General features: G+C 59.4%; 377 protein-coding genes, 4 tRNA genes, 13 pseudogenes and 1 riboswitch (1 of these 395 cut by a window edge). Of the genes and pseudogenes, 196 read left to right on the top strand and 198 right to left on the bottom strand.

Translation table 11 applies throughout. From position 1 onward, the window contains the following. The 3 genes in view from AB4O41_RS15250 to AB4O41_RS15240 are tightly spaced (each overlapping or abutting the next) and all read left to right on the top strand, a layout consistent with a single transcriptional unit that may run on beyond the window. Positions 1 to 829: the 3' portion of an ABC-three component system protein gene (locus AB4O41_RS15250; protein WP_024645031.1), read on the top strand. The gene continues 119 nt to the left of window position 1, outside the view; the window shows 829 of its 948 coding nt (coding positions 120-948); its start codon lies off the left edge, out of view; the stop codon is at positions 827 to 829. Next, a complete protein-coding gene (locus AB4O41_RS15245) occupies positions 822 to 1,052 on the top strand; it encodes an ABC-three component system middle component 8 (RefSeq protein WP_200866307.1) in 231 nt (76 codons plus the stop codon). The genes AB4O41_RS15250 and AB4O41_RS15245 overlap by 8 nt, the downstream gene beginning before the upstream one ends. Further along, a complete protein-coding gene (locus tag AB4O41_RS15240) occupies positions 1,049 to 2,836 on the top strand; it encodes a DUF2326 domain-containing protein (protein ID WP_460143754.1) in 1,788 nt (595 codons plus the stop codon). The genes AB4O41_RS15245 and AB4O41_RS15240 overlap by 4 nt, the downstream gene beginning before the upstream one ends. Before the next feature lie 329 nt (positions 2,837 to 3,165). Here the strand turns inward: AB4O41_RS15240 and AB4O41_RS15235 are convergent, their stop codons facing one another. The 9 genes from AB4O41_RS15235 to AB4O41_RS15195 all read right to left on the bottom strand — a co-directional run bounded on the left by AB4O41_RS15235 (position 3,166) and on the right by AB4O41_RS15195 (position 12,068). After that, entirely contained in the window at positions 3,166 to 4,143 is a 978-nt protein-coding gene (locus AB4O41_RS15235; RefSeq protein ID WP_169877120.1) for an integrase domain-containing protein, read from the bottom strand. A 905-nt stretch (positions 4,144 to 5,048) separates the two neighbouring features. Then, positions 5,049 to 6,377 (bottom strand): tyrosine-type recombinase/integrase, encoded by a 1,329-nt coding sequence (locus tag AB4O41_RS15230; RefSeq protein ID WP_460143753.1) that lies wholly within the window; start codon positions 6,375 to 6,377, stop codon positions 5,049 to 5,051. A 165-nt stretch (positions 6,378 to 6,542) separates the two neighbouring features. After that, positions 6,543 to 6,618: transfer RNA gene (locus tag AB4O41_RS15225), tRNA-Thr, on the bottom strand. 78 nt (positions 6,619 to 6,696) lie between these two features. Continuing rightward, a complete protein-coding gene (locus AB4O41_RS15220) occupies positions 6,697 to 7,521 on the bottom strand; it encodes an FkbM family methyltransferase (RefSeq protein WP_460143752.1) in 825 nt (274 codons plus the stop codon). A gap of 343 nt (positions 7,522 to 7,864) precedes the next feature. Continuing rightward, the gene (locus AB4O41_RS15215) at positions 7,865 to 9,094 is read right to left on the bottom strand and encodes a methyltransferase (protein WP_460143751.1); all 1,230 of its coding nucleotides are present in this window, start codon (positions 9,092 to 9,094) and stop codon (positions 7,865 to 7,867) included. Then, positions 9,075 to 9,764, bottom strand: coding sequence for an ABC transporter permease (locus AB4O41_RS15210; RefSeq protein WP_460143750.1), 690 nt, complete (start codon positions 9,762 to 9,764; stop codon positions 9,075 to 9,077). Before AB4O41_RS15210 ends, AB4O41_RS15215 begins: the two co-directional genes overlap by 20 nt. Continuing rightward, entirely contained in the window at positions 9,761 to 10,456 is a 696-nt protein-coding gene (locus AB4O41_RS15205) for an ABC transporter permease (protein ID WP_008068748.1), read from the bottom strand. The genes AB4O41_RS15210 and AB4O41_RS15205 overlap by 4 nt, the downstream gene beginning before the upstream one ends. A 78-nt stretch (positions 10,457 to 10,534) precedes the next feature. Continuing rightward, on the bottom strand, positions 10,535 to 11,281 hold the full coding sequence (locus tag AB4O41_RS15200; protein WP_460143749.1) for an ABC transporter substrate-binding protein: 747 nt from the start codon (positions 11,279 to 11,281) through the stop codon (positions 10,535 to 10,537). Between the two features lie 13 nt (positions 11,282 to 11,294). Further along, positions 11,295 to 12,068 carry an ABC transporter ATP-binding protein gene (locus tag AB4O41_RS15195; protein WP_007949059.1) on the bottom strand — a complete coding sequence of 258 codons (774 nt, stop codon included), beginning with the start codon at positions 12,066 to 12,068 and terminating at the stop codon, positions 11,295 to 11,297. Positions 12,069 to 12,629: 561 nt separating this feature from the next. Here AB4O41_RS15195 and gabP point away from each other — a divergent pair. After that, on the top strand, positions 12,630 to 14,024 hold the full coding sequence (gene gabP, locus AB4O41_RS15190; RefSeq protein ID WP_460143748.1) for a GABA permease: 1,395 nt from the start codon (positions 12,630 to 12,632) through the stop codon (positions 14,022 to 14,024). A 76-nt stretch (positions 14,025 to 14,100) separates the two neighbouring features. Here gabP and vapC read toward each other — a convergent pair whose 3' ends face one another. The 6 genes from vapC to AB4O41_RS15160 form a co-directional block, all read right to left on the bottom strand. After that, complete coding sequence (vapC, locus tag AB4O41_RS15185) at positions 14,101 to 14,508, bottom strand: type II toxin-antitoxin system tRNA(fMet)-specific endonuclease VapC (RefSeq protein WP_030129300.1); 408 nt, start codon at positions 14,506 to 14,508, stop codon at positions 14,101 to 14,103. Beyond that, a complete protein-coding gene (gene vapB, locus AB4O41_RS15180) occupies positions 14,508 to 14,738 on the bottom strand; it encodes a type II toxin-antitoxin system VapB family antitoxin (protein WP_237883583.1) in 231 nt (76 codons plus the stop codon). The genes vapC and vapB overlap by 1 nt, the downstream gene beginning before the upstream one ends. A gap of 178 nt (positions 14,739 to 14,916) precedes the next feature. Further along, positions 14,917 to 15,369: a hypothetical protein gene (locus tag AB4O41_RS15175; RefSeq protein WP_460143747.1), complete on the bottom strand. Its 453-nt coding sequence runs from the start codon at positions 15,367 to 15,369 to the stop codon at positions 14,917 to 14,919. Between the two features lie 6 nt (positions 15,370 to 15,375). Continuing rightward, on the bottom strand, positions 15,376 to 15,792 hold the full coding sequence (locus AB4O41_RS15170) for a hypothetical protein (protein ID WP_367373797.1): 417 nt from the start codon (positions 15,790 to 15,792) through the stop codon (positions 15,376 to 15,378). Positions 15,793 to 15,829: 37 nt separating this feature from the next. After that, positions 15,830 to 16,804 (bottom strand): alpha/beta hydrolase family protein, encoded by a 975-nt coding sequence (locus AB4O41_RS15165; RefSeq protein WP_460143746.1) that lies wholly within the window; start codon positions 16,802 to 16,804, stop codon positions 15,830 to 15,832. Positions 16,805 to 16,873: 69 nt separating this feature from the next. Further along, the gene (locus AB4O41_RS15160) at positions 16,874 to 17,932 is read right to left on the bottom strand and encodes a PDDEXK nuclease domain-containing protein (protein ID WP_460143745.1); all 1,059 of its coding nucleotides are present in this window, start codon (positions 17,930 to 17,932) and stop codon (positions 16,874 to 16,876) included. A gap of 262 nt (positions 17,933 to 18,194) precedes the next feature. Between AB4O41_RS15160 and AB4O41_RS15155 the strand changes: the two genes are divergently transcribed. Then, the gene (locus AB4O41_RS15155) at positions 18,195 to 18,644 is read left to right on the top strand and encodes a carboxypeptidase regulatory-like domain-containing protein (RefSeq protein WP_460143744.1); all 450 of its coding nucleotides are present in this window, start codon (positions 18,195 to 18,197) and stop codon (positions 18,642 to 18,644) included. A gap of 83 nt (positions 18,645 to 18,727) precedes the next feature. Here AB4O41_RS15155 and AB4O41_RS15150 read toward each other — a convergent pair. The 5 genes from AB4O41_RS15150 to AB4O41_RS15130 form a co-directional block, all read right to left on the bottom strand. Then, a tRNA-Phe gene (locus AB4O41_RS15150) sits at positions 18,728 to 18,803 on the bottom strand. Between the two features lie 103 nt (positions 18,804 to 18,906). Further along, positions 18,907 to 19,179 (bottom strand): oxidative damage protection protein, encoded by a 273-nt coding sequence (locus AB4O41_RS15145; RefSeq protein ID WP_007897448.1) that lies wholly within the window; start codon positions 19,177 to 19,179, stop codon positions 18,907 to 18,909. Beyond that, positions 19,176 to 20,243, bottom strand: coding sequence for an A/G-specific adenine glycosylase (gene mutY, locus AB4O41_RS15140; protein WP_460143743.1), 1,068 nt, complete (start codon positions 20,241 to 20,243; stop codon positions 19,176 to 19,178). The genes AB4O41_RS15145 and mutY overlap by 4 nt, the downstream gene beginning before the upstream one ends. After that, a complete protein-coding gene (locus AB4O41_RS15135; RefSeq protein ID WP_460143742.1) occupies positions 20,240 to 22,474 on the bottom strand; it encodes an AsmA family protein in 2,235 nt (744 codons plus the stop codon). The genes mutY and AB4O41_RS15135 overlap by 4 nt, the downstream gene beginning before the upstream one ends. A 77-nt stretch (positions 22,475 to 22,551) precedes the next feature. Further along, positions 22,552 to 22,956, bottom strand: a complete 405-nt coding sequence (locus tag AB4O41_RS15130) for an acetyl-CoA sensor PanZ family protein (protein ID WP_460143741.1) — start codon at positions 22,954 to 22,956, stop codon at positions 22,552 to 22,554. Positions 22,957 to 23,211: 255 nt separating this feature from the next. Here AB4O41_RS15130 and AB4O41_RS15125 point away from each other — a divergent pair, with 255 nt between their 5' ends. The 7 genes from AB4O41_RS15125 (at position 23,212) to AB4O41_RS15095 (ending at position 29,023) form a co-directional block, all read left to right on the top strand. Then, the gene (locus AB4O41_RS15125; protein ID WP_460143740.1) at positions 23,212 to 24,876 is read left to right on the top strand and encodes an OFA family MFS transporter; all 1,665 of its coding nucleotides are present in this window, start codon (positions 23,212 to 23,214) and stop codon (positions 24,874 to 24,876) included. Between the two features lie 268 nt (positions 24,877 to 25,144). Continuing rightward, entirely contained in the window at positions 25,145 to 25,738 is a 594-nt protein-coding gene (gene hisB / locus AB4O41_RS15120; protein WP_007939452.1) for an imidazoleglycerol-phosphate dehydratase HisB, read from the top strand. After that, the gene (gene hisH, locus AB4O41_RS15115) at positions 25,738 to 26,376 is read left to right on the top strand and encodes an imidazole glycerol phosphate synthase subunit HisH (RefSeq protein ID WP_008068774.1); all 639 of its coding nucleotides are present in this window, start codon (positions 25,738 to 25,740) and stop codon (positions 26,374 to 26,376) included. The genes hisB and hisH overlap by 1 nt, the downstream gene beginning before the upstream one ends. Beyond that, positions 26,377 to 26,634 carry a DUF2164 domain-containing protein gene (locus tag AB4O41_RS15110; protein WP_046045558.1) on the top strand — a complete coding sequence of 86 codons (258 nt, stop codon included), beginning with the start codon at positions 26,377 to 26,379 and terminating at the stop codon, positions 26,632 to 26,634. A gap of 42 nt (positions 26,635 to 26,676) precedes the next feature. Further along, complete coding sequence (gene hisA, locus AB4O41_RS15105) at positions 26,677 to 27,414, top strand: 1-(5-phosphoribosyl)-5-[(5-phosphoribosylamino)methylideneamino]imidazole-4-carboxamide isomerase (RefSeq protein WP_007897434.1); 738 nt, start codon at positions 26,677 to 26,679, stop codon at positions 27,412 to 27,414. Between the two features lie 9 nt (positions 27,415 to 27,423). Continuing rightward, a complete protein-coding gene (hisF, locus tag AB4O41_RS15100; RefSeq protein WP_007897430.1) occupies positions 27,424 to 28,194 on the top strand; it encodes an imidazole glycerol phosphate synthase subunit HisF in 771 nt (256 codons plus the stop codon). A gap of 73 nt (positions 28,195 to 28,267) precedes the next feature. Next, complete coding sequence (locus tag AB4O41_RS15095) at positions 28,268 to 29,023, top strand: substrate-binding periplasmic protein (RefSeq protein ID WP_460143739.1); 756 nt, start codon at positions 28,268 to 28,270, stop codon at positions 29,021 to 29,023. 146 nt (positions 29,024 to 29,169) lie between these two features. Here the strand turns inward: AB4O41_RS15095 and AB4O41_RS15090 are convergent, their stop codons facing one another. The 4 genes and pseudogenes from AB4O41_RS15090 to gpmI form a co-directional block, all read right to left on the bottom strand. Continuing rightward, complete coding sequence (locus tag AB4O41_RS15090; RefSeq protein WP_460143738.1) at positions 29,170 to 29,952, bottom strand: divergent polysaccharide deacetylase family protein; 783 nt, start codon at positions 29,950 to 29,952, stop codon at positions 29,170 to 29,172. 1 nt (position 29,953) lies between these two features. Then, positions 29,954 to 31,273: a S41 family peptidase gene (locus AB4O41_RS15085; RefSeq protein ID WP_460148347.1), complete on the bottom strand. Its 1,320-nt coding sequence runs from the start codon at positions 31,271 to 31,273 to the stop codon at positions 29,954 to 29,956. 31 nt (positions 31,274 to 31,304) lie between these two features. Further along, a pseudogene (locus AB4O41_RS15080) lies at positions 31,305 to 32,596 on the bottom strand (murein hydrolase activator EnvC family protein). 270 nt (positions 32,597 to 32,866) lie between these two features. Beyond that, entirely contained in the window at positions 32,867 to 34,396 is a 1,530-nt protein-coding gene (gene gpmI / locus AB4O41_RS15075) for a 2,3-bisphosphoglycerate-independent phosphoglycerate mutase (protein ID WP_460143737.1), read from the bottom strand. Between the two features lie 154 nt (positions 34,397 to 34,550). Between gpmI and AB4O41_RS15070 the strand changes: the two genes are divergently transcribed. The 3 genes from AB4O41_RS15070 to secB are packed head-to-tail and all read left to right on the top strand — an operon-like array spanning position 34,551 to position 35,761. Continuing rightward, positions 34,551 to 34,964, top strand: coding sequence for a rhodanese-like domain-containing protein (locus AB4O41_RS15070; protein ID WP_460143736.1), 414 nt, complete (start codon positions 34,551 to 34,553; stop codon positions 34,962 to 34,964). Position 34,965: 1 nt separating this feature from the next. After that, positions 34,966 to 35,220, top strand: coding sequence for a glutaredoxin 3 (grxC, locus tag AB4O41_RS15065; RefSeq protein ID WP_007939440.1), 255 nt, complete (start codon positions 34,966 to 34,968; stop codon positions 35,218 to 35,220). 55 nt (positions 35,221 to 35,275) lie between these two features. Beyond that, positions 35,276 to 35,761: a protein-export chaperone SecB gene (gene secB / locus AB4O41_RS15060; protein ID WP_007897410.1), complete on the top strand. Its 486-nt coding sequence runs from the start codon at positions 35,276 to 35,278 to the stop codon at positions 35,759 to 35,761. Positions 35,762 to 35,893: 132 nt separating this feature from the next. On the opposite strand, the gene AB4O41_RS15055 is transcribed toward secB, so the two are convergent. Beyond that, positions 35,894 to 36,349: a tRNA (cytidine(34)-2'-O)-methyltransferase gene (locus AB4O41_RS15055; protein WP_008068783.1), complete on the bottom strand. Its 456-nt coding sequence runs from the start codon at positions 36,347 to 36,349 to the stop codon at positions 35,894 to 35,896. Here AB4O41_RS15055 and AB4O41_RS15050 point away from each other — a divergent pair. Beyond that, positions 36,348 to 36,788: a hypothetical protein gene (locus AB4O41_RS15050; RefSeq protein ID WP_460143735.1), complete on the top strand. Its 441-nt coding sequence runs from the start codon at positions 36,348 to 36,350 to the stop codon at positions 36,786 to 36,788. The two genes, AB4O41_RS15055 and AB4O41_RS15050, sit on opposite strands and share 2 nt — an antisense overlap. Positions 36,789 to 37,339: 551 nt before the next feature. Here AB4O41_RS15050 and ntrC read toward each other — a convergent pair. The 6 genes from ntrC to glnA all read right to left on the bottom strand — a co-directional run bounded on the left by ntrC (position 37,340) and on the right by glnA (position 43,553). Beyond that, positions 37,340 to 38,776 carry a nitrogen regulation protein NR(I) gene (ntrC, locus tag AB4O41_RS15045; protein WP_008024910.1) on the bottom strand — a complete coding sequence of 479 codons (1,437 nt, stop codon included), beginning with the start codon at positions 38,774 to 38,776 and terminating at the stop codon, positions 37,340 to 37,342. Continuing rightward, the gene (gene glnL, locus AB4O41_RS15040; protein WP_038978561.1) at positions 38,773 to 39,858 is read right to left on the bottom strand and encodes a nitrogen regulation protein NR(II); all 1,086 of its coding nucleotides are present in this window, start codon (positions 39,856 to 39,858) and stop codon (positions 38,773 to 38,775) included. Before glnL ends, ntrC begins: the two co-directional genes overlap by 4 nt. 380 nt (positions 39,859 to 40,238) lie before the next feature. Then, on the bottom strand, positions 40,239 to 40,850 hold the full coding sequence (locus AB4O41_RS15035) for a DUF4124 domain-containing protein (protein WP_460143734.1): 612 nt from the start codon (positions 40,848 to 40,850) through the stop codon (positions 40,239 to 40,241). Continuing rightward, on the bottom strand, positions 40,847 to 41,362 hold the full coding sequence (locus AB4O41_RS15030) for a DUF4124 domain-containing protein (protein ID WP_460143733.1): 516 nt from the start codon (positions 41,360 to 41,362) through the stop codon (positions 40,847 to 40,849). The genes AB4O41_RS15035 and AB4O41_RS15030 overlap by 4 nt, the downstream gene beginning before the upstream one ends. A gap of 101 nt (positions 41,363 to 41,463) precedes the next feature. Next, positions 41,464 to 42,012, bottom strand: coding sequence for a chorismate mutase (locus AB4O41_RS15025; RefSeq protein ID WP_460143732.1), 549 nt, complete (start codon positions 42,010 to 42,012; stop codon positions 41,464 to 41,466). A 134-nt stretch (positions 42,013 to 42,146) separates the two neighbouring features. After that, positions 42,147 to 43,553, bottom strand: coding sequence for a glutamate--ammonia ligase (gene glnA, locus AB4O41_RS15020; RefSeq protein WP_007907861.1), 1,407 nt, complete (start codon positions 43,551 to 43,553; stop codon positions 42,147 to 42,149). Positions 43,554 to 43,882: 329 nt separating this feature from the next. Between glnA and thiI the strand changes: the two genes are divergently transcribed. Together thiI and typA are read left to right on the top strand one after the other, a co-directional pair. Continuing rightward, complete coding sequence (thiI, locus tag AB4O41_RS15015; protein WP_460143731.1) at positions 43,883 to 45,337, top strand: tRNA uracil 4-sulfurtransferase ThiI; 1,455 nt, start codon at positions 43,883 to 43,885, stop codon at positions 45,335 to 45,337. Positions 45,338 to 45,476: 139 nt separating this feature from the next. Beyond that, on the top strand, positions 45,477 to 47,297 hold the full coding sequence (gene typA, locus AB4O41_RS15010) for a translational GTPase TypA (protein WP_007907857.1): 1,821 nt from the start codon (positions 45,477 to 45,479) through the stop codon (positions 47,295 to 47,297). 216 nt (positions 47,298 to 47,513) lie between these two features. On the opposite strand, the gene AB4O41_RS15005 is transcribed toward typA, so the two are convergent. Beyond that, positions 47,514 to 47,951: a YkgJ family cysteine cluster protein gene (locus tag AB4O41_RS15005; RefSeq protein ID WP_030129267.1), complete on the bottom strand. Its 438-nt coding sequence runs from the start codon at positions 47,949 to 47,951 to the stop codon at positions 47,514 to 47,516. Between the two features lie 256 nt (positions 47,952 to 48,207). Here AB4O41_RS15005 and AB4O41_RS15000 point away from each other — a divergent pair, with 256 nt between their 5' ends. The 5 genes from AB4O41_RS15000 (at position 48,208) to AB4O41_RS14980 (ending at position 57,718) form a co-directional block, all read left to right on the top strand. Next, a complete protein-coding gene (locus tag AB4O41_RS15000) occupies positions 48,208 to 50,658 on the top strand; it encodes a glycogen/starch/alpha-glucan phosphorylase (protein WP_460143730.1) in 2,451 nt (816 codons plus the stop codon). 234 nt (positions 50,659 to 50,892) lie between these two features. Next, positions 50,893 to 54,480 carry a DUF2339 domain-containing protein gene (locus tag AB4O41_RS14995; RefSeq protein WP_460143729.1) on the top strand — a complete coding sequence of 1,196 codons (3,588 nt, stop codon included), beginning with the start codon at positions 50,893 to 50,895 and terminating at the stop codon, positions 54,478 to 54,480. Then, positions 54,477 to 55,844, top strand: a complete 1,368-nt coding sequence (locus AB4O41_RS14990) for a DUF3999 domain-containing protein (protein ID WP_460143728.1) — start codon at positions 54,477 to 54,479, stop codon at positions 55,842 to 55,844. The genes AB4O41_RS14995 and AB4O41_RS14990 overlap by 4 nt, the downstream gene beginning before the upstream one ends. Positions 55,845 to 56,101: 257 nt before the next feature. Continuing rightward, positions 56,102 to 57,112, top strand: coding sequence for a class 1 fructose-bisphosphatase (locus AB4O41_RS14985; protein WP_123361133.1), 1,011 nt, complete (start codon positions 56,102 to 56,104; stop codon positions 57,110 to 57,112). Between the two features lie 3 nt (positions 57,113 to 57,115). Then, positions 57,116 to 57,718 (top strand): DUF924 family protein, encoded by a 603-nt coding sequence (locus AB4O41_RS14980; RefSeq protein WP_460143727.1) that lies wholly within the window; start codon positions 57,116 to 57,118, stop codon positions 57,716 to 57,718. 125 nt (positions 57,719 to 57,843) lie between these two features. On the opposite strand, the gene AB4O41_RS14975 is transcribed toward AB4O41_RS14980, so the two are convergent. Continuing rightward, positions 57,844 to 58,608, bottom strand: coding sequence for a methyl-accepting chemotaxis protein (locus AB4O41_RS14975; protein WP_437128280.1), 765 nt, complete (start codon positions 58,606 to 58,608; stop codon positions 57,844 to 57,846). A gap of 141 nt (positions 58,609 to 58,749) precedes the next feature. Beyond that, a pseudogene (locus AB4O41_RS14970) lies at positions 58,750 to 59,601 on the bottom strand (cache domain-containing protein); the annotation flags it as partial. 415 nt (positions 59,602 to 60,016) lie between these two features. Between AB4O41_RS14970 and AB4O41_RS14965 the strand changes: the two are divergent. Next, the gene (locus AB4O41_RS14965) at positions 60,017 to 60,271 is read left to right on the top strand and encodes a hypothetical protein (RefSeq protein ID WP_008068804.1); all 255 of its coding nucleotides are present in this window, start codon (positions 60,017 to 60,019) and stop codon (positions 60,269 to 60,271) included. Between the two features lie 33 nt (positions 60,272 to 60,304). Continuing rightward, entirely contained in the window at positions 60,305 to 60,874 is a 570-nt protein-coding gene (locus AB4O41_RS14960) for a lipocalin family protein (protein WP_460143726.1), read from the top strand. A gap of 133 nt (positions 60,875 to 61,007) precedes the next feature. On the opposite strand, the gene AB4O41_RS14955 is transcribed toward AB4O41_RS14960, so the two are convergent. Further along, positions 61,008 to 62,372 (bottom strand): formimidoylglutamate deiminase, encoded by a 1,365-nt coding sequence (locus AB4O41_RS14955; RefSeq protein WP_460143725.1) that lies wholly within the window; start codon positions 62,370 to 62,372, stop codon positions 61,008 to 61,010. 188 nt (positions 62,373 to 62,560) lie between these two features. Between AB4O41_RS14955 and hutC the strand changes: the two genes are divergently transcribed. From hutC to mdoH, 17 genes are all read left to right on the top strand, one after another. Further along, on the top strand, positions 62,561 to 63,229 hold the full coding sequence (gene hutC, locus AB4O41_RS14950) for a histidine utilization repressor (RefSeq protein ID WP_231669701.1): 669 nt from the start codon (positions 62,561 to 62,563) through the stop codon (positions 63,227 to 63,229). Between the two features lie 23 nt (positions 63,230 to 63,252). Further along, positions 63,253 to 63,822, top strand: coding sequence for a HutD/Ves family protein (locus AB4O41_RS14945; protein ID WP_460143724.1), 570 nt, complete (start codon positions 63,253 to 63,255; stop codon positions 63,820 to 63,822). A gap of 478 nt (positions 63,823 to 64,300) precedes the next feature. Then, entirely contained in the window at positions 64,301 to 65,989 is a 1,689-nt protein-coding gene (gene hutU, locus AB4O41_RS14940; protein WP_460143723.1) for a urocanate hydratase, read from the top strand. A 232-nt stretch (positions 65,990 to 66,221) separates the two neighbouring features. Further along, positions 66,222 to 67,190, top strand: a complete 969-nt coding sequence (locus AB4O41_RS14935; RefSeq protein ID WP_460143722.1) for an ABC transporter substrate-binding protein — start codon at positions 66,222 to 66,224, stop codon at positions 67,188 to 67,190. 71 nt (positions 67,191 to 67,261) lie between these two features. After that, the gene (locus tag AB4O41_RS14930; RefSeq protein ID WP_030129253.1) at positions 67,262 to 68,113 is read left to right on the top strand and encodes an ABC transporter permease; all 852 of its coding nucleotides are present in this window, start codon (positions 67,262 to 67,264) and stop codon (positions 68,111 to 68,113) included. Continuing rightward, positions 68,110 to 68,961 carry a quaternary amine ABC transporter ATP-binding protein gene (locus AB4O41_RS14925; RefSeq protein WP_258619181.1) on the top strand — a complete coding sequence of 284 codons (852 nt, stop codon included), beginning with the start codon at positions 68,110 to 68,112 and terminating at the stop codon, positions 68,959 to 68,961. The genes AB4O41_RS14930 and AB4O41_RS14925 overlap by 4 nt, the downstream gene beginning before the upstream one ends. Positions 68,962 to 69,119: 158 nt before the next feature. Continuing rightward, complete coding sequence (gene hutH, locus AB4O41_RS14920; protein ID WP_460143721.1) at positions 69,120 to 70,643, top strand: histidine ammonia-lyase; 1,524 nt, start codon at positions 69,120 to 69,122, stop codon at positions 70,641 to 70,643. Between the two features lie 114 nt (positions 70,644 to 70,757). Then, positions 70,758 to 72,290: a histidine ammonia-lyase gene (hutH, locus tag AB4O41_RS14915; RefSeq protein WP_460143720.1), complete on the top strand. Its 1,533-nt coding sequence runs from the start codon at positions 70,758 to 70,760 to the stop codon at positions 72,288 to 72,290. Positions 72,291 to 72,439: 149 nt separating this feature from the next. Next, positions 72,440 to 73,849, top strand: a complete 1,410-nt coding sequence (locus AB4O41_RS14910; protein WP_460143719.1) for an amino acid permease — start codon at positions 72,440 to 72,442, stop codon at positions 73,847 to 73,849. A 17-nt stretch (positions 73,850 to 73,866) separates the two neighbouring features. Next, a complete protein-coding gene (gene hutI, locus AB4O41_RS14905) occupies positions 73,867 to 75,090 on the top strand; it encodes an imidazolonepropionase (RefSeq protein ID WP_460143718.1) in 1,224 nt (407 codons plus the stop codon). Continuing rightward, positions 75,083 to 75,883 carry an N-formylglutamate deformylase gene (hutG, locus tag AB4O41_RS14900; protein WP_460143717.1) on the top strand — a complete coding sequence of 267 codons (801 nt, stop codon included), beginning with the start codon at positions 75,083 to 75,085 and terminating at the stop codon, positions 75,881 to 75,883. Before hutI ends, hutG begins: the two co-directional genes overlap by 8 nt. Positions 75,884 to 76,123: 240 nt before the next feature. After that, on the top strand, positions 76,124 to 77,071 hold the full coding sequence (locus tag AB4O41_RS14895; protein ID WP_460143716.1) for a choline ABC transporter substrate-binding protein: 948 nt from the start codon (positions 76,124 to 76,126) through the stop codon (positions 77,069 to 77,071). 185 nt (positions 77,072 to 77,256) lie between these two features. Further along, positions 77,257 to 78,177, top strand: coding sequence for an alpha/beta hydrolase (locus AB4O41_RS14890; RefSeq protein ID WP_460143715.1), 921 nt, complete (start codon positions 77,257 to 77,259; stop codon positions 78,175 to 78,177). 116 nt (positions 78,178 to 78,293) lie between these two features. After that, positions 78,294 to 79,265, top strand: coding sequence for a prolyl aminopeptidase (pip, locus tag AB4O41_RS14885; protein WP_048396065.1), 972 nt, complete (start codon positions 78,294 to 78,296; stop codon positions 79,263 to 79,265). Next, entirely contained in the window at positions 79,262 to 79,699 is a 438-nt protein-coding gene (gene dtd, locus AB4O41_RS14880; protein WP_123361149.1) for a D-aminoacyl-tRNA deacylase, read from the top strand. Before pip ends, dtd begins: the two co-directional genes overlap by 4 nt. A 321-nt stretch (positions 79,700 to 80,020) precedes the next feature. Continuing rightward, on the top strand, positions 80,021 to 81,826 hold the full coding sequence (locus AB4O41_RS14875; RefSeq protein WP_460143714.1) for a glucan biosynthesis protein G: 1,806 nt from the start codon (positions 80,021 to 80,023) through the stop codon (positions 81,824 to 81,826). Next, positions 81,819 to 84,389 (top strand): glucans biosynthesis glucosyltransferase MdoH, encoded by a 2,571-nt coding sequence (gene mdoH / locus AB4O41_RS14870; protein WP_460143713.1) that lies wholly within the window; start codon positions 81,819 to 81,821, stop codon positions 84,387 to 84,389. Before AB4O41_RS14875 ends, mdoH begins: the two co-directional genes overlap by 8 nt. Before the next feature lie 143 nt (positions 84,390 to 84,532). On the opposite strand, the gene AB4O41_RS14865 is transcribed toward mdoH, so the two are convergent. The 11 genes and pseudogenes from AB4O41_RS14865 to ubiE all read right to left on the bottom strand — a co-directional run bounded on the left by AB4O41_RS14865 (position 84,533) and on the right by ubiE (position 92,598). Then, positions 84,533 to 85,237: a methyl-accepting chemotaxis protein gene (locus AB4O41_RS14865; RefSeq protein WP_460148346.1), complete on the bottom strand. Its 705-nt coding sequence runs from the start codon at positions 85,235 to 85,237 to the stop codon at positions 84,533 to 84,535. A 201-nt stretch (positions 85,238 to 85,438) separates the two neighbouring features. Further along, positions 85,439 to 86,449: pseudogene (locus AB4O41_RS14860) on the bottom strand (methyl-accepting chemotaxis protein); the annotation flags it as partial. A gap of 97 nt (positions 86,450 to 86,546) precedes the next feature. Then, positions 86,547 to 87,254 carry a 16S rRNA (uracil(1498)-N(3))-methyltransferase gene (locus tag AB4O41_RS14855; protein ID WP_460143712.1) on the bottom strand — a complete coding sequence of 236 codons (708 nt, stop codon included), beginning with the start codon at positions 87,252 to 87,254 and terminating at the stop codon, positions 86,547 to 86,549. Beyond that, positions 87,251 to 88,045 carry a twin-arginine translocase subunit TatC gene (gene tatC / locus AB4O41_RS14850; RefSeq protein ID WP_460143711.1) on the bottom strand — a complete coding sequence of 265 codons (795 nt, stop codon included), beginning with the start codon at positions 88,043 to 88,045 and terminating at the stop codon, positions 87,251 to 87,253. Before tatC ends, AB4O41_RS14855 begins: the two co-directional genes overlap by 4 nt. Next, positions 88,042 to 88,473, bottom strand: a complete 432-nt coding sequence (gene tatB, locus AB4O41_RS14845) for a Sec-independent protein translocase protein TatB (protein ID WP_460143710.1) — start codon at positions 88,471 to 88,473, stop codon at positions 88,042 to 88,044. The genes tatC and tatB overlap by 4 nt, the downstream gene beginning before the upstream one ends. A gap of 10 nt (positions 88,474 to 88,483) precedes the next feature. Continuing rightward, on the bottom strand, positions 88,484 to 88,762 hold the full coding sequence (locus AB4O41_RS14840) for a twin-arginine translocase TatA/TatE family subunit (protein ID WP_123358799.1): 279 nt from the start codon (positions 88,760 to 88,762) through the stop codon (positions 88,484 to 88,486). Between the two features lie 24 nt (positions 88,763 to 88,786). Continuing rightward, positions 88,787 to 89,119: a phosphoribosyl-ATP diphosphatase gene (locus AB4O41_RS14835; RefSeq protein WP_258619206.1), complete on the bottom strand. Its 333-nt coding sequence runs from the start codon at positions 89,117 to 89,119 to the stop codon at positions 88,787 to 88,789. Beyond that, complete coding sequence (gene hisI, locus AB4O41_RS14830) at positions 89,112 to 89,513, bottom strand: phosphoribosyl-AMP cyclohydrolase (protein ID WP_460143709.1); 402 nt, start codon at positions 89,511 to 89,513, stop codon at positions 89,112 to 89,114. Before hisI ends, AB4O41_RS14835 begins: the two co-directional genes overlap by 8 nt. Before the next feature lie 90 nt (positions 89,514 to 89,603). Continuing rightward, a complete protein-coding gene (gene ubiB / locus AB4O41_RS14825; protein WP_460143708.1) occupies positions 89,604 to 91,208 on the bottom strand; it encodes a ubiquinone biosynthesis regulatory protein kinase UbiB in 1,605 nt (534 codons plus the stop codon). Then, complete coding sequence (locus AB4O41_RS14820) at positions 91,205 to 91,828, bottom strand: ubiquinone biosynthesis accessory factor UbiJ (protein WP_460143707.1); 624 nt, start codon at positions 91,826 to 91,828, stop codon at positions 91,205 to 91,207. Before AB4O41_RS14820 ends, ubiB begins: the two co-directional genes overlap by 4 nt. Then, complete coding sequence (ubiE, locus tag AB4O41_RS14815) at positions 91,828 to 92,598, bottom strand: bifunctional demethylmenaquinone methyltransferase/2-methoxy-6-polyprenyl-1,4-benzoquinol methylase UbiE (RefSeq protein ID WP_460143706.1); 771 nt, start codon at positions 92,596 to 92,598, stop codon at positions 91,828 to 91,830. Before ubiE ends, AB4O41_RS14820 begins: the two co-directional genes overlap by 1 nt. Before the next feature lie 153 nt (positions 92,599 to 92,751). On the opposite strand from ubiE, the gene AB4O41_RS14810 reads away from it, so the two are divergent. The 3 genes from AB4O41_RS14810 (at position 92,752) to AB4O41_RS14800 (ending at position 94,497) form a co-directional block, all read left to right on the top strand. After that, positions 92,752 to 93,027 (top strand): polyhydroxyalkanoic acid system family protein, encoded by a 276-nt coding sequence (locus tag AB4O41_RS14810; RefSeq protein ID WP_460143705.1) that lies wholly within the window; start codon positions 92,752 to 92,754, stop codon positions 93,025 to 93,027. 239 nt (positions 93,028 to 93,266) lie between these two features. Continuing rightward, positions 93,267 to 93,689 (top strand): phasin family protein, encoded by a 423-nt coding sequence (locus tag AB4O41_RS14805; protein WP_460143704.1) that lies wholly within the window; start codon positions 93,267 to 93,269, stop codon positions 93,687 to 93,689. Positions 93,690 to 93,699: 10 nt separating this feature from the next. Then, positions 93,700 to 94,497, top strand: coding sequence for a phasin family protein (locus AB4O41_RS14800; RefSeq protein WP_460143703.1), 798 nt, complete (start codon positions 93,700 to 93,702; stop codon positions 94,495 to 94,497). Between the two features lie 271 nt (positions 94,498 to 94,768). On the opposite strand, the gene AB4O41_RS14795 is transcribed toward AB4O41_RS14800, so the two are convergent. The 10 genes and pseudogenes from AB4O41_RS14795 to AB4O41_RS14750 all read right to left on the bottom strand — a co-directional run bounded on the left by AB4O41_RS14795 (position 94,769) and on the right by AB4O41_RS14750 (position 107,808). Next, positions 94,769 to 95,389: a TetR/AcrR family transcriptional regulator gene (locus tag AB4O41_RS14795; protein WP_460143702.1), complete on the bottom strand. Its 621-nt coding sequence runs from the start codon at positions 95,387 to 95,389 to the stop codon at positions 94,769 to 94,771. A gap of 59 nt (positions 95,390 to 95,448) precedes the next feature. Continuing rightward, positions 95,449 to 97,131, bottom strand: a complete 1,683-nt coding sequence (gene phaC / locus AB4O41_RS14790) for a class II poly(R)-hydroxyalkanoic acid synthase (protein ID WP_460143701.1) — start codon at positions 97,129 to 97,131, stop codon at positions 95,449 to 95,451. Between the two features lie 129 nt (positions 97,132 to 97,260). Further along, complete coding sequence (gene phaZ, locus AB4O41_RS14785; RefSeq protein ID WP_030129227.1) at positions 97,261 to 98,115, bottom strand: poly(3-hydroxyalkanoate) depolymerase; 855 nt, start codon at positions 98,113 to 98,115, stop codon at positions 97,261 to 97,263. A 134-nt stretch (positions 98,116 to 98,249) separates the two neighbouring features. Beyond that, on the bottom strand, positions 98,250 to 99,929 hold the full coding sequence (gene phaC, locus AB4O41_RS14780) for a class II poly(R)-hydroxyalkanoic acid synthase (RefSeq protein ID WP_460143700.1): 1,680 nt from the start codon (positions 99,927 to 99,929) through the stop codon (positions 98,250 to 98,252). Between the two features lie 242 nt (positions 99,930 to 100,171). After that, entirely contained in the window at positions 100,172 to 100,549 is a 378-nt protein-coding gene (locus tag AB4O41_RS14775; protein ID WP_123721589.1) for a gamma-butyrobetaine hydroxylase family protein, read from the bottom strand. A 142-nt stretch (positions 100,550 to 100,691) separates the two neighbouring features. Continuing rightward, entirely contained in the window at positions 100,692 to 102,032 is a 1,341-nt protein-coding gene (hslU, locus tag AB4O41_RS14770; RefSeq protein ID WP_095052782.1) for an ATP-dependent protease ATPase subunit HslU, read from the bottom strand. Positions 102,033 to 102,086: 54 nt separating this feature from the next. Beyond that, positions 102,087 to 102,617, bottom strand: a complete 531-nt coding sequence (gene hslV / locus AB4O41_RS14765; protein WP_007899242.1) for an ATP-dependent protease subunit HslV — start codon at positions 102,615 to 102,617, stop codon at positions 102,087 to 102,089. A 286-nt stretch (positions 102,618 to 102,903) separates the two neighbouring features. Beyond that, positions 102,904 to 103,599: pseudogene (locus AB4O41_RS14760) on the bottom strand (SPOR domain-containing protein); the annotation flags it as partial. A 12-nt stretch (positions 103,600 to 103,611) separates the two neighbouring features. Next, positions 103,612 to 105,348: an arginine--tRNA ligase gene (argS, locus tag AB4O41_RS14755; RefSeq protein WP_460143699.1), complete on the bottom strand. Its 1,737-nt coding sequence runs from the start codon at positions 105,346 to 105,348 to the stop codon at positions 103,612 to 103,614. A gap of 240 nt (positions 105,349 to 105,588) precedes the next feature. Beyond that, positions 105,589 to 107,808 carry a primosomal protein N' gene (locus AB4O41_RS14750; protein WP_460143698.1) on the bottom strand — a complete coding sequence of 740 codons (2,220 nt, stop codon included), beginning with the start codon at positions 107,806 to 107,808 and terminating at the stop codon, positions 105,589 to 105,591. 170 nt (positions 107,809 to 107,978) lie between these two features. Here AB4O41_RS14750 and rpmE point away from each other — a divergent pair, with 170 nt between their 5' ends. From rpmE to AB4O41_RS14735, 3 genes are all read left to right on the top strand, one after another. Next, positions 107,979 to 108,209, top strand: coding sequence for a 50S ribosomal protein L31 (gene rpmE / locus AB4O41_RS14745; protein ID WP_007899231.1), 231 nt, complete (start codon positions 107,979 to 107,981; stop codon positions 108,207 to 108,209). 14 nt (positions 108,210 to 108,223) lie between these two features. Continuing rightward, the gene (locus AB4O41_RS14740; RefSeq protein ID WP_460143697.1) at positions 108,224 to 109,024 is read left to right on the top strand and encodes a thermonuclease family protein; all 801 of its coding nucleotides are present in this window, start codon (positions 108,224 to 108,226) and stop codon (positions 109,022 to 109,024) included. Positions 109,025 to 109,207: 183 nt separating this feature from the next. Next, entirely contained in the window at positions 109,208 to 110,476 is a 1,269-nt protein-coding gene (locus AB4O41_RS14735) for a malic enzyme-like NAD(P)-binding protein (RefSeq protein ID WP_052965064.1), read from the top strand. Between the two features lie 245 nt (positions 110,477 to 110,721). Here AB4O41_RS14735 and AB4O41_RS14730 read toward each other — a convergent pair whose 3' ends face one another. Then, on the bottom strand, positions 110,722 to 113,160 hold the full coding sequence (locus tag AB4O41_RS14730) for a penicillin-binding protein 1A (protein ID WP_460148345.1): 2,439 nt from the start codon (positions 113,158 to 113,160) through the stop codon (positions 110,722 to 110,724). Positions 113,161 to 113,378: 218 nt separating this feature from the next. Between AB4O41_RS14730 and AB4O41_RS14725 the strand changes: the two genes are divergently transcribed. From AB4O41_RS14725 to hemE, 11 genes are all read left to right on the top strand, one after another. Beyond that, positions 113,379 to 114,443: a pilus assembly protein PilM gene (locus AB4O41_RS14725; RefSeq protein ID WP_460143696.1), complete on the top strand. Its 1,065-nt coding sequence runs from the start codon at positions 113,379 to 113,381 to the stop codon at positions 114,441 to 114,443. After that, positions 114,443 to 115,009 carry a PilN domain-containing protein gene (locus AB4O41_RS14720; protein ID WP_123358784.1) on the top strand — a complete coding sequence of 189 codons (567 nt, stop codon included), beginning with the start codon at positions 114,443 to 114,445 and terminating at the stop codon, positions 115,007 to 115,009. The genes AB4O41_RS14725 and AB4O41_RS14720 overlap by 1 nt, the downstream gene beginning before the upstream one ends. Then, positions 115,006 to 115,629, top strand: a complete 624-nt coding sequence (gene pilO, locus AB4O41_RS14715) for a type 4a pilus biogenesis protein PilO (RefSeq protein WP_460143695.1) — start codon at positions 115,006 to 115,008, stop codon at positions 115,627 to 115,629. The genes AB4O41_RS14720 and pilO overlap by 4 nt, the downstream gene beginning before the upstream one ends. Beyond that, the gene (locus AB4O41_RS14710; RefSeq protein WP_460143694.1) at positions 115,626 to 116,153 is read left to right on the top strand and encodes a pilus assembly protein PilP; all 528 of its coding nucleotides are present in this window, start codon (positions 115,626 to 115,628) and stop codon (positions 116,151 to 116,153) included. Before pilO ends, AB4O41_RS14710 begins: the two co-directional genes overlap by 4 nt. Before the next feature lie 13 nt (positions 116,154 to 116,166). Then, the gene (gene pilQ / locus AB4O41_RS14705) at positions 116,167 to 118,242 is read left to right on the top strand and encodes a type IV pilus secretin PilQ (RefSeq protein ID WP_460143693.1); all 2,076 of its coding nucleotides are present in this window, start codon (positions 116,167 to 116,169) and stop codon (positions 118,240 to 118,242) included. A 4-nt stretch (positions 118,243 to 118,246) separates the two neighbouring features. Further along, on the top strand, positions 118,247 to 118,765 hold the full coding sequence (aroK, locus tag AB4O41_RS14700; protein ID WP_052965071.1) for a shikimate kinase AroK: 519 nt from the start codon (positions 118,247 to 118,249) through the stop codon (positions 118,763 to 118,765). 150 nt (positions 118,766 to 118,915) lie between these two features. After that, the gene (gene aroB, locus AB4O41_RS14695) at positions 118,916 to 120,016 is read left to right on the top strand and encodes a 3-dehydroquinate synthase (RefSeq protein ID WP_460143692.1); all 1,101 of its coding nucleotides are present in this window, start codon (positions 118,916 to 118,918) and stop codon (positions 120,014 to 120,016) included. 10 nt (positions 120,017 to 120,026) lie between these two features. Beyond that, the gene (locus AB4O41_RS14690) at positions 120,027 to 121,613 is read left to right on the top strand and encodes an AAA family ATPase (RefSeq protein ID WP_460143691.1); all 1,587 of its coding nucleotides are present in this window, start codon (positions 120,027 to 120,029) and stop codon (positions 121,611 to 121,613) included. A 350-nt stretch (positions 121,614 to 121,963) separates the two neighbouring features. Further along, on the top strand, positions 121,964 to 126,409 hold the full coding sequence (gene gltB, locus AB4O41_RS14685) for a glutamate synthase large subunit (RefSeq protein WP_460143690.1): 4,446 nt from the start codon (positions 121,964 to 121,966) through the stop codon (positions 126,407 to 126,409). A gap of 33 nt (positions 126,410 to 126,442) precedes the next feature. Next, complete coding sequence (locus AB4O41_RS14680; protein WP_460143689.1) at positions 126,443 to 127,861, top strand: FAD-dependent oxidoreductase; 1,419 nt, start codon at positions 126,443 to 126,445, stop codon at positions 127,859 to 127,861. A 235-nt stretch (positions 127,862 to 128,096) separates the two neighbouring features. Beyond that, positions 128,097 to 129,164, top strand: a complete 1,068-nt coding sequence (gene hemE / locus AB4O41_RS14675) for a uroporphyrinogen decarboxylase (RefSeq protein WP_460143688.1) — start codon at positions 128,097 to 128,099, stop codon at positions 129,162 to 129,164. A gap of 172 nt (positions 129,165 to 129,336) precedes the next feature. On the opposite strand, the gene AB4O41_RS14670 is transcribed toward hemE, so the two are convergent. Then, the gene (locus AB4O41_RS14670) at positions 129,337 to 130,578 is read right to left on the bottom strand and encodes an MFS transporter (protein ID WP_460148344.1); all 1,242 of its coding nucleotides are present in this window, start codon (positions 130,576 to 130,578) and stop codon (positions 129,337 to 129,339) included. A gap of 150 nt (positions 130,579 to 130,728) precedes the next feature. Here AB4O41_RS14670 and AB4O41_RS14665 point away from each other — a divergent pair, with 150 nt between their 5' ends. Next, complete coding sequence (locus AB4O41_RS14665; RefSeq protein ID WP_460143687.1) at positions 130,729 to 131,628, top strand: LysR family transcriptional regulator; 900 nt, start codon at positions 130,729 to 130,731, stop codon at positions 131,626 to 131,628. A gap of 165 nt (positions 131,629 to 131,793) precedes the next feature. Here AB4O41_RS14665 and AB4O41_RS14660 read toward each other — a convergent pair whose 3' ends face one another. From AB4O41_RS14660 to AB4O41_RS14560, 21 genes are all read right to left on the bottom strand, one after another. Further along, positions 131,794 to 132,597 (bottom strand): hypothetical protein, encoded by an 804-nt coding sequence (locus tag AB4O41_RS14660; RefSeq protein WP_460143686.1) that lies wholly within the window; start codon positions 132,595 to 132,597, stop codon positions 131,794 to 131,796. Positions 132,598 to 132,623: 26 nt separating this feature from the next. Then, a complete protein-coding gene (locus AB4O41_RS14655; RefSeq protein WP_460143685.1) occupies positions 132,624 to 133,850 on the bottom strand; it encodes a beta-ketoacyl-ACP synthase in 1,227 nt (408 codons plus the stop codon). Continuing rightward, positions 133,850 to 134,578, bottom strand: coding sequence for a 3-oxoacyl-ACP reductase FabG (fabG, locus tag AB4O41_RS14650; protein ID WP_460143684.1), 729 nt, complete (start codon positions 134,576 to 134,578; stop codon positions 133,850 to 133,852). The genes AB4O41_RS14655 and fabG overlap by 1 nt, the downstream gene beginning before the upstream one ends. Further along, positions 134,578 to 135,036 (bottom strand): hotdog family protein, encoded by a 459-nt coding sequence (locus AB4O41_RS14645; protein WP_201061436.1) that lies wholly within the window; start codon positions 135,034 to 135,036, stop codon positions 134,578 to 134,580. Before AB4O41_RS14645 ends, fabG begins: the two co-directional genes overlap by 1 nt. Then, positions 135,033 to 136,229 (bottom strand): beta-ketoacyl-[acyl-carrier-protein] synthase family protein, encoded by a 1,197-nt coding sequence (locus AB4O41_RS14640; protein ID WP_460143683.1) that lies wholly within the window; start codon positions 136,227 to 136,229, stop codon positions 135,033 to 135,035. The genes AB4O41_RS14645 and AB4O41_RS14640 overlap by 4 nt, the downstream gene beginning before the upstream one ends. Then, positions 136,226 to 136,723 carry a hypothetical protein gene (locus AB4O41_RS14635; protein ID WP_460143682.1) on the bottom strand — a complete coding sequence of 166 codons (498 nt, stop codon included), beginning with the start codon at positions 136,721 to 136,723 and terminating at the stop codon, positions 136,226 to 136,228. The genes AB4O41_RS14640 and AB4O41_RS14635 overlap by 4 nt, the downstream gene beginning before the upstream one ends. Beyond that, entirely contained in the window at positions 136,723 to 137,448 is a 726-nt protein-coding gene (locus AB4O41_RS14630) for a class I SAM-dependent methyltransferase (protein ID WP_460143681.1), read from the bottom strand. Before AB4O41_RS14630 ends, AB4O41_RS14635 begins: the two co-directional genes overlap by 1 nt. Continuing rightward, positions 137,445 to 138,692: an NAD(P)/FAD-dependent oxidoreductase gene (locus AB4O41_RS14625; RefSeq protein WP_460143680.1), complete on the bottom strand. Its 1,248-nt coding sequence runs from the start codon at positions 138,690 to 138,692 to the stop codon at positions 137,445 to 137,447. Before AB4O41_RS14625 ends, AB4O41_RS14630 begins: the two co-directional genes overlap by 4 nt. After that, positions 138,679 to 139,839 carry a sodium:proton antiporter gene (locus AB4O41_RS14620; RefSeq protein ID WP_460143679.1) on the bottom strand — a complete coding sequence of 387 codons (1,161 nt, stop codon included), beginning with the start codon at positions 139,837 to 139,839 and terminating at the stop codon, positions 138,679 to 138,681. Before AB4O41_RS14620 ends, AB4O41_RS14625 begins: the two co-directional genes overlap by 14 nt. Further along, complete coding sequence (locus AB4O41_RS14615; protein ID WP_460143678.1) at positions 139,836 to 142,175, bottom strand: MMPL family transporter; 2,340 nt, start codon at positions 142,173 to 142,175, stop codon at positions 139,836 to 139,838. Before AB4O41_RS14615 ends, AB4O41_RS14620 begins: the two co-directional genes overlap by 4 nt. Then, positions 142,159 to 142,761 carry an outer membrane lipoprotein carrier protein LolA gene (locus AB4O41_RS14610; protein WP_460143677.1) on the bottom strand — a complete coding sequence of 201 codons (603 nt, stop codon included), beginning with the start codon at positions 142,759 to 142,761 and terminating at the stop codon, positions 142,159 to 142,161. The genes AB4O41_RS14615 and AB4O41_RS14610 overlap by 17 nt, the downstream gene beginning before the upstream one ends. After that, complete coding sequence (locus AB4O41_RS14605) at positions 142,758 to 143,183, bottom strand: acyl-CoA thioesterase (RefSeq protein WP_460143676.1); 426 nt, start codon at positions 143,181 to 143,183, stop codon at positions 142,758 to 142,760. The genes AB4O41_RS14610 and AB4O41_RS14605 overlap by 4 nt, the downstream gene beginning before the upstream one ends. Beyond that, positions 143,176 to 144,720, bottom strand: a complete 1,545-nt coding sequence (locus AB4O41_RS14600; RefSeq protein ID WP_460143675.1) for an HAL/PAL/TAL family ammonia-lyase — start codon at positions 144,718 to 144,720, stop codon at positions 143,176 to 143,178. Before AB4O41_RS14600 ends, AB4O41_RS14605 begins: the two co-directional genes overlap by 8 nt. After that, on the bottom strand, positions 144,701 to 145,648 hold the full coding sequence (locus AB4O41_RS14595) for an LpxL/LpxP family acyltransferase (RefSeq protein ID WP_460143674.1): 948 nt from the start codon (positions 145,646 to 145,648) through the stop codon (positions 144,701 to 144,703). Before AB4O41_RS14595 ends, AB4O41_RS14600 begins: the two co-directional genes overlap by 20 nt. After that, positions 145,645 to 146,379, bottom strand: coding sequence for a glycosyltransferase family 2 protein (locus tag AB4O41_RS14590; RefSeq protein WP_460143673.1), 735 nt, complete (start codon positions 146,377 to 146,379; stop codon positions 145,645 to 145,647). Before AB4O41_RS14590 ends, AB4O41_RS14595 begins: the two co-directional genes overlap by 4 nt. Before the next feature lie 131 nt (positions 146,380 to 146,510). Continuing rightward, entirely contained in the window at positions 146,511 to 148,193 is a 1,683-nt protein-coding gene (locus AB4O41_RS14585; protein ID WP_460143672.1) for an AMP-binding protein, read from the bottom strand. Further along, entirely contained in the window at positions 148,190 to 148,735 is a 546-nt protein-coding gene (locus tag AB4O41_RS14580) for a COG4648 family protein (RefSeq protein WP_460143671.1), read from the bottom strand. The genes AB4O41_RS14585 and AB4O41_RS14580 overlap by 4 nt, the downstream gene beginning before the upstream one ends. Continuing rightward, positions 148,732 to 148,986, bottom strand: coding sequence for an acyl carrier protein (locus AB4O41_RS14575; protein WP_007903178.1), 255 nt, complete (start codon positions 148,984 to 148,986; stop codon positions 148,732 to 148,734). The genes AB4O41_RS14580 and AB4O41_RS14575 overlap by 4 nt, the downstream gene beginning before the upstream one ends. A 9-nt stretch (positions 148,987 to 148,995) precedes the next feature. Then, complete coding sequence (locus tag AB4O41_RS14570; RefSeq protein WP_123721556.1) at positions 148,996 to 149,256, bottom strand: phosphopantetheine-binding protein; 261 nt, start codon at positions 149,254 to 149,256, stop codon at positions 148,996 to 148,998. After that, positions 149,237 to 150,043, bottom strand: a complete 807-nt coding sequence (locus AB4O41_RS14565) for a lysophospholipid acyltransferase family protein (protein WP_460143670.1) — start codon at positions 150,041 to 150,043, stop codon at positions 149,237 to 149,239. The genes AB4O41_RS14570 and AB4O41_RS14565 overlap by 20 nt, the downstream gene beginning before the upstream one ends. Further along, complete coding sequence (locus tag AB4O41_RS14560; protein WP_460143669.1) at positions 150,019 to 150,744, bottom strand: beta-ketoacyl synthase chain length factor; 726 nt, start codon at positions 150,742 to 150,744, stop codon at positions 150,019 to 150,021. Before AB4O41_RS14560 ends, AB4O41_RS14565 begins: the two co-directional genes overlap by 25 nt. A 357-nt stretch (positions 150,745 to 151,101) precedes the next feature. Here AB4O41_RS14560 and AB4O41_RS14555 point away from each other — a divergent pair, with 357 nt between their 5' ends. Beyond that, on the top strand, positions 151,102 to 151,872 hold the full coding sequence (locus AB4O41_RS14555) for a ParA family protein (protein WP_008009127.1): 771 nt from the start codon (positions 151,102 to 151,104) through the stop codon (positions 151,870 to 151,872). Between the two features lie 145 nt (positions 151,873 to 152,017). Here the strand turns inward: AB4O41_RS14555 and trxC are convergent, their stop codons facing one another. The 6 genes and pseudogenes from trxC to AB4O41_RS14525 all read right to left on the bottom strand — a co-directional run. Beyond that, positions 152,018 to 152,452 (bottom strand): thioredoxin TrxC, encoded by a 435-nt coding sequence (trxC, locus tag AB4O41_RS14550; RefSeq protein ID WP_460143668.1) that lies wholly within the window; start codon positions 152,450 to 152,452, stop codon positions 152,018 to 152,020. Positions 152,453 to 152,568: 116 nt separating this feature from the next. Further along, positions 152,569 to 154,032, bottom strand: coding sequence for a protein adenylyltransferase SelO (gene selO, locus AB4O41_RS14545; RefSeq protein ID WP_460143667.1), 1,464 nt, complete (start codon positions 154,030 to 154,032; stop codon positions 152,569 to 152,571). A gap of 48 nt (positions 154,033 to 154,080) precedes the next feature. Then, positions 154,081 to 157,431, bottom strand: coding sequence for a mechanosensitive channel MscK (gene mscK, locus AB4O41_RS14540; RefSeq protein ID WP_460143666.1), 3,351 nt, complete (start codon positions 157,429 to 157,431; stop codon positions 154,081 to 154,083). Between the two features lie 34 nt (positions 157,432 to 157,465). Continuing rightward, complete coding sequence (locus AB4O41_RS14535) at positions 157,466 to 159,208, bottom strand: potassium/proton antiporter (protein WP_460143665.1); 1,743 nt, start codon at positions 159,206 to 159,208, stop codon at positions 157,466 to 157,468. Between the two features lie 231 nt (positions 159,209 to 159,439). Further along, positions 159,440 to 160,039, bottom strand: a pseudogene (locus AB4O41_RS14530) (methyl-accepting chemotaxis protein); the annotation flags it as partial. Positions 160,040 to 160,342: 303 nt separating this feature from the next. Beyond that, positions 160,343 to 161,002, bottom strand: a pseudogene (locus AB4O41_RS14525) (MCP four helix bundle domain-containing protein); the annotation flags it as partial. Between the two features lie 338 nt (positions 161,003 to 161,340). Here AB4O41_RS14525 and AB4O41_RS14520 point away from each other — a divergent pair. From AB4O41_RS14520 to AB4O41_RS14505, 4 genes and pseudogenes are all read left to right on the top strand, one after another. Next, entirely contained in the window at positions 161,341 to 161,571 is a 231-nt protein-coding gene (locus tag AB4O41_RS14520) for a hypothetical protein (protein ID WP_460143664.1), read from the top strand. Continuing rightward, a complete protein-coding gene (locus AB4O41_RS14515) occupies positions 161,568 to 161,870 on the top strand; it encodes a cell division protein ZapA (protein ID WP_460143663.1) in 303 nt (100 codons plus the stop codon). Before AB4O41_RS14520 ends, AB4O41_RS14515 begins: the two co-directional genes overlap by 4 nt. Positions 161,871 to 161,925: 55 nt before the next feature. After that, a pseudogene (locus AB4O41_RS14510) lies at positions 161,926 to 163,005 on the top strand (cache domain-containing protein); the annotation flags it as partial. A 69-nt stretch (positions 163,006 to 163,074) separates the two neighbouring features. Further along, positions 163,075 to 163,920 carry a methyl-accepting chemotaxis protein gene (locus tag AB4O41_RS14505; protein ID WP_460148343.1) on the top strand — a complete coding sequence of 282 codons (846 nt, stop codon included), beginning with the start codon at positions 163,075 to 163,077 and terminating at the stop codon, positions 163,918 to 163,920. A gap of 123 nt (positions 163,921 to 164,043) precedes the next feature. Here AB4O41_RS14505 and AB4O41_RS14500 read toward each other — a convergent pair whose 3' ends face one another. Beyond that, positions 164,044 to 165,846 carry an acyl-CoA dehydrogenase gene (locus AB4O41_RS14500; protein ID WP_460143662.1) on the bottom strand — a complete coding sequence of 601 codons (1,803 nt, stop codon included), beginning with the start codon at positions 165,844 to 165,846 and terminating at the stop codon, positions 164,044 to 164,046. 253 nt (positions 165,847 to 166,099) lie between these two features. Then, positions 166,100 to 170,053, bottom strand: a complete 3,954-nt coding sequence (putA, locus tag AB4O41_RS14495; RefSeq protein WP_460143661.1) for a trifunctional transcriptional regulator/proline dehydrogenase/L-glutamate gamma-semialdehyde dehydrogenase — start codon at positions 170,051 to 170,053, stop codon at positions 166,100 to 166,102. A 460-nt stretch (positions 170,054 to 170,513) separates the two neighbouring features. Between putA and putP the strand changes: the two genes are divergently transcribed. The 8 genes from putP to AB4O41_RS14455 all read left to right on the top strand — a co-directional run bounded on the left by putP (position 170,514) and on the right by AB4O41_RS14455 (position 183,752). Continuing rightward, positions 170,514 to 171,998, top strand: coding sequence for a sodium/proline symporter PutP (gene putP, locus AB4O41_RS14490; protein WP_460143660.1), 1,485 nt, complete (start codon positions 170,514 to 170,516; stop codon positions 171,996 to 171,998). A gap of 370 nt (positions 171,999 to 172,368) precedes the next feature. Beyond that, positions 172,369 to 174,387, top strand: coding sequence for a type VI secretion system Vgr family protein (locus tag AB4O41_RS14485; protein ID WP_460143659.1), 2,019 nt, complete (start codon positions 172,369 to 172,371; stop codon positions 174,385 to 174,387). Next, positions 174,377 to 175,114 (top strand): DUF4123 domain-containing protein, encoded by a 738-nt coding sequence (locus AB4O41_RS14480; protein ID WP_460143658.1) that lies wholly within the window; start codon positions 174,377 to 174,379, stop codon positions 175,112 to 175,114. Before AB4O41_RS14485 ends, AB4O41_RS14480 begins: the two co-directional genes overlap by 11 nt. Continuing rightward, positions 175,114 to 179,904, top strand: coding sequence for an RHS repeat-associated core domain-containing protein (locus tag AB4O41_RS14475; RefSeq protein WP_460143657.1), 4,791 nt, complete (start codon positions 175,114 to 175,116; stop codon positions 179,902 to 179,904). The genes AB4O41_RS14480 and AB4O41_RS14475 overlap by 1 nt, the downstream gene beginning before the upstream one ends. 24 nt (positions 179,905 to 179,928) lie before the next feature. Continuing rightward, complete coding sequence (locus tag AB4O41_RS14470; RefSeq protein WP_460143656.1) at positions 179,929 to 180,330, top strand: hypothetical protein; 402 nt, start codon at positions 179,929 to 179,931, stop codon at positions 180,328 to 180,330. A gap of 641 nt (positions 180,331 to 180,971) precedes the next feature. After that, complete coding sequence (locus AB4O41_RS14465) at positions 180,972 to 181,391, top strand: hypothetical protein (protein WP_460143655.1); 420 nt, start codon at positions 180,972 to 180,974, stop codon at positions 181,389 to 181,391. 888 nt (positions 181,392 to 182,279) lie between these two features. Continuing rightward, the gene (locus tag AB4O41_RS14460; protein WP_460143654.1) at positions 182,280 to 182,603 is read left to right on the top strand and encodes a hypothetical protein; all 324 of its coding nucleotides are present in this window, start codon (positions 182,280 to 182,282) and stop codon (positions 182,601 to 182,603) included. Between the two features lie 309 nt (positions 182,604 to 182,912). Continuing rightward, a complete protein-coding gene (locus tag AB4O41_RS14455) occupies positions 182,913 to 183,752 on the top strand; it encodes a 23S rRNA (adenine(2030)-N(6))-methyltransferase RlmJ (protein ID WP_010464314.1) in 840 nt (279 codons plus the stop codon). A 124-nt stretch (positions 183,753 to 183,876) separates the two neighbouring features. Here AB4O41_RS14455 and msrA read toward each other — a convergent pair whose 3' ends face one another. The 5 genes from msrA to aceE all read right to left on the bottom strand — a co-directional run bounded on the left by msrA (position 183,877) and on the right by aceE (position 193,976). Next, positions 183,877 to 184,524, bottom strand: coding sequence for a peptide-methionine (S)-S-oxide reductase MsrA (gene msrA / locus AB4O41_RS14450; RefSeq protein WP_460143653.1), 648 nt, complete (start codon positions 184,522 to 184,524; stop codon positions 183,877 to 183,879). A 235-nt stretch (positions 184,525 to 184,759) separates the two neighbouring features. After that, a complete protein-coding gene (locus AB4O41_RS14445; RefSeq protein ID WP_460143652.1) occupies positions 184,760 to 187,453 on the bottom strand; it encodes a putative bifunctional diguanylate cyclase/phosphodiesterase in 2,694 nt (897 codons plus the stop codon). 238 nt (positions 187,454 to 187,691) lie between these two features. Beyond that, entirely contained in the window at positions 187,692 to 189,086 is a 1,395-nt protein-coding gene (locus AB4O41_RS14440; RefSeq protein ID WP_460143651.1) for an alkaline phosphatase D family protein, read from the bottom strand. 283 nt (positions 189,087 to 189,369) lie between these two features. Then, on the bottom strand, positions 189,370 to 191,319 hold the full coding sequence (gene aceF, locus AB4O41_RS14435; RefSeq protein ID WP_460148229.1) for a dihydrolipoyllysine-residue acetyltransferase: 1,950 nt from the start codon (positions 191,317 to 191,319) through the stop codon (positions 189,370 to 189,372). An 11-nt stretch (positions 191,320 to 191,330) separates the two neighbouring features. Beyond that, positions 191,331 to 193,976 carry a pyruvate dehydrogenase (acetyl-transferring), homodimeric type gene (aceE, locus tag AB4O41_RS14430; protein ID WP_460148228.1) on the bottom strand — a complete coding sequence of 882 codons (2,646 nt, stop codon included), beginning with the start codon at positions 193,974 to 193,976 and terminating at the stop codon, positions 191,331 to 191,333. A 384-nt stretch (positions 193,977 to 194,360) separates the two neighbouring features. Here aceE and glnE point away from each other — a divergent pair, with 384 nt between their 5' ends. From glnE to AB4O41_RS14350, 16 genes are all read left to right on the top strand, one after another. Continuing rightward, positions 194,361 to 197,300, top strand: a complete 2,940-nt coding sequence (gene glnE / locus AB4O41_RS14425) for a bifunctional [glutamate--ammonia ligase]-adenylyl-L-tyrosine phosphorylase/[glutamate--ammonia-ligase] adenylyltransferase (protein WP_460148227.1) — start codon at positions 194,361 to 194,363, stop codon at positions 197,298 to 197,300. A gap of 316 nt (positions 197,301 to 197,616) precedes the next feature. Further along, positions 197,617 to 198,651, top strand: coding sequence for a lipopolysaccharide heptosyltransferase II (gene waaF / locus AB4O41_RS14420; RefSeq protein WP_008074620.1), 1,035 nt, complete (start codon positions 197,617 to 197,619; stop codon positions 198,649 to 198,651). Position 198,652: 1 nt separating this feature from the next. Continuing rightward, positions 198,653 to 199,714, top strand: a complete 1,062-nt coding sequence (gene waaC / locus AB4O41_RS14415) for a lipopolysaccharide heptosyltransferase I (protein ID WP_460148225.1) — start codon at positions 198,653 to 198,655, stop codon at positions 199,712 to 199,714. Next, on the top strand, positions 199,714 to 200,835 hold the full coding sequence (locus AB4O41_RS14410) for a glycosyltransferase family 4 protein (RefSeq protein WP_460148224.1): 1,122 nt from the start codon (positions 199,714 to 199,716) through the stop codon (positions 200,833 to 200,835). Before waaC ends, AB4O41_RS14410 begins: the two co-directional genes overlap by 1 nt. Next, positions 200,835 to 201,641, top strand: a complete 807-nt coding sequence (gene rfaP / locus AB4O41_RS14405) for a lipopolysaccharide core heptose(I) kinase RfaP (RefSeq protein ID WP_460148223.1) — start codon at positions 200,835 to 200,837, stop codon at positions 201,639 to 201,641. The genes AB4O41_RS14410 and rfaP overlap by 1 nt, the downstream gene beginning before the upstream one ends. Then, entirely contained in the window at positions 201,641 to 202,375 is a 735-nt protein-coding gene (locus tag AB4O41_RS14400) for a lipopolysaccharide kinase InaA family protein (protein WP_460148222.1), read from the top strand. Before rfaP ends, AB4O41_RS14400 begins: the two co-directional genes overlap by 1 nt. Beyond that, positions 202,372 to 203,124: a lipopolysaccharide kinase InaA family protein gene (locus AB4O41_RS14395; RefSeq protein ID WP_460148221.1), complete on the top strand. Its 753-nt coding sequence runs from the start codon at positions 202,372 to 202,374 to the stop codon at positions 203,122 to 203,124. Before AB4O41_RS14400 ends, AB4O41_RS14395 begins: the two co-directional genes overlap by 4 nt. Beyond that, complete coding sequence (locus tag AB4O41_RS14390) at positions 203,124 to 204,575, top strand: lipopolysaccharide kinase InaA family protein (RefSeq protein ID WP_460148220.1); 1,452 nt, start codon at positions 203,124 to 203,126, stop codon at positions 204,573 to 204,575. Before AB4O41_RS14395 ends, AB4O41_RS14390 begins: the two co-directional genes overlap by 1 nt. A gap of 236 nt (positions 204,576 to 204,811) precedes the next feature. Next, complete coding sequence (locus AB4O41_RS14385) at positions 204,812 to 205,147, top strand: YceK/YidQ family lipoprotein (protein WP_460148342.1); 336 nt, start codon at positions 204,812 to 204,814, stop codon at positions 205,145 to 205,147. A gap of 173 nt (positions 205,148 to 205,320) precedes the next feature. After that, entirely contained in the window at positions 205,321 to 207,078 is a 1,758-nt protein-coding gene (locus tag AB4O41_RS14380) for a carbamoyltransferase family protein (RefSeq protein ID WP_460148219.1), read from the top strand. Beyond that, positions 207,062 to 208,192 carry a glycosyltransferase gene (locus AB4O41_RS14375; protein ID WP_460148218.1) on the top strand — a complete coding sequence of 377 codons (1,131 nt, stop codon included), beginning with the start codon at positions 207,062 to 207,064 and terminating at the stop codon, positions 208,190 to 208,192. Before AB4O41_RS14380 ends, AB4O41_RS14375 begins: the two co-directional genes overlap by 17 nt. Next, positions 208,192 to 209,088, top strand: a complete 897-nt coding sequence (locus AB4O41_RS14370) for an antimicrobial resistance protein Mig-14 (RefSeq protein ID WP_460148217.1) — start codon at positions 208,192 to 208,194, stop codon at positions 209,086 to 209,088. The genes AB4O41_RS14375 and AB4O41_RS14370 overlap by 1 nt, the downstream gene beginning before the upstream one ends. Positions 209,089 to 209,096: 8 nt before the next feature. After that, positions 209,097 to 210,530 (top strand): PIG-L deacetylase family protein, encoded by a 1,434-nt coding sequence (locus AB4O41_RS14365; protein WP_460148216.1) that lies wholly within the window; start codon positions 209,097 to 209,099, stop codon positions 210,528 to 210,530. A 52-nt stretch (positions 210,531 to 210,582) separates the two neighbouring features. Then, a complete protein-coding gene (locus AB4O41_RS14360; RefSeq protein WP_460148215.1) occupies positions 210,583 to 211,467 on the top strand; it encodes a DUF6625 family protein in 885 nt (294 codons plus the stop codon). Further along, positions 211,464 to 212,618, top strand: coding sequence for a glycosyltransferase family 4 protein (locus AB4O41_RS14355; RefSeq protein ID WP_460148214.1), 1,155 nt, complete (start codon positions 211,464 to 211,466; stop codon positions 212,616 to 212,618). The genes AB4O41_RS14360 and AB4O41_RS14355 overlap by 4 nt, the downstream gene beginning before the upstream one ends. Next, positions 212,615 to 213,499: a glycosyltransferase gene (locus AB4O41_RS14350; protein ID WP_460148213.1), complete on the top strand. Its 885-nt coding sequence runs from the start codon at positions 212,615 to 212,617 to the stop codon at positions 213,497 to 213,499. The genes AB4O41_RS14355 and AB4O41_RS14350 overlap by 4 nt, the downstream gene beginning before the upstream one ends. 148 nt (positions 213,500 to 213,647) lie before the next feature. On the opposite strand, the gene AB4O41_RS14345 is transcribed toward AB4O41_RS14350, so the two are convergent. Beyond that, a complete protein-coding gene (locus tag AB4O41_RS14345) occupies positions 213,648 to 215,513 on the bottom strand; it encodes an O-antigen ligase family protein (protein WP_460148211.1) in 1,866 nt (621 codons plus the stop codon). A gap of 156 nt (positions 215,514 to 215,669) precedes the next feature. Here AB4O41_RS14345 and msbA point away from each other — a divergent pair, with 156 nt between their 5' ends. The 5 genes from msbA (at position 215,670) to AB4O41_RS14320 (ending at position 221,892) form a co-directional block, all read left to right on the top strand. Then, a complete protein-coding gene (gene msbA / locus AB4O41_RS14340) occupies positions 215,670 to 217,472 on the top strand; it encodes a lipid A export permease/ATP-binding protein MsbA (protein WP_460148209.1) in 1,803 nt (600 codons plus the stop codon). A 323-nt stretch (positions 217,473 to 217,795) separates the two neighbouring features. After that, positions 217,796 to 219,217, top strand: coding sequence for a bifunctional D-glycero-beta-D-manno-heptose-7-phosphate kinase/D-glycero-beta-D-manno-heptose 1-phosphate adenylyltransferase HldE (gene hldE, locus AB4O41_RS14335; protein ID WP_460148207.1), 1,422 nt, complete (start codon positions 217,796 to 217,798; stop codon positions 219,215 to 219,217). Between the two features lie 122 nt (positions 219,218 to 219,339). Continuing rightward, the gene (locus AB4O41_RS14330; protein ID WP_460148206.1) at positions 219,340 to 220,314 is read left to right on the top strand and encodes a glycosyltransferase family protein; all 975 of its coding nucleotides are present in this window, start codon (positions 219,340 to 219,342) and stop codon (positions 220,312 to 220,314) included. 3 nt (positions 220,315 to 220,317) lie between these two features. Then, positions 220,318 to 221,022: a hypothetical protein gene (locus AB4O41_RS14325; protein WP_460148205.1), complete on the top strand. Its 705-nt coding sequence runs from the start codon at positions 220,318 to 220,320 to the stop codon at positions 221,020 to 221,022. Positions 221,023 to 221,085: 63 nt separating this feature from the next. Then, positions 221,086 to 221,892, top strand: coding sequence for a hypothetical protein (locus tag AB4O41_RS14320; protein ID WP_460148204.1), 807 nt, complete (start codon positions 221,086 to 221,088; stop codon positions 221,890 to 221,892). 76 nt (positions 221,893 to 221,968) lie between these two features. Here the strand turns inward: AB4O41_RS14320 and AB4O41_RS14315 are convergent, their stop codons facing one another. The 4 genes from AB4O41_RS14315 to AB4O41_RS14300 form a co-directional block, all read right to left on the bottom strand. Next, positions 221,969 to 222,934: a metal ABC transporter ATPase gene (locus AB4O41_RS14315; protein WP_460148203.1), complete on the bottom strand. Its 966-nt coding sequence runs from the start codon at positions 222,932 to 222,934 to the stop codon at positions 221,969 to 221,971. A gap of 32 nt (positions 222,935 to 222,966) precedes the next feature. Further along, positions 222,967 to 223,779, bottom strand: coding sequence for an aldo/keto reductase (locus AB4O41_RS14310; protein ID WP_460148202.1), 813 nt, complete (start codon positions 223,777 to 223,779; stop codon positions 222,967 to 222,969). Beyond that, positions 223,776 to 224,951: an NAD(P)/FAD-dependent oxidoreductase gene (locus AB4O41_RS14305; protein WP_460148200.1), complete on the bottom strand. Its 1,176-nt coding sequence runs from the start codon at positions 224,949 to 224,951 to the stop codon at positions 223,776 to 223,778. Before AB4O41_RS14305 ends, AB4O41_RS14310 begins: the two co-directional genes overlap by 4 nt. 199 nt (positions 224,952 to 225,150) lie before the next feature. After that, positions 225,151 to 225,483: a DMT family transporter gene (locus AB4O41_RS14300; protein WP_008004867.1), complete on the bottom strand. Its 333-nt coding sequence runs from the start codon at positions 225,481 to 225,483 to the stop codon at positions 225,151 to 225,153. Between the two features lie 103 nt (positions 225,484 to 225,586). Between AB4O41_RS14300 and AB4O41_RS14295 the strand changes: the two genes are divergently transcribed. From AB4O41_RS14295 to AB4O41_RS14285, 3 genes are all read left to right on the top strand, one after another. Next, the gene (locus tag AB4O41_RS14295) at positions 225,587 to 226,477 is read left to right on the top strand and encodes a LysR family transcriptional regulator (protein ID WP_460148198.1); all 891 of its coding nucleotides are present in this window, start codon (positions 225,587 to 225,589) and stop codon (positions 226,475 to 226,477) included. 22 nt (positions 226,478 to 226,499) lie between these two features. After that, entirely contained in the window at positions 226,500 to 227,777 is a 1,278-nt protein-coding gene (gene waaA, locus AB4O41_RS14290) for a lipid IV(A) 3-deoxy-D-manno-octulosonic acid transferase (protein WP_460148196.1), read from the top strand. A 281-nt stretch (positions 227,778 to 228,058) separates the two neighbouring features. Then, positions 228,059 to 229,030, top strand: a complete 972-nt coding sequence (locus AB4O41_RS14285; protein ID WP_460144197.1) for an IS110 family RNA-guided transposase — start codon at positions 228,059 to 228,061, stop codon at positions 229,028 to 229,030. A 73-nt stretch (positions 229,031 to 229,103) separates the two neighbouring features. On the opposite strand, the gene AB4O41_RS14280 is transcribed toward AB4O41_RS14285, so the two are convergent. Further along, the gene (locus AB4O41_RS14280; protein ID WP_460148194.1) at positions 229,104 to 230,543 is read right to left on the bottom strand and encodes a TolC family outer membrane protein; all 1,440 of its coding nucleotides are present in this window, start codon (positions 230,541 to 230,543) and stop codon (positions 229,104 to 229,106) included. A gap of 190 nt (positions 230,544 to 230,733) precedes the next feature. Next, positions 230,734 to 230,839, top strand: a riboswitch (TPP riboswitch). 166 nt (positions 230,840 to 231,005) lie between these two features. On the opposite strand from AB4O41_RS14280, the gene thiC reads away from it, so the two are divergent. Both thiC and cytX read left to right on the top strand, forming a co-directional pair. Then, positions 231,006 to 232,895, top strand: a complete 1,890-nt coding sequence (gene thiC, locus AB4O41_RS14275; RefSeq protein ID WP_030130464.1) for a phosphomethylpyrimidine synthase ThiC — start codon at positions 231,006 to 231,008, stop codon at positions 232,893 to 232,895. Positions 232,896 to 233,044: 149 nt separating this feature from the next. Continuing rightward, positions 233,045 to 234,337: a putative hydroxymethylpyrimidine transporter CytX gene (gene cytX / locus AB4O41_RS14270; RefSeq protein WP_460148193.1), complete on the top strand. Its 1,293-nt coding sequence runs from the start codon at positions 233,045 to 233,047 to the stop codon at positions 234,335 to 234,337. Here the strand turns inward: cytX and AB4O41_RS14265 are convergent. Further along, positions 234,306 to 235,052, bottom strand: coding sequence for an RsiV family protein (locus tag AB4O41_RS14265; protein ID WP_460148192.1), 747 nt, complete (start codon positions 235,050 to 235,052; stop codon positions 234,306 to 234,308). The two genes, cytX and AB4O41_RS14265, sit on opposite strands and share 32 nt — an antisense overlap. A gap of 240 nt (positions 235,053 to 235,292) precedes the next feature. Between AB4O41_RS14265 and AB4O41_RS14260 the strand changes: the two genes are divergently transcribed. The 9 genes from AB4O41_RS14260 (at position 235,293) to AB4O41_RS14220 (ending at position 244,801) form a co-directional block, all read left to right on the top strand. After that, on the top strand, positions 235,293 to 235,910 hold the full coding sequence (locus AB4O41_RS14260; protein ID WP_460148190.1) for an NUDIX domain-containing protein: 618 nt from the start codon (positions 235,293 to 235,295) through the stop codon (positions 235,908 to 235,910). After that, complete coding sequence (locus tag AB4O41_RS14255; protein WP_007902592.1) at positions 235,901 to 236,353, top strand: DUF1249 domain-containing protein; 453 nt, start codon at positions 235,901 to 235,903, stop codon at positions 236,351 to 236,353. The genes AB4O41_RS14260 and AB4O41_RS14255 overlap by 10 nt, the downstream gene beginning before the upstream one ends. A gap of 111 nt (positions 236,354 to 236,464) precedes the next feature. Beyond that, positions 236,465 to 237,280 (top strand): 3',5'-cyclic-AMP phosphodiesterase, encoded by an 816-nt coding sequence (gene cpdA, locus AB4O41_RS14250; RefSeq protein ID WP_460148189.1) that lies wholly within the window; start codon positions 236,465 to 236,467, stop codon positions 237,278 to 237,280. A gap of 249 nt (positions 237,281 to 237,529) precedes the next feature. Then, entirely contained in the window at positions 237,530 to 238,138 is a 609-nt protein-coding gene (locus AB4O41_RS14245; protein WP_460148187.1) for a YqiA/YcfP family alpha/beta fold hydrolase, read from the top strand. Positions 238,139 to 238,221: 83 nt separating this feature from the next. Then, positions 238,222 to 240,126, top strand: coding sequence for a DNA topoisomerase IV subunit B (gene parE, locus AB4O41_RS14240; protein WP_007902595.1), 1,905 nt, complete (start codon positions 238,222 to 238,224; stop codon positions 240,124 to 240,126). Then, the gene (locus AB4O41_RS14235; protein ID WP_460148186.1) at positions 240,126 to 241,115 is read left to right on the top strand and encodes an esterase-like activity of phytase family protein; all 990 of its coding nucleotides are present in this window, start codon (positions 240,126 to 240,128) and stop codon (positions 241,113 to 241,115) included. The genes parE and AB4O41_RS14235 overlap by 1 nt, the downstream gene beginning before the upstream one ends. Then, entirely contained in the window at positions 241,112 to 241,633 is a 522-nt protein-coding gene (locus AB4O41_RS14230) for a retropepsin-like aspartic protease family protein (protein WP_367373932.1), read from the top strand. Before AB4O41_RS14235 ends, AB4O41_RS14230 begins: the two co-directional genes overlap by 4 nt. Before the next feature lie 10 nt (positions 241,634 to 241,643). After that, a complete protein-coding gene (gene parC / locus AB4O41_RS14225) occupies positions 241,644 to 243,911 on the top strand; it encodes a DNA topoisomerase IV subunit A (protein WP_367373933.1) in 2,268 nt (755 codons plus the stop codon). Between the two features lie 176 nt (positions 243,912 to 244,087). Then, positions 244,088 to 244,801 (top strand): PqiC family protein, encoded by a 714-nt coding sequence (locus AB4O41_RS14220; protein ID WP_460148185.1) that lies wholly within the window; start codon positions 244,088 to 244,090, stop codon positions 244,799 to 244,801. A gap of 267 nt (positions 244,802 to 245,068) precedes the next feature. Here AB4O41_RS14220 and AB4O41_RS14215 read toward each other — a convergent pair whose 3' ends face one another. Further along, a complete protein-coding gene (locus AB4O41_RS14215; RefSeq protein ID WP_460148184.1) occupies positions 245,069 to 246,598 on the bottom strand; it encodes an AhpA/YtjB family protein in 1,530 nt (509 codons plus the stop codon). Positions 246,599 to 246,732: 134 nt separating this feature from the next. Here AB4O41_RS14215 and serB point away from each other — a divergent pair, with 134 nt between their 5' ends. Beyond that, the gene (gene serB / locus AB4O41_RS14210) at positions 246,733 to 247,947 is read left to right on the top strand and encodes a phosphoserine phosphatase SerB (protein WP_030130475.1); all 1,215 of its coding nucleotides are present in this window, start codon (positions 246,733 to 246,735) and stop codon (positions 247,945 to 247,947) included. Positions 247,948 to 248,076: 129 nt separating this feature from the next. On the opposite strand, the gene AB4O41_RS14205 is transcribed toward serB, so the two are convergent. From AB4O41_RS14205 to AB4O41_RS14190, 4 genes are all read right to left on the bottom strand, one after another. Then, positions 248,077 to 249,867 (bottom strand): molecular chaperone, encoded by a 1,791-nt coding sequence (locus tag AB4O41_RS14205; RefSeq protein WP_460148183.1) that lies wholly within the window; start codon positions 249,865 to 249,867, stop codon positions 248,077 to 248,079. Positions 249,868 to 250,111: 244 nt separating this feature from the next. Beyond that, positions 250,112 to 250,972 (bottom strand): archaetidylserine decarboxylase, encoded by an 861-nt coding sequence (gene asd / locus AB4O41_RS14200; protein WP_367373937.1) that lies wholly within the window; start codon positions 250,970 to 250,972, stop codon positions 250,112 to 250,114. 19 nt (positions 250,973 to 250,991) lie between these two features. Beyond that, positions 250,992 to 251,807, bottom strand: a complete 816-nt coding sequence (locus AB4O41_RS14195) for a rhodanese-like domain-containing protein (RefSeq protein WP_460148182.1) — start codon at positions 251,805 to 251,807, stop codon at positions 250,992 to 250,994. Between the two features lie 202 nt (positions 251,808 to 252,009). After that, positions 252,010 to 253,542 carry an HDOD domain-containing protein gene (locus AB4O41_RS14190; protein ID WP_460148181.1) on the bottom strand — a complete coding sequence of 511 codons (1,533 nt, stop codon included), beginning with the start codon at positions 253,540 to 253,542 and terminating at the stop codon, positions 252,010 to 252,012. Between the two features lie 165 nt (positions 253,543 to 253,707). On the opposite strand from AB4O41_RS14190, the gene motA reads away from it, so the two are divergent. From motA to AB4O41_RS14170, 4 genes and pseudogenes are all read left to right on the top strand, one after another. Further along, positions 253,708 to 254,559 carry a flagellar motor stator protein MotA gene (motA, locus tag AB4O41_RS14185; RefSeq protein WP_460148179.1) on the top strand — a complete coding sequence of 284 codons (852 nt, stop codon included), beginning with the start codon at positions 253,708 to 253,710 and terminating at the stop codon, positions 254,557 to 254,559. Positions 254,560 to 254,562: 3 nt separating this feature from the next. Beyond that, positions 254,563 to 255,590 (top strand): annotated as a pseudogene (gene motB, locus AB4O41_RS14180) (flagellar motor protein MotB). Between the two features lie 330 nt (positions 255,591 to 255,920). After that, positions 255,921 to 257,075 carry a hypothetical protein gene (locus AB4O41_RS14175; protein WP_460148178.1) on the top strand — a complete coding sequence of 385 codons (1,155 nt, stop codon included), beginning with the start codon at positions 255,921 to 255,923 and terminating at the stop codon, positions 257,073 to 257,075. Beyond that, positions 257,069 to 257,830, top strand: a complete 762-nt coding sequence (locus AB4O41_RS14170) for a hypothetical protein (RefSeq protein WP_460148177.1) — start codon at positions 257,069 to 257,071, stop codon at positions 257,828 to 257,830. The genes AB4O41_RS14175 and AB4O41_RS14170 overlap by 7 nt, the downstream gene beginning before the upstream one ends. 236 nt (positions 257,831 to 258,066) lie before the next feature. Here the strand turns inward: AB4O41_RS14170 and AB4O41_RS14165 are convergent, their stop codons facing one another. The 4 genes from AB4O41_RS14165 to rsgA all read right to left on the bottom strand — a co-directional run bounded on the left by AB4O41_RS14165 (position 258,067) and on the right by rsgA (position 261,166). Beyond that, the gene (locus AB4O41_RS14165; protein WP_460148176.1) at positions 258,067 to 258,552 is read right to left on the bottom strand and encodes a toll/interleukin-1 receptor domain-containing protein; all 486 of its coding nucleotides are present in this window, start codon (positions 258,550 to 258,552) and stop codon (positions 258,067 to 258,069) included. Further along, positions 258,552 to 259,511 (bottom strand): caspase family protein, encoded by a 960-nt coding sequence (locus tag AB4O41_RS14160; RefSeq protein ID WP_460148175.1) that lies wholly within the window; start codon positions 259,509 to 259,511, stop codon positions 258,552 to 258,554. Before AB4O41_RS14160 ends, AB4O41_RS14165 begins: the two co-directional genes overlap by 1 nt. Before the next feature lie 3 nt (positions 259,512 to 259,514). After that, positions 259,515 to 259,922 (bottom strand): TIR domain-containing protein, encoded by a 408-nt coding sequence (locus AB4O41_RS14155; RefSeq protein WP_460148174.1) that lies wholly within the window; start codon positions 259,920 to 259,922, stop codon positions 259,515 to 259,517. Positions 259,923 to 260,134: 212 nt separating this feature from the next. Beyond that, positions 260,135 to 261,166 carry a small ribosomal subunit biogenesis GTPase RsgA gene (gene rsgA / locus AB4O41_RS14150; protein ID WP_007902636.1) on the bottom strand — a complete coding sequence of 344 codons (1,032 nt, stop codon included), beginning with the start codon at positions 261,164 to 261,166 and terminating at the stop codon, positions 260,135 to 260,137. 107 nt (positions 261,167 to 261,273) lie between these two features. Here rsgA and orn point away from each other — a divergent pair, with 107 nt between their 5' ends. Both orn and AB4O41_RS14140 read left to right on the top strand, forming a co-directional pair. Further along, positions 261,274 to 261,816, top strand: a complete 543-nt coding sequence (orn, locus tag AB4O41_RS14145; protein WP_008068863.1) for an oligoribonuclease — start codon at positions 261,274 to 261,276, stop codon at positions 261,814 to 261,816. A 250-nt stretch (positions 261,817 to 262,066) separates the two neighbouring features. Then, complete coding sequence (locus tag AB4O41_RS14140; RefSeq protein ID WP_030128339.1) at positions 262,067 to 262,678, top strand: trimeric intracellular cation channel family protein; 612 nt, start codon at positions 262,067 to 262,069, stop codon at positions 262,676 to 262,678. A 32-nt stretch (positions 262,679 to 262,710) separates the two neighbouring features. Here the strand turns inward: AB4O41_RS14140 and queG are convergent, their stop codons facing one another. Beyond that, the gene (gene queG, locus AB4O41_RS14135; RefSeq protein WP_460148173.1) at positions 262,711 to 263,775 is read right to left on the bottom strand and encodes a tRNA epoxyqueuosine(34) reductase QueG; all 1,065 of its coding nucleotides are present in this window, start codon (positions 263,773 to 263,775) and stop codon (positions 262,711 to 262,713) included. Positions 263,776 to 263,838: 63 nt separating this feature from the next. Between queG and AB4O41_RS14130 the strand changes: the two genes are divergently transcribed. The 12 genes from AB4O41_RS14130 (at position 263,839) to AB4O41_RS14075 (ending at position 278,839) form a co-directional block, all read left to right on the top strand. Continuing rightward, the gene (locus AB4O41_RS14130) at positions 263,839 to 265,338 is read left to right on the top strand and encodes an NAD(P)H-hydrate dehydratase (protein WP_460148172.1); all 1,500 of its coding nucleotides are present in this window, start codon (positions 263,839 to 263,841) and stop codon (positions 265,336 to 265,338) included. After that, a complete protein-coding gene (gene tsaE / locus AB4O41_RS14125; protein WP_460148171.1) occupies positions 265,326 to 265,796 on the top strand; it encodes a tRNA (adenosine(37)-N6)-threonylcarbamoyltransferase complex ATPase subunit type 1 TsaE in 471 nt (156 codons plus the stop codon). The genes AB4O41_RS14130 and tsaE overlap by 13 nt, the downstream gene beginning before the upstream one ends. Then, positions 265,797 to 267,224, top strand: a complete 1,428-nt coding sequence (locus AB4O41_RS14120) for an N-acetylmuramoyl-L-alanine amidase (RefSeq protein WP_460148169.1) — start codon at positions 265,797 to 265,799, stop codon at positions 267,222 to 267,224. Positions 267,225 to 267,232: 8 nt separating this feature from the next. Then, positions 267,233 to 269,131, top strand: a complete 1,899-nt coding sequence (gene mutL, locus AB4O41_RS14115) for a DNA mismatch repair endonuclease MutL (protein ID WP_460148341.1) — start codon at positions 267,233 to 267,235, stop codon at positions 269,129 to 269,131. Continuing rightward, complete coding sequence (gene miaA / locus AB4O41_RS14110) at positions 269,131 to 270,102, top strand: tRNA (adenosine(37)-N6)-dimethylallyltransferase MiaA (protein ID WP_460148168.1); 972 nt, start codon at positions 269,131 to 269,133, stop codon at positions 270,100 to 270,102. Before mutL ends, miaA begins: the two co-directional genes overlap by 1 nt. Positions 270,103 to 270,195: 93 nt before the next feature. Continuing rightward, entirely contained in the window at positions 270,196 to 270,456 is a 261-nt protein-coding gene (gene hfq / locus AB4O41_RS14105; protein ID WP_007902656.1) for an RNA chaperone Hfq, read from the top strand. Positions 270,457 to 270,468: 12 nt separating this feature from the next. Continuing rightward, the gene (gene hflX / locus AB4O41_RS14100; RefSeq protein ID WP_008009827.1) at positions 270,469 to 271,770 is read left to right on the top strand and encodes a ribosome rescue GTPase HflX; all 1,302 of its coding nucleotides are present in this window, start codon (positions 270,469 to 270,471) and stop codon (positions 271,768 to 271,770) included. A 96-nt stretch (positions 271,771 to 271,866) separates the two neighbouring features. Further along, entirely contained in the window at positions 271,867 to 273,039 is a 1,173-nt protein-coding gene (hflK, locus tag AB4O41_RS14095) for an FtsH protease activity modulator HflK (RefSeq protein WP_460148167.1), read from the top strand. Continuing rightward, positions 273,039 to 273,908 carry a protease modulator HflC gene (gene hflC / locus AB4O41_RS14090; protein WP_123358683.1) on the top strand — a complete coding sequence of 290 codons (870 nt, stop codon included), beginning with the start codon at positions 273,039 to 273,041 and terminating at the stop codon, positions 273,906 to 273,908. The genes hflK and hflC overlap by 1 nt, the downstream gene beginning before the upstream one ends. 315 nt (positions 273,909 to 274,223) lie before the next feature. Next, a complete protein-coding gene (locus AB4O41_RS14085) occupies positions 274,224 to 275,411 on the top strand; it encodes an ATP phosphoribosyltransferase regulatory subunit (RefSeq protein ID WP_367373955.1) in 1,188 nt (395 codons plus the stop codon). Positions 275,412 to 275,465: 54 nt separating this feature from the next. Then, on the top strand, positions 275,466 to 276,755 hold the full coding sequence (locus AB4O41_RS14080; protein WP_007902666.1) for an adenylosuccinate synthase: 1,290 nt from the start codon (positions 275,466 to 275,468) through the stop codon (positions 276,753 to 276,755). Between the two features lie 149 nt (positions 276,756 to 276,904). Beyond that, on the top strand, positions 276,905 to 278,839 hold the full coding sequence (locus AB4O41_RS14075) for a methyl-accepting chemotaxis protein (RefSeq protein ID WP_460148166.1): 1,935 nt from the start codon (positions 276,905 to 276,907) through the stop codon (positions 278,837 to 278,839). 122 nt (positions 278,840 to 278,961) lie between these two features. Here AB4O41_RS14075 and AB4O41_RS14070 read toward each other — a convergent pair whose 3' ends face one another. The 4 genes from AB4O41_RS14070 to AB4O41_RS14055 all read right to left on the bottom strand — a co-directional run bounded on the left by AB4O41_RS14070 (position 278,962) and on the right by AB4O41_RS14055 (position 282,096). Beyond that, positions 278,962 to 280,527 (bottom strand): ABC transporter permease, encoded by a 1,566-nt coding sequence (locus AB4O41_RS14070; protein WP_460148165.1) that lies wholly within the window; start codon positions 280,525 to 280,527, stop codon positions 278,962 to 278,964. Next, on the bottom strand, positions 280,527 to 281,537 hold the full coding sequence (locus tag AB4O41_RS14065) for an iron ABC transporter substrate-binding protein (RefSeq protein ID WP_460148164.1): 1,011 nt from the start codon (positions 281,535 to 281,537) through the stop codon (positions 280,527 to 280,529). The genes AB4O41_RS14070 and AB4O41_RS14065 overlap by 1 nt, the downstream gene beginning before the upstream one ends. A 220-nt stretch (positions 281,538 to 281,757) precedes the next feature. Beyond that, positions 281,758 to 281,844: transfer RNA gene (locus AB4O41_RS14060), tRNA-Leu, on the bottom strand. Positions 281,845 to 282,009: 165 nt separating this feature from the next. After that, a tRNA-Leu gene (locus AB4O41_RS14055) sits at positions 282,010 to 282,096 on the bottom strand. A gap of 226 nt (positions 282,097 to 282,322) precedes the next feature. Between AB4O41_RS14055 and rnr the strand changes: the two genes are divergently transcribed. The 14 genes from rnr (at position 282,323) to AB4O41_RS13985 (ending at position 301,143) form a co-directional block, all read left to right on the top strand. Next, on the top strand, positions 282,323 to 284,962 hold the full coding sequence (gene rnr / locus AB4O41_RS14050; protein ID WP_460148163.1) for a ribonuclease R: 2,640 nt from the start codon (positions 282,323 to 282,325) through the stop codon (positions 284,960 to 284,962). Then, positions 284,959 to 285,726, top strand: coding sequence for a 23S rRNA (guanosine(2251)-2'-O)-methyltransferase RlmB (gene rlmB, locus AB4O41_RS14045; RefSeq protein WP_123358679.1), 768 nt, complete (start codon positions 284,959 to 284,961; stop codon positions 285,724 to 285,726). Before rnr ends, rlmB begins: the two co-directional genes overlap by 4 nt. A gap of 305 nt (positions 285,727 to 286,031) precedes the next feature. Further along, positions 286,032 to 286,454, top strand: coding sequence for a 30S ribosomal protein S6 (gene rpsF / locus AB4O41_RS14040; RefSeq protein ID WP_007902678.1), 423 nt, complete (start codon positions 286,032 to 286,034; stop codon positions 286,452 to 286,454). Positions 286,455 to 286,482: 28 nt separating this feature from the next. After that, on the top strand, positions 286,483 to 286,713 hold the full coding sequence (rpsR, locus tag AB4O41_RS14035) for a 30S ribosomal protein S18 (RefSeq protein ID WP_002551829.1): 231 nt from the start codon (positions 286,483 to 286,485) through the stop codon (positions 286,711 to 286,713). 36 nt (positions 286,714 to 286,749) lie between these two features. Further along, positions 286,750 to 287,643, top strand: a complete 894-nt coding sequence (locus tag AB4O41_RS14030) for a YybS family protein (RefSeq protein WP_052965942.1) — start codon at positions 286,750 to 286,752, stop codon at positions 287,641 to 287,643. Positions 287,644 to 287,662: 19 nt separating this feature from the next. Further along, entirely contained in the window at positions 287,663 to 288,109 is a 447-nt protein-coding gene (rplI, locus tag AB4O41_RS14025) for a 50S ribosomal protein L9 (protein WP_003197251.1), read from the top strand. Positions 288,110 to 288,228: 119 nt separating this feature from the next. Next, positions 288,229 to 289,623 carry a replicative DNA helicase gene (gene dnaB / locus AB4O41_RS14020; protein WP_007902695.1) on the top strand — a complete coding sequence of 465 codons (1,395 nt, stop codon included), beginning with the start codon at positions 288,229 to 288,231 and terminating at the stop codon, positions 289,621 to 289,623. Between the two features lie 259 nt (positions 289,624 to 289,882). Next, positions 289,883 to 292,186, top strand: a complete 2,304-nt coding sequence (locus AB4O41_RS14015) for a YgiQ family radical SAM protein (protein ID WP_460148161.1) — start codon at positions 289,883 to 289,885, stop codon at positions 292,184 to 292,186. 209 nt (positions 292,187 to 292,395) lie between these two features. After that, positions 292,396 to 293,316, top strand: a complete 921-nt coding sequence (locus AB4O41_RS14010) for an NAD synthetase (RefSeq protein WP_460148159.1) — start codon at positions 292,396 to 292,398, stop codon at positions 293,314 to 293,316. Continuing rightward, positions 293,316 to 293,774: a hypothetical protein gene (locus AB4O41_RS14005; protein ID WP_460148158.1), complete on the top strand. Its 459-nt coding sequence runs from the start codon at positions 293,316 to 293,318 to the stop codon at positions 293,772 to 293,774. The genes AB4O41_RS14010 and AB4O41_RS14005 overlap by 1 nt, the downstream gene beginning before the upstream one ends. A gap of 175 nt (positions 293,775 to 293,949) precedes the next feature. Continuing rightward, positions 293,950 to 297,225 carry a transglutaminase family protein gene (locus AB4O41_RS14000; RefSeq protein ID WP_460148157.1) on the top strand — a complete coding sequence of 1,092 codons (3,276 nt, stop codon included), beginning with the start codon at positions 293,950 to 293,952 and terminating at the stop codon, positions 297,223 to 297,225. 88 nt (positions 297,226 to 297,313) lie between these two features. Continuing rightward, positions 297,314 to 299,800 carry a circularly permuted type 2 ATP-grasp protein gene (locus AB4O41_RS13995; protein WP_460148155.1) on the top strand — a complete coding sequence of 829 codons (2,487 nt, stop codon included), beginning with the start codon at positions 297,314 to 297,316 and terminating at the stop codon, positions 299,798 to 299,800. Then, on the top strand, positions 299,800 to 300,690 hold the full coding sequence (locus AB4O41_RS13990) for a transglutaminase family protein (RefSeq protein ID WP_460148154.1): 891 nt from the start codon (positions 299,800 to 299,802) through the stop codon (positions 300,688 to 300,690). Before AB4O41_RS13995 ends, AB4O41_RS13990 begins: the two co-directional genes overlap by 1 nt. A 75-nt stretch (positions 300,691 to 300,765) precedes the next feature. Then, positions 300,766 to 301,143, top strand: a complete 378-nt coding sequence (locus tag AB4O41_RS13985; RefSeq protein WP_460148152.1) for an NUDIX hydrolase — start codon at positions 300,766 to 300,768, stop codon at positions 301,141 to 301,143. 73 nt (positions 301,144 to 301,216) lie between these two features. On the opposite strand, the gene AB4O41_RS13980 is transcribed toward AB4O41_RS13985, so the two are convergent. Continuing rightward, complete coding sequence (locus tag AB4O41_RS13980; RefSeq protein WP_007902706.1) at positions 301,217 to 301,405, bottom strand: hypothetical protein; 189 nt, start codon at positions 301,403 to 301,405, stop codon at positions 301,217 to 301,219. A gap of 68 nt (positions 301,406 to 301,473) precedes the next feature. After that, entirely contained in the window at positions 301,474 to 302,061 is a 588-nt protein-coding gene (locus AB4O41_RS13975) for an LOG family protein (RefSeq protein ID WP_367373966.1), read from the bottom strand. Positions 302,062 to 302,405: 344 nt separating this feature from the next. Here AB4O41_RS13975 and azu point away from each other — a divergent pair, with 344 nt between their 5' ends. Further along, on the top strand, positions 302,406 to 302,852 hold the full coding sequence (azu, locus tag AB4O41_RS13970) for an azurin (RefSeq protein ID WP_258697808.1): 447 nt from the start codon (positions 302,406 to 302,408) through the stop codon (positions 302,850 to 302,852). 191 nt (positions 302,853 to 303,043) lie between these two features. Here azu and nadE read toward each other — a convergent pair whose 3' ends face one another. From nadE to AB4O41_RS13955, 3 genes are all read right to left on the bottom strand, one after another. Continuing rightward, complete coding sequence (gene nadE / locus AB4O41_RS13965; RefSeq protein WP_460148150.1) at positions 303,044 to 303,871, bottom strand: ammonia-dependent NAD(+) synthetase; 828 nt, start codon at positions 303,869 to 303,871, stop codon at positions 303,044 to 303,046. A 4-nt stretch (positions 303,872 to 303,875) separates the two neighbouring features. Continuing rightward, positions 303,876 to 305,102 carry a nicotinate phosphoribosyltransferase gene (gene pncB, locus AB4O41_RS13960; protein ID WP_048396150.1) on the bottom strand — a complete coding sequence of 409 codons (1,227 nt, stop codon included), beginning with the start codon at positions 305,100 to 305,102 and terminating at the stop codon, positions 303,876 to 303,878. 227 nt (positions 305,103 to 305,329) lie between these two features. After that, complete coding sequence (locus AB4O41_RS13955) at positions 305,330 to 306,241, bottom strand: LysR family transcriptional regulator (protein WP_460148149.1); 912 nt, start codon at positions 306,239 to 306,241, stop codon at positions 305,330 to 305,332. 184 nt (positions 306,242 to 306,425) lie between these two features. Here AB4O41_RS13955 and amaB point away from each other — a divergent pair, with 184 nt between their 5' ends. The 8 genes from amaB (at position 306,426) to AB4O41_RS13915 (ending at position 316,494) form a co-directional block, all read left to right on the top strand. Beyond that, positions 306,426 to 307,916, top strand: coding sequence for an L-piperidine-6-carboxylate dehydrogenase (gene amaB / locus AB4O41_RS13950; protein WP_123358666.1), 1,491 nt, complete (start codon positions 306,426 to 306,428; stop codon positions 307,914 to 307,916). Positions 307,917 to 308,074: 158 nt separating this feature from the next. Beyond that, entirely contained in the window at positions 308,075 to 309,358 is a 1,284-nt protein-coding gene (gene amaA / locus AB4O41_RS13945) for an L-pipecolate oxidase (protein WP_460148148.1), read from the top strand. Positions 309,359 to 309,721: 363 nt separating this feature from the next. Next, on the top strand, positions 309,722 to 310,855 hold the full coding sequence (locus AB4O41_RS13940; protein ID WP_460148146.1) for an ABC transporter substrate-binding protein: 1,134 nt from the start codon (positions 309,722 to 309,724) through the stop codon (positions 310,853 to 310,855). Between the two features lie 253 nt (positions 310,856 to 311,108). Continuing rightward, a complete protein-coding gene (locus AB4O41_RS13935) occupies positions 311,109 to 312,023 on the top strand; it encodes an ABC transporter permease subunit (protein WP_460148145.1) in 915 nt (304 codons plus the stop codon). Positions 312,024 to 312,026: 3 nt separating this feature from the next. Beyond that, positions 312,027 to 313,310 (top strand): high-affinity branched-chain amino acid ABC transporter permease LivM, encoded by a 1,284-nt coding sequence (gene livM / locus AB4O41_RS13930; protein WP_460148144.1) that lies wholly within the window; start codon positions 312,027 to 312,029, stop codon positions 313,308 to 313,310. After that, complete coding sequence (locus AB4O41_RS13925) at positions 313,307 to 314,182, top strand: ABC transporter ATP-binding protein (protein WP_460148143.1); 876 nt, start codon at positions 313,307 to 313,309, stop codon at positions 314,180 to 314,182. Before livM ends, AB4O41_RS13925 begins: the two co-directional genes overlap by 4 nt. Continuing rightward, positions 314,179 to 314,895: an ABC transporter ATP-binding protein gene (locus AB4O41_RS13920; protein ID WP_030128307.1), complete on the top strand. Its 717-nt coding sequence runs from the start codon at positions 314,179 to 314,181 to the stop codon at positions 314,893 to 314,895. The genes AB4O41_RS13925 and AB4O41_RS13920 overlap by 4 nt, the downstream gene beginning before the upstream one ends. An 831-nt stretch (positions 314,896 to 315,726) precedes the next feature. Continuing rightward, positions 315,727 to 316,494: an SDR family oxidoreductase gene (locus AB4O41_RS13915; RefSeq protein ID WP_038978733.1), complete on the top strand. Its 768-nt coding sequence runs from the start codon at positions 315,727 to 315,729 to the stop codon at positions 316,492 to 316,494. Positions 316,495 to 316,613: 119 nt separating this feature from the next. Here AB4O41_RS13915 and AB4O41_RS13910 read toward each other — a convergent pair whose 3' ends face one another. From AB4O41_RS13910 to AB4O41_RS13880, 7 genes are all read right to left on the bottom strand, one after another. After that, positions 316,614 to 317,747 (bottom strand): AGE family epimerase/isomerase, encoded by a 1,134-nt coding sequence (locus AB4O41_RS13910; RefSeq protein ID WP_460148141.1) that lies wholly within the window; start codon positions 317,745 to 317,747, stop codon positions 316,614 to 316,616. A gap of 202 nt (positions 317,748 to 317,949) precedes the next feature. After that, positions 317,950 to 318,522: a HupE/UreJ family protein gene (locus AB4O41_RS13905; protein ID WP_460148139.1), complete on the bottom strand. Its 573-nt coding sequence runs from the start codon at positions 318,520 to 318,522 to the stop codon at positions 317,950 to 317,952. A 28-nt stretch (positions 318,523 to 318,550) separates the two neighbouring features. Further along, entirely contained in the window at positions 318,551 to 319,165 is a 615-nt protein-coding gene (ureG, locus tag AB4O41_RS13900; RefSeq protein ID WP_460148138.1) for an urease accessory protein UreG, read from the bottom strand. 23 nt (positions 319,166 to 319,188) lie between these two features. Next, a complete protein-coding gene (locus AB4O41_RS13895) occupies positions 319,189 to 319,863 on the bottom strand; it encodes an urease accessory protein UreF (RefSeq protein WP_460148136.1) in 675 nt (224 codons plus the stop codon). Beyond that, on the bottom strand, positions 319,860 to 320,360 hold the full coding sequence (ureE, locus tag AB4O41_RS13890; RefSeq protein ID WP_460148135.1) for an urease accessory protein UreE: 501 nt from the start codon (positions 320,358 to 320,360) through the stop codon (positions 319,860 to 319,862). Before ureE ends, AB4O41_RS13895 begins: the two co-directional genes overlap by 4 nt. A 246-nt stretch (positions 320,361 to 320,606) precedes the next feature. Then, on the bottom strand, positions 320,607 to 321,239 hold the full coding sequence (locus AB4O41_RS13885; protein ID WP_367373979.1) for a TetR family transcriptional regulator: 633 nt from the start codon (positions 321,237 to 321,239) through the stop codon (positions 320,607 to 320,609). A gap of 157 nt (positions 321,240 to 321,396) precedes the next feature. Beyond that, positions 321,397 to 321,783: a hypothetical protein gene (locus AB4O41_RS13880; RefSeq protein WP_460148134.1), complete on the bottom strand. Its 387-nt coding sequence runs from the start codon at positions 321,781 to 321,783 to the stop codon at positions 321,397 to 321,399. Positions 321,784 to 322,171: 388 nt separating this feature from the next. On the opposite strand from AB4O41_RS13880, the gene AB4O41_RS13875 reads away from it, so the two are divergent. Next, positions 322,172 to 324,247, top strand: a complete 2,076-nt coding sequence (locus AB4O41_RS13875) for an AsmA family protein (RefSeq protein WP_460148133.1) — start codon at positions 322,172 to 322,174, stop codon at positions 324,245 to 324,247. Between the two features lie 202 nt (positions 324,248 to 324,449). Here the strand turns inward: AB4O41_RS13875 and AB4O41_RS13870 are convergent, their stop codons facing one another. Beyond that, on the bottom strand, positions 324,450 to 325,391 hold the full coding sequence (locus AB4O41_RS13870; RefSeq protein ID WP_460148132.1) for a LysR substrate-binding domain-containing protein: 942 nt from the start codon (positions 325,389 to 325,391) through the stop codon (positions 324,450 to 324,452). A gap of 121 nt (positions 325,392 to 325,512) precedes the next feature. Between AB4O41_RS13870 and AB4O41_RS13865 the strand changes: the two genes are divergently transcribed. The 3 genes from AB4O41_RS13865 to AB4O41_RS13855 all read left to right on the top strand — a co-directional run bounded on the left by AB4O41_RS13865 (position 325,513) and on the right by AB4O41_RS13855 (position 327,454). Further along, positions 325,513 to 326,151, top strand: coding sequence for an FMN-dependent NADH-azoreductase (locus AB4O41_RS13865; protein WP_460148131.1), 639 nt, complete (start codon positions 325,513 to 325,515; stop codon positions 326,149 to 326,151). Continuing rightward, entirely contained in the window at positions 326,152 to 326,457 is a 306-nt protein-coding gene (locus AB4O41_RS13860; protein ID WP_460148129.1) for a DMT family transporter, read from the top strand. A 106-nt stretch (positions 326,458 to 326,563) separates the two neighbouring features. After that, positions 326,564 to 327,454, top strand: coding sequence for an esterase/lipase family protein (locus tag AB4O41_RS13855; RefSeq protein ID WP_048396159.1), 891 nt, complete (start codon positions 326,564 to 326,566; stop codon positions 327,452 to 327,454). Positions 327,455 to 327,628: 174 nt separating this feature from the next. Here AB4O41_RS13855 and AB4O41_RS13850 read toward each other — a convergent pair whose 3' ends face one another. Continuing rightward, positions 327,629 to 328,516 (bottom strand): DMT family transporter, encoded by an 888-nt coding sequence (locus tag AB4O41_RS13850; RefSeq protein ID WP_460148127.1) that lies wholly within the window; start codon positions 328,514 to 328,516, stop codon positions 327,629 to 327,631. Between the two features lie 97 nt (positions 328,517 to 328,613). Between AB4O41_RS13850 and AB4O41_RS13845 the strand changes: the two genes are divergently transcribed. From AB4O41_RS13845 to AB4O41_RS13835, 3 genes are all read left to right on the top strand, one after another. Further along, positions 328,614 to 329,402, top strand: a complete 789-nt coding sequence (locus AB4O41_RS13845) for an AraC family transcriptional regulator (protein ID WP_460148126.1) — start codon at positions 328,614 to 328,616, stop codon at positions 329,400 to 329,402. A gap of 72 nt (positions 329,403 to 329,474) precedes the next feature. Then, positions 329,475 to 329,780: a PsiF family protein gene (locus tag AB4O41_RS13840; protein WP_460148124.1), complete on the top strand. Its 306-nt coding sequence runs from the start codon at positions 329,475 to 329,477 to the stop codon at positions 329,778 to 329,780. A 247-nt stretch (positions 329,781 to 330,027) separates the two neighbouring features. Continuing rightward, positions 330,028 to 331,041, top strand: coding sequence for an AI-2E family transporter (locus AB4O41_RS13835; RefSeq protein WP_367373988.1), 1,014 nt, complete (start codon positions 330,028 to 330,030; stop codon positions 331,039 to 331,041). A gap of 138 nt (positions 331,042 to 331,179) precedes the next feature. Here the strand turns inward: AB4O41_RS13835 and AB4O41_RS13830 are convergent, their stop codons facing one another. Further along, complete coding sequence (locus tag AB4O41_RS13830) at positions 331,180 to 332,454, bottom strand: Hsp70 family protein (RefSeq protein ID WP_217855644.1); 1,275 nt, start codon at positions 332,452 to 332,454, stop codon at positions 331,180 to 331,182. Between the two features lie 297 nt (positions 332,455 to 332,751). Between AB4O41_RS13830 and AB4O41_RS13825 the strand changes: the two genes are divergently transcribed. The 3 genes from AB4O41_RS13825 to AB4O41_RS13815 all read left to right on the top strand — a co-directional run bounded on the left by AB4O41_RS13825 (position 332,752) and on the right by AB4O41_RS13815 (position 339,473). Then, complete coding sequence (locus AB4O41_RS13825) at positions 332,752 to 333,699, top strand: DnaJ C-terminal domain-containing protein (RefSeq protein WP_460148123.1); 948 nt, start codon at positions 332,752 to 332,754, stop codon at positions 333,697 to 333,699. Positions 333,700 to 333,723: 24 nt separating this feature from the next. Then, positions 333,724 to 334,029 carry a chaperone modulator CbpM gene (locus AB4O41_RS13820; protein ID WP_460148122.1) on the top strand — a complete coding sequence of 102 codons (306 nt, stop codon included), beginning with the start codon at positions 333,724 to 333,726 and terminating at the stop codon, positions 334,027 to 334,029. Between the two features lie 356 nt (positions 334,030 to 334,385). Next, positions 334,386 to 339,473, top strand: a complete 5,088-nt coding sequence (locus AB4O41_RS13815; RefSeq protein WP_460148121.1) for an NEL-type E3 ubiquitin ligase domain-containing protein — start codon at positions 334,386 to 334,388, stop codon at positions 339,471 to 339,473. A gap of 45 nt (positions 339,474 to 339,518) precedes the next feature. Here the strand turns inward: AB4O41_RS13815 and ureC are convergent, their stop codons facing one another. The 23 genes and pseudogenes from ureC to cbiE all read right to left on the bottom strand — a co-directional run bounded on the left by ureC (position 339,519) and on the right by cbiE (position 362,743). Next, positions 339,519 to 341,219, bottom strand: coding sequence for an urease subunit alpha (ureC, locus tag AB4O41_RS13810; protein WP_460148120.1), 1,701 nt, complete (start codon positions 341,217 to 341,219; stop codon positions 339,519 to 339,521). A 126-nt stretch (positions 341,220 to 341,345) separates the two neighbouring features. Next, positions 341,346 to 341,654 carry an urease subunit beta gene (locus tag AB4O41_RS13805; protein ID WP_008011171.1) on the bottom strand — a complete coding sequence of 103 codons (309 nt, stop codon included), beginning with the start codon at positions 341,652 to 341,654 and terminating at the stop codon, positions 341,346 to 341,348. Further along, a complete protein-coding gene (locus tag AB4O41_RS13800) occupies positions 341,654 to 342,187 on the bottom strand; it encodes a GNAT family N-acetyltransferase (protein WP_123358641.1) in 534 nt (177 codons plus the stop codon). The genes AB4O41_RS13805 and AB4O41_RS13800 overlap by 1 nt, the downstream gene beginning before the upstream one ends. A 5-nt stretch (positions 342,188 to 342,192) precedes the next feature. Next, entirely contained in the window at positions 342,193 to 342,726 is a 534-nt protein-coding gene (locus AB4O41_RS13795; protein ID WP_460148119.1) for an N-acetyltransferase family protein, read from the bottom strand. Positions 342,727 to 342,735: 9 nt separating this feature from the next. Next, positions 342,736 to 343,038, bottom strand: a complete 303-nt coding sequence (gene ureA / locus AB4O41_RS13790; RefSeq protein ID WP_007937143.1) for an urease subunit gamma — start codon at positions 343,036 to 343,038, stop codon at positions 342,736 to 342,738. Positions 343,039 to 343,181: 143 nt separating this feature from the next. After that, the gene (locus tag AB4O41_RS13785) at positions 343,182 to 344,021 is read right to left on the bottom strand and encodes an urease accessory protein UreD (RefSeq protein WP_460148118.1); all 840 of its coding nucleotides are present in this window, start codon (positions 344,019 to 344,021) and stop codon (positions 343,182 to 343,184) included. A 30-nt stretch (positions 344,022 to 344,051) separates the two neighbouring features. Further along, positions 344,052 to 344,750, bottom strand: coding sequence for an urea ABC transporter ATP-binding subunit UrtE (gene urtE / locus AB4O41_RS13780; RefSeq protein WP_019582243.1), 699 nt, complete (start codon positions 344,748 to 344,750; stop codon positions 344,052 to 344,054). 140 nt (positions 344,751 to 344,890) lie between these two features. Continuing rightward, entirely contained in the window at positions 344,891 to 345,760 is an 870-nt protein-coding gene (urtD, locus tag AB4O41_RS13775) for an urea ABC transporter ATP-binding protein UrtD (protein ID WP_460148117.1), read from the bottom strand. Next, positions 345,757 to 346,835 (bottom strand): annotated as a pseudogene (urtC, locus tag AB4O41_RS13770) (urea ABC transporter permease subunit UrtC). Before urtC ends, urtD begins: the two are co-directional and overlap by 4 nt. Then, positions 346,835 to 348,337: an urea ABC transporter permease subunit UrtB gene (urtB, locus tag AB4O41_RS13765; protein WP_460148116.1), complete on the bottom strand. Its 1,503-nt coding sequence runs from the start codon at positions 348,335 to 348,337 to the stop codon at positions 346,835 to 346,837. The pseudogene urtC and the gene urtB overlap by 1 nt, the downstream one beginning before the upstream one ends. A gap of 140 nt (positions 348,338 to 348,477) precedes the next feature. After that, positions 348,478 to 349,743 (bottom strand): urea ABC transporter substrate-binding protein, encoded by a 1,266-nt coding sequence (gene urtA / locus AB4O41_RS13760; RefSeq protein WP_030128277.1) that lies wholly within the window; start codon positions 349,741 to 349,743, stop codon positions 348,478 to 348,480. Between the two features lie 393 nt (positions 349,744 to 350,136). Next, on the bottom strand, positions 350,137 to 350,508 hold the full coding sequence (locus AB4O41_RS13755) for a DUF6124 family protein (RefSeq protein WP_460148114.1): 372 nt from the start codon (positions 350,506 to 350,508) through the stop codon (positions 350,137 to 350,139). Between the two features lie 539 nt (positions 350,509 to 351,047). Continuing rightward, entirely contained in the window at positions 351,048 to 352,058 is a 1,011-nt protein-coding gene (locus AB4O41_RS13750; protein WP_460148112.1) for a FecCD family ABC transporter permease, read from the bottom strand. Continuing rightward, positions 352,055 to 353,002: an ABC transporter substrate-binding protein gene (locus AB4O41_RS13745; protein WP_460148111.1), complete on the bottom strand. Its 948-nt coding sequence runs from the start codon at positions 353,000 to 353,002 to the stop codon at positions 352,055 to 352,057. The genes AB4O41_RS13750 and AB4O41_RS13745 overlap by 4 nt, the downstream gene beginning before the upstream one ends. Next, on the bottom strand, positions 352,999 to 353,787 hold the full coding sequence (locus AB4O41_RS13740) for an ABC transporter ATP-binding protein (RefSeq protein ID WP_460148109.1): 789 nt from the start codon (positions 353,785 to 353,787) through the stop codon (positions 352,999 to 353,001). Before AB4O41_RS13740 ends, AB4O41_RS13745 begins: the two co-directional genes overlap by 4 nt. 235 nt (positions 353,788 to 354,022) lie before the next feature. Next, a complete protein-coding gene (locus AB4O41_RS13735) occupies positions 354,023 to 355,402 on the bottom strand; it encodes a PepSY-associated TM helix domain-containing protein (RefSeq protein WP_460148108.1) in 1,380 nt (459 codons plus the stop codon). A 124-nt stretch (positions 355,403 to 355,526) separates the two neighbouring features. Beyond that, positions 355,527 to 357,644, bottom strand: coding sequence for a TonB-dependent copper receptor (locus AB4O41_RS13730; protein ID WP_460148107.1), 2,118 nt, complete (start codon positions 357,642 to 357,644; stop codon positions 355,527 to 355,529). A 225-nt stretch (positions 357,645 to 357,869) separates the two neighbouring features. Next, on the bottom strand, positions 357,870 to 358,307 hold the full coding sequence (locus tag AB4O41_RS13725; protein WP_460148106.1) for a DUF2946 domain-containing protein: 438 nt from the start codon (positions 358,305 to 358,307) through the stop codon (positions 357,870 to 357,872). A gap of 21 nt (positions 358,308 to 358,328) precedes the next feature. After that, positions 358,329 to 358,808 (bottom strand): copper chaperone PCu(A)C, encoded by a 480-nt coding sequence (locus AB4O41_RS13720; RefSeq protein WP_460148105.1) that lies wholly within the window; start codon positions 358,806 to 358,808, stop codon positions 358,329 to 358,331. Positions 358,809 to 358,856: 48 nt separating this feature from the next. Then, a complete protein-coding gene (locus tag AB4O41_RS13715; protein ID WP_460148103.1) occupies positions 358,857 to 359,255 on the bottom strand; it encodes a DUF2946 domain-containing protein in 399 nt (132 codons plus the stop codon). A 270-nt stretch (positions 359,256 to 359,525) separates the two neighbouring features. Further along, positions 359,526 to 360,260 (bottom strand): cobalt-precorrin-6A reductase, encoded by a 735-nt coding sequence (locus tag AB4O41_RS13710; RefSeq protein WP_460148102.1) that lies wholly within the window; start codon positions 360,258 to 360,260, stop codon positions 359,526 to 359,528. A gap of 181 nt (positions 360,261 to 360,441) precedes the next feature. Next, complete coding sequence (locus AB4O41_RS13705; RefSeq protein ID WP_460148101.1) at positions 360,442 to 361,539, bottom strand: cobalt-precorrin-5B (C(1))-methyltransferase; 1,098 nt, start codon at positions 361,537 to 361,539, stop codon at positions 360,442 to 360,444. Then, positions 361,532 to 362,743, bottom strand: coding sequence for a precorrin-6y C5,15-methyltransferase (decarboxylating) subunit CbiE (gene cbiE, locus AB4O41_RS13700; RefSeq protein WP_460148099.1), 1,212 nt, complete (start codon positions 362,741 to 362,743; stop codon positions 361,532 to 361,534). The genes AB4O41_RS13705 and cbiE overlap by 8 nt, the downstream gene beginning before the upstream one ends. A gap of 143 nt (positions 362,744 to 362,886) precedes the next feature. Here cbiE and cobG point away from each other — a divergent pair, with 143 nt between their 5' ends. From cobG to AB4O41_RS13675, 5 genes are all read left to right on the top strand, one after another. Continuing rightward, entirely contained in the window at positions 362,887 to 364,194 is a 1,308-nt protein-coding gene (cobG, locus tag AB4O41_RS13695) for a precorrin-3B synthase (RefSeq protein ID WP_460148098.1), read from the top strand. Further along, positions 364,187 to 364,813 (top strand): precorrin-8X methylmutase, encoded by a 627-nt coding sequence (locus tag AB4O41_RS13690; protein ID WP_007937188.1) that lies wholly within the window; start codon positions 364,187 to 364,189, stop codon positions 364,811 to 364,813. Before cobG ends, AB4O41_RS13690 begins: the two co-directional genes overlap by 8 nt. Then, positions 364,813 to 365,544 (top strand): precorrin-2 C(20)-methyltransferase, encoded by a 732-nt coding sequence (locus AB4O41_RS13685; RefSeq protein ID WP_030128260.1) that lies wholly within the window; start codon positions 364,813 to 364,815, stop codon positions 365,542 to 365,544. The genes AB4O41_RS13690 and AB4O41_RS13685 overlap by 1 nt, the downstream gene beginning before the upstream one ends. After that, positions 365,544 to 367,247 (top strand): precorrin-3B C(17)-methyltransferase, encoded by a 1,704-nt coding sequence (gene cobJ / locus AB4O41_RS13680; RefSeq protein ID WP_460148096.1) that lies wholly within the window; start codon positions 365,544 to 365,546, stop codon positions 367,245 to 367,247. The genes AB4O41_RS13685 and cobJ overlap by 1 nt, the downstream gene beginning before the upstream one ends. Before the next feature lie 576 nt (positions 367,248 to 367,823). Then, positions 367,824 to 374,999, top strand: a complete 7,176-nt coding sequence (locus AB4O41_RS13675) for a TcdA/TcdB pore-forming domain-containing protein (protein WP_460148094.1) — start codon at positions 367,824 to 367,826, stop codon at positions 374,997 to 374,999. A 156-nt stretch (positions 375,000 to 375,155) separates the two neighbouring features. Here AB4O41_RS13675 and AB4O41_RS13670 read toward each other — a convergent pair whose 3' ends face one another. Then, positions 375,156 to 375,908: a hypothetical protein gene (locus AB4O41_RS13670; protein ID WP_460148093.1), complete on the bottom strand. Its 753-nt coding sequence runs from the start codon at positions 375,906 to 375,908 to the stop codon at positions 375,156 to 375,158. A 369-nt stretch (positions 375,909 to 376,277) separates the two neighbouring features. Between AB4O41_RS13670 and AB4O41_RS13665 the strand changes: the two genes are divergently transcribed. Beyond that, complete coding sequence (locus AB4O41_RS13665; protein WP_460148091.1) at positions 376,278 to 377,078, top strand: hypothetical protein; 801 nt, start codon at positions 376,278 to 376,280, stop codon at positions 377,076 to 377,078. 53 nt (positions 377,079 to 377,131) lie between these two features. Here the strand turns inward: AB4O41_RS13665 and AB4O41_RS13660 are convergent, their stop codons facing one another. The 15 genes and pseudogenes from AB4O41_RS13660 to gcbA form a co-directional block, all read right to left on the bottom strand. Then, positions 377,132 to 377,728 (bottom strand): MarC family protein, encoded by a 597-nt coding sequence (locus AB4O41_RS13660; protein ID WP_019582263.1) that lies wholly within the window; start codon positions 377,726 to 377,728, stop codon positions 377,132 to 377,134. Between the two features lie 65 nt (positions 377,729 to 377,793). Next, the gene (locus AB4O41_RS13655; RefSeq protein WP_460148090.1) at positions 377,794 to 380,571 is read right to left on the bottom strand and encodes a hybrid sensor histidine kinase/response regulator; all 2,778 of its coding nucleotides are present in this window, start codon (positions 380,569 to 380,571) and stop codon (positions 377,794 to 377,796) included. Positions 380,572 to 380,670: 99 nt separating this feature from the next. Then, entirely contained in the window at positions 380,671 to 381,966 is a 1,296-nt protein-coding gene (gene purD, locus AB4O41_RS13650) for a phosphoribosylamine--glycine ligase (RefSeq protein WP_460148089.1), read from the bottom strand. Positions 381,967 to 382,118: 152 nt separating this feature from the next. After that, the gene (gene purH / locus AB4O41_RS13645) at positions 382,119 to 383,726 is read right to left on the bottom strand and encodes a bifunctional phosphoribosylaminoimidazolecarboxamide formyltransferase/IMP cyclohydrolase (protein ID WP_315866549.1); all 1,608 of its coding nucleotides are present in this window, start codon (positions 383,724 to 383,726) and stop codon (positions 382,119 to 382,121) included. 81 nt (positions 383,727 to 383,807) lie between these two features. Beyond that, the gene (fis, locus tag AB4O41_RS13640; RefSeq protein WP_007907419.1) at positions 383,808 to 384,128 is read right to left on the bottom strand and encodes a DNA-binding transcriptional regulator Fis; all 321 of its coding nucleotides are present in this window, start codon (positions 384,126 to 384,128) and stop codon (positions 383,808 to 383,810) included. Next, the gene (gene dusB / locus AB4O41_RS13635) at positions 384,125 to 385,135 is read right to left on the bottom strand and encodes a tRNA dihydrouridine synthase DusB (RefSeq protein ID WP_007907421.1); all 1,011 of its coding nucleotides are present in this window, start codon (positions 385,133 to 385,135) and stop codon (positions 384,125 to 384,127) included. The genes fis and dusB overlap by 4 nt, the downstream gene beginning before the upstream one ends. Before the next feature lie 185 nt (positions 385,136 to 385,320). Next, positions 385,321 to 386,541 (bottom strand): DUF3426 domain-containing protein, encoded by a 1,221-nt coding sequence (locus AB4O41_RS13630; RefSeq protein ID WP_460148088.1) that lies wholly within the window; start codon positions 386,539 to 386,541, stop codon positions 385,321 to 385,323. A gap of 30 nt (positions 386,542 to 386,571) precedes the next feature. Beyond that, on the bottom strand, positions 386,572 to 387,450 hold the full coding sequence (gene prmA / locus AB4O41_RS13625; protein WP_460148087.1) for a 50S ribosomal protein L11 methyltransferase: 879 nt from the start codon (positions 387,448 to 387,450) through the stop codon (positions 386,572 to 386,574). 267 nt (positions 387,451 to 387,717) lie between these two features. Next, positions 387,718 to 389,076 (bottom strand): acetyl-CoA carboxylase biotin carboxylase subunit, encoded by a 1,359-nt coding sequence (accC, locus tag AB4O41_RS13620; protein WP_258619748.1) that lies wholly within the window; start codon positions 389,074 to 389,076, stop codon positions 387,718 to 387,720. A 17-nt stretch (positions 389,077 to 389,093) separates the two neighbouring features. After that, positions 389,094 to 389,555: an acetyl-CoA carboxylase biotin carboxyl carrier protein gene (gene accB / locus AB4O41_RS13615; RefSeq protein WP_038978781.1), complete on the bottom strand. Its 462-nt coding sequence runs from the start codon at positions 389,553 to 389,555 to the stop codon at positions 389,094 to 389,096. 48 nt (positions 389,556 to 389,603) lie between these two features. Next, positions 389,604 to 390,056 carry a type II 3-dehydroquinate dehydratase gene (gene aroQ / locus AB4O41_RS13610; protein WP_258619761.1) on the bottom strand — a complete coding sequence of 151 codons (453 nt, stop codon included), beginning with the start codon at positions 390,054 to 390,056 and terminating at the stop codon, positions 389,604 to 389,606. A gap of 133 nt (positions 390,057 to 390,189) precedes the next feature. Further along, positions 390,190 to 391,929 (bottom strand): protein-disulfide reductase DsbD, encoded by a 1,740-nt coding sequence (locus AB4O41_RS13605; protein WP_460148085.1) that lies wholly within the window; start codon positions 391,927 to 391,929, stop codon positions 390,190 to 390,192. Positions 391,930 to 392,186: 257 nt separating this feature from the next. Beyond that, the gene (locus AB4O41_RS13600; RefSeq protein ID WP_460148084.1) at positions 392,187 to 392,645 is read right to left on the bottom strand and encodes a hypothetical protein; all 459 of its coding nucleotides are present in this window, start codon (positions 392,643 to 392,645) and stop codon (positions 392,187 to 392,189) included. A gap of 193 nt (positions 392,646 to 392,838) precedes the next feature. Then, positions 392,839 to 393,345: pseudogene (locus tag AB4O41_RS13595) on the bottom strand (methyl-accepting chemotaxis protein); the annotation flags it as partial. Between the two features lie 1,490 nt (positions 393,346 to 394,835). Then, entirely contained in the window at positions 394,836 to 396,506 is a 1,671-nt protein-coding gene (gene gcbA, locus AB4O41_RS13590) for a diguanylate cyclase GcbA (protein ID WP_460148083.1), read from the bottom strand. Between the two features lie 289 nt (positions 396,507 to 396,795). Between gcbA and AB4O41_RS13585 the strand changes: the two genes are divergently transcribed. The 6 genes from AB4O41_RS13585 to AB4O41_RS13560 all read left to right on the top strand — a co-directional run bounded on the left by AB4O41_RS13585 (position 396,796) and on the right by AB4O41_RS13560 (position 403,573). Then, positions 396,796 to 397,863, top strand: a complete 1,068-nt coding sequence (locus AB4O41_RS13585) for a DUF2333 family protein (protein WP_448091766.1) — start codon at positions 396,796 to 396,798, stop codon at positions 397,861 to 397,863. 3 nt (positions 397,864 to 397,866) lie between these two features. After that, positions 397,867 to 398,436 carry an NUDIX hydrolase gene (locus tag AB4O41_RS13580; protein ID WP_367374029.1) on the top strand — a complete coding sequence of 190 codons (570 nt, stop codon included), beginning with the start codon at positions 397,867 to 397,869 and terminating at the stop codon, positions 398,434 to 398,436. Positions 398,437 to 398,719: 283 nt separating this feature from the next. Further along, entirely contained in the window at positions 398,720 to 399,091 is a 372-nt protein-coding gene (locus tag AB4O41_RS13575) for a translation initiation factor Sui1 (RefSeq protein WP_460148082.1), read from the top strand. 218 nt (positions 399,092 to 399,309) lie between these two features. After that, positions 399,310 to 401,223 carry an arginine decarboxylase gene (speA, locus tag AB4O41_RS13570; RefSeq protein WP_460148081.1) on the top strand — a complete coding sequence of 638 codons (1,914 nt, stop codon included), beginning with the start codon at positions 399,310 to 399,312 and terminating at the stop codon, positions 401,221 to 401,223. 233 nt (positions 401,224 to 401,456) lie between these two features. After that, a complete protein-coding gene (locus tag AB4O41_RS13565) occupies positions 401,457 to 402,779 on the top strand; it encodes a contractile injection system protein, VgrG/Pvc8 family (RefSeq protein WP_460148080.1) in 1,323 nt (440 codons plus the stop codon). Continuing rightward, on the top strand, positions 402,776 to 403,573 hold the full coding sequence (locus tag AB4O41_RS13560; RefSeq protein ID WP_460148078.1) for a DUF4123 domain-containing protein: 798 nt from the start codon (positions 402,776 to 402,778) through the stop codon (positions 403,571 to 403,573). Before AB4O41_RS13565 ends, AB4O41_RS13560 begins: the two co-directional genes overlap by 4 nt. 24 nt (positions 403,574 to 403,597) lie before the next feature. Here the strand turns inward: AB4O41_RS13560 and AB4O41_RS13555 are convergent, their stop codons facing one another. Continuing rightward, a complete protein-coding gene (locus tag AB4O41_RS13555) occupies positions 403,598 to 404,938 on the bottom strand; it encodes an MATE family efflux transporter (RefSeq protein WP_460148077.1) in 1,341 nt (446 codons plus the stop codon). A gap of 177 nt (positions 404,939 to 405,115) precedes the next feature. Next, positions 405,116 to 405,409, bottom strand: a complete 294-nt coding sequence (locus tag AB4O41_RS13550) for a hypothetical protein (RefSeq protein ID WP_008011267.1) — start codon at positions 405,407 to 405,409, stop codon at positions 405,116 to 405,118. Between the two features lie 271 nt (positions 405,410 to 405,680). On the opposite strand from AB4O41_RS13550, the gene AB4O41_RS13545 reads away from it, so the two are divergent. The 5 genes from AB4O41_RS13545 (at position 405,681) to AB4O41_RS13525 (ending at position 410,286) form a co-directional block, all read left to right on the top strand. Then, on the top strand, positions 405,681 to 405,983 hold the full coding sequence (locus AB4O41_RS13545) for a nucleotide pyrophosphohydrolase (RefSeq protein ID WP_258619833.1): 303 nt from the start codon (positions 405,681 to 405,683) through the stop codon (positions 405,981 to 405,983). Beyond that, positions 405,983 to 406,732: a methyltransferase domain-containing protein gene (locus tag AB4O41_RS13540; RefSeq protein ID WP_460148075.1), complete on the top strand. Its 750-nt coding sequence runs from the start codon at positions 405,983 to 405,985 to the stop codon at positions 406,730 to 406,732. Before AB4O41_RS13545 ends, AB4O41_RS13540 begins: the two co-directional genes overlap by 1 nt. Positions 406,733 to 406,744: 12 nt before the next feature. Beyond that, complete coding sequence (locus AB4O41_RS13535; RefSeq protein WP_460148074.1) at positions 406,745 to 407,371, top strand: DUF4136 domain-containing protein; 627 nt, start codon at positions 406,745 to 406,747, stop codon at positions 407,369 to 407,371. Positions 407,372 to 407,424: 53 nt separating this feature from the next. Then, a complete protein-coding gene (locus AB4O41_RS13530) occupies positions 407,425 to 407,982 on the top strand; it encodes a DUF4136 domain-containing protein (protein WP_123718965.1) in 558 nt (185 codons plus the stop codon). Positions 407,983 to 408,303: 321 nt separating this feature from the next. Further along, positions 408,304 to 410,286 (top strand): pilus assembly protein TadG-related protein, encoded by a 1,983-nt coding sequence (locus tag AB4O41_RS13525; RefSeq protein WP_460148073.1) that lies wholly within the window; start codon positions 408,304 to 408,306, stop codon positions 410,284 to 410,286. Here the strand turns inward: AB4O41_RS13525 and AB4O41_RS13520 are convergent. Together AB4O41_RS13520 and AB4O41_RS13515 are read right to left on the bottom strand one after the other, a co-directional pair. Beyond that, positions 410,256 to 413,024, bottom strand: coding sequence for a PAS domain-containing sensor histidine kinase (locus tag AB4O41_RS13520; protein WP_460148072.1), 2,769 nt, complete (start codon positions 413,022 to 413,024; stop codon positions 410,256 to 410,258). The two genes, AB4O41_RS13525 and AB4O41_RS13520, sit on opposite strands and share 31 nt — an antisense overlap. Next, positions 413,021 to 413,461 (bottom strand): TadE/TadG family type IV pilus assembly protein, encoded by a 441-nt coding sequence (locus AB4O41_RS13515; RefSeq protein ID WP_007907464.1) that lies wholly within the window; start codon positions 413,459 to 413,461, stop codon positions 413,021 to 413,023. The genes AB4O41_RS13520 and AB4O41_RS13515 overlap by 4 nt, the downstream gene beginning before the upstream one ends. A gap of 75 nt (positions 413,462 to 413,536) precedes the next feature. Between AB4O41_RS13515 and AB4O41_RS13510 the strand changes: the two genes are divergently transcribed. From AB4O41_RS13510 to AB4O41_RS13500, 3 genes are all read left to right on the top strand, one after another. Beyond that, on the top strand, positions 413,537 to 414,007 hold the full coding sequence (locus AB4O41_RS13510; protein WP_460148071.1) for a prepilin peptidase: 471 nt from the start codon (positions 413,537 to 413,539) through the stop codon (positions 414,005 to 414,007). A gap of 113 nt (positions 414,008 to 414,120) precedes the next feature. Further along, positions 414,121 to 414,909, top strand: coding sequence for a response regulator (locus AB4O41_RS13505; RefSeq protein ID WP_460148070.1), 789 nt, complete (start codon positions 414,121 to 414,123; stop codon positions 414,907 to 414,909). An 886-nt stretch (positions 414,910 to 415,795) separates the two neighbouring features. Then, on the top strand, positions 415,796 to 416,170 hold the full coding sequence (locus AB4O41_RS13500; RefSeq protein WP_460148068.1) for a DUF6124 family protein: 375 nt from the start codon (positions 415,796 to 415,798) through the stop codon (positions 416,168 to 416,170). Positions 416,171 to 416,381: 211 nt separating this feature from the next. Here the strand turns inward: AB4O41_RS13500 and AB4O41_RS13495 are convergent, their stop codons facing one another. The 5 genes from AB4O41_RS13495 to cpaB all read right to left on the bottom strand — a co-directional run bounded on the left by AB4O41_RS13495 (position 416,382) and on the right by cpaB (position 421,666). Continuing rightward, positions 416,382 to 417,272: a type II secretion system F family protein gene (locus AB4O41_RS13495; protein WP_460148067.1), complete on the bottom strand. Its 891-nt coding sequence runs from the start codon at positions 417,270 to 417,272 to the stop codon at positions 416,382 to 416,384. Continuing rightward, positions 417,269 to 418,153: a type II secretion system F family protein gene (locus AB4O41_RS13490; RefSeq protein WP_460148065.1), complete on the bottom strand. Its 885-nt coding sequence runs from the start codon at positions 418,151 to 418,153 to the stop codon at positions 417,269 to 417,271. Before AB4O41_RS13490 ends, AB4O41_RS13495 begins: the two co-directional genes overlap by 4 nt. Positions 418,154 to 418,164: 11 nt before the next feature. Further along, positions 418,165 to 419,445: a CpaF family protein gene (locus AB4O41_RS13485; RefSeq protein WP_460148063.1), complete on the bottom strand. Its 1,281-nt coding sequence runs from the start codon at positions 419,443 to 419,445 to the stop codon at positions 418,165 to 418,167. Next, positions 419,442 to 420,647 carry an AAA family ATPase gene (locus tag AB4O41_RS13480; protein ID WP_460148062.1) on the bottom strand — a complete coding sequence of 402 codons (1,206 nt, stop codon included), beginning with the start codon at positions 420,645 to 420,647 and terminating at the stop codon, positions 419,442 to 419,444. Before AB4O41_RS13480 ends, AB4O41_RS13485 begins: the two co-directional genes overlap by 4 nt. Before the next feature lie 89 nt (positions 420,648 to 420,736). Further along, complete coding sequence (cpaB, locus tag AB4O41_RS13475) at positions 420,737 to 421,666, bottom strand: Flp pilus assembly protein CpaB (RefSeq protein WP_460148060.1); 930 nt, start codon at positions 421,664 to 421,666, stop codon at positions 420,737 to 420,739. A gap of 311 nt (positions 421,667 to 421,977) precedes the next feature. Between cpaB and AB4O41_RS13470 the strand changes: the two genes are divergently transcribed. Continuing rightward, entirely contained in the window at positions 421,978 to 422,187 is a 210-nt protein-coding gene (locus AB4O41_RS13470; RefSeq protein ID WP_460148058.1) for a Flp family type IVb pilin, read from the top strand. A gap of 70 nt (positions 422,188 to 422,257) precedes the next feature. Further along, positions 422,258 to 422,659 carry a response regulator gene (locus AB4O41_RS13465; protein ID WP_048396195.1) on the top strand — a complete coding sequence of 134 codons (402 nt, stop codon included), beginning with the start codon at positions 422,258 to 422,260 and terminating at the stop codon, positions 422,657 to 422,659. 542 nt (positions 422,660 to 423,201) lie between these two features. Here the strand turns inward: AB4O41_RS13465 and AB4O41_RS13460 are convergent. Together AB4O41_RS13460 and AB4O41_RS13455 are read right to left on the bottom strand one after the other, a co-directional pair. Beyond that, complete coding sequence (locus AB4O41_RS13460) at positions 423,202 to 424,056, bottom strand: MaoC family dehydratase (protein WP_460148057.1); 855 nt, start codon at positions 424,054 to 424,056, stop codon at positions 423,202 to 423,204. Positions 424,057 to 424,058: 2 nt separating this feature from the next. Then, positions 424,059 to 425,411 carry a 3-oxoacyl-ACP reductase gene (locus tag AB4O41_RS13455; protein ID WP_460148056.1) on the bottom strand — a complete coding sequence of 451 codons (1,353 nt, stop codon included), beginning with the start codon at positions 425,409 to 425,411 and terminating at the stop codon, positions 424,059 to 424,061. 119 nt (positions 425,412 to 425,530) lie between these two features. Here AB4O41_RS13455 and AB4O41_RS13450 point away from each other — a divergent pair, with 119 nt between their 5' ends. Then, positions 425,531 to 426,808, top strand: coding sequence for an acetyl-CoA C-acetyltransferase (locus AB4O41_RS13450; protein ID WP_460148054.1), 1,278 nt, complete (start codon positions 425,531 to 425,533; stop codon positions 426,806 to 426,808). A 7-nt stretch (positions 426,809 to 426,815) separates the two neighbouring features. On the opposite strand, the gene AB4O41_RS13445 is transcribed toward AB4O41_RS13450, so the two are convergent. Next, positions 426,816 to 427,844, bottom strand: a complete 1,029-nt coding sequence (locus AB4O41_RS13445; protein ID WP_460148053.1) for a bile acid:sodium symporter family protein — start codon at positions 427,842 to 427,844, stop codon at positions 426,816 to 426,818. An 84-nt stretch (positions 427,845 to 427,928) separates the two neighbouring features. Here AB4O41_RS13445 and AB4O41_RS13440 point away from each other — a divergent pair, with 84 nt between their 5' ends. After that, on the top strand, positions 427,929 to 428,720 hold the full coding sequence (locus tag AB4O41_RS13440; RefSeq protein WP_460148051.1) for an AraC family transcriptional regulator: 792 nt from the start codon (positions 427,929 to 427,931) through the stop codon (positions 428,718 to 428,720). Positions 428,721 to 428,890: 170 nt separating this feature from the next. Here AB4O41_RS13440 and AB4O41_RS13435 read toward each other — a convergent pair whose 3' ends face one another. Continuing rightward, positions 428,891 to 429,595, bottom strand: coding sequence for a methyl-accepting chemotaxis protein (locus AB4O41_RS13435; RefSeq protein WP_431312688.1), 705 nt, complete (start codon positions 429,593 to 429,595; stop codon positions 428,891 to 428,893). Positions 429,596 to 429,796: 201 nt separating this feature from the next. Further along, positions 429,797 to 430,681, bottom strand: a pseudogene (locus AB4O41_RS13430) (cache domain-containing protein); the annotation flags it as partial. 559 nt (positions 430,682 to 431,240) lie between these two features. Here AB4O41_RS13430 and AB4O41_RS13425 point away from each other — a divergent pair. From AB4O41_RS13425 to AB4O41_RS13415, 3 genes and pseudogenes are all read left to right on the top strand, one after another. Beyond that, positions 431,241 to 432,134: a PA4780 family RIO1-like protein kinase gene (locus AB4O41_RS13425; protein WP_123358581.1), complete on the top strand. Its 894-nt coding sequence runs from the start codon at positions 431,241 to 431,243 to the stop codon at positions 432,132 to 432,134. Positions 432,135 to 432,178: 44 nt separating this feature from the next. Further along, positions 432,179 to 432,301 (top strand): annotated as a pseudogene (locus AB4O41_RS13420) (metal ABC transporter ATP-binding protein); the annotation flags it as partial. A gap of 139 nt (positions 432,302 to 432,440) precedes the next feature. Then, positions 432,441 to 433,655 carry an MFS transporter gene (locus AB4O41_RS13415; protein WP_460148049.1) on the top strand — a complete coding sequence of 405 codons (1,215 nt, stop codon included), beginning with the start codon at positions 432,441 to 432,443 and terminating at the stop codon, positions 433,653 to 433,655. Here the strand turns inward: AB4O41_RS13415 and cueR are convergent. The 3 genes from cueR to AB4O41_RS13400 form a co-directional block, all read right to left on the bottom strand. Then, on the bottom strand, positions 433,609 to 434,022 hold the full coding sequence (gene cueR, locus AB4O41_RS13410) for a Cu(I)-responsive transcriptional regulator (RefSeq protein ID WP_007907120.1): 414 nt from the start codon (positions 434,020 to 434,022) through the stop codon (positions 433,609 to 433,611). The genes AB4O41_RS13415 and cueR overlap by 47 nt on opposite strands. Then, positions 434,019 to 436,412: a heavy metal translocating P-type ATPase gene (locus AB4O41_RS13405; RefSeq protein WP_460148047.1), complete on the bottom strand. Its 2,394-nt coding sequence runs from the start codon at positions 436,410 to 436,412 to the stop codon at positions 434,019 to 434,021. The genes cueR and AB4O41_RS13405 overlap by 4 nt, the downstream gene beginning before the upstream one ends. A 161-nt stretch (positions 436,413 to 436,573) precedes the next feature. Further along, complete coding sequence (locus AB4O41_RS13400) at positions 436,574 to 436,957, bottom strand: hypothetical protein (protein WP_048396201.1); 384 nt, start codon at positions 436,955 to 436,957, stop codon at positions 436,574 to 436,576. 159 nt (positions 436,958 to 437,116) lie between these two features. Here AB4O41_RS13400 and AB4O41_RS13395 point away from each other — a divergent pair, with 159 nt between their 5' ends. Beyond that, on the top strand, positions 437,117 to 437,314 hold the full coding sequence (locus tag AB4O41_RS13395) for a heavy-metal-associated domain-containing protein (protein WP_008069687.1): 198 nt from the start codon (positions 437,117 to 437,119) through the stop codon (positions 437,312 to 437,314). A 107-nt stretch (positions 437,315 to 437,421) separates the two neighbouring features. Further along, entirely contained in the window at positions 437,422 to 438,618 is a 1,197-nt protein-coding gene (locus tag AB4O41_RS13390; protein WP_460148045.1) for a multidrug effflux MFS transporter, read from the top strand. Between the two features lie 8 nt (positions 438,619 to 438,626). Here the strand turns inward: AB4O41_RS13390 and AB4O41_RS13385 are convergent, their stop codons facing one another. Both AB4O41_RS13385 and AB4O41_RS13380 read right to left on the bottom strand, forming a co-directional pair. Beyond that, positions 438,627 to 438,797, bottom strand: coding sequence for a hypothetical protein (locus tag AB4O41_RS13385; RefSeq protein ID WP_460148043.1), 171 nt, complete (start codon positions 438,795 to 438,797; stop codon positions 438,627 to 438,629). Positions 438,798 to 438,992: 195 nt separating this feature from the next. Beyond that, entirely contained in the window at positions 438,993 to 440,006 is a 1,014-nt protein-coding gene (locus tag AB4O41_RS13380) for a zinc-binding alcohol dehydrogenase family protein (protein WP_460148042.1), read from the bottom strand. 118 nt (positions 440,007 to 440,124) lie between these two features. Here AB4O41_RS13380 and AB4O41_RS13375 point away from each other — a divergent pair, with 118 nt between their 5' ends. The 3 genes from AB4O41_RS13375 to AB4O41_RS13365 all read left to right on the top strand — a co-directional run bounded on the left by AB4O41_RS13375 (position 440,125) and on the right by AB4O41_RS13365 (position 443,620). Next, the gene (locus AB4O41_RS13375; RefSeq protein WP_460148040.1) at positions 440,125 to 441,054 is read left to right on the top strand and encodes a LysR family transcriptional regulator; all 930 of its coding nucleotides are present in this window, start codon (positions 440,125 to 440,127) and stop codon (positions 441,052 to 441,054) included. Positions 441,055 to 441,369: 315 nt separating this feature from the next. After that, positions 441,370 to 442,104: an ArsR/SmtB family transcription factor gene (locus AB4O41_RS13370; RefSeq protein ID WP_460148039.1), complete on the top strand. Its 735-nt coding sequence runs from the start codon at positions 441,370 to 441,372 to the stop codon at positions 442,102 to 442,104. 133 nt (positions 442,105 to 442,237) lie between these two features. Then, the gene (locus AB4O41_RS13365) at positions 442,238 to 443,620 is read left to right on the top strand and encodes an MFS transporter (RefSeq protein WP_460148037.1); all 1,383 of its coding nucleotides are present in this window, start codon (positions 442,238 to 442,240) and stop codon (positions 443,618 to 443,620) included. 115 nt (positions 443,621 to 443,735) lie between these two features. Here the strand turns inward: AB4O41_RS13365 and AB4O41_RS13360 are convergent, their stop codons facing one another. The 3 genes from AB4O41_RS13360 to AB4O41_RS13350 form a co-directional block, all read right to left on the bottom strand. After that, positions 443,736 to 444,689 (bottom strand): adenosine deaminase, encoded by a 954-nt coding sequence (locus AB4O41_RS13360; protein WP_007907140.1) that lies wholly within the window; start codon positions 444,687 to 444,689, stop codon positions 443,736 to 443,738. Between the two features lie 81 nt (positions 444,690 to 444,770). Further along, a complete protein-coding gene (locus AB4O41_RS13355; RefSeq protein WP_460148035.1) occupies positions 444,771 to 445,736 on the bottom strand; it encodes a 2-oxoglutarate and iron-dependent oxygenase domain-containing protein in 966 nt (321 codons plus the stop codon). 74 nt (positions 445,737 to 445,810) lie between these two features. Beyond that, the gene (locus AB4O41_RS13350) at positions 445,811 to 446,893 is read right to left on the bottom strand and encodes a BMP family ABC transporter substrate-binding protein (protein WP_460148033.1); all 1,083 of its coding nucleotides are present in this window, start codon (positions 446,891 to 446,893) and stop codon (positions 445,811 to 445,813) included. A 299-nt stretch (positions 446,894 to 447,192) separates the two neighbouring features. On the opposite strand from AB4O41_RS13350, the gene AB4O41_RS13345 reads away from it, so the two are divergent. Beyond that, the gene (locus AB4O41_RS13345) at positions 447,193 to 448,281 is read left to right on the top strand and encodes a calcium:cation antiporter (protein WP_460148031.1); all 1,089 of its coding nucleotides are present in this window, start codon (positions 447,193 to 447,195) and stop codon (positions 448,279 to 448,281) included. Positions 448,282 to 448,401: 120 nt separating this feature from the next. On the opposite strand, the gene AB4O41_RS13340 is transcribed toward AB4O41_RS13345, so the two are convergent. The 3 genes from AB4O41_RS13340 to AB4O41_RS13330 form a co-directional block, all read right to left on the bottom strand. Beyond that, on the bottom strand, positions 448,402 to 449,760 hold the full coding sequence (locus AB4O41_RS13340) for an 8-oxoguanine deaminase (RefSeq protein ID WP_460148030.1): 1,359 nt from the start codon (positions 449,758 to 449,760) through the stop codon (positions 448,402 to 448,404). Between the two features lie 268 nt (positions 449,761 to 450,028). After that, entirely contained in the window at positions 450,029 to 450,715 is a 687-nt protein-coding gene (locus AB4O41_RS13335) for an SDR family oxidoreductase (RefSeq protein WP_460148029.1), read from the bottom strand. Between the two features lie 25 nt (positions 450,716 to 450,740). Further along, on the bottom strand, positions 450,741 to 451,106 hold the full coding sequence (locus AB4O41_RS13330) for a MerR family transcriptional regulator (protein WP_460148028.1): 366 nt from the start codon (positions 451,104 to 451,106) through the stop codon (positions 450,741 to 450,743). Between the two features lie 82 nt (positions 451,107 to 451,188). On the opposite strand from AB4O41_RS13330, the gene AB4O41_RS13325 reads away from it, so the two are divergent. After that, positions 451,189 to 451,611 carry a hypothetical protein gene (locus tag AB4O41_RS13325; protein WP_460148027.1) on the top strand — a complete coding sequence of 141 codons (423 nt, stop codon included), beginning with the start codon at positions 451,189 to 451,191 and terminating at the stop codon, positions 451,609 to 451,611. A 67-nt stretch (positions 451,612 to 451,678) separates the two neighbouring features. On the opposite strand, the gene AB4O41_RS13320 is transcribed toward AB4O41_RS13325, so the two are convergent. The 6 genes and pseudogenes from AB4O41_RS13320 to AB4O41_RS13295 form a co-directional block, all read right to left on the bottom strand. After that, the gene (locus tag AB4O41_RS13320; protein WP_038978830.1) at positions 451,679 to 452,605 is read right to left on the bottom strand and encodes an ABC transporter permease; all 927 of its coding nucleotides are present in this window, start codon (positions 452,603 to 452,605) and stop codon (positions 451,679 to 451,681) included. After that, a pseudogene (locus AB4O41_RS13315) lies at positions 452,605 to 453,709 on the bottom strand (ABC transporter permease). The gene AB4O41_RS13320 and the pseudogene AB4O41_RS13315 overlap by 1 nt, the downstream one beginning before the upstream one ends. 11 nt (positions 453,710 to 453,720) lie before the next feature. Further along, a complete protein-coding gene (locus AB4O41_RS13310; RefSeq protein ID WP_460148026.1) occupies positions 453,721 to 455,286 on the bottom strand; it encodes an ABC transporter ATP-binding protein in 1,566 nt (521 codons plus the stop codon). Positions 455,287 to 455,872: 586 nt separating this feature from the next. Further along, positions 455,873 to 456,454 (bottom strand): IMPACT family protein, encoded by a 582-nt coding sequence (locus AB4O41_RS13305; RefSeq protein WP_460148024.1) that lies wholly within the window; start codon positions 456,452 to 456,454, stop codon positions 455,873 to 455,875. 7 nt (positions 456,455 to 456,461) lie between these two features. Continuing rightward, entirely contained in the window at positions 456,462 to 457,112 is a 651-nt protein-coding gene (locus tag AB4O41_RS13300; protein WP_460148023.1) for a TetR/AcrR family transcriptional regulator, read from the bottom strand. Between the two features lie 197 nt (positions 457,113 to 457,309). Continuing rightward, the gene (locus AB4O41_RS13295) at positions 457,310 to 458,230 is read right to left on the bottom strand and encodes a LysR family transcriptional regulator (RefSeq protein WP_008006295.1); all 921 of its coding nucleotides are present in this window, start codon (positions 458,228 to 458,230) and stop codon (positions 457,310 to 457,312) included. 139 nt (positions 458,231 to 458,369) lie between these two features. Between AB4O41_RS13295 and aptA the strand changes: the two genes are divergently transcribed. After that, the gene (aptA, locus tag AB4O41_RS13290; protein WP_030128382.1) at positions 458,370 to 459,719 is read left to right on the top strand and encodes an omega-aminotransferase AptA; all 1,350 of its coding nucleotides are present in this window, start codon (positions 458,370 to 458,372) and stop codon (positions 459,717 to 459,719) included. 79 nt (positions 459,720 to 459,798) lie between these two features. Beyond that, positions 459,799 to 461,292, top strand: coding sequence for a CoA-acylating methylmalonate-semialdehyde dehydrogenase (locus tag AB4O41_RS13285; protein WP_460148022.1), 1,494 nt, complete (start codon positions 459,799 to 459,801; stop codon positions 461,290 to 461,292). The last annotated feature ends 81 nt before the right edge of the window (positions 461,293 to 461,373 follow it).

The raw sequence follows: 461,373 nt of genomic DNA, 5'->3' as shown, positions 1-461,373 counted from the left end.
CGATTCCCGTTTTCACGGAGAAGCAGAATTGTTTCCAAGCAGATCAAAGCCGTGGAGCGGTTTAACTGTGATTCAAGCAAAACATACGCTGGCATACAATAAGAAATTTTCAGACCCTGACTTCTTTGGGGTCGCCTCGTCGGCTGTCAATGGTGAGATTTTAAAGATTAAGGGACTGATCGATAACGATGGTTTAAGTAATTATTTGCTTTTTTCAAATAGAAAGCTTCCAGGCAATGCGAATGAGGCCATCAAGAACTTTATCTCTTTTGAGACTGGCCTCGACAAACAGAATATTGGATTGGTTGGTATCGAGAGTTTTGAAAATTATTTGAAATTCTACCCCGACATTCCAGCTGCTGTCGGTTTAAACCCATTCGAGATGCCTTTGAACATAGAGCCAGATGACCTAGCTAGTATTATAGTAGGGCTTAGTAATGGCTTAGGAGGTATAACTAAACGCGACATATCTACCCGAATATTTAGAACTGATTTTGAAAGAAAGAATGAGATAAATAGTCTTTCTGATCAATATTCTAAGCTCATAAAAAGAAAAATTGAAGACATGTATCTCATCCAGGACTTCCTCGCGATGCCTGAAAACGATGATTTGCAGAGGCTATACTTAGGCGTATCAGAAGAACTGGCTGCGAAAATTATCGCTCTTCGAATCCCTGGTCAGAGTTTTGATGTTGTGCTAGAGAAGTTGATCGAACTGCTGTTGGAACGGGATGTTGAACTAAAAGGGAACAAACAGTTAACCAGATCTATGATGTATTATATGTATTATCATTGCGACATTGGAGATGATGATGTTGCTAATGCCTAATAAGAACTCTCATCCCGATCTCACTGTTCTGGCAGTGTCTGGTTTTTTATTGGGCTCCATTAAGAAGTCTAAATTTGAGAGCTATTCTGATTTGCTAGAAAAGCTTAATTCTTACGATGCTAGGGCAAATATTTTATTTAAACCGAGCTTGCAGTTGCTTTTTCTTTTGGGGTTGGTTGATTATCACCGTAAGAATGATCTTATCGAGTATGTCGGACCATGAAAATTTCTAGGATATATTCAAATTTCGAAAGCGAATTTTCTACTGTTGATTTCCATGATGGTTTTAATGTCATACTTGGTAGGGTTTTTAATAAGACCTTGAAATCGACAGATGCCCATAATTTAGGTAAAAGCAAACTGGCAGAACTTATTGATTTTTGTTTGTTGAAAGGGCGGCACAAGACTTTCTTCTTGTTTGAATTTTTTCCTGTGTTTGAAAAATATGAATTTTACATTGAGCTTAAGCTGAACTCCGGTGAGTTTTTAACTGTAAAACGCGGAGTATCAAAAAACACTCGAATTTTTTTAAGGAAACACTCAAAAGCTAAACAATGCTTTCGAGGTTTAGAAGATGCGCTCTGGGATTATAGTGATCTTGCAATCGACAAAGCACGCCTTGTTCTTGACTCCTACCTTAATCTCTTGGTTATTGATCCATGGAGTTATCGTGATGCTATCGCTTACTGTCTAAGAGGTCAGGATGATTACACGGATGTTTTTCAATTGGATAAGCATAGAGGGCAACATGTCTATTGGAAACCATATGTTGGACACCTTCTGGGATTTGACTCGTATTCGTTGAAGAGAAATTACTTGCTAAAGAGCGAGGTTGAAGCTCTGCGGGAGGAAATCGCTAAGCTAAAATCCGCTATAGGCTTGACTGCAGGCGATCAAGAAGAAACGATATTGAACCTGCTTGACGTGAAAAAGAATCAAGTTTCTGATTTGGAATGGCAGTTGGAGAATTTTAATTTTGATAGCACTGATGTGCTTTATATTGAAGAACTCGCGGATGGTATAAATTCACAGATAAGTGATCTTAATAATTTGAGATACTATCTTTCTGCACGGTTAAAGAAACTCAATAAGTCCTTGGCGTCGAGCGATGTTAAAATCGAGTTGGACAGTTTGTCTCAGCTTTTCGAGGAGTCGGGTGTTATATTTGATGGTCAGCTTAAGCGAACATTTGGGGAGCTGGTAGAGTTTAATCGTAAAATAACTATTGAGCGTCAAGGGTTTATTTTTCAGCAAATAGGGGAACTGGAAAGCGAACTTGTTGAAATAGCTAGCTCTATTTCTGAGCTTAGTGAAGAACGCTCAAAGAAATTGGGGTATCTACGCTCGCAAGATGTTTTTTTAAAGTATCAAGAAGTGTCAGATCTTCTTTCTGAACAGAAGTCCTACATTTATGAGCTGAATCGAAGGTTGGAAGTGAACTCTTCTGTGAAAAGTATGGAGGCTGATTGTAGAAAGCTGATTCGAGAAAAAGATGAGGTTGTAGAGAAGATTAGGATGAATCGCGATTCGGTCATCCGGTCGAATGATGGAATCTATAAAGGGATCAAAGAGCATTTTGCGAACTTTGTAACGGAAGTATTAAATAAGGACGGAGTATTAATAACTGAGCAAAATGCTGAAGGGAATTTGGAATATTCGGCTGGTCTTTTAAATGGTCTAGGACGAATAACTGGAGAGAGTGATGGGCATAGCTACAGAAAAATGCTGTGTATAGGCTTTGATATCGCTGTCGCAATGGCGTATTCAAAAATGGAATTTGTGCGGTTCTTATATCATGATGGTGGGTTGGAGACACTTGACGATAGAAAGAAAATTGAGTTTATTGAGTACGTCCGAACAGCATCTAGTCTCTCTGGGATTCAGTATATTTTGACTACAATCGACTCCGACGTGCCAGATGGAGTTGTATTCTCGGAGTATGAACTAGCCCGCGTGCTACATGACGAAGGTAGTTCTGGCAGATTGTTTAATATACCTACTTGGTAGTTTGAGTTAGAGTTTTTTTGTATTATGGCCATTAAGGTCATTGATGCGATAATTTTTTCTGTCAGGGGGGTTAGTGTTTAAGACCCATTTTTTTCCTAGTCGACGAACTATCAGCCTCGAGGTTAGAAGGTAATAGTAATGGGAGCCGGCTGTTTGTTGATTTAGAAACCAGGTGAGATGCTTGTGCTGCCACGTCCATGGATTATCTCGGTACCAGCGATCAGAGATCGCGGCTTGAATGGTCTTTGCTTGGCGTAGATGGCGCTGGCGTGTGGCATGCGACCCTGTCAGGACCCCCACCAGGAACAGCTCCATATCGAATGGCCTGATCATTGTCGACCACCAATGTAGGCCGATACCACGTCGATTCGACCATGCCCCAGTTCATAACTGATTTGTGAGCGTGCCTCTCGATCGAGTTGCAGATCTAGGTGGCTGCATCTGCCGCCGTTGATAGGCGCTAGGTGACAGGTGATCTGCTCATAGCGTTCGCATGCGTAAGCCGCGCGCAGTTCGTGGAAGCCTTTGAGGTTGTTCGTATGTAGGAAGTCTCGGACGGGTCGCACGACTCTCCGTTGGAAGTCGAAGTAGCTTTCGTTCGGTGCCAGCAGGTTGCAACTATCGTTGGGAGAGACCTGCTCGGCATAGCTGAGTGCTTCGTGGATTTGAACATTTACCTGAATCCAGCGAGGCGCAGATGCCCCCGAGCGTCCACCCTTGGTTCCATCCTGGATATTGATCTTGCCGTAATGTTTGGCTTCGCGCTTGAGGCGTGGTAGGTCGGCCAGAATCGCCTCGCGCAATCGCATGCCAGTGGCGCGTGCCAACTGCATAACGGCTGCGGCACGGGGATTCTGTTCGCAGAGCGCGTCGACGATCCGTTTCACCTGTTCGCGGTCTTGGCCTTGCGGCACTGAGCGACGAACACTGGCCCGCTGCATTCCCAACGCCTTGCTTGGGCTCGGTACTTTCACGGACTGATCACCGCGAAGCGCGGCCATGGTTCGGTTCACGCTGGACAATCGGTTTTGCGCGGTCGCGATGCCGATAGCTCCTTGTGCAACCTGCTGGCGTAAGTGTCCTGCGTAATCCAGTAAGGTCTGCCGATCAATCTGCTGCGCATCGTTAAATCCTGGTCCATCCTCCGACCGACACCACCGAACAAACGCCTGCCAGCGATCACTGTGCGCTTTGACCGTCCCGTAATGCCCACCGCCAAACAGATCTTTCAGCGCTTGCGGCCCCGCATAACTCAGTTGCCGTCCATAGCCAAAATTGCGCCCATCCCGTCTACCGACCAATGCCATGATCGAACTCCTCTCGAAGCCAAAACTTTTAAAACCTTCCCCACGTCATCCCGCCAAGAATGCTGAGTGTTATCAGGGATCAAGGCCCCTGCGACCTGTGAGGGTTGTCCACTAACGCGGGACTGGCGGCTCTTTACGACCGAGAGCTTGGGCATCTCATGATCTGGCCTCCTGAGCACTTCCGAAGAAGTGGGCGGGTGGAGGCTGCACTGGCTGACGAGATCAGCGCCGCGAGATCCTGAGTCGGGTGAAGGCAGTGATGAGATGACCGGGGCATGCCTGACTGTCAGTCAGGTGCAACCCGTTCCTTGGGCTGCGGCACCATCGTCTGCATCGCTGTTGCTGGTGACCTCGGTGTTTGTCACGCCGATTGTCACAAGGGGGAATGCCGCAAAGCCTTGTACGAGTTGGGCTGCAGCAGTGGTAGGAGCGCCCGTCTCTTTCCGGGAGAAAGAGACGGGCGCAGGTTGGCGCAATGAAATGGCCACGCGGAGAGGTTGCTGCAGGGCAGTTGGGTAGGGGGATGTATTTGCCGCAATGGCAATGATCTGGAGTGGGCATCCATCACTCGGTGAGTGACCGTGCGAGCCGCCGGACGCTAATCGCACTTTGGGAGAACCACCACGGTGTGGCGTAGCCTCAAAGGTTCTGGCTACCTGGGTTGCTGTCAGCGACAGCGCTTTGCCCGATCTTTTCTACGCCTGTGGATAATTCGGGTCAAGGCTCGAATTTTCGGGAGTTCTGCGGCTGTGGATGAAATTATCCACCGGTGGAAATCAGTGGTTTTCCACAGACAGTTACTTGGGCTTTAGATTTTTTAAGTGAGGTCCATCCAAGCAGGGCGGCTTTGCAGCCCCGCTTGGATGGACCCGCGTGGAAGGGCGGACAACGGTGATCTCACAGGCTTACCCACGTTTGGATGCGCCACGGCTATTTTGTAGGGCCGTGATGTTGTCGCCGACTGGGTGAGCGAATTCGTGGGGTGTCACATGCCCATGGCGGTTGGCGTCGATGTAGTTGCTCCACCACGCCATGATTAGCCTGCGCTGTTCGAGGAATTCGGCCTTGTGGATATAAGCGGCGCGAACGCGGTTGCGTTCCTTGTGGCTCATTTGTCTTTCGATGGCTGCGTCGGTCCATAACCCGGACTCAAGCAGGGCGCTACAGGCCATGGTCCTGAAGCCGTGGCCGCACACGTCCTTGCTGGTGTCATAGCCGACGTTGCGGAGCATGGTGTTCACCGTGTTCTCGGACATGGGCTTCCAGTACTTGTGGTCGCCCGGTAGCACCAACTCTGAAAAGCGACTGAGGCTGCGCAGGCGCTCCAGTATTTCGATGACCTGCGGCGATAGCGGAACCATTTGAATGTCGCCGTTCATCTTGGTCCCGCGCGTGGAGTTGCGTACCCCTTCAATCGGTGCGCGCGTATCGGGGATTTCCCACATGGCGCGTTGAAGGTCGAACTCACTCCATCGAGCGAAGCGCAGTTCGCTGGAGCGGACGAATACATGCAGAGTCAGCAGTACGGCAAGGCGCGTCAGCTCGCGGCCGTTGTAGTTGTCGATTCGGTGTAGCAGTTCGGGTAGGCGGTTGAGGGAGAGGGCCGGGCGATGGACTGTGCGCGGCGCGTGAATCGAGCCTGCCAGATCCAGTGCAGGATTCATGGTGATCTGCCGAGCCCTTTTGGCCCCGCGCATGATGGTGGATAAGTAGTTCTGTACCCGTAACGCCACATCCATGGTGCCGCGTTCCTTGATGCGCTGGGTGATCTCTAGCAGATCGTGGGTATCGAGTTCGGCGATGGGCCGTTGGCCGATCAACGGGAAGACGTGGGTACGCAGTCGGCTCATTACGGTTTTTGCGTGGCCTTCGGTCCAGCGGCGGGACATATCAGCGTGCCACTCCAGAGCAACGGTTTCGAAAAGCAGTGCCGCCCGTTGGGCTACGATCTTGGCCTTTTTCTTTTCTTCCATTGGATCGAGGTTGTCTAGCAGCAACGCCTTGGCTTCGTCTCGCTTACGTCGTGCGACGGAAAGGGTAACGATGGGGTAATTGCCGATGATGAGCGTACCTTCCTTGCCGTTGGGCTTGGTGTACTTAAAACGCCAGGTCTTCACGCCATTGGGTTTGACGAAAAGGTACATGCCGCCACCGTCGAACAGTTTGTAGGCGCGCTCGCGAGTTTTGGCCGTGCGGCATTGCAGGTCGCTGAGAGGGATCGCTAGACGTGGCATAGGGGTACGCGCTCCTGACCGGAAAATCGCAGTACCCCTAACATACCCTCGGGGAAGGGGGGATTTTGTTGGATCCCGACAGAGGGTCCTGGAACGAAAAAACCCGCCAAAGGGCGGGTTTTCGGGGCTTCCAGAGCATTCGGTGGAATGCAATGGAGCCTAATGTGGTGCCGGCACCAGGAGTCGAACCCGGGACCTACTGATTACAAGTCAGTTGCTCTACCAACTGAGCTATACCGGCGTGTTAGGGCGACGATTATAGCGATTGGATTGGTTCTGTAAACCCCTGAATTCAGACTATTTTTGCGCAGGTGTCTGGTCAGGCGCGAATCAGTACTTTCTTGAGTTTCTGAAGGGTTCGCCAGGCTCGGCTGTTTTGCATGGCTCGCAGTTGCGCTTCGGCCTGTTCGGCGCGTTGCAGGGCGGCGGCGAGGTGGTTTTCAGGGGCAGTGACGGGGTAGCTGAATTTGTGGCCGCGGCAGAACTGGAAGTCGTCCAGGTTGCACGGTGGGATGTCGAAGGCGGGTTTGAGGGCCAGGTGTTCTTCGGCGAGATAGTAGGTGTTGATGCCGTCGAACAGGATGGACTGGTAGCCGGCGGCGGTGACGAGGGTTTCCCAGGTCTGGTCGCGTTCCCATGGGGTTTCGATGAGGATGATCCACGGCCGCCATTGGGTGAAGTCCATGCCGCGCAGGACGGTTTCTTCATGGCCTTCGACGTCGATTTTCAAAAAGTGGATGGGGCGGTTCCGGGCGTATTGTTCGCAGATGGAGTCCAGGGTGCGGGATTTGACGGTTTGGCTGCGCACGTCCAGGCCGGCATTTTTGTGTTGCTGGGCCAAGGCCGGGTCGAGGGTCGACAGGCCGGTGCCGGCGATGCCGTAGAAGGTCAGGTCATCGGCGCTTTCGCCGGCCACGCATTGCAGGTTGATGTCGTTAGTGCGTTGGTGGCATAGGGCGTCGTAGTAATTTGGCATGGGTTCGACGTTGATGCCGGTCCAGCCGCGGTCGTAGAAGGCTTTGGTGACGGAGTCCTGGGTGGGGTCGTTGGCACCGATGTCGATATAGAAGCCGTTTTCGACGTATTTGAGGGCGCGCCACAGGCGGATGTCTTCGAAATTCTGTGCGTAAGAAATGAACGTCACGGTCGCATCCTGTCGGTCAGATTGTTCTGTTCATGGCCGCACTGTCGGCGCCCCTGCATGCTGGTATAGCAAGGGGTATTGCAAGGCGCAATTTTCCGCTATGGATGTCCGGTATTCGGCGGTTATGTCGTTTTGATGAAATGCTTATGCACAATGGACTAGGGGCGACTACCTGTTCATTACGATTTTGTAGACTCGTTCTCATTTGTCTGCAAATGCCTGTTTTGCGGGTTTTTTATTTGTGTGAACAAAAAATGATCAGCAGTGTTTCAGGCGTAAAACAGCGTGAATATTGGATCCACGATAATTCCATCAACAGAGTTATCCACAGGCTGTGGCTGTTTTAAGGGCGTTCTGCAAGGAATAGGAAATTGCGCGGCGTGAGTGGAGTTTTACAGAATGTGCCGAGACGAGCGGTGTAACCCTGCTCAATGAGGAAAAGTGCCCGATCAAGTACCAGCCACAGCTCCAGCGGCCGTCGGAAAAGGCCTCGCAGCAGCTCCAGATTGCGGACTTCAGCCAATCGCTGCCAACCGGCGGTTTCGAGTGTAGTCCAATCTGGGGCGCCAACTGTGGATAAGTCTTTGAGCGCGGCCAGATCGCGGCAGTAATCGGCGAGAGGTTTGTCCAGCCAGGCGCTGGGCAGAGAAGGGGTTGGCAGGTATTCATCGACGCCGCGCAGTTGCCGTTGCAGCAGGTCGAACGCCAGGCGCCGGGCCATGGAGGTGTCACGCTGGCGTCGGACGCGCGCGCCGGCGGTGACGGTTTCGCTCATAGGCAGCGCAAGATCATCGAGGGAGAGGTGTAGGTCGGAATGCTCAGCCGCGCAGGAAAGCGGCTGATAGGTGTTCAGACTGATCCGGTTGTAGCAGCAGGGTGCGATGGCCAGTTGTTTGCAACCGGCGGCGCTGGCGAGCTGGATCAGTCGCACATGCAGATCACCGCACGCGTGCAGCGCGACGGGCGTGTGATCGGCGTTCAATAAAGAGGCTGCGCCAGGCGCGAGTACATCCTGCTCGACATGCAGCGCATGCAATTGATGACGCTGGCTGAGTGTCTGGCCGCTGGCAACCAATGCAGGGTCGTATTCCAGGCAAGTCAGTTGTTGCCCGGTTTGCAACAGGCGTCGCCCCAAATGGCCTTTACCCGAACACCAATCCAGCCAATGCTTCGGTGCCGAAGCGAACTCCAACCGACTGGCGAAGGCTTCGATCTGCTGCCACTTGCGCCCCGGCACCTCCACATTTAAGCGATGGCCTGCCGCTTCAAGTGCATGAGCCGGTAATTCACCCACCGCGCTCAGTTCGGCAGACATCGCCGCCAATGAAGCAAACGGCTCAGGCGCATCGAGCAGGCAAGGTTGGTTATGACTGCTTTCCGCATCCTCCAGCGACCGTCCGCGTAGCCAGAACGCCAACTCCGGGTAGGACACTTCCCAAGGCAATTGCAGATGAGTAAACGGTCGAGGCTTCCACAGCGCCTGATGTTCGATCAGAAAAGCATCCAGCGCGGTGAAGCGGGCGAGCAAGGCCTCGCCCGTCAGCACGCAGGAATCAACGCCCTTGGCAGGCATCGACGCGCAGCCAGCGCTCCAGCAGCCTGAAGCCGCGAACCAGCACATAAGCCATCAGCAGATAGAACATGCCTGCGGCGAAGAAGATCTCCACCGGCAGGTAGGTGCGGGCAATGATGGTGCGGGCCATGCCGGTCAGTTCCAGCAAGGTCACGGTACTGGCCAGGGCGCTGGCCTTGAGCATCAAGATCACTTCGTTGCTGTAGGCCGGCAGGCCGATGCGCGCCGCACGCGGCAGCATGATGTAGAACAGTGCCTTGGCCCGGGACATGCCCAGCGCCCGCGCCGCTTCGATCTCGCCCGGTGGAATCGCCTGGATCGCGCCGCGCAGGATCTCGGCGATGTAGGCTGCGGTATGCAGGGTCATGGTCGCCGTGGCGCACCAGAACGGACTGCGCAGGTACGGCCACATCGAGCTGTTACGCACTGCGTCGAACTGCGCCAGACCGTAATAGACCAGGAACAGCTGAACCAGCAACGGTGTGCCACGGAAAAAGAAGATGTAGCCGTAGGGGAATGCCCGCACGTACCAGAGTCGCGACGAGCGAGCGATGCCCAGCGGAATCGCCAGCAGCAACCCGGCGATCACGGCGATAGCCACCAGTTCGAGAGTCAGTGTCGCGCCCTGAGCCAGTTTCGGCAGCCACTTGATGATGACTTCCCAGTTCATTGGGTGCTCCTCGCGAAGCCGCGAGCGGCGCGTCGTTCCATAAAGTGCATGCCGGTCATGGCCAGAATGGTCAGGCCCAGATACATGAAGGCGGCCACCATATAGAAGGTGAACGGTTGCTTGGATATGGTCACGCCGATTTGTGTGTGACGCATGATTTCTTCCAGGCCGATGACGGAGACCAGCGCGGTGTCTTTCATCAGGATCATGAACAGGTTGCCCAGGCCCGGCAGGGCGATGCGCCACATCTGCGGCATGATCAGCCGGGTAAAGATGCGAAATTTCGACAGGCCCAGGGCCACGCCAGCTTCACGGTGACCTTTGGGGATCGCCAGAATCGCACCGCGAAACACTTCCGTGGCGTAGGCGCCGAAGCACAGCCCCAACGCAATCACGCCGGCGGCGAAGGCATTAAGTTCGAGGTCGGGGTTGCCGAAGAACTCGCCCAAGGCACGCATCAAGTTGACCGTGCCAAAGTAGATCAATAGCACCCAGAGCAATTCCGGGATGCCGCGAACCAGCGTTGAATAAGTACCGCCAAGCCATTGCAGCGGCTTGTACGGGGAAGTCTTGGCCAAGGCGCCGAGCAGACCGAGCACCAGCCCCAGGCACAAGGCCGAGAGTGCCAGTTTCACAGTCATCAGCGCACCAGCGGCGAGCGCCGGGCCGAATCCGTAGAGGTCGATAATCATGGAATTCTTTTCAAATCGCGGCAGGCAATGCCAAGGACCGGCACCGTCAGCGAGCGGCGCCGGTCAGGCAGGTCAGAATCAATAGATGCTGAACGGGAAGTACTTGTCGTTGATCTTTTTGTAAGTGCCGTCAGCGACGATTTCTTTCAGTGCGGCGTTCAGCTTCTCGCGAATCGGGTCGTTCTTGCGAACAGCGATGCCGATCTTGTCGCTTTCTTCCACCGGGTCGCCCTTGAATTCGTAGGCCCGGCCAGCGTCGCTTTTCAGCCACTCATAGTTGACGTACTTGTCGGCCAGGATGCCGTCCAGACGACCCGAAGTCAGGTCCAGATAGGCGTTTTCCTGGGTGTCGTAGAGTTTGACTTCGACGCCTTCCATGTTGTCTTCCAGCCAGGTGCCGGCCAGAGTCGCGCGTTGGGCGCCGATCACCTTGCCCTGCAACGACTCCTTGTCGGTTTTGAAGTCGACGTCTTTCTTGGCGATAAATTGCAGCTTGTTAGAGTAATACGGGGCGGTGAAGTCCACCGCTTGCTTGCGCTCGTCGGTGATCGACATCGAGGAGATCAGGAAGTCGAACTTCTTGGCGTTCAGGGCCGGGATGATGCCATCCCAGTCGGATGTAACCACGGTGCACTCGACTTTCATCTTGGCGCACAGGGCATCGCCGATGTCTTTGTCGAAGCCGACGACATTGCCACTGGCATCTTTGTTGTTGAACGGCGGGTAGGCCGCTTCGATGCCCATCTTCAAGGTCTCGGCGGCGGCACCGGCGCTGAAGGCCAGGGTGACAGCAGCGGCCAGGAAGATTTTTTTGTAGTTCTGCATGCGGGTAGCTCCGTTAGCGGTTGCTGGACATGAATTGTTTGCAGCGTGCCGAAAGCGGGTTTTCGAACACCTGCTGCGGCGATCCTTGTTCTTCTACCAGGCCTTGGTGGAGGAACACCACTTCGCTGGAAACCTGACGGGCGAAGCCCATTTCATGAGTCACGAGCAGCATGGTGCGGCCTTCTTCGGCCAATGCGCGGATGACATTAAGTACTTCCTGGACCATTTCCGGGTCAAGGGCGGAGGTGGGTTCGTCGAACAGGATTACCTTGGGTTGCATTGCCAGGGTGCGGGCGATGGCCGCGCGTTGCTGCTGGCCGCCGGAAAGTTGCGCCGGGTAGGCGTGGCGCTTGTCAGCGATGCCGACCTTGGCCAGCAAGGCTTCGGCGACTTCGATGGCCTCGGCTTTGCTTTGGCCGAGCACGCGGCGCGGGGCTTCGATGATGTTGTCGAGCACGCTCATGTGCGGCCAGAGATTAAAGTTTTGAAATACAAAACCGATCTCGCTGCGCAGGCGATTGATCTGCTTGCCATCGGCAGCGACCAGTTCGCCGTTCTTGGCGGCTTTGAGTTTGAGTTCTTCACCGGCTACCAGGATCTGGCCCTGATGCGGGTTTTCCAACAGGTTGATGCAGCGCAGGAACGTGGACTTGCCGGAACCGGAGGAGCCCAGGATCGAGATCACATCGCCGTCGCGGGCGGTCAGCGAGATGCCTTTGAGCACCTCAAGCTGTCCGTAGCGTTTGTGCAAGTTGCGGATTTCAAGCGCGGGCGCGGCCTCAGCCATGTGCGTTCCTCATAGTGTTTTCGCTCCTGCTGTTGGTGGCCTTCCTGGCGAGGCGGCCAAGCTAGCATAGCGTTCGAATGGCAGCCAACAGCGCTACGGACGGTAAACGGGTGGCATGTGGCAGGTTGTCGCATCGGCACAGCAGACTGTCGCCCCATCAACAACCGAACAGCCGTTTGAACACTGCTTTTGAATGAAAAGCGTGGGGCTGTCGAAAAAAAGGCGCGATGTTGCCAGCTTTGGCGGGGTGTTGGAAGCGCTAACCGGACAAACGTTCCTGATCTGCACTTTTATTGTGCGAGCACGAATTTTTTGGTGTGTTTCCGGTGCACCGATTCGTTCTTTGAAGTGGGTGGCAGGGTAACGCTCTGGCGAAATGCCATTAATCTCAATGACTTGCGATGACTGCTCGATTCGTCCGCAGGCCCCGTATCGCGGGCCCGTGAAACATTTTGGCGTAATTATTGCGTGCAGAATAAGAAACGCCCTGTTGGATTCTTTTTACGAGAAGGAATGTCAGGCGGGGCCGACGTCATCGCTTTACTTGCAAAGGTAGTCTTAATGAGTAGTAGCCAAAGCTCCTCCAACGGCCTCGAGCAGGGGCTAAAACCGCGTCATGTGACCATGCTGTCGATCGCCGGGGTTATCGGCGCCGGGCTGTTTGTCGGCTCCGGCCATGCCATCGCCGTTGCAGGCCCGGCCGTGCTGTTGGCCTATGCGGCCGCCGGTGCTCTGGTGGTTCTGGTAATGCGAATGCTCGGCGAGATGGCCGTTGCATCGCCAGATACAGGTTCCTTCTCGACGTACGCCGATCGCGCGATCGGTCACTGGGCCGGTTTCACCATCGGCTGGCTCTACTGGTGGTTCTGGGTTTTGGTCATCCCGCTGGAGGCTAACGCTGCCGCAACCATCCTGCATGCCTGGTTCCCGAATGTGGCGATCTGGGCCTTCACGCTGGTTATCACGTTGCTGCTAACGGTGACCAACCTGTTCAGTGTGAAGAACTACGGAGAGTTCGAGTTCTGGTTCGCCCTGGTCAAAGTCGTAGCGATCATCGGTTTTATCGGCCTTGGCATTCTGGCGATCTTCGGCTTTTTGCCTACCAGCCAAGTCAGCGGCGTGTCGCACCTGTTTGATACTCAAGGCTTCCTGCCAAATGGCATGGGCGCGGTGCTGGGTGCCATCCTGACCACCATGTTCTCCTTCATGGGCACCGAGATCGTGACCATCGCGGCCGCGGAATCGAAGAACCCTGGCCAGCAGATTTCCAAGGCCACCAATTCGGTGATCTGGCGGATTGGCTTGTTCTACCTCGTATCCATCTTCATCGTTGTGGCCTTGGTGCCATGGAACGACCCGATTCTCGCCAGCGTCGGTTCCTACCAGACTGTGCTGGAGCGCATGGGTATCCCGAATGCCAAGCTGATCGTCGATATCGTGGTTCTGGTTGCGGTAACCAGTTGCCTGAACTCGGCGCTCTACACTGCTTCGCGCATGATGTTCTCGTTGGGCAAACGCGGCGATGCGCCGGCCGTTTCCCAGCGCACCAACAGCAGCGGCACACCTTACTGGGCCGTGATGCTGTCGACCGCAGCTGCGTTCCTTGCAGTGTTCGCCAACTACGTAGCCCCGGCCGCTGTATTCGAGTTCCTGCTGGCCAGCTCTGGCGCCATCGCATTGCTGGTGTACCTGGTGATCGCGATTTCGCAACTGCGTATGCGCAAACAGCGTATGGCGCGCGGTGAAAAAATCGCCTTCAGCATGTGGCTGTTCCCGGGCCTGACCTACGCGGTGATCATATTCATCGTTGCGGCCCTGACCATCATGCTGTTCCAGGAAGCCCATCGCGTGGAGATCCTCGCGACTGGTTTGCTGAGCCTGTTGGTGGTGGCTGCCGGGTTGTTTGTGGCCCGTCGTCGCAAGCTGCAGAAAGTGGGCGCGGTGGTGCTGAACTGATTCGTACCGCGTAACGCAAAACGGCCGCTGTCAGTGATGACAAGCGGCCGTTTTTGTTTTGTCTGTTGTGCTCGATTCAAGCGGGGTGCACCCAGTCTTCAACTCGTAAACCGGATACACGCTCAAATTCCCGTAGATTATTCGTCACGATGGTGAACCCTCGTGAGCGTGCGTGGCCGGCAATCATGTGGTCATAAGGGCCTATTGGTGTCCCTGCTTTAGCCAATTCCGAGCGAATCATTCCGGTGTGTGCTGCTGCTTCATAGTCAAAAGGCAAGATCTCAAGACGGGCAACAAAGCCCTCGATGACAGCGAGGTTTTTTTCCGGTGCGGCAGATTTTTCTGCACCGTAAATCAACTCCATCAAGGTGACAGCGCTGATGCACAGCTGGCCGTGATGACGATTGAATGCTTCGCGTACAACCTGTGGCTTGTTCTTGATGGTGAAGATGCAGATGTTGGTATCGAGCATGAATTTGATCATTAAAACGACTCACGCTCCTGATCGGTTGGTTGCTCACGGTCAGCCATAAAGTCTGCGCTCACGCCTTCGCCGTCGAACCAGCTATCCCAGGCTTCTCCTGCCGGGGTGATGAGGCGAGCCCTGCCGATAGCGATAACATCGACACGTTTCACATCACTGGGCATTGCGACGGCTTTGGGCAGGCGGACGGCCTGGCTTCGATTGCTCATAAAAAGGGTGGTTTGTTCCATGGCAGGCCTCCTGCGCTTTGCTGACGCTTGAAGTCAGGAGGATAGAATTCTGTTGGGATATGTCAATGGGATATACGAGGTGACTGATGAAAGGTTGTGATAGTCACGACAGTTTCACGGTTACAAAACCGGCCGCTGTCAGTGATGACAAGCGGCCGTTTTTACTTCCGGGGTAGCCTTACTCGGCCTTTTCCACTGGCAGGTCCAGCGACTGACGATAGCTGTCCAGCGCATCGCCAAAGTCGGTGATGAATTGCGGGTCGGTCAGCCAGGCCTGGGCGGCGTCGCGGTCCATGCCATCGGCCCACATGCGGTAGTCGATCAGCATGTCGGCGGCTAGATGTGTGGCGGCCATGGCTTCGTTGTCGGCGTTTTCCATGTCCAGCAGTTCTGGATGGTCGCTGATGATTTCGGCGAGGTTCGACAGCAGGGTCAGCAGCATGTCGTTGCGGCTGGTGGCCTCGGCGTCACGCATTTTGCTGAACATTGCCAGGGTGTATTCCGGGATCGGCTCGCCGAGTTCACCCAGGTCATCGTCCAGCTCTGCGGGTTTTCTGCCGTGGATATTGATTTGCTTGGCTTTGATCTTGGCGCGTTTGGCGCGTTTCTGTTGCTTGTTCAGGGATGCCATGGGAACTCAGTTTGGTTTCTGTTGGTTTTGGGCTGCGATGACTTCGGAAGCTGCCACGTAGTCAGCCTGGAAGGCCGGGGATTCGATCCACGCCAAGGCGCTGGCTTCGTCAGCTTCGGTGGACCATTGGCGATACTCGATCAGCGCAGCGATGATGAAGTCTGTCGCGGTTTCTTCGCCTTCTTGTTCCAACACCAGCGCGAGCAGTGGGTGTTCAAGAAAGGCCGCGCACATCGCCTGTTGACTGATCTTTGCCGCATCGATCATTTCTTTGAACAGTTCGGTCAGGTCCACCGATTCGAAGTCGATGCGATCGTCGTTCGGGTCCAGCTCGACCGGCGTGGCAGCCCGCTGGGTGCGGTTCTGCTTGGCCTTGGCTTTGGCGCGAGAGGCGCGTTTGTTCTGCTTGTTGGCGGAGGCCATGGGCGTCGTTCCGTAATTCGTTGAGAGGGCGCATCCATCAGCTGCGTGGCACTCGCCGCCCGGGTGTATCGGGGGCCAGCTCGCCGGTCTGCAGCCAGGACAATGCAATGGGCCATAGTGTGGCTTGGTATGCGCTGCGAAAAAAGGCGAAATGTCCGACTTCTTCGTCGCCGATGTCTTCAGGGGTGATTCGCAGGTGAGTGTTTGTGCTGTTGGTGAAGTAGCCGAGCAGGCGTTCAATGGCCGGAATCGTGCCATAGGGATCATCACTGAGGCTGATGGCCAGCGTTTGGGCGGTGACGTTCCCGAACGGCAGCTGGCCGCTTTCGGCGTAGATGACGCGAGCGCTGGGGCGTTTCTCATATTGGGCGGCGGGCATGCTCCAGTCGCGAACTACGCCAGTTGGGGTGTCTTCGAGCCAGCCGAGGCGTTTGCCGGGAAAGTAGCCATAAAGCATGGTCATCAATGGCATCACCACATGCCACTTGCCAAACATTCGCCAGCGATGAGCAGGTGCGTAGTCGCGCCAGTAAGCGAACTGCGCACCCACCGTCACCAGGCGTCGGATCACATGCCCGGAGGCTCCCAGCCCAGCCGCGCAACCGCCGAAGCTGTGGCCGACGACATTGATGGGTTGTTCGGCAAACTCGCGTTGCGCCCTTTGCAGCATCGCCTCGAAATCCAGTGCGCCCCAGTCGGACCATGAGGCCTCAAGCCCTTTCAGCGACGCGGGGCGCGACTCGCCGATGCCGCGGTAGTCATAGGTGATCACATCGAAGCCGTTGGCGAACAGATAATCGGCGAAGCGCGAGTAGTGTCGGCAACGGACTGAAGTAGCGGCGTTGATGATCACCACTGGACGGGTTGGGTCTTGATTCGCATGCCGCCAATTGAAGCCGCCAAGGATGAAACCGTCGGCGGCGGGCTCCTTGAAAGATTCACCCGGTGTGCCGGTGGGTAGCGGCAATTCACGTTGCGTCGGGGCCAGTGAGGGTATGTCCTGCAAATTCATCGGCGTTGAACCTTTGCGGTTAGCCAACCACCATAGTCTTCACGCCGTTTATGAACAATCCACCCGTGCTTATCGGAGCCTCTGCTTGAGTAACCGCTCCTCAAGCACCGCCCATTCCCGATCCAGTTCTGTGCGAAGCTCCTCCTCGCTCGGCAGCACCAGTCTGTAGGTGCTGGCGAACAGTTGTTCGTTGCCTTGCAGCACTGAATAGCGCACCACCGATTCATCTTTTTGCGCGCAGAGAATGAGGCCGACAGTGGGGCCATCCTCCGGTCCGCGCTTGAGGTCATCGTACATGCGCACGTACATGTCCATCTGGCCGACATCCTGGTGGGTCAGAACGCCGCGCTTGAGGTCGAAAATGACGAAGCACTTGAGCAGGTAGTTGTAGAACACCAGATCGATGTAGAAGTCTTTGCTCTCGGTACTGATGCGTTGCTGGCGAGCGATGAAGGCGAAGCCTTTGCCCAGTTCGAGCAGGAAGCCCTGGAGTTGATTGATCAATGCTTGTTCAAGTTCGCTTTCCTGGATCAAGCCTGCATTGGGCAGACCGAGAAATTCCAGTAGCACTGGGTCCCGGATGAAATCCCGAGGGCTGGCGTTCATTTGCTGGATATTGGTGGCAGCTTCCTGTTTGACGGCGGTCCGGTCGCGGCTCGCCAGCAAGCGTTCGTAATAGAGGGTATTGATCTGGCGCTCGAGGGCGCGACTTGACCAGTTCTGCAGAGCAGATTCGTTCATGTACCAGTGGCGAGCGTTGTCGTTGTCGACTCGTAGCAGTCTGCGGTAGTGGGTCCAGCTCAATTCGGAACGCACTGCGTTCCAAATTGGAAAGGTCTGATAAAAGTCCCGCATATAGCGCAGATTGCGTTCGTCAAAACCTTTCCCAAACTCCGACGTCAGGACTTTCGCCAGCGTCGATAACAACTGCTTGCCATACACCGCCCGCCGAGCGCCTTCCTGCTCGAACTCCACAATATGCCGTCCGATTTGCCAACAGGTTTGCACCTGAACGGTATCGACCGCTCGCAGCACCTTCTGGCGCGCTTCACGGATCAACTCGCCAAGATTGCCGAGCAGTGAAGTGATCTGTGAATCTTGAGTGTTACCGGGTTTGAGGGAGCTCATGACATTTTCCGCGGCTGAAGGAAACAGGCACAAGAGGATGGCAAGAGAGTGATGGTTCGCGATGCCGGGCGTTGCTGGTAAATCGGAAGGAAAGGCGAATTCGTTTTGCAGGACTACGCCGATGACAGACGCTCCTTGAGGAGTACATCACGTAGTCCGATTCGCAGTCAGCCCAAGTGCGAATCGATCTAAAACTTGAACATTCGGTAACAAATCTAAAAAGAGTAACGATTGGGTTCTGCGTAACCCGGGAGTCGCCACCATGAAGAACGTCCATTCATTCATGCTGCCCATCGCCGCCGTCGGCGTAATGATGTTTCCAGTCCTGCTTAACGCCGCCAGTCTTGAACCGATCGACAGCACAGGCGTGCAAGTTCAGCAGCAACAGCAAAACGGGATTACTTACCTGTCCGGGGGGATCGGAGAGGATGAGGCTCGAGCCATTGAACAAACGCAGGGTTACAACCTGCACATGACCTTTTCCACCGGGCCGAAGGACGAATATGTTCCCGATGTGGATGTGGTCATTCAGAAAGCCGCAGGGCAACCCGTGCTGACACTGAGTGAGGCTGGGCCGCTGGTTTATGTTCAGTTGCCTGCCGGCAAGTACACCGTTGTCGCGACGCATAAGGGTGAGGTGCGGCGGGATACAGCGGATGTAGGCAGTGGTGCCGCTCGCAATCTGGTTTTCCACTGGGGCGGTGAAAACTAGTCAGGAGAGACGCTTGCACGATGCCTGATCAAATCGCGGGCATAAAAAAACCCTGAATCTTGCGATTCAGGGTTTTCGGTATTTGGTGCCCAGAGACGGAATCGAACCGCCGACACGGGGATTTTCAATCCCCTGCTCTACCGACTGAGCTATCTGGGCAACGGGGCGCATTAAACTGGTTTTTCAGGGGGTCGTCAAGAAAGTTTTCAAAAAAATTTTAATTATTACCGTCGCTTACGATCCGACCCCCGAAAAAACGGGATTATTCAGCGGGCGGAACGTAGCCTTCGGCCTTGGCGTATTCCTCGCCGGAAAAGAACTTGTCCATCTCGCCTTGAAGATATTTGCGGTCTTCGGCGTTCATCATGTTCAGGCGTTTTTCGTTGATCAGCAGGGTCTGGTGTTTCTGCCAGTCGGCCCAGGCCTTGGCCGAGACGTGGTCAAAAATGTCCTGACCTTTTGCACCCGGAAATGGAGCGCGCTCCAGGGCGGGCAATTCTTCTTTGTACTTGCGGCACATGATGGTGCGGGTCATGACGACTCTCCTGCGTTCAATACGGCGGCCGCGCGTTCGAGCAAGGTTTTGACCGGGGCGGCAAGGCCCAGGCGCGGCGGGGTGGCGAGGTTATACCAGAGCCAGTCGGCCTCGGCCACGTGATGGCCGGCCTCCTGGACCTGAACCAGCCAGGGTTCGATGGATAACTGAAAGTGGCTGAAAGTGTGCAGCAGGCTTGGCAGTGCCTGTTGATTGCCCAATTCCAGCGAATGTTGCGAAGCCAGATGTTGCAGGTCGTCGAGGTCGTCGAGTTCCGGCAGGCTCCAGAGACCGCCCCACAGGCCCGTGGAAGGACGACGGTAAAGCAGAATCGCACCTTCGCCATTGGCGAGCATCGGCATCAGCGTGCGCTTCTGTGGCACGGTTTTGCGCGGCTTGGGGATCGGGTAGCGGGTTTCCAGGCCAAGCATGTGCGCCTCGCAACCTTTTTCGAGCGGGCAGAGCAGACAGCTCGGTTTGCTGCGGGTGCAGAGCGTGGCGCCCAGATCCATCATCGCCTGGGTGTAGGCGTTGACACGGGTCTGCGGCGTAAAGCGCTCAGCGTTGGCCCACAGCTGTTTGGCAACCTTGGGCTCGCCCGGATAACCCTCTTGCGCCGTAAAGCGCGCCAGCACCCGTTTGACGTTGCCATCGAGAATCGGCGCCCGCAGGCCCATGCTCAGGCTGGCAATCGCGCCGGCCGTGGACAGGCCAATACCTGGCAGGTCGGTGAGCTTTTCCACATCACGGGGAAACTCGCCGCCGTATTCGGCAACGACAATCTTCGCGGTCTTCTGCAAGTTGCGCGCCCGGGTGTAATACCCGAGGCCGGTCCACAGGTGCAGCACTTCGTCTTCGGGCGCGGAAGCCAGGGCTTCGACCGTTGGCAGCGAAGCCATGAAGCGGTCGAAGTAATTCAGCACGGTGCTGACCTGGGTCTGCTGCAACATGATTTCCGAGACCCACACCCGGTAAGGGGTGATGCCCTGTTGCCAAGGCAAATCGTGGCGGCCGTGGCGGTCGTACCAATCCAGTACCGCCGTTGAAAACTGCTCGGCTCTCATCGCTTGAACAGCCCCTTGAGCGCGTTTTTCAGTTCCGGGCTGACTTTATCGCCAAGCTTCTCGTCGATTTTTTCGCTGATCCGCTCGCCAGCCAGTTTGCTCGCGACTTGTCCCATGCGTTCGTTGTCGACGCGGCAAGCCTTGGCACCCAGTTCCAGCGGGCCACGGCAGCGCAGTGGCCACTCGATGCCGATGAAGCGCTCGCTGACCTGGCAGGCCGGGTCCGGCATGTCGCTCTTGTCACCTTCGACGATCACGCCGACGCGGTAATCCATGCCCAGCACCCGCAGGTCGATGTCGCCGTTACCGTTGACGGTCATGCCCGGGATGCGCACTTTCAGGTCGGGGTTGTTGGCCACGCCGTTGTGGAAGGTCAGGTTGCCCTTGAGCTCTTCGAACGGTGTGTCCTTGCCCCGTGGCTCGCCCGTGAGGGTTTTGCGATTCAGGGTGGCAATGCCTTTGCACAGTTGCTGCTCAAGGTTGGCATTGAGCAGCACGCCATTGTTGATGACGAAACTGGCATTGCCGTTGAGGTTGTCGATCAGCACGCTCTGGCTATTGCCGCTGCTGGTCAGCGCGCTATCGAGCGTAACCAGGCCTTGGACCGGTGGATTTTTCCCTTGGCTTTCGAGGATTTTTTCTACAGGCACTTTGCTGATGCGCGTCTGCATGTTCAGCGCCGGCACTTGCTGGCGCACGTCCAAGGTACCTTTGGCTTCGAAGTTGCCGTCGTACAGGTCGCCGCGCAGGTTCTCCAGCGTCAGCAGGCCGCCTTGGCCGGTGGCCTTGAGGGCAGCATTCTGAATCGGCAGTTTATCGAGGGTCAGCTGGCCGAAGGTCAGGTCGGCGTCCGCGTCGAGTTTGCTCAGGCGTTCCACCGGCAACAGACGTTCGGTGCTCCACGGGCCTTTGGTCGGAGAGGGTGGCAGCGGGGAACTGCCCGCGCCAGCCATGGCTTCGGTCTCGGTGCTGGCCACTTCGGCCTCACGCACCTGCTTCGCGCTGTTGGCTTCGGCGGATTTTGGCGGCAAGTAACGGTCGACGTTGAAGGTGTCAGCCTTGAGGGTTGCGCGCAGCGATTGCTTGGCGAAGTCCTCGACAGCGATGCGGCCGCTGAAAGTGCTGTCGTCGAGTTTCAGGTTGAGGTTGTCGAGGGACAAACTGGTCGGCGTACCAGTAACCTGGCTGGCCAGCTCGACTTTGCTCAGGCTGCCTTCGGCCATTGCCGGGAGTTTCTGGCCGATGCTGTCGACGAATTTCGCCAGATCGAACTGGGCAATCGACAGGCCACCGCTGATTTGCGGGGTCTTGTCGAGGTCGTTGGCCTTCAGTTCGCCCAAGGCGCGCAACTGATTGGCGGAGATCTTGATGCCGGTCCATTCGGCGACGTTGGCTGCCTTGTCCAGCAGCAGCTGACCTTGAGCGGCGAAGGTCATGGTCTTGCCTTGCAGCGGATCGCCAGCGACTTCGCCGGAGAGTTTCATGTCTTCGAATTTGTAGCGCTGCAGCGCACGCTCGAAACGCAACTCGCCGGCCAGCTCGGTCCGCACCCGCAGAACCGGTTGGTTGGTAGCGAGGAACGCGGTGAGTTTGACCGGGATGTTGGTCGAGTCGTGCACGGGGCCAGTGCTCAGCTGGATGCTTTCGGCGCTGAACTGCTTGCCGGTTTTCTCGTCGCTGTACTCAACGCGGGCGTTGTTGACGGTCAGGCTGTCGATGTCCAGGCGGATCGGCTGGGCCGGTTTTTCTGCCTGGGCAGTAGCCGTTGGTGCGGGCTCGCCGGTGGTGGCGGACGGCGTGGCCGAGGTCGTCGGGGTGGCAGGTGCCGGGACCTTGCCGATGTCTTCCCAGTTACCGTGGCCGTCCTTGTCGCGGTTCAGGCGCAGGTTCAGGCCTTCGACGCGCACATCGCTCATCTGCACTTCGCGGCGCAGCAGCGGAATCACGCGGACCGACAGGCCGAGCATCTGCAAGTCTGCGAACGGCTCGGTAGGCTTGGCCAGGGTCGCAACACTGGCTTCGTGCAATTCCAGGCCCAGCCAGGGAAACAGGCTCCAGCCGATATCGCCATTGAGCGTCAGCTCGATGTGGGCCTTGTCGCGGGCAATCTGGCGAATCTCGTCTTTATAGTCGTTGGGATCGAAGAGGTGGGTCAGGGCAAAGCCCAGCGCCACAATGATCAGCAACAGCCCGAGAAGTACCAGACCCAGGATTTTGCCGAACGCTTTCATGGGCGAGTCCTTGTATTAGTCGAATTCGAAATTTAGCCGGGGAGTATAGCGCTCCGAAGTGGCTGACCGGTCAGCGATCACTTCGGGAGCTCGTCCAGCGGCACTTTCAGCTTAGCCGCTAGCGCTTGAGCTTCGAGGTGCCCGGCAGGCGCCAATAGCCGCAATGTCGCGCCTGATTGCGACGCCATTTTTTGCGCTTCGTTCACCAGGCGCTCGGCAACCCCACGGCGACGGGTGATTTTTCGTACGCATAAATGGGACAAATGCCAGACGTCGTGGTGTCGTTCCAAACGTGCCGCACCCAACAGGCGATCGTTGAAGCGCCCGGCGATCAGCGAACCGTCCTGCAGGCAGCTTTCGATCAGTTGCATCTCCCCAGTGAATGGCGCAAACAGCCAGTCCGGGGCGTCACGGTAGATCTTCTGCAGGTCTTGCTGATCCTGATAAGTGGCTTGGTTCAGCAGCTCGACAATGATCGGCATGGTGTCTCCCTTGAAAGTAATCGCGTGAAAACAAATTGTTGCGGTTGTACGAGAACGGACGACTTACAAAAAGGTGATATCACTTTGGTTTTTCTGTCCCGTGCAAATGGTAACCTCTGCCCGTTCGTCCGTCCTTATCGCGACGTGATGTCGCACCAAAATGGAGCTTCACCTAAAAAACAGTCATGCCTGCGTGCATAAAGGCTGGGGGTGAAGAGCGGCTGGCGAACCATACTAATAATTGGGGGATTTACCATGACTACCAGCATCACGGCGGACGGCATCACAGCCGACCAGCCCGCGTTCCTGTCCAAGGAACGCATCATCGCCAAGCCCGGTTTTAACCGTTGGCTGGTACCACCGGCCGCTCTGGCCATCCACCTGTGCATCGGCATGGCCTACGGCTTTTCGGTGTTCTGGTTGCCGTTGTCCAAAGCCCTGGGCGTCACCAAAGCAGTGACTTGCGCGCCGGACATGAGCTTCATCGCTCAGGTTTTTTCGTCTCAATGCGACTGGCCGATCTCGATGCTCGGCTGGATCTACACCCTGTTCTTCATCTTCCTTGGTTGCTCGGCAGCCATCTGGGGCGGCTGGCTGGAACATGCAGGCCCGCGCAAGGCCGGTGTGGTGTCGGCACTGTGCTGGTGTGGCGGTCTGCTGATTTCGGCGCTGGGGGTCTATACCCACCAGATCTGGCTGATGTGGATCGGCTCCGGGGTCATTGGCGGTATTGGTCTGGGTCTGGGTTATATCTCGCCGGTCTCGACCCTGATCAAGTGGTTCCCGGACAAGCGCGGCATGGCCACAGGCATGGCGATCATGGGCTTCGGCGGTGGCGCGATGGTGGGTGCTCCATTGGCCGCAGCGCTGATGGGTCACTTCGCTTCGCCAACCAGCGTGGGCGTATGGCAGAGCTTCCTGGTAATGGCCGCGATCTACTTCGTGTTCATGATCGGTGGCGCGCTGTCCTACCGCGTTCCGCCAACTGGCTGGAAGCCTGAAGGCTGGACTGCTCCGGCGAAAAAAGCCTCGAACTCGATGATCACCCACCGTCACGTCCATGTGAATGTGGCGTGGAAAACCCCGCAATTCCGTCTGGTGTGGCTGGTGCTGTGCCTGAACGTTTCGGCGGGTATCGGCATCCTTGGCATGGCATCGCCGCTGTTGCAGGAAGTCTTCGCCGGTAAATTGCTGGGCACCGACCAGACATTTGGTCAGCTGGATGCCGGGCAACTGGCCTCGATCGCAGCGATTGCGGCCGGTTTCACCGGTTTGCTCAGCCTGTTCAACATTGGTGGCCGGTTTTTCTGGGCTTCGTTCTCGGACTATCTGGGTCGCAAAAACACCTATTTCGTGTTCTTCGCCCTCGGTTTCGCGCTGTACGCGCTGATCCCGAACCTCGGTCACTTGGGCAACGTTGCGCTGTTCGTGGCGGCGTTCTGCATCATCCTGTCGATGTACGGCGGTGGTTTCGCGACGGTTCCTGCGTATCTCGCGGACCTGTTCGGTACGCAAATGGTCGGCGCGATCCACGGTCGTCTGCTGACGGCGTGGGCGGCGGCGGGTGTGTTGGGGCCGGTGTTGGTGAACTACCTGCGTGAATATCAGCTGAGCATCGGCGTTGAACGCGCCGCGGCTTACGACATCACCCTGTACATCCTCGCGGGCCTGCTGGTGCTGGGTTTCCTGTGCAACCTGATGGTTCGCCCGGTGGCCGACAAGTACTTCATGACCGACGCTGAACTGGCGGCCGAACAGGCGCTGGGCCACGACAAGGGGGCTGACGCCAGCACCGTGCTGGAGTGGAAAGCGGATGCGGGCACCAAGCCGTTGGCGGTGGCTGCGTGGCTGGTGGTGGGCATTCCATTGGCATGGGGTGTTTGGGTGACGCTGCAGAAAACTGCGGTGTTGTTCCACTAAGTAAACGCATCATCCCTGTGGGAGCGAGCCTGCTCGCGATAGCGGTCTGACAGTCGACAGAGATGTTGAATGTGGAGGCCTCATCGCGAGCAGGCTCGCTCCCACATTTGTTTCGTGTTTTTGCAATGAAACCGCTTGTACTGACATGTCTATCCCCGACAGCAGGGGGTTCACTCCGTCAGTGATATCACCTCTCGTGTTTCTGTTTAGCGCCCGCGACCCTATAATGGCTGCCTTTTTCGCCCCAATGATTTTTGCGGAGCTGGTGATGGCCGAACGTATGGCGTCTGTCGAGCGCGACACTCTGGAAACCCAGATCAAAGCCTCGATCAACCTGGATGGCACCGGAAAGGCCCGATTTGATATCGGTGTACCTTTTCTTGAGCACATGCTGGACCAGATCGCCCGTCACGGGCTGATCGACCTGGATATTGTCAGCAAGGGCGACCTGCATATCGACGACCACCACACGGTGGAAGACGTCGGTATCACCCTGGGTCAAGCCTTCACCAAAGCCATCGGCGACAAGAAAGGCATTCGTCGCTACGGCCACGCCTACGTGCCGCTCGATGAAGCGCTGTCGCGCGTGGTGATCGACTTCTCCGGCCGCCCTGGCCTGCAGATGCATGTTCCTTATACCCGCGCTACCGTCGGCGGCTTCGACGTTGACCTGTTCCAGGAATTTTTCCAGGGCTTCGTCAACCACGCCAACGTCACCCTGCACATCGACAATCTGCGCGGGCACAACACCCACCACCAGATCGAGACCGTGTTCAAGGCTTTCGGCCGCGCCCTGCGCATGGCCGTGGAGCTGGATGACCGCATGGCCGGGCAAATGCCGTCGACCAAAGGCGTTCTGTAATGCAGACGGTCGCGGTTATCGATTACGGCATGGGCAACCTGCACTCGGTGGCCAAGGCCCTCGAGCACGTCGGTGCCGGCAAGGTCTTGATCACCAGCGATGCCGATGTGATTCGCGAAGCCGACCGGGTGGTATTTCCCGGCGTCGGTGCGATTCGCGATTGCATGGCGGAGATCCGTCGCCTGGGCTTCGACTCGCTGGTGCGTGAAGTCAGCCAGGACCGTCCGTTCCTTGGCATCTGCGTGGGCATGCAAGCCTTGCTCGACAGCAGCGAAGAGAACAACGGCGTGGACTGCATCGGCCTGTTCCCGGGCCAGGTGAAGTTCTTCGGCAAGGATTTGCACGAAGACGGCGAGCACTTGAAAGTGCCGCACATGGGCTGGAACGAAGTGAAGCAGACGGTAGAACACCCGTTGTGGCACAACATTCCGGACCTGGCGCGTTTCTACTTCGTGCACAGCTACTACATCGCTGCCGGCAATGCGCGGCAGGTGGTGGGTAGCGGTCACTACGGTGTCGATTTCGCCGCAGCGCTGGCCGACGGCTCGCGTTTCGCCGTGCAGTTCCACCCGGAGAAGAGCCATACCCATGGCCTGCAATTGCTGCAGAACTTCGCTGCGTGGGATGGTCGCTGGTAAATGGCTGCCAAAAAGAAGCCGCCGATCCTGACCCTCACTCCCGAGCAGGAGAACGAGGCCAATCACAAGATCAAACGCTTCATGGAGGATCGCTTCGAGCTGGACCTGGGTTCGTTCGAAGCGGCTGAAATACTTGAGCTGTTTACCCGCGAAATTGCTCCGCACTATTACAACAGGGCGATTTTCGATGTGCAGACGCACCTCAAAGAGAGGTTCGAAAGCATCGAAAGCGACCTGTGGGCGCTCGAGAAAAACTGATTTCCGAGCGAAGCTGAATACTCGAATTTGAAGGTTTGCCAGATGCTGATTATTCCCGCTATCGATCTTAAAGACGGTGCCTGTGTTCGTCTGCGCCAGGGCCGCATGGAAGATTCCACGGTGTTCTCCGATGACCCGGTGAGCATGGCTGCCAAGTGGGTGGAAGGCGGTTGCCGTCGTCTGCATCTGGTCGACTTGAACGGTGCCTTCGAAGGCCAGCCGGTCAACGGCGAAGTAGTCACCGCCATCGCCAAGCGCTATCCGAACCTGCCGATTCAGATCGGCGGCGGTATCCGCTCGCTGGAAACCATTGAACACTACGTCAAAGCGGGCGTGAGCTACGTGATCATCGGCACCAAAGCCGTGAAAGATCCGGCCTTCGTTGCTGAAGCTTGCCGCGCGTTCCCGGGCAAAGTGATCGTCGGTCTGGATGCCAAAGACGGTTTTGTCGCCACCGATGGCTGGGCTGAAATCAGCACCATTCAGGTGATCGATCTGGCCAAACAATTTGAAGCCGACGGCGTGTCCGCGATCGTTTATACCGACATCGCCAAAGACGGCATGATGCAGGGCTGCAACGTTTCGTACACCGCCGCCCTGGCCGCTGCGACGAAGATTCCGGTGATCGCTTCCGGCGGTATCCACAATCTGGGTGACATCAAGTCGCTGCTCGACGCCAAGGCGCCAGGCATCATCGGCGCCATCACCGGCCGGGCGATTTACGAAGGCACCCTCGATGTCGCTGAAGCGCAAGCTTTCTGCGATTCGTACAAAGGCTGAGGACTCACCATGGCGCTGGCCAAACGCATCATCCCTTGCCTGGACGTGGATAACGGCCGGGTGGTCAAGGGCGTCAAGTTCGAGAACATTCGCGATGCCGGCGATCCGGTGGAAATCGCCCGTCGCTACGACGAGCAAGGTGCCGACGAGATTACCTTTCTCGACATCACCGCCAGCGTCGACGGTCGCGACACCACGCTGCATACCGTCGAGCGCATGGCCAGCCAGGTGTTCATTCCGCTGACCGTGGGCGGCGGCGTACGTACCGTGCAGGACATTCGCAACTTGCTCAATGCCGGCGCGGACAAGGTCTCGATCAACACTGCTGCGGTGTTCAACCCGGAATTCGTCGGCGAAGCGGCTCAGCATTTCGGCTCGCAATGCATCGTCGTCGCCATCGACGCGAAGAAAGTTTCCGGTCCGGGCGAAACTCCGCGCTGGGAAATCTTCACCCACGGTGGTCGCAAGCCAACCGGTCTCGACGCCGTTGAGTGGGCGAAGAAGATGGAAGGCCTCGGTGCCGGCGAAATCCTGCTGACCAGCATGGACCAGGACGGTATGAAAAACGGCTTCGACCTGGGCGTCACCCGCGCCATCAGCGATGCGCTGGGGATTCCGGTGATCGCGTCCGGCGGTGTCGGCAACTTGCAGCACTTGGCCGACGGCATCCTTGAAGGCCACGCCAGCGCGGTGCTGGCGGCGAGTATTTTCCACTTCGGCGAATACACCGTGCAGGAAGCCAAGGCTTACATGGCTCATCGCGGCATCGTGATGCGCTAAACAGTACAGGCCAGTGGACAGCATGGCGGGCTCAAGGCACTCTTGGGCACGCCATGGATTCCGGTAGCCCGACATGCTTAAACGTCTTCTTCTTGTCCTCGCCAGCGCTTCTCTGTTGCTCATCAGCGGAGCTCACGCCGAAGAAAATCCCGGCACCGGTCTAGTGTTGCTGACGGAAAACTTCCCGCCGTACAACATGGCGAAGAACGGCAAAAATTTCGCTCAGGACGAGAACATCAACGGCATTGCCGTGGACATTGTCCGTGAGATGTTCAAACGCGCCGACATCACTTACAGCCTGACGCTACGTTTCCCTTGGGAGCGAATCTACAAACTCGCCCTGGAAAAACCCGGTTATGGCGTGTTCGTGATGGCGCGGTTGCCGGACCGCGAGAAACTCTTCAAGTGGGTCGGCCCTATCGGCCCGGACGACTGGATCATGCTGGCCAAGGCCGATAGCAAGATCACCCTCGAGTCGCTGGAGGAGGCGCGCAAATACAAGATTGGCGCCTACAAGGGCGATGCGATCGCCGAGACGCTGGCCAAGCAAGGATTGAAACCGATCGTTGTGCTGCGCGATCAAGACAACGCCAAAAAACTGGTCAACGGCCAGATCGACCTGTGGGCCACCGGTGACCCGGCAGGCCGCTATCTGGCGCGCCAGGAAGGCGTGAACGGGCTCAAGACCGTGCTGCGCTTCAACAGCGCCGAGTTGTACCTGGCGCTGAATAAAGACGTGCCGGACGAAACCGTCGCCAAGCTGCAAGCCGCGCTGGATCAGCTGCGCAAGGAAGGCGTGGTAGACGAGATCATGTCGCGGTATCTCTAAGCCCCAGCACCGAACCTTGTGCCCTGCACAAAACTTTGTGGGAGCGGGCTTGCTCGCGAAGAGGGAGTGTCAGTCGATATCCATGGTGCCTGACACACCGAATTCGCGAGCAAGCCCGCTCCCACATTTGTTCTGAGGTGTAGCAATTATCGATACAGCCCATCCTTGCCATGCGCTGCCGTTGCGCGATTGCCGCGCACACTGATCATCTGTTTGATGTCGATCCAGTCAATGCCCTGAGCCTTGAGCTTGGGCAATTCACGTTCAAGCACCGCCAATGTCTGCGGATACGGATGCCCGATCATCACCGCAGAACCCTGCTTTCGCGCCAGGCTGATAGCCGTCTGTAGCTGAGTTAAAATCGCGGCTTCAGTGGGCTCGTCATCGAGGAATACATCCCGCGAAACGCTCGCCAAACCAATCTTCTGCGCCTCGGCGGCCGCCACGGTTTGCGCGCTGGTGCGGCTGTCGACGAAAAACTTGTGCCGCCGCTGCAAGTCCGCCATCAGCCAGGCCATGGCCGGTTGCTGAACGGTCATGCGGCTGCCCATGTGGTTGTTGATGCCAGCGGTATACGGCACAACCTGGAATGCCGCGTTCAGGCGCTTTTCGAGTTCTTCGATGGGCAGCTCGGGATGCCAGGCAAACGGTCCGGTGGCAGGGTCCATGGGCATGTGCAGGATGACGATCTTGCCGGCGCGATGGGCTTCGTGGGCGAATTCGGTGGCGTGGGGTGTATCGGGCATGATTGCCGTGGTGACCGGGCCGGGCAGGGCCAGCACGCGGCGATCCCGGGGCAGGTTCTGCCCCAGGTCATCGATGATCAGGCTCAGATAAGCCTTGTGAGGTGTGGCCGCTGTTGTGGCAGGCGCCGCGTGAGCGCCACCCGCCAGACAGCACAGCAGGCCGAGGAGCAACCGCAGGCGCATCTCAGCGGCCGGACGTGATGCTCAGTCCTTTGAGCAGGCTCAGGGCCTGGGCCAACTGGTAATCGTCATCCTGTGGCATGGCCTTGGCTTTGCCGCTGGAACCGGTTGGTTTGTCGACGCCGCCGTTGCCATTGCCGAGGTGACCTTGCAGATCGGCTTCCTTGAAGTATTCGCCGTCCTGCTCATTGGTGATCTTGGCCCTGCGCACTTCGATGTCCGGGACGATACCCTGCGCCTGAATCGAGCGGCCGTTCGGCGTGTAGTACAGCGCCGTGGTGATTTTCAATGCTCGGTCGTTGTTCAGCGGCAACACGGTCTGGACCGAGCCTTTGCCGAAGCTGGTGGTGCCCATGACCACTGCGCGTTTCTGATCCTGCAGGGCGCCGGCGACAATTTCCGAGGCGGAGGCGCTGCCACCGTTGATCAGCACGACCATTGGCACGGCTTCGCTTTCGTCCTTGCCGGTGGCGGAGAAGCGCAGTTCGGAGTTGGCGATGCGACCCTTGGTGTAGACGATCAGGCCCTTGGTGATGAAGTGGTCGACCACTTCTACCGCCGATTGCAGCACGCCGCCCGGGTTGTTACGCAAGTCGAGGACGATACCGCTGAGCTTCTTGCCGTTGTCCTTGCGCAACTTGGCCAGGGCCTTGGAGACCTCTTCGCCGGTCTTGACCTGGAACTGGGTGATGCGGATGTAACCGTAGCCGGACTCCAGCAGCTGGCTCTTCACGCTCTTCACTTGAATGATGGCGCGGACCAGGGTCACGTCGAACGGCGCGCCGCCATCGCGCACCAGGGTCAGGGTGATCTTCTGGCCGATCTTGCCGCGCATCTTGTCCACGGCTTCGGTCATGCTCTGGCCGCGAGTCGGCTGGCCGTTGATCTTGACGATGAAGTCGCCGGCCTGAATGCCAGCCTTGGAGGCTGGGGTGTCATCGATGGGCGAAACCACTTTGATGAAACCGTCTTCGGCGCCGACTTCGATGCCCAGGCCGCCGAATTCGCCGCTGGTGCTTTCCTGCAATTCAGCGAAGTCTTCCGGGCCCAGATAGGCGGAGTGCGGGTCGAGGTTGCTGAGCATGCCTTTGATGGCGTTTTCCAGCAGGGTCTTGTCGTCCACCGGTTCTACGTAGGCTGCCTTGATCCGGTCCATGACTTCGGCAAAGGTGCGCAACTCGTCCAGCGGCAATGGCGCCTTGGTGGTCGCAGCGGTGCCGGCAGGTGCGACCACCGGGGCCGGTTGAGCAGCAAACGCCAACGGCGCGCCGATCACCAGGGCAATCGTCAGGGCCAGCGAGGTAAGGCGGGACAAATACAGCATGTCGAACGAACTCCTGAAGTAGATGGCGTGCTTATCCTTGCGCACGACACCATTGCGCTGGATCACTCGGGTGACCCTGCTGACGAATAGCGAAATACAGCGCTGGTGTGTCCTGCCCGCCACTGCTACCGACAGTGGAGATGGACTCACCGGCTTTTACCACGTCACCCGCAGACTTGAGCAGCGTCTGGTTGTGACCATAAAGACTCAAAAAACCGTTGCCGTGGTCGAGAATCACCAGCAACCCGGCGCCACGCAGCCAGTCGGCAAACACCACGCGGCCGCCATGAACGGCATGCACCTGGCTGCCGGCGGAAGCGCTGATCATCACGCCATCCCACTTGGTGCGGGCATCGTCGCCACGGCTTTCACCGAAGCGCGCCAGCAGTCGACCATCAACCGGCCATGGAAGTCTGCCGCGAGTGGAAGCAAAGGGACCGCCAAAGGTTTCGCCTGAACTTGAAACCAGTGCGCCGGGTGTCGATTTAACGGGTTTGCGTGGGGCATCGGTGGCATCTGCTTCAGCCTGAGCCTCACGTAAACGCTTTTTTTCGGCTTCCTGCTGGGCGATCAGCGCTTTTTGCCGCGCCTCTTCTGCCTCTCGAGCCTGACGGGCCAGGGTTTCTTCAATGGTTTTAAGAACTTTAGACAGGTCTGCCTGATCCTGCTCGCGCGCCGCCAGTTTCTGGTCGCGGGCCTTCACGTCGTCGTTGAGCTTGGCCAGGACTTGCTGACGCTCTTGGCGGACCTTGTCGAGTTCGTCGCGCTGGCTGTCGAGGCTGCTTTTCTGCACCAGCAATTGCGCCTGCTGCAGGCCGATGTCTTTTTCGACATTGGCCAGTTGGCGCAGGGTTTCGTTGAAATTCTTCAACTGCTCCAGGCGGGCCTGGCTCAGGTAGTCGTAATAGGTGAGGGTGCGGGCGAATTTTTCCGGGTTCTGTTGATTGAGCAGCAGCTTGAGGTATTCCTGACGGCCGTTCTGATAGGCCGCACGGGCCTGGATGGCGATCAGTCGTTGCTGTTCAATGCGCGCGCTCTGGAGTTTTTTTTCTCAGCATCGAGTCGCTGTAGCTCGGATTCGCTTTTCTTCAGCTCTTTTTGCAGGGCATCGACCTGCTTCTCGAGCTTGCCCATCTCGGTTTCGGTGCCTTTAAGGTCCTTCTGCACCCCGGATTTTTCTTCCTGGAGTTTACCCAGCAGTTTCTTCAGCTCGGCAATGTCCTGACGCGTGGCGTCCAACTGTTGTTGGGTTTGCGTGCGCTCGTCGGCAAAGACCGGTTGAAGCAGGCAAGTCAGGGCAAGGGCTATCAGGACGCGAAGCATAGAGGCGGGCGGCACCAGGGAAAGGGACGGCCTAGTATGCCCGCCAAGCGCAGCAAAAAAAATGCCCAATTAGGGCTGTGTGAAACTGGAGTGGGGTTCAGGGCGTTACGTTCTCCAAAAACACCACAAAACCAATGTGGGAGCGGGCTTGCTCGCGAAGGGGACATCACATTCAACATCAATGTTGACTGTCAGACCGCTTTCGCGAGCAAGCCCGCTCCCACAGTTGATCGGTGCTGTTTCAGGGGATTTGAGCAATTTCCCCTTTGATTACACCAGAATTGAAGTACCCGTCATCTCCGCCGGTTTCTCAAGCCCCAGCAACATCAGCATGGTCGGCGCGACATCCGCCAGCACGCCGCCGTCGCGGACCTTGAAGTCACGCTTGCCGACATAGATGAACGGCACCGGCTCGGTGGTATGCGCAGTGTGAGCCTGGCCAGTGGATGCGTCGGACATTTGCTCGACGTTGCCGTGGTCAGCGGTAATCAGGGCTTCGCCGCCGACTTTTTCCAGGGCATCGACGATACGGCCGACGCACAGGTCAAGGCACTCGACCGCTTTGACCGCCGCGTCGAACACACCGCTATGGCCGACCATGTCGCCGTTGGCGTAGTTGACCACGATCACGTCGTAACGCTGGTTTTCAATGGCCTCGACGATGCGGTCGGTGACTTCCGGGGCACTCATCTCGGGCTGCAAGTCATAGGTGGCGACTTTCGGCGACGGGATCAGGATGCGTTCTTCGCCCGGGAACGGTTCTTCGCGACCGCCAGAGAAGAAGAAAGTCACGTGGGCGTATTTCTCGGTTTCGGCGATGCGCAACTGCGTCTTGCCGTTTTTTGCCAGATAATCGCCCAGCACATTGTCCAGGCTGCTCGCGGCGAAGGCCGATGGCGCGGGGATGCTGGCGGCGTATTGGGTCAGCATGACGAAACCGGCCAGTTTTGGCTGGCGAGCACGTTCGAATTCCTTGAAATCGTCTTCGACGAATACGCGGGTCAGTTCGCGGGCACGGTCGGCGCGGAAGTTCATGAAGACCACGGCGTCGCCGTCTTCGACTTTCACCGGTTCGCCGATGGAGGTGGCTTTGACGAATTCGTCGCTTTCGCCACGTTCGTAAGCGGCTTGCAGGCCTTCCTGCGCGGAGGCGGCATTGAATTCGCTGTAGCCGTCGACAATCAGGTTGTAAGCCTGGGACACGCGGTCCCAACGGTTGTCGCGGTCCATGGCGTAGTAACGGCCAATGATGCTGGCGATCCGGCCTTTGCCGAGGGCTTCGAAGGTCGCGTCCAGCAACTCGATCGATGACTGGGCGCTTTTCGGTGGCGTATCGCGGCCATCAAGGAAGGCGTGCAGGTAAATTTTCTCGGCGCCGCGCTTGTAGGCCAGTTCAGCCATGGCGACCAGGTGATCCTGGTGGCTGTGAACACCGCCATCGGACAGCAGCCCCATGAAGTGCACGGCTTTGCCGGCAGCAACGGCTTTATCCACCGCGGCGCAGATGGTCGGGTTCTCGAAGAACTCGCCGTCGCGGATCGCTTTGGTCACGCGCGTGAAGTCCTGATACACCACCCGGCCGGCGCCAAGGTTCATGTGACCGACTTCGGAGTTACCCATCTGGCCGTCCGGCAAGCCGACGTCCATGCCGCTGCCCGAGATCAGGCCGTTCGGCACGGTGGCCCACAAGCGGTCCAGTACGGGCTTCTTCGCGGCAAAGATGGCGTTGGATTCCTGGCTGTCACTGTGACCGAAGCCGTCGAGAATCATCAGGACCAAAGGTTTAGGCGTCGTAGTCATAGATTCCACTCGTGGCTGAGTTATAAAGAGGGCGATGGAAAAGGGAGTGGCAGTTTAAAGCGAAGTTCCGGCGCCGTCACCGCCGGACGGGGTTTGGCCCACCATAGTGGCTGTGTATACTGGCCGACATTTTAACGCCCTGGAACCTCCTTCGATGGTTGATCACCTGATTCAATTCGCCACCAACCACTACATTCTCGTGGGTATCTTCGTTGTACTGGCGGCCCTGCTGTTGGCCTATCAGATGCAAGGCGGCGGCCGCAGCCTGAGCACCGGTGAACTGACCGGGCTGGTCAACAAAGACGCAGGCGTGGTTATCGACATCCGTCCGATCAAGGATTTCACCGCCGGTCACATTGTTGGCGCGTTGAACATTCCTCAGGACAAACTGACCGCTCGCGTCGGCGAACTGGAAAAGCACAAGGCCAAGACCATTATCCTGGTCGACGCCATGGGCCAGACTGCCGGCACTCATGCCCGCGAACTGATGAAAGCCGGCTTCACTGCCGCCAAGCTGTCTGGCGGTATTTCCAGCTGGAAAGCCGACAATCTGCCGCTGGTGAAGTGATATGAACAACGTCGTCGTCTATTCCAGCGATTACTGCCCTTATTGCTCGCGAGCCAAGTACCTGCTCGAGAACAAAGGCGTAGCCTTCGAAGAGATCAAGGTCGATGGCAAGCCGCAGGTGCGTGCCGCGATGGCTCAGAAGGCCGGACGTACGTCCGTGCCGCAGATCTGGATCGGCAGCACCCACGTTGGCGGCTGTGATGATTTGTTTGCCCTGGAGCGCGCCGGCAAGCTCGACGCCATGCTCAAGGCCTGACTGCCTTACTTGAAATAGCCAACCCTACAAGACCCGAGATCAGAAAGGATCTGAGATGACTGACCAACAGAACACTGCAGCTAGCGAAGAAGAAACCGCACCGCAATTCTCCTTGCAGCGCATCTACGTACGTGACTTGTCCTTCGAAGCCCCGAAAAGCCCGGCGATCTTTCGCCAGCAGTGGGAGCCAAGCGTTGGTCTGGATCTGAACACCCGTCAAAAGGCTCTGGAAGGCGACTTCCATGAAGTCGTACTGACCCTGTCGGTCACCGTGAAAAACGGTGAAGAAGTGGCGTTCATTGCTGAAGTGCAACAGGCCGGGATCTTCCTGATCAAGAATCTGGACGATGCTTCGATGAGCCATACGCTCGGCGCGTTCTGCCCGAACATCCTGTTCCCGTACGCTCGCGAAACCCTGGACAGCCTGGTGACCCGCGGTTCGTTCCCGGCCCTGATGCTGGCCCCGGTGAACTTCGATGCACTGTATGCACAAGAGCTGCAACGCATGCAGGCGGCTGGCGAGACTCCAACCGTTCAGTAAGCGGTCCTGAGCATCGCAGCAAGTCCAATGTGGGAGCGGGCTTGCTCGCGAAAGCGGTGTAACAGTCAACGAAGATGTTGAATGTTATGGCCCCTTCGCGAGCAAGCCCGCTCCCACATTTGTTATGTGCTGTTACTTGAATCCGAGCTGGCGCCAGCCTTCATACACGGCGACGGCCACGGTGTTGGACAGGTTCAGGCTGCGGCAGCCTTCGCGCATCGGCAAACGCAGGCGTTGTTCGCTGGGCAGGGCATCGAGCACCTCGGCCGGCAAGCCACGGCTTTCCGGGCCGAACAGGAAGGCATCGCCCTCGGCGAAGCTGGCGTCGTGAAATGGCCGCGAGCCCTTGGTGGTAAAGGCGAACAGCCGAGGATGGCCGAGGCTTTCCAGACAGCTGGCAAGATCTGCGTGGCGTTGCAGGGTGGCATACTCGTGGTAATCGAGGCCGGCCCGGCGCAGACGTTTGTCGTCCATCTCGAAGCCCAGCGGTTCGATCAAATGCAGGTGGCAGCCACTGTTGGCGCACAGCCTGATAACGTTGCCGGTATTCGGCGGAATTTCTGGTTGGAAAAGGATGACGTGAAACATGCACGGCTCCGAAGGTAAAGATGACGGGCATTCTACGCCGCCAAAGGACCCTCGTTCGAAACTATTCCCGCGGGTGATGGCTTCGTTGGCGATTGTCGGGGTGATGGTGGGCCTGATGATCGGTCGCCTGACCACGCCCGACCCCAGCGTTTTGCAGCAGGTCGAGGTGACGAGCGATGGGCTGGTGGTGTGGTTCAACAACGAACCCAAAACCCACGGCGAGATAGTCGACGGCAGCGTGGCGCTGTTGTTCGAGGCTGAAGGCCGTGCACAGAAAGGTCAGCTAAAGCTCAGCGGCAAGGACGTGAACTGGCGAACGCGATTGAGTGATGGGGGATTGTTGCTGACGGTGGTGGCGGCCCGGCCGCTGCAGGGCGAGTGGACCGGTAGCGAGGTCGATGACCGCTGGCGGCTGGAGATCCATCTCCGAGAGCAATAAAAGAGGGAATCCCCGGCCTGCCTGTACCAAGGTCCCCAAAACGGGAGGGCTAGCGCATTGCGGCGCGAGCCCGGTGTAAAGAGGGAATCCCCGGCCTGCCTGTACCAAGGACCCCAAAACGGGATGGGCTCGTCGCAATTGCGGTATGAGTCCGGTGTAAAGAGGGGAATCCCCGGCCTGCCTGTACCAAGGTCCCCGAAACTGGGTAGTGAATCGAATCACTGATTGAACTATTGCAGGGGGCGTGCCAGTTTTTAACAAGTGGAAACAGAAAGCCGCTGAGCAGCGCTGAAAGCCCCGTAATTCGGGGGGGTTGTGTTTCTGCGATACGGGTTTTCTTGCAGGTAAAGGCGGGATTTTGGATCGGTTGTCGTGCGCGATTGCGGTTCATGATGCATTCAGGCGGTGCACTATGGCCCCAAAGATCGCGAGCAGGCTCGCTCCCACAGGGTTCAATGGTGTTCACATAATAGTGAAAACCCTGAAAATCCACTGTGGGAGCGAGCCTGCTCGCGATTGGATCTGACAGTCAGCAGAAAACTAAAGGGTGTTTAACCCTCATCCCCTTCATCATCATCCCCACCATCAACCTTCATCCCCAATTCCTTGATCTTGCGCGTCAGGGTATTGCGGCCCCAACCCAGCAAAACAGCAGCATCGCGGCGGCGGCCGGCGGTGTGTTTGAGGGCGGTTTCGATCATGATCCGCTCGAAAGCCGGCACGGCGCTGTCGAGCAGGCTCGACTGGCCGCGAGCCAGCGCCTGATCAGCCCACTGACGCAGCGCTTGCTCCCAGTTGGTCACCGGCGCCGAATCCTGCGGCAGGCTCAGCAGCTCTGGCGGCAAGTCGCTGATGTGCACTTCGCGACCCGAAGCCATCACCGTGATCCAGCGGCAGGTGTTCTCCAGTTGACGCACGTTGCCGCCCCACGGCAGGTTCTTCAGGTATTCCTCGGTTTCGCTTTTCAGCAGCTTCGGTTCCACCGCCAGTTCTTGCGCGGCGCGGCTGAGGAAGTGCTTGGCCAGGGTCGGGATGTCTTCGCGACGGTCCGACAGCCGTGGAATGTGGATGCGGATCACGTTGAGGCGGTGGAACAAGTCCTCACGGAATTTGCCGGCATGCACCAGGGTTTCCAGATTCTGGTGAGTCGCGGCGATGATTCGCACATCGACCTTCACCGGTACATGGCCGCCGACGCGGTAGAACTCACCGTCCGCCAATACCCGCAGCAAGCGAGTCTGGGTATCCGCCGGCATGTCGCCGATTTCATCGAGGAACAGCGTGCCGCCGTCAGCCTGCTCAAAACGCCCGCGACGCAGGTTGGCCGCGCCGGTGAATGCGCCTTTTTCATGGCCGAACAGCTCGGATTCCATCAGGTCCTTGGGGATCGCCGCCATGTTCAGCGCAATGAACGGCGAGGCCGCCCGTGGGCTGTGACGGTGCAGGGCGTGGGCCACCAGTTCTTTACCGGTACCGGATTCGCCATTGATCAGCACGGTGATGTTGGAGTGGCTCAAGCGCCCGATAGCGCGAAACACTTCCTGCATCGCCGGCGCTTCGCCGATGATTTCTGGCGTACGGGTCAGGGCGACCGGGACTTCCAGGCCTTGCTGTTCCTGAGCGTGCTGGTTGGCGCGTTTGACCAGCGACACCGCTTCGTCGACATCGAACGGCTTGGGCAGGTATTCGAACGCGCCGCCCTGATAGGACGCGACAGCGCTGTCCAGGTCGGAGTGCGCGGTCATGATGATCACCGGCAGTCGTGGGTGTTGTTCGCGAATCCGTGCCAGAAGGTCCAGGCCGCTGGCACCCGGCATGCGGATGTCGGAGATGATCACGTCCGGCTGCTGGCGCGCCAGGCGGCTCATCACGCCATCGGCGCTGTCGAAGCTTTGCGTGGTCATGCCTTCCTGCTGCAAGGCTTTTTCCAGAACCCAACGGATAGAACGGTCGTCATCGACGATCCACACGGTTTCACTACGGCTCATGTCGATGTGGCTCCTTGTTCCAGTGGCAGAAAGATCGAGAACGTGGTGTGGCCTGGATGGCTGTCACATTCGATCAGGCCCTGGTGCTGGCTAATGATGTTCTGGGTAATGGCCAGGCCGAGCCCGGTACCGTCCGGGCGACCGCTGACCATGGGAAAGAAGATGGTTTCCTGTAGCTCGGCGGGGATCCCCGGACCGTTGTCGATGATTTCGATCTTGGTCACCAGGCGATGGCGCACGTGGCCGATGGTGAACTGGCGCATGGCACGGGTGCGCAAGCTGATGCGGCCAAGGCGCAGTTCGTTCTGGCTGCTGATGGCCTGCATTGCGTTGCGCACGATGTTCAGGACGGCCTGAATCATCTGCTCGCGATCAATCAACACATCCGGAATGCTTGGGTCGTAATCGCGCACCAAAGTGATGCAGCCTTGACTTTCGGCCTCCACCAACTGACCCACGCGCTCCAGCACTTCATGGACATTGCACATGGCTAGCGACGGCAACTTGTTGGAACCGAGCATGCGATCCACCAGATTGCGCAGGCGATCGGCTTCTTCAATGATGACGTTGGTGTAATCGCGCAGGCTTTCTTCCGGCAATTCACGGGCGAGCAACTGAGCTGCGCCGCGAATCCCGCCGAGAGGGTTTTTGATTTCGTGGGCGAGGCCGCGTACCAGCATCTTGCTGGTCTCCTGCTTCGACAGCTGCGCCTCTTCCTTGGTGATCCGCAACAAGCGATCACGCGGGTGAACCTCCAGCAACAGCAGCGTAGCGCCATTGCTCAGGATGGGCGTCACGGCGTAGTCGACGGTCAGGGTTTGGCCGGTGAGGGCGGTGAGCATGGCTTCGCGCTTGGTGAACGGATGCGCCTGCTCGACCGCCTGGCGCAGGGAATTCAGCGCCTCGGTGGATTCGGTGAACAATTCGCTGATGAATTGCCCATGGCTACGCTGGCCGCTGATGGCCAGCAGCATCTCCGCCGCCGGGTTCATGTACTCAAGGCGCAGTTCGGCGTCGAGCAGAATGGTGGCGGTGGTCAGGTTGTCGAGTAGCAAGCGGTGTAGTGCGTCGCTAATGGTCATCAGGACCTCTTTTGGAGCAGGGCATGCGCGTGGATAACGCGCCGATGCAAGGAAAATGCAAAAACCAAACCAAGGCTCCGAAAAGAAGCGTTTAGAGCCTGAAACAGGCGTTTGACGCTCATTTTCGTGGCGTTCTGCCAGCTTTCGCGGGTACTTTCGAACCAAAATGGGTTGAGATGTGAGTACGGTGCAGTCTGTTGCACCAATATAGTGCGCAAAGCTGAACGAAGTAAAAGAAGCGTCAGTCAGCAAAGATGCGAAAACCTGTGGGAGCGGGCTTGCTCGCGAAAGTGGTATGTCAGGCGACATCAATGCTGACTGTGCCGCCGTCTTCGCGAGCAAGCCCGCTCCCACATGGGGTTGCGCTTAACTGACGGGCATCAGCGCCAGAAGAAGCTTTTTTCTTCTTCGGGTTTGTTTTTGAGAGGGCATTCCGGCCGTTGGCCGTAGTCTGTAAGGACGCAGGGTTTGGCCTGGCGTTTCTGTGCGAGGGAAATACGCAGCATATGGAACGGTTGATTGGCCGTGCGTTCGACGGTACGGCCCTGTTCGTCGAGAATTTCCACCGACAGGTGATGGCTGCCACGGTCGATGTTGCTCAGGGCGAACACCGGGCTCGGGCCTGGCTCGGCGGTGGGTTGGCCATCCAGCAGTAAACGATAGCGATGACCCTGTTGCAGGCCGGGTTCGCTGGTAACGCTGACGATCAATTCACCGGCAGTGCTACGGATTGTGGCATCCGGCTCCGGCACCAACACACGAAGCATGTCGTAATGAAGCAGTGGCTTGGCCTGGTTTTTCGCGGCCGTCATGGGTGCGGCACCGCTCGGGTTGGCCGACATTCGATTGCTGGTCGCCAGTGGCACACGTTTGGCGTTACGGGTGCCCGGCTGATCGGTGAAAACCCGATTGCCCTGGGCATCGAGGTAGGTGAAAACCTCGGCCATTGCCGGCAGGCTGATCAGGCAGGCGACCAACAGCCAGAACCTCAAGGCTTATGCACCCGTTGGACGGTGAAAGTCACGGTGGGGCTCTGTTGCACGACGTTTTGCCCATCGATCACCTGAACCGCGAGGCGGTGTTCGCCTCGATCGATGTTCACCAGTTGCAGAATCGGGACGTTGCTCGGTTGGCCGTAGGGTTGATCGTCCAGTAACAGCCTCAATCGATGAGGGTCTTGCAGGCGTGGCTGGATCAATACGCTGACGGTGAACGTGCCGTTGTTGGCGCGCAGGGCTTCTTCGGTGGGCAGACCGGTCAGCTCCAGCACCTGATAGGCGCTGTTGGGCTGTTCACTACTGCTGGATTGCGCAGGCGCAACAGGCTCGCTCGGCGGTTGAGTCTCGACGCTGTTGAGCGGTGGCAACTCCACGGGCTGAGCTTTAACGCCATAGGGCGGTTGATTGCTGTAGGCGGTGTTGCCGCTGGCGTCGGTGTACTTGTAGATCTGCGCGGCGGCGGGCAGGGCGATCAGCACAAGCAGGCATAACAACAATGAGCGCATTGCGGGCTTCCATTGGCCGTTGGGCAAGTGTCCGGCCCTGTTCCGTTCATGGCGACTAAGCGCTGAGCATAGAGCACTTCAGCGCACGCCGGCAGACCAACTCAGCGGCTGGCGCTGCACAGCTCGGCGGTGGCGCGTACCTGGGCAAGCTCGCGCAATGGCGCGTGGTCGCCGGTTTTATTGGCCTTGGCCAGCCACGACGGGCACTGCGGGTCGTTGCGATAAGGGCTGAAATCGGCCAGTTGTTGCAGCAAGCGTTTTTGTAACTGATCAAGTTGTGGGCGGATCTGCCCGACGAGATCGGGGCGAGAATCGTTGGGCGCCTTGCCTTGCGCATGCCAGTCAGACAGGTGCGCGTATTGCACCAGTTTGTTGGCCTCGATCTGCGCCGAAAAGAACTGTTCGACGGCTTCGTTGCTCAATTTATAGGCAGGTGCCAGGGCGACGGCACCGGCAATGACTTCGCGCTCGCGCTGACGGTCCTCGACCGGTTTACCGCTGTCCCATTTGCTCAGCGCGACCTGATCGGCAATCGCCAGGCGTTCTTCGATGGAGCCAAGCAGCGGGGCGAGGGCGGCGGGTGCCGGGCTGGCAAAAGCGCTGTTGGCTAGCAGGGCGGTGAGCAGGGCAAGGCATGGGCGTAGGCGCATGGGGCATCTCGGTTTTATCGGATGAAGGCCATGATGCACGCAACCGGGCATCCGATGACAGACGGTCGCCCATAAAAAAGGCCTCCCGAAGGAGGCCTCTCTTTTGTCACGCCGCGTAGCGCGGCGCTACCGGATCAGCAGCTGTAGTACAGCTCATATTCCAGTGGGTGTACGAAGGTACGAACCTTGATTTCTTCTTCGCTTTTCAGAGCGATGTAAGCGTCGATGAAATCGTCGCTGAAAACGCCGCCTTTGGTCAGGAACGCACGACCTTTGTCCAGCTCTTCCAGGGCTTCTTTCAGGCTGCCGCAAACTTGTGGGATCTCTTTCGCCTCTTCAGGCGGCAGGTCGTACAGGTTTTTGTCAGCTGCGTCGCCTGGGTGGATCTTGTTCTGGATGCCGTCCAGGCCAGCCATCAACAGTGCAGCGAAGCCCAGGTACGGGTTGGCTGCTGGATCCGGGAAGCGAGCTTCGATACGGCGAGCGCGAGGGCTGGACACGTAAGGAATACGGATCGAAGCCGAACGGTTGCGAGCCGAGTAGGCCAGCATCACTGGCGCTTCGAAACCTGGGACCAGACGCTTGTAGGAGTTGGTCGACGGGTTGGTGAAGCCGTTCAGGGCCTTACCGTGCTTGATGATGCCGCCGATGAAGTACAGAGCAGTGTCGGACAGGCCGGCATAGCCTTCGCCAGCGAAGGTGTTCTTGCCATCTTTGGCGATGGACAGGTGAACGTGCATACCCGAACCGTTGTCGCCGTACAGAGGCTTAGGCATGAAGGTCGCGGTGCGGCCGTATGCGTCAGCAACGTTGTGTACGCAGTACTTCAGGGTTTGAACTTCGTCAGCCTTGGCAACCAGGGTGTTGAACTTCACGCCGATTTCGTTCTGGCCGGCAGTCGCCACTTCGTGGTGGTGAACTTCGATGACCAGGCCCATTTCTTCCATGGCGTTGCACATGGAGGTACGGATTTCGTGGTCGTGGTCGAACGGCGGAACAGGGAAGTAGCCGCCTTTGACGCCTGGACGGTGGCCTTTGTTGCCGCCTTCCACGTCCTGGTCGGACATCCACGAACCTTGTTCGGAGAAGATTTTGAACATCGAACCTGAGATGTCGGACTTGAACTTCACTTCGTCGAAGATGAAGAATTCAGGCTCTGGACCCACGAATACGGTGTCGCCGATACCGGTCGACTTCAGGTATTCCTCGGCACGCTTGGCGATCGCACGTGGGTCACGGTCGTAGCCTTGCATGGTCGAAGGCTCGATCACGTCGCAAACCAGGATCAGGGTCGGCTCTTCGGTGAACGGGTCGAGAACGGCAGTGCTGTCGTCCGGCATCAGGATCATGTCGGAAGCTTCGATGCCTTTCCAGCCAGCGATGGAGGAACCGTCGAACATTTTGCCTTCTTCGAAGAAAGCTTCATCCAGCCCATCGCGAGCCGGCATGGTCACGTGGTGCTGAGTGCCTTTGGTGTCCGTGAAGCGCAGATCAATCCACTTGACGTCATGATCTTTGATGAGTTGAACCGACTTCGACATAGTGTCCTCCGGGTGGCTTCGGGCTTAGTAGTGGATGCCCTTAGAATGTGGGTGATGCCGGCGCGAATACTCTGCCATGGCAACCTGCCTCACAAGGGAGCAAATTGCATGCCAGTGCCCCACCATGGGTTTTTTGCCCCAATATCACGCTTATAAAGGTGCAATGCCTCGAAAAGCGCAAAACCTCGCCCTGTAATGTAGCGTCGAAATCCATAAATGACCCGTTTTGGTGCGCGCAAAACCTTCTGCACATTAACTGGTTAAACCTTGAGCAATTTCCGCTATAATCCGCGCCCCCTTTTTCGGCTGGCCCAGCGCGCGCTGTTTTCATGAAACTAATCGTAAAAGTCTTCCCCGAGATCACCATCAAGAGCCGCCCGGTACGGATGCGTTTCATCCGCCAGTTGGCCAAAAACATCCGTACCGTGCTCCGCGATCTGGACCCGGCTGTGGTGGTGAACGGTGTGTGGGACAATCTCGAGCTGGAAACCCGCGTCAGCGAGCCGAAAGCCCTGAAGGAAATGACTGAGCGCCTGAGCTGCATGCCGGGCATCGCGCATTTCCTGCAGGTCGATGAGTACCCGTTGGGTGACTTCGACGACATCGTCGCCAAGTGCAAGCAGCATTTCGGTGATGCCCTGGCCGGGAAGATTTTTTCGGTGCGCTGCAAGCGTGCCGGCAAGCACGAATTCAGCTCCATGGACGTCGAGAAATACGTCGGCAGCCAACTGCGTCGTCAGTGCGGCGCCGCCGGAATCTCGCTGAAAGAGCCGGAAATTGAAGTTCGCATCGAAATTCGCGACAAACGGTTGTTCGTGATCCACAACCAGCACAACAGCATCGGCGGTTATCCGCTGGGTGCCCTGGAACAGACGCTTGTACTGATGTCCGGTGGCTTCGATTCCACCGTCGCCGCCTACCAGATCATGCGCCGCGGGCTGATGAGCCATTTCTGCTTCTTCAATCTGGGCGGACGTGCCCACGAACTGGGCGTCATGGAAGTCGCGCACTTCATCTGGAAGAAGTACGGCAGCTCCCAGCGCGTGTTATTTGTCAGTGTGCCGTTCGAGGAAGTACTGGGAGAAATTCTCGGGAAAGTCGATAACAGTCATATGGGCGTAGTTTTGAAGCGTATGATGTTGCGCGCTGCTTCCCGTATTGCCGATCGGCTGGAGATCGAAGCGCTGGTCACCGGCGAAGCGATTTCCCAGGTATCGAGCCAGACGTTGCCGAACCTGTCCGTGATCGACTGCGTGACCGACAAGCTGGTCTTGCGCCCGCTGATCGCCAGTCACAAGCAGGACATCATCGACCTGGCCAACGAAATCGGTACTGCCGATTTCGCCAAGCACATGCCGGAATACTGCGGGGTCATCTCGGTGAACCCAAAGACCCACGCCAAGCGTCCGCGCGTGGAGCATGAAGAGAAAGAATTCGACATGGCGGTGCTTGAGCGTGCGCTCGAGAACGCCAAACTGGTGCCGATCGATCGCGTAATCGACGAATTGGGCCAGGATTTGCAGATCGAAGAAGTCAGCGAAGCACTGGCGGGCCAGATCATCATCGACATCCGTCACCCGGATGCCGCTGAAGACGAGCCGCTGGAACTCGCTGGCATTGAGGTGCAGACGATGCCGTTTTATGCATTGAACGCTCGTTTCAAGGAACTGGACCCTACTCGCCAGTACCTGTTGTATTGCGACAAAGGCGTGATGAGTCGCCTGCATGCCCACCATTTGCTCAGTGAGGGGCATGCCAATGTGCGCGTTTATCGACCGAGCTAAGTGCCCGGGGCTGTTTGCCTGTGGCCTGCGTCACCGGCCCCCCGACGCCGCCGTCAAGCTGTAACGGCTTTGCCGGACTCTACTGTAAATCGCTGCCAAGACTTGTCAGCACACCGAATCCTCTGATCGAGATACACAAGTGATCGAAAATCTACGCAACATCGCCATCATTGCTCACGTTGACCATGGTAAAACCACCCTGGTAGACAAACTCTTGCGTCAATCCGGCACCCTGGAGCGCAACGAGCTCAACGACGAGCGCGTGATGGACTCCAACGACCAGGAGAAAGAGCGCGGTATTACCATTCTGGCGAAAAACACCGCCATCAACTGGAACGGCTACCACATCAACATCGTGGACACCCCGGGCCACGCCGACTTCGGCGGCGAAGTTGAACGCGTAATGTCGATGGTTGACTCCGTTCTGCTGCTGGTTGACGCTCAAGACGGCCCTATGCCGCAAACCCGTTTCGTGACCAAGAAGGCTTTCGAAGCCGGCCTGCGTCCAATCGTGGTCATCAACAAGGTTGACCGTCCAGGCGCGCGTCCGGACTGGGTTCTGGACCAGATCTTCGACCTGTTCGACAACCTCGGTGCTACCGAAGAACAGCTGGACTTCAAAGTCGTCTACGCCTCGGCCCTGAACGGCATTGCCGGTCTGGAACACACCGACATGGCTGAAGACATGACCCCGCTGTACCAGTCGATCGTCGACAATGTACCTGCGCCGAAAGTCGACCGTGACGGTCCGTTCCAGATGCAAATCTCCGCTCTGGACTACAACAGCTTCCTGGGTGTTATCGGCGTTGGCCGTATCGCTCGTGGTCGCATCAAGCCGAACACTCCGGTTGTCGCTATCGACGCCGACGGCAAGAAGCGTAACGGTCGTATCCTGAAGCTGATGGGTCACCACGGTCTGCACCGTATCGACGTTGAAGAAGCAGCTGCCGGCGACATCGTCTGCATCAGCGGCTTCGACCAGCTGTTCATCTCCGACACTCTGTGCGACCCACTGAACGTCGAAGCGATGAAGCCGCTGACCGTTGACGAGCCAACCGTTTCCATGACCTTCCAGGTAAACGACTCGCCTTTCTGCGGTAAAGAAGGCAAGTTCGTCACCAGCCGTAACATCAAGGAACGTCTGGACAAAGAACTGCTCTACAACGTTGCTCTGCGCGTTGAAGAAGGCGACACCGCCGACAAGTTCAAAGTCTCCGGCCGTGGTGAGCTGCACCTCTCGGTACTGATCGAAACCATGCGTCGCGAAGGCTTCGAAATGGGTGTTGGTCGTCCGGAAGTGATCATCCGCATGGTTGACGGCGTCAAGCACGAACCGTACGAAAACGTGACCATCGACCTGCCAGAAGAATCGCAAGGTTCGATCATGGAACAGATCGGTATCCGTAAAGGCGACCTGACCAACATGGTTCCGGATGGCAAGGGCCGTGTGCGCCTTGAGTACAACATCCCGGCTCGTGGCTTGATCGGTTTCCGTAACGAGTTCCTGACCCTGACCTCCGGTGCAGGCATCCTGACCTCGATCTTCGACCGTTACGACGTGATGAAGTCCGGCGACATGTCCGGCCGTCAGAACGGCGTGCTGGTTTCGGTTGCTACCGGTAAGGCTCTGACTTACTCGCTGGAAACCCTGCAAGCTCGCGGCAAACTGTTCCTGGGTCACGGTGAAGACGTGTACGAAGGTCAAATCGTCGGCATCAACAGCCGCGACAACGACCTGGGCGTCAACCCAACCAAAGGCAAGAAGCTCGACAACATGCGTGCTTCGGGTAAAGACGAAACCATCGCTCTGGTTCCGCCTATCCGCTTCACCCTGGAGCAGGCTCTGGAATTCGTTCAAGAAGACGAATTGTGCGAAGTCACTCCTAAGTCCATCCGTCTTCGCAAGAAGATCCTGGGCGAAAGCGAGCGTACCCGCGCTGCCAAGAAAGCTGGTAACTGAGTTTCGACTTAGTTAACGCTTAAAAAAACGCCCCCGACCGCAAGGTCGGGGGCGTTTTTGTTTGTCTGGGGTTTTTGCGGTGTCAGTTCGGGCCCCATCGCGGGCAAGCCCGCTCCCACAGTGATTTGTGGTGTTTACATTATCTGTGTTCGGCGCCGAACCCTGTGGGAGCGGGCTTGCCCGCGATGAGGCCCGGTCAGACAGCGGGATTCTGGATCAGAACTTGTCCAGCGTCCGCGGATTGCTCTCGCGCACCACTTCTTTGGGCTTGTACGCGCAATACCCCGGCCGCGGTCCGATCTTCGGGTGGTTGCGGCAGGTGTCCGGGCGCTTATCATAAATAGTGCACAGACGGCTCTTACGATCCAGATACAGGCAATCGTTGTTGCTCATGCGCTGAAGGGTGAAGATCTCGGACTTCTGGTTATAGCGTTCGACGATCCCTTCCTTCTGCAAACGCTTGGCGATGTTCTTCGGCGGATCGCCACGCTCGAACTCATCGACGATGCCGATACGGATCAGATCCTTGATCTTGACCTCGACTGGCAAGGTGCAGCAGCTGGACACGCAGGAACCGCACATCGGGGCAGAGTACTTGGCCCAGGTATCGAGGCGATCGATCTCCGCGGCGGCGATCAGGTTGGGCTTCATCATCGGTTGTTACCAGCGTGTGCATCAGGGCGCGCGATCATACCGGGACTGGTGGATTTTTGAACAACCTTTCGCCAGATTTTTTCGCTTGGCGCAAAATAATCCCTGTGTCCGGCACGGCCCCTGCATTGTTTCTGGCACGCGACAACGTAATGTCGATCTATCTCGCACTAACAGGGAAAACTGCCGAACCAGAGTCTCAATGGTCTGTCAGACCGACTAGGCTCAGACAACTTCACGCTCGCTCGAGGTCTTATCGATGACTCAAGAACCACTTGTTCGCGAAGCAGAGGTGGCCGCATTCCGCGACGCCGTATTGACCAAGCTTACCTATGCGGTGGGCAAAGACCCGGATCACGCCTTCGACCACGACTGGTTCGAAGCCATCGCCCTGGCGGCGCGCGATCACATGGTCGAGCACTGGATGGACCACACCCGGCAGATCTACCGCAAAGGCCAGAAACGGGTCTATTACCTCTCCCTTGAATTCCTTATCGGCCGCTTGCTCTACGACAGCTTGAGCAACCTCGGTCTGCTCGATGTGGCTCGCGAGGCCATGACCGAACTTGGCGTCGACATCGAGCGCATCCGTCTGCTGGAACCCGATGCGGCTCTGGGCAACGGAGGCCTCGGGCGCCTGGCGGCGTGCTTCATGGAAAGCATGTCGACCCTCGGCATCGCTGGCCATGGTTACGGCATTCGTTACGAACACGGTTTGTTCCGCCAGGCCATCGTCGACGGTTGGCAGCAGGAGCAGACCGAACACTGGCTGGATTTCGGCAACCCGTGGGAGTTTGAACGGCCGGAAGTCGCCTACCCGATCGGCTTCGGCGGCAGTGTCGAAACCGTGACCGATGAGAACGGCAAATCCAGGCAAGTCTGGTCCCCGGCGGAAACCGTGCGGGCCATTGCCTATGACACCCCGGTGGTCGGTTGGCGCGGCGCGAGTGTCAACACGCTGCGACTGTGGCGTGCCCGGGCCATGGAAGATTTGCACCTGGAGCGCTTTAACGCTGGCGACCACTTGGGCGCGGTAGCCGAAGTGGCCCGGGCCGAAAGTATCTCCCGCGTGCTCTACCCGGCGGACAGCACCGATGCCGGCCAGGAACTGCGTCTGCGCCAGGAGTACTTCTTCGTCGCCGCATCCCTGCAGGACTTGCTGCGCCGCCATCGCAACATGCACACCTCGGTGCTGACCCTGGGCGATCACGCGGCCATTCAGCTCAACGACACTCACCCCTCGATCGCCGTGGCCGAGTTGATGCGTCAGTTGGTCGACGTTTATGACGTGGCGTGGGATGCGGCGTGGCAGGTCACCGTCGACACACTGTCGTATACCAACCACACGTTGTTGCCGGAAGCGCTGGAAACCTGGCCGGTCGGTTTGATGGAGCGGATGCTGCCACGGCACATGCAGATCATTTATTTGATCAACGCCCAGCACATCGACTCATTGCGGGCCAAGGGCGTTCACGATTTCGACGTGTTGCGTGCGGTGTCGTTGATCGAGGAAGACAACGGTCGACGCGTGCGCATGGGTAATCTGGCATTCCTTGGTTCTCACAGCGTTAACGGCGTGTCCGGCCTGCACACGCAACTGATGCGCAGCACAGTGTTTTCCGAGTTGCATAAACTCTATCCGGAGCGGATCAACAACAAGACCAACGGCATTACCTTCCGCCGCTGGCTCTATCAGGCCAACCCCGAGCTGACCTCGATGATGGTCGACGCCCTCGGCCCGGATCTGCTGGATAACCCCGAAGAACGCCTCATTGGGCTGGAACCGTTTGCCGAGAAGACTGACTTTCGCAAACAGTTCGCCGAACAGCGGTTACACAGCAAGAAAGCCCTGGCGTACCTGATTCATGACCGGTTGGGGATCGCGATCAACCCGGCGGCGATGTTCGACGTGCAGGTCAAGCGGATCCACGAATACAAACGTCAGTTGCTCAACCTGCTGCACACCGTCGCGCTGTATCAGGCGATTCGTGCCGAGCCGGAAATCGATTGGGTGCCGCGGGTGAAAATCTTCGCCGGCAAAGCGGCGGCCAGTTATCACCAGGCCAAGCTGATCATCAAACTGACTAACGACATCGCCCGGGTGGTCAACAACGACCCGACCGTGCGCGGTCTGCTCAAAGTGGTGTTCTTGCCCAACTACAACGTCAGTCTGGCCGAAAGCATCATTCCGGCGGCGGATTTGTCGGAGCAAATTTCTACCGCCGGCTTCGAAGCCTCAGGCACCAGCAACATGAAGTTCGGCCTCAACGGCGCGCTGACCATCGGTACCCTGGATGGGGCCAACGTGGAAATGAGCGAACTCATCGGCGCCGAGCACATGTTCATCTTCGGCCTCAGCGCCGAGCAAGTGGAGGCGCGCAAGCTCAACCATGAATTCAACGCGGCGCCGGACATCGCTGCCTCCCATCGACTCAATGACGTGCTGCAAGCGATTCGCGGCGGAGTGTTCTCACCGGACGATCCGTCCCGTTACACCACACTGATCGATTCACTGGTGGATTACGACCGCTTCCTGGTCTGCGCCGATTTCGATTCCTACTGGAACGCTCAGATGCGCGTCGAGGCTCACTGGCACGACTCGAAAGAATGGTGGCGCTCGGCGGTATTGAGCAGCGCGCGAATGGGTTGGTTCTCGTCCGACCGGACCATTCGCGAGTACGCCACGGATATCTGGAAGGCGTTGGAGTAACTTTTAGCAATAATTGCGAGTCAGGTCCGACGGTTGTTGGGCCGGACCGATATACTAAGCACCAGTTTTGCCGGATGTTTCTGTGACCGCTGTGCGGTCAATCGCGGGCAAGCCACGCTCCCACAGGTCATATGACGTTCTTACGGCTCATGTAAATCCTGTGGGAGCGTGGCTTGCCCGCGATGACGTCCGTGCAGGCGCCACAAGGCAATGGGCCGCTTAGGGATATCGACCATGCAATGGATGTTCATGCTGATTGGGCTGGTGCTGGGCTGGATACTCGACGAGTCGTTCAGCGATGCGCTGTTGGGCGCTTTGCTCGGGTTGGGTATTGGCCAGGCCATTCGCATCGGCCGCTTGACGACTCAAACGGCCGAGCAGCGACGCTTGCTCGATCAGGCGCAGGTTGCGCTGAATGCGGTCGAGCAGCGACTGGCGTTGCTGGAAGTGTCGGGCGTCAAAACACCTGAAACCAGTGAACCTGCGGCTAGCGAGCCCGTTCTATCAGCTGAAATTATTCTTGAGCAAGCCCCTGCCGCCGCCCCGGAGCTGATCTGGGAGCTGCCGCCCGAACTCGAACCCATCACGGCGGCCGCGACCGAAGCCAGTCGTCCGCTGCCCGCTGACGCCTGGAAACCCGAACCGGTTGCCCGCGAACCACAACAACCGGCGGCGCCTCGTGGCCCGAACTTCATCGAACGTGCCATTAGCGGCGCGCGCAACTGGTTGTTCGGTGGCAATACCGTGCTACGGGTCGGCGTGGTGCTGTTGTTCCTCGGCCTGGCCTTCCTGTTGCGCTACGCCACCGAAGGCATGGTGGTGCCGGTCGAGTTGCGTTACGCCGGTGTCGCGGCGGCGGCCTTGGGCTTACTCGCGCTGGGCTGGTTGCTGCGACTGCGCAACAGCAATTACGCGCTGATGCTGCAAGGCACCGGGATTGCGGTGTTGTACCTGACGGTATTTGCCGCGATGCGCCTGCATCCATTGCTCGACCCCACGGCTGCACTGGGACTGCTGGTGGTGGTAACAGTGTTCTCGGCGATTCTCGCCATTACCCAGAACGCATTAGGTTTGGCCGCCGCTGCCGCGCTAGGCGGTTTCGCCGCGCCGATCCTGACCTCCACCGGCGCCGGCAATCATGTCGCGTTGTTCAGCTACTTTGCCTTGCTCAACGCCGGCATCCTCGCCATCGCGTGGTTCAAGGCATGGCGGTTGCTCAACCTGATCGGTTTTGTCGGCACCTTCGGCATCGGGTTGGCGTGGGGGCTGCGTTCCTATACACCGGAATTGCTGTGGAGTACCGAGCCGTTCCTGATTCTGTTTTTCCTGATGTACCTGGCCATCGGTTTGTTGTTTGCTCGGCGCAAGCTGCTGGAAATGAGCGACGCGCCCGAGGACGACAGCCGCGAAGCACTGCTGCACTGGTCCGCGCGCAAGGGCGATTACGTTGACGGCACGATGCTGTTCGCGCCACCGCTGGTGGGTTTCGGTTTGCAGTTCGCGCTGGTGGAGCATCTGGAATTTGCCGCGGCTTTCAGCGCCTTGGCACTGGGCATGATTTACATGGGGCTGGCCCGATTGCTGATGGGCGGTCGAGCGCTGTTGTTGGCGGAAACCTGTCTGGCGCTCGGGGTGATCTTCGCCAGCCTGGCGATTCCCTTGGGGCTCGACGCGCGTTGGACCGCAGCCGCCTGGGCGGTGGAAGGCGCGGGGATTTTCTGGCTCGGCCTGCGCCAGGAGCGACCGTTGGCGCGAGCCTTTGCCTTGCTGCTGCAACTGGGCTCGGCACTGGCCTTCCTCAGCGAGCTGCGGATCGGCGAGAACAGCCTGCTCGATGGCGCTCCTCTGGGGGCGTTGATGCTTGGCGTGGCGCTGCTGTTCAGCTTCTACCAACTACGCAAAGCGTTGCCTGAACAGGCGTCGCAGTGGGAGCGCCAAGCACTGCCGGTGCTGGCCTGTCTGGGGCTGACGTTCCTTTATCTGCTGGCGCCGCTGTTCTTCTTCACCCACGGCACGGCGATCAGTTGGGCGCTGGCCGGGTTGGCGACGCTGTTCGTCGGCCTGCGCCTGCAATCGCGAACCTTCCTGTTCACCGCGTTCGCCGTGCAACTGCTCGGTGGTGCGTTGTTCCTGTTGCGGCTGCAAGGGGCGGGCGGCGAGTCTGCCGCGGTGTTCAGCGCGGGCTGGAGCGGTTTGCTCAGCGCGTCCCTGATCGGGCTGGCGTTGATCGCCGGGATGTTGCTGGCGGCTCGCGACGAAATGGTGCGCAGTGACGTGCGTTTGCTGCGCGGCTTGTCAGTGGTGTTGCTGGCCGGTCTGGTGCTGATCAACCTCGCCGTGCTGTTCGTGTTGCCATGGCAAACCGCGAGTGCGGTGTGGGCCGCCAGTGGTTTGTTCATCATCTGGCTGAGCCTGTACCTGAAGCAGCGCGTGAGTTTTGTCTTTGGTCTGCTGTTGCAGGTGATCGGCGGCGCTGCGTTCCTGTTCGCCGGGCCGGACCTGCTCGGTCCGCTGCTCAGCGAAGGGTTGCGGCCGCTGGCCCACAGCGGTTTCTGGACGCCGCTGGTGCTGGGGCTGGCTGCATTCGTCGGGGCCTGGCGTTTGCAGCTCGGCAACCATGCTTCGGCCTTCGATGGGTTGAGTTTGCAGCGCTTGTCCGAAGTGTTGCTGGTGTGGGGCGCGGGTTGGTGGGCGCTGGCGTGGGTCAGCGAAGTGCTGCGCTTTGCGCCGTTGAATCTGCAAGCCACTTTGTTGCTGGCCGTCGCCGCCGTGAGTGTCGCGCTGTGGACGGTATTGGCACTGCGCCTGAAGTGGTCGTCGCTGGGCTTGCTCTGTACCTTGCTGATTCCCGCAGCGGGTCTGGTGTTGGTCGCCGCCTGGCATTCGCGATATCACCCGGCCGCCAACTTCGGCTGGCTGGTTTGGACTGCGGTGTTCGTCGTGCATTTCATCTCGCTGCGGCGTTTGGCGCCGACGCTGCCCACAACAGCCCTGAGCACCGCCCATGTGTTCGGCTGCTGGTTGTTGATCGGGGTGCTGGCCCTGGAGCTGCGTTACGGTCTGCTGCTGTTGTCGGAGCAGTACAACGCCTGGCGATGGTTGGGCTGGGCGATTCTGCCGAGCCTTTATCTGGTGCTGATGGCCGCGCCACGTGCGTGGCCGTGGCCGGTATCGGAGTATCCCCGCGAGTACCGGGTCTATGCCGCTGCGCCGTTGGCCTTGTTGATGCTCGGCTGGTTCTGGCTGGCGAACATCGCCAGTGACGGCACCGCCGAGCCACTGCCGTATGTGCCGCTGATCAACCCGCTGGAGCTGGGCCTGTTGTTTGCTTTGTTCGGCGTTTACGTCTGGTCTCGCAGCGCCGTGACGCAGCTGGCAATTCGCGAGGATTACGCCGATAACGCCACGCAAGTGATTGCCGGGGTTTCGCTGTTCGTCTTCTTCACCGCGCTGGTGATGCGTGCGGCTCACCATTGGGGGGGCGTGCCGTTCGCGCTGGATCTGCTGCTTGGGTCGATGTTGGTGCAGGCCGGCTTGTCCATCGTCTGGACCCTGATGGCCCTGAGCCTGATGATCGGTGGGCATCTGCGTCATCGCCGCGAAGTCTGGCTGATCGGCGCGGCGTTGATCGCGCTGGTGGTCGCCAAGCTGTTCTTCGTTGAATTGAGTAACCGCGGCGGGCTGGCGCGGATCGTGTCGTTTATCGGCGTTGGCGTGTTGCTGTTGGTGGTGGGCTATTTCGCCCCGTTGCCACCCAAGCGCGCTGAAGCTGTGCCGGATGTTGAAAAACCGGCCCCTGAAACCGAAGGAGTGTCGTCTTGAGTCAGAAGCTGAATTTGGGCTTGTGGGGGGCTGTGGTGCTGGGTGTGACGCTGTCGGCCGGCGCGCAGGAAAAACCGACGGACTTCGCTGCGCAGGTGCCGTTGTCGGTGAGTGGCGAGGGCCCGTGGTATCGCCTGGAATTGCCCTTGGGCGTGCAACTGAAGGCGCGGCAAACCGATCTCAGCGATCTACGCGTGTTCAACGCTGCCGGTGAGCCTCAGGCTTATGCTCTGGCCCGAGAACCCGCGCAGACCCGCGAAAACCGCACGCTGAACGACGTGAAGTGGTTCCCGTTGTACAACTCGGCGGATGCCACCGAACGCGCGCCGAGTGTGCGCGTGCAATCGAACACCAACGGCACGTTGATCGAAGTGCAGCCGTCCAGCCAGTTGGAGGCGGGGGAAGAAGAGTTGCGCGGTTGGTTACTTGACGCCAGCCGCATCAAGGCGCCGTTGCAGCAATTGATCCTCGACTGGACCAGCGATCGCGACGGTTTCCAGCGTTTCAGCATCGAAGCCAGCGACGATTTGCAGCATTGGCAGTCGTGGGGCGAAGGGCAGGTGGCGCGTCTGACGTTTGCCGACGAACGGGTCGAGCAACATGAAGTCGGCCTGCCGGGGCAATCGGCGCGCTACCTGCGCTTGCTCTGGAGTTCACCGCAATCGGCGCCAGTGCTGACGTCGGCGCAACTGGAAAGCGCCAACCCTCGCACCTTGCCGCTGCCGTTGGTCTGGTCGCAACCGTTGGCTGGCACCAGTGTGAAAGCCGGTGAGTACATCTGGCAATTGCCGATGGGATTGAACGTCCAGCGCTTGCAGGTCGAGCTGAATCAACCCAACAGCTTGGCACCGGTGACGTTGTCGGGGCGCCGGGAAACCAGCCTGCCGTGGCAAACGCTGACCAGCGGTTTGCTCTACCGCTTGACCCAGAATGGCCAGGATGTGGTGCAGAACGAATTGCAGCTGCCGGGCCAGACCGTGCAGCAATTGAAGCTGACGGTGGATGAGCGTGGCGGTGGCCTGGGCGCCGAAGCGCCGACCGTCCGATTTGCCGTGCGCTCCACGCAACTGGTGTTCCTGGCGCGCGGGGCCGGGCCTTATACGCTGGCGCTGGGGAGTGCGACGGTGAAGGCGGCGAGCTTGCCATTATCGACGCTGATACCGGATTACAGCGCTGCGAAGCTGGCGGCGTTGGGTAAGGCGACGGTGGAGGGTGGGGTCATGGTGACTCCGGCGGCGACCGTGCCTACGGTGGCGGACACAAACTGGAAGAAATTCGGGTTGTGGGCGGTGCTGTTGCTCAGCGTGCTGGTTCTGGGGGCCATGGCGTTCAGCTTGCTGCGCAAACCACCCGTCAAATCCTAGGCTGGCGCTTCGCGCCAGATCGCGGGCAAGCCTCGCTCCCACAGGATTGGTGGATTACCTGTAGGAGCGAGGCTGCCCGCGAAGGCGTCCTTCCGGCCACCAAAAATATTGAAACTGCCGCCAATCGCGGCCGCATTTCGAACTACGCTCAACCCCGCGCATGAACTCTATTGGGCGTATCACGTCTGATAGGAGGAAATGCGCCCCGACTCGCGTTAAACTGCGCGGGTTTTTAGCCCCCCATTCCGGAGTCTTCCATGTCCCGCGTTACCTTGAGTCGCTATTTGATTGAGCAGACCCGCAGCAACAACACTCCTGCCGATCTGCGCTTCCTGATCGAAGTGGTGGCGCGTGCCTGCAAGGAGATCAACCACGCCGTGTCCAAAGGCGCCTTGGGTGGCGTTCTGGGCAGCATGGGCACTGAAAACGTCCAAGGCGAAGTGCAGAAGAAACTCGACGTGCTGTCCAACGAGATCCTGCTTGAAGCCAACGAGTGGGGCGGTCACTTGGCCGGCATGGCGTCCGAAGAAATGGACAACGCCTACCAGATCCCGGGCAAATACCCGAAAGGCGCGTACCTGCTGGTATTCGACCCGCTGGACGGCTCGTCGAACATCGACATCAACGCCCCGGTCGGCACCATCTTCTCGGTACTGCGTTGCCCGAACGAATACCTGAGCCAGAACGAGCCCTTGAATGAAAAGGCTTTCCTGCAGCCAGGTACCCAGCAAGTGGCCGCCGGTTATGCGATCTATGGTCCACAGACCATGCTGATCCTGACCCTGGGCGACGGCGTGAAAGGTTTCACCCTGGACCGTGAAATGGGCAGCTTCGTCCTGACCCATGAAGACATCACCATTCCTGAAACCACGCAGGAATTCGCCATCAACGCGTCCAACCAGCGTCACTGGGAAGCTCCGGTACAGCGCTACGTGGGCGAGTTACTGGCAGGCGAAGAAGGCCCGCTGAAAAAGAACTACAACATGCGTTGGGTTGCCGCAATGGTCGCCGACGTGCACCGCATCCTGACCCGCGGCGGTCTGTTCATGTACCCACGCGACAGCCGCGAGCCGTCGAAGCCGGGCAAGCTGCGCCTGATGTACGAAGCCAACCCGATGTCGTTCCTGGTTGAACAAGCGGGTGGCGCATCCACTGACGGCCACCAGCGCATCCTCGACATCCAGCCGGAAGGCCTGCACCAGCGTGTTGCGGTGTTCCTCGGTTCGAAAGAAGAAGTTGCCCGCGTCACGGCTTACCACAAGGAATAAACCATGACCGCGCCCTGGCAGCCGTTGCTCGAATGGTGGTTCGGATCTTTCGAATCACCCAACGAAATATCGGCTGACAAGGGCAAGTTATGGTTTGGCAAGCGCGACAGCCAGGACCTCGAAGCGCGGATGCGTTTCGGGGGCCAGGTCGAGCAGGCACTGGCCGGCGGATTGACCGAATGGGTGCAATGCCCTGAAGGTTGGCTGGCCTTGGTGCTGCTACTCGATCAACTGCCACGAATGATCTTTCGCGACACCCCTAAATCCTTTTCAGGCGACCTCAGGGCTCAGGCACTGGTAGCGCAAGGCATTGCCGCGGATTTCGATCGGCAACTGCGACCGATCCAGCGGGTGTTTATCTATCTGGTGTTCGAGCACTGCGAGAATCTGGCGGTGCAAAACGAAGCGGTTTCGCGGTTTCTTGATCTGGTTGAACAGCAACCCGAGGCAGATCGGGCGGTGTTTGCCGACAACCTGGATTATGCCGAGCGGCATCAGAAGATCATTGCGCGGTTTGGACGGTTTCCCCATCGCAATGCGGTGTTGGGGCGCGAATCTACGGCTGAGGAAATTGAGTTTCTTTCAGGACCTGGATCCCGGTTCTAACTGATCGTTCCCACGCGCAGCAAAGGAATGCAGCCCGGGACGCTCCGCGTCCCTTCCAGAGCCGAACGCGGAGCGTCCGTTGAGGCGTTCCCACGCAGAGCGTGGGAACGATCAGCGCTCGGTAGTTAGATCCTGAAACTTCCAACCAACTGCTTCAACCGCGCGGCCTGCTGCTCAAGATCAGCACACGCACGCAAGGTCGACTGCAAGTTCTCCACACCTTCCTGATTCAGTGTGTTGATCTCGGTGATGTCGACATTGATCGACTCCACCACAGCGGTTTGTTCCTCGGTCGCGGCGGCCACCGACTGGTTCATCCCGTCGATCTCACCGATGCGCTGCGTCACGCTGCCCAGGCGTTCGCCCGCCTGGTTGGCGATGCCGACGCTGCTTTCGCTCTGGCGCTGGCTGTCGGTCATGGTGCTGACCGCTTCCCGGGCGCCTACTTGCAATTCTTCGATCATCTTCTGCACTTGCTGCGCCGAATCCTGAGTGCGGTGAGCGAGGTTGCGCACCTCATCCGCGACCACGGCAAAACCACGGCCGGCTTCACCGGCACGGGCTGCTTCGATGGCAGCGTTGAGCGCCAGCAGGTTGGTTTGCTGCGAGATGCTGGTGATCACTTCCAGAATCTGGCCGATGTTTACCGTGTTGCTGTTCAGGGTTTCAATGTTGCCGCAGGAGTCGCTGATTTTTGCCGACAGCTGCTGCATGGCTGCGATGGTTTTATCCACCACTTGCTGACCGTCTTCGGCCAAGGCACGGGCGTCGCTCGAATGTTGCGAGGCGAGGGCGGCGTTCTGGGCAATTTCCTGGGCGGCGGCACCCAGTTCGTTGATTGCTGCAGCCACGCTGCTGGTGCGTGAGGCTTGCTGATCGGAGTTGAACATCGATGAGTTCGATGCAGCTACTACGCGCAAGGCGACTTCGTTGACCTGGCCGGTGGCCGAGGACACTTCGCGGATCGAGGTATGAACACGCTCTACAAAACGGTTGAACGAGGTGCCCAACGCACCGAATTCGTCCTGGCCGTGAATGGTCAGGCGCTTGGTCAGGTCACCTTCGCCCTCGGCGATGTCATGCATGGCGCGACCCATGGTCAGCAGCGGTTGCATCAGCACGCGGATCAACATGCTCAGCAGCGCGATGATAATCACCACGGCGATGACCATGGCGATGATAGCCGAGGTGCGGAATTCGCTGAGCATCGAGAATGCGGTGTCTTTATCCAGCACCAGCGCTACATACCAATCTGCCGACGGTACACCGTTGATGTGAGTGAAGGAGATGAACCGGGTTTTGCCGTCCAGTTCGACTTCTTTCAGGCCCGGGCTGATTTTCGGCGCGCCGTTGGGATAGGCATCAGCCAGGTTCTTGAGCACCAGTTTGCTGTCCGGGTGGATCAGAATCTTGCCGTCGGCGCTGACGATAAAGGCATGGCCATGACCGCCGAAATTCAGCAAGTTGATGATCGCGCTGACGCTGGACAGGTCGATATCCGCGCCGGCGACGCCAATCATTTGATTCTGGTACTTCACTGGCGTGGCAACGGTGATCACCAGTTTGCCCGATGAAGCCGCGATGTAGGGTTCGGTAACAATGGTCTGTTGCGCATTGTTGGCCGCCTTGTACCAGCCACGAACGCGGGGGTCATAGTCGGCGGCGCGGTTGCCGGCCGGGACCGAAAACATCACGCCATCGGTGCCGCCGAAGTAGCTCAGCTGGAAGTTGCTGGTGTAGGCCGGCAGATCGATGGCGCGCTTGAGGTTGGCCTGGGCGCTGCCGTCCACGGCGATCTGCTGGGACAGCGATTGCAGCAACTGGATGCGGCTTTCCAGCCAGGTCTGGATGTTGCTGGTAGTCAGGCTGCCGAGTTCCTGCATCGAAGACTCGGTACTGCTGCGCAGGGTCTGCCGCTGGCGGTAATCGTTGAACAGAATGAAACAGGCGAATGCAACGGCCACCACAAGAGCGGCTGCCAACAGGATTTTGTGGCTGAACTTCATGTTTCTGGTCATTAAATGAGCTACCGCGAAGGGCTGATCAACAAGGGGTGTCAATTTGCCGCAGTGGAAGGCTTTGCACTGCTTCTATGTCGACTGGCCCGCGCCAAAGATTAGGCGGCTTCTGCGAAAACCGACGAAATACTCAGTGACGGGAAAAAGTGGCTGATTTATCGACAAAAGGTTGACGGGTGGCCAAACAAATAGCCGGATGCTCAGGGAACCAGAGAGAGGTTTTCTCTTCTAAGCTTCAGCTTGGCAGCCATGCCATTCCCTTCGCCCCAGGAGTTACACCATGTCGCTGCGATCTATCGCCTTGCTCTCGTTCTGCGTGTTGTTGGCAGCATGCGGCAAGATCAATCAAGAAAATTACTCGAAGCTGTCGACCGGCATGCCCAAGGCCGAGGTTGAAACCTTGCTGGGCAAACCTGCCGATTGCTCGGGCGCACTCGGTATGTCCAGTTGCACCTGGGGCGATAAAAACAGCTTTATCAGCGTGCAGTACGCCGGTGACAAAGTGCTGATGTTTTCTGGCCAAGGCCTGAAGTAAACCGGGGCTATTCGCCCGCGGGAGAAAAAAATAATGAAGCGGTTACTGATCGTTCTTTTTGCCGGCCTGGTATTGGCCGGCTGCGCCACCTCTGGCGTAGATCCGTTGGCACCCAAGACCGTCAACACGGTCAACCTCAAGCGCTACCAGGGAACCTGGTACGAACTGGCGCGTCTGCCGGTGTATTTTCAGCGCAACTGCGCGCAATCCGAAGCCCATTACAGCCTCAAGCCTGAAGGTGACATGGCGGTGCTGAACCGCTGCCTGACGTCGGACTGGCAATGGGAAGAGGCCAAAGGCACGGCTTATCCACAGGTGCCCGGCAAGGCCGACAAGCTGTGGGTCGAGTTCGATACCTGGTTCTCGCGACTGATACCCGGTGTGGCGAAGGGAGAGTACTGGGTGTTGTACGTCAGCGATGATTACAAGACCGCGATTGTCGGCGACCCGAGCCGCCGTCATCTCTGGCTAATGTCACGCACCCCGACGGTCAATGGTGTAGTGCGCGAAGAACTGCTGAGCAAGGCGCGTCAACAGGGTTATGACACGACGCGGCTGATCTGGCGCACGTCGGATACCAAAATGGCAAAGACCTCGAACTGATTGCCAACGAAGATTAAATGTGGGAGCGGCGGTGCGACGATTCGACTTGCTCGCGAAAGCGGTCTGTCAGTCAACAATTATGTTGAAGATGACGGCCCCTTCGCGAGCAAGCCCGCTCCCACATTTTTTTGTGTCAGCCTAAGAGATCGCGCAAGACTTGGGTGAAGGCGCGGTTACTCTCTTCTTCCCCGGCATGGCGCCCGTCACGCACGACCCACTGGCCGTTGACCAGCACATCCCGCACCTGACGATCGCCACCGGCAAACAGCCAACGATTGAGAATCCCGTCGCCACTGGCCGTCGCCAGATACGGATCGTTGCCATCGAGCACCAACCAATCCGCACGCTTGCCGACTTCCAGAGCGCCAATTGGCTGCCCCAGCGCCTGGGCGCCGCCATCCAGCGCAGCGTCGTACAGTGTGCGGCCGACCATCGGCTGATCCGCGCCATACAAACGATTACGCCGCTGATCGCGCAGACGCTGGCCGTATTCCAGCCAGCGCAATTCTTCCACCACGCTCAACGACACATGACTATCGGAACCGATACCCATGCGCCCACCTTGCGCCAGGAAGTCTACCGCCGGAAAAATCCCATCGCCGAGGTTGGCTTCGGTGGTCAGGCACAGGCCGGCGATGGCGCGGCTCTTGGCCATGAGCGTGACTTCTTCCGGGTTGGCGTGGGTCGCGTGGACCAGGCACCAGCGCTGATCGACTTCGGTGTTTTCGTACAGCCATTGCAGCGGACGTCGGCCGCTCCAACTCATGCAGTCATCGACTTCCTTCTGTTGTTCGGCGATGTGAATGTGTACCGGGCACTGCTTGTCGCTGGCCGCCAGCACTTCACTGATCTGCTGCGGGGTGACCGCGCGCAACGAGTGGAAACACAAACCCAGGGCCTGGGCCGGTTGCTGCGCCAGGATAGGCTGCAAGCGCGACTGAAGTTTCAGGTAGTTTTCGGTGCTGTTGATAAAGCGGCGCTGACCTTCGTTCGGGGTCTGGCCACCGAAACCGGAATGGCTGTAGAGCACCGGCAGCAGGGTCAGACCGATACCGGCGGAGCTGGCGGCCTGACTGATGCGCAGTGCCAGTTCGGCCGGGTCTGCGTATGGTTGGCCGCTCGTGTCGTGGTGTACGTAATGAAATTCCGCGACCGAGGTGTAACCGGCCTTGAGCATTTCGATGTACAGCTGACGGGCGATGACGCCGAGTTGGTCCGGGCTGATTTTTCCGACGAGCCGGTACATCAAATCGCGCCAGGTCCAGAAACTGTCATTCGGATTACCCGCCACTTCCGCCAACCCGGCCATGGCTCGCTGGAAGGCGTGGGAGTGCAAATTAGGCATTCCCGGAAGTAGCGGGCCGCTCAGCCGTTCGGCGTCATCTGCGTGAGAATCGGCCTGGATATGGGTCAGTACGCCATCGGCGCTGACCTCAAGACGTACATTGTTGGCCCATCCACTAGGCAGCAGCGCGCGTTCGGCAAAGAAGGCGGACATGGTTCAGCACCCCATCGTGTGTTATTTGTATATACATATACAGACGTTTGCCTGCTCGGTAAACTCCGGCAAGCTAGCAACTTCTACCTGATCAACAAGGATTAATCGTGCCGACTCCGCCTGCAGTCTCCCCGTTGGCCGCACACTTGGGCGACAGTCCGGCGCCCCTGTACGCCCGCGTGAAACAGATGATCACCCAGCAGATCGACAGTGGAAACTGGCCGCCGCACTACCGCGTTCCATCGGAAAGCGAGTTGGTCAACCAGCTGGGTTTCAGCCGCATGACCATCAACCGCGCGCTGCGCGAGATGACCGCCGACGGCTTGCTGGTGCGCATGCAGGGTGTCGGTACGTTCGTCGCCGAGCCGAAAAGTCAGTCTGCCTTGTTTGAAGTGCACAACATCGCCGACGAGATCGCCTCCCGTGGCCATCGCCATACCTGCAAGGTGATCACCCTCGAAGAAGAGGCCGCCGGTTCCGAGCGGGCCGTGGCCCTGGACATGCGCGAAGGCCAGAAAGTTTTCCACTCGCTGATCGTGCATTTCGAAAACGATATTCCGGTGCAAATCGAAGACCGTTTCGTCAACGCGCTAGTGGCGCCGGACTACCTCAAGCAAGACTTCACCCTGCAAACGCCTTACGCCTATCTGAATCAGGTCGCGCCGTTGACTGAAGGTGAGCACGTGGTCGAAGCGATTCTCGCCGAGCCGTCCGAATGCAAGTTGCTGCAGATTGAGAAGGGCGAACCCTGCCTGCTGATTCGTCGCCGCACCTGGTCCGGCCGTCAGCCCGTGACCGCCGCGCGTTTGATCCACCCCGGTTCCCGTCATCGTCTGGAAGGACGGTTCCACAAATAAAGAGCCATAAATAAAGAGCCCTAATGAGCCAGTTGAAAGTGTTACGCGCGGCCGATTACCCGCGCATGCCGTGGAAAAACGGCGGTGGCAGTACCGAAGAAATCACCCGTGATGGAGGTGCAGGCCTTGAGGGTTTCGGCTGGCGCTTGTCGATTGCCGACATCGGTGAGTCGGGCGGGTTTTCCACCTTTGCCGGCTATGAGCGGGTGATCACCGTGCTGCAAGGCGAGGGCATGACTTTGCGCGTCGACGGTCAGGACACGCGCCCGTTGTTACCGCTGGATCCGTTTGCTTTCAGTGGCGAGAGTCATGTGTCCTGCACATTGCTCGGAGGCCTGATTCGTGATTTCAACCTGATTTATGCACCGGACCGTTACCGCGCGCGGTTGCAGTGGCTGGAGGGCGAGCAGCGGTTTTTCAGTTCAGCCGGCACCGTGCTGGTGTTCAGCGTGGTTGAACAGCTTGAAGTGAAGGTTGGTAACAGCATCTCTCAGTTAGGGCGCCATGATTGTCTGCAACTGGACGGTAACGCCGGGCTGCTGGATATATCCATCAAGGGTCAGTGCTGTGTGATCGAGCTGATCGCACGCTGATCCAACACCGATTCGCTTCTATCGCGGGCAAGCCCGCTCCCACAGGTTTCGGGCTGGATTGTATATTTATGATCCAGCCGCGATCATTGTGGGAGCGGGCTTGCCCGCGATGCTTTTCAGGGCTCAAAACACGTTTCCCATTGCGCACCACTTTGTTACCGAACGCCCCAGCGTGGCGCAAAACCACGCTCAAGTAACAATTATCCTTCCCCGCGAAAATTCCCCAGAAAAATTTCATCTTCCTCAAAACCCTTGATCTACAGGCTTTCCAGCCCCTTAAAAACTTTTCTTGAACACTCATCCAGTAAGTTGGCCGCTTGATTGCATATGCTTGTATGTACAAGTAAAGACGTATGCGTATGAGTCGATTCGAGGCTCCTCGCAGCGTCCACTGATTCGCTTGTGGCGCTTTGACGCGCACAGGCTGGCTCGCCCACTGCCAGGGCTGGTTTGAATTGATCGCTGAGGAGTCTTTTTCGTGACTGACAATACCCAGAAACCTACTAAATACCGCAATGTCGAAATCCGCGCTGCCCGCGGTAACACGCTGACCGCCAAGAGCTGGCTGACTGAAGCGCCGCTGCGCATGCTGATGAACAACCTCGACCCGGAAGTCGCCGAGAACCCTAAAGAACTGGTGGTTTACGGTGGTATCGGTCGTGCGGCACGTAACTGGGAGTGCTACGACAAGATCGTCGAAAGCCTGACCAACCTGAACGACGACGAGACCCTGCTGGTGCAATCCGGCAAGCCGGTCGGCGTGTTCAAAACCCACAGCAATGCCCCGCGCGTACTGATCGCCAACTCCAACCTGGTGCCACACTGGGCGAGCTGGGAACACTTTAACGAACTGGACGCCAAAGGCCTGGCCATGTACGGCCAGATGACCGCCGGCAGCTGGATCTACATCGGCAGCCAGGGCATCGTTCAAGGCACCTACGAAACCTTCGTCGAAGCCGGTCGCCAACACTACAACGATGACCTTAAAGGTCGTTGGGTCCTGACCGCAGGCCTCGGCGGCATGGGCGGCGCTCAACCATTGGCCGCAACCCTGGCCGGTGCTTGCTCGCTGAACATCGAATGCCAGCAGGTCAGCATCGATTTCCGCCTGAACAGCCGCTATGTCGATGAGCAAGCCACTGACCTCGACGACGCTCTGGCCCGCATCGCCAAGTACACCAAAGAAGGCAAAGCGATTTCCATCGCCCTGCTGGGTAACGCGGCTGAAATCCTTCCAGAACTGGTCAAGCGCGGCGTGCGCCCAGACATGGTCACCGACCAGACCAGCGCCCACGACCCGCTCAACGGCTACCTGCCGGCCGGCTGGACCTGGGAAGAGTACCGCGCTCGTGCCAAGACCGAGCCTGCTGCCGTGGTCAAAGCCGCCAAGCAGTCCATGGCCGTGCACGTTAAAGCGATGCTCGACTTCCAGAAAATGGGTATTCCGACCTTCGACTACGGCAACAACATCCGTCAGATGGCTCAGGAAGAAGGCGTCGAGAACGCATTCGACTTCCCAGGTTTCGTACCGGCTTATATCCGTCCGCTGTTCTGCCGCGGCATCGGCCCATTCCGTTGGGCTGCGCTGTCGGGCGATCCGCAGGACATCTACAAGACCGACGCCAAAGTAAAAGAACTGATTCCGGACGACGCCCACCTGCACAACTGGCTGGACATGGCTCGCGAGCGCATCAGCTTCCAGGGGCTGCCGGCACGTATCTGCTGGGTTGGCCTGGGCCTGCGCGCCAAGCTCGGTCTGGCTTTCAACGAAATGGTTCGCAGCGGTGAGTTGTCGGCGCCGATCGTGATCGGTCGCGACCACCTGGACTCCGGTTCGGTTGCCAGCCCGAACCGCGAAACCGAATCGATGCAGGACGGTTCCGACGCCGTGTCCGACTGGCCACTGCTCAACGCTCTGCTCAACACCGCGAGCGGAGCGACCTGGGTTTCCCTGCACCACGGCGGCGGCGTCGGCATGGGCTTCTCCCAGCACTCGGGCATGGTGATTGTCTGCGACGGTACTGACGAAGCGGCCGAGCGTATCGCTCGCGTACTGCACAACGACCCGGCCACCGGTGTCATGCGTCACGCCGATGCGGGTTACCAGATCGCGATTGACTGCGCCAAGGAACAAGGGCTGAACCTGCCGATGATTACCGGCAAGTAACACCTGATCTGTGGGAGCTGCTTTTATGTGAGAGCGAGCCCGCTCGCTCTCACTGGCCAGACAGTGGCATAGCGCAACACCAGACCGTTTGATCCTGCCGGTCGAGCAGGACGCGATCACCGAACAAAAGCTGAATGTCGGTCGCGCTGCGGCGCAGGCCTGACTGGACGTGGACAGGGCTGGATGCCTCTTGACTGCCGTAAGCCAACTCATGATTAGGAGCGTCACAACAATGAAATCGAACAAGACCCTGCTGACCACATTGCTTTCCATGGGCCTGCTGGCCAGCGCCGGCGCCACTCAGGCGGCTGGTTGGTGCGAATCGGGCAAACCGGTGAAGTTCGCCGGCCTGAACTGGGAAAGCGCCATGCTGCTGACCGACGTGCTGCAAGTCGTGTTGGAGAAAGGTTACGACTGCAAGACCGACAGCCTGCCAGGCAACTCCATCACCATGGAAAACGCCCTGAGCAGCAACGATATTCAAATCTTCGCCGAAGAGTGGGTCGGTCGTAGCGAAGTCTGGAACAAGGCCGAGAAGACCGGCAAAGTTGTCGGTGTCGGCGCGCCTGTCGTGGGTGCTGTCGAAGGTTGGTACGTGCCGCGTTACGTGATCGAAGGCGACGCCAAGCGCAAGCTGGAGCCTAAAGCTCCGGACCTGAAAGCGATTGCCGATCTGGGTAAATACGCTGCAGTGTTCAAGGATCAGGAAGAGCCATCCAAGGGCCGTTTCTATAACTGCCCGGCCGGCTGGACCTGTGAGCTGGACAACAGCGAAATGCTCAAAAGCTACGGTCTGGAAAGCACCTACACCAACTTCCGTCCGGGCACCGGCCCGGCGCTGGATGCGGCGGTATTGTCGAGCTACAAGCGCGGCGAGCCGATCCTGTTCTACTACTGGTCGCCAACTCCGCTGATGGGCCAGGTCGACCTGGTCAAACTCGAAGAGAAACCAGGTGTGGACAAGCAAGTGACCATCAAGGTCGGCCTGTCCAAGACCTTCCACGAGCAAGCTCCGGAACTGGTGGCTGTGCTGGAGAAGGTCAACCTGCCAATCGACTTGCTTAACCAGAACCTCGGGCGCATGGCCAAAGAGCGGATCGAATCGCCAAAACTGGCCAAGATCTTCTTGAAGGAACATCCTGAAGTCTGGCACGCGTGGGTGAGCGAAGACGCAGCCAAAAAGATCGACGCGGCCTTGTAGGTTGAGTCTCTCCGACTGTCGGCAACGGCAGTCGGATGCTTGATCGCAACCCCTTGATTGAGAGTCTTTTTATGTTTCCCGAAAGCTTTACCTTTTCCATCGCCGACTGGGTCAACAGTTGGGTCGATTCGCTGGTCACCAACTACGGCGATGTGTTCCGCAGCATCTCCGACACCCTGTTGTGGGCCATCGTCAATCTCGAAGGACTGCTGCGTGCGGCGCCCTGGTGGCTGATGCTGGCAATCGTGGCGGGCGTTGCCTGGCACGCGACCCGCAAAGTCGTGACCACGTCGGTCATCGTCGGTCTGCTGTTCCTGGTGGGTGCGGTCGGCCTCTGGGACAAGCTGATGCAGACCCTGGCGCTGATGATGGTGGCAACCGTCATCTCGGTGCTGATCGGCATTCCGTTGGGTATTCTCTCGGCGCGCAGCAATCGCCTGCGTTCGGTGCTGATGCCGTTGCTGGACATCATGCAGACCATGCCGAGCTTCGTGTACCTGATCCCGGTGCTGATGCTGTTCGGCCTGGGCAAGGTCCCGGCGATTTTCGCCACGGTGATCTACGCCGCGCCGCCGCTGATCCGCCTGACCGATCTGGGTATTCGTCAGGTCGACGGTGAAGTGATGGAAGCGATCAACGCCTTCGGCGCCAATCGCTGGCAACAACTGTTTGGCGTGCAACTGCCGCTGGCCCTGCCGAGCATCATGGCCGGGATCAACCAGACCACCATGATGGCCCTGTCGATGGTGGTCATCGCCTCGATGATCGGTGCCCGTGGCTTGGGTGAAGATGTGTTGGTGGGGATTCAGACCCTCAACGTCGGACGTGGTCTTGAGGCCGGTCTGGCGATCGTGATTCTGGCAGTGGTCATCGACCGCATTACTCAGGCGTATGGTCGGCCACGGCATGAGGTGAGCAAATGAGCAACGAAGCCATTAGCAAAAGCAATGAAGCCATTAGCAAGATCGAAGTCAAAAACGTCTTCAAGATTTTCGGCAGCCGTTCCAAGGATGCGCTGGGCATGATTGGCCAGGGCAAGACCAAAGACCAGGTATTGGCCGAAACCGGCTGCGTGGTCGGCGTGAACGACCTGTCGCTGAGCATCGGCACTGGCGAAATCTTCGTGATCATGGGCCTGTCGGGTTCCGGCAAGTCGACCCTGGTGCGCCACTTCAATCGCCTGATCGACCCCACCAGCGGCGCGATCCTGGTGGACGGCGTGGACATCCTGCAATACGACATGGAAGCCCTGCGCGAATTTCGCCGGCACAAGATCAGCATGGTGTTCCAGAGCTTCGGCCTGCTGCCGCACAAAACCGTGCTGGATAACGTCGCCTATGGCCTGAAAGTGCGTGGCGAGAGCAAGCAAATGTGCGCCGAGCGCGCGCTGCACTGGATCAACACCGTGGGCCTCAAGGGCTACGAAAACAAATACCCGCACCAGCTTTCCGGCGGTATGCGCCAGCGTGTGGGCCTGGCCCGCGCCTTGGCGGCTGACACCGACATCATCTTGATGGACGAAGCTTTCAGCGCCCTCGACCCGCTGATCCGCGCCGAAATGCAGGACCAGTTGCTGGAACTGCAAAAGACCCTGCACAAGACCATCGTCTTCATCACCCACGACCTCGACGAGGCTGTGCGTATTGGCAACCGCATTGCGATTCTCAAGGATGGCCGCCTGATTCAGGTCGGCACGCCACGAGAGATCCTGCATTCGCCGGCGGATGAGTATGTGGACCGGTTTGTTCAGCGGCGTGCTGCGGTGGTTTAAAGGCCGATCGTTCCCACGCTCTGCGTGGGAATGCATCCCGTGACGCTCCGCGTCATACATGCGCAGGGCTTGAGCCTTGCGCTGACAACGGGACGCATAGCGTCCCAGGCGGCATTCCCACGCAGAGCGTGGGAACGATCAAGTTCAAGAGGTTAATGATGTCCCAGGCTGAAAAAATCGTTATCGCCGACGCCCCGTTGCGCTGGCAGGATGTGGTTGCCGTAGCCCGTCACGGCGCACAGCTCGAGCTGTCGTCCCAGATCTGGGCGCGGATCGAAAATGCCCAGGCGATCGTCCAGCGCATCGTCGCCAGCGGCGAGCGTGCCTACGGCGTCAACACCGGCCTGGGCGCCTTGTGCAACGTCTCGCTCAAAGGCGAACAACTCAGCCAACTGTCGCGCAACACCTTGCTCAGTCACGCCTGTGGCGTCGGCGCGCCATTGGCCGACGAACAGACCCGCGCAATCATCTGCGCCGCTATTCACAACTATAGCCATGGCAAATCCGGCATTCATCGCCGGGTGGTCGAAGCGCTGTTGGCCTTGCTCAATCGCGGCATCACCCCGCAAGTGCCGTCCCAGGGTTCGGTGGGCTACCTGACCCACATGGCCCACATCGGAATCACTCTGCTGGGTGTCGGCAATGTCAGCTATCGCGGGCAGATCGTTTCCGCGCAGCAGGCGTTGAGCGAGGAAGGTCTGCAACCGGTTCAGCTCGGCGCCAAAGATGGCTTGTGCCTGGTTAACGGCACGCCGTGCATGACCGGTCTCAGCTGTCTGGCCATTGCCGATGCGACGCGTCTGGTGCAGTGGGCCGATGTGATCGGCGCCATGAGCTTCGAAGCTCAGCGTGGCCAGATTGCCGCATTTGATGCCGAGATCATCGCGCTCAAACCCCATCCGGGCATGCAGCAAGTCGGCATCAACCTGCGGGCGTTGCTAGATGGCAGTGAAGTGATTGCCAGCAGCAAAGGCATTCGGACTCAAGATGCGTTAAGCATCCGTTCGATCCCGCAAGTCCACGGCGCCGCTCGCGATCAACTTGAGCACGCGAAAAAGCAGATCGAAACCGAACTCAATTCTGTCACCGACAACCCGATGCTACTGGGCACGCCGGATAACTTCCGAGTGGTGTCCCAGGCCAACCCGCACGGTCAGTCAGTGGCATTGGCGGCGGATTTGCTGGCGATTGCCATGGCCGAAATCGGCTCCATCGCCGAGCGTCGCCTGGACCGTTTGATCAACCCGCACGTCAGCGGTCTGCCGGCGTTTCTGGTGGCCAATCCCGGGGTGAATTCCGGGATGATGATCGTCCAGTACGTTGCCGCTTCCCTGTGTGCGGAAAACCGCCAGTTGGCGCAACCGGCAGTGCTCGATAACTACGTCACCTCGGGCTTGCAGGAAGACCATCTGAGCATGGGCACCAACGCCGCGCTGAAGCTGCATCGCGCGCTGGAAAACTGCACGCAGATCCTTGCCATTGAATATTTGCTGGCATCCCAGGCGTTTGAATTCCTCAAAGAGCAACGCTTTGGCGCTGGCACCGATACCGCGTGGCGTCTGCTGCGTGAGCGAGTCCCGGCCTACGACCAGGACCGTTGGTTGTCACCGGACATCGCCGCCGCTGCCAGTGTGTTGAAAGACCCGATTTTGTTGCACAAGGCTTTACCCAACCTCAATTGATTCCAACAACACCAGCGTGCCAAGGCGCGTCTCCCCAAAAGCGAGACGCGACGGACAACGGACATCTCCGGAGCGTCTGGTGAGTTAATAAGAAGCTCTCAAAAGGAGAATGATGTGACTGCGCTTAATTTGATTCCCGGCCAACTGAGCCTTGCCCAACTGCGTGATGTTTATCAGCACCCGGTCAAAATCACCCTCGACAACAGCGCTTCGGCGCAAATCGAAGCCAGCGTCGCCTGCGTGGAACAGATCCTCGCCGAGAACCGCACTGCGTATGGCATCAACACCGGTTTCGGCCTGCTGGCCTCGACCCGCATCGCCAGCGAAGACCTGGAAAACCTGCAGCGCTCGCTCGTTCTGTCCCACGCCGCCGGTGTTGGCGAGCCGATCAGCGACGCCTTGGTGCGGCTGGTCATGGTGCTCAAGGTCAACAGCCTGAGCCGTGGCTTCTCCGGGATTCGTCGTGTGGTGATCGACGCGCTGATTGCGCTGATCAACGCCGAGGTTTATCCGCACATTCCGTTGAAAGGCTCGGTCGGTGCTTCCGGCGACCTGGCGCCGTTGGCCCACATGTCTCTCGTGCTGCTGGGCGAAGGCAAGGCGCGTTACAAAGGCGAGTGGATGCAAGCCACTGAAGCACTGAAAGTCGCCGGCCTGACCCCGCTGACCCTGGCCGCGAAAGAAGGCCTGGCGCTGCTCAACGGTACTCAGGTTTCTACTGCTTATGCATTGCGCGGTTTGTTCGAAGGCGAAGACCTGTTTGCTGGCGCCCTGGCCATTGGTGGTATGACTGTTGAAGCCGTGCTGGGCTCGCGCTCGCCATTCGACGCACGCATTCATGCGGCTCGCGGCCAGAAAGGCCAGATCGACGCCGCTGCCGCTTACCGCGATCTGCTGGGCGAGCGCAGTGAAGTATCCGACTCGCACCAGAACTGCGAAAAGGTCCAGGACCCGTACTCCCTACGCTGCCAGCCGCAAGTCATGGGCGCCTGCCTGACCCAGTTCCGTCAGGCCGCCGAAGTGCTCGCCATCGAAGCCAACGCTGTATCGGACAACCCGCTGGTGTTCGCCGCTGAAGGCGACGTGATCTCCGGCGGTAACTTCCACGCCGAGCCGGTGGCCATGGCCGCCGACAACATGGCATTGGCTATTGCCGAAATCGGTTCGCTGAGCGAGCGTCGTATCTCGCTGATGATGGACAAGCACATGTCGCAACTGCCGCCGTTCCTGGTGGCCAATGGCGGCGTGAACTCCGGCTTCATGATCGCCCAGGTGACTGCTGCGGCACTGGCCAGCGAAAACAAGGCGCTGTCTCATCCGCACTCGGTGGACAGTCTGCCGACTTCCGCCAACCAGGAAGACCATGTGTCCATGGCTCCGGCAGCGGGCAAGCGTCTGTGGGAAATGGCGGAAAACACGCGTGGGGTTCTGGCGGTGGAATGGCTGGCGGCGGCTCAGGGTCTCGATCTGCGTGAAGGTCTGAAAACCTCGGCCAAACTGGAAAAGGTTCGGGCGATTTTGCGGGCTGAAGTACCTTTTTATGAGAAGGACCGTTTCTTTGCGCCAGACATCAATGCGGCGAGTGAGTTGTTGGCGACGCGTTGCCTGAATGAGCTGGTTACGGCGAAGTTGCTGCCTAGCCTGTAATGGCTCCTTCTCTGATGATCGTTCCCACGCTCTGCGTGGGAATGCCTCTAGGGACGCTCTGCGTCCAGTGACGCGGAGCGTCACGGGCTGCATTCCTTTGCTGCGCGTGGGAGCGATCAGTCGCCAATAAAAATAATTAAGGACGAGAAATGCAACAGCCAACAAAAGGTTTGAAACGCGGGCTCTCTGCCCGACATATTCGCTTCATGGCGCTGGGGTCGGCTATCGGCACCGGGCTGTTCTACGGTTCTGCCTCGGCCATTCAAATGGCCGGGCCTGCGGTATTGCTCGCTTACCTGATCGGTGGCGCGGCGGTGTTCATGGTCATGCGCGCCCTCGGCGAGATGGCGGTGCACAACCCGGTGGCCGGCTCTTTCGGCCATTACGCCAGCACCTATCTGGGGCCGATGGCAGGCTTCATCCTTGGTTGGACCTATGCGTTCGAAATGGTCATCGTCGGTATGGCCGACGTCACTGCGTTCGGTATTTACATGGGCTTCTGGTTTCCGGAAGTCGCTCGCTGGATTTGGGTACTCGGCATCGTTTCGGTGGTCGGCGGCTTGAACCTGTGCAACGTCAAAGTCTTCGGTGAAATGGAGTTCTGGTTGTCGCTGCTCAAGGTCGCGGCCATCGTTGCGATGATCCTGGGTGGCTTCGGCATCATGCTGTTCGGTATCAGCACCGCGCCGGGCGCCCAGGCGACCGACATCAGCAACCTCTGGAGCCATGGCGGCTTCATGCCCAACGGCGTGGGTGGCCTGATCGCTTCGTTTGCCGTGGTGATGTTTGCGTTTGGCGGCATTGAAATCATCGGCGTAACGGCTGGTGAAGCCAAAGACCCGCAGCACGTGCTGCCCCGGGCGATCAATGCCGTACCGTTGCGTATCCTGCTGTTCTACGTGCTGACGATGTTTGTGCTGATGTCGATCTTTCCTTGGCAGCAGATTGGCAGCCAAGGCAGTCCATTCGTGCAGATTTTCGACAACCTGGGCATTAGCTCGGCCGCGACCATCCTCAACATCGTGGTGATCTCGGCGGCGGTGTCGGCCATCAACAGTGACATTTTCGGCGCTGGCCGGATGATGTATGGGTTGGCTCAGCAAGGGCACGCACCCAAAGGCTTCGCCCGCCTGTCGGGCAATGGTGTGCCATGGATGACCGTGGTGGTGATGAGTGTCGCGCTGCTGCTGGGCGTGCTGCTGAACTACCTGATTCCGGAAAATGTGTTTCTGTTGATCGCCTCCATCGCTACCTTCGCCACGGTGTGGGTCTGGCTGATGATTCTGTTCACCCAGGTGGCGATGCGTCGTTCCATGAGCGCCGAGCAGGTCGCACAACTCAAATTCCCGGTGCCGTTCTGGCCCTATGCGCCGATGGCGGCGATTGCTTTCATGCTGTTCATTTTCGGCGTGCTGGGCTATTTCCCGGATACACAGGCGGCTCTGATCGTCGGCGTGGTCTGGATTGTATTGCTGGTGCTGGCCTACCTGACGTGGGTGAAACCGGCGGCAGGGAAGGCAGTACCGGTGGAGCGGGAACCTTCTTTTTCTCATCGATAACCTAACGGAGGCCACGGATGAAAACTCTCTGGCAACACTGCCACGTCGCAACGATGGCGCAAGGCGTCTACTCGATCATCGAGGATGCGGCCATCGTGACGTCAGGTGCGCACATTGAGTGGATTGGTCCGCGCGGCGAACTGCCGTCAGGCGAGTACCCGGCAGTCAATGATCTTAAAGGGGCCTGGGTGACTCCGGGCCTGATCGACTGCCATACCCACACGGTGTTCGGCGGTAATCGCAGCGGTGAATTCGAGCAACGTCTGCAAGGCGTCAGTTATGCGGAAATTGCCGCGGCCGGCGGTGGCATTGCCAGCACCGTGCGCGCCACTCGCTTAGCCTCCGAAGACGAGCTGTTCGCCAGCGCCGCCAAGCGCCTGAAGAGCCTGATGCGCGACGGCGTTACCACGGTCGAGATGAAGTCCGGCTACGGCCTGGACCTGGCCAGCGAACGCAAAATCCTGCGGGTGATCCGCCGTCTCGGCGCTGAATTGCCAGTCAGCGTGCGCAGCACCTGCCTGGCCGCCCACGCTCTGCCGCCGGAATATGTTGATCGCGCCGACGACTACATCGATCACATCTGCAGCGAAATGCTCCCGGCCCTGGCGGCCGAAGGGCTGGTGGATGCGGTGGACGCTTTCTGCGAGTACCTGGCATTTTCGCCGGAACAGGTCGAACGGGTTTTCGTCGCTGCGCAGAACCTCGGCTTGCCGGTGAAGCTGCATGCCGAGCAATTGTCGTCGCTGCACGGGTCGAGCCTGGCGGCGCGTTACCACGCATTGTCCGCCGATCACCTGGAATTCATGACCGAAGACGACGCCATCGCCATGGCCAAGTCCGGCACCGTCGCGGTATTGCTGCCCGGCGCGTTCTACTTCCTGCGAGAAACCCAATTGCCGCCGATGGAAGCCCTGCGCAAACACGGCGTAAAAATCGCCATCGCCAGCGACCTTAACCCGGGCACTTCGCCGGCGCTGTCGTTGCGATTGATGCTGAACATGGCCTGCACCTGTTTCCGCATGACCCCGGAAGAGGCTCTGGCTGGCGCAACGATTCATGCCGCCACCGCGCTGGGCATGGCCGAAACTCATGGTTCGCTGGAAGCCGGCAAAGTCGCAGACTTCGTCGCCTGGCAGATTGATCGACCGGCCGACCTGTCGTACTGGCTGGGCGGCGACCTGGAAAAACGCGTCGTGCGTCACGGCGTCGAGACAAGCATTCAGGAGAGCAGTTGTGGATAAGGTTCTGAACTTCAAACAAGGCCGCGTGCCGCTGCTGATCAGCATGCCCCACGCCGGCCTGCGCCTGACCCCAGTGGTCGAAGCGGGATTGATTCCCGACGCGAAAAGCCTGCCGGACACCGACTGGCACATCCCAAGGCTTTACGAGTTCGCCGCCGAGCTGGGCGCCAGCACCCTGGCGGCCGAGTACTCGCGGTTTGTCATCGACCTGAACCGACCGTCCGACGACAAGCCTTTGTATGTCGGCGCCACGACCGGTCTGTACCCGGCGACGCTGTTCGACGGTATTCCGTTGTTCCGCGAAGGGCTGCAGCCATCGGCTGCAGAGCGGGCGACTTACCTGGAGCATATCTGGACGCCGTATCACCGCACCTTGCAGGAAGAACTGGCGCGGCTGAAAGCCGAATTCGGCTACGCGCTGCTATTCGATGCGCACTCGATCCGTTCGATCATCCCGCACCTGTTCGACGGCAAGTTGCCGGACTTCAACCTCGGCACCTTCAACGGCGCCAGTTGCGATCCCCAATTGGCCAGCCAACTGGAAGCCATCTGCGCACGGCATGGCGATTACAGTCATGTGCTGAACGGTCGCTTCAAGGGCGGGCACATCACCCGGCATTACGGCAACCCGGCCGAGAACATCCATGCCGTGCAACTGGAGTTGGGTCAGTGCACTTACATGGAAGAGTTCGAGCCATTCCGTTATCGCCCGGACCTTGCGGCGCCGACGCAGGTGGTGCTCAGGGAATTGCTGCAAGGGCTGCTGGCGTGGGGCGAAAAGCACTACAGCTGACTGATCGTTCCCACGCTCCGCGTGGGAATGCCTCTAGGGACGCTCCGCGTCCAGTGACGCGGAGCGTCACGGGCTGCATTCCCACGCAGAGCATGGGAACGATCGGTTGAGACAGTCGCCACCGTGCAAAACACGGTCGCTACAGTTCGCTTTTACCCTCTCGACGCTGCGTAATGTTCTGGGCACGGTGCATGAAGACACCGGGCCCACAATAATCCGCTGCCGCACGAGATCATCCCGATGAAAAGACTGTTCACCCGCTGTCTCTCAATCCTCTGCGGCACTGCTCTTCTGAGCACCAGCGTTTTCGCCAACGATCCCGCGTCCTGCAAGACCGTGCGCATGGGCGTGGTCAACTGGACTGACGTGATCGCCACCAGTGGCATGGCTGACGTATTGCTCAACGGCCTTGGCTACGAAAGCAAACAAACCAGCGCCGTGCAGCAAATCATCTTCGCCGGCATCCGCGACAAACGCCTCGATATCTTCCTCGGTTACTGGAAACCGGCGATGGACAAAAACATCGCACCGTTTGTGGCCGCCAGTCAGGTGAAGGTCATGGACCAACCGAGCCTCTCGGATGCCCAGGCAACCCTTGCCGTGCCTGACTATGTTGCGGCGGCGGGCCTTAAAACCTTCGCCGACATTGCCAGGTTCAAGGATCAGCTCGGCGGCAAGATCTACGGCATCGAGCCGGGCAGCGGGGCCAACACCACGATCAAAACCATGATCGAGACCAATCACTTTGGCTTGAAGGATTTCAAACTGATCGAGTCCGGTGAGGCCGGGATGCTCGCCGCCGTGCAGCGGGCGGTCAATCGCAAGGAGTTCGTGGTGTTCGTCGGCTGGACCCCGCATCCGATGAACATCAACATGAACGTCGCCTACCTGACCGGCAGCGAAGACGTCTACGGGCCGAACGAAGGCGCGGCGACGGTTTCCACCGTGACCGCGCCGGACTATGCCGAACGCTGCCCGAACGTGAACCGCTTGCTGGAAAACCTGACCTTTACCGCCGCTCAGGAAAGTCAGTTGATGGTGCCGATCATGGAGCGCAAGACGCCGCAGGACGTTGCCAGACAATGGCTGCGTGATCATCCCGAAGATCTTCAACGCTGGCTGGCGGGTGTCAGCAGTTTTGATGGCAAGGAGGGGGGGGCAACCGTTCAGGCCAGTTTGAAAAACTGACAAGTCGAGCGGGATCACTGTGGCGAGGGGGGCGCAAATCCTGTGGGAGCGTGGCTTGCCCGCGAAGAACGATGACGCGTAATACCTGAAAAACCGCGGTGCATTTTTCGCGGGCAAGCCACGCTCCCACAGGATTTGCGTCGTTCAAATTTTTTGACTTCCTCTATTTGGCTGGCTGCAGGCTCATGGCTCCTTATCCACTCTCCGAACACATGGCGGCTTTCGTCGAGAAAACCCTCAGCTTCAACAGCACCGACGGCAGCCTTACCGGTTTGCGTCAGGCCTACAGCGAAATGTGCCGGGCGTTTACTCCGCCATGTCCTGCGGAGCTTGAGGTAGTCGACTTCCAATTGGCAGGCGTGGCCGTACGCACCTGGCAACCGCTGGTCACGCCGCCGACCAACGGTTGGCCGTGCATTGTGTACCTGCACGGCGGCGGTTGGGTGGTGGGGGATCTGGATTCCCACGCCTTCATCTGCGCCGAACTGGCGTCGGTGCTCGGGGTTCTGGTGATCGCCGTCGATTATCGATTGGCGCCGGAGCGTCCGTTTCCGGCGGCGTTCGATGACTGCCTGAGTGTATGGCGCGCGTTACGGACGGGGCCGTTTCAGCTCGACCCGGCGCGGACGCTGGTGGCGGGCGATAGCGCTGGCGGCAACCTTGCCGCTGCGTTGTGTCTGGCCTTGCGCGATGCCGGCGAACAGGCGCCTTGCGCACAGATTCTGATCTATCCGGGTTTGAGCGGCGATCACCGGTTGCCATCACGCATTGAATGCGCCGACGCGCCATTGCTCGGCAGCAGCGATCTGGATTGTTATCACGCGTTGTATTTAGGCGGTACCCGACAACCGGGAGCCTATGCGATGCCCTTGCTCGCCGACGATTTCAGCGGTCTGCCACCGGCGTTGATTGCCGTGGCGCAGTTCGACCCGCTGCGCGATGACGGCGTGCTTTACGCCGAGCGACTCAACGCCGCAGGCGTGAGCGCAACGCTTTATTACGGGGAAGGGCTGGTGCATGGCTGTTTGCGGGCACGGAGGCAGGTCGCCGAGGTCGACCGACTCTATGAAACCCTGCTCGGCTATTTGGCTGAGAAGACGGGCTGACAAATGCTGACGCTGCAAGGGGCATGCTCATTGAAGTAATTCGGGTTTATGATGCCGGACGGCAGAATAATAGAAGTCCCCCCAGGGATGACCTCGACCCCTTACGGAGCGCGCAAATGCAGACTTTGTACCCGCAGATCAAACCCCACGCCCGGCACGATCTGGCTGTCGATAAAACCCACACGCTGTATGTCGACGAAAGCGGTTCACCGGAAGGTTTGCCGGTAGTGTTCATCCACGGCGGCCCTGGCGCCGGATGTGATGCCCAGAGCCGCCGGTATTTCGATCCGAACCTGTATCGCATCGTCACCTTCGACCAGCGTGGTTGCGGTCGCTCCACCCCTCACGCCAGCCTGGAAAACAACACCACCTGGGATCTGGTCGCCGACCTCGAGCGGATTCGCAAGCACCTGGGCATCGACAAATGGGTGCTGTTCGGCGGTTCCTGGGGCTCGACCCTGGCCTTGGCCTACGCGCAAACCCACCCGGAGCGCGTGCATGGTTTGATTCTGCGCGGGATTTTTCTCTGCCGTCCCCAGGAAATCGAATGGTTCTACCAGTGCGGCGCCAGTCGCCTGTTTCCCGATTACTGGCAGGACTACATCGCGCCGATCCCGCAGGACGAACGCCACGACTTGCTCTCGGCGTTCCACAAACGCCTGGTCGGCAACGATCAGATCGCCCAGATGCACGCGGCCAAGGCCTGGTCCATGTGGGAAGGCCGCACCGCGACCCTGCGGCCCAATCCGCTGGTGGTCGACCGTTTCTCCGAGCCTCAACGAGCGTTGTCCATCGCCCGTATCGAGTGCCACTACTTCACCAACAATGCTTTCCTCGAGCCGAACCAACTGATTCGTGACATGGCCAAGATCGCGCACCTGCCCGGCGTTATCGTCCATGGTCGTTACGACGTGATCTGTCCGTTGGATAATGCTTGGGAATTGCATCAGGCCTGGCCGAACAGTGAATTGCAGGTGATTCGCGACGCCGGTCATGCAGCGTCCGAATCGGGTATCACCGATGCCTTGGTACGCGCCGCTGATTTGATGGCCCGCCGAATGCTCAACCTGTCGCCTGACGAAGCATGAAGGGCCTGTTGCAACGCGTGCGTGGCGCGCGAGTCGAAGTTGCGGGAGAGGTGGTTGGAGCGATAGATCAGGGGTTGCTGGTGCTGGTGGCGGTCGAGCCCGACGATACTCCGGCCAGCGCCGACAAACTTCTGCATAAACTGCTTAACTATCGAGTATTCAGTGACGCCGAGGGCAAGATGAATCTGTCCTTGGCGGACGTAGGCGGTGGGTTGCTGTTGGTCTCGCAGTTCACCCTGGCCGCCGACACCAAAAACGGGTTGCGCCCCAGTTTTTCGACGGCGGCGCCTCCTGCTTTGGGCGAGGAGCTGTTCGACTATCTATTGGGTAAAGCGAAACAGGTGCATGGCACTGTGGCATCAGGTAGATTCGGCGCGGATATGCAGGTGCATCTGGTCAATGATGGCCCGGTAACCTTCCTGTTACAGACGTGAAAGCGCTTGAAACATCTTTTTAAGTGCATTTCGACTGAAAACAGAGGCTTTTCCCGATAAATACTTGGTTCCCCCTGATGCGTTGTAACGCGGCCTACTAGATAATCGCGCGCTACGGGGATCGGCGTTCGTTGGTCCGTTTTGACTTAGGTAGAGACTTGTCCGAGGCCTGTTGGGGAATCATTTTGCCCCATAGGAGTCGGAACAATGCTCGCCAACTTGGCAAGAGTCGTTCGCAGGGTCGGTTTTTTTCCACCGCACACCGTGCTGGCACTTTAACTGGCCGTTGGTTTTTTGATCTGTTTTCGGCGAGGGTTGCTCGTGATTGTTAGTCCCTGTAATGCACCAAAATTGTCTGCCAAACGGTTTCGAAGCGCTCTGGTAGCAGGCTCTGCACTGCTCTGCCTGTTCAGCGCCGGCCAACTTTGGGCATTCAATCTGGATGACGTATCGGTCAAGGCAAAAGAGCTGGCCGGGCAAAAATACGAAGCCCCGCGCAGTAACCTGCCGAATGAATTTCGCGAGATGAAATTCGCTGATTATCAAAAAATTCGGTTCCTGACTGAAAAGGCCGAATGGGCGAACCAGAAAACCCCATTCAAGCTGTCGTTCTATCACCAGGGTATGCACTTCGATACGCCGGTGAAAATCAACGAAATCACGGCCAACACCGTCGAAGAGATCAAATACGACCCAAGTCGTTTCGATTTCGGCGACGTGAAGTTCGATCCTAAAGCCACCGAACAGCTGGGTTATGCCGGTTTCCGTGTGCTGTACCCGATCAACAAGGCCGACAAGCAAGACGAAATCATGACCATGCTCGGCGCGAGTTATTTCCGCGTCATTGGCAAGGGGCAGACCTACGGGCTCTCCGCTCGCGGCATGGCTATTGATACCGCGTTGCCGTCCGGCGAAGAGTTCCCGCGCTTCACCGAGTTCTGGATTCAACAGCCCCAACCGGGCGACAAGCATTTGGTGATCTTCGCCCTGCTGGATTCGCCGCGTGCCACCGGTGCCTATCGCCTGACCCTGCGCCCGGGCAGCGACACGGTTGTCGACGTCAAGGCCAAGATGTTCCTGCGTGACAAGGTCACCAAGCTTGGCGTTGCGCCGTTGACCAGCATGTACCTGTTCGGCGCCAACCAACCGTCGAAAGTGCTGAACTACCGTCGCGAACTGCACGATTCCAGCGGCCTGTCGATCCATGCCGGCAACGGCGAGTGGATCTGGCGCCCACTGAACAATCCGAAACACCTGGCCGTGAGCAACTTCTCGATCGAGAACCCGCGCGGTTTCGGTTTGCTGCAACGTGGCCGTGACTTCAGTCACTACGAAGACCTTGATGACCGCTACGACAAGCGCCCAAGTGCCTGGATCGAACCGAAAGGCGATTGGGGCAAAGGCTCCGTCGATCTGGTGGAGATTCCTACTGCTGACGAAACCAACGACAATATCGTTGCCTTCTGGAGCCCGGACAAACTGCCTGAGCCTGGCCAGTCGCTGGACGTTGCCTACCGTTTGCACTGGACCCTCGATGAAGCCTCCCTGCATTCGCCGGACAGCGCCTGGGTTCAACAGACCCTGCGTTCCACGGGTGATGTGAAGCAGTCGAACCTGATTCGTCAGCCGGACGGCAGCGTGGCCTATCTGGTGGATTTCGAAGGCCCATCCTTGCAGGTCCTGCCGGAAGATGCCGAAGTGCGCAGCCAGGTGAGCGTTGGCGACAACGCAGAGCTGGTCGAGAACAGCGTCCGTTACAACCCTGAAACCAAGGGCTGGCGCCTGACTTTGCGGATGAAGATCAAGGATCCGGGCAAAGCCACCGAAATGCGGGCTGCACTGGTGAAGAACGTCACGCCTGCCGACGCGATCAAGACCGCGGCGCCAGCGTCCAGTTCTTCCGTTGCCAAGGCCGACAAGATTGCCGCCCGGCAGCAAGAGAAGAAGGACAAGGAAGCCAAGCAGGCTGAAGCACAAGCCCAGCAGGTCAAGGACACCAAGGACAAGGACAACAAAGACGCCAAGCAGCCTGTTGCTGCCGAAGCGGCCCCAGCCACAACGGAATCGGCACCGACTGAACAAGTCCTGACCGAGACCTGGAGCTATCAGTTGCCCGCCGATGAGTAATTTACAAGTACAGCCACAAACGCTTGCCGAGTATCTGGCGCATTTGCCGATGAGCGACGAGCAGCGCGCGGAACTCGCGGGCTGCAAGTCGTTCAGTGAACTGCACGAACGTCTGTCGTCCTCGACGTTCGACGCGCCGACCGAGGCTGCTCAAGCCTCGGTTGGCCGGCGCCTGACCCTGAACACCGCCGAAGAACTGGCGGACGCGGAGATGCTGGTGCTCGACGCCAGCGGTCGGGTTTGCCTCAAGGCAACCCCGCCGATCCGTCGGACCAAAGTCGTGCCCGAGCCGTGGCGCACCAACATTCTGGTGCGTGGCTGGCGTCGGCTGACCGGTCGCACCAATCCGCCGGCCCCGCCGAAAGACGAGAACGTGCTGCCAGCGGCTCGCTGGCGCACCGTCGGTTCGATCCGACGCTACATTCTGCTGGTGCTGATGCTCGGTCAGACGATTGTCGCCGGCTGGTACATGAAAGGCATCATGCCGTACCAGGGGTGGTCGTTCGTCGATCTTGAAGAAGTCCTGCATCAACCGCTGACCCAAACCGCCACGCAAGTGCTGCCATATGCCTTGCAAACCAGCATTCTGATCATGTTCGGGATTCTGTTTTGCTGGGTCTCGGCGGGCTTCTGGACCGCGCTGATGGGCTTCCTCGAGTTGATCACCGGCCGTGACAAGTACCGCATTTCCGGCGCCAGCGCCGGCAACGAGCCGATCGCCAAGGACGCACGCACCGCACTGGTGATGCCGATCTGCAACGAAGACGTGCCGCGGGTGTTCGCCGGTTTGCGGGCGACTTTCGAATCGGTTGCGGCCTCGGGTAACCTGGATCGCTTCGACTTTTTCGTGCTCAGCGACAGTAACGACGCCGACATTTGCGTTGCCGAGCAGCAGGCCTGGCTGGACGTCTGCCGTGAAGGCAAAGGCTTCGGCAAGATCTTCTATCGCCGTCGCCGCCGCCGCGTAAAACGTAAAAGCGGCAACCTCGACGACTTCTGCCGTCGTTGGGGCGGTGACTACAAGTACATGGTCGTGCTCGACGCCGACAGCGTGATGAGCGGCGAATGCCTGAGCAGTCTGGTGCGCCTGATGGAAGCCACGCCGGACGCCGGGATCATCCAGACCGCGCCGCGTGCGTCGGGCATGGACACCCTTTATGCGCGTATGCAGCAGTTCGCCACGCGTGTGTACGGTCCGCTGTTCACTGCCGGTCTGCACTTCTGGCAGTTGGGCGAATCCCACTACTGGGGTCACAACGCGATTATCCGCATGAAGCCGTTCATCGAGCACTGCGCCCTGGCGCCGTTGCCCGGTAAAGGCGCGTTTGCCGGTGCGATTCTGTCCCACGACTTCGTCGAAGCTGCGCTGATGCGCCGTGCCGGCTGGGGCGTATGGATTGCCTACGACTTGCCGGGCAGCTACGAAGAACTGCCACCGAACCTGCTGGACGAACTCAAGCGTGATCGTCGCTGGTGCCACGGCAACCTGATGAACTTCCGGCTGTTCCTGGTCAAGGGCATGCACCCGGTGCACCGTGCGGTGTTCCTGACCGGCGTGATGTCGTACCTGTCTGCGCCGTTGTGGTTCTTGTTCCTGGTGTTGTCGACGGCCTTGCTGGCGGTCAACACGTTGATGGAGCCGCAATACTTCCTGGAACCGCGTCAGCTCTATCCACTGTGGCCACAATGGCAGCCGGACAAGGCGATTGCGTTGTTCTCGACGACCATCGTGCTGCTGTTCCTGCCGAAGTTGCTGAGCATCATCCTGATCTGGGCCAAGGGCGCAAAAGAGTTCGGTGGCAAGTTCAAGGTGACGCTGTCGATGCTGCTGGAAATGTTGTTCTCCATGCTGCTGGCGCCGGTGCGGATGATCTTCCACACCCGTTTCGTACTCGCCGCGTTCCTCGGCTGGGCCGCGACCTGGAACTCGCCACAACGTGACGACGACTCCACGCCATGGAGCGAAGCGGTCAAGCGCCACGGTCCGCAAACCGTGCTGGGCTTCCTCTGGGCTCTGCTGGTGATCTGGCTGAACCCGAGCTTCCTCTGGTGGCTGGTGCCGATTGTCGGTTCGCTGATGCTCTCGATCCCGGTATCGGTGATCTCCAGCCGTGTCGGCCTGGGCCTCAAGTCCCGTGACGAAAGCCTGTTCCTGATCCCTGAGGAATACAATCCGCCACAGGCCTTGCTGGCAACCGACCAGTACACCCACGAAAACCGTTGGCATGCGCTGAATGACGGCTTCGTCCGGGCTGTGGTCGATCCGCAACAGAACGCCTTGGCGTGCGCGCTGGCGACATCCCGTCACCGTCAGGCCGAGCCAATCGAATGGCTGCGCGTCGAGCGGGTTCGCCACGCGATGAAGGTCGGGCCTGCCGGGCTGACCAACAACGAACGCGTGGCACTGCTGAGTGATCCGGTGGCACTGGGTCGCTTGCATGAGCAGGTCTGGAACGAAGGCCACGCCGAGTGGCTGCAAGCCTGGCGCGCATCGGTGGATGCCGATCCCCATGCGCCGCTGTTGCCGCTCAAGCCTGTGAGCGTGCAACCTCAGTTGGCCTAATGAAAAACCCCGCGAAAGCGGGGTTTTTTTGGGCTGATGATCTGACTGAGCACAACTTTGTGTTCGGCGCGGATCCTGTGGGAGCGGGCTTGCCCGCGATTGCATCACCCCGGTTTCAAGCGAACCGGGATGCCCGCATCACCTCAAACCTTGAACCGCCCCACCAGCCTCTGCAAATGCGCCCCCAACCGCGCCAGCTCAACGCTGGACGCCGCGGTCTCTTCACTGGCGGCCGAGGTCTGCTCGGACACATCACGCACGTTCAGCACGCTGCGGTTGATCTCTTCAGCCACCGCACTCTGTTGCTCGGCAGCGGCGGCGATCTGCTGGTTCATCGACTGGATTGCCGATACGGTGCGGGTGATGCTTTCCAGCGAGCTACCGGCGCGTCGGGTCAGTTCGACGCTGCTGTCGGTCAGGCTGCGGCTGTTGTCCATGATGGTGGCGACTTGCTGAGTGCCGGTTTGCAGGCCGACGATCAACTCTTCGATTTCTTCGGTGGACTTCTGGGTGCGCTGGGCCAGGCTGCGAACTTCGTCAGCGACCACCGCAAAACCGCGTCCGGCTTCACCGGCGCGGGCGGCTTCGATGGCGGCGTTGAGCGCCAGCAGGTTGGTTTGCTGGGCCACGGACTTGATCACGTCGAGCACGCTGCCGATCTTGTCGCTTTCGCGCTTCAGATCGCCCATGGCGGTGGTGGAGTTACCGACTTCGGTAGCCAGGCGCTCAATCTGAGCGATGGCTTCGCCAACCACCCGATCACCCTCGCGGGCCTGCTGATCGGCGGCGACGGCGGCTTCGGATGCTTCCTCGGCGTTGCGCGCGACTTCCTGCACAGTGGCGGTCATTTCGTGCATGGCGGTGGCCACCTGATCGGTCTCGACCTTCTGGCTGTTGACCCCCGCGCTGGTCTGTTCGGTGACGGCGGACAGCTCTTCAGCGGCGCTGGCGATTTGGGTCACGCCATCGCTGATGCCACCGATCAGTTCCCGCAGGCCCAGGGTCATGCTCTGCATGGCGCGCTGTAGCTGGCCCAGTTCGTCCTCACGTTCGGAAATGAGATTGTGGGTCAGGTCGCCCGCGGCGACACGCTCGGCCACTTTGAGAGTCTGGCTCAGAGGAATGACGATCTGGCGGGTGATGGCCCAGGCCGCGAACAAACCAAAGGCCGACGCCAGGACAGTAGCCAGCAGCAGCATGTTCTTGGCATGGGCTGTGTCGGTGTCACGTACGACTGTTTGCGAAGCGGTGAGTTTTTTGCTGGTGTCGAACAGCATGTCGCCTTGCGCGACCATGCGTTTGAGGGCCGCAGCGCTGGCGACCTGGGAATCGCGGAACTGGCTGACGGCCGCGCGGTAAGCTTTGAGCGAGTCGGTCGCCTGTTGCAGGTTGGCGATGTATTGTTCCGGCAGTTGAGACGGCAGGCTTTCGAGGTTTTTCAGGGCGTTGCCGATGGCGTCCAGCGCCGGCTGCTCGGCCTCGGGCTTGCCGCTGTAGGTGTAGCCGCGAACCTGGAAACGCGCTTGCTGGATCAGCTTGCTCAGGTCGATCACGCTGTTGAACTGGGCGACGCTGTCGCCTTGCAACAGGGACTTTTCGACTTCGGCGACCCGGGCCACGGCGTTATCGGCGGTGGCGCCCAGTTTGCTGCGAGCATCTTCGCGGGTGGCGGTGGCTTGAGTCATGTCCGCGAAAGCGCGTTTGTACTCACTGACCGCGGCCAATTGCTGGTCGATCATGGCCACGTCGGCAGGCTGTTCGATCAGCGTACGGGCGGTTTTCAGGCCGGTATCGAGTTGGCCTATCAGCTCGTTGACGGCGCCCGGGCCTTGTTCGCCACGGCGCATGTCGTAATCCAGACGGGCCAGGCGCAGGTCTTTGGTCAGCTCATTGAGGCTGGAAATAAACCCAAGCGTATCGCCACGGCTGATCACACCGCTCAGACCGGTCCAGCCGGTGAAGGTGATCAACAACGTCAGAAGCAGCACCAGACCGAAGCCGATACCCAGTTTGCGATTGACGCTTACGTTTCCCAGTTTCTCGGCTAGCCAACGGTACATGCTGCAACTCCCCTAGGACCTAATCGGTTTTATGGGAACTGTATCGGCCGGCTGGCGGGGATCTGTAGAGGAGTAAACACCTGTGGGGTGTTTGACGTTAAAACAGCCGCGAAAGCAGCGCAGTGACGGCGGTTTCAACCCGCAGAATGCGCTCGCCGAGTTGCACCGGTTGCAAGCCGGCCTTGCCCAGCAAATCGATTTCGTAGGGAATCCAGCCGCCTTCGGGGCCGATGGCCAGGGTCACGGGTTCGTCCAGGCCGCGAGGGCAGGGCGGGTAGTTACCGGGATGGCCGACCAGGCCTAAGGTGCCTTCGGTAATGGCCGGCAGACGGTCTTCGACAAAGGGCTTGAACCGCTTCTCGATGACGATCTCCGGCAGCACGCTGTCACGGGACTGTTCAAGGCCCAGGATCAATTGCTCGCGAATTGCCTCGGGTTCCAGGAACGGGGTTTGCCAGAAGCTCTTCTCGACGCGATAGCTGTTCACCAGCACGATGCGCGGCACACCCATGGCGGCCACGGTCTGAAACACCCGACGGAGCATTTTCGGTCGCGGCAGCGCCAACACCAAAGTCAGTGGCAGCTTGGCCGGTGGCGGTTGGTCGAGGGTGACGCGCAACTCGGCTTCATCGGCGTCCAGGCGCAGCAACTCGGCCGAGCCCATCAATCCACCGATACGCCCGACCCGCAAGCTATCGCCAACCACCGAGCGGTGGACTTCCTGCATATGAGTCAACCGGCGATCGCGCAGGATCGCCCGGTCGGCCGCAATGAAGTCGGCCTCTTCGAGGAGCAGCAGGTTCACGCTTGAGTCGCTGGCGGCTGGTCGTTGTGATCGTCAGCCGGCTGATCGTCCGGATGTTCGCCGCGCTTGCTGATCAGGCTACCGAACAGGATGCCGATCTCGAACAGCAACCACATCGGAACGGCCAACAGCGTCTGCGAGAAGATGTCCGGCGGCGTCAGGATCATGCCGACCACGAAGCAGCCGATGACTACATACGGGCGGATCTTCTTCAGGTAGGCGACATTGACCACGCCGATCCACACCAGCAGCACCACGGCCACCGGAATCTCGAACGCCACGCCGAAGGCAAAGAACAGCGTCATGACGAAATCGAGGTAGCTGGTGATGTCGGTCATCATTTCCACGCCGGCCGGGGTGGCGGCGGCGAAGAACTTGAAGATCAGCGGGAACACCAGGAAATAGGCGAAGGCCATGCCGGTGTAGAACAACAGAATGCTGGAGACCAGCAAGGGCACCGCGATGCGCTTCTCATGCTTGTACAGGCCTGGCGCGATAAAGCCCCAGATCTGATGCAGGATCACCGGGATCGACAGGAACAGCGAGACCATCATGGTCAGCTTCAGCGGCGTCAGGAACGGCGACGACACGTCGGTGGCGATCATCGTCGCGCCGGCCGGCAGGTACTGGCGCAGCGGCGTGGAGACGAAGGTGTAGATCTGCTGGGTGAAGGCGAACAGCCCGGCAAAAATGATGAACACCGCCGCTACGCAACGTAGCAGGCGCGTGCGCAACTCGGTGAGGTGCGAAACCAGCGGCATGTGCTGGTCGTTTTCGGGGAGATCGCTCATGGGGCTCGCGGCGGCAAAGTGGTGTCGTGAGGCGCCGGTGTTGTCGGCGCGGCGGCAGGAGCAACAGGTTCTACTGGAGTGGCAGGTGCAGGTTCAGCGGCTGCAACCATCGGCATAACCTCAGCCGCCGGCGCATGAATCGTCTGCGTCGCTACAGGTTCCGCCGGCGTCGGCTCTTGCTGAGTCGGCGTGAAGATCTTCCGCGCCTCCTGCTCCAGGGACAGAATGTGCTCGTTGTGCAGTTGCCGGCGAATCTCGTCGGCACCGATTTCACGTTCAACTTCCTGTTTGATCGCGTTGAAGCTGCGCTTCAGCCGCCCGACCCACAGGCCGGCGGTGCGCGCAGCGCCCGGCAGACGCTCGGGGCCCAGCACCAGCAGGGCGACGAGGCCGACGAGCAGCAGTTCAGAGAAGCTGATACCAAACATTAGTCAGTGCTCACGAGTCTTTGCGGATCGGCTCTTCGACTTTTTGCGCCTGCACGTCGATGGTGTGCGGCGGGTTCACGGACTGTGTGGTCTGTGGCTGAACAGGTGGAACCGGTTGAGCCGGGGTCGCTGTCGGGTCGGCCGGTTTCTCGTCGTCGTTCATGGCTTTACGAAAGCCCTTGATCGACTCGCCGACATCAGTACCGAGGTTTTTCAGTTTCTTGGTGCCGAACACCAGCACTACGACAACCAGGATGACGATCCAGTGTTTCCAGTCAAAAATGCCCATGTTGCGTTCCTCTGTAATAGATGTTCAGGCGGACGGGCGAGAGGCTTTCTCGGTATGTCCAGACAGACCGAAGCGGCGGTCCAGTTCATCGAGCACAGCCTGTGGATGCTGCCCCAGCTGGGCGAGCATGACCATGCTGTGGAACCACAAATCGGCGGTCTCGTAGATCACATCGCTGCAGTCACCGCTGATGGCGGCATCCTTGGCGGCAATGATGGTTTCGACCGACTCTTCGCCGACTTTTTCCAGAATCTTGTTCAAACCCTTGTGGTACAGGCTGGCGACATACGAGCTGTCGGCGGCGGCGCCTTTGCGCTCTTCCAGCACCTGGGCCAGACGGGTCAAAGTGTCACTCATGTTTGTGTCCTGCGGAATAGATAGCGTGCGGGTCTTTAAGCACCGGGTCGACGGTTTTCCAGTCGCCGTTCTCGAAGACGCGGTAGAAGCAGCTCTGACGGCCGGTATGGCAGGCGATGTCGCCGATCTGCTCAACCATCAGGATGATCACGTCAGCGTCGCAGTCCAGGCGCATCTCATGCAAGGTTTGCACGTGGCCGGACTCTTCGCCCTTGCGCCACAGCTTGCCACGGGAACGTGACCAGTAAATGGCACGGTTCTCGGCAGCGGTCAGTTCCAGTGCTTCGCGGTTCATCCAGGCCATCATCAGGACGCGTCCGGTCTTGTGATCCTGGGCAATCGCCGGCACGAGGCCATCGTCGTCCCACTTGATCTCGTCCAGCCAGTTTTTCATCTTCGACTCCAACAGCGGGCTCTACTTCAATAGCTGAGGCCAATGTTCAATTCAGCGTTCAAACAGTGTGCCAGCCGAACACACAACTGGCTATCGGCGAACGACCAGATACAAACCGACCGCCACCATGATTCCGGCGGGCCAATGCCCCAAATCGTTCAACGGGCCACCGGCGGCGAGTATCGTGCCACCCGCCAAGTGAGCGGTGCCGAGCAACCGCAGGAACCAATCGTCCTTGCGCTTGTGCCAAGGGGGAGGCGGGTCGTTGGCGTGGGGCTGGGACATGCGCTCGAGCAGGTCGCGGGCCATGTTGGCCAGATGCGGGAGTTGTTCGAACTGGCTCTGCACGTTGCCTAATAAGGCTTTGGGGCTGACGCGCTCGCGCATCCAGCGTTCGAGGAACGGCTGGGCGGTGTTCCACAGGTCAAGGTCCGGGTACAGCTGACGGCCCAGGCCTTCGATATTCAACAGGGTTTTTTGCAGCAAGACCAACTGCGGTTGCACTTCCATGTTGAAGCGGCGAGCGGTCTGGAACAGGCGCATCAGCACCTGACCGAAGGAGATATCTTTTAACGGTTTTTCGAAGATTGGCTCGCACACCGTGCGGATCGCCGCTTCGAATTCGTTGAGTTTGGTTTCTGCCGGCACCCAGCCCGAATCGATGTGCAACTGCGCAACACGACGGTAATCACGCTTGAAGAACGCGAACAGGTTGCGCGCCAGATAATCCTGGTCTTCCGGGGTCAGGCTGCCGACGATGCCGCAGTCGATGGCAATGTACTGCGGGCTCCACGGTTGCACAGTGCTGACGAAGATGTTGCCGGGGTGCATGTCGGCGTGGAAGAAGCTGTCGCGGAATACCTGAGTGAAGAAAATCTCCACGCCCCGTTCGGCGAGCATTTTCATATCGGTGCGCTGGTCGGCCAAGGTCGCGAGGTCGGTGACCTGAATCCCGTAGATGCGCTCCATCACCAGCACTTTCGGCCGGCACCAGTCCCAATAAACTTGGGGCACATAGAGCAAAGGCGAACCTTCGAAATTGCGCTTCAACTGGCTGGCGTTAGCCGCCTCGCGCAGCAGGTCGAGTTCGTCGTAGATGGTTTTTTCGTAGTCGCTGACCACGTCCACCGGGTGCAGCAGGCGAGCGTCGGCCGAGAGCTTTTCCGCCGCACGGGCAAGAATGAACAACCATGCCAAGTCCTGGGCAATGATCGGTTTCAGGCCCGGGCGGATTACCTTGACCACCACTTCTTCGCCGGTTTTCAGCTGCGCGGCATGCACTTGCGCCACAGAAGCCGAGGCCAGCGGTTCGACGTCGAAACGGCTGAAGACTTCACTGATTTTTTTGCCGAGCTGCTCTTCGATCAGCCGGATCGACACTTGCGAGTCGAACGGCGGCACGCGGTCCTGCAGCTTCATCAGTTCATCGGCGATGTCTTCTGGCAGCAGGTCGCGGCGTGTCGAAAGGATCTGGCCAAATTTGATGAAAATCGGCCCCAGGTCCTGCAACGCCAGGCGCAGTCGCGCGCCACGGCTCAGATCCAGCGTCTTGCGCGGGAACCAGCGCCACGGCAGGGCGTAGCGCAGCGCCAGCAGAAACCAAGGCAGCGGCAGGGCGAACAGCAAGTCATCGAGGCGGTAGCGAATCACAACGCGCTGGATGCGCAACAAACGGCGGACGGCAAGCAGCTTCATGCGTTATCGCTTGGGTCGAGGGATCGGGAAAGGCGCTCAAAACGCGCCTCGAGACGTTCCAGATCGAGCTTGATCTGGTCCAGTTCATTGAAGCGGCTTTCGGCTTCGCGCTGACCAACGAGGGCGCGCGATTCTTCGGCCAGGTACTCGCCCAGGTTCTGGTTCAGGCTGGTGAACCCTTGCTGATACCAGCGTGCGCGACTGCGCAGGTGACCGCCGACCAGTTGCGTGGCCACAGGTCCCAGCCAGCGTGAGAGTTCGTACTCCCAGTCCAGTTCGAGGTCCTGAAGGATTGCCGCCAGTTCCAGCAGCACGCCGCTGTCGCCGTCGAGTTCGACTTCAGGGCTATGCAGGACCGAAGTCTTATCCTTGCTCGTCGCCAGTTTCAGCAGGCTTGAGGCCGGTGCGCGCAAGGTGCAGTCGGCACCGGTTTCCCACTGGGAGGCGAGCATCAGGCCTTCATCGCTGGGCAGGATGAACAGTTGCAGCGCCGGGCTGCGGCAGTCGACGGCAATCACCTTGCCACTCATATGCGCCAGCCGCGGCAGCGCCGTGCTGTCGAGACGCAGCACCCGGTTCAGGCCAAGCTCAACGCTGGCAAGCAGGCCGGCCAGCAACATCAGGGCTTGATGCCGCGGTGCAGGGCGACGATGCCTGCGGTCATGTTGTGATAGGTCACGCGGTCGAAACCGGCCTCGACCATCATCGACTTCAGGGTTTCCTGATTCGGGTGCATGCGGATCGATTCGGCCAGGTAGCGATAGCTTTCCGAATCATTGGTGATCAGCTTGCCCATCAACGGCATGAAGGCGAACGAATAGGCGTCGTAGGCTTTGGACATCAGCGCGTTGGTTGGCTTGGAGAACTCCAGCACCAGCAAACGGCCGCCCGGTTTCAATACGCGCAGCATCGAACGCAGGGCGTCTTCTTTATGCGTCACGTTGCGCAGGCCGAAGGCGATGGTCACGCAATCGAAATGGTTGTCCGGGAACGGCAGCTTTTCAGCATCGGCCTGGACGAATTCGACGTTGCCGGACACACCCAGATCCAGCAGGCGGTCACGACCGACCTTGAGCATGGATTCGTTGATGTCGGCCAGAACGACCTGACCGGAAGGGCCAACCAAGTGCGAGAATTTTCGGGTCAGATCGCCAGTGCCGCCGGCGATGTCCAGCACGCGGTTACCGGTACGCACGCCCGACAGCTCGATCGCGAAACGCTTCCACAGACGGTGCATGCCGCCCGACAGAAGGTCGTTCATCAGGTCGTACTTGGCGGCTACCGAGTGGAAAACCTCAGCGACTTTTTCCGCTTTCTGGCTTTCCGGTACGTTTTTGAAGCCGAAGTGAGTGGTGGGTTCGGCATCGCTGCCTTTGCGCTGATCAGTCATATCGCTGTCACCAAAAGAGAATGCGCGACATTCTAATCCCGGTGGCCTGCTTTGTCTTGGCAAGGCTGAAGGTAAGATAGGCAATCACCGGGACGTTTTGACGCAGCGACGGTCAAGATTTTCAGGAAGTATTCATAAAGCAGGAGTCATTCGATGGCCCATATTAGTGTTGAGCGTGCCCACGGCCTGGGTAAGGAAGCGGCCCGCAAGAAGGCCGACAAGTTGGCGCAGAAACTGTCCGAACAATATGGCCTGGAGCCGCAGTGGTCCGGCGACACCCTGAATCTCAGACGCTCGGGTGTAAAAGGGGCGGTGTATGTGGGAGAGGACTCGATCAAGGTCGATGTCGAACTGGGCCTGTTGATGTCCGCCATGAGCGGCACTATCAAATCGGAAATCGAAAGGGCGCTCGATAAAGCACTGACCTGATCTGTGAAATGAGAAACCCTGTGGGAGCGGGCTTGCCCGCGAAGACGATATTCCTGCCGCAAGAGATATTGCGGATGTACAGGCCTCTTCGCGGGCAAGCCCGCTCCCACAGGTTCGGTGGCATAGCCACTTGTTTATGTCACTTGTTAGGGTGCCGTTTCTAATTATTCTCACTACTTTGTGCCTGAGCCCGACTCTTTGCGGGCAGTTCCTCGACCCTTCTGCGCGTGAGGTGCACCATGGCCAAAGTTATTTTGAAGAAAAAAGTCGACGTTGAGACTAACGCCCTGGGCGATGTCAAATCGTATGCCCGCAAGATCTGGCTCGCTGGTCTGGGTGCTTACACCAAGGTCGGCCAAGAGGGTAGCGAGTACGTTCAAGAGTTTATCAAGGCTGGTCAAGCTGTTGAAAAGAAAGGCAAAAAAGTAGTCACTGAAAAACTTGAAGCGGCTAATGCCGAGATCGATGAAGCCAAGAGTGAAGTGAGCACTTTCAAAGGCAAAGTCGAACTTCAACTCGACAAAGTCGAAAGGGCTTTCGATACACGTATCGCAAGTGCCTTGAATCGTATCGGCATTCCGTCTAAACATGACGTTGAGACACTCTCTGCTAAGCTCGATGAGCTGACGGCATTGCTCGAACGTGTCGCGCGTAAATCTTAAGGAGAACGGGATGGCTGGTAAAAAGAATACTGAAAAAGAAGGCAGCTCGTGGATCGGGAAGGTCGAAGACTACTCCCGCAAGATCTGGCTGGCTGGTTTAGGCGTGTACTCGAAGATTGACACTGACGGCAGCAAGCTCTTCGATACATTGGTTAAGGACGGCGAGAAAGCCGAGAAGCTCACCAAGAGCGCTGTCGGCAAGAAAGTCGATGCCGCCAAGGACTCCGCTTCGTCGGCCAAGTCGCGCATCAGCGGCGTGAAAGATCGCGCACTGGGCAAATGGGATGAGCTGGAAGGGGCTTTCGACAAACGTCTGAACAGCGCCATTTCGCGCCTCGGTGTACCGAGCCGCAATGAGGTCAAGGCACTGCACAGCAAGGTCGATACCCTGACCAAGCAAATCGAAAAACTCACCGGTGCCAAGGTTGCTCCTGTTGCGGCGAAAACCGCGGCAGCCAAACCAGCGGCCAAAAGCGTAGCCAAACCATTGGCCAAGGCTGCCGCTAAACCGGCAACCAAAACTGCCGCGGCGAAACCTGCAGCCAAAGCGGCCGCAAAACCAGCCGCTAAATCGGCGGCCAAACCTGCAGCTAAAACCGCAGCAGCCAAACCCGCCGCTGCGAAGAAGCCAGTGGTGAAAAAACCAGCGGCTAAACCGGCAGCTCCGAAAGCGGCCGCACCGAAACCAGCAGTTGCTGCCGCCAAACCGGCAACCCCGGTAAGCACGGCGAACTCCGCCGCTGCGCCGACCCCTGCTGTAACCCAGACTGCCGCGCCGGCTCCGTCGACGCCAACCAGTCAGTCCTGATGATCATTCCCACGCTCCGCGTGGGAATGCCTCACCGGACGCTCCGCGTCCATTGCGGCAGTGACGCAGAGCGTCACCGGCTGCATTCCCACGCGGAGCATGGGAACGATCACGCCCGGCCTGCAAAGGTCGGGCGTTTTTGTTTGTGCATGCATTCTAAAGAGCACGATAGATCCAATGTGGGAGCGGGCTTGCTCGCGAAAGCGGTTCATCATTCAACATTGATGTCGACTGATACACCGCTTTCGCGAGCAAGCCCGCTCCCACAGGGTTAGTCGTGCTCTTCAAGGTACTGCAACGCCAACCGTTCGGTCGCAATCTTGATCGGCGGCAGCAAATGCGGCGCCACCAGCATCATGATCTGATACACCACCAGTCTCACTTCACCTTCACGGTCGAGAATCCGCTGATAGTCCAGCGAGAACAGCAACGTCATGGTGATTTGTTCCACCAGCTGCCCCAGCGCCTGGGTGTCACTGACCAACTGACCTTGAGCTTTCAACTGTGCCAGCAATGACGCCAGTGTTCGCTTCAACGCATTGAGCAGGTTGCGTATCCCCTTGGCCAGTTTCGGCAGCCGGCCGGCAAGGTTCGACAGGTCCTGGAACAGAAACCGGTAATGGGCCAGGCGTTCGATGATCAGGTGCAGGAACAGCCAATAGTCTTCGGGCGCCAATTCCACATCGGACGGTGGATCGAGCAAGGGCGTCAATTCGGCCTGGAAGCGCTCGAACAGCCCGAGGATCAGCGGTTCCTTGCCGTGGAAGTGGTAGTAAAGGTTGCCCGGGCTGATACCCATTTCGTTGGCCACTTCCATGGTGGACACATTCGGTTCGCCCTTCTGATTGAACAACTGCAGGGCACATTCGAGAATCCGGTCGCGGGTTTTCATCCAGTCTTCTTAATGGTCGAGTCATGCCACGGCCATTGGCGGCCGTGGTTCGTTGAACGTCAGCGCACGCGCACGTAAGTACCGGGTGCCGCCTCCATCGGTGGATAGTTCTGGTTGCCGAGGGCCATCTGGGTTTCGCGTTGTGCGCCGGAGCGTTCCTGAATCCAGCCCAGCCATTGCGTCCACCAACTACCGTCGACGCGCTTGGCGTCGTAATACCAGGCCCGCGGGTCGCTGCTCAGTTTCGGGTTCTCGACGTAGTTGGCTTTCGGATTGTTCGGCGGGTTGAGAATGCTCTGCACATGACCGCTATTGGACAGCACGAAGCGCCGTTCGCCACCCAGCAGCAAGGTCGAGCGATACACCGCATCCCACGGGGTGATGTGATCATTCATGCCCGCCACGCTGAAACTGTCGACGGTGACTTTCTGCAGGTCGATCGGCGTGCCGCACACTTCCAGCCCACCCGGATGACTCAGCGGGTTGTGCTTGAAGAAATCCAGCAGGTCGCCATGAAATGCCGCCGGCAGGCGCGTGTTGTCATTGTTCCAGTAGAGGATGTCGAACGCCGGCGGCTCCTTGCCCAGCAAGTAGTTATTGACGAAGTAATTCCAGATCAGATCGTTGGGCCGCATCCAGGCAAACACCCTGGCCATGTCACTCCCTTCCAGAACGCCCTTCTGATACGAGCGGCGCTTGGCCGCTTCCAGCGTTTGTTCGTCGGCGAAGAGGGTGGCCGGGCTGTCTATCTGACTGTCGAGCATGCTGACCAGGTAGGTCGCGCTGGACACTCGTCGTAGCTGCCGCTTGGCCTGCAAGTGCCCTTGTAGCGCAGCGATGGTCAGCCCGCCGGCACAGGCCCCCATCAGGTTGACCTCGCGAGCGCCGGTGATTGCCCGGCACACATTCATCGCTTCTTCGACGGCTTCGACGTAAGACGACAACCCCCATTCGCGATGACGCACATCGGGATTGCGCCAGCTGATAATGAAGGTCTGCAAACCGTTTTTTAGGGCGTACTGGACGAAGCTGTTGCCGGGGCTCAAGTCGAAAATGTAGTACTTGTTGATCTGTGGCGGCACGATCAACAAGGGCTTTGAATACTGTTTTTCGCTCATCGGCTTGTACTGGATCAGCTCCAGAAGCTCATTGCGAAACACCACGGAGCCGGTAGTGGTGGCAACCGTTTTGCCCACCTCGAACGATTGCTTGGTGACCTGCCTGGGCAGGCCGTCGTTGTGCAGGAGGTCGTCCAGCAGATGGCCGATACCCCGCACCAGACTGTTGCCGCCGGAGTTGAAAAATTCCTTGATCGCCAGCGGATTGAGCAAGGTGTTGGACGGCGCCACGGCGTCGTTGATCAAGGCAAAGGCGAAGTGGGCGCGGGCACGATCGTCCGGGCTCATGTTGCTCTCGTCGATCCAGCTTTTGACTTCTTTCTGCCAGCTCAGATAAGCCTGCAGACTGCGGCGATAAAAAGGATTGAGGCTCCACGTCGGGTCGGCAAAGCGACTGTCTTGCGGGTTGGTCGGGTGCAGCGTTTCACCCAACAGTACGCGGCCCAACTGACCGCCCAGCTTCAAGGCGTGCCGGGCCGTATACACCGGATTGCGCAGGCCGTGGGTGGCCAGGCTGCGCAAGGTCGAAAGCAGGTCCCGGCCGCGTAGACCGGTAACCGCACTCTGTGCATTGATGAATGCAGCGGGAGTGGGCAAAGAGCCCTTCGCTGGTTTGTCGCGCATGAGTTAACACTCCTTCGTCGTCAGGCCAAAAACAAACACACCCGAACAAAACACCATAGACGCTGTTGCGGGTTGTTGCGCGGCACGGCGTCCTGCCAACTCCTTTTCATAAACAAAAGCCTGGGTCGGTTAACCGCCCGATGGCGCCGGGTGTGGATGCATTACTGCGCGCTGACGTTCCTCCTCAAGAAACTTCATGATGATCGGTGCCACCGCTTCGGCCCGGGTAATCAAAAACAGATGACCGTCGTCGATGATGTGCAGTTGGGCGTTGGGAATTCGCCAGGCCAACATGCGCATGTTGATCAGCGGGATCAGTGGGTCATCGTCGCCGGCCAGCACCAGGGTCGGCTGGTTGATCTTGTGCAGCCAGTGAATGCTGGTCCAGCCGAGGCCGGCGAACAGCTGCCAGTAATACCCGAGTTTGCCTGCCGAACGAACCCTGGCGGCGTGACTGGCTGCCAGGGTCGGATCGCGACGGAACGAGCCGCCATAGATCATCGGTGCGATGCGGATCACATGGGATGGCTGGATGTAGCGCCTGGGGCTTGCCATCATCCACAGCACTTTCGGCTTGCCCGGCACCATCACAGCGCCGGCCGCCGTGGCCGCCAGCACCAGTTTCTTGCAGCGCTCGGGATAGTCATGGGCGAACTGCTGCGCCAAGGCGCCACCCCACGAAACGCCAATCACGTTGACTTGCCCGTAATCGAGATAGTCGAGCATTCGTGCAGTGAGTTTCGCCAGGCCCGAAAAGCGATACGGGCGGTTGGGAGTCGATGAGCCGCCGACGCCGGGTACGTCGAAGGCGATGACTTCCAGGTCTGGATCCAGAGCCTGGACGAACGGGAATATCAGCTCCAGGTTGGCGCCAATGCCGTTGAAAATCAGCAAGGGCGTCAAGTGAGGCTTGCCGGGGCGTACCGCAGTGCGGAGGGTCTGGCCATCCAGGTTGACGGTACGAAAGACGAACGGTTGCGGCATGCACAGAGCCCTGTAGGTTTTAAACGCTGACCGAGCCGTCCCGGGCCGTCGCAGAATGTTCGAGGCTGGCCTCGAGAGTAATGGGTAGAAATCGCGGCACCTCCCAGTGCCGCGGACTACGAGTCATTTGAAGCTCAACGCTCATGCACGTAAGTACCCGGCGAAGCTTCACCCGCTGGGTAGGCCTTGTTGCCAAGGTTGGCGGGGGATTTCTTCAGTTTGCCCGAACGCTCGGCCTGCCACGCCTGCCAATGCAACCACCAGGAATCGGTGTGCTTGGTGGAGTTTTCCATCCACTCTTCGGCTTTGACCGGCATTTCGGTGCTGGTCATGTAGCGCGCTTTCGGATTGCCCGGAGGGTTCAGAATGCTCTGGATATGCCCGCTGCTGGACAGCACGAACTCGACCTTGCCACCGAACAGCTGCGCGGATTTGTAGCAGGACTTCCACGGAGTGATGTGATCGTTGGTACCGGCCAGGGAGAAGATGTCGGCGGTCACCTGCTTGAGGTCGATCGGCGTGCCGCACACTTCCAGGGCATCGGAGCGGATCAATGGGTTGTTTTTGAACATCTCGATCAGGTCGCCGTGGAACGCTGCCGGCAACCGGGTGGTGTCATTGTTCCAGAACAGAATGTCGAAAACCGGCGGCTCGTTGCCCAACAGATAGTTGTTGACCCAGTAGTTCCAGATCAAGTCGTTGGGGCGCATCCAGGCGAAAACTTTCGCCATGTCGCGACCTTCCAGAACACCAGCCTGATAGGAATGGCGCTTGGCGGCTTCGAGGGTCTGCTCGTCGACGAACAGGGCCACATCGCTGTCCAGGGTGGTGTCCAGCACGCTGACCAACAGGGTTAGGGCGTTGACCTTCTTCTCGCCGATCGCTGCGTAGTGACCCAGCAGGGCGGTGCAGGTGATGCCGCCGGAGCAGGCACCGAGCATGTTCACGTCTTTGCTGCCGGTGATCGCGGTGACGACATCGACCGCTTCCTTGAGCGCTTCGATGTAGGTCGACAGACCCCACTCGCGCTGCTCCTTGGTCGGGTTGCGCCAGCTGACGATGAAGGTCTGCACATTGTTGCGCAGGCAGAAACGCGCCAGGCTCTTGTCCGGGCTCAGGTCGAATACGTAGAACTTGTTGATCTGTGGCGGTACCACCAGCAGTGGGCGTTCATGCACCTGCTCGGTGATCGGTCGGTACTGGATCAGCTCCAGCACGTCGTTGCGAAACACCACTGCGCCTTCGGTCACGCCCAGGCTCTTGCCGACTTCGAATGCACCCATGTTGACCTGGCTCGGCATGCCGCCGTTATGCACCAGATCCTTGGCCAGATGGGAGAGACCGTCGAGCAGGCTCTTGCCACCGGTTTCGAAGAAGCGTTTGACCGCCGCCGGGTTGGCCGCCGTGTTGGTCGGGGCCATGGCTTCGGTCATGAGGTTAATCACGAAATGCCCGCGAGCGACGTCCTTGGGCGAGAGGTTGCTGTCATCGATCCACGCGTGAAGCTCTTTGCGCCACGCCAGGTAAGTTTGCAAATAACGTTTGTAGAGCGGGTTCTGACTCCAGGCCGGGTCGAGGAAACGGCGGTCGTCGCTTTGCGGTTGAAGCTCGGATTTTCCGAACAGCACGTTCTTGAGTTCGATGCCGAAATGGGCGACGTGCCTGGCACTGTGGATGGGTTGTCTGATGGCCTGGGTCAGCACCATTCGAGCAGAACCCAGTAGATCCTTTCTACGCAGCCCAACAACAGGATTCAGTCCCAAGGTATTTTCTGAAGCCTGGAATTTCAGGTCATCGTTTTGCTTGTTACTCATCTACGACGCTCCATTGTCCTGAGGCGAGTACCTGAGCCCAGCTGTGTAGTCACACAACAAACGTCAGGTACTACTGCTCGGGTGACCGTTAATTGCACATAGCTACAAATGCACGGAACTTGCCAGCTCCATTGGTTACCCGAGTTTAATTTTTTTCGCAAGCGGGCCAATCGTTGACCCGGCAGCCAAGCATTCAAACAGATGGAATTAGAAAATGCCCTCTAAATAGCCAGAGGCCTGACCTAGAGCATCAGCTTGACGACGGATTCATTCGGATCACGGGTCTTTCCAGCCGCTTTGAGTTCCGCAAGATAATCGTTCCAGAGATCTTCTTGGCGCACTGCCAGCTGGTACAGATATTCCCAAGTGAACAGGCCGCTGTCGTGGCCGTCGTCGAAGGTCAATTTCAGTGCGTACTGACCGGCCGGTTCGACCTTGCTCAGGCCTACGGCGATCTTGCCAAACTGCAGGATAGGTTTGCCGTGGCCCTGGACCTCGGCGGAAGGAGAGTGCACGCGGAGAAACTCGGCGGGCAGGTGATATTCCTCGCCGGACGCGTATTTGAGCGTCAGGGTTTTTGAGGCTTTGTGGAGTTTGATGTCGGTGGGGAGTTGGGTCATGGCTGATGTCCGTTTTGTGCGGAACCTTGTGGGAGCGAGCCTGCTCGCGATTGCGGCGTGACAATCAACACAGTGGCTGAATGTACCGTCGTCATCGCGAGCAGGCTCGCTCCCACAGGTCCGCTACCACAGTAAGTGTTACTTACAGGATATAACGGGACAGGTCTTCGTTCTGCGCCAATTCGCCCAAGTGGCTGTTGACGTAATCGGCATCGATCAGGATCGGCTTGTCTTCGTGGGTGCTGGCCAGATCACCGGCGCTGAACGACACCTCTTCGAGCAGGCGTTCGAGCAGGGTGTGCAGGCGACGGGCGCCGATGTTCTCAGTCTTCTCGTTGACCTGCCAGGCGATCTCGGCCAGGCGCTTGATGCCGTCCGGTTGAAACTCGATGTTCAGCCCTTCGGTTTTCAGCAATGCACAATATTGCTCGGTGAGCGATGCATGCGGCTCGCTGAGGATGCGCTCGAAATCTTCCGGGCTCAGGGCCTTGAGCTCGACACGAATCGGCAGGCGACCTTGCAGCTCCGGCACCAGATCGCTCGGCTTGCTCAGGTGGAACGCACCGGAAGCGATGAACAAGATGTGGTCAGTCTTGACCATGCCCAGTTTGGTGTTGACGGTGCAGCCTTCGATCAGCGGCAGCAAGTCGCGCTGTACGCCTTCGCGGGATACGTCGATGCCACCGGAATTGCCACGCTTGGCGACTTTGTCGATTTCGTCGATGAACACGATACCGTGCTGCTCGACGGCTTCCAGGGCCTTGGCCTTCAGTTCTTCTTCGTTGACCAGGCGACCGGCTTCTTCGTCGCGAACCAGTTTCAGCGCTTCCTTGACCTTGAGCTTGCGGTTTTTGCGCTTGCCCTTGCCCATGTTGGCGAACAGGCTCTGCAGCTGGTTGGTCATTTCTTCCATGCCCGGAGGTGCGGAGATATCGACGCCGGACACTTCGGCCACTTCGATTTCGATCTCCTTGTCATCCAGCTGACCTTCACGCAGGCGTTTGCGGAACAGCTGACGGGTGTTGGAATCCTGGGACGGTGCGGCGTCCTCGTTGCTGAAGCCCATGCGTGCCGGTGGCAGCAAAGCGTCGAGGATGCGCTCTTCGGCGGCGTCTTCGGCGCGGTGGCGAACCTTGGTCATTTCCTGTTCGCGCAGCAGCTTGATCGCGGCGTCGGCCAGATCACGAATGATCGATTCGACGTCGCGGCCGACGTAGCCCACTTCGGTGAACTTGGTCGCTTCGACTTTGATGAACGGCGCGTTGGCGAGCTTGGCCAGGCGACGGGCGATCTCGGTTTTGCCGACACCGGTCGGGCCGATCATCAGGATGTTCTTGGGGGTGACTTCGACGCGCAGCTCTTCGGGCAGCTGCATCCGGCGCCAGCGGTTGCGCAAGGCGATGGCGACGGCGCGTTTGGCATCGTCCTGGCCGATGATATGGCGATTGAGTTCGTGGACGATTTCACGGGGGGTCATGGGCATAATAATTGGCGGTCCTCAAGCAAAAGTGAGCCGTGGCGCTAGGCCGAAACAGGCTTACTCAGCGAGGTCCTGCTCCTCGATGGTGAAGGTGTGGTTGGTGAATACGCAGATGTCGCCGGCGATGCCGAGCGCTGTTTCGACGATTTCCCGCGCCGACAAATCGGTTTTCTTCAGCAGGGCACTCGCGGCAGCCTGGGCGTAGCCGCCGCCGGAACCCATGGCGATCAGGCCTTCTTCGGGCTCAACCACGTCACCGTTGCCGGTGATGATCAGGGAGGCATCTTTGTTGGCGACCGCGAGCATCGCTTCGAGGCGGCTCAGGGAGCGGTCGGTGCGCCATTCTTTGGCGAGTTCGACGGCGGCGCGAACCAAGTGGCCCTGATGTTTCTCAAGCTGGCCTTCGAAACGCTCGAAGAGGGTGAAGGCGTCAGCGGTGGCCCCGGCAAAACCGGCGATAACCTGGCCGTGGTAGAGGCGGCGAACTTTCTTCGCGTTGCCTTTCATCACGGTATTACCGAGCGAAACCTGGCCGTCGCCGCCCATGACGACTTTGCCGTGGCGGCGAACTGAAACGATGGTGGTCAAGGGAGAGTCTCCACGCAGCGGGGCGAAAATGCCTTATGCCAACTCATATGGGGGTGGTGGAGAGGATTTCAACTGTAGGACTTGGCGGGGGACGAGCGGTGTTTCATTTACGAAGGAGGGTGAAAGTGAACCCTGTGGCGAGGGAGCTTGCTCCCGCTCGGCTGCGAAGCAGTCGTAAATCCGACCATCGCGGTTTGTCTGGCATACCGCGTAGGTCGGATTGGGGGCGCTGCGCACCCCAGCGGGAGCAAGCTCCCTCGCCACAAAAGCAGGTTGTGTCCGGGAATCAGCGACTCTGGCGTTGTTGTAACAACAGGTTGCTAAAACCGCTGCCAGCCAGTTGCTTCTGGGCGGTGGTCAGCTGTTCGCGATTGCTGAACGGGCCGACCAGCACCCGATACCAGGTCTCATCCTTCACCGTGCCGGATTCGACCGCCACGGCCTGACCCAGCAGGATGATCTGCGCACGCACCTTGTCGGCATCGGCTTCCTTGCGGAACGAACCAGCCTGCAGGAAGAACTTGGTCACCGGCGCCGCTTTCGCCACGGGTGGCGCTGGCGGCGGGGTGATGCCAGCCAATGCCGCTTGAGCCCGGGCGGTGTCGATCTTCGCCGCTTCCGCTGGCGTCACCGGCGTGGTCGGAATGGCCCGCACTTGTGGCGTCGGCAGGGTTTTCTCCGGCACCGCATCCGGCGGCACGATTACTTCCGATTCCGGCAGCAAGGTGTAGAAGTCGTACTTCGGCTTCACCGGTTGCGTCGGGCTCGGCGGAGTCTTGTTGGCCTCGGCGATCTTGGTGGCTTTCTGTTGCTCGATCTTCTCGCGCTTTACGCTGTCGCTGCCCTTGCCCGGCTCCAGCTTCATCAGAAACACAATGAACGCGCCGACCGTCAGGCCGATGGCCATCCACAGCCAGCCCGGGATCGGTTGCTTTGCAGGAGCTTGGTAACGGCTGGCGCCACGCTTGGGTGCAGGTTTTTCTTGGCAGCCAACTTACATACGCTCCAGAGTTTCCAGACCCAAGAGTTCCAGGCCTTGCTTGAGAGTGCGGCCGGTCAGCGCAGCGAGGCGCAGACGGCTCTGCATTTGCGCCGGGGTGTCGGCGCCGAGGATTGGGCAGTTCTCGTAGAAACTGGAGAACAGGCCGGCAACATCGTACAGGTAGGTGCAGAGGATGTGCGGCGTGCCTTTGTCGGACACGTTATTGAGGATTTCGCCGAACTGCGCCAGTTTTGCCGCCAGCTCATGTTCGTGGGCGGCTTCGAGGACGATCTGACCTTCGACTTCGCTGAAGTCCTTGCCGAGCTTGCGGAACACACCGGCCACGCGAGTGTAGGCGTACAGCAGGTATGGCGCGGTGTTGCCTTCGAAGTTCAGCATCAGGTCGAAGTTGAAGCTGTAGTCGCTGGTGCGGTGCTTGGACAGGTCAGCGTATTTCACAGCGCCGATGCCCACGACCTTGGCGATGTTGCGCAACTCGTCTTCGGCTAATTCCGGGTTCTTCTCTTTCACCAGGGTGTAGGCGCGTTCCTGGGCTTCGGTCAGCAGGTCGATCAGCTTCACGGTGCCGCCATCACGGGTCTTGAACGGACGGCCATCGGCGCCGTTCATGGTGCCGAAGCCCATGTGTTCCATTTCCATCGGGTGCGTCACGAAGCCGGCCAGGCGCGCGACCTGGAACACTTGCTGGAAGTGCAGGGCCTGGCGCTGGTCGACGAAGTACAACGCGCGATCAGCCTTCAGCACGCCGCTGCGGTAGCGCACGGCCGCCAGGTCGGTGGTGGCGTAGAGATAGCCGCCGTCGGCCTTGACGATGATCACCGGCAGCGGGTCGCCGTCGGCGTTTTTGAACTCGTCGAGGAACACGCATTGAGCGCCGTTGCTCTCGACCAGCAGGCCAGCGGCCTTGAGGTCGTTGACCACATTGATCAGGTCGTCGTTGTAGGCGCTTTCGCCCATCACGTCGGCCATGGTCAGTTTGACGTTCAGCAGTTCGTAGATTTTCTGGCAGTGCGACAGCGAGATGTCTTTGAACTTGGTCCACAGCGCCAGGCAGTCCGGGTCGCCGGCTTGCAGCTTGACCACCAGGCCGCGGGCGCGATCAGCGAACTCTGCGGATTCGTCGAAGCGCTGCTTGGCGGCGCGGTAGAAGTTTTCCAGGTCCGACAGCTCATCGCTGGTGATCGGGTTTTCCTGCAGATAAGCCATCAGCATGCCGAACTGAGTGCCCCAGTCGCCAACGTGGTTCTGGCGGATCACTTCGTCGCCGAGGAATTCCAGAACCCGGGCCACGCCGTCGCCGATGATAGTCGAACGCAAATGGCCGACGTGCATTTCCTTGGCCAGGTTCGGGGCCGACAGGTCTACCACGGTGCGCTGCGCCGGGCCGGCCTTGCGCACGCCGATGTGGTCGTCGGCCAGTGCCGCGTCCAGGCGGGTTGCCAGGGCTTGAGTGTTCTGGAAGAAGTTCAGGAAGCCAGGGCCGGCGATTTCGGCTTTGGAGACGTTCTCGTCAGCCGGCAGCGCGGCGATGATTTTTTCGGCCAGGTCGCGGGGTTTCATGCCCGCAGGCTTGGCCAGCATCATGGCGATGTTGCTGGCGAAGTCGCCGTTTTTCTTGTCACGGGAGTTTTCCACCTGGATCGCCGGCGACAGGCCTTCAGGCAACACACCTTCGTTGACGAGTTGGGTGATGGCTTGTTGGATCAGCTGGCGAATGGTGTCTTTCATGGTGTTCTCTGTCGGCCGCAAGCGCGGCGGCGCTTCGATGCGCTGGTGGAAAAACTGGGCATTATCCGTGGCGAAGACGGGCTTGCCAACTATAGCGGGCAGGTTATGGATATGTGGTGACAATTGGGGCCCCAATCGCGAGCAGGCTCGCTCCCACAGGGAATGTGCGTCGATCACAAAACCAATGAACACCACAGATCTATTGTGGGAGCGAGCCTGCTCGCGATGGCGATCTCTAAATCAATACAAATCGACGGGATCCACATCCAGCGACCAGCGCACCGCCCGCCCACTCGGCATCTGCTCCAAAACCAGCAACCAACTGCTCAACAATCGATGCAGCGGCGCCCGGGCCGTGGCTTGCAGCAACAACTGTGCACGATAACGCCCGGCCCGGCGCTCCATCGGTGCTGGCACCGGCCCCAGCAACTCAATCCCGCTCAGATTCTGCTCGGCCAGCAGACGCTCGGCCTCGCTGCATGCCTCATCAAGGAAACCTTCGGCCTGTCCCGGTTTATGCGCTTCGGCCCGCAGCAGTGCGAGATGTGCAAACGGTGGCAGACCGGCGGAGCGGCGTTCGCTCAACGCCTGTTCGGCAAAGGCGAAATAGCCCTGCTCGGTCAGTTGTACCAGCAGCGGGTGGTCTGCCAGGTGCGTCTGGATAATCACTTTGCCAGGCTCTTCGGCCCGCCCCGCGCGCCCGGCGACCTGGACGATCAACTGCGCCATACGTTCGCTGGCACGGAAGTCGCCGGAGAACAGTCCGCCGTCGGCATCCAGAATCGACACCAGGGTCACCCGTGGAAAGTGATGCCCTTTGGCAAGCATCTGTGTGCCGACCAGAATGCACGGCTGGCCTTTCTGGATGGTGGCAAACAGTTGATTCATCGCATCCTTGCGCGAGGTGCTGTCGCGATCGACCCGCAATACCGGAACACCGGGAAACAGGATGCCCAGCCGCTCTTCGGCACGCTCGGTACCAGCACCCACAGGGCGCAAATCGACTTTGCCGCATTTCGGGCAATGGCGGGGCACCCGCTCGACCTCGCCGCAATGGTGACAACGCAGTTCGCCTGAGCGCTGGTGCACGGTCATCCGCGCATCGCAACGCTTGCACTCGGACATCCAGCCGCAGTCGTGGCATAGCAGCGTCGGGGCGAATCCTCGACGATTGAGGAACACCAACACCTGCTGGCCGGCGGCCAGGGTCTGACCGATGGCTTGCTGCATCGGTCCGGAAATGCCGCTGTCCAGCGGGCGACTTTTCACGTCCAGGCGCAGGAAACGCGGTTGCTTGGCGCCACCGGCCCGCTCATTCAGGCGTAGGAGGCCGTAACGACCGGTGTAGGCGTTTTGCAGGCTTTCCAGCGAAGGAGTGGCGGATCCGAGGACGATCGGGATGTTTTCCTGCCGGGCGCGGACCAGTGCCAGGTCGCGGGCGTGGTAGCGCAGACCTTCCTGCTGTTTATAAGAGCCGTCGTGCTCTTCATCAATGATGATCAGGCCAGGGTTTTTCATCGGAGTGAACAGTGCCGAACGGGTACCGATAATAATGTCGGCCTCGCCATCCCGTGCCGCCAGCCAGGCTTCCAGGCGTTCGCGGTCATTGACGGCGGAGTGGATCAGCGCGATGCGGGCATTGAAGCGCTGCTCGAAGCGCGCCAGGGTTTGCGGGCCGAGGTTGATCTCCGGGATCAGCACCAGGGCTTGCTTGCCGGCCTCGAGGGTTTCGCGGATCAGCTGCAAATAGACTTCAGTCTTGCCACTGCCAGTGACGCCAGCCAGCAGGAACGCGTGATAACTGTCGAACCCGGCGCGAATCGCCTCGTAAGCGGCGCGCTGCTCTGGGTTAAGCGGCAGTTCCGGTTGCGCCAGCCAGTGTTCGTGGCGCACACCGGGCGCGTGCCTGCGGATGTCTACCTGCACCAGATCCTTGGCCAGCAACAGATCGAGGCTGTCCTTGCTCAACATCAGTTTGCTCAGAAGCTGATGAGCGACGCCGTGGGGATGCTGAGCCAGGGTCGCCAGCGCTTCACGTTGTCGCGGGGCGCGGGCGATGCGCGGGTCGTCAAGGCTCGCCCCGGGCGCGGCGGACCAGAAGCGCTCCTGACGAGCTTCGGCCAGTTCACCCTGTCGCAACAGTACCGGCAGTGCCCAGCTCAACGTGTCGCCGAGGCTGTGCTGGTAATACTGGGAAGTCCATAGGCACAGCTTGAACAGCGCGGGCGGCAGCGGCGGCGTGGCATCGAGCAGCGCCAGGGCCGGTTTGAGCTTTTCTACCGGTACTTCGCTGGTGTCGGTGACCTCCACCAGAATCCCGATCATCTCTCTCCGGCCGAACGGCACCCGCAAGCGCATGCCAGGGTGCAACTGGGCACGCAAGATACCGGCCGGGGCACGATAATCGAACAGGCGGCGCAGAGGCGAAGGCAGGGCGAGGCGCAGAATGGCGTTGGGCACGCGATTGTTTTCTCGATGAGAGGACGATGAAGAAGGCCGGGAGCCTAGCAGACGACTGGTTTAAGCGACAGCTTGCGTGAATGGCATTGTCTGGTAGAATCCGCGGCCTAATTACGTGCGGTATTCAACAATGGTGTTGAGTGGCGGCACGCTAGCCTGAGGAATACATCATGAAAGCCGATATCCATCCAACATACGAAATCACCGCAGTTACCTGCAGCTGTGGCAACAAGTTCGAAACTCGTTCGAACCTGGCCAAGCCTCTGGCGATCGACGTATGCAACGAATGCCACCCGTTCTACACCGGTAAGCAGAAGACTCTGGATACTGGCGGTCGTGTACAGCGCTTCGCAGATCGTTTCGGCGCTTTCGGCAAGAAAGCTCCAGCTGCTGCAGAGTAAGGTTGAAGGGCCCGATGGGCTTTTCCTTGCTGATGAAAAAGGCGTCCCTCGCGGGCGCCTTTTTTGTGCCCGCGATTTGGCTTTCCGCTGCCCAGGCCTTCTGCCCGGCACCGAGCGAGCTGACGTCGGTCGCGGTGCAGCGGGTGGTGGATGGCGACACCTTGCGCCTGCGCGATGGCCGCAGCGTGCGCATGATCGGTTTGAATACGCCGGAGCTGGGCAAACAGGGGCGTTCCGACGAGCCGTTCGCCGTGGTCGCGCGCAAACGCCTTGAAGCTCTGGTGGCCGCCAGCGACGGGCAGGTTGGTTTGCTGCCGGGTAAAGAAAGCAAAGACCATTACGGCCGGACTCTGGCCCATGTCTATGGCATCGATGGTGCCAACCTCGAAGCGCAGATGCTCGCCGAGGGCCTCGGTTTTCAGGTGGCGGTGGCACCGAATGTCGATTTGGTCGCCTGCCAGCAAGCGGCCGAACGCAGTGCTCGTCGGGCCGGTCTTGGGTTGTGGCGACAATCACCTGTACAGAAAGCGGAGCAGATCAGCGCGTCCGGCTTCGCCATGCTCAGTGGTCGTGTGAGCAAGGTTCAGCGCAATCGCGGCGGGGTTTGGATCGAGTTGCAGGATTCGGTTGTATTGCGGGTTGCACCCAATATGCTGGATCAATTCGATGTCGCTTCGCTTGAAAAGCTCAAAGGCAAGCAAATCGAGGCTCGTGGCTGGGTGGTGGACCGTTCGCGCCGCGGTGGGTTGAAACCGGGGCAGGCACGCTGGCTGCTGCCGCTGACCGATCCGGCGATGTTGCAGGCGGCGCCGTAAGAAAAACTTGTAGACATTTTTTCTATTGATTGTGAACAGTCTATCCCTTGTGTTCCGTGGCTCTTGGCCCAAAGTCGTAGGGCCGGGCGCTTGACAGGGGTGACTGGTCAGTCTTGTGAGGACTTTGCGAGGCGAGTATCCTCGGCGGTCCGTCTGTCCAACAGTAAAAAGCGGAATGCCCCTATGTCTGATTTGAAAACTGCCGCTCTCGAATATCACGCCCATCCCCGTCCAGGGAAGCTGAGTGTCGAGCTCACCAAGGCCACCGCTACCGCCCGCGATCTGTCGCTGGCCTACAGCCCCGGCGTAGCCGAACCAGTACGCGAAATCGCCCGCGATCCTGAACTGGCCTACAAATACACCGGCAAGGGCAACCTGGTTGCAGTCATTTCCGATGGCACCGCGATTCTCGGCCTGGGTAACCTCGGCCCATTGGCTTCCAAGCCGGTTATGGAAGGTAAGGGCGTGCTGTTCAAGCGCTTCGCAGGCATCGACGTGTTCGACATCGAAGTCGACTCCGAAAGCCCGCAAGCCTTCATCGACACCGTCAAGCGTATCTCCATTACCTTCGGTGGCATCAACCTGGAAGACATCAAGGCACCTGAGTGCTTTGAGATCGAACGCGCTCTGATCGAGCAGTGCGACATTCCAGTATTCCACGATGACCAGCACGGCACCGCAATCGTTACTGCGGCCGGCATGATCAACGCCCTGGAAATCGCTGGCAAAACCCTGGCTGACGCCAAGATCGTCTGCCTGGGCGCCGGTGCAGCCGCCATCTCCTGCATGAAATTGCTGGTGAGCATGGGCGCAAACATCGAAAACATTTACATGGTTGACCGTACCGGTGTGATCCATTCCGGCCGTGACGACCTGAACCAGTACAAGGCTGTGTTCGCTCACGCGACCGAGAAGCGCACCCTGGCTGACGCGCTGGAAGGCGCTGACGTGTTCGTTGGTCTGTCCGGCCCGAACCTGCTGAGCGCTGAAGGCCTGAAATCCATGGCGGCCAACCCGATCGTGTTCGCGTGCTCGAACCCGGATCCGGAAATCGCCCCGGAACTGGCTCACGCCACCCGTAACGACGTGATCATGGCCACCGGCCGTTCGGACTACCCGAACCAGGTCAACAACGTACTGGGCTTCCCGTTCATCTTCCGTGGTGCCCTGGATGTTCGCGCCAAGCGCATCAACGAAGAAATGAAAGTGGCTGCGGCCAACGCCCTGCGTGAACTGGCCAAGCTGCCAGTGCCTCAGGAAGTGTGCGACGCCTACGGCGGCATCAAGCTGGAATTCGGTCGTGAGTACATCATTCCGAAACCAATGGATGCCCGTCTGATCACCCTGATCTCCGATGCCGTGGCCAAGGCTGCGATCGAGACCGGTGTGGCGACCCTGCCGTATCCGAAGAACTACCCGCTGAAAAGCGTGGATGACGTGTTCAACGGCTAAGCCGTTGTAGCGCTTCAACCAAAAGCCCTGGCTCGCTCTGAGTCGGGGCTTTTTTGTACCTGAGTTTTTTTATTGATCGTTCCCACGCTCTGCGTGGGAATGCCTCAAGGGACGCTCCGCGTTCCAGCTCTAGAAAGGGACGCGGAGCGTCCGGGCTGCATTCCCACGCAGAGCGTGGGAACGATCGGCAGGCCAAAAAAACCCCGCACATCTTTCGAAGGCGGGGCTTTTTGTTGGCGCTGTGATCAGAACAAATCGATCGGCGCCGCCTCATCCGCTGGCAACGGGCTGCCCGGCACATTGCCGTTACCCAGTTCGTTCACCGATGGTGGCGTGTCTTCTGCCTTGAACAGCTCGAAGTAGGCACCTGGCGTGCCTGGAGTAGCCGCACGACCGCTGACCGGGTCGACGCGCAGGCTGAGAATGCCTTCAGGCTCTGGCTGGGTATGGGATGGCCGGCCTTTGAGGGCAGCGCCCATGTAGTTCATCCAGATCGGCAGGGCGACGGTGCCGCCGAACTCGCGTTTGCCCAGGCTTTCCGGTTGGTCGAAGCCAGTCCAGACGGTGGTCACGTAATCGGCGTTGTAGCCGGAGAACCAGGCGTCCTTGGATTCGTTGGTGGTGCCGGTCTTGCCCGCGATGTCGCTGCGACCCAAGGCCAGCGCGCGGCGGCCGGTACCGAGTTTGATCACGTCCTCAAGCATGCTGTTGAGAATGTAGGTGGTGCGCCCATCGACGATACGTTCGGCCACGGCTGGCGCTTGTGGCGCTGGCTGGGTGCTCGGTGCTTCGCCTGGAATGGCGTTGACTGTGAAGGTGTTGGAGGCCGGCACGGCGATGCCATCACTGGCGACGGCGCCTTTTGGAACGCTCGGCGGGTTGGCAACGAACAGCGTGTCGCCGTTGCGGCTTTCAATCTTGTCGATGATGTACGGGGTTATCTTGTAGCCGCCGTTGGCAAAGGTGCTCCAGCCGGTGGCGATTTCCATTGGCGTCAGGGTCGCGGTCCCCAGGGCCAGCGACAGGTTGCGCGGCAGGTCCTGCTTGTTGAAGCCGAATTTGCTGATGTAATCAATGGTGCGGTCGACGCCCAGCGCTTGCAGCAGGCGGATCGATACCAGGTTGCGCGATTTGTAGAGCGCTTCACGCATGCGGATCGGGCCGAGGAAGGTGTTGGTGTCGTTCTTCGGACGCCAGACCTTGTCCAGGTACTCGTCGACGAACACGATCGGCGCATCGTTCACCAGGCTGGCGGCGGTATAGCCATTGTCCAGGGCGGCGCTGTAGACGAATGGCTTGAAGCTTGAACCCGGCTGACGCTTGGCCTGCATGGCGCGGTTGTAGTTGCTCTGCTCGAAGGCGAACCCGCCGACCAGCGAACGAATGGCGCCATTCTGCGGGTCGAGGGAAACCAGTGCGCCCTGGGCCTGCGGAATCTGGCTGAATTTGAGCGAATTGTCTGGCTGACGCTGCACGCGAATCAGATCACCGACCTGCGCGACATCCGACGGCTGCTTCGGATTGGCGCCCATGCTGTTGGTGTTCAGGAAGGGGCGAGCCCACTTCATGGTGTCCCAGGCGACGTGCTCTTCGCCGGTGCGGGTCAGCACCTGCACGCCGTTCTTGTCGACCTGGGTCACGATCGCCGGTTCCAGGCTGCTGATGGTCCGCTGCTTGGTCAGCTCCAGGGTCCAGGCCTCTCGGGTTTTACCCGGCAGACGTGACTCGGGGCCGCGATAACCGTGCCGTTGATCGTAGGTCATCAAGCCTTCGTGAACCGCGGTGTTGGCCATCTCCTGCAAATCGCTCGGCACCGTGGTGGTGACACGAAAACCTTCGGTGTACGCATCGCTGCCATAGCGGCCGACCATTTCGGCACGGGCCATTTCGGCGATGTACGGAGCGTTCACTTCCGGGGTCGGCACATGGTAGCTGGCGTTCAGCGGCTCATTGATCGCGGTGGTGTAGTCGGCTTCGGTGATCTTGCCGAGCTTGTACATGCGCCCAAGGATCCAGTCGCGACGCTCCTTGCTGCGGGCCGGGTTGGCCAGCGGGTTGAAGCGTGACGGGGCTTTTGGCAGGCCGGCGATCATCGCCATCTGCGCCAGGCTGACGTCACGAATCGACTTGCCGTAATAGACCTGCGCCGCCGCCTCGATGCCATAGGCGCGGTTGCCCAGATAGATCTTGTTGACGTATAGCTCGAGGATCTCGTCCTTGGTCAGCTGTCGTTCGATCTGCAGCGCCAGGAGGATTTCGGTGGTTTTACGCGAGAAGCTGCGTTCGCTGGTGAGGAAGAAGTTCTTCGCCACCTGCATGGTGATGGTGCTGCCGCCGGACTGAATGTGTCCGCTTTTTACCAGCTGGGTAGCGGCACGCATCAGGCTGCTGGGATCGACGCCGTAGTGGTTGGCGAAATTGTCGTCTTCAGCACTTAGTAACGCATTAATGAAGTTGGGGGGAATGTCGGCGAAACGGATCGGCGTACGGCGCATTTCGCCAAATTCTGCGATCAACTTGTTGTCGCTGCTGTACACCCGCAAAGGAATCTGCAACTGAATACTTCTCAGCGCCTCCACGGATGGCAATCCGGGGCTAAGGTAAAGAAAAGCGCCGCTCAGACCCAGGAGCAGTCCGCAGAAAACGGCGACGATGGACCAACCGAAAAATTTCAGCAGACGAATCAAGGCTTTTGGATATCCAGGGCAAAGAATGAATTAGGCATCAGGGTTCAGGCTATAAAGAGAATGACCCGCGCTTGCAGTGAAAGCGGAAAAAACGCTCGGCATTATAAGCATTTTTCCGTCGGGGGCGTCATTTGCGCTTCTGTCAAGACGGGGGGTATTGAACGCAATGGATATTACAGAGTCCGTAACTCACGGATAGTCATAGGGAATTGGTAGTGCTAGGACTCTTCAATAAAAAAGCCAATACGCTTTTGGGGATCGACATCAGCTCCACGTCGGTGAAGCTACTGGAGCTAAGTCGCCAGGGCGACCGCTATAGGGTCGAGGCCTATGCGGTCGAACCGCTGCCCGCCAGTGCCGTGGTCGAGAAAAATATCGCCGAGCTCGAAGGTGTGGGGCAGGCTCTTGCGCGTGTGCTGATCAAGGCCAAAACCAGCCACAGGAACGTTGCCGTGGCGGTGGCCGGTTCGGCGGTGATCACCAAGACCATCGAGATGGACGCCGGCCTTTCCGACGACGAGATGGAAAACCAGCTGAAGATCGAGGCCGATCAGTACATTCCTTATCCACTGGATGAAGTGGCGATCGATTTCGAAGTGCAGGGCGTGTCGCCGCGCAACCCCGAACGGGTCAATGTGCTGCTGGCGGCCTGTCGCAAGGAAAACGTCGAGGTCCGCGAAGCGGCCCTGGCTCTGGCCGGGCTGACCGCGCGAGTGGTCGATGTCGAAGCCTATGCCCTGGAGCGATCGTTCGGCCTGCTGGCAACCCAGTTGGCCGCCTCTCAGGAGCGCCTGACCGTGGCGGTGGTCGATATCGGTGCCACCATGACCACCCTGAGCGTGCTGCACAATGGGCGGATCATCTACACCCGTGAACAATTGTTCGGCGGCCGTCAATTGACGGAAGAGATCCAGCGTCGTTATGGCCTGACGGTCGAGCAGGCGGGGCTGGCGAAGAAGCAGGGCGGTTTGCCGGACGATTACGTCAGCGAGGTCTTGCAGCCATTTCGTGACGCGTTGGTGCAGCAGGTGTCGCGTTCTTTGCAGTTTTTCTATGCCTCCGGCCAATACAACTCGGTCGATCACATCCTCTTGGCCGGCGGCACTGCCTCGGTCCCCGGGTTGGAGCGATTGATCGAGCAGCGACTGGGTACGCCGACCCAGGTCGCCAATCCATTCTCCAACATGACCCTGAGCAGCAAGGTCAACGCCGGGGCCCTGGCGAGCGATGCCCCGGCACTGATGATTGCCTGCGGGCTGGCCCTCAGGAGTTTTGACTGATGGCGCGGATCAATCTTCTACCCTGGCGTGAAGAGTTGCGCGAAGGGCGTCGCAAACGCTTTTTACTGGCGTTGGTCGGTGTGCTGGTGGGGTCAGTGGGGGCATTGCTGATCGCGGACCAGGTCATTAACGGCGCCATTGATCGGCAAGTTGCGCGTAACGATTACATCAGCAAGCAGATTGCGGTGGTCGACGAGCGGATCAAGCAGATCAGCGACTTGAAGGCCCGTCGACAGCAACTCGTCGAGCGCATGCGCATTATTCAGGACCTGCAAGGCAACCGGCCGATCAGCGGGAGGATTTTCGATCAATTGGCGCGTACTTTGCCGGAAGGAGTTTATTTCACCGAAGTGAAAATGGTCGGCAAGACGTTGTCTATCACCGGCGCGGCGGAGTCCAACAATCGTGTTTCGGATCTGATGCGCAATCTTGATGCCTCCGACTGGTTCGATGCGCCCAACCTTACGGAAGTCAAAGCGACCACCGCCGGTCAGCTGGATCAGGCCAATGTTTTTCAGTTGACCGTCCGTCAGACTCAGCCCGCAGTTGTGGGGGGCGCTAAATGAAACTGTCCGAATGGTTCGAAGGGTTACGCCAGATCGACATCAACGATCTGGACACCAACAACATGGGTTCCTGGCCACCGGCGATCAAGGTTCTGGCGAGTGTCCTGCTGATGGTTCTGGTGCTGGCCCTGGGCTACAGCTTCTTGATCAGCGATCTGCAAAACCACCTGGAGCTCAGGCGTGAGGAAGAGTTGACGCTCAGGGAGCAATTCGCGACCAAAGCCCATATGGCGGCAAACCTGGAGCTGTATACCCAGCAGATGAAGGAAATGGAGACCTCCTTCGGCATGCTGCTGCGGCAATTGCCCAGCGACACCGAAGTGCCCGGCCTGCTGGAAGACATCACCCGAACCGGCCTGGGCAGTGGCCTGGAGTTCGAAGAGATCAAGCTGCTTCCGGAGGTCACCCAGCAGTTCTACATCGAGCTCCCTATCCAGATCACCGTCACCGGTGCATATCATGACCTGGCCACTTTCGTCAGCGGCGTGGCCGGGCTGCCGCGGATCGTCACTCTGCATGACTTCGACCTGGCGCCGGCCAATCCTGATGGCGGTCCGAAGTTGCGCATGAGCATCCTGGCCAAGACCTATCGCTACAACGACAAGGGGTTGCAAAAATGAACCCGATTCGTTGCTTCTCGATGGTTATGTGCCTTGTCGTCCTGGCCGGTTGTGGCGACGACAATGGTTTCAGCGACCTGGATGCCTACCTGAACGAAGTGCGTCTGCGTGCGCCCGGCAAGATTGAACCAACGCCGACATTCCAGTCTTATCCGACATTCACCTACAGCGCTGCCAACCTGCGTAGCCCGTTCTCCCGGCAGGTCAGAGTCGACCTGGCTGGCCAGAAGCATGGCTCGCGCAACGTCAAACCCGACCCCAACCGGGTCAAGCAGTACCTCGAAGGTTTCAACATCGAGCAATTTGAAATGGTCGGCACGATCTCCAATGCAGCTGGCTCCTTTGCGCTGCTGCGCGGGGCGGGTGGCGTGCATCGGCTGAAAGTCGGCGATTACCTGGGGCGTAACGATGGGCGGATCGTCGCCATCAGCGGTTCGCAAGTCGACGTGGTCGAAATCGTTCCCGATGGCGAAGGTGCCTGGCTGGAACGGCCGCGGACCATCCCTTTGAAAGAGCACTCATAGTGGAACTCGAATAATGAACAGGATTTTCTCAACCTTCGGTATTTCGCTATGGATAGCGTTTCTGTCGCCGATGGTAGTGGCGGCCAACCTCAAAGCGCTGGATGTCGCTGCGTTGCCCGGTGACCGTGTCGAGTTGAAGTTGTCATTCGATGGGCCGCCGCCGCAGCCCAACGGTTACACGACAGAGCAGCCTGCGCGGATTGCGCTGGACCTGCCGGGGGTCACCAGTCAGCTGGCGAACAAGAATCGGGACCTGGGCGGCGGCAATGCCCGCAGCGCCACGGTGGTTGAGGCCAAGGACCGCACACGGCTGATCATCAGCCTGACTCAATTAACCCCGTACAACACCCGCGTCGAAGGCAACAATCTGTTCGTGGTCGTCGGGCAAGGGGCCGGTAGCAAGGCGCCCAAGTCGATCACCAACGCACCGCGCGCAGCCACTGCGACACCAGCGCCCGCCAGGGTCAATGCACCCGTGGGCAAAGCCATCCGGGGCGTGGATTTCCAGCGCGGCACCCAGGGTGAGGGCAATGTGGTCATTGATCTGTCGGATCCGTCGATCGCCCCGGACATCCAGGAACGCGATGGCAAAATCATCGTCGGTTTCACCAAGACCCAACTGCCTGAACGGTTGCGTGTACGCCTCGACGTCAAGGATTTCGCTACGCCGGTGCAGTTCGTCAATGCCAGCGCCACGGGCGACCGGGCCATTATCAGTATCGAGCCCAGTGGCGCCTTCGATTATTCGACCTACCAGACCGACAACAAACTGACCGTCAGCATTCGGCCGATGACTGCCGACGACTTGCACAAGCGCAACACCGAGCGCTTTGCCTACACCGGTGAAAAACTCTCGCTGAATTTTCAAGACATCGATGTGCGCTCGGTGCTGCAACTGATCGCCGATTTCACCAACCTCAATCTGGTGGCCAGCGACACGGTGCAGGGCGGCATCACATTGCGCCTGCAGAATGTGCCGTGGGATCAAGCGCTGGACCTGGTGCTGAAAACCAAAGGTCTGGATAAACGCAAGATCGGTAACGTGCTGCTGGTGGCGCCGGCGGATGAAATTGCTGCCCGAGAGCGTCAGGAGCTGGAATCGCAGAAGCAGATCTCCGAACTGGCGCCTCTGCGTCGCGAGCTGTTACAGGTCAACTACGCCAAGGCCGCCGATATCGCCAAGCTGTTCCAGTCAGTGACCAGCGCCGAAGCGAAAGTCGACGAGCGAGGTTCAATTACTGTCGATGAGCGAACCAACAACATCATTGCCTACCAGACCCAGGATCGCCTCGACGAATTGCGTCGCATCGTTGCGCAACTGGATATTCCGGTGCGTCAGGTGATGATCGAGGCACGCATCGTTGAAGCCAACGTCGATTACGACAAAAGCCTGGGCGTACGCTGGGGTGGTTCGGCGCAGAAGGGTAATTGGAACACATCCGGGGTCAACGGCTCTTCGACCACCATTGGTACTCCGGGAAGCACCAGCACTAACTCGCCGTTCGTCGACCTGGGGGCCTCTGGCAACACCTCGGGGATCGGCATCGCCTTCATTACCGACAATGTGCTGCTGGACCTTGAGCTGTCGGCCATGGAGAAAACCGGCAACGGGGAAATCGTCTCGCAGCCCAAAGTGGTCACGTCCGACAAGGAAACCGCGAAAATCCTCAAGGGCACCGAGATTCCCTATCAGGAAGCCAGTTCCAGCGGCGCCACCTCGGTGTCGTTCAAGGAAGCTTCGCTGTCCCTGGAAGTGACCCCGCAGATCACGCCGGACAACCGCATCATCATGGAGGTCAAGGTCACCAAGGACGAACCGGACTACCTGAACAAAGTGCAGGATGTACCGCCGATCAAGAAAAACGAGGTCAACGCCAAGGTGTTGGTTAACGACGGCGAGACCATCGTCATTGGTGGGGTTTTCTCAAATACTCAGAGCAAGGTTGTAGATAAGGTGCCATTTCTCGGTGATGTGCCGTATCTTGGCCGCCTTTTCCGGCGTGATGTGGTTTCGGAGAAAAAATCCGAGCTGCTGGTATTTCTCACTCCGCGTATCATGAACAATCAGGCGATTGCTGTGAGTCATTGATTCTGTGCGAAATTTGATTCTTGTTGGACCGATGGGGGCTGGAAAAAGCACCATCGGCCGTTTGCTGGCCAAAGAGCTGCGCCTGCCATTCAAAGATTCCGATAAGGAAATTGAATTGCGCACGGGCGCCAATATCCCGTGGATTTTCGATAAGGAAGGCGAGCCGGGCTTTCGTGACCGCGAGCAGGCGATGATTGCCGAGCTGTGTGCATTCGACGGCGTGGTGTTGGCGACCGGTGGTGGCGCCGTGATGCGCGAAGCCAATCGTCGAGCGCTGCACGCCGGTGGTCGGGTGGTCTATCTGCATGCGTCTGTCGAGCAGCAAGTTGGCCGAACAGCTCGCGACCGTAACCGGCCACTGTTGCGCACCGCCGATCCGGCCAAGACCCTGCGGGACTTGCTGGCGATCCGTGATCCGCTGTATCGGGAGATCGCCGACCTGGTGGTTGAAACCGATGAGCGGCCGCCGCGAATGGTGGTACTTGATATTCTCGAGCGCTTGCAGCAGCTACCGCCCCGTTAATGCGCGGCGTGAAATGCGCTATCCTCGGCGTCCTGTCGCAACCGCTCAAGGTTGTGGCGGCTGGCTACCGAACGGCGTCGCACCAGCAGACGCTATGGAATTCGTAAACTGAAGGCAGGATGCCTGATTCAATCTTCACTGTGGGGACACATGCAGACACTCAAGGTCGATCTAGGCGAGCGCAGCTACCCGATTCATATTGGCGAAGGTTTGTTGGATCAGCCTGAGCTGCTGGCGCCGCATATCCGCGGGCGGCAGGTGGCGATCATCTCCAACGAGACCGTCGCGCCGCTCTACCTCGAGCGTCTGACCCGCAGTCTTGCGCAGTTCTCGGTAATTTCCGTGGTGCTGCCCGATGGCGAAGCCTTCAAAACCTGGGAAACCCTGCAACTGATTTTCGACGGTCTGCTGACCGCACGGCACGATCGCCGCACCACGGTAATCGCCCTCGGTGGCGGTGTAATTGGTGACATGGCCGGTTTTGCGGCTGCCTGCTACCAGCGAGGCGTCGATTTCATCCAGATACCGACCACGTTGTTGTCACAAGTCGACTCCTCGGTGGGCGGCAAGACCGGGATCAATCACCCGCTGGGCAAGAACATGGTCGGCGCCTTCTATCAGCCCAATGTGGTGCTGATCGATACCGCCACCCTCAACACCTTGCCGCCCCGCGAACTGTCCGCCGGGCTGGCAGAAGTCATCAAATACGGGCTGATCTGCGACGAGCCATTCCTGACCTGGCTCGAAGAAAACGTCGATCGCCTGCGAGCGCTGGACCAGACAGCCCTGACTTACGCCATCGAACGCTCCTGCGCGGCCAAGGCTGCGGTGGTGGGTGCCGACGAGAAAGAAACCGGTGTGCGTGCCACGTTGAACCTGGGCCACACCTTCGGCCATGCGATCGAAACTCACATGGGCTATGGTGTCTGGTTGCATGGCGAAGCAGTCGCTGCCGGCACCGTAATGGCATTGGAAATGTCTGCGCGCCTGGGCTGGATCAGCGAACAGGAACGTGATCGCGGTATTCGTCTGTTCCAGCGTGCCGGCCTACCGGTCATTCCGCCGGAAGAGATGAGCGAAGCCGATTTTCTCGAACACATGGCAATTGACAAGAAAGTGATCGACGGTCGTTTGCGCCTGGTGCTGCTGCGCCACATGGGCGAAGCAGTGGTGACCGACGATTATCCGAAAGAGGTTTTACAGGCCACGCTGGGGGCGGATTACCGCGTCCTGGCTCAGCTTAAAGGTTAATAAGATCCCGATGACTAGTTTGCATGCCGACGAGGCTTTCCTCGGCCATTACCAGTTAAGTCATGACCCTTTCGCTCCACGGGTGCCTGGCTTCAAATTTTTCCCGGCCCAGCGTAAACCGGTGCTGGGGCAGCTGCATCATTTGGCCCGTTATAGCCAGTTGTTGCTGGTGGTCACTGGCCCTCAAGGCAGCGGAAAAACCCTGTTGCGTCAGGCCCTGGTCGCCAGCACCAACAAACAGTCGGTGCAGAGCGTGGTGGTTTCCGCCCGTGGCGCCGGCGATGCAGCCGGTATGCTGCGTCAGGTGGCTCAGGCGCTGGACGTCGAGCAGGCCGAAATCGGCGCGATCCTGGCCCAAGTGGTACAGCTTGCCCTCACGGGGCAGGAAGTCTATTTGCTGGTGGACGATGCCGAGCAACTCGACGAATCCGCGCTGGAAGCCTTGTTGGCTTTGGCCGCGGGTGCGCCGGAAGGTCGTCCGCACGTGTTCCTGTTCGGGGAGTCCTCGCTGATTGCCCAACTTGAAGCGCTGAACCTGGAGGAAGAGCGCTTCCACGTCATCGAATTGCAGCCTTATACCGAAGAAGAAACCCGCGAATACCTGGACCAGCGTCTTGAAGGCGCTGGCCGGGGTATCGAACTTTTCACCGCAGATCAGATCTCTGATATTCACGAAAGCTCCGACGGTTGGCCTGGCACCATCAACCAGGTCGCCCGCGATGCGATGATCGAAGCAATGATTGCCAGCCGCTCAGCGGTGAAGCGTCCAAGTATGGGGTTCAACATGCCGAAGAAACACGTATTGGCGATTTCCGCCGTGGTCGTGGTCGCGGTAGCCGCCGCCTGGTTGATGCCGGGTCGCAGCAAAGCGCCGACCACCGGCGCGCCTGCCAACGAACAGGCGCAACTGCCGCTGGGCCAAGGCGCGCCACAACCTGACAGTGGTGGCGCTCCATCCGTCGAATTCGCCGGTAACTCGCAGCCGATGCCATTGCCGTTGGTCGGCAACTCGCAGCCGGTGATGCGTGGTCCATTGGCCGAAGCCGCCGGTGGTATCACCGAAGGCGACGACGGCGTGCCGGTCGAAGGCTCCAGCGCTACACCGCCAACCGTGACCACGACTGCGCCGCCTGCCGGCATCCAGCCGGGCCCGGCGCCAACGCCTGCCGCCAAACCGGTTCCAGCGCCGACTCAGGTCGCTACAGCCAAGCCCGCACCTGCACCTGTTGCCAAACCGGCTCCAGCGCCCGCCAAGCCGGTCGCCGCCGCCAAACCTGCCGAGAAGCCTGTTGCCGTGGCTAAAGCCGCCGGTGGCAGCTGGTACGCAGGCCAGGCGCCGGGTAACTACGTGGTGCAAATCCTTGGCACCAGCTCCGAATCGGCCGCGCAGAGCTTCGTCAAGGAGCAGGGCGGCGAGTACCGTTATTTCAAGAAAGTACTCAACGGCAAGCCGCTTTATGTCATCACCTACGGTAGCTTCGCCAACCGCGATGCAGCCGTTACCGCCATCAAGGCCTTGCCAGCAAAGGTTCAGGCTGGTAAACCTTGGCCTCGCACTGTCGCCAGCGTCCAACAGGAACTGGCAACAACTCGCTGAAGATTCGGCGGCCTTACCCAGGCCGCCTCTCCAAGCACCTCAAAATTTCTGCAAGCGCATGCCGCCCCTCCAGGCCGCGTGCCTTGTGGTGTCTGCGTCACAGTGGTCTTTGAGTCGTTGCGGTCAAAATTAAAAAAGTTTTGACTAGCACAGCATATCGCTTTAAACCTTTCACAAATGCGACATAGATTTGCGACATTTCGTCGTCAAATTTGTGAGCCTCGGTGTCGGTGTGTACAATGACCTCCCTTTTGCCCCCGCAAAGCTGGCGTGCGTTCGGCGTGGATGGTAACCGGTTGAATTGAAAAGAAATTTGCCTCGACAAGAGGCAGCCTGGTGAGAAAGTGTCTATGAAAGCAGGTCTGTACCAACCAGATGAATTCAAGGATAACTGCGGTTTCGGCCTGATAGCCCATATGCAGGGCGAGCCCAGTCATACCCTTTTGCAAACGGCCATTGAGGCCCTGACCTGCATGACCCACCGCGGTGGGATCAACGCCGACGGCAAGACCGGTGACGGTTGCGGTCTGCTGATTCAAAAGCCGGATGTATTCCTGCGTGCGATTGCCCAGGAAACCTTCGGCGTCGAACTGCCCAAGCAATATGCCGTGGGCATGGTCTTCTTCAACCAGGACCCGGTCAAAGCTGAAGCCGCTCGCGAGAACATGAACCGCGAGATCCTGGCCGAAGGCCTGACCCTGGTCGGCTGGCGCAAAGTGCCGATCGACACCAGCGTCCTCGGCCGCCTGGCCCTCGAGCGCCTGCCGCAGATCGAACAAGTGTTCATCGGTGGTGAAGGCCTGAGCGATCAGGACATGGCGATCAAACTGTTCAGCGCCCGTCGTCGTTCGTCCGTGACCAACGCCGCCGACGTCGATCACTACATCTGCAGCTTTTCCCACAAGACCATCATTTACAAAGGCCTGATGATGCCGGCGGACCTGACCGCCTTCTATCCAGACCTGAGCGACCAGCGCCTGCAAACCGCAATCTGCGTGTTCCACCAGCGCTTCTCCACCAACACCCTGCCGAAATGGCCGCTGGCTCAGCCATTCCGCTTCCTCGCCCACAACGGCGAGATCAACACCATCACCGGCAACCGCAACTGGGCTCAGGCCCGTCGCACCAAGTTCACCAACGATCTGATGGATCTGGAAGAACTCGGCCCGCTGGTGAACCGCGTGGGTTCCGACTCCTCCAGCATGGACAACATGCTCGAGCTGATGGTCACCGGTGGCATCGACCTGTTCCGTGGCGTGCGGATGATCATTCCGCCTGCGTGGCAGAACGTCGAAACCATGGACCCGGATCTGCGTGCTTTCTACGAATACAACTCGATGCACATGGAACCGTGGGACGGCCCGGCCGGCGTAGTAATGACCGACGGTCGTTACGCGGTGTGCCTGCTCGACCGTAACGGTCTGCGTCCGGCGCGTTGGGTTACCACCAAGAACGGCTTCATTACCCTGGCCTCGGAAATCGGTGTCTGGAACTACCAGCCTGAAGACGTGATCGCCAAGGGCCGCGTTGGTCCGGGCCAGATCTTTGCCGTGGACACCGAAACCGGTCAGATCCTCGACACCGACGCCATCGACAACCGCTTGAAGTCCCGTCATCCGTACAAGCAATGGCTGCGCAAGAATGCCCTGCGCATCCAGGCGACCATGGAGGACAACGACCACGGTTCGGCGTTCTACGACGTCGACCAGCTCAAGCAGTACATGAAGATGTATCAGGTCACGTTCGAAGAGCGCGATCAGGTGCTGCGTCCGCTCGGCGAGCAAGGCTACGAAGCCGTCGGCTCGATGGGCGACGATACGCCGATGGCTGTGCTGTCCCAGCGTGTGCGCACGCCGTACGACTATTTCCGCCAGCAGTTCGCGCAGGTGACCAACCCGCCGATCGACCCGCTGCGCGAAGCCATCGTCATGTCGCTGGAAGTCTGCCTCGGCGCCGAACGCAACATCTTCCAGGAGTCGCCGGAACACGCCTCGCGCGTGATCCTCAGCTCGCCGGTCGTTTCCCCGGCCAAGTGGCGTTCGCTGATGAACCTCGATCGCCCAGGCTTCGAGCGTCAGATCATCGACCTCAACTACGACGAGAGCGTCGGCCTCGAAGCGGCGGTGCGCAATGTTGCCGATCAGGCTGAAGAAGCCGTGCGTTCCGGTCGCACCCAGATTGTGCTGAGTGACCGTCATATCGCCCCGGGCAAGTTGCCGATCCACGCTTCGCTCGCCACCGGCGCGGTACACCATCGCCTGACCGAAAAAGGCCTGCGTTGCGACTCCAACATCCTGGTAGAAACCGCTACTGCTCGCGACCCGCATCACTTTGCGGTGCTGATCGGTTTCGGCGCCTCGGCGGTCTATCCGTTCCTGGCTTACGAAGTGCTGGGCGACCTGATCCGCACCGGTGAAGTACTGGGCGACCTCTACGAGGTGTTCAAGAACTACCGCAAAGGCATCACCAAAGGGCTGCTCAAGATCCTCTCGAAGATGGGTATCTCGACCATCACGTCGTATCGTGGTGCACAGTTGTTCGAAGCCATCGGCCTGTCCGAAGAAGTCTGCGAACTGAGCTTCCGTGGCGTGCCAAGCCGCATCAAGGGGGCGCGTTTCGTCGATATCGAAGCTGAGCAGAAAGCCCTGGCGGCCGAAGCCTGGAGCCCGCGCAAGCCAATCCAGCAAGGCGGCCTGTTGAAGTTCGTCCACGGTGGCGAATATCACGCCTACAACCCGGACGTGGTCAGCACCCTGCAAGCGGCTGTGCAGCAGGGCGACTACAGCAAGTTCAAGGAATACACGGCGCTGGTGGACAACCGTCCGGTGTCGATGATCCGCGACTTGTTCAAAGTCAAAACCCTGGACACGCCGCTGGACATCAGCGAAATCGAACCGCTGGAATCGGTGCTCAAGCGCTTCGACTCCGCGGGCATCTCCCTCGGCGCCTTGTCGCCGGAAGCTCACGAAGCCCTGGCCGAAGCCATGAACCGCCTCGGTGCGCGTTCCAACTCCGGCGAAGGCGGCGAAGACCCGGCGCGCTACGGCACCATCAAGAGCTCGAAAATCAAGCAGGTCGCCACTGGCCGTTTTGGTGTGACCCCGGAATACCTGGTCAACGCTGAAGTGCTGCAGATCAAAGTCGCTCAGGGCGCCAAGCCGGGCGAAGGTGGTCAGTTGCCGGGCGGCAAGGTCAACGGTCTGATCGCCAAGCTGCGTTACGCAGTGCCGGGCGTGACCCTGATTTCGCCTCCGCCGCACCACGACATTTATTCGATCGAAGACTTGTCGCAGCTGATTTTCGACCTGAAACAAGTCAACCCGAAGGCTCTGGTCTCGGTGAAGCTGGTTGCAGAAGCCGGCGTCGGCACCATCGCTGCCGGTGTGGCCAAGGCCTACGCGGACTTGATCACCATTTCCGGCTACGACGGCGGTACCGGTGCATCGCCGCTGACCTCGATCAAATACGCGGGCGCTCCGTGGGAACTCGGCCTGGCCGAAACCCACCAGACCCTGCGTGGTAACGACCTGCGCGGCAAAGTCCGGGTACAGACAGACGGCGGCCTGAAAACCGGCCTCGACGTGATCAAGGCTGCAATCCTCGGCGCTGAAAGCTTCGGCTTCGGCACCGCGCCAATGATCGCGCTGGGCTGCAAATACCTGCGCATCTGCCACCTGAACAACTGCGCCACCGGCGTCGCGACCCAGAACGAGAAGCTGCGCAAGGATCACTACATCGGTACCGTCGACATGGTGGTGAATTTCTTCACCTATGTCGCCGAAGAAACCCGTGAGTGGCTGGCCAAGCTGGGCGTGCGCTCCCTCGAAGAGCTGATCGGTCGCACCGATCTGCTGGAAATCCTCGAAGGCCAGACCGCCAAGCAAAACCACCTGGACCTGACCCCGTTGCTGGGCAGCGATCACATCCCGGCAGACAAGCCTCAGTTCTGCCAGGTCGACCGCAATCCGCCGTTCGACAAAGGCCTGCTGGCCGAGAAAATGGTCGACCTGGCCACTTCGGCCATCAACGACATGAGCGGCGCCGATTTCGCCCTGGATATCTGCAACTGCGACCGTTCCATCGGCGCGCGGATTTCCGGTGAAATTGCTCGCAAGCATGGCAACCAGGGCATGGCCAACGCGCCGATCACCTTCCGCTTCAAAGGCACTGCCGGTCAGAGCTTTGGTGTGTGGAACGCCGGCGGCCTGAACATGTACCTGGAAGGCGATGCCAACGACTACGTCGGCAAAGGCATGACCGGCGGCAAACTGGTCATCGTTCCGCCGAAGGGCAGCCTCTACAAGACTCAGGACAGCGCCATTATCGGCAACACCTGCCTGTATGGCGCCACCGGGGGCAAGCTGTTCGCTGCCGGTACCGCGGGCGAGCGTTTCGCTGTGCGTAACTCCGGTGCTCACACCGTGGTGGAAGGCACGGGCGATCACTGCTGCGAATACATGACCGGTGGTTTTGTCTGCGTGTTGGGCAAGACCGGTTACAACTTCGGCTCAGGCATGACCGGCGGTTTCGCCTACGTGCTCGACCAGGACAACACCTTCGTTGACCGGGTCAATCACGAACTGGTGGAAATCCAGCGGATCAGCGGTGAGGCGATGGAAGCCTATCGCAGCCACCTGCAACGCGTGCTGAACGAATACGTCGAGGAGACCGACAGCGAGTGGGGTCGTAACCTCGCTGAAAACCTCGATGACTATTTGCGTCGTTTCTGGCTGGTCAAGCCCAAGGCTGCCAACCTGAAATCGTTGCTTTCCAGCACCCGTGCCAACCCGCAGTGATATGCGCCTGAAGAGTTTGATGAGGTTTTAACAATGGCTGAACGTCTGAATAACGACTTCCAGTTCATCGATGTCGGGCGCAAAGATCCGAAGAAGAAACTGTTGCGTCAACGCAAGAAAGAGTTCGTGGAGATCTACGAACCCTTCAAACCCCAGCAGTCGGCCGACCAGGCCTACCGTTGCCTGGGTTGCGGTAACCCGTATTGCGAATGGAAGTGCCCGGTGCACAACTTCATTCCGAACTGGCTCAAGCTGGTGGCCGAGGGCAACATCCTCCAGGCCGCCGAGCTGTCGCACCAGACCAACACCCTGCCGGAAGTCTGCGGCCGGGTTTGTCCCCAGGATCGTCTGTGCGAAGGTGCTTGCACCCTTAACGACGGTTTTGGTGCGGTGACCATCGGTTCGGTCGAGAAGTACATCACCGACACCGCGTTCGCCATGGGCTGGCGCCCGGACATGTCCAAGGTCAAACCGACCGGCAAGCGTGTCGCGGTAATCGGCGCGGGCCCTGCCGGCCTGGGCTGTGCCGACGTGCTGGTACGTGGCGGCGTGACCCCGGTGGTGTTCGACAAGAACCCGGAAATCGGCGGTCTGCTGACCTTCGGCATACCCGAGTTCAAGCTGGAAAAGACCGTGCTGAGCAATCGCCGCGAAGTCTTCACCGGCATGGGGATCGAGTTCCGCCTGAACACCGAAATCGGCAAGGACGTGACCATCGAGCAACTGCTCGAAGAATACGATGCCGTGTTCATGGGCATGGGCACCTACACCTACATGAAGGGCGGCTTTGCCGGTGAAGACCTGCCGGGCGTGTATGACGCGCTCGACTTCCTGATCGCCAACGTCAACCGCAACCTGGGCTTTGAAAAGTCGCCGGAAGATTTCGTCGACATGAAAGGCAAGAAGGTCGTGGTGCTGGGCGGTGGCGACACGGCGATGGACTGCAACCGTACTTCGATCCGTCAGGGCGCCAAGTCGGTGACCTGTGCGTATCGTCGTGACGAAGCGAACATGCCCGGCTCGCGCAAAGAGGTGAAGAACGCCAAGGAAGAAGGCGTGAAATTCCTCTACAACCGCCAGCCGATCGCTATCGTCGGTGAAGACCGTGTTGAAGGCGTGAAGGTGGTCGAGACCCGTCTCGGCGAGCCAGACGCCCGTGGCCGCCGCAGCCCCGAACCGATCCCGGGCTCCGAAGAGATTATCCCGGCCGACGCCGTGGTCATCGCGTTCGGTTTCCGTCCAAGCCCGGCGTCGTGGTTCGAGCAGTTCAGCATCCAGACCGACAGCCAGGGCCGCGTCGTGGCTCCGGAACAAGGTCAGTACAAGCACCAGACCAGCAACCCGAAAATCTTCGCCGGTGGCGACATGGTGCGCGGTTCCGACCTGGTGGTAACGGCGATCTTCGAAGGCCGCAATGCTGCTGAAGGGATCCTGGATTACCTGGGCGTCTAAACCCCCGCACTGATCGTTCCCACGCTCTGCGTGGGAATGCCCCCATGGACGCTCTGCGTCCGCTCTTAAAGTCGTGACGCAGAGCGTCACAGGATGCATTCCCACGCAGAGCGTGGGAACGATCTGGCGAGTGAAACCGCGACAAATTGACCCGATAGACAAAAGGATCAGCTCTTGCCGTGCCTTTTGCGTCGCGCTCTGAGAAAATGCCCGCACTTTTTTTCCGGATGCCGACATGACTGCCCTGAAGAACGACCGTTTCCTTCGCGCCCTGCTCAAGCAACCCGTAGACGTCACCCCCGTGTGGATGATGCGTCAGGCCGGTCGCTACCTGCCTGAATACCGCGCCAGCCGTGCCAAGGCCGGCGACTTCATGAGCCTGTGCATGAACCCGGCGTTCGCTTGCGAAGTCACGATGCAGCCGCTCGACCGCTATCCACAACTGGACGCGGCGATCCTTTTCTCCGACATCCTGACCATTCCCGATGCCATGGGCCAAGGCCTGTACTTCGAAACCGGTGAAGGTCCGCGCTTCAAGAAAGTCATCAGCACCCTGGCCGACATCGAAGCCCTGCCGATTCCTGATCCGCACAAAGACCTCGGCTACGTCATGGACGCGGTCAGCACCATCCGCCGCGAACTGAACGGCCGCGTACCGCTGATCGGCTTCGCCGGCAGCCCATGGACCCTGGCCACCTACATGGTCGAAGGCGGCTCGTCGAAAGACTACCGCAAGACCAAAACCATGCTCTACGACAACCCGCAAGCCTTGCACCTGTTGCTGGACAAGCTCGCGCAGACCGTCACCAGCTACCTCAACGGCCAGATCATGGCCGGCGCGCAAGCTGTGCAGATCTTCGACAGCTGGGGCGGCAGCCTCTCGGCGGCGGCGTACCAGGAATTTTCCCTGGCCTACATGAAGAAAATCGTCAGCGGCCTGATCCGCGAACACGAAGGCCGCAAGGTTCCGGTCATCCTGTTCACCAAGAACGGCGGCCTGTGGCTGGAAAGCATCGCTGACGCTGGCGCTGATGCTCTAGGCCTGGACTGGACTTGCGACATTGGCGAAGCCCGTCAGCGTGTCGGCAGCAAAGTCGCCCTGCAAGGCAACATGGACCCGACCGTGCTTTACGCCAAGCCAGAAGCCATTCGCACCGAAGTCGGTCGCATTCTCGCCAGCTACGGCAAAGGCAGCGGCCACGTGTTCAACCTCGGCCATGGCATCACGCCGGAAGTCGACCCGGAGCACGCTGGTGCGTTCCTGCGCGCGGTGCATGAACTGTCGGCGCAGTATCACGAGTGATCGTGACCCAATAAAAAACGCCCGGCTTATGCCGGGCGTTTTTGTATGAGACATCAGGTAGTACTCGGTCAATGTGGGAGCGGGCTTGCTCGCGAAAGCGGTCTGTCAGTCAACATCTCTGTTGAATGTGACGGCCTCTTCGCGAGCAAGCCCGCTCCCACAAGGTTTTGCATCAGGCCTTCACATCGCCCAACGGCGGCAACTTCGCCAGCTTCAACGCCACCATCAGCGCAATCACCAACAACCCGCCAATAAACAACCCGATCCCGTTCCAGCCGCCCAAGTGCCAGGCCACACCGCCTGCCGTACCCGCGATACTCGACCCGGCGTAATAGCTGAACAGGTACAGCGACGACGCTTGTCCTCTGGCCTTGATCGCACGGCGGCCAATCCAGCTACTGGCCACCGAATGCGCCCCGAAGAAGCCAAAGGTAAAGATCAGCATGCCGAGAATCACTAGCGGTAACGGTGTGAACATGGTCAGGGCGATGCCCGCGAGCATGACCACGATGGTCGCCCAGAGCACTTTGCGCCGGCCGAGCTGGTCGGCCAGGGCGCCGATTTTCGCCGAGCTGTAGATGCCCGACAGGTACACCACCGAGAGCAGCCCGACGAAGGCCTGGTCCATATGGTACGGCTCGGCCAGCAAGCGATAACCGATGTAGTTGAACAGCGTGACGAACGCGCCCATCAGCACGAACGCTTCGACAAACAACAGCGGCAGACCGGCATCGCGAAAGTGCATGGTGAAGCCGTCCAGCAAGCTGCGCGGATGCAGCGAGCGGGCGCGGAAGTTGCGCGATTCCGGGAGGATTTTCCAGAACACCGCTGCGGCAATCAGCGCCAGGCCACCGATGACCAGCATCGCCGTGTGCCAGCTGACGAAGTCGATCAATACCCCGACAATCAACCGTCCACACATGCCGCCGATAGCGTTGCCGCCGATGTATAACCCCATGGCCAGGCCAAGGTGCTGCGGATGGATTTCTTCGCTCAAGTAAGTCATCGCGACCGCCGCCAGACCGCTCAACGACAGCCCCACCAGCGCCCGCATCACCAGCACGCCTTGCCAACTCGGGATCATCGCGCTGGCCATGGTGCAGAGTGCGGCGGCGAATAGCGCGGCGACCATCACCGGTTTACGCCCGATGCGATCAGAGATGGGGCCGGTGATCAGCAAACCGATGGCGAGCATGCCGGTGGCCACCGACAGGATCAGGCTGCTCTGGGCCGCGTTGATGGAAAACTCGCGGGACAGCAGCGGCATCATTGGCTGAACGCAATACAGCAGGGCAAAGGTCGCGAAACCGCCCGAGAACAGCGCCAGCACCGTGCGCATAAACATCGGCGTGCCTTTCTCGATATAGATCTCGCTTAGCTCGGCGACGACATCGTCCCGCGCGGCGGGCGGAATTTCATGGGCGAGTGGGGCGACAGCAGTTTTCACTTGGACCTCGGAGGGTGCAGCCGGTCAGGCAATGAAAAAATCATATAGCTGGCTAATATTTCTATCCAATATATTGTTCGACCTGTTTGATAGGTTCTACGACCTAATGGAGTTTTCATGGAATTGCGCCACCTGCGCTACTTCATCGCCGTCGCCGAAGAACTGCACTTCGGCCGCGCTGCACAAGTGCTGGGCATCTCGCAACCGCCGCTGAGCCAGCAAATTCAGGCGCTGGAGCAGGAGGTCGGTGCACGGCTTTTCGAGCGTACCAATCGTCGGGTCGAACTCAGTGAGGCCGGTCGGCTGTTCCTGGAAGAGGCGCGGTTGGTGCTGACTCAGGTCGACAAAGCGGCGGACGTTGCACGGCGGGCACAACTTGGTGAATTGGGTGAGCTGAAGATCGGATTCACCTCGTCGGCGCCGTTCAACTCGACCATTCCCCAGGCAATTTTCTCGTTTCGCCAGCGCTTTCCGGCGGTGCATTTGCATCTGCGGGAAATGAGCAGCACCCAAGTGGCCGATGCGCTGGTGGATGAGTCGATCGAAGTCGGCATCATGCGACCGCTGGGGTTGCCAGACTCACTCAGCGTGGTGGAACTGATGCGCGAGCCATTGGTGGCGGTGCTCAGTTCCAAGCATCCGTTGGTGAGCGGCAGCGAAGAGGGCTTGTTCCTGTCAGCCCTGGCCCTCGAACCGTTCGTATTTTTCCCGCGCAGCTATGGCAGTGGTCTGTACGCACAGCTGCTCAGCCTGGCGCGGGATGCCGGTTTCAGCCCGCACTTCGCCCAGGAGGCTGGCGAGGCGATGACGATTATCGGTTTGGTGGCGGCGGGGCTTGGGGTGTCGGTGTTGCCGGCGTCTTATCAGCGGATGCGTATTGATGGCGTGGTCTATCGGCCTTTGCTCGATCCGGAAGCGGTGTCGGCGGTGTGGCTGGTACAGCGCAAGGATCAGAAGTCGCCGATGGCGAAGGCATTTGTGGAGTTGTTGACGCGTAAGGTTGAGTCCATCGCATAAGGGGATTGTGATGATGCTATCAAATCAAAAAACCCCCGTTTGGGTGGGGTGTGTCCGCGAGCGAAAGGGTCTTGTAAGACTCTGAGGATCCTGGGCAACCAGCTATCGCAGAGCCGAATGTGAAAGGGCGCCGAAAGGCGCCCTTTGTTGTTTCGGACGACTGCCTCAGTCCACGTGCGCCAAATCACCACGCAACGCCACGCTGGACACCACCAGCCCGGCGCGGCACTGGAATTTTTCGGTGTCTTTGTAGAGGTCGCGCTTGTCGACACTGGCGATGTTGATCACCGCGTTTGCATCAGCTTTTTTCGCAGCGTCCTGCAAGGTCGCCAGGGCCGATTGCAGAGCCCAGAAGCAGGCGTCCTGATCCGATTTATTGGAGCCGTTGGTCTTGCGGCTGCTGCTCACGGTGTCGAGTTTTCGCACCTGCTTGGGCAAGGCTTCACCGGCCAGGTAGAACTTGACGCTACCGTCCAGCAGGCCGGCGTCGGTGGCACGTTTTACCCCTTCGCGAAAACTCAGATAGGTCGGCTCTTCAGCGCCTTGCTTGATGATGCCCAGTTCGTTGACCTGCTCGATGGTTGGATCGAAGGACAGTTCTTTGAGGACGTTGTCACGCAGTTTGTTGACCCAGCGGTTGTAGTTGCCGTGGATCTTGCCGTTCTTGTAGTCCAGGCCGTAGCTGCTGCGGTAGTCGATTTCGAACGAGGTCGGGGTGAACGGGATATCGACTTCGGCGTGGTGCCGGCCACGCACGGTGATGGCGGCCTTGATCATGCCCGGACGTACCGATTGCACGACCCATTCGCGGTCATTCAGAGCGGTAACGATGGCGCGGCTCATCTGCGATTGGGTGAAACCCAGGTCGGCGGAGAAGTCTTCCTTGGCGTTATACACCGGTTTGCTGGTGCAGCCGCCCAGCACAAAGGCCAGGGCCAGCAAGGCGACGATGCGGTGAAACTGAGTCATTCCCTTCACTCCATAGGTGGTTCAGGTCAGTGCCAGCGGCGGAAAATCAACGAGGTGTTGACCCCACCAAAAGCGAAATTGTTGTTCATCACGTACTCATTGCTCATCTGCCGGAATTCACCGCGCAGGTAATCGAGCTTGCCGCACTGCGGATCGATCTCATCGAGGTTAAAAGTATGTACGTACCGGTCGCGGTTCATCATTTCGATGCTGAACCAGGACTCCAGCGCGCCGCAGGCTCCCAGGGTGTGCCCGAGGAAACTCTTCTGTGAACTGATCGGCATGTGTTCGCCGAACAACGCGCTGGTTGCCAGTGTTTCGGCAATGTCGCCCTGTTCTGTAGCGGTGCCATGACCATTTACATAACCGATGGCGGTCGGTTCGAGCCCGGCGTCTTCCAGCGCCAGCTCCATGGCCCGGCGCATGGTGAGCTGCTCCGGGCGGGTGGCGTGCTGACCGTCGGCGTTGCTGCCGAAACCGACGATCTCGGCGTGGATATGTGCGCCGCGTGCCAAGGCGTGTTCGAGCTCTTCGAGCACCAGCATGCCGCCGCCTTCACCAATTACCAGGCCATCGCGGCCGGAGTCGTAAGGGCGAGGGCTGGTTTGCGGGGCATCGTTTTTCAGGCTGGTGGCATAGAGCGCATCGAACACCATGGCTTCGGTCGGGCACAGCTCTTCGGCACCGCCGGCGAGCATCAGCGGCAGGCGGCCGAACTTGATTGATTCGTAGGCGTAGCCGATGCCCTGGCTGCCGCTGGTGCAGGCGCTGGAGGTGGGGATCAGTCGGCCGGTGAGGCCGAAGAAGATGCTGATATTCGCCGCCGTGGTGTGCGGCATCATCCGCACGTAAGAGTTGGCGTTCAAGCCTTCGGCCACTGAGTTGAGCAGCATTTTGCCGAACGCCTTGATCTCGTCGGTGCTGCCGGTGGACGAGCCGCAGGAAACGCCCATGCGCCCGTCCTTGATCGACTCGTCACCCAGCAGACCGGCGTCTGCCAAGGCCTGTTCAGCCGCGCCAACGGCCAGGCGCGAGACGCGGCCCATGCTGCGCAGCTGCTTGCGGGTCCAGTGGCTCGGCACCTGGAAGTCGTCGATCGGCCCGGCCAGGCGGGTGTTGAGTTCGGTAAAACGATCCCACTCGTCCATGCGACGGATGCCGCTGCGGTTGGCCGCGAAGTTGCCGGCGATGGTGTCCCAGTCGCTGCCCAGTGAGGTGATGCCGGCCATGCCGGTGACGACGACGCGCTTCATCAGCACAGGCCTCCGTTGACGGCCAGAACCTGCCGGGTGATATACGACGCTTCCGCCGACATCAGGAAATTCACTGCACCGGCTACCTCTTCCGGGGTGCCCATGCGCTGTGCGGGGATCATTTTCATCAGTTCTTCCACCGGCACGTTTTCGTCGAGCATCGCCGTGTCGATCAGGCCGGGTGCGACACAGTTAACCGTGATTTTGCGCTTGCCCAGTTCGATCGCCAGCGCCTTGGCTGCGCCGATCAAACCGGCCTTGGAGGCGCTGTAATTGACCTGGCCGCGATTGCCGATCAACCCGGAAACAGAGGTGATGCAGACAATTCGTCCGGCGGCGCGACGACGGATCATCGGCATCATCACCGGGTGCAGCACGTTGTAGAAACCGTCGAGATTGGTGCGCATCACCAAATCCCAATCCTCTTCGCTCAGGGCCGGAAAAGCACCGTCGCGGGTCAGGCCGGCGTTGAGCACCACGCCGTAATAGGCGCCGTGGGTTTCGACATCGGCTTCAAGAATAGCTTTGCAACGGCCACGGTCGGATACGTCGAATTGCAGGATGCGAGCATTGCGGCCCAGACCCTCGACTTCGGCCTTGACGGCTTCGGCGTCCGCAAGGCCGCTGCGGCAGTGCAGCACGATGTCATGCCCGGCCCGGGCCAGACGCAACGCAATGGCGCGGCCGATACCACGGCTGGAGCCGGTGACCAGTACGGATTCAGTCATCACTCGACTCCTTGGGGTTCATGAAGATATTGCGCGGCTTGAGGCGGGCGGAACACGTTCAGCCGGGCAGTGGCGTGGATGCCGGGGGCGGTGAGGTGGCATTCGAACACACCCATGCCGTTGTCGTCTTCCAGCGAGCGTATTCCATGGATGGTCAACTCTGTGCCCGCGGGGAAGTGTTCTACGTTGCATTCGAATTTACGGGTGCCGAGCAGGAAACCCAACTCCACCGCATTGCCTTTCTGGCGTGCGTGGCAGCCGGCGTACGCGGCGACGCTCTGGGCCATCAACTCGATGCCGACCCAGGCCGGCAGGCTGCCGTCGGGGCGATTGAACAGTCCGTCGGGTTTGACGGTGAGTCGGGTGTGAATCTGCTCGTCATCGAACGACAGGATTTGCTCGATGAGGATCATGTCGCCAGCATGCGGCAGCAGTTCGGCGAGCGGCCAGGTAATCATGGAGCGTCTCCGATAATCAGGCTGACGTTATTACCACCGAAGGCAAAGGAATTGCTCATCAGATAGCGAGGTGCAATGGACGTCAGGTGGTCGGTCGGGGTCACCCAATGCAGGGCCGGCAATTTTGGATCGGGCTGGCCGTCCCAGATGTGGGGCGGCAGGGCACGCTCGTGATTGTCCGCGCTCAGGCTCAACCAGCAGAACGCTGCTTCCAAAGCACCGGCAGCGCCGAGGGTATGTCCAGTCATCGGTTTAGTCGAGGAGCAGGGTACGCCTTCCGCGAACAACGCTGTTACGGCCAGGCTTTCCATCGCGTCGTTGTGTTGGGTGGCGGTGCCGTGCAGGTTCAGATAACTGATCTGCTGCGGTTGCAGGCCCGCGCGGCTCAAGGCTTTGCGCATCGCTTGCAGGGCGCCACGGCCGGTCGGTTCCGGCGCGGAAATATGGTGTGCATCGGAGCTGGCGCCACTGCCGAGCAGGGCAATCGGTTGGCTGTTGCCGGCGCTTTTGCTCATCAGAAACAACACCGCCGCTTCGCCGATATTGATGCCGTTGCGGTTGGCTGAAAACGGGTTGCAGCGCTGTTCGGACACCGCTTCCAGAGCCGAGAAGCCGTTGAGGGTCAGCTTGCACAAACTGTCGACACCGCCGCACAACACGGCGTCGCACATGCCCAGGTCGAGCAGTCGTTGGGCACTCATCAGCGCGCGGGCGCTGGAGGTACAGGCGGTGGAAATGACATAGGCCGGGCCGCTCAATTGCAGCCAGTCGGCGAGAAACGTCGCCGGCGCGCCGAGTTCCTGTTGCTGATAGTCATAATCGGCGGGGAACTGATGCTCTCGGATGTAATGGGCCAGACCGCTGCTGGCCTCGTGAATGCCCGAGGTACTGGTACCGAGAATGACGCCGATACGGTCGCGGCCGTAGGTCTGGATCGCCTGCTCGATGTCTTCGCGAATTTGCAGCGCAGCCTCCAGCAACAATTGATTGTTGCGACTGCTTTGATGCGCCAGCTCAGCCGGAATCGGCGCCAGCGCACCGCGCACCGCCGCGACCGGCAGCGAGCGCTCCACGACCCAGCCGGCCTCGCTGCGCATGCCCGAACAATCGCCGGCAAACAGGTTGCGGGCGACTTCCTGCTTGTCGCGGCCCAGGGCGCAGATCACCCCGAGGGCGTTCAGATAGGCCGTCATGGCGTGTGCTCGCCTAACGGAGTGACGCGATATTGCGGGCCTTGGGACACGTTCAATTCAAAGCTCAGTGGTTGTGAATAGCTTGGTTGTGAATAGCGGATGTTCCAGCGCGGTGACAAGGACCGTTGCCCGCCCTCCTGCCGGGCGGCGGGATAGTTGCTGTGCAACTCGCCCGCAGGGGTCAACGCAAACAATAAGGCAGCGAACAGCTCCCGGGCTTCCGGATTGGGCGGCAGCAGACCGTCGGCCTGCCATTGGCCATCAATCAGTTTCTGCCGTGCCACGGGAATCCCCAAAGGGTCCATCATCGACCAGCGAATGCCTGGGCCTTCACGCTGGATCACCAGTAGCCAGTCCTGACGTTGCTCGGCCATCTGCCGTTCGATGTGCAGTTGCAGCGGCAACGCCAGGTTCGGGGTTCGCTCGGGCAGCGGTGCCTGGCTGGCGCAAGCGCTCAGCAACAGGACGCAACCCAGAAGCAGGAAACGGATCATCAGGCACACCCTTCAAGAGGCTTGCGCGCGACTACATTGACCAGTGTTTCTTCCCGCTGGCCAAAGGGTTTCGGCTGGCGCAAGCCGAAGCGTTCGAGCAGGCCGAAATCCTTGGCGCGACTCCACCACAAGTAAGGGTAAGACACGTTCTGCGGGCCGAATTCGAAACCCTGCCGACGAATCATGTCCAGATAGCCGGCGGCGCTTTTTTGCACGTGCATCGGGTGGCGGAACAGCCAGCGAATCACCCACGTATCAATGTAAGCCTCGGTGGACTCGGCGAACAGCAAATAGCCGCCCGGCTTGAGCACTCGATAGAACTCGGCCAGGGCCTGATCCTGCTCGACAAGGTGATGGAAGGTCTGATGACAGAACAACAGATCGACGCTGGCGTCCGGTATTTTGATGCTCGCGCAGTCACTGCCGATCAGCTCCACATCCATGCCCTGGCGGGCCGCTTCTTCGCCGCTCAGGTTCAGGCTGTGCGGGTCGGCATCCAGCCCGATCAGGCGCCGAGGCGCGAAGGTCTGGCGCAGGTACTGGAACGACTTGCCCTGGCCGCAACCGGCATCCAGTAATACCGGGTTGTCGGGCAATGGCGCGTTGAACAAGTCCCGCAAATCAGTAATTGCCACGCGCAATACATGGTGCTGCCAGGTGTGACTGCGCAGGAACCAGAAACCGAAACGGGTTTCTTCGACGTAGTTGTCGCTCAAATAACTCATGTCGGATCCTGTGCGCAAAGGTCCGAGATCATCCGCAGGCGACGTTTGGGTTCGCTGACGAACGGGTTGCGTTCATCCCAGGCATAACCCGCGAGGATCGAGCTGATCATACGGCGGATATCCGCTGTGCCGCCCTGATAGAAAATCACATCCTGGAAGGTCCCCGCGTACCAGCCTTCGACGTAGCAACGGAAGGTGTCGACGCCGCGCTTGAGCGGTTCGGCGAACTCGGTCTGCCAGTTGACGCTTTCACCTTGCAGTTGGCGGTGCAGTACCCCGGCGGCCATGCTCGCCGAACGCATGGCGATGGTCACACCGGAAGAGAACACCGGGTCGAGAAATTCCGCCGCGTTGCCCAGCAAGGCGAAACCTTGGCCGTGCAGGGTTTTGACGTTCGCCGAGTAGCCACCGATGGACCGCGCGGGTGTATCCCACACGGCGTTATTCAGTACACCGGCCAGGCTTGGGGTTTCGGCGATGAAACCGCGCAGGCAGTCGTCCAGATTCTCGGTACGGCCTTCGAAGTGTTCGGCAGCCGCCACCACGCCCACCGAGCAACGGCCGTTGCTGAACGGGATAGTCCAGAACCAGATATCGCGCTGGGTCGGATGGGTGGTAATGAGGATTTTCTCCCGGTCGAAAGCCGGGTTGTCGATACAGTCTTCGACGTGGGTGAACACGGCCTGGCGCACCGGGAAGTTCGACGGCGCTTCAAGGTCCAGCAAGCGCGGCAGCACGCGACCGTAGCCGCTGGCATCGAGCACGAAGTCGGCCTCGACGCGGTATTGGCTGCCATCTTCGCGAAGCACGTCGAGTTGCGGTTTCTGCAGGCTGAAATCAGCGCTGACAATGGCCTCTCCGTAACGGACATCGACACCTTGCAGCTCAGCCTGATCGGCCAGCAGCTTGTCGAAGTCGGCGCGCTGGACCTGGAATGTCGTCGGCTTGCCGTTGGTGAACGTGTCGCCGAAATCGAAGGCACTGTACTGATCGCCCCAAGCGAACGCTGCACCGTTTTTGCGCTGGAAACCCGCAGCATTTACCGCCTCGAGCATGCCGGCTTCTTCGACGAAATCCAGGCAGTGGGACAGCAGGCTTTCACCGATGGAAAACCGTGGGAAATGCTGGCGCTCGATCATCAGCACATCATGACCTTTACGCTTGAGCAGCGCGGCGGCGATGGCGCCCGAGGGGCCTGCGCCGATCACCAGTACCTGACGACGTTCCATTTCAACTGTTGGCACGGGTGCTCCTTGCCGGGGCGGCGATGTTCAAAGGGATTCGGTGCATGCCGGCCAGTGCCGGCAGCAGGGTTGCGATCAGGCCCATCAACATCAGCGCGAAATACAGCGCCTGGCTGATGAGCTGCTGTTGCAGCAGCAGGTTGAGAAAGACGATCTCGCTCAAGCCGCGAATATTCAGTAGAAGGCTTTCCCGCCAGCGGCTGGCACCTTCAAACGAGGCGCCAGCCCAGCCCAGACCCAGCCAGTTGCCCAGCAGTTTGCTGGCGATCGGCAACAGCAGGAGCGCGGCCAGTTGCACCCCGTCGAGACTGTCGATGGCGCTGTGCACGTTGATCTGCACGATGCCGAACGTGAGGATCAGCGGGATGGCGATCCAGGTCTGCAAACGGCTCATCCACGCCGCCGACAATGGCAGCACCAATGGCACCTTGAGCGCGGCCATGCACAGCAGATAGCCGATGCCGAAGATCAGCGCATTGAGCTTGAAGTGTTCGGCGACCACCAGCAGCGCGAAGAAGCAGCCGCTGTGCAGCAACGGTTGGCGCAACCCGAGCAGTCGCAGCAACAACGGCAGGCAGGCGCCGGCCAGCGGCAGCAAGAGGCTGCTCAGGTGCAGGCTGCCCTGGGCAAATGCGAACAGAGTCCAGCAGGTCAGGTCGATCAGGATCGCGGTCTGCACCAGACGCCGGGTGGCGGCGGGCGGGTAGTTGATGTGTCGCAGGTACAGATACAACACCGGAATCGCGGTGATGGCGAACAGCAGACCGACCGCCAGCGAGCTGATCCACGGCTGCGGCGGCAACAGCCAGACCGCAGTCGCCAGCCCGCAGGCAAACGGAATACAGAAACTCGGCAGGGCGATTTTCAGGCTTTGGCGTTCCAGTCGCAGGTCGATCACGTCGCTGAGGATGTGCCCCAACAGTAAGGCAAAGCTCAGGCTGTAGAGGTTCTTCAGCCAGTCCGGCGAGATCAGGTCGGCACCGCTCAGGTGCCAGCCCGGTTCGATCCAGAAGTACATCAGCAGCGGCAGGCCGAAGGTAGCCAGCAGCAACTGGCTGACGATCGGAATCAGACCGAAATGACGGCCGACACGGGTAGCCATGGCGAACAACACCAGGGCCATCAACCAGAACGCAGCGACCATCATGCTGCCTGCTCCGTAATCGGTGCGATGTGGACTTGTCGTCCGGCCCACGGCGCCAGAATGAAACTGAACGCCAGGCCGAGGCTCACCGACAGGCCGAAGTTGCTCACCGCCGGCGTGCTGGACACTGCCAGCAGGCCAAACGACAGCCAAGTGGTCACCGCCGCCAGCAAGGTACCCAGCAGACTCGCCGCGGCGCCGCCGATCTGTTCGCGCATGAGGATCGCGTAGTCGACGCTAATGGCCGTCACCAGCAACAGGCCGAACAGACTGAACAATGTCAGCGGCTGACCGAGCCAACCCAGGCTTGCCAGACTGCACAGAGCCGCCAGCAACGGCAGAGAGACGATTCGTAATGCGCCACCGAAACCGAATGGCAGGATCAGCACCAGCACGATCAGTACACAGGAGGCGAGTTTCAATTCAGCGGCGCTGATTTGAGTGGCGGCGAAAACCTGGTTCAGTTCGCCGAGGCGGTCCACCAATTCCACGCCCGGCAAGTCCTGCACCTGGACCCGCAACAGCGCGGGATTATTCAGGCCTTGCAGGCTGACCATCGCGGCCACGCCGTCATCGGTCGGCCCCAGCCACAGCGTGCGGTAGGGTTCGGCCAATGGACCGGCCAGCGCTGCGTCGATATCTTCGATGGGCAGCGCCTGCAACGTTGCCAACTCGGCCTGCAACGCGGCGGCCGGCACGCCGAGGTCGAGCAACGGTTGCCAGAACTGCGGCAGCTTGTTCAGTGCTTCACGCACTTTGCGCTGTTCGCTTGGCTGGCTGACCAATTGATTGAGCGCTAGATAGCCCTGAAGTTTTTCCAGATTGACCAACTGATCCAGACGCTCGCTCAGTGCCGTTTGGCGTTCGAGTAATTCCTGTTGATTGGCCGCGCGCACCAGGAAGAACTGGCTGGTGGGTTGATAGCCGGTGATGCGTGCGATGGTCTGGGCTTCGTCAGTCAGTTGCTGCGGCGTGCCGACCCATTGGCGAATGTCGTTTTTGCTCTGCAACTGCAACAGACCGCCGACACAGAAGGCGATCAACAGCGCCAGCAGTACCGGTGTGCGTACGTATTTGAGCAACGTTTCACGCAGCTCCAGCAACTTCTCGGCGATGCGCATCGGCCATTGCGCCGGTCGCAGATCCACGCCCTTGAGCAGCGCCGGCAATAGGCACACTGCCGACAGGTAGGCGCCAAGCAGGCCGGCGGCGGAGAACACGGCAATTTGGGTCAGAGCCGGGAACGGCGTCCAGGCCAGGGCCAGGTAGCCGATGCAACTGGTGATCAGGCTCAGCGTCAGCCCCGGCAGGGTCATGCGCAACGCCGGCCAACTGTGCCAGGGTTTCAGGCTCCAGCTTTTGGACAGGTAATGCAGCGGGTAATCCACCGCCACGCCGATCAGGCTTGAGCCCAGCACCAGCGTCATCACATGCATGTGACCGAACAGCGCCACACAGGCCACCGCGCCGAACAGCATGCCCACCAGCACCGGGACGAATGCCAGCAATACCCGCCAACGCCGGAAGGCCAGCAACAGCAGCAGCAGAATCCCGACCGTGGCGCCGCCGCCGACCCAGGTCATCTCGCGCGCGGCTTGCCGTTGACCGCTGGCGGCATAGAGCAGGCCACTGGCGGCGAGTAGTTGCACATCCGTCTGGGCGGCTTCTTCGCGACTGTGCTGGAGCAGGTCGGCCACTTGCAGCGGCAGGTTCATGTCGAATGCGTTGCCGGCGGTTCGCGCCCGCAACATCACCCAACTCTTGCCATCGGCATCGGCAACCAACGCACCACTGCCGATGTCCAGCTGCACCGAACCGTGCTGTGGCTGGCTGTTCTGGATGCGCCCGGTCAGGCCCAGCCAGTCATCCTGGCTCGGCACCAGGCTGAACCCGGTGAACGGGTCGAACAGGGCTTGCACCCGTTGCTGAATAAAGGCGTCGGGGTGCTCGATGAGTTGCTGTCGGTCGGCCGCCGACAACATCGCCAGTCGGCCTTGCAGCAATTGTGTGCGCAGCGCTGGCAAGTCGGCTTGCAGGTTCCACTGGACCTTTTCGAAGACGCCGCTGGCTTGCCATTGCTCGCCGAGTTTTTGCGCCATGGCGATGGCTTGCTGGCGGTCTTTATGGCCGACCAGCACCAGCATCTCCCGGTTCAGCGGTTCTTGCATGCGTTGTTCGGCGCGCAGTTCCAGCGCGTCCGGCGCCGTGCCTGGTACCAGTTCCATCAGGTTGGCCGACAGCGGCGCGTCGTCACGCCATTGCCAGCCCGCGAGTGCGAGCACCGCCAGCAGCAGGATCAGAAACAGCCGCGGCAGCATCCGTTCACTCAGCAAAGTCATGTTGCTCCGCATCGCTCAAAGGTTGTGCGCTAGTGCTTTCCTGCATGCGCAACAGGGTTCGGTCACCCTGGGTTTCGAGCAGCTCGATGCTATGCACCAGTTCGCCACCGTCAATGTTGATCTGATTGAACACCTGCTTGAGCAGCATCGAACGCGGGGTCAGGGTCAGCTTCCAGTTTTGTGCATCGCCGCTCAGCGACAGTTCGAAATCCCGTTGCAGGCCACTGCTGTCGCCTTGCAGCACCGCGAGGAACAAACGGTTCTGCTCGGCGCCGGCACTCTTGTTCGGCAGCATTTGCCAACCGTTGGCATCACGCCGGGCAATGCCCTTGTCGCTGATGCGATAGTCCTGTTGCAGCGGGGTTTTCAGCAGCCAGAGCAGGCCGTGATTCTTCGCCAAAACGAAGGTGCCCTTGCTGGTCAGCGGCTGGGGCAGGGCACGCAGGTGTTTTTCCTGGATGAAACTGCCGTGGATCACATCGGGTTTGGCCAGTTGATCGCTGAGTTGCTGTAGATCGAAGGCTTGCGCCAATGATGAGAGCCCGAGCAACGCTAAAACGCCAAGGCATTTGAACAGCGAATTCATGGCAGCACCCTTTCAACCGCATCGGTGAACACCTTCGGTGAAGCCAGAAGCATTTCGCGGCTGCTCATGTCGACGGCGACCTGCACGGAACAGGCGCGGGTCAGGCGCTCGCCGGTGGCCAGATCGCTGATCAGATAACTGATCTTCAGGCGGTTTTCCCACTCCACCAGGCTGGCGCGCACATTCAGCTTCTGGCCGAACACGGCACCACGCACATAGCGCAGTTGCAAATCGATCACCGGCCACGCGTAACCCGACGCCACCATGGCGTCGTAGTTGTGGCCGATCTTGTCCAGCAGCGCACAGCGGGCGACTTCCAGGTATTTGACGTAATGGCCGTGCCAGACCACGTTCATGGTGTCGACGTCAAAGAACGGTACGAGGATTTCCGTGTCGGTGTGAAGCACTCCCTTGCTACGCATGCAGCCTCCAGTGTTGTTCGGCGATGCGTTGCAGGCACAGGCGCAATTCGCCTTCCAGGGCACGATCTTCGATGACCGGCGGGAAGTCCTTGGCCAATTCTTCGTGCATCGCGGCCAGGGCCGGTGGCAGTGGGCGCGCGTCTTCAGCCTGGCCGCGTAGCCAGACGCCTTGGTTGGCGGCCAGCAGCGTCGCGGCGGCGACCTGTTCCGTCAGCTCCAACACGCGGATGGCGTCGCGGGCGGCGATGGTGCCCATGCTGACTTTGTCCTGGTTGTGGCACTCGGTGGAACGCGAGAAGACGCTGGCCGGCATGGTGTTTTTCAGGGCTTCGGCGGTCCAGGCGCTGGTGCCTATCTGCACGGCCTTGAAGCCGTGGTTGAGCATCGCGCGGTCGGCGGTGGCGCCAGACAGATTGCTCGGCAAGCCATGGTTGTAACGCTCGTCCACCAGCAGCGCGAGCTGACGGTCGAGCAAGTCGGCGACGTTCGCCACCAGGGTTTTCAGACTGTCCATGGCGAACGCGATATGGCCGCCGTAGAAGTGCCCGCCGTGCAGCACGCGTTCGGCTTCGGCGTCGATGATCGGGTTGTCGTTGGCGCTGTTGAGTTCGATCTCGATGAACGAGCGCAGCCAGTTCAGGCTGTCGGCCAATACACCGAGCACATGCGGTGCACAACGCAGGGAATAGCGGTCTTGCAGGCGATGCAGCGGCGCGGTCGGCGCATCGATCGCCAGGTCTTTGCGCAGCCACGCGGCGACTTGCATCTGCCCTGGATGAGGTTTGGCGGCGAACAGACGCTCGTCGAAGTGCTCCGGGTTGCCCTGCAAAGCGACCACGTTAAGCGCGGTGATGCGCGTGGCCAGTTGCAGCAGGTAATCGGCGCGGGCGTAAGCCAGGCAGGCGAGGCCAGTCATCACGGCAGTGCCGTTCATCAGCGCCAGTGCTTCTTTGGGGCGCAATACCAGCGGCTCCCAACCCAGTTCGCGGTGCACATCGGCGGCTTGTCGACGCTCATCACGGAACATCACTTCGCGTTCGCCGGACAAAGTCGCGGCGACATAGGACAGCGGCGTCAGATCACCGCTGGCGCCCACCGAACCTTCTTCCGGAATCAGCGGCAGAATGTCGTGTTCGAGGAAGGCTTGCAGACGCTCCAGCAGCTCCACGCGTACCCCGGAAACGCCGTGGCACAGCGACTGCAAACGCGCTGCCAGCACCGCGCGAGTGGCTTGGGCGTCGAGCAGTTTGCCCAGGCCGCAACCGTGGAAGGTATACAGGTGACGGGGCAGGGCTTCGACGTGGTGCAGCGGCACCGCTACCACGCAGGAATCGCCATAACCGGTGGTCACGCCATAGATCACGCCTTCCTTGTCCAGCAGGGAATCAAGGAACTGCGGGCCCTTGGCGATGCGCTGGCGAAACTCAGCGTCGCTCTGCAACTGCGTCGGCACCTGACGGTTGGCCAGGGCCAGCACGTCTTCGATGCGCAAAGGGAGTTCGCCGAAGGTTACCGGCTCAAGCGTTGGCGTCGTCATCGATCTTCCAGAAAGGGTAAAAGTTGAACCATTGTTGGGGCGCTTCGAGGCAATAGTGACCCAGGCGTTCGGCGTAGCGGGAGGCCCACTGATGAATGACCTGTTCGCGGTCGCTGCGTTTCCACACGATGGCATCGGCGAACGGTTCGAGGGTCAGTCGATAGTCGCCCGTGGGTTTCTTCAGGCACAGCATCAGGTTGATCGGGCATTTCAACAGACCGGCCAGCAGCCACGGGCCTTGCGGGAACGCTGCCTGATGACCGAGAAAATCCACCGTGACACTGCGCCCGCCATGCAGCGGCACGCGGTCGCCGGCAATCGCCAGCCATTCGCCGCGCTCGAGGCGTTCATGCAGTTGCAGCATGATCACCGGGTCCAGCTCGCTGACCTGAATCAGCCGCAGATTGGTCGCCCCGGCTTCGCCCAGCAGACGGTTGAATTGTTCGGCGTGCTTGGTGTGCACCAGCACGTTCATGGTGACTTTCTCACCGATCTCGGCCAGCGCCCGACAAACCTCGAGATTGCCCAGGTGCGCGCCCACCAGCATTTGCCCGCGTGTGCCGCGCAGTTTATTGCGCAGCAGTGCCGGGTCGATGATTTCGATTTGATCGATGCTCAGCTTGCCGTTCCACACATCGAGTTTGTCGAGCATGGAGTCGGCGAAGGCCATGAACTGGCCGAATACCCGCCAATGGCTCGGGCGCAATTCGCTACGACCGCTCCAGTCGGCAAGCCGCTGCTGATATTGCCAGGCACTGTGGCGGGCGCTGCGCCCGAACAGGAAAAAGTACAGCACGATGCCGTACAGCAATGGGCTCAGCAGTCGACGACCCAACACTTTTGCACAGAGCGCGGTGAACTTCATCAGCCAGAAACTGCCACGCTCCTGGCGGTCGGCCCAGTGCTGTTTGTCTGCGTTGTCGCTCATGCTCGCCACCGTCGCCAGAGGATCACCGGTGCCCGCAGCAACATGCCGAAGAACAGCCGGGTGTGCATGCTCGAAATCAGTACATTGTCGTGGAACAGGCGGAAATGCGAGACGCCATCCAGAGGGTAATGGACCCTGGTTTTCAGCCACTGCATCGGCTGATTGCGCCAGGCCAGGCGCACCAGGATGTCGGAGTCGAAGTCCATGCGCTTGCCGATCCTGGCCGAGTCGATCAGTGCCAGGGTTGGCGGCAACGGGTAGACGCGGAAGCCGCACATCGAGTCGCGAATCTGCAACGACAGGGTGTTGATCCATACCATCACATGAGTCAGGTAGCGGGCGTACAAACGCCCCTTCGGGACGCTGGCGTCATATTGCGGATAACCGCAGATCACTGCCTCTGGATGGGTCCGCGAATGCTCGATGAAGACTTTGACGTCTTGCAGGTCATGCTGGCCGTCGGCGTCCACCTGCAAGGCATGGCTGAAGCCCAGGCGCGAAGCTTCGCGCAAACCGGTCATCACCGCGCCGCCCTTGCCTTGATTGATGGTGAGCCTGATCAGGTAAACCCGGTCACGCTGGGCCAGTCGGTCAAGGACCTTGGCGCAGGCCGGGCTGCTGGCATCATCCACCAGAATGCATGGCAGGCCACTGGCAAGCAGGGCATCGACCACGGCAGTGATCGCGGTTTCGTGGTTGTAGACCGGGATTACGGCGCAGGGGTTATGCATGATGACGTGCATCTGAAGGATCGAGGTGGCTGCATCGCGAGCAGGCTCGCTCCCACAGGGAATTCGTGTTTAACAGAGATCCAATGTGGGAGCGAGCCTGCTCGCGATTGAGTGCGTAGCACTCACCAAAGTTATGCATCGCTGGCAGTCTCCAGCAAAATCCGCCCGCTGGAGCAGGTGGCGGTTTCATTGCGATAGGCGAAATACAATTTGCTGCGCGCCGAGTCGAAGCGCAGGTGCAGCTGGATTTCGTCACCGGGCCGCACCAGTTGCTGGAACTTCAGCACTTCCATACCGGCGAATTTTGCCGGCAGATCCATCAATTGCTGGCCCAGGCTCAATGCCCAATCCACCTGCACCACGCCGGGTAATACGGGTGCCCGGGGAAAGTGACCACTGAAATACGCCAAGTCTGGCGGGACGGCCAGTTGCAGGCTCCACTCGCCATCGACTTCAAGCTGCTCCAACACTTGCGGTGCCTTTGGGCGGGGCGCCAGCAGCAAGGCTTCAACCTCGGCCTGGGGCAGTTTGCCTTGCGCGTTCAGCGGCAGTTGCCGCAACAAGCGCCAGCGGCGTGGCAGGGCCAGCGTTTCACAATGCTGATTCAGATGCTGACGCAAGGCTTGAGTGAGGCTGCGTCGACCCTGATTGCGCAAGGCATGCAGGCCTTGCTCGCTGAGTACCAGCAGCGCCCCTAATGAGGCGCGGTTTTCCTGAACCACACCGAGGCGCGCTTCGACGACCCAGAGGTGCGCCATCAGCGCCTGTTCGAGCATCGGTAGCGAGATACGTTTTTCTTCCAGTTTGACGATTCGGTCCAGCCGTCCCAGCAGCTCGAAACGGCCGTCGGCGGCGATGCGTGCGGCGTCGGCGGTGTGTTCGATATGGCCGGCCGGCAAGTACGGTGAGGCGATAAGCAGGGCGCCATCGCTGTCCTGGCTCAGCGCAACATCGACGAAGGGTTGCCAGAGATTCTGGCCCTGACGCCAGGCGATGCCGCCAGTTTCCGAGCTGCCGAAAATTTCTGTCGGCCATTGTTGCAAGCGTTCATGCAGGCTTTGCGCCGCTTCGGCGGGCAACGCGCCACCGGAGGAAAATACTCGGCGCACTGCGCTCAGCGCTGGCCAGTCGAGGTTGTCGCCCATGCGTTTGAGCAGCGCCGGGCTGGCGACCCAGGCGAAGGCCGGGTGTTCGCGGCTGGCGCGTTGCAGGTCTTCCGGGAAGGCCAGTTGCTTGCGCACGAACGAGCGCCCGGCGCATAGCGGCCACAGCACCCGAAACAGCAACCCGTAGATGTGTTGAGTGGCGACGCTGCCGATGATGCAGGCCTCGCCCAGATCTGCGCCCCACAGGTGCTCCAGCGCTTCGACTTCATTGGCCAATTGGCGCAGGGTTTTAGAGATGCGCTTGGGTTCGCCACTGGAGCCGGAGGTGCACAGGCTCAACTGACAGCGATCCAGATCCAGAGGGCTGGCCGGCAATGGTGAATGCCTATAATCGCTCAAATGAGCATCATCGGTCTGATCGGTCAGCCACAGATCGACCTCGGTCGACCAGCGCTGGCGAGTCTGCGCTTGCAGGTCGGCGGGCAGCAGTACGCTGACCCCGGCACGCCAGGCGCCGAGCAGGGCAATGGCCAGGTCGGCGGCGTCCTCAAGGTGCACGGCGATGCGCCGCACTCCCTGCGCTTGCAGGCCGGCGGCCAGGCTCAGGGCCTGTTCGCACATCTGTGCATGATTCAGCGCAGGTTCCGCCGTTACAGCACGGTCCGGCTGAGCCTTGAGCAACAGTTGCTCAAGTGTTATCCAATTCATGGGCGGCCTCTTACCCGTTGTCGTATGAGCCATTCAATGGCAAACATCAGGCCGATCAATCCATAGGAGATCAGGCCGGTGTACAACATCCACCAACTCAGCGGCGCCCAAAGAGTCAGGGCGGCGGCGCACAAGCCGTTGCAGAGAAAAAACACGCTCCAGGCAATCGTCACCTGGCGGGTGTAGCGAATGGCCCTTACCGGTAGTTCCGGCTCTCGCAGACGGGCCAGGCGTTCAATCATCGGTGGGCCGTATTTCAGGCTCAGGCTGAACAGCGCCAGCATGAAGGCGCTGATCAGCACCGGGTACCAGCGCAGCAGCACCGGGCTGTCGAACAGCGCCAGCAGCAGACAAAACCCGATGGCGACCGTGGCCATCCACAGGCTTCCGGGACGCCGTTCGCCAGTCAGCGCTCGCGCCAGCCACAGGCTACCCAGCAGCAGACCGAACTGCCACGGGGCAAAATGCTCCATGCCGAAATACACCGCAAAGGGGTACAACAGGCCTGCCAGCAGCAGGCCCAGGCCGATCAGTCGGCTCATGCGGCTGGTTGAACCAGGCGGTAGACCGCCTCGACCACGTCGCTGACGGTACGCACCGATTTGAATTCTTCGGCGGCGATTTTCTTGCCTGTCTGGCGTTTGATGTGATCTATCAGGTCGACCGCATCGATGCTGTCGATTTCCAGATCCTGATACAGGTTGGACCCCAAGCTGATGCGCTCGGGCTCCAGCTCGAAGAGTTCGACCAGAGCATCGCGCAGGGTATTGAAAATATCGTCACGAGTTTGCATGGTCCGGTCTCAAGCTGCCTGTTTTGCAGTGACGAACGCCGCAAGGCTCGCCACGTTGGTGAAGTGATTACGGGTGTCCTTGGCGTCGGCATCGATTTTGATGCCGTACTTTTTCTGGATCGCCAGGCCGAGTTCCAGGGCGTCTACCGAGTCCAGGCCCAGGCCTTCGCCGAACAGTGTCTGGTCATCGCCAATGTCGTCGACGCTGATGTCTTCGAGGCCCAGGGCGTCAATGATCAGTTCTTTGATTTCACGGTGTAGATCGCTCATCTTCGGCGAGCTCCTTAATAAAGTAATGGTGCAAATAATCATTGAGCTTGCGCGAGGCCTGGGGCGCGGGCCCCTGCGTAGCGAAGGCCTGTGGGTCTATATCGGCCCCGACACGAAAACTGAAGTGCACGCGGCGTTTGGGAATCCGATACCAGGGTTCGGCCTTGGTCAATGTGGTCGGGCTGACCTTGATGATCACCGGGGTGAGGATTCTCGCACCGCGCAAGGCGATTGCCGCGCCCCCCCGATGAAAGGCCGGCGATTTGCCAGGTTGGGTGCGGGTGCCCTCGGGGAAAATGATCAGGGTCTGACCGCTTTTCAGCGCGTCCGCAGCGGCGTCGAGCATGTCCATGCTGCCGTCGTTGCTGATGTAATCGGTACGGCGTAGCGGGCCGCGGGTGAACGGATTTTCCCAGAGGCTTTTCTTGACCACGCAGTTGGCGTGGCCTACCAGGCCGATCAAAAACACCACATCGATCAGCGAGGGGTGATTGGCGACGATCATCTGGCCTGGCCGTCCGAGCTTTTCCGCCCCCTGAATGTCATAGGTCAGCACGCCAGTGCGAGCCATGAATCGAATGAAAAACCAGAAACACCGACTGACGGTCTGTCGTGCCCGCTGACGATGGGCCTGGGCGTCTCCCGGCAGGCAGTTCAACAGCGGGAACACCAGTCGCAGGCAAAGCCCGCCCAACCCGAACAGGGTGAAGCTTGCGGCAGTGGCCAGCAGACGCCAGTAATAAGCGTCGCGGTTTTTATCGGTTACGGGTTGCGTTGCCAGGTCCATAGACGATTTTTCCAGGCATGTTGGCAGGTGGTCTGCTGGCCGAGCAGGGTACGTAACAGATTCAGGGCATGAGGCCAGTGGGGTTTGGACAACGCTTGTGAGGTGCTGTTCAGCGACAGCTGCCACTGATTGCCGGGCGTGATCAGCAGGCCGACCGCGTAAGGGAATGGCACGTCGTCGATCCAGGCCGAGTAGGCCGCGGGCGGTTGTTCTTCAGTCACTACCAGCAGTACTGCAGGCGCTCCTTCGTCAAGCAATGCCGCCGCCTCTAGCATGCCATGTTCAAGGCCATCGCCAGCTGCGGCGAGGGCCGTCATCTCGCTGGTTTCACCACGCATGATCGACCATAGGCCAATGACCGCATTGTGCACCGACAGGCTGAACTGGGTGGGCGACAACGGTTGGTCAGTCGCCAGATCGCTGAGAATTTCGAAAGTGCGTGGTGTTTCGCCGTGGCGGGAAATAAAGACCAACGGCAGGTCCTGGCGACCATCGGCCAAAGGCCAGGCGACACTAAACGCCATCCGCGCCAGACGGCTGAGTCGCCGACGCTGCATGGCCGGCAGAAACGATACATCGGGGGCGGCATCGCTAGGCTCGAGCACGACCGGTTGTCGGCTCCAGGCCTGCCAATCATCCACGCTTTCAAGCCCCGGGGCCCACGCGCGCCATTGGGCGATGTTGAAGTTGATCACAGACATTTCATCCCGCCCCTGCGGGCTTCCTTGACGTGGTGAGTCGCAAAAACCGCGGCTGACCTTACGTGGCGCTTAACGCCGAGTGGCGCGCATTATCCCGGTGCAGCGGGCGTGTAGCAAATGCTGGTTGCATTTTGCGCAACGAAATGTACCGTCTGGTTCGCGAAAAAGCTGTCGTTTGGCCATTATCTACGTTGCAGCGGACATGTCTGTCAGCTCTATCGGCTGTCGATGGACGAGTTGGCGGCTTTTTTCGCCGGATATTTTCCAATGACTGTGTAGTCCTGATGCCGGCAAGGTAGCTAAGCAGCGCCGTGGACTACTACACTCGGTCATTCTTTGATACACGGAGGTTTTGACATGCGGCGCGTGGTGTTCAATCAGAAAGGTGGCGTGGGCAAGTCAAGCATTGCCTGTAATCTGGCGGCGGTTAGCGCCAGCGAAGGCTATCGCACGCTGTTGGTGGATCTCGATGCTCAGGCCAACTCCACTCAATACCTGACGGGACTCACCGGTGATGATATCCCGATGGGGATCGCTGACTTCTTCAAGCAGACTCTGTCCTCGGGTCCGTTCTCGAAGAAAAACCAGGTCGACATCTATGAAACCCCTTTCGACAACCTTCACGTCGTTACCGCCACCGCCGAGCTGGCTGATTTGCAGCCCAAGCTTGAGGCCAAGCACAAGATCAACAAGCTGCGCAAATTGCTCGAGGAGCTGGACGGCGATTACGACCGAATCTACCTCGATACGCCGCCAGCACTGAATTTTTATGCCGTCTCGGCCTTGATCGCCGCTGATCGTGTACTGATTCCCTTCGACTGCGACAGTTTCTCGCGCCAGGCGCTGTATGGCCTGCTGGCGGAAATCGAAGAATTGAAGGAGGACCACAACGAAGGGCTGGAAGTTGAAGGCATCGTCGTCAACCAGTTCCAGGCCCGCGCCAGTTTGCCTCAGCAAATACTCGACGAACTGATCGCCGAAGGGCTACCGGTGTTGCCGGTGTACCTGGCCAGCTCGGTGCGCATGCGCGAATCCCACCAGGCCAACACGCCGCTGATCCACCTCGACCCGCGGCATAAACTGACCCAGCAGTTCGTCGACCTGCACAACCTTCTCGAAAACGCCTGATTCCTGCAAACAACACCGAACCACTGTGGGAGCGAGCCTGCTCGCGAAAGCGGAAGTCCAGTCAACAGAGATGTTGAATGCGAAGCCCTCTTCGCGAGCAGGTCGAATCGTCGCACCGTCGCTCCCACATTTATTTGTGGTGGCTCTAAATCCCTTGGCTACGCAGCCAGCTCATCAATTGGGGTAACGGGAAGGCTCCGCTCTGGCGAGCCACTTCCCGGCCATTCTTGAACAGAATCAGGCTCGGGATCGAGCGAATCCCCAATTGCGCCGACAACTGCTGATTCGCCTCGCTGTCCAGCTTGGCCAGCCGACATTTGCCCGCCAATTGCCCCGCCGCCTGCTCGAACACCGGCGCAAACGACTTGCACGGCCCGCACCAGTCCGCCCATACGTCCACCAGCAACGGCAGGTCGCCCTTGATCTGACTGGCGTAATCGCCTTGCTTCAATTCAAACGGCTTGTTGAGCAGGACTTCGGCCTTGCAGCGGCCGCATTTTGGATGGTCGTCGAGGCGTTCGGCGGGGATGCGGTTAAGGCCGTTGCAGTGGGGGCAGGGGATTAGCAGTGGTTCGGGCATGATTGGTTCTCAGTTGGGCAGTCTATGCAACTGATCTGGAGTCGAAGGTGGTCATTATCAAGGCGATAGGTTGTAGGCCATTACCTTCTTCAGTTGCACAGAGGGACTACGTTCACTCACGACGAACAACTGATCTCCAGATGCTTGCCCCACTCCGGCGGCCGCTCGGCATAGCTCTCCATTCCAGGCTGTTCCTCGAACGGATTGCTCAATACCGCATGCAAACGACGAACTTCTGCATAGTCGCCGCTTTCTGCCGCATCGATGGCTTTCTGCGCCAGATAGTTACGCAGGATGTACAGCGGATTGACTGCATGCATTCGTTTGCGGCGCTGTTGCTGGTCAACCACGCCTTCACGAGCAACCCGGGCAATATAGAGCGCGCCCCACGCATCGAAGCCCTTGATGTCGACGAAGTCATCGCGCAAACGGGCGACGGCCAGTTCGGGTGACTCATCCCCCAGGCGGCGGAAGAACAGGCTGTAGTCGACGCCGCTGTTCTGCATCAGTTGCAGCAGATGCTCCAGCAGTTTCTGGTCGTCGTCTTCGGCAGTGGTGAGACCGAGGCGGCGGCGCATCAGGTCCAGGTAGTGGGCCTGGAACAGTGGCAGGTACAGGCCGAGGGTTTCGCGCAGGGCTTCGACGCTGATGAACGGCGTCAGGGCCTGGGCGAGGGCGCTGAGGTTCCACTGGCCGATCGGCACCTGGTTGCTGAAGGAGTAACGGCCCTGGTCATCGGAGTGGTTGCAGATGAAGTGGGCGTCGAAGTCGTCGAGGAAGGCGAACGGGCCGAAGTCGAAGGTGATGCCCAGGATCGACATGTTGTCGGTGTTCATCACACCGTGGCAGAACCCATAGGCCTGCCATTTGGCGATCAGCTCGGCATTGCGCTCGACGATTTCTCGGAACATCGCCAGGTACGGTTCCGGCTGTTCCAGGCAATGCGGGAAATGCATGGCCAGCACGTGCTCGCCGAGTTCTTTCTGCTGCTCGGGGCGCTTGGTGTAGTAGAAAAATTCGAAATGCCCGAAGCGCACATGGCTCGGTGCCAGGCGCAAGACCATGGCTGCGCGTTCCTGTTTCTCGCGCCAGACTGGTGTGTCGGAGCCGATTACGCACAGTGCGCGAGTAGTGGGAATGTTCAGGGCGTGCAGGGCTTCGGAGGCAAGAAATTCGCGGATCGAAGAACGCAACACCGCGCGTCCATCGCCCATGCGCGAGTAAGGCGTCTGGCCTGCGCCCTTGAGGTGTAGGTCCCAATGCTCGCCGGCCTCGTTATAGACCTCGCCCAGCAACAGACCACGACCGTCGCCCAACTGCGGGTTGTAAGAGCCGAACTGATGCCCGGAATAGACCATCGCTCGCGGCTCGGCCTCGGCCCAAAGCTTCTGGCCGCCGAACAGCTCGGCGAACACCGGTGTCTCGGCCACAGACGGGTCCAGGTCCAGCAACGCCATAGCAGCGGGGCTGGCGACCACCAGTCGCGGAGCGGCGATGGGCTCGGGCAGCACATGGGTTGAGAACGCGTCGCCCAGGCGGGCGAAGCGATTGTCGAAGGTCAGTTCGTCGAGGGCTTTCAACGGCCATCTCCAGCAGAATGTCCGAGCATTCTGCTAGGGATAGGGCGGTTAGTCGAGTTCGACCGGCGGAGGCTCTCGGTGCGATTTGCCATCGGGCAGCGGCACGATGGTTTTGGTTTCCGGCTCGACCGGCACCATCTTGTACTCCTGACCGTGAAGGTTCTTGAGGTAGACCTCCATTTGCCGGAACGAGATGTTGATCTTCTGCTTCTTGAACTCACGATTGATGAAGCGGTTAACCTCGTCGAGTACCGGGTTACGGTCGCCGAGGTCGCGCACATGCATGCGCAATTCGTGATCAAGGGTGCTTTCGCCGAAGTTCAGGAAGTACACGTGGGGTTCCGGGTCCTTCAGCACGCGCGGGTTGTCGCGGGCTGCCTTGAGCAGCAGCTCTTTCACCAGGTCCAGGTCCGAGCCGTAGTCGACGCCGAGCTTGAGGGTCACTCGGGTGATGGTGTCGGTCAGGGACCAGTTGATCAGTTGCCCGGTGATGAACGTCTTGTTCGGGACGATGATGTCCTTGCGGTCGAAGTCGGTGATGGTCGTGGCGCGGATCCGGATCTTGCTCACCGTGCCCGACAGGTTGCCGATGGTGATGGTGTCACCGATCCGCACCGGGCGTTCGAACAGGATCATGATGCCGGAGATGAAGTTGGCGAAGATCTCCTGCATCCCGAAACCGAGGCCGACCGACAGCGCCGCCACCAGCCATTGCAACTTGTCCCAGCTCACACCGAGCGTGGACAGGGTCGAGACGAAACCGACACCGGCGATCACATAGGACAACAGCGTGGTCGTGGCGTAGGAGCTGCCCTGGGCCAGGTTCAGCTTCGACAGCACAAACACTTCCAGCAAGCCCGGCAGGTTGCGCGCCAGCGCGAAGGTGATGCCGATGATGATCAGCGCGCCGAGCATATCGCCGATACTGATCGGCACCATGCTCATGTTGGCGCCGGTGCCGCTGGTGTATTCGTAGAGGGTGATGTTGTCCAGGTACGAGAACACTGAAATCAGGTCCGACCAGACCCAATACAACGCCGCGATGAAACCGCCGAGCAAGGCCAGGCGGATCAGTCGCAGTGACTGTTCGTTGACCTTCTCGATGTCCAGGGTTGGCTCTTCGATCACCGCTTCACCGTCGCCGGCTTCTTTGGCGGCCTGGCGTTTGGCCAAGGCGCGTTGATAGGCCAGGCGCCGTGCGGCAACGCTGAGACCGCGCACGAACGTGGCCTCGATCACCAGCCAGAACATCAGCAGGTAAAGCGTGTTGATCAACCGGTCGCTGAGTTTCAGCGCGGTGTAGTAGTAGCCAAAGCACACGGCGACGAACAACGCGATCGGCAGGGCTGTGAACAGAACCCCCACGGCCTTGCGGAACAGTGAAGCGTTCTGGTGAGTCGGGCTGCTAACCAGCAGGCGGCTGAGTAGCCAGGCCATCAAGGCGTAGCAAGTCAGCACCACCGGCATGCCGAGCACGTCATCGGCCAGTATCGCTGGTTGCAACTCGGCGACCGCCACCACTGCCACCAGGGCCATCACTACCAGGCCGAGTCGGCGTATCCAGCCTTGAAGGAATTCGACCTGAGGTTTTTCCCAGCGGAAATGCAGTTCGGCCACGCCACCCGGCGCCAGGATGCGGTAGGCGGTGTAGAACACCAGCCAGGCCTGGGCCATCTGCAGCAGTGCCGCGCCCATGTTCGTGTTCTGTCCGCGGGCGTCGATCTGCAAGGCCAGGCCGCATAAGGCCAGGCCCAGAGAGACCGGCATCGCCAGCAGGATGTTGATCAGAATCGCTTGCGGTGTGTGCCACTGGCTGTCGCGCTTGAAATGGCCGATGTCCAGGTGAACTTTGTTCAGGCGGGCATAGAGATTTTTGCGGCGCCACAGCAGCGCCCCGATCAGAAAGGCCAGCGGCAGGAACAACAGCGGCCGTTGCGTCAGGCCATCGGTCAGTTCGCTCAGGCTTGAGGCCCAAGGCAAGGTGGTGACCTGACGTTCCAGGCGTTCCGGCACGCCGTGCATCCACTCAAGGTCCAGCGGTTTGTTGCTGGGAATCCAGAACATCTGTTCGTCGAGGGTCGCCCGCAGACTTTGCGCGGTGCTGAGCAGTTGCTTCTGGTTGAGTTGCAGCGTGATGGATTCGTTGAGCACTGCGTTCAGTTCGCGATACAAACGCTCCAACAGGTCCGCGCGGGTGGTGGCCAGTTCCAGCAGGCTCTTGCGCAGTTGCGGGGTGACTTGCTCGGGTGGCTGAGTCGCCAGCAGGTTATCGACATAAGTTGTCGGGTTGCTGAGCAGTTCCCGTTGCTGGCTGACTTCGAACTGATACAGGCGAATGTCGGCAATCTGGTCGGCCAGATCGCGGTCGAGCCTGAGGCGCGGCAGCGCCTGTTTCTGTTTGTAGAGAATCTTGGAGAGCAGCAGGCTGCCCTTGAGCACGTTGATCTGTTCGTCCAGCGCCGAATCGCTTTGGGTCACGCTGTCCAGTTGCTGCTTGGTCTGCAGGTTCTGTTGGGTGACTTCGTTGAGGCGGTCGGTGCTTTTAAGCAGGTAGTCGGAGAGCTTCAGGTTGGCCGCGCTTTCGGTAGCCAGCAGGCTGCTGCCGCCAGCCTTCTGCGCTTCGATGGACTGCTGGGTCACCGTTTCTTGCGACTGGGCCAGGCGTTTCTGGTTGATCTGGGTTTGCAGTTCCTGAATTTCCTGGTCCAGGCGCGCCGATTTTTCCGACAGCAAGTCATGCTGGCTGTTGCCCAAGTCCTGCAACTGGCTGTTGCCGGCCAGTTCCTGGCGACGCAACGGGATCAAGGCGTTCAGTGCCGCGAGTTCAGCGTTGAGCTGATCGCGTTGCTCAGGGGTCAAGGTCTTGCCGCTGTCCTTGCCGATCTTGAGGATGTTGTTGATCTGCTGGATGCGCGTCTGGCTGGCAGATATTTCGGCCTGGGCGCGCTCAGGGCGGGTCTGGGCGGTGATGATCAGGCTGTTCGCTTCAGCCAGGGCTTTTTGCAGATCGCTTTGCTGGGTGGAACGTTCGGTCAGCAATTGCTCAAGCTGCTGAATGGTCTCTTTGGTATAGCGTTGCGCCACCGGTACTACTTTGGTGGCCTTGAGACGGGTCAGTTCGCGCTGGTTCTCGATGTTCTGCCTTGGCGCACTGTTCAACTGCTGCTTGAGATCGATCAGCTTCTGATCGTAATCACGCTGGTTGTTAAGCTGAGTGAGCGTGCTCTGCAGGACCGCTTGCAGGGCTTTTTGATCGGCTTCCGGCAGTTTGCGGTCGGCGATCTTGTCCAGGCTCGCCTGCACGGCTTCGCTGGACGGCGGTTCGGCGGCTTGCAGCGTGCTGATGGAAAGACTCAAGCCCAGCAGGGCCATGATAATAAAAGTGCGCAGGGTTGACATAGAGACCGATCGAAAACGAGGCGAAGAGTGGAGTTTAGAGGAAGAGTCCCGGTCCGGGGCGACTTCCTTCGGGGAATCTGACGCCCACTTTACCAATCTTGTTCCCTTCCATGACCGCGACGGTCCAGAGGGTGTTGTTCCATTCCACCTGGTCACCGACTACCGGCGCACCGCCCACTTTCTGGGCAATGAAGTGGCCCAGGGACATGTTCGGATCGATGCCTTCGACTTTCAACCCGTACAGGGCAGCAACCGCACCCAGCTGGGCGTCTCCTTCGAGTACGAAGTCGCCGAAAAAGCGCAAATCCAGGCCCCGCTGTGGTGCCTGACTGAAGAGTTTTCCGAGGGCCGGAAGGTTGTGTTCATGGCCGATGACGCAGAGCAAATCATCGACTTCGAGCACCGTACTACCCGACGGATGGAGCAGTTGTTGGCCACGAAACAGGGCTGCGATACGGGTACCTTCGGGCATTTTCAGCTCGCGAAGAGGGGATCCAATGCACCATTTCTCGGCACCGAGGCGATACACGAACAGCTCCCATTCGCTGGTGACATGCACTTCCAGCGCAGAACGGGAGATCGGCAAGGGCTCCGGCGGGACGGTCACTTTCAAGAGCTTGGCAACCCAGGGCAGGCTTGTGCCTTGCACCAGCAGCGAGACCAGCACGATAAAGAACGCCAGATTGAAGTAGAGCTGAGCATTGGGCAGCCCCGCCATCAGCGGGAACACCGCCAGAATGATCGGTACGGCACCGCGCAGACCCACCCAGGAAATGAATGCCTTCTCGCGTCCATGGAACGCCTTGAAGGGCAACAGACCGACCAGCACCGATAGCGGACGGGCAAACAGAATCATCCACAGCGCCAGGCCCAGCGCCGGCAAAGCAATCGGCAGCAGGTCATGGGGCGTAACCAACAGCCCCAGCACCAGAAACATGCCGATCTGGGCCAGCCAGGCCATGCCGTCGAGCATGTGCAGAATGCCGTGGCGACTGCGGACCGGACGGTTACCGATCACCAGGCCACACAAGTACACCGCCAAAAAACCGCTGCCGTGCAGGGCGTTGGTCAGGGCAAACACGACCAGACCGCCAGCGATCACCAGAATCGGATAAAGGCCGTTGGCCAGGTTGATCCGGTTGACCAGTTGCAGCATGAGCCAACCGCCGCCGAGGCCGATCACACCGCCGATGCCGAACTCGCGCATCAAATGCAGGAGCAGATTCCAGTGCAGACCGGTTTCGCCGCTGGCGAGCATGTCGATCAAGGTCACGGTGAGGAACACCGCCATCGGATCGTTGCTGCCGGATTCGATTTCCAGGCTCGCGCTCACCCGTTCGTTCAGGCCCTTGCCGCCCAGCAGCGAGAACACGGCCGCGGCGTCGGTGGAGCCGACGATGGCGCCGATCAGCAAGCCCTGAATCATGTTCAGGTCGAACAGCCACGCCGCCGCCATCCCGGTCAGCCCGGTGGTGATCAAGACCCCGACTGTCGCGAGCGACAATGCCGGCCATAATGCCACGCGAAAACTCGCCACCCGGGTGCGCAAGCCGCCGTCGAGCAGGATCACTGCCAAAGCGAGGTTGCCGACCAGATAAGCCGTTGGGTAGTTATCGAAAATAATGCCGGCACCGTCGACACCGGCCGACATGCCCACCGCGAGGATAATCACCAGAATGGGGATGCCGAGGCGCGATGAAAGAGAGCTCACCAGAATGCTCGCACCTACCAGCAACGCGCCGATCAAGAACAGGCTGTTGATGGTCGTCGCATTCAAAGGCAGTACTCCAGAAAGCTAAAGGCGGGCACAAACTGACCATGCAGTCTGCGTGCCAGCGATTCTAACCTGTTGAAATGTGATGCTGTCAAAAAGCTTTTAACGTGAGTCGACTGATCGTTCCCATGCTCTGCGTGGGAATGCAGCCCGGGACGCTCTGCGTTCCAAGAGCGGACGCGGAGCGTCCATAGATGCATTCCCACGCGGAGCGTGGGAACGATCAGTCACAGGTTACAGGCTAAACCGCCCAACCATGTTGTTCAGGTCCAGCGCCAGGCGCGACAGCTCGTTGCTGGCCGCGCTCGTCTGGTTGGCACCGGTGGCCGATTGCACCGACAGGTCACGAATGTTCACCAGATTGCGGTCTACTTCACGGGCCACTTGCGCCTGTTCTTCGGCGGCACTTGCGATCACCAGATTGCGTTCGTTGATTTCGACGATGGCGCTGTTGATGGTGTCCAGCGACATGCCTGCACCGCGAGCGATGTTCAAGGTCGATTCGGCGCGCTCGGTGCTGTTGCGCATCGAATCCACGGCGTGTTCGGTGCCGCTCTGGATGCTGCCGATCATGCGTTCGATTTCGCTGGTCGACTGTTGAGTGCGATGGGCCAGCGCACGCACTTCGTCGGCGACCACCGCGAAACCACGACCGGCTTCACCGGCACGGGCCGCTTCGATGGCGGCGTTCAACGCCAACAGATTGGTCTGATCAGCCAGGCCGCGAATAACGTCCAGCACTTTGCCGATGTCCCGCGACTCGTTGGCCAGATCACCGATCAGGGTGGCGGTGCTCTGTACGTCGGCGCTCATGCGCTCGATGGCACTCACGGTTTCCTGAACCAGGTCACGACCGTCGCCCGCCGAGGTGGTGGCGTTTTTCGAGGCTTCGGAGGTGCTCACGGCGTTGCGGGCGACTTCTTCCACGGCGCTGGTCATTTCATTGACAGCGGTGGCGGCCTGTTCGATTTCGTTATTTTGCTGAGTCAGGCCACGAGCGCTTTCGTCGGTGACGCTGTTGAGTTCTTCCGCGGCAGACGCCAGTTGCGTGGCCGAACCGGAAATCCGTTGCAGGGTATCGCGCAGTTTTTCCTGCATCTTCGCCATCGCGGCGAGCAGACGACCGGCTTCATCTTCGCCATCGACGGTGATCGGCCGCGTCAGGTTGCCTTCGGCGATTTCTTCAGCCGCGCTCAAGGCGTTGGCGATCGGCTTGGTGATGCTGTTGGTCAGCAGCCAGGCGAACAGCAAGGTCAGGCCGGTGGCGATGACCAGCAGGGTCACCACCAGGTTGAAGGCTGACGAGTACTGGTCGGTAGCTTGCTGGTTGGCGCTGTCGGCCTGCTGGGTGTTGATCTCCAGCAAGCGGTTGAGCACGGTGTTGATGGCTTCAGAGTTGTTCAGTAAATCGGTGTTGACCAGTGTGCGCAGTTCGTCGACCTGATTGTTGCGCGACAGGCTCTTCATCCGGTCTTCGATTTGGCGGTACTGACCCAGTAACTGCACATACTGATCATAGGCTGCACGTTCCTGCGGGCTGGCGATCAGTTTTTCATAGGAGGTCTGAGCCGCTCGAATCTGCTGGTTACGGGTTTCCAGCAGGTCCATGGTTTTCTGCTGGATGTCCGGTTCGCGATTCACCAACAGGCGATAAGCCAGGACACGCAGGCGCAGGGTCAGTTGAGTGAACTCGTCGAGGCTTTTGATGCTCGGTACGCTGTTCGAGGTGATCTCCTCGGCGGCGCCGCGAATCTTGCTCATCTGGTTCAGGGCGAACACCCCCAGGATCAGCAGCATGGCGCCAATCAGGGTGAAGCCGAGGAACGCCCGCGGTGCGATATTCATATTACGTAGGGACATGGTGTTCACCGAAAAGAGCGCATTCGTGCGGCGCTGAGACTGTTGTATGGATGACTTATCGGTCATACGACTAAAGTCTTGAGGCGCTGCGCGTTTTTGTCGCAGAAGGGCCGCGGCGACGAAGTGCAGGAACCAGATCCGCTAAACACAGTCTTTAAAGCTCGCGAGGAAGGTCGCCCACCAGCAAAATCAAGGCCTTGCGCCCGAATAACCCTGGCGTCAGTGGTGACTTTTCTTTATCGTACGCGCCCTTTGAAAATGCCCGGAAAATCAAAATGTTGGAAGCATCCCTAAGCCAATTGGAACAACTGGTCAGCGACCTGGTGCAGCAGAACCAGACCCTGCTCGGCACCCATCAATCCCTGAGTGCAGAACTGGCCCAGGTCAAGGAAGAAAACGAAAGCCTGCAACTGAGCCTGATGGAACAGGAAGAGAGACAAGGCGCCACCGCCGCACGCATTCAGGCCTTGGTTGAGCGCGTCAGCGCCGGCCCTGTCAGCGCATGAGTTACGGCGCCGCAGGGGTAAAAGTCGTCTCGATTCTGGGGGAGGACTATTCGATCAAGGCGCCGGCCGGGGAAGAGCAGACCCTGTTGGACGCCGCATTGATGTTGAAGGCCGCCCTGGCCGAGACCAAAAAGAAATACCCGACGCTGATCGGTGACCGCTTGCTGGTGCTGGCGGCGATGAATCTGTGCTCGCAGCAGATCGAAATGCAAAAGCGTCATCAGGAGGAACTCAACCGTTTCCAAGAGCAAGTCAGCGCCACGGTTGAAGTGATCGCCAAGACAATCAATCAGGCCTGATCAGCTTTGCGCACAACCAAAGAATAAATTGTCGTTTGCGTTGTATACAATCGGCATGGCTGTTGCAGTATTCCAGCCTCTTATTCTTTGGGGGTGCTCCATGCAGTTCTGGCGACGCAGTATTCAATGGCAGTTGATCCTGAGCATGGGCACCGCCCTGCTGGTCAGTATTCTGATCGTGGTTGGCGTTTATACCCTCGTGGTCAACCGTCTCGCCCAGCGCTATCTGGTCGAACAAGCGCTGCCGTCGAGCATCGAAGCGATGCGCAACGACATCGAACGAATCCTCGTTCAACCGCTTACCGCCGCCAAGGACATCGCCAGTAACAGCATGGTTCGCGATTGGTTGGGCGGGGGCGAGAACAGTGCCCAGACCGACACCTTCGTGAAGTATCTGGAAGGCATCCGCGCCGAGCACAAAGCCTTTACCGCGATTATTGTCGGCACCGCGTCCAACCATTACTTCACTGAAAAAGGCCTGGACCGGACCCTCAGTCGCTCCAATCCAAAGGACGCCTGGTTCTATGCTTTCCTCGATAGCAACCAACCGCGCACCCTCAATATCGACAATGACACCGCCACCGGTGAATTGGCCCTGTTCATCGATTTCAAAGTCGAGCAGGCCGGCAAAGTCGTGGGCGTCGCCGGGCTGGGCCTGAGCATGAAAGAGCTGTCGGAGCTAATTCAGAATTTCAACTTCGGTGAGCGCGGCAAGGTCTATCTCGTGCGCTCCGACGGTTTGATCCAGGTTCATCCCGAGACGCAGTACAGCGGCAAACGCACGCTGGTCGAACAGATCGGCACCCCCGCGGCGCAAGCGGTCATGGGGCGGCTCTCTACCTCCACCGCGTCCGCCACCAGCAGTTTTGTCCGCGATGGTGAAGATTTTCTGGCGTTGAGCCTGCCGCTGCGTGATCTGGGCTGGACCCTGGTGGCCGAAGTGCCACAGTCGCAGATCTACGCCGAAGCCCGGCGTGCGATGTGGATGAGCAGCGGCATCGGTCTGGCGGTGGCGTTGGTGTGCCTGTTGTTGGTGGTGGTGCTGGCCCGTGGGTTGGTGCGACCGATTCGTCAGGTAACAGCGGCGCTGGTAGCCATCGGTAGCGGTGGTGGAGATTTGACCCACAGGTTAGATTCCAGTCGCACGGATGAACTGGGTGACCTCGCTCGCGGTTTCAATCGATTTCTGGAAAGTCAGCGCAACATGATCGGCGAAGTCCTGGCCACCAGCGAGCGTTTACGCACGGCGGTTGGCCAAGTGGCACGGGTGGTGGACAACACGGCCGAACGCTCGGGCCGTCAGCAGGAAATGACCGACATGGTCGCCACCGCTGTCCACGAGATGGGCCTGACCGTGCAGGAAATCGCTGAAAACGCCGGCAACGCGGCCGTCGCTTCGCAAACCGCGCGGGATGAAGCACTGCAGGCGCGGGAAGTGGTGGGTGGATCGATCCGGCATATAGAAAGCATGTCCGACGAGATTGGCATAGCCGCCGGTGCGGTGGGTGAGTTGGCCCATCAAGTGGCGTCCATCGATCAGGTGTTGGCGGTGATTCGCGGGATTTCCGAGCAAACCAATTTGTTGGCGCTCAACGCCGCCATCGAAGCGGCACGGGCCGGGGATATGGGACGCGGGTTTGCCGTGGTGGCCGATGAAGTGCGGACCCTGGCGCGGCGAACTCAGTCATCCACCGACGAGATTCAGCAGATGATCGGCAGCCTCAAGCAGGGCGCGGAGAATGCGGTGTTTTCCATGCACGCCGGGCAAGCGGCGACCGGCACCGGCGTTGAGTCGAGTCAGCGTACCGGGGCGTCGTTGACGGCGATCACCGGGCAGGTCGAGCGGATCAGCGACATGAACCATCAGGTGGCGACGGCGACAGAAGAGCAGTCGGCGGTGACGGAAGAGATCAACCGCAACGTGCAGGGGATTTCTGATTTGGCTCGAGCGACAGCAGGGGAAGTCAGGGCTTGTCGGGAAGACTGTCAGACGTTGCAGCGGTTGGCGGATGATCTGGCGCGGCAGATGGATGGGTTTCGGTTGACATGATCGTTCCCACGCTCCGCGTGGGAATGCAGCCCGGGACGCTCCGCGTCCCTTCGCGATTGTGACGCAGAGCGTCACAGGAGGCATTCCCACGCAGAGCGTGGGAATGATCAGTGAGCGGGGGGGTCAGAACCACTCATCCCGCATCGTCAGACACACATCATCCCGCGCCTCAAGAATCGCCAGTTCATGGTGACAACCCGGCACTTCCCACGTCAGGAAATATCGCGCCGCCTGCAGCTTGCCTTTATAGAAGCTCACGTCCGCCGGGTTCCCTTTGGCCAGCCCTTCCTCAGCGCGAATCGCCTGTTCCAGCCAGCGCCAGCCAATCACCGTGTGGCCGAACACTTTCAGGTACAGCGCGGAGTTCGCCAGGCTGCTATTGACCTTGCCTTGGGCCAGATCGGTCAGCAGGCCGATGGTCACGGCTTGCAGGCGCGCCACCAGTTTCTCCAGCGGTTCTCGCAGTGGTGTCAGCGATTCATACGCCTGTGCGCGCTCGGCGGTGTCGGCGATCAGGCGGATCAGTTGCTTGAGCCCCGCGCCCCCGTTCTGAGCCAGTTTGCGCCCCAGCAAGTCCAGCGACTGAATGCCGTGAGTCCCTTCATGGATCGGGTTCAGGCGGTTGTCGCGGTAGTACTGCTCCACCGGGTACTCACGGGTATAACCGTGGCCACCGAGAATCTGGATCGCCAGTTCGTTGGCCTTCAAGCAAAACTCCGATGGCCAGGATTTGACGATCGGCGTCAGCAGATCCAGTAGCTCATGAGCCTGTTTGCGCTCGGCTTCGCCTTCAAGGGTCGTGGTGTCGTCAAACAGCCGCGCCGCGTACAACCCAAGGTCGAACGCGCCTTCTACATAAGCCTTCTGGGTCAGCAGCATGCGTTTGACGTCGGCATGCTGAATGATTGCCACCGGTGCGGTGGTCGGGTCCTTGCTATCCGGTACTCGACCTTGTGGACGTTCGCGGGCGTATTCCAGGGAATACAGGTAACCGGCATAACCCAGCATCACCGCGCCCATACCGACGCCGATCCGTGCCTCGTTCATCATCTGGAACATGTAGCTCAAACCGTGGTGCGGCTTGCCTACCAGATAGCCGACACACTCGCCGTTGTCGCCGAAGTTCAGCGCGGTGGACGTAGTGCCGCGCCAGCCCATCTTGTGGAACAAACCGGCCAGCAATACGTCGTTGCGCTGGCCGAGGCTGCCGTCATCGTTGACCAGAAACTTGGGCACGATGAACAGCGAAATACCTTTCACACCGGCCGGTGCGTCCGGCAGTTTGGCCAACACCATATGCACTATGTTTTCCGACAGTGGGTGATCGCCGCCGGAGATGAAAATCTTGTTGCCCTTGAGTCGATAGGTGCCGTCGGACGCGGGTTCGGCGCGTGTACGAATATCCGACAACGACGAGCCGGCATGCGGCTCGGTGAGGGCCATTGTGCCGAAGAAACGGCCGTCGATCATCGGTTGCAGGAAGCGCTGCTTCTGCTCATCGGTGCCGAAGCTTTCAATCAGGTTCGCCGCGCCCATGGTCAGGAACGGGTAGGAGGTCGACGCCGCGTTGGCCGACTGAAAGTGCGCGAAGCAGGCTTGGGATAGCAATGTAGGAAGTTGCATGCCGCCCGCGTCGAAACTGCGCGCGGCGTTGAGGAAACCGGCTTCGAGGAAGGCATCCACCGCCGGTTTCACTTCCGGAATCAGAATCGCCTGACCGTCCTCATAGCGCGGTTCGTTCTCATCGCCCTTGCGGTTGTGCGGGGCGAAGAACTTCTCGGCGATGCTGCGGGCGGTGCCGATGGCCGCATCGAAGGTTTCGCGGTTGTGCTCGGCGAACCGCTCACGCTGGGTCAGGCCCTCGGCATCAAGGACTTCATACAGCTCGAAAGCCAGATTACGGGAACTGAGCAACGTCTCGGACATGGCGATCTACCTTTTTTTGGAATGGACCGAGTCTAGGCGTGGGAATAGAGGCTGAACAGGATGATTGATGGCGGTGATAGAAGGGCAGAACAATCAAGAAGCCTGATGCACAAACCTGTGGGAGCGGGCTTGCCCGCGATGGCGTCAGACCAGTCAACATCTTCAGTGACTGATACATCGCTATCGCGGGCAAGCCCGCTCCCACAGGGTTTGGTGAACCAGGCACCTATTGCGGGTGCCTGGCTTATTGGGTTTAGCCGATCGTCATCAAACTGGCATTACCACCCGCCGCAGCGGTGTTCACGCTCAACGCACGCTCGATCACCAGACGTTCCAACGCAATGTTGGTTTCGCCCTGCGACAAACCATGAACCCCAACAATCGCGCCGGCACGCTTGGCCACTTGCTGGCAGACCGCACGCAACTGGTCGGAATGGCCATGATGCAGAACCGCATCAATTACCACCTCATCCTTGGTCCAGTCGGCAACCCGCTTGATCCGCGCCTGGATTTCTTTCGGCAGGCGTGCGAACAGCGCCTTGCCCGGTTCAGCGTCCGGCCACACCGCCGAGCCGCCTACGGCCAACACCGCCGCCAGTTGAGTCAGCAGATCACCTTCGACGTCCGCCAGGCAGAGCACGTGTTCGCGCGGCAGGATGGCGTAGCTATTGCGCTCACCGGTCGGGCCTGCCAGAACACGGGTGATCCCGCTTTGCGATTGCGCCGCGAACTGTACGCACAGGGTGCTCAAGTCAGCGAGCTTGTTGCTGTCGGCCCAGGCTTTCAGCGCAGTCAGCGGTTTGCTCATGGCATCACGCAGGCGGACATCCGGTGCAGCGATAGCGTCGCCCCGAGCGAAGGATTGTTCGATCGCATCGGTAGGACGTGTCGACAGCAAGCGGTACAGGTACAGCGGACCACCGGCTTTCGGGCCAGTGCCCGACAGGCCTTCACCGCCGAACGGTTGCACGCCGACCACAGCGCCGACGATGTTGCGGTTCACATAAACGTTACCCGCGTTGACGTTGTCGATCACCTTGGCAATGGTCTCGTCGATGCGAGTGTGCACGCCAAGGGTCAAGCCGTAGCCGGAAGCGTTGATCTGGCCGATCAGTTGATCGATCTCTTTGCGCTTGTAGCGAACCACGTGCAGCACCGGGCCGAAGATCTCCCGTTGCAGTTCGTCGAAGCTTTCCAGTTCGATCAGGGTCGGCATCACGAAGGTGCCGCGTTTGACTTCTTCGCTGTTGGCAATTGCCACCTGGTACACATTGCGACCTTTGTCGCGCATGGCCTGGATGTGCTTCTCAATGCCCGCCTTGGCTTCGGCGTCGATCACCGGGCCGATGTCCACGGACAGGCGCTCTGGATTACCGAGACGGCATTCCGCCATGGCGCCCTTGAGCATTTCGATGACACGATCAGCGGAATCTTCCTGCAGGCACAGTACCCGCAGCGCCGAGCAACGCTGGCCAGCACTGTCGAAGGCCGACGACACCACGTCGATCACAACCTGTTCGGTCAGTGCCGAGGAGTCAACGATCATCGCGTTCTGGCCACCAGTTTCAGCGATCAGCGGAATCGGACGACCCTGAGCATCCAGACGACCGGCGACGTTGCGTTGCAGCAGACGAGCGACTTCGGTGGAGCCGGTGAACATCACGCCTTTGACGCGATCGTCGCCGACCAGACGGGCGCCGACAGTTTCGCCACGGCCCGGCAGCAGTTGCAGCACGCCTTCCGGAATCCCGGCTTCGATCAGCAAGCGCACGGCTTGAGCGGCCACCAGCGGGGTTTGTTCCGCAGGTTTGGCCAGTACCGGGTTACCGGCGGCCAGGGCGGCAGCGACCTGACCACTGAAGATTGCCAGCGGGAAGTTCCACGGGCTGATGCAGACCACCGGACCCAATGGGCGGTGGGCATCGTTGGTGAAATCGTTACGAGCCTGCACCGCGTAATAACGCAGGAAGTCCACGGCTTCACGCACTTCGGCGATGGCGTTGGCAAAGGTCTTGCCGGCTTCGCGAGCCAACAGACCCATCAACGTCTGGATCTCGCCTTCCATCAAATCGGCGGCACGTTCCAGGATCGCGGCGCGTTCGGCCGGCGGGGTGGCCTGCCAGATTGGCGCAGCGTTCAGGGCACACTGGATTGCGTTGTCGACGTCTTCGACGGTCGCTTCCTGCACATGGCCGACCACGTCACGCAAATCGGACGGGTTCAGGACTGGCGCAGGGGTTTCAGTGCTGGACGCGCAACCGAGCATCGGCGCCGCTTTCCAGTTGTTGTGAGCGGTGGCCAGCAGGGCGCACGACAGGGAAGCCAGACGATGTTCGTTGGCCATGTCGATGCCGCTGGAGTTGGCGCGCTCGGGACCATAAAGATCACGCGGCAGCGGGATACGCGGGTGCGGCAGGCCGAAGCCGCCTTCCAGCGTCGCCATCTGCTCGATGCTGGCCACTGGATCGGCCACCAGCTCCTGAATCGAAATAGACTGGTCGGCGATGCGGTTAACGAATGAGGTGTTCGCGCCGTTTTCCAGCAGGCGACGCACCAGATACGCCAACAATGTTTCGTGCGTGCCAACCGGTGCGTACACGCGGCACGGACGGTTCAGCTTGCCTTCGGAAACTTTACCTACAACCTGTTCGTACAGCGGTTCGCCCATGCCGTGCAGGCATTGGAACTCGTACTGACCTGGGTAATAGTTCTGACCGGCGATGTGATAAATGGCCGACAAGGTGTGGGCGTTGTGCGTGGCGAACTGCGGATAAATGACTTCCGGTACCGACAGCAGTTTGCGTGCGCAGGCGATGTAGGAAACGTCGGTGTACACCTTGCGGGTGTAGACCGGATAGCCTTCCAGGCCTTCGACCTGGGCGCGCTTGATTTCGCTGTCCCAGTACGCACCTTTTACCAGGCGGATCATCAGGCGATGACGGCTGCGGCGAGCCAGGTCGATCACGTAATCGATCACATACGGGCAACGCTTCTGATAAGCCTGGATCACGAAACCGATGCCGTTCCAGCCAGTCAGTTGCGGCTCGAAGCACAGGCGCTCCAGTAGATCCAGCGACAGCTCGAGGCGGTCGGCTTCTTCGGCGTCGATGTTCAGGCCGATGTCATATTGCTTGGCCAACAAGGTCAGCGACAGCAGGCGCGGGTACAACTCGTCCATCACGCGCTCGTATTGCGCACGGCTATAACGCGGGTGCAGTGCCGAGAGCTTGATGGAAATGCCCGGGCCTTCATAAATCCCACGGCCGTGCGACGCTTTGCCGATCGAGTGGATGGCTTGTTCGTACGAGGCCAGGTACTTCTGGGCGTCATGTTCGGTGAGTGCGGCTTCACCCAGCATGTCGTAGGAATAGCGGAAACCTTTGGCTTCGAACTTGCTGGCGTTGGCCAGCGCTTCGGCGATGGTTTCGCCGGTAACGAACTGCTCGCCCATCAGGCGCATGGCCATGTCGACGCCCTTGCGGATCATCGGTTCGCCGCTCTTGCCGATGATGCGGCTCAGGGACGACGTCAAGCCTGCTTCATTGTGGGTGGCGACCAATTTGCCGGTCAGCAGCAAGCCCCAAGTGGCGGCGTTGACGAACAGCGACGGGCTGTTGCCCAAGTGCGGCTGCCAGTTGCCGGTGCTGATCTTGTCGCGGATCAGCGCGTCACGGGTGCCTTTGTCCGGGATGCGCAGCAGCGCTTCGGCCAGGCACATCAGCGCCACGCCTTCCTGGGACGACAAGGAAAATTCCTGCAACAGGCCCTGAACAATCCCGGCACGGCCGCCGGCGCTTTTCTGATTGCGCAGTTTCTCGGCAATCGAGGCGGCGAGCTTGTTGGTGGCTTCGGCCATCGCAGCCGGCAGGCGCGCCTGCTCGATCAGCATCGGCACCACTTCAGGTTCCGGGCGACGGTAGGCCGCAGTAATAGAGGCGCGCAGCACCGATTGCGGCAGGATGCTTTCAGCGAATTCCAGGAAGCACTGATGCGCGTGATCGACGTGGATCTCGCCCGCTTCGTCAACTTCCTTGCCGTTCAAACCGTTCAGCTCGGACAGGGTTGCACCACCCTCGAGTTTTTCCAGGTAATTGAAAATTGCCTGCTTGATCAGCCAGTGCGGCGTGCGATCAATCGAGGTCGCGGCGGCCTTGAGGCGTTCGCGGGTCGGGTCGTCAAGTTTGACCCCAAGAGTGGTGGTAGCCATATTTTTATCCTCATGTTTGCCACGACCGCGTGGCATCAGCTGGCGGCAAGATTAGCTGTGCGTCGGTCGAGGTGCAACCGGGTGCAACCCTTTTTTGTCGGAATAATAAGCAGCTCGTCAGGAAATCAATTCTGGTACATCCCTCCCGCGCCTGCTTGGTGCTTTTACTTCTAGCGCAACCCGGAAAACGCCCTAAAAAGGAGCAAAAACCGACCCTTTTCAGGAAAATCCGACTAGGTGCAACTTATTCGTACGAAACTGGTTGCACCTTATTTGCTTTGTTGAATAGCATTCGCGGCCAAGGTGCAACCGGTCAAAAAGATCGGTGTGCCGGCTGATGGCTTTCCTGGGGAAACATCAGTCATAAATGCGCGGGATCCGGAATCGTCTGTCAAACATCATCGTTTGCGAGCGGTTCACTAGCCGCCGTTACATAAAAACAATGCCAGGGCGTAACTCAATGAGCGTAAGCAATCCAACCCTGATCACGTTCGTGATCTACATCGCAGCAATGGTGCTGATCGGCTTCATGGCCTATCGCTCCACCAACAACCTTTCTGACTACATTCTGGGCGGTCGTAGCCTGGGCAGCGTCGTGACCGCGCTCTCCGCGGGCGCTTCCGACATGAGCGGCTGGTTGTTGATGGGCCTGCCAGGCGCTATCTACATGTCCGGTCTTTCCGAAAGCTGGATCGCCATCGGCCTGATCATTGGTGCTTACCTGAATTGGCTGTTCGTCGCCGGCCGTCTGCGCGTGCAGACTGAGCACAACGGTGATGCACTGACCCTGCCGGATTACTTCTCCAGCCGTTTTGAAGATAAAAGCGGCCTGCTGCGGATCATCTCCGCGGTCGTGATCCTGGTGTTCTTCACCATCTACTGCGCTTCCGGCATTGTGGCCGGTGCCCGTCTGTTCGAAAGCACCTTCGGCATGTCCTACGAGACAGCGCTGTGGGCCGGTGCTGCGGCGACGATTGCCTACACCTTCGTCGGTGGTTTCCTGGCAGTGAGCTGGACTGACACCGTACAAGCCACGCTGATGATCTTCGCCTTGCTGCTGACGCCGATCATCGTGCTGCTGGCGACTGGCGGCATCGACACCACGTTCCTGGCGATCGAAGCACAAGATCCAAGCAACTTCGACATGCTGAAAAACACCACTTTCATCGGCATCATCTCGCTGATGGGCTGGGGCCTGGGCTATTTCGGCCAACCGCACATCCTGGCGCGTTTCATGGCGGCGGATTCGGTCAAGTCGATCGCCAACGCTCGTCGCATCTCCATGACCTGGATGATCCTGTGCCTGGGCGGCACCGTCGCTGTAGGTTTCTTCGGTATCGCTTACTTCTCGGCCAACCCTGCCGTGGCCATGCCCGTGAGCGAAAACCACGAGCGTGTGTTTATCGAACTGGCGAAAATCCTGTTTAACCCATGGGTTGCCGGTGTGTTGCTGTCGGCCATCCTGGCTGCAGTGATGAGTACCCTGAGCTGCCAACTGCTGGTGTGCTCGAGCGCCCTGACCGAAGACTTCTACAAAACCTTCCTGCGTAAAACCGCTTCCCAGGTTGAATTGGTCTGGGTCGGCCGTGCCATGGTGCTGCTGGTTGCCCTGATCGCCATCGCTTTGGCGGCTAACCCGAATAACCGTGTACTGGGTCTGGTCAGCTACGCCTGGGCTGGTTTCGGTGCTGCGTTCGGTCCAGTTGTCCTGATCTCCGTGATCTGGAAAAACATGACCCGCAACGGCGCACTGGCCGGCATCTTGGTCGGCGCGATCACCGTAATCGTCTGGAAACACTTCGAACTGCTGGGCCTGTACGAAATCATCCCTGGTTTCATCTTCGCCAGCCTGGCGATCTACTTCGTCAGCAAAATGGGCACCCCGACCACCGGCATGCTTCAGCGCTTTGCCGCGGCCGAGAAGGATTTCCGCCTGAACCAGTGATGGGGAGGGGCTGATGCTCTGACCTTTCGGCTACAACGAAACGGCCTGCTTCCTACTGGAAGCGGGCCTTTTTTTCAGTTTTTTTGGCGCAAGACGTGAAGCCTCGAAGTTCCACTGTGGGAGCGGGCTTGCTCGCGAATGCGGTGTGAGAGGCGGCGTTGATGTCGACTGACACACCGCATTCTCGAGCAAGCCCGCTCCCACATTTGTTCGGTGGTGCTTCTGACAGGAATGTCTGTAGTTCTCTATCCCGATTTTTGAAGGAAAAATCCCTAAAAAAGCAGGACAAATCTGATTTCCCTGTCCCTCCCTCAACACCCCTTGTCGCTCATGCAGAATCGCCCGCCTTCATTCTGCAGAGACACATCGGATGTTCGCGCCTGCCAATCAACCGCGTTTCACGTTGACCCTCGACGGCGTCCAGAATGAGCTCAAGGTACTTGAGTTCACGGGCAAGGAAGCCATCAGCCAACCCTACCGCTTTGACCTGGAACTGGTCAGCGAACGGCCCGACATTGACCTCGAAAGCCTGCTGCACCGTCAGGCGTTTCTGAGTTTCGATGCACAAGGTTCCGGTATTCACGGTCAGATTTTTCGCGTCGGCCAGAGCGATTCCGGCCAACGTCTGACGGGCTACCAAATCAGTCTCGTACCGCGTCTGGCGTACCTCGCTCGGCGCATCAATCAGCGAATCTTCCAGCATAAAAGCGTGCCGGCGATCGTCACGCAAATCCTCAAGGACCACGGCATCCAGCGCGATGCCTTCGAGTTCCAGCTCGGCAGCGACTACCCCGATCGCGAGTATTGCGTGCAGTACGCCGAAAGCGATCTGGCGTTCATCCAGCGGCTGTGTGCCGAAGTCGGCATTCATTACCACTTCCAGCACAGCCCCGATGGGCATCTGTTGGTGTTCGGCGATGACCAGACGGTTTTCCCCCGGTTGCCCGAGCCGACGCTGTATCTGCCGGGCAGTGGGATGGCGGCAGATGCGCCAGCGATCAAGCGTTTCAGCGTGCGGCTGGAAACCCGGACTACAGCGGTCACTCGCAGGGACTACGACTTCCGTAAACCGCGTTTGCAACTCGAAAGCCGCCTCGACAGCGAGCAGCGACCGGTGCTTGAGGACTACCACTTTCCCGGCCAATTCACCGATCGTGAACGCGGCAAGCATCTGGCTCAACGGATCTTGGAGCGCCACGGGGCAGATTACCGTCAGGCCGAAGGTCGCGGCGACGAATCTGCTTTGGTCAGTGGGCATTTCCTACACCTTGCCGAACACCCGCGTCAGGCGTGGAATGACCTGTGGTTGATCACTGAAATCGAACACCGTGGCCGGCAGCCGCAGGTGCTTGAAGAGTCGGCCACCAGCGACAGCCCGGATGATTTCCAGGGCTATCGCAATACCTTTCTGGCGACACCGTGGGACGTTTCCTTTCGCCCGCCGCTGGGGCCAGAAAAGCCGCGCATGCTTGGCTATCAGCCCGCCGTAGTCACCGGCCCGACTGACAGCGAAATCCATTGCGACGAGTACGGTCGGGTCAAGGTCCAACTCGCTTGGGACCGTGACGGTCAGCTCAACGAGCATTCCAGTTGCTGGCTGCGTGTCGCCACTGGCTGGGCGCACGACCGCTACGGCAGCGTGATGATTCCGCGCGTCGGTATGGAAGTGCTGGTGGGATTCGTCGACGCCGATGCCGACAAACCACTGGTTATGGGCTGCCTGCCTAACGCAGCGACCCCGGTGCCTCTTGATCTGCCGGCAGACAAGACCCGCAGCATTTTCCGCAGCCAAAGTAGTCCCGGTGGTGGCGGTTACAACGAATTGCGCATCGAGGATCGCAAGGGCGCCGAGGAAATCTACCTGCGCGCCCAGCGAAACTGGACTCAGCATGTGCTGAATGATCAACAGGTGCAGGTCGATAACGCCCGCAGCATCGTCGTCACCGGCACCGCCCGTCATGAGCTGAAGGCTGACGAAAAACGCATCACCCACGGTCAGCGCCAGACCGAAGTGCGGCTGGACGATCACTTGGTAGTGGTCGGCGACCGACACATTCGCGTGACCAGTCAGGCCCTTAACGCCAGTAAGCAATTCCACGTCAGCGCCGGTCAGCAAGTGGTCATCGACGGCGGCGCCAGCGCGACCATTCAAGCGGGCGGGCAGTGGATCAACATCGGCCCCGGCGGGATTTTCAGCAGCGTGCCGATCCAGGTCGGTGGCGCACCGATGGCGGCCATGGCTGCGGCGCCGAGCCTGCCGGACGTTCCGTTGAAACTCGCCGCCGCCCCGGCGGCGCTGCTCAGTGCCGCACAAATACTCAGCCTGCAAAGCGACGCGCCATTCTGCGAAGAATGCGAGCGCTGCAAGGACGGTGTTTGTGCCGCCTGATGCCTTGTCACCTCACGACTGGCTGGAGCGCCAGCCACTGAAGCCTTCGGAGCAACTGTTCGCGATCTTCAGCAGTGCCAGTGCTGCTGAACCGTTCAAAGCCTGGCAGCGCTCGATCACGGCTCAAGCGCCGAGCCCGATTTGGGCTGACACGGAGTATGCCGAGTGGGAAGCGGTGATGCCCTATGTCGGAATCGTCGCTGCTGGCGGTGAGTTTCTGGAGTGGGTTGCCACCACTGAGTCTCGCGATTGGGGGTGGTTGGCGGTTTCTTCTGTTTCTCAAGAAGCGCTGGTCGAGCATTTGCGCAGCCTCACGCAAGTCCTGATGCCCAACGGTAGCGCGGTGTTTTTCCGTTTCTGGGATGGGCGTTATTTGCTGTCGATTTTTCAGTCTGCCGACGTTAACACCACGCAGTTAATGCCTGTCATCGACCGTTGTTTGATCAATGGGCAACCGCTCGATATCGGCGGCAGTGCGGTGAAAACCTCCAGGGTTTTCCCGTGGTGGGAAGTTTCTGAATCACTGCTCAAACACCTCGCCACTGAGTCCGCCACAACCCGCATCAACAACTTGATGAAGTGGTTGAGCGAGGACCGCCCAGACCTTTACGACGCGTTTTCGATGAGTGTGTTGCGGCACAAAATTGCGATCTTCTTGCAAGCGCCGGACCTGTCTCAAGCACCGAAATCAGCCTTGGTGGATTACCTGATAGCGGAGCTGGACTGATGGATCAGATCGTGCGGATCGAGCAGGAGCTCGACGGTTTCAAAGACACCTTGAGTTTGTATCGCCAACAACTTGGCAGCTTCCTGAGCCGGAATGCAGATAGGGTCAGCCGAGCGACAGATATGCCGTCGCTGATGGACATGGAACGGAAGATCAAGCTGGGAAATACCAGCAAATCGGTCAGCAGTCGTGATGACGATTTTCTCTCCAGCGTTGCGCAGTGTCCGGAAGGCGGAATTCTGGAAATCGAGAGCAAGTTTGAATCGGTTTATGACATTCCGTTGGGGAATATTCAGGTCGATGTCATTGCGGAGGATGGTGGTAAGTCGACGCCTGTGACGCTTGATGAAAACGGTAAAGGGCAGTTCGAAGGCTTACCCGGAAAGTTCTACCGTGTTCATGTCCAGAGTGAAGTTACCTCGACTCAAATCGATGATCTTTTCTCCTCCTACGACGGCCTGACCAAAGAGCTGGAAGGCTGGTTGCGCAAGGAATGGGAGGGGTTCAAGCCGCAATGGTCGCAGTCGACTTTTGCGGCTGCTGGTAATGGAATGCTGGCGGGAAGTTGGGCAGCAGTCATGGGCATTTGGGATGGACTGAGTCTTGTCTTTGACATCCTCAAGAATCCTGACGCTCACCTTGAACAACTTGGCAGTAGTGCGCAGCAACTCATCGATCTGGCGAAGCAATCACCAGCAACGATGGAAAAAGCCATGCTGCTGGCTAGCGATGAAGCGGCGCTTTGTCTGCTGTTTCGTGCTGCGAGTCTTTGGCTTTCGGCGTTACCGCCTAGCGAAATGGCTGGCAACTCGGCAGAGGTGGCCAGCCACGTCATTGTCTCGGTGCTGATCGATATTCTGATTGCTTTGGCGCTGGCCTGGACGGGTGTCGGTATACCCGCCGCCAAGGCCTATTTAACAGCTCGCGGGATCAAGTACGGGGCGTTGCTGGCCAGTCTCGCGATGCGTTTCGTCGAGGCCACTTTCAATATCCTCAACACCTTCATGAAGTACGTCGACCAGTACAAAGCGGTCGCCGCACGCGGTGTTGCAGCGGGTCTGAAAAAAGGTCGGATGCAACTGCGCTGGGATGCCAGGCGCAACACCACACTCAAGCAAAACGAACACCACGACAACGTCCCGGATCAGGCGAAAAACCCCAACGGCGAGAGTGCCGATTCCGCGAATAAAACCGCCACCAACAAATGCCCGGTGTCGATGGTCACCGGCGAAGAACTGCTGACCCTCACCGACGGTGCGCTGGACGGCATCCTGTCGTTCGACTTCACCCGGCTCTATCGCACCAGCGCCGCCGAGATCGATTGCGGCCTCGGTTTCGGCTGGAGTCATTCGCTCTCTCATCGACTGGACATCGACGGCGACAGTGTCATCTGGATCGACCACGAAAACCGTCGCACCACGTTCCCGCAACCGACCGTTGAACGCCCGGCGATCCACAATAGCCTGTCGCGCGCGGCGATTTATCTCGGGGCTGAACCCGAAGAACTGATCCTCGCCCAGGCCGGCGACGACGCACGGTTTTATCACTTTCGCCACGGTCGACTCACGACCATCAGCGACGCCTACGACAACCGCTTGCGCATCACCCGCGACCGCCATGAGCGCATCCAGCGCCTCGACAACGGCTCCGGCCGCGCCTTGCGCTTGCGTTATGAACACAACCACTTGGTCGCCGTCGACTACCAGGTGTTTATCCCGGCCCAGACCCTTGATGAGTGCTGGAAAACCGAGCAAACCCTGGTCAGTTACACCTACGACGAACGCGCACAACTGATCGAAGCCAGCAACGCCGCCGGTGAAAGCGAACGCTACGACTACGACGACCAGCACGTCATCCTCCAACGGCAACTGGCCGGTGGGGCGAGTTTCTTCTGGGCGTGGGAACGGTCCGGCAAGGCGGCCCGTTGCGTCCGGCATTGGGCGTCGTTTGCGCAGATGGATGCGTGCTATGTCTGGGACGACCAGGGCAGCGTCACGGTTCATAACGTCGATGGCAGCCAAGAGGTTTACCTTCATGACGACCGCGCGCGGCTGGTGCGCAAGGTCGAGCTGAATGGTGGTGAACAGCTCAAGGCCTATGACGACCAAGGTCGACTAATTGCCGAGCAGGATCCGCTCGGAGCCGTCACCGAATACCGCTACGACGAAGTCGGACGGTTGGTGGCGCTGATTCCGCCGGAAGACGAGCCAACGTCCTACGAGTATCGCAACGGTTTCCTGCACGCCCGTTATCGCGATAAAGCGGTGTGGAAATATCTGCGCAATGCCCAGGGTGACATTACCGAAGCGACCGATCCCGACGGCCAGATCACCTATTACCACTACGACGAAAAAGGTCAGTTGCTGTCGATCCGCTACCCCGACACCAGCCGGCATGTGTTCGTCTGGAACAGTTTGGGGCAACTGATCGAGGAAACCCTGCCCGACGGTGGTGTGCGGCGCTTTTCCTACGATGCACTGGGCCGGCAGACGACCCGTCAGGACGAACATGGCGCGGTCACCCAGTCGCAATGGGACGCCGTTGGCCGACTGATCCAGACCACGCTGCCTACCGGTGCCAGTCGCGCCTACAGCTACAACGCCTACGGCAAGATCACCGCCGAACGCGACGAACTCGGTCGCGTCACGCGCTACGAATACCTCGACGACCTGCACCTGGTCAGCCGCCGGCTCAATGCCGACGGCACCCAGCTCAAGTATCGCTACGACAACGCACAGCTGTTGCTCACGGAAATCGAAAACGAATCCGGCGAAAAATATCAGCTGGACTACACCCCCGGCGGATTGATCCGACAGGAAACCGGATTCGACGGCCAGCGCACCGCGTACGCCTACGACCTCAATGGCCATCTGCTGGAGAAAACCGAGTTCGGCGCTGACGGTCCGCAACTGGTTACCGCCTATGAGCGGGATTCGGCCGGGCGACTGCGGGTCAAAACCCTGCCCGACGGCCTCAAGGTCGAATACCGCTACGACAGCCTCGGCCGGCTGATCGGCGTCGACGACGGCCACGACCATCCGCTGGAATTCGAGTACGACCCACAAGACCGACTGATCACCGAACATCAGGGCTGGGGCACGTTGCGCTATGGCTACGACGCCTGCGGTCAACTCAATCGCCTGCGCCTGCCGGACGGCAGCAAACTCGATTACCACCACGCCAAGGGCGGCGCGCTCACCACCATCGACCTCAATGGCGCGCGGCTCACCGGCCACCAATTTTCCTTCGGCCGCGAACAACAACGCCAGCAAGGCCGGTTGCTCAGCGACTTTGCCTACGACGATCAGGGTCGACTGAAGGCCCACGCCATCAGCCAACAGCAAAAAAACCTCTACCGCCGCGACTATGCCTACAGCCTCAACGGCAATCTCGACCACATCGCCGACACCCGCCACGGCCAGCGCAGCTACCAGTACGACCCGCTCAACCGCCTGACCCGCGTGCGCCACACCCGCGACGACCTAGCGGAAACCTTCGCCCACGACCCGGCCGGCAATCTGCTGATGCAGGACCGCCCCGGCGCCGCGAAGGTGATGGGTAATCGCCTGCTCATGCAAGGCGACCGCCACTACGACTACGACGCCTTCGGCAACCTGATCCGCGAACGCCGCGGCACCGGGCAAAAACTCGTCACCGACTACCGCTACGACTGCCAACACCGCCTGGTCGGCGTCACCACTCCAGACGGTCGCACCGCCAGCTACCGCTACGATGCCTTCGGCCGCCGCATCGCCAAAACCGTTGACGGCCACACCACCGAGTTCTTCTGGCAAGGCGACAACCTCATCGCCGAAAGCAGCCGCGAACACTACCGCAGCTACGTCTACGAACCCGGCAGCTTCCGCCCGCTGGCCATGCTCGACGGCAAAGGACCGCGCAAAGCCTGCCCGTTCTACTACCAACTCGACCACCTCGGCACGCCGCAGGAACTGACTGATTTTAGTGGCGAGATCGTGTGGTCGGCGAAGTACAACGCCTACGGCAAAGTCACGCACCTGGCGCTCGGCGGCGGCGAGCAACTTGAGCAACCGTTACGGTTTCAGGGGCAATATTTCGATGCCGAGAGCGGTCTGTATTACAACCGGCATCGGTACTATGATCCTGAGATTGGTCGCTACCTGACGCCGGACCCGGTGAAGTTGGCGGGTGGGCTGAATCAGTACCAGTACACGCCGAATCCGACGGGGTGGGTTGATCCGTTGGGGTTGAGCGGGCAGTGCCCGCCGCCGAATAAGCCTGGGTGTTCGGCGCCGGATGATACGACTGGCGCTAGGGTGGATGAGGGTGAGCCGCCGCTGCCGAGGCTGACGGGAGAGCAGCGTAGGGCGCGGATTGATGAATTGGCTGAGGCGAACGCTAAGCGGCGGGTCGAGGAGCTTGAGGAATTGTATGGCATGCATACCGTTGCGAAGCATAATCCCGAAATACCAGATGCAGCTTTAAAGCAAAGGTCTATTGATGGGAGTCACCCGACTAAACCAAGAGTAATGGAGGGGGTTAATTCTAGCTCTCAATTCAATAGCTGGTTACTGCAGCTTAACGCGATAAATGATGCAGTATCTAGGATGAATCGAAATCCTCCCGCGCCTACAGGATTCACTGCTAGAGGAGATCCGATTGTGAGAAAAGAGATGCCAAATGCTGGTAGAGGGTATAAACCAAATAACAGGGACAGAAACAATCCAAGATATGTAGATGTGCTAGATTATTCTGAAGTTAGATTTCGCCGGCAGGATATAAAAAAGCCTTATACGGCGTTCCCAAATTAGGATGTTGAGATGTTGAAGTGGCCCATGTTCGATCTACCGTTTGAGCCCCTGCTTTCATATTGGCTGGGAGGTATTTCTACATATGATATTGAAGAAACTCTGGGCGTCGCTTTGTCGGGGTACGATCCGAACGATGAAGCCGATAGAGAAGTGGTTATAAGAGACTTTATATTAACTCGTTTTGATGATCTTACTTACAGGCATAGATTTTTAATGGTTAAGCTGCTTGAGGCGTCATTAAAGCTTCCGGAGTTTGATTTTTCTGGACAATTCGAAAGTAATTACGATGAGAATACTTGTGTCGCATGGGACGAAACGCAAATAGATGACGCTCGCGGCTTTTTTGAGGATATATATAGGCTGGCCAGCGAAGAGTGGAAGAATGATCTTCAAAAAGCTAGTCTCGAAGATCAATCTGGTTGGTGAATTGTAGTGTCTGAGAATATAACGCGAGAGTTGATGCTGGAATGGGCGTATAACGATGGCGTCGTTGTTGACATGTATGAAAGTGGCGATGATGGTGATGCTGCAATTCTCGAAAGTACAGTAAAGAGTATTTTTGGTGCGAAGGGGTTGCTGGAGTTTGCTGCAGATCCAAAATGCCCGAGTAGGTTGTATTTTGCTAGGTTGTTGTCGCACTCTTTCTTATGGGTGTTTAGGCGCGGTACTAAATTGCCTTTTCATTTTTCTAGATTTCGCGGAATTATGTCGAGAGATGAATATAGACAAGAGCTTGTAAGGCGTGAAGACGAAATATATGAGCTTTGTTTGGTCCTGGATAGTATGCGGGTTATTAATGATCCTGCAATTCAGTCTCTATACAAGCAGGTTCTGGATTTTAGGCATGATCAACGCGACAGTGACTCTAGGTTCTACTGCGAGTGTTGCTCTAGATTAGATCTTAAGTTGTTTGAGTAGGAAGCTTTTTTGGTTTGTCGCGTTTTGTTGTCGCATCCCAATATGACCGCTTTTGTTTAAGTTGGGGTGGTGTGTCGACTTGTGGTTAGGAAAGCTGATGCAGGAATAAATAAATCTGCTTGGTTTTTTACTTGTCCTTCGGGGAGGAAATGATGTTGCGAGATCCATTTTTAAATGAAGAGTTTCAACCAGATTTGATGTGGTTTATTGGCGTTTTTGATGTTTATGATCGCGAGAAAACTCGGGGTGCGGAACTGGAAGTATTTAATCCTAATGACCGCTTTGACAGAGCGGAGCTGATCAAAAGATACAGCTTGAATCTAGGTTATCTGTCCTATAGACATAAGCTCGTGCTGATGGACTTTCTAGCGGAAAAGCTAAACGATGCGTCTTATGATTTTCAGAGTTTGTTTGATATAGATGAAGAAGATGCAGGTAGTTGGCCGCGTGGTGAGTGGTATGCATTGGAGGATCCCCGTGGATTTCTTCAAGATGTCTATATGTTGGCTCAGGAGGCATGGAAGGAAGATCTTCTTTTGGCGAGTCTTGAAGATCGGGACAGTTGGTGATGGATAAGGTGATGCCTGTCAGTCTGGACTCCCACGCGTCGGCATTCTCAAGAGTAATAAATAAATTCGTCCCCTTTATGCTCTTTATGCTTAGACTGCTACTTTGAAGATAGTGAAATTTACTCGCTTTGATGATGTCGACTACGATGTTGGATATGCGTACCGCGGTTATAACTACGACATAAAGAACGAAGAGGATGTATTTCTGATCAGACTTTACGATGACGAGCCCGGACAGGCAACGGTAGTACGTCCGACTACGATGTCTAAAAACGGTAACCTTAGAAAACTTGTTGAGTTCTTACAGTCCGAGTTAGGAGTTTCCAAGATCTGTCTCTATAAGGGCGATTTGGGGAGCTACGCCGAGATCGATCTTGATAACTTATTATTCTGTTCCGTCTGAAGTTGACGGTAAGAGAGTGGCAGGCTTTTTTACACACTCTGGGCCGAATTCTGTCGTTGTTGAGCGGCAGCTATAGGTTGTGGATTTAACAGATGGCGAAATCAAGCAAGCTTCAGTGGAGCCTTTCGCCACGTTTGTTTTTTTGAGCGAAATTTCTGGGCAAGGTCGTCGGAAGTTTCCTTCAAACCGTATCGGTTTCCATGAACTGGTGCGAAGTGAGATCCATGGATAGTCTTTGGCTGTCGCTGCAAATGCAGTGGCAGGGTGTAGGAACCTTGGACAACTCACCGCGCATCAGCGCTGTCGTTTGATTGCGGCACTTAACTTGTGTCCGTAACATCGTTCGCGGCGGCTGTGCGCGGGGCACGCTACGGCGTGGCTGAGTTTGGTGAGTTGCTCAGTTTCCTACTCCCGCGTACGGCTGCCACCCAAGCCCGTAGGAAGGCCGTTGGTAGCTTTTAACTCAATCACCAAGGTCTAAAAAAATGAAAAATCTTCACCCCGATCCACCCTACGAAAAACCAGTTCCCCATCCCGATAACCGCTTCATGGCCCTCACCAGCAATTGCACCGACATGCCTACTCTGTTCGTCGATACCCACGCGCCGCTCGATGTTTTGTACGACGCTGCCAGTTATCGAATTCGCGCCGTGACCCAGGTGCTTGAGAACCTGTCGATGCGCGGTTCGGTTGAGTGTGAGTCGTTCATTCTTAGTGATTTTGCGCTGCTGTGTGCCATTCCGTTGCGGGATGGGTGTGATGTGCTGGATGTGATTGGGCGGCGGTTGCGGGCTCGGCCTTCGGACTAGCGGCTTACGGCTTTTTGTGGCGAGGGGGCTTGCCCCCGTTGGGTCGCGCAGCGGCCCTAAAACCTGCGACTCGGTAATGTCAGTTGTACCGAGGGGTTTGGTTTGGCGACTGCTTCGCAGTCGAGCGGGAGCAAGCTCCCTCGCCACAGGTTTTGTGATGTGGCGGGATATTTTGGGGGCTGCTTCGCAGCCCAACGGGGCAAGCCCCCTCGCCACAGGGTTTGTGGGGCTGCAACTGCCCGCTCGGCTGTGAGGCCCTGACGTTCGCCTCGGTACAAGGTAAACTTCCCGGCCTTCGCAGGAGCAATCATGAATTATCGTCACGCCTTCCATGCCGGCAATCACGCCGATGTGTTCAAACACCTGACTTTGACCCGCATCATCGCCTTGATGTCGCGCAAGGAGCAGCCGTTTGCCTATCTCGACACTCACGCCGGTATTGGTCTGTATGACCTGCAGGGCGATCAGGCGAGCCGTACCGGTGAGTACCTGGAAGGGATCGCGCGGTTGTGGGATCAGCCGGATTTGCCGGCGCTGACTGCCGATTACATGAAGGTGCTGCACGACATGAACCCGGATGGCCAGTTGCGCTATTACCCGGGGTCGCCGGAGTTGGCGCGGCGTCTGACGCGGCCGCAGGATCGGGTGATGCTCAATGAGAAGCACCCCGAAGACGGCTTGCTGCTCAAGGACAATATGGCCGGTGATCGTCGGGTGAAGGTTCACTTGGGCGAAGGCTGGCATGTGCCGCGCGCGATGTTGCCGGTGCAGGAGAAGCGGGCGGTGATGTTGATTGATCCGCCGTTCGAGCAGCTTGATGAGATGCAGCGTTGTGCGGCGTCGTTGAAAGAGGCGATTGGCCGAATGCGGCAGACGGTGGCGGCGATCTGGTACCCGGTGAAGGACCAGCGCATGTTGCGGCGTTTTTATCAGGACCTGGCCGGCACGGGCGCGCCGAAGTTGTTGCGCGTGGAGTTGTTGGTGCATCCATTGGATACGCCCAATAGCTTGAATGGCTCGGGGTTGGCGATTGCCAATCCGCCGTGGGGGCTGGAAGAGGAATTGCGTGAGTTGCTGCCGTGGTTGTCCAAGAAGCTTGGGCAGACTCAGGGTGGGTGGCAGATGGATTGGTTGATTGCTGAGAGTTGACCAGTGATCGTTCCCACGCTCTGCGTGGGAATGCATCCCGTGACGCTCTGCGTCACCTGAAAGCGGAACGCTGAGCGTCCCCGGCGGCATTCCCACGCAGAGCGTGGGAACGATCGGTGCGCGGTTAGATCGGGCAAGTCACGCCTGTACCGCCAATCCCGCAATAGCCTTCAGGGTTTTTCGCCAGGTATTGCTGGTGATACGCCTCGGCGAAGTAGAACGTCGGGGCTTCTTCGATTTCGGTGGTGATGGTGCCTTTGCCAGCCTTGGTCAACTCGGCCTGGAATACTTGCTCGCTGTGCTTGGCCGCGGCCAGTTGAGTCGGGTTGGTGGCGTAGATCACCGAGCGGTACTGGGTGCCGATGTCATTGCCCTGGCGCATGCCCTGGGTCGGGTTGTGCAGTTCCCAGAACATCTTCAGCAGCGCTTCGTAGCTGACTTTTTCCGGCTCGTAGACCACCAGCACCACTTCGCTGTGGCCGGTCAGGCCCGAGCAGACTTCTTCATACGTCGGGTTCGGCGTAAAGCCGCCGGCGTAACCCACCGCCGTACTGACCACGCCTTCGCGCTGCCAGAACTTGCGTTCCGCGCCCCAGAAGCAGCCCAGGCCGAAGATCGCGAAATCCACGTCGGTGACGAACGGGCCCAGCAGCGGGGCGTCGTGGACGAAGTGTTTTTCCGGCACGGTCATTGGGGTTTCGCGGCCAGGCAGAGCTTGTTCTTGAGTCGGGAGCACGTTTTTGTTCACCAGTATTTCCGAACGCAGAACCATGATCAGTCCTCTCAGTCAGGTTGAGATGTAAATACACAGACTGCCAGTGTGCCTAATGCCGGTCAGTTACGCACTACCCCTGTGGGAATGAGCCCGTGGCGAGGGGGCTTGCCCCCGTTGGGCTGCGAAGCGGCCCCAAAATCTCTGATGTACCAAAGATCTTGTGAGTGCCACGCACTCAAGCGGGGGCAAGCCCCCTCGCCACAGGCTCGCTCCCAGAGGGATTGCGGTGTGGTCAGGCGATTGGGCCGCGCGGGTAGCGTTTGAGCTTTTCGATCAGCTCGGCACCCGGGATCGGTCGGTCGAACAGGTAGCCCTGGCCGACATCGCAGCGGTGGCGGCGCAGGAAGGCCAACTGCTCGGCGGTCTCGATGCCTTCAGCCACAACCTTGAGTTTCAGGTTGTGGGCCATGGCGATCACCGCGGAGGTGATTTCCATGTCGTCCTGGTTGTCGGGGATTTCGTGGATGAAGCTTCGATCGATCTTGATGATGTCGATCGGGAATTTTTTCAGATAACTGAGCGACGAGTAACCGGTGCCGAAGTCGTCCATCGCCAGGGTCAGGCCCAGACGCTTGAGCTGATCGAGCTGCAGGTGCGTATCTTCGGTGGCTTCCAGCAGCAGGCCTTCGGTCAGTTCCAGCTCCAGCAGGTTCGCCGGCAGCTCTTCTTCCTTGAGGATGTTGGCGATGGACGCCACCAGGTCCGGGTCGGAGAACTGCTTGGGCGACAGGTTGATCGCTACTTGCAGATTGCCCAGGCCGGCGGCGGTCAGGTCTTTGCTCATGCGGCAGGCCTGGCGGGCGATCCATTTGCCGATCGGAATGATCAGCCCGGTCTCTTCGGCGACGCTGATGAACTGGTCCGGGCGGATCATGCCTTTTTCCGGATGGTTCCATCGCAACAGCGCTTCCATGCCCAGCAGGCGACCGCTGCGCAGGCACAGCTTGGGCTGGTAAAACACGTCCAGCTCGTTCTGGGTCAGGGCGCGGCGCAGGTTGTTCTCGACGAACAATTTATAGCTGGCCTCGGCATTCAGCGCTTCGGTGAACACCTGCACTTGGTGTTTGCCATTGGCCTTGGCCTTATGCAATGCCAGGCCGGCGTTGCGCATCAGCGTCTGCGGATCACGGCCATGCAGCGGCGCGCAGGCCAGGCCCACGGAGCCGGTGACGCTGATCAACTGGTTATCGACGAACATCGGTTTGTCGAGGGTCGCCAGCAATTGGTTGGCGACCTGCTGGCCAGTCGAGAGGTCAGTGTCGTCCAGCAGCACCGCGAATTCGTTACTGGCGAAGCGCGCCAGACTGCCGCTCGGGCTCAGGCTGTTGCGCAAGCGTCGCGCCAGGCTGATCAGCAGTTTGTCGCCGGTCTGGTGGCCGAGGCTGTCGTTGATCCGCTTGAAGTTGTCGATGTCCACCAGCAGCAGGCTGATCGGTGTATCGCTGTCTCGGGCGAAGCGTTCATCAAGGTTGCGGATGAACGCCGGGCGGTTGCCGAGGTTGGTCAGGTTATCGGTATAGGCCAGGCGCTCGATGCGCTGCTGGGCGAGCTTGGTGTGGGTGATGTCTTCGTAGATGCCGATGTAGTGGGTCAGCTCACGGTTGTCGCCGTAGACTTTGGAAATCGACAGCTGTCCCCAGTAGGGTTCGAGGTTTTTGCGCCGGCTCTTGAACTCGCCCTGCCAGCTGTTGCTCTTGGCCAGCGCCGACGGCGCGTCGAACAACAGTTCGCTGAGGTTTTCCAGCGCCGGCAGTTCCGACAGCCGCTGGCCGTGGACTTCCTCGGTGGTGTACTGGGTGATCGCAGTGAAGCTTGGATTGACGTATTCCACCACGCCATCGCAATTGACCAGCAGAAAGGCGTTGGCGCTTTGCTCCACCGCACGCTGGAACAAGTGCAGTGCGCTGGTGGCGGTGCGGCGGTTGTGGTTGTTGATGACCTGGGCGAATTGATCCGCCAGCTCGCCGGCAAAGGCGATTTCGTCCGACTGCCAGGCGCGGGTCGCACCGGTCTGCTCCAGGCAGAGCACACCGACCACTTGGCCATCGATGCGGATGCTGGCGTCGAGCATGGCGTTGACGTCGCGCGGGCGCAGGCTCTCGGCTATTTCCCGGGTGCGCGGGTCGCGCATGGCGTTGTGGGCATCGATAGCGCGCCCGGCGTGCAAAGCGTCCAGGTAATCGGGAAAAACACTGACGTCGATCGGCTCCGGCAGTCGGTGACCCCGGGTGACGCGGTGATAGGCGGAGATCGGCGTCAGTAGCGAGCCGTCGAGGTTCCACAGGCTGGCGCAGTCGACTTCATAGATGTCGCAGGCACTGCGGGTGATCAGCTCGGCGGCTTCTTGCAGGGAATTGTTGGTGCTGTAGCGCTGGCGGGTCAGCAGCAGAATCAGGTCTTGCTGGGCGCGCACCCGGTCCAGGTGCTGCAGTTGTTCCTGTTGGGCGCGTTGATTGAGTTCCAGGGCGATTTGCAGGCGTGAGTTCTGGGTTTCCAGGTCCAGCGCCGGCGTCAGCGGTTCGCCGTCGAACAGACCGTCCACCACCATCAGGTAGCCGCGCAGCAGGTGTCGATTGTGTTGTTTGTAAGCTTCGCCCAGTTCCAGCAGGCTCAGTACGCCTGCGGCGGTGTGCAAGGTGTAGCGGATCAGGTAATGCGGGCTATCGGCGAGTTGCTGCTGGATCGTGTCGTGCAGTTGATAGCGCGCCTCGGGCTCCATCAGGCTGGCGTAAGGCGAGCCGACCAGGGCACAGAGCTCCACCGCCGGCAGGCCAAACTGTCGTTCGCAATTGGGGTCGAGAAACAGCAGGGCCCAGCTCGGTTCATTCAGCCGTTCGAAACGCAGCATGCCGAGCCGCGAGGGCACTGGCAACTGCGTCACTACCTCGGCCACCATACGGCTGGCGGCATCGGGTTGGCTCTTCATATGGAGGGAAACTCGCTTCGAAAATGCTGATCGCGCCGGGCTCTCGCCCTCTTTACTGTTGCCTGCGGCAAGGTTGCATCATTGCAACACCGACTGACAAGAGACATGAAGGCCAAGTGCTATAAGAATATGTCGGCAGGGGCGAAGATTTCTCCAGCGAGGGGCCAGAAGTAATGTATTTTGGCCGAAAAGATCGCAGCCTTCGGCAGCTCCTGCAAGGCTGCGATCTGTTCCGGGATCAACGCAATTTTATGGCTGTCGACTGCAGTTGCTTGCCATCCCGATCGTGATAACTGACGCGGACCTGTTCGGCATCGACGATCAGATGCGCGAAATTATCCTGGCTGATCACCTCACTGGTCAGCTCATGCCGATAATCTCCCGCGGCCGTTCGGGCCAACGCCTGATCGAGGATGAAGGTGGATGCTTTGGCATACGGCAGCAGTTTGCTGTTGCACAGCGGTGAAGACACGAGGGTATGAACTTCGAAATCCGGGTCCTCGCTGTGAGTCAGGCGACTGGTCAGCGATCCGTGGACGTCGCCGGAAATGAAGAAGACGTTCTTGATGCCGTGCGTACGAATCGTCTCCAGCAGCCGTAGTCGTTGTTCCGGGAAGGCTTTCCAGGCGTCGTCGCCGTTAAGTTTGCGGTCGGGGTAGAACATGACGCTGGTGACCACGAATTTGACCCGGGCCGGGCTGTTGATCAACCATTTGAGTAGCGCTTGTTCCTGCTCTTCATCAAGGATACGCCGGTCGCTGGCCGACAGATTGCGTCGGGTTCGGCTGTCGGTGATAAACCATTCGATATCGCCATCGGAGAATTGATACCAATACTGTTGCAGTTTTTTGCTTACTTGCCCGTTGGCAAGCAACTCACAAGCAGGGCTGTGACTGGCTTGATATAGCTCATACGCCGTCATGGCGTTTTTGTATAAGTAGGCATCGGCCTTGCTCTCATTGGCAGGCCAGTTGTCTTCAATTTCATGGTCGTCGAGGATCATGTAAGTTGGCACGCCGGACATTAACTTCGAAATATGAGGCTGAGAGAAAGCCGTGCGATATTTGCTGAGAATGTCCTTGTATTCCCGGTCGGGGGCCACGAGGTTCAGGTCATCGACGTAGATTTGGTCGCCAGTCATCAGCATGGCGCTGATCGGCGGCTCGGCGCGTTCCGCCAGGCTTGTGATCGAGGCAAAGATCCGGTCGCCCAAATGCGGGGCCCAGGCAATGCCGGCGGTCATTCGCAGGTAACGGCATGAGCCTGCGATATAGGCCCGTGGCGTGGTGGCTTTGCTGGATTGCGTGCGAAAGCGGTAGATCTCCCGCGGCCATTGCAGCGGTAACTCCTGAACCGATTCGACGGTATGCACCGGGTTCATGGGGCTGAACCAGCCAGCCTGATATTCATAGTCGGTATCGGTGGCAAGATCGTTGAGTGCAATCACATCAGACAGGTCGCGCACGTTTGTCAGTTTTGCAAATACGCCTTTGGACCAGTATTCCTCACCGGTGCGTCGATAACGAATGCCTGCAAATGCCAGTGCATTGTTCTGTGAATTACCGCGCAAGAAAATACGGGTGTGATTAGTTGTAGTGTGGCCAATAATCGGGCCGACAGTCGGTTTGAACATGTTCGAATCCATTCGAAGTAATGCTAACTAAGCAGATTAAGTTACTGAGGTTTACTTTAGAGAACCTCCAAACTAAGCCTAGTTATTGGTTCGCAAAAAATATCGGGCGGAAGTGGACTCGAGTTGTAGGTGGCGTAAGCCATATGTGTAGGAATGAGGTGCAGGGGAGGGCTTTCTTCAGGGCAAAAAAAGCCCCGCCAAATTGGCGGGGTTGAGGTACGAGCGTGGCGCTCGGAAAGCATGGGACGCGACTGGCCCTCCGGTGAAGAAGGGCCGGCCGGTGTTACAACAGGATGGTGCGGATGTCCGCCAGCAGGTCGCTCAGACGCTTGGTGAAGCGTGCAGCAGCGGCGCCGTTGATCACACGGTGATCGTAGGACAGCGACAGCGGCAGCATCAGTTTCGGCTGGAAGGCTTTGCCGTCCCAGACTGGCTGAATGGTTGCCTTGGATACACCGAGGATCGCCACTTCCGGCGCGTTGACGATCGGCGTGAAGCCGGTACCGCCAATGTGGCCGAGGCTGGAAATGGTGAAGCAGGCGCCTTGCATGTCGTCAGCGGTGAGCTTTTTGTCGCGGGCTTTGGCGGCCAGCGCAGCGGCTTCGGCTGCCAGTTGCAACAGGCTCTTTTGGTCGACGTTCTTGATGACCGGTACCAGCAGGCCTTCAGGGGTATCAACGGCGAAGCCGATGTTCACGTACTTCTTGCGAATGATCGCCTTGCCGCTTGGCGCCAGCGAACTGTTGAAGTCCGGCAGCTCCTTGAGCAAGTGCGCGCAGGATTTGAGCAGCAGCGGCAGGATGGTCAGCTTGACGCCAGCCTTCTCTGCAACGGCTTTCTGAGCATTACGGAACGCTTCCAGGTCGGTGATATCAGCAGAATCGAACTGAGTCACGTGAGGAATGTTCAGCCAGCTGCGATGCAGGCTCGACGCGCCGATTTGCATCAGGCGAGTCATCGGCACTTCTTCGGTTTCACCGAAGCGGCTGAAGTCCACGACCGGAATCGGCGGGATGCCCGCGCCGCCGGTTGCGCCAGCCGCAGCGGCCGGTGCTTCCTTGGCTTTCTGCATCATGGCTTTGACGTAAACCTGCACGTCTTCTTTCAGCACACGACCGTGCGGGCCGCTTGGGCTGACCGCGCTCAGCTCGACGCCGAACTCACGGGCCAGTTGGCGCACCGCCGGGCCTGCGTGAACCTTGGCGCCTGGCTTGGCTGGTGCAGCAACAGGTGCGGCCGGTGCCGGAGCAGCGGGCGCTGCGGCGGCAGGGGCAGGAGCACTAGGTGCAGCAGCGGCTGGAGCCGGAGCCGCAGCAGGTGCCGCGCCTTTGACTTTCAGCTTCAGGATCAGGTCGCCGGTACCGACTTCGTCATCCAGCTTGACGGAAACGCTTTCCACCACGCCAGCGGCAGGCGATGGAATTTCCATGCTCGCCTTGTCGGATTCCAGGGTGATCAGCGACTGGTCGGCTGCAACGGTGTCGCCGGCCTTGACCAGGACTTCGATGATCTTGGCCTTGCCAGCCGAACCGATGTCCGGAACGTGGATGTCCTGAACGCTGTCGGCAACCGGAGCAGCCGGGGCAGCAGCAGGCGCCGGAGCAGCGGCGGCAGGTGCAGCAGCCTGGGCCGGAGCGGCAGCAACAGGCGCAGCAGCACCTGCCACTTCCAGGTCCAGAATCAGGTCGCCAGTGCCGACTTCGTCGTTGAGCTTGACGCTGATGGCCTTGACCACGCCAGCGGCAGGCGATGGAATTTCCATGCTCGCCTTGTCGGATTCCAGGGTGATCAGCGACTGATCAGCCGCGACGGTGTCGCCGACCTTGACCTGGATCTCGATGATCTGGGCCTTGCCCGACGAACCGATGTCCGGCACGTGTACTTGCTGAACGCTGGCAGCAGCAGGCGCGGCAGCTGGAGCAGCCGGCGCTTTCGCGGCAGGTGCAGGTGCAGCCTTGGCAGCCGGCGCTGCGGCAGTCGCAGGGGCTGCCGCAGCAGCACCTTCGACTTCCAGTTCCAGCAGTTCGTCGCCTTCTTTCAGGCGATCGCCCAGCTTCACTTTCAGGCTCTTGATGATACCGGCCTTCGGCGCAGGCACTTCCATGCTCGCCTTGTCCGACTCAAGGGTCAGGATGCTCTGGTCAGCTTCGATACGGTCGCCGACCTTCACAAACAGTTCAATTACTTCACCTTCACCGCTGCCGATGTCAGGTACGCGAATGAGTTCGCTCACAGAGTGTCTCCTCAGCAGTCCAGTGGGTTGCGTTTTTCCGGGTTGATACCGAACTTGGCGATGGCTTCAGACACCACCTTAGGTTCGATATCGCCACGGTCAGCCAAAGCTTCCAGGGCTGCCAACACCACGAAATGACGATCGACTTCGAAGAAGTGACGCAGCTTCTTGCGGCTGTCACTGCGGCCGAAACCATCGGTGCCCAGGACTTTGAATTCCTTGGACGGGACCCACTGACGAATTTGCTCAGCGAACAGCTTCATGTAGTCGGTAGACGCGATGACCGGACCTTTACGGCCGTTCAGGCACTCTTCGACGTAGCTCAGTTTAGGCTTCTGGCCCGGGTGCAAACGGTTGCTGCGCTCGACGGCCAAGCCATCGCGACGCAGTTCGTTGAAGCTGGTAACGCTCCACACGTCAGCGCCGACGTTGAACTCTTCACGCAGAATCTTCGCCGCTTCACGGACTTCACGCAGGATGGTGCCGGAGCCCATCAGCTGAACGTGGTGCGCCGCTTCGCGGGTGTCTTCCTCGAGCAGGTACATGCCTTTCTTGATGCCTTCTTCGGCACCGGCCGGCATGGCTGGCTGCTGGTAGGACTCGTTCATCACGGTGATGTAGTAGAAGACGTCCTGTTGCTCTTCGGTCATCTTCTTCATGCCGTCCTGAATGATCACCGCCAGCTCGTAGCCGTAGGTTGGATCATAGGTGCGGCAGTTCGGGATGGTGGCAGCGAGGATGTGGCTGTGACCGTCTTCGTGCTGCAGGCCTTCGCCGTTCAGCGTGGTTCTGCCTGCGGTACCGCCGATCAGGAAGCCACGGGTGCGGCTGTCGCCAGCGGCCCAGGCCAGGTCGCCGATACGCTGGAAGCCGAACATCGAGTAGAAGATGTAGAACGGCAGCATTGGCTGGTTGTGGCTGGAGTACGAAGTACCGGCAGCGATGAAGGAGCTCATGGCGCCCGCTTCGTTGATGCCTTCTTCGAGGATCTGGCCCTTCTTGTCTTCTTTGTAGAACATCACCTGGTCTTTATCGACTGGCTCGTAGAGCTGGCCGACGGAGGAGTAGATGCCCAACTGACGGAACATGCCTTCCATACCGAAGGTACGGGCTTCGTCCGGGATGATCGGAACGATACGCGAACCGATTTCCTTGTCCTTGACCAGCTGCGCGAGGATCCGCACGAAGGCCATGGTGGTGGAAATTTCACGGTCGCCCGAGCCGTCCAGGATTGCCTTGAGGGTATCCAGCGGTGGCGTCGGGATGTCGAAGCTTTTGGCACGGCGCTGTGGCACGAAACCGCCCAGTGCAGTACGGCGCTCGCTCAGGTAACGGGCTTCGGCGCTGTTTGGCTCCGGTTTGAAGAACGGCAGGTTTTCCAGCTCTTCGTCTTTGACCGGAATGTCGAAGCGATCACGGAACAACTTCAGGCTGTCGACATCGACTTTCTTGGTGTTGTGCGCAGTGTTTTTCGCTTCGCCGGCACCGGTGCCATAACCTTTGATGGTCTTGGCCAGGATGACGGTCGGTTGTTCTTTGTGGTTGACCGCTTCGTGGTACGCCGCGTAGACCTTGTACGGGTCGTGGCCGCCACGGTTGAGTTTCCAGATCTCGTCGTCGGACAAGTCTGCAACCATCGCCTTGAGTTCTGGCGTGTTGAAGAAGTGTTCACGAACGAACGCGCCGTCTTTGGCTTTGTAGTTCTGGTACTCGCCGTCGATGACTTCGTCCATGCGACGTTGCAGAATACCGTCGACGTCTTTGGCCAGCAGTGGGTCCCAGAAACGGCCCCAGATGACTTTGGTCACGTTCCAGTGAGCACCGCGGAACACGCCTTCGAGTTCCTGGATGATCTTGCCGTTGCCGCGAACCGGGCCATCAAGGCGCTGCAGGTTGCAGTTAATGACGAAGATCAGGTTGTCGAGCTTCTCGCGGCCAGCCAGCGAGATGGCGCCCAGGGATTCTGGTTCGTCGCACTCGCCGTCGCCCAGGAAACACCAGACTTTTTGCTTGCCTTCCGGGATGAAGCCACGGGCTTCCAGGTACTTCATGAAACGTGCCTGGTAGATCGCCTGGATCGGGCCCAGGCCCATGGATACAGTCGGGAACTGCCAGAAGTCAGGCATCAGCCATGGGTGCGGGTAGGACGACAGGCCCTGACCGTCCACTTCCTGGCGGAAGTTGTTCATCTGGTCTTCGGTGATGCGGCCTTCCATGAATGCGCGGGCGTAAACGCCTGGCGAAGTGTGGCCCTGGAAGTAGATCAGGTCGCCGCCGTGCTCGTCGGTCGGGGCCTGGAAGAAGTAGTTGAAGCCGATGTCATACAGGGTCGCACTGGAAGCGAAGCTGGAGATGTGACCACCCAGGTCAGAATCTTTCAGGTTCGTACGCATTACCATGGCCATCGCGTTCCAGCGTACCAACGAGCGAATGCGGCGTTCCATGAACAGGTCGCCAGGCATGCGTGCTTCGTGGGTAACGGGGATCGTGTTGCGGTAAGGCGTGGTGATGGCGTAAGGGAGCTGCGAGCCGCTACGGGTCGCGAGTTCGCCCATACGGGTCATCAGATAGTGAGCACGGTCTTCGCCTTCTTTGTCGAGAACCGATTCCAGGGCGTCCAGCCATTCCTGGGTTTCGACGGGATCGAGGTCTTGCATGGCTTGCTCCAGGGCGGAAAGGCTTCCAGAATCGGTTGCCTGAGTTTGCGACTGGCCTTGTGGGCAGACGATATAAATTCTTGGATTGCCGAGAGGTATGTTCCGGCGGCGTGTAGTTTTACTACAAATCATCGGGCATTTCAGCCTTTCGAATGTATAGACGAGTAGTAAAACTACAGAAGATCGGCTTGTGGCCTCCGGCTGCGTTGTGAGAATAATCGTTAAGGTTGGTCTTTTGCCAACCAAAAAAGGTGAAGGCTTGATGATCGCTGCCAAAAATAAACAAATTTCAGCTATTTCTAACCTTTGTTCGACAGTCAGTCAGGTAGCGCATTATCCCAAATCACTACATGCAGCCCTTCGCACGCCGATCAAGGATAGACCATGAGCCTCCCTTCGCTTGCCGAACTGCCCAACGTACTGTTGCCATTTGTCACCCGTGCCGAGCAGTCGTTTCGTACTGCCGTCTCGGTTTTCCCCGATGATCATGGTCTGTCGGCCTGGACGCCTGAGCGCTGGGCGCAATTTGCCCGTGTCACTGCTGCCAGCGACTTTGTGATTGAACAAAGTTTGCGTGACCCTTTGATGTTGCTGGAACTGGTGAGCTCCGGCGAACTGGACCGCGCGTTTGCGCCGGGCGAGTTGTGCGAGCAAATTGCGACGGCGGTGAGCGCCGCCGAAACCGAGGACCAGCTTGGCCGTGCCCTGCGCCGCCAGCGCGCCCGTCAGCAAGTGCGGATTATCTGGCGCGACCTGAATCGCCAGGCCGATCTGATCCAGACCTGTCGCGACCTCTCGGACATGGCCGATGCCAGCATCGATCAGGCCTATCAGTGGTTGTATCAGCGCCATTGCCAGCAGTTCGGCACGCCCACCGGTCGGCGTAGCGGCGAGCCGCAACAGATGGTCATCCTCGGTATGGGCAAGCTTGGCGCCGTGGAGCTGAATCTGTCGTCGGACATCGACCTGATTTTCGCCTACCCCGAGGGTGGCGAAACTGTCGGTGTGAAGCGGTCGCTGGATAACCAGGAATTTTTCATTCGCCTCGGTCAGCGTCTTATCAAGGCCCTGGACCCGATGACCGTTGACGGTTTCGTGTTCCGCGTCGACATGCGCTTGCGGCCGTATGGTTCGTCCGGCGCTTTGGTGCTGAGCTTCAATGCACTGGAACAGTATTACCAGGATCAGGGGCGCGACTGGGAACGCTACGCGATGATCAAGTCGCGCGTGGTGGCCGGCGATCAAGTGGCGGGCGCTCAACTGCAGGAGATGCTGCGGCCGTTCGTTTACCGGCGTTACCTGGACTTCTCGGCCATCGAAGCGCTGCGCACCATGAAGCAGCTGATCCAGCAGGAAGTTCGGCGCAAGGGCATGGCCGACAACATCAAGCTGGGTTCCGGCGGCATTCGTGAAGTCGAATTTATCGCTCAGGCCTTTCAGTTGATTCACGGTGGCCGCGACCTGAGCCTGCAGCAGCGTCCTCTATTAAAAGTACTGAGCACCCTCGAAGGTCAGGGTTACCTGCCGGCGGCGGTGGTCAGCGAATTGCGCGAAGCCTACGAATTTCTGCGTTACACCGAACACGCAATCCAGGCGATTGCTGACCGCCAGACCCAGATGCTCCCGGATGGCGAACAGGATCAGGCGCGCATTGCCTTTATGCTTGGGTTTGCCAATTGGACGGCATTCCACGAGCAGCTGATGTACTGGCGTGGCCGGGTCGCCTGGCACTTTGCTCAGGTGATCGCTGATCCTGATGAAGAGGACGGCGCCGAGAGCGAAGTGGTGGTCGGCGGCGAATGGCTGCCGCTGTGGGAAGAGGCGCAGGACGAGGAGGCCGCGTGCCGTCAGCTGGAAGAGGGTGGTTTTGCCGATGCTTCCAAGGCGCTGAAAGCTCTGGCCAGCCTGCGTGGCAGTCCGCAATTACGCGCCATGCAGCGCCTGGGGCGTGAACGCCTCGATGCTTTTATTCCACGTTTGCTGGCTCAGGCTGTGGAGCATGCCAATCCCGATCTGGTGTTGGAGCGGGTGCTGCCGCTGGTGGAGGCCGTGGCACGTCGTTCCGCTTATCTCGTTTTATTGACCGAGAACCCCGGAGCTCTGCGCCGCTTGCTGACGCTGTGCGCCGCGAGCCCGTGGATTGCTGAACAGATCACGCGCTTCCCGCTGCTGCTCGATGAATTGCTCAACGAAGGCCGGCTGTTCAAGCCACCGCTGGCCCCGGAACTGGCGGCCGAATTGCGCGAGCGTTTGACGCGGATTCCCGAAGACGACCTCGAACAACAAATGGAAGCCCTGCGGCATTTCAAACTGGCGCACCGCTTGCGCGTCGCCGCCTCGGAAATCGCCGGCAGCCTGCCCTTGATGAAGGTCAGTGATTACCTGACCTGGCTTGCCGAAGCAATCCTCGAACAAGTGCTGGCCCTGGCCTGGCGCCAGACCGTGGCCAAGTACGGCACGCCGCAACGCACCGACGGCAGCTTGTGCGACCCTGGTTTCATCATTGTCGGTTACGGGAAAGTCGGTGGTCTGGAATTGGGGCACAGTTCGGACCTGGATCTGGTGTTCATCCACGACGGCGATCCGCAGGCCGAAACTGACGGGCCGAAGCCTATCGACGGTGCACAGTTTTTTACCCGGCTCGGGCAGCGCATCATTCATTTGCTGACGGCGCAGACCAACTCCGGCCAGTTGTATGAAGTGGATATGCGCCTGCGGCCGTCCGGTGCGTCTGGTTTGCTGGTGAGTTCCCTGGGGGCGTTTGCCCGGTATCAGGAAAACGAAGCCTGGACCTGGGAGCATCAGGCGTTGGTACGGGCGCGGGTGCTGGTGGGCAGTCAGGATGTTGGCCAGGCGTTCGAGAACGTTCGCGCGGCGGTATTGGCCAAGTCACGGGACCTTGCGACCTTGCGCCAGGAGGTCAGCGAGATGCGCGCCAAGATGCGCGATAATCTGGGCAGCAAGAGCACTGCGGCGGGCACGGCGACAAATGCCTTCGAGGCCACGGCGCCGTTCGATCTCAAGCAGGACGCCGGAGGTATCGTCGATATTGAATTTATGGTGCAATACGCGGCTCTTGCGTGGTCTGAGGCGCATCCGTCATTGCTGCGCTATACCGACAATATCCGCATTCTGGAAGGGTTGGAGGAGGTCGGGCTGATGCCCGCCGAAGATGCCAGCCTGTTGCGTGAAGCCTATAAGGCCTATCGCTCAGCCGCTCACCGGGAGGCCTTGCAGAAGGACGCCGGGGTGATACCGGGCGACCAGTTCGTGGATGAACGACGGCAGGTCATGCGAATCTGGCGCGAGCTGGGGTTAAGCTGAGCAGGCAACAAGATTCAAATGTGGGAGCGAGCCTTTGTGGCGAGGGAGCTTGCTCCCGCTGGAGTGCGAAGCGCTCCCAAGTCAGCTTGTGCGGTCTGTCAGTGAGAATGCGGTGGCAAGTTTGAGGGCTGCTGCGCAGCCCAGCGGGAGCAAGCTCCCTCGCCACAGAGGCTTATGCTGATTGACATGAATGTGTATTAAATTGATCCGGCGAGCCCCAATCGGCTCGTCCAAATGACCTGACGGTTCACCCCGAAGGTGCTGGATTCTCGAGGCGGGGAGGCGTATGCCTCCCCGGCTCGTTTATGGAAACCACATGAAAATTCTGATCGTTGGGCCCAGTTGGGTCGGTGACATGGTGATGGCGCAGACACTTTTTCAGTGTCTCAAACAGCGCCACCCGCAATGCGAAATCGACGTGCTGGCCCCCGAGTGGAGCCGGCCGATTCTCGAGCGCATGCCCGAAGTGCGCCAGGCCTTGAGCTTCCCGCTCGGGCACGGCGTGCTGGAGCTGGCGACGCGTCGGCGCATCGGTAAATCCCTGGCCGGTCAATATGACCAGGCCATCCTGCTGCCCAATTCCCTGAAGTCGGCACTGGTGCCTTTTTTTGCCGGTATCCCGAAACGGACCGGCTGGCGTGGCGAATTCCGCTATGGCCTGCTCAATGATGTGCGCACGCTCGACAAAGAGCGTTACCCGCTGATGATTGAGCGCTTCATGGCCCTGGCCTTTGAGCCCGGAGCCGAATTGCCGAAGCCGTATCCTCGGCCGAGCCTGCAGATCGACCCGGTGACCCGCGACGGCGCACTGGCCAAGTTCGGTCTGGCCCTCGACCGTCCGGTGTTGGCGCTGTGCCCCGGCGCGGAGTTCGGCGAGTCCAAGCGCTGGCCGTCCGAGCACTACGCCAAGGTCGCCGAAGCGAAAATCCGTGAAGGTTGGCAGGTGTGGCTGTTCGGCTCGAAAAACGATCACGCGGTGGGCGAAGACATTCGCGCGCGGCTGATTCCGGGGCTGCGTGAAGAGTCGGTGAACCTCAGTGGCGACACATCCCTGGCCGAGGCCATCGATCTGCTGTCCTGCGCTGACGCGGTGGTCTCCAACGACTCCGGCCTGATGCACGTGGCTGCCGCGTTGAACCGCCCGTTGGTGGCGGTGTACGGCTCGACGTCGCCGGGTTTTACGCCACCGTTGGCCGAGCACGTCGAAATCGTGCGCCTGGGCATCGAATGCAGTCCGTGCTTCGATCGCACCTGCCGTTTCGGACATTACAATTGCTTGCGCCAGCTCATGCCGAAAGCAGTGAACGAAGCCTTGCAGCGGTTGCTGGGCACTGTGGTCGAGGTCAAATAGTTTGCGGGTACTGTTGATCAAGACTTCTTCGCTGGGCGACGTGATTCACGCGTTGCCAGCGTTGACCGACGCGGCGCGGGCGATCCCCGGCATTACGTTCGACTGGGTGGTAGAAGAAGGTTTCGCCGAGATTCCGACATGGCACCCAGCCGTGGGCAAGGTGATTCCGGTGGCGATCCGTCGCTGGCGCAAGAACATCTGGCAGACCATCAAGAGTGGCGAGTGGAAGCGCTTCAAGCAAAGCATTCGCGCGACCAAATATGACTTGGTGATCGATGCCCAGGGCCTGCTGAAAAGCGCGCTGCTGACTCGCTACGCCAAAGCCCCGGTGGCCGGGCTGGACAAGAACTCGGCCCGCGAACCGATCGCCGCGCACTTCTATTCCCGGCGTCTGGCCGTGGCCCGTGGGCAACACGCGGTAGAGCGAGTGCGTCAGTTGTTCGCGCTGGCCTTGGGTTACGACCTGCCTAAAGGGCTGGGCGACTATGGCCTGAACGTCGAGCGATTGGTGGAGTTGCCGCGCAAGAATCCGTACGTGGTGTTTCTCCATGGCACCACCTGGGACACCAAGCATTGGCCCGAAGCCTATTGGCGCGAGCTGGCCGAGCGGGTGGGTTACCTCGGTGTGGCGGTAAAACTGCCGTGGGGCAACCCCATCGAAAAGGCTCGCGCCGAGCGCATCGCCAAAGACATGAAACACGTCGAAGTGCTGCCCAAGCTGAACCTGGCGGGGGTCGGTAAAGTCCTGGCCGGAGCGCAAGCCTGCGTAGCGGTGGACACCGGTCTCGGTCATCTCGCTGCGGCGCTGGACGTACCGACCCTGTCGCTGTTTGGCCCGACCAACCCGGGCCTGACCGGCGCGTACGGCAAGTCGCAGATTCACATGGCCAGCGACTTCCCTTGCGCACCTTGCCTGCAAAAGAAATGCACCTATCAACCGACGGCCGAGGATGCCCGTCGGTTCGACCTGAAACGCGAGTGGCCCCTGTGCTTCACGCGTCTGAATCCCGAGCGTGTCGCGAGCCGACTGAGCACGTTGTTACTGGCTGAGGAGCTGCGCTGATGCAATTGGCATTTGTCCTGTACAAATATTTTCCGTTTGGTGGCTTGCAGCGCGACTTCATGCGCATCGCCCTGGAGTGTCAGCAGCGCGGCCATCAGATTCGCGTCTACACACTGATCTGGGAAGGCGACGTTCCACCGGGTTTCGAAGTGCTGGTGGCGCCGGTCAAGGCGTTCTTCAATCATCGGCGCAACGAAAAGCTTACCGAGTGGATGGAGGCTGATCTGGCCAAGCGTCCGGTGGATCGCCTGATCGGTTTCAACAAGATGCCGGGCCTGGACGTTTACTACGCCGCCGACGGCTGCTTCGAAGACAAGGCGCAAAACCTGCGCAACTCGCTGTACCGTCGTTGGGGCCGCTACCGGCACTTCGCCGAGTACGAGCGCGCGGTGTTCGCCAAGGATGCCAAGACTGAAGTGCTGATGATTTCCGAAGTCCAGCAGCCGCTGTTCATCAAGCATTACGATACGCCGCTTGCACGCTTTCATTTGCTGCCGCCGGGTATCTCTCAGGACCGTCGCGCGCCGGCCAACGCCGCTGAGATCCGTGCCGGGTTTCGTCGCGAATTCAACCTGAAAGATGATGAACTGCTGCTGGTGCAGATCGGCTCCGGGTTCAAGACCAAAGGCGTGGACCGCAGTCTCAAGGCGCTGGCTGCTTTGCCCGCCGAACTGAAAAAGCGCACCCGGCTGTTTGTAATTGGCCAGGATGACCCCAAAGTATTCCAGTTGCAGAGCGCCACATTGGGGCTCGGCGACAACGTGCAGTTCCTCAAGGGCCGCAGCGATATCCCGCGTTTCCTGCTAGGTGCCGATCTGTTGATCCACCCGGCGTACAACGAAAATACCGGGACGGTGCTGCTTGAAGCTGTGGTGGCTGGTTTGCCGGTGCTGGTGAGCGCGGTGTGCGGGTACGCCCATTACATCGCCGAGGCCGACGCGGGCCTGGTGCTGGACGAGCCCTTCGATCAGGCGCAACTGACGCAGTACCTGACCGGCATGTTGAATGACGCAAATGCACGGGCGGCCTGGAGCCGCAACGGTCTGGCCTTCGCCACGACGGCCGACCTCTACAGCATGCCGCAGCACGCGGCCGATGTGATTCTGGCGGAGCACGCTTAATGAAGTTGATGCTGGCTGAACCGTTCAAGAGCCTCTGGGCTGGACGCGATCCGTTCGCCGAAGTCGAGGGCCTCAAGGGCGAGGTGTACCGCGAGCTTGAAGCGCGCCGGACACTGCGTACTGAAGTGGATGGTCACGGCTTCTTCGTGAAAATCCACCGTGGCATCGGCTGGGGTGAGATCTTCAAAAACTTGCTGACCGCCAAGTTGCCAGTGCTTGGCGCAGGCCAGGAGTGGAAGGCCATCCAACGCCTGCAAGAAGTCGGTGTGCCGACCATGACCGCTGTGGCTTACGGCGAAAAAGGCAGCAACCCGGCGGACCAGCATTCGTTCATTGTCACTGAAGAGTTGGCGCCCACCGTCAGCCTCGAAGATTTCAGCATCGACTGGGTCAAGCAGCCGCCCGAGCCCAAACTCAAACGCGCCTTGATCGCCGAAGTCGCGCGCATGACCGGCATGATGCACCGCGCCGGGGTCAACCACCGCGACTGCTATATCTGTCATTTTCTGCTGCACACCGACAAACCGGTGACAGCCGACGACTTCAGGCTCTCGGTGATCGATCTGCACCGTGCTCAGACCCGTCCGACGATTACCCAGCGCTGGCGCAACAAGGACTTGGCAGCGCTGTATTTTTCGGCGCTCGACATCGGCCTGACTCGTCGCGACAAACTGCGCTTCCTCAAGGGTTACTTCCAGCAGCCCTTGCGCCAGATACTGGCTGAAGAAGCGGGACTGCTGGCATGGCTCGAAGGCAAGGCCAACAAGCTCTACGAGCGTAAGCAGCGATACGGGGACGCGCTCTGATGTCGGGTTGGACACTGGAACCTGCTTACAGCGATCTGGCAGAAGACTTCGGCAGCCTTGACGCGGTGTTCGCGCTCAAGGGCGAACGACTGACCCACGATCCACTGTCCGAGGTCATTCGCGTCCAGCGCAACGGCGTCAACTATTACGTCAAGCGCTACGTCGGCGCCGGCAAAGGCCTGCGCCGTTACCTGGGCAAGCCTCGAGTAAAGGCCGAGTGGCAGAACCTCAAGCGTTTCGCCAAATGGGGCATTCCTACTGCCGAAGTTGTGGCCTGGGGGCTGGAGCGACGCGGCGTGGCATATGACCGAGGGGCAATGATCACGCGCGAACTGCCTCATACCGAAGATTTGTCGGCCCTGGCTGACCGGCATGATCCGAAACTGGCGGACCGCGCCTGGGTCGACAACATCAGTCGACAGCTGGCGGGCTATACCCGGACCATGCACGACCACCGTTTTACCCATAACGATTTGAAGTGGCGCAACCTGCTGATCGATGATGAGGCGCGGCTGTTTCTGATCGACTGCCCCAACGGTGATTTCTGGCGCGGCTTCTGGCTCAAGTACCGGATCACCAAAGACCTGGCTTGCCTGGACAAAGTTGCCAAATATCACCTGTCGGCCACCCAGCGTCTGCGCTTCTACCTGCAATACCGCCAATGCACCCGGCTCAATGCCGCCGACAAGAAGCGGATTCGGCACGTGGTGAGATTTTTTGAGGGACGGGAATGACTGATTTTCTGGCTGCTGAAGATCGTGCGCTGCTTGAGCGTCATGGCCTCGGCACCTTCGACGCGCTCTGGGCCAAACAGCTCGAAGCCGTGGACGAACCCAACACTGGTCGGGGTGGCTGGAGCAGTGTGTTTCGGCTGGAACTGGAAGGTCATAGTTACTACCTCAAACGCCAGAGCAACTACCTGACACGCACATTGCATTCACCCTTTGGCGAGCCGAGTTTTGCCCGTGAGTTTCGCAACATCAGTCGTTATCAGAAACTGGGTGTTCCGGCGTTGCAGGCGGCGTTCTTCGGTGAGCGAAAGGTCGACGGCGAAGTCCGGGCGATTCTGCTGACCCGCGCGCTGGACGGTTGGGATGACCTGGATTCGCTGTTGCAGCGCTGGTCTGACCTTAGTGCGGCGCAGCATACGGCGATTCTGAAAGCCTGTGGGCAACTGGCGCGACGCCTGCACGAAGTGCATCAACTCCACGGCTGCTTCTATCCCAAGCACATTTTTCTCCAGGCCACCGGTGACGGCTATCAGGCTCAGTTGATCGATCTGGAAAAAACCCGCCCGCTGTTGTTTGGCCGGCGTGATCGGGTCAAAGACCTGGAGCCGTTACTGCGTCGGGCGCCGGAATGGAGCGAAAGTCAGCTGCGCGAGTTGTTGGCAGTTTATCTGGACCAGCCATTGAACAGTTCGCTGGTGGACCGTTGGGTATCGCGCCTGAGTGCGCGGCGCAGTCACAAGGAGGCGCGTTGATGCGTTTGTCCGAACTGAAAAACGCTGGCCGCAGCCCAAGCTTGCCGTTGAGCATTCCACTGGCGGATGCCGCGGGGCCGGCAGAGTTGCAATTGCTGAGCCTGCTGCGAGTATTGCCGGGGCAACGTTATGTGGGCGCCGGGGTCTGGCGCGGTCGGCCGGTGTTGGCCAAGTTGCTGGTCGGCGGTAAAGCGGCGCGGCACTTCAAGCGTGAACTGGATGGCGTGCGTTTGCTCGCCGCTCAGGGGCTGACCACGCCGTTGCTATTGGCTGATGGTCTGAAGGACGGCGAGGGTGGCTGGTTATTGTTCGATTTCCTTGAGGGCGCCGAGAGCCTGGGAGAGGCCTGGAAACAGGTTGAACATTTGCCGGTACTGGCGGATGAACAATCAGCAGTGCTGGCCGAGGCCTTGGGCGCGATAGGTCATCTGCATGGCAAGGGGCTGTGGCAGGAAGACCTGCACCTGGACAACCTGCTGCGCCATGGCGGTCAGTTATATTTGATCGATGGCGCCGGGATCTGTGCCGAGACGGCTGGCAAGCCACTGTCACAGGACAAAGTTCTGGAAAACCTCGGGGTGTTTTTTGCCCAGTTGCCCAAAGCGCTGGAACCCTTCACCGAGGAGTTGCTGGTGTATTACCTGTTGAGTAACGGCGAACACGCGTTGCCGATGGAGGCGTTGCAAAAACAGATCAACAAGGTCCGTCGCTGGCGTTTGAAGGACTTCCTGATCAAGGTCGGCCGTGAATGTACGTTGTTCAGTGTCCAGCGCGGAGCGTTCGGCTTGCGGGCGATTCGCCGTGAGGAAGAGGCCGCGATGTTGCCGGTGCTGGAGCAGGCCGATGCCTTGCTCGATCAAGGCCATCTGTACAAGACCGGCGGTGCGGCGAGCGTCGGCAAGGTCGAGGTGGCTGGTCGTACATTGGTAGTCAAACGCTACAACATCAAGGACTTCGCCCACTGGCTCAAACGCTTCTGGCGCCCGAGCCGCGCCTGGCACTCATGGCGTGAAGGCAATCGCCTGACGTTCCTGGGCATCGCCACGCCCAAGCCGTTGGCATTATTGGAGAAACGTTTTCTCTGGCTGCGCAGCCGGGCGTACCTGGTGACCGAGTATTTGCCGGGGCCGGACATCATCGAGCGGTTTGCGCCGTACGTGGAAAGCGGCGAAGCGCCGCAAGCCGAGCTGCAGGCTCTGGATCACCTGTTCGCCGAGCTGATTCGCGAGCGGATCAGCCATGGCGATTTCAAGGGTCATAACCTGTTCTGGGAGCAGGATCGCTGGGCGCTGATCGATCTGGATTCGATGTGTCAGCACGGTTCGCTCAGTAGCTTTGCCCCGGCGTACGCGCGGGATCGGGCTCGGTTTATGCGCAATTGGCCCGAGAGCAGTGCGCTGCATCAGGTGATTGATCAGCGTTTGCCCAAGGATATCTCTAGCGCTGCCTGAATCGGGTCTTCGACCCTATCGCGGGCAAGCCCACTCCCACAGGTTCAGTGGTGTGCATAAGTTTTGTGTGCGGCGCGATCACTGTGGGAGCGGGCTTGCCCGCGATGGCGCCAGATCAGATCCCCTGATCTAGAGGACAAGTTCTTATGAACCGTCCTACATGATCTACAGACCCCATGAACTGTGCCCTGAATAGCCACGATGCTAGTTTGCCTGACGTTCTCGGAGGGCAGATTTTGACGATAAAAATGGCTGTGTTGCTGAGCACTTTCTCACTGGCGCTATCCGGCTGCGGAACCGCTGTCACGGTGCTGCAGGATGACGAACAGGCCGCCCGTAGCCTCAGAAAACAAAAAACCTACTGCCAGTCCATTCCCCGCATCTATAGCGGTCTGGCCCACGACTTTTGCCTCTTGCATGCGCCGCCTGATCCCACCGGTATTCTGGTGCCATTCGTATTGCTGGATCTGACCTTGTCTGGTGCACTGGACAGCGTTGCCTTGCCGTACACGATTTACCGGCAGGCAACCGACGGCAATATCAGGATTTACTGGCGGCCGGGCCGCGGATGAGCAAAGGTGAACGCTTGGCTCGGCCCTATCTTCACAGCGCTGATAAGGGCAGGCTCATTCCCGGCATGTTTACGCTATAATCCCGCCCTTTAGCTGTCTCTCGCCCCTTGCGAGGGCACATTAATTTTTGAGGCGCGTTGCGCCTGCATGCAGACTAAAGAGGCTAGACCCCTGTGGCATTGACGATTCTTGGCCTGTCCGGCGCCCTTAGCCATGATCCTTCCGCAGCCCTGTATATCGACGGCAAGCTGGTCGCGGCGGCCGAGGAAGAGCGCTTCGTGCGCGATAAACATGCAAAGAACCGCATGCCTTACGAGTCGGCGAAGTTCTGCCTCGAGCAGGCGGGCATCAAGCCGTCCGACGTTGACGTGGTGGCGATTCCGTTCGCGCCGATCAGCCTGTTCGGCAAGGCTCGCTGGCACTACGCCAAGCGTTACTGGTACGCCCCGGACCGTGCGCTCGATGCGATCCTGATGGGCAACCGTCGCTACAAGCGCTATCGCAACAAGATTGTCTGGTGCCTCGAGCAACTGGGCTTCGATCCAAAGAAAATCAAGATCGAGCCGGTCGAGCACCATTTGGCCCACGCCTCCAGTGCCTACCACTGTTCCGGTTTCAAAGAAAAAACCGCGATCCTCGGGATCGACGGCAAGGGCGAGTACGCCACGACCTTCTTCGGTTACGGCGAGAACGGCAAGATCCACAAGATCAAGGAATTCTTCGATCCGGACTCCCTCGGCGGCCTGTACGGCGCGATCACCGAGTTCCTCGGTTTCGAGATGCTCGACGGTGAGTTCAAGGTCATGGGCATGGCGCCGTACGGCGACGCCAGCAAGTACGATTTCTCGCGTCTGGCCTCATTCGAGAACGGCGAGCTGGTGATCAACACCGACTACGCCAACGTCATCGGCCTGCGTCGTTATAAAGAGAAGGGCAAAGGTTTCTACTTTTCGCCGAAGTTGATCGAGTGGCTGGGGCCCAAGCGCGAAGGTGACATCGCCGACGAGCCGTACATCCACTACGCCGCGAGCATGCAAGCGCTGTTCGAGAAACTGGCGTTGCAGATGATCGATCATTACCTGGGCGATGTGCTCAAGGAAACCGGCAAACTGGCCTTCGCCGGTGGCTGTGCGTTGAACGTCAAGCTCAACCAGAAAATCATTGCCCGCGACGACATCAAGGAACTGTTCGTTCAGCCTGCATCCGGCGATGCCGGTACCGCGGTCGGCGCTGCGGCTTACGTGTCCCACGCCCGTGGTGTGCCGGTCGAGAAGATGGAACACGTCTACCTCGGCCCGTCCTACAGCAACGAAGACGTGATCGCGGCCTGCGCCCGTCACCCGAGCGCGCCTGCATGGCGCAAGCTCGACAGCATGCCGGAAAAAATCGCCAAAATCATGGTCGACGGCAACCCGGTGGCCTGGTTCCAGGGCCGCATGGAATTCGGACCGCGCGCCTTGGGCGGTCGTTCGATCATCGGTTGCCCGAGCGCGACCGGCGTGGCTGACCGCATCAACCACCAGATCAAGTTCCGCGAGCGCTGGAGGCCTTTCTGCCCGTCGATGCTCGACACCGTTGCACCGCAGATGATCAAGATTGATCACCCGGCGCCGTTCATGACCTTCACCTTCGAAGTGGCTGAAGAGTGGAAGACCCGCGTGCCGGAAGTCGTCCACGAAGACGGCACATCCCGGGCCCAGGTGTTGAAGCGCGAGTACAACCCGCGCTACTACGACATGATGAAGGCGCTGGAAGTGCTGACCGGTAACGGCGTGTCGCTGAACACCTCGCTCAACCGTCGTGGTGAGCCGATGATCTGCTCGCCGACCGACGCCTTGAACATGTTCTTCGGTTCCGACCTGCAATACCTGATCATGGAAGACATTCTGGTGGTCAAAGAAGGCGCGGACGCTTATGACACGCTCGGTTGAACGCCATGTGCTGCAGTTCTGTCACGGCTATGACGGGCCGTTTCTGGACTGCGCCCGGCAGTACGCCAGCTTGTTCGCGGGGACCGGTTATCGAGTGACCACGGTGTTTCTGACCGGGGCTGCCGATGCCGAAGTCGCCGCGAGCTGCGCTTCCGATGAAGTGCTGTTCATGGAATACAGTTCCAAGGCTATTCGTGGCCTGAAGCTGGGCGCCATCGGCGATCTGCGCAAGATCGCCGTCTCGCGCAATTTCAGTTTCTGCATTGCTCACCGTTTCAAACCGATCTACATCGCCTTGCTCGGCACTTCGTTGCCGGTCATTGGCGTGCATCACGCGTTTGGCGATTACCAGCGCGGCACCCGCAAACTGTTCGCGAATATTTTTCGCAAGCGCCTGAGCCTGCTCGGGGTCTCCGATGCGGTGCGTGACGACATGCGCCGTTGTTTGCTGAAATGGCCGGCCGAACGGATTCAGACGCTCTATAACCGAATCGATGTGCAGGCGTTGCAGACGAGCCAGGTATCGGTTCGCGAGGCCCGGGAAACCCTCGGTCTGTCGATGGATGCCTGGATTGTCGGCAACGTCGGGCGTCTGCATCCGGACAAGGACCAAGCCACGTTGCTGCACGGCTTTGCCGCGGCATTGCCGGGGTTGCCGGCCAACAGTCAGTTGGTGATCCTTGGCAGCGGTCGGCTGGAACAGGATCTCAAGGCTCTGGCACGTGAACTGGGCATTGGCGATCGCGTGCTGTTCCTTGGCCAGGTACCCGAGGCGCGTCGTTACTTCCGCGCTTTCGATGTCTTTGCTCTGAGTTCCAATCACGAGCCGTTCGGCATGGTATTGCTGGAAGCCATGGCCGCCGGTGTGCCGTTGCTCGCGACCGCGTGCGGTGGTGCCAGGGAAGTAGTCGAAGGCGTGGGCATTCTGTTTCCGTTGGGCGACGCCGAGCATCTGGCTCAAGGGTTGCAACATCTGGCCGCGATGGACGAACAGCAACGTCGCCAGTGTGCCGAAATGATGTTCGACCGCTTGCGTGAGCGCTTCTCTGATCGCGCGGTGCGCGACGCTTTCTGGCATTTGCCGCAGGTCACCAAACTGGCACCGAGGGGCTGATGCTCAACCGATTTCAAGGCTGGCGCGAACGTGGTTGGGCGCAGGTCGACGCATCGACTTATGCACAAGCCTGGCAACGTTTTGGCGGCAGCGTCGCGACTCATCCTCTGGTGGTCGAACGTCTGGCACAGTTGGCTGACATTCCAGTGCGCTATCTGGCCTGGGAACATAACGGCGAAGTGAAAGCCGCCATCCCGACCTGGGGTCGCGACCTGGCGCTGTCCAAGGACGTGCTCAAGCGCAGTGGTAAAAAGGGCCTGTTCGACCTCGGCAATGCCGAATTGATCTTGCCGGCCGCCGTGGATGCCCAGGCACCGTTGCGCCATCGCGGCCGTTACTTGTCAGCGCTGAGCGAGGGCCGTTTTACCGGTATCAAACTGCAGGCCGAGCAATTGGCGTTGGCCCGGACGCCTGAAGAACTGTCAAAGAAGTTTCGCTACAATCAGCGCCGCGAATTGCGTCTGCTGGAAGAGGCCGGTGGGGTGGTGCGGCCGGTTGCCGAGTTTTCCAGCAGCGAGCTGGCGGTTATCTATTGCGACCTGTTCCAGCGTCGTTGGGGTTTCCCGGCCACCGGTGCCGAGCGTATGGGCGAGGTGATCGAGCTGTTGCGCGAGTTGCTTATCGGCTCGGTGATTTTCCTTAACGACGCACCGATTGCGATTCAACTGGTATACCGCGTCGAGGCACCGGAGTGGATCAGCGTCGAGTACGTCAACGGCGGTGTCGATCCCGAAACCCGGGAATTCAGCCCCGGCAGCGTGCTGAGTTTTCTCAACACTCAAAGCGCCTGGGAACATGCTCGCGCGCTGAATAAACCCCTGCGGTTTTCCTTTGGTCGGACCGACCGTGAGTACAAGGACCGCTGGTGCAATTCCGTGCCAGTCTTCACGGTATGAGCCAACCCATGAGCCGCAAACAGCAACTGCTCAAGCGCCATCGGCGCAACAAACGCATGGGCCTGCTGATTGCGCTGATGCTGTTGATCGTTACTGGCATGCTGGTCGCCTGGTGGCTGCCGCTGGTGCTTGCGGTGCTGGGCTGGGTTGCCCATGAGGCGTGGTTCGCCGACCATCTGTTTTATTCACCTAAAGACGATTACCAATACAACTTCCCGCCGTACACCCCGCAGCCCAAGATTTATCTGGACGGTGAGCGGCTGCGGCTGGATGAGGGCGTCATGCTGGTCGATGACGCTACGCTGGTGCTGGCGTTGCGGGTGAAAAGCACGTGGCTGGGGCGCTTTATCGATCCCGTCGTCGAGTTGGCGGGTGGCGATAATCCCGACCGACAAACCTTTGAGCGCGGTGTAAATGGCCTGCGTTACCTGAATCTCACGGGTCAGGCGCAGGTGCTGTCGCGAGGTGAGCTGCGATTGCGCGGGCGTTTCTGTCGATTACTCGGCGAGCCCGTGCTCTGGGCGCTCGAGCATCCGGACTACCGCCGTCAGCGGGTGATGGTGATCGCGCCCCATGCCGACGATGCTGAATTGGCCGCCTATGGTTTGTACAGCCAGACGAACGAAGCCTGGATCGTTACCCTGACGGCGGGCGAGATCGAAGCCGAACATTATCAGCAGATGGGCCTGAGCAAGGCCGAAGCGGCTCGCCTGAAGGGGCGTTTACGTGCCTGGGACAGCATCGCTGTGCCGCGCTGGGCCGGGGTGCCCGAGGCACATTGCGTGCAATTGGGGTATTTTTGTCTGCAACTGGCAGCGATGCAGGCCGCGCCGGGCACTCCGGTCGGTTCGCGGGAAGCGGAGCTAGGCGACACCCGCTTGTTCCGTCAGTTGAATCCATTTGTCCTGCCGGGTGACATCGACGGTGTGCCGAGCTGGAATAATTTGCTGGCCGATCTGCGTGAACTGTTGCTGCGAGCCCGTCCGGAAGTGATCGTGCTTCCGCATCCGACCCTCGATCCGCACCCCGATCACATCTGCGCCCAGGAAGCGGTTCTTGAAGCATTGAAAGGGTTAGAATGGCAGCCGGCCACCGTCCTGGGCTACGCCAATCACCTGCACGATAATGATCGTTGGCCGATGGGTGACGCGGGTCATGGCATAGCTCTGCCACCAGCGTTCGATTCGGTAGCGCCGATGCAGCCATGCTGCCTGTCAGTCTCTTTGGAGCGTCAGCGTGATAAAGCGATGGCGTTGGGCATGATGCACGACCTGCAACCACAGCTTCCGTTCAAACGGCGCCTGCGGCGGTTGTTGCAGTGGCTCTTGGCTAGTAGAGTGCCGTCCGTCTATGGAGAGAACGATTTCTTTCGCAAGGCGGTCAGACGCCATGAGTTGTTCTGGGTTCTGAAGCATGATGAAACATCTGTAAGGCAGAAATGAAATGTCACGCGCCCTAGCATGGCTGCGTATTTAAGCTGTAGTGAGTATTTCTGTGATCAATCCATCTCCACGTATTCTTTTCCTGATCCCGTATTTCGGTCATTGGCCGTTCTGGATGCCGTTTTTCCTCGAGAGTTGCCGGCGCAACTCCGATATCGATTGGTTGCTGTTCAGTGACTGCGGTACGCCCGAGAATTTGCCGCCCAACGTAACTATCGAGGCCATGAGCTTCAATGAGTACTGCGCGCTGGTGTCGCGGCGGCTGAATATCGACTTTGCGCCTGATGCCGCGTACAAGCTCTGCGACATCAAGCCGGCGCTAGGGCATATCCATGTCGACCATCTGCAAGGCTATGATTTCTGGGCGTTCGGCGATATTGATCTGGTGTATGGTGACCTGCGAAGTTATTTCACCTCGGCTCGGCTGGCCAGTTATGACCTGTTTTCCACCCATGAGCGGCGGGTGGCGGGTCATCTCTGCCTGATGCGCAATACTGTGCGCCAGCGTGAGTTGTTCATGCAGATCAAGGACTGGCAAACACGCTTTACCGACCAGGAACATCATGCGCTGGACGAGGGGGCATTCAGTCGAATCTTCCTCTGGCGCAAGAATTTCCCCGAGCCTTTGTTCTCTCTGGTGGGCAAGTTCAATCCTTGGCGTCGCCGCAGCGAGTTCACCGAGGCGTTCAGCACACCAGGTGGTTGCATCAAGTGGCATGACGGCACGGATGACTTTCCGCATCACTGGTATTGGCGCAATGGCTGTTTGAGTAACGATCGCGATGGCGATCGCCGGTTTCCGTATTTCCACTTCGTCTGCTGGAAACGCAACGAATGGTCACGGTTGCCTCCACCTGACCCGGCCGAGGTCAAGCGCATCGCTGCCGAACCGGCCTGGGTCATCGATGCGACTGGTTTTCACCGGGGAGAGTTATGAGTCAACGGTCAAAGGTTCTGCAATTGCAGCCTGACTACAACGTCAAAGCCCACGATTTTGCCGACCTTGCGGAGCAGATCGTCAAGGCTCTGCCAAGCGATCGCTATGAAGTGACCGCGGCGTTTTTACGTGGCAAGCCGGGATCTGGCGAAGCAGTGAGCCGCGCCGACCGTTCGGTATATTTCGAGTTTTCCGACAAGTCCCTCAAGGGCATGCGCCTGCGGGCGATGTGGCAGGTGTACAAGTTCTGCCGTGCAGAAAAATTCGATGTGGTGATTTGCAACCGCTTCAAACCGGTGAACATGATGCTGGCGCTCAACCGTTGGTTGAAAATACCGCTATGCATCGGCATCTCCCATGGATTTGGCGAGTACGACCGGTTTTACCGGCGTCGCCAGACCCAACGCCTGGTCGATCGACATTGGCGCTTCGTCGGTGTGTCTCCGGCGGTCAAACAGTACCTGCTCGAGTGTGACTGCGGCTTTACCGACCAGAATACCTACGCGATCACTAACGCCATCGACATCGAACAGGCAGAAGGTTTGCAGCACAGCCGCGAACAGGCTCGCGAGCTGCTGGGCATTGATCCGTCGGTGCGCTTGATTGGTGCATTGGGCCGCTTGGTGCCAGTCAAGGGCCATACCTATCTGTTGCAGGCTTTTGCCGCGCTCAAGGACAAATATCCGAATACCCAACTGGCAATCATCGGCGCAGGGCGTGAAGAGTCGCGCCTGGCTGGCGAAATAGAACGCTTGGGCCTGACCGGTCGCGCGCATTTGCTGGGGTTCAAGGAAAACGCTTTGCAGTATGTTCGCGCATTCGACATCTGGACCATGCCATCCCTGGCTGAAGGCCTGGGGCTGGCGTTGCTGGAGGGCATGAGCGGACACCTGCCGGTGATCGCTTCGAACGTACCGGCCATGTTGCCGCTGATTCAGGGCGCAGGTGGTTTGTCGATTACCCCGGCGGATGTGCCGACGCTGGTCGCAGCGCTGGATAACTACCTTGGGCTTTCGGACGACGAGCTCAAGACCAAGGGCGAACAGGCCTACCGTTATCTCCAGGAACAACACGACATCGAGGTGTTCCGACAGCACTACCTGAATCTGATCGACTCCGGCCTGGATCAAGCCCGTAAGGAACAAGCATGAGCGACGCGCACCCCCTCGTTACGGTCATCATCGCCTCGTACAACCACGGCCGCTATATCGAAGAAAGCATTCTCAGCGTCCTCAACCAGACTTATAAAGATATCGAGTTACTGGTCGTCGATGATGGCTCCAGCGATGACAGTGTCGAGCGGATCAGCGTGCTGCAGGCGCAGCATGGTTTCGATTTCCGGGTTCAACAGAACCAGGGGCTGACCAATACCCTCAACGGCGCCATCGCTCGTTCCAAGGGCAGCCTGATTGTGCCATTCGGTTCCGACGACGTCATGCTGCCGGAGCGTATCGCTACCCAGGTGGCATACATGGATGGCAAGCCTGAGGTCGGGATCTGCGCCGGCAACATCGAGCTGATCGACGCCGACGGCAATCTTTATCCGGAGAAACGTCAGAACCGCGACGTGCCATTCCGTCGCCTGGATTTCGAAGACATGTTCCTGGAGCGCAAGCCTTATCCGCCGGCACCTACCCTCATGATCCGCCGCGAAGCGCTGGACAAGGTGGGCGGCTTCGATCCGAACATTCGGCTGGAGGACTTGTTGATCGAGTTGAAGGTGACCCGCGCCGGCTACTTCATCGATGGCCTGAATGTGCTGATGGCGCGCTATCGCAAGCACGCCACCAACTCCTACAAGAATCATCGTTTCATGATTGATAACATCCTGCGTACCTACGCGCTATTCAGCGACCATCCGCTGTACGACGAGGTGCGCTACAAGTTCCTCAGCTCGATGTTCCTGAAAGCCGCCAATCGCGATCACAAACTGGCGAAGGAACTGCTGGCGCAGATACCGTTCAAGTCCTGGAACAAGAAGACCTGGCGGGGGCTGGGGCGCCTGTATTTCTCGCCGCTGGAAAAAGACTGATCAGCTTTGCCTGTTCGAGGTAGCAGCTGGCGATACCCGCTGCTACATAAAATGCGTCATCACGCTTTAGCGAGCGTTCCTCTCGGGCAGACGCTTGTAGGCCTTACGGCCCGGGCCGCCCGCGCAATGAGCAGGTCGGTCCCGGGCATTAGTGAGTCTGTGCCGGGTGCCCCCCGGCCAGCACCTGCCTGTGCAGATTATCAACGGCGGCTTTCGACGCCGTCACGGCGTATCCCTGAAGTAGCGCGTCAAAATGGTCCTCGAACAGCCAGCGGCGATCCTCGGTGTAACGCTGCATATGACGCAGATTGCGCTGGCGCAGGGACAGGCTCAACGATGATGGATAGATGCGCATATCCGCCAGATCGATCAGGCCGAATTCTCCGTCGTTCAGTACCAGTACATTCCCCAGGTGCAGGGAACGAAAGTAGACACCTTGCTCATGCAGCTGCGCCATGAATTTGCCGAAACGCTCAACCAGCGCCTGGCGTACCGCTGGCGCGGTAATGCCTTGAAGCACCTGACGCAAGGTGCTGCCTGGTAGTGGCGAATAGTGCACGGCACTGCTGCCGTCATTGAGCCGGTACAGATCCAGAATTTGTGGGGTCGGGATCCCCATGTTGCGCAATTGCTCGCTGTTGGCGGCAAAACGTTCGGAATAGGGGTTGAAGCTGCCCGAGGTGTACCAGCGGCGGCGGCGGAACAGCTTGAGGAAGCTGCCATCGGTCAGGCGCAGGACTTTGGGGCCCAGACCATCTTCTTCGATCACCTGGGCGCTGGCGGTCAGCTGTTGCAGGGCTGTCGAGGTCAATGTCTTGACCGGCATCGCCAACAGACGCCTGGCTCGCTGGTTGATGCTCAGCGCGGCGATCAGAGCCAGTGGAATCCACAGCAGTAACCAGTGTTCCTTGGGCCTGGAGATGATGCCGCCGCCTTCGGTCAGGCCTGCCCCGATGCCGAATACCAGCCAGGTCGAGGCGATGATGAACAGCGGTTGCACGCGATTCCGCCAGCTGCTCAGCAAACCCCAGGCCTGGAAAAACAACCATGGCAGCAGGCCGAAGATGCCGACGTAGTAAAGCACGCCCAAGGCGAAGCTATGAGGCTCCTGCAAGGTGTAACCAATACCCGGGTCGAGGGTCAGGCTGGCGTTGTAGCCATGACCTATCCACGGGTGCTCGGCAATTTTTTGCAGGGCCAACTGCCAGATTTCGAAGCGATAAGAGTCACCGCGTTCGATGATCATCTTTGAAAACAACACGACAACCGCCGCACTGCTGATAAGCAAGGCACCCATCAATACGAAAGAACGACGGTTCCAGCAAATGAAGCTCAGCCAAAGGGCAGCCAGTGTCAATGCAACCAACGGCGTTCTGGACCCGGTAGCGATCACTGCGGCGAACATGATGGCCATCGCCGGAATGCTCAGCCAGAGCATATGCCGACGCTTGCAGGTCATGCTCAGGCTCAGCCAATAGGTACAAAAGAAACCGAATACATGGGAGCTGAGTAGCGGATTGTCGAATGCGCCACCCCCGATCAGGCGCATGCCCGGCTCGTAGATGCGGGCAAACATGAACAAGTTATAGACCGAAGCGATCAGCCCGACCATTGCGGCACTGAATAGCAGCGGCTGGACGATCTCGCTGCGGTAGCGCACCAGCAGGTAGCAGCCGGCGACCAGCATCAGGGTATGCAAGGCAGGCTTGAACTGACCCATGACGCTCTCCTCCATCGGCGGCCCCCAGCTCAGGCTGAGCAAGGCCCAGGCGGCGAACAGCAGCATCGCGATGAAGATCGGTTCGCGCAGCAGTTCCTTGAATTCACGGGGGCGCAGGCACAGGGCGATCAGCGATGGAATGCTGAACAGGCCATAAAAGAGTTTGTGATACAGACTGCGGCCCGGCAGAAAGAACAGCGCACACAGGAGCAGAAAATAGCCGAGAGGAAGAATCCAGAGGCAAATGAAATCGAAGACTCGATTGGACGTGCTGTTGAAACCGCTGACTTGCATGTTGAGAGATTCAATCCTGAAGTTGATCGGCCATTTCGGCGTGATGGCTATTTGATGCTTAATTTGACGCTTAACAATAACAGCCTTTATACGATTGCCAGAACCCTGAAGAAGCTGTGCTAAAGTCAGCGTCCTTTTTATCGACATTCGCGTGATATGACCGACTCCAGTCTCTCCGCAAGCCCATCGAGCTTGAAAATCTACTTCCGCCTGCTCGGCTATGTCCGGCCGTACATCAGTCTGTTTCTGATCAGCATTGTCGGTTTTCTGATTTTCGCTTCGACTCAGCCAATGCTCGGCTACATCCTCAAGTACTTCGTCGACGGCCTGTCCAACCCCGAAGCAGTGCTGTTTCCAAGCGTACCGTACCTGCGTGACCTGCAACTGCTGCAGGCGGTGCCCTTGTTGATCATCCTGATTGCCGCATGGCAAGGGCTGGGATCTTATCTGGGCAACTACTTCCTGGCCAAGGTTTCCCTCGGGCTGGTCCATGACCTTCGCGTGCAGTTGTTCAACAATCTGCTGGTTTTGCCCAACCGCTACTTCGACAAGCATAACTCGGGTCATCTGATTTCACGCATCACCTTCAACGTGACCATGGTCACGGGGGCGGCCACAGATGCGATCAAGGTCGTTATTCGTGAAGGCATGACGGTGATCTTCCTGTTCGCCTCGCTGCTGTTCATGAACTGGCAACTGACGCTGGTCATGGTTGCGATCCTGCCGTTGATCGCCTTGATGGTGGGCACCGCCAGCAAGAAATTTCGCAAACAGAGCAAGAAGATCCAGGCCGCCATGGGCGACGTAACCCACGTGGCTTCGGAAACCATCCAGGGCTATCGCGTGGTGCGCAGCTTCGGCGGCGAAGTCTACGAACAGAAGCGCTTCTTCAACGCCAGCCAGGGCAATACCGACAAGCAACTGCGCATGACCCGTACGGGCGCCATCTATACGCCGCTGTTGCAACTGGTGATTTACAGCGCCATGGCGGTGCTGATGTTCCTGGTGTTGTTCCTGCGCGGCGATGCGTCCGCCGGTGACATGGTGGCCTACATCACCCTGGCGGGTCTGTTGCCCAAGCCGATCCGTCAATTGTCCGAAGTCAGCTCGACTATCCAGAAAGGTGTAGCCGGTGCCGAGAGTATCTTCGAGCAACTGGACGTCGAACCCGAGCTGGATAAAGGCACCGTCGAGCGCGAGGCCGTCAGCGGTCGGCTGGATGTGCGCCACCTGAGCTTCACTTACCCGGGCACCGAGCGCCAGGTACTCGATGACATCAGTTTCTCGGTAGAGCCGGGGCAAATGGTGGCGTTGGTGGGGCGTTCGGGCAGCGGCAAGTCGACCCTGGCCAACCTGATTCCGCGCTTCTATCACCACGACAAGGGCGAGATCCTGCTCGATGGCGTTGAAGTGGAGCAGTACAAACTGCTGAACCTGCGTAAGCACATTGCTCAGGTGACCCAGCATGTGACGCTGTTCAGCGACACCGTGGCCAACAATATTGCGTATGGCGATCTGGCCGGCGCCCCCCGCGAAGACATCGAGAAAGCGGCAAGAGACGCCTACGCGATGGACTTCATCGCACAGTTGCCCGAAGGCCTGGACACTCCAGTCGGTGAGAACGGCGTGTTGTTGTCCGGCGGTCAGCGCCAGCGTCTGGCGATTGCCCGGGCCCTGCTGAAAAATGCGCCGTTGCTGATTCTCGACGAAGCCACGTCTGCCCTCGATACCGAATCCGAGCGGCACATTCAGGCCGCGCTGGATCAGGTCATGAAAGGCCGGACCACTCTAGTCATCGCTCACCGTCTGTCGACCATCGAGAAAGCTGACCTGATCCTGGTCATGGACCAGGGCCGTATTGTGGAGCGCGGCACCCATGACGAACTTCTGGCGCAGAACGGTTACTACGCCCGTCTGAACGCCATGGGGCTCGACGCCCCGACTGAAGACATCGCCTGACCGTTGCGAGGGGTGAGCCCGACTCACCCCTCGCGTTCACCAGCGTGCAACGCGTCCTGCTTGTAGTCAGACCCTTGTGCTTTGACCAATCCGGAATAAATCTCGACAACGCGCTTGTTAAGTTCCCTAAACTTAAGCTGTCGCTGACAGCGCGAGATCGACACCAGGATCTACAACGTCTGGATACCGGCGGCTATCGGTTAGCTCTGCTCAATAAATGAGCAGAACTCCCTGACGATTCATTCGGTTGCAGCCGTCACGCAAGCCAGCGCCAACCCTGTGCTAATATCGCGCCCCTGTTCATTTTGTATGTGGGTTGCTCCATGAAGTTGTCCATGCCGCGATTCGATCAAGCCCCTGTCTTGGTGGTCGGCGATGTCATGCTCGACCGTTACTGGCATGGTGGTACCTCACGGATTTCTCCTGAGGCACCGGTACCGGTAGTCAAAGTCGAGCAAATCGAGGACCGCCCGGGCGGTGCCGCCAACGTTGCCCTGAACATTGCCGCGCTCGGTGCGCCAGCCTCGCTGGTCGGGGTGACCGGCGACGATGAGGCTGCCGACAGCCTGGTCAATAGCCTAAAGGGCGCCGGCGTGCGAGCGTTGTTCCAGCGCATCGCGCACCAGCCGACCATCGTCAAGCTGCGGGTGATGAGCCGTCACCAGCAATTGCTGCGTATCGACTTCGAAGAACCTTTCTCTACCGACGCTCTGGCGCTGAGCGAGCAGGTCGACGAGTTGCTCGAAGGCATCAAGGTGCTGGTGCTGTCCGACTACGGCAAAGGCGCGCTGAAAAACCATCAGGTGCTGATCCAGGCTGCCCGTGCGCGTGGGATTCCGGTACTGGCCGATCCCAAGGGCAAGGATTTCTCGATCTACCGCGGCGCGAGCCTGATCACCCCGAACCTAAGTGAATTCGAAACCATCGTCGGTGGTTGCGCCGATGAGCACGAGTTGGTGAGCAAGGGCGCGCAGCTGATGCACGACCTCGACCTCGGCGCGTTGCTGGTGACCCGTGGCGAACACGGCATGACCTTGCTGCGCCCGGATCATCCGGCGCTGCACCTGCCGGCCCGTGCCCGTGAGGTGTTCGACGTGACCGGTGCCGGTGACACGGTGATTTCTACCCTGGCGGCAGCGATCGCCGCTGGCGAAGAACTGCCCCACGCGGTGGCTCTGGCCAACCTGGCGGCGGGCATCGTGGTCGGCAAGCTCGGTACCGCGGCTATCAGCGCGCCGGAACTGCGTCGCGCGATTCAGCGTGAAGAAGGTTCCGAGCGTGGTGTGTTGGGGTTGGAGCAGCTGTTGCTGGCCGTCGACGACGCACGTGCACACAATGAGAAGATCGTCTTCACCAACGGCTGCTTCGACATCCTGCACGCCGGCCACGTGACCTACCTCGAGCAGGCGCGGGCCCAGGGCGATCGTCTGATCGTGGCGGTCAACGATGATGCGTCGGTGAGCCGCTTGAAAGGGCCGGGTCGGCCGATCAACAGCGTCGACCGTCGCATGGCTGTACTGGCCGGTCTGGGCGCCGTGGATTGGGTAATCAGCTTCGCAGAGGGCACTCCGGAAAACCTGCTGCGTGAGGTCAAGCCGGACGTATTGGTCAAGGGTGGGGACTATGGCATCGAGCAGGTAGTCGGTGCGGACATCGTTACCGCTTATGGCGGGTCAGTGAAAGTGCTGGGATTGGTGGAAAACAGCTCGACTACGGCGATTGTCGAGAAGATCCGCAACCATTGAAGTGGGCGTCTTCCGTTTTGTACTGTATGTGAGCGGTTTTACCCTGAAGGTATAACCGTTCCCGTTGATGTTGGCTCGTACCAACCCGCGTTTATCTGCTTTTGTCTCGTGGTAATGAATGTATGAAAGTCATGCTTCTGGTGATGGACGAACAACGAGTCATTCTGGATCGGCTGTATGAGATCGTGCAGCAGAACTGCGATGAATGTGTCGTCTATCGTCTGAGCAAAAAACAGCAGATGAACCTCGGTCCGTTTCTCGCTTCGGTCAATTATCAGAACTTCGACCGGGTCGTGATTTTCTCTAGAGTCAAGCGCCTTGCCCCGCAGGTCCGTGTTCTAAAGTGTATTCCCGGTCTGATTTTTCTCGAGCATGACGCCTATCAGAACTACATGCCCAACAGTAAGTACCGGCGGGTTTATTCGCGCCTGTACAATCGACTTCCAAGCTCTCGCGTGCTGGTTTCCGGAGCTGTTGTTGCGCGTCGGATGCAAGCTGAAAATATTGATGCAGTGTTCGTTTCCAAAGGATATGACGAACAGATGCTGCATAACATGGACGGTGTCCGAGACATCCCGATCGGTTTTCTGGGCAGTCTGAAAAGTACCGAGTATGCGCAACGCAAGGCACTCCTTGAATCGCTTTCCCAGCGTACTGGCATGCTGGTCGCCCGCACCAACTCAGGTACCGAGTATCTGGAAATGCTCAATCGCATCAAGATTTTTGTCAGTGCCGATATAGGCATGAATGAATTCATGATCAAGAACTTTGAAGCGATGGCGTGTGGCTGTGTACTGCTGGCCTGGAGTCAGGGTGAAGAAGACGAGCTGCTGGGCTTTCGGGATATGCACAACACTGTTTTCTATCGTTCCGAAGATGAAGCCGTGGAAAAACTCAAGCTATTGCAGAGTGATCCGTTGTTGACGGCTCGTATCGCCAGTAACGGACAGGCATTTGCGCAGAGCCAGTATTCCTTTGCTCGCGTGGGTCGTACGCTCGCCGCCGAGATACAGCGTGAAATGCGTCCTTGGCGACCACCATCATCGTTCACTCGCCTTTGGGTGACGGTACGCCACGGGATGAAGGTTCCGGAGTAGACGATGGAATATCAAAAGCCTCAAGCCTGTGAGCAAATGGCGTTGGAAGCGATGCCTGGTGGGCGTCAGTCTGTTATGGATGGTCTGCCGGAGGAGCTGAAAGAGTGCTTGCGAAAGACCGCTCGTGTTGTGCTGATAGCCAATAATCCGGCTATCACGTCGGCCGATTTCCAAGCGTTGAATATTGGCATTGATGACGTAGTGGTCAGTTTCAACACCTGTATTAAATCGCTACTGCTTTGCCCGCAGAGCGTTAATGTATTCGTGCATGGTTTCAATGCGCCGGACGCTTACTTTTTCGGCCTTCCCTATGCACCTGAAGTACAGCGACTTTTCGAGAACGCTGACGGGCGTTGTTTTACGATGCTGGTGGGAAGCACAGAGGCGATGTGTCCTCTGCCGCGAGTGGCTCTTTATTGGGAGCGTATCCCGTTACCGGCATTGTGGAACTACCCGGTCGATCGACCAGGAGGTAAGCGTTATGTTGGGCCTTCCACTGGTTTTAACGCGCTGGTGCTGTTCGATTGGCTACGCAGTCACGTCGGTTATACCTACCAACTGATGACACTGGGTTTTTCCAATGAAGCGGGAAAGCTCTGGGGTGGGCATGCCTGGGACTATGAACGGGACTGGCTGCAAAAGTCGGACGTCATCGTCGTACCTCTACTGCGTCGCAGTTGGTGGCAAATATTGCTTCGTCGCAAATAAATGATTGTGACCGGTCGCCAGTAGGGCGCGGAAAAGGCTCGATTTTTTCAGGGGTGTTGTCGAGTGTTAAATATTGCGGTGGCTTTTTTTGGTATTCCAAGAAATTCGGAAATCTGCTTTCCCTCCATTCAAGAAAACGTTCTTGCGCGGCTGCCCTCGAACAGCAACGTAAAGTGCTTTTATCATCTCTATAAAATCGACGAAATCCAGAACTCGCGTTCAGGCGAGAAGGGTGAGTTGGCAGCGGACAACTATGAAGCCTTCGAGTCTATGACCGGCCGACTCACCTCAACGGAAGGTGTTCTAGAACGTTGGAATTTTGAACAAGTAAAGGCACTCGGCGATACGTGGGCTGATGAACATGCATCACTTCGCAACCTGATCTATCAGCTGAACTCACTGCACACAGTCACTGCCATGATGGAGTCCTTCAATCCTGATTTCGTAGTATTCGTGCGGCCGGATAATTTCTATCACACACCGCTTCCTACTTATGTGTTCAAGCATCCCAATGCCAGGCGGTTGATTACTTATATCCCTGATTGGCAGTGGTGGGGAGGACTGAACGATCGTTTTGCCATTTGTGGTCGGGATACCTACATGGCTTATGGGAAAAGGATTGAACACATCTTTGACTTCTGTAAAGCAACAGGAAGGAAGTTGCATTCCGAACGGCTGCTCAAATATGTACTGCAACAGGCAGGCGCCAAGGTCTGCACCATGGATACCAAGGCGTCCCGTGTTCGTATCACGGGTGCATTTGCTGATGAGTCGTTTTCTCCCAAGCGAGGTATGGGCAAGCGCGAGAATCGCTACTTTCATCTGTTTGCGCGGTTTCGCACTTTCATGGACAGGCAACGATCGGACTAGACGGAAAACTCGTGAGATGTGGTTTTCGATCCTGCCTCCACTGTAAGAATCTCTTATGCCCGCGACAACTTCACAATTATTTACGCAGTGTTCCCTGCACCAGCCTCACCAGTCGCAGAGCCTTGACGCTCAGTTGCTTCAACCCTTGTTGCCGGCTTTTCGGTACTCCCACTCCTTGTTGTGCAATCCAGTCCTTCCAGCGAATACGTTCTTCCCGAACGATCCAGCCTTCCTGGATAGCAAAGCTCTCTGCCAGATACAGTCCACGGGTGCTGGCCGGTAAAAGCTTATCGCGCTTGAGCGTATACAACTCGGGAAGAGGCACCCCATCTTCAAGTGGCATCAAATACAAATCGGGACGTTTGCGATCGAGCCGGGCCACCAATTGATCGCCCTCCAGCCGTTCGTCCACATGGAACAGGCTCAGGGATTTGGCTTCCTTGGGCACATCCAGGCGCAAGTCGTAGATCAATTGCAACGACGCGGTCGGTAAATGCACGTAGGCCCGCGGGCGCTCGATCAGCGGCATGTTGGCGCAGCGCACCGGCCGCGCCGAGCCGGACAGCGGCGTCAGGCGAAACGGCAGGGCTTCGCGGTAATGCAGGGCGGACGAGTAGGGTGCTGGCAGCCAGGTGTCGTTGAAACGCCCGCTGAGCCAGCCCTCCGGGGTTTCCAGCAGGCACTCTTCGGCAATTTCCTGGGTCGCCGTGTGCAGCGGCAGGTTCAGCTCATGGGCCGGCACGTAACCCGAGATCAGCTTGAGCACCACATCGCCGCGGTCTTGCCGGCGCTGACGCACCAACACCCAGTAATCGCGATTCTGCCAATGCAGGGTCAGGCGCACCGAAACCCCAAGGTTCGCCAGCTCCAAGGCAAACCGCTCGTTGTCGGGCACCGTCACCGGGCGGCGACGTTGCAGGGTCTGGGAGAAATTCAACGGCATTCCGACGCTCTGGTAACTCAGGCCTTCGGGAGTCGCTTCGACGAATAACGGCAGGGTCTTGAAGTTGCTCGGGTTCTTTCTTATCAGCGTACGCGGCATGTCGGCTCCTGCTTAAGGCCGCGTGGGCGGCATCAGTTTCTACGAAGGACCTGGGCAACGGTCGCGACGTTGTGGGCGAGGTGCAGCGGATTGATGGTCCCGACAATAGCACTGGCCACACCCGGGTGTTCAAACAACAACTCGAAGCTGGCGCGCACCGGGTCCACGCCCGGGCTCAAGCACACATGGCCGCTGGCCAAGGCTTTTTTGACCAGGATCGCTTTACCGTGAGCAGCAGCATAGTCAATGACCGGCTTCTCGTTCTGATCGTTCAGATTGTAGGTGATCATCGCGCAATCACCTTGTTCCAGAGCCTTCAAGCCGCCTTCGACGGTTTTGCCGGAAAAACCGAAACCGCGAATCTTGCCTTCGCGCTTGAGCTCGGCAAGGGTCGCATAGACCTCACTGTCATTGAGGATTGCCAGGTCGTTGCCGTCGGAGTGCACCAGCACCAGATCGATAACATCCGTTTCCAGGCGTTGCAGGCTGCGTTCCACCGACAGGCGAGTGTGGGCGGCGCTGAAGTCGTGGTGCGATTGGCCGTCGGCAAACTCTTCGCCAACCTTGCTGACAATCACCCAATCCTGGCGTTGACCACGTAGCAACGGGCCAAGACGTTCTTCGCTGCGGCCATAAGCCGGTGCTGTGTCGATCAGGTTGATGCCCAGGTCGCGCGCGAGTTTGAGCAACATGCGTGCTTCGTCATCGCCGGGGATCTGGAAGCCGTTGGGGTATTTCACCCCTTGATCGCGGCCGAGTTTCACTGTGCCCAGACCCAGGGGCGAAACCAGCAGGCCGGTGCTCCCCAAAGGGCGATGCAGATCGTGCAGGGTCGGTTGGCTCATGGCAGCAGTTGCTCCCAGGCAGGGACGCCCATCGGTGGTTTCGGCAGTTCCGGCAGCGGCGCCGGGTATCTCGGCTGGATGCCGTCGCGCTGCAGCGAAGCGATGACACGGTCAGCGAAGTCCGGCGCCAAAGCCAATTTGGTCGGCCAACCCACCAGTAGACGATTCTGCTCGGCGAGGAAGGCGTTGTCCGGGCGAATCAGGCCCGATTGCAGCGGCTCTGCGCGTTCGACCCGCAAGGTCGCCCACTGTGCGGTACTAAAGTCGATCCACGGCAGCAGGTTGCCGAGTTCTTTTTGCGCGCTGGCGATCTGCGCCGCAGGCTCGCGGGCCACGCCTTCGGCTTCGGCGATGTCGCCTCCCACGTACCACACCCACTGGCCATCGGCGGCCGGGTGAGTGGTCACGGTGACGCGCGGCTTCGGCCCGCCGCCCAGGCAATGGGCGTACAGCGGTTTGAGGCCTGGGCCTTTGACGATGATCATGTGCAGAGGACGACGCTGCATGGCCGGTTGGCTCAGGCCCAGCGCCGTGAGCAGGTCGGCGGTGCCGGCACCGGCGCTGAGGATGATGCGCTGGGCGCGGATCTCACGTTCGTCGACTTTCAAGCCGACCAGCTCGCCGTTTTCCAGCAGCGGTTCGATGTGCTGACCGGCCAGCAGACCGTCGCCAGCCAGATCGGCCAGGCGCTGGATCAGGCTCGGCACGTCGACCACCAGTTCCGTCAGGCGATAGACCTTGCCCTTGAAGCGCTTGTCTTGCAGCGCCGGCGGCAATTGATCGCCTTTGACCTGATCGACCCGCCCGCGCACAGCTTTGCTGGCGAAAAAACTGGTGAGGTTGCCGGCGAGGGTGCCGGGGGACCAGAGGTAATGAGCGTCGGACAACACGCGCACGCCGGACAGGTCCAGTTCGCCGTCGCCGGCCAGCGCTTCACGCCAGCGACGTGGCATGTCGGCGATGGCTTCCGAGGCGCCGGTCAGGGCACCGTGCAACGCGTACTTGGCGCCGCCGTGGATGATGCCCTGGGACTTCAGGCTCTGCCCGCCACCGAGGCTGGCGCTTTCCACCAGCACGGTTGAAAAGCCCTGGCGGCGCAGGCGCGCATTCAGCCAGAGGCCGGCGACACCAGCGCCGACAATCAGAACGTCGGTGGAAATAACGGATGGCATGCAGCGACCTCAGTGTTCAAGACGAGGGCGCAGTATACAGACTCGATGCGGAGGGGATTTGTTGGTGATCAATAGGGAGGATGCAAAACCTGTGGGAGCGAGCCTGCTCGCGATGGGGCCGGCACATGCAACCTAAGGGTTGAATGCAAGACCGCTATCGCGAGCAGGCTCGCTCCCACAATGGAAAGTGCTTCGGGTTTTAGTGCCCGGCGGTTTTCGAGAACAACTGAATAACCACAACACCCAGCACAATCAGCGCCATCCCCAGCATTGCCGGCACATCCAGCTTCTGCCCGTAGATAAACAGCGCCGCAACGCTGACCATCACGATCCCCATGCCGGCCCATACCGCGTAGGCCACACCCACCGGAACGCTGCGCACCACTAGCGTCAACATCCAGAAAGCAATGCCGTAACCGACGATGACCAGCAGCAGCGGCAGTGGCGTGCTGAAACCTTTGACCGCTTTCATCGAAACAGTAGCGATCACTTCGGCGCAGATGGCGATGGCCAGGTAGTAGTAAGCGGTCATGGGTCAATCCTCGTATGAAGCGTTGCTCTCTGAGGTCGGCATTCTAGAGATTCGCCAGATGCGGTAAAGTCATTACCTATCTGCTATGGAGATGGGTTAATCCATGAATATGCAATGGAATCTGGAACAGCTGCGCTTGTTTGTCAGCGTCGCGGAACAGCGTTCGTTTTCCGCGGTGGCGCGGGATCAGCGCAAGGCGCAGTCGGCGGTCAGCAGTTCGATTGCGCTGCTGGAAGAGGACTTGGGTGTCAGCCTGTTCGATCGCAGCAGTGGTCGTCAGCCGAAACTCACCGAGGCCGGTACCGCGCTGCTTGAAGAGGCGCGGGAAGTGCTGCGCCAATGCGAGCGCCTGAATGGTCGGGCACTGGCGATGATGCGCGGCCAGGAAGCGAGTCTGCGTGTGGCTCAGGACGAAGCAATGCCCTATCAAGCGGTGGTTGAAAGCTTCGAGGCCCTGGCAGAACAGTTTCCCAGCCTCGAAGTGCAGCTGACCAGCGCCGCCCAAGGTGATGTCGCGCGCAAACTGGTGGAACGTCGGGCCGACCTGGGCTTGCTGTTTTATCACGATCAGATTCCCGAAGCCCTCGAACGGCGAGTGCTGGGCAGCATCGAAATGGTCACGGTGTGCGGCGTGGGGCATCCCTTGGCGAAGCAGGCGCAAGTTGATTGCCAGCAATTGGCGCAGCATCGACAGTTGCTGATGTCCACGCAGTCCAGCGTCTATCCCGGCAGCGAGCCGGCCAGCCCGCAGGTCTGGCGTGCCGACAGTTTCTACGTGATGGCTGAATGGGTGATGCGCGGTCTCGGTTGGGCCTGGTTACCGCGACATGTGGTGCAGTACCCGGCGTATCAGGATCTGATGGTCGAGCTGAGCAGCGAATGGACGCCGCCGGCATTGATTGTCGAACTGGTCTGGCGTCGCGATGAGCCCCTCGGCCCGGCGGCTCGTTGGCTGGCGGAACGTTTTGCCGTGCACTTGCAGGCGATCAGCTAAAAAACCGATAAACTCCGCCGCCATGAATAGAACTCTCTACACCGCGCTGTTTTACCTGGGGCTGCCACTGGTAGCGATTCGGCTTTGGCTGCGGGCGCGCAAGGCGCCGGCGTACGCCAAACGCATTGGCGAGCGTTTCTCCCTCGCGCTGCCGGCGATGAAGCCCGGCGGCCTCTGGGTGCACGCGGTGTCGGTGGGCGAAAGCATCGCCGCGGCGCCGATGATTCGTGCCTTGCTGCAACAGTATCCGGCGCTGCCGATCACCGTCACCTGCATGACCCCAACCGGATCCGAGCGCATCCAGGCACTGTTCGCCAACGAGCCGCGCATCCAGCACTGCTATTTACCTTATGACTTGCCTTGCGCCGCGGCGCGATTCCTTGATCGGGTCCGGCCGGAACTGGCGGTAATCATGGAAACCGAGCTCTGGCCCAACCATATCCACCAATGCGCCAAGCGCGGAATTCCCGTGGCGTTGGCCAATGCGCGACTGTCTGAACGTTCGGCCAAAGGCTATGGCCGTTTCCGTAAACTGACCCGGCCGATGCTCGCCGAGATGAGCCTGTTCGCGGTGCAGACCGAAGCCGAGGCGCAGCGCTTCCGGGATTTGGGTGCGCGCCCGGAAACCGTCGAAGTGACCGGTTCGATCAAGTTCGACCTGACCATCGACCCGCAACTGCTGCAGCGCGCCGGCGAATTGCGTGCGCAGTGGCAGGCGCAGGATCGCCCAGTGTGGATTGCCGCGAGTACCCACGAAGGCGAAGACGAGGTGGTGCTGGCTGCCCATCGTCGGCTGCTGGCCAATCATCCCGATGCCTTGCTGATTCTGGTGCCGCGTCATCCGGAACGTTTCAACCCGGTGTTCGAATTGTGCCGGCAGCAGGGTTTCGCCACGGTACGGCGTTCGACGGGCGAGCCGGTTACCGCAAGCACTTCGGTACTGCTGGGCGACACCATGGGCGAGTTGCTGTTTCTCTATGCCTTGGCCGACAGTGCGTTCGTCGGTGGCAGTCTGGTGCCGAATGGCGGTCATAACCTGCTGGAGCCGGCGGCCTTGGCCAAACCGGTGCTCAGTGGGCCGCACCTGTTCAACTTCCTCGAAATCGCCGCGCAGTTGCGCAGTGCCGGGGCGTTGGCCGAGGTCGATGATGCCGAAAGTCTGGCGCTGGCGGTGCAGCGATTGTTCGAATTACCGAGCGATGCGCAACGGATGGCAGAGGCGGGGCTGAAAGTGATGCGCACCAATCAGGGCGCGTTGCAGCGGTTGCTGGATGGGTTGGGGCGGTTGATCGAGCGTTAGATCGAGTTGCCTGAAACAAAAAGATCGCAGTCTTCAGCAGCTCCTTGTATCTCGACTATTGCTCCATCAGGAGCGATAGTTCTCGACTGATCATCGAGGGAGGGACCTGGAAGCCGTGCAGCTCCTTAGGCTTTTTGCCTGTGACGTAGATCGTGCTCCAACCCTCCACACTCACTCGTACAGTTCGAACGGTATCTTGGGCCCGTCTCTGGCGAGAGCCCGCATTCACAAGGTTGGACAGAGTGTAGTGATGATCGCAACTGATCTGATTGGGAGAAGACATGTCCAGTTTCGTCGGCGTCGATGTCGCTAAAAACACCTTTGATATCGCTACACACCTGCCGAATGGCAAGCATAAAACCAAAGCCAAACTGGCGAACGACGCCAAAGGATTCAAAGAGTTTGAAGCCTGGCTGCACAAGCAGGTCGAACCTTCGGCACTGATCGTGATGGAGGCCACCAGTGTCTATCACCTGGCGCTCGCCGAGTTCGTCTACAACAAGGGTTACCGGGTTTGCGTGGTGAATCCGGCCACGACCCATGCCTACGCCGGCAGTGAGTTACGCCGGATCAAAACCGATAAAAGCGACGCCAAGCTGATCGCGGACTTCGCCCGGGAAAAGGATGAAAAGCTTCAGCCATGGGCGCCGGAGCCTCTGAAGTATCGCCAGTTGAAAGCCTTGGTTCGCCGCCTGGATGACCTTCAGGAAATGCAGCAAATGGAGCTCAATCGTCTGGGGGTATCTGACGAAAAGGTCAAAGCCTCAATTAACTCCGTGCTGCACCATATCGAAAAAGAGATCGCTGAAACGCACAAAGCGATCAAAAAACACATCGATGACGACCCGGATATGCGTCAAATGCGCGACTTGATCGTGACCATCGACGGTATCGGGCAGAAAACGCTTGAGCGGCTGCTGGCCGAGCTGGGCGACCTGCGTAAATATGACGATCCTCGCAAGCTGGTTGCTGCTGCTGGGTTGAACCCCAAGCTGCAGGATTCGGGACTGCTCAAAGGCCGTACTGTGATCTCAAAAATCGGCTCAGCGCGCGTGCGGGCAGGCCTTTACATGCCCGGCCTGGTGGCGCTGCAGCACAACAAGGCGATCATGGCCATGAAGGATCGCTTGAAGGCCAACGGCAAGGCCCCCAAGCAGATCATTTGTGCCGCGATGCGCAAGCTGCTGCACTTCGTTTATGGCGTGCTCAAATCGGGCCAGCCTTATGACCCGAAACTTGCGCTTGCTCGGTGAGGTTTAAGACGGTATCTACAGGGTGTACATCAATCCCAGTGCAGGAGCTGCCGAAGGCTGCGATCTTTTGCTTTTATTGAGCCGGATTAGCCCGTAATTGCTCCGCCGCAGCCTTGGCCAGATCCGGTGGCAGGAAGTCCTTGTCCGGGTTGTAGTCGGCTTTGAGATAACGCGTCAGGTCCTGCAAATCCCCCGGGTTCAAAGTGCCGGCGGCCTGCTTCAGGCGCAGGTTGTCGAGGATGTAGTCGTAGCGGGTGTTGTTGTAGTTGCGCACCGAGGTGTACAGCTGACGCTGGGCATCGAGTACGTCAACGATGTTGCGCGTCCCCACCTGATAACCGATTTCGGTCGCTTCCACCGCGCTCTGGTTGGAAATGATCGACTGCCGGCGGGCCTGCACCTGCTCGACGTCGGTGTTGACGGCGCGGTGCAGGTTGCGGGTGTTTTCCACGACCTGACGACGCAGCGCTTCGCGTTGCTGCTCGGACTGAGTCAGCCGTGAGTAAGACTCGCGTACCTGGGAACTGGTCAACCCGCCGCTGTAGATCGGGATGCTCAATTGTAGGCCGACAGTGCGCTGCTCGACATCACCGCCGTAACGCACGCCGTTCGGGTTCGGGTTGGTAAAACCGAGGGCGTCGTTATCACCTTTCTTGTACTGCGCGACCGCATCCAGGGTCGGTGCATGTCCGGCCTTGCGCTGCTTGAGAGTCTCTTCGGCGGCGCTTACCGCGTAGTTGCTGGCCAGCAAATTCAGGTTCTGCTTGGCGGCGGTGTCGACCCAGGCTTTGGCATCGTTCGGTGCCGGCGGCAGGATCGGCAAGGTATGCACGATGCCCTGGATCGAGTTGTACTGGCGGTTGGTCAGGGTGATCAGCGCTTCAAACGCGTCGTCCACCTGACGTTGAGCGAGAATCCGGTTGGCCCGCGCCGTGTCGTAACTGGCTTGGGATTGCAACACGTCTGTCTTGTCCGACAGACCGACGTCGAAGCGCTCGTTAGACTGGTCGAGTTGACGTTTGAATGCCGCTTCTTCGGCCTTGGTCGAGGCCAGGGTGTCCTGGCTGCGCAGCACGTTGAAGTAGCTTTCGGCGCTTTGCAGAATCAGGTTCTGTTCAGTGGCCGAGAGTTGCAAGGCAGCCTGTTCGTTGACGTCCTTGGCGGCCTGCAACTGGAACCAGCGATCGGCACGGAAAATCGGTTGCGCGAGGGTCGCCTGATACACCGTGCCACTGCGGGTCGAGGTCAGCGATGGCTGATCGAGTGAGGTGCGGGTGTTGTTCAGATCGGCACCGGCGGACAGGTTGGGCAACAGCCCGGCACGGGCCTGGGGCACGACTTCCTTCTGGGCGCCGTATTGGGCGCGGGCGGCGGCGAGGTCGGCGTTATTGTCCACCGCCTCCTGATAGACGCTGACCAGGTCGGTCCTGGTCGATAAGGGCGCTTCTGCTGCCCAGGCCATTCCATTGGACGCACAAGACACGGCAAGGGCCAGTGAGAGTTTGCGCAGCATGAGGCCATCCCTAAATTACGCTGATAATTTGAGCGCCAAGGCTACGGCGCGGCGCCCTGCAGCGTCAAGGCGCGGCACGGCGTAGCGAGTGTAGTTGCACGCAGGCATGGCAACAATCCTGTAATTGCGCCATTCATCATGGTGTTTGCTGCGGAGTTGGCGTTCTTTGCCGGTTGTGTCTAGACTGGCCGGGTTCTTGTCGGGGTGCCTTGCTATGAGGCTGAGATCGAATAATTTCGGATCCCGTTGAACCTGATCAGGTTAGCGCCTGCGTAGGGAACAAGATTTCTCGTCACCCGGCGAGTCCTCTTGTGCTTCGTCCGGGATGTTGTTCGACAATCGAACACCCCTCGAGCATTGAGCACAGCACCAGCTGGTTTTCCCAGCGCCCGTGCGTCCATTCGTTTACAGGTTCGCTCCGACAAAAATCCACTGCCTGGATGTGTGTCTGGAGAGCCCGTGATGACTACAAAATCAAAAATCGAAACCAATCTGAGTGACTCGGCCAAGGTCGATCAGCAATCGGTTCAGCCGTTTACCCGCTCGCAAAAAATCTATGTCCAGGGCACTCGCCCGGACATCCTCGTGCCGATGCGCGAAATCAGCCTTGATGTGACCCCGACCGACTTCGGCGGCGAAATCAATGCGCCGGTAGTGGTGTATGACACCTCGGGCCCGTATACCGACCCCAACGTCATCATCGACGTGCGCAAAGGCCTGGCCGATGTGCGTTCACCATGGATCGAGTCCCGTGGCGACACCGAGCGTCTGCCGGGTCTGAGCTCCAATTTTGGCCAGGAACGCCTGGCCGATGCGGAATTGACCAAGCTGCGTTTCGCCCACGTGAACAATCCGCGCCGCGCCAAGCCGGGTGCCAACGTCAGCCAGATGCACTACGCCCGTAAAGGCATCATTACCGCCGAGATGGAATACGTCGCCATCCGCGAAAACATGAAGCTCGAAGTGGCCCGTGCCGCGGGCTTGCTGGACCAGCAGCACGCCGGCTACAGCTTCGGCGCCAGTGTGCCGAAAATCATTACACCGGAATTTGTCCGTGAAGAGATCGCCCGTGGTCGCGCGATCATTCCGGCCAACATCAACCACACCGAACTGGAACCGATGATCATCGGCCGTAACTTCCTGGTGAAGATCAACGGCAACATCGGCAACAGCGCCTTGGGTTCGTCCATCGAAGAAGAAGTGGCGAAACTGACCTGGGGCATTCGCTGGGGGTCGGACACGGTCATGGACTTGTCCACCGGCAAGCACATTCACGAAACCCGTGAATGGATCATCCGTAACTCGCCGGTGCCGATCGGTACCGTGCCGATCTATCAGGCTTTGGAAAAAGTCGGCGGCGCCGCTGAAGACCTGACCTGGGAGCTGTTCCGCGACACGCTGATCGAGCAGGCAGAGCAGGGCGTCGACTACTTCACCATCCACGCTGGCGTGTTGCTGCGCTACGTGCCGCTGACCGCCAAACGCGTGACCGGTATTGTTTCCCGTGGCGGTTCGATCATGGCCAAGTGGTGCCTGGCGCATCACAAGGAGAACTTCCTTTACACCCATTTCGAAGACATCTGCGAAATCATGAAGGCCTACGACGTCAGCTTCTCGCTGGGCGATGGCCTGCGTCCGGGCTCGATTGCCGACGCCAACGACGCCGCACAATTCGGTGAATTGGAAACCCTCGGCGAGCTGACCAAAATCGCCTGGAAGCACGACGTGCAGTGCATGATCGAAGGCCCGGGTCACGTGCCGATGCAGTTGATCAAAGAGAACATGGACAAGCAGCTCGAGTGCTGCGACGAGGCGCCGTTCTACACCCTCGGCCCGCTGACCACCGACATCGCCCCAGGCTACGACCACATCACTTCCGGTATCGGTGCGGCGATGATCGGCTGGTTCGGTTGCGCGATGCTTTGCTACGTGACGCCGAAGGAACACTTGGGCTTGCCGAACAAGGATGACGTGAAGACCGGGATCATCACCTACAAGATCGCCGCTCACGCTGCCGACCTTGCGAAGGGGCATCCGGGCGCGCAAATTCGTGACAATGCCTTGAGCAAGGCGCGTTTCGAATTCCGTTGGGAAGACCAGTTCAACCTCGGTCTGGACCCGGATACCGCGCGTTCGTACCACGACGAAACCCTGCCTAAGGATTCGGCCAAGGTCGCGCACTTCTGCTCCATGTGCGGACCGAAATTCTGCTCGATGAAAATCACCCAGGAAGTCCGTGAATACGCGGCCAACCAGCGGATTGAAACTGTCGATGCGGAAGTTGCGCAAGGTCTGGCGGAACAGGCTGAGCGGTTCAAGCAGGAAGGCAGTCAGTTGTACAAGAAGGTTTGATCTGATCCGAAAGGTCGGGGCCTGAGAGGGCCCCATCGCGGGCAAGCCCGCTCCCACATGGTTTGTGCCGTACACACATCCCCTGTGGGAGCGGGCTTGCCCGCGATAGCGATCAAAAAAACAACATATGTCCCTCTGAGATAACACCCTTGAGCATCCAACCCAGTACTTATTCCCCGGATTGCGCGGTGCCGATCGACAAGCGTGTCTTCGGCGGCCGTGATCTGTGTTCCCTGTGGTTCTCCCTCGGCATCGGCCTGATGGTGTTGCAGACCGGCGCTTTGCTCGCACCGGGTCTGGGCCTGTCCGGCTCGTTGCTGGCGATTTTTCTTGGCACGCTGATCGGCGTTCTGTTGCTGGCCGCGGTCGGCGTAATTGGTAGCGACACTGGTCTGTCATCGATGGCTGCGCTCAAGCTCAGCTTGGGCCGTCATGGCGCGAGCCTTCCGGCGGTGTTGAACCTGCTGCAACTGATCGGTTGGGGCTCGTTTGAAATCATCGTGATGCGCGACGCTGCCAGCCTGCTTGGCGCCCGTGCATTCAGCGAAGGCAGTCTGCTGTCGAATCCGCTGCTTTGGACAGTTTTCTTCGGTGGTTTGGCGACTTTGCTGGCCGTCAGTGGGCCACTGACCTTCGTGCGTAAGATCCTGCGCAAGTGGGGCATTTGGCTGCTGCTGGCTGCGTGCATCTGGCTGACCTGGAACCTGTTCGTCAAAGCCGATCTGGCGGCGTTGTGGGCGCAGGCCGGTGATGGTTCGATGCCGTTTGCCGTGGGCTTCGACATTGCGATTGCAATGCCGTTGTCCTGGCTGCCGCTGATTGCCGACTACTCGCGGTTCGGCAAGCGCGCAAAGAATGTCTTCGGCGGTACGGCGCTGGGCTTCTTTATCGGTAACTTCTGGCTGATGAGTCTGGGCGTGGCGTACACCCTGGCGTTCGCGCCGAGCGGTGAAGTGAATGCCTTGCTGCTGGCGTTGGCCGGTGCAGGTTTGGGGATTCCGTTGCTGCTGATTCTGTTGGACGAGTCGGAAAATGCCTTTGCCGATATTCACTCGGCGGCGGTGTCCAGCGGGATTCTGTTGCGCTTGAAAGTCGAGCATCTGGCATTGGCTATCGGCGTGATCTGCACATTGATCGCCTGCCTGGCGCCATTAGCCCAGTACCAGAATTTTCTGCTGTTGATCGGCTCGGTGTTTGCGCCGCTGTTCGGCGTGGTGCTGGTGGATCATTTCATCCTGCGCAAGCGCAGTGCTCATGTAGCGTCAGCCGCATTGCGCTGGCCGGCGTTGCTCGCCTGGTTGGGCGGGGTGAGCACCTATCATTTGCTGGCCAATCTCTATCCGGACATCGGCGCAACCCTGCCGTCGCTGGTACTGGCAGGGCTGCTGCAACTGCTGCTCGGTCGAGCCTTCAGCTACGGCCGGGAAACAGCTCGGGTTTGAAAATACCGTTCAGGCGCGGGTAGGGGATCTTCAGTTCGACGTGGCCCAGTGCGTAAGGCGCGATGGTGCTTACTTCGTACTTGAGGATCACCCCGCCGTAGGTCAGCGCCACGTTCTGGGTTTTCACGAAGGGCCAGCTCTTCACGAACTCCGGTTCCTGATCGAGCTTGGTGCTGATCAGCCAGCTGTTGTGCGCCACTTGGGCCGCTTTCCAGAACGCCTCTTCCTGCCCCGGGATCAACATGTCCGAGAGGGTCAGTACTTTATGCTGCTGACGTGAATAGTTGATGAAGCCACGGCCCGGCGTGCCATGGGCACCGCCGGTGTCCAGGTAGCTGGACAATTCAACGATCACCAAGCCGTCATGCTGCTCACGTACCTTGGCTTGCAGGTAGCTGCTGTAGCGCGGGCCGGCACTGCTCAAAAACTGCTCGCGATATGCCGTCAGCGTCGGCGCTACGGGGGCTTCGGGTGAGGTGCGGGTCATTTGCAGCAGGCGTTTTTCGATGATGCCGTCAAGCGCAGGCTCATCCGGGAAACGCAGCGTATCGATGTTCACCAGCGGGCAGTCGGGGGTTGTGCAGCCTGGTTTCAACTGTTCGGAGGCGTCGCGGGTGGTTTCCAGCGGCGCCCGGTAGTTGGGCTGGAACAAACTCTGGCAGGCGCCCAGGGTCAGGGCGATTGCGGCCACAGAGGCGATTTTAAAAAGCGACATGGGCGTCCTTCATAAAACAGGGAAAGGCGAAAAGTTACCCGCTTCGACTCTTAACGAAGCAGTCAGTTCGCCACTAAGCTAATTAGAGTTGGTTTCGCCCTCACCGTCTATCCCGCTGACTGGAAAGGGGCTGCATCAAACATCGCGGGCGCGTTAGGATGGCGCGAAGTCGAGGTTGCAAGTAACAATGCAAGTAACAAAAAGCAACCTCGTAACGGATTTGCAGTAAAGAGGATAGTCATGACTGATTTTACCAACGCCATTCCGACCGCCGTTGATATCGTTCGGCGCGAAAAGTGCTACGAGGGTTTCTATAAGCTCGACCGCGTGCACTTGCGCCACGAATTGTTCGCCGGTGGCATGAGTCGCGAGATCAATCGTGAACTGTTCGTGCGCCATGATGCGGTGTGCGTACTGCCTTACGATCCGCAGCGCGACGAAGTGGTGCTGATCGAGCAGTTTCGCGTCGGCGCCATGGGCAAGACCGACAACCCGTGGCTGATCGAACTGGTCGCCGGTCTGATCGACAAGGATGAAGTGCCGGAAGAAGTTGCTCACCGTGAAGCGCAGGAGGAAGCTGGGCTTGTATTCGGGGCACTCTGGCCGATAACCAAATATTTTCCATCGCCGGGTGGCAGTAACGAATTTGTGCATTTGTATCTGGGGCGTTGCGACAGTACCGGGGTTGGCGGCCTGCATGGGCTGGAGGAAGAGGCAGAAGATATTCGTGTCACGGTCTGGGCGTTCGAAGATGCCCTGCAAGCCGTGCGCGATGGACGTATTGCCAACGCGCCAAGCATCATTGCCTTGCAATGGCTGGCTTTGAACCGCGTTGAAGTGAGGGGGTTATGGTCGTAAACAAGCTGCGCGATCGCTACCGGATTGACCTCGTGGGGCTGCAAGCCTCCTGCGAGGCCAACTACGCGCGCCTGATGCGACTGCTGCCGGATATGCGTAGCGAGCCGCAGGCGCGGCGCATTGCCGTGACCCACGGCGACCAGATGCTTGGCGTGCTGGCCCTGGAAGTGTTGCAAGTCTGTCCGTACACCACGACGCTGCAAGTACGCCAGGAGCACAGCCTGCCGTGGCTGCCGGTTCCTCAACTTGAAGTTCAGGTCTATCACGACGCCTGCATGGCCGAAGTGGTCAGCGCCGAACATGCAAGACGCTTCCGGGGCATCTATCCTTACCCGAACGCCGCGATGCATCAGCCGGATGAAAAGGCTCAGCTCAATCTGTTCCTGGGGGAATGGCTGAGTCATTGCCTGGCTTGCGGGCACGAGTACGCCGTTGTGCGCTAAGAGCCCTATGTAGTTGTGAACTGCGTCCGGTTCACAGGTTTCCTCTTTTGATCGTCCCCCAGCATAATTGCGGCACTTACCCATCCCGTGATCACGCCCTGGGAGAACGCCTTGCCGAGCGTATCCATATTGACCACCGCCGATCCGGCGTTGCTGGTGCAACTTTCCGACAGTCATTTGTTTGCCGAGGCGGACGGGACGTTGCTGGGGATGAATACCCGCGACAGCCTGCAAAAAGTCATTGAGCTGGTAAAGCTTCAGCAGCCGCAGATCGACTTGATCATTGCCAGTGGCGATCTTTCACAGGACGGGACGCTGGAGTCGTATCAACTGTTTCGTGACCTGACCCGACAGATCGATGCGCCGGCACGCTGGATTCCCGGTAATCACGACGAACCGCAGATCATGGCCGAGGCGGCAGTGCAGAGTGCGCTGCTGGAATCGGTGGTGGACGTCGGCAACTGGCGGGTTACGTTGCTCGACTCGGCGGTGCCGGGGTCGGTGCCGGGGTATTTGCAGGATGAACAGTTGCAGTTGCTGGCCCGCTCATTGAGTGAGGCACCGCAGCGGCATCATTTGGTGTGTTTCCATCATCATCCGGTGTCGATCGGGTGTGCGTGGATGGAGCCCATTGGATTGCGCAATCCAGAAGCGTTATTCGCGGTGCTGGATCGCTTTCCACAGGTGCGTGCAGTGTTGTGGGGGCATGTGCATCAGGAAATTGACCAGATGCGCAACGGTGTTCGCCTGATTGCATCGCCCTCGACCTGTATTCAGTTCGAGCCGTGCAGTGATGATTTCAAGGTGAGCGAGCAGGCGCCGGGGTATCGGTGGTTGCGGTTGTTGCCGGATGGTCGGCTGGAAACTGGCGTTGAGCGCATCACCGGGTTCGATTTCCGGATTGATTACGGCTCCAGCGGCTACTGATTTATTTGTCATTCCCAAAGACCGAGGCGCGGCCTTCGCGAGCAAGCCCGCTCCCACACTGGATCTGCTGTGAACACATGATTTGTGGGCACCCGAGATCTAATGTGGGAGCGGGCTTGCTCGCGAAGACGGCCTGACGGGCAATGTGATTCTTGGAGATATACCCGAGTCTTTCGATAGATCAGAACACCCAACCCCATCCGACACCCTGTAAACTGCGCCTCTTTACCCGACGCACAGGGAGCTCAAATGTCCGGTTCGATCCTTTATATCCACGGTTTCAACAGCGCGCCGGCGTCGAAAAAGGCCTGTCAGTTGATCAGCGTGATGGAACGGCTGGGCTTGAGCGATCAGTTGCGTGTGCCGGCCTTGCATCACCATCCCCGCGAGGCCATCGGTCAGCTGGAGCAGGCGATTGCCGAGCTGGGGCGGCCACTGCTGGTCGGCAGCTCACTCGGCGGCTACTATGCGACTCACTTGGCCGAACGCCATGGCTTGAAAGCCCTGTTGATCAACCCTGCCGTCAGCCCACACCAGATGTTCGACGGGTTTCTGGGTACGCAGAAAAACCTGTACACCAATGAAACCTGGGAATTGACCCACGACCACGTAAAGGCCCTGGCCGAGCTGGAAGTGCCGGCGCCCCAGGATCCGCAGCGGTTTCAAGTGTGGTTGCAGACCGGCGATGAAACGCTGGATTATCGCCTCGCCCAGCAGTATTACCGGGCTTGTGCCTTGCGTATCCAGGCTGGCGGCGACCATAGTTTCCAGGGTTTTGCGGAACGATTACCGGCAATGCTGAGTTTCGCCGGCATTGGCGCAGATTTGTATCAGGCGATTGATTTCACTGCACTGTGATTTGTCGCCTCTTTTTCTCAGAACACTTTTTTCAGAACACTCTTTTTCACAGAACACTTTTTACAGGCGGACGATGAGACCCCATGGCCACTCCCAGCGCTAGCTCTTATAACGCAGACGCCATCGAAGTCCTCTCGGGCCTCGACCCGGTGCGCAAACGCCCCGGCATGTACACCGACACCAGTCGGCCGAACCACCTCGCCCAGGAAGTCATCGACAACAGTGTCGACGAAGCCTTGGCCGGGCATGCGACCTCGGTGCAGGTCATCCTGCACGCCGATCACTCTCTGGAAGTCAGCGATGATGGCCGTGGCATGCCAGTGGACATTCACCCGGAAGAGGGTGTGTCGGGCGTCGAGCTGATCCTCACCAAGCTTCATGCGGGCGGCAAGTTTTCCAACAAGAACTACCAGTTCTCCGGCGGTTTGCACGGGGTGGGTATTTCCGTGGTCAACGCCTTGTCGACCGAAGTCCGGGTGCGTGTGAAGCGCGACGGCAACGAATACCAGATGACTTTCGCTGACGGTTACAAGAAGACCGAGCTGGAAGTGATCGGCACCGTCGGCAAGCGCAACACCGGCACCAGCGTGTTCTTCGCGCCGGACCCGAAGTACTTCGATTCACCGAAATTCTCCATCAGCCGCCTCAAGCACGTGCTCAAGGCCAAGGCCGTTCTGTGCCCGGGGCTGCTGGTCAGTTTTGAAGACAAGGCCACCGGCGAGAAAGTCGAATGGCATTACGAAGATGGCCTGCGCTCTTACCTGGTGGACGCAGTCAGCGAATTCGAACGCCTGCCGGACGAACCGTTCTGCGGCAGCCTGGCCGGTAATAAAGAAGCGGTCGATTGGGCGTTGTTGTGGTTGCCTGAGGGCGGTGACAGTGTTCAGGAAAGCTACGTCAACCTGATCCCGACGGCCCAGGGCGGTACTCACGTCAATGGTCTGCGTCAGGGCTTGCTCGATGCGATGCGCGAGTTCTGTGAGTTCCGCAGCCTGTTGCCGCGTGGCGTGAAGCTGGCGCCGGAAGACGTCTGGGAACGCATTGCGTTCGTCCTGTCGATGAAGATGCAGGAACCGCAATTCTCCGGTCAGACCAAGGAGCGCCTGTCATCCCGTGAAGCGGCCGCTTTCGTTTCCGGTGTGGTCAAGGACGCTTTCAGCCTGTGGCTCAACGCTCACCCGGAAACCGGCATGCTGCTGGCGGAACTGGCGATCAACAACGCCGGACGTCGTCTGAAGGCCAGCAAGAAAGTTGAGCGTAAGCGCATTACCCAAGGTCCGGCGTTGCCGGGCAAACTCGCCGACTGCGCCGGGCAGGACCCGATGCGTTCCGAGCTGTTCCTGGTGGAAGGTGATTCCGCCGGCGGTTCGGCCAAGCAGGCGCGGGACAAAGAGTTTCAGGCGATCCTGCCGTTGCGCGGCAAGATTCTGAACACCTGGGAAGTCGACGGCAGCGAAGTGTTGGCCAGCCAGGAAGTGCACAACATTGCCGTGGCCATCGGTGTCGATCCGGGCTCGGCGGACATCGCCCAACTGCGTTACGGCAAGATCTGCATCCTCGCCGACGCCGACTCCGACGGTCTGCACATCGCCACATTGCTGTGTGCCTTGTTCGTCCAGCATTTTCGCCCGCTGGTGGATGCCGGTCACGTCTACGTCGCCATGCCGCCGCTGTACCGTATCGACCTGGGCAAAGAAATTTACTATGCCCTGGACGAGGCCGAGCGCGATGGCATTCTCGATCGCCTGGTAGCCGAGAAGAAACGCGGCAAACCACAGGTCACCCGATTCAAAGGTCTGGGTGAAATGAACCCGCCGCAGCTGCGCGAAACCACCATGGACCCGAACACGCGGCGTCTGGTGCAGTTGACGCTGGAAGATTTCGATGCGACCTCGGAAATGATGGACATGCTGCTGGCGAAAAAACGCGCCGGCGATCGCAAGTCCTGGCTGGAGTCCAAGGGCAACCTGGCCGAGGTTCTGGGCTGATGCGATTTGGCTGGGCCCTGGCGTGTGCATTGCTGCTGACCTCGGTGACGGTTTGCGCAGAGCCTGCCCCCGAGCTGCGCCTGTTGTCCGAGCATGCCGTCGACGGCATGCGCGGCGGCAATCTGTCGGGGCTGGCCCAGTGCGGCAAGGATCTGTGGACCGTTTCGGATCGTGACGATGATCAAATCTATCGTCTCGACACCCGCAACAACACCTGGCAAGCCGAAACCGTGCGCATCGACGTACCCCTGGTGCCCGACAGCGGTTTGCCCTGGGGCTTGCGTTCCCGGACCTGGGCGGCGTCGTTCGTGCGGGGCGGGGACCTGGACTTCGAAGGCATTACCTGCGACAGCGCCGGTAATCGTTACATCGTCAGCGAAGCGCACGCCGCAGTGCTGCAAGTGCCGCCAATCGGGCCTGCATCCTGGCTGAAAATCTCGCCGATGCTGGTACGCGAAGCACGAGCCAGCGGTATGTTGCTGCACTTCAATGCATTGTTTGAAGGGCTGGCGATCAATCCGGCCGGTGACACGCTGTGGCTGGCCGCCGAACGTGAGCGCCGCGGTTTGCTGCTGATCAAGCGCCAGCAAACGGTCTGGGACTGCAATGGTGGTTGTGTGCTGCTGAGTGAAGCGGGGGTGGAGATGCAGCCAGCGCAATTTCCCAAGGCCCGTGCACGCTCCCGGGATTTTGCCGATCTGTCATTGTTCGACGGCAAGCTGTTTACCCTTGAGCGCAATGTCTTTCAGGTTTGCCGTCGCGATGCGGTGACGGCCAAGGTCGAGCGCTGCTGGTCGTTTGCCGCCGAGGCCTTGCAGGAAAACCGTCGTTATTCACAGCCCTTTGGGCTGGCGGAAGCGTTGATCGTGGACGCCGACGGCGCCTGGATCGGTATCGACAACAATAATGGTGCGCGCGCCGACGGCGAGAAACGCCCGATTGTCTGGCGCTTTGCCGCGCCTGAAGGTGGCTGGAGTGCCAAGCCGTGAGTCAGCAACCGCCGGGCAAACGCGCCGGCCGGGTGTTGATGGTGTTGGCCTGGTGCGCCGCGCTGTTTCTGGCAACGCGGTTTTTCGGGCAATGGGAAGAGCGCCAGCAAAATCCGAATGGGGTGGTCAGCTCTGAGCAGGGCAAAGGTTTTATCGAAGTGAAGCTGATCAGCAACAGCCAGGGGCATTTTATCGCCACTGGTCAGATCAACGGCCAGCCCGTGGATTTCATGCTCGATACCGGCGCGACCGATGTGGCGATCCCGGCCGAAGTGGCCGAGCGGCTGAAACTGGAAAAAGGCTTTGGGGTGACCCTGAGCACGGCCAATGGCTTGAGCGAGGGCTATCGAACCCGCCTCGACCGGCTGCAATTGGGCGACATCGTGCTGCGTGACGTTCGCGCGCTGGTGGCGCCCGGTTTGCACGGCAATCAGGTGCTGCTCGGTATGAGCGCACTGAACAAACTTGAATTTACCCAGCGCGGTGGCACCATGCTGCTGCGCCAGACAACGAACTGATGAGGCCCGCATGAGCGACTCCCTTGATCTCAGCCTGGACGGTGTAGAACGCCGGTCACTGGCTGACTTCACCGAAAATGCCTACCTCAACTACTCCATGTACGTGATCATGGACCGTGCCTTGCCGCATATCGGCGACGGCCTGAAACCGGTACAGCGGCGCATCATCTATGCGATGAGCGAGTTGGGGCTGGACGCCGATTCCAAGCACAAGAAATCGGCGCGTACCGTCGGTGACGTGCTCGGTAAGTTCCACCCGCACGGCGATTCGGCGTGCTACGAAGCCATGGTCCTGATGGCCCAGCCGTTCAGCTACCGCTACACGCTGGTTGACGGCCAGGGTAACTGGGGTGCGCCGGACGATCCGAAGTCCTTCGCCGCCATGCGTTACACCGAAGCGCGGTTGTCGCGATATTCCGAAGTGCTGCTCAGCGAACTGGGCCAGGGCACCGCGGACTGGGGTCCGAACTTCGACGGCACGCTGGAAGAGCCTTTGGTGTTGCCGGCCCGTTTGCCGAACATCCTGCTCAACGGCACCACCGGTATCGCCGTGGGCATGGCCACCGACGTACCGCCGCATAACCTGCGCGAAGTCGCGACCGCCTGCGTGCGCTTGCTGGATGAGCCGAAAGCCACGGTCGAACAGCTCTGCGAGCACATTCAGGGCCCGGATTACCCGACAGAAGCGGAAATCATCACGCCGCGCGCCGACCTGCTGAAAATCTACGAAACCGGCAAGGGCTCGGTGCGCATGCGCGCCGTGTACCACATCGAAGACGGCGACATCATCGTCACCGCGCTGCCGCATCAGGTTTCGGGCGCCAAGGTGCTGGAACAGATCGCAGCGATGATGCAGGCCAAACCGTCCAAAGCCCCGCAGATCGCTGACCTGCGAGATGAATCCGACCACGAAAACCCGTGCCGGATCGTGATCATTCCGGGCGCCCGCAAAAACTTTGACCACGATGCCCTGATGCAGCACCTGTTCGCCAGCACCGAGCTGGAGTCGAGTTATCGGGTCAACATCAACATCATCGGCCTCGACGGCAAACCGCAGTTGAAAAACCTGCGGGCGCTGTTGGTCGAGTGGCTGGAATTCCGGGTGCAGACCGTGCGTCGTCGTCTGCAATTCCGCCTGGACAAGGTTGAGCGTCGGCTGCACCTGTTGGACGGTTTGTTGATCGCCTACCTCAATCTGGATGAAGTGATTCACATCATCCGCACCGAGGAACACCCGAAAGCCGCACTGATCGAGCGTTTCGCCCTGAGCGAAATCCAGGCCGACTATATTCTCGACACCCGTTTGCGTCAGTTGGCGCGACTGGAAGAAATGAAGCTGCGTGCCGAGCAGGATGAACTGCTCAAGGAACAGGCCAAGCTGCAAGCCCTGCTGGGCAGCGAAGCCAAGCTGAAAAAGCTGGTACGCACCGAGCTGATCAAGGACGCCGAAACTTACGGTGACGACCGTCGTTCGCCAATCGTCGAGCGTGCAGAAGCCAAGGCCTTGACCGAGCACGATCTGCTGCCGAACGAGAAAGTGACCGTAGTTCTGTCGGAAAAAGGCTGGGTTCGCTCTGCCAAAGGGCACGAAATCGACGCCACCGGGCTTTCCTACAAGGCCGGGGATGGCTTCAAGGCCTTGGCGGCCGGTCGCTCCAACCAGTTTGCAGTGTTTATCGACTCCACCGGTCGTAGTTATTCGGTGGCGGCGCACACGTTACCATCGGCCCGTGGCCAGGGCGAACCGCTGACCGGCCGCTTGACACCGCCGCCAGGGGCGAGTTTTGAATGCGTGCTGATGCCTGAAGACGATTCTCTATACGTGATCGCCTCCGACGCTGGTTACGGTTTCGTGGTCAAGGGTGAAGACCTGCAGGCCAAGAACAAGGCGGGCAAGGCTCTGTTGAGCCTGCCGAACAACGCTAAAGTGATTCTGCCGCGCCCGGTAGCCGATCGTGAGCAGAACTGGTTGGCCTCGGTGACCACCGAAGGTCGCCTGCTGATTTTCAAAATCAGCGATCTGCCACAATTAGGTAAAGGTAAAGGGAATAAGATCATCGGGATTTCCGGTGAACGTGTTGCCAGTCGCGAAGAATATGTCACGGACATTGCCGTTTTGCCGGAGGGTGCCACTTTGGTGCTACAGGCCGGAAAACGTACCTTGTCGCTGAAGGCGGACGACCTCGAACACTACAAAGGTGAGCGTGGGCGTCGCGGTAACAAACTGCCACGGGGCTTTCAGAGGGTTGATGCGCTGTTCGTCGAAAACCTCAATTAGGCGTGCTAGAGCGCTCGATCTACGATTTAACGCGTAGATCGGCGCTTTGCCGCTGGAGTCGGAACGCATATTCACGGATGATATGGCCTTTCAAGCGCCGGCGTAGCCGAGCGTTCTTCATATTTTTTGAGTATTTTCACTGTGGTTAGCCTTGTGGCAGCCACCTGGATGGGACGATGACTGCTCTGCGCCTTCCTTTTATTTTGATGCTCGCTGGCGTTCTTGGCCTGGCGGGTTGCAGCGTTCACCAACCGGTGTCGCTGTATCAGCTGGACAGCGGAAGTCCGGCTCAGCCTGCGCAAAGCGCTGGCATGGCGGTATTGCTGGGCCCGGTAACGGTGGCCGACTACCTGCAACGCGAAACCTTGTTGCAGCGTCAGCCGGATGGCAGCCTGCTAGCTTCGGTTGACGGTCGTTGGGCGGGTAGCCTGTCGTCGGACATCGATCAGCTGTTGCTGCGTCAGGTCGCCGGCCATCTGGACAGCCAGCGCGTTGTCCTGGCACCGGCGACAGTGGGTTTCGCACCGGATGTTCAGGTTCTGCTGACAATCACGCGTCTGGACTCGGGTGCATCGCAGCCAGCAGTCCTTGATGCGCAATGGCGCCTGATCGACCGTCGTGGTCAGGTGCGCGATAACCGCATCATTCATCTGCAGGAGCAGCACACTGGCGGGACTGCAGCTCAGGTTCAGGCTCAGGGTGTGTTGCTGCAACGTCTGGCCGAGCAGCTGTCGACAGCGCTCAAGCCGCTGGCCAACCAGCCGCCGATCGCCGAAGCGCCTCGCAAACAGGCTGCCAAGCCGGTGGCACCGGCAGCAGAGCCGGAGAAACAACCGAAAATCCCGATGGCTTCGCCGATTCGCACGGATATGGAAGTGTTCAGGTTCTAAGCCTGGATTGATCCAAAACAAAGCCCGCCTTGTGCGGGCTTTGTTGTTTCTGCGGATTGGAGGCTTGAGCGCTGCCGACTGATCATTCCCACGCTCTGCGTGGGAATGCAGCCCGTGACGCTCTGCGTCACATCGGTGCCAGGTTCTGTTTATGAGGTGGGGCTGGAACGCAGAGCGTCCCTGGAGGCATTCCCACGCGGAGCGTGGGAACGATCAGCCCGCAGACGATCACTCATCTGCGGGCTTCTTTACAGCGGGGGCTAGCGTTTACGCCCGGCGTTCGTGCATCCGCGCCAGTTGCCGTTCCAGCATCGACGGATAAGGCTCCATCAAGCGCTCTACGCAGCACGCACCCTCTGGGCTTGCGATCGGGCGGATTCGTGCACGCTGGCGAATCAGTGCGTCGTCGCTGATCTTGCGCTCCACCAGCAGCAGGTTGCGGCTGTGTTGCGACAGGGCCAGTGCATCCTGAGCGGTTTCAGTCAGCAGCAGATCAATCTGGCTCAAGCCGAACAACTCGTCACCCAGCGTCAGGCCCAACTGCAATTGCAGGGTGATACCGCTGTCGGCGACTTCGATCTGCAACTGATGACCCAGGGCGCGCAGCAACTCGCCGCAGCAGATGGCGTTGGTCAGGTAGTCGTCGCCACTGTCTTCGGTGTGGAACAGCATCAGTGTGCTGCCATCGTTCAGGGTGTGCAGTTCGCTCTGGTAAAGCGAGGCGGCCTGATCGAGGCAATCGCGGTAGCGTTTCAGCAGTTCTTCCAGGCGTGCGCGGGGCAGGCGGCGCAGCTGATCTTGCGCGCCCAGTTGCACGGCCAGTACTGCGCTGTGCTGCGGCAGGTTCGATGCCTGCGGCTTTATGACTGGTTTCGGCGCGCTATCTGCCGAATCATCACGCAGATCGGCAAACGGATCTTCGTCGTCCTCATCGTCTTCGACGGTGCTGACAGTGCGACGCGGTGCAGGCTTGAGGCCGGCGACAGGCTTGGTTTCATCGAAACCTGGATCGCGCAGGTTGCGTACTTCGAAGGTCGGCTCGTTGTCGTCAGCGTCTTCGTAATCGCTGTCGTCATATTCCGGAACCGGCACGGGCTCTGCCGGTTCCGGTGCGAAATTGGCGTGCAACTGACGAGCGAGGTCGCCGACCTCATCCTGGCGCTCGGTGGCCGGGGTGTATTCGTCGATATTGCGCAGCCATACCCGCAATTGCATCAGCGGTGTGGAGATATTGCGTCCCAGACGCAGGCTCAAGGCCAGGGACAGCGCCAGCAGAATGGCGCTCAGAATGCCCATGCTTTGCAGGCTGATGGTCATCGGCTGCTGGAACTGATCCATGTCCAGGCTGATGCGCAGTTGCCCGGCGGTCACGTCCTGGAAGGTAATCTTGCTTTGGTAAATACCCTCGGCTTCGCCCAGCAGGCTGTGCTTGGGCCGCTGGCCGGACTCGGCAAGGATGCGGTTATCCATGCTGTAGATGGCGGCGTGGGCCACCAGCTTGTTTTTGGTCAGGTTATTGAGCAGCACGTTCAGGCTGAGGATGTCATTGGACACCAACAGTTCCGTGGCCGAGGTCGCGGTCTGGGTGGTCAGGCTTTCGCCTAGGGCATCCGCCTGCTCGTGCATGGCCTGCTTGAACTGCAAACCCATCACACAGGCATAGATCACCAGGGCCAGAGCGACCAGGATCACGTTATGGCTGGCAATGCGCAATGCGATCGGTACACGGCGATGACGCAGTGCCCGGAAGATCAGCAGAAAGAAGTTATCGGTTTTAACTGGCGTGGGCCGGTTCACTTGAGCTCGGCTCTTTGTCCGTGAAGTTGACGCGCAGTATAGCGACAGGCCATAGGTCGTCAAAGCGCTCGCGGTGCCCGATGGTCACTGAAAATGGGTAGAATGCGGTTTTTTTCCACCTGCGGGGGTGCGCCTTGCGCGAAATCGTCCTGATAAACATCACGGGAGTCGACCGTCCGGGTCTGACTGCGGCCATTACCGGCGTTCTGGCCCAGGGTGGTGTGAACATTCTCGACATCGGTCAGGCGGTGATCCACGACACCCTGTCGTTCGGCATCCTGGTTGAAATTCCCGATACCGAACAAGGTAACTCGGTGCTCAAGGACATCCTGTTCACAGCCTACAAACTGGAGCAGCAGGTGCGTTTCACGCCGGTGTCCGAGGAGGATTACCAGCTGTGGGTCGGCAATCAGGGCAAGAAGCGCCACATTGTCACCCTGTTGACCCGCAAAGTGACTGCCGAGCAATTGCAGCGCGTGAGCTCGATCACCGCCAAATATGGCCTGAACATCGACCATATCGATCGCCTGTCCGGGCGCATGCCGCTGGACACTCCGGCCGACAAGGGCAAGGGCTGCATCGAGTTTTCCGTGCGCGGCGAGGCGGCGGATCCGCAAGCGCTGCGGGCCGAATTCCTCAGCGTCGCTCAAGAATTGAACGTCGACATCGCCTTCCAGGAAGATTCGCTGTTCCGCCGTAACCGCCGTTTGGCGGTGTTCGACATGGACTCGACGCTGATCGAGGCCGAAGTCATCGACGAACTGGCCAAGGCCGCCGGTGTGGGCGACCAGGTGTCCGCGATCACTGAGCGGGCGATGTCCGGTGAACTGGACTTCCGCGCCAGCTTCAAGGAGCGCCTGGCCTTGCTGCAAGGACTGGACGTCAGCGTGCTGGACTCCATCGGCGCCTCATTGCGCTTGACCGAAGGCGCCGAAACCCTGTTCGCCGAACTCAAGCGTCTGGGCTACAAGACGGCGATTCTGTCGGGCGGCTTCACCTACTTCGCCAAGCAACTGCAGGCCAAGCTGGGCATCGACTACGTGTTCGCCAACGAACTGGAAGTGGTCGACGGTAAGGTGACTGGCGTGGCAGTCGAGCCGATTGTCGATGCGCAACGCAAGGCGGATTTACTGCGTGAGCTGGCGCATAAGGAAGGTTTGCGTCTGGAGCAGACGATTGCCGTCGGTGACGGTGCCAATGACCTGCCGATGCTGGCGATTGCCGGGTTGGGCGTGGCATTCCGCGCCAAGCCGCTGGTCAAGCAATCGGCGAAGCAGGCGATTTCTACCCTTGGGCTGGATGGCGTGCTGTATCTGCTGGGCTTCCGGGATCGCGACGGGCAGCTCTGAGTTTTGTATTGACTGACAGGGCCTCTTCGCGAGCAAGCCCGCTCCCACATTGATCGTGTGATCGACATAGATCCAATGTGGGAGCGGGCTTGCTCGCGAAGGGCGCGCCGCGGTTTTACAGACTTACGCTCAAAGCGACTTCCACAACGAATCAAACTCTTCCACTGCCCCGACTACGCCGCTCCTCGCGGCGTTTTCGTTTCTGGCTGTCTCAAGCGAACGGTAGGCAAACTGATTAAAGCTGTTGGTGCTCGCCACCCGACGCTCCAACCCGGCCGGGTGTTCCTCGCCGTTGATATTGATCAGCACCTTGTTGCCTTCCTGGAACGGCAGGCGCGGGGTGAGCAGGGTGGCCGGCAGGTCGATGGCGCTGATGGCGGGCAGCGACAGTCCGCGCAAGTACTGGCTGTGCTCGTCGCCGGAGCGTATCAGTTGCAGGCCGCAGGGTTCGGCACAAGGCGCGACTTGCTCGATACCCATCTGCGTGCCGCCGCCCCGCACCTGGCGGATCCAGCGCACCACTGCAATGCTCCAGCCTTGACCGGCAGCATCCTCGATACCGACCATTTCGCCAGCCTGCAGCTCGGCGGGCACGGCGCCGGGCCAGGCCAGGCAATAGCCGCCAGGACTGTGATTGATCACTGGCAGCACATAGGTCGGGAAATGCTGCTGGCGGTCGGATGCCTCGTGGCTGTCATCGTTCTGAAGGTGTGGGTATTCGATCTCTTCGTAGGGCAGCAGCGTATCTGCGGTGCCATGGGGAGCGGCGTCGAAGGCGTGGTTCCATTGGTCTTTGGCTCGACCTGTCGGGTCGGTGGCCGAGAACTGCGCGGGACGGGCGCCGGGTTTCTTCAGGATGTCGTTGAACGAGCGTTGCCCGCCGAGATAAAAATGCAATGCGCTCATGCCCACGCACAGGGTCAACGAGCCGTGGCCGACAGTGCGTTGGAAACTGCGCTCGGCGGCCTGGCCCCAGGCGGCATGCAGGTGTTGCAGCGTGTCCAGGTTCAGCCCTACCGGAACGGGCAGCGGCGATACCTTGTCAGCCGGCTGTTGCAGATGGATTTCGATGGCCGCGACCAGAGGTTGCGGGTCAATCCCCAGCAAGCGCTCCTGTTGTTCGGCGAGGAATTTGGAGCGGTAACTCGGGCCAGTGTCGAGATCCGGGGCGATGGCAAACAACCCGCTGTCCGGTTTGGCTGGTTGCAGCTTGATCCACTGGCTCCAGGGTTCGAGCACCTCGGCGAGCCGGGCGATCTGATTCTGGCGCAGTTGATTGCAGCGTGAAGCACCCAGGAGGAGGGCGACGACGTAGGTTTGCTCGATGCTCAGGCTTTGTGTCTGGCTGGCCAGTTCATCGCGCACGCTCAGATTTTGCAGTTGGAACTGACAGCCAATCCGGTACAGCTGATGTAACTCGAGCCACAGATTTTCGGGCGCCGGACAATAGAGTTCAGTGGCGCGGATCAATGCGCCGTTCAGGCAATGGATTGCCCGTTGCAAAGCCTGGGTCAGCGGCGGCGCACGGTCCTTGCTGAAGCGCGGTGCGATGCGGATGACGATTTGCTTGTAGCCGATTGCCAAGTGGCTCTGCAGCGCCTGGCAAAGGTTGGCGATCTTGCGCGAGCGCTCGTCGAGCACAATCGCCTGATGCAGGAAGTGCCGCTCCAGGTGCTTGCAGACGTAATACACCTCGGGCCGCAGCAGTTCGAGTAATTGCAGGCGATTGTCGCTGGGCGTGAGCAGTTGGTTGAGTTCGCTCAAGCCTTGATACAACTGGCGAGCGGTTTCGCCGATGTTGGCTTTGGGCAGGTTGGCGATCCAGCGCTTGAGGTCGCGAGGCGTGGCTTCGCAGAAAGTCAGACGCGACTGCGTCGGGATCGGTGCGCGTAGCAACAGGACAGGATTGGTCTCATTCATGCCGTAGACAAACTCCGACCGGGAAATGGGCAGTGAATGACTTGACTGTAGCAGCTATGAACGCGGAGGGGGTGTCACGATATTTATGCCGCACTTGCTTTTGTAGGAGCTGCCGAAGGCTGCGATCTTTTGATCTTCAACATTTTCAGCCGCGCCGAAAATCAAGATCAAAAGATCGCAGCCTTCGGCAGCTCCTACAGGGGGATGCGCCGCCCGGAAGAAATTCGGGGCGGCGCATCCGGGATCAGGCTGTCGGCAAACCGATACCCTGGCCCATCTGCACCGGTGAAAGAGCGCCCAGCCCTTCAGCCCATTTCACTTGATCCGGCCCAAACAGCACGACAGCCGTAGAGCCGAGCTTGAAGCGACCCAATTCCGCGCCTTTCTCCAGATGGATCGGCGCACGGGCGGCTTCGTCGTAACGGAAGGTTTTCAGCTCGCGCTTGGGCGGTGTCACCAAGCCGGCCCAGACCGTTTCGATCGACGCCACAATCATCGCGCCCACCAGCACCACGGCCATCGGGCCACGTTCGGTGTCGAAAATGCACGCTACACGCTCGTTGCGAGCGAACAGTTCCGGTACGTTTTCAGCGGTGGTCTGGTTGACCGAGAAGATGCGGCCGGGGATGTAGACCATCTCGCGCAGCGTACCGGCCAGCGGCATGTGCACACGGTGGTAATCCTTGGGCGACAGGTAAATGGTGGCGAAATCACCGCCCATGAATGGCGCTGCGTTGGCTGCGTCACCACCCAGCAGTTCCAGCACGCTGAAGCTGTGGCCCTTGGCCTGAAAAACGCGACCGTGTTCGATTGGGCCGAGTTGGCTGACGGCTCCGTCGGCCGGGCTGAGGATCGCGCCTGGGGTTTGGTCCAGCGGGCGAGCGCCGTCTTTCAAGGCACGGGTGAAGAATGCATTGAAGTGCTCGTAAGCCGTCAAGTCTTCGACCAGCGCCTGGGACATGTCCACTTGATAACGCTTGGCGAACCAGGCGGTTAAGGCGTTCTTGAACCAGCGCACGCGGCATTCGGCAATGCAGCCGGCCAGTCGCGAAAGCAAGTGGTGGGGTAGCAGGTACTGGCTGAGGATAAACAAACGCTTATTCATTAACTGTCCTTAAAAAACCTTAAATCTCTACGGGCGTGTCGGGATGGTTGCCCCATTCGCCCCAGGAGCCGGCGTAACCTTTGACTCGCGGATAACCGAGCGACTTGGCTACTAGATACGTGAAGCCAGAACGATGGTGAGTCTGGCAGTGGGTAATGACTTCTTTGTCTTTGGTGATACCGAGTTGTTCGAGGATTTTCGGCATGTCGGTGCGGATGCGCAGGTTGCGCGCTTGATCCATGCCGGCTGTCCACTCGAAATTGACCGCGCCGGGAATATGCCCGCCCTTGGCTGCGAGGACTTTTTCGCCGGAGTATTCCAGCGGCCCGCGTGCGTCCCAGATTGCCAGGTCGGTGGCACCGAGACGGCTTTGCAGGTATTCGCGGGTGGCGATGGGTTCGTCGTGCAGGGTCAGGGCGATCGGGCCGCCGACCGCTGGCGGGATCTGGATCGACATGGGCAAGCCTTCTGCCAGCCAGGCCGGCAGGCCGCCGTCGATATAGTGATAGTTGCTGTGGCCGATGACATCCAGCAGCCAGATAAAGCGCCCGGCCCAACCACCGCCTTCGTCGTCATAGACGACGTAGACCGCATCGGGGTTGTGGCCCAGTTCGCCGAACAATGCTTCAAGCGCGGCCTGGGTCGGCAGCAGGCCTGGCGCAGGCGCCTGACCCAGTTGAGTACGTTTTGGATCGACAAAGCGTGCTCCGGGGATATGCCCTGCGGCATAGCGGGCGCTGCTGGTCAGGTCCACCAGAATCAGTTCGCGGGAGTCGAGACGCGGGAGCAGGTCGCTCGGCTCGATCACCAGCGCCAAGCCAGAGAAGTCAGACATGTGAGGTCTCCAGAGCACAAAGGGAGAGGATTGTAGCGCAGCGTCATGAGGGTCTGTTATCAGTTATTTCGGCCAGCCCTGTGGGAGCGAGCCTGCTCGCGATAGCGGTGGGTCAGACAATATTGATGCTGAATTTACCGGCGTCATCGCGAGCAGGCTCGCTCCCACAAGTGTGCGCAACTTAACTGACTGGCATCAGCCCCTAGCGGTGGCTAAAGCTGTGCAGGGCCTTTTCGATGCACTGCGCGGTTTTGCCGAATGCTTGCACGGTAATTTCCGAGAACGGCCCGCCGCCCTGATCCGCCACCACGATCATGATCACCCGACCGTTGTTGACCAGGGAGCGCAGCAGCAAGTGCTCACCGCTGAACTGTTTACGCAGGCTGGCCGGCAACAGGGACGAGAATTGTGCGTTGTTGGCTGGCGTCAGGCGCACCTGGGCCTGTTGCGCGAGCAGGCGCTGCAGCACGGTGCTTTGGTTGACCACCAGGTTCAGGCCGGCTACTTCTTTGGGCAACCCGGCAGTCTGGTGCACGCGCAGATTAGCGTGCGTACGGTCGGCCATCAGGATCATCACCCGCCGCATGCCGCACGCCACCAGGGCGTCTCGGGCCGATGTGGTCAAGTGCATGGCATTGGTAAAAGGGCTCGGCTCCACTAGCAGTTCGGCGCATTGTTTACGCCACTTCGCCAGGTCTTCGGCGGTGGGTGCCGGGGCCGGCAGCAAACCAGCGTGAACACGGTTCATGCCCGAAGGCCAGATCAGCGCTTCGGCCGGGTGCCACAGGTCAGGCATGGCATGTTGGCGGGCGCTGTTGGCAGCTTGCTGGTGCAATTGTTGTTGCACCTCATCCATCGGCATTTGCAAATAAAGGCTGGTCAGGTATTGCCAGCGTTCGCAATGAGGATTGTCCCAGGCTTGTTGTGCCGACAATGCCAGACCATTGGCCAGCAGCACGGTATTGGCAGGCTGATTGAGCCAGCGTCGCAACGTCGGGTCGTCATCGAGGCGGTTTTGCTGGCGCAATGGGTGATCGCTGTCGCGAGCGATGCGCAGGACTTTCACCAATTCGCGTTGTTCGCTGCGCAGCAGCCGATAACCCTGTTGCACCCAGATCGGCAAACGCCAGACATCCACCAGCGCCTGACAGATTTCCAGCAGGCGCACACCGAACAATTGCTTTTCGACTTTGCGCGCCGACTCACCTTTATGGATGACCCGCAGCTCCCATTCTTCGAGCAGATGCGGATGGGTCAACGCCATGGGCCACAGTGGCGAAAGAAACAGCAGGCTGCCCCAGTGGATGTCCTGCCACAACCGCGCCAGGCGACCGGCAAAAAAACCATTGGCTTGTTGGGTGGCGTGCTGGCTGATCAGTTGAAGCTGGCGCAAGGCGACAGGGATTTGCGATTGGGATTCGGCGGGCAGGCGCTCGAGCAATTCTTCGGTGCGTTTCAAGCCGAGACGATTGATCGCCACTTCAAGGTTTTCAGCGGGCTCGGTCATGCTGCCTTGGGTGTGGCGGTTGGCTTCGCGAATCACGCTCAAGGCCAGGGCCGGGCTGTCCTGCATCAGTTCGGCGATGTCTCGCAGTGAACTGCGGTTATCGCGGATGGCTTTGCTGACCTGATCGTGACTGGCTTGCGGAACCGGCAGGCGCACACCATCGAGAAGCTTGACCCAGTCTTCGAGCGTGGTTGGTTTTGGCGTTGGGACGTTCGTTTCGTTAGCCATGTCTGGACGCAATCATCGTCTGCATTACCTATCCCTGCACGGGTCAAAATAGCTTTTCGCCTGAACTGGCTATAGTCTGGCGCAGTTTTGCCGATAAGTAGAAGAAGAGATTTTTTAACTTCCGAATATGACCTTGAACCCGACTCAGTAAGTGCTCTCCTACCTATGGCTAAAATTATCGGCATCATCGTCGTATTCGCGAGCGTGCTCGGCGGATACGTGCTTTCCCACGGCAAGATTGCCGCTCTTATCCAGCCTTTCGAGGTGATGATTATCGGGGGGGCGGCCCTTGGCGCATTTCTGCAGGCCAACCCTGGTTACATGACGATGCATGTGCTCAAGAAGTCCTTGGGCATGTTCAATTCGCGTTTCAACCACACCTTCTACCTGGAAGTGCTGGGCCTGATTTACGAGATCCTCAACAAGAGCCGCCGCGAAGGCATGATGGCGATCGAAGGTGACATCGAAGATGCCGCCGCGAGCCCGATTTTCGCCAAGTACCCGGCGGTGCTCAAAGACGAACGCATGACCGCGTTCATCTGCGATTACCTGCGCATCATGTCCTCCGGCAACATGGCTCCCCATGAGCTGGAAGGCCTGTTCGATATGGAACTCTACAGCCTCAAGGAAGACCTCGAGCACCCTTCCCACGCGGTGAACGGCATCGCCGACGCCATGCCCGGTTTCGGTATCGTCGCGGCGGTATTGGGTATCGTGGTGACCATGGCTTCCCTCGGTGAAGGCGACCAGAAATCCATCGGTCTGCACGTGGGTGCGGCACTGGTTGGTACCTTCTTCGGTATTCTTGCGGCTTACGGTTTCTTCGGCCCGCTGGCCCACTCCCTGGCTCACGACGCCAAGGAAGAACTGAACGTCTACGAAGCCATCAAGGCCTCGCTGGTAGCTTCGGCTTCCGGCATGCCGCCATCGCTGGCGGTGGAGTTCGGTCGCAAGGTTCTGTACCCGGCGCACCGTCCTAGCTTCGCTGAGCTGGAACAAGCGGTTCGCGGTCGCTAAGTCATGGAAAATAACCAGCCGATAATCATCAAGCGCGTCAAGCGCATCGCCGGCGGGCATCACGGGGGGCCTGGAAAATCGCCTTCGCGGACTTCGCGACGGCGATGATGGCGTTCTTCCTGGTGCTGTGGCTGTTGTCCACGGCAACGCCGGAACAGAAGATCGCCATTGCCGGTTACTTCAAGGACCCGGTCGGTTTTTCCGAAAGCGGCACGCCGTACATCATCGATCTGGGCGGCACGCCGACCCTGGCGCCGGAGAGCACTCTCAACCCCGAGGTGAAATCTCAGCCTCAGCCAGACAAGGTGACGATCGACTCCGAACAGGTCGAAGGCATGGCCGAGCAGGTCGAGAAAGAGCGCCTGGAATTGCTGCTGCAAGAGTTGCAGAACAAGGTCGAAGAAAACCCGCAGTTGCAGAAGTTCAAGGACCAGATCCTCTTCGAGATCACTCAGGACGGTTTGCGCATTCAGATCGTGGACGCCGAAAACCGTCCGATGTTCGACTCCGGCAGTGCGCGTCTGAAGCCGTATTTCGAAGACATCCTGCTGGCCATGGCCGACACCATCAAAGCGGTGCCGAACAAGATCAGCATCAGCGGCCACACCGATGCCAAGCCGTACTCGGGCACCGGCGACTTCGGCAACTGGGAACTCTCGGCCAACCGCGCCAACGCGGCTCGCCGTGCGCTGGTCGCGGGCAGCTATCCGGATGCTCAGGTCGCGCGAGTCGTGGGCTACGCCTCGTCCGCGTTGTTCGACCGGGAAAACCCGTTCAACCCGGTCAACCGCCGCATCGACATCGTCGTGCTGACCAAAAAAGCCCAGCGTGCCATCGAAGGTTCGCAAGGTGCCGAACCTGCGCCAATGCCGACGCAAGGGCAGGGTGGCCCAGGCGAAGTGCCCACGCCGCCAGTCGATCCGAACGCATTGCCGGCGGATAAGGAGCCGCTGCCGGCTCATGAGCTTCGTGAGCGGTTGAATCTGTTTGATGCTCCTGCGCCGAAACCGGGTGAGCCGCCTAAGCAGTGATTCATGAAAAAGCCGACAGCGATGTCGGCTTTTTTGTCTCTGTCTTTTGTGAGGTGGGAGATTGTCTGTTGTTCAGTGAGCGCCGATCTCAATGGCTCCATCACGCGACTTGTCGATCTTGAATGCGCAAAAAAAACGGTGTCTGAATACTGTGCGATGGTGACGGCTGTAGGAACGATCTGAAATTTCGCGCAGGGGTATTCCCACTCCCTCCCTATCGTTTATCTCGCGTCGCAGATCTGCATCAAAATTCACGGGAGAATATCAGGGATTTTGCACGCTATCAGAGGCTCTGATATCGTGATGAAATCGTGATACGGAAGAATGACCATGGTTGATTTTACCAGCTACGACCACGACCTCCATGAGAGGCGCGATCTGATCGAGCTCAAGATCTATGTAGAGAGCGTGCTAGGCCTAAAGCTGCGCTTAAAACCTTGGGAACACGTCAAAATCCTTCCGTATGCGCTGCGTGACCGATACGAATTTTTTGTCACGGAAATCTTAGGGGGCAGGTGTCTCATGCTCAAGGAACGTCCACAACGGGAAGCTAGCGTTGCGGATGTAGCCAAGCATATGCAGGCAATCAACAAGCTGCTGGCGAAGAAGTCGCCCGAAACCAGTGACCTCATGGTTTTCGTCACAGACACGCTCCCGAGCTATGACAGAAAACGACTGGTCGAGAAAGGCGTCCAATTCATCGTGCCGGGAAACCAGCTTTATCTTCCCGCGTTTGGAATGGATTTGCGTGAGTATTACAGGCAGCGCCTGGAAAAACCTCAGGTACTGAGCCCTGCCACTCAATCCATGCTTATTCAATTCCTGATCAAAGGATGGCAGCCCCGGCTACTGACCACTCGCTCTACTTTCGAGAAATCCTTTACCTACGCGAAAATGACCGTCACCAGAGCCATAAAAGAGCTGACCGACCTGGACATCGTTCAGCCTGGAACGGAAATGGGTGAAGCCGCGATCTTTTTTCACTTGTCTCCTAAAGAGACTTGGGGAATGGCGAAAGACTACATGCGTACGCCAGTCAAAAAAACACTTTGGTTAAATGCAATTCCTCAGGCGTTTGACACCCAAATGATGCTGGCAGGGGAAGCGGCCCTGGCAGAGATGAGCCTTCTCGCCAGTCCAAAAGTCCCGAGCTTCGCAATGACGACTGCGCAGTTCGATCACATTCGAGAGCTCGCTGAGTCCGATCAGCGCGGGAAGATGAGTGCGGCATATGGGGAAGAGTTCGGTGTTTGGGGCTCAATATCAAAGACGGCCAAATCGAAGTTTGAGACCACATCCCCCTATTATGAGGTGCCGAAAAACCATGCAGCGTGCTGCATCCAGTTTTGGAGCTATGACCCTCTGCATAGCAACAGAGCCACCGGGACTGTAGATCCATTTTCTCTCTATCTGAGTCTCAAGGATGACCATGATGACCGGGTGCAAATGTGTTTGGATGAAATGATGGAGAACGTGAAATGGTAGTGGGTATCGACCGGTTTAGAGAGTATTTCAAAGACTACCAAGGTAGCTACGTTCTGATTGGCGGGGTGGCAGCATCCATTACCATGGAGCTTCTGGATGAGCCATTTCGAGCCACCAAGGATCTGGATGTCGTACTGGTTGTTGAGGCCCTCAATCGAGAGTTCGTAGGTCAGTTCTGGAAGTTCATCAAGGACGGCGGGTATGCCATTCGCCAAAATGGCGACAGCGAAGGGGACTCCCCTGTTTTCTATCGCTTCCAGTATCCTCAGGACAAATCCTTTCCGGTGCAGATCGAGCTTTTTTCTCGTGTGCCAGATGGCCTGGAGCACGAAGAAGCGGCCCGAATGACCAAAATCCCCGTAGAAGAGCAAGCAGCAAGCCTTTCTGCGATCATCCTCGATGATGAGTATTACAACTTTCTCTTGGCCGGCGTCGACCACACCCAAGAAATCAGTCACATTGGAGCCGATCGGCTCGTTCCGCTCAAAGCTCATGCCTGGCTTAACAAGAAGGCGCAGATCGAGAACGGCGTACGAGTGGACAGTCGTGATATCAATAAGCACTTCAGAGATGTGGTCTTACTTTCTGTTGGTCTTACAGAAGGGATGACTGAACTCCCTGAGCGAATGGCGCTCGATTTGACGTCATTTCTCAGCCAAGTGCCTACTGAGCTTGCGTCAAACCCCCAAGGTTACAGAGGAGTGGATGGCGACCGCTTGATCAAGACCATTCAAGAAGCCTTCGGCCTCAATTAATTCATTTTTTTTCGCTCGGTATCACAAGCGCTGATAGCGTGCGTAATGCCTGTTATTTGGCCGTTAAGAGGGCTCTGTAACACCGATTTGGGGACGTAAGGTGTGTTGGCTGGGCGATTCTGCTCAACAGCATCACATGCTGTGCGTCAGCTCCTGTCCCGCACATCCAAAGCGTCGCAGTCGTCCTGATTGCTGAAGACCAGAAAGCCGCGATCATCGCGGCTTTTTTGCGTCTGTCAGAAACCGCGTCGGATGCGGTTCTTGAGTTGGTCGTGGAACAGGTCTGCATTTCCTTTGTAGATGCCGCGAACCGCTTCACTGATCGACTCCAGTCCTGTCGAGCGTTTGGTTATCAGCTCCTCACGATAAGCATCAATGAAAAAATTGATGTCCGTATCGCCGCTCAGTTTCGGCCATTTGTCGAGGTACAACGGTAAAGCGCTGGGGCCAATCTGGTACGAGCAGATGCGGCGATTGCTGAGGGTCGCTTCTCCGATTTCGAACGGCACCCACCAGGACTGTGCGGTGTTCTCCGAAATTACGGCGAGCAAGTGCGTGCACGCGGTGATGTTGCGGGTGATGACCCCGGTGATGTCGTCAGTGGTCTGTGATTCCGGATCCAGCACGTCGAAGTACGTCTTGATGTTGGCCTGAATAAGACGGGAGTTGATTGCGATGGCGTGTGGCCGGTCGCTATGGCGGTAGCTGATAAACACAGGCATCAGAAATGTCCCTTGATCGCGAGTTCGCGGTAATAGGCGCCGAGCGCTGTGAGGCGGCAACCGGTGGAATGGATGGCCGCGTAGTACATGTGCTCGGCGTCCACCGGTTCGATCAGGCTGTGGCGATTGCACTTTTGCAGTTGGGCGAAGACTTCGCCGTGCTCCGGGTCGAACGTGGCTTCGGTAGGTTCGTAGCTGGGGTCGAGGGCGAACATTGACTCCGCCTCTTCGAACCAATCGGGCAGTTTGCGCAGAATCTCTTTGGGGATCAGTGGCGAGACTTCTCGTAATGAAATGAACTGCGACACATTGGTCTTGAACACCGGGCGCTGTTCCCACGCGTCGAGAGCGTTGTCGACGAATGAATAGAGGCTGCCGGGGGTAATTTTCCCCAATATATTTGCGGCGCCGCCGTGCAGGGCTTGCAGCAACAGCCCCGTGAAGACCCCATGGTTGGCGCCCTCCATTGCCGGTTCTTCCTTTTTGCACGCGGTGAGGATGGTCATGCCTTCGCACACCATGCTGCTTTCGCTGCGTAGCGCCCGCACTTCGCCCGCCGAGCCTGCCTGGCAGCAGTCGAGAATAATCACTTTGTTTTTGATTTTTACGGCTTTGGTCGCCCAATTCAGGATGTCGCTGATGCGAATTCCATCCTTGGCGGATTTGTAGTCTTGGGGGATCAGCATGCCTTCGTCCGTATCGACGTCGAAGTTGCCGTGACCGGCGAAGTACAGCAGCGCAACACTGCAATCGCCTGAAAACAAATCCTGGATATGCCCTTCGAGCTTTTCACGGCTCAGATAATCTTCGGCGGAGGTCAGGACCAGGTTCTTGAAATTCGGATCGCCATTGGCGTCGGTTTTCAGCACTGAAGCCATGGCCATCGCGTCGTTGTTGCAGCCATTCAATTGTGAAACATGGCTGTAGTTATTAATGCCGATGAACAGTCCCTTGCGCATGGTTCAGCCCGCCGCGTGAGTGCGAATGGCACTGATGATGCTATTGGTGTTCCACGCGCACTCCGCGTGCGCCGCCCGGCGTACCACTGTGGAAATCCGCTCCGCGCCGAACGGCTTGATCGCGATGATCACCTTGTTCATGCGCCTGGCGATCTCGATTTCCTTGTTGATCCACTTGCTGTAGGTCGAATACATCCCCGCCATGATCAGCACTGCCGAGCAGAGCCGAATCTTGTTTTCGATGGCTTCTTCAAGTTGTTTGTCTGTTTTCGCGCCGATGATCGGGTTGTCCGGTGGCACCGAAAAATTCTTGAACGTGAAGTCGGGTTTCGCATTGAGCAGACGAACCAGATTGTCGTGGGCGTCTGAGTAGTTCCACGAGTGGCTGATGAACAAATGATAGGTTTGCATGGCTGTCCCTCGGTATCGCCAGAAATGCGATGAGGGCTCGAATGTATGCACTTGAGTGGTCGCAACAAGGCCTTGGCGGTTAAAGAGACGCGTCCTTCAGGCAGGCGCGAAGAAGCCTTACAGAGAGGTCTGACGTTTAATTGAGGGAGTTTTTGTAGGACGCCACGAACGACCACCGCCCCGTAATAGTCAGGGGCGGTTGGCACGTCTGTTTAATAGCTGCTTTCAGGCAAACTGGCGATGATCGAGCGGTAGCTGTTCATCCGTTGCTGCTGCACGCGGCCCTCCTCCAGCGCCTTGAGCAAGGCGCAACCCGGTTCGCGGTCGTGCTTGCAATCGCGGAAGCGGCAGGTGCCGATCAGGTCGTTGAACTCGATGAAGCCGGCTTCGACGTCGGCACGGCTGACGTGACCCAGGCCGAATTCCCGAATACCCGGGGAGTCGATCAACTCACCGCCACCGGGGAAGTGGAACAGCCGCGCGGTGGTGGTGGTGTGGGTGCCCTGGCCGGACAGCTCGGACAGCGGGCCGACACGGGTGTCGACTTCCGGCAGCAGGCTGTTGACCAGCGACGACTTGCCGACACCGGACTGGCCAACGAATACGCTGATGTGCCCGTCCAGCTGCTTCTGCAACTGTTCCATGCCATTGCCGTGGTGGGCCGACACTTCCAGCACCGGGTAACCCAGCGTGCGGTAAACCGCCAGCAAGGCATTCAGCGCCGGGGCATTCTGCTCGTCGATCAGGTCGAATTTGTTCAGCAGCAGCAACGGCCGAATACCCGCGTGTTCCGCAGCGACCAAATAACGGTCGATCAGGTTGGCGTGAGGCTCGGGCAGCGGCGCGAAGACGATAACGATCAAGTCGACGTTGGCCGCCACCGGCTTGAGCTGGCCACGGCTGTCGGGACGGCAGAGCTCGGTTTTACGCGGCAGTTGCGCCACGATCACGCCGATGCCCTGGTTGCCGGCACGCCACACAACCTGATCGCCGGTCACCAGCGCTGGCAGGTTGGCGCGCAAATGGCAACGGAACACTTGGCCGGCCAATTCACCATCGAGGGCCTCGACTTCGACCTGCACACCGAAGTGCGCGATCACCAGGCCCGTCTGTTCCGGGCCCAGGTCGCCGCCCTCGAGTGCCTCGACAGCCGAGGACTCGCGTTTGGCGGCGCGGGCAGCGCGCTCGCCCTGAATCTTTTCGATGCGCCAGTTTTGACGACGATTGAGTTGGCGTTTGGCCATGGGTGTTCCGTATCGAGAATGCAGCGATTAGGTAAAACGGCCGCGAGTTTAGCACGCCCGATGGCCTCCCTAGGCTAAACTGCGCACCTACGCCGAGGAGCCGACTCATGCAAAACCCGCTGAACCTGATCTGGATCGACCTGGAAATGACCGGTCTGAACCCTGATACCGACGTCATCATCGAGATGGCAACCATCGTCACCGACAGTAATTTGAACACCTTGGCCGAAGGTCCGGTGATCGCCATCCATCACAGCGACGAGATTCTCGCCGGCATGGACGAGTGGAATACCCGTCAGCACGGCGGTTCCGGGCTGACCCAACGGGTTCGCGACAGCCGCATCAGCATGGCCGAAGCCGAAGCCGAGACCATCGCTTTCCTGGAAAAATGGGTGCCGAAGGGCAAGTCGCCGATCTGTGGCAACAGCATCTGCCAGGACCGTCGCTTCCTTTATACCCATATGAAGTCGCTGGAAAGCTACTTCCACTACCGCAACCTCGACGTGTCGACCCTTAAAGAACTGGCTGCGCGCTGGGCACCGGACGTACGCGACAGCTTCAAGAAGGGCAGCACCCACCTGGCCCTGGACGACATCCGCGAATCGATCGCCGAGCTGCAGCACTACCGCAAGAATTTCATCAAGTTCTGATTGGGTGGTCGCGGGCCATTGTGGCGAGGGGGCTTGTCGGAACGCCGCACCGCCCCGTTCGGCTGCGCAGCAGTCGCAAACCGGTCGGTCGCGCTATGCCTGACAAGACACGGTGCCTGGTTTTGGGGCCGCTACGCAACCCAACGGGGGCAAGCCCCCTCGCCACAGGTATGTGTGAATGCATTGGCGCCCTCTTTTGGTGCTTCGGTGAAGTGAGTAGACTGCGCGCCTTCTTGTAAGGACCGCCACCATGTTGCTGATGCTCTACCTGATCGCCATTACTGCCGAAGCCATGACTGGCGCCCTGTCTGCGGGCCGTCGCGGCATGGACTGGTTTGGTGTGGTGCTGATTGCGTGCGTCACGGCGCTGGGCGGCGGTTCGGTGCGCGACGTGCTGCTCGGCCACTACCCGCTGACCTGGGTCAAACACCCGGAATACCTGGTGCTGACCTCCGTCGCGGCGATGCTGACGATCTTCATCGCCCGCTGGATGCGTCATCTGCGTTCGCTATTTCTGGTGCTCGACGCGGTGGGCCTGGTGGCGTTCACCCTGATCGGCTGCATGACGGCCCTGGAAATGGGCCACGGCATGCTGGTGGCCTCGGTCAGCGGTGTGATCACCGGCGTATTTGGCGGCATTCTGCGGGACATCTTCTGTAACGACATCCCGCTGATCTTCCGCCGTGAGCTCTATGCCAGCGTCTCGTTTGCCGCAGCATGGTGCTATCTGCTTTGCATCTACCTGCAATTACCCGGTGAACAGGCGATCCTGATCACCCTGTTCGGCGGCTTCCTGCTGCGTTTACTGGCGATCCGTTTCCACTGGGAAATGCCCAAGTTCGTTTATAACGACGAGGCTTGACCCTCACGAAATACCCCTCATACCGGTAGTTCCTACGCCAGACCGTGTTGTTTCAAGGCCCATTCGACGTGCTCACGCACCAGTTCCGACGGATAGTCCCGCCGTGCCTTCAGCGCCTCCAGCACCGGAATGCTCGACGGCGCATTACCCAGGCCCACCGCCAGATTGCGCAACCAACGCTCGTAACCCGCGCGTCTGAGCGGCGAACCTTCGGTGCTGCTGAGAAACTTGTCCTCGTCCCACATGAACAGCTCAGCCAGTTCGGCGTTGTCCAGATTGTGCCGCGGTTTGAAATCGCTTTCCCCGGAAGGTCGGGCGAAGCGGTTCCACGGGCAGACGATCTGGCAGTCATCGCAACCGAACACCCGGTTACCGATCAATGGCCGCAAATCTTCGGGGATCGCGCTTTTCAGTTCGATGGTCAGGTACGAAATGCAGCGCCGGGCGTCCAGTACATACGGACCGACGAAGGCGTTGGTCGGGCAGATGTCCAGACAGGCGGTGCAGCGACCGCAGTGTTCGGTGGCGTGGGGCGGGTCGACCGGCAGCGGCAGGTCGACGAACAGTTCGCTGAGGAAGAAGTAGCTGCCAGCCTTGCGATTCAAGACCAAGGTGTTTTTACCGATCCAGCCCAGGCCAGCCTGTTCGGCGATGGCTTTTTCCAGCACCGGGGCGCTGTCGACAAAGGCGCGGTAGCCGAACGGGCCGATCACCGCCTGAACTTTTTCCGCCAGTTGTTGCACGCGTTTACGGATCAATTTGTGGTAATCGCGGCCCAAGGCATAACGCGAGACGTAGGCTTTTTCCGGTTCGGCCAGGCGTTTGGCCATTTCGGTGTCGCCCGGCAGGTAGTCCATGCGCAGGGAAACGACGCGAAGCGTGCCCGGCACCAGCTCTTCCGGGTGCGAGCGTTTGCTGCCATGGGCGCCCATGTAATCCATTTCGCCGTGGTAGCCGGCTTCGAGCCAGCGCTCCAGGTGCTGCTCATGCTCGGCCAGGTCGAGGCCGCTGATGCCGACTTGCTGAAAGCCCAGCTCGCGGCCCCAGTCCTTGATGGATTGGGCGAGGGCGGGCAGGTCTGTAGTAATAGCGGGCATGAGGCGAGAGAAACCGGAGCTGAGATGCGTATAATTCTGCCAGACATCGGAGCCTGAAGACGCATGCCGCACACTAAAGATGAATTACCCGACGCGCTGTATAGCGCCGCGCAAGTCCGAGGGCTCGATGCGAGCCTGATTGCGGCCGGTACACCGGGCTTCGAATTGATGCAGCGTGCGGCGCGGGCGACCTGGCGCGCGCTGGTCCGTCATTGGCCAACGGCGCACGAATTGAGTGTGGTCGCCGGCCACGGCAATAATGCGGGCGACGGTTACCTGGTGGCCGTGCTGGCCCGACGTGCCGGCTGGCACGTGCGGGTGCTGGCCGCCGGTGATCCCGGGCGTTTGCAGGGCGATGCCGCGTCGGCCCATGCCGAGGCGGTAGCCGAAGGTGTCGCCATTCAAGGCTGGAACGCGCACTCCGAATTACGCGGCATTGTGCTGGATGCCTTGCTCGGCACCGGCCTGACCGGTGAAGTGCGCGAGCCGTATGCCAGCGCCATTGCCGCGATCAACGCCAGTGGGCTACCGGTTGCGGCGGTGGATATCCCTTCGGGGCTGTGCGCCGATACGGGTCGCCAGCTCGGCACTGCGGTTCGTGCGGACCTGACGGTGACGTTCGTCGGTTTGAAACTGGGCCTGTTCACCGGTGACGCTGCGGATGTGGTTGGCGATCTGGTCTTCAACGATCTGCAAGCCGCCCCCGAGATATTTATCGGGGTCACGATCAGCGCTGGTCGCCTGACGGCCGCTAATGTGCCCCGTCCAACCGGGCGCGCTCCCACTTCCCACAAAGGCAAATTTGGCCACGTATTGCTGATCGGCGGCGATCGCGGTTTTGGCGGCGCCATTCTGCTCAGTGCACAAAGCGCCCTGCGCAGCGGTGCTGGCATGGTGTCCGTGGCCACTCGCAACGAGCATGTTTCGGCTGCCTTGGCGCGATTGCCTGAAGCAATGGTGCTTGGCACTTCGTCGGCCAATCAATTGATGGGGCTTCTTGAGAAGGTCACGATGCTGGTCGTCGGCCCAGGGCTGGGACAGGCAGCCTGGGGGCGCAGTCTGTTGTCGGCCGCGGCTAATGCCCCGTTGCCGCAAGTCTGGGACGCCGATGCGTTGAACCTGTTGGCCGAAGGTGGCGTGAGTTTGCCCGCGCGTTGTGTTATCACGCCGCACCCTGGCGAGGCGGCGCGATTACTGGGGGTATCGACAGCCGATGTTCAGGCAGATCGTCCGGCCGCTGCCCATGCATTGAGCAAAAAATATACAGCGGTGGTGATCCTCAAGGGCGCTGGCAGTTTGATCGCCAGTCCCGACGGTCGTCTGGCGTTGTGTCATCAGGGCCATCCGGCCATGGCATCTGCCGGTTTGGGTGATGTGCTGGCCGGGCTGGTCGGCGCCTTGCTCGCTCAGGGCATGGACGGGTACGACGCGGCATGCCTGGCGGTCTGGCTGCACGCCAATGCCGGCGCGCAACAAAGTGAATTTGGCCGTGGGCTGGCGGCCAGTGATCTGATTCCAGCCATTCGTCAGTTGTTGGAGGAGCAAGCACCGTGTCTGAAGTAACCCTGTACCTGGCTGATGAAGAGGCGATGACCGCATTTGGTGCGCGCATCGCACAAACCACTGAAGGGCACGGTCTGATTTTTCTCGAGGGAGATCTGGGTGCGGGGAAAACCACGCTGTCCCGGGGCATCATCCGGGGGCTGGGGCATACAGGCGCGGTAAAAAGTCCGACCTTCACCCTGGTCGAGCCTTACGAGATTGGGGAGGTCCGCGCATTCCATTTCGACCTGTATCGACTGGTCGATCCAGAGGAACTGGAGTACCTCGGCATCCGCGACTATTTCGAAGACGATGCACTGTGCCTGATCGAATGGCCCCGGAACGGTGCAGGCTTTTTGCCAAAGCCCGACCTGACCATTACCATTAGCCCGCAAGACAGCGGGCGTTCGCTGAAAATTTTGCCCCAGGGCTCGCGTGGCGAGTTGTGGTGTGCCGCTTTGGCATTGGAATTCAATTAAATGATGGGGTTAGGTATGCGCTTTCGCGCGTTGGTTGCTGCCGTAGGATTGTTGTTTCTGGCGGTGACCGTCGACGCTGTGGCCGAGACGAAGGTCAACAGCGTTCGCCTGTGGCGGGCGCCGGACAACACGCGACTGGTGTTTGACCTGACAGGGCCTGTCCAGCACAGCGTTTTTACCCTGACCTCCCCGGATCGGTTGGTGATCGACATCAATGGCGCAACTCTGGGGTCGCCGTTGAACGTCAATACCTCGAACACTCCGATCACCGCAATGCGCTCGGCTCAACGTACGCCGACCGACCTGCGAGTGGTCATCGACCTGAAAAAGGCCGTCACGCCGAAAAGCTTTACCTTGGCGCCCAACGCCCAATACGGTAATCGCCTGGTGGTCGACCTGTTCGATAACGCCGCCGATGCCGCGCCAATTCCTGTACCGACCAATGTCGTGACCGTGGCCCCGGTGCCGGTCACTCCGGTAGATCCGCCGGTCAAGTTGCCGCCAGCCCTTGCAGGCAAGCGCGACATCATTGTGGTGATCGATGCCGGCCACGGTGGCGAAGACCCGGGTGCCTCGGGCTCTCGCGGTCAGCGTGAAAAAGACGTGGTGCTGGCGATCGCCCGTGAACTGCAGCGTCAGGTCAATGGCATGAAAGGCTTCCGCGCCGAACTGACGCGTACCGGCGACTACTTTATTCCGTTGCGCGGTCGTACCGAAATCGCCCGCAAGAAAGGCGCCGATCTATTCGTTTCGATCCACGCCGACGCTGCACCATCGGCTGCCGCGTTCGGTGCGTCGGTGTTCGCTTTGTCTGACCGTGGCGCTACGTCGGAGACCGCCCGTTGGCTGGCCGACAGCGAAAACCGTTCCGACTTGATCGGCGGTGCCGGCAACGTCAGCCTCGACGACAAGGACCGCATGCTGGCCGGCGTGCTGCTCGATTTGTCGATGACCGCTTCCCTGACATCCAGCCTCAACGTTGGCCAGAAAGTCTTGAGCAACATCGGCCGTGTCACGCCGCTGCACAAACAGCGCGTGGAGCAAGCCGGGTTCATGGTGCTGAAGTCGCCGGACATCCCGTCGATCCTGGTGGAAACCGGTTTTATCTCCAACGCCAACGAAGCTTCCAAGCTTGCCGCTGCGAACCATCAGCAGGCGCTGGCGCGTTCCATCAGCAGCGGCGTGCGGCAGTTCTTCCAGCAGAATCCACCGCCGGGCACTTACATTGCCTGGCTGCGCGACTCCGGCAAAATTGCTCAAGGTCCACGTGACCATCGGGTGAGTCCGGGCGAGACGTTGGCAATGATCGCTGTGCGCTATCAGGTATCTCCGGCCACCTTGCGTAATGCCAACAACCTCAAAAGCGATGAGTTGAAGATTGGTCAGACGTTGACCATCCCCGGCACTGAACTGGCGGCCAAAGAATGAACCAGGTGCTGACCAACGCTGCGCGCATCGAGCTGCTCAGCCCGCGGCTGGCCAACCAGATTGCCGCCGGTGAAGTGGTTGAACGCCCAGCCTCGGTGATCAAGGAGTTGCTGGAGAACAGCCTCGACTCCGGCGCCAAACGCATCGATGTCGATGTCGAGCAGGGCGGCGTCAAGCTGCTGCGGGTGCGCGACGATGGCAGCGGCATTTCCGCCGATGACCTGCCTCTGGCCCTGGCCCGTCACGCCACCAGCAAGATTCGTAATCTGGAAGATCTTGAGCAGGTGATGAGCCTGGGCTTTCGCGGTGAGGCGCTGGCGTCCATCAGCTCCGTAGCGCGTCTGACCCTGACGTCTCGCACTCGCGATGCCGATCAGGCCTGGCAAGTGGAAACCGAAGGCCGGGACATGGCGCCGCGGGTGCAACCGGCGGCCCATCCGGTGGGGACTTCGGTGGAAGTGCGCGATTTGTTCTTCAACACCCCGGCGCGCCGAAAATTTCTCAAGACCGAAAAAACCGAATTCGATCACCTGCAAGAAGTGATCAAGCGTCTGGCGCTGGCACGGTTCGATGTGGCGTTCCATCTGCGCCACAACGGCAAAACCATCCTCAGCCTGCACGAAGCCCACGATGACGCGGCCCGCGCCCGGCGTGTGGCGGCGATCTGCGGGGCGGGTTTTCTGGAGCAGGCGCTGCCGATCGAAATCGAGCGCAATGGCCTGCATCTGTGGGGTTGGGTCGGGTTGCCGACCTTCAACCGCAGCCAGGCAGACTTGCAGTACTTCTTTGTGAATGGCCGCGCGGTGCGCGACAAGCTGGTGGCCCACGCGGTGCGCCAGGCTTATCGCGACGTGCTGTTCAACGGTCGGCACCCGACGTTCGTGCTGTTTTTCGAAGTCGATCCGGCGGGCGTCGACGTCAACGTGCACCCGACCAAGCACGAAGTACGCTTCCGTGACGGGCGCATGGTTCACGATTTCCTCTATGGCACTTTGCACCGCGCCCTTGGCGATGTGCGGCCGGAAGATCACCTGGCCGCGCCTGTCGCGACGGCCATTGTCCGGTCCACCGGGCTCGACGCCGGTGAGTTCGGTCCGCAGGGCGAAATGCGTCTGGCGGCCAATGCGCTGTTGGAACAGCCTCAGGCCCAACCTTCCTTTAATACGACGGCGGGCTCCGGCGCTGGTGCCGGTTATCAGTATCAGTACTCGCCGCGGCCTCAGTCCGGCGTCCCCGTCGCTGAAGCTCAAGCGGCCTACCGTGAGTTCTTCGCGCCGCTGCCCGAAGCCAACGCTGTCGCGCTGCCGGCCGGGCAGGACGACATTCCGCCGCTGGGTTACGCGTTGGCGCAGCTCAAGGGTATCTATATTCTTTCGGAAAATGCCCAAGGCCTGGTGCTGGTGGACATGCACGCCGCCCACGAGCGGATCATGTACGAACGCCTGAAAATCGCCATGGCCAGCGAAGGCCTGAGCGGTCAGCCGTTGTTGGTGCCAGAGTCCCTGGCGGTCAGTCAGCGCGAAGCCGATTGTGCCGAAGAACACGTCGCGTGGTTCCAGCGGCTGGGCTTTGAGTTGCAGCGTCTTGGTCCGGAGTCGCTGGCGATCCGGCAGATCCCCGCGTTGCTGAAACAGGCTGAAGCCAATCGATTGGTCAGCGACGTTCTGGCGGATTTGATGGAATACGGCACCAGTGACCGGATTCAGGCACACCTGAACGAACTGCTCGGCACCATGGCCTGCCACGGCGCGATTCGCGCGAATCGGCGTCTGGCCTTGCCGGAAATGAACGGTCTGCTGCGGGACATGGAAAACACCGAACGCAGCGGTCAATGCAACCATGGCCGACCGACCTGGACCCAATTGGGCCTGGACGATCTGGACAAACTGTTTTTGCGCGGTCGTTGATGAGCCAGCTCCCTCCTGCGATTTTTCTGATGGGGCCGACGGCTGCCGGCAAGACCGACCTGGCCATCGAACTCACCAAAGTGCTGCCCTGCGAGCTGATTAGCGTCGATTCGGCGCTGGTTTACCGTGGCATGGACATTGGCACCGCCAAGCCTTCCAAAGAGTTGTTGGCCGAATTTCCGCATCGGTTGATCGATATTCTCGACCCGGCCGAGAGTTATTCCGCTGCGGATTTTCGTCGTGATGCGCTCGAAGCCATGGCCGAGATCACCGCGCGGAGCAAAATTCCGCTGCTGGTAGGCGGCACAATGCTCTACTACAAGGCTTTGATCGAGGGGCTGGCCGACATGCCGGCGGCCGATCCGGACGTGCGCGCGCAAATCGAAGAAGAGGCTGCGCGCCTTGGCTGGCAAGCCCTGCACGATCAATTGGCGGTCATCGATCCGCAATCTGCAGCGCGAATTCACCCGAACGATCCACAGCGTCTCAGTCGCGCACTGGAAGTTTATCGCGTCAGTGGTCAGAGCATGACTGAGCTACGCTTGCGACAATCTGCGCAAAGTACTGAAGCAGCCGCTTCGGGACTGCAACAATTGCCCTATACTGTCGCGAACTTGGCCATCGCTCCGGCAAATCGCCAGGTACTGCACGAGCGCATTAAACAAAGATTCACAAATATGTTGGAACAGGGATTCATCGACGAGGTCGTAGCCCTGCGAGATAGAGGTGACCTGCATTCGGGGATGCCGTCTATACGTGCTGTAGGCTATCGACAAGTCTGGGATTACCTGGATGGCAAGCTGACGCAAGCCGAGATGCAGGAGCGTGGAATCATTGCCACGCGCCAATTGGCAAAGCGCCAGTTCACCTGGCTGCGCAGTTGGGCTGATTTACACTGGTTGGACAGCCTCGATTGCGACAATCTGCCGCGCGCCTTGAAATACCTTGGGACCATCTCCATATTGAGCTGAGTCCTTGCAATTGCCGTCTATCCTTGGGGGTGTGACGGCCCCAAGCCATTTGTTTACCTATTTTTATATTGAATCCTTAAAGGAGTGCGGCACATGTCAAAAGGGCATTCGCTACAAGACCCTTACTTGAATACTTTACGTAAAGAGAAAGTGGGGGTTTCCATCTACCTGGTCAACGGGATCAAACTGCAAGGCACGATCGAGTCTTTCGACCAGTTCGTTATCCTGCTGAAAAACACCGTTAGCCAAATGGTTTACAAACACGCTATCTCTACAGTGGTGCCGGTTCGTCCAATTCGTCTGCCTAGCGCAACCGAATCCGAAGCAGGTGACGCTGAGCCAGGTAACGCCTGATAGGAGTCTCCTTTGTTCTTTGAGCGCCACGGTGGTGGTGAACGGGCAATTCTCGTTCACTTGGATGGTCAGGACCCTGAGGCGCGCGAAGATCCGCAGGAGTTTCAGGAGTTGGCAATTTCGGCTGGCGCCGAGACCGTCGCGTTTTTTAACGTGCCGCGTCATCGGCCAACCGCCAAAACCCTGATTAGCAGTGGCAAGGTCGAAGAATTACGCGACCTGGTCAGCGCCGAACAGGTCGATCTGGTGATTTTCAATCACATCCTCACGCCCAGTCAGGAACGTAACCTCGAACGTATTTTCGAGTGTCGCGTGATTGACCGCACGGGTTTGATTCTCGATATCTTCGCCCAACGCGCCCGCACCCATGAAGGCAAGCTCCAGGTTGAACTGGCCCAGCTTGAACACATGAGTACGCGGCTGGTTCGTGGCTGGACTCACCTTGAGCGGCAGAAGGGCGGTATCGGTCTGCGCGGCCCGGGTGAAACCCAGCTGGAAACCGACCGGCGCCTGTTGCGGGTTCGCCTGCGGCAGATCAAGGGGCGCCTGGAAAAGGTCCGCAGCCAGCGCGAGCAATCTCGTCGCGGGCGCAAACGTGCTGACATCCCGACGGTTTCACTGGTGGGTTATACCAACGCCGGCAAATCGACGCTGTTCAACTCGGTCACCGATTCCGACGTCTTCGCCGCCGACCAGCTATTCGCTACCCTCGACCCGACCTTGCGCCGACTCGAACTCGATGACCTCGGGCCGATCGTGCTGGCCGACACCGTGGGCTTCATTCGCCACTTGCCGCACAAACTGGTCGAGGCATTTCGGGCTACGCTCGAAGAGTCGAGCAACTCCGACCTGCTGCTGCACGTGATCGATGCGCACGAGCCTGAGCGTATGGCCCAGATAGAACAGGTCATGGTGGTACTCGGGGAGATCGGGGCCCAAGACTTGCCGATCCTTGAGGTATACAACAAACTCGATTTGCTCGAGGGTGTTGAGCCGCAGATCCAGCGCGATGCCGATGGCAAACCGCAGCGGGTCTGGTTGTCGGCCAAGGACGGTACCGGTCTGGACCTGCTCAAGCAGGCTGTGGCCGAACTGTTGGGCAGTGATTTGTTTGTTGGCACCTTGCGCTTGCCGCAACGTTTTGCTCGACTGCGTGCGCAGTTTTTCGAACTCGGCGCGGTGCAAAAAGAAGAACACGACGAAGAAGGCATCAGCTTGCTGGCCGTTCGCTTGCCACGGATCGAATTGAATCGACTCGTGAGCCGCGAAGGTCTGCAACCGATGGAGTTCATCGAGCAACACACTTTGCAATAAAAGCCTGAGAAAGCGGTTGTGCCGTGGTGACAGGCATTCTGTAGCATTGGTCGGCGCGCCGTGGGTGCGTCTTTGCTTTATCAGATGGAGAGCGCTATGGCTTGGAATGAGCCGGGTGGCAACTCGAATAATCAGGATCCTTGGGGTGGCAAGCGCCGCAATAACGGCGACCGCAAGGGACCACCGGATCTCGACGAGGCCTTCCGAAAGCTGCAGGAAAGCCTGAACGGGTTGTTCGGTGGTGGTAAAAAACGCAGTGACGAGGGCGGTGGTTCGGGCAAGAGTGGCGGCTTCGGCGGCCTGCTCGGCATCGGCCTGGTCGTGCTGGCGGCCGTGTGGCTGTACAGCGCTGTCTACGTGGTCGACGAGCAGGAGCAAGCCGTGGTGCTGCGCTTCGGCAAATACTATGAAACCGTCGGCCCGGGCCTGAACATCTATTTCCCGCCGATCGATCGCAAGTACCTGGAGAACGTCACGCGTGAGCGTGCCTACACCAAGCAGGGTCAAATGCTGACTGAAGACGAAAACATCGTCGAAGTGCCGCTGACCGTGCAGTACAAGATCAGCAATCTGCAGGACTTCGTGCTGAACGTCGATCAGCCGGAAATCAGTCTGCAGCATGCGACCGACAGTGCCTTGCGTCACGTGGTGGGTTCTACCGCCATGGATCAGGTGCTGACTGAAGGTCGTGAATTGATGGCCAGCGAAATCAAGGAGCGTCTGCAACGTTTCCTCGATACCTATCGCACCGGTATCACTGTCACCCAGGTCAACGTACAGAGCGCAGCTGCACCGCGTGAAGTTCAGGAAGCCTTCGACGACGTGATCCGCGCCCGTGAAGACGAGCAGCGTTCGCGCAACCAGGCTGAAACCTACGCCAACGGCGTCGTGCCGGAAGCCCGTGGTCAGGCCCAGCGCATCCTCGAGGATGCCAACGGTTACCGCGACGAGACCGTCTCCCGCGCCAAGGGTGAGGCTGATCGCTTCACCAAGCTGGTGGCCGAGTATCGCAAGGCCCCTGAAGTCACCCGCCAGCGTCTGTACCTGGACACCATGCAGGAAATCTTCAGCAACACCAGCAAGGTTCTCGTGACCGGCAACAAGAATGGCCAGAACAATCTGCTGTACTTGCCGCTGGACAAGATGATCGACAGTGGTCGCAGCCCCGGCACTCCGGTGACCGGCGCAGCAGCCAGCAGCAATGAAGTGAATGCGCGTGCGGCAGCTGATCTGCAGCAACAGCAAGCACGTACCAGGGAGAGTCGCTGATGAGCAATAAATCGCTGATCGCCCTTATTATCGGCGTCGTCGTGGCGATCGTTGCCTGGAACTGTTTCTACATCGTGGCTCAGACCGAGCGCGCGGTGATGCTGCAGTTCGGTCGCGTGGTCCAGGCCGATGTTCAGCCGGGTCTGCACGTGAAAGTGCCTTACGTGAACAAGGTGCGCAAATTCGACGCGCGCCTGATGACACTGGATGCACCGACACAACGCTTCCTGACGCTGGAAAAGAAAGCCGTAATGGTCGATGCCTACGCCAAGTGGCGCGTGAAAGATGCAGAGCGCTTCTACACCGCGACTTCCGGCCTCAAGCAGATTGCCGATGAGCGTCTTTCCCGTCGTCTGGAATCGGGCCTGCGTGACCAGTTTGGTAAGCGCACCCTGCACGAAGTGGTGTCCGGTGAGCGTGATGCGCTGATGGCGGATATCACGGCTTCGCTGAACAAGATGGCTGAAAAAGAACTGGGCATCGAAGTTGTCGATGTCCGGGTCAAAACCATCGACCTGCCGAAGGAAGTGAACCGCAGTGTGTTCGAACGTATGAGCACCGAGCGTGAGCGTGAAGCTCGCGAGCACCGTGCCAAGGGTAACGAGCTGTCCGAAGGCATCCGTGCCGACGCCGATCGTCAACGCCGCGTGCTGCTGGCTGAAGCCTATCGTGAATCCGAAGAGGTTCGCGGTGACGGTGACGCCCAGGCTGCTGCGATCTACTCCAAGGCATACGGTCAGGATCAGGAGTTCTACGCGTTTTACCGTAGCCTGCGTGCCTACCGTGAAAGCTTCGCGAACAAATCCGACGTCATGGTCCTGGACCCGGGCAGCGACTTCTTCCGTTACCTGGAAAAAGCCAAGCCTTGATACGGCGTTGACCTGAATCATCCCCCGCCTGGCGGCTAAAGCCTCGGGCGGGGTGATCCTTTGGGAAAACGTGTGTATGATGCGGCAGCCGGGAAATTCCCGGCTTTTTTGCGTCTGCACGTTTGATTGCTGTTTTTATGCAGACGCCCGAGTTGAATGACTCGACAGGTTTTTCGAGGAAAGTGGTTGGTGAAGCCGAGTTCAGGCTTTTCGCCCCGTTGTTCATGCGCGTGGTTTGCACATGAGCCGATCATTTTCTGCTTCACTCAAGGCTCGCCCAAAGGCTTGTCGCCCGGATCATAGGGGAATGGCGTAATGGCAACGGTAGACCGCTGGCTGCTGCCAGATGGCATCGAAGAAGTACTGCCACCGGAAGCTGCGCGCATCGAAGTAGCGCGTCGCCAGGTGTTGGATCTGTTCCAGAGCTGGGGTTACGAGTTTGTCGTGACTCCCCATATCGAGTACCTGGAGTCCCTGCTGACTGGCGCGGGTTCGGACCTCGATCTGCGTACCTTCAAGGTCATCGACCCGCAATCGGGCCGGCAGATGGGTTTCCGTGCCGACATCACGCCGCAAGTGGCGCGCATCGATGCGCACACCCTGCGTCGCGAAGGTCCGAGCCGTCTGTGTTATGCCGGCAGCGTGCTGCATGCTCAGCCGCGTGCCTTGTCGTCCTCGCGCAGCCCGATTCAACTGGGTGCCGAGTTGTACGGCGATGCCAGCCCAAGCAGCGACGTGGAAGTCATCAGCCTGATGCTGGCCATGCTGCAACTGGCCGATGTGCCGGATGTGCACATGGACCTCGGCCATGTCGGTATCTACCGCGGCCTGGCCCGCGCTGCCGGTTTGTCCGGCGAAGTCGAGCAACAGTTGTTCGATGCGTTGCAACGTAAAGCCATCGACGAGGTCATTACCTTGACCGAAGGCCTGCCGGCCGATCTGTCGGGCATGCTGCGAGCGCTGGTCGGCCTGTGTGGCGGTCGTGAAGTGTTGAGCGCAGCGCGTGAGCGTCTGGCCAATGCGCCGGCGCCCGTACTGGCGGCCCTGGACGATTTGCTGGCAATTGCCGAGCGTCTGTCCACGCGTTTCCCGGAATTACCGTTGTATTTCGACCTGGGCGAGTTGCGCGGCTATCACTACCACACTGGTGTAGTGTTCGCCGTGTTCGTACCGGGTGTTGGCCAGTCCATCGCTCAGGGCGGTCGTTACGACGACATCGGCGCCGACTTCGGTCGTGCCCGTCCGGCAACTGGTTTCTCTACCGATTTGAAAACCCTGGTGACCCTGGGGCGTGCTGAAATCGAGCTACCGTCTGGCGGTATCTGGATGCCTGACAGTACGGATGCAGCACTCTGGCAGCAGGTTTGCCAGTTGCGCAGTGAGGGTCAGCGTGTCGTTCAGGCATTGCCTGGGCAACTTTTGGCCGCCGCCCGTGAAGCGGACTGCGACCGGCAATTGATTCAGCAGAACGGGCTTTGGCAAGTATTGCCGCTGGCTTCTTGAGTTTTCCTGCCGGCCGCCGCCGGCACCAAGTTTGCGCGAATGAGGACAAGTGTTATGGGTAAGAATGTCGTAGTCCTGGGCACCCAATGGGGTGATGAGGGCAAAGGCAAGATCGTTGATCTGCTGACCGAACATGCTGCCGCCGTAGTGCGCTACCAAGGTGGCCACAACGCTGGCCACACCCTGGTGATCGACGGCGAAAAAACCGTCTTGCACCTGATCCCGTCGGGCGTGCTGCGCGAAGGCGTACAGTGCCTGATCGGTAACGGCGTGGTGGTTGCACCCGACGCATTGCTGCGGGAAATCATCAAGCTGGAAGAGAAAGGCGTACCGGTGCGCGAGCGCCTGCGTATCAGCCCGTCCTGCCCGCTGATCCTGTCCTATCACGTAGCGCTGGACCAGGCCCGTGAAAAGGCCCGTGGCGAGCTGAAGATCGGTACTACCGGTCGCGGCATCGGCCCGGCTTACGAAGACAAGGTTGCACGTCGCGGTCTGCGCGTAGGTGATCTGCTCAACATGCCGCGCTTTGAAGCCAAGCTGCGTGAACTGGTGGAATACCACAACTTCATGTTGGTCGGTTTCTACAAAGAGCCAGCCATTGACTTCGACAAGACCCTGGCCGAGTGCAAAGAATACGCTGAGCTGCTCAAGCCGCTGATGCTGGACGTGACTGCCGAGTTGCACGACCTGCGTCGTGCTGGCAAAGACATCATGTTCGAAGGCGCCCAAGGTTCGTTGCTGGACATCGACCACGGCACCTACCCGTACGTGACCAGCTCTAACACCACCGCTGGCGGCGTTGCTACCGGTTCGGGTGTTGGTCCTATGTTCCTGGACTACATCCTGGGTATCACCAAGGCTTACACCACACGTGTAGGTTCGGGTCCATTCCCGACTGAGCTGTTCGACGAAGTCGGTGCGCACCTGGCTAAGCAAGGTCATGAGTTCGGCGCGACTACTGGCCGTGCTCGTCGTTGTGGCTGGTTTGACGCTGTTATCCTGCGTCGCGCTATCGATGTGAACAGCATCTCGGGCATCTGCCTGACCAAGCTGGACGTACTCGACGGTCTGGAAACCATCAACATCTGCGTCGGCTACAAAGATGCAGAAGGTAAGGACGTTGCCCCGACTGACGCTGACAGCTACATGGGCCTGCAGCCGGTGTACGAAGAAGTGCTGGGCTGGACAGAGTCGACCGTGGGTGCCAAAACCCTGGAAGAGCTGCCAGCTAACGCCCGTGCTTACATCAAGCGCGTCGAAGAGCTGATCGGTGCGCCGATCGACATTATTTCGACGGGCCCGGACCGCAACGAAACCATCGTTCTGCGTCACCCGTTCGCTTAATAAGTCGTTGATGTAAAACACAAAGGCCCCTTAATCGGGGCCTTTGTCGTTTATGCCTGTCGAACGGCATGACCTTTGCTGCGAACATTGAAAAAGCATCGTTTCTGACGTGCTATCAATTTGATGGCGTCAAAGCAGAGGGATTTTCAGTGTCGGCCGTTCTCTCACTGTTACAAAGCCGTCTCTTGCGGCCCGTGTTCGTTACCCTTGGTATCGCCCTTTTGGTGCAGGTGCTGGTGGCTGTCGCTCTGACCCGGAGCACAGTGACTGCGCTGGAAGCTGATTTGGGTACGCGGTTGGACGCCGACAGCCAAAAGCTCTCTGGTGAGCTTGAGCAGGCAGGGCGTGAAGTCACGTCGAGCCTGGATAGCCTGTCCACCAGTACCCGTCAGCGCTTGACCGTCGGGCTGTCTTCGCGTCTGAAGGACGAGCAGGCACAACTGCGTACGACGCTGGAGAAGGACCTGAAGGAATCGGCCAACGACATGGCACAGCTTCTGGCCTCGGTCGCACCCCGCGCCATGTGGGACAGCGACATTCCGACCCTGTCCGAATTCGCTCGCCGTGCGCAGCGTAATCCCAATGTGCTATTCGTGGTCTACGACGATGCCACGGGCCAGCACCTGACGCGCTACCTCAACCGGGAGAACCCGATCAATAAGGCGCTTCTGGAAAAAGGCCAGGGCGAGCGGGCGCTGGACAAAGTCCTGGATGCGGCGAAGAACGATCCGTCGGTCTACTACCTTGAAGCCTCGATCAACCCCAATGGGGTGGAGATCGGCAAAGTTTTGATGGGCGTCTCGACCGCCTCCGTGGAAACCGATCTGGCGGCACTGGACAAGCGCTTCTCGGCGCTGATCGCCAGCAGCGATCAACTGGTGGGAGACAGCCTCAAAGGCGCGGCGGCTGACAGCGCAACGGCAATGCGCGGACGTCTGCAATCAGCGCAGTCCACCGCCACTGAAATGAAAGCCAATACCACCACTGCCGTGCAGGAAGCTGCGGGGACTTTGCGCTGGCGCATTGGCATGGGCTTGTCGCTGGTGGGTTTTGGTGTGCTGCTGTTGCTGGCGGTGGTTCTGGGTCGTCGCGTGGTCAACCGTTTGAAGCTGCTGATCGCCGCCATGGATGACCTGGCGGCAGGTGAAGGCGATCTGACCAAGCGTGTGCAGATCAACAGCCAGGATGAGATCGGCGACATGGCCTCGGCGGTCAATCGCTTTGTGGATAAGTTGCAGCCGATCGTGCGGGAGGCGGGCGATGTGGCCCAGCGTACCGGCGTGGAAATTGGTGCCATGACGTTGCGCAATGCCGGTGCCGATGCAGCGGCGGGCATGCAGCGCGATGAAGTGGCCGAAAGCTTGCGCGCGTTGTCGCAAATGGCTGACGAAGCCCAGTCTGAAAGCCACGCCATGCAGGCTGCTTTGCAGCAGGTGGTGGGCATTCGTCAGGCCACGGATGAAAACACTCGGACCTCGGCGAAAGTCGGCAGCCTGATCGAAGCGTTGGCCGGGCAGGTCGACACCGGCGCGAAAGTCATCGAGCGCCTGGCGCAGCAGAGTGAGCAGATTGAAGTGGTGCTGACGGTGATTCACGGGATCGCCGAGCAAACCAACTTGCTGGCATTGAACGCGGCCATTGAGGCGGCGCGTGCCGGCGAGACCGGTCGCGGGTTTGCTGTCGTGGCGGATGAGGTGCGGGCACTGGCGAGCAAGACTCAGAGCTCTACCGGCGACATTCAGGCTCACATCGTTGCGTTGCAGCAGGGTGCGCGTGAGGCAGTCGCGGCAATAGGGCAGGCCGGACGTCAGGCCAGCGAAGGTTTGCTGGTGTTACGCGACAGTGCGCGGTTGCAGCAGTCGGTGCAGGCGTCGGTCGAGCAGGTGCATGCGGCGATCGGTCTGGCGACCCAGGCCGCGGCGCATCAGGCGCAAGGTGCACAGGCCGTGCGTGGACGGGTTGAAACCATTCATGCGCAGGCTGAGAAGGCTGCTCAGGCGGTGGTGGAGACCACGGCGAGTGGCAAGGTGTTGGATGGCTTGGCGGCGCAGTTGAAGGCGAGTCTGGGGCAGTTCAGGGCTTAAGTTTTGTATTGTTTGTGCGGACGCCATCGCGGGCAAGCCCGCTCCCACAGGATTTGTGCCGTACACAAATTTTGTATATGACCGCTCCCCCTGTGGGAGCGGGCTTGTCCGCGATAGCGATCTCAGCGGCTCAAATACATCCGCGTCGTCAGTAAATAAACCGGCAACCCCGACACCACAATCAACAACGCAGCATATGGCGCCGCCGCCGCAAACTCCACATTCGCGGTATGCGCCCAGACTTCCGTTGCCAACGTATTCAGTCCGGTCGGACTCAGCAGCAGCGTCGCCGTCAGCTCCTTCATCGCATCCAGAAACACCAGTGCAAACGCTGCCCCCAAGGCAGGGAAGATTATCGGCAGCGTCACCCGACAAAACGCGCTGAAGGATGACGCCCCCAGCGTGCGTGCGGCCTCTTCCAGTTGCGGCGCTGCCTTGTTCAGCGCAGTGCGAATCGGCGCCTGTGCCAGCGGTAGAAACAACAGCGCATAAGCAATTAGCAGCAGCGCCGAGGTCTGGTACAGCACCGGCACATAATGCAGGGCGAAATACACCAGGGTCAGCGCAATCACCAATCCCGGCAGTGCATGCAGCAGATACGGCAAGCGCTCGGCCCAGATTGCCAGTCGGCCTTTATGGCGCACCACCAACAATCCCACCGGCACCGCCAGCACCAGGCACAGTGCTGCGCCACCGAGGGACAGCGCCAGAGATGACAACAATGCCTCGCTGATCGCGGCGACCGGGAACGCCGCTGACGAACCCACCATCAGCCAGTACGCCAGCATCCCCAGCGGAATGCCGCTGCCGATGATCGCCAACAGCAGACAGTAAAGCTGTCCGACCGTCGTCCACGGCCCCAGACGAACCTGCTGCGCATGTCGCGCCGCGCCTTGGCCGGTGCGTACATGTCGGCCCTTGCCACGCACGCGTAGCTCCAGCCATAGCAGTACCAGACACAGCGCCAGCAGCACCGCCGAGAGCATCGCTGCGTTAGCGTTACTGAATTCCAGCTCGAACTGTTGGTAGATCGCTGTCGTGAAAGTCTGCAGGCCGATGATCGATAGCGCGCCGAACTCCACCAGCATGTGCAGCGCAATCAGCAGCGAACCGGCCAGCAGTGACGGCCAAAGCAGAGGCAGGGTGATTTTGAAGAACACGCCCCAGCGATTCTGCCCCAGGGTTCGTGCGGACTCCTCCAGGGAAGGATCGAGATTGCGCAGGGTTGCCGCCACCGGCAGAAAAATCAGCGGGTATTTGGACAGGGTCATCACCAGGATCGCCCCGCCCAGCCCTTCGAGGTGAGCGCTCAAGGAGACCCAGGTGAAGCTGCTGACAAACGCCGGCACCGCGAACGGCAGACACAGGATCACGCCCCATAGTCGTCGACCCGGCAAATTGCTGCGTTCCAGCAACCAGGCAAGCGACAGGCCAATCACGCCGCAGGCCAGCGTGACGCCCACCATCAGCGCCAGCGAATTACGCAGCAGGCCAAACACGTAGGGGCGCCACAACAGATGCAGCGCCTCGGCCCAGCCGGCCTGCCAGGTCTTGAGGCCGACATAAGCCAGTGGCAATAGGCTGAGCACCACCAGCAGCAAAACCGGCAGCAACAACCAAATTGACGGGCGCTTGCGCCGTGGCACGTAGCCCCCGCGCAAGGCGGGGGCAGATAACGATGCGCTCATCAGTTCAAGCCAACGTCACGTTCCAGGTCCAGGGCTTCTTCGGCGTTGCCGAGATCGGCTGGCGTGACTTTCGGCGCTTGCAGTTCGCTGAACGGCTTGAGCCCGCGATCAGATTCCATGCCTTTGTGTAGCGGGTATTCGGCGGTGGTCTCGGTGATCACTCGCTGACCATCTTCACTCGCCATGTAGGCGAGGAATTGCTGGGCTTCCTTTGGATGCTTGCTGGATTTCAGCACCGCAGCGCTGGAAACGGTGATCAACCCGCCGACGTCGCCGCCGGTGAAGTAATGCAATTTCGAATCGAGCTGACCTTTTTCACGCTGCAAGGCGAACCAGTAGTAATTGTTCACCAGCACGGTGGCGACTTCGCCGTTTTCCACAGCTTTCAGCGCGACCATATTGTTGCTGTAAGTCTTTCCGAAAGCACGCAGGCCGGTCAGCCATTCTTCGGCCGCATCCATACCGTGCACTTTGATGATTGCTACGGCTTGTTCCTGAAACGCGCCGCTGGTTGGAACGAAGCCGACCTTGCCTTGCCATTTCGGATCGGAGAATTCCATTACCGACTTGGGCAGGTCTTTTTCATCGATCAGCTTGGGATTGAATGCAACCACGCGGACTCGCGCAGTGATACCGATCCAGGTGTCGTTGCCGGCAACGTAGTCTTTTGGCAGAACAGCGAGGGTAGCGGCGTCGGTTTTTGCCAGCAGACCTTGTTCGCCGAGTTTGTTCAGCGGTGGGGATTCTTCGGTATAGATCACGTCGGCGGGGGAGCGATCGCCTTCTTCGACGATTTGGCTGGCGAGCTGGTTGCTGCTGCCCTTGCGTACATTGACGTGAATCCCGGTCTTGGCTTCGAAGGCTTTGGCGACGGCGTCGCCGACTTCCTTGTGTTGGCCGTTGTAGAGTGTCAGGGAAACCGGATCGGCGGCTTGGGTGAGGGGAATGGCGAGTGTCAGGCCGAGCAGGGTGATGGTCAGGCCGCGGCGCAGGGTATTTCGAAACATCATTCGCAGGGTTCCTCGCTGTCGCATTGCAAAATCTTGCAACAATGATAAACGATATTGTTTCTCATGTGCGTCTTGAGGGGCTGAGGAGTATTTACTAGAGGGGCAGGGGCAAGTTTTTGTGGCGAGGGAGTAATGGCTTGGGGTTTTCGAAAGCCAGAAACGCAAAAACCCGCTTTCGCGGGTTTCTGTGAAATTCAAGATCGTGACCTTGAATTTGAATTGGTGCCCAGAAGAAGACTCGAACTTCCACGACCTTGCGGTCACCAGCACCTGAAGCTGGCGTGTCTACCAATTTCACCATCTGGGCATAATCGCAAGCGTTGCCGCTGTTGATGTGGCGCACTATACGGAGAGCATTTTGATCTGTAAACCCCTGATTTAATTTTAATAAACCGGAAGCCTGAAATGCAAAAACCCGCTTTCGCGGGTTTTTGTGTGAGCCTTGAAATTGTTCTAATCTCAAGCTCGAAATTGGTGCCCAGAAGAAGACTCGAACTTCCACGACCTTGCGGTCACCAGCACCTGAAGCTGGCGTGTCTACCAATTTCACCATCTGGGCAGTATCGGCAGCGCGTGTGCGTCGTCGATGGCGCGCACTATACGGAGCGTCTTTTTAACTGTAAACCCCCGACACCGAAAAAACCTGGAAAATTTCTCCAGTGGTATTCAAAACAGCTTTGCGATGTCGATAAAGGGCTTTAGATGGGCTGTCATAGCCTGAAATTTCCCGTTTCATTACGCCTATGCCAAACTAACCCGCATATAGACAAGGTGAAAACTCTCTAATGGCCGATTGGCAGTCCCTCGATCCCGAGGCCGCTCGTGAAGCGGAAAAATATGAAAACCCTATTCCTAGCCGCGAACTGATCCTTCAGCACCTTGCTGATCGAGGTTCGCCTGCTAACCGCGAGCAGCTGGTCGAAGAGTTTGGTCTGACCACAGAAGACCAGATCGAAGCCCTGCGTCGCCGCCTGCGTGCCATGGAGCGCGACGCTCAACTCATCTATACCCGTCGCGGCACATATGCGCCGGTGGACAAGCTCGACCTGATCCTGGGCCGCATCAGCGGTCACCGTGACGGCTTCGGCTTCCTGGTGCCGGATGACGGCAGTGACGACCTGTTCATGAGCCCGGCGCAAATGCGCCTGGTATTCGATGGCGACCGTGCCCTGGCCCGTGTTTCCGGCCTCGACCGTCGCGGTCGCCGCGAAGGCATGATCGTCGAAGTGGTGTCCCGTGCCCACGAGACCATCGTCGGTCGTTACTTCGAAGAGGGCGGTATCGGCTTCGTTGTCGCGGACAATCCGAAGATCCAGCAAGAAGTGCTGGTGACTCCGGGCCGCAACGCCAACGCCCAGATCGGCCAGTTCGTCGAAGTGAAGATCACCCACTGGCCGACGCCACGCTTCCAGCCGCAAGGCGACGTGGTCGAAGTCGTGGGTAACTACATGGCGCCGGGCATGGAAATCGATGTCGCCCTGCGCACCTACGATATTCCTCACGTCTGGCCTGAAGCGGTGCTCAAGGAAGCTGCCAAGCTCAAGCCTGAAGTCGAAGAGAAAGACAAAGAGAAGCGCATTGACCTGCGCCATCTGCCGTTCGTGACCATCGACGGCGAAGATGCGCGCGACTTCGATGACGCGGTCTATTGCGAAGCCAAGCCGGGCAAGCTGCGCCTGTTCTCCGGTGGCTGGAAGTTGTACGTGGCGATCGCCGACGTTTCCAGCTACGTGAAAATCGGTTCGGCACTGGATAACGAATCCCAGGTGCGTGGCAACTCGGTGTACTTCCCCGAGCGCGTCGTGCCGATGCTGCCAGAGCAACTGTCCAACGGCCTGTGCTCGCTGAACCCGCACGTCGATCGCCTGGCCATGGTCTGCGAGATGACCATCTCCAAATCCGGCGAGATGACCGACTACTGCTTCTACGAAGCGGTGATTCACTCCCACGCTCGCCTGACCTATAACAAGGTCAGCGCCATGCTGGAAACGCCGAAAGCCACCGAAGCGCGTCAGCTTCGTGGTGAATACACCGACGTTCTGCCGCACCTCAAACAGCTGTACGCGCTGTATAAGGTTCTGTTGGCGGCCCGTCACGTGCGCGGCGCGATCGATTTCGAAACGCAGGAAACCCGGATCATTTTCGGTTCCGAGCGCAAGATTGCCGAAATCCGTCCAACCGTTCGCAACGACGCCCACAAGCTGATCGAGGAATGCATGCTGGCGGCCAACGTGGCCACTGCCGAATTCCTGAAAAAACACGAAATCCCAGCGTTGTATCGTGTCCACGACGGCCCGCCACCGGAGCGTCTGGAAAAACTGCGCGCCTTCCTTGGCGAGCTCGGCCTGTCCCTGCACAAAGGCAAGGATGGTCCGTCGCCGAAGGATTACCAGGCTTTGCTGGCAAGCATCAAGGACCGTCCGGATTTCCATCTGATCCAGACCGTCATGCTGCGTTCGTTGAGCCAAGCGGTGTACAGCGCTGATAACCAGGGCCACTTCGGCCTGAATTACGAAGCCTATACCCACTTCACTTCGCCGATTCGTCGCTACCCGGACTTGCTCACGCACCGGGCGATTCGCAGCGTCATCCATTCGAAAATGGACACCCCGCACGTTCGCCGTGCCGGCGCGATGACCATTCCGAAGGCGCGAATCTATCCGTACGACGAAGCGATCCTGGAGCAGCTCGGCGAGCAATGCTCGATGAGCGAGCGCCGTGCCGACGAAGCGACCCGCGACGTGGTGAACTGGCTCAAATGCGAGTTCATGAAAGACCGCGTGGGCGAATCGTTCCCGGGTGTGATCACTGCCGTGACCGGTTTCGGTCTGTTCGTCGAACTGACCGACATTTACGTCGAGGGCCTGGTGCACGTCACCGCGCTGCCGGGTGATTACTACCACTTCGATCCTGTACACCATCGCCTCGCCGGTGAGCGTACCGGTCGCAGCTTCCGCCTTGGCGACACGGTTGAAGTGCGCGTCATGCGCGTCGACCTTGACGAGCGCAAGATCGACTTCGAGATGGCTGAAAAAACCATTAGCGCGCCGATCGGCCGCAAGAAGCGTGGGGCTGAAACTGCTGCTCCTGCTGGCGCTGCTACCAAATCGGCAGCAGAGCCGGCACCGGCGAAAACCGGCCGTCGTCCTGCCAAGGAAAAGGCTGTCGAAGCCTATCGTCCGAGCGATGCCGCGGCAAAAAATGCCGAGTTACGCAAAAGTCGTGAACTGAAACAGGCGTTGCTGTCTGAAGCGAAAAGCGGCGGTAAAGCGGCGTCTGGGGGAAAGACCGGGCGGTCGGCGCCTGACAAGGCCTCCGGCGGCAAGCCAGCAAAACCGAGCAAACACCGTAAAGGCCCGCCAAAAGCGGGTTCCGCTCCAGCCGCCAGAAGCGGCGGGGCGCGTAAACCTAAGGCCAAGTCATGAGTCAGTTGGAAAAGATCTATGGCGTGCACGCTGTAGAAGCGTTGCTGCGTCACCACCCAAAACGCGTCAAGCAGATCTGGCTGGCTGAAGGCCGCAGTGATCCGCGGGTGCAGACGCTGATCGCACTCGCTGCCGAAAATCGCGTAGCGGTCGGTCAGGCTGAGCGTCGTGAGCTGGATGCATGGGTAGAAGGCGTGCACCAAGGCGTGGTCGCGGACGTCAGTCCGAGTCAGGTCTGGGGCGAAGCGATGCTCGACGAATTGCTCGATCGCACTGAAGGCGCACCGCTGTTGCTGGTGCTCGATGGCGTGACCGATCCGCACAACCTCGGCGCTTGCCTGCGTTCGGCCGATGCGGCCGGCGCGCTGGCGGTGATCGTGCCAAAGGACAAGTCAGCCACCCTGACCCCGACAGTGCGTAAAGTCGCCTGCGGCGCGGCGGAAGTGATTCCGTTGGTGGCGGTGACCAACCTGGCGCGCACCCTGGAAAAACTCAAGCAGCGTGGCTTATGGGTCGTCGGTACGGCGGGTGAGGCTGAGCAGGAGCTGTATCAGCAAGACCTGACCGGCCCGACCATCCTGATCATGGGCGCGGAGGGCAGCGGAATGCGCCGCCTGACTCGCGATCTTTGCGACTACCTGGTGCGCCTGCCAATGGCGGGCAGTGTCAGCAGTCTCAACGTTTCCGTGGCTACTGGCGTGTGCCTGTTCGAGGCCCTGCGCCAGCGCGGTGTCAAAGCCGCCGGGACCGCCAAGAAGTCCTGATCCGGTTGTAATCCCTGTGGGAGCGAGCCTGCTCGCGATAGCGGAGTTACATTCAGCATAAATGTTGAATGTTGCACCCTATCGCGAGCAGGCTCGCTCCCACAGTGGTTTTGTGTCAGGGCGAAGATTGGGGGTTGTTCAAATAATCACCAATTGCCTTGCGCCTCTCCTGTCCCTTCTCTACAATTGCGCCCCTTGCTGTGACGGCAGGCACGCATGTGTCTATCGCAAGCAAGTCCATTAGTGTCATTCACTCCTTGTCTGACCGCTTTTGAGCGGCAGGCTACAACCCGTAAGGAGCATTCATGCGTCATTACGAAATCATCTTTTTGGTCCACCCGGATCAAAGCGAGCAAGTCGGCGGCATGGTTGAGCGTTACACCAAGCTGATCGAAGAAGACGGCGGCAAAATCCACCGTCTGGAAGATTGGGGCCGTCGTCAACTGGCCTACGCAATCAACAATGTTCACAAGGCTCACTACGTGATGCTGAACGTTGAGTGCACTGGCAAGGCCCTGGCCGAGCTGGAAGACAACTTCCGCTACAACGATGCAGTGATCCGTAACCTGGTCATCCGTCGCGAAGAAGCCGTTACCGGCCAATCCGAGATGCTCAAGGCTGAAGAAAACCGCAGTGAGCGCCGTGAGCGTCGCGACCGTCCTGAGCACTCCGACGCCGAAGGCGTTGATGGTGATGACAGCGACGCCAGCGATAACGCTGACGAGTAATCCACGGACCTTTTGAGGAGCCTATTACATGGCACGTTTCTTCCGTCGTCGTAAATTCTGCCGCTTCACCGCTGAAGACGTGAAAGAGATCGATTACAAAGATCTCAACACTCTGAAAGCTTACGTATCCGAGACCGGCAAAATCGTTCCAAGCCGCATCACCGGTACCAAAGCACGTTATCAGCGTCAGCTGGCCACCGCTATCAAGCGCGCCCGCTTCCTGGCCCTGCTGGCCTACACCGACAGCCACGGCCGCTGAGACCGGGCAGTCGACACGTAGCAAAGGATTGAATGCATGCGCGCCTTAGCTGAGTTCATCATGCGCGGCCGTATGCAGGCCACTCTGGTAGTGGCCGGATGCGCAACATTGCCGTTGTTGTATTGGTTGGGTGCTGCCGCCGGATGCCTTGTGCTCCTGCGGCGCGGATTGAAGGACGCCTTGGGCGTTCTTGCTCTGGGACTGCTGCCGGCGTTGGTCTGGTGGCTTTACTCCGACGACCCACGGGCACTTCTGGTGCTGCTGGGGTCTTCGAGCCTTGCGTTGGTTTTGCGCGCAAGTGAGTCCTGGAACCGCGTGCTGCTGGTCAGCATAGCGATGGGGTTGGTGTTTTCAGTGGTGCTCGGGGCGGCTTTTGCGCCCCAGATCGAGATGCTGGCGCAGGCTTTGATAAAAGTCATGCCGTCGCTACTCGGTGATGTCTACCAGCAATTGTCGGTAGACGAGCAAGCGCGTTTCGCGTCCTTGATTGCACCGGTCCTGACCGGCCTGATTGCGGCCTTGTTGCAAATCGTCAGTGTGCTGAGCCTGATTGTCGGGCGCTACTGGCAGGCGTTGTTGTACAACCCGGGTGGTTTTGGTCGCGAGTTTCGCGCCATCCGAATCCCGCTTTTACCGGCGATGTTGCTGCTGGTGTTGATGCTTCTGGGGCCTAACTTAGGCTCGCAGATGGCCATGTTGACGCCGTTGTGCAGCGTACCGCTGGTGTTCGCCGGGCTGGCCCTGATTCACGGGCTGGTGGCGCAAAAGCGACTGGCTAAATTCTGGCTGGTGGGGTTGTACGTCACGCTGTTGCTGTTCATGCAGCTGATCTATCCGTTGCTGGTGGTCTTGGCCATCGTCGACAGCCTGATTGATTTTCGCGGTCGTTCGGCACCGAAAGATGCCGATAACGCGAACGGTGAAGGTTAAAAGTTAAGAGGATTTTCACATGCAACTGATCCTTCTGGAAAAAGTCACCAACCTGGGCAACCTGGGTGACAAAGTGAACGTTAAGGCTGGTTACGGTCGTAACTACCTGCTGCCTTACGGCAAAGCTACCGCTGCGACCGCTGCCAACCTGGCTGCGTTCGAAGAGCGTCGCGCTGAGCTGGAAAAAGCCGCAGCAGACCGTAAAACTTCGGCTGAAAGCCGTGCCGCCCAACTGGCTGAGCTGGAAGTGACTATCACTGCCACCGCTGGTGACGAAGGCAAGCTGTTCGGTTCGATCGGCACCCACGACATCGCTGATGCACTGACCGCCTCTGGCGTTGAAGTTGCAAAAAGCGAAGTTCGTCTGCCGAACGGCACCATTCGCAACGTAGGCGAATTCGACGTAGCCGTGCACCTGCACGCCGAAGTTGAAGCCACCGTACGCGTTGTCGTGGTAGCAGCTTAAGCAGCACTTGTCGGCTGGTACCCTCGGGTGCTTGCCGGTAACATCGGGCACGATCCTGTTTACAGGTCGTGCCCTTTGTCTTTCTGAACTCCCTGCTTTTCTAAATAAACCAAGTGGCCATGAACGATATCTCCGCTCCCGAGCAATACGATCTGCAAACCGCTGCCCTGAAGGTGCCGCCGCATTCCATCGAGGCCGAACAGGCTGTACTCGGTGGTCTGATGCTGGACAACAACGCCTGGGAACGTGTGCTCGATCAGGTTTCGGACGGCGATTTCTATCGTCATGACCACCGTTTGATCTTCCGTGCGATCGCCAAACTGGCCGATCAGAACTCCCCGATCGACGTCGTGACCCTTGCCGAGCAATTGGACAAGGAAGGTCAGACCTCGCAAGTCGGTGGCCTCGGTTATTTGGGTGAGCTGGCGAAAAACACGCCGTCCGTCGCCAACATCAAGGCCTATGCGCAAATCGTTCGTGCACGGGCGACGTTGCGGCAGTTGATTGGCATCGCCACCGAAATTGCCGACAGCGCCTTCAACCCGGAAGGCCGCACGGCTGAAGAGATTCTCGACGAAGCTGAGCGGCAAATCTTCCAGATCGCCGAGGCCCGGCCAAAAACCGGCGGCCCGGTGAGCGTGAATGACCTGCTGACCAAGGCTATCGACCGCATCGACACCTTGTTCAACACCGACAACGCCATTACCGGCCTGTCCACCGGTTACACCGACCTCGACGAGAAGACCAGCGGCTTGCAGCCTTCCGACCTGATCATCGTCGCTGGCCGTCCGTCCATGGGTAAAACCACCTTTGCGATGAACCTGGTGGAAAACGCCGTGTTGCGCAGCGACAAGTGCGTGCTGGTTTACTCGCTGGAGATGCCAGGCGAATCGCTGATCATGCGTATGCTTTCGTCCCTTGGGCGTATCGACCAGACCAAGGTCCGGGCCGGTCGCCTGGACGACGACGATTGGCCACGCCTGACCTCGGCGGTCAACCTGCTGAACGATCGCAAGCTGTTCATCGACGACACGGCCGGTATCAGCCCGTCGGAGATGCGCGCGCGGACCCGGCGTCTGGTGCGTGAGCACGGCGACATCGCCCTGATCATGATCGACTACCTGCAGTTGATGCAGATTCCAGGTTCCGGCGGCGACAACCGGACCAACGAGATTTCCGAGATCTCCCGTTCCTTGAAAGCCCTCGCCAAGGAATTCAACTGCCCGGTAGTGGCGCTGTCCCAGCTGAACCGCTCCCTGGAGCAACGACCGAACAAACGCCCGATCAACTCCGACTTGCGGGAATCCGGAGCGATCGAGCAGGATGCTGACGTGATCATGTTCGTGTACCGGGATGAGGTGTACCACCCGGAAACCGAGCATAAAGGCATCGCCGAGATCATCATCGGCAAGCAGCGGAACGGCCCGATCGGTACGTCACGACTGGCGTTCATCGGTAAATACACCCGCTTCGAAAACCTGGCGCCGGGCAGCTACAACTTCGACGACGAATAACCCAATAGAAACCTGTGGCAAAGAAGCTTTTGTGGCGAGGGAGCTTGCTCCCGCTTGAGTGCGCAGCGCTCACAAGATTTTGGGGCCGCTTCGCTGCCCAGCGGGAGCAAGCTCCCTCGCCACAGGGGTTGCGCCAGATCTCAGGATCTTTGCGCGAAACGGTCGCCGCAATTTCCGACCATAGCCGTCGGAATTGATCAAATTTTGTGCTATATTCCGCGCCCGCGAAATTCAATGAAAGCCAACACCGGTTATCGACATGCAAGCAGCCAAGCCGTTATTTGACTATCCCAAGTACTGGGCCGAATGTTTCGGGCCAGCGCCATTCCTGCCGATGAGCAGGGAGGAGATGGATCAGCTTGGCTGGGATTCCTGCGACATCATCATCGTCACCGGTGATGCCTACGTCGACCACCCGTCGTTCGGCATGGCGATCATCGGCCGACTGCTGGAGGCCCAGGGCTTCCGCGTCGGGATCATTGCGCAGCCGAACTGGCAATCCAAAGACGACTTCATGAAGCTCGGCGAGCCGAACCTGTTCTTCGGCGTCGCGGCCGGCAACATGGACTCGATGATCAATCGCTACACCGCCGACAAGAAAATCCGTTCCGACGACGCCTACACCCCTGGTGGCCTGGCGGGCAAACGTCCGGACCGCGCGAGCCTGGTTTACAGCCAGCGCTGCAAGGAAGCCTATAAAAACGTGCCGATCGTGCTCGGTGGCATCGAAGCCTCCCTGCGCCGTATCGCTCACTACGATTACTGGCAGGACCGGGTGCGCAACTCGATCCTGATCGACGCCTGCGCCGACATCCTGCTCTACGGCAACGCCGAGCGCGCGATCGTCGAAGTCGCCCAACGCCTGTCCTATGGTCACAAGATCGAAGACATCACCGACGTGCGCGGCACCGCGTTCATTCGTCGTGATACGCCGAAAGAATGGTACGAAGTCGATTCCACGCGCATCGATCGTCCGGGCAAGGTCGACAAGATCATCAACCCGTACGTCAATACGCAAGACACTCAAGCCTGCGCCATCGAGCAGGAAAAAGGTCCGGTTGAAGACCCGAGCGAAGCCAAGGTCGTGCAGATCCTGGCGAGCCCGAAAATGACTCGCGACAAGACCGTGATTCGTCTGCCATCGGTTGAGAAAGTCCGTGGCGACGCGGTTCTTTACGCCCACGCCAACCGCGTGTTGCATCTGGAAACCAACCCGGGCAATGCCCGTGCCCTAGTGCAGAAGCATGGCGAAGTCGACGTCTGGTTCAACCCGCCTCCGATTCCGATGACCACCGAAGAAATGGACTACGTATTCGGCATGCCTTACGCACGGGTTCCGCACCCGGCGTACGGCAAGGAAAAAATTCCTGCCTACGACATGATTCGCTTCTCGGTGAACATCATGCGCGGCTGCTTCGGCGGCTGTACGTTCTGTTCGATCACCGAGCACGAAGGCCGGATCATCCAGAACCGTTCCGAAGAGTCGATCATTCGTGAGATCGAAGAGATTCGCGACAAGGTCCCAGGCTTCACCGGGGTCATTTCCGACCTTGGCGGCCCGACCGCGAACATGTACCGCATCGCCTGCAAGACGCCGGAAATCGAGTCTGCGTGCCGCAAACCTTCGTGCGTGTTCCCCGGCATTTGCCCGAACCTGAACACCGATCACTCATCACTGATCCAACTCTATCGCAGTGCCCGTGCCTTACCGGGTGTGAAGAAGATCCTGATCGCGTCCGGTCTGCGTTACGACCTCGCGGTCGAGTCGCCGGAATACGTCAAAGAGCTGGTGACTCACCACGTTGGTGGTTACCTGAAGATCGCCCCGGAACATACCGAGGAAGGTCCGCTCAACCAGATGATGAAACCGGGCATCGGCAGCTATGACAAGTTCAAGCGCATGTTCGAGAAGTACACCAAGGAAGCCGGGAAAGAGCAGTACCTGATTCCGTACTTCATCGCCGCTCACCCTGGCACCACAGACGAAGACATGATGAACCTGGCCTTGTGGCTCAAGGGCAACGGTTTCCGTGCCGACCAGGTGCAGGCGTTCTACCCGTCGCCGATGGCCACCGCTACCGCGATGTACCACTCGGGCAAGAACCCGCTGCGCAAGGTCACTTACAAGAGTGACGGCGTGACCATCGTCAAGAGCGAAGAGCAGCGTCGCCTGCACAAGGCGTTCTTGCGTTATCACGACCCGAAAGGCTGGCCGATGCTGCGTGAAGCGCTGACCCGCATGGGCCGCGCCGACCTGATCGGGCCGGGCAAGAACCAGTTGATCCCGCTGCATCAGCCGGCGACCGACAGCTACCAGAGTGCCCGTCGCAAGAACTCGACACCGGCCGGCAGCCACAAAGTGGCCGGGGAAAAGACCACCAAGATCCTGACCCAGCACACCGGTCTGCCACCGCGCGCCAGCGATGGCGGCAACCCGTGGGACAAGCGTGAACAGGCCAAGGCTGCGGCGTTTGCCCGCAATCAGCAGGCGGCCAAGGAGCGCAAGGATGCGGCCAAAGGCAAGGGGCCAAAACCGGCCCGCAAGCCAGTCGTACCGCGTTAATTTCCGCGCCATATCGCAAAACGCCAGCCTTAGTGCTGGCGTTTTGTTTTCTAGCGAGTGTGCGGCCTGTTTGCTAAGGTGACGCGCACTTTAATGGCGGCCCTGGAAACCGATTTCCCTATACGACGCCAAACCCTGTTGGAGCCGGGCTCGCCCGCGATGACGGCGGCACAGGCAATAAAGATCCTCGATCTTCAAGGACGATTCACATGAGCAACCCCTTACCGGGCTTCGGCATGGATTATAGCCCCTCCCAGTTCATGGCCCGCCAACGCATCGAAAGCCAGATCAACCTGCCACGCCTGTTCGCCGCCATCGACGCCGATCCCGGAATCGTCGGCGCGGGCGTGGTGTACATCGACGCCGAATTCAACATAGTGACCCTGCGCGAGTTCAAGCCGATTTGCAGTATCAGGCCCAAGCGAATCATTTTGCGCGAGGCGCAGAAGTACATTGCGCCTGCGCAGTTTGCCCAGCAGGTGCAGGACAATCCCAGAGAATCGCGGCTGGTCGGAGAGGCAATCAATACCACGTTGTCTTGCGCCGGTGCGGTATTGGGCTGGATTGTCGTACTCAGTGGGTCGGTTGCGGTTCCCTTCAGTGCCGGGGCCAGCTCCGTAGTGGTGGCTCTGGGTTATACCGCTGCGGCCGCCAGTTCGGTGCAGTGTTTTGCCGGTGGTATCCGCACGGTGGCAGAGGTGGTCAACCCGCAGTTCAATGACAAGCTAGACAGTGAGGAATGGTACCAATACGCCTCGATCGGTCTGGATGCGGCCTCTCTGCTGGGCGTGGGGGCTTCCACCTTGACCACTATAAAACTGGTGAAAGTGGCCAAGGCCACCACCGGTAAAAGTCTGCGTGAAGTGTTGCGTGGTTTGACTCGCCAGGAAAGGTCGAAGTTGACCAAAGAGTTGCTGAGCATCAACGATCCCCGGCTGACGCCGAAGATGCTCAAGCTCAAGCAACTTGCCGGCGATCTGCCCAAGCGTTTCACCCCGACCCAGCTGAAACACGCGACGGTTACCCAGATCAAGGATTCCCTGGGCGCGGCGATTGGCCTGACCGGCAGCAGCTTGTCGGGCAATGTCAAAACTATCGCCGTCGGCTTGTACGAAGAACTGGAGGAGTAATGGACGACCTGAGTCTGCCGCGTTTTCTGGCGCATTATTTCCCGACCTTCATTGGCGGCATTTTTGCGGCGCTGTTCTCTTTGGCCTGTGCTATTCCCTTGATGGCGGCGTCCTATTTCGCCGGGGCCTCAGTCGGCGAACAAGCGACCTGGTCGATGGTGGGGGGCGCAGCGGTCACAATGGTCGTGGTGCATTGCAATTTCATGGTAGTGCGCGGCAAGCCCCAATGGGTGTGGGGATTGGTCGGGGTGCTGGTTTTATGCCTTCTGGGCGTATTGCCGACCATCGTGGATCATCCGCACAAAGTCATCTATGTATTGGCCGTGTTGTTTCCGCTATCAGGCCTATTGCTACTCAACAGTAAACGCCACCGCGAAATGCGCAATCGACTTGTGGAAATTCGCCACGAACGCCAGCGGATCAAACAAAGCTTCAAGGCATCGCGTCGCCGCCGTTGATCCGACTCAACCACCGATCCGCCACATTTACGTGCGCTGTTGCGCGCACGAAAGCGAGCAATGCGCGCTTTTAGTGCTCTACTGCCTTGAGTAACGGAAGAAAGGGGCCGACCTGCCTGCATGGCATAAGTCTTGCGCCGCTTTCGATAACGTCCAGGCTCGCAGGAGGCACGCCGTGTCGATTCATGTCGCATTGCACCACGTCACGCATTACCGCTACGACCGCGCAGTCGAGCTCGGTCCGCAGATCGTTCGTCTGCGCCCGGCTGCCCACAGCCGCACGCGGATACTGTCGTATGCGCTGAAAGTCTCGCCCGAGCAGCATTTCATCAACTGGCAGCAGGATCCCCAGGGCAACTACCTGGCGCGGTTGGTGTTCCCGGAGAAAACCGATGAGCTGCGGATCGAAGTCGACTTGCTGGCGGAGATGGCGGTGTTCAATCCGTTCGACTTCTTCCTCGAGCCCTACGCCGAAAAGATCCCTTTCGCCTACGCCGCGGATGAGCGCAAAGAGCTGGCGCCGTACCTGGAAACCTTGCCCCTGACGCCGAAATTCAAGGCCTATCTGGATGGCATCGATCGCACGCCGCTGCCGAGTGTGGACTTCCTGGTCGCGCTCAATCAGCGCCTGAGCGAAGACATTGGCTACCTGATTCGCATGGAGCCGGGCGTACAGACCCCGGAACACACTCTCGAGCATGCCTCCGGCTCCTGCCGCGATTCGGCATGGTTGCTGGTGCAATTGCTGCGCAACCTCGGCCTGGCGGCGCGTTTCGTGTCCGGTTACCTGATTCAGTTGACCGCCGATGTCAAAAGCCTCGACGGCCCCTCGGGCACCGAAGTGGACTTCACTGACCTGCACGCCTGGTGCGAGGTCTATTTGCCCGGTGCCGGCTGGATCGGCCTGGACGCGACTTCTGGGCTGTTTGCCGGTGAAGGACACATTCCGTTGGCCTGTAGTCCCGATCCGTCCTCTGCGGCACCGATCAGTGGCTTGGTGGAACCGTGCGAGTGCGAATTCAACCACGAGATGTCGGTCGAGCGGATTTGGGAAGCGCCGCGGGTCACCAAGCCCTACACCGAAGACCAATGGCTGGCGATTCAGGCATTGGGCCGGCAGATCGATGCCGACCTGCTCGAAGGCGACGTGCGCCTGACCATGGGCGGTGAGCCGACGTTCGTTTCCATCGATGACCCGGACGGCGCCGAGTGGAATACCGCAGCCCTCGGGCCGGACAAGCGTCGGCTGTCGGCCGAACTGTTCCAGCGCATGCGCAAGCATTACGCGCCCAAGGGGTTGGTGCATTTCGGTCAGGGCAAGTGGTATCCCGGCGAGCAACTGCCGCGCTGGTCGCTGAACTGCTACTGGCGCCGCGACGGCGTGCCGATCTGGCACAACAGCGCGCTGATCGCCGATGAGCAGGAAGACTACGGCGGCGATGGCGAGTTGGCCGGGCGTTTTCTGGCGAGTGTCGCCGAACGCCTGAAAATTCCGACACGCTTTGTGTTCCCAGCCTACGAAGACAATTTCTATTATCTCTGGCGCGAAGGCGCTTTGCCGCAGAACGTCAGCGCCGAAGACTCTCGTCTCGAAGAGCCTTTGGAGCGTGCGCGCCTGCGCAAAGTCTTCAGTCAGGGCCTGGACAAGGTTATCGGTCAGGTCCTGCCACTGGCGCGCACCGCCAAGGGCGATCAGTGGCAGAGCGGTCGCTGGTATCTGCGGGAAGAACATTGCCGATTGGTGCCGGGGGATTCGCCGCTGGGGTATCGCTTGCCACTCGGCTCACAGCCTTGGGTGAAGGCAGCGGAGTATCCGTTCATTCACCCTGTCGACCAGAATCAGGATCTCCCTGAGCTGCCGGGCACCGACCAGCTACAGAATCACGCTCAACCGCAAACCGCCGACGAGCGTGCGCCAAAGATCGACGAGTCCGCCGACTGGCTGACCCGCACCGCCTTCTGCGCCGAAGCGCGAGAAGGCCGGTTGTACCTGTTCATGCCGCCACTGGAACGGGTAGAGGACTATCTGGAACTGGTCGCCGCCATCGAAGCCACCGCCGAGGAACTGCATTGCCCGGTGTTGCTGGAAGGCTATGAACCGCCGAGCGATCCGCGCTTGAGCAACTTCCGCATTACTCCGGATCCGGGTGTGATTGAGGTCAACGTTCAGCCGTCTGCCACCTGGGATGAGTTGGTGGAGCGCACCGAGTTCCTTTACGAAGAGGCGCGCCAGACTCGACTCACCACCGAGAAATTCATGATCGACGGCCGGCACACAGGCACCGGCGGCGGCAACCATTTCGTATTGGGTGGCGCGACCCCGGCTGACTCACCGTTTCTTCGCCGTCCCGATCTGCTGCGCAGCCTGATCAGTTACTGGCATAACCATCCATCCTTGTCCTACCTGTTTTCCGGATTATTCATCGGCCCGACGTCCCAGGCGCCACGGGTGGATGAGGCGCGCAACGATTCGCTGTATGAACTGGAAATCGCCTTCGCACAGATGCCGAAGCCGGGCGAAGAATGCCCACCTTGGCTGGTGGATCGTTTGCTGCGCAATTTGCTGATCGATGTGACCGGCAACACCCACCGCGCCGAGTTTTGCATCGACAAACTGTATTCGCCGGACGGCGCCACCGGGCGCCTCGGGTTACTGGAATTGCGGGCCTTTGAAATGCCGCCCCATGCGCGCATGAGCCTGGCTCAGCAATTGTTGCTGCGGGCGCTGGTGGTGCGGTTCTGGCGCGAGCCTTATGCACCGCCGAAACTGGCGCGCTGGGGCACAGAGCTACACGACCGGTTCCTGTTGCCGCACTTCATCGAGCAGGATTTCGCTGATGTGATCGTCGACCTCAATGCCGCCGGATACCCCGTGCGAGCCGAGTGGTTCGCGGCGCATCTGGAATTCCGTTTTCCCAAGGTCGGCGATTACGCGGTCAGTGGCATCCAACTGCAATTGCGTCAGGCGCTGGAGCCTTGGCATGTACTCGGCGAGGAGGGCGCGGCAGGTGGCACGGTGCGTTACGTGGATTCGTCGCTGGAGCGTTTGCAGGTCAAGCTCAGCGGCCTGTCGCCCCAGCGTTATCTGCTGACGTGCAACGGCATTCCGGTGCCGTTGCAACCCACGGGGCGGGTCGGTGAGTTCGTCGCCGGCGTACGCTTTCGCGCCTGGCAACCGGCTAACTGCCTGCAGCCGACCATTCCGGTCCACGCGCCATTGGTGTTCGACGTGCTCGACACCTGGATGGGACGGTCGCTGGGCGGTTGTCAGTACCACGTCGCCCACCCGGGCGGGCGCAACTACGACAGCCTGCCGGTGAACGCCAATGAGGCCGAGAGTCGGCGGATGGCGCGTTTCTTCCGTCTCGGACACACGCCAGGGAAACTTCCTATACCGAATCTGGAAATTAACGACGAGCTACCGATGACTCTCGATTTGCGACGTTTCTAAACCCTACGCGACGCTCGGATTTTTCGTCTATCCGGGCGTCCTGAGCCTGCGTTAGTCTGACCGTTCTTTGCTGTCTGCCGAGCTTTCCATGCCTGATCTGCTTGACCGCTACCCGCTGACCGCGGGCACTTATCACGAACTGCTCGACGACAACGGTGCCGTGCGCCCGCACTGGCGGCGGTTGTTCGATCAATTGCAGCGCAGCACGCCAGCGCAACTGGTGCAGCGTCAGGCGCTGCTGACCCGGCAGATCCAGGAAAATGGCGTGACCTATAACGTCTACGCCGACCCCAAGGGCGCCGACCGGCCATGGGAGCTGGACCTGCTACCTCATGTGATTGCCGCCGATGAGTGGGAACAGTTATCGGCCGGGATCGCTCAACGGGCGCGGTTGCTCAATGCTGTGCTGGCGGACCTTTACGGCCCTCAGCGCTTGATCGCCGAAGGCCTGCTGCCGGCTGAACTGGTGTTCGGTCACAACAACTTCCTTTGGCCCTGTCAGGGCATTGCGCCGCCCGACGGGGTCTTTTTGCATCTGTACGCCGTGGATCTGGCGCGCACGCCTGACGGTCGCTGGTGGGTGACGGCGGATCGGACTCAAGCGCCATCCGGTGCCGGTTACGCGCTGGAAAATCGCACCATCGTGTCCCGAGCCTTCCCCGAGTTGTACCGCGATTTGAAGGTGCAGCACCTGGCGGGGTTCTTCCGCACCCTCCAGGAAACGCTCGCCCGTCAGGCACCGAGCGATGACGAAGCACCACTGGTGGTGCTGCTGACGCCAGGACGTTTCAACGAAAGCTATTTCGAGCACTTGTACTTGGCTCGTCAGCTCGGATATCCGTTGGTGGAGGGTGGCGACCTGACCGTTCGGAATGCCACGGTCTACCTGAAAACCTTGAGCGGCCTGCGTCGGGTCCACGCGATCATGCGTCGGCTCGACGATGATTTCTGCGACCCGCTGGAGCTGCGCACCGACTCGGCCCTCGGCGTGCCGGGGCTGCTTGAGGCCGTGCGCCAGGGCCGGGTGTTGGTAGCCAACGCCCTCGGCAGCGGCGTGCTGGAATCACCGGGATTGCTGGGTTTCCTGCCGAAGATTAATCAGTATCTGTTCGGCGAAGAGCTGATTCTGCCGTCTATAGCGACCTGGTGGTGCGGTGAAGCGCCGGTGCTGGCCCAAGCCCTGGAAAAACTGCCGGAGCTGTTGATCAAACCGGCGTTTCCGTCGCAGAGCTTTGCCCCGGTGTTTGGTCGTGATTTGAGTGAAAAACAGCGCCAGGCCTTGGCTGAGCGCATGCAGGCACGTCCTTACGCCTATGTTGCGCAAGAATTGGCGCAACTGTCCCAAGCGCCGATTTGGCAGGCCGAAGGTGGTCAGTTGCAACCGCGAGCCATCGGCATGCGCGTGTATGCGGTCGCCAGTCGGGATGGTTATCGAGTGCTGCCCGGTGGCCTGACCCGGGTTGCCGCCGAAGCCGACGCCGAAGTGGTGTCGATGCAGCGCGGCGGCGCCAGCAAGGACACTTGGGTGTTGGGCGATCGCCCGCCCAGCGGCGAACAATGGAAAGCCCAGCGCAACATTGGCGTTCATGATCTGGTACGACGCGATCCGTATTTGCCGTCGCGGGTGGTCGAGAACCTTTTCTGGTTCGGCCGTTACTGTGAGCGCTGCGATGACAGCGCGCGGCTGCTGCGCATCATGCTCGCGCGCTATGTCGACGGCGATGACCCGCAAGCCCTGGAGGCGGCGGTCGATCTCGGTGAACGCTTGAATCTGTTGCCGGAGGAGGGCGAGTTGCCGGAGCGATTGCTGGCGGCGCTGCTTGGCGATGATTGGCCGTTCAGCCTGCGCTCCAACCTGCAACGCTTGCAGTGGGCGGCGTCGCAAGTACGCGGCAAGCTCTCGCGAGAGAACTGGCAAGCGCTGGTGGAATTGCAGCGCGAAGCCATGGCGCTGGAAACCGACGAGCCGGATTTCGGCGAGTTGCTGGATTTTCTCAACCGGTTGGTGATGTCGCTGGCGGCGCTGTCCGGATTTGCCCTCGACGACATGACCCGAGACGAAGGCTGGCGTTTCCTGATGATCGGGCGACGGATCGAGCGGCTGCAATTTCTCAGCGGCAGCCTGGCCGCTTTTCTGCGTGGCGCCGGAACTTCCGATCAGGCAGGGCTGGAATGGCTGCTGGAGTTGGGCAACAGCAGCATCACCTACCGCTCGCGGTACTTGGCGGTGGCGCAATTGATCCCGGTGCTGGACCTGTTGTTGCTCGACGAGCAGAACCCTCACGCGGTGCTGTTCCAGTTGAAACTGGTGACCCGCACGCTGAAGCGCTTGAACGACGACTTTGGTGCGCCGCGTGAGACAGGTCTGCCGCAGTTGGTGGAACGGCTGGCGCGCTTCGATCTGGGTTGCCTGGAAAACTCACTGTTTGGCGAGGCCAGTGTCCGTGGCGCCATAGAGGGGCTGGCCGATCTGTTGCAGGAGATCGCCGATGCCAGCGGACAAGTGTCGGATCGCCTGGCCTTGCGCCATTTCGCCCATGTCGATGATGTCAGCCAACGCACGGTGTCCGTCTGATGAATGCCCATTACCAGATTCTCCACGACACCCATTATCACTATGACAGCCCGGTATCCCTGGCCCAGCAACTGGCGCATCTGTGGCCGCGGGCCTGTGACTGGCAGCGTTGCACCGATCAGCAATTGCAGATCAGTCCCGATCCGACCTCGCGCCGGGATGAGCTGGATGTGTTTGGTAATCCGCTGACCCGATTGGCATTTGAGCGGCCGCACGATGAGTTGCTGGTCAATGCCAGCCTGACGGTCGAAGTGCTGGCCCGACCCTCATTGGATTTCAATCAATCGCCAGCTTGGGAAGAGACCTGCAACGCACTGACCTACAGCAGTCAGCCGCTGTCTGCTGAATTGCTGGAAGCCTGTCGTTACCGGTTCGAATCACCTTACGTGCACTTGAAGCGCAACTTCGTCGAGTTCTCCGAAAGTTGCTTTCCTCCTGGCCGGCCATTGCTGTTGGGAGTTCAGGCGTTGATGGAGAAGATCTTCAGCGAATTCACCTTCGACGCCGAAGCGACTCAAGTGGCAACGCCGCTGGTGGAAGTGCTGGAGAGGCGGCGCGGCGTTTGCCAGGACTTTGCGCACTTGATGCTCGCTTGTGTCCGCTCCCGTGGATTAGCGGCGCGGTATATCAGCGGCTACTTGCTGACCCAGCCCCCCCCGGGCCAGCCACGGCTGATCGGTGCCGATGCGTCTCATGCCTGGGTGTCGGTGTTTTGTCCGGTGCTGGGCTGGGTGGATTTCGACCCGACCAACAATGTGCAACCGGCGCTGGAGCACATCACCCTGGCCTGGGGCCGGGATTTTTCCGATGTGTCACCGTTGCGTGGGGTGATTCTGGGCGGCGGTAGCCATGATCCAGAGGTACGGGTTACCGTAATGCCATTGGATTAACGAAGATCCAGTGTGGGAGTGAGCAAGCCCGCTCCCACAGAGGGATGTGTTGCTTTTTACGGATGAGGGTTTTCCATGTTCCCGGTTTCAATCAAAGGCGTACTACGATCCCCCGAAGGCCTCGTCGTACTGATGCTCAACGAGCGCGATGAATGGGAGTTGCCCGGCGGGCGAATCGAATTGGGCGAGACAGCACCACAGTGCCTGGCGCGCGAGATCGTCGAAGAACTGGATGTTGAAGTCGCAGTGGGGGAGCCATTGGATTCATATCTGTTCGAGGTGGTCCCCGGCAAACACGTGTTCATCTCCACTTACCGCTGTCAGTTGCTAGGCGGTTTTGTGCCGACGATCAGTCATGAACACAAGGAAATCGGCTTGTTCGATCCGGCGCAATTGCCGGCCAACTTGCCCAAGGGGTATCGCGATTCGATTGGTAAAGCGCTGGGACTGTGAGGGTCAGCAACATCGTTGCTGACCCTGGACACAGATCCGGTGGGCCTGATCAGATCATCGGGCCCTGAGGGTCTCAGGCGTCGGGCGCCTGATCTTTCGGTGCTTCAGTTTCGTCTGTAGCCACTTCGCCTTCGGTATCCGGGTTCAGTGCTGCTGCTTCTTCTTCAGCTGTAGCTTTCTTGCGCTGAAGCTTTTCCTCTTTCTTCTGCTCCTTGGCCAAGTCTCTCTGACGTTTGGCGAAGGAATAATTAGGTTTAGCCATGGGCGATCCTCTGGGGTCGAAGGTGAGGTTGAGCGGCGCATATTCTGCCCTGTATCGATGCCAAGCCGTTAGCTGGGTTTTTGCTCGGTCCATTTTGGCGGTACCGAGGGTTGCCAGGCGTCCAGTGCGTCGAGCAGGGTTTGCGGCGATTCGCTCATTTGCAGCATGTCACGGTGCGCTTCGCGAACGAAGCCTTCGCCGACGATATGATCAAGAAAAGACGTCAATTTGCTGTAGAAACCGTTTACTTCCAGCAAACCCAGCGGTTTTCCGTGATAGCCGAGCTGGCCCCAGGTCCAGACTTCGAACAGCTCTTCCAGCGTGCCAAGGCCGCCGGGCAGAGCGATGAAGGCATCGCTGAGCTCGGCCATTCGCGCCTTGCGCGCATGCATGCCGTCGACCACTTCCAGGCGGGTCAGGCCGCTGTGGCCGATTTCCTTGTCTTTGAGGCTCTGCGGAATGATCCCGATCACTTCACCGCCGGCCGCCAGCGCGGCATCGGCCACAATCCCCATCAGCCCGACGGCGCCGCCGCCATAGACCAGAGTCAGCTTGCGCTCGGCCAATGCTCGCCCCAGGGCGACAGCCGCTTCACGATAAGCCGGGTTAGTGCCAGCGCTGGCACCGCAAAATACACAAACGGACGCTAAAGACATGCCTTACTCCATGGTCATCAGGGCCACAGAGTAAAGGCAGGCTTGCATCGTTCCAAGGGTTAAACCTCGTATTCAGGTGTTTCACAGGTACCACTGGCGCCACAGGCATAAGCGGCGAGCAAACTGCTCAATAAACTGTTGAAAGACATGACAGACGCTCCGGATGAGAGATGACGGCCCTGATGATAGGGCCGTGCCAGACGTCTGGCTGGTAGATTGTTTCGATGAGTGTCATAGCCCGAAAGTTGTATACAATTTTTGATTCAGGTCATAGGAACTTGCGAAGATTTCAGGCAGTCTTCTGTCCATTAGAACGTTTGTTAACCCTGCCTTGGAGATTCACCATGTTTGCCAAACTTGTTGCGGTATCCCTGCTGACACTGGCCAGCAGTCAATTGATGGCTGCCGAGTGCAAGACGACCATCGACTCCACCGATCAGATGTCCTTCAACACCAAGGCCATTGAAATCGACAAAAGCTGCAAGACCTTCACCGTAGAGCTGACCCATTCGGGCAGCCTGCCAAAAAACGTCATGGGTCATAACTGGGTGCTGAGCAAAGAAGCCGACATGCAGCCGATCGCCACCGACGGCCTGGCGGCAGGTATCGACAAGAACTACCTGAAAGAAGGTGATGCCCGCATTATCGCTCACACCAAAGTTATCGGCGCGAAGGAAACCGACTCGGTGACTTTCGACGTGTCCAAGCTTGATGCTGCCGAGAAATACGGCTTCTTCTGCTCGTTCCCGGGCCACATCTCGATGATGAAAGGTACGGTTACTCTGAAGTAATCGAATCAAGCGCATAAAAAAAGCGTCCGTTCGGGACGCTTTTTTTGTGCCTGACGATAGACCCAGTCATCGTTCTTCGCGGGCAAGCCACGCTCCCACAGGATTTGCGTCGTGCCCATTACCGGCGCCCGACACAAAACCTGTGGGAGCGTGGCTTGCCCGCGATGGCGTCGGTACAGACGCCGACGTCCTTATGGGGCAAACGGCATCACACGTTTGTGATGAGTCTTCTTGTAAGTGTCGCAGATGATCTTGAACGCTTCCTCACGCACCGGCTCGCCGTGCAGGAAGGCGTCGATCTCGGCGTAGGTCACGCCGTGGGACGCTTCGTCCGGTTTGCCCGGCGACAGGTCTTCGAGGTCGGCGGTCGGGATTTTTTCCACCAGCGACTCCGGCGCACCGAAGCTGCGGGCAATCGCCCGGACCTGATTCTTCACCAGGCCGCTCAGCGGTGCGAGGTCGCAGGCGCCGTCACCGAATTTGGTGAAGAAGCCCATCACCGCTTCTGCCGCGTGATCGGTGCCGATCACCAGGCCGTGAGCCGCGCCGGCGATGGTGTATTGCGCGACCATGCGCATCCGCGCCTTGGTGTTGCCCAGCACGAAATCCACCGAAACCGCGTGCTTGCCTTCAAAAGCCGCCACTTCGCCGGCCAGGGATTTGACTGCAGGGCCGATGTTGACCGTATGGCGTTCGTCCGGGGCGATGAAGTCCACTGAAGCCTGGGCGTCGTGTTCATCGAACTGCGTTTCGTATGGCAGGCGCACAGCGATGAACTTGTAGCTGCTGTCCCCGGTGCGCTCGCGCAGTTCGCGCATGGCGCGCTGGGCCAGCAGGCCGGCGGTCAGGGAGTCGACGCCGCCGCTGATGCCCAACACCAGCGTCTTGAGCCCGGCATTGACCAGGCAGTCCTGAATGAAGGTAATCCGCCGGGCAACTTCAGCCTCGAGGGCGAGTTGATCCGCAAACGGCGGTTGGACCTTGAGCTGTTCAGCAATCTCACGCTGTACGGCTTGCATGAATTCACTCCTTGCTAGATGGGCTGGAAATGGCGGCAGGTACTTGGAAAACATGTCGCAAATAGGCGACGAAATTCGGGTCTTTGCAGTGAGTCTTGCCAGGCTCATCAGAAATCTTGGCCACTGGCTGGCCGTTGCAGGCCGTCATTTTAAGCACGATGCTCATCGGTTCGACACCCGGAATATCGCACGTCAGGTTGGTGCCGATGCCGAAGCTGACATTGATCCGACCGCGCAATGCCCGAAAAATCTCCAGAGATTTGGGTAGCGTCAGACTGTCGGAAAACACCAGGGTCTTGCTCATCGGGTCGATGCCAAGCTTGTGATAGTGGGCGATGGCTTTTTCCGCCCACTGCACCGGGTCACCGGAATCGTGGCGCAAGCCGTCGAAGAGCTTGGCAAAGAACAGGTCGAAATCGTTGAGGAAGGCATCGGAGGTGATGCAGTCCGTCAAGGCGATTCCCAGCAATCCCCGGTATTCACGGACCCAGCAGTCGAGGGCGGCAATCTGGCTGTCGATCAGCCTCGGACCGAGTTGCTGGTGAGCCATGATCCATTCGTGAGCCATGGTGCCCAGCGGCTTCATGTCCAGCTCCCGGGACAGGTGCACGTTGCTGGTACCGACGAAGCGGCCGGGGAAGTCATGCTTGAGCACATTCACCACTTCTTCCTGTACACGGTACGAGAAGCGACGGCGGGTGCCGAAATCGGCTACTTGCAACTCGGACAATTCGTCCGCGCTGGCGTTGGCGGTCAGCCAGTCGAACTTGCGATAGAGCTGTTCGCGGGCCTGTTCCAGAACGATTTCCCGGTAGCGATAGCGGTTGCGCACTTCGCTGACGAGCGCCAGCAGCGGCACTTCGAACAGAATCACGTGCAGCCACGGCCCGCGCAGACGGATGAACAACTCGCCGTTTTCAATACCGGTATGGATATAGCGCAGGTTGAAGCGGAACAGCCCGAGAAAGCGCAGGAAATCCGGTTTCAGAAAGCTGATGCGCTCCAGGAAACTCAACTGATCGGCACTCAGGCTCAATTCGGCCAGCCGCTCGATCTGAAACCGGATCTCCGCTAGGTACGGGCGCAAATCCTCACTGTTACGGCAACGAAACTCCCATTCGACTTCCACGTTCGGGTAGTTGTGCAGCACCGCCTGCATCATCGTCAGTTTGTAGAAGTCGGTGTCGAGCAGGTTCTGCACGATGCGATCGGCAAACACACTCTCGCTCATAAGGGGTCTCCAGGCTGGCCGCGGCCCTTGGCAGCGACGTTGCAGCTGTTTCAATGAATGGGGCTAGTGGCGCATATCAGCGGTGAGGATTGCCAGCAATTTTTTGGACAACGCAGACTCCTGTGGGAGCGAGCCTGCTCGCGAAGGCTGTGGGTCAGTCAACATTGATGTTGAATGTGGCGGCCCCTTCGCGAGCAGGCTCGCTCCCACAGGGATTGTGTGAAATTTTAGATTTGCGATCCATCCGGGCTATCAATCTGCTCCAGCATCCACTTCACAAAATCCCGCACCTTGGGGACTTCCGCCGAATGCTCCGGATACGCCAGGTAATAGGCATCGGTGCTGGGCATCGCATGCTGCCAGGGGATGACCAGTTTGCCGTCGGCCAATTCCTCCTCCACCAGAAACTTCGGCAGCAGCGCCACGCCGCAGCCGACCTGGGCGGCGCGGATGCACATGTAAAAGGTTTCGAAACGCGGGCCGTGGTAGCTGTGTTCGGTGTGGTAGCCCTGACTGTCGAACCAGTCGTGCCAGGCCTGGGGCCGAGAAGCGTTTTGCAGCAGGACCAGGTCGGTGAGTTGCGTAGGGTCGGTGAACGGCGTGTCCGGCAGGCTGCCCGGTGCGCAGACCGGCACCAGCTCCTCGCCAAACAGCTTCAGGCATTCGGTGCCGGGCCGTGAGCCCTGGCCAAAATAGAACGCCAGGTCGCTACGACCTTGCAGCAAATCATCGGCTTCCTGTTCGCTGCACAGGTCCAGATGGATCGACGGATGGCGCAGGCGCCAGCCTTTCAAGCGCGGCACCAGCCAGCGCGCACCGAAGGTCGGAGGCGTCGAGACCCGCAAGACTTCGGTTTCACCGCCGTAGGAGCGCAGGTAATGGGTCGACATTTCGACTTGGGTGAGGATTTTTCGCACTTCCACCAGGTACAAATCGCCGGCGGGGGTCATTTGCAGGCGTCGACGCACCCGGCGGAACAACAGGTGTTGCAGCAATTCTTCGAGTTGCGCGACCTGTTTGCTGACGGCGCTCTGCGTCAGGTTCAACTCTTCGGCGGCACGGGTGAAGCTTAAATGCCGGGTCACGGCCTCGAAGCACTGCAACGCGGTGATCGACGGCAAGTAGCGTTTATTCAGCATGGGTGGTCCTTTTTCTTGTTTCTCTATGCTCTTTTTTACCGGCAGATTCGCAGCATGAATAAACGGAATGATATCTCTCTTAAAGGTCGTTTGTTGGGTAACCTCCGGGGAGCTAAAACTACAGGTCTGATCAGTCGGGTTAATCCGGCTGCACGTTTTCTGTTTTTTGCTTGAGGAGTGATCCATGGTTGCCGCATTGCTTGATCGTCTTGGTGTGAACCCGGCCCTGTATCAGAACGGCAAAGTGCCGGTGCATTCGCCGATCGATGGCAGTCGTATCGCTGCCGTGAACTGGGAAGGCGCCGCTGAAGTCGAGCAGCACATCAGTCGCGCAGATCATGCGTTCGAACTGTGGCGCAAGGTTCCGGCGCCGCGCCGTGGCGAATTGGTGCGCCAATTGGGTGACATCCTGCGCGAGTACAAAGCCGACCTCGGTGAGCTGGTGTCCTGGGAAGCTGGCAAAATCACTCAGGAAGGTTTGGGTGAAGTTCAGGAAATGATCGATATCTGCGACTTCGCGGTCGGTCTGTCCCGTCAGCTTTACGGTTTGACCATCGCCTCCGAGCGTCCTGGCCACCACATGCGCGAAACCTGGCATCCGCTGGGCGTCGTTGGTGTGATCAGTGCTTTCAACTTCCCGGTCGCCGTTTGGGCCTGGAACGCCACGCTGGCGCTGGTCTGCGGTAACCCGGTGATCTGGAAACCGTCGGAGAAAACCCCGCTGACCGCATTGGCCTGTCAGGCGTTGTTCGACCGCGTCTTGAAGAATTTCAGCGACGCGCCGCCGCACCTGAGCCAGGTGATCATCGGTGGTCGCGATGCTGGCGAAGCGCTGGTCGATGACCCGCGTGTCGCGCTGGTCAGCGCCACCGGCAGCACCCGTATGGGCCGCGAAGTGGCGCCGAAAATCGCCGCGCGTTTCGCCCGCAGCATTCTCGAGCTGGGCGGCAACAACGCGATGATCCTCGGCCCAAGCGCCGATCTGGACATGGCCGTCCGGGCAATTCTGTTCAGCGCCGTCGGCACCGCCGGTCAGCGTTGCACCACTTTGCGTCGCCTGATCGCCCATGAGTCGGTGAAGGAAGAAATCATCACCCGCCTCAAAGCCGCTTACTCCAAGGTGCGCATCGGCCATCCGCTGGAAGGCAATCTGGTCGGGCCGCTGATCGACAAACACAGCTTCGAAAACATGCAGGACGCGCTTGAACAGGCCTTGAGCGAAGGCGGCCGAGTGTTCGGCGGCAAGCGTCAGCTGGAAGACAAATTCCCCAACGCTTACTACGTTTCGCCAGCCATCGTCGAAATGCCGGAGCAGAGCGATGTGGTGTGCAGCGAAACCTTCGCGCCAATTCTGTACGTGATCGGTTACAACGATTTTGAAGAGGCGCTGCGCCTGAACAACGCCGTGCCACAAGGCCTGTCGTCGTGCATCTTCACCACCGACGTGCGTGAAGCCGAGCGGTTCATGTCGGCGGTGGGCAGTGATTGCGGCATCGCCAACGTCAACATTGGCCCGAGCGGTGCGGAAATCGGCGGTGCGTTTGGCGGCGAGAAGGAAACGGGCGGTGGTCGTGAATCCGGTTCGGATGCATGGCGCGGGTACATGCGCCGTCAGACCAATACCGTGAACTATTCGTTGGAGTTGCCGTTGGCTCAGGGGATTACGTTCGACTGACGGCCTCCTTTGAACCCATGAAGAACATTGTGGGAGCGGGCTTGCCCGCGATAGCAATCTGTCAGTCCTCAGATGTTGAATGTGCTGACGCTATCGCGGGCAAGCCCGCTCCCACAGGAGAATGGTGTGTTGGTTAGGTTTCGGATTGGAGTCTGGCAATGCCGTTACGCGAAGAGTGTCTGTGGGAAAAACTGACACCGCAAAGGCCCGACAACGCGGCGCTCAAGGGCGAGGTAACGGTGGATGTCTGCGTCATCGGTGCCGGCTTCACCGGTTTGTCGGCGGCGGTGCATCTGCTGGAACAAGGTAAAAGCGTCTGTGTGCTGGAAGCGCATCGCGCCGGGCATGGCGGTTCGGGGCGTAACGTCGGGCTGGTCAACGCCGGGATGTGGATTCCACCGGATGAAATCGAAGCCGGTTTCGGCGAGGCGGTCGGCAGTCAGCTCAACCGTATGCTGGGTGCGGCGCCGTCTCTGGTGTTCAGCCTGGTCGACAAATACAACATCGATTGCCAGTTACGCCGCGAAGGCACGCTGCACATGGCGCACAACGCGCGTGGCGAAGCGGATCTGCGCAGTCGCGAAGAACAATGGAAGCGTCGAGGGGCGCCGGTCGAGTTGTTGACCGGAAATGCCTGCGAACAAGCCACCGGCACCAAAAGAATTGCCGCCGCTCTGCTCGATCGGCGTGCCGGCACGCTCAACCCGATGGCCTACACCACGGGGCTGGCCAACGCGGCCATTAGCCTCGGCGGTCTGCTGTTCGATCATTCCCCGGTCACCCGACTTGAACGTCAGGGCCAGCGCTGGTCGGTGCAGACTGCTCAGGGTTCGGTGCTGGCCGAGCAGGTGGTCATCGCCTCCAACGCCTATACCGAAGGTGACTGGACGGAGCTACGGCGCAATTTCTTCCCCGGTTATTACTATCAAGTGGCCTCGGTGCCACTGACCGAAGACGCCGCGCAACAGATTCTGCCCGGCGGTCAGGGCTCCTGGGACACCCGGCAGGTGCTCAGTAGCATTCGGCGGGACAAGGACGGGCGACTGTTGCTCGGCAGTCTCGGCAATGGCAACCAGAAACCGACCTGGTTCCTGAAAGCCTGGGCCGACCGGGTTCAGCAGCATTACTTTCCGTACCTGAAACCGGTGGAGTGGGAGTGCACCTGGACCGGTTGCATCGCCTTCACCCCTGATCATTTGATGCGCCTGTTCGAGCCGGCGCCGGGGCTGGTGGCCGTCACCGGTTACAACGGTCGAGGCGTGACCACCGGTACAGTGGTCGGCAAAGCCTTTGCCGATTATTTGTGTAATGGAAATCCTCAAGCCCTGCCGATTCCTTTCACGCCCATGCAGCCATTGGCGGGTGTGGGTCTGCGAAGCTGCCTGTATGAGGCTGGATTTTCGTTGTATCACGCGGGCCAGTGCCTGCGGATCGTCATCTGATTGTTGAAATATGTTGCTGGAAGCGGCGATTTTCAGCGAAGCGGCTAGCCTGTAATGGTGCGGGTTGTAGCAGTCCCCGCACCAGCAGTGTGCAGTTCGGTGACGCGGGCTGTTACAGGCTGGTTGCACATCGTTTGGCGCTGCGGTTGCAATGATGGCGCGTGCGGGTTGCGCCTTTAAAGATAAATGGTTTCACCTACCGCGGTTTAGACGGTTGCACGCCCAATGAAAATGGGCCCGAAACAGTCGAAATAACAATAAGGCAGCGACTTTTCCCAGAATAAAAAACCGATGGCACGGCCCTTGCTCTGAGCATTCAGAGAAGTCGCAGTGCCAACTAAAAAAACCTTGGAGCACCACCTCATGTCCCAGACGTTTTACAAGAAAGGCTTTCTGGCCCTCGCAGTGGCAACTGCGCTGGGTGTATCTGCGTTTGCACAGGCTGATGTGAAAATTGGTGTGGCGGGGCCGATGACGGGCGCCAACGCCGCATTTGGCGAGCAGTACATGAAGGGTGCGCAGGCAGCGGCTGATGCAGTCAACGCCGCTGGCGGTGTAAACGGGGAAAAAATCGTACTGGTCAAAGGCGATGACGCCTGCGAACCGAAACAGGCTGTGACGGTCGCCAAGGACCTGACCAACCAGAAAGTCGCTGGCGTAGTCGGTCACTTCTGCTCCTCGTCGACCATCCCGGCCTCCGAGATCTACGACGAAGCAGGCATCATCGCGATCACTCCAGGTTCCACCAACCCGGCTGTAACCGAGCGCGGCCTGAGTGCCATGTTCCGTATGTGCGGGCGTGACGACCAGCAAGGCATCGTGGCCGGCGACTACATCGTCGACGTGCTCAAGGGCAAGAAAGTGGTGGTGCTCCACGACAAGGACACCTACGGTCAAGGCCTGGCGGATGCTACCAAGGCCCAGCTGGAAAAACGCGGCGTGAAGCCGGTGCTGTATGAAGGCCTGACCCGTGGCGAAAAAGATTTCAGCACCATCGTCACCAAAATCCGCGGCGCTGGCGCCGATGTCGTTTACTTCGGTGGCCTGCACCCGGAAGCCGGTCCTTTGGTCCGTCAACTGCGTGAGCAAGGCCTCAAAGACGTCAAGTTCATGTCCGACGACGGCATCGTAACCGACGAACTGGTGACCACCGCTGGCGGTCCGCAATTCGTTGACGGCGTGCTGATGACCTTTGGTGCCGACCCACGCATGCTCCCAGAGAGCAAGACCGTCGTGGACGAGTTCCGCAAGAAAGGCACCGAGCCTGAAGGCTACACCCTGTACGCCTATGCTTCGGTCCAGACTCTGGCTGCTGCCTTCAATGGCTCCAAATCCAACAGTGGCGAGAAAGCCGCCGAGTGGCTGAAGAAAAACCCGGTCAAAACCGTGATGGGCGAGAAGACCTGGGACGCCAAGGGCGACCTGAAAGTCTCCGACTACGTGGTTTACCAGTGGGACAAGGATGGCAAATACCACCAGCTGGAAAAACAGAAGTAAGGCTGACGCGATCGCCTGATTCCTCAGTTCCTTGTGGGAGCGGCGGTGCGGCGATCCGACTTGCCCGCGATGACGGCCTGACAGGCGACAACTTTGTTGAATGTTCAACCGCTATCGCTGGCAAGCCAGCTCCCACAGGGGCGGTGGTGTCTGGGCTGATCGCGCCTTACATTGCTCCGACGTAAATCTGTATTTTCCCTAGAAGAACCGCACACCCACAGGCGTGCAGGTTCTCACTGCGTGAGATTGCGTTATGGATGGTATTTTCCTGCAGCAACTGGTCAACGGCCTGACCCTCGGGTCGGTCTATGGCCTGATCGCCATCGGCTACACAATGGTCTATGGCATCATCGGCATGATCAACTTCGCCCACGGCGAGGTTTACATGATTTCCGCTTACCTCGCGGCAATCAGTCTGGCTCTGCTGGCATACTTCGGTATTGAATCCTTCCCCCTGCTGATGCTTGGCACACTGATCTTCACCATCGTCGTCACGGCGGTGTATGGCTGGGTCATCGAGCGCGTCGCCTACAAACCGCTGCGCAACTCCACCCGATTGGCACCGCTGATCAGCGCCATCGGTATTTCGCTGATCCTGCAAAACTATGCACAAATTGCCCAAGGCGCCCGTCAACAAGGCGTACCGACACTGCTGACCGGTGCGTGGCGAGTTGAAGTCGGGGCTGGCTTTGTCCAGCTTACCTACACCAAGATCTTCATTCTGGTCGCAGCGTTTGTCGGGATGGCTCTGCTGACCTACGTCATCAAGTACACCAAGCTCGGCCGTATGTGCCGCGCCACCCAGCAAGACCGCAAGATGGCCTCGATCCTGGGGATCAACACCGATCGGGTAATTTCCTACGTGTTCATCATTGGTGCGGCGATGGCGGCCCTGGCCGGCGTGCTGATCACCATGAACTACGGCACATTCGACTTCTACGCGGGCTTCATCATTGGCATCAAGGCGTTCACCGCCGCGGTGCTTGGCGGGATCGGCTCGCTGCCTGGCGCGATGCTCGGCGGGATCATTCTCGGGATCTCCGAGTCGCTGTTCTCCGGATTGGTCAACTCGGACTACAAAGACGTTTTCAGCTTCTCGCTGCTCGTTCTCGTTCTGGTCTTTCGGCCCCAAGGCCTGCTCGGCCGTCCTCTTGTGTCGAAGGTGTAAGCGATGTCTTCAACCACTAAAAAAACCATTGATCTCAAAAGAAGCCTGGTTGACGCGATTCTTGCCGGCCTGGTAGCCCTGATTGTGTTTGGCCCGATTGTCGGCATAGTCCTCGACGGCTACGGCTTCAACCTGGAAGCGACCCGGGTGGCATGGATTGTCGCCATCGTCATGGCTGGCCGCTTTGCCTTGAGCCTGTTCCTGCAAACCCCCAAGGGCCTGAGAATTCTTGAAGGCTTTGAAAGCACTGGCTCCGGGGTTCATGTACTGCCGCCTGATTACAAATCCCGCTTGCGCTGGATCATCCCGGTGATGATTGTTATCGCCGTGGTGTTTCCGTTTTTCTCCAACTCCTACCTGCTGGGTGTGGTCATCCTCGGGCTGATCTACGTGCTGCTGGGCCTGGGGCTGAACATTGTGGTCGGCCTGGCCGGCCTGCTCGACCTGGGTTACGTGGCGTTCTACGCCATCGGAGCCTACGGGCTGGCACTTGGTTATCAATACCTGGGGCTGGGTTTCTGGACGGTGCTGCCGCTGGCGGCAATCACGGCCGGGCTGGCCGGTTGCATCCTGGGTTTTCCGGTGCTGCGCCTGCACGGTGACTACCTGGCGATCGTGACCCTGGGGTTCGGTGAAATCATCCGGTTGATCCTCAATAACTGGCTGTCCCTGACCGGTGGCCCGAACGGTATGGCGGCTCCGTTGCCGACGTTCTTCGGTCTCGAGTTCGGCAAAAGAGCGAAGGAGGGGGGCGTCCCGTTCCATGAGTTCTTCGGCATCGCCTATAACCCGGACGTGAAGTACTACTTCATATACGCGGTGTTGTTCCTGGTGGTTCTGGCCGTGCTGTACATCAAGCACCGCTTGACCCGGATGCCGGTCGGTCGCGCGTGGGAAGCCTTGCGTGAAGACGAAATCGCCTGCCGTTCCATGGGCCTGAATCACGTTCTGGTGAAACTCTCGGCGTTCACCATCGGTGCATCGACTGCCGGTCTGGCCGGTGTGTTCTTCGCCACCTATCAGGGTTTCGTCAACCCGACCTCGTTCACCTTCTTCGAATCGGCACTGATCCTCGCCATCGTGGTGCTCGGCGGCATGGGTTCGACCATCGGCGTGGTGATTGCGGCGTTCGTGCTGACTGTAGCCCCGGAACTGCTGCGCGGCTTCGCTGAATATCGCGTGCTGCTGTTCGGCATCCTGATGGTGTTGATGATGATCTGGCGACCGCGCGGCCTGATTCGGATCAGCCGCACCGGTGTGACCCCACGTAAAGGAGTGGCGCCATGAGCGAAGAAATCGTTCTCTCAGTCGAAAATCTGATGATGCACTTCGGCGGCATCAAGGCCCTGAGTAACGTCAGCCTGCAAGTCAAACGCAACTCGATCTTCGCGTTGATCGGCCCCAACGGCGCGGGCAAGACTACTGTGTTCAACTGCCTGACCGGGTTCTATAAAGCGTCCGGCGGGCATATCGAACTCAATGCCCGTGGGGTGAAAACCGACGTCATCAAAATGCTCGGGGAACCGTTCAAGGCCATCGATTTCATTTCGCCGAAAAGCTTCATCGGCCGGCTCCACTACAAGATGTTCGGTGGCACGCACCTGATCAACCGTGCCGGCCTGGCGCGGACTTTCCAGAACATTCGCCTGTTCAAGGAAATGTCGGTGCTGGAAAACCTGCTGGTGGCCCAACACATGTGGGTCAACCGCAACATGCTGGCCGGCATCCTCAACACCAAGGGTTACCGCAAGGCCGAAAGCGATGCGCTGGACCACGCGTTCTATTGGCTGGAAGTGGTGAACCTGGTGGACTGCGCCAACCGCTTGGCCGGAGAGCTGTCCTACGGCCAGCAACGCCGCCTGGAGATCGCCCGGGCCATGTGCACCCGGCCGCAGATCATCTGCCTCGACGAACCGGCCGCCGGCCTCAACCCTCAGGAAACCGAAGCGCTGAGCGCGATGATCCGGCTGCTGCGCGACGAGCACGACCTGACTGTGGTGCTGATCGAACACGACATGGGCATGGTAATGAGTATTTCCGACCACATCGTTGTACTGGACCACGGCGTTGTCATCGCCGAGGGCGGGCCTGAAGCGATTCGACACGATCCGAAAGTGATTGCCGCCTACCTGGGCGCCGAAGAAGAGGAAGTGGTATGAGTGCACCCATCCTCGAACTCAAGGATCTGGACGTGTTCTACGGGCCGATTCAGGCCCTGAAGAAAGTCTCGTTGCACATCAATGAAGGTGAAACCGTCAGCCTGATCGGCTCCAACGGCGCCGGCAAATCGACTCTGCTGATGTCGATCTTCGGCCAGCCACGGGCCGCTGACGGGCAAATCATCTATCAGGGTGTGGATATCACGCACAAGTCGTCTCACTACATTGCGTCCAACGGTATCGCTCAATCGCCGGAAGGCCGGCGGGTATTCCCTGACATGACCGTCGAGGAAAACCTGCTGATGGGTACCATTCCAATCGGTGACAAGTACGCCAAGGAAGACATGCAGCGCATGTTCGAGTTGTTTCCACGGCTCGAAGAGCGGCGTACCCAGCGCGCCATGACAATGTCGGGCGGCGAACAGCAAATGCTCGCCATCGCCCGGGCGCTCATGAGCCGGCCGAAGCTGTTGCTGCTCGATGAGCCGAGCCTGGGGCTGGCGCCGATTGTGGTGAAACAGATCTTCGCGACCCTGCGGGAACTGGCCAGCACCGGCATGACCATCTTCCTGGTGGAGCAGAACGCCAACCACGCCCTCAAGTTGTCGGACCGGGCGTATGTGATGGTCAACGGCGAGATCCGCCTCAGCGGCACCGGCAAGGAGCTGCTGGTGAACGATGAGGTGCGCAACGCCTACCTCGGCGGCCACTGAGTTCGCCGTTGCAACAAACAAGCCCCGACGAGCAATCGCCGGGGCTTTTTTCTATCTATCAAACACCACTAACCCTGTGGGAGTGGGCTTGCTCGCGAAGGCGGTGGGCCAGGCAACATTGATGTCGACTGACACTCCCTCTTCGCGAGCAAGCCCGCTCCCACAGGGACCGCGGGCAAATTGTGGAAAACAATATTCATGACCTCTCAAAGCGCGACATAAAACCGCTGCAAATTGCTGTTTTATCACGGTTTTGACTTGTCCCCGTTTGCTGTGGAGCTGGCTGTGAATAACGTGGGAGTAGCTGGCTGAAAGCCTTTGAATCCGTGGCTTACAGAGATATGGTTGTTTTTTGATCAGGTGTTTTTGCTGGACCTCGAGCTGCCTTTGTCAACCTTTTTGTTAGGGGCAAACCTGGTATGAATCAAGGTGCACAAGCCTGTGGATAAGTCTGTGGTTAAACTCTGGAAAGAGTCGGCTGAGGGCCGTAGTTACTGGCTTGGAGCCATCGTCGGTTTGACCGCCCGGTCGTGCAAATTGCCCGGGGTTACACAGCAGGCACCCGAGGGTCAAGCAAAAAACTTTCTAATCTGCCCGCAAAGCCTTGTGGGCAGCGGCTTGCAGCTTTTGCACTTGCCCCCGGAAACTGTGGACCGGCCTGTGGATAAGGTGCGCGTACATGGCTGCAAGCCACAGCGCATATGGCGTTGCCGGTGTTGATTGTTTTTTGTACGGTTTTTGCGATGGTTGCCGCTGTGGACAAGGCCGGGCATGCTGGCAACTGATTTTCTATTCCAAGGGCTGTCGATCAGCCGAAGCAAGGAGAACACGATGTCCAACACCCTGTTTATTACCGGCGCGACCTCCGGTTTTGGTGAAGCCTGTGCCCGTCGTTTTGCCGAAGCCGGCTGGAAACTGGTGCTGACAGGTCGTCGTGAAGAACGCCTCAATGCCCTGTGCGCCGAATTGTCGAAGCAGACCGAGGTCCATGGGCTGGTGCTCGACGTGCGCGATCGCAAGGCCATGGAGGAGGCGATTGCCAACCTGCCGCCGTCCTTCGCCAAGCTGCGGGGGCTGATCAACAACGCCGGCCTGGCCTTGGGCGTGGACCCGGCCCCCAAGTGCGATCTTGATGATTGGGACACCATGGTCGACACCAACATCAAAGGCCTGATGTACAGCACTCGCCTGTTGTTACCGCGTTTGATCGCCCACGGTCGTGGCGCCGGCATCGTCAATCTCGGTTCCATCGCCGGCAACTACCCGTACCCGGGCAGCCACGTGTATGGCGCGAGCAAGGCGTTCGTCAAACAGTTCTCCCTGAACCTGCGCTGCGACCTGCAAGGTACGGGCGTGCGGGTCAGCAACATCGAGCCGGGTCTGTGCGAGAGCGAGTTCTCGCTGGTGCGTTTCGCCGGTGACCAGGAGCGTTACAACGCCACATATGCAGGCGCCGAGCCGATCCAGCCGCAAGACATCGCCGAGACCATTTTCTGGGTACTCAACGCACCGGCCCACATCAACATCAACAGCCTCGAACTGATGCCGGTGAGCCAGACCTGGAGCGGGTTTGCCATTGAGCGTAATGCCAAGGCTTAAGATCGAGTAACGGCCATCGCGGGCAAGCCACGCTCCCACAGGGTTTGTGTTGAATCGCCATTTCGCGAACGACACAAACCCTGTGGGAGCGTGGCTTGCCCGCGATGGCTATCTCTCAGTCAGCGAAGATATTCAGCCAACCCGCGATAACAGGTTGCCAAGTGATAAGGCGTGGTCGAAGGCATGTCCTTGCGGCTCACTTCGCCACGCTCATCGCGACACTCATACCAGCCGCCCGCATGCAAAAAGCGCTGTTGTAGCGCCTGCAATTGGTGCTGCACAGAGGCTTCGCTGCCCGGGCGCAAGGTCAGGGCGCGCAGGTATTCGGCCTGGGCCCAGATGCGTTGAGTCGCGTCGCGAGGGCGCCCGTCCAATTCGAGGTCAAGCATCGCTCGCACAGCACCAGTCTGCTGATCCACGCCCTGTTGCTCGGTAAACGTAAAGGCGCGGTCCAGCGACGCATGCAATCTGGAGCCGCGCAGCAACGGTGAGGACTCCAGCAGGAAATACCATTCGAACTGATGGCCCGGTTCGAACCAGTTATCCACAGCGCCCAGCGGCTTTTCCATCAATACCGCGTGTTGCGGGTCGATGAAGCGCTTCTGCATGGCTGTGCATAACTCGACAAGCGCGCTCTGCACAGCGGCGTCCTCGCGCACCGAAAGGATGGCGAGGAAGGCTTCGGCCAAATGCATCAATGGATTCTGCAGCGGCCCGGAGTTGAGCGAGGACCAATCACGGTCCAGGCTGGCTTCGTACAGGCCGTCGCCTGTGGCGAAGCGCTGCGCCAATACTTCCAGCGTGGCGTTGAGCACCGATGCCACCAGCGGTTCGCGAACCTTGTCCCAATAATGGGCGCAGGCGAACAGGATGAAAGCGTGGGTGTAGAGGTCTTTGCGTTGATCCAGCGGCGCACCTTGCGGGTCGATGCTGTAGAACCAGCCGCCATGCTCGGCATCGTGGAAATGCTGTTGCAAGGAACGGAACAGCGCCGCCGCCCGTTCTTCGGCCTGAGGCACTTGGCCGATCAGGCTGGAAAACAGGTACAGCTGCCGCGCGCAAGCCATGGCCCGGTAGCGCTGAGGGGGCAGCGGTTGATGCTCGGCGTCCAGCGCTTCATACGGCAATGCCATGTCGGCGTTCCAGCCGGGGCCTTGCCAGAGCGGCACGATCACGTCCTGCAAGTGCTGTTGCACCGAGGCGAACAGGGCGGTCAATTCAGGCTGGGAAGCAGAGCGGGAAACAGAGGGCATTGGCTGGCGTCGTCACGGCAGGGGCGATTGCGCGACATGGTAGCAGAGAGGCAGGCTTGAGAGAGGCGGTGTCTGATCGGACGCCATCGCGGGCAAGCCCGCTCCCACAGGGATCTTTGGTCTTCACACGATCTGTGCTGGCGACGAATATCCTGTAGGAGCGAGGCTTGCCCGCGAAGAGGCCGGTTCAGACGCTAGAGAATCAACCCGCCAGCAACCACACCCCAGTCGCCGCCGAAGCCGCACCCGCCAGCCGAACCAGAGGTGCGGCAGCCTGAGGCAGCACTCGAACCACCGCATAACCCGCTGCATGCAAAGCTGCCGTCGCCACCACAAACCCAACGGCATACGCCCACGGGCTCGACATTTCCGGCAGCTCCAGACCATGCGCCACGCCATGAAACAGCGCAAACAACGCCGTCGCACCCACCGCCAGGCCCAACGGCGGACGCACCGCCAGAGCCACCGCCAGGCCCAATGCCAATACCGATGCGGCAATTCCGCTTTCCAGCGCCGGCAGGTTCAGCCCTTCAAACCCCAGCAGGCCGCCGATCAGCATAGTGCCCACGAATGTGCAGGGCAGCGCCCAGCGCGCGGCGCCTTTCTGCTGTGCGGCCCACAACCCCACGGCAACCATTGCCAACAAATGATCGAGGCCGCCAATCGGGTGGCTGATGCCGGCCATCAAGCCATTGTCGGCGTGGCCCGGGTGAGCGAACGCGATGGCCGGGGTCAGCAGCAGGGCCATGGCGCCCAGAATGCGTTTCAGTGTCATGGATAAGCTTCCTTGTTGATAAGTGTGATCAGGCCGCAGTCAGCAAGCCTTGGCGTTCGATGAAGGCGATGATTGCTTCCAGGCCCTGACCGGTTTTCTGGTTGCTGAAGACGAATGGCTTGCCGTTGCGCATACGCCGGGTATCGCTGTCCATCATCTCTAGCGAGGCGCCTACCAGCGGCGCGAGGTCGATCTTGTTGATCACCAGCAGATCGGATTTGCAGATGCCGGGACCGCCCTTGCGCGGCAGTTTGTCGCCAGCCGAAACATCGATCACGTAGATGGTCAGGTCGGACAGTTCCGGGCTGAAGGTCGCCGAGAGGTTGTCGCCGCCGGACTCCACCAGGATCAGGTCCAGCCCCGGGAAGCGCCGGTTCAGTTGATCCACGGCTTCGAGGTTGATCGAGGCGTCTTCGCGGATCGCCGTGTGCGGGCAGCCGCCAGTTTCCACGCCGATGATTCGCTCGGGCGCCAAGGCTTCGTTGCGCACCAGGAAGTCGGCGTCTTCGCGGGTGTAGATGTCGTTGGTCACCACGGCGAGGTTGTAGCGGTCACGCAAGGCCAGGCACAGGGCCAGGGTCAGGGCGGTTTTGCCGGAACCGACCGGGCCGCCGATGCCGACGCGCAGAGGTTGTGCGTTCATGTGATTCTCCAAAGTAAAAGGCCCTAGGAACGGAACAGACGGCTGTACTGGCGCTCATGGGCCATGCACGCCAGGGACAGGCCGAAAGCGGCGCTGCCAGTGTGTTCGGGGTTGATTCGGGTGGCGTCTTGCTGGGCCTGTTGCAGCAGCGGCAGCAGTTCGCTGGTCAGGCGTTGGGCGGCTTGCTGGCCCAGGGGCAGGGTTTTCATCAACACCGCCAATTGGTTTTCCAGCCAGCTCCAGAGCCAGGCGGCCAACGCATCTTGTGGGCTGATCTGCCAGGCGCGGGCCGCCAGCGCCCAGCCAAGGGCCAGATGGGGCTCAGGGCATTGGTCGAGAAAGGCTCGGGCCGGCGCATCCAGTTCCGGTAAACCGTTGAGCAGTTGCTTCAACGAATAACCCATCTGTCGACTTTCCTGATGCAACTCGCGGGTTTCGCGGCTGGCGCGGTGTTCTTCGCAGCGTTGCAGCAGTTCAGCCCAGTTTTCTTCGGCCGCAGCGATGCAATGGGCGAGCAGTAACGGTGCTTCGAAACGCGCGAGATTGAGCAGCAACTGATCACTGATCCAGCGCCGCGCGCTGTTGGGATCGTTCACGCGGCCGTTATCCACAGCCGTCTCCAAACCTTGGGAGTAGCTGTAGCCGCCAATCGGCAGCTGCGGGCTGGCCAGGCGCAGTAGCGCCCAGGTTGGGTTCATAAACGCACGCCGAATTGGTGCAGTTTCGGGGGGTAATTGAAATCCTCATCGCCATGGCGCGAGTGGTGATGACCGCCGCCGTAAGCACCGTGTTCCGGCTGGAACGGCGCTTCGATATTCTCGGCGTTGGCGCCCAGTTGCTCGAGCATGGCCTTGAGCACGTAATCGTCGAGCAGGCGCAACCAGCCATCGCCGACTTGCAGGGCCACATGGCGGTTGCCCAGGTGATAGGCGGCGCGGGTCAATTCAAAGGCATTGGCGCAAGTGACGTGCAGCAGTTGTTCGGGGCGAGCGCAGACGCGAACGACGCGCCCGTCTTCGGCTTGCAGGTATTCGCCGTCATACAGCGGCGGCTGACCGCGCTCCAAAAACAACCCGACGTCTTCACCCTCGGCACTGAAACAGCGCAAACGGCTTTTGCTCCGGGCTTCGAAGGTCAGGTGCAACTCGGCGGCCCAGATGGGTTGAGAGTCGATTCTGCGATGAATCACCAGCATCGGAAGGCTTCCAGCAATGGGCAATGCTCAGGGATAGAGCAAGGGGCTTGCCAATCGGGTGAGAGGTAGGAAATGCCTGTCGGAGCGTAGGGGATGGTTCAGAATTTTGGATCATGTTGGTGCGCGTGGTGTTTTCGCGCACCAATGTGGGAGCGAGTCTGCTCGCGATGGCGGAGTATCAGTCACATCAAGTGTTGATTGTGGCGACGCTATCGCGAGCAGGCTCGCTCTCACAGGGATGTGTATTTACTCGGTGCTGCCTAGGCCTTGCCAGTGTTTTAGGCCTATGAAGATGAAGCGCAACTGCTGCGTGATCTTCGCCTGCGGCGTCAAATGCTCGGGTAGCGCCTCGGCCGGGGGATCAATAATGTCGGGCAGGGTCGCGAACACGCTTTTGACGATCAGATCAGCCATGACACCCAACCCCGCGATGTCCAGGTGCTGCAGTTTCGGCATCAGCGACAGGTCCGCCGCCAGGTCCGAGCTGATGTCTTCGCGCAAGCGGCCAATGGCCTGGCGCACCGGCAGTGAGCCGCCGTACTGCTCGCGGGCAAGAAACAGGAATTGCGAGCGATTGGCGGTGACCACGTCGAGAAAGATCCGCACCGATGCGTCGATGATGCCGCCCATGACGAACTCGTTATGGCGCACCAGGCGGATGGTTTCACGGAAGGTCTGACCGACCTCACTCACCAGCACCAGGCCCAATTCATCCATGTCGGCGAAATGCCGGTAGAAACCAGTGGGCACGATCCCGGCGGTTCGGCTCACTTCGCGCAGGCTGAGGCTGCCGAATCCTCGGCCGCTTTCCATCAAGTGGCGGGCAGCGTCCATCAGGGCGTTGCGGGTTTGTTGTTTCTGTTCGGCGCGGGGCAGCATCGCAAGGGTGTTTTCTGGACAGGGACAGCGGCGCACTCTAGCAAATCGGCTTCGCTGGCGTCGAACGACTATCGGGAGATCACGTGGGGAAATGCAGCTTCTATAAAGTCAAAAGCCCAATCCGGGGATTGGGCTTTTTTTCGGGGCCGCCATGGGCTTAGCTCACAGCGCTATTGCGTTCGATTACACGGTCACCACCACCTTCAGCAAGGGTCTGGCCTTGTGGAGTGCGGTCGGTACCATCGGCAGCCAGGGTTTGGCCTTGTGGAGTGCGATCGGTGCCGTCGGCAGCCAGGCTTTGACCTTGTGGGGTGCGATCCGAGCCATCTTGAGTGATCAGGCCTTTTTCTTTCAGGCGATCATTACCACCTTCGGCCAGGGTCTGACCTTGTGGTGTGCGGTTGGAGCCATCAGCGGCAACGGTCTGGCTGAATACCGAGTGGCTGTCTTTGACTTGTGGAGTGGCTTGATCAGCGGCCGGCAAAGCAAAAGCGGTGCTGGCTAACATCGAGAGGGTCAGGCTAAGCAGTAATTGGCGTTTCATGATGGGTTGCTCCTTGGGAGGGCGATAAAGTGGGTACGAGGGCAATGCTACTCTCGATAAGTCGATACAAAAGTTCATAAACGCAATGGTAATAATCAACAGAATTGATTGTTTCGCCGGGAGGCTCTAGACCGGGCGTTTCCGGTGAGCATTTTTGCCCTGAAGTGGGTATTTTTCGACTCGCTCGTGCCGCGCAAAAGTGCGGACCCGGTAACGCCGGATTGAGGGAACAGTGTGGCCATGACCGATTATTTGAGTGTTAAGCGGCTATTCGGTTAAACCTGCACGGCATTTCCCAGTCCTAGATGTCATGGCAGGCCGGTTCTGGCCTAACGTTTCATACGTGCGTCGCAGTCAGGACGCTCAGTCGTATCAGGAGCTCTGTGCAATGACGCGCACTCGTAAAATTTTCGCCTGGACCTTTGCCAGCCTGATTGTCTTGCTGGCGATATTGGTTCTGATCATCGCGTTCTTCGATTGGAACCGGATCAAACCGTCCCTGAACGCCAAAGTGTCCGAAGAACTGCATCGTCCGTTCGCCATCAATGGCAACCTTGCGGTGATCTGGCAGCGCGAGCCTGACGAGGGCGGCTGGCGGGCCTGGGTGCCGTGGCCGCATGTGGTGGCTGAGGATCTGAGCCTGGGCAACCCGGATTGGTCGAAGCAATCACAGATGGCCACCCTCAAACGCGTCGAGCTGCGCATTTCGCCGCTGGCCTTGCTGGCGCAGCGGGTGGTGATCCCGCGTATCGACCTGAGCGAACCCAATGCCGACCTGCAGCGTCTGGCCGACGGCCGCGCCAACTGGACGTTCAAGTTCGACCCCAAAGACCCGAACGCCGAGCCTTCGAACTGGGTGCTGGACATCGGTGCCATCGGCTTCGACAAGGGGTACCTCACGCTCGACGACCAGAAGCTGAAGACTCAGCTTGATCTGCTCATCGATCCGTTGGGCAAACCGATTCCGTTCAGCGACATTGTCGGAGACAAAGCGGCAAAAAAAGCGGTTGAAAAGGGTGGCTCGCCGCAGGATTACGCTTTCGCGTTGAAGGTCAAAGGCCAATACCACGGTCAGAATCTGGCGGGCCAGGGCAAAACTGGCGGCTTGCTGGCCTTGCAGGACGCCACCAAGCCGTTCCCGCTTCAGGCGCAAGCGAAGATCGCCGATACCAGCGTCGAGCTGGCCGGTACGCTCACCGATCCATTGAACCTCGGCGCCCTGGATTTGCGCCTGAAACTCGCCGGTGCCAGCCTCGGCAATCTGTATCCACTGATCGGCGTGACGTTGCCCGATACTCCACCTTATGCCACCGATGGGCATTTGATCGCCAAGCTGCATGAGGCGGGCGGGGCGGTATATCACTATGAGGACTTCAACGGCAAGATCGGCGAGAGTGACATCCACGGCAACCTGACCTACGTTGCGAGCCAGCCGAGGCCCAAACTCAGCGGGGCGCTGGAGTCCAATCAACTGCTGTTTACCGACCTGGCGCCGCTGATCGGCGCCGACTCCAACGCCAAGCAAAAGGATCGCGGCGGTGAAAGCAAGCAGCCGGCGGATAAGGTGCTGCCGGTCGAGGAATTCAAGACTGAGCGCTGGCGCGCGATGGACGCCGACGTTGAATTCACCGGCAAACGCATCGTCCACAGCGAAAAGCTGCCGTTCAATGATCTCTACACTCATTTGGTGCTGACCGATGGTGTGCTCAGCCTCGAGCCCCTGCGTTTCGGCGTGGCTGGCGGTAATCTGGATGCGCAGATTCGTCTGAACGGGCGCACCGAGCCTTTGGAAGGCCGGGCCAAACTGACGGCGCGCAAGTTCAAGCTCAAGCAGCTGTTTCCCACCTTGGAGCGGATGAAAACCAGTTTCGGTGAGCTTAATGGCGACGCCGATCTTGTCGGTCGTGGCAACTCGGTGGCAAAGCTGCTGGGCACTGCCGATGGCAATTTGAAGATGCTGATCAATGACGGCGCGATCAGCCGCGAGTTGATGGAACTGGCGGGGCTCAACGTCGGCAACTATGTGGTCGGCAAGATCTTTGGCGACAAGGAAGTGAAGATCAACTGCGCGGCGGCCGATTTCGATATCAAGAGCGGTCTGGCAACTACGCGGCTGTTCGTCTTCGATACCGAGAACGCGATCGTCTATATCGACGGCACCGCGAACATGGCGACCGAGCAACTGGACCTGACCATTTCCCCGGAATCCAAGGGCTGGCGCTTGATTTCGCTGCGTTCGCCGCTGTATGTGCGGGGCAAGTTCATCAAGCCGGATGCGGGTGTGAAACCGGTGCCATTGATGCTGCGTGGGGCCGGGATGGTTGCATTGGGTGTGATCGCCGCGCCGGCGGCGGGCTTGCTGGCGCTGATAGCGCCCAGCGCTGGAGAGCCGAATCAGTGTGCACCGTTGCTGGAGCAGATGAAGGCTGGGAAGGCGCCGGTGACGGTCAAGCCCACCAAGTAACCTCCGGCGTCTGTAAAGACGCCATCGCGGGCAAGCCACGCTCCCACAGGGTTTGTGTCGTATGCCGACAATGGGCAAGACGCAAACCTGTGGGAGCGTGGCTTGCCCGCGAAGGCGATTCGATAGTCGCTATAGATCTTTCAGAATATCGGCCATGTCATCGGCAGGCTCTACGTCTCAGGCCAGAATGTCTTCGATGCTCCTACATTGGAATGCGTTCCCCTGGAGTTGCCGCAGGCTGCGATCTTGGCAATAGACCAGACAATCGAGCCTCCTCCTGCAACCACGCAAAAAACGCCCGCACCGGCGGATGCCGTTCACGGCCTGGCACGCACAGCGCGCTGTATCCGGCCCCGTCGACCTGAATGTCCCCCCGATAGGGCAGTAGCAAGCCGCCGGCCACACTTTCCGACACCAGAATATTGCTCGCCAGCACCAGGCCTTGCCCGGCGATGGCGGCTTGCAAGGCGTAATGCTCTTCGTCGTATTCACGCACCGCTGGTTGTTCGGTCAGCCAGGTTTCGCCGGACTGCGCACACCAGGCCTCCCAGCCATGGGCGTACAACTTGGAGTTGTGCCAGCGCACGCTGATCAGGGTCGGTACCCGACTGGCTGCCAGGGCCACTTGTTCAGGCGAGCCATAGACCCCGAAGGATTCGTCGAACAGGCACAAACCATACAGGTTCGGGTAATCGTCGAGGCTGTAACGCACCACCAGATCGACGCTGGCGTCCTGATGCAGATCGATGACTTCGCAGTGAGTGTCCAGGCGCAGGCTGATGTTCGGATGGCGGGAATAAAACCGTCCCAGCCGCGGCACCAGCCAGAGGGCGGCGAAGGCGGCCGTGGTGGAAATTGTCAGGTTCGTGCCGCTGCGTTGCGGGCGCAAGGTATCGACGCTTTGCGCCACTTCGAGCAGGGCGCCGTGCAGGCTGCGGAACAGCCGTTCGCCGCATTCGGTGAGGCGTACCTGCCGTGGCAGTCGTTCGAATAGCGGCACGCCGAGCCAGTTTTCCAGGGAGCGGATCTGGTGCGAGACCGCCGTCGGCGTCACGGAGAGCTCTTCGGCGGCGGCCTTGAAACTCAACAGGCGCGAAGCGGATTCGAAGGCGCGCAGGGCGGTCAGCGGTAACGAGGCAAACATTTAAAACTCCACGGATGAAATAGATTCATCCAGACTGATTTTTGTTCATTTGAGGAGGAGCAGCTGCAAGCTTCAAGCTGAAAGCCACAAGCAGTTTGAGTTTAGTCTTCAGGAGATTGAGATGAGTAAAATTCTTGCCATTCACGCCAGCCCCCGTGGCGACCGTTCACATTCGCGGCGTTTGGCCGAGGTGTTTCTTTCTGCCTGGCAGGTGCGCAACCCGCAGTCGCATCTGACTCGCCGTGAAGTCGGTCGGGCGTTGATTCCGGCCGTCAACGAAGCGTTTGTGGCGGCCGCTTTTCATCCGGAACCTGAAGCGCGACCGCTGTCGATGCAGGCCGACCTGGCACTCAGTGATGAGTTGGTGGGGGAGTTGCTCGGCCATGATCTGTTGGTGATTTCCACACCGATGTACAACTTCAGCGTGCCCAGCGGCCTCAAGGCCTGGATCGACCAGATTGTGCGGCTCGGGCTGACGTTCAATCACACGTTGGACAACGGCGTCGCTCAGTACGAGCCGCTGGTGCAGGGCAAGAAGGCGTTGATCGTCACCAGTCGCGGCGGGTTTGGCTTCGGCCCCGGCGGTGAACTTGAAGCGATGAACCATGCCGATCCGTTGTTGCGCACGGCACTGGGGTTTATCGGCATCACCGACGTCACCGTTGTCGCCGCCGAGGGTGAGGAGTCTGCCGAGCGCACCTTCCAGGTTTCCGTGGCCGAGGCCGAGCAGCGTTTGCTGGCGCTGGCCAGGGAGTTCTAGATGGCCTGGTTGTTCTTGCTGATCGCCGCCGGGTTCGAAGTCACCTTCGCCATGAGCATGAAGTACGCCGAAGGTTTCACCCGACTCTGGCCGTCAGTAATTACAGTGGTGGCCGCGGTGGGCGGGATTTACTTCCTCACACTGGCCATGCGCGAATTGCCAGTGAGCATCGCCTACCCGATCTGGACCGCCATCGGTTCACTGGGCACGGTGTTTCTCGGCTTTGCGCTGCTGGGCGAAAGCCTGACCGCGCTCAAGCTGGTGTCGGTCGGGCTGATTGTGGCGGGCGTGGTGGGGTTGAAGTAAACGATGTCATAGACTGGTCGTTGAGTTGTCATCTTGGGTGGCGATGCTTGGTTGATGCCTTGCATCCGGCCTTGCTTCATCTCACCGATCACAAGGATGTTCACCCATGTCGCAAGGTTCCGCCACGCGTTACCCCTTGGTGCTGGTCCCGGGGATGCTCGGTTTTATACGTCTGTTGCTCTATCCCTATTGGTACGGAATCATTTCGGCGCTGCGCCGGGATGGGGCGACCGTGATTGCGGTGCAGGTCTCGCCGCTCAACTCCACCGAGGTGCGCGGCGAGCAATTGCTGGCGCGGATCGAGGAGATTCTGCGCGAAACCGGGGCCGAGAAGGTCAACCTGATCGGCCACAGCCAGGGCTCGCTGACCGCCCGTTACGCCGCAGCAAAGCGCCCGGACCAAGTGGCTTCAGTAACTTCGGTGGCCGGGCCGAATCACGGTTCGGAGCTGGCGGACCATCTGCACACCCATTATCCGGCTGACAGCGCCAAGGGCCGGCTACTCAGCTTTTTACTGTGGCTGATCAGCGCGTTGATGTGCCTGCTGGAAACCGGCTATCGCGGGCCGAGATTGCCGGTGGATATCCCGGCTTCGCACCAATCGCTGACCACGGCAGGCGTGGCGCTGTTCAATCAGCGTTATCCACAAGGTCTGCCTGACACTTGGGGCGGGCATGGCCCGGAAGTGGTCAATGGCGTGCGGTATTACTCCTGGTCCGGAACCTTGCAGCCGGGCAAGACCGATCGCGGATGCAATCTGTTCGACGGGACTAATCGCAGTTGCCGGTTGTTTGCCAGAACCTTCGTGCGTGAAGCGGGGCATTGCGACGGGATGGTCGGGCGTTACAGTTCGCATTTGGGGACGGTGATTGGCGATGAATACCCGATGGATCACTTCGATATCGTCAACCAATCGCTTGGGCTGGTGGGCAAGGGCGCAGAGCCGGTGCGGTTGTTTGTCGAGCATGCGGCGCGGTTGAAGGCGGCCGGTGTGTGAGCGGCAGTTGGACCGCGTTATCGTTCTTCGCGGGCAAGCCACGCTCCCACAGGTTTTGTGTCGAACGCCGGCAATGAGCACGACGCCAAACCTGTGGAAGGTTTTGTGTCGAACGCCCGTGATAGGCACGACGCCAAACCTGTGGGAGCGAGGCTTGCCCGCGAAGGCGTCCGGTCAGGCAGCGCTGATCTTACGGCCCAGCACCGTGGTCCAGCGCTCCGACAAAATCACCCCACCCAGCGTCAACACCCCACCCACAAGGTGATACAGCGCCAACTGCTCATGCAGCACCACCGCAGCAATCAGCGCCGTAATCAACGGCAGCAAATTGAAAAACAGCGTGGTCCGGCTCGGCCCCAGGCGCACCACCGCCTGCATCCACGCCAGCGGCGCAAGCATCGAGGCCAACAGGCAGGCGTAGAGCACCAGCGGAATGTTCTGCAGGGTCGGGCCGATTTTCGGTGAGGCGAGAAACAGCGGAAACAGCACCACCACCGCGACCAACACCTGCAAATACAACAACACCAGTGGCGGCAAACGCAGCTGCCATTTTTTCAGCAGGGTGCTGTAAATCGCATACGCCAGTGTGGCGATCAGCATCATCGCGTCGCCCAGGTTCATCCCGTGTTCCAGCAACGCGCCAAGGCTGCCGGACGACACCACCACCAAAACCCCCGCAAACGACAACACCGCGCCGGCCAGTGCACCGGCGGTCAGGCGTTGGCCGAGGCTGACAATCGCCATGGCCAGCGACATCAATGGCATCAGCGACAAAATGATCCCCATGTTGGTGGCCGAAGTCAGTGTCGCGGCGAAGTAAGCCAGGCTCTGATACACCGCCATGCCAAGCACACCAAGGATGAAAATCCTGCCCAGGTTCGGACGGATCAACGGCCAGTGGGCGATCACCGGTTTTAGCATGAAAGGCGTGAACAGCAGTGCGGCCAGCAGCCAGCGGTAGAAGCCGATTTCGGCGGGAAAGATCGCGCCGACCGCGAGTTTGTTGATCACGGTGTTGCCGGCCCAAATGAAAATGGCCAACAGGGGGTAAGCGTATTGCATCGGGAAAAACCAGAACGTTAATGAAGGGTGATTATCCGCTTGTCTGAATCAATGCCTATACTGCGATCCAGACAACTTGCCTCTGATTCCGGACAGCATGAACAGCAAACACATTGACCTGCTGGATTTCAGCGAACTGCCGGCCCCGGTCTATTTCCGTTATGCCGACTTCAACACCCACGAATACGCCTCGGCCCACCATCACCCTTGGGGCACCCTCGAGTATTCGGCCAATGGCGTCTTGCACATGGAAATCGGCAGCCGCCGCTTCATGTCGCCGCCGCAATACGCGGTGTGGGTGCCGCCCGGGACCGAGCACAGTTTCTATAGCAATCAGCCGATCAACTATCGCGCGGTCTGCCTCGCGCCGGCACTGTGTCGCGATCTGCCGCAGCAGGCCTGCACCCTGGCGATCAGCGACATTCTCAAGGCGATCCTGAAAGACTTCGCCGCCCGCGATGTGAAAATTCCCGAGCACGATGCAGACAAGCGACTGGCTCAAGTGCTGGTGGACCAACTGCAACAGGCGCCGATGCATGAGTGTTACTTGCCCTACGCCAGCAGCACCGGGCTGCTCGCAATCCTTGAAATCTTGCAGACCGAGCCTGGGGGCAACCGGCCATTGGCGCACTGGGCTGCGCAAATTCACGTCAGCGAACGCACGTTGGCCCGGCAGTTTGTTCGCGAATTGGGCATGAGTTTCGGTGAGTGGCGGCAACGGTTGCGGTTTCTGGCGGCGATCGAAGCGCTCGATAGCCAGCGCAGCATTCAGGAAATCGCCTTCGACATGGGCTACAGCACCGGCTCGGCATTTATCGCGATGTTTCAGCGTCAGGCCGGGTGCACGCCTGAGCAATATCGACGCAGCCACCTCGATAGCAGGTGAACGTGTAACAGGCTTTGTCTACACTCCGAAATGAGGCCGCACCCATCGGTGCGGCAACAAGGAGAACACTCCATGAAGATGTTGCGTGCCCCGTTGTTGATGGTCGGTTTGTTGCTCTGTTCCCAGGGTTTCGCCGCCACTGCCCAACAGAACAAAATGACCACCTGCAATGCCGACGCTACCGCAAAAAGCCTCAAGGGCGACGAGCGCAAAGCCTTCATGAGCACCTGCCTCAAGGCCGCACCGGCCGCCGATGCCGCCAAACCCCTGACCCCTCAACAAGAAAAGATGAAAACCTGCAACGCTACCGCCGCCACCCAGGCCCTCACGGGTGATGCGCGCAAAACCTTCATGAGCGATTGCCTGAAGAAAAAATAAGCAGCGCGGTCAGCTCGGGAGGCTTCGTGGCGGTTGTGCTGGCCCCTTCGCGAGCAAGCCCGCTCCCACATTTATTCTCTGGCGGGCACAGATAGTGCGTTCACAGTAGATCCAGTGTGGGAGCGGCGGTGCGGCGATCCGACTTGCTCGCGAAGGGGCCGGTAAGGCCGACCGACACAATCCCTAGTGCTCGCGCTGGAACGCTGGCAGACTGCCAATCCTTTTACGTCGTTCGTTTTGAGGCTGTATGTCAGCGTTTTCTCAGCGTCAGGTCTTGTTGCTTATCAGCTGGGTCATCATTTTTGGTGGTTTGCTGCTGGTGCTCCCTCTGCGATTGCTGCCCAGCCTGCTGGCCGGGTTGTTGGTGTTCGAACTGGTCAACATGCTCACGCCGCAATTGCAGCGGCTGATCGAAGGCCGCCGTGCGCGCTGGCTGTCGGTGGCATTGCTGGGAACATTGGTGGTCAGCGTGCTGGCGCTGATCTTTGCCGGTGCGATCAGTTTTCTGCTGCACGAGGCGGAAAATCCCGGCGCTTCCCTCGACAAATTCATGGTCGTGGTCGACCGCGCACGCGGGCAATTGCCGCCGTTCATCGACGCTTATCTGCCGGCCAGTGCCGCCGAGTTTCGCGTGGCCATCGGCCAGTGGATGAGCAAGCACCTCAGCGACTTGCAACTGGTGGGCAAGGACGCGGCGCACATGTTCGTGACGCTGCTGATCGGCATGGTGCTGGGGGCGATCATCGCCTTGCAGCGAGCGCCGGACGTGACCAAGCGCAAGCCCTTGGCCGCGGCATTGTTCGATCGTTTGCACCTGTTGGTCCAGGCGTTTCGCAATATCGTTTTCGCCCAGATCAAGATTTCCCTGCTCAACACGTTCTTCACCGGGATTTTCCTCGCGGTGGTCCTGCCGATGTTCGGGATCAAGCTGCCGCTGACCAAAACCCTGATCGTGCTGACCTTCCTGCTCGGCCTGCTGCCGGTGATAGGCAACTTGATGTCGAACACCCTGATCACCATCGTCGGCCTGTCGCTGTCGATCTGGGTAGCGGTGGCGGCGCTGGGTTATCTGATAGTTATCCACAAGCTCGAATACTTCCTCAACGCGCGCATCGTCGGCGGGCAGATCAGTGCCAAGTCGTGGGAGTTGCTGCTGGCAATGCTGGTGTTCGAAGCCGCGTTCGGCCTGCCGGGGGTGGTGGCGGGGCCGATTTATTACGCGTATCTGAAGAGTGAGTTGAAGCAGGTGGGGATGGTTTGATCAGGTCGATATGCATTGCCTGATCTGACGCTATCGCGGGCAAGCCTCGCTCCTACAGGTTTTGTATGTGCCGCGAAAACGCCGCGTGACCTGTAGGAGCGAGGCTTGCCCGCGAAGGATGCACCACAAAAATCAGGGTCAATCCATCGGGCCGTAACGCTTGGCCGCCTCGATCGCCAACCCGCTGCCGATGCTGCCGAAGATATTCCCTTCCACATGCCGCGCATTCGGCAACATCGCCGAGACGCTGTTGCGTAGCGCTGGAATCCCGCTCGAACCGCCGGTGAAGAACACCGTGTCGACCTGATCGACCCGCACGTTGGCGTCGTTCAACAACTGGGTCACGCTGTTGCGCACCCGTTCCAGCAGGTTGTCGATGGCCGATTCGAACAGTGCCCGGCTCAGTTCCACGCTCAAACCCGGTTCGATACGATCCAGTGGCACATGGCGGCTGTCGGCGTGGGTCAGCTGGATCTTGGTTTCTTCTACTTCCATGGCCAGCCAGTGGCCGGCGCGCTGGTCGATCAGCTTGAACAGGCGATCGATGCCGCCAGTGTCTTCGATGTCGTAACGCATGCTGCCCAGGGCCAGGGTCGACTTCTGCGAGTACACCGAGTTGATGGTGTGCCAGGTCGCCAGGTTCATGTGGTGGCTAGTCGGCATATAGGCGCCGCTCTTCATCCGGCTGCCGTAGCCAAACAGCGGCATCAGGCCTTGCAGGCTAAGCTGCTTGTCGAAATCGGTCCCGCCGATGTGCACGCCGCCGGTGGCGAGGATGTCGTCGTGACGGTTGTCATGGTTGCGGCGCTCAGGCGACAGGCGCACCAGAGAGAAGTCAGACGTACCACCGCCGATGTCCACAATCAGGACAAGCTCTTCTTTTTCGATGGTCGACTCATAGTCGAACGCCGCTGCAATTGGCTCGTACTGGAACGAGACATCCTTGAAACCAATGGCGCGGGCTACATCCACCAGGGTGTTTTCTGCTTCCTGGTCGGCCATTTCATCGTCATCGACGAAAAACACCGGACGGCCCAGCACCACTTCTTCAAATTCCCGACCGGCAGCGGCTTCGGCACGCTTTTTCAACTGGCCGATGAACAGGCCGAGCAGGTCCTTGAACGGCATCGCTGTGCCGAGGACGCTGGTGTCGTGCTTGATCAGTTTGGAACCCAGCAGGCTCTTGAGCGAGCGCATCAGCCGGCCTTCGTAACCTTCCAGGTACTCGTGCAGCGCCAGCCGGCCGTACACCGGGCGGCGTTCTTCCATATTGAAGAAGACCACCGAGGGCAGGGTGATCTTGTCGTCCTCCAGCGCGATCAGCGTTTCCATGCCGGGGCGCAGCCAGCCGACGGTGGAGTTGGACGTGCCGAAGTCGATACCACAGGCACGGGCTGGAGATGCGTTTTTCATGTCTTTCAAGTTCCGGTTAAAAAACGGCCGCGCAGTGTATGTCAGTGCGGCGAAGATTCGAAGGCCGACTATCCGTTAAATCGCAGCGGTCAGCGCTTGAAAGATGCTCCAACACCCCCAAACTTCCCTGCATAGACTTGGCAACCCCTGGGGCGACTGCAAGAACCGCGCCCTGCTGCCGATAAACTTCTGATGCGCTGCCCGGTCACAACCTTGAGATCGGTCAATCCAAACGCTGCAAACAAGAGCATGCTGTGCCTGGCTGCGCGATTTCGATAATGGATGGTGATTCCCTCGATGGACTTCAAAGACTATTACAAGATTCTCGGTGTGGAGCCGACCGCGGACGATAAGGCGATCAAGGCCGCCTATCGAAAGCTGGCGCGCAAATACCACCCCGACGTCAGCAAGGAAAAGGACGCCGAGTCCAAGTTCAAGGATGCATCGGAAGCCTATGAAGCGCTGAAAAACGCCGACAAGCGCGCCGAATACGACGACTTGCGCAAATACGGCCACCACGGTCAGCCCTTTCAGGGCCCGCCGGGTTGGCAGAGCCGCGGTGGTTTCGGTGGTGGTGGTCAGGACACGGGCGATTTCTCGGACTTCTTCAGTTCGATTTTCGGCAACCGTGGTCCGGGTTTCGATGGTGGTGGGCGGTCAGGCCGTAGTGCCGGGCGTCGAGGGCAAGACGTGGAAATGGAATTACCGGTTTTTCTGGAAGAAACCCTCTCGACCGAATCGAAGAAGGTCAGCTTCCAGGTACCGCATTACAACGCTGCGGGCCAGCATGTCAGTAACACCAGTAAAAGCCTGAACGTGAAGATCCCCGCCGGCGTGACCGACGGCGAGCGCATCCGCCTCAAGGGCCAGGGCGCGCCAGGCATCGGTGGCGGGGCCAATGGCGACCTGTACCTGACCATCCGTTTTGCGCCGCACCCCAAATTCGACGTCGAAGGCGAGAACCTGATCATCACCTTGCCGCTGGCACCGTGGGAGCTGGCGTTGGGGACCGAAGTCGCGGTGCCGACCTTGACCGGCAGGATCAACCTCAAGGTTCCGGCCGGCAGCCAGAACGGCCAGCGCATGCGCGCCAAGGGTCATGGCCTGCTGCACAAGGCCGGTCACCGTGGCTATCTGTTCGTGCAGCTCAAGGCAGTGATGCCGAAAAAACTCGACCATGACGTCAAAGAATTGTGGGAAGAGCTGGCGAAAAAAGCCGCTTTCGATCCGCGAGAGAATTTCTGATTTCGAGATAAGGAGTAGCCAATCATGAGCGACCCCGTGATCGTTCTACTGGACCTGGCAGAATTCTGTGAGGCGACTGAGCTATCGGACGTGCACGTGATCGAGATCGTCGAACACGGCATCCTCGAACCGCAGGGGTCAAAACCCAAGGATTGGCGTTTCACCGACTATGAACTGGTGCTGGCCAAGCGCGCTGTCAAGCTGCGACGCGATCTGGAGCTGGAATGGGAAGGCGTCGCCCTGGCGCTGGACCTTTTGGAGGAAGTCCAGCAACTGCGGGCCGAAAACCGCATGCTCAAGCAGCGGTTGGGGCGGCTTGTGGTCGAATAATCGCGCTGATGTTTCTGCATTGCCTGTCAGGTCGCTTCGCGAGCAGGCTCGCTCCCACAGGTGATCTGCTGCGAACACAGAATTTGTGAACACCAACGATCCACTGTGGGAGCGCGCCTGCTCGCGATGAACGATAACCCGGTCCCCCTGCCGCACACCGTTCTGGGAACACCACCGCCGATAAAAGCAGCCACATTCGTGGTTGTGTGGTGCGGTAAATAGATATTTTCGGCACCTGGATTTTCGAATGCGCAGGGCTGTTTTTGTACATCCAACCAACGATTTTTTACGCTTTTGTTCACCGGACAAACGCATAACCATAGGACCCCAATCAATGGTTTGAAGGTGTTCAAGACATGCCTGAATTGCAAGGAAGCAATCCAACAGGGCCGTCAAGTCCCGCAACAAAGGAAGACAACGGGGTTCATCACCAACGGATAAAACCGTTGATCCCCAAGGCGATGACAGAAGCACCACGGGTCAGGCTCCTGACGGCGGTGGATGTACAGTCGACGTTCCCCGCCTGGTATCTGAAATCCCGACCGGTGGACCGCGACTATCTCAAGCAACTCATCGACGAGCGCTGGCGCCTGCAAGGGCGGCTGGACGAATTGCTCAGTGATTTGCAGCACGACATCAAGGCCTTTGCCGAGCCGTTGCTCAAAACCATGTTGCTCTCGAACTTCAACGAGCATGGCAATCCGAATGACCTGCAAGTGCGCCTGTATGTGCCGAACACAATCGCCGGTGTAATCGATACCCAGGCCAGTACCATCCGTCGCTCCACGCTGCTCGAAGCGGCGCTGCACAACTTCGAAGAGGATGAAACCCGCGAGGATGCGTTTCGCAGCGGCTCCGCGGTGTTGCGCAAGGACTTTCGTGGCGACCTGCACGAGATCAAGGTCATCACCCCGCAAAAAATTGCGGCGCTGTGCCGGCGCCTCGACATAGGCAGGCAATACCAGACCCACATCAAGTCATTGCTCACCCCCGCAGATCCCGATGCCGCTCGCCTGCTCAAGGAGCGTTCGATCGCCAGTGACAAAGCGGCCCTCAAACTGGCGTCGATGACGGCGTATCTCAAGGGCGATATCGGCCTGCGCGGTTACGCGACGATCGGCGGACTGATCGACGGCAAGTCTGATATCCAGTGGCATGGCCGTCCGCTGCAAAGTCATCGTTTGTCGCTGATGGGCTGCCGGATGACCGGCGTTGTGCTGTTCAGCGCGGTGGCCGAATCTGCGGCGGTCAAAAAGGCCATTGATAGTCTGATGCCCGATGCACGCGAGCATTGGCTTGATTTCTCCCAACGGGCAACGTCCTCGCTACCCAATGGCTTCGATACCTTTCGCCTGCTCAAGGCTTTTTTCGCCAACGGCCCGAAAGGCGTGGTGGAAGAGATGCTGCGCAAGGACGAAATCTACCGCCAGAATCGGCTGAGCGGGCATCTGATCGCCTGGGTGCCGGATGACCCGGACCATCCGCTGAAGGAATATGCCTCGCTCACCGACTTCATGAAAACGCTGATCGGCCAACTGCGTGAGAGTGACTACCAGGATTTTTTCAGCCGTTTTGTCGCACAGAAAGACAAGGCGATTTTTTTTAGCCGGGTCAATGAACGGCTCAAAACCATCACTTGGCAACAGCGCGAACCGCTGGACATGGGGCCGTGGTGGCGGGAAACGCCGATCGAAAACCCTGATGCGGAACCTGTCACTCATCTGATCAACGACGCCCTGTGGGACCGCCTGTTTCGTGAGCGCCGCGACAAAGCCATCACCGATGCCCGATTGATCGCGGTGCCGACCGATGACGAAGACGCCAATGCTCGCTGGAAACGCCTGAGCGGCTATCTGGACATCGCCTGGAACGTGTTCAACTTTGGCGCAATGCTGGTGCCAGTGCTGGGGCCGGCCATGCTGGGCTTGATGGCCGCGCAATTGCTGACGGAACTGGTCGAGGGCATCGAAGACTGGAGCAAGGGTGACGTCGAAGAAGGCGCGGCGCATATCAACAGTTTCTTGATCAACGGTGCGCAATTGGCCCTGATGTTCATGGGGCACGTGCTGCCCAAAGGCTCCACGCCGATCAGACCATCGCCCCTGATTGACAGCCTCAAACCGGTGGAACTGCCCGGCGGAAAAACGCGTCTGATCAAACCCGATCATGCACCTTATGAGCACCGCCTGACGCTGCCCGAAACCGCAACGCCCGATGACTTCGGCGTCATCGAGCATGACGGGCGCAAAGTGCTGCCGCTCGAGGGCAAGCAATTCGTGCTCCAGGAGGATCCGCTCACCGGACAGCCTCGACTGCAGCATCCCAAGCGGCCAGATGCCTATCAGTTGAACATCGAACACAACGGTGCTGGCGCCTGGCACACAGAGTTCGAACGACCGATCGAATGGGACAAGGGCAAGCTGTTGCGGCGCCTCGGTCCATCAGTGGAGGGGATCAGTGACGAAGTGCTGGATCAGGTACGGCATGTCAGCGGTGTCGACGAAGGCGTACTACGTCGCATGCATGTCGAAAATGATCCACCCGCGCCCTTGTTCATGGACACGCTGAAGCGCTTCAAGGCTTACGCGGACGCCGACAAACTCAGTGCGCAAATCCTGAAGGGTCAAGTGCCGCAGGAACTGTCGGAACAAGTGGCGGGGTTTGTTACCGAATTACATGGCTGGCCGCCATCCAGGATTCTGGTGCTGGAAGACGATACGGCTTCGGGACGACCATCATTGAGTTTCGGTGCGAGCGAGGCGACGCCTGAAAACACCCTCAACATTTCCCGGGCCGATGTTTGCGAAGGCCGACTGCCGACACAAGTGGTTGACGCCCTCAGCGAGGCGCAATTGCAGGACTGGTTCGGCAGTGAAGTTGCGAAAGAACGCTCGGCGCGTATTGCCGAGCTGCAAAAACGCATTGCCCGCCAGGCGCAAGACAGCAAAAAAAGGTTGTTCGATACGTTGTACGAGGCTCGGGAAACCACCAGCGATGCGCGGATAAATCTGCTGAAGCGGGATTTTCCGGACCTGTCGAACGCCGCCGCGCAAGCCCTGCTGGACGATGCCACTGAAGCCGAGTTGTTGAAATTGACCCAAGACAGACGGATCCCGTTGTGCTTGCGCGAAATGGCGCGCACGTCTGTGTTCGGCCTGCGTTTGAGTCGCGCCTATGAAGGGCTTTATCTGGATGAATTGAGCAATGCCGACACCACCCGGCTGGCGCTGCATACCCTGGAAAACTGGCCGAAATGGCCAAAGGATGTGCGCATCGAAGTCCGCGAGTTTTCGTTCACCGGTGCACTGCATGACAGCGTGGGTCCGGTCGATGCCTCGGTGCGCAAAGTGTTGGTCATGCGCGAAGACGGGCACTATGAAACTTACGACCATGAGGGTGGCCATCTGCAGGGAGCGGATGATTTTTACGGAGCATTGCTGCATGCCTTGCCCGATGCCGACCGCAAAGCGCTGGGGTTTGAGATCAATCAGGGGGCGCAGCTGCGTCAGGCGGTTAAACAAACGCCGCTGTCACACGACACGTTCTCGAAAACCCTGTTGGATCACCCGATACGCAAGCCCGCTTACGACCCACAGATCATGCGTTTGCGTGGCGGAATGCGCGCTTACAGGGTGCGCTCACAAGATACGGATCTTTTGCGAATGCGTATAAGCTCACTTCTTCCAGGTCTGGATGACAGTCAGGTACAGGCGCTGCTGAACGCTTTTGGTGAGTGGGCCGACCAGCGAGTGACTGCGCTGGAAACCGAGTTCAACCGCTTCAATGATTCAATGCGTCGTTGGGTCAACCAACCTACTCAATCCTGGCGTCTTACACCCGCCGGAGTCGCGGAGTGGAAATCCAGAAACGATCTCTATGCGAAGCTCCGCCGCTGCTTGCAGCGCACCGGACCGGCGGGCGTTGAGGTACCCGGCATCGTGGCGCCGCAGGTACTGAATCTGGATGGTTTTCCTCTGGACAGGCATTTGGCGACGATGCCTGAACTGTCGGCCAATTTTGATCACGTCACCGAACTCCACCTGAACAATGCAGGACTGGGTAATGAACAAGTCGGATTCCTGCGGCCATTCCGGCAATTGCGGCAGTTGAGCATGAGGCAAAACAGTTTGACCGTGTTTCCTCAAGAGATCGGCAACATGCGCTGGCTGACTCATCTGATGCTCAACAATAACAACATCTCTCTGGACAGCGCGGGGATTGCCCACCTCAGAGGACTGACCCGCTTGCGTATGTTGCGTCTGAGTAACAACCCGTTGCGCTTGCCGCCTGATGTCAGTCTTATGCCCAGATTGCAGGCAATTACCCTTGACCATGGCCAGCTTGATACCTGGCCCACGGGCTATCTTGGCCGCAATCGCCCGCGCAACATTTATCTGAACCTTGAGTTCAACAGGCTCACGCAAATTCCCGAAGTGGCGCCCGGTTCCTTCCGTGCGGAGTTGCTGGCGCGCACATTCTTTACTCGCGAACAGGACTGGATTTCGCCCCAGAACCTTGAGCGGGTGCGCACGTATATCGAATCGCTCGGCCTGGACCCTGATCGCGCCTATCCCCCTCGCGGCGTACTCGATAGCTCCGAATGGGGAGAGGGGCTGAGCAACGCAGAGTGGAATGCGAAACAGCCCATCTGGGACAACGTCGAAGACGAGTATGGCTCGCTGCCGTTTTTCAATGTAATCCGGCGGTTGACCGAGTCCTATGATTTCAAGGCCGACGACAAAAGTTATCGTATCGAACTCACCGCCAAAGTGTGGCGCATGCTCGAGGCCATGGCCGAAAGAACCGAATTACGGGAAAAACTGTTTGCCGAGGCGAGCAGCACCACCAACTGTGTCGATGGCGGCACTCAGTTGTTCAATGCCATGGGTGTCGAGGTATTAGTGCACGAGGCCCGTGCATTGGCCAATCCTGGGCTGATGGAAGCCGAGCTGCTGCAACTGGCGAGGGGCAAGTCGCGTCTGGACGAACTGGGCAGGATTGCTCGCGAGCGTGTCGCTGAGCGCTTGCGGGCCGGAGAAACCTTTTATCGCCCCGGAACCGAAGGTGGAACCATCGATGAAGTCGAGGTGCATTTGGCTTATATGACGGATCTGGCGGAACGCCTGGATCTGCCATGGCAAGCGCGAGGCATGCAGTTTCGGGCTATTTCCAAGGTGAGCACGGAGATGATCGAGGCGGCTTGTCAACGCGTGCTGGCCTTGGAAGAAGGGGGCTTGCTGACCGAGCGGATCCTTGAGCAACCGATCTGGCAAACCTTCATGGAAACGACCTATCGTCAGGAATTCGATGCCCTGAAACTGAGGCTGGAAAACGCTGAGGACGAAGACATATTTCAGGCCATCAAGGCACTCGAAAAAACCTTGACCCAGCAAGCTCTGGGCCGAGCCAAACTGGACAAGGTGAACACCACAATCGGTAGCTGACCCTCAAGCCCCGAACGCCTAGGCGTCCGGGGCTTCTTGCATTGTTCAGAACAGGAAATAGCGCTGGGCCATTGGCAAGGTTTCTGCGGGTTCACACCACAGCAATATACCGTCAGCCTTGACCTGATAGGTTTGAGGATCGACGTCGATATCCGGCAGGTAATCGTTGTGAATCAGATCGGTTTTTTGCACGTCGCGACAACCTTTGACCACGGCGATTTTCTTCTTCAGGCCCAAGGCTTCGGGCAAACCGGCGTCCTGTGCTGCCTGGCTGATGAAGGTCAGGCTGGTGGCGTGCAGCGAGCCGCCATAACTGGCGAACATCGGGCGGTAGTGCACCGGTTGCGGCGTCGGGATCGACGCGTTGGCGTCGCCCATCAGGCTGGCTGCAATGGCTCCGCCCTTGAGAATTAACGTCGGTTTGACCCCGAAAAACGCCGGGCGCCAGAGCACCAGATCCGCCCATTTACCCACTTCCACCGAGCCCACTTCATGGCTGATGCCGTGGGTGATCGCCGGGTTGATGGTGTACTTGGCGATATAGCGTTTGGCGCGGAAGTTGTCGTTACCTTCGCCGTCACCGGGCAGCGGGCCACGCTGTTTTTTCATCTTGTCGGCGGTCTGCCAGGTGCGCGTGATGACTTCACCGACGCGGCCCATGGCCTGGCTGTCGGAGCTGATCATCGAGAACGCGCCGAGGTCGTGGAGGATGTCTTCGGCGGCGATGGTTTCCCGGCGAATGCGGCTTTCGGCGAACGCTACGTCTTCGGCGATGCTCGGGTCCAGGTGGTGGCAGACCATCAGCATGTCGAGGTGTTCGTCGATGGTGTTGCGGGTGAACGGCCGGGTCGGGTTGGTCGAGCTTGGCAGCACGTTGGCAAAACCGCAGGCCTTGATGATGTCCGGGGCATGACCGCCACCGGCACCTTCGGTGTGGTAGGTATGGATGGTGCGGCCCTTGAAGGCGGCGAGGGTGGTTTCGACGAAGCCCGACTCGTTGAGGGTGTCGGTATGGATCGCCACCTGCACGTCGTACTGATCGGCGACATTCAGGCAGTTGTCGATGCTCGCCGGGGTGGTGCCCCAGTCCTCGTGCAGCTTGAGGCCGATGGCGCCGGCCTTGACCTGCTCGATCAACGGTTCCGGCAGGCTGGCGTTGCCCTTGCCGGTGAAGCCAATGTTCATCGGGAAGGCATCGGCGGCCTGGAGCATGCGCGCCAGGTGCCATGGCCCGGAGGTACACGTAGTGGCGTTGGTGCCAGTGGCCGGCCCGGTGCCGCCGCCGATCATGGTGGTGACGCCACTCATCAGCGCCTCTTCGATCTGCTGCGGGCAGATGAAGTGGATATGGGTGTCGATGCCGCCGGCGGTGAGGATCATGCCCTCACCGGCGATCACTTCGGTGCTGGCGCCGACGGCGATGGTGACGTTGGGCTGGATGTCCGGGTTGCCGGCCTTGCCGATGGCGGCGATGCGTCCGTCCTTGAGGCCGACGTCGGCTTTAACGATGCCCCAGTGGTCGATGATCAATGCGTTGGTGATCAGGGTGTCGACCACTTCCGCGGCCAATAATTGGCTTTGGCCCTGGCCATCGCGAATGACTTTGCCTCCGCCGAATTTGACTTCTTCGCCGTAGGTGGTGAAGTCCTGCTCCACTTCGATCCATAGCTCGGTGTCGGCCAGACGGACCTTGTCACCGACGGTGGGGCCGAACATGTCGGCGTAGGCCTGACGGGAAATCTTCATTGCAGTTCCTTCATTGATCGTTCCCACGCTCTGCGTGGGAATGCCGCCATGGACGCTCTGCGTCCGCCGTTATGTGACGCAGAGCGTCACGGGATGCATTCCCACGCAGAGCGTGGGAACGATCAGTCAGTCGAGATCACCCATGATCCGCCCGGCAAACCCGAACACTCGGCGATGGCCGGCCAGGTCCACCAGCTCGACCTCGCGGCTCTGCCCAGGTTCGAAGCGCACGGCGGTGCCGGCGGGGATGTTCAGGCGCATGCCGCGGCTGGCCGCGCGGTCGAAGGTCAGGGCGTCGTTGGTTTCGAAGAAGTGATAATGCGAGCCGACCTGGATGGGCCGGTCACCGCTGTTGGCCACCTTCAGGCTGAGGGTGCGGCGGCCGACGTTGAGTTCGATGTCGCCGGGCTGGATCTGGTATTCACCGGGAATCATCAATGGGCTCCTTGGAGAATCTTGTAGTAAAGGGCTGTCGGTTTGTACTGGCCGTTGGGGTCGCAGGCGTAGTCGGGGATTTCGCCGGCGCGGGTGTAGCCCATCGCCTTGTAGAAGTCTTCGGCAGGGGAGCCGGCTTCGGTGTCGAGGTAGAGCATGCCGCGCTTGTGTTGGCGGGCTGCAAGCTCAAGGGCATGCATCATCTGCTGGCCCAGACCGCGACGACGGGCATGTTCACGCACCAGCAGTTTCTGCACTTCGGCGCGGTTCAACCCATTGGCTTTCTGGCACAACGTCAGTTGCACACTGGCCTGCACCTGTTCGTCCTTGACCACCACCCAGAGCAGCACGTTGCCTTTGTTCAGGTTCTCCTGGACTTCATCGAAATAGGCTCGGGCCTGAGTGGCATCCAGATCCGCCATGAACCCGACGCTGGCGCCATAGCCGACGGCGTCGAGCAGCAAATCAATCAAACCCTGACGATAGTGCGCAAAGCTTTCAACATTGACGCGGCGCAGTTGGGCGGCGTTCATGGGTATCACTCCTTGTGGGGACCAGGTGGCATTGCGCCCGGGTCGAGGATCAGTTGCATGAAGGTCAGGTCCAGCCAGCGGCCGAACTTGGTACCCACCTGCGGCATTTGGCCGGTGACGACGAAACCGACCCGGTCGTGCAGCCGGATCGAGGCGCCGTTACCGCTTTCGATGGCGGCGACCATCACGTGTTTGTTGCAGCCTTTGGCGCGTTCGATCAGCGCTTCCATCAGTTGCGGCCCGAGGCCATTGCCCCGCTGGTCGTTGCGTACGTACACCGAGTGCTCGACCGTGTGGCGGAACCCGTCGAACGGGCGCCAGTCACCGAATGAAGCGTAGCCGAGTACGCTGTTGTCGCCGTCGACGATCACCAGGATCGGATAGCCCTGATCTTGTCGGGCGCTGAACCAGGCCTGGCGGTTGCCCATGTCCACCGCCTGTTCGTTCCAGATCGCCGTGGTGTTGAGGACGGCGTCGTTGTAGATGTCACGGATCGCTGGCAGGTCGGCGAGCAGCGCATCGCGGATGTGGTAAGTCATGGCGCGGCCTCAGGCGATCGGTTGGTGAACGGTGACCAGTTTGGTGCCGTCGGGAAATGTCGCTTCGACCTGGATCTCCGGGATCATTTCCGGGATGCCTTCCATCACTTGTTCGCGGCTGAGCAGGGTGGTGCCGTAATGCATCAGCTCGGCCACGGTCTGGCCGTCACGCGCGCCTTCGAGCAGCGCTGCGGAAATATAGGCCATGGCCTCCGGGTAATTGAGCTTCACGCCGCGAGCCAAACGCCGCTCGGCCACGAGGCCGGCGGTGAAGATCAGCAGCTTGTCTTTTTCGCGTGGGGTCAGGTCCATCGTTTGGAATCCATAATCGGCAGTTAAATAGTTCACTCCCCCTGTAGGAGCGAGGCTTGCCCGCGAAGGGAGCGCCTCGGTTTAACGGGAAGACCGCGTTATCGTTCTTCGCGGGCAAGCCTCGCTCCTACAGGGGATCGTGTTCAGGTGCTCCATATTCGCGGTGGTATGGCTTCGCGGCCCAATAGCGCCGGGCGTAGCAACCGCCACAAATCAATCAACCAACCCCGTGCCAACAGCGCTTCACTGGCCAGGCAACGAGCGACCAAAAGCCCCGGCAGCTGCGTCAGATCTCCGCGTACGTCATTGGGCAGAGAGCGGCATTTCTCCAGCAATTCTCTATCAATTTCACCCGTCACCAGTAACGTCGCAAACACCGGTTGGCCATCCAGGCCTATCGGCGAATCCAGCAAACCATCACCCCCGACAATGCGCTGGCGTTCGTGCCAGAGCAACTGGCCTTCGCGGCGGATATCCAGGTGTGCCTGAAAATGCCCGAGGTCGAAGCGCTCGCCACTTGCAGGGCGACCCAGCGCCACCACGTCCCAGTAGAACAGCCGGGCATCGCCCTCAAGGTCGATGCTGGTGCTGAGCTCCGCCTGAGCGTCGCTGAAGATAATCGTCTCTTGCGGCAGCCACTCCAACGTAGCACCGGCGGCCACGCGCAGGTCGAGTTTCTGATAAGCCGGCCCGGCCGCGCGATACCACTTGGCGGCGCCGGGGCTGGTGATTTGTGCCCAGGCGTGCGTGCCGACGCTGGCCGAGATGTCCAGCCGATCACCCCCGGCAATCCCGCCCGGCGGGTGGACGATGATGTGCTGACACACCTCGGGGCCTTCGGCGTACAAATGCTTCTGCACCCGCAGCGGGCCTTTGTGGCGGCGCTGCACCGGGCGTGTGCTGTCGCCGAAACGGGCGTAGCCCAGTTCCAGCTCGGCATGCCAGCTGGGGGTGAACAGCGTGATGGGGGCAGGTAAATTCATGATTTCTAATTATCGTCAGGAGGCTGCAGGTTAGATCGTAACCAGTCCACGGACACCTTCGGCTTCCATATTTTCGCCGCGACCCTGCTGCACGATCTCGCCACGGGACATCACCAGGTATTGATCAGCCAGTTCGGCGGCGAAATCGTAGAACTGCTCCACCAGCAGAATCGCCATGTCGCCACGAGCCGCGAGCTTTTTGATCACTGCGCCGATTTCCTTGATCACCGACGGCTGAATGCCTTCGGTGGGTTCGTCGAGAATCAGCAAACGTGGACGACTGGCCAGCGCTCTACCAATTGCCAGCTGCTGTTGCTGACCCCCGGATAAGTCACCGCCGCGCCGTTGTTTCATTTGCAGCAGCACCGGGAACAGCTCGTAGATGAACGCCGGGACTTCCTTCGCTTCAGAGCCGGGAAACCGCGACAGGCCCATCAGCAGGTTTTCTTCCACGGTCAGTCGGCCAAAGATTTCCCGTCCCTGAGGCACATAAGCGATGCCGGCATGCACCCGTTGGTGCGGCTTGAACGTGGTGATCGGTTTGCCTTCCCAGTTCACCGCACCTTCCTTGGCCGGCAGCAAACCCATCAGGCATTTGAGCAGGGTGGTCTTGCCCACGCCATTGCGTCCGAGCAGGCAAGTAACTTCGCCGACCTTCACCTCAAACGTCAGGCCCCGCAGGATGTGGCTACCGCCGTAGTACTGATGCAGCTTGTCGACTTGCAGCATGTTCAAAATTCCTTCTGTTCCACACAGAACCCTGTGGGAGCTGGCTTGCCTGCGATGGCGGTGTGTCACTCAACAAAGATGTTGGATGTGCAGGCCTCATCGCGGGCAAGCCCGCTCCCACAGGTTTTGTATTTGCAGGTCTAACGACCGAGGTACACCTCGATCACCCGCTCATTATCCTGCACCTGTTCCAGCGACCCTTCGGCCAGCACGCTACCCTGGTGCAACACGGTGACGTGGTCGGCGATCGAGCCGACGAAGCCCATGTCGTGTTCCACCACCATCAGTGAATGCTTGCCCGCCAGGGTCTTGAACAGTTCGGCGGTGAAGTCGGTTTCGGCGTCGGTCATGCCCGCCACCGGCTCATCGAGCAGCAGCAGTTGCGGGTCTTGCATCAACAGCATGCCGATTTCCAGAAACTGTTTCTGACCGTGGGACAACAAACCCGCCGGGCGATTGACCGAGGCGGTCAGGCGAATGGTTTCCAGCACTTCGCTGATGCGATCTTTCTGCTCGCCACTGAGACGAGCCCGCAAGCTGGCCCATACCGACTTGTCGGTCTTCTGCGCCAACTCCAGGTTCTCGAACACGCTCAAGGCTTCGAACACCGTCGGCTTCTGGAATTTGCGACCGATACCGGCCTGAGCAATCTGCACTTCACTCATCTGCGTCAGATCGAGGGTTTCACCAAACCAGGCCTTACCGTGACTGGGCCGGGTCTTGCCGGTGATCACATCCATCAGCGTGGTCTTTCCCGCGCCGTTGGGGCCGATGATGCAGCGCAATTCGCCGACGCCGATGTACAGGTTCAGATCGTTCAGCGCCTTGAAACCATCGAAGCTGACGCTGATGTCTTCCAGGGTCAGGATGGTGCCGTGTCGGGTATTCAGACCTTTGCCGGCGCTCTGGCCGAGGCCGATGGCATCGCGGCTGCTGCCGGCGTCCTTGTTGGGCTCCACTGGAAAAAAGGCCGGTTCGAGCATGAATTCAGCCGTTGCAGTCACTCTCATTGCTCACCCCTTTTCTTCAGCAACCCGATCACGCCTTTGGGCAGGTACAACGTCACGACGATGAACAGCGCGCCGAGGAAGAACAGCCAGTATTCCGGAAACGCCACGGTGAACCAGCTCTTCATGCCATTGACCACACCCGCGCCGAGCAGCGGACCGATCAGCGTGCCGCGCCCCCCAGCGCCACCCACACGGCCGCTTCGATGGAGTTGGTCGGCGACATTTCACTCGGGTTGATAATCCCGACTTGCGGCACATACAGCGCGCCGGCCAAACCACACAACACCGCGCTCAACACCCAGACAAACAACTTGAAGCCGCGTGGATCGTAGCCGCAGAACATCAAGCGGTTTTCCGCATCCCGCAACGCGGTCAGCACCCGGCCGAACTTGCTCTGTGCCAGTCGCCAGCCAATAAACAGACTCGCCACCAGCAACAGCACCGTGGCGAAAAACAGCACCGCGCGAGTCCCCGGTTCAGTGATGCCAAACCCGAGAATGGTGCGGAAGTTGGTGAAGCCGTTGTTGCCGCCAAACCCGGTTTCGTTGCGGAAAAACAGCAACATCCCGGCGAAGGTCAGGGCCTGGGTCATGATCGAGAAATACACGCCCTTGATCCGCGAACGGAAGGCGAAGAAACCGAACACCAGCGCGAGCAGGCCCGGCGCCAACACCACCAGACACATGGCCCAGAGGAAGCTGCTGGTGCCGGTCCAGTACCACGGCAATTCGGTCCACGACAGGAACGTCATGAACGCCGGCAAGCCATCACCCGAGGCCTGGCGCATCAGGTACATGCCCATCGCATAACCGCCGAGGGCGAAGAACAGACCGTGGCCCAGCGACAACAGGCCGGCGTAACCCCAGACCAGATCGAGGGCCAGGGCGACGATGGCGTAGCAAAGTATTTTGCCCATCAGGGTCAATGTATAAGCGGAGACATGCAGTGCGCTGTCGGCAGGCAACAACGACAACAACGGCAACGCCAGCAGCAAAACGAGGATCACCGCACCGACGGCGATCGTGACCTTGGGGCCGGCCTTTTGTGTGGCCGTGAGCATCAGAGGCTGGTTCATCAGTCGATCACCCGTCCTTTCAGTGCGAAGAGGCCTTGCGGACGCTTCTGGATGAACAGAATGATCAGCGCGAGGATCAGGATTTTGCCCAGCACCGCACCGATCTGCGGTTCGAGAATTTTGTTGGCGATGCCCAGGCCGAACGCGGCGAGCACGCTACCGGCCAATTGACCGACACCGCCCAGTACCACCACCAGGAACGAGTCGATGATGTAACTCTGACCGAGGTCCGGGCCGACGTTGCCGATCTGGCTGAGCGCCACACCGCCGAGGCCAGCAATGCCGGAGCCGAGGCCGAAGGCGAGCATGTCGACGCGCCCGGTCGGTACGCCGCAGCAGGCGGCCATGTTGCGGTTCTGGGTGACGGCGCGCACGTTCAAACCGAGGCGGGTCTTGTTCAACAGCAGCCAGGTCAGCACCACCACAAACAAGGCGAACGCGATGATCACGATGCGGTTGTACGGCAGCACCAAATTCGGCAGCACCTGAATCCCGCCCGAGAGCCAGGCCGGGTTGGCCACTTCGACGTTCTGCGCGCCGAACACCAGCCGCACCAATTGAATCAGCATCAGGCTGATGCCCCAAGTGGCGAGCAGGGTTTCCAATGGGCGACCGTAGAGGTGACGAATCACCGTGCGCTCCAGCGCCATGCCGATCCCGGCGGTGACAAAAAACGCCACCGGCAATGCGATTAACGGATAGAACTCGATAGCTTGCGGGGCGAAGCGCTGGAACATCAGCTGCACCACATACGTCGAGTAGGCGCCGAGCATCAGCATCTCGCCGTGGGCCATGTTGATCACACCGAGCAGGCCGAAGGTGATCGCCAACCCGAGGGCCGCCAGCAACAGAATCGAACCGAGGGACATGCCGCTGAAGGCCTGCCCAAGCATCTCGCCGATCAGCAATTTGCGTTTGACCTGGGCCAAGCTGGTTTCGGCGGCGGTGCGCACGTTGGCATCGGCTTCGATGCCGGGTTCAAGCAAACCTTCGAGGCGGGTGCGGGCCAGCGGGTCGCCGGTTTCACCGAGCAGGCGCACGGCGGCGAGGCGCACGGCGGGGTTGGTGTCGACCAGTTGCAGATTGGCCAGCGCCAGGCTCAGGGCGGCGTGAACGGTTTCGTCCTTTTCGCCAGCCAGTTGCTGGTCGAGGAATTTCAGCTGCGCCGGTTTGGCGCTTTTCTGCAATTGCTGCGCGGCGGCCAGACGGATTTTGGCGTCGGCGGCGAGCAATTGGTGACTGGCCAAAGCGGTGTCGATCAGACCACGCAGGCGGTTGTTCAGGCGCAGGGTTTTTGGTTGGCCATCGAGGGTCAATTCGCCTTGTTGCAGGGCGTTGATCAGTTCGATACGAGCCGGATCGGGCTGCGCGGCCCAGGCTTCGAGAAGTTTTGCTTGTTGCACGGGATTGGCCGCGACGAAGTCTTCAGCGTCGCCGGCGTGGGTGGCCATCGGTAACAGCAGCGCGATGGCGAGGATCAAGCGGTAAAGGGCAGTGGGCATAGCGTGTGTCCTGTAATGATCGTTCCCACGCTCCGCGTGGGAATGCAGCCTGGGACGCTCCGCGTCCCAAAGCGGACGCAGAGCGTCCGTTGAGGCATTCCCACGCGGAGCGTGGGAACGATCAGGCTAAGCGGGGTGAATCAGTTGCTCTTCACCGCATAGTCCGGCTTCTTGTCGTTACCCGAGATAAACGGGCTCCATGGTTGAGCGCGGATCGGCCCCTCGGTCTGCCACACCACGTTGAACTGACCGTCGGCCTGAATCTCGCCGATCATCACTGGTTTGTGCAGGTGGTGGTTGGTCTTGTCCATGGTCAGGGTGTAACCCGACGGCGCGGCGAAAGTCTGGCCAGCCAAGGCTTCGCGGACTTTGTTGACGTCGGTGGACTTGGCTTTTTCGGCCGCTTGCGCCCACATGTGGATGCCGACGTAAGTGGCTTCCATCGGGTCGTTGGTCACCGCTTTGTCAGCGCCCGGCAGGTTGTGTTTCTTGGCGTAGGCTTTCCAGTCAGCGACGAATTTCTTGTTCTGCGGGTTCTCGACCGATTCGAAGTAGTTCCACGCCGCGAGGTTGCCCACCAGCGGTTTGGTGTCGATGCCGCGCAGTTCTTCTTCACCCACGGAGAACGCCACGACCGGAACGTCGGTGGCTTTCAGGCCCTGGTTGGCCAGCTCTTTATAGAACGGCACGTTGGAGTCGCCGTTGACAGTGGAGATGACCGCAGTCTTGCCACCGGCGGAGAATTTTTTGATGTTGGCCACGATGGTCTGGTAATCGCTGTGGCCGAACGGGGTGTAGACCTCTTCGATGTCCTTGTCCGCCACACCTTTGGAGTGCAGGAACGAGCGCAGAATCTTGTTGGTGGTACGCGGGTAGACGTAGTCGGTGCCGAGCAGGAAGTAGCGCTTGGCGCTGCCGCCTTCTTCGCTCATCAGGTATTCCACCGCCGGAATCGCCTGCTGGTTAGGCGCCGCGCCGGTGTAGAACACGTTCGGCGACATCTCTTCGCCTTCGTACTGCACCGGGTAGAACAGCAGGCCGTTGAGCTCTTCGAACACCGGCAGCACCGATTTACGCGACACCGAGGTCCAGCAACCGAACACCACGGCCACCTTGTCCTGAGTCAGCAACTGCCGGCCCTTTTCGGCGAACAGCGGCCAGTTCGACGCAGGGTCGACGACTACCGGTTCGAGCATCTTGCCGTTCACGCCGCCCTTGGCGTTGATTTCGTCGATGGTCATCAACGCCATGTCTTTGAGCGAGGTTTCGGAGATCGCCATGGTGCCGGACAACGAATGCAGAATACCGACCTTGATGGTCTCGGCGGCCTGGACCGTCCAGGCCATGCCCATCGCGGCAATGCTTGCCGATAGTGTGAAAGCCTTGATCAAACTGCGACGCTTCATTGTGCGATCTCCATGAACGTTAAAGTTTTTTATGGTTGGCAGATGCGGACGACTGAAGGCTGTTTTGCAAGGGCTGTGCCCGGTCGGGGATGGGCAAGGAAATGTCGTACTAGAGCGGTTGCGCGGGTTTGGCGGCGCACCATGAAGGACCGCGTTTGGCGCACTGGTGCGAAGAGGTGCGCCAGATTGGGGCGCAGGCAGTGCAGGCAACACAGATCAACTGTGGGAGCGGGCTTGCCCGCGATAGCGGTGGGTCAGCTACAGGGATATTGGATGTGCCGCCGTCATCGCGAGCAGGCTCGCTCCCACAGTTGATTGGTGGCGTACACCAAGTCTGTGAACGACGATGGCCCCTGTGGGAGCGAGCCTGCTCGCGATGAACGATAACGCGGTCTACGCCGGGTCGACGTTATCCAGCGCCCGGTTCACCGCCAACTCCGCCAGCATGATGCTCTGTTGAATCGCCAGCGCCGTGTAGCGCTGCGGGCCGATCAGATCGTTGGCAAAATCGCTGGCCAGGACACTTGCTGTGGCCAACGATTCGTAGGCGTGGGCCAGGAGGCTTTCGGTGTCGGCATTCGGGGCGACGATGAACATGGTGCTGGGACGGCGGGGTTTTTCGGTGTAGGGCGCCGGGGGATCGAGGTAGTAGTCGAGGGCGCGTTTTATGGCTTCGCGGTCTTTGAGCAGGTCGTCGTGGCGAGAGGTTTCGGGATCTGGAGTGCTGGTGTCGACGGGTGGGTCTGGTACGAGTTTCTTGTTCATAGTATTTCCAATTTTTTTTAAATGAGAGCAACCACCTGCCGTTTCTCACGCGGCGAAGAAAGGGTGGCAGCTATGTGCGGGGTGAGAAACCGGTAAAAAAATAGAAAAACCCGGCCAGACCGAAGTCTGCCCACACACAGCCGCCATAACGCTTTTGCAGACAGCAATGAAGCTGGCGGCAATTATGCTGATACGAAGACTGCATGGCTATTTTTTACCGGGTTCTCACGCCCGATCACTGATGTGCAGTGACAGCCACAGACTAGAGAGCTCACGTCCGACGAACAACCTGAAAAAGGCGTGGGAAAGTTCCGTGTTTTGACACATCCGTTAAACATTCAAAAGCGGAACGCGGAGCGTCCCTGGCGGCATTCCCACGCGGGAGCGTGGGAACGATCAAGCCCCAAATTTATGTACGACACAAATCCTGTGGGAGCGGGCTTGCCCGCGATAGCGGTGTGTCAGCCACAGAAATGTTGAATGTGCCGCCGTCATCGCAGGCAAGCCAGCTCCCACAGGTGCAGTGATTCTTTTGGACATTAGCGACGACGCATCAGGCCGATGAAGAACAACCCGCCAATCGCCGCAGTGGCGACGCCGATGGGCAAGTCTTCCGGGGCGATCAGGGTGCGTGCGGCCACGTCGACCCAGACGAGGAACAGGCTGCCCAACAAGACGCACACCGGCAGCAATCGCCGGTGTTCAGCCCCAACCAACCGCCGCGCAATATGCGGCACCATCAACCCGACAAACCCGATAGACCCACTGATCGACACCAACACCCCAGTCATCAACGACGCAATCAAAAACACCCGCAGCCGCACGGTGCGAGCATTCAAGCCGAGGGTCACCGCCGTCTGCTCACCCGCCATCAACGCATTCAACGGCCGAGCCATCCCCAGCAACAACACCAACCCAAGCAACACACTCGCCGCCGGCACCGCGAGCAATTCCCAGCGCGCCAACCCGAGCCCGCCAAGCATCCAGAACATCACCGCAGAACTGGCGCGGTGATCACCGAGAAACAACAGCAAATTGGCGATCGCCATCATCACGAACGACACCGCCACGCCGCACAACAGCAGCCGATCACTGTCCAGCCGCCCATTGCGATTGGCGATCATCAGCACGATCAACATGCTCAACAACGCACCGATAAACGCCGCGATCGGCAAGGTCAGCATCCCGACAATCTCACCGACATGCAGCACCACGATCACCGCGCCGAGGGTCGCGCCGGACGTCACACCGAGCAGGTGCGGATCGGCCAACGGATTGCGCGTCACCGCTTGCAGCACCGCGCCAATCAACGCCAAACCGGCGCCCACCAGCGCACCGAGCAACATGCGCGGCACGCGGATCAGCCAGACAATGTGTTCCTGGCCTGCAGTCCAGTCCGGAACACCGAAACCAAAAATCTTGTGCAGCAATATTCGCCACACCACCTCCACCGGCACCCGCGCCGGGCCGAAGCCCAGCGACACCACGCACGACACCAGCAACAGCGCGCCGAGGGCGGTCAGCAACAAGGCATAGCGACGATCGATCATTCGCCGTGGAAACCCTTGGCCAGGGTTTCGACTGCCAGCACGTTGTCGATCCCAGGCGTGGCCTGCACGTAAGGAATGACGATGAAGCGCTGGTTCTTGATCGCGTCCACCGATTGCAGAGCCTGATTGTTCAGCAGGAATTGCTCCTTCTGCTCGGCGGTGACTTCGCCGTAATCAACGATCACGATCACCTGCGGATTGCGCTCGACCACGTTCTCCCAATTCACCCGGGTCCAGCTCGCCTCTACGTCGTCGAGAATGTTGCGCCCACCGGCAGCGTCGATCAGTGCTTGAGGCATGCCGAGACGACCGGAAGTCATGGCCCGGTCCTCACCGCTGTCGTAGAGAAATACACGTGGCTTGTCCGTCGGCAGATCCTTGCGGATGTCGGCGACTTGCGCCTGCATCTGGGCGATCACGGTGTTGGCGCGGTCCTGCACGTCGAAGATTTTCCCGAGGTTGCGCAGGTCGTTGTAAGTGTCTTCCAGACTGGCGGGCGGGCGCTGCATGACGAAGGCGCAGGACTCGGTGAGTTCGTAAACGTTGATGCCCAGCGGTTGCAGGGTTTGCGGCGTGAGATCACCGCCGACGCGCATGCCGTAATCCCAACCGGCGAAGAGGAAATCGACGTTGGCGTTGAGCAGGGTTTCCACCGACGGGTACTTGGCCGCCAGCTCCGGCAAGCCGTCGAGGATGGTCTGCATCTCGGGCGTCACCGACTTCCAGCCTGTGACGCCGCTATACCCGGCCATCCTTGGTTTGAGGCCGAGGGCGAGCATCATCTGGGTCATGTTGATGTCATGGCTGACCGCGTGTTTTGGCGCTGCCTTGAAGGTGACTTCGCGGTTGCAGCTCTGGACTGTCAGCGGGTAATGGGTGGCCTCGGCCAATGCTTGGGCACTGCCCAGCAACAGCGCGAGGCAAAGCAGGGAACGCAAAGTCATGGTTGGGTAATCCAGGTGATTCGTGGGTAGCCGTGCAAGGGATGGTCATCGATCAGGGCGTCGACGCCGAACACGTTGTGCAAAAGTTGTGCGGTCAGGACTTCTTTGGGTGTGCCGCTGGCAACGATGCGCCCGTGATTGATCACGTACAGCCGATCGCAGAAGGCCGCCGCCAGATTGAGGTCATGAATGCTTGCCAGCGTGCCGATCCGCAGGCGTTTGACCAGTTGCAACAGTTCCAGCTGATAGCGCGGGTCGAGGTGGTTGGTCGGCTCGTCGAGGATCAGCAATTGCGGCTGCTGAGCCAAGGCGCGGGCGAGGATCACACGCTGCTTTTCACCGCCGGAAAGGGTGGCGAAGGCGTGGTCTTCGAAGCCCTTGAGGCCGACCGATTCGAGGGCGTGGGTCGCGAGTTTTCGGTCTTCAAGGGTGTCGCCGTCAAACAGGCCTTTGTGCGGTGTGCGGCCCATGGCAACCACTTCCTCGACGGTCAGGCCGAAGGCGTCGGGGAATTCCTGCAACACCACGGCGATGCGTTGCGCGCACCAGCGTGAGGACTGCTTCCAGACGTTGTGGTGGTCGAGCTTTACCTCACCGCTTTCCGGTTTGCTGAAACGCCAGGCACAACGCAACAGGCTGGTTTTGCCGCTGCCGTTAGGGCCGATCAACCCGACGAACTCACCGGCGGCCACGTGCAGCGATGCGTCACGCAGCTGGAACTGGTGATGGCAATGACCGTGGCCCAGGGGTGTCCAGGCGAGGTTCGTGAGGTTCAGCGAGGTCATTTCAATCCCAACGATCGTTCCTACGCTCCGCGTGGGAACGCCTCAATGGACGCTCTGCGTCCGCTTTTGGGACGCGGAGCGTCCCGGGCTGCATTCCCACGCAGAGCGTGGGAACGATCAAATTGCGCACGACACACAACCTGTAGGAGCGAGGCTTGCCCGCGAAGAGGCCCTATGCTTCAGAGATAATCGCCAGAAGTCTATAGATCCCTCTAAAACACGCATCTCACCTGCTTCATGATGAAGCTGAAGTGGATTCAGTTTGCCGGTTCAAGCGCGACAGCAGCACCCGATCCAATACCCACACCACCACCAGCGAAGCCCCCACCAACGGAAACATCACCGCCAGCCCGAACATGATAACCATCGCGGTTTTCCATTTAGGCAGGTCGTGACGCAACGGCGGCACACCGAACTTGCCCTGTGGCCGGCGCTTCCACCAGATCACCACGCCGCTGACGGCGCTGAGCAAAATCATCAGGCAGATCAGCAGCACGATGATCTGATTGAACGGGCCGAACATCTTGCCTTCGTGCAGCATCACGCCGATTTCCGTGGCACGGGCGACCGTGCCGTATTGCTCGTAGCGCACATCGGCGAGGACGTTGCCGGTGTACTGATCGATATGCAGGGTGGCGTCGTTGCGCGGGTCGTCGGCGAACACGGCGATGGTGAACACGCCAGTGGCTGTAGTCGGGAAGGTGATGCTGTAGCCGGGCTCGACCTTGCGTTGCACGGCGATGTTTTGCACGTCTTGCAGGCTGATGGTCGGCGCTGCCGGACCGGCTTGCGTACTGGCGTGAGCCATGTGTTCGGCGTGGTCGCCGGACATCGGCATCGGCGTGTTTTCCATGGCCCACGGCACGGTCTGGCGCGTGGCGCTGTTGAGGCTGCGGGCCTCGACGTCGGACTTCGGCACGTCATTCCACATGGCGACCGGGAAACGGTTCCAGAGGTCGGCGTATTGCTTGCCCCAGAAACCGGTCCAGGTCATGCCGCTGAGCAGCATCACCAGCAGCAATGCCGCGCCCCAGAACCCGGTTACCGCGTGCAGATCACGCCAGAGCACTCGGCCACGACTGTTCAAGCGTGGCCAGAGAATCCCGGCGGACTGGCCGCGCGGCCACCACAGAAATACCCCGGAGATCACCAGCACGACGCCCCAACCGGCGGCCAGTTCCACCAGTCGATCACCGACGGTGCCGATCATCAACTCGCCGTGAATCGAGCGCGCGACTGCTTGCAGGTTCTTCTTCGCGTCTTGCTCGCCAAGGATGTCGCCGTGGTACGGATCGATGAACACGTTCAGTTCATGACCTTCATCGATCACCACAAATTGCGCACTGCGTTCAGCGTTGACCGGCGGCAGGTACTGTTTGATCCGGCCTTGTGGATACGCCTCTTTCACCCGTTTTAGCAGGTCGTCGGCGGAGACTTGGTGATGAGCAGCGGGGACGTTCAGCAGGCTGCCGTACATCAACGGATCGAGTTGCGGTTTAAACAGGTAGATGATGCCGGTCAGGGCCAGCATTACCATGAAAGGTGCGACGAACAGGCCGGCATAGAAATGCCAGCGCCAGGCCAGGTTGTAGAAATTCGGTTTGGGGTGTTTCATTCGTGTGCTCCGCTAGGCGTAGATTTTTGTTGTTTAGTGCGGTTGCTGCGCAACCGATCGCGAGCAGGCTCGCTCCCACAGGTTCAACACTGTCCATGTGGGAGCGAGCCTGCTCGCGATGCTTTTAGAAGCTCATATCCACCTTGGTCCAGAGCGTGCGCCCCGGTTCGTTGATGGCTTGCGGATCATTGGCCGGGAAGCCGAAACCGGCGTTACCGGCCAGGTTCAAGTGTTCGGCGTAAGCCTTGCCGAACAAATTGTCGACGCCACTGCTGACCTTCCAATTCTTGTTTATCCGGTACGCGCCGTTGAGTGAGAACACGCCAAAGCCCGAGCTCGTGTCGAAGTCTTTGCCGACCACGTTGCCCTTGTTCTGGTCGATGCGGTTTTGCGCCGCAACCACCCGCCACAAGGCGCCAGCGCTCCAGTTGTCTTCGCTGTAGGTCAGGCCGAAACGCGCATCCAGCGGTGGCATCTGCGGCAGGGCGCTGCCGTCGCTGCTGTTCTTGCCCCAGGCGTAGGCCAGGGTCGCGTCGGCTTTCCAGTGGGTCGTCAGTTTGTAGGCCGCACCGAGTTCGCCGCCCATGATTCGCGTGTCGATGTTCTCGGCTTGCGAGGTCATGCCCATCATCCCCGGCGTGTAGTTGAACAGGATGTAGTCACGCACCTGCCCGACGTAACCCGAGGCCCAGGCTTCGAGGTCTTCGGTCTTGTATTGCAGGCCGAAGTCGAGCTGGGTGGTTTTCTCCGGCTTGATCGAGTCGAAGGCATTCACCGAACCGACGGGGCCGGACTTGGGCGAAAACAGCTCCCAGTAATCCGGGAAACGCTGTGAGTGACCGAGGCCCGCATACAACGTGGTCGGGCTGTCGGCCAGGTCATGCTCGTAACGGACGAAACCGCTCGGCAACGTATCGGCGCGGGTGTCGTCAGCCGTCGGGTTCGGGCGTGCCATCATCCCGGAGCCGATGGTCTGTCGATAATCCTTGGCCGATGCGCGATCCAGTCGTGCACCGGTGATCAGCCGATCACGGTCGGCGGCGTACCAGGTCAGTTCGCTGAACACGCCATAGTTATGGAAGTCGGCGTCCTTGTTGCGCGGCACATCCTTGTAGGCGTCGACGCCCATGGCGCTGCGTTGGCGGTGTTCGTTGGTTTGCGCATCCAGGCCGCTGATCAGTTGCACATCGGCCCAGCGCCAGGTGGCTTTGATTCGCGCGCCGAGGGTTCGGCGGTCGACGTTGGAGGCCATGGGGCCGGCCATCATCCCGGTGCCGGACGGCGTGCGCAGGGTGTAGTTGTCCATCACATGATCGGCGTAGTTGTAGTAGACCTGCGCCTCGACCTTATCCAGCACTTCACCGATGTTCGACTGCTCGAAGCGCAGGCCCAGGCTTTCGCGCAGGAATTGCGAACCGTCCATTCCGCGCCCGGCGTAACGGGCTTCGCCATCACCCTTGCCGGCGGTCAGTTCCAGCAGCGTGTCGGCGCTCGGGGTCCAGCCGACAGCGACGTCGCCGTTCCACTTGTCATAGCGCGAGGGCACGGTGTCGTTGTTGCCGTCCTTGTAGTCGTCGGAATGTGCGGTGTTGCCGATCACTCGCACGTAACCCAACGACCCGCCGGCAGCGGCGTCCACCACTTTGTCGAAGCGGCCGTTGGAACCGGCCAGCACGCTGGCGTTTACCCGGGTGCCGAGTTCGCCGAAGCTTTCCGGCTCACGGTCGAACAGGACGGTGCCGGCCGATGCGCCGGGCCCCCAGAGCACGGTTTGCGGGCCTTTGATGACGGTGAGTTTGTCGTAGGTTTCCGGTGAAATGTACGAAGTCGGCGCGTCCATGCGGCCCGGGCAGGCGCCGAGCATCATGCTGCCGTTGGTGAGGATATTCAGTCGCGAGCCGAACATCCCGCGCAGCACTGGATCGCCGTTGGTACCGCCGTTGCGCACCAGCGCGAAACCGGGGATGGTCTTCAGATAATCGCCACCGTCGCTGGCCGGCACCGGTTGGCGCGGATCCTTGGGGTTGGTGACGATGGTCAGTGGCGAACTTGGCGCGATGGCGGTGATCACCGTCGGACTCAGTTCTTCGGTGTGGTCGGCGTGTTCATCGGCCAGCGCCATCGGTGTCAGCAGCAAGCCGCAAAGAACGGCGGTGGCGTGCCTGAAACGAACGCGAGATTCGTTCAGGGCAAAAGAAGCCTGGGCAGTGCCCAAACGTGTGTCAGCAGAAAACCTGGACATGACAATTTCCATCGAACAGTCGTAAACGACACGGCCGGCAGCGTTGCGCAATCTCTGTGGGAGCGGTTTTTTGTGGCGAGGGAGCTTGCTCCCCCTTGAGTGCGCAGCACTCACAAAAGGAGCCGCTACGCAGCCCAGCGCGAGCAAGCTCGCTCGCCACAAAAAGCTCGTTCCCACAGGTTGGTTTGGCTGTCTTCTAAACCGTGTGAGATCGGAGGCGGGTGTTTACGCGACGATAGGCGGGGCGCGGGTGCGGGCGCCGGGGAAGAAGGTTTGCCGGGCGTGGCCCAGGCGGGTGGCGGGAGTGGTGAAGGTAGTTGTCGGTGGACTGTCGAAGGCGACGAAGGACTGACCGCCAGTGAGCGCCGGGCAATTGAACAGCAGGCTGCAATAGCCGCATTTTTCCCAGAGTGCGTGATGGTCGGCTTTGGGCGGGCAGTGCTCAGCGGCGGGTTGCGCGCCATGCTCCATGGCCGACATGTCCATGTCCATCGACATGCTCATGCTCAAGGACATGGAGGCGCGTTGATCCATCGGCATCGACTGAGAAATCAGCGGGCCGATAAAGATCATCAGCATGGCGAACAGGCTGATCCAGCTGCCGCGCGTCAGGCTCATTGGCTGACGACGGTGCACGGATGACTTGGTGCCAAGCGGGTGCATGGGCGTTTTCAACGTCGGCGATTACTGGGCGTGCATGTGCTCTTGCATGCCTTCAGGCGCTTTTTTCTGCACCGCGACATCGACCGTTACTTCGCCGGATTTTTCGAAGTGCATCGTCAGCGGGAAGCGCTTGCCGTCGCTCAACAGGCTGCGGTCTTTCAGCTCCAGCAGCATCACGTGATACGCCATCGGTGCAAACGTGACTTCGCCGCCAGCCGGAATCTCGACGCTGGGCACTTGCTGCATTTTCATCAGGTCGTTCTGCATCACGTGCTCGTGCAACTCGGCAACGCCTGCGATCGGCGAGTCGATGCTCAGCAGTCGGTCGGCGGTTTTGCCGTTGTTATGAATCACGAAATACGCTGCGACGGTGGGCGCGTTGGGTGGTAACTCTTGCGACCACGGATGGGCGATCTCAAGCTCGCCAGCCTTGTATTCGTGAGCATTGGCAAAACAGGCAGGCAACAGCAATACAGCCAGGACGATGAGTTTGTTCAACATGGCAGTTCTCCAGAACGATTCAAAACGCAGGTCAATTGCGAGAAGGAATCACACCAGAGGGGACGCGCGGGGGTTGAGACTCGGCCATTGCTGGCGCGGTGTAGGGGTGTCGAGCGTGGCTGGCGGCAGGCTTCGATTGGCCTCGAAACGCGCGAAATACAACTGCGGCGCATGCCCCGGCAACGCCACCAATGGTGCAGAGCCCGAGCAACACCAGCAATGCTGCATGTTGGAATGATCGTCGCTTTGCGGAGCTTTCTGCCCGATATCGCCCAGGGAAATCGCCACCAGCTTGGTGCCGTTGGAAGAGCAGAAACTGCCCCACAACAACTGTTCGGCGGGCGATTTCGCCGTTTGCGCCATCGCTCCGGACATCGGCATGGCGAGCATGTTGAACAGCACTGCAAAGCAGGCGATCCAGGCAAATGCGAGCCGTTGTCGGGACATGAGGGCAGATCCGGTTGAGTGGGCAATCAGGCGCGGCTATTTAGCCTGATCAGGGGCGATAAGTAAAAAGGCCGCGTGCGGTGTGGTGTCGCAGCAGACTTTCAAACGAGTGTAGCGGTACCGATTGGAAATGCCGGATGAGTTGAGGCTAATTCACAATACTGTGGCGAGGGAGCTTGCTCCCGTTGGACTGCGCAGCAGTCCCCTTCTTTTTTGATATAGGGGGGCGCTTCGCAGCCCAACGGGAGCAAGCTCCCTCGCCACAATTATTTACGCGTCCGTTAGATTTCGCTTCGCCAGTTCTGCCAGCACCTCATCCACCGCCCCAAACTCCCGCTCAACCCCCGGCAACACCGGCCGCTTCAACACCAGCACCGGCACTCCACGCTCCCGTGCCACTTCCAGTTTTGGCTCGGTGGCGGTGCTGCCGCTGTTTTTGCTGATCAGCACGTCGATCTGCCGACGCTCGAACAGTTCGCGTTCATCCTCGATCAGAAACGGCCCACGCGCGCCGATCACTTCGCAGCGCTCATTCCCGGGATAAACGTCCAGTGCACGCAAGGTCCAGAATTGCTCCGGCGGGATTTCGTGCAGGTGCTGCAGCGGTTCGCGGCCGAGGGTGAACAGCGGTCGGCGGAAGGGTCTGAGTGCTTCGATCAGTTCGCCCCAGTCGCTGACTTCGCGCCAGTCATCCCCAGCTTGTGGTTGCCAGGCCGGACGCCGCAGGGCCCAGCACGCAATGCCGCTTAACTTCGCGGCGGTGGCGGCGTTCTGGCTGATTTGCGCTGCGTAGGGATGGGTCGCATCCAGCAGTAGATCAATGCCTTCATCCCGGATGAATTGCGCCAGACCTTCCGCGCCGCCATAGCCGCCAACCCGAACCTGGCAGTTCAGATCCGTCGGCACGCGACCGACACCGGCCAGGCTATAGATGTGTTCCGGCCCCAGGGTGCGGGCGATGGCCAGGGCTTCGGTCACGCCACCGAGTAGCAACACGCGTTTCATTGAAAAGCTCCCGGTCAGTTAAGAGAAAGGTACGGCGAACCTATAACCCGTGGCGAGCGAGCTTGCTCGCGCTGGGCTGCATAGCGGCCCCAAAATTTTTGCAGCAATACCTATTTTGTGAGTGCTGCGCACTCAAGCGGGAGCAAGCTCCCTCGCCACAGGTAATCACTCGCCTGGAGATTTACGTTAATTCGCCCGCATGGCCAACAATCCCGCCCTGGCGATCGATGGCGAACACTTCGACCTGAACCTGCGTTGGCACCACGCTGCGGGCAAAATTCAGAGCGTGCTGACACACCGCGTCGCCGAGCGCGATCCCGGCAGCGCTGGCCATGGCCAATGCCTGCTGACTGGTATTGGCTTCGCGGATCGTCTGTTGCAACGCCTCATCGGCGCCGACCGCCGCGGCCCATTCGGCCAGTTGCGGCAGGTCGATGCTTGAATGCCGACTGTGTAAATCCATGTGGCCGGCCGCCAGTTTGCTGATTTTGCCGAAGCCGCCGCACAGGCTGAGTTTATCCACAGGCACTTTGCGCAAATGCTTGAGCACCGCGCCGACGAAGTCGCCCATTTCGATCAGGGCGATTTCCGGCAAGTCGTAGACTCGGCGCATGGTGTCTTCGCTGGCATTGCCAGTGCACGCGGCGATGTGTAGGTATCCGTTGGTTTTGGCGACGTCGATGCCCTGGTGGATCGAGGCGATGTAGGCCGCGCAGGAGAATGGCCGGACGATGCCGCTGGTGCCGAGGATCGACAGGCCACCGAGAATTCCCAGTCGCGGGTTCATGGTTTTCAGCGCCAGGGCTTCGCCGTCCTCGACGTTCACCGTGACGTCGAAACCGCCGCGGTAATCGAGCTCCTCGGCCAAAAGGGTCAAGTGATCGGTGATCATCTTGCGTGGCACCGGGTTGATCGCCGGTTCACCGACGTTCAGTACCAGACCGGGGCGAGTGACGGTGCCTACGCCACGGCCGGCGCTGAAGCGAATGCCCGGCTCGCTGTGCAAGCGCACTTGGGAAAAGAGCAGGGCGCCGTGGGTCACGTCCGGGTCGTCGCCGGCGTCCTTGATCGTTCCGGCTTCGGCGCCGTCGTTCATCAACCGACAGAATTCCAGGCGCATCTGCACCCGTTTGCCTTTGGGCAGAATGATCTCGACGGCGTCCGCTTCCACGCCACTGAGCAGCAGGCGTGCCGCCGCGAGGCTGGTGGCGGTGGCGCAACTGCCGGTGGTCAGGCCGCTGCGCAGCGGAGCGGGTTGTTCGGCGGTTTCGTCACGCATCGAGGGGTTTCGTCACGTCCAGCAAGGTGATCGGCAGTGCCTGACGCCAGGTGTCGAACTCGCCCAGCGGTTGCGCCTGAGCGACGTGAATGCGGGTCAGTTCACCGCCATGCCGTTCGCGCCAGGCCATCAGGGTCACTTCGCTTTGCAGGGTGACGGCGTTGGCCACCAGTCGACCGCCGGGTTTGAGTTGCGCCCAGCAAGTATCGAGCACGCCTTCGCGGGTGACGCCACCACCGATGAAAATTGCGTCCGGACGTTCTAGCCCATCCAAGGCTTGCGGTGCGCTGCCGCGAATTAATTGCAGACCGGGGACGCCGAGGGCATCGCGGTTGTGTTCGATCAATAACTGCCGACCTTCATCAGCTTCGACGGCCAGCGCTCGGCAGCTCGGGTGAGCGCGCATCCATTCAATGCCGATGGAACCACTGCCAGCGCCGACATCCCACAGCAGTTCGCCGGGTGTCGGTGCGAGGCGCGCGAGGGTGATGGCGCGCACGTCGCGCTTGGTCAATTGGCCGTCATGCTGGAAGGCTGAGTCCGGCAGGCCGGCCAGTCGGGACAGGCGTGGCGTGTTCGGTTCGGCGATGCATTCGATGGCGATCAGGTTCAGATCGGCGATTACCGGCTCGCTCCAGTCGTTGGCAACACCCTCGATACGTCGTTCGGTTTCGCCGCCCAGATGTTCCAGCACGGTGAGGCGACTCGGCCCGAAACCGCGCTCGCGCAGCAACGCCGCGATGGCCGCCGGACTCTGGCCATCGTTGCTCAGCACCAGCAAGCGCACACCACTGAACACATGGGCGTTGAGCGCGGCGATGGGGCGGGCGACTACTGAAAGCGTCACCACGTCCTGCAACGGCCAGCCCATTCGCGCTGCCGCGAGGGAGCAAGAAGAGGGCGCCGGCAGAATCAGCATCTGCTCGGCGGGCACTTGCCGTGCAAGGCTGGCGCCCACGCCATAGAACATCGGGTCGCCGCTGGCCAGTACACAAACCGGCTCGCCACGCAGTGCCAGTAACGGCTCAAGGGAAAACGGACTCGGCCACAATTGCCGCTCGCCACGAATGCACACCGGCAGCAAATCCAGTTGCCGCTGACCGCCAATGATCCGCGAAGCGCCCAACAGGGCGCGACGGGCATTCTTGCCCAGGCCCTTGAAGCCGTCTTGACCGATACCTACTACTGTCAGCCAGGGTGACATCTGCCGTCCTCAAAAAAGTCCACAAACGGACTGTTCCGACGGGCAGGCTTTTCATGCCGTCGGACAAAGCAGGCATAATACCGCGCCTTCGCCCGCGAAGCGCCTTTCCCACACAGCCGGTCGCCCCTTTGAACGAACGCCCGATGTCCACCGCCTTACGCCCCTCGGCCTGCCCGGGGTTGCTGCGCATTGTCCCGGCGCAGGATGGCGGCATCTGCCGGATCAAATTGAACGGTGGCTCGATCAGCGTTGCCCAGGCTGAAGCGGTGGCCAGTGCGGCCGAACGGTTTGCCGGGGGCGTGATCGAAGCAACCAACCGCGCCAATCTGCAGATTCGCGGGATTGGCAGCGAGCAGACGGCCTTGATCGACAGCCTGCTCGCCGCAGGATTGGGCCCGCGTACCGCGGCGGGCGACGATGTGCGCAACCTGATGCTTAGCCCGACCGCCGGGATCGACCGGCAGATGTTGCTCGATACGCGCCCGCTGGCCGAACAGATCCTCTCCAGCCTGCAAAGCCATGAGCGTTTTCATCAGTTGAGCGCCAAATTTGCTGTACAACTCGATGGCGGCGAAGGCCTGGCGATGCTCGAACATCCTCACGACCTGTGGTTGAGCGCCGTTGAGCACGAGGGTGAGTGCGTGCTGGCCTTCGGTCTGGCGGGTTGCCCGACGCAGACTCCGTCGGGCGCGGTGCGACTGGAGGACGGCCATGCGCTGGTGATCGCGGTGCTTGAGTTGTTCCTCGATCTGGCGCGTCCGGACCAGACACGCATGCGTCACCTGCTGGCCGAATACCCGGTGGCCGGGTTTGTCGCTCAAGTGGCCGAACGTGTGCCGCTACTGTCCATCGTGGGCGGGTCGCGTGTTACGAACTCGAGCGTTCTACACATTGGTGCTCATCCTCAGCGTGATACCGGCCGTGTCTATGTGGGCGCGACACCGCCTCTGGGCCGACTCGATCCCGCCATGCTTCGGGGCGTGGCACAACTGGCCCGTGAATGGGGCAATGGCAGTCTGCGTTTCACGCCTTGGCAAAGTCTGCTGTTGCCCGATATCCACGAAGATGACGTCGCTCAAGTTATCCACAGCCTGGAAAATTTGCGCCTGCGCTGTTCAGCAGACGATGCCTTGGCACATCTGATTGCCTGCACCGGTTCGGCAGGTTGCGGCAAAGGCCTGTCCGACACCAAAGGCGATGCGCTGCAACTGGCGACGTTGTTGCAACGTCACGGCCAAGTCTTTGATGTGCACCTGTCTGGCTGCGCGCGTTCCTGCGCGGCGGCACACATCACGCCAGCGACTTTGCTGGCCGTCTCACCCGGTCACTACGACCTCTATTTTCGCGATGCAGCGCAGCCGGGTTTCGGCGCGCTGCACGCACGCAATCTTACTATTGAAGCGGTCGCGGCCTTGCTCGACGCCCGCTCACGGAGCTCCCTTGATGCTTGATTACATCCGCGACGGTCAGGAGATCTATCGCAACTCCTTCGCGATCATTCGCGCCGAGGCTAACCTTGCGCGTATTCCGGCCGATCTGGAGAAACTCGCGGTGCGGGTGATCCACGCCTGCGGCATGGTCGAGGCCATCGACGGGCTGCAGTTTTCCGAAGGCGCCGGCAAGGCCGGGCGCGATGCGCTGGCGGCCGGTGCGCCGATTCTGTGCGACGCGCGGATGGTCAGCGAAGGCGTGACCCGTGCGCGTTTGCCGGCCAATAACCCAGTGATTTGCACCCTGCGCGATGACAGCGTTCCGGAGCTTGCCCGTGAGTTGGGCAACACCCGTTCCGCTGCCGCGCTGGAACTGTGGCGTCCGCACCTGGAAGGCAGCGTGGTGGTGATCGGCAATGCGCCGACCGCGCTGTTTTATCTGCTGGAAATGCTCGACGCCGGCGCGCCGAAACCGGCGCTGATCCTCGGCTTTCCGGTGGGCTTCGTTGGCGCCGCCGAATCCAAGGCGATGCTCGCGGCGGACAGCCGTGGCGTGCCTTTCGTCATCATGCAAGGCCGGTTGGGCGGTAGCGCCATGGCCGCCGCCGCCGTCAACGCCCTCGCCACGGAGATTGAATGATGCAGCAACCTGGACGTTTGATTGGCCTGGGCGTCGGCCCCGGTGATCCGGAACTGATTACCGTCAAAGCCTTGCGCCTGTTGCGCGAATCGCCGGTGGTGGCGTACTTCGTCGCCAAGGGCAAGAAAGGCAACGCCTTCGGCATCATCGAAGCGCATCTGCAGGACGCGCAAACCCTGCTGCCGCTGGTCTATCCGGTGACCACCGAAGCGCTGCCGGCGCCATTGTCGTACGAACAAGTGATCAGCGATTTCTACGATGCCGCTGGCGAACAACTCGCCGCGCATCTGGACGCTGGCCGTGACGTGGCGGTGATCTGCGAAGGCGATCCGTTCTTCTACGGCTCCTATATGTACCTGCATGATCGTCTGGCCGAACGCTATGAAGCCGAAGTCGTGCCGGGCGTCTGCTCGATGCTGGGCGGTGCGTCGGTACTCGGTGCGCCGCTGGTGTATCGCAATCAGAGCCTGTCGGTGTTGTCAGGTGTGCTGCCGCACGAAGACCTCAAGCGGCGACTGGCCGATGCCGATGCGGCGGTGATCATGAAGCTGGGGCGCAACTTTCCCAAGGTCCGTCAGGTGCTCGAAGAACTCGGTCTGGCAGAGCGTGCGCTGTACGTCGAGCGCGCGACCATGGCCAATCAGAAAATCGTGCCGCTGGATCAAGTCGAGCCGATGTCCTCGCCGTATTTTTCGCTGATCATCGTTCCCGGTGAAAGGTGGCAAGGCTAATGGCCCACTCCGCTCCGGCGATTGTCATTCTCGGCAATGGCAGCCTCGCGACCGCCCGCAAGATTCAGCAGGTATATCCGGGCGCGCTGATCCATGGATTGGCCGAACGGGTCGAAGGCGCGGACCGTGTTTATCACGAGTTCGGCGCGACCCTGCGCGAACTTTATCAACAGGACACGCCGATCATCGCGCTGTGCGCCGCCGGGATTGTGATCCGCACTCTGGCGCTGTTGCTGCTGGAAAAAGGTGCTGAGCCACCGGTGCTGGCCGTGGCCGAAGACGGTAGCGCGGTGGTGCCACTGCTCGGCGGTCTCGGCGGGGTGAATGTCATGGCACGGGAGATTGCCGCTGGCCTCGACGTCGCGGCGGCTATCACCACCAGCGGTGAATTGCGTTTCGGCACCTGCCTGCTCAATCCACCCAGCGGCTATGCCTTGGGCGATCTGGAGCTGGGCAAGCGCTTCGTCTCGGACTTGCTGGCCGGTGAACACGTGCGCATCGAAGGCGCTGCGCCCTGGTTGGCGCAAGCCCAATTGCCAGAAGACCCTCAGGCGCATTTGTCGATCCATGTCGGCAGCGCCGAACGGACGCCGGCCGCCAATGAGCTGTTGATCTACCCGCGCAGTGTCTTGCTGGCGGTCAGCGCCAGTGTGGCGGATTTGCCCCAGGCGATTCGCGCGGCGCTGCGTCAGGCGCGAGTCGCCGTTCAATCGCTGGCGTGCTTGCTGGCGCCAGCCACGGAGATGGCCAACTCGACGTTGCGCGAAGCGGCGCTTGAGCTGGGTGTTCCGTTGCGTTTTGCCTCCCCCGCCAGCGATGCCAGCGAGTTGGCTCGCGCGGCCGTTCCCGGCGCGACGATTATCCCGGTCGGCGCGAACCTGGCGCTGGCGATTGCTGAACAACCGCTGGACATCGCGCAGATCGGCCGCCCTCGTGGTCGGCTGGCGGTGATAGGCCTTGGCCCGGGGGCTGCCGAACTGATGGTGCCTGCGGTGAAGGCTGAACTGGCCAAAGCCACTGATGTGCTCGGTTATGAAACCTATGTGCGCATGGCCGGACCGTTTCGACCGGATCAAGTGTTGCATTGCACCGACAACCGCGAAGAGATGCAGCGTGCCCGTCACGCCTTCGAACTGGCGGCCCAAGGGCGTTCGGTGATTGTGGTTTCATCCGGTGACCCCGGCGTTTTCGCCATGGCCGCTGCTGTGCTGGAAGCCTTGCATGAGTCGAGGGAGCCGGCCTGGCACAGCGTTGATCTGGAGATCCTTCCGGGGGTTTCTGCTTCGCTGGCGACGGCCGCTCAGGCCGGTGCGCCGTTGGGGCATGACTTCTGCGTGATGTCGCTGTCGGACAACCTCAAGCCCTGGTCGATCATCGAGAAGCGTCTGGATCTGGCCGCCGAAGCCGATCTGGCGCTGGCTTTCTATAACCCGATTTCCCGTTCGCGACCGTGGCAGTTGGGCCGTGCCCTGGAAATCGTCGCACTGCACCGTACGCCGCAAACCCCGGTGGTTTTGGGCCGTGATATCGGTCGGCCCGGCCAGACGCTGCGGGTCACCACGCTCGGTGCGCTCACGCCTGAGCAAGTGGACATGCGCACCATGGTGCTGATCGGCTCGTCCACCACCTGCGTGTTCCCCCGCGCCGAAGGTGGCGACTGGGTCTACACACCGCGCTGGTATGGCAACAAACCCCTCTGCTGAATCCAGGCGGCTCATTCGGGCCGCCTCCATCACTTGAATCCCGTTATTGCACTCGATTGTTTCGGCATCTGTGCATGTCAGCCTGTTCGGTTATCTGCACGGGATTTTTGCTGTCTGCCTAGAAGAATCTGGATCTTGCAATGTAGGAAGTTTTACTCGAATGCCTGTGTTTTTCAGAGTGCCACAGGTCACGGGTTCAGGCAGTTATTATGGGAGCCGAATCTATAGAGTATTTTCCGGTGTTCTTACTTATAGATCATTAGTAAGCGGGTCAGAGTGCGTAAGTCTGTAACGCGGGGTGTGGTGATGGCTCTGACATTAATTGAATTTCTTGTTGGTTGAATAGAGCTGAGCGACGGGTTAATTTTATTTTGAACTTTGTAATTGTGGGTCGGTTTTAAATAGCTGTGTAATGTTTCAGAGTGTAAGTTTTCGGTGTCCGTTATAAGTTGCGGCTCCTCCCGTTGTTCTATTTGAAGTGGGTTGTTCATTTCGAGTGTTTTAGCGCGAGGGTGAAAACAGCATTGTCTCGTGTCGATTTCGACTGTTTATATACGATAAATGGAAGTGTTATTTATGAATGGGTTTGCGTTCTCGTTTAGGGGTGGCTACGTCAATTTTATGGATTTGTTCAAGCAGATGGACCTTGAACAGGCATTGATATCGCACAAGGGCTCCGCCCAATATGAAGCGGTGTTCCGTTATTACAACGGTTGTATTGATTTGCAGGATTCTCCACAGCTGTTGGAGCCTTTGGGTCTGCTCAAGCAAGCTATAGGGGCCTTGGAGGATGCTAACCGGAGGCGCCGAGCGGCGGAGCCGGAGCAGCCTGTGAGTCCTGATGGCGCCGGAGCTCCTGATTTGGCGGATATCTACAACCGCGTGGAGGATTTCGAGACGCGTTTGCACACTAGCCTCGAACAGCAGAAGTTACCCGCCACCGAAGTGCCAAAAAACCTGCATTTTGTCTGGCTCGGGGGAGGCGTCGGGGCGATTCAGCGCGACTACATCAATATCTGGAAGCAAGTGATGGCCAAGGAAGGCTACCGGCTGAACGTCTGGTATGACAGCGACGGGCTACTGGTTCACGAAACCAACCGAATTATTGTCGAGGCGGCAAAAGCTGATGTGTTGTCCGGCGAGGGGCAACTGATTACCTCCGGCCATGATTTGGCCGATGGGTATGAAGAACGAGCCACTGCGCTGAAGCGCCAGATGTACATGCACATCAATCAGGCGACCGAACTCGGTCAAAGTGCCGATCAGGCACGAATGGACTTGTTGGTTCGCGGCTACGGTCAAGATGAGGTAACCCTGCGCGCGTTGAGGGATAAAAATGCTCAAGTCATGAGCAGCCTCAATGACGAACACATTCGGTTGCGCGATGTTCATGGACTCCAGGCATTCTCCCGACTGAGGGAGTTCTATAACCGTGAAATGTCTTTGCGCGGCAATCTTGCGGCAGCCTCGGACATTGTGCGAGTGCTGGTAGAACACGGTGAGGGCGGCATCTACAGCGACGTGGACTTCTTGCCGCCGCTTGCTCAGAACATGGCTGGCATTGACGTTGGCAAACTGGAGTTCGATGCAAGGCTGGGTATCTTGCAACTGTTGCTGGACCACAATCCTCACTGGATGCCGGGTCGTCAGACGCTGCGCAATCGCTACACCGACTACTCCAAACGAATCCCTGCGGTACATCGCGAAGCGCTGGAACGATTTGCCAGAAACGCACCTTCTTTAGAACAGGTATTTGTTCCGTTCGCAGATCGTTATGTTCAGCCCGACAGTCTGCGGTTGGCGATGATCGACAATGGCGAGTCCAACGCGCTGATTATTAGTCACCCCGGGTCAACTGCACTGGAAGCCATCATCGAGCGCTTCGAGATCCACCAGCGTGTATTGCTCGCGGTTGAGCTCGAGGCCGACAAGCGAAAAATCAAATACTACGATGACGATGGCATGTATGAGCTAACAAAGGAAGTGCTCAGGAACGAATTCGATATCTTCGACATAAAGGCCGGCAGCATGGATTTTCGGGCGAGTGACTTGTGTAGGGGGATCGGCGATTACTTCAGTGACGGTATCCGTCCCGGCGCCCAAGGCTCGATATTCTTGACGGGACCGGGGGCTGTGCGTGCCGGTTTGTTGGACTTTGAAAGCAAGTTCCTGACGCCAGGGGGGGCTGATGCATTTCGTAATGCCGTACGGTTGAACGCGGGGTTCAACAACGCTACGGAAGAGGATAGGGACCACTCGTGGAAAGAAAATGCCGAGAATGCGGATGTCTGGCTCGAAGCGGAAAAAAAGCGTTGGACCGATGGCGAACTGAAAGTCCGCTACACAGGAAACATGGCAGAGCTGCTCAAGCACCAGAGTATTGATTTCGAGGAAGGCTGGCCGGTGATCGAGGGGCGCCATGTGCTGTCCACCGACCTGTTGCAACATCTGGCTGATGAGCTGGGTGAGCCGTTCATGCGGATGATGAATCGCGGTCATAACGGCACGGTGACCTTCGACAGGGTCGTACCACTGAGCTTTGATGAGCGTCAGTCGATCCTCGCCCAAAGCATCGACGCGCTGCCGCCTGCGTCGTTGAGCGATCCGCAGACGCAACAGTTGTCGATTGATGAACTGCTGAGCAGACTCACCAAGGGAACTGTCGACGTCGGCCAGTTGAGCCCCTTGCAACGTCTGTTGCTCGGCGCTTTGACTGGCGCACAAACTCTGGATAATCGCAGCTTCGACGCGGTTCTTCCGCAGCTCGATAACCTGGCCAACAGCCTGACGGAACTGGGGACTGCGGGCCGCTACGCAACGATCGAACGCGCGCTTTACCAACGCCAGGCTCCGGCGTTTCTGGCCGGGCTTGCCAGCCCGGCCGATCATTCGCCGGCGCATTCCGAAACCGCCCTGGGGCTGAAGAAAAACGCGTTGGAACAACCTTTGACGTTGCGCCAATGGGGCAAGCAGGTCGGCAGAATCCAACAGCTGGCGAAACTTGAATACCGTGACCGGATTGTCGAGCGTGTCGGTGATGTTCTGGACAGTTTTGAAGCGGGCACCATCAAGCTTGTACCGCAGGATTTACTCCTGCAGGGCGCCGGTGACCCGGTGGGTGGGCGTTGTTATCCACTGACCCTGGTGATGGCGGCAGCCTTGTCAGAGGGGAAGGTCGCGGCCAACACCCTGCGCGAGCGATTCTATCTGGGAATTATCGAACCGCAAGGGAGTTATTCAGCGAGCTTCCTAAACAGCCTGGAGGCGTTGCGCGGTGTACAGCTCAGTGAGGTGGGCAGCGCGCTGGCGCGCTCTGATCTGAATCAAGTCGTGCATATTCTGCAAGCCAGAACAGCCACCAGTACGCTGATGCTCAACTCCGATAATCACTCCATGCTGGTGGCCAAAACGATTGATGGCGAGCGCAGCACTTATCACTTTTACGATCCGAATTTTGGTGTTTTCGAGTTCGAGGATTCGACGCTGTTCAGGCAGGCGCTGGAACAGTTCTTTCTTGGCCAGGAAATGGCCAGAGTTTACACAGCCTATGGCGATGCGACGCATCCAACCTTCGATCTGATTGAACTGGACGGCGCCCGGGTGAGGGGGGTGGTATTGCCTGGCGGAACCCGGGTCTCGCAATTGTTGCAGCCCGGCACATTGCCGGAACAGCTGCAACGCCCTGTCAGGCAGCGTCTGGCCAGTGCCCGAGGGCAGTCGTTGACGAACAATTCCAGGCTCGGCAGCTGTCTGTTGCAGCTGGACAGTCATTGGTTAGGTCAGCAGATCGAACAGGCGACGGCCCTGCTTAAACAGAACAATCAGTTGGCACCGGAGCTGGTGCCGTTGTTTGAAACACTGGAAATAACCCCGAGCGGGGACTATCGGTTGACCCTGATAGACCCCAAGGTCCCGGAGCATCCCGTTCGTGTCACCACAGACGATCAACGTTTTCTGCGAATCAAGAATTCTCTCTCGGAAACGTTCGCAGCTTTGGCGACCAAGTCCCAGCGTCCAGTCAATGAAATGGAGCCGACCGAGGCTGGCAGCATTCATACGCTCAATGCAGGTTTCACCATACAAGCCTTGATGAATGCACTGCGGGGGCAGGAAGGTGCTGGAGAACCATTGACGACCGCCGTTCGGTTGCACGCTTACCTCAATTACGCGCAACTGCTTCACGGCAACGCGGTTGACGTCGTCGGTCTTGTCAAACTGGTACGCCAGGCCCTGGCGGAAGATAAAGTCATTGCCCGTACCTGCGCTCCGGTCGTGAGTGAGGCCTTGGAGCATATCGCCAACGAGGGAGTAGGCACGGTGCTGGGGCTGGCCAATGTTGGATTCGATATTTACGAGCTGGCCAATGCTGAAAACCAGGAGCAGCGCGCGCGAGTCACTACCCAGTTGACGTTTGATCTGGGTGGCCTGGCTATGAATGGAGTCGGTTTTCTCGCCGGGGGCACGGCGGGAGCTTTCGCGGGTGCGCTTGCCGTCCCATTGGTCGGGGTAGGGTTCGGTGTCACGGCCATTGCCAGTAATTTGGGGAAGATCCAGGATCAGGCCAGAGCTATTGCCGAAACATTCAATAAGTTCAAGATCGCCTATAGCCCACAGGCTTGCACACGTGAAAGGGGCATTGTTTCAATCATGCCGCAAAGCATTGTCCATACCCTGGATCTGCGTAGCGGAGTCATCGAGTTCGGCAGTCAGGCGCTGTTTCGCAGTTCGCGCCCCAGTAATCTGCACCTGCCGGAATCCGATGGCAAAAGAGCTCAGGCAATCGATATTCGTAAAAGCATGAGGCTCCCCAGTCGGGTAAAACTGCCGACATTTGAACAAGAACTCGATAGCGATAGCGGTGTTGTGCCGGAGCACGGCTGGCTATTGCCCTGTACTCCAAAGTGCTACTACGGCTACGAGTATCAACTCGGCAGTGTTCCGACAATACCTTTGTATGGTCACTGGGTTGTGGAGGGATTGAAGGGGTTTGCACTTGGGTCAGAACTCATGCCCGAAAAGCCGGATCCGGTGTTCGATGTACTAAGGAGCCTGGAGTACGACGCAAAAGGCAATCAACAATTTTACCTGTCTGCACATACTCCCTTCCCCTTCATCCTTTACAAACTCTATCCGGTTTACGAGGCAACCACCGTCACTGTGCGGTTGGATAGCACGATGCGATCGCTCTACGTGGCGGATATACCAAAGCCTTGGCACGACATGATCACCTATCGGATCGAGGGTGCCGGTGCTCCATGCACGTTGTTTCTCAATCCCGGGGTGAGCCTGAAGCTCGAGTCGCCGAGTCTGCAGTCCATGCAATGGATGCTGGTGGCGACTTGGGCCAGTGAAAGCGATGTTCGGGTGGGGCGTTTCGGGGAGCTCGATATCGGCACCATCAAGGTGGAGCGCATGGGTACAGGTCGCCACGAACTCCTGATCAAGATTGCCGACAATCAGGTATTCAGGGTCGAATACGCCAAACAACAATTGACCCTGGTCGAGCAGGACGTTCCCCAAGGCATGCATGCACGGGCATTGCAGGATCACTTCAAGGCTCTGGCCCATGAGCATCGTCTGGGGATGCCCTATACGCCGGTTCACCAGTATTTGATCCCGTTCGAGCGACCTGACGAACCCCGCTATACGACGGCCTGGTATGACGCAACGGAAGACCGCTTCCTGTACATCCGCGACGAGGACGTGCTGTTGGCCGATGAAGCACTGTTGGGGGCGGTGGTGAACGGTTATGCGTATTTCTATCACCCGAAGAGTTTCGAGATCTGGCAAGTCGACGCGATCACCGGCCTGCTCAGCCATCGCTATCGGTTACTGCTGCCGATCAAAGCAGATATCGCTATTACGAGCTTCGTGGCAGACGTGCACGGGGTGATCCAGCTTGTTCAGGAGATAACGCGCACGGACCGGCCGATCGAGACTATGACCTACCTGATCCAAGACGGACAACTGTTCCTGAGCACGGTTACCCATGTCAAGAGGCCGGATCTGGAGACAGTCTTCGAGGCGAGCGACACGCTGGCCGACTGGGTCCAGGTGTTGGGTGACTTTTATAAGTTTTCACCCCTGCCGGGGGCGGACGTCAGCGTTGACTGGCAGCTCGCACCCTTTGTGTCGATTTGCTGGAGGCAAGATGATTTCAGCAATTGGGATATGGCATGGGTTCGCACCAGTGACCGCTTGATCATCCGCCCATCTCCTCGTTCAGACCATGACACAGGCTGGCCACCTACCCTTAAGCCGCTGAGTGGTCTCACCCTCATCGCCCCTGCCGGTAGCGAGAGCGAGGTGTTTGTGATTTATGACAAGCCTGACAATCGCCTCTGCCGTCATCAGCGATCGTCTATGGCGGGCAAAAATCAGTGGTCCGTAGAGTTGATCAATCCCGAGGGCCTGGCGAACGTTGTGGCGCTTCAACAGGGATACCTGGCGCTGACCGATACGGGTCTATTCTTCCAGGTAACGGCCCAGGGCCATTTGCAATTGGGAGGGTTGACCGAGGACTGGCTGAAGAATCGAGTGCACTGGTGGTTGGCATTGGACGCGGTGGCCAGGCAGTACCCGGTTGCGCGTTTCTCCATTGCGGGGCTAACCAGCTTTAGCAGTGACGCCAGGTTGTCTGCCTGGTATGTGGACGATCGCCTGTTGCTGGCGGATCCGGGACCTGGAAAGGACGTGCGCTTATTGTGCGTGACTCCGGATAACCGTGCGGTCTGGCTGTTCGATGTTTCAAACGGACAAATCTATCGCCAGGCCTTTATCGACCCGCAGAAGCTTGAAGGCGCATTTGGCCAGGGCTCGCGATTGCTGTTGGCTGACGCGCTGCCCCCCGCGGAGCGTGAATGGGCGAATTGGCAGTTTACCGACGTGACGGTCGAAGGGGCGGGACTGCGGGGCATAACATTCGAAGGCGTGGTGGTCACGTTGCATTATCAAGAACCGGCATTAGTCATCGGAGTCACCCGTGAGTGGGTCGTGACCCAGAATGCCCGAATGCCCGAGGCCCTCAAACAATTGACCGATAGCCAGCCTCATACCGCGCTGCTGTCGGTGGAGGAGCCCGGTAGCTGGATGTGGTTCGTGGCTGAGACCAAACGTGTTATTCGGGTGCCAAAAGCTGCGATTCCGGAGCCCTTCGAACTGCTGGGAACGCAACGGCAAACTAATGTGTTACTTCATGAGGACAAGGAAGGACTGCTGCTGACTTATCCGAACATGGGGCATGCGGGGCCACTCAGTTATGTCCAGCGTAGTGCCGAGGTCATGGTCGTTGAAGGTCACATGAAGGTTGATGATGTTCTGCCGCTGATGCCGGACGATGTCACGACCCTGATCCTGCGCATGGGGCAAGGAGCGGTAAGTTACCGGCTGTCGAAGACGGCGTGGTTGAAACTTGAGTCGGTCATCGTCGATTGCCGCTATTCACTCGATCACCCGCCTTCGGTTCCAGGAAAATTGATCTGGGATATCGTGGTTGCAGATCAACTATGGGTGAACCGGGTCGATGAGCATTTGGTGATTGTTGATTCCGACAGCGGTCACAGTCTGATCTTTCGTCAGGTATTTGCGCTGGATCCCGTCCTGCGTGGAGATGTGTTTCTGTCATTGGGCGGCGTTCAGTCCTTTGCGGTATCGACGCTGGTCGATGCCCTGCTTGCCGGAAAGGATCCCTTGAATAGCGTATTGCTCAAAAAGCTTTTTCCGGTTGGAAAAGTTGAAGCTGTAGGCATTTAAATTTTTGAAGGCCACTCACACATTGGACACTGTTCAGTGTGTGAGTGGCTGCTTTCGTCAGGAAATGATAATGAACAGTAAGACTTGTAACGCTAAAGCAGGCCGTTTCAATCGCCTCAGGAAGGCCTTTGAGGCCAATCAATCATGCAGCCTCCTTTACAGACGTTCCGAATAAAACTCGAATATTGCGTCAGCGAGAATGTCGAGTCGGTCGTTTAATATTGGACGAACCTCTTCAAACCTTGCTCTGTTGAGAACGAATGGCACGGCACGATGCGTGAGCGTTACGTTGCTCTCGTTCCAGTCCCAAAACAGAAATTCTTCGCGCTGGATTCGCGCCGACAACGAATAATCATTCAAACCCAATGACAATCGCCCTTGGCTGTCATATTGCGCGGGTGCAATCGCAAACTCCTTGCCTCGCAGGCTTTCTTTGGACAATGACCAAAGGGCTGATGTATTAGCGAGTAGGGCGGCAAACATATCTCTTGTATCTTTTGCCATTTGACTGTTAACACCAGAAATCATATTCAAATAAGCCTGGCTTAGCTGGCCGGAGAAATCGCTGTAATATTTCTCGATGACCCTTTCGTCTTCGTACTCCCAGCCCATAGACCAAAGCGTGATGGCAAACAGGGAGAACCAACCCTGGGAGTCTGTTTGACGATCGCGCTCCTGACTCGCATACCACTGCGCATACCGCACGCTGGCGTTGACGTCTCGTTTGTCCTGACGTGACATGCCTTTTGCCGTGCTGATCAAGTTACCCCCCAACAATGATCCGGCGGCCCCTGACGAATTCAGTGTCACAATTCTTTGAATTGTCTTTGTCTTCTTTACCGAAAAGTCACGTTCGAATGTTTCGGAATATGCCGACAAGTCCAGGCATTGTGTTTTCTTGAACTCCATAGTTAACTCCTTTTAAACCATTGGATAAGTTTTGTGGGAGCGTTCAGGCTATACAATTTTGAAATCACTATCCAGTACTTGGAATGGCCAACTTAACACACTCTATTACTTGCCTTCGCTGCTGGTCGGGCGCCAATCGTGTCCCCTGTACTTTGGCGATAGGGCGCGGAATGCTCAAGGTATATGTATTCAATTGGGTTGGAGTGCGTCTGTTTTATGAGGCTTATTGTGGGTTGTTGTAACTGGGTTGTCTTGAGTGAGTTACATTTTGGTTTTTTTAGGGTGTTGAAAGACTTTGCTTGATGCGATAATTTTTATCGGGTGGTCTGGTTTAGGCTGCTTACTTATTTAAATTAAACGGATTTAGAAATGAATAATATGAATGAAATTGAGTTAAATGCCTATTTTGATCAGTGCCTTGAACAATGCCAGGCTAAACTAAAACTGCTTGGCCCAAAAATCCAGCCGCGTTCGGCAGGCTTGGCAGTGGAGTTACCAATTGATCGGGATGAATTGAATGCCGCGATCATGGGCAGCGGTATCGTTGGCTTTTTGGAGGGGATGACAAGACGCAACAAGCGCATCGTAAAAAATACATACGCTTACGCTGATATTGCTTCAAGGGTTTTGTTTCCAGGTAAAACAGAGAAAGTTGCCCGCTACGAATGTTTCAAAAAACTGCTGTTCGCCATGGGCTGGACCGAGTATCAAAGTGCCTTTACTTACTACAAGTCCTCTACCTCAAAGTTGACGATGGATAACGTAGCACTGGATATTGTTTACTCCGCTATCGGTAGCGTGGCGGGGTCCGCTGGAAGTGCGTTGAAAATCGTAGCGGAAAAAACCATTGAGGCGCTAAAAAAACAACCCGATGCGGTAAAACTTTTCGAGCGTCATGCAATTAATGCCAACGGCGCAAATTTTGGTGTTTCCGTTTGCAAGCAAGATGATGAAGGTGAAGTCACGATGGCCGTAGGCACTGTGCACTACGACACATCGGCCAACAATACAAAAGTTATTTTTGTCGAATGGAACAGTTCTGATGTCGAGATCTATCGAGGCAAAGCACACTTTACCATTCACGAAGAGGACTTGAGGAAAGAAGCTGAGAGCATCAAGTTCCTCGACGCTCTCAGAGAAGCTATTTTCATGGAGTTTTCGCCGGTTTAAATTATTTCGGTTGCCAGAGGCTTCACGCCTCTGGCTTCTGGTTCTCGCTGCCGTTATGGCACCAGATAACCCTTCACCCCTGTGAAAATGATCTGCGCCGCCAACGCACACACGAACAACCCCATCAACCGACTGACAATCTGTAATCCCTGATCACCCAGAATCCGCTCGATACGGTTCGACAGATACAACACCACCCCGACCGTGAAGCTGGCCAGCGCGATACTGAGAATGGCCGTGAGTTTGTCGTCCCAGTGCGGCTGGCTCACGCCCATCACCAGCAAGGCGCCGATGGTTCCGGGGCCGACTGTCAGCGGAATGGTCAGCGGGACGATGGTCACGTCTTGTTGCACATTGTCGGTCTGCACCACCGACTTGCCTTGGGCCATGCCCAGCGCCGAGATGAACAGCACACTGCCGGCACCGATACGGAATGCATCCACGGTAATGCCGAACACGTCAAAGATCACCCGCCCGAACAGGTACAGCAAGACGCTGGAAACCAGTGTGGCTATCGCCACTTTCCAGGCCAGACGACGTTGTTCCTTGCGCGAATAGCCGCGGGTCAGGCTGATGAAACAGGACAACACGAAGAACGGGCTGTAGAGCACCAGCATCTTCAGGTAAACGCTGAACAACACGTGGAGCATGGGACAAGCTCACTGGCGAGGGAAGTCGAGGGGGGAGTCTATCAGGCGCTATGGAGTCTGTCGGCTCAGGAGGTCTGAACCGCTGCCCGGTTTTGCTGATCACGCTGGGCAACCCAATGCTCGATCAGGTCGCGCAACTGCGACAGCTCGACCGGTTTGGCCATGTGCCCATCCATGCCGGCCTGACGCGCGCGCTCTTTATGCTCGGCGAGGATATGTGCGGTCAAGGCCACCACGGGGGTGCGAATCCGCTGGTTACCGACTTCCCAAGCACGCAGTTGCTGGGTGGCGGAGAAGCCGTCGAGGATTGGCATTTCACAGTCCATCAGCACCAGGTCATAGCGCTGGGCCTTCATCGCCACCAGGGCTTCTTCGCCATTGCTGGCGGTATCCGGTTGCAGATTAAGTTTGCCCAGCATGCCGCGTATGACCTTGGTCGAAATGCTGTTGTCTTCGGCCACCAGAATGCGGAAATCGCTGGGCACCTTGACTGGAAGAGTAGGGCCGGTGGGCAGAAGCTGTGAAACGGACAGGCCTTTATTGCGCTGATTCAGCTCGTCCGCCAACGTGGTCTTGAGGGTATAGCCGGCCACCGGTTTGGCGAGAATGCGCTTGATCCCGGAATTACGCGCGATGATCTTGCTCGGGGCATTGCTGATGCCGGTGAGCATGATCAGCAGAATGTCATGGTTCAGGCTCGGGTCTTCCTTGATCTTGGCGGCCAGTTGCATGCCGGTCATGCCGGGCATGTTCTGGTCCAGCAGGACCACGTCGAAGTAATCGCGCAGGTGAGCCTTGGTGCGCAGCAACGCCAGGGCCTCCTTGCCGGATGGCACGGCGCTGACATTCAGGCCCCAGGCGCTGCACTGCTGCACCAACACCTTGCGACAGGTGTCGTTGTCGTCCACGACCAGAACGCGTGCGCCTTGCAGCGGGCTGTCCAGGTCCGAGGTCGGATGTTCGAGACGGTCCGGGTCCAGTGGCAGGGTCAGCCACAAAGTGCTGCCCTGGTTGGCGCCGCTCTTGATGCCGAATTCACCCTGCATCAAACGGATCAGCTGACGGGCAATCACCAATCCTAGATTGCCCCCCAGGCTGGTGGCCGAGAGGAAGTGCTTGCTGTGCAGTTCGGCATGCATCAACGCGTCGCGTTCTTCCGCTACCATGGGCTGGCCGCTGTCCTGCACGGCGATGCGCAGCCGCGGTTTGGCGCTACGTTCATCCAGAGCGACGACGATCAGGATCTCGCCTTCGTCGGTTTTCTTCAGGGCGTTTTCCAGCAGGCTCAACAGGGTCTGGCGCAGGCGCGTCGGATCTCCGCTGATGACGCGTGGTACCTGCGGCTGAATAAAACTGATCAGCTCTACGTTCTGCTGTTCGGCCTTGGCGCGGAAGATGCTCAGGCAGTCTTCGATCAGGGCGTTGAGGTCGAACTGCACGTCGTCCAGTTCGATCTGCCCGGACTCGAGTTTGGAGATGTCGAGAATTTCGTTGATCAGTGTCAGCAGCTCGTTGCCGGCGCTGTGGATGGTCTGCACATAGTCGCGCTGCTTGACCGACAGCGGTGTGCCCAGCAGGAGTTCGGTCATGCCCAGCACGCCATTCATCGGGGTGCGGATTTCGTGGCTGATCTTCGCCAGAAACTCGGCTTTGGCGTTGATCTCGGCATTGCTGGCGGCCAGATCGCGACTGACGCTGAAACGGTCTTCGGTAATGCTTCGCTGTCGCTCGCCCAGGGCAACACTCATCAACAGGCCACTGATGCAAATGAACACCAGAAGAATAATGATCAGGCCTTGCGGAGCGACAAGGGTCAGCCCTTGCAGTGCCGGCAGGATGATCAATGTGCCGAGGTTGAATACCACCATGGCCGCCACAAACAGGCGCGCCGGGCGATAACCTTTTTGCCAGTGATGGGCACTGACGAACAACATGCTCAGACCGGCCAGAGCAACCAGCCCATACGTGATCAGGTTCAGTGGCAGTGTGTTGACGAACAGCAACAGCAGGCCGCAGACCATGATGAACAGGATGTCCCCCAGCAGCAGCTTGTTCAGCGGGTGAGGGCCGAGCGGGGCGAAGAAACGGTAGGCGAACATCAGACCGCAAGGCGCGGTCATCAGCAAGGCGAGGTAGGCACCGGGTGTCTGCACGGCGGACCAGTTCGGCAGCCATGGCCGGGCCAGGTTCAGTAGCAACACCAGGCTGAGCATCAGCAGCCCTTCGCATGCTGCCAGCCAGAGGCTGCTGCGCGAGCGGCTGTAGATGTAACGGGTCAGGTTATGCAGGATCAGCATCCCGAGGCAGCCAAAGAGCAAGCCGTAGATCAGCGTCTGGTACTGAGTGGCCGCGGTCATGACCGCCGATTGCAGGGTGATGTAAGGCCGAAACTGGTGTTCGGAAACCAGCCGCAGGTAGACATCGAGGGTTTTGTCGCTTTGTGGCAGCGGCAACATGAAGTCGCTGCTGGGGAGGGGGCGCTTAGCCTGGAGCTGCCCGGTACCGGTATTCAATTGATCGATCAACTGGTCGCCGTCGAGCACATACAGATTGAGGAGCGACAAGTCTGGTGCGAACACTCGCAGCAACTGTTCATGCTTGCCGGGCGCGAGCCTGAAACGCAGCCATAGCGCGCCATCGGGCGCAGCCGCGGTGAGGCTGTCGAGTTCAATGGGGCTGAATTGATTGGTGTAGCGGCTGGAGCGGATGTCGCTCAGCTGAAGATCGCCCTGTTCGTCGAGCAATACTGCCCAGCCACTGCCTTGCGCGGCCTGGGCCGGGAGCATGCAGAGCAAGGTCAGCAGAGTGACGGTGAAGCCTATGGCAATCCTGAGCCAGCGCACGGCGAAATCCCTTCGTAGGTTAATGCCAGAGTATAACTATGCGCGGCGCCGGAATAGTCAGGCAAGGGCCGCAAGCCCTTGCCTGGCCGAATGGATGACTTATTCCTGATTTTCGCCACGCTCGCGGGCAATGGCGCGGTAGCCAATGTCCTTGCGATAGAAGCAGCCTTCCCAGTCGATTTTAGCCGCCAGTTTGTAAGCCTGCTGCTGGGCTGCATCGACGCTGGTGCCCATGGCGGTAGCGCACAGCACTCGACCACCGGCGGTCACCACTTGACCGTCCTTGAGCGCAGTACCGGCGTGGAAGACTTTGCCTTCCAGTGCCGCGGCTGCATCCAGGCCGTTGATGGCGATGCCTTTGGCGTAGTCACCCGGATAACCGCCAGCGGCCAATACAATGCCGACGCTCGGACGTGGATCCCATTGCGCTTCGACCTTGTCCAGCGCTTGCGCCAAAGCTGCTTCGACCAGCAACACCAGGCTCGACTGCAAACGCAGCATTACCGGTTGGGTCTCAGGATCGCCGAAGCGGCAGTTGAACTCGATAACTTTTGGGTTACCAGCCTTGTCGATCATCAGGCCGGCATAGAGGAAACCGGTGTAAATGTTGCCTTCCTCGGCCATACCGCGCACGGTTGGCCAGATCACCAGGTCCATGACCCGCTGATGGACTTCGGCTGTGACGACCGGAGCCGGGGAGTAAGCACCCATGCCTCCGGTGTTCGGGCCGGTATCGCCGTCGCCGACGCGTTTGTGGTCCTGGCTGGTGGCCATCGGCAATACGTTCTTGCCGTCGACCATGACGATGAAACTGGCTTCTTCGCCGTCCAGGAACTCTTCGATCACCACGCGGGAACCGGCGTCGCCAAACGCGTTGCCGGCGAGCATGTCGCGCACTGCGTCTTCGGCTTCGCTCAAGGTCATGGCCACGATTACGCCTTTACCGGCGGCCAGGCCATCGGCCTTGATTACGATCGGTGCGCCTTTTTCACGCAGGTAAGCCAGGGCCGGCTCGATCTCGGTGAAGTTCTGGTAGTCGGCGGTCGGGATCTTGTGACGAGCCAGGAAGTCTTTGGTGAAGGCTTTCGAACCTTCCAGTTGCGCGGCCCCCGCCGTTGGGCCGAAGCAATCCAGGCCACGGGAGCGGAACAGGTCGACGACACCGGCGACCAGCGGCACTTCCGGGCCGACGATGGTCAGGGAAACGTTCTTCTCGGCAAAATCAGCCAGTTGCTCAAGCGCCAGCACGTCGATAGCGACGTTCTCGCACTTGGCTTCAATGGCCGTGCCGGCGTTGCCCGGGGCAACGAAAACTTTCTGCACACGCGGATCCTGAGCCACTTTCCAGGCCAGGGCGTGTTCACGGCCACCGCTGCCAATGATCAAAACATTCATTTCAAAAAACCTCGGATGACGCTAATTCTGTGGGGGGCTGATCGTTCCCACGCTCTGCGTGGGAATGCCTCTACGGACGCTCTGCGTCCGAGGGACGCGGAGCGTCCCGGGCTGCGTGCCCACGCAGAGCGTGGGTACGATCAAGCAAAAAATCAGTGACGGAAGTGGCGCATGCCCGTAAAGACCATGGCGATGCCGGCTTCATCAGCAGCAGCAATCACTTCGTTATCACGCATCGAGCCACCTGGCTGGATCACCGCAGTGATACCGACCTTGGCCGCATTGTCCAGACCATCGCGGAATGGGAAAAAGGCGTCGGAGGCCATCACCGAGCCTGCTACCTGCAACCCGGCGTGTTCGGCCTTGATCGCGGCGATACGCGCGGAGTTCACGCGGCTCATCTGGCCGGCGCCAACACCGATGGTCTGACGGTTCTTGGCGTAGACGATCGCATTGGACTTGACGTACTTGGCGACTTTCCAGGCGAAGATCAGGTCATTGATTTCCTGTTCGGTCGGGGCGCGCTTGGTCACGACTTTCAGGTCTTCGCTGCCGATCATGCCGATGTCGCGGCTCTGCACCAGCAAACCGCCATTGACGCGTTTGTAGTCCCAGGCCGGAGCGCGATCAGCCGACCACTCGCCACAGGCCAGCAGGCGTACGTTGGCTTTTGCAGCGACGATGGCGCGAGCTTCTTCACTGACGGACGGGGCGATGATCACTTCGACGAACTGACGCTCGACGATGGCCTTGGCGGTTTCAGCATCCAGTTCGCGGTTGAACGCGATGATGCCGCCGAACGCCGACTCGGTATCAGTGGCGTAGGCCAGTTCATAGGCCTGACGGATGCCGCCTTCTGCGTCCGGGCTTACGGCCACACCGCATGGGTTGGCGTGCTTGACGATCACGCAGGCCGGTTTGACGAAGCTCTTCACGCATTCCAGTGCGGCATCGGTGTCGGCCACGTTGTTGAACGACAGCTCTTTGCCTTGCAGTTGGGTCGCGGTGGCGATGCCGACTTCGGCAGGCTTGGCTTCAACGTAGAACGCCGCGCTCTGGTGCGGGTTCTCGCCGTAGCGCATTTCCTGAGCCTTGATGAACTGGCTGTTGAAGGTGCGCGGGAATTCACTGCGACCTTCAGTGCTGAGGGTTTCAGCCGCCTGGTTCACGGTACCCATGTAGTTGGCGATCATGCCGTCATAGGCGGCGGTGTGCTCGAAGGCCTTGAGCATCAGGTCGAAACGCTGAGCGTAGGTCAGGCCGCCGGCCTTGAGGCTTTCCAGGACGTTGGCGTAATCGCTGGCATTCACCACAATGGCCACGTCTTTGTGGTTCTTGGCTGCCGAACGGACCATGGTCGGACCGCCGATGTCGATGTTCTCGATGGCGGTCGGCAGGTCGCAGCCTGGCTTGTTGATCGTGGCTTCGAACGGGTACAGGTTGACCGCAACCAGATCGATCGGCTTGATGCCGTGCTCGTTCATGATGGCGTCGTCGATACCGCGACGACCGAGGATCCCGCCGTGGATTTTCGGGTGCAGGGTTTTCACCCGACCGTCCATCATTTCTGCGAAACCGGTGTAATCCGCGACTTCCACTGCGGCAACGCCGTTGTCGCGCAGCAGCTTGAACGTCCCGCCGGTGGAGAGGATCTCGACGCCCAGGGCTTCGAGTTCCTTGGCGAATTCAAGGATCCCGGTCTTGTCGGAAACGCTGATCAAGGCGCGGCGGATCGGCAGGCGGGTAGTCTGGTCGGTCATTTCAATTTCCATCAAAAGCAAAGGAGTCAGCAAAAAAGGCGACCGGTTTTACGCGGGCGCCTTTCTGGTTTGATTGAATGCTTACAGCAAGTCGTACTGCTTGAGTTTCTTGCGCAGGGTGCCCCGGTTCAACCCGAGCAACTCACTGGCTTTGGTCTGGTTGCCCTTGACGTAGTTCATCACGCATTCGAGCAGGGGAGCCTCGACTTCGGAGAGCACCAGGTTGTACACATCCGTGACGGCAGCGCCCTCAAGGTGGGCGAAATAATTGTGCAGCGCCTTCTCGACACTCCCGCGAAGGGTCTGACCTTCTTCGCTCGGCGTGTTGAGGTGCTGTTTCAAATTCACGTTGTCGCTCACGGGTGTTGTTCCACTCACTAAAGTCTCGGTCATCATCGTCATGCAGCCACCCCTTCTCCGTCCCCTGTCAGGCTCTTGTAGCGTTCGGCGAAGAAGGCCCGAACGTAGGCGCATTGTGCTTCCGTATCTTCCAAACGATTGAAGTGGGCGCGGAACTCCCTGGCGCCCGGCAAGGTTGCGAGATACCAGCCCACATGCTTGCGAGCTATGCGCACGCCCATGACGTCGCCATAGAAGGCATGCAGCGCGGCCAGATGCTCAAGCAGAATACGTTCCACCTCGATCAGCTCCGGTGCCGGGAGTTTTTCGCCGGTACGCAGATAATGGTCGATTTCACGAAAAATCCATGGCTGCCCCTGGGCAGCCCGCCCCACCAACAGGCCATCGGCACCGGTCGCGTCGAGCACGTACCGGGCCTTCTCGGGTGAATCGATATCGCCATTGGCGAAGACCGGAATCGACACTGCCTGCTTGATCGCGGCAATGGTGTCGTACTCCGCTTCACCGGTATACAGATCGGCACGGGTGCGGCCATGTACTGCCAACGCCGTAATGCCTGCCTGTTCGGCGATCTTCGCCACGGTCAGGCCGTTCTTGTTCGCCCGGTCCCAGCCGGTGCGGATCTTCAGGGTGACCGGCACATCGACCGCAGCCACCACGGCCTGCAGGATCTCGGTCACCAATGCTTCATCTTTCAACAGGGCGGAGCCGGCGGCCTTGTTGCAGACCTTCTTCGCCGGACAGCCCATGTTGATATCAATAATCTGTGCGCCCAGTTCGACATTGGCCCGGGCTGCATCCGCCAGCATTTGCGCATCTCCGCCGGCGATCTGTACCGAGCGGGGCTCGGGATCACCTTCGTGGATCATGCGCATCCGCGATTTGCGGGTGTTCCACAAGCTCATGTCGCTGGTGACCATTTCCGAGACTACAAGGCCCGCGCCCAGTCGCTTGCACAGCTGACGAAAGGGCTGATCGGTGACACCCGCCATGGGGGCGAGAATCAAGCCGTTGTGCAATGTATATGGACCGATGCGTACCGCCGACATAGGACTTCCCTGTTGTGGGGCCGGATCATGAGAGTTCGAAAAAGGGTTGGCATGATACCCGCTCTCGATGACTGGATAAAGGCTGAATTGAACAAAATCTGAACAGTTATTCTGTTATCGCCAGCGGTTTGGTTTGAACGGGCAAAGTCAGAAAACTGCCGTCAAGCCTGTAACGGTGAACCGTTTCACTCGGGGGAATGGAAGCTCAGGCTGTAGTTCACCGCTTTGGAGCCTGGATCGAGAATGTCCAGAGCGATGTGGATCGGCGTTTGCGGCGGCATTTCCGCCAGGCCTTCGAGGTCGCCGCTGAGGTACTCACCGGGTTTGAAGCGACGGCTGGCGATCAGGTGGCCGTTGAGGTCGGCAAAACGTAGCTCCAGCAGCGGGAAGGGCTGGGAGAAGGGCGCACGGTTGTAGATGATGGCATCGACCACCAGGGCGCCGTTGAAGTCCGGGTGGCTGCGGACCACCAGGTTGCTGCTTTTGACTTTCGCGATGTCGACCTTGGACGGCACGGTGCAGCCGATCTGCGGGCACAGTTGCTGGAACCACGGACGGTACTGGTCCTGGCGTGCCAGTTCGTCGAAGTGGTAGGCGACATATTGGCCAGCGAGGCCGGCGGCGCCGAGCAGGATCAGCAGCAGCCAGAAAAAGCGCCGGCCCCAGGGGGAGCGACGTTTTTGCCAGTCCAGTTGCAACGGGTCGTCACTCAGGTCCTCCAGCACTTCCGCGCGCAGTGCCGGTCCGCTGCGTTCGCGTCGCTTGCGCAAGGGTTCGGCCGAGGGCAAGTCGTCATCGACTTCATCGGGAGTCGCCGACAGGCTGCCAAAGGGGATCGGGGCGTCGAGCGGGTCGTGCAGGCGCAGATGTTGTATCTCGGGCTCGTCGTCCAGGTCCGCGGGTTCCAGCGACAGCGAAGGCTCGGTGCGCGAGTGTTTGCTCGGCTCGATCGTCGGTTCTGGCGTGGGCGCGTCTGCGGTTTGTGCGCGATCGGCGGCCGATTCACTGTAGAGGCTGTCGGACCAGGGCTCCTGATCGTGCTCGGTGGTATCGCGGCGAGCGCTGAGGCTGTCTTCGCGGGGCCGAATGAATTCCGTTGTTGGCTGGATTTCCCGCTGTTCAAGCCGGGCGAGCTCTTCATCCAGATCCAGGCTGTCCAGATCCATTTCCGCAGCGGTCCATTGCTTTTGGCTGATGGCTCGCTGCACGGGTGGTTCGACGGGCGCCGATGCAACCGGTTTGACCGTCTCCTTGTCGGCCCGCTGCTCGAGTAACTGCTTGGCGGCGTTGAACACTTGCAAGCACGAGCCGCAACGAACCACTCCACGGGCCACGCTCAACTGAGCATGGCTGACGCGGAAGCTGGTTTGGCAATGCGGGCACTGGGTGACGAAGCTGTCGGTCATGCGGCAATCCGGTTTATGCAGGCGCTCATTCTAGCGCCGACGGCCAGTAATGCGTACCCAGCCGTCGCGATTGGCAATCGGGTCCAGATCGAAGTCCTGAGCGTAGGCAGCGGCGACTTCTTCACCTTGTTCGGCGAGGATGCCCGACAGCGCCAAGCGACCGCCCGGCGTGACCAGGCTGGAGAGTTGCGGCGCCAGCGAAACCAGCGGGCCGGCAAGAATGTTGGCCACCAGCACGTCGGCCTGAACCTGTGGCAGGTCTTGCGGCAGATACAGCGGGAAGAGTTCGTCGGCAATGTTGTTGCGACCGGCATTGTCGCGGGACGCTTCCAGCGCCTGCACATCGATGTCGGTGCCGACGGCTTGCTTGGCGCCCAGCAACAGGGCGGCAATCGCCAGAATCCCCGAACCGCAACCGAAGTCGAGCACGTTGCAATCCTTCAGGTCCTGACCGTCGAGCCATTCCAGGCACAGCGCGGTGGTCGGGTGAGTGCCGGTGCCGAACGCCAGGCCCGGGTCCAGCAACAGGTTCACCGCGTCCGGCTCAGGCGCGGCGTGCCAGCTCGGGACGATCCACAGGCGCTGACCGAAGCGCATCGGCTGGAAACCGTCCATCCAGCTGCGTTCCCAGTCCTGGTCTTCGATCACTTCGCTGTGATGCTCGGGCAGCGGGCTGCCGGTCAGCAACTCGAGGTGGGCCAGTACGCTGGCGGCTTCGGTGCCACCTTCGAACAAGGCCAGCAGATGCGTGTGCGACCACAGCGGGGTGGTATTGAGTTCCGGTTCGAAAATCGGCTGATCTTCGGCGTCCATGAAAGTCACCGACACGGCGCCCACTTCAAGGAACGCGTCTTCGTAGGTTTCGGCTTGTTCTGGGCTGATGGCGAGACGGACTTGCAGCCAAGGCATGGCGGGCACCTTTGAAAAATATAGATTGCAGCCTAGCGGGCTGCGAGAAGCGCGCAAGTTTACGCGAGCGCGAAGGTTTTGTGGGAGTCCACTGTACCTGTGGGAGCGGGCTTGCTCGCGAAAGCGGTCTGTCAGTCACATCAATGTTGGATGTGCCGCCGCCTTCGCGAGCAAGCCCGCTCCCACAGGGGACGAGTGTGTTGCTTGATGAAATCTCCAGAAACAACAAAGCCGCTCGAAAGCGGCTTTGTTGGTATGGATCACAGCTTAATGCTTTTCGCCAGCCAGCTTGTGCTCGAGGTAGTGAATGTTCACGCCCCCTTTGCAGAAACCAGCATCACGGACCAGATCGCGGTGCAGCGGGATGTTGGTCTTGATCCCGTCGACAACGATTTCGTCCAGCGCATTGCGCATGCGCGCCATGGCTTCGTCACGGGTTGCGCCGTAGGTGATCAGCTTGCCGATCAACGAATCGTAGTTCGGCGGAACGGCATAGCCACTGTACAGGTGCGAATCGACGCGAACGCCGTTGCCGCCTGGCGCGTGGAAATGCTTGACCGTGCCTGGGCTAGGCATGAAGGTTTTCGGGTCTTCGGCGTTGATCCGGCATTCCAGCGCGTGACCGCGGATAACGACGTCATCCTGGGTGTACGACAACTTATTGCCAGCGGCGATGCTGAGCATCTCCTTGACGATGTCGATGCCGGTGACCATTTCCGAAACCGGGTGTTCTACCTGGACACGAGTGTTCATCTCGATGAAGTAGAAGTGGCCGTTTTCGTACAGGAACTCGAAGGTGCCAGCGCCACGATAGCCAATGTCGATACAAGCCCTGACACAGCGTGCGAGGACTTCCTCGCGCGCGTTCTCGTCGATGCCCGGTGCCGGCGCTTCTTCGAGAACCTTCTGGTGACGACGCTGCAGCGAGCAATCGCGGTCGCCCAAATGGATGGCGTGGCCCTGACCATCGGAAAGCACCTGAACTTCCACGTGACGTGGGTTAGTCAGGAATTTTTCCAGGTAGACCATCGGGTTGCCGAACGCTGCGCCCGCTTCGGAACGGGTCAGTTTCGCCGAGGCGATCAGGTCTTCTTCCTTGTGAACCACGCGCATGCCGCGACCACCGCCGCCGCCAGCGGCTTTGATGATCACCGGGTAACCGACTTCGCGACCGATGCGCAGAGCGGTTTCTTCGTCTTCAGGCAGTGGGCCGTCGGAACCCGGAACGGTTGGAACGCCAGCGGCGATCATGGCGTGCTTGGCCGATACCTTGTCGCCCATCAGGCGAATGGTTTCGGCTTTCGGGCCAATGAACGCGAAGCCGGAGTTCTCGACCTGTTCGGCAAAGTCGGCGTTTTCCGCAAGGAAGCCGTAGCCTGGGTGGATGGCGGTAGCGCCAGTCACTTCAGCGGCGGCGATGATGGCCGGAATGTGCAGGTAAGAGTGCGCGGCCGAGGCCGGACCGATGCAGACGGATTCGTCTGCCAGACCCAGGTGCATCAGCTCTTTGTCGGCCTTGGAGTAAACGGCGACAGTCTTGATGCCCATCTCTTTGCAGGCACGCAGAATCCGCAGGGCAATCTCACCGCGGTTGGCGATCAGAACTTTTTCCAACTTCGCAGTCATCAAAGTTTCTCCGCGGTTCAAACGATGGTGAACAGCGGTTGGTCGTACTCAACCGGCTGGCCGTCTTCAACGAGGATGGATTCGATCACACCGCTGGCTTCAGCTTCGATGTGGTTCATCATCTTCATGGCTTCGACGATGCACAGAGTGTCGCCTTTCTTCACGGTCTGGCCGACTTCAACGAAGGACGGCGAGGACGGCGAAGATTTGCGATAGAAAGTACCGACCATCGGCGAACGGGCAACGTTGCCGTTCAGCACCGGCGCAGCCGGAGCTGCAGGAGCAGCGGCGGCAACCGGAGCAGCAGCGACAGGCGCAGGTGCCGGAGCATGCATAGGAGCGGGAGCGTAGTACTGCTGAGCCGGCGTCTTGCTGTGACGGCTGATGCGTACGGACTCTTCGCCTTCCTTGATCTCGAGCTCGTCGATACCGGACTCTTCCAGCAATTCGATCAGTTTCTTAACTTTACGGATATCCATGAATCATCAACTCCCAAGGGTCGGTCAGGGGCGTTTAACGCTTGTTGTTCAAGTCGTTGCCTGTCTTTCAAGCTGCTCTAGTGCGGCCTCCAGGGCCAGTCGATAACCGCTGGCGCCAAGGCCGCAGATCACTCCCACCGCAACGTCGGAGAAGTAGGAGTGATGGCGGAAAGGTTCGCGTTTGTGCACGTTAGACAAATGCACTTCGATGAATGGGATGCTCACTGCCAGCAGCGCGTCACGTAATGCGACACTTGTATGCGTAAAAGCTGCTGGATTGATCAGAATGAAGTCCACACCTTCGCCGCGAGCAGCGTGGATGCGATCGATCAATTCGTACTCGGCATTGCTTTGCAGGTAGAGCAAATGGTGGCCGGCATTGCGCGCCCGCTGTTCCAGATCCTGATTGATCTGCGCCAGCGTCGTTGCACCGTAGACGCCCGGTTCCCGGGTGCCGAGCAGGTTCAGGTTGGGGCCGTGTAAAACCAATAGGGTCGCCATCTGCTGCTCCTTTGTCATCTGTGTGCAAATTGTCAGAACCCGGCGACTATGCCGCAAAGCCTTTGTGACTGTCCAGTTCTATGCAATAGCCAGCACGATGGCCGATGTTTACGCGAAATATGTGACCGGGTGATTAAATCCGGTCATTTGCTTTCGCAACACGTTCGGCGAAGTTTTTTGCATTGATCTCGCCGATCACCCGCACATCGGCACGTTCGACGCCATCTTTGCCAAAAAACATCAGCGCCGGGGGGCCGAACAGCTTGTAGCGATCGAGCAGGGCCCGTTGTTCGGCGTTGCTGACGGTGATGTCGAAACGGATCAATCGATAGCCTTTGAGTCGTTCGAGGACATTGGCATCGTTGAGAACTTCGTGTTCGATGACTTTGCAGCTGATGCACCAATCGGCGTACCAGTCGAGTAGCAGCGGCGTGCCGGAGGATTTGGCTTCGGCGAGCACGCGGTCCAGTTCGGCGGGAGTGGTGATGGTTTGCCAGTTGCCGGCGATTTGCGGTTGACCGTTGCCCGCGACAATGCGCGGTTGGCCAATGGGGTTGAGCGGATCAGTCTGGCCACTGAATGCGCCATACCAACAGACCAGGGCATAAAACAGCAGAAGCATCCCGAGCAATTGCCCGAGGCGTTTTCTCGGTGGTTTATAGACGAATTCCAGCGCGCCCATAAACAGCCCGACGCCACCGGCGAGCAAGCCGATGAGCAACAAGGTGATCTGGCCCGGCAATACCCGGCTGAGCAAAGCGATCGCCAGCCCCAGCAGCAGCACCCCGATCGCGTTTTTCACGTAGATCAGCCATGGTCCGCTTTTCGGCAGCCAGGCCGCGCCGCCAGTTGCCACCAGCAACAGCGGCGCACCCATGCCCAAGCCGAGCATGAACAGTTTCAATCCGCCGCCCAGAGCATCGCCGCTGGCGCTGATGTACAGCAGCGCACCGGCCAGTGGTGCCGATACACATGGCGAAACCAGCAGGCTCGACACCACGCCCAGCACAGCCGCGCCCCACAGTGAGCCGCCTTCGGTGCGCCCGGCAATCCGGTCCAGGCGGCTGCTGATGGCGTAGGGCAGTTTCAGTTCGAAGACGCCAAACATGGCCAGGGCAAACACCGCGAAAAACATCGCGAACGGCACCAGCACCCAGGCCGACTGCAACCGCGCCTGAAGATTGAGCTGTGCGCCGAACATTCCCATCAACGCACCGAGCAGGGCGAAACAAACGGCCATCGGCAGCACATAAGCCAGAGACAGATTGAAGCCGCGCAAACCACCGACCTGCCCGCGCAGGACCACCCCGGAGAGGATCGGCAGCATCGGCAGCACGCAGGGAGTGAAGGTCAGGCCAACACCCGCGAGGAAAAACAGCGCCAGTTCGCGCCAGCTCCAGGATGTGGTCGCGGCGCCGCTGCCATCAATACTCAGGCGTTCGGTCTCGGGCGGGTAACACAGGCCTTTGTCGGCACAGCCCTGATAGGTCACGACCAGCGTAAAGGCGCGGGAATCGGTGCGCGGCAGGTCTATATCGAGAATGCCGTGGTAAACCTCGACATCGCCGAAGTACTCATCGTGCTTTTGTTCGCCCTTGGGCAGTTGCGCTGCGCCGAGGCCAATGTCGGCCGGGTCGGCGCGAAACTGGAAGCGATGGCGATAGAGGTAATAACCCTCGGTGGCGACGAAGCGCAACTTGATCGATTGCGGCGTGCTTTCTACCAGGCTCAACTGAAAGGCTTCGCGCACCGGCAGGAAGTCTGCGCTGTTGTTGATCGAACCCAGGGTGGAACTGGGCCGACTGTCCAGCAACCCGGCGGCAGAGGCCGGCAGGGCGAGCACTAAAAACAGCAGGCAGAGCAAACGGCGCATGACAATCTCGCGTATCGAAAGTGTGGGCATGATAGCGGACAGTGGCGGGGTGTGCAGGGCGGGGTATCTTGCGGTGGTTGTTCTGACGTCATCGCGGGCAAGCCCGCTCCCACAAGGACAGCGCATACCCAGTGGGAGCGGGTTTGCCCGCGATGGCGGTTTGTCAGACGCGGAAGGCCTGAACGGCTGTATATAGACCGCCCCGCGCTACCGGATCTTGACGGTTTTTCTGGTCGCTCCGGTGGGCAGCGTCGAGCTTACTTTGTTGATTGATCGCTGGAGTGGTTGCACAAGTTGACTGTTACAGGGGTGTAATGGGTGCTGTTGGTATGCCGAAACAGCGTGCTGCTGTGATACTCGTAGACTTCCTGGTTGGTCGCTACATTGATGACCGAGCCTTGGACATTGACCTTTATGGCTGGATCTCGGGTGACGAGAAACGGACCGGCAGTCTTGAGTTCAGACGCTATTTGTTCGTCGGATGTCAGTTCGCGATAGACATAGTATCGATAGCTGAATGGCACTGTTGCTCCACCTCGATCATCCTTGACACCGTAGATGAAGCCATTTTCGCCAAGGGGTAGTTTGAGTACTACATCGGTCAGCACCGGGGTGCTGGAAGACATAAGCCATGTCCAGCCGATGTAAACCAGGCATACGGCTAGCAGGCAAGAGGTGATGATTGTGTATGCGGTTTTATGGAAGGCAACTGCCATGTTTTCCTCCACAGATACGCCTGGGGGCGAAGATGGAACTATCACGGAGCACTCCTGTTGCGCGCACGATTAATTGAAGCGCGAAACCCTAGCATCAAAACGGCGACTAAAAACCATCGCATGGCTAAATAAGAGTTTTCATACAACAACTTAGGTAGCAATAGTCCTGCGCGTCAGTTGCGCTCGGTAGCTCTTAGACGCGGAAGGCCTGAACGGCTGTATGCAGCCGCCCGCCCAGCACCAACAAATTCTCCCCTTGCTCACGCCCCGCGCCGATGCGCAGCAAGTTATCCCCACCCAATTGATGAATCCGCTCACTGTGATCGCGGATTTCGCTGACAGCGCCGCTCTGTTGGGCGGTGACATCGGCGATGCGCACGGCGGTGTCGGAAATGGTCTGGATCGCCCCGACGATTTTATCCAGCGCACCGTCAGCCGCCTGGGCCTGATTGGCCGTGGCTTCGGCATGTTCGACCTGAGTGCGCATGCCTTCGACCGATTGCCGCGCGGCGATTTGCAGGCCGGCGATCAGCGTCTGGATCTCGGCCGTGGCCCCGGCGGTGCGTTGCGCCAGTGAGCGAACCTCTTCGGCAACTACCGCAAACCCTCGGCCCATTTCTCCGGCGCGGGCCGCTTCGATGGCGGCGTTCAGGGCCAGCAGGTTGGTCTGGTCGGCAATCGAGCGGATCACCGTCAGTACACCGCCGATGGTCGCCGACTCCTCGGCCAGATGTTCGATCATCTGCGCGTTGCCTTGCACTTCACCTACCAGCGCATGCAGCCCGGTGAGGCTCAGTCCGATCACTTTCTGACCGTGTTCTACCGCCAGTCCTGCATGACGACTGGCATCGGCTGCCTGGCTGGCGTCACCGGCGACTTGCTGAATCGTCGCCTCGAGTTCCCCGAGAGAGTCGCGGATCAACGCGGTGTCACCGGCCTGATGCTCCGCGCCGCTGTGCAGGTCGTTGCTCAATTCGGCTAACGTTCGGCTGCTGCCGGCGACTTGCTCGGAGTTGAGGCGAATGGTGCCTACCAGATCGACCAGATAGGCGCGCAAGCGATTGAGTGAGGCTTGAATGTCATGCAGTTCGCGGTTGGTCGCGCCCAGTTGAATGTCGCGGCTGAAGTCACCTTCGGCCCAGGTCGACAGCGCAGGGGCGAGGTTGGTCAGGGTTCGGGCCAGGCGTCGCTGCAAGGTGTCGATGAGCAATGCGATCAGCAGGATCAGCCCGATCATCACCCCTTGCATCAACCGCACTTCGCTCTGGATCTGCCCGTGCTGGGCACGCACCACCGGTTCCAGGCCGGCGATGGACTGTTGTACGGCGGCGATTTTCAAGTGCGTCGCGGTGCTGAGGTCGGCGCGTTTCTGGATCTGTTCGCGAGTGCGCGCCAGTTCCGAAGGGTAGCGGGTGAGCAGGCTGTTGAGTTCACGCTTGAGGCCGACACCGGCATCTTCGGCGACGGTTTTCTCGGTGTTCTCCAGCCCCATCATCGCGGCGAAATCATCGGTGTTCGATTCACTGCTGGCGGTCACCCCCAGCAGCGGCAAGGTGTCCAGTTGTTCAGCTTGAGCGCGGATGTTGGCGACCTCGCGCTCGACATCGGCGGCCAGTTCGCTACGACCACTGCTGACCAGTTTGTCCCGGGCCAGGGACAGTTTGCCCAAATGTTGGGAGGCAACGAGCAAGGGCGTCAGGTACGCCGCATTACCGCTGGCGTATTGGCTGAGCTGATGGAGGCTGGCACCGAGTTCGCGTTCGGCTTGCAGTAGCAGCGCTTGAGGGTCGCCGGCGAGTTTGCCGGCGGCCAGCAGGTCGGTTTTGCTGAACTCAGCCAGGTTCGACAGGCTCGGACGCAAGGTGTCGGCCAATGCCGGTGGCAACCCACCGAGTTCCTTTTGCAAGGTGTCGATGGCCTGGCGGGCGCTGCTCAGGCGCAGGGCATCGCCGCTGGCCAGGTAATCTTCGACGTTGCGCGCCACTTCATTTTGAAATTGCTGAGACAGTCCCAGATAACGCTCCATCAATAGATAGGGGCGTTCCAGAGCTTTTTGCGACCACCAGAGCGTGACGCCAAGGGCCACGCACACGGCGACCAAAAGGAGGGTATTGAGATTGGTCAACAGCTTCAGGCGCATCAGGTCTACCAACGGCAGAATGGTAAGTGCCTGAAGTTATTGCGTTTCTATTACAGAGTTATGACCGAATCGGTCGATTCCGATGAAAAAGTGGCACTTTGCTTTGATTCCCGCGCGGCTTGTACGCGGTTACGTCCGGCGTTCTTCGCACGATACAGCGCCTCGTCAGCCTGGCTGGCCATCAACAGGCTGTCAGAGTCTTCGCGCCATTCGACGACGCCGGCGCTGAAGGTGCACCAAAGGTCCTGGGGCTGAGCCGGGTAGTGAATTTCGGCAAAGCGCTGACGGATTTCATCGAGCACCTTGTAGGCCGATTCGACATCAGTGTCCGGCATGACGATGGCGAACTCTTCACCGCCGTAGCGACCGATGAAATCGGTCTTGCGCAACCGTTGCTTGAGAAACAGCGCCAGGCTCTTGATCACCCGGTCGCCCATGGGATGGCCGTGACTGTCGTTGACCCGTTTGAAATGGTCGATGTCGAGCATCGCAAAGCTCAGCGGCTTGTTTTCGCGTCGGGCGCGGAACGAACAGTCTTCAAGCAATTGCAGAATGTGGGTGTGGTTGTACAAACCGGTCAGGCTGTCGCGCACCATCCGCGCCTTCAGATTGCGTGCCCGTGCCGCACGGTTGCGCACGGTGGTGATCAGGTGCCGTGGCTTGATCGGCTTGGTCAGGAAGTCGTCGCCGCCCTCACTCATGGCATCGAGCTGCTTGTCCAGGTCGTCTTCGGCCGACAGATAAATGATCGGCACGCTGACATAGCGGTCGTTGTGCCGGATCACCTTGGCCAGTTCAGTGCCGGTGCAGGCGGGCATGTACATGTCGAGGATGATCAGGTCCGGCTGGAAGTCCGCCAGTTCGGCCATGGCCTGGATCGGTTCGATCAAGGTCCGCGTGACGATCCCGGCGCTGTTGAGCAGGCGTTCGGTGTGCAAGGCCTGGGCGCGGGAGTCATCGATGATCAGCACTTTATAAGGTTCGTACTGGGCGACGCAGGTCAGGACTTCGATTTTTTCCAGCAGGCTTGAAGCTTCGAGAGTGCCGGTGAGAAATTCCTGGCCACCGGCGCGCACGGCGGCGAGGCGGGTCGGGGTATCGGTTTCGTGCAGGCTGAAAAACAACAGCGGCAAAGGCTGATCGAGGCCTTCCTGGGCTTCGGCCGCCAGTTTCAGACCGATGCCGGCGCCACTAAAATCGACGTCCATGACAATCGCCGCCGGCAACCGCTCGACCATCGAGGAGCGGAATGCGGCGACAGTGTCGAGGGATTGAGCGCTGAGCCCGAAGAATTCAAGTTGCTTGGCCAGCCGCTCGGCCCGGTCGTGATCCTGCAGCATCACGTAAATCGGTTTGCGCAGCGGCGGCAGAAAGGTGTGTTCGAGCTGGTCGCCATGGCGCAGGCCGGTGCGGGACAGGCGCTGCATCAGGCGATTGAGGTCAGTGATCAGTCCGCTGCTCAGACGTCCGCGGTTGGCGTCCACCGCGTCCAGCGACTGGCCGATGTGACGCGCCAACTGAGTATGTTCCGGTTGTTCGAAACGTTCGGCAAAGCGCAACAGGCGCAGATTGGCCTCACTCAGTTCCGACAAGTCGGTGGTGGACCATTCGTTGCGTTGCAGGCGTTGCCATATCTCAAGAATCTGACGTGCCTGATGAATTACCCGCTGGGCAAAGTGGTGCTTGAGGCGCTCACGGCTGGGGTCTTCTGGCTCGGTCATATCCTGACTACTAGTTAGGGTGCATGCTGAGATCGACTGGTGGCTCTATGCTAGCACCTCTTTTCGATTGCATGAGTGTCGCATGTCAATAATCTGCAAAGCGACTTCATTCAGTTTCTGACCGACTGGTCGCATAGGCTCAACGCTGTGCTTCATTTATAGTGGCAGCTCCATTGCGGTCATTGTGTGGCTCGCTGTGACGCGCAGGATTTAATGCGCGGCAAATGACGCACGATGGCGTAGGGTTGTGGTCGAACCGATGAACTCAAGTGATTGAAAGGATACCGCCATGCTGGACTGGAAGAACCGCACAGGCAGCGCGCCTGAGCGTGCCGCTGAACCGAAATCGGCCACCCGCAGTTATTTTGGCGGCCTGTTGTTCAGCCGGGCGCTGGCCACTCTGATTGTTCTTTACCTGTTGGTGGCGATTGCGCTGGGCTGGTACTGGAGCCAGGAGCCAGCGCTGTTCCCGGTTCAGCAGAATGCCCAAATGGCGGCCGAGAAAGAAGGCAAGCAGATGGTTGTCGGGTACACCACGGTGGAAACCCTCAAGACCGTTGCCGGTACTTTGCTGACCAAACCGGGTGGTTATATTTCCAATGACCGTTTCCCGCCGGGCCTGTGGATGGACAACATGCCGAGCTGGGAATATGGCGTGCTGGTCCAGGTCCGCGACCTGAGCCGTGCGCTGCGTAAAGACTTCGCCCGTTCCCAGTCGCAGTCCGCCGAAGACGCCGACCTGGCCAAGGCCGAGCCGCGCTTCAACTTTGACAACAAGAGCTGGGTGCTGCCGTCCAGTGAGTCCGAGTATCAGGAAGGCATCAACTCCCTGAGCCGCTATCAGGCACGTCTGTCGGGACCTGACCAGAAAAGTGCGCTGTTCTATGCCCGCGCCGACAACCTGAACAACTGGTTGGGTGATGTTGGAACCCGTTTGGGTTCGCTGTCGCAACGGCTGTCGGCCAGTGTTGGCCGGGTCAAGCTCAACACCGCACTGAAGACTGAAGTCCCGGCGCTCGGTCAGGTGCCGCAGGTGGACGAAGAAGTCGTCGAAACCCCGTGGCTGCAGATCGATAACGTGTTCTACGAAGCCCGCGGTCAAGCCTGGGCGTTGTCCCACCTGCTGCGTGCCATCGAAGTCGATTTCGCCGATGTGCTGGCGAAGAAAAACGCCACGGTCAGCGTGCGCCAGATCATTCGTGAGCTGGAAGCCTCGCAAGAGCCAGTCTGGAGCCCGATGATCCTCAACGGCAGCGGCTTCGGTGTGTTGGCCAACCACTCGCTGGTCATGGCCAATTACATCTCTCGGGCCAACGCCGCGGTGATCGATTTGCGCCAGTTACTCAATCAGGGCTGAGTCATGGTTGATAGCTCCATCGATGACATGCGTGAGGCCGCCCATCGTGCGGCCTCCGATGCCGAACAGATCGCCTGGGTCGACGAGCAGGACAACCTGCTCGGCGCGCTGGTCCGCTCCGAGCTGCGCGAACGCGAGCTGATCGGGCGCGGCACCTACATCATGCTGTTCAATTCTGCCGGTGAACTGTGCGTACACCGACGTACCCTGAGCAAAGCGATATACCCCGGTTACTGGGACGTGGCGGCCGGCGGCATGGTGCTGGCCACTGAGACTTACGCCGAATCGGCGGCCCGTGAGCTGGAAGAAGAGCTGGGCGTGAGCGGTGTGGAACTGACTGCCCATGATCACTTTTTCTTCGAAGACACCGGCAATCGACTCTGGTGTTCGGCGTTTTCGGCAGTGTGGGACGGCCCGTTGATCCTGCAGCCGGAAGAAGTGCTTGAAGCGCGCTTCATCCCGATCGATCAAGTCCTCCTGGAAATCACGCAGAAGCCTTATTGCCCGGACTCTCTGGCAGCCTTGCAGCGCTATCTTCGCGCTCAAGGGAATAACGTCGCAAAAGAGCTATAAATTGGCGCCGATTGGCTCTTAGCAATCGGCGTTTTTGCCGTTACACTGCGCGACCTTTTCAAACTGAACCGGTAATGTTTGTTGTAGGAGCTGCCGCAGGCTGCGATCTTTTGACTTTAGCTTTTGAGTCAAAATCAAAAGATCGCAGCCTCGTTACACTCGTCAGCTCCTGCGCTCATACACAGAGTTGTACCGTTTCAGTAGCGCTGCCCCTGCCTGAGTGGGGCTTCGCGGTCGATGGCATCTGCCACGATCAGTCTTTGTCCTCCCAAGAGGATTGCCGGTGGCCAAAAAAGCCGCATCCTTCGCCGCCCTTGGTGGCCTGGTATTTTCCACCGACGCAGGTCGTCATTGCCCGGATTGCAGTCAACCGGTGGATACCTGCATCTGCAAACAAACCGTTATCCCGGCCGGCGACGGCATCTCTCGCGTGCGTCGCGAAAGCAAGGGCCGTGGCGGCAAGACGGTGACCACCATCACCGGCGTGCCGTTGGCCGAAGACGCGCTCAAGGACCTGGCCACTACGTTGAAAAAACGTTGCGGGACCGGCGGGGCGTTGAAAGACGGGATCATCGAGATCCAGGGCGATCATGTCGAGCTACTCTTGGCCGAGCTGATCAAACACGGTTTCAAGGCGAAGAAGTCCGGCGGCTAGCAGCCTCTGTGAAAACCACCCGCGGCTTGATCCAGTCCTGTTCATCCTGGTCTGGCGTCGTCTCCATGGTTTTCACAGAGCCTGTTCATGACCGGTTTCTAAACTCACTGCGGTCAGCGAGGTCTACCCCCTCGTTGACGAACCGTCATTTTCATTCTTTAGACTGCGCCGGCCTGAACTTAAGGCGGCGCTCTATGACTTCTTTATAGGGGACTTCGATGTCCGTACGACGCACACGCAAAGACGATGGCAGCCAATGGACAGTTGCGGACAGCCGCAGTGTTTACGGGATTCGCCATTGGGGGGCCGGGTATTTCGCGATCAATGACGCCGGTCGCGTCGAAGTTCGTCCGAACGGCCCGACCAGTTCGCCTATCGACCTCTTCGAGCAAGTCGACCAACTGCGCAAAAGCGGTTTGTCCTTGCCGTTGCTGGTGCGTTTCCCTGACATCCTGCAAGACCGCGTACGCCAGCTGACCGGTGCGTTCGACGCCAACATCGAGCGTCTGGAATACCAGAGCAAGTACACCGCGTTGTACCCGATCAAGGTAAACCAGCAAGAAGCGGTGATCGAAAACATCATCGCTACCCAGGACGTATCGATCGGTCTGGAAGCCGGCTCCAAGCCTGAGTTGCTCGCCGTTCTGGCGTTGGCACCGAAGGGTGGCACCATTGTCTGCAACGGTTACAAGGATCGCGAGTTCATCCGTCTGGCGCTGATGGGCCAGAAGCTCGGCCACAACGTGTTCATCGTGATCGAGAAAGAATCCGAAGTCGGTCTGGTGATCGAAGAAGCTGCGGCGCTCAAGGTCAAGCCGCAGGTCGGCCTGCGCGTGCGTCTGTCGTCCCTGGCGTCGAGCAAGTGGGCAGACACCGGTGGTGAAAAATCCAAGTTCGGCCTGTCGGCGGCGCAACTGCTGTCGGTGGTCGAGCGTTTCCGCGCTGCCGGTCTGGATCAGGGCATTCGCCTGCTGCACTTCCACATGGGTTCGCAGATTGCCAACCTGGCGGACTACCAGCACGGCTTCAAGGAAGCGATCCGTTATTACGGCGAGCTGCGCAACCTTGGCCTGCCGGTGGATCACATCGACGTCGGCGGCGGTTTGGGCGTGGACTACGACGGTACTCACTCGCGTAACGCCAGTTCGATCAACTACGACATGGACGATTACGCCGGTGTCGTGGTCGGGATGCTCAAGGAGTTCTGCGACGCGCAGAGCCTGCCGCACCCGAACATCTTCTCTGAAAGCGGCCGCTCCCTGACCGCTCACCACGCTATGCTGGTGGTTCAGGTAACCGACGTCGAGAAGCACAACGACGACGTGCCGAAGATCGATGACAAGGAAGAGCTGCCGGAAACCGTGCAGTGGCTGGTTGACCTGCTCGGCCCGACCGACATCGAAATGGTCACCGAGACGTACTGGCGCGCCACGCACTACATGAGCGACGTGGCCACTCAATACGCCGATGGCAAGCTGACCCTGGCGCAAAAAGCCCTGGCCGAGCAATGCTACTTCGCCGTTTGCCGCCGCCTGCACAACTCGTTGAAGGCTCGTCAGCGTTCTCACCGTCAGGTGCTCGACGAACTCAACGACAAGCTGGCCGACAAGTACATCTGCAACTTCTCGGTATTCCAGAGCCTGCCGGACACCTGGGCTATCGGCCAGGTCCTGCCGATCCTGCCGCTGCACCGTCTCGACGAAGAGCCGCTGCGCCGTGCGGTGCTGCAAGACCTGACCTGCGACTCCGACGGCAAGATCAAGCAGTACGTCGACGAGCAGAGCATCGAGACCAGCTTGCCGGTGCATGGTCTGAACGAAGGCGAGGACTACCTGCTGGGGATCTTCCTGGTGGGTGCCTACCAGGAAATTCTCGGCGACATGCACAACCTGTTCGGTGACACCGACTCGGTGAACATCTACCAGAACGCCGACGGCAGCGTGTACCACGCCGGTATCGAAACCCACGACACCATCGAAGACATGCTGCGTTACGTGCACTTGTCGCCGGAAGAACTGATGACCCACTACCGCGACAAGTGCGCCAGTGCCCGCATCAGCGCCGCCGAGCGCACCCAGTTCCTCGACGCCTTGCGCCTGGGCCTGACCCGTTCGTCTTACCTGTCTTCTTGAGGTAAGGCACCGTTCTCATCGGGTTGTCTGAAAATTCTCCATATGTTGGGGAAATTTCAGATGGCCTGGTGCGACACTTCTCTATTTTTAAGCGAAATGACCCACAGACCAGGCTATCCAAGCGATGTGGTCTTCTTTTCACGTAGGTCATTTCCTAAGTTGTACTTCGGCACTCTACTCGGCCATGTCTCTCGGCGAGAATCCCCGGCCGCCCCTCCTGTAGAGAATCGCCGATGTTCGATCCAGTCAACGAGCCGTCATTTCGTCTGGATATAGCGGGTCTTCCCGACCCCTTTGAGGTCTTGGCCTTTACCGGTAGTGAAGCCATCAGCGAGCCTTTTGTGTTCGAGGTGGATCTGCTGAACCATGACCCAACGCTGGATCTCGCAAGCCTGCTGTATCGCTCGGCCTTTTTGCACTTTGGCCCTCAGGGGCAGGGTATTCACGGGCAGTTGCTTGGCCTCGTGCAGCTCGGCCATGGTGGTGAGCCCAGTCTATGTCGTGTCCGTCTGGGACCCAGGCTGGCGTGTCTGGCCCAGCGCTTCAATCAGCGAATCTTCAGCCAGCGCTCGGCGCCGGAGATCCTCGCTCTGGTGCTCAAGGAGCACGGTATTGCCGGCAAGGATCGGCGCTTCGACCTGCGCGGCGATTACCCGTCCCATGATTTCTGTACGCAGTACCGGGAATCAGACCTGCAATTTCTCCAGCGTCTGTGCGCCCAGGAACGGCTTCATTATTACTTCGAACACAGCGCCCTCGGACACTGTCTGGTTTTCGGCGATGGCCTGGGGCAGTTCAGCCGTGGTGAAGAGAGCGTCTTCGAGGGTGAGAATGAACGACCAGGTGTGCACCAGTTCAAGCTTCACGGCTGTGGGCAGATCGCCGAAGGCCAGACAAATCTGGCGACCCTGCGCAGCGGCCAACTGATGCCGCTGTCCGGCCATCCGTGTGTGGACTGGAATCGTCTCTGGCTACTGACCCATGTCGAGCATCAGGGTGGGCAGGAACCGGAGCTTCCTTATAGAAACCAAGTGCGCGCCGTTGTGCAGGAAATGCCTTTGGTAGCACCTCATTCGATCATCAAACCCAGGATGCATAGTCTGCAGCGGGCGTGGGTGGTCGAGGTCGATGAGTCTCAACCGGATCTGGCCAGACCGGTTGCCGTGCAGTTTGACTGGCTTTACCAAGGGGAGGGTGCAGCGCCCAGTCACTGCTGGTTGCCATTGGCACCCGAGCTGGAAGGCGCGGGCACCCTGCCATTGAGCGAAGGGGCGCAGGTGCTGGTGAGCTTTATCGAAGGCGATCCGGATCAACCCTTGATCAGCGGATTTCTTGCCGGCGCAGCCTCCAGTGCAGAGCCAGTCATACCCGGCCAGCAATCCTCCTTGACGACCGATGTCAGCCCGGTACTCGACGGCATGCAGGGCTTGCTGCAATCCAGCGAACCCTTGGTGCTCCTGTGTCTGCTGCCCGGCGGCGGCAGTTTCAGTCATTGCGCGCAGTCTTTTTGTACCTGCCGGGCGGCGCTGCAGCCTGGCCAGAGCGGTGCGGCATGATCGCCGCTCAAGCGGTCGACCCGACCCCGCAATGGCTGTTGCTCGACGTGCCGGGCGCGCCTCAGGCCAGTGCGAATTTTCGGCAACAGTTTGCTCATGCCCGATGGTTCCGCCTGTTCGAAGGCACCGAATTTCACCCCTTGCGTGAGCACGGGCCGGTGTTGGTCGACCTTCGCGAATGCCCGGCACTGGCCGAGCTGTGCCAAAGTACGCCACATATCTGGAGCGGGTTGCTGCTGGTCAGTGAAACATCGCCATCGCAGCTGCTGGAGCATTTGCGACGCATGCTCGCGGTCACCTTGGGTCTGCATCACCGGGCCTTGTTGAGTTACTACAATCCACACACGGCGAGTTATTTTTTCGATGCCTGCGATGCGCAGGAGCTGAGTCGCTGGTTAGGTCCGATCGATCAGTTGCGCTGGTTCGGTGGCACCTGGGCCGACCGTGCCATTGGCTGTCAAGGCTGGCAGCAGTTGTTCAATCCGCGGCTTGCCGTCCGGCCGCTGGCCATCGAAGAAAACCTCAGCCTGCGTCAGCGAGACACTTTGCAAACCTGCCTGCTGGAACAGCACGCATGGCGCTGGAGCCGATCCACCGGCACCGACTACAACAACGTGTGGACTTACCTGCAGGAAGGGTTGGCCCTGGGTTTCAGCGAACGTCCGGTGCTTGATGGCTGGTTATGGCTGCGCTTGCAGCACCCCGACGCAGTGCCTGGGCAGCCGTTGTCGGGAGCCACCCAGCAGGAGCGTCTCGATAGCCTGCGCAACTTGTGGCAGAACGATCAACCCTGAACGCGCTGACAATCCTGACCCTCGTCATCCGTTGAGCCAGCTGTCGTGCTTGTGCAAGTACCAGGCGAACGCGCCAAGGGTCAGGCTGCGCAGCAACATGAACAACAGGAAGGTTATCCACAGTCCATGGTTGCCCAAGCCTTGCAGCGCCCAGGCGAAGGGCAGCAGCAGGATCACCGTCAACAGCATGCCGTTGCGCATTTCCCGGGCGCGGGTGGCGCCGATGAATAGGCCGTCGAGCAGGTAACTCCAGACGGCAATCAGCGGCAGCACCGCGAGGTAAGGCAGGTAAAGGAAGGCGGTGTCGCGCACGCTCTGAATGTTGGTTTGCATCTCGATGAACAGGTGCCCGGCGAACAGAAACAGCAAGGCAAACCCCACACTCGCCAGCAACGACCAACCGCACGCCACCACCAATGAGCGGCGTAGGGCCTCGCGGTCGCGAGCACCGATGGCGTGTCCGCACAGTGCTTCGACTGCGTGGGCCAAACCGTCCAGCGCATGGGCGGTCAGCAGCAGACCGTTAAGCAGCAACGCATTGGCGGCGACCGTGGCATCACCCAGCCGCGCGCCCTGCACGGTGATCAGGAAAAACACCGACTGCAACGCCAGGCTGCGAATGAAGATGTCGCGATTGACCGCCAGCAATGGACGCCAACTCTGCCACAACGCCAGCGCAGCCCAGGCGATATGGCCGGGGTAGGCGCGCAGGGCCTTACGGGTCATGAACAGGCCGATCAGCGCGCCGGTCCACTCGGCGATCACCGAGGCCCGGGCCGCGCCGACCACGCCCCACTCCAGGCCGAGCACGAACCACAGGTTCAGCGCGATATTGACCAGGTTGGTGCTCAGCAGAATCGCCAGCGGAGCCCGGGCGTTCTGGGTGCCGAGGAACCAGCCCACCAGCGCGTAACTGGCCAGCGCCGCCGGCAAGCCGAACAACCGTGTGTGGAAGAACTCGCGGGTGAGGTGATCCAGCTCCGCCGACGGTTGCATGAAGTGCAATGCGACTCCGCTCAACGGCACGCCCAATGCGCCCAACAAAATGGCCAGGCCCATGGCCAACAACAGACCCTGGAGCAAAATCTGCCGCAACGCTGCGCCATCCCCGCGCCCGGCAGCCTGGGCGGCGAACCCGGTGGAGCCCATGCGCAGAAAGCCCATGGCCCAGGCAAGAAAGGTATACAGACTGGCGCCCACCGCGACGGCGCCGAGCTGATGAGCGTGGGGCAAATGGCCGATGACGGTACTGTCGACCAGCGCTACCAGCGGTACGGAAATGTTCGAGAGAATCATCGGGGCGGCGAGCGCCCAGACTCGACGATGGGTCGGACGGTTGCGCCAGTCGGCAATCAAGTTGGACATGCAGGCTCCTTGGGGGCGCCTGCATTGTAGCGGCAGATTGTTTTACATGATCGTTCCCATGCTCTGCGTGGGAATGACTCCTGTGACGCTCTGCGTCACGTTGTCAGGGACGCGGAGCGTCCCGGGCTGCATTCCCACGCAGAGCGTGGGAACGATCAGTCTAATGTGGGGACAGCCTTAATGAACAATCCAGCTCAGCAACCACAACCCCAGCAACAACCAGATAATCCCCATGATGATCGACGCGTTCATGAAGGCGCGGATCGCTGCCCATAGCAACATCAACCCGATGATCAGCGTGATGATGCTGACGATCGAAGTGTCCATGCCCAGTGCCTGGGCCAGCCCTTCGACAAAATTGCTGCCGGCGTTGCTCAACAGGTTGAACAGGCCACTGAGGGCATCGATGATGAACCGGATGGCCGAACCGATTATCTGGCCGAGCCATTCGAAAAAGCTTTCTACCTGCATGTGTGCGTCCTGATGGAATGATGGCGTGGTTGCCGGATCCGGGCGTTGGGCTATGAATCGTGCTGCCGAGTTCCCCACAAGCATAGAGGGTTGCGCTATCCCTGTGGGAGCGAGCCTGCTCGCGATGGTCTGTCAGTCAACATCTACGTTGAATATCAGTGTGCATTCGCGAGCAGGCCCGCTCCCACAAAAAATCGCTCCTGTTGCTCAACCGTTGCCACTTGCCTTCACCCGCCATCCCCCTGAAGCTATACGCCTTCAGGAGAGCCCGATGAACCTTGTTGAACTGACCGAACGCCTGCACGCCATTCGCGACCGTAATGACTGGCGGCAATTTCACAGCCCGAAAAACCTGGCCATGGCCGCAAGCGTGGAAATGTCCGAGCTGGTGGAGATTTTCCAATGGCTGACCGAAGACCAGTCGCGTCAGTTGCCGGCAGACAAGCTCGCCCATGCCGGGCAGGAAATCGGCGACATCGTGCTGTATCTAGTGCTGCTGTGCAGCGAGTTGGGGTTGGACATGAATGAAGTGGTGCGCAGCAAACTCGCGGACAGCGAACGGCGGTTCAGCTGATGAGCGACCGTCATTTCGATCAGCTGGCGACTCGCTTCGCCGAAAAAATCTACGGTGGCGCCAAAGGTGCGATCCGTCTCGCCGTGCTGCAAGCCGATCTGGCCGAAACCCTGCCGGACCGCCCGTTGCGTGTACTGGACATCGGTGCCGGCCTGGGCCACATGTCGTTGTGGTTGGCCGAGCGCGGTCATCAGGTGACCCTCGCCGAACCCGCCGAACCGATGCTTGAAGGTGCCCGCCAGCGCTTCGCCGAAGCGGGGCAGACGGCGACGTTCATTCAGGCGCCGTGGCAGGATTTGCTCGGTCAGCTCACCGAACCCTATGACCTGGTGTTGTGCCACGCCGTGCTGGAATGGCTGGCTCAACCCTATGCGATTCTACCGGTGCTGCATCAGCTGACGAAGCCGGACGGCTGGTTGTCCCTGGCGTTCTACAACCGCGATGCGTTGATCTACCGCAACCTGCTCAAGGGCCATTTCCGCAAGATGCGCAAGAACGACATGGCCGGCGAAAAGCAGAGCCTGACCCCGCAGCAGCCGCTGGATCCACGGGAACTGGCGGCGCAACTTGAGAGCATGTGGCAGGTCGAAACCCAGAGTGGAGTGCGGGTTTTTTACGACTACATGCCGGTGGAATTCCAGGCCCGCGTCGAACTGCCGGACTTGCTGGAAATGGAACTGGCCCACCGTCGTCACCCAAGCTTCGCCGGGCTTGGGCGCTACTTGCACTGGATCTGTCGGCCGATCTGACCGGAGCGCGAAATGAAAAGTCGTTCAGGGTTACTGGTGATCTGTCTCGGGTTGGCGGCTTGTCAGGGCAGCAACCCTTATGTCGCGACGTCCAATCCGCTGCCACCAGCTCCCCCGCAGTCTGCTAGCACCTTCGACCGTAGCGCCTACCCGGCGGCGCCACGGGATTACGGCCGCTATCGCAGCTGGGCCTGGCTCAACGGCCGCCTGCCACCGGGCACGGCCTGGGCCGACTCGGCGCAGGTGGCCGAAGCGGTCAGCAATGCCCTCGATCAACGCGGCTTGCGCCCATTGCACGACAACCGCCCGGCGGACCTGTTGGTCAGCGCCGACTTGCATCTGGAAACCCGCTTGCGTCAAGTGCAGGACGACTATGGTTACGGCGGGGGTTATTACGGCGGCGGTTATGGCGGTTACAACCGCTACGGCAGCGGTTACGGCATGTACAACACGGTACCGGTCATCCGTACTTATCAGGTACAAGTGGTGGTAGTGCGAGTCGATCTGTTCGACGCGAGCACCGGCCAGCCGGTATGGAGTGCCAGTGCCGAAACCAGCAATCAGGGCAATCAGAGCGAGCGTGCCGATGCCATTCGCGAAGCTGTCGAAAAGGCCATGTCGGCGTATCCTCCTAATTAGCTTCCCGTCCAAGAAGCCTCCCGCAGGTGCATGTCTTCTATCGGAGAAAAATCATGTTCCGCCGTCTCGCTTTACTGGCCATGGCCGCGCTGCTCACTGCCTGCGCCGCCAACCAGGTCAATCATGACTTCGATGCCAGCCGCGACTTTGCCGCCTACCGTAGCTGGAGCTGGAAAGAGCCCGCCGTGCAATACCGCCCCGATGATCCACGGATCAAGAGTGATCTGACCGAACAACGCATCCGCCAGTCCGTTGCCGATCAGCTGGATCAGCGTGGCTTGCGTCCGGCCGCCGCCGGTGCCAGTTCGGATCTGAAGGTGCAGGCCTACCTGATCGTCGAAGATCGCCAGCAACAGGTGAGCACTAACTATGGCGGCGGTTATGGTGGCCCATGGTACGGCTACTGGGGCGGGCCCATGTACACCGAAACCCGCAACGTCAGCTATAAGGTAGCGACCATCCAGGTCGACCTGCTCGATGGCAAGGACGGCAAACTGGTGTGGCGCGGCAGCGACGAGCAGACGCTCAGCCGCACGCCGAATCCGCAGGATCGTAGCAATAAAATCCACGAGACGGTCGGGCGGATATTGGCTAACTATCCACCGCACTAAACCTGAACGATCCAACACCACAGATCTATTGTGGGAGCGGGCCTGTGGCGAGCGAGCTTGCTCGCGTTGGGCTGCGTAGCAGCCCCAAAAATCTGACAACCACTGCCGATTTTTGTGAGTGCTACGCACTCAAGCGGGAGCAAGCTCCCTCGCCACAGGCTTCTCTGATTCAAGACTCTCTTTTGTAAACGGCATTGCCCTCCCACATGGAGTTTTTATCGTCTGGGATGGCGAGTTGCCAGCAATCTGGCGGCCGCTTGTCTACACTGCTTCACATCGTTGGAGGTAACCCTCGCCAGTGCGCCGGCAAAGGAGTGCGCCATGTCTCCCTGCTTGCAGTTTCATAGCCCGGCCCGGCAACGGGGAGCGATCGGTTTGATGGCGGTGCTGGCCTTGGGTATGGCCTTGGTGTTCCTGCTGCTCGTGGTCGACAGCGGCCGCCTATACCTGGAAAAACGCAGCTTGCAACGGGTCGCGGATATGGCCGCGCTGGAGGCTGCCACGCGCAACGGTGATTGCGCCACGGGTGCCACCGCTACCGCCTATGCCACCGCCAGCGCAAACCGCAACAATTTCACTCTTCCTGACCCCACGCGCAGCCTGACGGTGGCCTGTGGCGCCCTGACTCTGGACGCCAATAATCTTCGGGTGTTTACGGCTAATCCGAGCAGCAGCGAAGCCATTCGAGTGACCGTCAGCCATTCGATCCTGCAGAGTTTCGCCGGTGGTATTGGTGCCGTGTTCGGCGGTCCTCCAGCCGGTGCGACCCTCAACCTGACAGCGACCGCCGTCGCAGCGTTGCCGCCACCGCTGGCATCGCTGACCATCCGCACGACGGCGTTGAGTATCGATACCAGCAAGTCGGCGACCCTCAATGCGCTGTTCGGTGGTTTGTTGGGCGGTAATCTGAACCTCTCCGTGGCGGGCTGGAACGGTTTGGTGAGCACCAATATCAGCCTGCTCGGTTACCTCGATCGATTGAAGCTCGACCTCGGCCTCAACGCCGCCGGATATAACCAGGTATTGGGGACTTCGGTGGCGGTCAGTCAGCTGATCCAGACTGCCGTCAATGTGCTGGACCCCGGCGGCACACTCGGCGCGACGGCGACCATCGTCGGGCTGCAAACACTCAAGGTTGCCGCTGGGTCAACGACCGTGGTGCTGGGCAATTTGTTGCACGTCGAGAATGGCAGCAACATGTCGGCGTCGACGACTAACGTGAGCGTGTTCAACTTGATTGAAGGCATCGTGCAACTGGCCAACAAGAAAAACGGTCTGGTGGCAACGCTGCCGATCAATCTGGCAGGGCTGGCGCAAATCACGGCCCGGGTACAGGTCCTGGAGCCGCCGCAACTCTCCGCGATCGGCAATCCGAAAAACGCTGCGCTGAATCCACTGGGACCCAATCGGATCTACGTGAGAACCGCGCAGGTGCGCACATTGCTGTCGATCGACTTGCCGGCACTCGACGCCATTGTGGCGCTGGTCAACGCGGTGACCGATCTGGCAGGACCGCTGACCAACACCCTCAATGCCTTGCTCAATCTCAACCTGGTGGCGGTGCTCAATTCACTGACCTGTGCCTTGGGCGTGCCCTGCCAGACACCCGACATCATCGTGTTGCCGGGGCCGATACGGCTCGATGTGGCGCTGGAGGTCGCCAGTGCCAGCAGTTACGTCACGGCCTACAGCTGCGTCAGTAACACCAACAAAACCCTGACCACCAACACCAGTACATCGCTGGCTAACCTGAAAATCGGCCGGATCGATGCGGCCAGCATGTTCGGCAGCAACACCACGCCGCCGGCGGTCACGGTGCAGCCGTTGAAGGTGATCGATATCGGGATCAAAACCTGTCGCAGGCTTCTCTTTCTGCCCATCACCTGCGATCCGCGTGTGCCCGGCGTCGGTGGCGGTATCGATATCGTTGCCGACACCAGCGTGGCAGCGAACACCAACATTTCCCATATCTATTCCGCACCACCCGCCACCAGCCTGCCGGAAATCAATCAGCCACCGTTCTACTACTCGTTCACCACCAGCAGCATTGTCAGCAACCTGCTCAACACCCCGCTTAACATTCACGTGGATATGTATGGCCCGTCGGGCAGTCTCGTCAGTGGTCTGGGGACGATCCTGAGCAGCGTCACCACCTTGCTGATCAGCGCGATCAACAGCGTGCTCAGCCCGTTGCTCGACAGCTTGATCAACACTTTGCTGCTAAGCCTTGGGATCGATTTGAACAAGGTCGACGTCGGCGCCAACCTCAGCTGTCATTCGGGGCGCGCGACACTGGTGATCTGATCGTCTGCGACAACCGGCAACTCGATACAAAACCGCGCGCCCTCGGTCGAGTTTCTTACACTCAATTTACCGCCCATGTTTTCGACGATGCCGTAACTCACCGACAACCCGAGCCCGGTGCCGATGCCCACCGGTTTGGTGGTGAAGAACGGTTCGAAAATCCGCTCCAGCAGCCGTGGATCGATACCGCCGCCGTTGTCCTCGACCCACAGTCGCACCGAGTATTCATCACGTTCGGCGTACACCGAAATCCACGGTTTGAACTCCCGGTCGGCTTCGCGTTTGCTCAACAATGCATCCCGCGCATTGACCATCAGATTGATCAGCACCTGTTCCAGCTGATCAACGTAGCCGCGCACTTGCACTTCGAATCCGGTCTCGCTGACCCGCAGCTCGACGCCTTTGCCGCGCATGCCTTCGGACAGCAGTGACAGCGTGCCCTCGATGGCTTGAGCCGGATTGAACGGGTGCTGCTCGATCTCCGAACGCCGACCGAATACCCGCATGTGATCCACCACCCGCGCCGCGCGCTGGACTTGCGCGTCGATGCGGTTGAGTTTGTCTGTCAGGTAATCGATTTGCGCATCGCCATTGCTCAGGCGCTTGAGCACATTGACGATGGCCATGCGCATCACGTTCAGCGGCTGATTGATTTCATGGGCCAGCCCGGTGGCCATTTCGCCGAGGGTGGCCATTTTCGCGCTTTGGGTGAGCTGTTGCTGGGCGCGCCGGACTTCGGTGTTGTCGCGGCCCACAGCCTGAATCTCAAGCAAACGACCCTGCTCGTCGAACACCCCGCGATCCGACCAGACCCACCAGGCGTGTTCCCGACCCGGCAGTTGCAGGTTGATTTCCGCGGTGCTGACCGGGAACTCCGGGCTCAGGTGACTGAGCCGCTGGAGGAACGCTTCGCGCTGTTCCGGTGACATCCAACTGCCCAGGTTCACTCCCGCCAGCTTCTCGGGCTGGCATTCCAGATAGGTCGCCAGCGGACGGTTGCCGAAGGTCAACGTCAGGTCAGGAAGGTAGCGACAAATCATCGCCGGGGAATCTTCCACCAGGATCCGATAGCGCTCTTCACTCTGTTTTACTTTCTCGGCGGCCAGGGTCGCTTCGGTGACATCCAGCCACAGCCCCACGGCTTCCACCGGCAGCCCGAGATCGTCGCGCAGCAGTTTGGCTTCGTCGAGCAGCCAGTGGTAATCGCCGCGACTGTCGCGCAGCCGATAACGGGCACGCACTGAACCTTCGCGCAGCAGTTGCCGGGTGCGCTCGAAATAGCCGTCGCGGTCCTCGGGGTGAACCCGTTCCACCAACGCGCCGGCGGCACAATCGGCGAGTGACCAACCGAGTAGCGGCAACAAGCTGTCGCTGAAAAATGTCGGTTGCAGCGCACCTTCGACATAGCGCTGCACGTAGATCACCGCCGGTGAACTGGCAATCAGATTGTCCAGCCGGGCATGGGCGGCAGCGGCGTTCTGCTGCTGATTTTTGATGTCGCTGATGTCGAGCATGAAACCCACCAGCCGCCGGTTTCTGCCGATGCCCAAGGCCTGACCTTGCAGTCGATACCAGATCGGCGTTTGCGCCGCGTCGGGGCGATGCAGGCGCACGCACAGTAGCAACGGCGCGCCTTCGTCCTGCAAGGTTTGCAGGCGAATCGTCAGCTCTTCACGGTCGGCTGGGTGGATCTGTTCGAGCCAGTCGTGCAGCGGCAAACGAGTGCTCGCAAGGTTCAGCATGCTTGCCAGCGACGGCGCCAATTGCACCTCGGCATCGTCGCTGAAAACCTCCCACCAACCGGTGCCGAGCAAGGCTTGTAGAGACTCCAGCCGCTCCAGTTGCAGATGGTGCTGATGCTCGCGCAAACGCTCAAGCAACGGGCCGGCCAGCGCGGCGGTGAGTTGCAGCCAGTCGCGCTCGCTCAGGTCGGGGGCGCGTTCTTGCACCGGGTAAAAACCACAGAGCAACCAGGCCACCACGCCTTGGGCATTGTGGTAAGGCACCGCGAACCCTTCGGCATTGCCGAAGATGCCTTGCAGGCGCGGGTGTTCGCTGGGAGGCAGTTGCTGGGGAGCTGAGCCATTCAAACTGTCGAGACCGGTGCCCAGGCGTTGGTCGATTTCCCACAAGCCGGGTGCATCGAAGGCTGCGTAATGCTGGTGGATCAGCCAACCCTCGGCCTGTTCGTCGAGCAAGGCCATGGCGATGCACGGGATCTGAAAGCGCTGGGCCAGGCCTTGCAGTTGCTCTGCCAGCACTTCGGGCAAGCGCGTCAGGCTGCACAGGCGCAACTGTTCGCTGATCTGCGCCGCAAGTAATTGGCATTGTTCGCGGCTGCGCGCTTGTCGACGTTCGAGCAGCAGGTCGCCGATGTCTATCAGCTGCAACAGCCAGCTTTCGCCCAACGGCTGCACCCAGCCACGCAGATGCAAGGGTTGTTCGCCGAGGCTGAAAAAATCCAGGTCCAGACTCTGTCCCTGCCACTCGGCGGGCGCGCCTTCGACCGACAGGCCGCTATGGGGCATGAGGTAATCGAGCAGATGCGGTGCCTGCGCGCCGGGCATTTGTTGCGCCAGCAGATGCCGCAGTGGGCCGCTCAGTTGAATCACTCGGCCCTCGTCATTCAGATGCAGCTGCAAACCGACACGTTGCACGCTCGGCGTGTCTGCATTGATCGAGGGCGGTAGCGGTTGGCGGTTTAGCAGGCGCCCGAAGAGCTTGTCTCCGGAACTCAAAATTGCAGGCTCGATCGGGCGGTAAGGGTCGCCGGCAGATTGGGCACCGAGCCGATCCCCGGCAGCACCAGGAACGGCAGGACTTGATTCAATTTACTGGTGGGGTAGTTGATGGTGACCGTCAGCACGCCACCGATATAGGTGGCACTGGCGTCGGTGGCCACATTGAAGTTCAGCGCGGCAGGGATCCAGGCCAGCTGCCGAGTCAGTTCGGTGGTCGCAATATTTCTGACGGCGGTGTCGTAATTGGCGGTGCTCGGGTCCAGCGCCACACTGCGGCGTACCGCTTCGGCCGTCGACTGATTGAACGATTGCATCAGCAACAGCGGCAGGCTGTAACTGACCAGCCCATAAAACACGGCGAAAAAGATTATGAACACCAAGGCGAACTCAATCGCCACGGCACCTTTTTGTTTGCGGGGGAGGCCTGTTTTCATGAGTGCGTCTACCCTGACCATCACGACGTAGTATCAGCATAGAATCATTCAGCCAAAACGGACGTTTTTTACCGGATGCAGAACCTTGTCCTACTTATCTGGCTGACGCTTTGCGCAGCACAGGATGTCCGAGAGCGGCACATCGCCAATGGCCTGACCCTTGGCGCGGGTGTATTGGCGCTGGCGTATCTGTTGTGGACCGGCACTACATGGTTGGGGGCCGAGGCGGTGCAGGGCGGCTGGGCTTTGTTGTTGGCACTGGCCTTCACCTTGCCCGGTTATGCATTGAGACGTCTGGGGGCGGGCGACGTGAAACTGATGGCGACGCTGGGCCTTGCGACGGACGGTATGCACCTGCTCGGCGGCTTCATCGGTGCCGGGTTGACCAGTGCGTTCTGGCTGCTGTTGGCGCCAAGACTCTGGCTATATATGGGGCAGGGGCTTAGGGATCGTCTTCGTTACCTGGGACCAGGAACGTCAAAAAAGCAGCCCTTTGCACCGTTCGTGCTGGTGGGCATGTTGCTCACTCTGGTCTGGATGCATTAGTCGCCGGGCGCCACTCGTTCTATGTACATAGTTGGAAAGTGCGTCTACTTTCAAAACAGTTGTTGTACAGCCTGTGGAAGTGGGTACAGGAACGGTCAAGCCTGGAGTGACACGTGAACAAGCTTATCTCGGCAATAAAAGTCCTTGTGGTCGATGACGAACCATTGATTGTCGAAGAACTTTGCGAGTTCATCGAGCGCAATGGTTATCGCTGTGTTCCTTGTCAGTCCGGCAAGCAGGCGATCGAGCGCTTCAATGAATATGAGGATATCGGTCTGGTGCTCTGTGATTTGCAGATGCCTGACATGGATGGCATTCAGCTCGTCCAGGCATTGCAACAGCTGTCCGGCAAGCACCGGGCGTTCGAGGCGATCATGCTCACCGGCCGCGCAGACAAGCAGGATGTGATCAAGGCCTTGCGTGCCGGGTTCGCTGACTACTATCAAAAGCCGATTGATCTGGATGAGTTGATCGAAGGTTTGCAGCGTCAGGAAGTGGTCTTGCAGGAGCGGCAGAAAAACCTGCAGTTGGGGCATTTGAGTCAGAAGTTGCAGTACCTTTGTGAGTCGATCGACGAGTTGTATCAGGATCTGGACAAGGTTCGTCGGGGACCGTCTTCGGCGTCTTTGTCTGATTCGGCTGACGGTGCATTGAGCAAGGTTGAGCGGGTGGAGATGCCGGCGGTTTTTAATCAACTGTCGCCGCGGCAATTGGAGGTGGCGCGGTTGGTGGGCAAGGGGCAGACCAATTATCAGATTGCCTGTGAGTTGGGGATTACCGAGAACACGGTGAAGCTTTATGTGTCGCAGGTGTTGCGGTTGACGCATATGCATAATCGCACGCAGGTGGCGTTGGCGTTGTCGCCTGGGAATGCTGGTGTGCGGCGGCTTACTGCGCACTGAGTTTTTCGGCTGTACGCTGTTTCATGGTGTACATATCCATTTCTGCGGTAACGGCGGCTTATGGTTTCGCCCTTACGGCGAGGCACTTTTGGCAAACGCCCCAAAAGTACCCAAAAGGTCTCGCCCCAAGCGTACGGCCCCTCGCTAAGGCTCGGCGTTCCTTCGCTCCGGTATCCATCTGGGGGCATCGCCCTACGGTCTGCTTCGCTACGACCTACATGCGATGGGTTCGACTGCGTCGAACGGCGCTGCGCGCCAATCCCCAGATGAACACCTCCGCTCAGCCTCCCGAAGGGGCGGGCAGATCAAGATCAAAAGCTGCAGGCGAGCTAACGCTCGGCCTGTTGAGTGGTGAGGGGCGGGTGCACGCCGCTCCACTGTGGGAGCGGGCTTGCCCGCGATGGCGGCCTGACAGCCGACCAATCTCTCTCAGACATACGCCGCCCCACTTGTAGGAGCGAGGCTGCCCGCGAAGGCGACCTCTCAACTGACCAATCTCCCTCAGATATACGCCGCTCCACTGTGGGAGCGAGCCTGCTCGCGATGGCGGCCTTACAGACAATGATGTTTATCGATCGGTAAAAACATCAGAACCTTCCCACATGTTTTTCAGGTTGCCCGTCGGACGCTGCGTCTCTAGCCTTTGTCCGTCGCTGACAATTCAGCGTCCGGGCGTCGCGGCTCGATTCTTGAGGCATAATCGCTCCACCAAACAACAGCACTTTCGGGTGTCTGTCGTTTTGTGTCATGGCGACTGTGCGCGGGATACCTTCGGGTATGCCGAGATATGCCTCTGGGATCGGTCCGCGAACCCGCGTACAGCTGCCACCCCAAATTGCATCGCGGTAATTTGGAAGTGGCTCCATTTCATCCCAGAGGTGTAATCATGTTCAAAGCAACCCCGAATCCCCCAGAAACCGACAACGTTTCCCCTTACGAATCTGCTGATTCAAAAAAATTCCACGACGCCGCTAACCGCGCGCTCGATCACTACCTCAATCCCACCCCAAACAAAACCGAAGGCCGCAAGCCAAGCAGGATGTTTATGGTTGCGCCGGATATGGATAACGAAAGCCTGCTGGCCCATGTCTGCGAATCACTGGCCTCAGCCAGCGTCATGACCAGCGACATTGCCGCGTATGTCGAAGCCCCGCAGCGGCATACGATCCTGGCGATTCAGCAGGCCATCATGCTGGCCGAGCTGGCGGTGAATCGAATGCTGGATAACGTCGACGTACCAAAACCCGCGCCACACAGCTAATTCAATGTGGGAGAGGCTTTTGTGGCGAGGGAGCTTGCTCCCGCTTGAGTGCGCAGCACTCACAAATTCTGCAATAAATTGCCAGAATCTTGGGGCCGCTGCGCAGCCCAACGGGAGCAAGCTCCCTCGCCACAGGTTCAGTATCACTCTTAACTGACTGGCATTAGGGCAAGCCCCCTCACCGCAGCCTCGCTCCAGGATCATTGGTCTTTCAATGATGAAAGGCCCGGGCCAAAGCGGTGAAGCTGGGGCCGGCCAGTACGATCAGCAGCGCCGGGAAGAGAAACAACATCATCACGACGGACATTTTCGCGGACATCTTGGAGATGTATTCCTGCAAGCGTGTCAGGCGTCGGTCATCGAGCAGCAGTTTGAGCCCCAGCAGTGATTTCATGGCGCCGCCGCCCTGGTGGATCAGTTGCTGAAGAATTACGCAGGTGTCGGTGAACTCGTCCACCGCTAGCAACTGGGTGGCCTTGTTCAGTTCTTCGCCAAGCTCCAGACCGGAGTCGACCCGGGTCAGTATCAGGCGCAATTCATGGGTCAGGGCCGGCAGTAATTGTTTGCCTTCGATGCTCAGCACTCGCAGCGATTGCTCCACCGCCATGCCGGATTCGAACAGGATGCGCAGCAGTGGAATGAAGGTCGAAATCTCGATCGCCAGTTGTCTTTGCCGACGGTGCGCGGCGGCGGCCAGCAAGCGTTTTGGCAGCAAATAACCGAGGGCGGTGGCGAAGGCCGGGGTGATCCAGTGGTTGTTCACCTGCGGGAAGAACACGCTCTGGATCAACAGACTCAGGACCAACGCAAGCACCGGTATGCCGATCTGGCAGGCAGCGAACAGCGAGCGTTGCCGGGCGCTGCGCCAGCCGAGGCGGTTGAGCAGTATTTGGGTTTCATTGTCCAGTTTGACCGAGCGCTGACCGATGCGGCTGTCGCCCAGCACTTGCAACCAGTGACGGACGCGATGGTCGCTCAGCGGTTTGCCGTCGAGTCGTTGAGCCACCTGGCGAGCACGCCGATGTTGGTCCAGCAGCCCACTGAGCAGCAACAGCGTGGCCGCCAGAAACAACAGTGCGCTGATCAGCAGGGCTATTTTCATACGCTACGCAACATGCGCCACAGCGCCAGGCAACCCACGACCTGCAGGCCGAACGCGGTCGCGAGCATCATTTGCCCCGAGCTGCTGTTCCACATGGCGAGCAGGTATTTCGGATTGGACAGTAAAAAGTAAGCGGCGAGCCCCACTGGCATCAGGGCCAGCACCACTGCGGTGATGCGGGTTTCGCCCGTCATGGCGCGCAGTTGGCGCGCAGCCTGGTCGCGTTCACGGATCATGTTGATCAGGTTCTCAAACAGCTCACTGGCATTGCCGCCGTAGCGGTGGTTGACCTTCAGGCCCAGCGCGAACAAGCGAAACTCGTCTTTCTCATACAGTTCGGCGAAGTCCGTGACAGCGTCAGGCAGGCTGACGCCCAGGTGCACGTTGCGCTGAACCCGGCCCATGGCGTTTTTCAGCGGGTCTTCGGCGGCGTTGATGGCGACCAGCACCGCATCGGCCAAGGTGCGTCCGGACTTCAGGCTGCGCACCGTGTGATCGAGCAATGACGGCAGTTGTTCGACCATGCGCTTGAGCCGGCGCTGGTAGCACCAACTGATGTACAGCCGCAGAGCCAGGGGTGGCATCAGCAACAACACCAACAAACCGATCCACCTTGCGAGAGCAAACCCCAGCAAGATGCCCAAGGCCCAGAGCAACAGCCACAACCCCAGGCGCTCGGTGGGACGACCGAGACCGGCGCGCAGAAAGGCCCGTTCCAGGCCAGCCCAGGAAGATTTCGCCACCGCCAATTGCGGTTGCCCCTGCATCAAGCGCCCGAGGGTTCGATCGATGCCGGTCTGGCGCAGACCGTTGTAAAACAAACGGATCGACAAGCCCAGCAACGTCAGGCAAATCAGGATGAGCAGCGCCGGTTTGAGCATGCCGTGATCCTTTAGTGCGATAAGGGAGGGAGCGCCGATTCACGACGCAATTTATCGCCGGCGGGGTTGACCGCCTCGCGCAGAAAACCGAAACCGGTGCGTCGGTCGAAGCGGAACAGCGTATTGGTCACATAGATGTCATCACGTATACCCACGACCTCCACCACTTCGCTGACGCAGCGGCGGCCATCGGGCAGGCGCGTCAGTTGGATCACCACGTCCAGCGCCGCGCAGATCATTTGTCGCAAGGTGCGTTCGGCGATGGTGCGTCCGGTCAGGCCCACCAGGGTCTCCAGGCGCAACAGCGCATCCTGGGCATTGTTGGCGTGCACGGTGCTCATGGAACCGTCGTGCCCGGTGTTCATCGCGGTGAGCACGTCGACCACTTCGACGCCGCGAATCTCGCCGAGGATGATCCGGTCCGGGCGCATCCGCAGCGCGTTGCGAATCAGGTCGCTGGCCTTCACTTCGCCGTGGCCTTCGGCATTCGGCGGTCGGGTTTCCAGACGCACCACGTGAGGATGGCCGAGTTGCAGTTCGGCGACGTCTTCGATGGTAACCAGGCGCTCGTGAGGGGCGATCAACTGGCTGAGAATGTTCAGCAGCGTGGTCTTGCCGGTGCCGGTACCGCCGCTTACAAGGATGTTGCAACGCTTGCCCACGGCCTCCTGAATAAATTCAAAGATCGCCTGATCGATAGTCTGCATCGCCATCAGATCGGAGCTTTTGAGCATGTCCTTGCGGAACTTTCGAATCGACAGGCACGGGCCATCGAGGGCAATGGGCGGGATGATCGCATTGACCCGGCTGCCATCGGGCAGGCGCGCATCGACCATCGGTGAAGACTCGTCGAGCCGTCGGCCCAAGGGGGCAAGAATTCGTTGCATTACTCGCTCGACGTGGTGGTCGTCGATGAATCGCAGGTCACTCAAGTGCAACACACCCTCGCGCTCGACGAACACCCGGTGCGGGCCGTTGACCAGAATTTCGGTCACCGTCGAGTCTCGCAGCAATACCTCCAGCGGACCGAAACCGGTGAGCTCGTCGACGATTTCTTCAGCCAGCCGCTCCATCTCGTACCGGGAAATCGCCAGGTGCAGACGGGCGATGTACTCGGCGACTTTGTCGATGACGAACTGCGACAGCATTGGCCGCGAACCTTCCAGCAGGTTTTTTCCGGACTCTTCGATGGCGTCGATGATGTAGCGGTGCAGCACCAGTTTCAGGCCTTCATGGTCGGTATTGCCCGCCGGCCCGTGTGGGGGAGCACCGAAGAGTTTTTCCCCACTCATTGCGCGCCCCTCAATCGGTCAAACCAGCCAGCCTTGGGTTTGTCCATGTCTTCGGAGCGTTTGGCCAGTCGTTCGCCGAGGGCGCGCAGGCTTTGGGTCAGGTTTTCGCGCGGGGCCAGTTCGAACAGGCTCACCCCCTGATTTTTTGCGTTGAGTCGTACTTCCGGGCTGTAGACAAGGACCGCCATAACCTCCATGCCGAAGCTTTTGCTCAAGGTGTCGGAGTCTGGCGCGACGTTGCGCAGATAGCGGTCCACCAGCAACCTGGCGTGGTCGAGCTTGAGGCCTTTTTCGCGCCAGCGGCCGAGCACCTCAAGGTTGCGTCGGCAGTCGAGCACATTCTGATCGGTGTACCACAGCAACTTGTCGCAATGGCTGACGAAGGTGCGTAACGCTTCGCTGTCTGACTGGCCAGTGAGGTTCACCACGATGTGCTGGAAATGTTGACGCAAGGCGCTGAGCAGCATGTACAGCTCGGCGGCACTGGTCTGTTCCAGCGGTTCGTCGTTGCTGGCGTAGGCGAGAATCCGCAGCCCGGCGTCACAGGTGGTAAAGGCACTGTCGATCAGCGTTGCGTCGAGGCGCCTCAGATGTCGCAACGCGTCGCCAAAATGAAACGAGCTCTCCAGTCCCAGCAACGCAAGGCTGTCACCGCGCGGCAGGCCCAGATCCAGCAACAGTGTCTGCTGGCCGCTCTTTTGCACCACGTGCGCCAGGTGATTGGCGAGCAACGCTCCGTCGGCATTGCTCTGCGCGCCGTAAAGCACGGTCAGGCCACCCTGCTGACTCTGTTGCAGGTTCGGCGCCACGGTCGGCAGGCGTTTGCTCAGGCGTCGCACCAGGCCGGCAACTTCACTGGAGCGCGAGCCGTAAGAGACGAAATCCCGCGCGCCGGCTCGCATGGCATTGAGCACGAGTTGGTTGTCCATGCCGTCGCCCAAGGCAACGATCGCCAGCATCGGTTTGGCTTCCAGGGCACCTTCGATCAGCGCGCTCTGGGCTACCACATGTTCACGGTCCAGACCCACGAACACCAGGCTGGCGAAGGTCACGTCCACCAGCGTCAAGAGCTCATCGAGGTTACCGCCACCGGCGCTGATCACTCGGCCCAAAGGGGCAAGGGCACCTTGCAGCCACTCGAAGTCGGTGCTGTTGCGCGTGATCGCGAGGAACGTCTGACTCAGGTTCTGGGGCTGACTCATTGCGATAACCCGCTGCATTTTCCGAAGCAGCCGTTGTCGAGCATGTACTGCGTGAAACGTCTGCGCATGGAGAAGCGTCCTCGCTCGATTCAGGGCGTTTGTTGGGTGACTTCATTGCCGCGGATGACTTCCACGCTCGACTTGCGCGGTGCTGCGCCGCCGGTGGCGGGTTTGGGTGTGCCGGCCAGGGCCAGTTGACTGAACTGCACCAGTTCGCGATTGGCACTGGCCAGGCTCGCCTTTGAATCGCGGTTGCCGGCCCAGTATTGGTTCAGGCGTTTTTCCTCGGCGCTGCGCACGGCCAGGCGCAAAACACCGACCTGAGCCGCGAGCATCAGGCGACTCAAGAGGGGTTCGGGGACGGCGAGCAAAACGGTGCGGGCGCTGGCGCGTTGCTGTTCCTGTTTGAGTCGTTCTTCAGTGCTGCGTGCCGGGTTGGCAGGCAGGCCATCGTTCATCAGCCCCAACTGGTCGCCGACGCCGAGCACCCGCAACGCCGGAACCACGACCTGGGCCGATTGCTGGAGGTTGTTGGTGTCCATGCGCAGAAACAGCAGGACATCGACATAGTCGCCGGGGCTCAGTTGACCGCCGACGTTGACCACGTCATCCGCCGCCACGGCCAAGGCGCGTTCATCGGGGCGGATCATCCGCGCCAGCGCACCGCCGGTTTCGAAACTTTCATCATTGAGCCAACTGCCTGCACTAAGCATGCGCCAAGGCGTACGGCCAATGGCTTGATCGAGACGGGACAGGCTGCCGGCCGGGGCGGTCCGGAGTTTTTCCACGGTCACGTCGGCGGCAGTGATTTGCTCGAACGGCGCTATGTCACGCAGCAGCACAACCACCGGCTGGCGGGTTGGATCGTCCGCCGGCGCCAGTATCGGGGCCGATGACGTGCCAGGTTGTGCGATGGATTCGGGTGCCGGTTGGCGACTCAGCGCCAGCCCCCAATAACCGGCAATGATGGCGCCTACCAGAAACAGCCCGGCCAGGCCCATGGTGACGCGGCTGTTCATGAAGGCTCTCCCTTTCCTGCTGCGTAATGCCCCCCAAGTTCTAACGAGATGACTTCGCAATCAGGCAACTATGAACATGGAACTATTTCGCTATTTGACGGTAGCGCAGGTAGAGCAAAAAGCCATTACAGGGCGGCAAATATCTGACAAAAGTAACGGTTTGAAGCCAAAAGCGCTGTTTAGTGACGGTTAATACTTAAGTATTAATAAGTTCTTACAGTTGTTGGTCTTGGGTTTGCCGACAATGCTGATGCTGGCATAGGGGAATCATGTTGCGGCCGTGCAACATCCCCTGCCATAGGAGACACGTCATGTCCTTTATAAAAGTTGTTCAGAGGATCAAAACTGAAATCATTTTGTTCAAACACCTGGCTAAAGATACGGAGGGTGCGTCGGGTATCGAATACGCGATTATTGCGGGTATGGCAGCGGTTGCGTTGGCCGTATTCATGACGCCTATCTCGGGTGCGATAACCGATATTTTTACCGTGATCAAGGATGCGCTGGTGCCGCCAGCTTGATGCCGACAGCTTGCTAACCTGCCAGGGCAGTTCTAACGTCAACGCTTAGTCCATTGCAGGTGGTTTACCCATGAATGCTCCCGCGTTGCCACGCCAACAGCTTCTTCTGGTCGATGATGAGGAGGATGCATTGCTGGAACTGGCGGAGTTGCTGGAGGGCGAAGGTTTTACTTGTTTTACGGCAACGTCGGTCAAACTCGCCCTTCATCATTTGACTTGTCATCCTGATATCGCGCTGGTGATTACTGATTTGCGGATGCCGGAGGAGAGTGGCATGTCGTTGATCAAGCGGTTGCGCGAGCATACGGCTCGTCAGCATTTGCCGGTGATTGTGACGTCGGGGCATGCGGACATGGATGATGTGAGTGATATGTTGCGGTTGCAGGTGCTGGATTTGTTTCGCAAGCCGATTTATCACGTGCGGTTGTTGGAGACGTTGAATAATTTGTTTCCTGGGGTGGTTAGTTCTTGATCCTGGCTTGTGGTGTACATATCCATTTCTGCGGTAACGGCTGCTTAGGGTTTCGCCCTTACGGCGAGGCACTTTTGGCAAACGCCCCAAAAGTACCCAAAAGGTCTCGCCCCAAGCGTACGGCCCCTCGCTGAGGCTCGGCGTTCCTTCGCTCCGGTATCCATCTGGGGGCATCGCCCTACGGTCTGCTTCGCTACGACCTACATGCGATGGGTTCGACTGCGTCGAACGGCGCTGCGCGCCAATCCCCAGATGAACACCTCCACTCAGCCTCCCGAAGGGGCGGGCAGATCAAAATCAAAATCAAAAGCGGCAGGCGAGCTAACGCTCGGCCTGTTGAGTGGTGAAGGGCGGGTGCACGCCGCTCCACTTGTAGGAGCGAGGCTTGCCCGCGAAGAACGATGACGCGTAATACCTGAAAAAATGCGGTGCATTCTTCGCGGGCAAGCCTCGCTCCTACAGAAATTTCGCTTAACTGACAGGCATTAAGGCTTGCCCGCGAAGCTAATTTCGCAGACGCTGGCAATGACAGCGCCGAACAATCACGCAACAGGCCGCCACTGCCCAACCATGTGTTCCAAATCCCCCGCCCCCACCAACTGAAAATCTCCGCTGGACCCCGCCGCGCTGGACATCAGCGTCACTTCACTGGGAAGGCGCACCGGTTTTCTGAACTGCACCGCAATCTCGACGTTTGCCGTCGGCAAATGTTCGCTCAGGGCTGCCAGCGTACGTGCCTTGTTCCACAGGCCATGGGCGATGGCACTGGGAAAACCAAAGAGCTTCGCGCTGATCGCACTCAGGTGGATCGGGTTGTAGTCTCCGGACACCTTGGCGTACCGCCGGCCAATGTCCGCGGGTGCTTTCCAGTGGGCTACTTCGGTCAGCGACAGCGTTGATGCAAACGCTTCCTCGACAGGCTCGCCTTCCCGTTTGACGCCGCGACAGAGCATCTGGCTTTCAGCCTCCCACAGCGGCCCCAACTGATCGTCGAGTGTCGTCACTAAATCGAACGTCGCACCCTTGGCATGGGGTTTCAGGTTCTGCACTTTCACGCTGACCCGCACCCGGTGTACGCCGCCCATGGGGCGCAAGATGCGGATGCGATTGCTCAAGTGAATCAGCCCCAGCAGCGGAAACGGAAACGCTTTGGCGGTAAGCAAATGCATCTGCAAGGCAAACGCCAGGATGTGTGGATACGTCGGTGGTAGCAGCCCGTTGTCGGCGAAACCACACACCTTGCGATAAGCCTCCAGGCGTTTCGGATCGACATTGACCCAGCAGTGATAACCCAGGTCAGGCAGTGTGGTGCCGGTGATTTTGCGGCGCGTTGCCGCTTTCACATACAGCGTTTTCAGGCCCGGTTCGCTATGGAGTGTGTGCCAGTCGGTGGTCATGGTCAGGCTCCCAAAACGCTTTGTCCACACACGCGCAACGCTTGCCCGGTAAACGCTCCGGTGCCCGGTTGTGCCAGCCAGGCCACGGCTTCGGCGACGTCTTGTGGCAGGCCGCCCTGGCCCAGCGAACTCAAGCGTCGCCCGGCTTCGCGTACGCCGAAGGGCAGGTTTGCGGTCATTTGGGTTTCGATGAACCCTGGCGCCACGGCATTGATGCTGATGCCGCGCTCACTCAGTAGCGGCGCCCAGGCTTGGGCCAGGCCGATCAACCCGGCCTTGCTCGCGGCGTAATTGGTTTGCCCGCGATTGCCGGCGATGCCGCTGATGGACGCCAGCAGGATCACTCGGCCGTTGTCGCGCAGAGTGCCGCTGTCGAGCAACGCCTTGGTCAGCACTTGCGGCGCGTTGAGGTTGACCGCCAGCACCGCGTCCCAGAATTCCGGGGTCATGTTGGCCAGGGTTTTGTCCCGCGTGATCCCGGCGTTGTGAACCACGATGTCGATGCCATCGGGCAGATGTTCGATCAGTTGCGTGGCGGCATCTTCGGCGCAGATGTCCAGCGTGATGCCGCGCCCGCCGAGGCGTGCGGCCAGGGCTTCGAGATCGGCTTTGGCCGGTGGCACGTCGAGCAGGATCACCTCGGCGCCGTCGCGGGCGAGGGTTTCGGCGATCGAAGCGCCGATGCCACGGGCAGCGCCTGTCACCAGTGCCTTGCGTCCTGACAAGGGGCGACTCCAGTCCATCACCTGCGCCTCACACGCCTTCAAGCGAATGACTTGCCCGGAAATGAACGCGCTTTTGGGCGAGAGGAAAAACCGCAATGGGCCTTCCAGTTGATCTTCGGCACCTTCGCCAACATAGAGCAGCTGCAAAGTACCGCCGCTACGCAGTTCCTTGGCCAGCGAACGGCTGAAACCTTCCAACGCACGCTGTGCACTGGCGGCGAACGGATCGCTCAAGGTCTCTGGCGCCCGGCCCAGAATCACCAGGTGCGCATGGTGATCGAGGTTTTTCATCAGCGGCTGGAAGAACTCGCGCAGCTGTTTCAGCTGATCGACCTGCACCAGATCGCTGGCGTCGAACACCACGGCTTTGAGTTTCTGGCCGTGTCCGGGAATCCACTCGGTGGCAACGGTCGGATCGGTGCCGTAGCTGTAAATCGTGTCGGTCAGGCGGTTGGCGAGCGTGCTGACTTTTTCCGCCAACGGGCCACCGCCAATCAACAGCGCCCCCTCGATAGGCCGCAGCCGGCCTGCTTGCCAGCGTTCCAGTCGTACCGGCGACGGCAGACCCAGGGCACCAACCACACGATGGCCGATGGACGAATTGGCGAAGTCGATATAACGGTCAGACATGAATCACGCTCCATCAGCTGGGGTTAAAAGTGTGGACCATGAACGGCAATTAGTCGTTCGACCCACGAGATACGGCCTACGCTTGAGGATTGTAGTCACCACAGAATAGGGAGCTTTTCATGACTCAGCTGCGCCGCGTCGCGATTATCGGTGGTAACCGTATCCCCTTTGCCCGGTCCAACGGGCCGTACGCCACTGCCAGTAACCAGGCGATGTTCACCGCAGCGCTGGAAGGCCTGATCGAGCGCTATAACCTGCACGGTGTGCGCATGGGTGAAGTGGCAGCTGGTGCGCTGCTCAAGTATTTGCGCGATTACGGCCTGACCCGCGAATGCGTGCTGGGCTCGCGGTTGTCGCCGATGACGCCGGCCTACGACATCCAGCAAGCCTGCGGCACGGGGCTGGAAGCGACGCTGTTGGTGGCGAACAAAATTGCCCTGGGTCAGATCGAATGTGGCATTGCCGGCGGCGTCGACACCGCCTCGGACGTGCCGATCGGGGTCAACGAAAGCCTGCGCAAGATCCTCTTGCAGGCCAACCGCGCCCGAAGCACCGCTGACAAACTGAAAACCTTCCTGCAACTGCGTCCCCGCCACTTGATGCCCGACTTTCCAAGCATCGGCGAGCCGCGCACCGGCCGGTCGATGGGCGAACACTGTGAAATGATGGCCCAAACCTGGAGCATCCCGCGCGACGAGCAGGATCAGCTGACCCAGGAAAGCCATCAGAAATTGGCCGCGTCCTACGCCGAAGGCTGGCACAACGATTTAATGACGCCGTTCCTCGGCCTGACCCGGGATAACAACCTGCGCCCGGATCTGACCCTGGAAAAACTGGCTTCACTGAAACCGGCCTTTGAGAAAAACGCCAAGGGCACCCTGACCGCAGGCAATTCGACGCCACTCACCGATGGTGCGTCGGTCGTGTTGCTGGGCAGTGAGGACTGGGCGAAAGAGCGCGGCTTGCCGATCCTCGCCTATTGGCGTGACGGCGAAGCGGCGGCGGTGGATTTCGTCAACGGTGCCGAAGGCCTGCTGATGGCGCCGGCTTATGCCGTGCCGCGATTACTGGCGCGCAATGGCCTGACCTTGCAGGACTTCGATTACTACGAAATCCACGAAGCGTTCGCCGCGCAAGTGCTGTGCACATTGAAGGCCTGGGAAGATCCGGAATTCTGCAAAACCCGTCTCGGTCTCGACGCGCCGTTGGGCTCCATCGACCGCAGCCGCCTCAACGTCAAGGGCAGCTCACTGGCCGTCGGGCATCCATTTGCCGCCACCGGTGCGCGCATCGTCGCCAACCTGGCGAAGCTGCTGGACGCGGCGGGCAAGGGCCGAGGGTTGATCTCGATCTGCGCAGCGGGCGGTCAGGGCGTGACGGCGATTATCGAGCGCTGATTGCTGATTACTGGGGGTTGAGCACTGCCGCGCGTTGCTGCGCGGCCAGTTCCCGGTTGCGGTTGGCGTAACCCTCGGCCATCACCGAGCAGACGATCAGCTGCAACGGGTGATAGATCATGATCGGCAGCAGGATCAAGCCAAGGCCGGGGTTGGCGCCGAAGATCAGCGCCGCCATCGGTGCACCGGCCGCCAGGGATTTTTTGCTGGCGCAGAACACCGCAGCAATCTCATCGGCAGGGCTGAACTTCAGCGCGCGAGCGGTGCGGGTGGTCATCCACAGGATGATTGCCAGCAAAATCGCACTGCCCATCAGCGCAGTCAGAATCACGCTGTTGCCCTGTTGCTGCCACATCCCCGACACCATCGAGTTGCAGAACGCCGAGTACACCAGCAGCAGAATCACTAGTTTGTCGGCGATGTTGGTATAGCGTTTGTGCCGAGCGAAAAGCTTGCCCAGCAACGGCCGCAGCAATTGCCCGAGCACCAGCGGCAATAGCAGCATGGCGCACAGGTCGAGCAGGGTTGAGCCCAGGTCGATACCACCAGCGCCGCTACCGACCACGAAACTCACCAGCAACGGCGTCAGAAAAATCCCCAGCACACTGGACAGGCTCGCGTTGAGAATGGCCGCCGGTACATTGCCGCCCGCGCTACCGGTCAGGGCCACAGACGAGGAGATGGTCGAGGGCAGGGCGCAGAGGTAGAGGAAACCGAGCATCAGCAGCGACGGAATGTGCGAACCCAGCAGTTTGTCGCTCACCAGCCAGATCAGCGGAAACACCGTAAAGGTGAAAGTTTGAACCATCACGTGCAGCTTCCAGTTCCTCAGGCCATGACGGATTTGCTCGCTGGACAGGTTGACCCCGTGCAGGAAGAACACCAGAAACACGCCGATGTTGATCACGTACTCCGCATGCATCCGGCCACCCGTGGCGCCGAAGATCGGGAAGACATACGCCAGCAGCGTGGCGATCAGCATGCCGCACAAGAACCAGTCGGTGACCACGCGTTTGAGGTGTTTGAAGGCATGCATGACCGGCACCGAATACGTTTGTAAGAATTGATGACTTAGCCTAACGTCGGCTTCATCAGCCGTCTTGCGACATAAGGCCAATCAATGCCGACTAACGGACAACTTTCCCTCGAACGCACGATCCCGGCGCTGACGGCGTTGCCGCGCCCGTTGTATGCGCGAGCGGAAAGTCTGAACGCCGGTTCGTGGACGTCGCCGCATCGTCACGATTGGGTGCAGTTTTCCTACGCCATCAGCGGCGTTCTCGGGGTGCACACCGCCGAAGGCAGTTTCTTTGCACCGCCGCAGTGGGGCATCTGGATTCCGGCGGATCTCCAGCATCAGGTCGTGACCTCAATGCGTGCCGAGATGCGCAGCCTGTACGTGCGCCGTGAGGACTGCCCATGGGCGGACGGGCGTTGCCGGGTGCTGGAAGTCACGCCATTGGCGCGGGAACTGATCAAGCGTTTTTGCCTGTTGCCGGTGGAGTATCCACAGGGCGACAGCCAGGAGGCGCGATTGGTGGGCGTGTTGCTGGATCAGTTGGCGAGTCTGCCCGAAGTGGGTTTTTCCCTGCCGCTGCCCCGGCATGAACGGTTGTTGGGCTTGTGCAACGAGCTGATCGACAGCCCTGAGCGCAATGCGACCTTGCAGGAGTGGGCCGAGCGTTTGGGCACGTCGGAGAAAACCTTGATGCGCTTGTTCCAGCGTGAAACCGGCTTGAGCTTCCGTGGCTGGCGGCAGCGCATGCGGCTACTGTCGTCGTTGAGTTTGCTGGAAGAGGGGAACAGCGTGACCCATGCCGCGCTGTCTTGCGGGTACGACTCGACGTCGGCGTTTATTGCGGCGTTCAAGGGGTTGTTCGGGTTTACCCCGGGGGAGTTGTTTAGGCAGTAATGACGCCTTCGCGGGCAAGCCTCGCTCCTACAGGTGTTGTGTCGGATGCGATCCCTGTAGGAGCGAGGCTTGCCCGCGAAGAGGCCATCACATTCAACATCTCTGTTGGCTGACAGTCCGCTTTCGCGAGCAAGCCCGCTCCCACACTGGATCTGCGGTGTTCCTGGATATTAGGTTCTGAACCGCCGAACCAACCCATCCAGCTCATTCGACAACCCCGCCAGGCTCTGAGAATCCAGCCGCGCCGAGTTCGCCAGTTCCGCCACCAACTGCGCATCGCCATGAATCTGGCTGATGTGGCGATTGATGTCTTCCGCCACTTGATGCTGCTCCTCAGCCGCTGTGGCGATCTGAGTGTTCATGTCGCGAATCACATCCACCGACTCACGAATCTGCCCGAAGCTGCTGCGCGCTTCGCCGATACGCGTCACCGATTGCTGAGACACTTCCAGGCTCGCATGCATCTGCTGAGTCACCTGGCTGGTGCGCTTGGCCAGGTTGCCGAGCAGTCCGTCGATTTCCGCCGTGGAGTCGGCCGTCCGTTTGGCCAGGGCGCGAACTTCATCCGCCACTACCGCAAAACCACGACCCTGTTCACCCGCCCGGGCCGCTTCGATGGCGGCGTTCAGCGCCAGCAGGTTGGTCTGTTCAGCGATAGAACGAATGGTCCCGAGGATCGACTGAATGTCGTTGCTGTCGCGCTCGAGCTGTTGCATCGATTGCGCCGATTGTTCGATTTCCTGGCTCAAGCGATCAACACTGCTTACTGCGGCATCGATCTGCTGCTGTCCTTCGCGCGCCTGGCGCTGGCCGCTGTCGGCCGACTCGGCGGCCTGGCTGCAGGAGCGTGCGACTTCGTTGGCGGTGGCGACCATTTCGTGGAACGCCGTGGACACCATGTCCACCGCTTCACGCTGGCGCCCGGCGGCTTCGGCCATGTCGCTGGAGACTTGCGTCGAACTCTGGGAGGTGGCGAGGATCTTGGTCGCGGCGCCGCCGATGCTTTGAATCAGGTTGCGAATCGCCGCCAGAAACTGGTTGAACCAGTTGGCCAATTGAGCCGTTTCGTCGCTGCCACGGATGTGCAGGTTCTTGGTCAGGTCGCCTTCACCCTGGGCGATGCCTTCCAGACCACTGGCCACGCTGCGGATCGGTCGCACGATCAGGCTGGCGAAACTGGCGCCGACGATGGCGAAAAACACCGCCAATACTGCCGCGATGATCGCGATCAGCCAGGTCAGTTGTGTGGCCGAACTCATCACGTCGGTCTGCTTGATCAGGCCGATAAAGGTCCAGCCCAGTTGTTCCGATGGCCAGACGTTGGCCATGTAGCGTTCGCCATTGAGCTCGACTTCCACCAGCCCTTTACCGGACTTGGCCAGTTGCGCGTAGCCGTCGCCGAGGCTATTGAGCGCTTTGAAGTTGTGTTCCGGTTGCTTCGGATCTACCAGGATTGTGCCGGTGTTTTCCACCAGCATCAGGTAGCCGGTTTCGCCGAGTTTGATCTGTTTGACGATTTCGGTGAGCTGCTTGAGGGACACATCGATGGCGAGCACTCCGCCTTGGGCCCCCAGCTGATTGGCCACCGTGCGCACGGTACTGACCAGCACGGCGTCGTCACCGGCCCAGTAATAGGCCTCAGTACGCATCGTCTTGCCTGGGTTGGCCAAGGCCGTCTTGTACCAGGGGCGAACACGTGGGTCGTAATTGGCCATTTTCGGGTCAGCCGGCCATGTGGCATAACCACCGCTGGACAAGCCGTAAGACACATAGGAATAAGCCGGGTGGCTGGTGGCCAGCCCAGTGAACAAGTCCAACAGCTTTGTGTCCATCTCGCTTTCGGGAAGTTGCGCGGCGTCGGCACTGACCCGGCTTTTTACGCTGGCGTCGCCTGCTTTGATCAGCGGCTGGCCGGCCAGGTAATCGACGTTCTGGCTGATGCCGTCAAAGAACAATTGCATGGCATTGCTGACCTGACGAATTTCGCGGCCACTGCCATCGACGAAATTATCCTTGGCATCGCTGCGCAAGTTCAGCACCACGAGGGTGGCGACCAGCACCACGGGCAAGCAGGCGATGATTGCAAACGCCCAGGTCAACTTCTGTTTGATGTTCATCCGCGCTCCAGTTTTTTCTTATAGGCCCACGCAGTGCAGATGACTCGCGGATTATTGGCAGCTGTAAATGTTTTCGACTGTCGGACAATTCCTGTTCTCTCTAATGCCTTCGGCTGAGGAACGGGGAAATTGAGGCCTGTTGAGAAAAATCCGGCGAAGGGTAGGGATCTACGTGTCAGATTCTGTCGCAAATGCCCCTGTAGCCCTTCGTCAACAAGTGGCGCAGGCTCAGCTATGATCCTGAGCGGTCAATGAGTTGCACCTGATTAATCCGGCACATTGTGTGCTTCTTGATGTTCATGGGAACGTTCATAGGTCGGCAACCCCTCCCGCGAATGAGAGGATTGCCGTATAACGAATGACTTTCGCGTGTTTGGTAATAAAGGACCCACAATAAAAGCTGATGAAGACTCCAAAACGCATTGAACCCCTGATCGAGGACGGTCTGGTCGACGAGGTGCTGCGCCCACTCATGAGTGGTAAAGAAGCAGCTGTTTATGTGGTGCGCTGCGGCAACGAGCTGCGTTGTGCCAAGGTCTACAAGGAGGCGAATAAACGCAGTTTTCGTCAGGCGGCCGAGTATCAGGAAGGCCGTAAGGTGCGCAACAGCCGGCAGGCTCGAGCGATGGCCAAGGGCTCCAAGTTCGGCAAGAAAGAAACCGAAGACGCCTGGCAGAATGCCGAAGTGGCGGCGTTATTCCGACTGGCCGGTGCCGGTGTGCGGGTACCCAAGCCGTATGACTTCCTTGAAGGCGTGCTGCTGATGGAGCTGGTGGCCGACGAGTACGGTGATGCCGCGCCGCGTCTGAACGATGTGGTGCTGGAGCCGGACCAGGCACGCGAATATCACGCGTTTCTGATTTCGCAGATCGTGCTGATGCTGTGTACCGGTTTGGTGCACGGTGACCTGTCCGAGTTCAACGTACTGCTGACGCCGACCGGCCCGGTCATCATCGACCTGCCGCAAGCGGTGGATGCGGCAGGCAACAACCACGCGTTCAACATGCTGGAGCGGGACGTGGGCAACATGGCGTCGTACTTCGGTCGTTTTGCACCGGAGTTGAAACGCACCAAGTACGCCAAGGAAATGTGGGCGTTGTACGAAGCCGGCACCCTGCACCCGGCCAGTGTATTGACCGGCGAGTTCGACGAGCCGGAAGAGCTGGCAGACGTTGGCGGGATCATGCGCGAGATCGAGGCGGCCCGTCTCGATGAAGAGCGTCGTCAAGCGGTTCGGGCGGCGGACGATGCGCCACCGAGCAAGGCCGAAGAGCCGCCTCCACCGTGGATGCAGTAATCGGTTGACCAAAACCCGGCTTCGGCCGGGTTTTTTGTAGATGCCTGCCCGAATCCCCCAAACACCGAAGAACAAATGTGGGAGCGGGCTTGCTCGCGAAAGCGGTAGATCAGTCGACATTGATGTTGAATGACACACCGCATTCGCGAGCAAGCCCGCTCCCACAATAGTTTTGCGCCAACACAAAATCTGCGCCAGGCACCGATTTATTGTGGGAGCGAGCCTGCTCGCGAAAGGGCCATCGCCTTCAACATAAAACCTCCTACATACTGCACCGCTCGAAACACCCACACTCAAGGACTGAATGTGAATTCCACCCGCAATGCCCATCTGATCATCGCCGCCCGGCTGATTTCGGACTTCGGCGCTTTCCTCAACATGGTCGCCCTGGCCACTTACGTCTATCTGCTCAGCAACAGCGCCATGAGCGTCGGCATCTTCCTCGCCAGCCGTGTAGCCGGGGGGATCTTTGCCAGTCTGATCGGCACCCGGTTCTATCGCCGCTGGGCCGGGCGTCTGCCGCTGATTGCCTTCGACCTGCTGCGCGCCGGTTTGCTGGGCTTGCTGCTGGTGTTGCCGGTCAGCCAACAAGCGCTGCTGTTACCGCTGATCGCGTTCGGCCTGGGGTTCGGCAATTCGATGTTCGCCATTGGCCTCAACAGCCAATTACCGCACATGATCGATAAGGCGCAGCTGCTCAAGACCAATGCCTGGATTACCTCGGCGTCGTCTGCGGCGATGGTCGGCGGGAGTCTGGTGGCGGGTTTGTTGGTGGCGGGGTTTGGCTTTGAAACGGTGTTTGCCTTGAACGTAGCCACTTACCTGCTGGCGGCGTTGTTGATTGTGCCGCTGCGGTTTCCCAGACCTGCACCCAGTGATGAACCCCTTCACCAACAAGGCGAATGGTCGGCCCTGCGTCAGGGCCTGCGCACGGCACCGGTGCTGACGGCGATGCTCGCCGTTGCCATGGCCGATACTCTTGGCAGCGCCGCGCACAACGTCGGCCTCCCGATTATTTCAAAACTGCTGACACCCGAGTCGGCCAGCACCACCCTGGGTCTGATGCTGGCGGTCTGGGCCATTGGGAAATTCATCGGTGCGCGAATCGCCAGTCGACTGAAAGGTACGGACAACGCACACCTTGAACGGCGATTTTTCTTCGGCGTGTTGCTGATGTCTTGTGGCTTCATCCTGATGTTTCAGCAGCAAACCCTTTACGGCTTGCTGCTGTTTTCATTGCCCGCAGGCTTGGGCGATGGGTTCTCGGAAGTCGGCCTGATGTCACGTCTGCAACGTGAACCGGACAATCTGCGTCTGCCGATTTTCAGCTTTCTGACGCTGCTGCAAATGACCGGGTTCGGCATCGGTATGTTGATCGCCGCGCCGTTCTATTCCTGGTGGACGCCCGGCACGGTGGTGCTGTTGTTCCACGGCATTCCCCTCACCACGTTGCTGGTGGCGAAGGGGTTGGCGCTCAGGAGTGGGCGGGTTCGGCGCAGCAGCCCGACGCCAGTTCCTTGAGGATCGGGCAGTCCGGGCGGTGGTCACCGTGGCAATGTTCTACCAGGTCTTGCAGGGTGTCGCGCAGTTGCCCGAGTTCGCGAATCTTCTGGTTCAACTCGTCGATGTGCTGACGGGCCAGCGCCTTCACATCGGCACTGGCTCGCTGACGGTCCTGCCAGAGGGTCAGCAGTTTGCCGACCTCTTCCAGCGAGAACCCCAAATCCCGAGAGCGCTTGATAAACGCCAGGGTGTGCAGATCGTCGTCGCCATAGACCCGATAGCCACTGTCGGTACGATGGGCTGCCTTGAGCAGGCCGATGGACTCGTAGTAACGAATCATCTTCGCGCTCAGACCGCTCTGGCGGGCCGCTTGGCCAATGTTCATCGCTTGTCCTCCAGGTCTTTGGGTTTCCAGGTTTTCAACAGTAACGCATTGCTGACCACGCTGACGCTCGACAGCGCCATGGCCGCGCCGGCCAGCACCGGGTTGAGGAAGCCGAACGCCGCCAGTGGCAGGCCGATCAGGTTATAGACGAAGGCCCAGAACAGGTTTTGGCGAATCTTCGCGTAGGTCTTGCGGCTGATTTCCAGCGCCGCCGGCACCAGCCGTGGATCGCCGCGCATCAGGGTGATTCCGGCCGCGTGCATGGCGACGTCGGTGCCGCCGCCCATGGCGATGCCGATGTCTGCCGCTGCGAGGGCCGGCGCGTCGTTGATGCCATCGCCAACCATCGCCACCACGCCGGTTTTTTTTAGTGCGGCGACGGTGGCGGCTTTGTCCGCCGGCAATACTTCGGCGTGGACATCGCTGATGCCCAGTGCCTCGGCGACCACCTTGGCGCTGCCGCGGTTATCGCCGGTCAGCAGGTGGCTGCTGATATTCCGTGAGTTCAGCTGTTGCACTGCTTGCAAGGCGCCGGGTTTGAGCGTGTCTCCGAAGGCGAACAGACCGAGCACTCGCGGTTCAGGGCTTTGTTCGATCAGCCAGGACAGGGTTCGGCCTTCGGTTTCCCAAGCGGTTGCGGAGTCGGCCAAGGGCCCGGCGCTCAGTCCGCTTTCTTCCAGCAGACGCCGATTGCCCAAGGCCAATCGTCGACCATCGAGATTGCCGGCAATGCCGCGCCCGGTCAGCGATTGACTGTCGCTGACATCAGCCACGGTCAAGCCGCGCTCGGCGCAGGCATCCAGCACAGCCTTGGCCAAGGGGTGTTCACTGCCGCGTTGCAGCGCCCCAGCCATTTGCAGCAGAGCAGCGTCGTCACCTTCGATGGCACTCAGATGAGCGATGCGCGGCGTACCCGAAGTCAGCGTGCCAGTCTTGTCGAACACCACGGTGCTGACTTCATGGGCGCGCTCCAGGGCTTCGGCGTCCTTGATCAGAATCCCGTAGCGCGCCGCCACACCGGTGCCGGCCATGATTGCCGTCGGCGTGGCCAGCCCGAGTGCACAAGGGCAGGCGATCACCAACACTGCGACGGCGTTGATCAACGCGGTTTCCAGTGGCGCGCCGTACAGCCACCAACCGATCAAGGTCGCCAGCGCGATCAGTAGCACCGCCGGCACGAACACCTGGCTGACTTTATCCACCAGTTTCTGGATCGGTGCTTTTGCCGCCTGCGCGTCTTCCACCAGGCGGATGATCCGCGCCAACACGGTTTCTGCGCCAAGCGCCAAGGTCCGAACCAGCAGCCGACCTTCGCCATTGATGGCGCCGCCGGTGACCTTGTCGCCCGGTTGTTTCGGTACTGGCAGGCTTTCACCGCTGATCAGTGCTTCATCGGCGTGGCTCTGGCCTTCCACCACTTCACCATCCACCGGGAAGCGTTCACCGGGTTTGACCATGACCAGATCGTTGAGGCGCAAAGCGCTGATCGCAACGTCCTGTTCGCGGCCTTCGATCACCTGAATGGCTCGCTCTGGACGCAAGGCTTCGAGGGCGCGGATGGCGCTGGCGGTCTGGCGCTTGGCGCGGCTTTCCAGGTATTTGCCCAGCAACACCAAGGCGATCACCACCGCCGAGGCTTCGAAATACAGGTGTGGCATGCGACCGGCAGCGGTGGCCCACTCGTAAACGCTCAAGCCGTAGCCGGCGCTGGTGCCCAGGGCTACCAGCAAATCCATGTTGTCGGCACCGGCGCGCACGGCTTTCCACGCAGCGATATAGAAGCGTGCACCGAAGATGAACTGCACCGGCGTGGCCAACGCGAACTGCACCCACGCCGGGAGCATCCAGTGCACACCGAAAGGTTGCAGCACCATCGGCAGCACCAGCGGCAAGGCGAGGGCGATGGCCGCCAGCAACGCCCAGCGTTCGCGGTGCAGTCGTTGTTGTTGATTGTCGGTTTGCGGGTGTTCGACTTCCCAGACGCTGGCGGAGTAACCGGCCTTGATCACGGCGCCGATCAGGGTTTGTGGATCGACCTGGCCGAGCAGTTCGAGGTGCGCACGTTCGTTGGCCAAGTTGACGCTGACACTTTTGACCCCCGCCACCTTGGCCAGCGCCCGTTCGACGCGGCCGACGCAGGACGCGCAGGTCATGCCGTCGATGCTCAATTCCAGGCTCTGCTGCGGCACGCTGTAACCGGCTTGCTGCACTGCGTCCATCAACGCCGGCAGGCTGTCACTGGGCGCTTGAACCCGGGCCTGTTCGGTGGCCAGGTTGACGCTGACGGCCGTGGCGCCGATGACTTTGCTCAAAGCCCGCTCGACACGCCCGGCGCAACTGGCGCAGGTCATGCCGGCAATCGGCAGATCGAAGGTGGTGGATTCGGACATCGGTCACGCTCCCTGTAGAAATTACCTACAGGATCAACCTTGCCATGCGGGCAAGGTCAAGCGCCATGTCTCAGATCAAAAGATCGCAGCCTGCGGCAGCTCCTACAGGATCACGCGGTCCATGTAGGAGCTGCCGAAGGCTGCGATCTTTTACAGACGATTCAATATTCGAGAGCCGCAGGCTTGAGGTACATTCCTTCCTGCGTCATCGCAATCCGGAACTTCAACACATCCCCGGCCTTGAGCGTGATGTTCTGCGAACCCGGTGCGAGCATGCCCGGGTTGCAACCCGGCGCCTGGCCCGGCAGCAGTTTGAGGCGCAGGGACACATTGCCCGGCGGCAGGTTGAACGAGGTGCTCTGTTCCTGGAACAGTCGCGCCGATAGCTGATCCTGGATGTACACACCGATCTCGCAGGAAGTCGACACTTCCAGGCGCTCGCGGGAAATGATCAGCACGCCGTAGTCCTCCCCGGCGGCTTGAACCGAAGGTGTCGCGGCAAATAGGCTGAGGAAGCCAAACAGGCTGAGAGCTGACCAGCGCATGGCTGAATCTCCTGATGTCGAGTCATAGATGGACGCAGCTTGGCCGAGCGCGGCGTTGATTGCCAGCCCGGCAGCTTGCCTGAGAACTTGACCTTGCCATGGTGGCAAGCTCGAGACTGCCCTCAACCCTATTAAAGGGCCCCATTAAGGAGACGTCCCATGCAAGTGTTCAACGTTGAAGGCATGTCCTGCGGTCATTGCGTCAAGGCCATCACTCAGGCGCTGCAAGCCAAGGATCCCGCGGCCAGCGTGCGCATTGATCTGGCGGCAAAAGAAGTCGGCGTTGAAAGCGCGCTGACGGCCGATCAGGTGATCGCCGCGATCAGCGAAGAGGGTTATGGCGTCAAACTGGCCTGAGTTTTTTAATAGTTAGCGACCTAACGGAATGTTCAAGGCGTCCACGCCCGGCTAGACTGTTGCCCTGCCGATCCATGGCCAACCTGCATGCCTAACCTGGACGCCTGATGAACCTCCGTACAATCCTGATTCTCGGCGCCTTGAGCGCTTTCGGTCCGCTGGCGATCGATTTCTATCTGCCGGCATTCCCGGCGATGGCGCTCGCTTTCGGCACCGACGAAAAACACGTTCAACTGACCCTGGCGGCCTATTTCCTCGGCCTGTCCATTGGCCAACTGGCGTACGGTCCGGTGGCTGATCGCTTTGGGCGACGGATTCCCTTGCTGACTGGGGTCGGCTTGTTCACTGCTGCGTCATTGGCCTGTGCTTATGCGCCGACTCTGGAGTGGCTGATCGGTGCACGTTTCGTCCAGGCGCTGGGCGGTTGCGCGGGCATGGTGATCTCCCGGGCGGTGGTCAGCGATAAATGCGATGCGGTGGGTTCGGCGAAGGTCTTTTCGCAGTTGATGCTGGTGATGGGCCTGGCGCCGATTCTTGCGCCGATGCTGGGCGGGTTGCTGGTCAATACGACGGGCTGGCAGTCGATCTTTCTGGTGCTGACCGGTTTCAGTGCACTGGCAGGGTTGGCAGTGGCTCTCGGGCTGCCGGAAAGCCTGCCGGCCCATGTGCCGCGCCAACCGTTGTCGGGCGCACTGCGTCAGTACGGTCGGTTGTTGGCGGACCCAATCTTCCTCGGTCATGCCCTGACCGGTGGTATCGCCATCGCCGGGATGTTTGCCTACATCGCCGGTTCACCGTTCGTCTTCATCAAACTCTATGGCGTGCCGGCCGAGCATTTTGGCTGGCTGTTCGGTATTAACGCGGCGGGTTTCATTCTGGTGGCCCAGGTCAATGCCCGGATGCTGGCCAAACGCGGTCCGGCTTTTTTACTGGCGCGTACCGTCTGGTTCTATCTGGCGGGCGGCCTGGCCCTGTTGGCGGTCAGCTCGTTGCATACCGCGCAGTTGTGGCCGTTGCTGATCCCGCTTTTTATCTGCATCGCCAGTCTGGGTTGTATTGTTCCCAATGCCTCGGCCTGCGCCATGAACGGGCAAGGCGCGCGGGCGGGCAGTGCCTCGGCGATGCTTGGTTGCCTGCAGTTCAGCGTCGCCGCCGGAGCCGCAGCATTGGTGGGTGTTTTGCATGATGGCAGCGCTATGCCGATGGCCATGGTCATCAGCCTGTGCGGGATTCTGGTGGTGAGCGCGGCGACGCTCACCCGACGTTTGCAAAATGCCCGGGCGCTGACGCAAGCCCAGGTCTAAGGACGGACTCAGCCAGCAGCGCGCTGCTGACGGTCGGGAAACTGATGGGGCGCGTGCAAGCGCGCTTCAAGCGTTTTAGTGAAGGCCAGCGCTTCGGCTTCACTGCGGAACGTCACAGCGTGTTGATCCAGTCGGACCTGCCAGCGGGATGTTGCCACTTCTTTTATCTGGATATTCATTGCTGAACTCCTCTTGAAAAAGACGTTTCGCAAAAGACGTCTCGTAAAAGACATCACGTAAATGATTGTTCGCGGAGTTTTCGATTGTAGACCTGAATACGATCGCAATTGTGACAACGGTCAACTCTCTGACTGACGGCAAAAGATCGCAGCCTTCGGCAGCTCCAGAAGCCAGCGATCATTTGCCTTAGAACTTTAGAACCCTTCAAGCACAATCTTGCCCTTGGACTTGCCGCTCTCCAACAGCTCATGAGCACGACGCAGGTTGGCCGCGTTGATGGTTCCGAAGTGCTCGCCGACTGTGGTCTTCAGGGTGCCCGCATCGATCAGCCCGGCGACGCGGTTGAGCAGTTTGTGTTGTTCGATCATGTCTACGGTTTCGAACAGCGAGCGGGTGTACATGAATTCCCAGTGCAGCGACAGGCTCTTGCGCTTGAGCTTGGTCACGTCCAGCGACTTCGGATCGTCGATCAGCGCCAGTTTGCCTTGCGGCGCCAACGCCTCCACCAATTGATCCAGGTGTTGATCGGTCTGGGTCAGGCTGGCGACATGGGTCACCTGCTCGAATCCCGCACGTTTGAGTTCTTCACTCAGCGGTTGGCTATGATCGATTACCTGATCGGCGCCCAGGTCACGCACCCAGCTCTGGGTTTGAGGCCGGGAAGCGGTGCCAATGACCTTCAGTCCGGTGAGCTGGCTGGCCAATTGCGTGAGGATCGAACCGACCCCGCCGGCGGCACCGACGATCAGCAGGCTTTGGCCTTCATCGGTTTTTCCTTCGCGCACTTGCAGGCGTTCGAACAGCAATTCCCACGCGGTGATGGCAGTCAGCGGCAGGGCGGCGGCTTCGGCAAAACCTAGGGTTTTCGGCATATGACCGACGATTCGCTCATCCACCGCATGCAACTCGCTATTGCCGCCGGCACGGGCGATGGAGCCGGCGTAGAACACCTTGTCGCCAGCCTTGAACAAAGTCACTTCGCTGCCGACAGCCTTGACCACTCCGGCCACGTCCCAGCCCAGCACCTTTGCCGCGCCATCTTCAGGCTGGACGTTCTGGCGAATCTTGGTGTCCACCGGGTTGACCGAGATGGCTTTGACCTCCACCAACAGATCGCGAGGGCCGGCGACCGGTTCTGGCAGTTCGATGTCTTGCAGGGACTTTTCGTCGCTGATGGGCAGGGAGGCGTAGTAGGCAATTGCTTTCATGGTGGGTTCCTGAGAGAGAGTGATTTCAATGGGACAGATGATTGGTTATTTCCCGGCAAGATAAAACCCGCTAAAAGAGCAGTCTCTTTCAATATTTTTTTGATAATCGAGGCTGACGATGTTGCGTTTCGATGACTTGCAGTTGTTCGTTCGGGCTGCGGACCTGGGCAGTCTGTCGGCGGCGGCCCGGGTGATGGATATGTCGGCGGCGGTGGCCAGTGCGGCGTTGAAGCGCATAGAACAGCAACTCGGCGCGCGCTTGCTCGCCCGTTCTACCCGCAGCCTGCGCCTGACCGCTGAAGGCGAGGGCTTTCTGGAATACGCCCGGGCAGCCTTGAGCAATCTCGATGAGGGGCGCCGCTTGCTGGCCAGCGGGCAGGATCAGGTCAGCGGGATTTTGCAGCTGTCGGCGCCGTCGGATTTCGGTCGCAACCTGCTGTTGCCCTGGCTCGACGAGTTTCAGCGCGAGCATCCGAAACTCACGGTTCGGTTGCTGTTGGGCGACCGCATCGCCGACCTGTTCCGCCAACCGGTGGACATTGCCCTGCGTTATGGCGAGCCGGAAGACTCGAGCCTGGTGGCATTGCCCATCGCCCCGCAGAACCGTCGCGTGCTCTGCGCGGCGCCGAGTTACCTGGCCCAGCATGGCGAACCTCGGCATCTGGAGCAACTGGCTCAGCACAATTGCCTGTTGTTCATGCTCGGCAGCCGGGTTCACGATCACTGGAGTTTCCACGATGGCAAACGAGAAGTAAGCCTGACGGTCAGTGGCGATCGCTTCAGTGACGACGCCGATGTTGTGCGTCTGTGGGCCGTAGCGGGGGCGGGGATTGCCTATAAGTCCTGGCTCGATGTCGCTGCCGACGTGCTGGCCGGTCGGTTGAAAGTGCTGATGCCGGAGCTGCTCTGTGAGCGCGCACCGCTGAATTTGCTGTGCGCCCATCGCGCACAATTGAGTAAGCCGGTGAACCTTTTGCGGGAAATGCTTGCCAGCCGATGCGCTCGCATAAGCAGTCAATTTCCGACGAAATCGAATGTCGATCATTAGTCGCAGGCAAATAGCGAAATTTCTGTCAGGAACTATCACCACCAATGGATCCCCGAGGGCAGGAACCAGCGGTTAACCCGCTTATACTAGCGCTCGCCTCATGTACGCACCGTCGACCTCGCAATGGCGAGTTCAGGTTCGATTCGGTCAGACCCGATGGTCATCGCCGGACCTTCATTGCACCCCCGAAGCAATGGCTTGGGTGAGTGGGTGACTTTGCCGGTTTATGGCGGTTTTCGCGTCTTGGCCGACGACACATTACTGGTCAAGATGTCTCTGAGCAGTAGACGAAACGATTCAACAGGGAGTGAATACATGGAACATGCACCTTGCATCAGCCAGATCGCCACGTTGCTGGCTGACCCAAAGCGCAGCGCAATGATGTGGGCCTTGATGGACGGCTCGGCGCGGCAAACCGAAGAGCTGGCGTTGCTGGCCGGCCTGTCGCCGTCTTCGGCCAGTGCGCATTTAGGGCGTTTGTCGGCCGGAGGTCTGTTGAAAGTCGAAACCCGTGGACGCAAACGGTTTTTCCGGCTTGCCGCGCCCGAAGTCGGCGCCGCGATAGAGGCCCTGGCCAGCGCGACCCTGGCCAGCGCGCCTCGGGACATTCCAGAGGTTTTCAAACGCACCAATCCTATCGCCAAACCTCAGGCGGCGCCTTCGTCATTGTTGCGAGCCAGGCTTTGCGACGACCATCTGGGTGGCACCCTGGCAGCCGATCTCTACCAGCGCCTGCTGGATGCGGGCTGGATCGAGCAATTCGATCAGCGGGTCATGATCACCCACAAGGGCGCCACACAATTGGCGACGCGCGGTGTGTTCATCCAGGCGCTGGCTCATCGCAACAGCAGAGTCGCTTGCGCTTGCCCGGACTGGAGCGAAAGACGCCCGCACATGGGCGGTTCATTGGGCGCGGCGTTGTTGCAGCTGTTCATGCAATCCGGCTGGTTGAGCCTGCCCAACGATTCGCGAGCGTTGCAGATCACCGCTGCGGGGCAAAGGGAAATACATCGCTTCGCCAAGGAAACCGAGCTGGAAATGGCGCTGTAGACCATTGAAGTGCGACGTCCGGGATCTGTTTCAGGCGTCGTTCAGAGCTGTGGACAGGTCGCATCCAGCAATAATCCCCAGCCGCTATCGCGCACACTCAATCCGGGGACTTTCAGGATTGGGGGAATGTGGCATGGAAACACGAAGCTTCAGCGCGGCAGAACGACTGGAACGGCTGCCCATCAGCGGTTATCACCGCATCATCTTCATCATCATTGCCCTGGCGTTTTTCTTCGACTCCATGGACCTGGCGATGATGACCTTTCTGCTCGGCTCGATCAAAACCGAGTTCGGCCTGAGCACGGCGCAGGCCGGGTTGCTGGCCAGTTCGAGTTTCTTCGGCATGGTTCTGGGCGCGTCGCTGTCCGGCATGCTGGCCGACCGCTTCGGACGCAAACCGGTGTTCCAGTGGAGCATTGTGCTGTGGGGCATCGCCAGCTACCTGTGCTCCACGGCGCAGAACGTCGAAACGCTGACGCTGTTCCGAGTCTTGTTGGGGATCGGCATGGGCATGGAATTTCCGATTGCGCAGTCGATGCTGTCGGAGCTGATTCCGGCAAAGCGGCGTGGGCGTTACATCGCGTTGATGGATGGTTTTTGGCCGCTCGGTTTCGTCGCCGCCGGGGTGCTGTCGTACTTCCTGTTGCCGGTGATTGGCTGGCGCGACATTTTTCTGGTGTTGGCAGTGCCGGCGGTGTTCGTCCTGGCGATTCGTTTTTTCATCCCCGAGTCACCGCGCTGGCTGGAGCAAGCCGGGCATCATGAAGCGGCGGATAAGGTCTTGCGCGGCATTGAAGACCGGGTTCGGGCTTCACTGGGCCGTGCGGATCTGCCTGAACCGATTCGTCTGCCCCGGGTGGCGAGTCAACCGGGCACTTTCTTCTCTGCGCTACGGGAGATCTGGTCGCCGCAGTATCGCCAGCGCACGATGATGATCTGGAGCGTGTGGTTCTTCGCCTTGTTGGGTTTCTATGGCCTGACATCCTGGCTCAGTGCGCTGTTGCAACAATCGGGCTTCGCCGTGACCCAGTCGGTGTATTACACAGTGCTGATTTCCCTCGGCGGGATTCCCGGGTTCCTCATGGCTGCCTGGCTGGTGGAGCGTTGGGGGCGTAAACCGGTGTGCGTCGTGACGTTGCTCGGCGGCGGGGTCATGGCATTTCTTTATGGCCAGAGTGCAGTGTTCGGCGGCAACGTCAGTCTGTTGATTACCTCGGGGCTGCTGATGCAGTTCTTCCTGTTTGGCATGTGGGCGGTGCTCTACACCTACACCCCTGAGTTGTACCCGACGTCGGCACGCGCCACTGGCTCGGGGTTTGCTTCGGCCATCGGCCGCGTGGGGTCATTGCTCGGGCCGTTGGTGACCGGGCTGGTGTTCCCGATGACAGGGCAGGGCGGGGTATTTGCGCTGGGGGCGATGTGTTTTGCGATTGCGGCGGGGGTGGTGTGGATGTTCGGGATGGAGACCCGGGGCAAGACGTTGGAAGAATTGAGCGAAGTAGAGATCGTCGGCTGAACACAGTCCCTGTGGGAGCGGGCTTGCCCGCGATGAGGCCAACTGCCTCAACATTGAGTTGGCTGACAGTCCGCTATCGCGGGCGAGCCCGCTCCCACAGGATATTCGGTGACTTTTAAGGTTTCACCAACCGCGCATCCAGGCTGTTCTGCGCCAGGCGCTTGGCCTGATCCTGGGTCATGCCCAGATCGGTATACAGCGCGTGGAAGTTCTCGGTGACATACCCGCCGAAGTAGGCCGGGTCATCGGAGTTCACCGTGACCTTCACACCGCGCTCGAGCATGTCGAGGATGTTGTGCTGGGACATGTGATCGAACACGCAGAGTTTGGTGTTCGACAACGGGCACACGGTCAGCGGAATCTGCTCGTCGATGATTCGCTGCATCAAGCGCTCATCTTCGATGGCGCGCACGCCATGGTCGATGCGCTGGATTTTCAGCAGGTCGAGGGCTTCCCAGATGTACTCGGGCGGGCCTTCTTCACCGGCGTGGGCCACGGTCAGGAAGCCTTCGCTGCGTGCACGATCGAACACTCGCTGGAACTTGCTTGGCGGGTGACCCATCTCCGAACTGTCCAGGCCCACGGCGACAAACGCATCGCGGAACGGCAATGCCTGGTCGAGGGTTTTCTGCGCTTCGTCTTCGCTCAAGTGACGCAGGAAACTGAGGATCAAACCGCTGGTGATGCCCAGTTGCTGCTCGCCATCCTTCAGTGCGGCGGCGATGCCGTTGAGCACTACTTCGAACGGGATGCCACGGTCGGTGTGGGTTTGCGGGTCGAAGAACGGTTCGGTATGAATCACGTTCTGCGCCTTGCAGCGCAACAGGTAGGCCCAGGTCAGGTCGTAGAAATCCTGCGAGGTGCGCAACACGTCGGCGCCCTGGTAATACAGGTCGAGAAACTCTTGCAGGTTATTGAAGGCGTAGGCCTTGCGCAGAGTTTCAACGTCGCTCCACGGCAGGGCGATCTTGTTGCGTTCGGCCAGGGCGAACAGCAGCTCAGGCTCCAGCGAACCTTCCAGGTGCAAGTGCAATTCTGCCTTGGGCAGAGCGTTCAGCCAGTCGTACATTTTTGAAATCTCATCAGGTGCAATGAGGGCATTCTACAGATGCCCGCAGAAACAATGAGCAAAACCTGACCAGCCGGTTCATTACACGGCTTCCTGTTCCCGTCGATAGGCGTAGGTATCGGCAAAGCGCGACAGCAGGAACTCGGCGCAGGTGGTGGCAGGATATTTCGCCGGATGCCGTTCGTCCTGGCAACCGGGCAGGCATTCGATGGGCGTGTCGGGGTGCGGTTCGGCAAAGAACGGCATCGAGTACCGATCCACCCCCAGCGGGCTGATCACCCGATGCGGCGTCGACAGGTAACGGTCGTTGCTCCAGCGAGCCATCATGTCGCCGAGGTTGACCACGAACGTGCCTTCGATCGGCGGCGCATCGATCCATTCGCCCTGCACGTTGCGCACTTGCAGTCCGCCAGCGGCATCCTGGTAGAGCAGGGTGATGCAACCGTAATCGGTGTGAGCGCCGGCACCTTGCTGATCTTCGGTGCTGGCAGTGTGGCGCGGCGGGTAATGAATCATCCGCAGCACGCTGACCGGTTCTTTGAAGCGGGTATCGAAGAAATCACGCTCGATGCCCAGCGCCAGAGTCATGGCCCGCAAAAGGGTTTGAGCGAGCGCCTGCATGTCGACGTAGTGTTGCTCCATCAGCGATTCCCAGCCGGGCATCGACGGATGACGGTTGGGACCGCGCAAGGGTTTCTCCGCAATAACCTCGGGATGATCAGCCGGCAGGTGCTGGCCCATGTCGAAGGTTTCTTTCAGATCGCTGGGCTTGCTCGGGTCGAGTTGCTCGGTGGCGATGGCGCCATAGCCGCGGTGGTGGCGGGTCTGGGTGATGTCGATCTTGAGTTTTTCGGCGGAGGGCAGGGCGAAGAAACGTTGGGCATGCTCGAGCACTGCGGCGATACGCGACGGGGCGATCGGGTGGCCCTTGATATAGAAAAAGCCCCATTCGCGACAGGCGTGGTCGATTTGTGTGGCGATCGATTGCCAGGCGCTTTGATCAGCGCTGTAGAGCGGGCTGATGTCGATGATCGGCAGTTGGTTCATGCGCAGTCCTTAAAAACGCTGAAAATCCATTGTGGGAGCGAGCCTGCTCCCACAGGGTTTCGTGTCTGACTAAGTCACTTCGGTATCTCGGCCTTCATGCCTTCGACGTAGTAGTTCATCGACGCCAGCTGCGCATTGGTTGCCGTCGCGCCCGCCGGGATTTTCTCCACGCCGGCCTGGTCCTTGATCGGCCCGGTGAACGGATGCAACGCACCGCTCTTGATGTCGGCAATGATCTGCTCGGCTTCGGTTTTTACCGCAGCCGGCACCAGGTCGCTGATCGGCAGCTCTACCGTGCCTTCCTTCAGACCGCCCCAGTAATCCTGGGATTTCCATGTGTGGTCGAGCACGCTCTGGGTCGCCTGAATGTAATGCGGCCCCCAGTCATTGACGATAGACGTCAGCACCGCTTTCGGCCCGAAGTGCGCCATGTCCGATGCATAACCTACGGCGTACACGCCACGCCGTTCGGCCGCCTGGATCGGTGCGGGGCTGTCGGTGTGCTGGAACACCACGTCCACGCCCTGGTCGATCAGCGCGTTGGCGGCGTCAGCTTCCTTGCCCGGATCGAACCAGGAATTGACCCACACCACTTTGATCTCGGTGCCCGGGTTGTACTTGTTCAGGGCCAGTTGAATGGCATTGATGTCGCGGATCACTTCTGGAATCGGGAAGGAAGCAACGTAGCCGATTTTCTTGGTCTTGGTCATCTTCGCCGCAAGGAAACCGCCGACGTAGCGGCCCTCATAAGTGCGTGCCAGGTAAGTGCCAAGGTTCTTGTCCTGCTTGTAGCCAGTGGCGTGTTCGAAGGTCACCTTGGGAAATTGCTTGGCGACTTTCAGGGTCGGGTTCATGTAGCCGAAAGACGTGGTGAAGATCAGGTCGTACTTGTCCTTGGCCATATTGCGGATCACCCGCTCGGCATCGGCGCCCTCGGCAACGTTCTCCACATAATTGGTGGTGATCTGCTCGCCGAACTTCTCCGCCAGCGCCTTGCGTCCCTGTTCATGCTGATATGTCCAGCCGTGGTCACCGATCGGGCCGATGTAGACGAAGCCGACTTTCAGCGGGTCGGCAGCACTGGCGGTCAGGCTGGCGCTCAGACCGATGGCTGCGGCGACAGCGCAAAGCAGCTGCTTCAACGGACGTTTATGCATGAACTGGAACTCCATTTTGTTGTGAGATGGAGGAGGGCAATGCAAATTACTGACCAACAGGACAACAAATGGATCGAAATCGCGTAACGGCCTTCGCGGGCAAGCCTCGCTCCTACATGACCTGCGCAAATCCTGTGGGAGCGGGCTTGCCCGCGAAGAGGCCCGCGAGGCTGATAAAAGTGCATGGTCATGCGCAACTGCCATCCACTGGTGCGCTAAGGTGTAACGAAACGTTGGCGCCGCCCCGCAGTCAGTAGCTCATCACGCCGATTTCGCTCCGATCGGAAAAAAGGCCCACGATGCTCACACTCATCAAGCAAGAAAAGTTTCTGCTGCTGGCCCTGATCGCCGCCTTCGTCGCTTACCCGATGGAGCACTGGCTGCTGCACAGCGGCCAGACCATCGCACTGACTGCGGGCCTGGTGCTGATCGTGTTCATCGTCGCCGCCTCTATGCGCGTCGCCCATCAAGCCGAACTGCTCGCTGAAAAAGTCGGCGACCCTTACGGCACGATGATCCTGACCCTGGCAGCGGTATTGGTGGAAGTGGTGATCCTGGCGATCATGATGAGCAACGAAGCCTCAAAAACGCTGGTTCGTGACACGATTTATTCAGCGGTGATGCTCGACATCAACGGCATTCTCGGCCTGGCCGCGTTGTTGGGTGGGCTCAAGCATGGCGAACAGTCTTACAACGATGACTCGGCGCGCAGCTACAGCGCGATGATTCTCACCGCCATGGGCGTTTCGATGGTGGTGCCGGAGTTCATTCCCGAGGCCAACTGGAAACTCTATTCAGCCTTCACCATCGGCGCGATGGTTGTGCTCTACGCTTTGTTCCTGCGCATGCAGGTTGGGCCGCACAGTTATTTCTTCAGCTACAGCTACCCGGAAAAACGTCGCAGGAAGGAACCGGACGAAGAGCCCGAACCGATCAATCTGGCGTTGAGCGTCGGCACGTTGGTGTTTGGCGTGGTGGTGATCGGCGCATTGGCCGAAGTCATGTCCAAGACCCTCGATCTGGGCCTGGAAGGAACAGGCGCGCCGCCGGTGGTCACGGCGATTCTGGTGGCGGCAATTTCCGCGGCGCCGGAGATTCTGACCGCGTTGCGGGCGGCACTGGCGAACCGCATGCAGTCGGTCGTCAACATCGCCATGGGAGCGTCGCTGTCGACGGTGATCCTGACGGTGCCGGTGATGGAAGCGATGGCGCTCTACACTGGCCAGCCATTTCAGATGGCGATGACTCCGGTGCAAACCGTGATGATCTTCATCACCCTGATCGTCAGCGCGATCAACCTCAATGACGGAGAAACCAACGCCATCGAAGGCATGACCCACTTTGTGCTGTTTGCGACGTTCATCATGTTGTCGTTGTTGGGTCTCTGAAACACCACAAGCCACTGTGGGAGCGAGGCTGCTCGCGATAGCGGTATGTCAGGCACCATCGATCCGGCGGACACTCCGTCATCGCGAGCAGGCTCGCTCCCACATGGGACGGGTGTCGTATCAGACGTCGCTGATCAACTGCCGAGCCGCCTGGCTATGATCGGCAATCAACCCTTTCAGATCCAGCCCCTCCACCTGTCCATCGATCACCCGCCATTTGCCGCCGACCATCACCCGGTCTGCCCGATCCGCGCCGCACAGCAGCAGCGCCGACACCGGATCATGGCTGCCGGAGAAGCGCAGCTCATCGAGCTTGAACAGCGCCAGATCCGCTTGCTTGCCCACCGCCAGTTCACCGATATCGCTGCGCCCGAGCAAATTCGCCGAGCCCTTGGTCGCCCACCCCAGTACCAACTCCGGTGTAATCTTTTCCGCGCCATAACGCAGCCGCTGGATGTACAGCGCCTGACGGGTTTCGAGGATCATGTTCGACGCATCGTTGGACGCCGAACCGTCCACGCCCAGACCCAGCAGCGCACCCGCAGCGGTCAGGTCCAGCGTCGGGCAAATGCCGGAGGCCAGGCGCATGTTCGAACTCGGGCAATGGCAAATACCCGTGCCGGCCGCGCCGAGACGGGCGATTTCGTCGGGGTTGAAATGAATACCGTGGGCCAGCCACGTGCGCGGGCCGAGCCAGCCGACGCTGTCCAGATAATCCACGGTGCGCAGGCCGAAACGTTGCAGGCAGAAATCTTCTTCATCGAGGGTTTCTGCCAGGTGCGTGTGCAGGCGCACGTCGAGGGTGTTCGCCAGTTTGGCGCTGGCGGACATGATTTCCGGGGTCACCGAGAACGGTGAGCACGGCGCCAGAGCGATTTGAATCTGCGCCCCATCGCCGCGCTCGTGGTATGCGGCAATCAAACGTTGGCTATCATCGAGGATCACTTCACCTTGCTGGACGGTTTGCTGCGGTGGCAGTCCGCCGTCTTTTTCGCCAAGGCTCATGGAACCGCGAGTGAGCATGGCGCGCATGCCCAGTTCGCGAACACTCTCGACCTGCACATCGATCGCGTTTTCCAGGCCTTCCGGAAACAGGTAATGGTGATCGGCGGCGGTGGTGCAACCGGACAGCAGCAACTCGGCCAACGCGACTTTGGTGGCGAGGGCAAGTTTTTCAGGGGTGAGACGAGCCCAGACCGGATACAGGGTTTTCAGCCACGGGAACAATGGCTGATTAACCACGGGTGCCCAGGCACGGGTCAGGGTTTGATAGAAGTGGTGATGGGTGTTGATTAGCCCCGGCAGGATCACGTGTTCGCGCGCATCGAAAATCTGGTCACAGGGCGCGGAGGGTTGCTGGCCGGTGCCGAGCACTTCGACGATTAAACCGTCTTGCAGCACCAGACCGCCACGGGCATCGAGCGCGTTGGCCGTGAAAATGGCGAGGGGATTTTTTAACCAGGTACGGGTCGCAGGCATGGTGGCCGGCTCCTCTGAAAGTTGGGTTCAGGGTTGCCAGCTCAGTGTTGCCCTGTCTGCTGATCCAGGGTCGCCACGGGGGCGAGGTGCGGAGTTTCGAACAAAAAAGCTTCGCGGGCAAGCCCGGTCCGACAGGACAACGCGAAACCCCTGTGGGAGCGAGCCGGCTCCGGGCGGCGTTCCGACGATGGGGCCATTGCATTCAGCATTAATTTTGAATGTCAGACCGCTATCGCGAGCAGGCTCGCTCCCACAGGGGAATGTGGTGTTACCAGGGAATGGTCTCACCCCGGTAATTCACAAAATGATGCCCGCCCTTGCCGGCATACGCATTCACCTGATCGATCAGCCCGCGCGTACTGGTTTCCACATCAATGTCCGCGCCTTCACCGCCCATATCAGTCTTCACCCAACCCGGATGCAGCGACAGCACGGTGAGTTTCTGTTCGCCCAATTGTGTGACGAAGCTGTTGGTCATGGAGTTCAGCGCCGCTTTGCTGGCCTTGTACAGCGCCAGCTCCGGCGCGTCGGGCATGGTCACACTGCCCAGCACCGAACTCATGAATGCCAGCACGCCACTGCCGTCACGAATCTGCCCGACGAAACGCTGGGCCAGATTGATCGGCGCCACGGCGTTGGTGAAGAACAGCTGACCCACCTCGGCCAAGGTCGCGCCCCCGGGCGTCTGGACCTCCGGCCCCTTGACCCCGGCATTCACGAACAACAGGTCGAACACTTCACCCTTGAGTTGTTGGTTCAGGGCGATGACCGCTTGCTGATCGTCCATGTCGAGTTTTTCGACTCGCACCTTGCCCAACGCTTGCAAGGCTTCGGCGCTCTGCGGGTTGCGCACGGTGGCGGTGACTTGCCAGCCGTCGGCCAACAGGGTTTTCACCAGACCGAGGCCCAAGCCCCGGGAGGCACCGATGATGAGTGCGGTTTTTGCCTTGGACATGAATGGCTTCCTTGATGGATGAGAATCACGGATTCAATGGATACTGACTTAAAGGACAATGTTGACCGAGCCGATGTTGCAGTTCCTGACGCAAGACATCGAGTTCGGCTATGCGGGTTTCGATCAGGTTGAGTTTGTCTTGCAGCAGCCGGGTAACGGCATTGGCTGGGTCGGGCGCCTGCCACAGCGCGGCGACGCTGCTGCCGATCTCGCCAAGGGTAAAGCCCAGCCGCTGAGCCGTCTTGATGTACAGCACCAATTGCACCATCTCCGCCGGATAGTCGCGATAACCATTGGCGCTGCGTTGTGCGGCGATCAATCCGCGCTGCTCGTAAAAGCGCAATGTGTCGCGGCTGACGGCGCTGGCCTGGGCTAATTCACCGATGCGCATCTTGATGTCTCGAGAGGGCTTGACCCTGGAGCATACTCCAGGCTTTAGCCTTGTTGCTCCCTGAATTTATGGAGCAAGACGGATGTGGACTTCAACGCAATATCGTCAATTGGTGCGTGGCAGTGCGTGGTACGACCTGATCGTGACCGCTGCTTTTGTGACACCGTGGAGTTTTGCGGCGTTGCATGGCGTGTTGTTGAGCCTGAGTCAGACTTTCAATTTGCCTGGCGAGCTACCGCCGTTCGAGCCGGTGCATATGCTGATGGCGAATCTGTTGGGTTCGATTGTATGCGTGTGGGCGGTGCTGCGGATTCGTGATCCGCAGCAGATGTTTGGGCGGTATGACGCGGTGGGGAGGTTTCTGTTTTCGGCTTGGCAGGCTTATGCGTTGTTCCACGGCGCCAGTTCATTGCTGGTTGTTTTCTTGGTCTTTGAATTGGCGTGGGGCGTGGCTCAGGTGTTGCCTGTCAGGCAGCCTTCGCGAGCAAGCCCGCTCCCACACTGACCGCGTGAACACTGGAGATCTACTGTGGGAGCGGGCTTGCTCGCGAAGAGGCCCGCCCGGTCACCGCTTAATGCCCGGCCTGCCACGGCTGCCCCAACGAAACCGGCGCATACAACCGTGTGCGCACGGCATCCCGGGACAGCAGCACCAACACCACGATGGTCGCGACATACGGCAGCATCGCCAGCAGGCTCGACGGAATCGCCAGCCCCAACCCCTGCGCTACCAAATGCAGGATGCTGGCGAGCCCGAACAGATACGCCCCGAGCAGTAATCGCCACACCCGCCAACTGGCAAACACCACCAGCGCCAAGGCAATCCAGCCACGACCGGCGCTCATGTTTTCCGCCCACATCGGCGTGTAGGCCAAGGACAAATAAGCCCCGGCCAACCCCGCCATCGCGCCGCCAAACAGCACCGCCAGCGTGCGCACGCGCAACACCGGCAAGCCCATGGCGCTGGCCGCGTCCGGGTTTTCGCCGACTGCCTGAATAATCAACCCGACGCGACTTTTCAGAATCACCCAGGCCACTAACGTGAACAGCGCGAACGACAGATACACCAACAAATCCTGAGCAAACAGCATCCGTCCAATCAGCGGGATTTCACTCAACAACGGAATCGCCACTGGTTCAAAACCCGCCAACGGTTTACCAACCCACGCTGCGCCGACAAAGGTCGACAGGCCCACGCCGAAGATCGTCAGCGCCAACCCGGTCGCCACTTGATTGGCGTTGAACACCAGTGCTACCAAGGCAAACAGCGACGACAACAGCATCCCGGCGAGCATGGCCAGCAATACGCCGAGCCAGAGATTGCCGCTGTTCAGCGCGACGATAAAACCGATCACCGCGCCAAACAGCATCATGCCTTCCTGCCCGAGATTGAGGACGCCACTCTTCTCGCAAATCAGCTCGCCCAGCGCCACCAGCAACAACGGCGTACCGCAGCGGACCATGGCGTAGAAAATATTGCTCAGTAGATCGATATCCATCACAAGGCTCCTGCGTGTACGGCGGTGGTTGGTGCACGGCGAGCCCAGCGCAGGTTCAAACGCGGTCGGTAGAGAATCAGTACGTCACTGGCCAGCAGGAAAAACAGCATCATCCCCTGGAACAATTGAGTGATGGCTTGCGGCAGGTTCATGCTCATCTGCGCGCCTCGCCGCCGATGTACAGCAGCGCCATCAACAGGCTGGAAAACAGAATGCCGATGGGATTCAGTCGCCCGAGAAACGCCACAGTGATCGCCGCATAGCCGTAACCCGGCGAGACTTGCGGCACCAATTGACCGATCGGCCCGGTGACTTCGCACACGCCGGCCAGCCCCGCCAAACCACCGCTGATCAACAGCGCCAGCCAGATCAGCCGCTTCTCGCGAAAGCCGACGAAACCGGCGGCGCGCTTGTCCAGCCCGAGCACTTTGATCTGGAAGCCGACAAAGCTTTCTGCAGCAATACCCACGCCGCCACCAGCGCGAGTAAGGCGAAATACACACCGGCGTGAACCCGGCCGTCCTCCATCAACAGCGGCAGTCGACTGGCATCGCCGAACATCGCCGACTCTGGAAAGTTGAACCCCGCCGGGTCCTTCAGCGGCCCGTGTACGCAGAACAGCAGCAGGTTCAATGCAATGTAATTGAGCATGATGCTGGTGAGGATTTCATTGGCGTTGAAGCGCGTGCGCAACCATGCCGTCAGCCCGGCCCATGCAGCACCGGCGGAGGTGCCGACCACCAGGATTAGCACCAGCGCCCAGCGACTTTGTATATTTATAATGTTCACTGCCAACGCACTGCCGGCGAGGGCGCCGAGCAGCAACTGACCTTCGGCGCCGATGTTCCAGATCCGTGCCTGATACGCCACCGCCAGGCCCAATGCGCAGAGCAGAATCGGCAGCGCTTTGACCAACAATTCGGAGACGCCGTACAAGTCGCTGATCGGTGCAATCAGCAACGTGTGCAAGGTCAGCAATGGATCGTGGCCCAGCGCGATAAACAGCAATGAGCCACAGCCCAGCGTCAACACGGCCGCCAGCAATGGCGAGCACCACAACATCAGGCGTGATTGCTGGCCACGGGGTTCGAGAGAAAGCAGCATGTGAAACTCCGTTAAAGCGCTACGGGGGCAGGTGATTGAGGCGCGTCGAACTGGCCGGCCATCCAGCCGCCGACGTCGCTCAGACGGGTGTCGACGGTGGCCTGCAATGGCGACAACCGACCGCCGCACAGGGCGCCGAGGCGGTCGCTGATCTGGAACAGTTCGTCGAGGTCTTCAGAGATCACCAGAATCGCCGCGCCAGCATCGCGCAAGGCAATCAACGCTCGGTGAATGGTCGCGGCCGCGCCGACGTCCACGCCCCATGTCGGGTGCGCGGCCACCAGCAATTTAGGCTGCTGGAGGATTTCCCGGCCGAGAATGAATTTTTGCAAGTTGCCGCCGGACAGGCTGCGAGCAGGCGCCTGGGCATCAGGTGTCTTAACCCCGAAGCGGCGAATGATGTCTTCGGCCAGCGCTTCGACCTTGCCGCGCTGGATCATCCCGTTGCTGACCAGCCCCTGTTGAAACGCGGTGAGCAGGGCGTTATCTGCCAGGCTCAGTTCCGGCACCGCGCCATGGCCCAGACGCTCGGCGGGGACGAATGCCAGGCCAAGTTTACGTCGAGCATCCGGGCGCAAATGGGCCACCGATTGCCCGCCGAAACTGATCGTTGCGCTGTCATCGCGGGGTAACCGTTCTTCACCACTGAGCAAGGCCAGCAACTCATCCTGACCATTGCCGGCCACCCCGGCGACACCTACGATTTCGCCGCTGCGCACGTCGAAATCAATATACTTCAGAGAGCAGCCGAACGGGTCCGGGTTGTGCCAGGACAATCCCGTCACACTCAAGAACGCATCAGCCCCCATGACCTTTGGATAGTCGGTGATCAGCTCAGCGGCTTCACCGACCATCAACTGCGCCAGTTGCCGATCCGAGCACTCCGCCGGCACGCAATGCCCAGCCACTCGACCGCCGCGCAACACCGTAGCGCTGTGGCACAACGCGCGCACTTCGCCGAGTTTGTGGCTGATAAACAGAATGCTGCAGCCCTCGGCCGCCAGTCGCCGCAAGGTGACAAACAATTCGTCGGCCTCTTGCGGAGTCAGTACCGACGTCGGCTCATCGAGAATCAACAGGCGGATGTCCTGCATCAGGCAGCGAATGATTTCCACCCGTTGACGCTCGCCGATGGACAGGCTGTGGACAAGTCGCTCCGGTTCCAGCGCCATGCCGTAGCGTAGGGACACTTCACGAATCTTCGGCTCAAGCTGCTTCGGCGTACCCGCCGCCGCGCCCATTGCCAGCGCGATGTTCTGCGCCACGCTCAGGGTTTCGAACAGCGAGAAATGCTGGAACACCATGCCAATCCCGAGGCCGCGCGCCTGGGCCGGGTTGCGCATGCTCACGCGCTGGCCCTGCCAGATCATTTCCCCTGAGTCGGCGTGAGTGACGCCGTAGATGATCTTCATCAGGGTACTTTTGCCCGCACCGTTTTCACCGAGCAGGGCGTGGATTTCACCGGGCGCAATGCTCAAGTCGATGGCATCGTTGGCCAGGCAACCGGGGTAACGTTTGCTGATTCTGCGCAGTTGCAGGCGAGGTATTTGATCGGGGATCGGCATGGGGTTGGACATGACAGGCTCAGGTCGACAGAAGTTATGCCTGGGATAAAGCAATTTCCTGGCCATTGAGTCAGGAAATCGGCAAGGCCATGCTGGCATAGGGGTTGTGGACGGTGCCTCGTCATATTCCAATTCCGAATCAGGCACCACTTGAGGGCACGTTCTTTGATCAGGCTCTGGTTTTGCGCGCGGTGAATTGATCAAAAAACGAGCAATACCCTGCAAGCTATGTCGGACATGGGGCTGCGCCAGCCATGAACGGGTTATCCACAGGTTGTTCCACAGTATTTGTGCGCAAGCCGACTGGAGGGGCATAAGCACTGAGGGGCTTTCTTCTAATGGCGATAAACCGCTCTAACTGATTGTTTTTATGTGGAATAAATGTTGTCGCCAGGGATTTGGATGAAAAATGAGCAAAGCCCGCAAAGCCGCATGACAGAAGGGTTACAGCGGAATGTGCTCAGGTTATCCACAGCCGGGTGCACAGCAGATGTGGGCAAGTATCGAATGCAGGGCAAATCGGAGCGCCCCAAAAGATCGCAGCGCCCACAGGCGCGTAGAGCTGCCGCAGGCTGCGATCTTTTGATTTTTTGATCTTTTATCGCTGCAACAAAATGCGCCCGCGACTCAAATCCGCCAGCTGCATCTGCAAGGTCTCTATTTGCCCCTCGCCGATCGCCAATTGCAGTTCCACGCCATTGGCCGTGAAGATTTCTTCCACCACTAAACCGCCCAGTTCCGCTAACCGAAGCTTCACCAGCGCCAACTCGCCAAACGCACAGGCACAACTGATCGGCACCCGGCTAATCAGCTCGACCTTCGGCGCCCCTTGCAGGCATTTGTTGGCACCGCCGCCATAGGCCCGGGCGAGGCCGCCGGTGCCCAGTTGAATGCCGCCATACCAGCGGATCACCAGCACCGCGACCTGATCGCAATCTTGCGCTTCGATCGCTGCCAGAATCGGCCGGCCAGCGGTGCCGCCGGGTTCTCCATCATCATTGCTGCGGTATTGATCGCCGAGTTTCCAGGCCCAGCAATTGTGCGAGGCGTTCAAGTCACTGTGCTGCTCGATGAACGCTTGAGCATCCGCTGCGCTAGTGATTGGTCCGGCGAGGGCGATGAAGCGGCTTTTGCGAATCTCTTCGCGGTATTCGCAAAAACCAATGAGGGTGAAAGGCATAAGTGTCTTAGATAGCAGGCGTCAGGCCGCAGCCTTTGAGAATGATGCGGATCAGGTTGTTGCCGGCGTCTTCCATGTCTTGCTTGGTCAACTTGGTGCGCCCGGTGACGCGGCAGATCTGCGTGGCAAAATCGGCGTAATGCTGGGTGCTGCCCCACAGCAGGAAGATCAGGTGCACCGGGTCGACCGGGTCCATTTTGCCGGCGTCGATCCACGCCTGAAACACTGCAGCCCGGCCCTGAAACCAGGTGCGATAGTCCTGGTTGAAATGCGCGCTCAGGCATTCGCCGCCACTGATGACCTCCATGGCGAAGAGCCGCGAAGCCTGTGGCCGACGCCGGGAGAATTCCATTTTTGCGCGGATGTATCGGGTCAATGCTTCTGCCGGATCATCCTCGACGGTCAGGGTATTGAAAGTGCTGTCCCACAATTCAAGAATGTTACTCAGCACCGCCACGTACAAACCGAGTTTGTTGGTGAAGTAGTAATGCAGATTCGCTTTGGGCAATTCGGCATTCTGCGCGATGGTGTTCATGCTGGTGCCTTTGAACCCGTGACGGGCGAACTCGTCTTCGGCGGCTTTGATGATGGTCTCTTCGTTCTTCTGACGAATGCGGCTGGCGGGTTTGCCGCCGTGGGCTGGGACTTCAAAGGTCATAGGCACTTCCGAACAAGTAAATGGGTGCAACCAGATGCGTTGATAGCGCACCCGCAGGCGTCAGACAAGTCCTGTTGCGATAAAACCTGAACACCATAATCCCTGTGGGAGCGGGCTTGCTCGCGAAGGCGGTGTGTCAGTTGCATAAATATCGACTGACACTCCCTCTTCGCGAGCAAGCTCGCTCCCACAAGTTCTCAACGCGTCGCCGCCAGACTCTCCAGAAAACTCTCCAGCACCAAGTGGGGGCGACGGCCCTTGCGTGTGACCGATGCCAGGCTCAGGTCATAAAAACGCGCCTTGGGTTTCAGCGCACGCAATCGGCCCTGCTGCACCCAGAGGCTGGCGTAATGATCCGGCAGATAACCGATGTAGCGCCCGGTCAGAATCAGAAATGCCATGCCTTCGCGATCCGACGCACTGGCGGTGCAATTGAGCGCCTGATAGTGGGCCTGAATCTCGGCGGGCAAACGGAAGGTCGGGGCGATGGCGTCCTGGCTATTGAGGCGTTCATCGTCCAGTTGTTTGTCGTCGACATAAAACAGCGGATGGCCGACCGCGCAATACAGCAGCGAGCGTTCGCTGTAGAGCGGCTGATATTCCAGCCCCGATAGCGCGCTGGCTTGCGGCACCACGCCGACGTGCAAGCGACCGTCGAGCACGCCTTGTTCAACTTCATTGGGCGCGATCATGCGGATCTGGATCTGCACGTCCGGACCACGCTCCTTCAACTGCGCCAGGGCGTGAGTAATGCGCATGTGGGGCAGGGTGACCAGGTTGTCGGTCAGGCCAATGGTCAACTCACCGCGCAAGTGTTGATGGAGGCCATTAACCTCAGTGCGGAAACTTTCCAGCGCACTTAATAGTTGCAACGCAGATTGATAAACCTCGCGGCCTTCTTCGGTCAGGGAAAAACCGGCGCGACCGCGTTGGCACAAACGCAGGCCGAGGCGTTGCTCCAGATCGCTCATCTGCTGGCTGATCGCCGAGCGACCGATTCCCAGCACCGATTCTGCCGCGGAGAAGCCGCCGCATTCCACGACGCTGCGAAAAATCCGCAACAGGCGGATATCAAAGTCACTGACTTGCGCCAGCGGATCGGGACGACGGCTGCTCATGCTTTGGTTACTCAAAGTTTAGTAGCGGGCTGACTGAAGGTTAGAAAAGTTGGATTTCACCGACTTTATCTCCGTGGCAATTTAGCTGCAAGAAAGCTTTTCATCTCCACGCCGCTTATTGCCCTGCGAGGTTTTGCCCATGAACGTGCCTGAAAACGCCCCGACTTCCCTGGCCAGCCAGCTCAAGCTCGATGCTCACTGGATGCCCTACACCGCGAACCGCAATTTCCAGCGCGATCCGCGACTGATCGTGGCTGCCGAGGGCAGTTGGCTGACAGACGACAAGGGCCGCAAGGTCTACGATTCGCTCTCGGGGCTGTGGACCTGCGGCGCCGGACACACCCGCAAGGAAATCCAGGAAGCCGTGGCCAAGCAATTGGGCACCCTCGATTATTCGCCGGGATTCCAGTACGGGCATCCGCTGTCGTTCCAGTTGGCCGAGAAAATCACCGACCTGACGCCGGGCAATCTGAATCACGTGTTCTTCACCGACTCGGGTTCCGAGTGTGCAGACACGGCGGTGAAAATGGTGCGTGCTTACTGGCGTCTGAAAGGTCAGGCCACCAAAACCAAAATGATCGGTCGTGCTCGTGGTTATCACGGCGTGAACATCGCCGGCACCAGCCTCGGCGGCGTGAACGGCAACCGCAAACTGTTCGGTCAGGCGATGATGGACGTCGATCACCTGCCGCACACTTTGCTGGCGAGCAATGCATTTTCCCGTGGGATGCCGGAGCAAGGTGGTATCGCCCTGGCCGATGAACTGCTCAAGTTGATCGAGTTGCACGATGCCTCGAACATTGCTGCGGTATTCGTCGAGCCAATGGCCGGTTCCGCTGGCGTACTGGTTCCGCCGCAGGGTTACCTCAAGCGTCTGCGCGAGATCTGCGATCAGCACAATATCCTGCTGGTGTTCGACGAAGTGATCACCGGGTTCGGCCGTACCGGTTCGATGTTCGGCGCCGACAGTTTCGGCGTGACTCCTGACCTGATGTGCATTGCCAAGCAAGTCACCAACGGCGCGATCCCGATGGGCGCAGTGATTGCCAGCTCCGAGATCTATCAAACCTTCATGAACCAGGCGACGCCGGAGTACGCGGTGGAATTCCCGCACGGCTACACCTATTCCGCACACCCGGTGGCTTGCGCTGCGGGCCTGGCAGCACTCGACCTGCTGCAAAAGGAAAACCTGGTGCAGAGCGTGGCGGAAGTGGCGCCGCATTTCGAAAATGCGTTGCACGGTTTGAAGGGCAGCAAGAACGTTATCGACATTCGTAACTACGGGTTGGCCGGTGCCATCCAGATTGCGCCTCGCGACGGCGATGCCATCGTGCGTCCATTCGAAGCCGGCATGGCTCTGTGGAAGGCCGGGTTCTATGTGCGCTTCGGCGGTGACACCCTGCAGTTCGGCCCAACCTTCAACAGCAAGCCGCAAGACCTCGATCGTCTGTTCGACGCGGTCGGCGAAGTGCTGAACAAGATCGACTGATTTTTCCCTCTATTCCCTCTAATAGAAAGAAAGGCGCCCTTTGAAGGGCGCCGGTGGACAACTTTTTCAGGAGCCCTGTATGAGCCTTATCCCGCATTTGATCAATGGCGAACTGGTGACCGAAGACGGTCGTACGGCCGACGTGTTCAACCCGTCCACCGGTCAGGCGATCCGCAAGCTGCCATTGGCCAGCCGTGAAACCATTCAAAAAGCCATCGACTCGGCCAAAGCTGCGTTCCCGGCCTGGCGTAACACTCCGCCGGCCAAGCGTGCTCAGGTGATGTTCCGCTTCAAGCAACTGCTGGAACAGAACGAAGCCCGCATTGCCCAGCTGATCAGCGAAGAACACGGCAAGACTCTGGAAGATGCGGCCGGTGAATTGAAGCGCGGGATCGAGAACGTCGAGTTCGCCTGTGCTGCACCGGAAATTCTCAAGGGCGAATACAGCCGTAACGTCGGGCCGAACATTGATGCCTGGTCGGATTTCCAGCCATTGGGCGTGGTGGCCGGTATTACTCCGTTCAACTTCCCGGCCATGGTGCCGCTGTGGATGTATCCGTTGGCAATCGTCTGCGGCAACTGCTTTATTCTGAAACCGTCCGAGCGCGATCCAAGCTCGACGCTGCTGATTGCTCAGCTGCTGTTGGAAGCCGGCCTGCCGAAAGGCGTGCTGAGTGTGGTGCATGGCGACAAGGCTGCGGTGGATGCCTTGATTGAAGCGCCGGAAGTCAAAGCGCTGAGCTTTGTCGGTTCGACGCCGATTGCCGAATACATTTACGCCGAAGGCACCAAGCGCGGCAAACGCGTCCAGGCGCTGGGCGGGGCGAAGAACCACGCGGTATTGATGCCGGATGCGGATCTGGATAACGCAGTCAGCGCACTGATGGGCGCGGCGTACGGTTCGTGCGGTGAGCGCTGTATGGCAATCTCGGTGGCCGTCTGCGTCGGCGACCAGGTGGCTGATGCGCTGGTGGCCAAACTGGTTCCACAGGTCAAAGCGTTGAAAATCGGTGCCGGTACGACCTGCGGCCTGGATATGGGGCCGCTGGTTTCCGGTCAGGCTCGGGATAAAGTCAGTGGCTATATAGAAGACGGCGTTTCAGCAGGTGCAACCTTGGTGGTGGATGGTCGTGGTCTGAGCGTGGCTGGTCATGAAGAAGGTTTCTTCCTGGGCGGTTGCCTGTTCGATAACGTCACGCCAGAGATGCGCATCTATAAAGAAGAGATCTTCGGGCCGGTACTGTGCGTCGTCCGGGTCAACAGCCTGGAAGAGGCGATGCAACTGATCAACGATCACGAGTATGGCAACGGCACCTGTATCTTCACGCGTGATGGTGAAGCGGCGCGGTTGTTCTGCGATGAGATTGAAGTGGGCATGGTCGGCGTCAACGTGCCTTTGCCGGTGCCAGTGGCTTATCACAGCTTTGGCGGCTGGAAGCGTTCACTGTTTGGCGATCTGCATGCGTATGGTCCGGATGGCGTGCGTTTCTACACTCGTCGCAAGGCTATTACCCAGCGCTGGCCGCAACGAGCGAGCCATGAGGCTTCGCAGTTCGCATTCCCTAGCTTGTAAGTAGAAGGGCAGAAGGCCGACCTCTTGAGGTCGGCCTTCGTGTTTTCGGGCTTTTTGGAGTTATATGACAGAAATGTGAAA

Source organism: Pseudomonas sp. S2_A02 (assembly GCF_054668495.1).
This window is presented reverse-complemented; position numbering and strand designations above follow the sequence as displayed.

Bases quoted from the DNA above. Each gene is read 5' to 3' on its own strand.
- AB4O41_RS14130 (WP_460148172.1), top strand. From the start codon at position 263,839: ATGCCGCACACTAAAGATGAATTACCCGACGCGCTGTATAGCGCCGCG.
- phaC (WP_460143700.1), bottom strand. From the start codon at position 99,929: ATGAGTAACAAGCAAAACGATGACCTGAAATTCCAGGCTTCAGAAAAT.
- AB4O41_RS14680 (WP_460143689.1), top strand. From the start codon at position 126,443: ATGGCTGAACGTCTGAATAACGACTTCCAGTTCATCGATGTCGGGCGC.
- AB4O41_RS13455 (WP_460148056.1), bottom strand. From the start codon at position 425,411: ATGTCTGACCGTTATATCGACTTCGCCAATTCGTCCATCGGCCATCGT.
- urtB (WP_460148116.1), bottom strand. From the start codon at position 348,337: ATGCCCACTGCCCTTTACCGCTTGATCCTCGCCATCGCGCTGCTGTTA.
- mutY (WP_460143743.1), bottom strand. From the start codon at position 20,243: ATGAGAGCCGAGCAGTTTTCAACGGCGGTACTGGATTGGTACGACCGC.
- AB4O41_RS13660 (WP_019582263.1), bottom strand. From the start codon at position 377,728: ATGCTCCACGTGTTGTTCAGCGTTTACCTGAAGATGCTGGTGCTCTAC.
- hisF (WP_007897430.1), top strand. From the start codon at position 27,424: ATGGCGCTGGCCAAACGCATCATCCCTTGCCTGGACGTGGATAACGGC.
- AB4O41_RS14985 (WP_123361133.1), top strand. From the start codon at position 56,102: ATGTCCCGCGTTACCTTGAGTCGCTATTTGATTGAGCAGACCCGCAGC.
- AB4O41_RS14325 (WP_460148205.1), top strand. From the start codon at position 220,318: ATGGAATATCAAAAGCCTCAAGCCTGTGAGCAAATGGCGTTGGAAGCG.
- AB4O41_RS14080 (WP_007902666.1), top strand. From the start codon at position 275,466: ATGGGTAAGAATGTCGTAGTCCTGGGCACCCAATGGGGTGATGAGGGC.
- AB4O41_RS14030 (WP_052965942.1), top strand. From the start codon at position 286,750: ATGCGCGCCTTAGCTGAGTTCATCATGCGCGGCCGTATGCAGGCCACT.
- AB4O41_RS15170 (WP_367373797.1), bottom strand. From the start codon at position 15,792: ATGGCCTCCGCCAACAAGCAGAACAAACGCGCCTCTCGCGCCAAAGCC.
- AB4O41_RS15145 (WP_007897448.1), bottom strand. From the start codon at position 19,179: ATGACCCGCACCATCATGTGCCGCAAGTACAAAGAAGAATTGCCCGCC.
- AB4O41_RS14805 (WP_460143704.1), top strand. From the start codon at position 93,267: ATGGCCAAAGTTATTTTGAAGAAAAAAGTCGACGTTGAGACTAACGCC.
- trxC (WP_460143668.1), bottom strand. From the start codon at position 152,452: ATGCCCGAACCACTGCTAATCCCCTGCCCCCACTGCAACGGCCTTAAC.
- AB4O41_RS14485 (WP_460143659.1), top strand. From the start codon at position 172,369: ATGTTCGCGCCTGCCAATCAACCGCGTTTCACGTTGACCCTCGACGGC.
- dusB (WP_007907421.1), bottom strand. From the start codon at position 385,135: ATGTCGGCGGTACGCATCGGTCCATATACATTGCACAACGGCTTGATT.
- urtA (WP_030128277.1), bottom strand. From the start codon at position 349,743: ATGAAGCGTCGCAGTTTGATCAAGGCTTTCACACTATCGGCAAGCATT.
- rfaP (WP_460148223.1), top strand. From the start codon at position 200,835: ATGAAGTTGATGCTGGCTGAACCGTTCAAGAGCCTCTGGGCTGGACGC.
- AB4O41_RS15245 (WP_200866307.1), top strand. From the start codon at position 822: ATGCCTAATAAGAACTCTCATCCCGATCTCACTGTTCTGGCAGTGTCT.
- AB4O41_RS13560 (WP_460148078.1), top strand. From the start codon at position 402,776: ATGATCGCCGCTCAAGCGGTCGACCCGACCCCGCAATGGCTGTTGCTC.
- nadE (WP_460148150.1), bottom strand. From the start codon at position 303,871: ATGCAAGCCGTACAGCGTGAGATTGCTGAACAGCTCAAGGTCCAACCG.
- putA (WP_460143661.1), bottom strand. From the start codon at position 170,053: ATGGCTACCACCACTCTTGGGGTCAAACTTGACGACCCGACCCGCGAA.
- AB4O41_RS15200 (WP_460143749.1), bottom strand. From the start codon at position 11,281: ATGCAGAACTACAAAAAAATCTTCCTGGCCGCTGCTGTCACCCTGGCC.
- AB4O41_RS14515 (WP_460143663.1), top strand. From the start codon at position 161,568: ATGAGTTACGGCGCCGCAGGGGTAAAAGTCGTCTCGATTCTGGGGGAG.
- glnE (WP_460148227.1), top strand. From the start codon at position 194,361: ATGAGCCTCCCTTCGCTTGCCGAACTGCCCAACGTACTGTTGCCATTT.
- AB4O41_RS14895 (WP_460143716.1), top strand. From the start codon at position 76,124: ATGAAAAGACTGTTCACCCGCTGTCTCTCAATCCTCTGCGGCACTGCT.
- AB4O41_RS14310 (WP_460148202.1), bottom strand. From the start codon at position 223,779: ATGAGCCAACCGACCCTGCACGATCTGCATCGCCCTTTGGGGAGCACC.
- azu (WP_258697808.1), top strand. From the start codon at position 302,406: ATGTTTGCCAAACTTGTTGCGGTATCCCTGCTGACACTGGCCAGCAGT.
- AB4O41_RS13665 (WP_460148091.1), top strand. From the start codon at position 376,278: ATGAATAATATGAATGAAATTGAGTTAAATGCCTATTTTGATCAGTGC.
- AB4O41_RS14630 (WP_460143681.1), bottom strand. From the start codon at position 137,448: ATGAGTTATTTGAGCGACAACTACGTCGAAGAAACCCGTTTCGGTTTC.
- AB4O41_RS15240 (WP_460143754.1), top strand. From the start codon at position 1,049: ATGAAAATTTCTAGGATATATTCAAATTTCGAAAGCGAATTTTCTACT.
- waaA (WP_460148196.1), top strand. From the start codon at position 226,500: ATGAATAGAACTCTCTACACCGCGCTGTTTTACCTGGGGCTGCCACTG.
- AB4O41_RS13460 (WP_460148057.1), bottom strand. From the start codon at position 424,056: ATGACCACCGACTGGCACACACTCCATAGCGAACCGGGCCTGAAAACG.
- AB4O41_RS14555 (WP_008009127.1), top strand. From the start codon at position 151,102: ATGCGGCGCGTGGTGTTCAATCAGAAAGGTGGCGTGGGCAAGTCAAGC.
- AB4O41_RS13740 (WP_460148109.1), bottom strand. From the start codon at position 353,787: ATGACCTCGCTGAACCTCACGAACCTCGCCTGGACACCCCTGGGCCAC.
- AB4O41_RS13585 (WP_448091766.1), top strand. From the start codon at position 396,796: ATGCTGGACTGGAAGAACCGCACAGGCAGCGCGCCTGAGCGTGCCGCT.
- AB4O41_RS14655 (WP_460143685.1), bottom strand. From the start codon at position 133,850: ATGAAGCGCGTCGTCGTCACCGGCATGGCCGGCATCACCTCACTGGGC.
- AB4O41_RS13830 (WP_217855644.1), bottom strand. From the start codon at position 332,454: ATGAAAAACGCATCTCCAGCCCGTGCCTGTGGTATCGACTTCGGCACG.
- AB4O41_RS13910 (WP_460148141.1), bottom strand. From the start codon at position 317,747: ATGCCCTCTGTTTCCCGCTCTGCTTCCCAGCCTGAATTGACCGCCCTG.
- AB4O41_RS14585 (WP_460143672.1), bottom strand. From the start codon at position 148,193: ATGAATTGGATAACACTTGAGCAACTGTTGCTCAAGGCTCAGCCGGAC.
- AB4O41_RS14410 (WP_460148224.1), top strand. From the start codon at position 199,714: ATGCAATTGGCATTTGTCCTGTACAAATATTTTCCGTTTGGTGGCTTG.
- rnr (WP_460148163.1), top strand. From the start codon at position 282,323: ATGGCCGATTGGCAGTCCCTCGATCCCGAGGCCGCTCGTGAAGCGGAA.
- AB4O41_RS13855 (WP_048396159.1), top strand. From the start codon at position 326,564: ATGTCGCAAGGTTCCGCCACGCGTTACCCCTTGGTGCTGGTCCCGGGG.
- AB4O41_RS13450 (WP_460148054.1), top strand. From the start codon at position 425,531: ATGACTCAGCTGCGCCGCGTCGCGATTATCGGTGGTAACCGTATCCCC.
- AB4O41_RS13870 (WP_460148132.1), bottom strand. From the start codon at position 325,391: ATGTTTGCCTCGTTACCGCTGACCGCCCTGCGCGCCTTCGAATCCGCT.
- AB4O41_RS14810 (WP_460143705.1), top strand. From the start codon at position 92,752: ATGGCCCATATTAGTGTTGAGCGTGCCCACGGCCTGGGTAAGGAAGCG.
- AB4O41_RS13425 (WP_123358581.1), top strand. From the start codon at position 431,241: ATGAAGACTCCAAAACGCATTGAACCCCTGATCGAGGACGGTCTGGTC.
- AB4O41_RS13500 (WP_460148068.1), top strand. From the start codon at position 415,796: ATGTTCAAAGCAACCCCGAATCCCCCAGAAACCGACAACGTTTCCCCT.
- AB4O41_RS14170 (WP_460148177.1), top strand. From the start codon at position 257,069: ATGGTAGTGGGTATCGACCGGTTTAGAGAGTATTTCAAAGACTACCAA.
- AB4O41_RS14085 (WP_367373955.1), top strand. From the start codon at position 274,224: ATGGCAACGGTAGACCGCTGGCTGCTGCCAGATGGCATCGAAGAAGTA.
- AB4O41_RS14065 (WP_460148164.1), bottom strand. From the start codon at position 281,537: ATGATGTTTCGAAATACCCTGCGCCGCGGCCTGACCATCACCCTGCTC.
- AB4O41_RS14370 (WP_460148217.1), top strand. From the start codon at position 208,192: ATGCTCAACCGATTTCAAGGCTGGCGCGAACGTGGTTGGGCGCAGGTC.
- AB4O41_RS14445 (WP_460143652.1), bottom strand. From the start codon at position 187,453: ATGAAGAGCCAACCCGATGCCGCCAGCCGTATGGTGGCCGAGGTAGTG.
- hflC (WP_123358683.1), top strand. From the start codon at position 273,039: ATGAGCAATAAATCGCTGATCGCCCTTATTATCGGCGTCGTCGTGGCG.
- purH (WP_315866549.1), bottom strand. From the start codon at position 383,726: ATGACCGACCAGACTACCCGCCTGCCGATCCGCCGCGCCTTGATCAGC.
- AB4O41_RS14010 (WP_460148159.1), top strand. From the start codon at position 292,396: ATGAGCAACCCCTTACCGGGCTTCGGCATGGATTATAGCCCCTCCCAG.
- AB4O41_RS14635 (WP_460143682.1), bottom strand. From the start codon at position 136,723: ATGATCCGTTTCCTGCTTCTGGGTTGCGTCCTGTTGCTGAGCGCTTGC.
- rpsF (WP_007902678.1), top strand. From the start codon at position 286,032: ATGCGTCATTACGAAATCATCTTTTTGGTCCACCCGGATCAAAGCGAG.
- rsgA (WP_007902636.1), bottom strand. From the start codon at position 261,166: ATGGCCAAACGCCAACTCAATCGTCGTCAAAACTGGCGCATCGAAAAG.
- AB4O41_RS13340 (WP_460148030.1), bottom strand. From the start codon at position 449,760: ATGCCTGCGACCCGTACCTGGTTAAAAAATCCCCTCGCCATTTTCACG.
- AB4O41_RS14330 (WP_460148206.1), top strand. From the start codon at position 219,340: ATGAAAGTCATGCTTCTGGTGATGGACGAACAACGAGTCATTCTGGAT.
- AB4O41_RS14740 (WP_460143697.1), top strand. From the start codon at position 108,224: ATGGGCTTTTCCTTGCTGATGAAAAAGGCGTCCCTCGCGGGCGCCTTT.
- AB4O41_RS13675 (WP_460148094.1), top strand. From the start codon at position 367,824: ATGAATGGGTTTGCGTTCTCGTTTAGGGGTGGCTACGTCAATTTTATG.
- AB4O41_RS13345 (WP_460148031.1), top strand. From the start codon at position 447,193: ATGCTCACACTCATCAAGCAAGAAAAGTTTCTGCTGCTGGCCCTGATC.
- AB4O41_RS14995 (WP_460143729.1), top strand. From the start codon at position 50,893: ATGCAATGGATGTTCATGCTGATTGGGCTGGTGCTGGGCTGGATACTC.
- AB4O41_RS13355 (WP_460148035.1), bottom strand. From the start codon at position 445,736: ATGAACCAACTGCCGATCATCGACATCAGCCCGCTCTACAGCGCTGAT.
- AB4O41_RS13630 (WP_460148088.1), bottom strand. From the start codon at position 386,541: ATGACCGACAGCTTCGTCACCCAGTGCCCGCATTGCCAAACCAGCTTC.
- AB4O41_RS13540 (WP_460148075.1), top strand. From the start codon at position 405,983: ATGAGCGACCGTCATTTCGATCAGCTGGCGACTCGCTTCGCCGAAAAA.
- AB4O41_RS15175 (WP_460143747.1), bottom strand. From the start codon at position 15,369: ATGGCATCCCTGAACAAGCAACAGAAACGCGCCAAACGCGCCAAGATC.
- AB4O41_RS13285 (WP_460148022.1), top strand. From the start codon at position 459,799: ATGAGCCTTATCCCGCATTTGATCAATGGCGAACTGGTGACCGAAGAC.
- AB4O41_RS13955 (WP_460148149.1), bottom strand. From the start codon at position 306,241: ATGCTGAATAAACGCTACTTGCCGTCGATCACCGCGTTGCAGTGCTTC.
- AB4O41_RS13310 (WP_460148026.1), bottom strand. From the start codon at position 455,286: ATGTCCAACCCCATGCCGATCCCCGATCAAATACCTCGCCTGCAACTG.
- argS (WP_460143699.1), bottom strand. From the start codon at position 105,348: ATGAAAGACACCATTCGCCAGCTGATCCAACAAGCCATCACCCAACTC.
- AB4O41_RS13470 (WP_460148058.1), top strand. From the start codon at position 421,978: ATGTCCTTTATAAAAGTTGTTCAGAGGATCAAAACTGAAATCATTTTG.
- AB4O41_RS14595 (WP_460143674.1), bottom strand. From the start codon at position 145,648: ATGAGCGACAACGCAGACAAACAGCACTGGGCCGACCGCCAGGAGCGT.
- phaC (WP_460143701.1), bottom strand. From the start codon at position 97,131: ATGCGCGACAAACCAGCGAAGGGCTCTTTGCCCACTCCCGCTGCATTC.
- AB4O41_RS15210 (WP_460143750.1), bottom strand. From the start codon at position 9,764: ATGAACTGGGAAGTCATCATCAAGTGGCTGCCGAAACTGGCTCAGGGC.
- AB4O41_RS14400 (WP_460148222.1), top strand. From the start codon at position 201,641: ATGTCGGGTTGGACACTGGAACCTGCTTACAGCGATCTGGCAGAAGAC.
- AB4O41_RS14665 (WP_460143687.1), top strand. From the start codon at position 130,729: ATGGAATTGCGCCACCTGCGCTACTTCATCGCCGTCGCCGAAGAACTG.
- hisI (WP_460143709.1), bottom strand. From the start codon at position 89,513: ATGAAAAACTGGCTGGACGAGATCAAGTGGGACGACGATGGCCTCGTG.
- ubiE (WP_460143706.1), bottom strand. From the start codon at position 92,598: ATGACTGATCAGCGCAAAGGCAGCGATGCCGAACCCACCACTCACTTC.
- AB4O41_RS15025 (WP_460143732.1), bottom strand. From the start codon at position 42,012: ATGCGCCTACGCCCATGCCTTGCCCTGCTCACCGCCCTGCTAGCCAAC.
- AB4O41_RS14300 (WP_008004867.1), bottom strand. From the start codon at position 225,483: ATGACCGCTTACTACTACCTGGCCATCGCCATCTGCGCCGAAGTGATC.
- AB4O41_RS13920 (WP_030128307.1), top strand. From the start codon at position 314,179: ATGAGTGCACCCATCCTCGAACTCAAGGATCTGGACGTGTTCTACGGG.
- hisA (WP_007897434.1), top strand. From the start codon at position 26,677: ATGCTGATTATTCCCGCTATCGATCTTAAAGACGGTGCCTGTGTTCGT.
- AB4O41_RS13745 (WP_460148111.1), bottom strand. From the start codon at position 353,002: ATGACTTTGCGTTCCCTGCTTTGCCTCGCGCTGTTGCTGGGCAGTGCC.
- AB4O41_RS13390 (WP_460148045.1), top strand. From the start codon at position 437,422: ATGAACCTCCGTACAATCCTGATTCTCGGCGCCTTGAGCGCTTTCGGT.
- hisH (WP_008068774.1), top strand. From the start codon at position 25,738: ATGCAGACGGTCGCGGTTATCGATTACGGCATGGGCAACCTGCACTCG.
- AB4O41_RS13535 (WP_460148074.1), top strand. From the start codon at position 406,745: ATGAAAAGTCGTTCAGGGTTACTGGTGATCTGTCTCGGGTTGGCGGCT.
- AB4O41_RS13820 (WP_460148122.1), top strand. From the start codon at position 333,724: ATGAGCGACCCCGTGATCGTTCTACTGGACCTGGCAGAATTCTGTGAG.
- ntrC (WP_008024910.1), bottom strand. From the start codon at position 38,776: ATGAGCCGTAGTGAAACCGTGTGGATCGTCGATGACGACCGTTCTATC.
- AB4O41_RS14470 (WP_460143656.1), top strand. From the start codon at position 179,929: ATGTTCGATCTACCGTTTGAGCCCCTGCTTTCATATTGGCTGGGAGGT.
- AB4O41_RS13600 (WP_460148084.1), bottom strand. From the start codon at position 392,645: ATGGCAGTTGCCTTCCATAAAACCGCATACACAATCATCACCTCTTGC.
- AB4O41_RS13730 (WP_460148107.1), bottom strand. From the start codon at position 357,644: ATGTCCAGGTTTTCTGCTGACACACGTTTGGGCACTGCCCAGGCTTCT.
- accC (WP_258619748.1), bottom strand. From the start codon at position 389,076: ATGACTGCGAAGTTGGAAAAAGTTCTGATCGCCAACCGCGGTGAGATT.
- orn (WP_008068863.1), top strand. From the start codon at position 261,274: ATGCAAAACCCGCTGAACCTGATCTGGATCGACCTGGAAATGACCGGT.
- AB4O41_RS14645 (WP_201061436.1), bottom strand. From the start codon at position 135,036: ATGATTACCTGGCCGCTCGCCGAACTGCTGCCGCATGCTGGCGACATG.
- AB4O41_RS15005 (WP_030129267.1), bottom strand. From the start codon at position 47,951: ATGATGAAGCCCAACCTGATCGCCGCCGCGGAGATCGATCGCCTCGAT.
- AB4O41_RS14475 (WP_460143657.1), top strand. From the start codon at position 175,114: ATGGATCAGATCGTGCGGATCGAGCAGGAGCTCGACGGTTTCAAAGAC.
- AB4O41_RS14395 (WP_460148221.1), top strand. From the start codon at position 202,372: ATGACTGATTTTCTGGCTGCTGAAGATCGTGCGCTGCTTGAGCGTCAT.
- AB4O41_RS13400 (WP_048396201.1), bottom strand. From the start codon at position 436,957: ATGCGCTGGTCAGCTCTCAGCCTGTTTGGCTTCCTCAGCCTATTTGCC.
- AB4O41_RS13815 (WP_460148121.1), top strand. From the start codon at position 334,386: ATGCCTGAATTGCAAGGAAGCAATCCAACAGGGCCGTCAAGTCCCGCA.
- AB4O41_RS14195 (WP_460148182.1), bottom strand. From the start codon at position 251,807: ATGTCTGACTTCTCTGGCTTGGCGCTGGTGATCGAGCCGAGCGACCTG.
- AB4O41_RS13465 (WP_048396195.1), top strand. From the start codon at position 422,258: ATGAATGCTCCCGCGTTGCCACGCCAACAGCTTCTTCTGGTCGATGAT.
- AB4O41_RS15090 (WP_460143738.1), bottom strand. From the start codon at position 29,952: ATGCGCCTGCGGTTGCTCCTCGGCCTGCTGTGCTGTCTGGCGGGTGGC.
- hslU (WP_095052782.1), bottom strand. From the start codon at position 102,032: ATGCCCATGACCCCCCGTGAAATCGTCCACGAACTCAATCGCCATATC.
- AB4O41_RS14955 (WP_460143725.1), bottom strand. From the start codon at position 62,372: ATGTCCGCCTTCTTTGCCGAACGCGCGCTGCTGCCTAGTGGATGGGCC.
- AB4O41_RS15195 (WP_007949059.1), bottom strand. From the start codon at position 12,068: ATGGCTGAGGCCGCGCCCGCGCTTGAAATCCGCAACTTGCACAAACGC.
- AB4O41_RS15130 (WP_460143741.1), bottom strand. From the start codon at position 22,956: ATGCCGATCATTGTCGAGCTGCTGAACCAAGCCACTTATCAGGATCAG.
- rlmB (WP_123358679.1), top strand. From the start codon at position 284,959: ATGAGTCAGTTGGAAAAGATCTATGGCGTGCACGCTGTAGAAGCGTTG.
- AB4O41_RS13940 (WP_460148146.1), top strand. From the start codon at position 309,722: ATGTCCCAGACGTTTTACAAGAAAGGCTTTCTGGCCCTCGCAGTGGCA.
- AB4O41_RS13805 (WP_008011171.1), bottom strand. From the start codon at position 341,654: ATGATTCCCGGTGAATACCAGATCCAGCCCGGCGACATCGAACTCAAC.
- hisB (WP_007939452.1), top strand. From the start codon at position 25,145: ATGGCCGAACGTATGGCGTCTGTCGAGCGCGACACTCTGGAAACCCAG.
- AB4O41_RS14930 (WP_030129253.1), top strand. From the start codon at position 67,262: ATGTTTCCCGAAAGCTTTACCTTTTCCATCGCCGACTGGGTCAACAGT.
- AB4O41_RS14600 (WP_460143675.1), bottom strand. From the start codon at position 144,720: ATGACGACGCCAACGCTTGAGCCGGTAACCTTCGGCGAACTCCCTTTG.
- AB4O41_RS14865 (WP_460148346.1), bottom strand. From the start codon at position 85,237: ATGACCGCCACTGTGCAGGAAGTCGCGCGCAACGCCGAGGAAGCATCC.
- AB4O41_RS13335 (WP_460148029.1), bottom strand. From the start codon at position 450,715: ATGTCCAAGGCAAAAACCGCACTCATCATCGGTGCCTCCCGGGGCTTG.
- AB4O41_RS14175 (WP_460148178.1), top strand. From the start codon at position 255,921: ATGGTTGATTTTACCAGCTACGACCACGACCTCCATGAGAGGCGCGAT.
- AB4O41_RS14155 (WP_460148174.1), bottom strand. From the start codon at position 259,922: ATGCAAACCTATCATTTGTTCATCAGCCACTCGTGGAACTACTCAGAC.
- AB4O41_RS13860 (WP_460148129.1), top strand. From the start codon at position 326,152: ATGGCCTGGTTGTTCTTGCTGATCGCCGCCGGGTTCGAAGTCACCTTC.
- AB4O41_RS13985 (WP_460148152.1), top strand. From the start codon at position 300,766: ATGTTCCCGGTTTCAATCAAAGGCGTACTACGATCCCCCGAAGGCCTC.
- AB4O41_RS13495 (WP_460148067.1), bottom strand. From the start codon at position 417,272: ATGAAAATAGCCCTGCTGATCAGCGCACTGTTGTTTCTGGCGGCCACG.
- AB4O41_RS13995 (WP_460148155.1), top strand. From the start codon at position 297,314: ATGCCTGATCTGCTTGACCGCTACCCGCTGACCGCGGGCACTTATCAC.
- AB4O41_RS14980 (WP_460143727.1), top strand. From the start codon at position 57,116: ATGACCGCGCCCTGGCAGCCGTTGCTCGAATGGTGGTTCGGATCTTTC.
- cobG (WP_460148098.1), top strand. From the start codon at position 362,887: ATGTCCACCGCCTTACGCCCCTCGGCCTGCCCGGGGTTGCTGCGCATT.
- AB4O41_RS13525 (WP_460148073.1), top strand. From the start codon at position 408,304: ATGTCTCCCTGCTTGCAGTTTCATAGCCCGGCCCGGCAACGGGGAGCG.
- hutI (WP_460143718.1), top strand. From the start codon at position 73,867: ATGAAAACTCTCTGGCAACACTGCCACGTCGCAACGATGGCGCAAGGC.
- AB4O41_RS14945 (WP_460143724.1), top strand. From the start codon at position 63,253: ATGAGCCAGTTGAAAGTGTTACGCGCGGCCGATTACCCGCGCATGCCG.
- waaF (WP_008074620.1), top strand. From the start codon at position 197,617: ATGAAAATTCTGATCGTTGGGCCCAGTTGGGTCGGTGACATGGTGATG.
- cpaB (WP_460148060.1), bottom strand. From the start codon at position 421,666: ATGAACAGCCGCGTCACCATGGGCCTGGCCGGGCTGTTTCTGGTAGGC.
- AB4O41_RS14165 (WP_460148176.1), bottom strand. From the start codon at position 258,552: ATGCCTGTGTTTATCAGCTACCGCCATAGCGACCGGCCACACGCCATC.
- miaA (WP_460148168.1), top strand. From the start codon at position 269,131: ATGAGCCAGCTCCCTCCTGCGATTTTTCTGATGGGGCCGACGGCTGCC.
- AB4O41_RS15000 (WP_460143730.1), top strand. From the start codon at position 48,208: ATGACTCAAGAACCACTTGTTCGCGAAGCAGAGGTGGCCGCATTCCGC.
- dtd (WP_123361149.1), top strand. From the start codon at position 79,262: ATGAAGGGCCTGTTGCAACGCGTGCGTGGCGCGCGAGTCGAAGTTGCG.
- AB4O41_RS13295 (WP_008006295.1), bottom strand. From the start codon at position 458,230: ATGAGCAGCCGTCGTCCCGATCCGCTGGCGCAAGTCAGTGACTTTGAT.
- glnA (WP_007907861.1), bottom strand. From the start codon at position 43,553: ATGTCGAAGTCGGTTCAACTCATCAAAGATCATGACGTCAAGTGGATT.
- gpmI (WP_460143737.1), bottom strand. From the start codon at position 34,396: ATGACTACGACGCCTAAACCTTTGGTCCTGATGATTCTCGACGGCTTC.
- AB4O41_RS13835 (WP_367373988.1), top strand. From the start codon at position 330,028: ATGTCAGCGTTTTCTCAGCGTCAGGTCTTGTTGCTTATCAGCTGGGTC.
- rplI (WP_003197251.1), top strand. From the start codon at position 287,663: ATGCAACTGATCCTTCTGGAAAAAGTCACCAACCTGGGCAACCTGGGT.
- AB4O41_RS15235 (WP_169877120.1), bottom strand. From the start codon at position 4,143: ATGGCATTGGTCGGTAGACGGGATGGGCGCAATTTTGGCTATGGACGG.
- motA (WP_460148179.1), top strand. From the start codon at position 253,708: ATGGCTAAAATTATCGGCATCATCGTCGTATTCGCGAGCGTGCTCGGC.
- AB4O41_RS15095 (WP_460143739.1), top strand. From the start codon at position 28,268: ATGCTTAAACGTCTTCTTCTTGTCCTCGCCAGCGCTTCTCTGTTGCTC.
- AB4O41_RS14720 (WP_123358784.1), top strand. From the start codon at position 114,443: ATGGCGCGGATCAATCTTCTACCCTGGCGTGAAGAGTTGCGCGAAGGG.
- AB4O41_RS15205 (WP_008068748.1), bottom strand. From the start codon at position 10,456: ATGATTATCGACCTCTACGGATTCGGCCCGGCGCTCGCCGCTGGTGCG.
- AB4O41_RS13330 (WP_460148028.1), bottom strand. From the start codon at position 451,106: ATGCGCATCGGTGAATTAGCCCAGGCCAGCGCCGTCAGCCGCGACACA.
- mdoH (WP_460143713.1), top strand. From the start codon at position 81,819: ATGAGTAATTTACAAGTACAGCCACAAACGCTTGCCGAGTATCTGGCG.
- AB4O41_RS14605 (WP_460143676.1), bottom strand. From the start codon at position 143,183: ATGCGTAGCAAGGGAGTGCTTCACACCGACACGGAAATCCTCGTACCG.
- AB4O41_RS13725 (WP_460148106.1), bottom strand. From the start codon at position 358,307: ATGCACCCGCTTGGCACCAAGTCATCCGTGCACCGTCGTCAGCCAATG.
- AB4O41_RS14960 (WP_460143726.1), top strand. From the start codon at position 60,305: ATGAAGCGGTTACTGATCGTTCTTTTTGCCGGCCTGGTATTGGCCGGC.
- AB4O41_RS13875 (WP_460148133.1), top strand. From the start codon at position 322,172: ATGACGCGCACTCGTAAAATTTTCGCCTGGACCTTTGCCAGCCTGATT.
- AB4O41_RS14205 (WP_460148183.1), bottom strand. From the start codon at position 249,867: ATGAATGAGACCAATCCTGTCCTGTTGCTACGCGCACCGATCCCGACG.
- accB (WP_038978781.1), bottom strand. From the start codon at position 389,555: ATGGATATCCGTAAAGTTAAGAAACTGATCGAATTGCTGGAAGAGTCC.
- AB4O41_RS13490 (WP_460148065.1), bottom strand. From the start codon at position 418,153: ATGCTCAAACCGGCGCTGCTCATCCTGATTTGCCTGACGTTGCTGGGC.
- AB4O41_RS14890 (WP_460143715.1), top strand. From the start codon at position 77,257: ATGGCTCCTTATCCACTCTCCGAACACATGGCGGCTTTCGTCGAGAAA.
- AB4O41_RS14375 (WP_460148218.1), top strand. From the start codon at position 207,062: ATGACACGCTCGGTTGAACGCCATGTGCTGCAGTTCTGTCACGGCTAT.
- AB4O41_RS13915 (WP_038978733.1), top strand. From the start codon at position 315,727: ATGTCCAACACCCTGTTTATTACCGGCGCGACCTCCGGTTTTGGTGAA.
- dnaB (WP_007902695.1), top strand. From the start codon at position 288,229: ATGAACGATATCTCCGCTCCCGAGCAATACGATCTGCAAACCGCTGCC.
- AB4O41_RS13530 (WP_123718965.1), top strand. From the start codon at position 407,425: ATGTTCCGCCGTCTCGCTTTACTGGCCATGGCCGCGCTGCTCACTGCC.
- AB4O41_RS13880 (WP_460148134.1), bottom strand. From the start codon at position 321,783: ATGAAACGCCAATTACTGCTTAGCCTGACCCTCTCGATGTTAGCCAGC.
- urtE (WP_019582243.1), bottom strand. From the start codon at position 344,750: ATGCTGCAAGTCGACAAGCTGCATCAGTACTACGGCGGTAGCCACATC.
- AB4O41_RS13800 (WP_123358641.1), bottom strand. From the start codon at position 342,187: ATGAACGCCGCCCAACTGCGCCGCGTCAATGTTGAAAGCTTTGCGCAC.
- pip (WP_048396065.1), top strand. From the start codon at position 78,294: ATGCAGACTTTGTACCCGCAGATCAAACCCCACGCCCGGCACGATCTG.
- AB4O41_RS14775 (WP_123721589.1), bottom strand. From the start codon at position 100,549: ATGACCCAACTCCCCACCGACATCAAACTCCACAAAGCCTCAAAAACC.
- AB4O41_RS13445 (WP_460148053.1), bottom strand. From the start codon at position 427,844: ATGCATGCCTTCAAACACCTCAAACGCGTGGTCACCGACTGGTTCTTG.
- AB4O41_RS14795 (WP_460143702.1), bottom strand. From the start codon at position 95,389: ATGAAAACCCGCGACCGGATTCTCGAATGTGCCCTGCAGTTGTTCAAT.
- AB4O41_RS14660 (WP_460143686.1), bottom strand. From the start codon at position 132,597: ATGACTCAGTTTCACCGCATCGTCGCCTTGCTGGCCCTGGCCTTTGTG.
- AB4O41_RS14345 (WP_460148211.1), bottom strand. From the start codon at position 215,513: ATGCAAGTCAGCGGTTTCAACAGCACGTCCAATCGAGTCTTCGATTTC.
- ureE (WP_460148135.1), bottom strand. From the start codon at position 320,360: ATGCTGGTGATTCATCGCAGAATCGACTCTCAACCCATCTGGGCCGCC.
- AB4O41_RS13580 (WP_367374029.1), top strand. From the start codon at position 397,867: ATGGTTGATAGCTCCATCGATGACATGCGTGAGGCCGCCCATCGTGCG.
- gltB (WP_460143690.1), top strand. From the start codon at position 121,964: ATGAAAGCAGGTCTGTACCAACCAGATGAATTCAAGGATAACTGCGGT.
- AB4O41_RS14265 (WP_460148192.1), bottom strand. From the start codon at position 235,052: ATGTCGCTTTTTAAAATCGCCTCTGTGGCCGCAATCGCCCTGACCCTG.
- tatB (WP_460143710.1), bottom strand. From the start codon at position 88,473: ATGTTTGGTATCAGCTTCTCTGAACTGCTGCTCGTCGGCCTCGTCGCC.
- AB4O41_RS14975 (WP_437128280.1), bottom strand. From the start codon at position 58,608: ATGTTCAACTCCGATCAGCAAGCCTCACGCACCAGCAGCGTGGCTGCA.
- AB4O41_RS13840 (WP_460148124.1), top strand. From the start codon at position 329,475: ATGAAGATGTTGCGTGCCCCGTTGTTGATGGTCGGTTTGTTGCTCTGT.
- AB4O41_RS13795 (WP_460148119.1), bottom strand. From the start codon at position 342,726: ATGACTTACCACATCCGCGATGCGCTGCTCGCCGACCTGCCAGCGATC.
- AB4O41_RS14575 (WP_007903178.1), bottom strand. From the start codon at position 148,986: ATGCAAACTCGTGACGATATTTTCAATACCCTGCGCGATGCTCTGGTC.
- AB4O41_RS14440 (WP_460143651.1), bottom strand. From the start codon at position 189,086: ATGTTCAAACCGACTGTCGGCCCGATTATTGGCCACACTACAACTAAT.
- AB4O41_RS13405 (WP_460148047.1), bottom strand. From the start codon at position 436,412: ATGTCCGAATCCACCACCTTCGATCTGCCGATTGCCGGCATGACCTGC.
- fis (WP_007907419.1), bottom strand. From the start codon at position 384,128: ATGACGATGATGACCGAGACTTTAGTGAGTGGAACAACACCCGTGAGC.
- AB4O41_RS13850 (WP_460148127.1), bottom strand. From the start codon at position 328,516: ATGCAATACGCTTACCCCCTGTTGGCCATTTTCATTTGGGCCGGCAAC.
- pncB (WP_048396150.1), bottom strand. From the start codon at position 305,102: ATGAGCGAGAGTGTGTTTGCCGATCGCATCGTGCAGAACCTGCTCGAC.
- AB4O41_RS14820 (WP_460143707.1), bottom strand. From the start codon at position 91,828: ATGTTGCTGGCCGGCCTGCTTGCCAGCGTTGAGCTTGGCCTGAACCGG.
- putP (WP_460143660.1), top strand. From the start codon at position 170,514: ATGAGCGTAAGCAATCCAACCCTGATCACGTTCGTGATCTACATCGCA.
- AB4O41_RS13485 (WP_460148063.1), bottom strand. From the start codon at position 419,445: ATGAGTGGGGAAAAACTCTTCGGTGCTCCCCCACACGGGCCGGCGGGC.
- prmA (WP_460148087.1), bottom strand. From the start codon at position 387,450: ATGCCTTGGCTGCAAGTCCGTCTCGCCATCAGCCCAGAACAAGCCGAA.
- queG (WP_460148173.1), bottom strand. From the start codon at position 263,775: ATGCCCGCTATTACTACAGACCTGCCCGCCCTCGCCCAATCCATCAAG.
- AB4O41_RS14260 (WP_460148190.1), top strand. From the start codon at position 235,293: ATGACTGATTTTACCAACGCCATTCCGACCGCCGTTGATATCGTTCGG.
- gcbA (WP_460148083.1), bottom strand. From the start codon at position 396,506: ATGACCGAGCCAGAAGACCCCAGCCGTGAGCGCCTCAAGCACCACTTT.
- AB4O41_RS14355 (WP_460148214.1), top strand. From the start codon at position 211,464: ATGAGTCAACGGTCAAAGGTTCTGCAATTGCAGCCTGACTACAACGTC.
- AB4O41_RS15030 (WP_460143733.1), bottom strand. From the start codon at position 41,362: ATGCGCTCATTGTTGTTATGCCTGCTTGTGCTGATCGCCCTGCCCGCC.
- AB4O41_RS14455 (WP_010464314.1), top strand. From the start codon at position 182,913: ATGAATTATCGTCACGCCTTCCATGCCGGCAATCACGCCGATGTGTTC.
- AB4O41_RS14015 (WP_460148161.1), top strand. From the start codon at position 289,883: ATGCAAGCAGCCAAGCCGTTATTTGACTATCCCAAGTACTGGGCCGAA.
- AB4O41_RS13380 (WP_460148042.1), bottom strand. From the start codon at position 440,006: ATGAAAGCAATTGCCTACTACGCCTCCCTGCCCATCAGCGACGAAAAG.
- AB4O41_RS14640 (WP_460143683.1), bottom strand. From the start codon at position 136,229: ATGACGGCCTATCTGAACGCCCTCGGGGTGATCTGCGCCCTGGGCCGC.
- amaA (WP_460148148.1), top strand. From the start codon at position 308,075: ATGCCGTTACGCGAAGAGTGTCTGTGGGAAAAACTGACACCGCAAAGG.
- AB4O41_RS14365 (WP_460148216.1), top strand. From the start codon at position 209,097: ATGAGCCGCAAACAGCAACTGCTCAAGCGCCATCGGCGCAACAAACGC.
- AB4O41_RS13990 (WP_460148154.1), top strand. From the start codon at position 299,800: ATGAATGCCCATTACCAGATTCTCCACGACACCCATTATCACTATGAC.
- AB4O41_RS14620 (WP_460143679.1), bottom strand. From the start codon at position 139,839: ATGATGGTCGCTGCGTTCTGGTTGATGGCCCTGGTGTTGTTCGCCATG.
- AB4O41_RS13565 (WP_460148080.1), top strand. From the start codon at position 401,457: ATGTTCGATCCAGTCAACGAGCCGTCATTTCGTCTGGATATAGCGGGT.
- AB4O41_RS13550 (WP_008011267.1), bottom strand. From the start codon at position 405,409: ATGCAGGTAGAAAGCTTTTTCGAATGGCTCGGCCAGATAATCGGTTCG.
- AB4O41_RS13605 (WP_460148085.1), bottom strand. From the start codon at position 391,929: ATGCGCCGTTTGCTCTGCCTGCTGTTTTTAGTGCTCGCCCTGCCGGCC.
- vapC (WP_030129300.1), bottom strand. From the start codon at position 14,508: ATGATCAAATTCATGCTCGATACCAACATCTGCATCTTCACCATCAAG.
- AB4O41_RS13980 (WP_007902706.1), bottom strand. From the start codon at position 301,405: ATGGCTAAACCTAATTATTCCTTCGCCAAACGTCAGAGAGACTTGGCC.
- AB4O41_RS13905 (WP_460148139.1), bottom strand. From the start codon at position 318,522: ATGACACTGAAACGCATTCTGGGCGCCATGGCCCTGCTGCTGACCCCG.
- AB4O41_RS14520 (WP_460143664.1), top strand. From the start codon at position 161,341: ATGTTGGAAGCATCCCTAAGCCAATTGGAACAACTGGTCAGCGACCTG.
- AB4O41_RS14220 (WP_460148185.1), top strand. From the start codon at position 244,088: ATGACTGCTCTGCGCCTTCCTTTTATTTTGATGCTCGCTGGCGTTCTT.
- AB4O41_RS14070 (WP_460148165.1), bottom strand. From the start codon at position 280,527: ATGAGCGCATCGTTATCTGCCCCCGCCTTGCGCGGGGGCTACGTGCCA.
- AB4O41_RS13545 (WP_258619833.1), top strand. From the start codon at position 405,681: ATGAACCTTGTTGAACTGACCGAACGCCTGCACGCCATTCGCGACCGT.
- AB4O41_RS13300 (WP_460148023.1), bottom strand. From the start codon at position 457,112: ATGACCTTTGAAGTCCCAGCCCACGGCGGCAAACCCGCCAGCCGCATT.
- aceE (WP_460148228.1), bottom strand. From the start codon at position 193,976: ATGCAAGACCTCGATCCCGTCGAAACCCAGGAATGGCTGGACGCCCTG.
- cbiE (WP_460148099.1), bottom strand. From the start codon at position 362,743: ATGTCACCCTGGCTGACAGTAGTAGGTATCGGTCAAGACGGCTTCAAG.
- AB4O41_RS13435 (WP_431312688.1), bottom strand. From the start codon at position 429,595: ATGGTCGCCACCGCCAACGAAGTCGCACGCTCCTGCAGCCAGGCCGCC.
- AB4O41_RS14390 (WP_460148220.1), top strand. From the start codon at position 203,124: ATGCGTTTGTCCGAACTGAAAAACGCTGGCCGCAGCCCAAGCTTGCCG.
- AB4O41_RS14580 (WP_460143671.1), bottom strand. From the start codon at position 148,735: ATGAGCCGACTGATCGGCCTGGGCCTGCTGCTGGCAGGCCTGTTGTAC.
- AB4O41_RS14800 (WP_460143703.1), top strand. From the start codon at position 93,700: ATGGCTGGTAAAAAGAATACTGAAAAAGAAGGCAGCTCGTGGATCGGG.
- ureC (WP_460148120.1), bottom strand. From the start codon at position 341,219: ATGAAGATTTCCCGTCAGGCCTACGCCGACATGTTCGGCCCCACCGTC.
- AB4O41_RS13785 (WP_460148118.1), bottom strand. From the start codon at position 344,021: ATGAATTTACCTGCCCCCATCACGCTGTTCACCCCCAGCTGGCATGCC.
- AB4O41_RS14840 (WP_123358799.1), bottom strand. From the start codon at position 88,762: ATGGGCATTTTTGACTGGAAACACTGGATCGTCATCCTGGTTGTCGTA.
- pilO (WP_460143695.1), top strand. From the start codon at position 115,006: ATGAAACTGTCCGAATGGTTCGAAGGGTTACGCCAGATCGACATCAAC.
- AB4O41_RS14570 (WP_123721556.1), bottom strand. From the start codon at position 149,256: ATGAGCGATCTACACCGTGAAATCAAAGAACTGATCATTGACGCCCTG.
- AB4O41_RS15215 (WP_460143751.1), bottom strand. From the start codon at position 9,094: ATGCCTGCCAAGGGCGTTGATTCCTGCGTGCTGACGGGCGAGGCCTTG.
- AB4O41_RS14710 (WP_460143694.1), top strand. From the start codon at position 115,626: ATGAACCCGATTCGTTGCTTCTCGATGGTTATGTGCCTTGTCGTCCTG.
- AB4O41_RS14160 (WP_460148175.1), bottom strand. From the start codon at position 259,511: ATGCGCAAGGGACTGTTCATCGGCATTAATAACTACAGCCATGTTTCA.
- hldE (WP_460148207.1), top strand. From the start codon at position 217,796: ATGAAGTTGTCCATGCCGCGATTCGATCAAGCCCCTGTCTTGGTGGTC.
- AB4O41_RS13895 (WP_460148136.1), bottom strand. From the start codon at position 319,863: ATGAACCCAACCTGGGCGCTACTGCGCCTGGCCAGCCCGCAGCTGCCG.
- AB4O41_RS14590 (WP_460143673.1), bottom strand. From the start codon at position 146,379: ATGCATAACCCCTGCGCCGTAATCCCGGTCTACAACCACGAAACCGCG.
- AB4O41_RS14965 (WP_008068804.1), top strand. From the start codon at position 60,017: ATGTCGCTGCGATCTATCGCCTTGCTCTCGTTCTGCGTGTTGTTGGCA.
- AB4O41_RS14305 (WP_460148200.1), bottom strand. From the start codon at position 224,951: ATGCCATCCGTTATTTCCACCGACGTTCTGATTGTCGGCGCTGGTGTC.
- AB4O41_RS13735 (WP_460148108.1), bottom strand. From the start codon at position 355,402: ATGAAACACCCCAAACCGAATTTCTACAACCTGGCCTGGCGCTGGCAT.
- AB4O41_RS14350 (WP_460148213.1), top strand. From the start codon at position 212,615: ATGAGCGACGCGCACCCCCTCGTTACGGTCATCATCGCCTCGTACAAC.
- AB4O41_RS15160 (WP_460143745.1), bottom strand. From the start codon at position 17,932: ATGAGCTCCCTCAAACCCGGTAACACTCAAGATTCACAGATCACTTCA.
- secB (WP_007897410.1), top strand. From the start codon at position 35,276: ATGACTGACCAACAGAACACTGCAGCTAGCGAAGAAGAAACCGCACCG.
- AB4O41_RS13555 (WP_460148077.1), bottom strand. From the start codon at position 404,938: ATGTCCAACTTGATTGCCGACTGGCGCAACCGTCCGACCCATCGTCGA.
- aroQ (WP_258619761.1), bottom strand. From the start codon at position 390,056: ATGGCGACCCTATTGGTTTTACACGGCCCCAACCTGAACCTGCTCGGC.
- AB4O41_RS14835 (WP_258619206.1), bottom strand. From the start codon at position 89,119: ATGAGTGACACTTTGACCCGTCTGGCCCAGGTGCTGGAAGAGCGCAAA.
- parE (WP_007902595.1), top strand. From the start codon at position 238,222: ATGGCCACTCCCAGCGCTAGCTCTTATAACGCAGACGCCATCGAAGTC.
- AB4O41_RS14120 (WP_460148169.1), top strand. From the start codon at position 265,797: ATGATGGGGTTAGGTATGCGCTTTCGCGCGTTGGTTGCTGCCGTAGGA.
- AB4O41_RS13350 (WP_460148033.1), bottom strand. From the start codon at position 446,893: ATGCATAAACGTCCGTTGAAGCAGCTGCTTTGCGCTGTCGCCGCAGCC.
- AB4O41_RS15230 (WP_460143753.1), bottom strand. From the start codon at position 6,377: ATGCCACGTCTAGCGATCCCTCTCAGCGACCTGCAATGCCGCACGGCC.
- fabG (WP_460143684.1), bottom strand. From the start codon at position 134,578: ATGACTGAATCCGTACTGGTCACCGGCTCCAGCCGTGGTATCGGCCGC.
- AB4O41_RS13925 (WP_460148143.1), top strand. From the start codon at position 313,307: ATGAGCGAAGAAATCGTTCTCTCAGTCGAAAATCTGATGATGCACTTC.
- asd (WP_367373937.1), bottom strand. From the start codon at position 250,972: ATGAATAAGCGTTTGTTTATCCTCAGCCAGTACCTGCTACCCCACCAC.
- hutH (WP_460143721.1), top strand. From the start codon at position 69,120: ATGTCCCAGGCTGAAAAAATCGTTATCGCCGACGCCCCGTTGCGCTGG.
- AB4O41_RS14935 (WP_460143722.1), top strand. From the start codon at position 66,222: ATGAAATCGAACAAGACCCTGCTGACCACATTGCTTTCCATGGGCCTG.
- AB4O41_RS14255 (WP_007902592.1), top strand. From the start codon at position 235,901: ATGGTCGTAAACAAGCTGCGCGATCGCTACCGGATTGACCTCGTGGGG.
- AB4O41_RS13975 (WP_367373966.1), bottom strand. From the start codon at position 302,061: ATGTCTTTAGCGTCCGTTTGTGTATTTTGCGGTGCCAGCGCTGGCACT.
- AB4O41_RS13510 (WP_460148071.1), top strand. From the start codon at position 413,537: ATGCAGAACCTTGTCCTACTTATCTGGCTGACGCTTTGCGCAGCACAG.
- hemE (WP_460143688.1), top strand. From the start codon at position 128,097: ATGACTGCCCTGAAGAACGACCGTTTCCTTCGCGCCCTGCTCAAGCAA.
- AB4O41_RS13325 (WP_460148027.1), top strand. From the start codon at position 451,189: ATGTGGACTTCAACGCAATATCGTCAATTGGTGCGTGGCAGTGCGTGG.
- AB4O41_RS13375 (WP_460148040.1), top strand. From the start codon at position 440,125: ATGTTGCGTTTCGATGACTTGCAGTTGTTCGTTCGGGCTGCGGACCTG.
- rpmE (WP_007899231.1), top strand. From the start codon at position 107,979: ATGAAAGCCGATATCCATCCAACATACGAAATCACCGCAGTTACCTGC.
- AB4O41_RS14925 (WP_258619181.1), top strand. From the start codon at position 68,110: ATGAGCAACGAAGCCATTAGCAAAAGCAATGAAGCCATTAGCAAGATC.
- aptA (WP_030128382.1), top strand. From the start codon at position 458,370: ATGAACGTGCCTGAAAACGCCCCGACTTCCCTGGCCAGCCAGCTCAAG.
- ureG (WP_460148138.1), bottom strand. From the start codon at position 319,165: ATGAACGCACAACCTCTGCGCGTCGGCATCGGCGGCCCGGTCGGTTCC.
- AB4O41_RS13480 (WP_460148062.1), bottom strand. From the start codon at position 420,647: ATGAGTCAGCCCCAGAACCTGAGTCAGACGTTCCTCGCGATCACGCGC.
- AB4O41_RS13305 (WP_460148024.1), bottom strand. From the start codon at position 456,454: ATGCCTTTCACCCTCATTGGTTTTTGCGAATACCGCGAAGAGATTCGC.
- AB4O41_RS14460 (WP_460143654.1), top strand. From the start codon at position 182,280: ATGAAAAATCTTCACCCCGATCCACCCTACGAAAAACCAGTTCCCCAT.
- AB4O41_RS15135 (WP_460143742.1), bottom strand. From the start codon at position 22,474: ATGAAAGCGTTCGGCAAAATCCTGGGTCTGGTACTTCTCGGGCTGTTG.
- AB4O41_RS13670 (WP_460148093.1), bottom strand. From the start codon at position 375,908: ATGGAGTTCAAGAAAACACAATGCCTGGACTTGTCGGCATATTCCGAA.
- AB4O41_RS13705 (WP_460148101.1), bottom strand. From the start codon at position 361,539: ATGCGTGACGAAACCGCCGAACAACCCGCTCCGCTGCGCAGCGGCCTG.
- aroB (WP_460143692.1), top strand. From the start codon at position 118,916: ATGCAGACACTCAAGGTCGATCTAGGCGAGCGCAGCTACCCGATTCAT.
- AB4O41_RS14285 (WP_460144197.1), top strand. From the start codon at position 228,059: ATGTCCAGTTTCGTCGGCGTCGATGTCGCTAAAAACACCTTTGATATC.
- AB4O41_RS14505 (WP_460148343.1), top strand. From the start codon at position 163,075: ATGATCGGCGAAGTCCTGGCCACCAGCGAGCGTTTACGCACGGCGGTT.
- gabP (WP_460143748.1), top strand. From the start codon at position 12,630: ATGAGTAGTAGCCAAAGCTCCTCCAACGGCCTCGAGCAGGGGCTAAAA.
- AB4O41_RS14610 (WP_460143677.1), bottom strand. From the start codon at position 142,761: ATGAATTCGCTGTTCAAATGCCTTGGCGTTTTAGCGTTGCTCGGGCTC.
- amaB (WP_123358666.1), top strand. From the start codon at position 306,426: ATGGTTGCCGCATTGCTTGATCGTCTTGGTGTGAACCCGGCCCTGTAT.
- AB4O41_RS13720 (WP_460148105.1), bottom strand. From the start codon at position 358,808: ATGTTGAACAAACTCATCGTCCTGGCTGTATTGCTGTTGCCTGCCTGT.
- AB4O41_RS14500 (WP_460143662.1), bottom strand. From the start codon at position 165,846: ATGTCCGAGACGTTGCTCAGTTCCCGTAATCTGGCTTTCGAGCTGTAT.
- AB4O41_RS13320 (WP_038978830.1), bottom strand. From the start codon at position 452,605: ATGGATATCGATCTACTGAGCAATATTTTCTACGCCATGGTCCGCTGC.
- AB4O41_RS14315 (WP_460148203.1), bottom strand. From the start codon at position 222,934: ATGCCGCGTACGCTGATAAGAAAGAACCCGAGCAACTTCAAGACCCTG.
- AB4O41_RS13685 (WP_030128260.1), top strand. From the start codon at position 364,813: ATGCAGCAACCTGGACGTTTGATTGGCCTGGGCGTCGGCCCCGGTGAT.
- livM (WP_460148144.1), top strand. From the start codon at position 312,027: ATGTCTTCAACCACTAAAAAAACCATTGATCTCAAAAGAAGCCTGGTT.
- AB4O41_RS14295 (WP_460148198.1), top strand. From the start codon at position 225,587: ATGAATATGCAATGGAATCTGGAACAGCTGCGCTTGTTTGTCAGCGTC.
- AB4O41_RS14560 (WP_460143669.1), bottom strand. From the start codon at position 150,744: ATGTCTGTGATCAACTTCAACATCGCCCAATGGCGCGCGTGGGCCCCG.
- AB4O41_RS15055 (WP_008068783.1), bottom strand. From the start codon at position 36,349: ATGTTTCACGTCATCCTTTTCCAACCAGAAATTCCGCCGAATACCGGC.
- AB4O41_RS13515 (WP_007907464.1), bottom strand. From the start codon at position 413,461: ATGAAAACAGGCCTCCCCCGCAAACAAAAAGGTGCCGTGGCGATTGAG.
- AB4O41_RS13395 (WP_008069687.1), top strand. From the start codon at position 437,117: ATGCAAGTGTTCAACGTTGAAGGCATGTCCTGCGGTCATTGCGTCAAG.
- purD (WP_460148089.1), bottom strand. From the start codon at position 381,966: ATGAATGTTTTGATCATTGGCAGCGGTGGCCGTGAACACGCCCTGGCC.
- glnL (WP_038978561.1), bottom strand. From the start codon at position 39,858: ATGACCATTAGCGACGCACTACACCGCTTGCTACTCGACAACCTGACC.
- AB4O41_RS14245 (WP_460148187.1), top strand. From the start codon at position 237,530: ATGTCCGGTTCGATCCTTTATATCCACGGTTTCAACAGCGCGCCGGCG.
- msrA (WP_460143653.1), bottom strand. From the start codon at position 184,524: ATGGTTCTGCGTTCGGAAATACTGGTGAACAAAAACGTGCTCCCGACT.
- AB4O41_RS14235 (WP_460148186.1), top strand. From the start codon at position 240,126: ATGCGATTTGGCTGGGCCCTGGCGTGTGCATTGCTGCTGACCTCGGTG.
- AB4O41_RS13690 (WP_007937188.1), top strand. From the start codon at position 364,187: ATGCTTGATTACATCCGCGACGGTCAGGAGATCTATCGCAACTCCTTC.
- ubiB (WP_460143708.1), bottom strand. From the start codon at position 91,208: ATGAAGCTGCTTGCCGTCCGCCGTTTGTTGCGCATCCAGCGCGTTGTG.
- msbA (WP_460148209.1), top strand. From the start codon at position 215,670: ATGACCGACTCCAGTCTCTCCGCAAGCCCATCGAGCTTGAAAATCTAC.
- AB4O41_RS13715 (WP_460148103.1), bottom strand. From the start codon at position 359,255: ATGTCCCGACAACGGCTCGCATTTGCCTGGATCGCCTGCTTTGCAGTG.
- hfq (WP_007902656.1), top strand. From the start codon at position 270,196: ATGTCAAAAGGGCATTCGCTACAAGACCCTTACTTGAATACTTTACGT.
- AB4O41_RS13845 (WP_460148126.1), top strand. From the start codon at position 328,614: ATGAACAGCAAACACATTGACCTGCTGGATTTCAGCGAACTGCCGGCC.
- AB4O41_RS15125 (WP_460143740.1), top strand. From the start codon at position 23,212: ATGACTACCAGCATCACGGCGGACGGCATCACAGCCGACCAGCCCGCG.
- AB4O41_RS13370 (WP_460148039.1), top strand. From the start codon at position 441,370: ATGGAACATGCACCTTGCATCAGCCAGATCGCCACGTTGCTGGCTGAC.
- AB4O41_RS15085 (WP_460148347.1), bottom strand. From the start codon at position 31,273: ATGCTGTATTTGTCCCGCCTTACCTCGCTGGCCCTGACGATTGCCCTG.
- AB4O41_RS13360 (WP_007907140.1), bottom strand. From the start codon at position 444,689: ATGTACGACTGGCTGAACGCTCTGCCCAAGGCAGAATTGCACTTGCAC.
- cobJ (WP_460148096.1), top strand. From the start codon at position 365,544: ATGGCCCACTCCGCTCCGGCGATTGTCATTCTCGGCAATGGCAGCCTC.
- AB4O41_RS15155 (WP_460143744.1), top strand. From the start codon at position 18,195: ATGAAGAACGTCCATTCATTCATGCTGCCCATCGCCGCCGTCGGCGTA.
- AB4O41_RS13755 (WP_460148114.1), bottom strand. From the start codon at position 350,508: ATGAACAAGAAACTCGTACCAGACCCACCCGTCGACACCAGCACTCCA.
- speA (WP_460148081.1), top strand. From the start codon at position 399,310: ATGTCCGTACGACGCACACGCAAAGACGATGGCAGCCAATGGACAGTT.
- AB4O41_RS15070 (WP_460143736.1), top strand. From the start codon at position 34,551: ATGGTTGATCACCTGATTCAATTCGCCACCAACCACTACATTCTCGTG.
- urtD (WP_460148117.1), bottom strand. From the start codon at position 345,760: ATGAGAGTGACTGCAACGGCTGAATTCATGCTCGAACCGGCCTTTTTT.
- mscK (WP_460143666.1), bottom strand. From the start codon at position 157,431: ATGTCAACCCTGCGCACTTTTATTATCATGGCCCTGCTGGGCTTGAGT.
- AB4O41_RS14280 (WP_460148194.1), bottom strand. From the start codon at position 230,543: ATGCTGCGCAAACTCTCACTGGCCCTTGCCGTGTCTTGTGCGTCCAAT.
- tatC (WP_460143711.1), bottom strand. From the start codon at position 88,045: ATGAGCGATCTCCCCGAAAACGACCAGCACATGCCGCTGGTTTCGCAC.
- AB4O41_RS13885 (WP_367373979.1), bottom strand. From the start codon at position 321,239: ATGCTGCCCCGCGCCGAACAGAAACAACAAACCCGCAACGCCCTGATG.
- AB4O41_RS14615 (WP_460143678.1), bottom strand. From the start codon at position 142,175: ATGACTTTGCTGAGTGAACGGATGCTGCCGCGGCTGTTTCTGATCCTG.
- cueR (WP_007907120.1), bottom strand. From the start codon at position 434,022: ATGAACATTGGCCAAGCGGCCCGCCAGAGCGGTCTGAGCGCGAAGATG.
- AB4O41_RS14465 (WP_460143655.1), top strand. From the start codon at position 180,972: ATGATGTTGCGAGATCCATTTTTAAATGAAGAGTTTCAACCAGATTTG.
- ureA (WP_007937143.1), bottom strand. From the start codon at position 343,038: ATGGACCTGACCCCACGCGAAAAAGACAAGCTGCTGATCTTCACCGCC.
- AB4O41_RS13750 (WP_460148112.1), bottom strand. From the start codon at position 352,058: ATGATCGATCGTCGCTATGCCTTGTTGCTGACCGCCCTCGGCGCGCTG.
- parC (WP_367373933.1), top strand. From the start codon at position 241,644: ATGAGCGACTCCCTTGATCTCAGCCTGGACGGTGTAGAACGCCGGTCA.
- hutC (WP_231669701.1), top strand. From the start codon at position 62,561: ATGATCACCCAGCAGATCGACAGTGGAAACTGGCCGCCGCACTACCGC.
- AB4O41_RS15050 (WP_460143735.1), top strand. From the start codon at position 36,348: ATGCACGGCTCCGAAGGTAAAGATGACGGGCATTCTACGCCGCCAAAG.
- thiC (WP_030130464.1), top strand. From the start codon at position 231,006: ATGACTACAAAATCAAAAATCGAAACCAATCTGAGTGACTCGGCCAAG.
- AB4O41_RS13865 (WP_460148131.1), top strand. From the start codon at position 325,513: ATGAGTAAAATTCTTGCCATTCACGCCAGCCCCCGTGGCGACCGTTCA.
- AB4O41_RS14190 (WP_460148181.1), bottom strand. From the start codon at position 253,542: ATGGCTAACGAAACGAACGTCCCAACGCCAAAACCAACCACGCTCGAA.
- AB4O41_RS14565 (WP_460143670.1), bottom strand. From the start codon at position 150,043: ATGGACCTGGCAACGCAACCCGTAACCGATAAAAACCGCGACGCTTAT.
- AB4O41_RS13440 (WP_460148051.1), top strand. From the start codon at position 427,929: ATGCCGACTAACGGACAACTTTCCCTCGAACGCACGATCCCGGCGCTG.
- AB4O41_RS15165 (WP_460143746.1), bottom strand. From the start codon at position 16,804: ATGAATTTGCAGGACATACCCTCACTGGCCCCGACGCAACGTGAATTG.
- AB4O41_RS14005 (WP_460148158.1), top strand. From the start codon at position 293,316: ATGGACGACCTGAGTCTGCCGCGTTTTCTGGCGCATTATTTCCCGACC.
- AB4O41_RS13825 (WP_460148123.1), top strand. From the start codon at position 332,752: ATGGACTTCAAAGACTATTACAAGATTCTCGGTGTGGAGCCGACCGCG.
- grxC (WP_007939440.1), top strand. From the start codon at position 34,966: ATGAACAACGTCGTCGTCTATTCCAGCGATTACTGCCCTTATTGCTCG.
- AB4O41_RS14690 (WP_460143691.1), top strand. From the start codon at position 120,027: ATGACTAGTTTGCATGCCGACGAGGCTTTCCTCGGCCATTACCAGTTA.
- phaZ (WP_030129227.1), bottom strand. From the start codon at position 98,115: ATGCCGCAACCGTTCGTCTTTCGTACCGTCAACCTGGATGGCCAGACC.
- AB4O41_RS13365 (WP_460148037.1), top strand. From the start codon at position 442,238: ATGGAAACACGAAGCTTCAGCGCGGCAGAACGACTGGAACGGCTGCCC.
- AB4O41_RS13935 (WP_460148145.1), top strand. From the start codon at position 311,109: ATGGATGGTATTTTCCTGCAGCAACTGGTCAACGGCCTGACCCTCGGG.
- AB4O41_RS13710 (WP_460148102.1), bottom strand. From the start codon at position 360,260: ATGAAACGCGTGTTGCTACTCGGTGGCGTGACCGAAGCCCTGGCCATC.
- AB4O41_RS15110 (WP_046045558.1), top strand. From the start codon at position 26,377: ATGGCTGCCAAAAAGAAGCCGCCGATCCTGACCCTCACTCCCGAGCAG.
- thiI (WP_460143731.1), top strand. From the start codon at position 43,883: ATGAAACTAATCGTAAAAGTCTTCCCCGAGATCACCATCAAGAGCCGC.
- AB4O41_RS14910 (WP_460143719.1), top strand. From the start codon at position 72,440: ATGCAACAGCCAACAAAAGGTTTGAAACGCGGGCTCTCTGCCCGACAT.
- AB4O41_RS13385 (WP_460148043.1), bottom strand. From the start codon at position 438,797: ATGAATATCCAGATAAAAGAAGTGGCAACATCCCGCTGGCAGGTCCGA.
- AB4O41_RS14735 (WP_052965064.1), top strand. From the start codon at position 109,208: ATGTCTGATTTGAAAACTGCCGCTCTCGAATATCACGCCCATCCCCGT.
- pilQ (WP_460143693.1), top strand. From the start codon at position 116,167: ATGAACAGGATTTTCTCAACCTTCGGTATTTCGCTATGGATAGCGTTT.
- rpsR (WP_002551829.1), top strand. From the start codon at position 286,483: ATGGCACGTTTCTTCCGTCGTCGTAAATTCTGCCGCTTCACCGCTGAA.
- vapB (WP_237883583.1), bottom strand. From the start codon at position 14,738: ATGGAACAAACCACCCTTTTTATGAGCAATCGAAGCCAGGCCGTCCGC.
- AB4O41_RS14140 (WP_030128339.1), top strand. From the start codon at position 262,067: ATGTTGCTGATGCTCTACCTGATCGCCATTACTGCCGAAGCCATGACT.
- hflK (WP_460148167.1), top strand. From the start codon at position 271,867: ATGGCTTGGAATGAGCCGGGTGGCAACTCGAATAATCAGGATCCTTGG.